This is a genomic window from Polaribacter sp. ALD11 (assembly GCF_002831685.1).
Classification (GTDB): domain Bacteria; phylum Bacteroidota; class Bacteroidia; order Flavobacteriales; family Flavobacteriaceae; genus Polaribacter.
This window is the reverse complement of the sequence record NZ_CP025119.1, coordinates 956951-1418323: the sequence shown is the minus strand read 5'-3', so window position 1 is coordinate 1418323 and position 461373 is coordinate 956951. Positions and strand designations below refer to the sequence as shown.

The window sequence follows — 461373 nt, the reverse complement described above, 5'->3', positions numbered from 1 at the left end:
ATTCCATCTTCCATGGTAATTGGGCCAAACTTGGCACCGTTTCTTGCATGTTGGTAATGTGGAATTAAACTCATGTTTTCCATTCCTCCAGCAACAACAATATCAGCATCACCTAAGGCAATAGTTTGGGCTGCTAACATAATAGACTTCATACCAGAAGCACATACTTTATTAACAGTTGTACAAGGTACTGTGTTAGGAATTCCTGCATAAATAGCAGCTTGTCTTGCAGGTGCTTGTCCTAAACCTGCAGAAACCACATTTCCCATATAAACTTCTTCCACCATTTCTGGTGCTAAATTAATTTTTTCTAAAGCTCCTTTTATTGCTACAGCACCTAGTTTTGTTGCGGGTATAGAAGATAAACTTCCCATAAAACTTCCGATTGGTGTTCTTGCAACAGATACAATTACGACTTCTTTCATATGATATTTTGAGATTATTTTAATGTAAGATTGTCCGCTAAATTAATCTTTTTTAATCAATTTTTATAGGTTTGTCTGGCTTGAATTTCTAACCTTAACTTTTTTGGAGTAAGTTTGTATTCACAAGAAAACATATATGAGCAACTTCGTAAATAAACTCTATCAAAACAACACCATCATCTATAAAGTGATTTTATTTTTAATCACAACGGTTGCTATTGTTTATTTGTTTCCTAAAGGAGGACAATTTAAGTATGATTTTAATAATGGGCAATTATGGAAATATGATAATTTGTATGCGCCTTTTGATTTTGCGGTCCAAAAATCGGAAGCTGAAATTAACCTAGAAAAAAAACAAATAGAAGTAAATACAAAACGTTATTTCACTTATGATAGTTCTGTTGTAAATGAAGTTAAAAATAGTTTTGAAATAAGAATTACTTCGGTACTATTAAGTGATTCATTAACGAGCAAACAAAAAAACTCTTTTAAGCAAATAGGATTGCTGATAATAGATAAGGTCTACAAAACAGGTTTTTTAGAAGTAATTAGTCAAGATAAAATTAGTAATAGAGACGAATTAGTTGCAATTCGAAAAGAAAATGCAGTAAAAGATGTTCCTTTTAAGATGCTACTTAATTCTAATGAAGTTTTAAAAATTATTACAGAAAATTTAGAAAATAATTTAAATAAGGATAGAAGAAGTCAGATTTTTAGTATCCTTTCTGAGGTTATTAAACCAAATATTACTTACGATGCCGATTTTACAGAGAGAGTAATTGATAATGAGACAAAAAATATTTCTTATACTAAAGGAAAGGTATCATCAGGAGAATTAATTATTCTAAAAGGTGATATTGTTGAGGGGAAAAAATTAGCAGTTTTAAGTTCTTTAAAAAGTGAATCTGAATCTAAAGTTTGGACAGAGTCTAATTACAATTGGATTATTTTAGGATACACCATTTTGGTTTCTCTTGCGTTACTAATGCTTTTATTGTTTTTGAAGAAATACAGGTTAGAAATCTATAACAACAATAACAAAGTAACGTTTATCTTTTTCAACGTTTTTGCGATGATTTTTATACAAACGTTGGTTATAAAATACAACTCAGATTATTTGTATGTAGTTCCTTTAAGTGTGCTTCCAATTGTCTTAAAGGCCTTCTTTGATGCACGTTTAGGTTTGTTTACACATGTTTTAACGGTATTGCTTTTAGGGTATATTGTGCCAGATAGTTTTGAGTTTATTTACCTCCATATTATTGCCGGCATGGTTACCATTTTAACGGTTTCAGAATTGTATAAAAGAGCTACTTTGTTTATTTCTGTAGCTCAAATTACAGGTATTTATATGCTTACCTATTTTGCTTTTTCAATTATTAAAGAAGGTAATGCCTCGCAAATAAATTTAGATTACTTTATCTTATTTGCAATGAATGGATTGCTATCTTTCTTATCGATAATATTAATTTATATGTATGAAAAAGTTTTTGGTTTGGTCTCTGATGTAACTTTGTTAGAGTTGTCAAATACAAATACAAAGCTTTTAAGAGAGTTAAATGAAAAGGCTCCAGGAACTTTTCAGCATTCGATGCAAGTTGCAAATTTAGCTGAAGCTGCGGCAAATGAAATAGGGGCAAACTCTATGTTGGTTAGAACAGGCGCTTTATATCATGATGTTGGTAAAATGGTAAACCCAATGTATTTTACAGAAAATCAAACTACGGGAGTAAACCCTCATCACGATTTATCACCAAGAGATAGCGCTAAAATAATAACAGATCATGTTATTAAAGGAGTAGAAATTGCAAAAAAATATAAGTTACCAGATAGAATTATCGATTTTATTAGAACCCATCATGGTACAAGTACGGTTTATTATTTTTTGATGAAGGAGAAAGAAATGAACCCTGATACCGATGTAGATATTAAGAAATTTCAATACCAAGGTCCAAATCCGTTTTCAAAAGAAACAGCGATTCTAATGATGTGTGATGCAGCAGAAGCAGCCTCAAAGAGCTTGAAGGTGCCTACTGCTCAATCAATCAGTGATTTAATTGATAGAATCATAGAAAAACAAATGTCAGACAATCAGTTTTTAAATTCAGACATTACTTTTAAAGAAATAGAAACTATAAAAAAAGTAATAAAGAAAAAATTGCTAAACATCTATCACTTAAGGGTTGAATACCCAGAGTAGAAAAAAAAGTAAAAAAAAGGCAAAAATATCTTGTTAAATTGTAAATCTAGTAGTACATTTGCACTCGCAATTTTAAACAACTGCGGTAAGTTCATTAACAGGAGAGATGGCAGAGTGGTAATGCAGCAGATTGCTAATCTGTAGCCGGGTAACTGGCTCCAGGGTTCGAGTCCCTGTCTCTCCGCAATTAAAAAGTTACACTCGGGGTGTAGCGTAGCCCGGTCATCGCGCCTCGTTTGGGACGAGGAGGTCGCAGGTTCGAATCCTGCCACCCCGACATAGTTGTACGTAGCAACTTTAAAACTACGGGCTCTTAGCTCAGCTGGATAGAGCACCTCCCTTCTAAGGAGGCGGTCGAAGGTTCGAATCCTTCAGGGCTCACTTAAAGTCTTCTTAACCATTTGGTTTTGAAGGCTTTTTTGTTTTTAGGGGGTCGAAATAGGGGGCTAATTTATTTAATAAAATAGAATAGTAACGTATTTTTTTAAGCTTGATAAAGATTTTTAGAAAGAGTTGCAGTTAATTCATGAAAAATACGTGTCAATGTTTATTGTTTTAAGTCATCATTAATTCCCATTAAAATACTTGAAACCAAAATATTAATTTCTTCTATAGATTTGTTCATAGTTTGAGCCAGTATAATCTCTGGGTTTTCTGCTTTATCTTTTTTTACACTGCTTTTTTTAAGAATATTTATAATCGTATTTTTTAGTTTTTCATTCTGATTTATAATTGGTTTCATTTTTCTGCCAATAATTCTTGCTGCAGTAATTTGTGTATCAAAATTATCATCAAATAAATCTAAATGATTACTATATGCTTCCTCTTCATACAAAGACCAAGCATGCTGTAATAAGAATGAAATATCTTCTAAATCTTTCATTCTTAACTCTGGTTTATCCTCCCATGAAATTAATTTTAAAATGATTAATCCTTCTACAGGTGATACTGGAAGTGTGTAGTTTTCTTCTTTGATGTTTACTGTTTCAATATGTTCTCCTACTTCTTTAAAACCTAATACGGACAACGATAATTCTCTTTCTGTAAAGTTAACGGTGTATTCTTGTTCTATTTTTCCGTAAGGCATCAAATCTAAAACAGTATTTGTTTCATCAAAAACTAATCTGTAAGCTTCTTTTGTAGTTCTAAAACCTCTAGCACATAAAGCTTCAAAAATTGAATTGTATATTTCAAAATCGGGAATCATAACTGCAAAATCAATATCAGCAGTACCTCTTGTGGGTTTTATACCTTGTTTATATAACTGAACATCTCTTGCATTAGCTCCAATTAAGTAATAAGTTATTCCATATTCAGCGAAAACAGTTTCTAAAATAGCATATACTTTTGCGTGATGCGCAAATGAATACTGTTTAAAGGTTTGGTTTGATGTATTCATTAAATAGTATTTGTGCTGTTTCTATATTTCTATTGTTATTACTATATATTAATTCTGCATATATAATTAAAGGATCTACTACATTTTGAATATTAACTCTTTCAATAGGTTTACTAACGATCCAAAAAGGTGCGTAAATGGTGATTTCGCCATTTATATCTGGCACTAGTTTTAATTGTGTTATTATTTCTTGTTTATTCTTATCAGTGAATAATGAAAACTGCTCTGGATTGAGATATTTTGTAATCAATGAAGCTGCAGGTTCACCTGACCAAAGAGCTTCGCTATTGTTCAATTGTGTTTCCCAATTGTTATGTTGTTTAGAAAAAGTAAACCTACCAATTTTATATGCTGGTAGTATTTTTTCGTTACATAACGTTATCCATTTTTCTAATAATTCATCTCTTCTTACTAATTGATATTTCTCCTCTTTATTCCATTTTACTACAAAACCTTCATCTAAAAGCGCTTTCATACATTTACTAACGCTACCTAATGATACTTTACTTATATGTGCTAAATAACGCTGTGTTTCATTAATTTGAGCAGGGTCTTTAAGCAATTGAAAGATAATTTGGGCAGAGGCTTGTGTTAGTATATTCGAATAATTACTAACAGCAGGTTTTGCATTGCCTTGCTCAATGAAAATTTTTAGATTTTTTAAATGAATAAAGGCATTTCCAAAACTATCTATATAATTTATGTTATTTTCTTTTAAGATGTTTTTTGCTTTTGGTGTAATATATTTTGAAGCAATAAGTAGTGGTGTTTTTTTATCTTTTTGATGAATAAAAGAGGTTACACTTTGTGGTCTTATCTCATTCTTTACTTCTATAAATACTTTTTCATTATTTATAGAATAAATAGGCTCTTCGTTTTTTGAGTCATTATTTTGATGTATAATTTCTATATCAAAATTTAAAGTATCAAAAAACTCTTGTATATGTATGAAATTAGTCATTTTTGTTCATTTTTACTTACCGTTCATGTTACATGAACATTCAAATGTACTAAACATTTATTGAAGTGTTATCAATTTATAGCTGTTTTGTTCAATTAATAACAATGTTCATGTTTCATGAACAAGGGTAATTTACTGTTTTATTAAAAATTATAGGGTGTAAAATTTTCATTCCTGGTAAATAATACTATTCTACTAACTCTTTAAAGTGTTCAAATATCATAACCATTGCTAGTGTATCTAACTCACAATATTTAAGTAGAGCTGTTGTCAATTCATCAATTTCTTCTTGCTCCATATCCGTATATTGCAATTTTCCATAGGCTGTAAGTGCTGCACCACCATTATCTATATCTTCAATTTCGGATAATGTATTTTCTAGTTGTTCTTCACTCCAGCCTTCAAATACAGAAGGCAACATTTTATAAGGGTTTTCTATTTTTCCCTCATCAGTTTTCAGCCAAATATGATCTTCAGAAAAATTTTGGCTTGTAACATTGATGTTTTTTATTGGTTGTGAATATTTTTCTTTTAATAAGTTACTGGAGCTTAACGAAGCTGGTAAAACAGCTTTTATAGAATTTGAACCCTTTGTTAACGGATTGTAATAGAAATTTTTTTGAACCACCCATAAATCCACCATATCGCGTTTCCCTTTCCATTTAGTGGTGCTATCATTTTTTGAGTGTGAAATATGTTGAATGAAATCTATTAATTCCTTCTTGTCTGGTTCAGAAGATGATAATAATTGAACATAAATTGCGTTTAATATGGTGTTTTCATGACTAGAATATTTAAAAATTGTTCCTTCATCATTTTCTAAAGCTTTCTTTAGAGAACGAATGAACTCAAAGTTTGGGAAAAAACCTGCTTTGTTGTTTATGTATTCATTGGCATGTTCTATATGTCCATTTTTATAATAAATATGATGAGAATATTGAAAAGCAACTTGCTCATAAGGTTTTAATCCTTTATTAAAGGGTAGCGCTACCGTACTAGTTTCAAAATCTATAAAATGTAAAGGAAAGTTCCAGTTATCGATCTCTTCCTTTAAACCTTCTTTGTCTACAAAATATGAATTATCATTATTTACCGCTTTTTCTATCTGTAGAATTTGTCGATTAGTTCTGCTTAATTTCCCTAATTCTTCCTTTAAATTAATATTTTCTTCAGTGAGCTGATCTTTAAATAAAACACCTTCATTAAATAGTTTTTTACCTTGTGTGAAGTAATAAATATCAAAAATATTTTCTTTATTAAAATCATTTTCTGTCCAAAGGTGCTGTTTCGTAAAACACTCTTTAAACCCAGATTTTAAACCAAGTAGTTCGTCATCATTTGTACAAGTAAATTCACAACTTTTACAAGAGTTAAAACTTGTTGGCCAGTTTGCATATTTATCTTTTAAATAGGCTTCTTTTAAATACTTTATTGATTCTTGAAAAGTCAAACTATCATGATACAAATATTTATTTGATTCAATATCCGCTATAATTTTGGTAACATTTTTTCTTCCTAAAACAGGACTTCCTGTTTCATCTAGTGTTTCTACTTTTTTTATTACACCTGTCCTGTTTTCTCCTTTATTACTGATTCTAAACAATTGATTCAATCCATCAATACTTGATTTTTTAGATTTATCTGCCATCATTAAGTAAGAATGAATGTTCCAAGCAGGGTAGGATAATTGAATAACATACTTTTGAAAAGCAATGTCAAACAAATAAGGTTTCCAACTAGAAACCATTCCACCTTTTTTACCTATAAATAGATTATCATCATCTGGTGTAAAGGATTTCGATTTTACTTCAATCAGCTCAATATTATTTCCTTTTTTCACTAAAACATCTACTCTTATAAATAAGCCATTAACAAGAAAAGCAGGTTCATATATTATTACGTTTTCTTGTTCTAATAATTTTTGTGTTTGTTCCCAAAGTAATTCATAATCTCCATCATTTCCTTCAATAAGAATCCCATTTGGATAATGCATTCTTGCTAATTCTTCTACCTGAAAACCACCCTGTGCTAATGCTTGTAAAAAAGGATCTTCTTGCTTTTTATTAGCATATTCTTTTTTACGAGTGTAGTAAAGTTTGTTTGGACATTCTAGTCCTAATTTAAATCGTGATTTGGTAAGAAGTCTCATAGCGGAGATTTTTGAGTTAATTATTTTAAAAGATGATTACTATTTTTTTGGAGTAGGTTGAATACTTGACCTTAAAATAGTTTCATCTTTAATCGTCATAAAAGGTTCATATAGTTTTTGATAGCCTCTACCTATAACGCCTTGAAATTGATATAATTTTGGATTGGAATTAGAATTTGTTCCTCCTTGTAGAATATGTTTTTCTGAAATACCAGGGTATAAATCGATATAAAAAATATTTTTAATACCTAATTGAAATGCTTTTTTAGAACAAAGCTCACAAGGTGATGCAGTTGTAAAAAGATTGCCTCTTTTTAATCCCTGTCCACCATTTTTAGCAATCTGAAGCATGGCATTCTCTTCTGCGTGCAGAGATCTAGTGTGAACTTGGTTGTCTACCCCTTCATATTTGTTATGAAATGTTTTAAAACAAAAAGAACATGGTCTACCTTCTAATTTTTCATCTATATTTTCAGAAGATGAACTATAGTCGAATTTTATTTTTTCATTAAAACTTTTTCCATCATCATATGTATGTTCTGTATCACCTAATTCGAATTGAGTAAAGCCTATCTTTTTATCATTTACTAAATCCCTTAAATCCCTATTTGCACATGGTGTTTGTCCTTCAGGTACGTCATTCCAGCCAATACCTTTTACGGAAAAACTAGCGTCTGTTACAACAGCACCAACTTGTCTTGAAATACAACCAGAATTTAACTTTGTAGTATGCGCTATTTGCATAATACGCTCAATATAAGTAGGTGTAATTAAACCAGGTTGTTGTATTAGTGCTATTAGTTTTAATATTTGTAATGATAGTGGCTGATAAATATAAAATTCGTTCGTTCTATCTATTTTTTTATTTTTCACCTTTTTTGAAGCTTGTGCAAATTTTTCTATTATAGAATCATTATCTAAAATTTTATCTAAATATGTATGATAATCTGCTTTTTGAACACAATTTTCAACATCAAACCCATCAAATACCCCTGCTTTGAACTCTTTTACTTTATACTCTAACTCGTCTAAATCTGATATTAGTTTTAGGTTTTCTTCTTTATCTGTTGTAAAAGTTTGATTATTGTATTTTTCTTTAATTCTTAATTGTCTTTCTTTTTGATTGCAATTTGAAGAAACCATATAAAAACCAGAATATTTTTCTTTAAAATACATTAACTCATAGGAGTTTTTTAATCTATCAATAATTACATGTGCTACTTTATCTTCTTTTTTTGATGCTTTCCTATGAATTTTGATTAGACGGTTAATGGCATCTGCAATTATATATATATGTTGTAAACCTATATCTTTAGTATTTTCTTTGATTATCTTTATATCTAATGAACCAAAACGTCTTAAACAATATGCTGATACATGCATTAGCTTATGTTTTAGAAACGGACTATAACTATCTAATTTGTCGTGAAAGCATTTTGCAAATTCTTGAAAGTTTTTATTAAAGAAGAAATCGTCGTTAGTTTCCTTTAAAAATTCTAATAAAGTGTCAGTGTTAAAAGAAATGTTTAATTCTGAAAGTGGATTTAATATAGCATCTTTAAATTCTGTTTTCAAGAAAATTGAACTACCCTTTGCAATACCTACTGTTCCACCAAATCGAGGGGTTTCAAAATCATTTTTATAATCTCCTAAACTACAAATCCAATTAGCTATATTTTCTGCAAATTTTTCAGTATCATCATCATAATTATGATGTAATATAAATAAGATTAAAACATTTCTATAATCTAAAACATCAAACCTTACCCAGTTACTATCATATTTAAAAAAATCATTAATCCTTCTAATCTTACTTGATTCACTAGCACTAACTCCTTTGTAAGTTTCTTGAAATTCAGAAAAAAAATCTTTTTGTTTTTTATCCAAATTTTCTTTACTTAATAAATCTGCGATTGCAGTTGCACCAGATTGCATTTTTCCTGTTAAACCTAACAGTATAAAGTTTTTACGTAATTTATAAAAATTGTTTAAACTCATATCTTTTTCTTTTTTTATTTAATTTTTACTCTTTCATAAACATCTCTGCCAAACTTTCTACTTGTATTAAAATGCGACCTGTTTTACCAATAATAGTTGGCGAATCATTTGGTAAATATATTTGTATGGTTTGTGGTTTGATCATTGTCATTCTATTATAACTAGAAATAAATTTTACTGTTTAGCATTGCTTTTACAAGTACTACCTTCCAATTATTAACACCATCTCTTTTTTCTACTGTAGAGTAGTGATTATTAATAAATTTTTCAAGCTTTGTATCATTGTTAAATGAATCTCTTCCATTAGAAATTAGTAAATCTAATTCCGAAATAACTTCATCAGAATCTTCTCTGAAACGTTGTAATAAATTCAACTTACCATAATGACTACCAATAACTTTAAAAAGGTTTGAATCTATTTTAGATACATTTTTTAATTCAAATGTAAATTCTGTCTTCGATATCACATTTACAAACAAATATTGCGAAAGAGGAATTATGTCTGAATAGAGATTTAAAAATAATAACTGCTTATCATCTTTCCAATTTTCTTTCTTTTTAGAGTTGCAAGTCGAACAACAAGGCACTAGATTAATTGGGTTAACCGAAAATTCAGGGAATTCATCCTTTGGGATATAATGATCTAAAGAAGCCACTTTCTCTATTGTGCAATTAGGACAAGTATTTATTCTTTGTTTTAATTCATTTGTTGTTAGCTCTATTTTGAGTTGTATAATAGACTTTCTTTGCGATGAATAAAGCTTTAAGAGATTTGCTTTATCCTCACCATCAAAACCATGCGCAGAAATAGTAAACAAATTATTCTTATTAAACTTATCTTTGTAATCTGCATATGCTTTAGTTATATCAGATTCGTTTTTTAATAAATTATCTTTATCCTCTCCTTTATTCAAACTATCATTAACTATATTTTTATGAAAAGTAAGAGCATTTTTTGAATAACACTTTATATTTTTCATGCTAATTTACTTTTAATATAAATTTTAGCATTTAGACTTAATGGTAATTTATCGTTTTCTATTTTTTCCAGTATAGTTTCGTAATCATAATACTTCTCAATCATTTTATCAAGTATAACTTTATACTGCTTATTGATCTCACTATTAGAAAAAACATCCTCGGTTAATACTGTTAGATTCTCTCCAAAACTTTCCACTCCGATTTTTCTTAATGAAGGCACGTTACTATCTTTCTCCATAACATAAACATTTTTTCCAAATATATTTTGAATTATTATTGGAGAATGTGTTGTTATTAAGCAATAAGAATCAAAGGATTCTACCAATTCATATATTGTACTAATTAGTTGTGAAATTGCGTTTGGATGCAAATGTGTTTCTGGTTCATCAAAAAGTATCAATGAGTCAAATCTAATGTTTGCTATTATTTTTGTCATTATCTCTAACATTATACTTTGCCCTGAACTTAATTTATCAATGACAGCGATAAATTTAGCTTCGTTTATCAAAAACTCATTTTCATCACCAACACCTCGTAAACTATTTGAAACAAACACATCATCTATAACATCTATATCTATAAAGTTTGACAAAATATTTTTCCATTTATATATTCTGTTATGGTACTTTATTTTGCTATAGGCTTCAAGGATTATTTGATTTTTCTCAATTTTGGAAGGAAATTTTTTATCATCATTTAATAAACCACAAAATACATAGTTGAAATCAACTTTATGCTTTGGCTTTTCAAAATTATCAAACACACTGTAAGAAACAGCAATTATTTTACTAAAAATTGGTTTATGAGGTTTAAATGAATTTTCTTTGGACTCTGATATATCAACTGGTAAATTTGTTATAAGTTGTGTTTTACCTGCTCCATTTTTACCTATAATAGCAAAAATTCTATCAGAAAACTCTAAAGAATCATTGAAACTTAAATTAATATCAACGGGAGTAGATGAATAGTTTGGTGTAAAATTATATATGAACTTGTATTTGTCCTCTAGGTTTATTCCTTCTAGAATTGGTTTAATGTTTCTGGAAAGTTGTTCTGCATAATCTCCTCTTGTTAAAGAATATTGATAAATAGTATTAGTACTAAATTTATCATTAATTTCAATAAAATATGCAGCATCCTTTAAGGCAAATAAAATACTAGATAATTTGTGTTTAAAAATTCTTTGAAGATTTTTATAATAATCTTCATCTTGACCAAGTGAACAGAATCCATTATTTAGTATATTAAATTGTTTATCAATTACTTCTAATGTGACATCACTTTTACCATCTGTTATTTTTAAATCTCCTATTTTTGTAATATCACGTATTCCGTTATGATAAAATAATCGAAATGTAGTCTCACTCCCATAATCATCCCAATTATTTGAACTTAAATTAAAATAAGGATATTCCACGTTTTCAGAGTTAAAACCATCAACAATAAAAGGTATAGAGTTTTCTAATATATCACTTTTATCATTTTCCTTTCTTTTTTTTAAGGTATAAATAGGTAAGTCTTCCTTATAGTCAGAAACAGCTAAATTGTATTTAATACTTGCTAATTCAACATTAACCAGAGTTACATAAAATTCTATATTTTGTAAATCTTTTCTAAAATCTGGATGAACTAATGTTTCTAAAAATTTAGTAAAAAATTCATCACTTTCTAATAAATTAAATCTATCTAAAAATGTATATTCATAAGACCAATCATCATTGTTAATTAGATGTTGAACAGCATCATCATAGCCATTAGACCATCTAGTATCATTTGGAGAAGGGAGTGCTTTTAAATCCCAAATGTTATTTAAAAATCTAACAATACCATCATACCCTTCATCCTCTACTGCGTTAAAAGCATTAGGATAATTATTTATTTTTCTAAAAAGTTTTGACTTTAACTCTTTTGTGTATTTCACCATTATTAATCCTAAATTTCAACTTTACTCTCACCCTCAAAAACCGCCCTCAAACAACTCTGCATTAACTGCACACTATGTTCTTGGCTTTGCTGTACTTCTTGCTCTAAACTATCACATAAACCCATTAAAGCATTTACTTTTATTATTTTTATTTCCAGTCTTTTAACATCACAATTAATCTTTTAATTAATTGAGTCCACACGTTTTTTCTAAATTCTTGTTCATTTACAATATCTACTTTGTTATTAATTGACTCTTCTACCAAAGCATCAACAATTGCTTCTGCTGATGTAGTATAAGGATCTACTTTATTTATATGATTTTCAATTGATAAATAAGCAACTCTACCTGAATTTCTAATTATTTTCCCATAAGACTCTCTGTACCTTCTATAACCGTAGGCTTCTTTATGATTGCCTTTACCACTTTGCAAATTCTCAAAGATTTCAATCTCTTTTAAACCAACTTTTTTGGGTACACCAGTAAATTCATTTACATTTTGTAAATAATTATCTATTTCTCTTTGTAAACTAATCCATTCTTTGTGGTCTGTGGCTTTAAAAGCAAGAGCATTTTTGTGTAAATTAATTAATTCTGTAAAATATTTTGTTGATTGTTCTTGCTTGGGAAGCATTTCTGTTAAAATCATTAATTCCCATTGATGAAATAGTAAAGAATAATCTACTCCTACATTACAAGATTTTAAAAAATTTGGATAAAAATGTTCTTCATAATTTTCTCCAAAACCACTAAAACTTTTTGAATTATAATGATTAAAAGTAAACAACAAGTTACCTAACCAATCTGGTAAACCTAAATTAGTAGGAAAGTCTTCATAATTCTCTAAAACACATTCAGAAGATGTAAATGTTTTTGATGTTTTAAATAATTCATGTGCTATCTCTTGCGCAGATTTAGGGTCTATTTTCTTCTTTAACCAATCTTGCGTTGCGAGTATATATTTTTCCTTTATTTCTTGACTATCATTAAATGACAATAACATATCTTATTTTTTATTTTTCAAAAACCTCCCGCAAACAACTCTGCATTAACTGCTCACTATGTTCTTGGCTTTGTAGCACTTCTTGCTCTAACTTATCACATAAACTCATTAATGAATTTACCATTTGAACGATGGCTTTTTGTTCTTCTAGTGGTGGAAGTGGTAGAATTGTGTTTTTAATTTTACCAACATTTAAATTAGGTTGTGCTCCTCCTTCTGCTAAAAGTCTAATTTCATCATATATTTTTCTAAAGAAGTATTTTATATATTCTTTAAAATCTTTTGAGTTTTTATAGAAAACCATTGCAGCAACAGCTTGATTAGTTGCTCCAGGAATAACTAATTCACTTATTTGCCCACGAGTTTTACCTTGACCATACATTGCAATTATTAATGTTCCTTCTGGGAAAACTTTACAATTTGTTTCTTTTAGAGCTTTTTCTGTAATTAGTTTTTCTGATTCTTTTGCAAACAAATCATTAGTGGCTGAACTTGTATACCAAGGAACTTCACCTCCATAGTAAGATGAATCGGAAGTTGCAGGTGTAGAACCTGTACCTACATTTACTAAATCTTGTAATCTACACCAAACCCAACCTTCAGGCAAAGCATAAGGAATTTCCTCTTTAGAAATTTTTGGTAAGACTTTTTCCTTTTTTATTTTTTTTTCTTTAATAAGTTGTGCTTTCTCTTTTTGGATACGTTTTAGTAAAATAGAAGCATCTTCTGTATCTGGATTATTTTCTCGCCAATCTGCTGTTAACTTTCCTTGTACAGCTAATTGTAAAACCGTTTCTCTTAACTTTTTAATATTAGAGGTTTCATTAAAGAAGCTTTTAAAATGGTCTTGTAGATAAACCCATTCTTGTTTTGCATTATCTGTAGTGAGCTGTTTTAAAGCAGAAGTTATAAAGTATTCTTTTAAACCAATTCGTTTAACTGTTAATTGCTCTAATTGTTCTACTTCTTTAAAAAGGGTTTCTACTACTTTTACAATTTCTTTTTGTTCTTCAAGTGGTGGGACAGAAACAGGAATTTGCAACCACTTGTTTTTATTAATCATTGGAGTTGCAGAACCTGTTGACCTTTCCCAAATTTCTTTTTGAAAATATGGTGATTGACAGATAATTTTAACATATTCGACAAGTGAATAAATAGGTGTTAAAATATTTATTTGTTGATTACAACTTACATCTATTCTATTTATATTGCATTTCCCCATACTACCTCCAATGCATACCATCATTAAGGAGTTAGAGTCAATTAATCTTCCTTTTTCCAAACCTACTTTTGACAATCCTTCTTTAGGATACAACATTGTACTATTAGAAATATCTGCTGGTCCTAAAAAGGGAATATATGTTCCATAATTTTCAGGATTTTTAGTTGGAGGTGTTGTTCCTGTTTGTGCAGAACCTAATGCTCCCAAATTATCCCATTTCCATTTAATTGGTACTTGAAAAGGAACTTCATCATCCATTTCAGGTAAAGGTTTTTCTTTTTTTAATATTTTATCCTTTACAAGTTGTTCTTTTTCTATTTGCGTTCGTTTCAATAATTCTATAGCAGTTAAAGCATCTGGGTTCTCTGTTCTCCAATTAGCTGTCAATTTCCCCTGTATTGCCAATTGTAAAATCAAACCTTTTAATTCTTGGGCATTTTTAGGTCTAACCGTAAGTTCTTTAAAATGTTTTAGTAACTGCATATTATTTTAAAGCTTCAGTTAATACATTTATAATTTCGTCTTGTATAGAAGAAATCTTCTTTTCGGTTATTCTATATTTTTCTAACAATATTTCTGGACTTGCTAAAGTATCTATCTCTTGGTGTGGGTTTTTAATATCTAAATTATATCCTCTTTTTTTAATTTCTTCAATAGAAACTTTCCAAGCTTGTGTGTTTTCTTCACGGTTGTTCCACCAAGATTTTTCAGTATCAAACTCTTTGATATGAATCGGCTTTCCTTTATTATAGCTTTTTACACCTTCAGGATAAGGGTGCTCATAATACCAAATTTCTTTAGTGGGTGTTCCTTTATCAAAAAATAATAAATTAGTTTTAATACTCGTGTATGGGTTAAAAACACCATTAGGTAAACGCACAATGGTATGCAAGTTACATTTGTCTAATAACTCTTCTTTTAGACGTGTTTTCATGCCTTCGCCAAACAAAGTTCCATCTGGTAAAACGATTGCACAACGTCCGTTATTTTTTAAAAGTTTTATGATTAAAGCTAAAAATAAATCGGCAGTTTCTTTGGTTCTAAACTTTTTTGGGAAGTTAGTTTCTGTCCCATCTTCTTCAACGCCACCAAAAGGAGGGTTAGAAAGTATAATATCTAATTTGTCTTTTGCTCCCCAATCTGCATAAGGTTTACTTAATAAATTGTCTCTACGAACTACAGGTAAATCAAAACCGTGTAACATTAGGTTTGTGGTACACAATAAATGAGGTAATGGTTTTTTCTCAATACCACGTATCGATTTTTGTAAGATGTCTCTGTCTTTTGGTGTTTTTACTTGATTACGAACGCCATCAATAGTACAAGTTAAAAATCCACCTGTTCCACATGCAGGATCTAAAACGCTTTCTCCTAATTGTGGGTTAATCATATCTACCATAAACTGCGTAACAGCTCTTGGTGTGTAATATTCACCAGAAGAACCTGCAGATTGCAGATCTTTTAGAATAGTTTCATACAAATCATTAAACACATGACGTTCTGAAGTGCTATTAAAATCTATTTCATTAATAACATTTATTACTTGACGAAAAAGCGTTCCGTTTTTCATGAAATTATAAGTATCATCAAATACAGAACGTATAATTTTTGCTTGTGGACTTATCGTAATATCTAAATCTTTTAGAGTAGGAAATAATTCGGTTTCAATAAACTCCATTAATTCATCACCAGTCTTTCCTTCATCATCTGCTGCCCAATTTTGCCATTTTAAATGTTCAGGAATAGGCGATTCGTAATTATCTATGGTAATTTCCCATTCTTCTTCTTTATCGGCAAATATTTTCATAAAAAGCATCCAGACCATTTGCGAAATACGCTGTGCATCTCCATCTACTCCTGTGTCTTTTCGCATAATATCTCTTATGCCTTTTATGTTGGTTGTTATGTTGCTCATTAAACTACTGTTTCAAATCTTTGGTTAATATACTGTGCTACTTCTGTAATGTCTATTTCTTGTGATGAATTTCCGCTACGCACATAAAATCGTTTGCTTTTTCCACCATTTTTATCTGTAATCTCTGTATATACAGGTCTTAATCCTTGCTTTATTTCTACAACACAAATTTCCGTTTCATTTACTTCAGGAAATGTTATTTCTATATTATTTGTAGCAAAATCAACTCCGTAATTTTGATTGATTAAATTTCTTAAATGTAACTCAAATTCATCTTTATTGGCGTCTTTTAAGGTTTTATAATCATTTTCTAAACCTATAATATCTTGTTCGTCTGTAACTCCCATAATTAGAGTACCTCCTTGACCATTAGAGAATGCAGCTAAAGTTTTTAAGATTACTTGCTCTAATTTTTTATTTACTTTATTTTCTCTCATGTCATAACGCATGGTTGTTTTAAATTCAACCTGCGAATTTTCACCAGACATTATCATTTCTACAATATCCATATCTAAAGATTCATAGTTTGTTTCTGTGATATTATTTAAGAAATAATTGAGTTCTTTTGCCAAAAGAATTCTTCTTTTTTCTAAAAAAAGTTCAAAATTCTCCATTTTCCACAACTCCTTATCTTGTGGAATGCATTGTTTTTCTAAAGCATCAGGAAAGTGTATTGAGGTATCTTCTAAATAACCTTCTGCTAAATGGTTGCTTTTTTTGCGATTACCAAGTTGTGTTAGAATTGCCCTGTTCGTTATTTCTTGTGCAAGACTATATTTTACTCTATTGTTTCTATTATAACCCTCAAGTTTTAATAAAGAATACGGAAAAATATGATCCCATTCGAGTTCGTATTTTTTACCCATATTTTTACGAATATTAATACCTGTTGTAAAGCAAATTGCTCCTTTGCTTTTGAAATAAAAATTCATTAGACCCCAAAGAGCATGACTAATTCCTATACCTACAAATTCATCTTTACTAATTTCTAAAGGACGTTCTGCAGCTATTATCGATAAAAGTTTATCAAAAGGATTTTCATCTTTAGCAACAATGCCAATATCTTTATCTAATTTCTGTTGTAACTGACTAACATAACGTTGACGAATTTGAGAATAATAAAACCATTTTATTACTTTCTTAATTTCTATTTGGGTAAGTTTTTTTGAACCTTTATTGTAAGCATAAACAATAATTGGTACAAAGGCATAAACAGAGTTAACTTCTTTAGTATGGTCTATATATGCTTGACTTTTTAATACGTTAAAAACATAATCTAACACGTCTTCATCTAATCTTTTCCATGCTTTTTTTATGTTTTCTTTATTATCTTGACTGTGTAGTTTGTCTAATTTAGAACCCATATTATGCAATATGCCTAACAGTACATAAACGATAAAATCGAGCTTAAAAACATAACCATCTTTCTCTAATTGAACGAGTTTAGTTTTAAATAAATCTCTAGCTTCTGGCCAATACCCAGAAATTTGCGCCAATGCTAATTCAGCATCTGTAAGATTTACTCCACTCGCATTTACAATATAAAAAATATCAATTGCTTCCTTTAAAGAGGCTTTTGGTGGTATAATTTGCTCTTGAAAATCTCTATCTTTTATTTTTTCAATAGCTCTAAAATTATCATCAATTAAATCTGATTTTTCTCTTTCTACTCGCTCTCCATCTAAATTAACTTCTAATTGATGTATTACATCTCTATATCTAATTTTTCCTTGAAAAATATCTGTAATGTTTACCCATAAAGGGTCATTTTGCATTATTGTTATTTTATAATATTCAAGAACTAAAGTTTGAACATTTACATATAGGTTTCTTATGTCAACTAAAATTTCATGTTTTTTATAATAAGGAGGTATGTTACCTGTCATTAACATATATAATGTAGTAATACGTTGTTGACCATCTAAAATTAATTTTACAGCACCTTGTCGTTCATCGTATTTGTGTTCTCCTTTTAATTCTGGCGGATAATTAGTCTCCCAAGTAAGCATTGTGCCAGTTGGGTAGTCTTGGATTAATGATGAAACTAAATCTTTAGCGTTTTTTCTTTTCCAAACATATTCTCTTTGGAAAGCAGGTATAAAAAGTTGTTTTTCATCAATCTTATCGATTATTTGAGATATTTTCATTTTTAAGCAATATTATATATTTCGTTTTCTAATTCTTTAACAGCTTTTTCAAAGTCTTTACGCTTTCCAAAGGCTCTCACTAACTCAACAGGTGATCCCATTTCATTTAAAGGCTTTACTTTAAGGATAGAGCCTTGTTCAATTGACACAATACCCTCTTGTTCGTATTTATCTAGTAAACTCTTTAATACTTTTTGAGCAGTATCAGAGTATTTACTAAAGTAGTTGCGCTTACGAACATTGTTTGCTCTTTCAGTTCTTGTTAAAGCAGGTTGGTCAAATGCGATATGGCAAATTAAATCGAAATCGTCTAAATCTAATCCAACATCTTCACGAAGCGCTTCTAACAAAACTCCGTGTTCTGCTAATTCCTTTATTAATTCTTCTTTCTTTTCAGATGCATTCCATTTTTGAAGGAAATCATCTAAAGAAGAAAACTCCTTGGTAATGTTTTTTCTTGAGTAATCTTTTAAAGACTCTGTAATTAGCTTACCATCCTTTCCATAATACTGAACTCGCTCATTTACTATAGAAACAGGAACTTGGTTCACATAATATTTTCTAACTTCTGTTTCTTCATTGTCGATATTTATATCTGGAGTTGTTGGTCTAAAATCATCAGGAATTAATGGTTCTTCACCATCACTTGGTAATGTAATGTCATCTTCTTCTGGAGGAACAACTGGTTGACCATCTGTTGGTTCATAAATTTGAACAGGATCTCCATCAAAATCGGGTCTTGCAAAAATATTAGTGGCTTTTCTAAAGTCCATAATAGTAAAAAAGACTTTACCTTCAGCTTCACGTATTCTTGTTCCTCTACCAATTATTTGTTTGAATTCTGTAACGGATTGTATATTGGATTCTAAAACAATAAATTTCACCATTTTAGTATCTATACCTGTAGTTAACATTTTAGAAGATGTTGCAATTACAGGAAAACGTTCTTCTACATCTGTAAAATTATCTAATTCTTGTTTTCCAACTTCATCATCACCAGTAATTTTTACACAATAGTTCCAGTTTTTAGCGACTAAATCTGCGTTTTCGTTTATCAATGCTTGTCGCATTCTATTAGCATGATCTATATCTACACAAAAAACAATTGTTTTTGCATATCGATCAGTTGCTTTTAAATATTCAGTAATTTTCTTTGCTACAATTTCGGTTCGTTCGTCAATAGCTAATTTTTTATCATAATCTTTTAAATTATAGATTCTATCCTCAATTTCATGTCCGTATTTATCGACTAAACCTGCTGTTGGTCTCCAACCCTCATCTACACTTGTAGTAATTCTTACAACTTTATAAGGTGCTAAAAAACCATCATCAATTCCCTGTTTTAAAGAATACGTATAAACAGGTTCGCCAAAGTACTCCATATTAGAAACATCTTTTGTTTCTTTTGGTGTTGCAGTTAAACCGATTTGAGTTGCAGAAGAGAAATAGTCTAAAACTTCTCTCCATGCAGAAGCTTCTGAAGCAGAACCTCTATGACATTCGTCAATTACTACTAAATCGAAGAAATCCTTACTAAATTCTTTGTAAGCATTTTTAGAATCGTCTGTACTTGTTAAACCTTGGTATAATGCAAAATAAATTTGATAAGATTTATCAATTTTTCTATTTTTAATGATATGCATAATATCATTCCCAAAAGGGGAGAAATCTCCATTTTTAGTTTGAGTTAGTAGTGCATTTCTATCTGCTAAAAATAGAATACGTTTTTTTATACCAGTTTTCCATAAACGCCAAATAATATTAAATGCGGTATAGGTTTTACCTGTACCTGTTGCCATTACTAATATAATTCTGTTTTGTTCTTTAGCAATTGCTTCTAAAGTTCTATTAACTGCATTTTGTTGATAATATCTGGGTGTCATTCCACTATCATCTGCATAATAATCTTTAGCAACAATTTCTTTTGCCTTGGGAGTTTCAATTTTATTATGGACTAAATATTTTTGCCATAACTCTTCTGGTGAAGGAAAACTGTCTAAAGTTAATTCCTGTTCTAAATTACCTTCTTTTCTTGTTTTGTCATGAAATACGAAAGAATCTCCGTTAGAAGTAAAAATAAAAGGGATTTGAAGTATCTCGGAATATTCCAATGCTTGTTGCATTCCGTGACCAACTGCTTTTTTATTGTCTTTGGCTTCGATAATGGCAATAGGGATATTAGATTTATAGTAAAGTATATAATCTGCTCTCTTACTTTTACCTCTGGTATATAATTTACCCTGCACAATAATTCTACCATCTGTAAAAGAAACTTCTTCTCTTACTTGGGTTCTCATGTTCCATCCAGCTTTTTCAATAGCAGGATTTATAAATTTAGTGCAGATGTCTCTTTCGGAAAGGTTCTTCTTATTCATAGCCTATAAAAATAAGAAAACGGATTGATATATAATTATGGATTTCCATAATTATATAAAACTATAATTATTTAAAAATATTTTTAGATTTTAAAATAAAGTAGATTGTGAAAAGTCTGCTTGATTGGTAGTAAAATCATATCGAAATTTACCTCTAATGAATTTAGTAATTTATCAAAATCAATTAAATCTTAAATCAAATTGAGTAATAAATTTTTAATCGATAGGAAAATTATTTTCTTCATATTCCTCAATTATATTGGATACAGAAACCAATTCTGCATCGACATTTTTACCCGAATCAAGCTTCTTAATTAAAAATTCTAATTGAATTTTTGCATTGATATAGTTCTCTTCTACTGTCATACGAATTTAAAATATTTTGATTGTAACGATTATGATTTGTTGTTAGCCTAAATTTATGAAATTTTAAAGATTTGGCATAATTTTTAAAAATACTATTTCAAATAAATTTTAATACTTAACTTTTTTGTTTCAAGTTTATTAATAAAAATATCAATGGATTTTTATTAATTATGAATAGTAAAACCCAACAATGGTTTAGGGATGGAGTTAGAGATTCTAAAGAAAGCGGTTTTATAGATTTTTACGTTTTAAAAAGAGTTTGATTTACTATTCAATCAGAGCTTCAAAATCAAACTTTTTTTAAAATGTGCCCTAGCGGCAGGCGTCACGTTTTAATTAGTTTTGAGTATTTTATTTAAAGTTATTATTTTTCCCCATGTTGTTTAAGAAGTCTGTGATTCCTTTTTGCAATGAAATAGGAGTATTGGAAATTCTTTTTTGAGTTGGCAGTTTGTCCATATTTTCTTTAGGGATTAATGTCAGATAAAGTTGGTCATTTGCTCGTTGCCATTGTCCAAAAACATATTCAACATCTGGTTCTATAACTATTTTTTGTTTAAATGTAACAAGTCCAGCAAATTTAGGGCTATCTGGGTGATTTTGAAATTCGTTAATAGTAAGCTTAAACTTTAACCCATTAGTTTCTGTATTTATAGTAACAGAGTTTTCTGGTTGATTTTCTTTGCTTTTTGAAATAATAATTTCGTCTTTACAGGCAACTAATTTTGCTACATATTCGTAATTTGTTATGTAATTATTCCAAGAATCTTTATGAAGTATTAACAGATTTTGATTCTCTATGTTGTATAAAGCCTTAATTAATTGCTTAAAATTTTCAGGACCAAGTTTACTTCCATAATAGTTTTTGAGATCATTAAAATTTATTTCTAAAGCATGTTTTAAAACAGCTTTATCAAAGTTTGATAAATTTTCCCAATTTTTATTTTCAATAGCATTATTCAATTTTTCATTTAACTCGTTCTTCTTTTTTTGATACACTAAATTGGCTTGAATTCTTTCTTCTTCCTTGCAATGATTACAAGTGAAACCATCAGTATATCTTCCTTTTTGTAAGTTTAAAACGTGTGCAAAGCTTGATTGACTTGTGGTCTTATGCTTTTCATAAGAAGTACAGTTTTTACAAAGTATGTGTAATGAAACTTCCACAAACTTCTTATTTAAATTATTTAATTCAGATTGACTAATATCAAATCTGTTTGTAATGAATGTTGGAGAGTTTAAAAATTTAGTGTCTTTAAGTTCCCAGTAAAGTTGAATAATTTTTTTGTTTTCTTCAGAACAGTTTTCTGAAATATTGAGTTGAATATTGGTGATTTTTTTGTGTTGATTATCCATGTTTTTTGTGAAAAAAAAGCGTGGAACTCAAACTTCGGAATCAGAGGTATCGCCAAGAAACCCATCCACCAAAAGAAAGAGCCCACGCAGAACGTGGGCGTCTTAACTTTGAAATAGGTGGATTAAAAAATTGGCGATTTTCTGATCCTAAATCAAAAGCTAAACGCTTTATATGTTATAATTTTTTTACATCTGTAAATCTTCTGCAAGATAAACAGAAATTCATAATATTAATTTGTTTTTAAATGGTTTTTTAATGCATTTATAATGATCGTTTTAATACTAGATTCATTATTAAGTGCTCTCATTTTTATTTTTTTTAGTAGTTCTTTTTCAATATAAAATGAAAATTGAACTTCTTCAGTTTCTTTTACTGTAACTGGAACAATCTTTTGAATTGTTTTCTTCTGATTATTCGATTTCGCTTTATTTATAAGCTCGTTAAAATTCTGTTTTTCCATAATTCTATATTTATAGTTTTATATAATTTTAGAGATGTATAATTATATCAATTTGGTTATTATTTCTTTTGTGAGATTATCTATTTGCTTTTGAGCATTCCTGTCTTTAGTAACTCCTTTTACTAAAACAGATCTAGTAAAGGCAACCAAATCACTAATGTGTGTATTGGCAATTTTCACATTGTATTCTTCTAATCCAATTAATATATCTAACGTTAAAGTAGTATTTGCTTTTATCATATTAAAAACGATTAGAGTTTCAGCTGTTTTGTTTTCTTGTTCAATTAGTTGTAAGGTGCTTTTTATGGCTAACAAATCTAAAATCCCTGCTTTGGTTGGTACTATAATTAAATCAGCTAATTCAACTAATTTTGGTAAATGGTTCGATAGGTAAGGAGGTGTGTCTATAAATATGAAATCATATTCTAAATTAGAGATACTTTTTATTTCTCCTTTAAAAGAGATAATATCAAAATCTGTAACTAGATCTTTTAATTGAGATAAACTTCCTTGTAAATCAAAATCTAAAACAGCAATTTTTGCATTGCTAGAAATATTTTGAGCAAGGTTAAATGTAAGAGTACTTTTACCAACTCCTCCCTTTTGATGTGTTACGAGTATAATTTTTGGCATGATGTTTTGTTTTTTCAATTGATTGTTCTTTAATTTCTATTTCTTTTAAAAGAGCTTCTTTCTCTTTAGGAGAACCATTTTTTAAAATATATTGATTGTTAAATCTCTCTCGTTCTCTTCGTTTATAATGGAAAAAATCATCAAAACTTTTTTCATTCATGTTAATCCATTTCATTCTGTCAAAACCAACATGATATGTGTTTCCACCAATTGTTCTAGTTGTAGAGCGTTCTTTGGTTATAGGTGTTAATTTTAGTCTTTGGGTTTTGTCTTTTCTACTGACAATGATGTGTACGTGCGAATTAATTCCTGGTTTAAAGTCACCTACTTTATAATCTCCGTTTATGACTTCTTTATCCGTTCCTTTAAATTTTCTGAAGTGCTCAATTTTTGCAAAATAAACCAAGTCTTTACCAGATTTAAGACCTTTGTTTTCTCGGTTAAAATTCTTTGCATAATTGGTCATAATTACTTTTGTGTATTCTTTAATTTTATCACAAAAATGAACGTAATCTTTATTATTTAGTTCCCAAATATTTTTCACTTCTTTTCTGTTAGAGACTATTTGTAACATATATTTTAGTTCTTGTGGACTAAAATTAATTGTTGGTGCGAAATATTTTGCATCTGTTTTACCCAATTTCTTAATGTTACTATCAATGTTGGAAATTACTTCATTGGTACTAATGTTATTTTTTGAATGTGAAAAAAAGAATTGTTTTCTACTTTCAATTTCTCTTTTTTTACTAATCGAGTTCGTCTTTTGTAAGAGTTTGTCTAAATCATTATTTTCTTTTTCTAGATACATTGCCAAGTCAATACAGCTAGAAGTATTTGTAGCACCTAATGTGCTGTGTGGTTTGCTAATTGGCATTATTTAAAAAGCGATTTAAGTGTTTCTTGAATTCCAGATTTATTTTTAGTATCTATTAATTCGGCTATTTCTATAAAAGCTTTTTGTTGTTGAATAAGTTTCTTTTCAAGTTTTTCTACCTCATTTATAATTTGGAACGTTCTGTTTTTATCGAAATCATTTATTTTTATTATAGCATCTTTTACCCATTTTGATAAGTTTGAAAATTGTTCTTTTTGTTCTTTAGAATTTTGATAAACTTCGTTTCTTAAAGGCTTTAAAATATCACGTTCTTGCACTTTTAAAAACGATACAATTCGCTTGTCTAAAACCTTTACCATTGCAGCAGGGTTTTCATTAATTGCTTCTACAGGATTAATTCCTGTTTTTTTAAAATAGAGAATCATAGATTCAATTAAATCACCATATTGCGACCCAAAAGTTTTAGAAATTTTAACCAACTCTTTGTGATGAAATTCTTTTATTAAGATGCTTTTTTTCTTCATATTTATATTTTTTGTTACTGATAATCAGTGTATTGATTGTTCGTTTATAATTCTATTATAAAATGTTATATTCTTATTTATTGATTTAATGTTTTTAAAATCAATGTTTTAAACCCCGTAGGGCAAGTTGAAAATAGGGGCACAGCGTAGCAAAGCCCCTGTTCAACTTGCTTAATTTCTTAACACATTGCTTTACGGTAACCAATCTGTACCTTTTTTACATTCGGCTAATTAAAAACTCGTTCAAATCATTATAATTTTTATAGTGAATTCTATTATCAACTACTCGGTTTTCAATATTTTTAATCAAAAAATCAGTTGCTATATTTCCCGCATCGTCATTATCAAAAAAGAGTTTTATTGAGTTGTAATTTGTAACTAACTCGATTGCTTTTTTAATCATAGAAGTAGAATTTAATACAATGAAATTCTCTTTAGGAATTTCATTTTTAAGAGTTAAGTAAGAAAGAAAATCAGACCAAGACTCAAACATTGAAACTACTTCAGAATTATTATTTATTGTTGTAATTTCCTTTTTGCCAAGACAGCCTTTAAAGTTTTTATTTCTAATTTCTAAACCTCCAGAATTGTTCATAAATCCAATTCCGTAGTTTTCGTTTTTATTATCAAATGAGTAATGAACTTGAAAACAAAATTGTTTTGCAAATTGTAAATTAATTTTTCTAGTGTTCAAGTAATTCAATAATTTTTGATTTGTTAATTCGGTTACTTTTTTAATCGAATATGTTGGTTTATTTTTAATATGTTTCGTTTGCTGGTGAAAAGGAAAAGAATCTTCAGATAAAATTTCTAAAGCTTTCTTTATAGAACAATTATTATATTTCATTATAAAATCTATGATAGTTCCTCCAATTCCTTCACCAAAATCATAAAAAATATTTTTTTTATTATCTACCTTAAAAGAAGGCGTTTTTTCATTCCTAAAAGGGGAGCAAAACCATGTTTCCTTTTGAGTGGTTTTCTTTGCTGAAAATCCTTGTTTTTTTAGGAAAGAAACAAGGTCTATTAATTTTGCTTTTTTACAATTCATTAGCTTGTGTATTGAGTAAATGAAAAACATCTAAAAGTTGATGATTTGATGACGAATCTCTTGTGTTCTTTTATTCATAAGGCTTAACACCGTCATCAAGATGTCATCAGATCATCAACTTTTTTCATTTTTTGTCATCAACTTTTTTCTTGATGACGTTTTGATGACGCTTTTGATGACGGCTTAATTCCTTACTATTACTGGGTTTAAAGTATATATTAGTTAGTCCGTCATCAAATCATCAAAGTTTTTGAGTAAAAAAACTTTTTTCACAGTAAAATACCTTCCTTTTGTGTCAATAAGTACCGTTTCTCCATCACTTAATATCAAGAATTTTTGATACTTAAAAGAGTTCTTTTTTTGAGTGATTTTCCAGTTTGTTTTTAGTAGGTTTCGAAGCTGTGTTAAATCGGTTTTTATTCTTGTTTTGTTTAAGGCATTTAAAAGATCCATAATTCCAAAATGAATTTCTTCTAAATCAAATTTTTCAATGATGCTAAATAGTAAATGAGCAATTTCCTTTTCAACTCTGTTTTTATTATTGTTGACTAATCTTTTTAGAGCAGGAGTGTAAATTTGTTGTGGCGTGAACCACATTCTAGTTTTTCTTTCACTAGCAAATTTTCTTTTTTGAATAAATTCTAAAAAAGCGGGAATTTCATTAATTAATTTTTCTAAAAACTGAACATCTTCAGTTTTTATTTTTGGAACTTTAATTACCCAAAATCGAATTTCATCAGAATCAATTTTAATAAATGAATCCTCTTTATTGCTACACATCACAAACTTTCCAAAAAAATCAACTTCAAAACGTTCTTTACCTTTTGCTTCAATTTTATTTTTATTGGAAGTAGATAAGTACTTAATTTTCTCTGTTATTTCTTCTTTTTGTAGAAATGCTTCATCCATTCCTAATAAAAGTTTATTACCCCAGTCTAAATTAAAGTTACTACTCAATGAATGGCTATCTAAATAAGTCATATTGTGCCCAAAAACTTCTTTTAAATATTTTAAAAAAGAACTTTTTCCTGTAGAGCGTTCTTTGCTTACCAAACACAATACTGGTAATGCTTGTGATGGTTTTTCATATAATAATTTGAAATAATCTAAACCAAGTTCTACTTGGTTGCCAAAAACATGTTTAAAGAACGTTAATGTATTTTCTACTTTACCTTTTTTTGGTAAATGTTTTAATGGAGAATAGGTGTTGTAGAACCCATGTATATCTTTTGAAAATTCAAAGTGATTTGGAAAACATATTTTACCAACATATTTTGGAATATCTGATAAAAACGGTTTTCCGTGATCTTGAATAATGGTGGTTACATCCCATTTTATTAAAGACTCATTAAATTGATTATTTATAGTTGGCACTTGAACAATTCGGTAGTAGGATGTCCCAATCCTTAAATATGATTTGTCTAACATATTTATTGAAATTATCCGTATATTTGTGCTATACGGTAGTTAATACTGTTTTGGAAAAAATATAAAAGCATAGAGTTCGTACCTCTATGCTTTTTTTATAGACGATTAAAATCTTTAGGATGATTTTTAGCGTAAGCTAATAATTCAGACTTTGAATAAAAGATGGTTCCTTCAATCTGATAAAAAGGAATCTTTTGTTTTTTCTTCCATTTTATTAAAGTTTGAACGCTTCTATTTAACATCTTTGCTGCTTGCTGTTGAGTAAGTCTATCTTCTTCTGGAATTTCTTTTTGAGGAATATATTTTGGTGAAGTTTTATTAAACTTCTGAAGTAGTTTTTCGAAAATTCTTTCTAGTTGATCTTCGGAGTATGCGTAAAGTGTATTACCGCTCATAGTTATAAAGTATTAAGGTTTATTATGGTTTTTTAAACACTTCAAAACTCAATAAAAATATAAAGCCGTTAACATATGCCAAACCATTTTGGCATATGTTAACGGCTTATAACCGTTGTTTAAAGAGGTTTTATTTGTTTTTTTCTTTAATATTTTGGATTTGTAACTCGACTCTTTTTCTTGTGTTAATATTTTTTATAATATAACTTCCTTTTCTAATAATTTTTCCTAAAGAATCAACCTCTAAATCTAAACTTAAATACTTAATCAATAATCTAGATAGTTTTGAACCTGCTCCTTTATGAATTATAATATCAGCTTTTCTGAATAGAATTATTACTGCAATTAAATTATCTTTTTCATCTGAATTAAGTCTGTGATCTTTTTTTTCATAATTACCTTCAAATAAAAAATTCATAAAGCTATTAATATTTAGATTCTCAAATAATTCTCCAGAAATTTGTTTTAAAATTAATTTTATTTGATTTTTTGTTAGAATATTTGGTTGTATTCTTTCATTTTTGAAAACTTCAATGTTTAGCTTGTTGATTTTATTTTCATTTTTAATAAGTGTAGTTTTTATTGGATTTAGTTCTTTGTGAAATTCTTCAAATTTAGATGTGATATTAAACTTTTTCTTAACTGAATCCAAATGTGCTTTACTAGAAACATAAGACTTATATTTACTTAGGTTGCGTTTTTTCCAGACACCAAACTCTATTAAGATTATTTCTAATATTAAATAACTACTTACGAAGTAGAAAGCACAGAAAATCCATCCTAGAGTATAGTTAAAATAATTTAAAAGAGGGTTTTGAAAGAATAATTGAAAGCCTACATAAAAGTAAGATATAAAACAAATAATAAGATTTATTTTGAATATTTTTTTGCTTTTATAAAATATGAGTTTTAAAGCTTCTAATCTGTTACTTAGACTTACGATTAATACTAAAGGATTCTCCATGTTTTTTTGTTTTAATGATTAAATTTTATTCCAATATTTAGTTATTTCATTTATTTTTAACTGATTAGGTATATGTGTGTAGGTTTCAAAAGTTTTATCATCAGTATTTCCTGTGGTTAGTTTAATAATCTCTAAATTAATTCCCAATGCAAGGCTATTTGATACAAAAGTTTTTTTGGCGGTGTGGCTGGTTATTAAATCACATTTTGGAATTTCTTCATCAATACGTTTACTACCAATAAATCGAGTAATGTTTACTTTTTGAGTAATATCAGCTTTTGCACATACAATTTTTAGATACTCATTATATTTTTGTGAGCTAATTTTTGGTAATGGCTCGTAGATTGTTTCTTTATATTTCGAGAGTATTTCTTTGGTGAACTTATTTAAAGGGGTAATATGGTCTATTGTTCTTGTTTTTTGGATATTAAATCTTATGTAGTCTTCATAAATATTAGAGCTTTTTAAATTCTTTAAGTCACTAAAACGAAGTCCACTAAAACTTGAAAAGCAGTATAAATCCCTAACTTTATCTAGTTTTGGGTTTTCAAATTTAAAATTGTATAATTTTTTTAATTCATCTATTGTTAAGTAAATTACTTCAATTCTATCTTTTGGAGCTTTAAATTTTTTGAAAGTTATGTTTTGATGATAATCTCTTTCAAAAGCCCAATTCATAAAAGCCTTAATACCAGTAACTAATTTTCCGAAGTAATTATTCAATGTATTTCTTTCTTCAAAACAATAGGTAGTTAGTTTTTCGTAAAATTCTAAATTTATAGAATCAAAGTGCATTTTATAGCCTGTAAACGCTTCAAAATCTTCAAAGAATTTCTTATTCGATTTATATCGTCTAATAGAACCAGGAACGACTCTGTTTTTAGATTTGTCTATATATTCTTGATAGGTTGTGAAAAAATCTTTTACTAAACTGTTTTTACCAAAATAATCATCATTTAATTTTTCAATAATATAGTCTCTGTCAGCAATAACATTATTAGCTCTAATGTATCTAAATATTGTATCAACTTTATCCTCGAATTCTTTTATTTTATTATTGAATTCATCATGAAAATTATATTTTTCATTTTTTAAATTAGCTTTAATTCTATTGTTTTTCCAATCTTTTTCGGAGGATTTAACACCTGTTAGTGTTTTTCTGACTCTTTGTCCATTAATAGAAATATCTGCCCTTATCGGACAAGAACCGTTTTTATTTATTTTATCTTTGCGCAACACAAACTTTAGTTCCATTTTTTTAAATTAAATTCAGTTATTATTTATTAAATAAAGAAGAATGACTCATAAACGTAGGTTATTCTACTTTATTAAATAGGGGACAAAAAAGGGGGCGAAAACTAAATTTTAAAAAGAAATGATTAATTAAAATTGATTATGCCAATCCTTATTACCAAAGATAAGCTGTTAAATTCAATTAAACAAGGTGATGGTTTTTTGTGAATCCTTCAGGGCTCACTTAAACCTTACTAGAAATAGTAAGGTTTTTTGTTGTTCTAAACTTTCTTCCCTCTTTGTTTTAGTTATTTTAAAGTCATTTCTTTTTAGATAAAAAGTGATGAAAGAAGACGAATAAATTAGGTGTATATTTTGTGAAAAATAATCTATCCAAAATGGGACTATTTCACTATTAAATTAAAATATGATTAATAAGTTAGCGTTCAGTAATTAACGAATTAGTTTCATTTTTTCATTTAATAATGCCATCAAATTCAATAAGAGTAAACATCTAAAAGTATATATTCGCGCTCAATTTTTTTTAAGCTACTAACTACGAATTCTAGAAAATACATGAGCAACATAAAAAACTGGTTAAATTATTATAAAAATAGTTTAACTGATAGTGAAAATTTAGCGGTAGACATTTCTAGAATCAAAAATTTATTTCATCAAAATTATTGCGATTTAAGCACGGCAACTATTAATCCGGAAAATGCTGCAGAAATGCTCGATTTCGAAGAGAAGAGAATTAATAGGCTTAAAGGAATCACAAAAAAAGAGAGTGCGAATTGGCATAAAGTATTTGACGCTGAAATTATTATTGCTCCTTTTCAACTAGACTTTCAATCGAATGACACTAATTTCAAGCAGAAAACAATTCATCCGTTTTGGATTACTGCCAGCATAAATCGTTTGGGCCAACTATCTGCTCCGAAAGAAATATTCCCATTAATAGTTCGTAATTATTTAGATCCAATTGCAGAGGTTGGAAACGATTTTATTTTTTCTTCAATAGAAACAATTGCAGCAGCAAGAGAGTTAGAAAAACCAGAAGTTGAAAATGAAGAAATAGAATGGGGAGCTTATTGGAATTATATTAATAAGGTTTTCTCAGAAATTACTTATGGTAATATAAATAGTTATAGAGCCGACGGATATACAACAAATCATAAAGCCACCTATTTTGCTAGAAGTTCTAAAATTTCAGCAGCAAAAAGTATTCTTTTTTTATATGAGAACTTAATAAATACAGCAGAAGAACTTCCGTTAATTTCAAAAATAATAAATCCAAATAACAGAGAACGAAGAGATCCAATTACCGATAAAGGCTTTTTAGATTTCAATCATTTGCATTTAGGTCAAATGTCTAATGAATTTCCGCTCTCTATAAGTCAAAGAAAAACCTTATTATCTTATTTTACTGCGGAAGAAAATGCCATTACAGCAGTAAACGGACCTCCAGGAACAGGAAAAACTACTTTATTACAAAGTTTGGTGGCTACAGAAGTGGTGAGAGCAGCTATTAAAGGTGAAGAAGCACCTGTTATTTTAGCGTGTTCAACAAATAACCAAGCAGTAACAAATATTATAGATAGTTTTATCAATTCTAAAAGTGATATGGAAAATCTAGCAGAACGCTGGATTCCTGGTTTTAATGGGTACGCAACTTATTTACCTTCAAACTCTAAAAGTGAAAAAAGCTTAAAAGACATAAATTATCTAAAAGGGAATATGTTTGGGAATGAAGGTACTTTATGCGATTTAGAAAATGAAGAGTATTTGCTAGATGCGAAGCATTTTTATTTCAGTAATTATTTTGATTATTTTGGTTTTAAAGCAGAATCATTAGAAGTTGCTTGTGAACACCTTCAAGAAGAAATTTCAATTTTAGAAGACAATTTAATAGAAGGAGTTCGCATCTCTCAAAACTATTTACTTTCTATTGAAAGAATTAACAACTTATTACTTGATAAGGAAAATCACATTAAAAAAAATGCAATTCAAATATTAAATTTGCAAGAATGGAGAACGATTATAACCAAGATAAAGTCGTATTCGAAGGAAGAGAAATTTATCAATGAAATAAAACGTTATTTTAAAGTTTCTTCGGAAGAAAACACCCCGAATTCAGAACATATTTTTATTGTTAATGACGAAGCACTTATAGATAACAAAACTGCGCTCGTTTTTATAAAAAAATGCATTGCAGACCTTAATTTGGCTTTATCTTCAAACTTAAAATTGAAGAATTGGAAACATCAAAATAATATTACAGGATATCCTTTTATTTCAGAAGAGCAAATGTGGGAGTTTGAATATGAAAAGATGGCATCTGATGATAAAACACATCGTTTTTTTTACGATGAAATAGATTTAAGCTTACGTCATAAAGCCTTTTTATTAGCAACTCATTATTGGGAAGCAAGATGGCTTTTAGAAACAGAAGATGTTTTAGAAAACGAAACAGAAAGAGGAACTGGTGAAAAAACGGTAATGGCAAAATGGAAACGAAGAGCGATGCTTACGCCTTGTTTTGTTGCAACTTTATACATGGCGCCTACTCATTTTTTATACAGCCAGTATCAAGGTGAAAATGAAGAAGGAAAGCCTGTTTTCGAATACCTTCCTTTGTTTAATTTTTTAGATTTATTGATTATTGATGAAGCTGGCCAAGTAACACCAGAAGTTAGTATTCCTATATTTTCATTAGCAAAAAAAGCAATTGTTGTAGGAGATTTAAAACAGATAGAACCTATTTGGTCTATTCCTCCAAAAATTGATTTTGGAAATTTAATTGATCAAAATATTATCAAAGATCAATCGCAAACTTCCTATTTAAATGAAATAGGCTTTTTAGCTTCTAGTGGAAGCATCATGAAAATGGCTCAAAACACCTGTGAATATCAAACACCATTAGTTACTAAAAAAGAAAATGGTTTGTTATTATTAGAGCATCGAAGGTGTAATGATGAAATTATTGGGTTTTGTAATGAATTGGCATACGATGGTATTTTAAAACCAATGAAAGGTAAAGCTCATAAAGATCAGATATTTGCTTCTATGATGGCTTACCATGTAGCGGGGGTTAGTGAACGTAAATTTAATAGTCGTCATAATATAAACGAAGTTAAAGCGATTATTTTATGGTTAAATAGACATAAAGAAGATATAAAAAGTGCTTACAATGTAGATGCTATTGAAGGTGTTTTAGGTATAATTACACCATTTGCTAGTCAGAAAGCAGAACTTTCCAAAGCTTTAATTCAATCTGGATTTAAAGTAAATGAAATAAAACTAGGAACGGTGCATGCGCTTCAAGGAGCTGAGCGTAATATCGTATTGTTTAGTTCTGTTTATAGCAATAAAGATGAAGGGGTATTGTTTTTTGATAGAGACAACAAGCCAAACATGTTAAATGTAGCTGTTTCAAGAGCAAGAGATAGTTTTATTTTATTTGGTGATACACGAATTTTTGATGAAACAAAAAAAACGCCTTCAGGAATTTTAAAAAAACATTTAAATATGTTTGAAATGCCTAGTTAAAGTAGTATTCAATTATTTAGGTTAGTTTGTATTATTCTTTATAATGTAGAAGATTTCTAACTATAACAAATGATTTAAAAGTAGGTGTTTTTTTAACTAAGAATAAAGAGCCCTGTTTTTTTTTATTACAATGATGTTACCATTTGATATTAGTATTTTAGCTTTGATTTATAATAAAATAGAAGTTCTAGCTTTTTTTTGAGAAATAAGCTTTTGCCTTAGAGTTTATTTTGTATTTTGGGATTCTTAAATCCCCCATTTCATTATGCTTTCGTACAAAAATAAAACGTTAGGTTCTTTTAAAGTAGGAGCTATTTTTGCAATAATTTTTAGTTTTTTATTCATCCTTTTATGGGGTGTTAGGTTCTTTCAGATAGATTTTCTTTTAATTTTTTTACCAGAAACAATTAGAGAAATGTTTGATAAGTCTCCTATGTGGGTCTTCTATGGTTATTTGTTAACTGCTTTAGCAAATTTTGTTGCAGCTATTTTACTTTTTAGAAGAAACATAGTTTCTGTAATTGTTTCTCAATACGCAGCAGCAGGAATGTTAATGGTAATTCTTTGTCATTTTTTTATCACAGATTATATAGGGCTTTACGAAGCTGTAGAAATGTTTGTTACGCTTATGTTTTACCTTCTATTGGCTTGGTTTTCTAAAAATTCAAGAAAAAACGGGTATTTATCAAAAATTTCTAAAGAAATAACTACCGTTTCTCTAAAGATACAAGAAGGGTGTAGTCATGAATGCGCTTATTGTTTAATTCCGCTACTAAAAGGTGCTTCTAGAAGTGATACTTTAGATAATATTTTATCAAATGCGAAAGATATGGCAGATGAAGGAATAAAAGATATTGTTTTAATTGGAGATAATATTGGGGATTTTGGTAAAGGAGAGAAAGGGAATTTAAATCACCCCCACAGCTTTCTTGATTTACTAAAAAAACTTGATAAAATTGGAGGAATTCATCGTTTTTCTTTTTTATCCGTCACCACCCCAATGTTTAGTGATGCAACATTAGAGTTTATAAAAGAATCGATAAGGTTTTCACCATATTTTAGCATAAAGATGGATAGCGGAAGCGATACGGTATTAAAAAATATGAATCGTCCTTTCCCTTTAAGTGCTTATAAGGATTTGTTTCTAAACATCAAAAAAATAATGCCTGATGCTTATATCGTTGTTGAAATTATTGTTGGTTTTCCAGGAGAAACTGACGAGCTGTTTAATGAGAGTGTTAATTTTTTATTAGAAGCAGATATTTCTTATATCGCTCCTACAATGTATTCCGATAAAAGAGGAACAAAAGCATTTGAAATAAAGGACGGTTCTGTTTCAAAAAATGTACGTAAAAAAAGAAAAAAAGTACTTGTAGAGCTCTCTAAGAAGAAACTTCAAGCTTTTTATGAAAACCAGTTAGGTGAAGAAAAAATGGTTTTATTTGAAAATAAAAGGAGAGGAGACTATATTTATGGGTATACAGATAATCGTGTAAAAGTTAAATGTGCTTGGAATCCAGAATTAGGGAACAGTCTTCATATGGTTAAACTAATAGGAGTTAATAGAAGTTTTATGTTGTTCGATTTTATGAAGGATGAAATTTCTGTAGAAGAAGGTAGTTATGTTAAAATTTAGACTTTCACAAACTTCATTTTTTATTCGAATAAAAAATGAAGTTTGTGAAAGGTGTTATTGTTAACAGGGTTACTGTAGAAGAAAAGAACTTCATTTCTGCATTATTTATTTTAATCAAAAAGATACCTTTAAAGAATGCTAATTATTGGAAGTGTACATAAAAAAAGAGCAACTACTATAGTTGCTCTTTTTTTATTTAATTTAAACACGCTATAAACTTACTGTGGGGAGTAGTTTCTTTTTAATACTTTAGATAATATTAGTAAATAAAGGGAGTGTCAACTACTGCAAATACACATACACATTAAATTATTTCATATTTAAAAAAGAGAAATTATATTTTAATCCAAAATTTATAAAAGGGTTACTTAGGTTACCTCCTTTAGCTTTAACATAACCAAAAGCACCTCTTAAACTTAAAGTGCTATTTAATTGATAATCAGTACCAATACTTGGCTTTATAATAAGGCCTTCACCTGTACTTATATTTCCTCCACCAGCGGCACCAGCCAAAAATTGTGTAAAAAAAGTAGTCTTTCCATTTAATAAATTATTCGTTTTTACACCGAAACCAACAAGGCCTTCTGCATAAGCGCCAGCATTACCAAAATTAGCAAAAGAGGTTTGACCTGCTAAAAATAAGTTCTTATTTAAGTCTAAATTAACTTGTAAAGATATTTGATGCATATCTTCTGTAGGGTTTGTCATTCTCTTAGCATTAAAATACCAATCTTGTTTTAAAACAACTTCAATACCTTTAAATTTACCTTTGTTAAAAGTCTTTTCATTAGAAAAAGAACCGTTTCTTTCTACATAATATTTTAACCCAACTCCGAATGTTGAAGTAGAAAAATAGCGACTAGGAGTTAATAAATAACCTTTATTTAAAGAGATATAAACATCACTAAATAATTGTTGTTCAATAGAAATGTCAGGATATAACATAAAACCTCCTTCAGAATCTACACCACCACCACCACCAGCACCAATACCAAATTTTGTTAAAATATTCGTCCTGTTTTTGTTGAAAGAGAAATTGTATCCAGCTCCTAAAAGAACATCCATATAGCCGGCCCTAATTCCGCTATAAGCACCATCAACTTTTAAAAATGCAAACCAATTTTTTGATAAATAATTTGAAAACTCAAAACCTGCAAGTCTTATTGTTTTTCCTTTCAAGACTTCTCCTGTAGTCGCATCAGCATCACTTTTTACTTTTAAATTATTAAGATGTAGCATAAATGATGTTTTCTTTGTTTTTTGATTCCATGAAGAAGTATTTAAAACTTCTGAAGAAAACGTACTTTCTGAGTTCTTATATATTGAATAATTAAAATCTATAGGAATCTCTAATGCTACATTTAATTGATTTCCTTTGATTAATCCATCATCAAAAAAGTTTACATAACTCCAACCCGTATTTAAAGAAAAATGTTCGAAACTATAACCCAAATTTACGTGGGGTAAAATAAATGCACCACCACCATCAGGAGCTCCTGCGCCTCCTCCGCCGCCAAAATGGAAACCAGTATCTATATATAATTTTTTGTTTAAATATTTTTTGAACCCTGCATTTATGCCTAAAGTAAAAAAACCACCTCTTTGCCCACTCGTAGAACCATAAATACCAATACCAGTATAGAAAGACTCATTTAAAAAAAGATTATAATGAATACCAGAAAAACCCATGTTCGATTCGTTCAAAATATTCGTTTCAGGCATTTCAATTGATAAAAAATCAATTTTAATAAACCCTTTTTGAGTTTTCATTTTTGGAATACTTTCAGTTTGTGCTACTGAAAAATGACTACATAGCATTACTAAAATTAAAAGAAGTGAGTTTTTCACAGGTTTATTTTTTTTAAGATTTTACAAATATAAATTATCTTTTTTCAATACTAATAATAACCGTTTTAGAAGTAGGCGTATTACTAATTTTAGCGACACTTTTAAGAGGAACTAGTACATTCGCTTCCGGAAAATAAGTAGCTGTACATTGTTTAGGAATATTATAACTCACTACTAAAAAACCTTTTGCAGTTCTTTTTTCACCATTAAAATGACTTGTTAAATCTACCAAATCTAATTGTTTCAAATTCTGTTCTTGCATATCTTCTTCGTTCATGAAAACAACTCTTCTTTCATTTAAAACACCTCTATATCTATCGTCTAAACCATAAATAGTAGTATTGTATTGGTCGTGAGTTCTAATTGTCATCATTATAAATTGATTCTTTTCTAAATCTAAATCAGACGGTTCATTTAACGTAAAATTTGCTTTCCCTGTTGCAGTAGGAGAGAAGTTGTTTTCTCTGGCATTATTGGGTAAGTAAAAGCCACCTTTTACACGAACACGATCATTATAATTTTCAAAACCAGGAATTGTAGCTTCAATTTTAGTTCGAATTAAATCGTAATTAGCCGTAAAGGCAGTCCAGTTTATTGTATCGTTTTTTAAAGTAGCATTTGCCAAACCAACAACAATTGCTGGTTCACTCAATAATTTTTCTGAATGAGGTTTTAAATGACCGTGAGATTGATGCACAACTCCCATAGAGTCTTCTACAGTAATAAATTGCGCTCCAGAAGATTGAATATCTTGTTCTGAACGACCTAAGCAAGGTAAAATCAAAGCCTTTTTACCTGTTATTAAATGACTTCTGTTTAATTTTGTAGAGATTTGAACTGTTAAATTACAGTTTTTTAATGCAGTTGCAGTAAACTCTGTATCTGGTGTTGCAGAAACAAAATTACCCCCCATTCCAATAAATACTTTTGCTTTCTTTTGGTGCATTGCTTCAATTGCGTCAACAACATCAAAACCATGTTTTCGTGGTGCTTTAAAGTTAAATTCTTTTTCTAGGTTATCTAAAAAAGAAATTGGTGGTTTTTCCCAGATTCCCATTGTTCTATCACCTTGAACATTAGAATGACCACGAACAGGACAAGTTCCTGCTCCTTCTTTTCCAATACTTCCTTTTAGTAGCAAAATGTTTACAATTTCACGAATATTATCTACTGCATTTTTATGTTGTGTTAAGCCCATTGCCCAACAAATAATTATTTTTTCATTATTGATGATGAGTTCTGTCGCTTTTTCTATTTCTTCAAGTTCTAAACCCGTTTGAGGAATTAATTCATCAATCGAATATGTATCTAAATCTTCTAATAAACCTTCTATTCCTGCTGTTTTTTCTTCTATAAATTGATGATTAAAAACAGATCCTGGTTTTTTAGTTTCTTGTTCTTTCATTAACTTTAGAATGATTTTTAACAAGGCTACATCTCCATTTATTTTTACTTGAAGAAATAAATCGGTTAAATCTTGTCCTTCTCCAAACCATTTTAACGGGTTTTGAGGATCTTTGTAATTGATTAAACCAACTTCTGGTAACGGATTTATAGTAATAATTTTTCCGCCACGTTTTTTTGTATCGCCTAAAGCAGTTAACATTCTTGGGTGATTTGTTCCGGGGTTTTGCCCCATTACAATAACCAAATCTGCATGATTAAAATCTTCTAAAGTAACAGATCCTTTACCGATACCTAATGTTTCAGACAGTGCACTTCCGCTAGATTCATGACACATATTTGAGCAATCTGGTAAATTATTCGTTCCAAATTGCCTTACAAAAAGTTGGTATAAAAATGCAGCTTCATTACTTGTTCTACCAGAAGTGTAAAAAATAGCTTCGTCTGGTGACTTGAGAGCATTTAATTCTTCGCCCACTATTTTAAAAGCTGCTTCCCAAGAAATTTCTTCGTAGTTGTCCTTTCCTTCTGGCAAATACATAGGTTGTGTAATTCGCCCGCTCTTACCAATTTCATAATCAGAAAGTTTAGATAATTCTTCTACAGAATGCGTTGCAAAAAACAGCGGAGAAACTTTATTCTTGGTCGTTTCTTCTGCAACAGCTTTTGCACCATTTTCGCAATATTCTGCTAAGAAAGCACGTTTTGCGTCAGGATCTGGCCACGCACAACCTGGGCAATCGAAACCATCTTTTTGGTTGATGTTTTTTAATAAAGTAATACCTTTTACAATACCAACTTCATCTTTTATATGTGTTAGGGCAGAGATAATTGCTTTAATTCCTACAGCAGATGTAGGGATTTTTTTTAACTGAATCCCTGTTAATTTTTCTGGTGGTTGTGCGTTTGTTTTTTTAGACATTTTCTAAATTTTTTATAAAATCAGGATTTGAATAAATCGTCATTTTTTCTTCTCTGGTAAAACCAATCAAGCAAATTCCGAATTCTTTTGCAAAATCTACAGCAAGAGAAGAGCAGGCAGAAACAGCAACAATAATAGGGATTTTTGCAATAAATGCCTTCGATACAATTTCGTAAGAAACGCGCCCGCTAACAAGTAAGTAATTTGCTTTTTTTAGTGATTTTTTCATCAATAAATCTCCAACCGTTTTATCAACAGCGTTGTGTCTACCAATATCTTCTTTTATGGTTAATAAAGTATGTTTTTTGTTAAAAATTGCGGCGGCATGACTTCCTCCAGAAGTTTTAAATGTTTCTTGAAAATCTTTCATTTCAGAGAACATTTTGTGCAGAATTTCTGAAGAAAAACTAGTGTTTTGAATCAGTTTTTCTCCTTCCACTTTTATATCTTTTAGTTCTTGTTTTCCACAAATTCCGCAAGAAGAAACAGATAATAATGTTCTTTTATTTAAATATCCTTTCCCTAAATTTTCTTTAGGAATGGTTACGTTTATAATTGAAGGAATTTCATTTTCTTCTTTAACTATTTCAAAATTAAAGTTCGTGGTACTTTTATAAATATCTTCTGCATAAAGCAAACCTCTTACAAGTTCAAAATCATTGTCTGGCGTTCTCATAACAACGGTGTAAGCTTGCTTATTAATGTTAATTTGCAATGGGGCTTCTACCACTAAAGCATCGTTTACAGAGGTTTGTAATCTACTCGTAATTTTAATTCCTTGGTAAGTTAACGTTTGCATACAGTAGAAGGTTGAGCTTTCTGTACAAATTTACTGAAAATAGTTACAGTTTTAAAGATCTGTTTACTTTTAACTTTTTAAAATCATATTTCAATTTTTGAACAAAAAAGACAAATCAACTTATTGTCTAGATCTGTAGAGAAAAATAAGAAAGTAGTACCGCCATCTTTTATTTTTGTTTCTTTTCTAATTAAAGCAACTGTTTTTGGGAAATTTCTAGTTGTAATATTCGCTTTTTTCTCTGTTAACAGTTTGCTTATTTTCTTTTTATCATAAGAAATTACCTTTTCTATTTTAAATGTTCTGCCTGGAAAATCTATTGCATTCTCTGAAGTATATAAATGAGAATGTTGGTGCAGTTTAAAAACATCTAATTGCTTCGATACTTGATGAAATCCGCCAGATTTTAGAACAGCAGCGTTCGGTTCGTACAAATAGGTGAGTGGTTTAGAATAGTTTGAATGCACACTTTCATTTAAATTAAAATTGAATTTCTGTGTACCGTTTTTTAGGGAGTTAATCGTTTTTATCTGAATCTCTTTTTCGTAGTTTTTTTCGAGTAAAAATAATACTTCTTTCACTTCATTCTGAATGGCAATAACATGAATTTCTTTTACAAAATTTAGTTCGTTAATTGCACTTGTAATATCTAGTATTGGCGAGTTTTTAAGTAAAATTTGATTGGTTTTACTAAATAGAAAATCAATGTTTTCTGGCACATTTGGCAAACAATCTTTTAGTAAAAAGACTTTTCCTTTAAGATCGTTTCTTCTTGATGGATCTATGTAAATACAGTCGAAATTATTTTCATTATTTTTTAAATATTGAAGTCCATCACCAGAAAAAGTTACAATATTTACTTTCTTTAATTGTTGATAATTGTGCTTTACAATAGCAGATAATTCTTTGTTAATTTCACAATGAACAACTTTTTTAAAGTGTTTACAAAAATAGAAACAATCGACTCCAAAACCTCCTGTAATATCAGTAATTGAAGCTCCTTCAATTATTTCTGATTTGTATTTTGCTGTTATTTCTGAAGATGTTTGCTCGATACTTACTTTCTCTGGATAGTAGATGTTTTTGGTAGTAAACCACGTAGATAATTTGGTAGCAGCTTTTTGTTTTGCAACAATTTGATTTGCCAATTCCTGAACAGAAATACCATTAAAAGGACTTCCTTTAAAAATCAGTTTTGTAATGTCTGATTTTAAATTATCTGAAATAAATTGCTGAACTTCTGGGCGTAAAATGTCTAAATTCAAAAGAAATTATAGGTCTTTAGTTAATGATTTTACAATTTTATTGTCAGATAAAAATTCTTTTAAAATAACTTTTAAAGCGGTATACAACGGTACAGCAGTAATCATACCAACAATGCCAAACAATAAACCACCAATAACTATAATTAAGAAAATTTCTAATGGATGAGATTTTGTGGTTTTTGAAAAAATAACTGGCTGACTCACAAAATTATCAATCAATTGAGCTATTAAATAGCCAAGCATCACATAAATAGTGGTTGGTAAAATTTCATCTTGAAAATCTAAACCAATATTACTTGTCATAGATAAAATAAACATAATTACAGCACCAATCATTGGGCCAACATAAGGTATTAAGTTTAACAGCGCGCATAAAAAAGCAATAACAACTGCATTATGAATACCAAAAATTAACAAAATAATAGTGTATAAGATAAATAGAATAGTAATTTGTGATATTAAACCAATAAAATATCTAGATAATAAATTATTAATAGTTTCTAATGATTTTGAAAATCTACTTTCTGTTTCATTGGGTATTATTGTCATTACACCATTTTTTAACAGTTGGTTGTCTTTCATAAAAAAGAAAGAGATAAACAATACAGAAAATAAACCAATACTTAAAGTACCAACTGTACCTAAAATAGCATTTAAAAAAGTAGGAACTTCTTTAAATTGGGAAGCTAAATCTAAGTTTTTTAACTCACCTAAAACATCTATTCCTTTAGAAGAGAAGTAGGTTGTTATTTGGTTAAAAATATGTTGTACATTTTCTTGTAATTTATCGACTTCTAATAACGATAAACTTTTTCCTTGTTCTGTAATTAAAGGAATAAACATTCCTATTAAACCTGCTAAAAGCGCTAGCATTAAAACCATTGTAAAAATGACAGCAACTGTATTTGGAAATTTTAATTTCTTTCTTAAAAGAAGAATTATAGGTCTTGCTATTAAAGATAAAATTCCTGCAATAATTATGTACACAATTACAGACTGAATTGCATATAGAAAATAGCCCAAAAGAAAAATGCCTAAAATTACAGCTAAAGCTCTTAATATTCCGTTTGCTATTATTTTTGAAGTCATTAATTGTATCCTTTTACTTCTCCCATGCTCAACCTACTTCCATTAGAAAATGTGTGGTTTGAAGGCAATAATGCTCCACTTTCTGTTAATATCCAATCATCCCAAGTTGCAGGAACTCCATCCATTTTTTTACTTGGTACGTACATTTTATAACTTTTAGGAATATAACTAGAGTCTAAAAGCCACAAATATGAATCTCCAGGAGTTGTTCCTCCTGTTGTATATTTCACTAAAAGAGCCTCTTTATTATCTATTTTACGAATACTTCTAATGGTTCCGTAATCAAATAATTTATGAGGAGCTATTAGCCAAAAAGAATCGTTATTAAAAATATCCCAAGCTTTTTTTACAAGTGTGGTATCTGTATTTTCTTGTTTTTTATTATTGAAGAAAACGGTGCTATTTTCTCTATTTTTAGGATGTAAATTCACACGAATTGTATCCCAAGAAACAGCTACAACATGTTTTTCTTTATCCCATTTAAAAGATCTTCTTCCTCCAAAACTCCACTCTAAAAAACGTGTTTTTTCTAAAGCCTCGTTATTTATGGCTTTTAGTATTTTATTCGCAAGTTCATCTGCTTTCGTGTTTTCTGTTTTTACGTCTCCCATATCTATTTCTAAACCAAATAACGAAAGTATATGTTTTGTAGGTAGTTGTATTCCTGTTTTGGTGGTTTTCCAATCAGACCACGTAGCAGAAACTCCGCCTAAAGGAATTATGCTTGTCCACATTTTGAAAGAAGTTGGGAAGTAGTTTTCGTCTAAAATCCAGAGATAAGAATCTCCGGGAGTTGAGCCACCAGAAGTGTATGTTATTAAAAGTGCATCTTTACCATTATAATTTACTATGCTTCTTTCGGTTCCAGTGTCAAAAATCTTATAAGGTGCAATTAACCAAAAAGAATCATTATTAAAGAAATCTGTTGCATTTTTTAGAATTCCTTTGTTTTCTACTTTTTTATCATCAACAAAAACGGTAGATTTTTCTGATTGGTTTGTGTGTAAAATTACTTTATTCTTATTCCAAGAAACAGTAACTATATTTTCTTGCTTGTTCCATTTGTAAAAATGTTCATTTCTAAAACTCCATTCTAAAATTTCTGTATTTTCAAAAGCTTCATGGTTTATTGCTTTAAACATTTTAGTAGCTAATGCATCTGCTTCTTTTCCTTGTTTACCTTCGGGAAGTTTTTCATTGTTTACAAAATAATAAACAGTGATTGCTGTAGCTAGTAATAAAATTATAATTATTAAAAATTTGAAAATTTTCTTCATTTTTAGGCTTTGGAATTGAGTCACAAATTTATTACTTTTTAACGGAACTTATTTGGAATGGTATTAATAATCTAAAAAGGCTAAATTATACTTGTTTTTTTAGATTTTGAAGGCAAATATTTGCTTTAATTTGATGCATTTTAAAGAAAGAAACCTTGAAATATTTTTGTAAATTTCTTAGGAAGTTCTTTCGTAAATATCACTTTTTTATTTGTAAACGGATGCATAAATTCTAAACTCGAAGCATGTAAATACAAGCCTTTTCCATTTAAAAGTAAACCTTCTTTAAAATATTCTTTATCTCCTAAAATAGGATTTCCAATGGTAGATAAATGCTTTCTTAATTGATGTTTTCTACCTGTTTTTGGTTGTAGCTTAACCAAGTTTAAAATTTTAAAACGTTCTGAAATAACTGTTTGTAAAACTTCAAACTCTGTAAATGACTTTTTTTCATCAATAGGAAAATCAATTTTTCCTTTTTCTTCCATTTTACCAATCGTAATTGCAAAATATGTTTTTTGAATTCCTTTATTTTTAAACAATTCACCTAATTTAGTAATTGAGGAGCTTGTCTTCCCTACTAATAAAAGGCCTCTTGTAGGATAGTCTAAACGGTGAATTGGTTGTGGTTTTACAGCATCAGATCGATTGCTTTTTTTAAGATTCTGAGACAGTCCGTTTGCAATAGTTACAAATTTGTTTCCGCTAACTAAAATTCCTGCAGGTTTGTAAATAATTGCTAAATAATCATCTTCAAACAACACTTCTAAATTGAGTTCTAATCTTTCAAAAGTTGATGAGTTCTCAGATTCAAATAGTTCAATTTTTTCACCACCAGAAATATATTTAGATGTTGTAGCTAAATTTCCGTTAATAAAAATAAGCTCTTTTTTGATGGCTTTTTTTACACCAGATTTTGTGGGAATCGTTTTAAAAATACCTACTGCATATTCTTGAAAACGAATAGAGTTTTCTAATTTTTCAGCAATATGAATTTCTGATAACTGCATTATTTTAGACGTAAGGTTGAGAGCTGTCGAAGCTTATTTATATTGTTATATGTACATGAACTTCTCGACTGCGCTCGAGGAGGCATTTGAGAATTTATTTTATTTAGCAAATAATTGACTCATATCTTTAAAAGCTTTAAACTCTAAAGCATTATTTTCTGGATCCTTAAAAAACATGGTTGCCTGTTCGCCAACTTTTCCTTTAAAACGAATACAAGGTGCTATTTCAAATTTTGTATTTGCAACTTTTAGGCGATTTGCTAAAGAGTTCCAATCTTCCCAAGTTAGAACAACTCCAAAATGTGGCACAGGAACCTCATGACCATCAACAGGATTTGTTACAGATGCTGTTGGTTTATAACCTTCTTTCTGATGGATAACTAATTGATGTCCGAAGAAATTAAAGTCTACCCATTGATCTGTACTTCTTCCTTCTTCGCAGTTTAAAATATCTCTGTAAAAAGTGCGACATTTTTCTAAATCTTGAACGGGAATTGCTAGGTGAAAAGGTTGTATCATTATTTAAGTTTCAAAAGTTTATACTTGAAGTTTGTCAGTTCAAGTGATTTTCGATTTTAGGAGAAAACTGTATTAAGAACGTTTATGGTTTAGTAAATTTTACTCCATATACAAATTCCATTTATTTATTTATTTATTTATTTCTGAAATGGACTAGAATTGATCGTATTCTAAAACCCTACTGCAGCATCATCACCTCGCTTATCTGCACCACCTTCTAATTTTCCGTTAGGTAAAACTAGAATTGCATCAACTCTACCAATAATTAAAGAATTTCTTTCTAAAATTTCATAACCTAAAGATTCCAATTTCGTTTTTGTTTCAGTAGTAAAACTATTCGGTTCCATTCTAACAACATCTGGCATCCATTGATGATGGAATCTTGGTTGATTTACAGATTCTTGCATTCCCATGTCATATTCAGCAACATTTAAAATATTTTGTAAAACAGATGTAATAATAGTAGAACCTCCAGGAGTTCCTAAAACCATCTTTAATTTTCCATTATGCTCAACAATAGTTGGTGTCATAGAGCTTAACATTCTTTTTTCTGGTGCAATTGCATTCGCTTCAGAACCTAATAAACCATACACATTTGGTACGCCAGGTTTTGCGCTAAAATCATCCATTTCATTGTTTAAGAAAAAACCAGCTCCTTTTACCAATACTTTAGAGCCATAACCTGTATTTAAAGTTGTTGTTACAGAAACGGCATTTCCAAATTGATCTACAATAGAGTAGTGGGTTGTTTGATCGCTTTCAGGACCCAATATGTCTCCATGAGAAACATCTGACGATTTTGTTGCTTTATCCCAAGAAAAAGAACTCATTCTTTCTTTTATGTAATTGTCTGCAATTAAACTGTCTGTAGGTACATTTACAAAGTCAATATCACCTAAAAAATGTGCTCTATCTGCATAAGACCTACGTTCTGCTTCTGTTAATAATTGTACGTATTCTGTAGAGTTGTGCGTAATTTTAGATAAATCATAAGGTTCAATAGATTTTAAAATCTGAGCTAAACAAATTCCGCCACTAGAAGGCAACGTCATTGTTGTAATTGTATAGTCTTTGTATTTAAAATTGATTGGTTTACGCCAAACAGCTTTGTATTTTGCTAAATCATCTAAAGAGATAATTCCGCCTAATTCAGTTACATAATCAACAAATAAATTTGCCGTTTTTCCTTTGTAGAATCCATCTTGACCATTATCTCTAATTCGCTCTAGAGTTTGTGCTAGTTCTTCTTGTTGTAGTAAATCTCCTTCTTTCCACTCTTTATCAAACAAAATTTTATAATTATTTGCTTTCTCGAAACGTTCACGTGTGTCATTTAAAGAGCTAGCTTGTTTTTTTGTAACGCTAAAACCATTTCTAGCCATATCTATTGAAGGCTGAATTAAATCCTTAAAAGGAAGGCTTCCTAGTTTGTTATAAACTTCAAAAATACCAGCAATTGTACCAGGAACACCAACAGAGTGAACTCCAAAACTACTTTTACCCGGAATTACATTTCCATCTTTATCTAGATACATGTCTCTAGTTGCGGTTAAGGGCGCTTTTTCTCTAAAATCTAAGGCGCCGGTTTTTCCATCTTTATCTCGGTAAACCATAAAACCACCACCGCCAATATTACCAGCAACTGGGTATACAACAGCTAGAGCAAGTTGTGTTGCTGCCATTGCATCATAAGCATTACCACCTTTTTCTAAAATATCTGAACCAATTTTAGAAGCTTCTTCTCTGGCAGAAACCACCATTGCCTTTTCAGTAATTAAACCTGTAGTTTTTTCTTTTTTTTCTGATGTTTTACAGTTTATGAACACCAAAGAAAGTGCAAGTAATAAGATTGTTTTTTTCATATTGTATTTTTAATTTCTTTTAATTTCTGATTTGTGTGTGCTATTAAGTCTTTAAAAAATAAGGTAAAATCTTCTTGAAGTTCGACTTTTAAATTCCGTAAATCTTCAATAGCTAAATTCATTTGAGACTTTCCTTTTGTTCTTTGATTCATTCCTATCAATACTTTTTCTATTCCATCTTCAAATTGATAATTGAAAAGAATGTTATATTCAATCATATATTTGATGAAGTTTTGAGATTTCACGGGTAATTCATTTGAAATTTCAGAAAACATTTTATTGATTGTATCTGTATAAATATTTAAAGGAATTTCCGAATAATCAGCCCAATTCTTTGCTAAAAAATAATCATAAAAAATATCGATAATTACGCCGTCATAATGCCTGTAACGTTTGTGCAAGCGTCTTTTACTTTTTCGAACAATTTCATGTGCGTCTGTAAAGGTATCAATTTCTCTGTGCAAGAAAATACCTTGCTGAATCTCTTTAGAAAAACCTTCGTAATTATTTCCTCTAATATGATCTGCAATAAAATTACCAATCATAATATTGGTGTTATTGTTTGATAAGTATAAATGTGCTAAGAAATTCATTTGTTAAATGTAAACAAAAAACCACAACTTGTAAGCTGTGGTTTTCTTAATATCTATGTATATGTTCTTTCCTTATAAGGAATTAAAAATTATTTTAATGAAGTATACACTGCGTTTGTTAATTATTCAACATTACAGGCATTACCAACATGGTAACTTGTTCGCCTTCATCTGTGCCATCTATAGGAGTTAAAATTCCTGCTCTGTTTGGTAAAGACATTTCTATTAAAACTTCGTTAGAACTTAAATTATTTAACATTTCGCTTAAAAAACGAGAGTTAAAACCTATTTGCATATCATCACCTTGGTAATCACAGCTCAAACGTTCATCAGCTTTATTGGCAAAATCTAAATCTTCCGCAGAAATATTTAATTCTGTACCCGCCATTTTTAAACGAATTTGGTGTGTAGTTTTACTAGAGAAGATAGAAACACGTCTAACAGAGTTTAAGAAAGAAGCTCTATCAACAGTTAATTTATTAGGATTCTCTTTTGGAATTACCGCTTCGTAATTCGGATATTTACCATCAATTAAACGACAAACTAAAACTACATTATCAAACGTAAATTTTGCATTTGCGTCATTATATTCAATAGTTACATCGCTGTCAGCACCACCTAAAATTCCCTTTAATAAATTTAAAGGTTTCTTTGGCATAATGAATTCTGCTGTTTGATCTGCGGTAACATCTGTTCTAGAGTATTTTACTAATTTATGAGCGTCAGTAGCAACAAAAGTTAAACTTTGTGAACTAAACTGAAAAAAAACACCACTCATTACCGGACGTAAATCGTCATTTCCGGCAGCAAATATTGTTTTAGAAATCGCAGTTCCTAGAATATTTGCAGGTATAATTGTTTTACTTGGTGATGGTAAAGAAACTGCTTTCGGGAACTCATCTCCACCAAAATAAGCCATGTCATATTTCCCTTGATCAGAACTAATTTCTATGGTATTGTCTCCTTCTGTTTTAAACGTTAAAGGTTGGTCTGGAAACGTTTTTAAAGTATCTAGCAATAAACGTGCAGAGACAGCAATAGAACCAGAACTATCACTTTCTACATCTATTACAGAACTCATAGTTGTTTCTAAATCCGATGCAGAAACTTTTAATTGATTTTCAGATAATTCAAACAAAAAGTTATCTAAAATTGGTAAGGTATTGTTGCTATTTATAACGCCGCCTAAAACTTGTAATTGTTTTAATAATTGCGAACTCGATACAATAAATTTCATTGATTTTTTATCTTAATTAGTATATACAAATATAATCTTATTAAGTGATTCTGAAAATTAATTTATTAACAGGTTATGAGTATTTTGTTAATGAATTTTGAAACGTTATAATTTTGTTAACAAAATTCATCTTCATTGATAAAAAACTACATTTGTTTTACTGACCAATTTTTATTTATGAAGAAATTTTCACTTTCTATAGTAGCGTTTTTACTGATTTCTATTTCAATATTCGCTCAAAAACCACAAAAATTAACTTCAAATCAGATTTATGAAAAAATTCAAAAACTGAATTTCTTAGGAACTGCTTTATACATTGCTGCGCATCCAGATGATGAAAATACACGCTTAATTGCCTATTTAGCAAATAACGTAAAAGCTAGAACAGGTTATTTATCTCTAACTCGTGGAGATGGAGGACAGAATTTAATTGGGTCAGAAATCAGAGAATTACTAGGCGTTATTAGAACACAAGAATTGTTAGCAGCAAGAAGAGTTGATGGTGGAGAACAGTTTTTTACAAGAGCGAATGATTTTGGATATTCTAAACACCCCGATGAAACTTTAGAAATTTGGAATAAAAAAGAAGTTTTAAGTGATGTTGTATGGGCAATTAGAACCTTTAAGCCAGATGTAATTATTAACAGATTTAACCATAGAACTCCAGGTACAACACACGGGCATCATACAGCTTCGGCAATGTTAAGTGTGGCTGCTTTTGATTTGGTTGGTGATAAAAAGAAATACCCAGAACAGTTAAAATACACAGAAACTTGGCAACCAAAACGGTTGTTTTTTAATACATCTTCTTGGTTTTATAATGATGAGGCTGATTTTGAGAAAGCTACAAAAGGAAAATTAACTTCTTTTGATGTTGGTGTTTATTACCCCTTAAAAGGTTTGTCTAACAATGAATTAGCGTCGATGGCAAGTAGTCAGCATTTGTGCCAAGGTTTTGGGCGAGTTACCACAAGAGGAGCACAAAATGAATATGTAGAGTTTTTAAAAGGAGACAAACCTAAAGATAAAAATGATATTTTCTCAGGAATAAATACCACCTGGAACCGTCTTGAAAGCGGTGGAGAAATAGGAGAGATTCTCTATGAAATTGAAGTTAATTTCGATTTTGTGAATCCGTCTAAATATTTGCCGAAATTAATGAAAGCCTATCAATTAGTACAGCAATTAGAAGATGCTCATTGGCGAGCAATTAAAGAAAAACAGCTAAAAGAAATTATTGAAGCATGTGCAGGTTTGTATTTAGAAGCTTTTGCAAATAGTTCTACTGGAACACCAAATTCTACAATAGAAGTAAATTTTGAAGTACTAAATAGAAGTAGTGTTGCTATGGAACTTGTTTCTATAACGTCTACAATAGATAATAAAAAGGTTACAAAAAACATCGATTTAGACTTTAACAACAAAATAATTTTTAAAGAAAGTATCAATTTAAAAACGAATACTTTTTCAGATCCTTATTGGTTGAAAAAAGAATCTTCTTTAGGAATGTATAAAGTTGATAATCAAAAATTAATTGGGAAACCAGAAACACCAAGACCAGCAACAATAGATTTTAATTTAACAATTAATAATGTTGCTATTACAATTACAAAAAATGTATTAAGAAAGTATGCGGAAAGAGATAAAGGAGAAATTTATGAACCTTTTGAAGTTTTACCAAAAATTACTACAAAACTAAAAGATAAAGTGCTTATTTTTTCTGATGATGTTGCTAAAAAAGTATTAGTAGAAGTTAGAGCAGGTACAAATAACATTACAGGAAATGTAAGTTTAAAAGCACCAGTAAGTTGGGTGGTTTCGCCAAAAGAAATTGCTTTTAATATCAACCAAAAGAATGACAAGCGAACGGTTACTTTTTTAGTAACTCCGCCTAAAAATCAATCTGAAGGAAATTTAGAAGTGATTGCAACTTCTAAAGGGAAAATGTACACAAAAGAGTTGATAGAAATTAATTACAATCACATTCCTAAACAATCTGTTTTGTCTGACTCTAAAGCAAAAATTGTTCGTTTAAACATTAAAAAAGCAGGAAGTTATATTGGTTATATTAAAGGAGCTGGAGATACTGTTCCAGAAAGTTTACGTCAGATTGGGTATACTGTAGAAAACATTAATCCGTTAGAAATTAACGAGAAGAATTTATTAAAGTACGATGCCATTGTTCTAGGAATTAGAGCATATAATGTTGTAAAAGAATTAAAATTTAAACAAAAATTCTTGCTAGAATATGTAGCAAAAGGAGGAAACATGATTGTGCAATACAATACCAATAGAGGTGTAGATGTTGCAGCACCTTTCTCCTTATCTCTTTCTACAGATAGAGTTACAGATGAATTTGCAGAGGTTAAAATTTTAGCAAAAGAGCATTCACTTTTAAATTTTCCTAACAAAATTACAAATGAAGATTTTAAGGGGTGGGTACAAGAGCGTGGTTTGTATTTTCCAGATTCTTGGAGTAAAGAATACACACCAATTTTATCGATGCACGACAAAGGTGAAACTGCAAAAAACGGAAGTTTACTAATAGCAAAATATGGTAAAGGAAATTATATTTATACTGGTTTAAGTTTCTTTAGAGAATTACCAGCAGGAGTTTCTGGTGCGTATAAATTGTTTGCGAACATGTTGTCTGTTGGTAAGGAAGTTTCAAAATAGTAAAAGATAAATGTTAGCAAATAAGTTTAGCCCTGATTGTAACGACATCCTTTTTTATTTTTCATAAAAAAGATATAGTGGAAAGCAGGAAATAGCTTCAAAAAAAAATAAAATAAGGATGAAAGAACAAAAATATAAATGGAAAAAAGAGTACTCATTGGTTTTAATAGCGAATGTAATTTATATTATCGCGTTTTATTTTATTACTAATTATTTTACAGTTTAATTGATGGAAATAGAAAGTAAATTACACGCTGTAGATTGGATTATTTTGTCTGTAACATTAATTTTTATTGTTGCTTATGGAACGTATGTTACTAGGAAAAGTGCGGATGTAACAGATTATATTAAAGGTGGAAATGATTCGAAATGGTGGACGATTGGTCTGTCTGTTATGGCTACGCAAGCGAGTGCAATAACGTTTTTATCTACACCAGGGCAAGCATTTCATAGCGGAATGGGATTTGTGCAATTTTACTTCGGATTGCCAATTGCCATGGTAATAATTTGTGTCGTTTTTATTCCTATTTATCACAAACTAAAAGTTTATACAGCGTACGAGTTTTTAGAAGGAAGATTCGATTTAAAGACAAGAAGTTTAGCCGCTATTTTATTTTTAATTCAGAGAGGTTTAGCAGCAGGAATTACCATTTTTGCACCTGCAATAATATTGTCTGCAGTTTTAGGATGGGATTTATTAACGCTGAATATTATTATAGGTTTTTTAGTAATTATTTACACAGTTTCTGGAGGAACAAAGGCGGTAAATGTTACGCAGAAGCAACAAATGATTATCATTTTTATTGGAATGTTAATTGCATTTTTTATGATTATGAGTCAGCTTCCTGAAAATATTACGTTTACAAAAGCGTTGGAAATTGCTGGTGCAAGTAATAAAATGGAAGTGCTAGATTTCTCTTTCGATTTAAGTAACAGATATACCGTTTGGACAGGGATTTTAGGTGGAACTTTTTTAATGCTTTCTTATTTCGGGACAGACCAAAGTCAGGTACAGCGTTATTTATCTGGAAAATCTGTAAGAGAAAGTCAGTTAGGTTTAATTTTTAACGGATTGTTAAAAGTACCAATGCAGTTTTTTATCTTGTTAATTGGAGTGATGGTTTTTGTATTTTATCAATTCAATCCTTCTCCATTAAATTTTAATCCCGGAGCAAATGAAGCTGTTTTAAACTCTAATTACTCGCAAGAATACAAACAGCTAGAAGCAGAACATATTGCTATTGAAAATACTAAAAAAGCAATTTTTGCTGATGGTTTTCAAGTTTCAGAAAAACAAGAAATTCAAGATTTAAATGAAAGAGATTTAGCGATTAAAGCAAAATCAAAAGTAATTATTGATAAAATTGATGAAGAAAATACGTTAGATAAAATTGAATCTAATGATAAAGATTACGTATTTATTCATTTTATTTTAAACAATTTACCGAGAGGCTTAATCGGACTTTTACTCGCCGTAATTTTATCTGCAGCAATGTCTTCTACAGCATCTGAATTAAACGCATTGGCAAGTACAACTGCTATCGATTTATATAAACGGAATGTTGGCGATGGGAAAACAGATGAGCATTATGTAAAAGCGTCTAAATGGTTTACGTTGGCTTGGGGAATTATAGCTATTTCCGTTGCTTGTGTTGCCAATTTATTCGATAATTTAATTCAGTTGGTAAATATTATTGGTTCTATTTTCTATGGAAATGTGTTGGGAATTTTCTTATTAGCTTTCTTTATTAAATTCGTAAAAGGAAATGCCGTTTTTATAGCTGCATTAATAACACAAGCTTTAATTATCTGGGTTTTTGTCTTAGATTGGTTGCCGTATTTATGGTTGAACTTATTAGGATGCGCTTTAGTAATGGCAATTGCAATTATATTGCAGACTTTTATTCCTTCAAAAGAAAATAGTAATGAAGCTCATGCAACAGTAGATCTTGAATAAATAATGTAGAAGAAGATACTTTCGATTTTAAGATTAAAACAAGTGAGCATACTTTCGAAACAGAAGACTTCAGTAGCTTTTTAATAAAAGAAACCGATGCTATAATATCGGTTTCTTTATAAAACTAAATTAATTCCATAGATTCAGTTAAAAAAAGATAAGATTAAAAGAATAATCTTAGTATTTAGAATATTTCAAAAACCTTATTTGCCAATAAAATATTTTGGCACAACAATTGATTTTTATAAGTAGAAAGTCAATTGATTTTAATTTTAAAGATTTGATTTTCAGTTATTTAATAAATATAACACAGGTGTTGAATCTTTCAATTTTAAAGTTCAATGTCAGTATGACAGATATATAGAAGATGAGTAAACCAAAAGTAATGAGATTAGACAACATGTCGCTTCACAGTATGTTAAACGAAGATTCTGAGTTAATCCCTTTGATGACACCGGAAGACGAAGAAATTATAAATAAAGAAAGTGTACCAGAAATATTACCAATTTTACCACTTAGAAATACCGTTTTATTTCCAGGAGTTGTAATTCCTATTACTGCTGGTAGAGATGCATCTATTCAGTTAATAAAAGATGCAAACAAAGGTGATAAAGTAATTGGTGTTGTTGCACAGAAAAATGAAGATGAAGAAGAGCCTGGTTTAAAAGATATTCATACAACAGGTGTTGTTGCACAAATTTTACGTGTTTTAAAAATGCCTGATGGAAATACAACCGTTATCATTCAGGGTAAAAAACGTTTTGAAATTGATGCAATTGTTCAAGATAAACCTTATTTAAAAGCAACTGTAAAAGAAGCTGTTGAAGATAGAGAAGTGGATGATGAAAAAGAGTTTGAAGCAATTATAGACTCTATTAAAGAGCAAGCTTTAGAAGTAATAAAGGAAAACCCAATGTTGCCTTCAGAAGCTTCTTTTGCAATTAAGAATATAAAATCAAATTCTTTTTTAGTGAATTTCATTTCATCAAATATGGATTTAACCGTTGCTCAAAAACAAGTGATTTTAGAGAAAGACAATCTAAAAGAACGTGCTTTATTAGCCTTGAAAAACCTAAACAAAGAGCTTCAGAAATTACAATTGCGTAATGATATTCAGTCTAAAACAAGAGAAGATTTAGACCAACAACAACGTGAATATTATTTACACCAACAGTTAAAAACCATTCAAGACGAATTGGGTGGAGTTTCTAATGACGAGGAGTTAGAGGAAATGCGTGCGCAAGCAAAAACTAAAAAATGGAGTAAAGAAGTTGGTAACACTTTTGAAAAAGAGCTGAACCGTTTAAAAAGAATGAATCCGCAAGCTGCAGAATATGGTGTTCAGAGAAGTTATTTAGAGTTGTTGTTAGAATTACCTTGGGGAATTTATTCTGAAGATAAATTCGATTTAAAACATGCAACAAAGGTTTTAGATAGAGATCATTTTGGTTTAGAGGAAGTGAAAGAAAGAATTATAGAACATTTAGCTGTTTTAAAGTTAAGAGGAGATATGAAATCGCCAATTATCTGTTTATACGGACCTCCAGGAGTTGGTAAAACTTCTTTAGGGAAATCTGTAGCAGAAGCTTTAGGGCGTAAATATGTTAGAATGTCTTTAGGTGGTTTGCGCGATGAAGCAGAAATTAGAGGACACAGAAAAACGTACATTGGTGCAATGCCAGGGCGTTTAATTCAGAATTTGAAAAAAGCAGGAACTTCAAATCCGGTTTTTGTTTTAGATGAAATAGATAAGTTAAGTAATAGTCATCAAGGAGATCCTTCTTCGGCAATGTTAGAGGTTTTAGATCCTGAACAAAATGAAGCTTTTTATGACAATTATTTAGAAGTTGGGTACGATTTATCTAAAGTACTTTTTATCGCAACAGCAAATAATTTAGGTGAAATTCCTTGGGCTTTGCGCGATAGAATGGAAATTATAAATGTAACTGGTTATACTATTGAAGAAAAAGTAGAAATTGCTAAGAGACACTTATTACCAAAACAATTAAAAGAACATGGTTTAACAACCAAAGATATAAAGTTAGGTAAAAAACAATTAGAGCAAATTGTAGAAGGTTATACACGTGAATCTGGAGTGCGTGGTTTGGAAAAGAAAATCGCAAAAGTGGTTCGATTTGCAGCAAAATCTATCGCTTTAGAAGAGGAATATGAGATTACTTTGTCATCAGAAAAAATTGAAGAAATTTTAGGAACACCAAGAAACAGAGGGAAGTTCGAAAATAATGATGTTGCTGGTGTGGTTACAGGTTTGGCTTGGACACAAGTGGGTGGAGATATCTTATTTATAGAATCTATTTTATCGAAAGGAAAAGGAACACTTTCTATTACCGGTAATTTAGGAACGGTAATGAAAGAGTCTGCAACAATTGCTTTGCAATACATAAAATCGAATGCTGAAGAATTTGGAATTAAACCAGAAATTTTAGAGAAATACAATGTACATATTCACGTACCAGAAGGAGCAACACCAAAAGATGGGCCAAGTGCCGGTATAACGATGTTAACCTCTTTGGTTTCTTCTTACACACAACGTAGAGTCAAAAATAAATTAGCCATGACTGGTGAAATTACTTTGCGTGGAAAAGTGTTGCCTGTTGGAGGAATTAAAGAAAAAATATTAGCTGCAAAAAGAGCAAATATTAAGGAAATAATTTTGTGTGAAGACAATAGAAAAGACATTTTAGAAATAAAAGAAAGCTACTTAAAAGGCATGACTTTTCATTATGTTACAGACATGAAACAAGTAATAGAATTGGCGCTCACAAAGCAAAAAGTTCAAAATGCTAAGAAATTAGTGTAATTTTAAAAAGCCTCCAATTTGGAGGCTTTTTTTATGGCTTTCTAAATCTACTCGAGCCTACAATGAAAAGATTATAAAAAACGGCAGAAGTTCGAGAAGTCTAAATTTATTAGACATAAAACAATTTGCATTCCTACTGTAATTCAGCAAGAGAACGAAGAAGAATCTTTTTTTTATGATGAAAACTACCGATTATCTATCATAAAAAATAATGATGCTAAGAAGTTTCCTGATCTTAAACTTCAGAAGGCGTTTTTATAAGAGTCTATATATTTCGTTTTTATTCGGTTAGTTGTTAGTAATCAGTGAGGTATAATCTAGAGTTTAATGAGAATTTATTCGACAGCAAAACCTAATTTTTGTTCTTTTTCTCTTATTTTTTAAGTACTAATTATTCTAAATAATAGTAGTTATTTCTATGTTATGATAGTAACTTTGCACACTTATTTATATCAATACATACACAAACTTCATCTTTAATAACTAACCCTTCAACAAATAAGCCAATACATTAAAAGCATTAAATTTAGGAAGCTTATTTTTCTTATAGCATTTTTATTTTTTTTTGATGGCAGCAAATCAATAATACATGAATATTAATACAGCAAATTATGATAGTGACAGTCGTATATCAACTGCATTATTACTGGCAGCAGGAACCGGTAGTCGTCTTTTTCCAATAACTAAAGATGCTCCTAAATGTTTAACGCTGGTAAGTGAAAAATCAATTTTAGAACGCCTTGTCGCTAATTTGAAAAAAGAAGGCTTTAAACGCCTTGTAATTGTAACAGGTTATAAAGAAGAATGTATTATAGAGTACCTTGGAAAACAAACAGAAGATTTAAGTATCGAATATATACATAACCCATTTTATAAAACCACCAATAATATCTATTCATTATGGATGGCTCGAAACATTATAAATGAGCCTTTTGTGCTTTTAGAAAGCGATTTGGTTTTAGAAAATTCTCTGCTAAATCAAATGATGTATCCAGATAGAATGGCAGTTGCGAAGATGCAGCCTTGGCTAAATGGAACCACAGTAGCAGTTAATAAAGATAATTTAGTGACTCAGTTTCAGCCAGGAACCACAGATATTTATACAGATATTCGCTTCAAAACTGTAAACATTTATAGTTTTTCACTTTCATCTTGGAGAAAAATTTGTAAAAAATTAAATCAATATATTTCAGAAGGTAGTGTAAATAGTTACTATGAAATTGTTTTTTCTAAACTGGTAGAAGAGAAAAGTTTATTCTTAACGGCTGTTTCTTTTGACGAGAAACCTTGGTATGAAATAGATACGATACACGATTTAGCCGAAGCAGAAAAATTGTTTCCTTTAGAATCTTCAAAAGAAGTTGCTTATGCAATTAATTTATAAAAGAGTTATAAGTAAATACAAAAAGCTATATCCTATTAAGAGTATCTCTTGAGCGAAGTCGAAAGTTGCTAGTTTGTAGCAAAAAAAGAGAAGAGCTTAACCAAGTACTAAAAATAAGATTAAACTTATTTTTAGTAAATTTATCTAATACAAAAAATAGATTCATATTTTATTGAATTTCGACAAAATATGACCCCATTTTTATTAATTTTTAAAATATAGATTCTCTTCCTTTGGAAATAATAAATAGAAAATTAAAAGAATAGATCAATCAATAAGTAAAAAACAGGATTCTTTCTTATTTGTTTTTAAGTGTTTTGTAGACTTCATCAAAAGCTTCGGGTCTATCTGCAAGCACTATTAAAGTATCCTGTGTTTCTATTTTTGTTAAACCGTTTGGTATTATATAAGTTTCATCTCTTTTAATCATGGCTATTATTGCATTTTTAGGAAAGCCTAATTCAACAATTTTTTTACCTACCGCATAGCAATCTAAGGTAATTAAGAGCTCTTTCATTTCTGCCTTCGGATTTTCTGCCATAAGCAAATCAGTTGGGGTTAACTCTTTTTGAGTTTCCGGTAACCCAACGTTTAACCATTTTGCAATAATAGAAAGCGTGGTTCCTTGAATTAATATGGATGTAACTGAAATGAAAAAGACAATATTAAAAATCATATTTGCTTTGTCTATTCCTGCTAAAAGAGGGTACGTAGCAAACACAATCGGAACCGCACCACGCAAACCAACCCAAGAAATATAAAACCTTCTTTTTAGCTTCATTTTAAAGAAAATAAGACTTATAAATACGCCTATAGGTCTTGCAATTAATATTAAGAAGATAGAAATAAGTAGCCCAATTCCCATATATGGAATAATTTGAGAAGGAAAAACAAGTAAACCTAGGGTAAGGAATAGTACAATTTGCATAAGCCACGCCAAACCATCAAACATTTTTAAAATGGTTTTTTTATGAATCAAATTTTGATTTCCTAAATAAACGGCACAAATGTAAATGGCTAGAAATCCATTACCCCCTACAAAGTTCGTTGCAGAAAATGTAATGAACATTAGTGCAATCACTAAAACAGGATACAACCCTTCAAAGTCAAGTTTTATTTTATTAATAATATATTTACTAGTGATTCCAAAAGCAATACCTGCAACACCTCCTAAAATCATTTGTTGTAGGAAAAAAGGAATGATAGATAAGAAGCTTTTGTCTTGATTTATTACGAGCGTTAAAAAAGCAATCGTTAATACATATGCCATCGGATCGTTACTTCCGCTTTCTAGTTCTAAAGTTGGTCTTAAATTAGTTTTTAGTGCAAGACTTTTAGCTCTCAGAATAGAAAATACAGCAGCTGCATCTGTTGAGGAAACTATAGAGCCTAAAAGCAAACTCTCGTAAATGGTAAAATCTGTAACAAACCACACAAAAGTACCAAGGGAAACAGCTGTAATTAAAACACCTAATGTAGATAATAGAATACCTTCTTTAATAATTGGTTTCACTGCTGTCCAGTTGGTATCAAGTCCGCCAGAAAATAAGATAAAATTTAAGGATACAATACCAATAAACTGAGCAAGTTTAGGATTATTAAAACGAATACCTCCAATTCCATCAGAGCCCGCCAGCATTCCAATACCCAAAAAGAGTAATAAAGTAGGAACACCGAATTTATAAGAAGTTTTACCAGCAAAAATACTTACAAGAAGTAATAAAGAGCCAATTAATAATATATTTTCAATAGTTAAATTCATTTGTTTTCTTTAAAATCGAAGCACACAAAGGTAGTACTACGCATTTTAAAAGTCGTTAATAAAGTACTATTGTTTCCATTTTAATAATGCCTATTTTTTGAATTTATGCTGTGTTTTATTAAATTTGTTTGATGTTTTAGCAAAAGAACTAATAAAAGAAGTTGTTTTATGTAAATAAGAAGTTGGTCAAATTCTCTTTTTTGATAAGAAATTTAAGAGAATCTACCTTTTAGTGATAAATTTTGTTTTGTTGCACTGTGTTTTACAATAAAGACAAAAGTTAATTGAGAATCGTCTTAAAGAAAAGTACCGTAAATTATAAAAAGAGGTTCCTAATTATTCTATAATTTCGTAGTCAATACTTAATTTTCGTAAAGTTCTTAAAGCAGAACCCGCGTTTTTATCTTCTACCTCGATGTCTACGGCATCACCCTCTAATAGTATTTCTGTAAGCTCATTGGACAAAGAATCATTTATGTGTAATGAAATTTCTGCAATAGACCTGGCAATTGCTCTTTTATCGGGTCTTTGAGTATCACAAGATAATAAGTTTAATTTCATATCGATATATAATTTATGAATGCAATATAGAAGACTTAAATTGAATAGACATGATTGTTGTTCGATTATTAATGAGGGTTTCTAATTAATCGACTATTTTAAAAGTGGAGTTATTTTTTAGAAGGAAGAAGTATCGTTTAAAATACAAATATAAAAAGGAGACAATGGTTCAGAATTATTTAAAGAACTCTTTCGATTTTTCCCAATAGACATCCATTTCAGTTAAAGACATTTCAGAAATATCTTTGCCTTCTTTTTTAGCTTCTTTTTCTAAATACTGAAAGCGATTGATGAATTTCTTATTTGTTTTTTCTAAAGCATTTTCAGGATTTACTCCAATAAAACGAGCATAGTTTATCATAGAAAATAAAACATCTCCAAATTCTTTTTCGGTATTTTCTATATGACCAGCTTTAATTTCTTCGTTTAGTTCTGTAAGTTCTTCTTGTACTTTTTCCCAAACTTGTTCGGGTTTTTCCCAATCGAAACCAACACCAGCAACTTTTTCTTGAATTCTACTCGCTTTTACAACTGCGGGTAAACTTTTAGGAACACCTTCTAAAACAGATTCTTTGCCTTCCTTTAGCTTTAATTGTTCCCAATTGCGTTTTACTTCTGCCTCATCTTTAACAACTACATCGCCATAGATATGAGGATGTCTGCTGATTAGTTTATCACAAATTGAATTTGCAACGTCACCAATATCAAACGCTTTTTTCTCGCTTCCAATTTTGGCATAAAAAACGATGTGCAAAAGCACATCGCCTAATTCTTTTTGTATTTCAGGTAAATCGTTGTCTAGAATAGCATCAGCAAGTTCGTACGTTTCTTCAATTGTTAAATGACGTAGACTTTCTAAGGTTTGTTTTTTATCCCAAGGGCATTTCTCACGAAGGTCATCCATAATGTCTAACAAACGGTTAAAAGCAGCTAATTGTTCTTTTCTAGAATTCATTTTTCTTCAAAATAGATTTACACAGCGTTTTAGTTTAAACGAGTTCATTTAAAACAGAGACTTTAAACTGAATACTAATTACTCTTTTTCTGTTTTTCCCTCAGTAGGAGTTTCAACTTTAGAAAAATCCATTCCAGCGTTTACTAATAAATTAAACCACTGAATTACTTTTTTAATATTAGAAGTATACACTCTTTCAGCATCATAATCTGGTAGAACTTCTGCAAAAAATGCTTCTAATTTCTTACCACTTTCTTTATGAGAAATCGCTTCTTTACCTTCTGTTTTTTCAAACATTGCTTTAAAAACTTGCAATAGAGGAATATCTTCTTCGTAGGTGTAAATAGCGATATTTTCTAATAAACTTACATTTTGAGTTGCGTTAATTGCTACTCTTTTATCATCTGCTAAAGAGGCAACTATTATTGCGTTTTTAGATTGAGAAACTACTTGGTATAAACCAGCTTTACCGGTAACTGCTATAATTTTATTAAATTCCATGTTATATGTTTTTTGTGTCTTTAAAAGACTATTTACCTTTTTTTTGATTTGGAAAACGCATTCTATAATCTGCGGTAATTTTTCCTTTAGAAATATTTTCTAATTTCTTTTTAATGATTCTTTTTTTTAGTGATGAAAGCTTGTCTGTAAACAAAATTCCTTCAATATGATCATACTCGTGCTGAAAAACTCTTGCAGCCAAACCATCTAAAGTTTCGGTGTGCTTTTTAAAGTCTTCATCTTGATATTCGATTGTTATTTTAGGTTGACGAACAACATCTTCTCTAACATCAGGAATACTTAAACACCCTTCGTTAAAAACCCATTCTTCACCTTCTTCTTCTAAAATTTTAGCGTTTATAAAAACTCTATTAAATGTTTTTAACACTTCTCTATCTTTTTCAGATAAATCTTCATCTTCTGCAAAAGGCGAAGCATCAATTGTAAATAAACGAATTGCTTTTCCAATTTGTGGAGCTGCCAAACCAACGCCAGAAGCATTGTACATGGTCTCTTTCATATTGGTAATCAATTTTTCTAAATCAGGATAATTTGCATCTATTTCTACAGCAACTTTTCTTAAAACAGGATCTCCGTATGCAACAATTGGTAAAATCATTTATTTTTATTTATTTAAAAACGAGTGCAAAAGTACAATTTAGAATTACGAATTACGAATTTTTGAATTACGAATTTTGCTGATAGTACGTTTTTTAGATTGTTTTTAACAGTTTAAGAGTATTGTAATTAGATATTTAAACAGCTTAATGCTGGTTATATAAGTAAGATTGTAAAATGATGGTAGCGCTAATTTCATCTACCATTGCCTTGTTTCTTCGTTGTTTTTTTTTCATTCCGCTATCAATCATTGTTTGAAAAGCCATTTTAGAGGTAAAACGTTCGTCAATTCTTTTCATAGGAATTTGAGGAAACAACTTTTCTATTTTTTTTAGAAAAGGTAAAATCAGTGCTTCACTTTCACTATCAGAATTATCCATTTGTTTAGGTTGCCCCATTAAAAAAAGTTCTACTTTTTCTTTGGATATATACTCTTTAAGGAAAGACAATAATTCTGTCGTATTTACAGTAGTTAAACCAGAAGCAATTATTTGCAACTCATCTGTAACTGCAATTCCTGTTCTTTTTTTTCCGAAATCTATTGCTAAAATTCTAGCCATTTACAATTGTTTTTGCAATAATACGTTTTTTAAACAAAGTAGAAATATCTGTTTAAAAAATGTATCTTCGCTTCCAGTTTTTACGGATAGATTTATATTTGCAAAAATTATACAATTAGAATGAAAGAAATTAGAGAAATTATAGAGTCCGCTTGGGAAAATCGTGACTTATTAAAAGAACAAAATACGGTTGATACGATTAGAAAAGTAGTCGATCTACTAGATAAAGGAGAACTAAGAGTTGCAGAACCAACAACAGGCGGTTGGCAAGTAAATGAATGGGTTAAGAAAGCAGTAGTTTTATATTTTCCGATTCAAAAAATGGAAACTTTAGAAGCCGGTATTTTCGAATACCACGATAAAATTCCATTAAAAAGAAATTTTGCAGAAAGAGGAATTAGAGTAGTGCCAAATGCAGTTGCAAGACACGGTGCTTATATTGCCCCTGGTACTATTTTAATGCCAAGTTATGTAAATATTGGTGCGTACGTAGATGAAGGAACGATGGTTGATACTTGGGCTACAGTAGGTTCTTGTGCACAAATAGGTAAAAACGTACACCTTTCTGGTGGTGTTGGTATTGGTGGTGTTTTAGAACCATTACAAGCAGCGCCTGTAATTATAGAAGATGGCGCATTTATAGGATCTAGGTGTATTGTTGTAGAAGGTGTAAGAGTAGAAAAAGAAGCTGTTTTAGGTGCAAATGTTGTTTTAACAATGAGTACTAAAATTATTGATGTAACTGGTGATGAACCATTGGAAATGAAAGGAATAGTTCCTGCCCGTTCTGTAGTTATTCCTGGAAGTTATACAAAGAAGTTTGCCGCTGGAGAGTTTAATGTACCTTGTGCATTAATTATTGGAAAAAGAAAAGAAAGTACCAACAAGAAAACATCTTTAAACGATGCTTTACGTGAATATGATGTAGCTGTTTAAAGGTTTAAAAATGCTATGACTAAAATATCGGCAATAATACCAACATTAAATGAAGAAATTCATATAAGAGAAGCGATCGAATCTGTGGGTTTTGCAGATGAAATTATTGTGATAGATTCTTTTAGTACAGACAAAACGTTGGAAATAGCAGAAAAAATGAATGTAAAAATCATCAAGCGTAAGTTTGATGATTTTTCTTCTCAGAAAAACTATGCTATAGCGCATGCAAAACATGATTGGATTTATATTTTAGATGCAGATGAAAGAGTTACATCAGAATTAGAAAAAGAAATTTTAGAAGCGGTTAAAAACCCGAAAGATTTTGTAGGTTTTTATCTTGGGAGAAACTTTTATTTTGCTGGTAAAAAAATTAAATATAGTGGTTGGCAAAGAGATAGAGTAATTCGTCTATTTCTAAAAGAATTTTGTGAATACAATGGCAACCCGGTTCATGAGACTATAAAGACACATGGTAGTTTAGGTTTTTTGAAAAATAAAATTAATCATTATTCTTATCGAAATTATGATCATTATATTTCTAAAATAAATCAATATGCTTGGTTACAAGCAGAAGATTTATACAAAAAAGGAAAAAAAGTAAACGGATACCATATTTTAATAAAACCACCAGTTCGTTTTTTTGTGCATTATATTGTTCGACTAGGGTTTTTAGACGGTTTTGAAGGTTTTATGATTGCTAAAACTCAGGCTTTTGCAGTTTTGTCTAGATATTTGAAACTTTGGTTACTTAAAAATAATTTGAAATGAAAATAGGCTTCGACGCAAAACGCATCTACCATAATACTTCTGGTTTAGGAAATTATGGGCGAGATTTAATTAGAATTCTATCAGAATTTCACTCAGAGAACACCTATGTTCTGTATAATCCGAAGGCTAAGAAAGTAAAAAGACTTATTTCTAAAGAGAACATTACAGAGGTTTTACCAGATACTAAATTTTGGAAAATATTTTCTTCAATTTGGAGGCAAGGTCCAATTATAAATCAAATCAAAAAAGATGAAATTGAGGTTTTTCACGGTTTAAGTGGTGAAATTCCAAACGGAATTCAAAATACGACTATAAAAACAGTAGTTACTATTCATGATTTAATTTTTGTTAGATTTCCTGAGTTATATTCTTTTTTCGATAGGAAAATACATCTTAAAAAAGTACGATTTTCAGTTGAAAATGCTGATAAAATTATAGCTATTAGCGAACAAACGAAAAGAGATATTGTTAAATATCTAAAAATAGATGAAACAAAAATAGACGTAATTTATCAAGGCTGTCATGCAACGTTTAAAGAAGTGAAATCTACAGAGTTTAAAGAAGAGGTTAAATTAAAATTTAATCTTCCAGAAAAATTTATTTTAAATGTAGGTGCTATTAATAAGCGTAAAAATATTTTATCACTTATAAAGTCTATAGAAAAAATAGATACTACTTTAATTGTAATTGGTGGAAAGTCGTCTTATTTTAAAGTTGTAAACTCTTATATTAAAGATAATAATTTAGAGAAAAAAGTACGATTTTTAGAAAATGTAACAATGCCAGAATTGTCTGCAATCTATCAAGTAGCTTCCGTTTTTGTGTATCCAAGTATTTTTGAAGGTTTTGGTATTCCTATTATTGAAGCTCTATACTCTAAAACACCCGTTATTACAAGTACAGGAAGTTGTTTCTCTGAAGCTGGTGGGCCAGATTCTTTTTATGTGAAGCCTGGAGATATTAAAGAATTAACAGATAGAATAAACTTGATTTTAGGAGATGAAAAACTCTCTAATGGAATGATTAAAAAAGGGTTTGAGTTTGTGCAGAAATTTAATGATGATGTAATTGCTGAAAACTTTATAAGTGTTTACAAAGATTTAATCTTATCAAAGAAATAATAATTTCATGAAGGCAGCTATTGTAGAACTTTCCAAATCGCATGAAGAATGTGTTTTTAGTCAAATTTCTTTCTTACAAGAAGATAATAATGATGATGTTTCTCTGTTTTTACATCCAGCTATAAAGAATCAAATTACTTATCTAAATTTAGCGAATAACGTTTCTATTATAAATTTTGATGAATTGAAAGGATTTAAATCACTTCAATATCAATTAAACGTAGTTAAAGAATTAAGTAAATTTGATAAAGTCATTTTTAATACAGCCTCTTCTTCAAAACAGGTACGAAATATTGTTTTCTTTCTACTATTCTATAAAGTAGAATGTATTGGAGTTCTTCACAATACAAAAAAACTTCAAAAAAGTTTTACTCAAAAAATTATCAGTCTCAAAATAAAAAAATATTTTGTTTTAAGTGATTACTTAAAAGATAAGGTACGAATTTCTAATTCTAAAATTAAATTAGAAAGTTTTTACCCTATTTTCTTTCCTAAATTTAAGAGCCAAAATATAGAAAAAAAACAAGGTGAAGTATGGTTTTGTATTCCTGGTAGAGTAGAGTTTAGTCGAAGAGATTATTTTTATTTAATTCATCAATTACAGAAAAATGAATTATCAGCTAAAATAAAATTTTTAATTTTAGGTAATATCAATACAAAAGACGGAATAGCATTTAAATCAGAATTGGAACGCTTGAATTTTGAGTCTTACTTTATCTTTTTTAACGAATTTATAACTAATGAATTGTATTATAGTTATATAGAGAAATCAGATTTTATTCTTCCTTTGCTGAAGAGAAAAGATTTTTCTTATTTGAACTTCAAAATTTCTGGAACTTTTAATTTGGCATTTGCTTTTAAAAAAATAATCATATGCGATGACTTTTACAAAAACATTACTGATTTAAATGAAAATGGAATTTTTTACTCTGAAGAGAGTTTCACTGAAATAATAAGTAACACGAATAATTTTGTGATTAAAAATACTTATTCGGATAAAAAATGGCATTACAATTTTCAATATAAAAAATACATCAACTTTATTAAAAGTTAACTAATATGAAAACAATTTGTTTTTTCAACTCTATAGAAACTTGGGGTGGCGGAGAAAAGTGGCATTTTGAAATGGCTTCTTATACGAGTTCTCAAAATTATAATATTTTGTTTTTTTTGAATATTAAAAGTGCTTTAAATGATAGGATTAAAAATGATAATTTAAAGAAGTATTTTATAGAAGTAGGTAATTTTTCTTATTTAAATTTTATTAAAGTCAACAAAGTAGCCAAGGTTCTTAGAGCTGCAGCTGTAGATGTTATTGTAATAAATTCATCTCAAGACATGAAATTTGCTGGTTTGGCAGCAAAAAAAGCAGGAGTTAAAAATATTATTTATAGAAGAGGAAGCGCAATTCCTATTAAGAATTCATTCATTAATAGATATTTTTTTTCTAATATTATTACAGATGTTTTGGCAAATTCTTTTGCAACAAAAGAAACTATTAATGCAAAGAATAAAAATATTTTTCCAAAGGATAAAATTATTGTTATTCCAAACGGAATTGAGACTCAAAAGTTTTTAGAAGATTTTGACACTATTAAAGTAGAAAATAATAAGGTCTTTACATTAGGGAACTTAGGACGGTTAGTAAAACAGAAAAATCAATTTTTCCTGTTAGAAGTTGCAAAAGTTTTAAAGAATGAAAATTTTCCATTTAAGTTAATCATTGGTGGAGAAGGGAAATTAAAAGAAGCACTTATAAATAAAACAAAAGAATTTAATTTAGAAAATGAAGTAAAACTCGTAGGCTTTGTAGATAATCCAAAGTTATTTATGTCTAAACTAGATGTGTTTTTATTATCTTCTTTATGGGAAGGTTTTGGTTATGTTATTGCAGAGGCAATGTTATGCGAAAAACCTGTTGTTGCCTTTAATATAAGTAGCAATCCAGAATTGATTGTTGAAAAAGAAAATGGCTTTTTAACAGAAGTAAATGACGTGAAGGCTTTTGTTGCCAAAATAAAAGAGTTAAATACTAAGAACTATTTAATTTCTGAGTTTGGAAAAAACGGAAGAAATAAAATTGTAACAGAGTTTGATGCTTTATTAGTTCGTGAAAAATTTAAAAATTATATAGAAAGTTTGTAATATCAGTTAGTAATTTATGTAGGAATATTCAAAGTAGTTTTATTTGAAAAGCTAAAGTTTCTTATTTTTTATATAATCATTGAAATTTAATCGAATATGTTAATCTACAAACTAATATTTTTTTTTGAAATCCTTTAGTAGTTAAAATTACATCAAAAAAAATAGAATTAACTTTCAAGGTCTGTTAATAGTAAAAACGAAATTTAATTTCAATTAAATCACTTGATTTCTAAAAAAGAATTTCACATCTTTTTTAAAATATTTAAATTTTTCTTTAAACGTCATTTTTGGTATTGGGTTTAGAATTGGTAAAATTTTATGTCCTTGTAAACGTATCCATGTTCTAGATACTTTTCTTGCTGCAGCATCTACAATAGACCCCAAATCAATTAATTTTACGTCACAATTCATGTCCCATAATCTTAAGGCAATTGCATTTGATGAACTTCCTGCAGAAGGAATTATTAAATCTACTTTGTCGATATTTCTCTCAATTTCTGGCCACCACTCTTCAATAGTTTCATATGCATTTTTAGCAGGAATTTTCACAAAATAGTCAATCTTCCCGTATAAACTTTCTGTAACTTTTTGATCAGTACTTCCCACAAACATTTTCCTTTTATTACGAACATGCTTATTTAAAAATAAATTTAGTTTTTTAGGATTAAAAACGGCCATACATTGGAAAATACAAGGGTTTTCGAAAATAAAATCAGTTTTAAAGTTTTTTTGTTCTATAACATCAATCATTTCTTGCTGCCAAGAAAATTGTTTGTAAATTCCTTTTGCATGATACTCATCATAAGGGTAGTTAATTGGGCAGGAAATTAGGTAATTACTATCTTTTATCGTGAAAGAATTTTGCACCTCTTTGTCTAAACCTTCATTATATATATAGTTTCTGTGATTCTTTTTCAGCATTGTAATAAATTCACCATCTCCAAATCTAACGAAAAATAATCGTTCTTTTTGTAGTAACCTTTTGTCTAGATAATTAAAGGAATCTTGAATGTTCTTTGTACTGATTATTGAACTATCAGGTTTTGTGTTAAGGAAAAAATTATGAAAATAATATTTTAAAGGTTTCATCAAATAGAATTTCTATCATTAAGAAAGTAAAGATAAATAAATTATCATTTTATAACTTCAAAAGAACATTTTATTACTAGTAAATCTTTCTATATTTTGTAATTTTGTTTTTTTTTATTTTACAATTATTTTGTAGACTTTCATTTAGAACATCTTAAAAGAAATTTGATTTCGAATATTTATGAATCATAAAGAAGCAATTTCATTAGAAATATTTAATATTATATCAAAAGCGTCCAGTCAACTACAAATAGATAGTTATGTAATTGGTGGTTTTGTTCGTGATTTTTTCTTAAAAAGAGGGAGCCCAAAAGATATAGATATAGTGGCAGTTGGTAGCGGCATTGAGTTAGCTCAAGCAGTTTCTAAATTATTGCCAAAGAAACCAAAAGTACAAGTTTTTAAAACGTACGGAACAGCAATGTTGCGTTACAAAGACATAGAAATTGAGTTTGTTGGTGCTAGAAAAGAATCGTATTCTGAAGAGAGCAGAAACCCAGAAGTCTCAAAAGGTAGTTTACAGGATGACCAAAACAGAAGAGATTTTACTATAAATGCATTGGCTTTAAGTTTAAATGAAGGAACTTTTGGTGAATTATTAGATCCGTTTAACGGAATGGAGGACTTAGAAAAAGGAATCATTAGAACTCCTTTGAATCCTGATATTACCTACTCTGATGATCCTTTAAGAATGATGAGAGCGATACGATTCGCCTCACAATTAAATTTTACTATTGAAGAAAATTCACTTTCTGCAATTACAAAAAATTCAGAAAGATTAAATATTATTACAAGAGAACGAATTGTTGATGAATTGAATAAAATAATGTCATCAGTAAAACCATCAATCGGATTTTTATTATTAGAAGAAACAAAGTTATTATCACAAATTCTACCTGAGTTAATCGATTTGAAAGGAGTAGAAGAGGTGGAAGGGCAGAAGCATAAAGATAACTTTTATCATACCTTAGAAGTAGTAGATAATATTTCTGAATATACCCAAGATGTTTGGTTGCGTTGGGCAGCTTTATTGCATGATATTGGTAAAGCACCTACCAAAAAATTCAGTAAAAAAGTAGGTTGGACGTTCCATTCTCATGAATTTGTGGGGTCTAAAATGGTAAATAAAATCTTTAAAAGATTAAAAATGCCATTGAACAATAAAATGAAGTTTGTCCAGAAAATGGTCATGTTAAGTTCTCGCCCTATTGTTTTAGCAAGTGACGTTACAGATGCTGCGGTTAGGCGTTTAGTTTTTGATGCGGGTGATGATATTAATTCTTTAATGACACTTTGTGAAGCAGATATTACTACAAAAAACCCGAAAAAATTTAAAAGATACCATGCTAATTTCGAGGTGGTTCGTTCTAAAATAAAAGAAGTAGAAGAAAGAGATCGCGTTCGTAACTTTCAACCACCAATTTCTGGTGAAGAAATAATTGCGGCATTTAACTTAGAACCATGTAGAGAAATCGGACAAATAAAAGAGGCTATAAAAGAAGCTATTTTAGATGGTAAAATACCTAATGAACACAAAGCTTGTCATAATTTTATGCTTAAATTAGGGCAGAAGCTAGGTTTAACGCTAGTTATATAGCTATTATTAGTTTAATATACTTTTCTTAGAAATATAAAAGAAACAAAAAGACCAATGTTATTTACGAAATAGCATTGGTCTTTTTAGGTGTTTTAATAATATTTTAGCTTAAAGATTGCATTGTTACCAACTTAAAGTACTCTCCTTTTTTAGCAAGTAATTCTTCGTGTTTTCCCTGTTCTACAATTTTCCCTTTTTTCATTACCACAATTTTATCCGCTTTTTGAATGGTAGAAAGTCTGTGTGCAATGACCAAAGAAGTTCTGTTTTGCATCATTTTTTCTAAGGCAATTTGTACCAACTGTTCAGATTCTGTGTCTAAAGCAGAGGTTGCTTCATCTAAAATCATAATTGGTGGATTCTTTAAAACAGCTCTCGCAATAGACAAACGTTGTTTTTGTCCGCCCGAAAGTGTGTTTCCACTATCACCAATATTGGTATGGTATTTTTCTGGTAAATTTTGAATAAATTCATCAGCATTTGCAATTTTTGCAGCTTCTAGAATAGCGGTATCTGTTGCATTTTGAATCCCTAATTTAATGTTGTTTGCTATTGTGTCATTAAATAAAATAGAATCTTGAGAAACAATTCCCATTAAATCTCTCAAAGATTTTTTTGTAACGTCTTTAATATTGTTGTCATCAATAAGAACTTCACCTTTATTAACATCATAAAAACGAGTAATAAGGTTTGCTAAGGTAGATTTTCCACTTCCAGATTGTCCAACCAAAGCAACTGTTTCTCCTTTGTTAATGGTTAATGAAAAGTCTTTTAAAACGTAATCGTTTTTATATTTAAACGATATATTTTTAAATTCAATTTTAGTAGTAAAATCTTCTTTTACAATTGCATTAGGTTTGTCTTTAATACTATTTTCAGTATTTAAGACCGTCATAATTCTTTCAGCAGAAGCCTCTCCTTTTTGGATGTTGTAAAATGTAGTGGTAATTAATTTTATGGGATTTAAAACAGTGTAGAATAGAACAATATACCCAAAAAACTCATCTGGCTGCAGCGCGCTTGTATTAGATAAAACTTCTGTTCCTCCATACCAAAGGATTGCAATGATGGTTGCAGAACCCAAAAACTCACTCATTGGTGAAGCTAAAGTTTGTCTATGAAAAACATTTGTCATTAACTGTTTAAAATTTAATGTAGAATTATTAAATTTTTTCTCAATTACACTTTCTGCATTAAAACCTTTTATAATTCTTAAACCTGTTAAGGTTTCTTCTATAAAAGACAGAAAGTTACCGATCTCTTTTTGCGCTTTAGCAGAATTTGCCTTTAATTTTTTACTAATTGATGAAATTATAAATCCAGAAACTGGCAGCAAAACAAATACAAAGAGCGTTAATTTTATACTCATAAAAAGCATAATACTTATAGAAATAATAACCGTTAAAGGTTCTCTAACAATTACTTCTATCGATTTTAAAATAGAACTTTCTACTTCTTGTACATCGGAAGTCATGCGAGCAATAATATCTCCTTTTCTTTTTTCTGAAAAATAAGAGATTGGCAATTCTACAATCTTATGGTATAATTTATCGCGTAAATCTTTCACGATACCTGTTCTTAAAAAAGTGATGACATAAGAGGCTAAATACCTAAATAAGTTTTTGAAAAAAAATAATGATAATGCCAATAAACATATAAAAAGAAGTGTATTTATTTCTCCATTATTTTCGATTTTTTGAGAGATAAAAAGATAAAAGCTATCTTTCAAATACTTTCCAATACTTAATAAACCATTATAAGCCGGTTCTTCTATAACCTTTTTATCTGTACTAAAGAGAATACCTAAAACAGGAATAAATGCTAAGACAGATAGCACATTAAAAATTGCGTAAAGTATGTTGAAAAGAATATTTAGAATTGTAAATTTTCGATACTTTTTCTCATATTTTAAAATATCTTTAAAATAACCCATTAATCTAGTTTCATTTCTTTAATAATTCGTTGGATTTTAGCATCCAACTTAGCTTCAATATTCGCTGCATTTTTAGCATCGTCTAACTTTGTGTTCACACTAAAATAAAATTTTATTTTAGGTTCTGTTCCGCTTGGTCTCGCTGCAATTCTTGTTCCGTTTGCCGTTTGATAAATTAAAACATTAGATTTTGGTAAATCGATGTTTGTTACTTCACCAGTAATTAAGTTTTTTCTTGTTGCTGCATCATAGTCAGAAAGAAATTCTACTTTTTCTCCGTCAATTTCTGTTAAAGGGTTGTTACGCATGTCGCTTAACATTTGCTCAATTTCTGCAGCACCGTCCATTCCTTTCTTAGTAATAGAAATTAAATGCTCCTTATAGAAGTTATTTCTAACATAAATACTTAACAATTCCTCATAAAAAGAACTTCCGTTTTGTTTCGCTAAAGCTGCAATTTCACAAGCTAAAAGTGTTGCGGTTACGGCATCTTTATCTCTAACAAAATCTCCAATCATATACCCAAAACTTTCTTCACCACCACCAATAAAATCCATAGATTCATGGTCTCTAATCATTTTAGCAATCCACTTAAAACCAGTTAAACCAACCTTGGTTTCTACACCATAACTTTCTGCAGCTTTGTTAACTAATTCTGTAGAAACAATTGTAGAACCCACAAACTGATTTCCATTAATTTCACCAGCTTCTTTCCATTTTTTCAGAAGAAATTCTGTCATAACAACCATTGTTTGGTTCCCATTCATTAATTTCATGTTGCCATCTGTATCTCTAACAGCAACACCTAGTCTATCGCAATCTGGGTCTGTACCAATTACAATATCTGCACCAATTTTGTTTGCCAAATCGGTTGCCATTTTTAAAGCTTCTGGTTCTTCTGGGTTTGGAGATTTTACGGTAGGAAAATCGCCGTCTGGAGCTCTTTGTTCTTCAACAATGTGTACGTCTGTATAACCTGCTTTTACCAACGCATCTGGTACAGAAACAATAGAAGTTCCATGTAAAGAAGTAAAAACAATTTTTAAATTTTTTCTATCTATTTTATCTGATAAAGAACCGTTTTTCACAGCCCCCTCAATAAAAGCGTCATCAACTTCTTTACCTATGGTTTCAATTAAGTTTTCATTAGCTTCGAATTTAATTTCAGAGAAATCTAAAGCATTTACGTTTCCAATAATTCCACCATCGTGCGGAGGTACAATTTGTCCGCCATCTGCCCAATATACTTTATAACCATTATATTCTGGCGGATTATGGGAAGCGGTTAAAACAATACCAGCATCACAACCTAAATGACGCACTGCAAAAGATAATTCTGGTGTTGCTCTTAAATCTTCAAACAAATACACTTTAATATTATTCGCAGAAAAAACATCGGAAACAATTTTAGCAAATTTCTTACTGTTATGTCTACAATCGTAAGCAATTACAACACTTAATTGTTCTTTTTTAACGTTTTCTATTAAATAATTAGACAAACCTTGGGTTGCTCTACCTAGCGTGTATTTATTAATTCTGTTCGTTCCTGCGCCCATAACTCCACGCATTCCACCAGTACCAAATTCCATGTTTTTGTAGAACCTGTCTGCTAAATCAGAAGAATTAGAAGCAATTAATTCTTGAATCTCTTGTTGAGTTTCTGCATCAAAAGTAGGTGTTAACCATTGTTTTGCTTTGTCTAATATTTCGCTCATTTTTAATTGAATAAGTTATGGTCATAAAATGCAAATATACATTTTAGAAATTGAGTTTTTCTTTAACAGAATAGTGTTTTTCGTTACTTTTGGTCTTAATTATTAATTCGCCAATAAAACCTGCTAAAAACAATAAAGTTCCTAAAATCATAGAGGTCAATGCAATAAAAAACCACGGATTGTCTGTAACTAGAATTGTTTTAATGCCATTGTAAAGTTTATAAATCTTTAGAAGGCCGATATAAAATGCAGATGTTGTTCCGAATAAAAACATAATTGTTCCCCAAAGACCAAAAAAATGCATGGGTCTTTTTCCAAATTTGGATAAGAAAGAGATGGTAATTAAATCTAAAAAACCATTTACAAAACGGTCCATACCAAATTTTGTGACTCCGTATTTTCTAGCTTGGTGCTGTACTACTTTTTCTCCAATTTTATTAAAACCTTCATTTTTAGCTAAAACAGGAATGTATCTATGCATTTCTCCGCTAACTTTTACGGTTTTAATAACAATGTTTTTGTAGGCTTTTAAACCACAGTTAAAATCGTGTAATTTTAATCCTGAAGTTTTTCTGGCAGCAGCATTAAATAATTTAGAAGGAATGTTTTTTGTTACAACATTGTCATATCGTTTCTTTTTCCAACCAGAAATAAGGTCGAAATCCTCTTTAATGATTAGGTCGTATAGTTCTGGTATTTCGTCTGGATTGTCTTGTAAGTCGGCATCCATGGTAATAACAACGTCGCCTTTTGCGAGTTCGAAACCAGCATCTAAAGCTTGCGATTTTCCAAAGTTTCTTTGAAAACGAATTCCTTTTACAGCGTTGTTTTCTGAGGATAATTTTTCGATAACATTCCAAGAAGTATCTGTACTTCCGTCATCAATAAAAATTATTTCATATAAATAACGATTGGATTGCATAACTTTTGCAATCCAATCGTGTAATTCTTGTAAAGATTCTTCTTCGTTAAGAAGTGGTATAACTACCGAAATATCCATAAGTTGATATTAAGTTTAATTTTTTAAGTTCATTTTTAGAACTTATAGAATCTAAAAGTATTGTATTAGTATGTTTCTTCTTCAGATTTTTTCATAATTGCAGCAGCAATCGCAGCAACTACAAAGCCTCCAATAGCATAACTAATAATGCCTAAAGCAGCTAGTAAAAATGGTCCTTGAAAAGCTTTACCCATTTGATTTGCAGCTTCAACCTGTTCTTCAGACATTCCTTGATCTAAAAAAGCCTGATTTTGAATGTCCATCATTTGTTGCATAAAGTCTGGTTCAATAAAATTTGTAAAAAGGTAATTGTAAATTACCAAAATTAAACCACCAACTATAGCGACTCCTACACCAACTTTAACACCTTGTCCCCAAGAAAGAAAACCATTGTTTGCTGCCTTATATTGTTTAATTCCGTATATAATTGTTCCAATAAAAATTATAGCATTAATAACAGAAGCAGACCAGTGAGGTTTTAAATGATTACCAGTTGCGTACAATACCAGCGCAAAAATCACACTTGCTACACCTAATATAACACCATTGTTTACGATAAAACCTTTACTATTTACTTGATTTTCCATTTTTTAAAATTTAGTTAGTTGTACAAATATATTCATTTCATTGAGATAGTCTTATTTTTTAATTTTTTTTTGATGAATGATCTCAACAATAGATTAGTATTCAGTAATTTAAAAATGTTACAAAAAAAACTGTAAATTTTTAATTGCCATAAGGAAAATCTGTTGTAAATTTGCCTCGGCAAGTCCTACACAACTAGCTCCCTTTGAATCCTCCAGGGCGGGAACGCAGCAAAGGTATTAGGTTGTAGCGGTGTGATGTAGGTAGCTTGCCATTTTTTATTTCTTCTATTTAATTCTAAATCTCTTCAGAATTTTTCTTTTTTATAATAGTTATTAACTTTCTCGTTTTTAGTTTCCTTCATTTACTTTTAAGATATTTGCACCAAATATTCAATTTGTAGAATGTTTTTTAATTTTCAATCATTTACTATTTTATGTCTAAAGTTGTGTTAATTACTGGAGCTTCCTCTGGAATAGGGAAATCTATTGCTACGTTTTTATCTGAAAAAGGATATAAAGTATATGGAACAAGTAGAAATCCTAAAAATCTTGAAACTTTTTCTTTTGAACTAATTGCTTTAGATGTTTTAAAAGTTGATACAATTGCTACTGCTGTAGATTTTATTGTTAAAAAAGAAGGAAGGTTAGATGTATTGGTAAACAATGCAGGAATGGGAATTACAGGGGCAATTGAAGATACGCCAACAGATGAAATGCGTGCTGTTTTTAATACCAATTTATTTGGTGCCATAGATGTAATGAAAGCTGTTTTGCCACAAATGCGTAAGCAAAAACATGGAATCATTATAAATGTAACTTCTATTGCTGGTTATATGGGCTTGCCTTTTAGAGGTTTGTATTCTGCCACAAAAGGAGCTTTAGAAACGGTTACAGAAGCAGCAAGTATGGAGGTAAAACCCTTCGGAATTAAGGTTATAAATGTTGCTCCTGGAGATTTTGCGACCAATATTGCAGCAGGAAGATATCACACACCTGTTTTTGAAAACTCTGCTTATAAAGAGAATTACCAAGCAAATTTAGATTTAATGGATGCGCATGTGAGTGGTGGAATGGATCCTATAGAGATGGCAAAAGCGGTTTATAAAGTTATAAATACGAAGAATCCTAAGATTCATTACAAAGTGGGTGGAACTTTAGATAAGTTTTCTGTTGTTTTAAAACGAATTTTGCCAGATACTTGGTTTGAAAAGATGTTAATGAATCATTATAAATTGTAAACAAGATTTTGTTTTAATGTTTATAAGTAGTCATAAAATACTTTTATTTCACTTCCTGAAATTATAAGCAAGTAACTATCTTTGCGTTAGGGATTGAAGCAGTTGTTTGAGCTCTTTTTTGTTTTTTTCTAACAAAAAAAGCGAGTGCGTAAAGCCCGCTCGAACGCCCAAATACTTCGACTCCGATTTAAATGACAATTATAATAACACAACTATATTAAAATAAACACAAATGAAATTTTTTATTGACACAGCAAATTTAGAGCAAATTAAAGAAGCGCAAGCTTTAGGTATTTTAGATGGTGTAACTACAAACCCGTCTTTAATGGCTAAAGAAGGAATTACTGGTGAAGTGAACATTATTAACCATTACAAAGAAATTTGTGAGTTGGTAGAAGGTGATGTTTCTGCAGAAGTAATTGCTACAGATTTTGACGGAATGGTAAAAGAAGGTGAAGCTTTGGCTGCTTTAAATCCGCAAATTGTGGTAAAATTACCAATGATAAAAGATGGTATAAAAGCGTGTAAATACTTTTCTTCTAAAGGAATTAAAACAAACGTAACGTTGGTGTTTTCTGCGGGTCAGGCTTTATTGGCAGCAAAAGCAGGTGCAACGTATGTTTCGCCGTTTATTGGTCGTTTAGATGATATTTCTACAGATGGTTTAAACTTAATTTCTGAGATTCGTTTAATTTATGATAATTACGGATTTGAAACGCAGATTTTAGCTGCTTCTGTGCGTCATACAATGCACATTATTGATTGTGCAAAATTAGGGTCTGATGTAATGACGGGGCCTTTAAGCGCAATCGAAGGTTTGTTAAGACACCCTTTAACAGATAGTGGTTTGGCTAAGTTTTTAGAAGATTACAAGAAAGGAAACTAGAAAATAGTTTTTAGTTGTTGGTTTTTAGTATGCACTTTTCACTTAAAATCAACAACTAAAATTTTAAATATAATTAGAAGCTATTTCCTGCTTTCGCTACTCGCTTTTTTTGCGAAAATGCAAAAAAGAGCTCAAACAAACCGCTCAATCAGGGCTAAGCTTGTTTAATAACTAATAGTTAAATAGAATGGTTTTTGCTTGTTTGTTTTTTGGTTAAGAGTGCTCACTAAAAACTAAAAACCAACAACTAAAAACTTTTAAATCTTAAAAGATTTAAAAATGTATCCAAAAAAAGAACTCGCACAAATTGTAATATCAGCCTGTTGTCAATTTAATATTGATACGGTTGTTATTTCTCCTGGTTCACGAAATGCTCCTTTAACAGTTGGTTTTTCGAACCACCCAGAGATTGAAACATTAAGCGTGGTAGATGAGCGTTGTGCTGCTTTTTTTGCATTAGGTATTGCGCAACAAACGCAAAAACCGGTTGCAATTGTGTGCACTTCTGGTTCTGCTTTGTTAAATTATTATCCTGCAATTGCAGAAGCTTTTTATAGTAACATTCCGTTAGTTGTAATTTCTGCAGACAGACCAAAACATTTAATTGATATTGGCGACGGACAAACGATTCGTCAAGAAAACGTGTTTGAAAATCATATTTTATTTTCTGCAAATTTGATTGAAAACGAGAAATACAAAACGCGAAACTCTCAATTAATAGGAGAAGCTTTGCAAATAGCAGTTTCACAAAAAGGACCTGTGCATATAAATGTTCCTTTTGATGAACCTTTGTATGAAACCGTTGAAGAATTAACTCCTTTTAATTTTCCGCATATTTCTTTAAGTTCTTTAGATAATTCTCATATAGATTATAATTATTTGTCTAAAATTTGGAATGCAGCCGAAAAGAAAATGATTCTTGTTGGTGTTAATTATCCTAATGAAGATTTACATCAATTAATGGATTTGTATGCGGATGATGAGTCTGTACTAATCTTAATAGAAACTACATCGAATTTACATCAACATAAAGCAATAGATTCTATAGATCAGTTAATTTTTTCTTTGGATGAGGATCAGTTTGAAGATTTAAAACCAGAAGTATTAATCACTTTTGGAGGCATGATTGTTTCTAAAAAAGTAAAACAATTTTTAAGAAAGTATCCACCAAAACACCATTGGAATATCGATGAAAAGAAAGCCGTAAATACGTTTTTTTGTTTGTCAGAATTTATTCAAATAAAACCGTTAGATTTCTTTTCGAAGTTTAATAGTACAATAATAAAAAGAGAAAGTAAGTATCAGCAAAAGTGGTTGCAGTTTCGTGATGAGAAACGAGTTAAACACGCTGCATATTTATCAACTACTAAACACTCAGACTTTAAAGTTTTTGAACAGATTATAGAAGGTGTTCCTAATCATAGTCAGTTACAAATTAGCAACAGTTCTATTATTAGATACGCGCAATTGTTTAGTATTCATAAAACAAATAATGTATTTTGTAATAGAGGTACAAGTGGAATTGATGGTAGTACAAGTACCGCTATTGGCGCAGCTCTTGCATCAGAAAAGCAGACTGTATTTATAACAGGAGATTTAAGTTTTTTCTACGACAGTAATGCGTTGTGGAACACCAATATTAAAAAGAATTTTAGAATTATAGTAATTAATAATTCTGGTGGTGGAATTTTTAAAATTATTCCAGGACCAGGAACTACAAATGCAGCTAAATATTTTGAGACTCCGCATAACTTAACAGCAGAACATTTATGTAAAATGTACGGCTTCGATTATTTAATAGCAAACACAACAGAAACAGTAACGGCACAGTTAAATGGTTTTTATGAAACATCAGAAAAACCAAAAATATTAGAAATCTTTACGCCAAGTGAAGAAAATGATTTAATTTTAAAGGAATATTTTAAATATATACAGTAATGGGTTTACAAGAGGATTTACGAGAAGGTGAAGATAATTTACAAGACGGAGAAGATAATTTGCAAGAAGGCGCAATGAACTTGAAAGAGGGAGAGAAAGTAAATTTAATAATTGAAACGGAAACAGGTTTAGGGTACACTGTTTTAATTAATGAAGAATTTGATGGTTTACTTTTTAGAAGTGAAGTTTTTCAGGAATTAGAAGAGAACATGGAGGTTGTTGGGTATGTTAAAAATATTCGTGAAGATGGGAAAATAGACGTTTCTTTAAGACCACAAGGTTTTAGAAATGTGATTGATTCTGATGTTGATAAAGTACTTGCTAGATTAAAAGATAGTAGAGAAGGTTTTATTTTAATTACTGATAAAAGCTCTCCAGATTCTATCCGTTTCCATATGAAAATGAGTAAGAAAGCATTTAAAAAAGCGGTTGGTAATTTGTACAAGCAAAAACTAATTGTAATTAAGGAAGATAGAATTGAGTTGGTAAAATAGTCTTCAGTAGGCATTATTTTAGTCAGTAACTTATGGAGATAATGCCTACTGAAATACTACCAATTAAATTAACGACCACCTAGTCTTAGTATATTTTCATAAAAGGCATCGGAATTTGGGTCTGCAGGATCCATTTTTCCGTATCCTATTTTATAGTAATACAGCGCTTTTTTAATGTTTTTACCTTCTTCATAATAGCGACCAATATAATAGTTACCTAAAGGAGAAGCGGGAAAAAGTTTTAAGATCATTTTACCAAAGTTTAATAATTGATCTCCGTTTTCTTTTTCAATAATTATCTTTTCGATTGCAAAAATATCTTGTTCTCTAATTCCTAAATTACTTCCGAATAAAAACTCGATATCTAAATATTTATTCTCTAAATAAGAAATAGCATCTAAAGGTGACAAGTCTTTTACCTTCTTATCAAACTCTTCTTTAGATATTGCCGAATAAATTTCAAAAACCTTTGTTAGCGCTCTAGGAATGGCTTCGCTAATTGCAGAAACGCTGCTTTTTGTCTGAATGGTGTCATTAATAACATTAAAGTTTTTAAGAGCCAAGTTAGAGAGTCCTTTTTGTAATTCACCAATTCTAGTTTGTTTTGCATCAGAAAGCATGGGTGAGTTATTTGTGTAAAAATAAAAAGTATTGTCTTCTTTCTCGAATCTTGGTAAATTATATGTTTGCATTTGTCCGCCTATAAAATCTGAAAAATTAGGATTTATACAGATGTAAGTGTTAATAAACGGAGTCTGCTCTCTTAGAAAATTTGTAATTAAGTTAGCTGAAGTTCCTTCACCAATAATAGAGATAAAGGGCGAAGTCTTATAATTACTTTCAATATCAAAAATGACTTCATTTTTTATAAACTGATAAAACTTCTCATTATCAGTTGTTAAATTTCCATTGTTTATATTGAAATAAGTATCTTTTTCTCTGGTTTTTGCCATTGTAACACCCACAATAATTTGTTTTGGCGCTTTATCTTTTGCGGCAAACAATACTGCATTTCCAACATATACATCAAACAAGTACTCCGCATCTAAAACAATTGCTAACGGGTAATTTCTCTTTTCCTTTTCATCATAACCTTCCGGAAGGTATATTTTTATTTCTCTTTTATCATCTACGTAATCAGATGATATTGTTTTATTTATAATTTTTTGTGAAAAACCACAAACTGAAAAAAATAAGAATAATAATGGAAGCGATTTTTGAATCATCATTTAGAATGTTTATTTTTGTAGATAAGAATATTTTGTTCTCTTTTATAACGTCTAAAATACAAAAATATGATACAACCCGAGTGGAAAACTGTTAAAGAATACGAAGATATTACCTATAAAAAATGTAATGGAGTTGCTAGAATAGCGTTTAACAGGCCTAATGTTAGAAATGCTTTTAGACCAAAAACAACTAAAGAATTATATGATGCTTTTTATGATGCTGGCGAAGATACATCGATAGGTGTTGTACTTCTTTCTGCAGAAGGACCAAGTACAAAAGATGGAGTGTATTCTTTCTGTTCTGGTGGAGACCAAAGAGCACGTGGTCATCAAGGGTATGTAGGTGAAGATGGGTATCACAGACTAAATATTTTAGAAGTGCAGCGATTAATTCGTTTTATGCCAAAAGCAGTAATTGCAGTTGTACCAGGTTGGGCAGTTGGTGGCGGACATAGTTTGCATGTTGTTTGCGATTTAACTTTGGCAAGTAAAGAGCACGCTATTTTTAAACAAACAGATGCAGATGTAACTTCTTTTGATGGTGGTTATGGCTCAGCATATTTGGCAAAAATGGTTGGACAAAAAAGAGCAAGAGAAATTTTCTTTTTAGGAAGAAATTATTCTGCACAAGAAGCGTATGATATGGGAATGGTAAATGCTGTTATTCCGCATGACGACCTAGAAAACACAGCTTACGAATGGGCACAAGAGATTTTAGAGAAATCGCCAACTTCTATAAAAATGCTAAAATTTGCCATGAATTTAACAGATGATGGTATGGTTGGTCAGCAGGTTTTTGCTGGGGAAGCAACGCGTTTGGCATATATGACAGACGAAGCAAAAGAAGGAAGAGATGCTTTTCTTGAAAAGAGAAAACCTAATTTCCCTAAAGTTTGGATACCATAATCAATTGATTAATTTTTAATTGTGAATTACGAATTGAAAGAAAATTAATTCGTAATTCTGAATTTATAATTCGTAATTATTTATGAAAATAATTTGTATTGGGCGCAATTACGCAAAACATATTGAAGAATTAGCAAACGAAAAACCAGAAAGTCCTGTTGTTTTTCTAAAGCCAGATTCAGCAATTCTACCAAGGAAAAATCCGTTCTTTATTCCTCCTTTTTCTAATGATGTTCATTATGAAGTAGAGGTTTTAATAAAAATTAATAAAGTAGGTAAACATATAGATGCAAAGTTTGCACATAAATATTATGATGAAATCGGACTAGGAATCGATTTTACAGCGAGAGATGTGCAAGCAAACTGCAAAGAAAAAGGCTTGCCCTGGGAAAAAGCCAAAGCATTTGATGGAAGTGCGGTTGTGGGTGAATTTTATCCGAAGGAAGACTTCGATTTAGAAAACTTACAATTTCAATTGTATAAGAATGATGAAATTGTTCAATATGGAAACACCAATGCAATGTTGTGGAAAACGGATGAATTGATCTCTTATGTTTCGCAATACTTCACCCTAAAAAAAGGAGATATTATTTTTACAGGAACACCAGCAGGAGTTGGTAAAGTTGTAGAAAATGATAACTTAAAAGGAGTTATCGCAGGTAAGGAAGCTTTTAATATTCGAGTGAAGTAAATTATTGAGACCTCACAGATTTTAAAAACTGTGAGAGCTGAAATTCTAAAAAAAACAATGAATGCAGAAATAATAACTATAGGAGATGAAATTCTTATCGGCCAAATTGTAGACACAAACTCACAGTGGATTGGCCAGCAATTAAATAAAATAGGAGTTTCAGTATATCAGATAACTTCTATTCAAGATGATAAGCAACATATTTTAAACGCACTAAAGGAAGCGCAAGAAAGAGTCGCTATTGTTATTATTACAGGAGGTTTAGGTCCCACAAAAGATGATATCACTAAGAAAACAATTTCAGAATTCTTTAATGATACCGAGCTTATAGAATATCCAGAAGTTGTAGCTCATATAAAAGGACTATTTCAAAAAATAAACCATCCGTTTAAAGAAATTCAACGTACGCAAGCACAATTGCCTTCAAAAGCGACCTTATTAATGAATAACTTAGGAACAGCACCAGGAATGTGGTTTTACGAAAACGAGACTGTCTTTGTGTCACTTCCAGGAGTTCCTTATGAAATGAAAGGTTTAATTACCAATGAAGTTTTACCAAGAATTCAAACACGATTTAAGTTGCCTTTCATTATTCATAAAACAATTATGACTTATGGGCAAGGAGAAAGTACCATTGCAGAAAGAATTGATGAGTTCGAAACTAATTTACCTACCTATATTAAATTGGCTTATTTGCCGTCTTTTGGTAAAGTTCGATTGCGTTTATCTGCCAAAGGAGAAAACAAAGAAGTGCTAGAAACAGCATTAAACGAAAAAATAACAGCAATTTATCAATTAATTCCAGAAATTATTACAGGTATAGATGACGATAGTTCTTTAGAAAAAAGGGTAGGAGAGTTACTAACCAAAAGGAACAAAACAATTGCTACAGCAGAAAGTTTAACTGGAGGCCAAATTGCAGCTAATCTGGTTTCGGTAGCAGGATCATCTGCATATTATAAAGGAAGTATAATTGCCTATTCAGCAGAAATGAAAAATAATTTGCTAGATGTTTCCTTAGAAACCATTAAAAAATATACCGTTGTAAGTAAAGAAGTAGCGTTGGAGATGGCAAGAGGAGTTAAACAGAAACTAGAAACAGATTATGCAATTGCAGTAACAGGAAATGCAGGCCCAACTACAGACAAAACGGACAAAAGTGTAGGTGTTGTTTACATTGCTTTTATTTCAGATGAAAAAGAAATTGTGCAAGAATTTAACTTTGGACAACCAAGAGAAAAGGTAATTAATAGAACGGTAAGTAAATCATTAGAAATTTTACAGAAAGAAATTCTTTAAAATATGTGCGAAATTGTTTTGTTCAGAATTAGATTTAGTTGTATATTTGCACCTCGTTTAGAGATAACACTATAAATACTGTCGAAAAGATGTCTAGAGTTTGTGAATTAACAGGTAAAAAAGCAATGGTTGGGAACAATGTTTCTCACGCTTTGAATAGAACAAAGAGAAAATTTGACGCTAATCTAATGACCAAGCGTTTTTTCATTCCAGAAGAAGATAAATGGATTACTTTAAAAGTATCTGCGTCTGCTTTAAAAAATATTAACAAGAAAGGAATTTCTGCAGTTATAAAAGAAGCGAGAGCTAACGGATTTTTAACTAAGTAAGTTCAAGCAGATTAAAATTATACAGAGATGGCAAAAAAAGGTAATAGAGTTCAAGTAATATTAGAATGTACAGAGCACAAAGCAACTGGTAAACCAGGTACTTCTAGATACATTACAACTAAGAACAAGAAGAATAGTCCTGATAGAATGGAGATTAAGAAATTTAACTCTATCTTAAACAAAATGACTGTTCACAAAGAAATTAAATAATTAATATATCTAGAACTCAGAACAGAGCACATAGATTAAAAACATTTAGACAATGGCAAAAAAAACAGTAGCATCGTTACAAACATCTTCAAAAAGGTTAAGTAAAGCTATCAAAATGGTAAAATCTCCAAAAACAGGAGCTTATACATTTGTAGAATCGATCATGCAACCAGAAAAAGTAAATGACTTTTTAGCTAAAAAGTAATATTTACTACATAAAATATTAAAAACTACTTTCTAATTTTAGAAAGTAGTTTTTTGTGTCTTATTATTACGTATTTTTGGGTGTTACCTTAAAAAGGTTACGCTTTCGGTAGTAGCTATAAAATTTTTTCTATAGCTAACACAAAAGAGATTTTTAAGTGACAATTTGACCAAACCCAACAAATGGCACGTTTTTTAACGTATCGTTTGTATCGTATAAAATATAAAAATGAGTTTTTTTAAAAAGATATTTTCAAAAGAAAAAAAAGAAACATTAGACAAAGGGTTAGAAAAAACCAAAACTAATTTTTTTGATAAACTTTCTAAAGCCGTTGCAGGGAAATCTAAAGTAGATGATGATGTTCTAGATAATTTAGAAGAGATTTTAGTAGCATCTGATGTTGGCGTAAAAACAACGTTAAAAATTATTACAAGGATAGAGGCAAGAGTTGCTAAAGACAAATATGTTGGTACAGACGAATTAAACAAAATTCTTAGAGAAGAAATAGCAAGTTTATTATCGGAAACGAATCTTGGTAATGAAACAGAATTTACAATACCAGAAAATAAAAAACCTTATGTTATAATGGTTGTTGGTGTTAATGGAGTTGGTAAAACAACTACAATAGGTAAATTAGCAAGTCAGTTTAAAAAACAAGGTTTAAAAGTAGTTTTAGGGGCTGCAGATACATTTAGAGCAGCAGCAATAGATCAATTACAAGTTTGGGCAGATAGAACAGATGTGCCAATTGTACGTCAAGAAATGGGGTCTGATCCTGCTTCTGTAGCATTTGATACCTTAACATCTGCAGTAAAACAAAATGCAGATGTTGTAATAATAGACACCGCTGGTAGATTACATAATAAAGTTAATTTAATGAATGAATTAACTAAAATTAAACGCGTAATGCAAAAGGTAGTTAAAGATGCACCACATGAAGTTTTATTGGTTTTAGATGGATCGACTGGGCAAAATGCATTTGAGCAAGCAAAACAGTTTACATTAGCAACAGAAGTTACTTCTTTGGCAGTTACTAAATTAGACGGTACTGCAAAAGGTGGTGTTGTAATTGGTATTTCAGATCAATTTAAAATACCTGTTAAATATATCGGAGTAGGAGAAGGAATTGACGATTTACAGGTTTTTAACAAACATGAATTTGTAGATTCTTTTTTTAATTAGAAAATAATTAAGCTATACAACATAAAAAAAACTCCTTAAAAGGAGTTTTTTTTATGTTCAAAAATCAGTATCACTGTATTGAAAGGTAGTTTTTTTTTTTTAAACATTTAAATACATAATATAAATTAGTGAAAAGATTGAAATGAAAATCTATAAACATAAAGCTATGAGTATTGGTTTTATTCCAGTTGATTTTAAATCTGTAATAGAAATTGTAGGCCTGCAAGAAACAATGTTCGTATTAATAACCTTTTAGAATAGACCACAATTTTATTTGTTATTAGAGTAGTAACTGCTTATAAATTTTGCTACTGTAAATAATGAAAATAAATAGGGATTTTTATTTTTTTACTTTTCGTTTTAAAAAGAAAAACTAAAAAAACTGATAAGGGAATTATCCATAGTGTTCTAGGTAGTTTTACAACTCTTAATGCTTCTTCCCGTGGTTTAAAGATGCATCAACAACAGAACTGATGTCTTGTATTGAGATGGCAGACTACAAACCAAACTGTTCTTGTGATAAGTGTAACAAATGCCCAATTGCTGGGAAAACAAACAATGCAATAGAATTTAATAAAAAGACAATTGCTAAAGCAGATTTTATAGATTTGTTATTAGCTTTTATTACAGGTGAAATTGCAGCAATGGCACTTCCTTCTCATATAGTTGTTTCAGAAGTAATTAAATAACCTTTTTTTTTGTCTAATTTAAATAACTTTAACTCGCAAATAGCAAACTTAATATCCTTAAAGAGTTTTATATCTAATTGATTAAGATGTTTATTTTTTCTACTTCTGCAAGTTCAATATTCAACAAGTGTTTTTAAAAAGGTTTAAAATACTATCTTTGAGGTTCTAATTTGTACTCATGAAAAAACTTTTATTTTTTACAGTTTACTTTTTTTTTGTTATTGGCTGTCAGCCCCAAAAAGAGAAATTACCTCTAGTTGTTTTTAAAAAATATGACGAAACTAGTGCTTTAGAAAAGCAACAGAATCATGAAAATAATAGAATGAAATTTAAATTATTTCAATCTAAATACTTAGACATGAATACAGTTTTCGAATCTTTTAATGAAGATTTAGCCTATTTTTCAGAGGAAAACTATACTGCATTAAAACCATTTATTTTAGAGCAAGATATTCCTACGCTTCAAAAAAATATAAAAGATGGAAAACTTTCTTACGAAAAACTAACCTTGTTTTATTTGTACCGAATTCGGAAATTTGAGAGCGATTCGACAAAATCGTTAAATAGTATTATCAGTTTAAATCCTGATGTTTTAAAAGAAGCAAGAGCAAGAGATCAGCACAAAAAAGAGAATAACGAGCACTCTATATACGGAATGCCTGTGTTATTAAAAGACAATATTAATACCAAAGACATGCCAACAACCGCAGGTGCAATTGCTTTGGCAGAAAATAAAAATACCAAAGATGCTTTTATTGTCGAAAAACTGCGTGAAAATGGCGCGTTAATTTTAGGAAAAGTAAATTTAAGTGAATGGGCTTATTTTTTCTGTTCTGGTTGTCCGTTGGGGTATTCTGCAATAGGCGGACAAACTATAAATCCGTATGGAAGAGGCCAATTTGAAACAGGAGGAAGCTCTGCCGGAAGTGGCGTTACAATTGCAGCGAATTTTGCTGTGGCAGCAGTAGGTACAGAAACTGCAGGTTCAATTACGTCACCATCTAGTTTGAATTCTGTAGTAGGTTTAAAGCCAACTATTGGAGTTTTAAGTAGAACAGGAATTGTACCAATTTCGTCAACATTAGACACTCCAGGGCCCATGACAAAAAATGTAATTGACAACGCAATTTTTATGAATGCAATGCGTGGTTATGATAGAAGAGATGTTGCCTCCAAAAAAATAGAGGAAGACTATTATCAAAACGGATTTAAACAAAAATTTGAAGGTAGAAAATTAGGTGTTTTAGTTTCGCTTTTATCAGACTCTATTTATACTTTAACTATTGATAAATTAAGAAAAGTAGGTGTAGAGATTGTCGAAATTACACCACCAGAAATTTATTTTGATGGCTTTACAACTTTGTTAAATATGGATATGAAATACGATTTACCTAAATATTTGTCAAAATATTCAGATAAAAAAATAGTAATAAAATCGGTAAAAGAAGTTATTTCATTCAATTTAAAAGATTCTGTTTTAAGAATGCCTTATGGACAGCAGTTATTTAATGGCATCGTAGAAGATAAAACTACATTAAAAGAATTAAAGGTTATTAAAAATAATTTAGAAAAAGAAGGTCGAAAATTTCTCCAAGCTTTAAAGGATGAAAATTTAGATGCCATTTTGTCTATCAATAATTATCATTCTGGTATTGCAGCAGTTGCAAAGTACCCAACACTTACGGTTCCAATGGGGTATAAAAAATCTGGAGAACCTATCAGTTTAACATTTATTGGAGTCCCTTTTTCCGAAAGAAAATTACTAGAAATTGGTTATGCTTTCGAACAATTAACAAAAGTGAGAAAAATGCCTAAAAACTATCAATAGAAAGAATACCAATCATTTAAAAAGCACTATTTTTGCACTCGTTTTAATTTTTGTGAAGATTGAAACAAAATTTTATAAAAATATACTACTAAAAGCTTAATGCTATTAGTAAAAAGCTACAAATATGCGTACAAAAACCATCAAAAAAAATAAGATTAACGTTGTTACTTTAGGTTGTTCTAAGAATATTTACGATTCTGAAGTATTAATGGGACAATTGAAAGCTAATGGAAAAGATGTTGTTCATGAAGATCCAGAAGATGATGGAAATATTGTTGTAATAAATACTTGTGGTTTTATTGGTAAGGCAAAAGAGGAGTCTATTGATACTATTTTACATTACGCCAAAAGAAAGGAAGCAGGAGAAATTGATAAAGTTTTTGTTTCTGGTTGTTTAAGTGAACGTTATAAACCAGATTTAGAAGCAGAAATTCCGAATGTAGATCAATATTTTGGTACGCACGATTTACCTAATTTATTAAAGGTTTTAGAAGCAGATTATAAGCACGAATTAATTGGTGAGCGTTTAACAACAACACCAAAACATTATGCATATTTAAAGATTGCAGAAGGTTGTGATAGACCATGTTCATTTTGTGCAATTCCTTTAATGAGAGGAAAACACGTTTCTACACCTATTGAAGATATTGTTACAGAAGCAACAAAATTAGCAGAAAAAGGAATTAAAGAAGTAATGTTAATTGCACAAGATTTAACATATTACGGTTTAGATATTTATAAAAAAAGGGCATTAGCCGATTTGTTAGAAGCGTTGGCTAAAGTAAACGGAATTGAATGGATTAGAATGCATTATGCTTTTCCTACAGGTTTTCCTATGGATGTTTTAGATGTAATGAAGAGAGAGCCTAAAGTGTGTAATTATTTAGATATCCCTTTACAGCACATTAATACAGAGTTGTTAAAGTCTATGAAACGTGGTACAACGCATGAAAAAACAACTGCATTAATTCATAAATTTAGAGAAACTGTGCCAAAAATGGCAATTAGAACTACATTAATTGTTGGGTATCCAGGAGAAACAGAAGAAATGTTTCAAGAATTAAAAGATTGGATAGAAGAAATGCGTTTTGAACGTATGGGAGCTTTTGAATATTCTCACGAAGAAAATACTGGTGCGTATGTTTTAGAAGATGATGTGCCTGCAGAAGTAAAGTTTCAAAGAGTAAATGAAATTATGGAAATTCAATCTCAAATTTCGTGGGAATTGAATCAAGAAAAAATAGGAAAAACATTTAGATGTTTGTTCGATAGAAAAGATGGAGAGTTTTTCTACGGAAGAACAGAATCTGATTCGCCAGATGTAGATAATGATGTAATTGTAGATGCTAAAGAACATTATATTAAAATTGGTGAGTTTATAGATATTAAAATTCATGAAGCTGGAGATTACGATTTATACGGAACCCCAGTAACCAAAGTTGAAAAGCCAGTTTCTTTACATCAAAAAAGAAAATAAATAAAAAAATCCTACTTTTTGTAGGATTTTTTTTATGTAAACGATTACTATGAAAAAAACATATTTTAACTGGAGTTCAGGGAAGGATTCTGCATTAGCTCTTTATAAAGTGCTACAAAAGTCAGATTATAATTTAGATTTATTAGTGACTACGGTAAATAAAGATTTTGATAGAGTTTCTATGCATGGTCTTAGAAATGAATTGTTAACCGAGCAAGCCAAATCGATAGGAATCAATTTAAAAACCATAGAATTTCCTGCAGATGTTACCATGGATTTGTATTCTGAAATTATGAAAGACGCTATGGATTCTTTAGTTGAAGAAAAATACACACATACTATTTTTGGTGATATTTTTCTAGAAGATTTAAGGAAATATAGAGATTCAAAATTAAATGAAGTTGGTATTACTGGAGTGTATCCGCTTTGGAAAAAAGACACCAAAGAAGTATTACAAGAATTTTTAGATTTAGGTTTTAAAGCAATTACTGTTTGTGTAAACGCGAAGTTGTTAGGAGAAGAATTTGTTGGTAGAATTATAAATGAACAATTTATAAAAGATTTGCCAGAAAATGTTGATGTTTGTGGAGAAAATGGCGAGTTTCATACATTTGTTTATGATGGACCTATTTTTAAAGAGCCTGTTCATTTCTCTATAGGTGAAAAAGTAATGCGATCCTATACATTGCATGACAATGAAGATGACAATTGTCATCAACCTAAAAAAGAAGAAACAAGCCACGATACTAGTTTTTGGTATTGCGATTTACTACCGAATTAATTTAGTAGAAAAGCCTTTTAGGAATAAGCTCTAAATTTATTTTAGAAGCAATAAATCCGCTCAATTGAGCGGATTTAAAATAGTATTCGATTCTTATTTTGTTTAAAACAAACCGTTTATTTGAGCATCTATTCGATCTATAATATATCCTAAATCTTCTTGGTTGTCTACAAAATCTAAATTATCAACATCAATTATTAATATTTTACCTTTTGTGTAAGTAGAAATAAAGGCTTCGTAACGTTCATTTAATCTGCTTAAATAATCTATAGAAATGGAATTTTCATATTCTCTACCACGTTTGTGAATTTGTCCTACTAAGGTAGAAATATCTGCACGTAGATAAATTAATAAATCTGGCGGTTTTACTAAATTTTCCATCAGTTCAAATAAAGAAGAATAATTGCTATAGTCTCTATTTGTCATTAAACCCATTGCATGTAAATTAGGTGCAAAAATATGTGCATCTTCATAAATGGTTCTATCTTGGATAATGTTTTTGCCCGTTTCTCTTAACTCTAAAATTTGTCTGAAGCGGCTATTTAAAAAATATACTTGTAAATTAAAAGACCAACGTTCCATTTCTGTGTAGAAATCATCTAAATACGGATTCTCATCTACAGATTCATAGTGAGGTTCCCATTTGTAATGTTTCGCTAAAAGTTTGGTTAGCGTGGTTTTACCAGCGCCAATGTTTCCTGCAATTGCAACGTGCATATTTATAAAGTATAAGGTTAAAAGGGTGCATAAAGGTACACAAAATTTATAATTTGAAAAGTAATTAACAAATCAATTTATAACCAAAACCTCGCACGTTTAAAATCTGAATATTTTCATCTTTGTTTAACTTCTTTCTTAGTTTAGATATAAAAACATCCATACTTCTTGCGTTAAAAAAATCATCACTTCCCCAAAGTTTATTTAAAATAAATGTTCTGTCTAAAACCTGATTCCTTTTTTTGTGAAGATAAAATAATAATTGTGCTTCTCTATGTGTAAGTCTTTGCTCTTGGGTAGAAAAAGTAAGTGTTTGTTTGGTTAGATTGAAAAAATATTCTCCTATTTTAATGTTTTGTGTATCTGTTTTTACTCCAACTCTATTTAATAAAGATTGTTATTCTAACAATTAACTCTTCCATAGAAAAAGGCTTTTTTAAATAATCGTTTCCACCATTTTTTAAAACCATCTAAAACATCATTCGTTTGAGATTTTGCTGTTAGAAAAATGATAGGAATTGCTTTGTTCTCTAACCTTATTTCTTTTGCTAATGTAAAACCATCTTTTATTGGCATCATTATATCTAAAACTAAAATATCTGGATGCTCATTTTTATAAATATCTAAAGCTTCTTCACCATTTTCTGCATGAAAAACGGTGAATCCTCTTGTTTCTAAACTTTCTTTTACAATCATTCCTAAACTTGCTTCATCTTCAGCTAAAAGCACTTTTATATTATTCATTAGGCAAGATTATTTTAAAAATAGTACTATTTTTTGTTGATGATAAAGTTAAAGTTCCATCGTGTTTTTCTATGATTTTTTTACTGTAATACAAACCAATTCCAAAGCCTTTTACGTTATGCGTATTTCCTTTAGGAACTCTATAAAACTTATCAAATATTTTTTCTTGCTGATTTTTATCAATTCCGAAACCATCATCTGCAACAGAGATTTGGGTGGTATTTAAAATTGAATTTATATTAATTTTTATGTTTTTTCCACCATATTTTACAGCATTGTCAATTAAATTAGAAATGGCATTTTCAAAATGAAAAAGATCTACCTGTAAGTAAATAGGTTGTAGGTTATAAGAAAACTTAATTTGTTTTTCTGAATGTAAAAACTGATGTTTAGCCACTAATTTTTTAATAGTTTCAATAATATTAATGGTTTCTTTTTTTAAGATTAATTGTTCACTATCTAAAGTGGCAGTTTCTAGTAATTTCTCTACCATTTGATGTAATTTCTTCAATTGAACCGAAGACATCGAAAGGTATTTCTTTGTTTTTCTTTATCGTCTAAAACATTAAAACTTTCAATAGCTTCAATTGCGGTAGAAATGGTTGCAATTGGAATTTTAAACTCGTGTGTTATGTTACTAATTAAATCGTTTTTTATAGTTGCTAATTCTTTTTGTTTATTGATAATTTTTAACAGATAAAACAAACTAGAAATTACCCCTAAAGACAATAATAACGACAAGAAAATTCCGAAAGAACTTCTCTTTAAAGCTTCGGTAATCGGATTGTTGTAAAGTAAGTCAAAAAAAGTTTGATGAAATTCAATCAGAAAAATCTAAAGAAATGATGGAACGGTTTAGTTCTAAAAGAGGAAGTAGTAATGGTAGCACGATCGAAATTAATATTGGGGGATAAAGGATTTTTTTTTAATTAGTAATTAAACTTTTTAGTTTTCTATAAGTCTAAGAAATAGTGCTTAACGTTATTCTTGAATAAAAATTAGATAAAAAAAACTTATGAAACCATTATTTACATTATTTCTAGCATTGATAACCGTATCAACTTTTGCTCAAAAAGACTTTCAAGGAAAGGCTACTTACATGTCTAAATCTACCATAGATCTAGATAATTTTTCTAGAAACGGACAAATGTCTGAGGCTAGAAAAAAACAAATTACAGAAAGAATGAAATCTATGTTAGAAAAAACATTTATTCTAACTTTCGATAAAACGTCTTCTATCTACAAAGAAGATGCAAAATTAGAAGCACCAGGTGCCGGTGGTGGTTTTAGATTTGGAGGTTTATCTGGTGGTGGAACTAAATATAAAAACACCAAAGATTTAATAGCTTTAGAATCTACAGAATTTTTTGGTAAAAATTTTTTAATTTCTGATGTAATGGAAAGACCAGAATGGGAGCTAGGAAGTGAGACAAAGAAAATTGGAGAATATGTTTGTTACAAAGCAACACTTACTAAAGATGTAAACCCTTTAGATTTATCAAACTTTAGAAGAGGAAAAGATGATGATAAGAAAAAGGATGAAAAAGTTGATGAAGCACCGAAACAAATTGTAATAACGGCGTGGTACACACCCCAAATACCTGTAAGTAATGGTCCTGGAGAATACTGGGGTTTGCCAGGTTTAATTTTAGAAATTAACGAAGGTAGAACTACTATTTTATGCACAGAAATTGTTTTAAATCCTGGTGAAAAAGAAGCAATTGAAATGCCAACAAAAGGAAAAGAAATAACAAGAGAAGAATATACTAAAACGATTACCCAAAAGATGAAGGAAATGAGAGAAAATTTTAGAGGAAGAGGTAGAAATGGTGGAGGAAGAGGTAGATCTTAATTGTACAAAAAAATGATTCAACAAAAAAAGATACGATGAAAAAAATATTACTATTAACCATTTTTATGGTTTCATTCATTTCTCATGCTCAAATTACACTTACAGGTGTTGTAAAAGATAGTATTGGCGAGCCTTTAGAAATGGCAAATGTTTTAGCTATAAATAAAATTACTAAGAAAATGTCTTCTTATGGTTTTACAGATGCAAAAGGGAAATACAAGCTAGATTTAGATAAAAATACTACGTTCGATATTAAGATAAGTTACATCGGCTTTAAGGCTGCAGATTTTGTGGTGGAAACAAAAACTGAAAACCTTTTTAAAGATGTTATTTTAAAAGTAGATAATTCTTTAGATGAAATAACCATAGTATCTAAAATGCCAGTAACTATAAAAGGAGATACAATTGTTTACAATGCAGATTCTTTTAAAAATGGTTCTGAAAGAAAATTAGAAGACGTTCTAAAAAAATTACCAGGAGTAGAAATAAATGATGCAGGAGAAATTGAAATTGAAGGAAAAAAAGTCGAGAAGTTAATGGTTGATGGAAAGGATTTTTTCGACGGAGACACCAAATTAGGCTTAAAAAATATTCCTTCGAATGCTGTGGATAAAATTGAGGTTTTAAGAAATTTTGGAGATGTGAGTCAGTTAAAAGGAGTGCAAGATAATCAAGATCGAGTTGCTATCAATATCAAATTAAAAGAAGGTAAAAAGAACTTTTGGTTTGGAGATGTAACTGCTGGTGCGGGGAATTCTACAGATGAAAATTTATACCTTTTTCAACCAAAATTATTTTATTACTCACCAAAATACACGTTAAATGTTATCGGAGATGTAAATAATATGGGAGAAGTTGTCTTAGATAGAGGAGACATTAGAGGCTTTAGTGGTGGTTTTAGAAGTCAAAGTCCTTCTAACGGAACAAATATTAGTTTGGCAAGTGCAGGTATTGGTTTTTTGTCTGCAAGTAGTAGAAATGCAAATAAAATTGAAACAAAACTAACTGCTTTAAACTTTAGTTACTCGCCAAATAAAAAATTAGATTTAAGCGGATTTCTTATTTTTTCTAGTAATAGTAACGGTCAGAAAAACAATAATAGTATAGATTACGTAGATCCTATAACTCCAGATGACTTTATACAGAGTTTAACAGATCAAACGAGTAATACAGGGTTGTTTAAGTTTAGTGCGAATTATAAAAAAGACATCAATAATCAATTAGATTATGATTTTATTGGTCGTTTTTCAAATGAATTTAGAACAGATGCTGTAAATTCTCAAGTTTTAAGTGATATTTCAGAAACTGAAAGAGCAACTCCTTACACTATTAATCAGAATTTAAGTTATTTCTATACAGCAAATGAGAATAATATTTTTGCTTTAGAAGTAAAACATCAGCTACAAGATGAAGATCCTTTTTATGTAGCGTCTTTAGAAAATAATCCTAATAATAATGACGATGCAAATAATGATGGATTTGATGATGCAGCAGAAAGTTTAGGTTTAGAAAGAAGTAATTTGTTTTATAATTTAGAACAAGATAGAAAAGTAAAATCGAATCAATTAGACGCAAAATTAGATTACTACAATGTTTTAAATTCGAAAAGTAATTTGAATTTAGTGATAGGAACCATCTTAAGTAAACAAAACTTCGATTCTAAGTTTTTTCAAATTTTAGACAATGGAACTAATTTTAATCCAAGTCCTACAATTCCAGGAAACACAAATCCAAGAACAACAAACGATACAGAATATAATTTTACAGATATTTATGCGGGTTTAAGATACCGTTTAAAAGCAGGTATTTTTACATTTACGCCTGGTTTTACAGTGCATTCGTATTCGGTAAAAAACACACAATATCAAACAGAATTATTAAAAGATACGTTTCAGAAATTTTTTCCAGAATTTAATATGATTGCTCAGTTTAAAAGAAGCGAAAGTTTGCGTTTTTCATATAAACAAGAGGTTAATTTTACAGATGTAAATCAATTAGCAAGAGGTATTGTAGCCAATAGTTATAATTCTTTTTTCTTTGGGAATGCGGAGTTGACAAATGCGAGTTTACACAATTTGAACTTAAATTATTCTAGTTTCAACTTGTTTAATTATACAAATGTTTTTGCAAGAATAAATTATAGAAAAACGATAGATCAAATAAACAGAAATACCATTTTTGAACCAGGTTCTGTAGTTTCTAGTAGTACTGCTATAAATTCGCCACTAGACAATGAAAGTTTTACAGCATTTGGTAGAGTAGGTAAAACTTTTAATAAAATTAAAACATCATTAGGGGCAAACTTTAATTATAGTAAAACGTATCAATTTGTAAATGAACAAGAAAATACGAATATTATTAATAGCCATTCTTACAATACAAGTGTTGGTACTAATTTTAGAAAGGCACCAAATGTAACTTTAAAGTATGCTGTAAGTTTTTCAGATCAAGACAACAGTGCAAGAGCAGCTATTGTAAAAGGAGTTACACATAAACCATCAATTAGTTTCGATGCTTATATTTGGAATGCTGTAACACTTCGTTCAGACTTTTCTTATAACGAAGTAAGACAAGACGGTAACAAGCAAAATGCATTTAAGATTTGGGATACAACAATTGCTTATAGAAAAGATAAAGATGCAAAATGGGAATACGAAATAGTAGGAAGTAATCTTTTAGGAACTGGTTCTACAACAAGTGTTAACAATGGTACTATTTCATACGCTATAAATGAAACTTTTATTTTACCAAGATTTGTAAGTCTTCGAGTAAGGTATCAATTATAATATAAATTGAATTTTTAAGTAAAAATGACTCAAGAAATTGAGTCATTTTTTGTTTACTTTATTTATTTTAGCCAAATGAGTTTACTAGCATCTAAATCTCCTTTTTACGCAACAGCCAAAAGTTTAGGAGTCCTTTTCTTATTTATTGGTTTTGGACTATTTTTAGATAGTTCTCACATGGTAGAAGTTACAGAAAATGCACAATTATATGCTAATATTAGTATGGCTATTGGTTTTATTATTGCTTTTTCACAAGTTAATAAGCGTGTAAGAGAACAAATGATTTATGCTGTTCTTATAGCAATTGTTGGCGAATATCTTTTTTCTATTGTGTTAGGAATGTACACGTATAGATTAGGGAATGTACCGCATTACGTACCTCCAGGTCATGCTTTAGTGTATGTTGGTGTTTTGTATTTCTCTAAAGCATCATCAATCATTAAACACAAAGTTAAATTAGAGCAAATTCTTACTATTTTTATACTTATCTATGCAACAGTTTTTTTAATTTTTAAGTTTGATGTTTTTGGTTTTGTAATGACAATTGCTACACTTTTAATATTGAGAAAAAAACCAAGAGAAAGATTGTTTTATCTAGCAATGTATGTTACTGTTGCCTATCTAGAAATTATTGGTACAAATTATTTATGTTGGGAGTGGCCAGCTACAGCTTGGGGAGTTTTTGATTTTTTACCAAGTCATAATCCACCAAGTGGTATTAGTCTGTTCTATTTCTTATTAGATTTAGGTACTTTATGGTTGTATAAAAAACGTCATAAAATTGCTTGGTTAAGAATGAAAACTATTAGAAAAATTCGATTGAATATTTCTAATTCAACAAACTAAAACGAACTTATTTACGTTATAAATAGTATTAAAACTACATTTGTTTATGTCTATAAAAGTAACATCCGTTTCTAAGGCTTATAACAGTCAGAAAGCATTACATCAGGTTTCTTTTTCTGCGGATAAAGGTCAAATTATTGGTTTTTTAGGTCCAAATGGTGCAGGAAAATCGACTATGATGAAAATTCTTACAGGTTTTATAAAACCAACTGATGGAGAAGTTCTTGTAGATGAGATAGATGTGTTACAAAACCCATTACAAGCACAAAAAGTAATTGGCTATTTGCCAGAACACAACCCTTTGTATGCAGATATGTATGTACGAGAATATTTGCAGTTTCATGCATCTATTTTTAAGGTTGATAAAAGCCAAATAGAAATTTGTATAGAAAAAGTAGGATTAACTTCTGAAGCACATAAGAAAATTAATCAGCTTTCTAAAGGATATCAACAAAGAGTTGGTTTGGCTGCAGCTATTTTACACAACCCAAAAGTATTAATCTTAGATGAGCCCACAACAGGTTTAGATCCTAATCAGTTGGTAGAGATTAGGGAATTAATAAAAGAATTAGGTAAAGACAAAACGGTGCTTTTTTCTACGCATATTATGCAAGAAGTAGAAGCCGTTTGCGATCGTGTGATCATCATTAAAAAAGGGGAGATTCTAATAGATAAAAAATTAGGAGAACTCAAAGAGAATAATCAACAAGTAATAGAAGTAACTTTCAACTATAAGATTGAAGAGCAATTTATAAATAAATTACCAAACGTAGTTTCTTATAAAAATAATAACGATACTACTTGGTATATCACTTTTAAAAGTGAAGAAGATATGCGATCAATAGTCTTTGATTTTGCTCAAGAAAATGGTCTAAAAATTTTGAGCTTAAATGCACAGAACAAAAATTTAGAAACGCTTTTTAGAGAGGTTACAATTTAGGCTGTATTCAGCACTTCTATATCGAATTTTATGAATCTTAATCGTTAAAAGTAGTGCGTTAAAGTTTCTTTTCTTCTAAAATGGTTTTACTATCAAACAGGCTATTTGGTACTCATTTTTATCTTATTTAAACTAAAATACAGCAGCTTATTAAGGAATTATGTTTTTTTTTTTTGAATTATCAATATTAGATAATAAATAAAGAAAAATATATTTCACTATTTTTTTTTCTCTTATAATTGGAATTTTTGTTAAAAAATCTTGTTTTATATATTTTTTTAGTTCATCCTTTTTAGGGTCTTTAAAGTTTTTACTGTCAGTAATATAGAGTACTTTAGAACTTTGTGGTGTTTGTTTTTTATTGATCCAATAATATTTATGAATGTCTTGTAATGAACCTATTGCATAGACTTTTTTGCCCATTGGTTTTGCTATATAATAATCTATATGTGCTGCAGGAAACCATTTATTAGATACAATTGGTATATCTTTTAATGACGGATTTTTTTCAAAAAAAGAAGCTACTTTTTTTCCTCCTTGTTTCCATCCATACATATCTAAGGTAAAATCGTTACTTCCTAATGCTTGTTTTTCGTTTGTGTCTTCAGGCAATAGCCATCCTTTATTTACAATTGTCTTAGCAAAAAACAGAAGTGCAAATATACCTAGACAGGTGTAAGATATTGTTTTGATGTATTTTTTTTGGTCAGCAACATACCAACCTAATAAAGGGAGTAATGTTATGTAAGAAATACCAGACCAATGAGGTAGTGTGTTTCTGAATAAAGATAAGTAAATAACTGTAAAAATTAAAGGAAATACAAAAACAGCAAACAATTGGAAAACTTTTTTTTCTATTTTCCATTTATTTCTATAATAAGCATGTAATACTGCAACTATTAAAAAAATAGTTAATGGGTTATTATATGTTATTTGTCCTAAAATTTCTCTTACAAAAGAAGTTTTATTAAAACTAAAACTTAATAATGAAACTCTATTATTATGAAAAGAAAAGCTAACAAATTCATTACTATAATTCCAATACAATATGAGTAAAATGGGAATTAGAGGCACTAGTAAAAAAAGGTATAAAAGCTTTTCTTTTAGCCAACTTCTGTTATAGAATAATACATACAAACCAACACCTAATATTATAAAAACCCCTTGGTATTTTGAGTATATCGCCAAACCAGCAAAAAGAAAGGCAATACCTAATTCACTTTTATTTGAGTCTTTAGGGTTTAATGGTAGCGTTTTTAAAAAATAAAAAAAACTCAATAGGTAAAAAGTTAATAATGGGCTATCTGGTAAAATAAATGTACCCGATATTACCAAACCATAAATACTAATATTGTACAATAAAATATTTATAAGCCCTGCTAATTCATCTTTTAATGAAACACCTATTTTATATAAAAGAAACATGTTAAAACTTGCTGGAATAATAGCAGCTAATCGAATCCATATTTCAGAATCGAAATATAAATTAAAAGTAAAAAACTGAATAAAAAAACCAACCATTGACGGATGATCAAAATGACTGAGGTCTGGGTGCAATGCATACAACCAATAATACACTTCATCATTTCCAAACTCTACACTTGCTGCTACAATTAATCTTAAAATTGTAGAGGTTATAATTATTAACAGAGCAATTGTAGAAACCTTTATTTTGTACTTATAAAAATAGATGTCCAATTATTTTTTATTAATTTTATTCATAATTAGATTTACTAACAAAGCTAAAACTACTCCTATGATTGATCCAGCAAAAATATCTATTAAAAAATGTTGAGATAAATATACTCTAGAATAACCAGCTAGTAAAGCACAAAAAACGATAAATATTTGTTGTTTTTTATTTTTAATAGAGGTAATTAATAGTGCACTTATAATAAAAACAGTTATAGCATGTCCAGAAGGAAATGAGTGCCAGTGTGCCATTTTAACTCCTTTTATTAAATGTAAATTTTCTTCACCAAAATATTCAACAGGTCTTGCAGATTTTATAAAAATTAATCGTTTTGTTATTGTAGTTATTATTAAAGTTAATACACCAGAAATAGCGTATTTTAAAGACTCTTTTTTGCTTATAAAGAAAAAATATATAATTAAAATAGCAAACATAATCCCATCACCTAAATAAGTAATATATTTAAAGGTGAAATCTAAGAAGGGAGTATGATATTTATTTAAAGATAAATGAATATCTTCTTTTTCAAATAAACTAACAGTTATTAATAGGGTTAGTATAAAAAGAGTATACATTATATAGACCCATTTACTCACATAACTCCTACTTTTTAAAACGATAATTTTTTTTATGAATTTTGAAATTTTTTCAGAAAAACTATTCTGTAATCTTATCTTTTTTATTAATTGATGCATTTTTGTTATTTTATTAAATTGGTGTTTTCTTCTCGCTATAAAAGCGAGAAGATTTCTTGCAATTGTATTTTTAGAAAAGTTGAGGTTTGTTTTGTAGGAATTTTATTTACATCAGAAATAAAATGTCGAACCCTTTTTGATGTTTGTTGTTTTTATGCAACTTTATAATTTATGACGCCTAGTAATAAGTTATTAATAGGTGTTGCTTTAAACATTTATTATATTCTATAAATGATGAAATAATATTGTTTAATAACAGTAAAAGGATAGTTTTTTTCATATATTTCTTAGTGATGAGTATTTAATTAATACAGCAAAACTAAGGAGGGGAGAAGGGGTGAAGGTTTCAAAACCTTAAAAATGGAGAAAATGGTACTTATTTTATATGAATTTTTCGATATTCATTTGGAGTCATACCCGTTGCCTTTTTAAAAGCATTATAAAATGTAGTTTTAGAAGTAAAACCAGATTCTAATCCTATGGTTAAAAGATTGTATTTTTCAAACTCAGAACTAAAAATCATTCCTTTTACAGCTTCTATACGGTAGTAATTAATGTAGTTAGAAAAATTTTGCCCCGTTATTGTATTGACTAATTGAGACACGTAGCCTGCGCTTATACCTAGCATTTCTGCAATTTTTTCTCTATTTATTGTGTTATCTCTATAAATATGTTGTTGCTGACAAAGGGATTCAAGTTTTTTAAAATAAGGGTTTTCTTCTGTCATAGACTCATTTTTGTCTAAAGACGTCTTTTTTTGAAGTTTAATATTTATATCATTATGATGAGGTTGCATTCGTTTACTTAACAATGCTCTAATATCTTCTTTGTCTTTTGCTAATTTATATTTAAAAACACCAAAATAACTTGTCCAGTGTATTATAAAAGTTGCAAATAAAGCTAGGAATTTCATGAAATATGAAATGTCGTATTGAAATATTAAGCCTGTAAAAATGGTTAAAATAAAAGAGAGTAAAAGAATAGAAATAGATGCCCACAAATATGTTATCCATTTTTTTTCTTGAGCATCATTAGAGAACTTAATAAAAGGGTATATATAACTTAAAATTCCAATTATAAATATCGGAAATATATAGTATTGTGAAAAAATTAGACCTTCTAATATTTTATTAATAGAATTTGGAAGTTTATAAATACCAAAAACTTTATCCAAATCGTTAAAAACATTTATGAATACAGAAAAAAGAAAAGGGAGAAATAGTAACCGAATCTTTTTTGACTGTCTTATAGGATGATGCACTTGATTGATAACAAATAAAAAAAAGTAAACAGGAAAAACAAAAGTCCATTCTATATTATCGATAACAATAAGAAAAGGAATTGTGTTATAAATGTTTGTTATCGCAAAAACAAAATTTAGCAAAAGAAGAGATAATGTAAATATTGCGTATGCTAAATATTTATTAGAAGTGCTCTTAAATAAAATTGATTTTAAAATAATAATACCTAAAACTATTCCTTGAAAAATGGCAATGTTTAGAAATGTTGTAAATATCAAGCAGTATAGTTTAAAGAAGTATTTTAAAAGAATAACTATGTTACAATTATTTTTGTAAAAATAAATAGAAATATAATTAATTGTGTGAATTTATTGCTAAATTTCGTTAGCAATTATAAAATATATCATTAAGTTTTGAAAGTTATTTAGTAGTTAAATATTGATAAGCTTCCAACAAAGTTGGGAAAACTAAAATACTTCCAGCTTCTTTTAGCTCTTCTTCAGAGTATTGTGTTGTAATTCCAATAGGAATCATTCCTGCAGATTTTGCTGCTTTTGTACCTGTTAAGCTATCTTCAAAAACCCAAATGTCTTTAAAATCATTTTCTTCAAAACCTAGTGTTTCTGCAAGTAATATATATGCTTCTGGTGCTGGTTTTGGTTTTAGGTAATCTTGCACTCCAAAAACGGTGGTAAAATCTAAATTTAAGTGATGAACACTATTTTTTAAAAACTGTTTAGTTGCATTACTTGCAATTCCGTACCGAATATTTTCTTTTGTTAAAAGCGTTGTAAATTCCCTAACTCCTGGTAATAATTTAGGAATTGTAAAGTATATATCTAAATGTTTATCCTTTAGAGAAAATAATTCTTCAGTTCGTTTTTCTTCACTAATAACACTACAAAAATATTCAGCAATAATCATAGGAGATTTTCCTGCATGAAATTTAGGAAATAGCGCAATGTCTTTATTAAATAATTCTTTAAAAGCAGAAGTCCAAGCCGAATAATGGCTTTCAAAACTATCTACAACAACGCCATCAAAATCAAATAAAAATCCTTTAGGTAATACCATTAGTTGTTTGTTTTTCGTTGAATAACTCTGTTAAATACGGGTTTAAAAATTTATTAGTTGGGTCTAATTCTTTTCTTAAAAGTTTAAAATCTTCCCATTTATCGTAGATTTTAGTAAGTTCAGCATCTTTGGCAGCAAAGCGTTTCCCCCAGTGAGGTTTTCCTCCGTATTTTAAGAAAATTTTCTCAATACTTTTAAAAGCTTCATAGGTGTCTGCTGTAGCAGCATTTCTAGAAACACATCCCATGGTAACGGTATCTTTACCATATGCATAACTTAACCAAGATTTGTCTTTGTATACAAAGCGAACATCCATAGGAATATGAATAAACGATTTATTACTCCATTTATTTATCTCAGTTTTTAGTTCTTCAAAAACTTTAGGAAATACATCTAAACCAATCGTCCATTCTGCTAATTCTAATGTAGATCCCCTAGATTTAGTAACTGTAGCTTGGTAAAGAGAGCCTTTGTGTTCTTTTGTAGAACTGAAAAAACCTCTATATAAAAGTTTATTCGCAATTGCTGTAATCCATGGAAAAATATGTGTGTATTTATATAAAATTTTAGAAGCTGTTCTTCTATGTCTTAAATACTTCGGCCCCAAATTTTCTGTAATTTCTGTTTTCGGATCAATTTTATCCCCAGTAATTACATACCCTTTATCGGTATGAGGAAGCCATAAGATTCTTAGAAAATCATGTTTTTTTAAACGTTCTTCAATTTTAGGCAACCAAACATCATCACTTTCAGGGCGTTCTTTTATGTGTAACGTGTAAATTGGTTCACATTTAAAAGTGATTTCAGAAAATACACCTAAAGCACCTAGAGAAACTCTCACAGCACTTATTAACTCGTCTTTATCGGTTATTACTTTTATAGAACCATCTGCAAGTACAATACTACATTTGGTCATGTATTCACAAAGAAGCTTACCACTTGTGCCATGCGTTCCTGTTGCTAGAGCACCACCAATAGTAATGGTGTTAATGTCTGGCAAACAAGGAATGCACCAACCTTTAGCTTCTACAGCTTCTAGTAAATCACCTAAGATTACACCAGATTGCACGGTTACTGTATGTTCAACGTTATTAAAAGATAAAATTTTATTATATGTAGTAATGTCAATTAGCGTGTCTACTCCAGATGCTATATCTGCAGAGGATTGCTTTGTTCCAAAAAAGCGAACCTTTTCTGAATTAGTTATAACTTCTTGTAATTCTTTTTCTGTAGTAATTTTGTAAAGTGATTTGTAATTATATGTAAGGTTTTCATTCCAACTTACCCAAACACCATTTTTATTTTGTTTCATGTATTTTTTAAAAGATTAAACAAAAGTAAGAAATATTTTCTTTTTTAAAGCTTAATTTTGTTTTATTCTACAATTAAGAATAAATTTTAAGTTTATGTTATAAAAAATAAGCCGTGACTTCCTGCAACTGCTCCTAAAATTGTAATTAAACTAATAATTAATAATATCCAATGAGCTTTGTGAAGAATGTTAAAGGTTTTCTCTGGATTTTCATTTGCATATTTTTTGAAAAGTTTGTGTAAAACGAAAGGCTCTAAAACATATAAAACTAACGTAAAAATAATCCAAACAATAGTCATTGCATGAATCCACCAGAAACGATAATCTAAATAACGTTCCCAGGCATTTAGTTCATACATCATGTAAAACCCAGAAATAGCAGTAATTAAAGTCGTAATTTTTGCTTGTACTGCAAATCTACCTTCAATGTTTTCAAAAGTAGTTAGTTTATCTTTCTTAGACTTCATCTTTTTTACAGCAGGAATAATTACAGTTGTAACCATAGCTACACCTCCAATCCATAAAACAACTGCGAGTACATGAATAACTCTTGCAAGGGTTATAGAGTTCATTTTAATTTAATTTATAAGCAATGTCTTGACTATCTAAAGTGGCCAATAACTCATTCGTAATATGAATTTTTGTATTTCTACTAGGCAAACTCACTTCTAATTTTTCTTGTTCATCCCAAACAGTAAAGTTTAAACCTTGCTTACCAGGAGTGTTTTTTAATATGGATTCTAAATTTAAAATAGTGTCTTCCTTAATTTGATTTAAAGGAAGTTGAATGGTCACTTTCTTACAGAGCTCATCCATAATATCGTGTAATAATTTCATTTCTGTAAACTTTAATCTTGGTTCACCAGCAACTCCTGTTTCTTTATTGGTCCAACCAGGTTGTACAGTAGAACGTATAAACAAAAACTGATTGGGGACCAAGAAATGTTGCATTCTTAGGTAATCTTCTCCAAAAATTCTAAATTCATTACTATCTCCATAATCTTCAACAGTAAACATTGCCCAACCTTTTCCTGCTTTAGAAACTCTGTGTTGCACGTCTGTAACAATACCCGCAAAAGCTAAATTCATATTTACAAATTTTGCTAAATCGGCTTTAAAATATTTTAAAGAAGCGTTACAAAATTTTATTTCATTCTTAAAATCATCTAAAGGATGTGCAGAAATATAAATTCCGATGACTTCCTTTTCTTGTTGTAACAACTCCATAGTTCCCCAAGTTTCACATTCTGGAATATCTGGTTCTGGAAACTGAACTGTAGAAGCTTCACCAAACATAGAAACTTGTGCAGAATTTTCGTTTTCTTGAAATTTACTTCCGAATTTCATTGCACGTTCTAAAAAAGTTAAACCTTTTTCATCTGTAGAAAAATATTGTGCCCTATGCGTATCTGCAAAAGAATCGAAAGCACCTGCTTTTATTAAACTATCAAAAGATTTTTTATTTGCAGATCTTAAATCTACACGTTTTGCTAAATCAAAAATAGAATTATAGTTTCCATTTTCTTCTCTTTCTTCAATGATTGCTCTAACTGCTCCAGCACCAACACCTTTTACGGCTGCCATTCCAAAACGAACTGCACCTTCTTTATTTACAGAAAATTTTAAAAAAGATTCATTTAAATCAGGACCAAAAACGGGTAACTCCATTCGTTTACACTCTTCCATAAAGAAGGAAACAGCTTTTATGTCTTTCATGTTGTTAGAAAGAACAGAAGCCATATACTCTGCAGGATAATGAGCTTTTAAATAAGCGGTTTGATATGCAATCCACGCATAACAAGTAGAGTGAGATTTGTTAAAGGCATAACTCGCAAAAGCCTCCCAATCCTTCCAAATTTTCTCTAATTTTTCTGGATCATGCCCTTTTGCAGCAGCTTGTTCTACAAATTTTGGTTTCATTTTATCTAATACCGCAATTTGTTTTTTACCCATTGCTTTACGTAAAACATCGGCTTCACCTTTGGTAAAATCTGCCAATTTTTGTGAGAGTAACATTACTTGCTCTTGGTAAACCGTAATTCCGTAGGTCTCTGCCAAATATTCTTCCATGGCAGGTAAATCATATTCAATATCTTCTGTGCCGTGTTTTCTATTAATAAAAGACGGAATGTATTCCATTGGTCCAGGTCTGTACAGGGCATTCATGGCAATTAAATCAGCAAAAACAGTAGGTTTTAAAGAGCGCATGTGTTTTTGCATTCCCGGAGATTCATATTGAAAAATACCTACAGTTTCTCCTTTCTGAAATAATTCATAGGTTTTTACATCATCTAAAGGAAAGGTTTCTGGGTCTAAAGTGATATCATGTCTTGCTTTTACAATTTTTATGGTGTCTTTAATTAGAGTTAGCGTTTTTAATCCCAAGAAATCCATCTTTAATAAACCTGCGTCTTCAACGACAGAGTTATCAAATTGGGTAACATACATGTCGGAATCTTTAGCTAAAGCAACAGGAACATAATTGGTAATATCTCCAGGTGTAATAATTACACCACAGGCATGAATACCCGTGTTTCTAACAGAGCCTTCTAAAATGGTAGCCTTGTTTATGGTTTCGGAAACCAAGTCATTTCCGAAAGACATATTTCTTAGTTCTTCTACTAATTGCTTTTCTTCAGCACGTAAACCATCAACTTTGCCTTTACTTTTTGCATCATTACCAAAAATATTTTTCAGTTTAATTCCTGGTATTAACTTAGCAATTCTATCTGCTTCAAAAAGCGGTAAATCTAAAACTCTGGCAGTATCTCTAATAGAAGATTTTGCGGCCATGGTACCGTAAGTAATAATTTGTGCAACTTGGTTTGCACCGTATTTATCAATTACATAATCCATAACTCTACCTCGACCCTCATCATCAAAATCGATATCGATATCGGGCATGGAAACACGTTCTGGATTTAGGAAACGCTCAAAAAGTAAATCGTATTTAATAGGATCTATATTGGTTATCCATAAACAAAATGCAACAACAGAACCTGCGGCAGAACCACGTCCAGGTCCAACAGCAACATCCATTCTTCTTGCTTCTCTAATAAAATCTTCTACAATTAAGAAATAACCAGGATATCCTGTTTTTTCAATAACAGACAATTCAAAATCTAAACGTTCTCTAATAGCATCTGTTATTTCTCCATATCGCTTTTCTGCACCAACATAAGTTAGGTGTCTTAGAAAGTTATTTTCACCACGTTTTCCTTTGTCAGCTTCATCAGCAATATCTTTAAATTTATCTGGAATATCGAAAGCAGGTAATAAAACATCTCTTGCAAGGGTGAATATCTCTACTTTATCTACAATTTCTTGTATGTTGCTAATTGCTTCTGGTAAATCTGCAAATAACTTTTTCATTTCGTCTGTAGACTTGAAATAATACTCGTCATTTGGCAAACCATATCTATAACCACGTCCTTTACCAATAGGAGTCGCTTGCTTTTCGCCGTCTTTTACACACAATAAAATATCATGTGCATTTGCATCTTTCTTCTCTAAGTAAAAAGTGTTATTGGTTGCAATAATTTTAACATCGTGTTTTTTAGAAAACTTCAGTAAAGTTTCATTCACAATGTTTTCATCTTGTTGATTGTGGCGCATCAACTCAATATATAAATCGTCTTTAAATTGTTCTTTCCACCAAAGTAAAGCGTCTTCTGCTTGTTTTTCTCCGAGGTTTAAAATTTTACTAGGAACTTCACCATACAAATTCCCCGTTAAAACAATAATATCTTCTTTGTATTTTTCTACGAGTGCTCTATCAATTCTTGGAACATAGTAAAAACCATCTACAAAAGCAGCAGAAGACATTTTTGCTAAATTGTGATATCCTTTTTTATTTTTCGCCAACAAAACAACCTGATATCCATTGTCTTTTTGCGATTTGTTTTTATGATCTTCACAAATATTAAACTCACAACCAATAATCGGTTTCATTGGGGTTGCTGCTGTTTTATTATGATTTAAAACAGCATTCACAAAGTGAAAAGAGCCCATCATATTTGCAGTATCCGTCATGGCAACCGCAGGCATATTGTCTTTAGCTGCTGCTGCTACAATAGTACCAAGTTGCATGGTAGATTGTAAAACAGAGTACTGGGTATGATTGTGTAAATGTGAAAATTGTACGTTTTCTAACTCTGCTAAACCATCTGAGGTAGATTTGGTCTCTGCAGTATCTTTTAATTTATCTAATCGTTGGCGAATTTGATCGCTTTCTTTTTTAAGGTTGATGTGTTTTAAACCAATTACTTGAATTGGCTTCGGATTTGCTTCCGAGAAATTCTTAAAATAATCATCAGCTACATCTAATTGTTCTTTGGTAAATTCTCTTAAACGAATTAACTCTAAAAAACAACGCGTGGTTGCCTCAACATCTGCAGTTGCATTGTGGGCATCGCCAAAACCAACACCAAATAAATGATTGTGTAATTCTGTTAAAGTTGGTAGTTTAAATTTTCCACCACGACCTCCAGGAATCTGGCACATGAATGCCGTTTTTTCTGTACATGTATCTAATATTGGAAGGGAAGTCATTTTATTTTCTACCCCTAATCTATGGAATTCACATCCCATAATATTAAGGTCGAAATTCAAATTCTGACCAACAATAAATTTCGTTTTACTTAATACTTCATTAAATAAAGTTAAACATTCGTCTAAAGAAATACCTTGTTCTTCTGCTAATTCAGTAGAAATACCGTGAATTCTTTCTGCATCGTAAGGAATATTATAACCTTCTGGTTTTATAAGAAAATCGTTATGTTCTAACACGTTTCCCATCTCATCATGCAGTTGCCACGCAATCTGAACACACCTTGGCCAATTGTCTGTATTAGTAATAGGAGCATTCCAGCTTTTAGGTAAACCAGTAGTTTCTGTATCAAAAATTAAGTACATAAAAGGGCTTTTTTTGGTGATGAATTTGGGATGTTAAAGGTAGTAAATCATCAAAAAAATATAGCTAATTTTTTCACGGACTTATCAACAAAAAAAAGCCAACCCAATTAAGGATTGACTTTCAAAAGTAACCAACCAATACTAAGTATTGTGCCTGTTAATTTGACACTATTATGACAATTCTTCTTCTACCATTAATGTATTAATAGCTGCTTGAATTTTTTGTTGCTGTTCTTCTAACATTTTTTGCGTTGAAGGTGCAAAAGCATCTTCTTTCAAAATTTCTTTATACTCTTCTAAGTTTGCTTTTTCTCCTCGCATTGCTTCTTCTAAAATTGCTTTCTCGTCGTTGGCACTAAATAAAGATTTTAACGACATCCAATTTCTGTGCATTACTCCTTTAATAGATCCATCATCTTCAGGAATTTGGCCATAAGACAAAATTTCTGTTCTTAATTCTTTTGCAAACAGACTTCGCTCAGAAGCTCTACTTTTAAAGAAAATTTTTAATTTGGTGCTATCTACATTTTCTGCAGCGTTTAAATACCCTTTTTCGGCATCATAATTTTTCTCTAATAATTCGTTTAACTTGTTCGAAATTTTTTCTGTGTACTTCATAATATCATTGTCATTTTAAATTCCAATATATTGTTTTAAGATGTGTATTGTTTCGCATCTGTTGTTTGTTGAAACAAAATTATTAAAGATTAGGCTTTATTATTAATTCATAAGGTTTAGATTTTGACTCATTTAATTTTAAGGTTGTTTTCATGATTTTTGATAAGAGAAGAGTGCGTGCGTTAAGAATTGAACGGTCTGTTTGAGCTCTTTTTGAAGTACGAAAAAAAGCGAGTAGTGAAAGCCTGTTAAAACGCCATAAAAAATATTGATATTTAGGGTTTTAGTTTGAAAAGGTTTTGTATTTTTGCGCCCACTTACTACGAGATAGTAAGGTTATTAATAATCTAGGTCGAGAACCTTAAAAAATTAACAAATTATGTCTGTAAAGATTAGATTACAAAGACACGGTAAAAAAGGGAAACCATTCTATTGGATCGTTGCCGCTGATGCTCGTGCAAAGAGAGATGGTAAATACTTAGAGAAAATAGGTACTTACAATCCTAACGTTAACCCTGCACTTATCGATTTAAACGTTGATAAAGCTGTACAATGGTTACAAAATGGTGCACAACCAACCGATACTGCAAAAAACATTTTATCTTACAAAGGTGCAATGTTAAAGAATCATTTAGTAGGTGGTGTTAGAAAAGGTGCTTTAACTCAAGAACAAGCAGATGCAAAGTTTGCAGCTTGGTTAGAAGAAAAAGCTACTAAAATTTCTGATAAAGAAGCTGGTTTGTCTAAAGCAGAATCTGAAGCAAAAGCGAAAGCATTAGCAGCAGAAAAAGCTGTAAACGAAGCAAGAATTGAAGCAGCTAAGCCAGTTGTTGAAGAGGTTGCTGAGGTTGAAGAAGCAGCGGAAGCAGCTCCTGAAACAATTGATGAAGCACAAGAAAAAGCAGCAGAATAAATTATAAATTTATACGAAGATGCGTAAAGAAGATTGTTTTTATTTAGGCAAAATCGTTACAAAATATAGTTTTAAGGGAGAAGTTGTTATCAAATTAGATACCGATGAACCTGAGTTGTACAAAGAAATGGAATCAGTTTATGTCGAATTCGGCACAAACCTGGTTCCATTTTTTATTGAAAAAAGTTCACTACACAAAGGAAATCAATTACGTGTTCAGTTTGAAGATATTTATTCTGACGAAGAAGCAGATTCGATTCTAAAATGTGGTATTTACTTGCCTTCAACTTTGTTACCAAAACTATCTGGAGATAAGTTTTATTTTCATGAAGTAATCGGTTTTACAGTTGTTGATGTAAATTTTGGAGAAGTTGGACAAATTGTTCATATAAACGACAAAGCTGCACAACCACTTTTTGAAATAGATAGAGAAGGAAAAGAAATTTTTATTCCTATGGTTGATGAATTTATTAAGAAAGTGGATAGAGAAAATAATACAATTGAAGTTGAAACTCCTGAGGGATTAATAGAGCTTTATTTGTAAAAAGAAAGGTGTCTGAGTGGTCGAAAGAGCTACCTTGGAAAGGTAGTGTACTGGTAACGGTACCGAGGGTTCGAATCCCTTCCTTTCTGCAATTTAGAATATAATTTCTATGGATTTTATTTCCCAAAAAAGCATCCAATTCTAACAGAATTGGATGCTTTTTTGGTATGTTTTATACTGATATAGGTTGACCTTTTTTTAGGTTAATTTATACCGTTCAAAAGATTTTTTATCCGTTTAAAAATCAAAAAAATAATTTAGACTAGTTTTGTTTTAAATTGTTAGTTCAGTCAAATTTACATTATTTCCTCTATATGATTTGTATTTGATGATTGGATTTAAATGTACTTCTGCAGGTTTCTTTAAGTCTAAGCTAAAATGGGTTATTAAATTGTTGTAAATATATATTGCTTGTTTTGTAACTTATTGAGCAGTGGCAGTGTTTTTAATACAATTTCTAAGTACGTATTCATATTTTAAAGTTCTATTAATTCGTTCTGCAATAGCATTTTCATATGGGGCATATTGTTCTGTCATGCTTATCATTATGCCATTTTATTCTGCAAAGGCTGTATATTTAGAGTTACAGTATTGAAAACGGCTGTCAGAATGATGTATAAGTCTTTTGTTAGGGTGTTTTCTGTTTTTAATAGCCATTTTCAGTGCTTCTACGCAAAGTGATGTCTTCATGTTATTATCTAGTTTATAGCCCATAATTTGTTTCGAATAGGCATCTGTAACGATTGCTAGATAATTGTGTCCATTGTCAGTTTTAATGCATGTTATATCACTTACCCAGAGTTGTTCTGTACGAGTAGGGATTTGGTCTTTAATTATATTTTTGTACTTTCTAAATTGATGGTTAGACTTTGTAGTTTGTTACGTAATTTTTAAGCTTAGGAACGAGCAGGTTATAAAGCCTTAAAAAGTCGTAAAATTTGTCTCTGCCTATTTTTATGTCCTGCTTTATAAAGTCTGGTTTGAGTTCAGTATAAAGCTTAATTCCGACAGTTCTCATGCTTACTTGTTTTCGGTAAGCTTGTACCATTACAATAAGTTTTCGGAATTTATTTGTTTGACTTCTTATGTTTTACATTTTTTGTAGAAGGCTTGTTTACTAATTCCAAAACACTGATAGAACCATTTTCTTTTAAACGGTTTTTCTTTTTTAGTTCTATCTCTTTCGCTAATGTTTTGGGTAAGGGCTTTTTTGATAAACCAACACCTGTAATGATTTCCATATCTGCAATGACATCTTACTGAGAGTCTTTTACAAACTCTAGTTCTTCAATACGTTCCTTTAGTTTTTTAATCTCGTTTAATTTACTCATGCCAGCGTTTTGTTGTACTAAAGTACTGTGTTTTTTGATCCAACACCCAATTGTAGTTCTAGGAACATCATATTTTTTGGAAGCAAAGTTTGTAGAGATTTGCCCATTCTGAATTTGGTCAACGATGAATAATTTGAGTTCTAAAGTTGCTTTTTCGTATGTTTTTTTTTCGCCAAGGTTGCTTTTTAGTTTTCATAAGTGGCTATAATTAAGTGTTTAATTTTTAGTCAACCTATTTCAGGAAAGTACATACTTGTAAAAGGAAACAATATTCCTGTTATGAAAGATAAACCAACTTCTGCAAGGGCAAGAATTAATATTATAATTAAACCAAATTTTTTCTTTGTTAGATTTTTTATGTTTGGTTATTTTTAAGTTTAAATTCAGGTTTTGAGATAGCAATTTCTCAACTTGTTAAATTCAACTCTCAGTTTAATTTGTGTTTTTAACTCATAATTTTATTCCGAAAACAAGTTTAAAAAAATGAGAAACTCATATTTTGAATTATTCTCAAAATTCAGAATTATTCTTATTTTATAGCATTCGATTTTTTATTGTAACGTTTTGCAATTAGAAAAGTTATAAATATAATAATTGCTATTCCTGATACTGCTCCAAGTATTAACATTGTTCTGTTTGATAATGTAATTTCTAAAAAGTTCATATTTTATTGTTTTTTATGTTTCTATTTTTCAAGCCTTATTTTTCTGGTTTAAAACTATGTTTTTTCGAGCATGTTTAGTTCTGAAATATGTTTACAAGTTAAAATTGATTTAAGCTGATAATTGATATACCATATTTGGTGTTTTATAATCTAAAGATAAGTGTAATTTTATTTGGTTGTATAAATTAATTGCACTTTTTGTGGCTCTCTTAACGTGAGCCACGTTATCAAAGGTTTGGTCGAGATAAAATTCATCTTTTAAAATACCATTTACACGTTCAGCCATGGCGTTTTCGGAACAATGATTTTCTTCAGTCATACTGATATCTATTTTCTTTCTTTTTAATATTTGAGTGTATACATTACTGCAATATTGTATTCCTCTGTCTGAATGATGAATAAGTCCATTAATGTTTTTAGCTTTATAAATCGCCTTATTTAGCGCTCTCACACATCCTTTTAATTCCAAGCTATTACTAAGGTCTTAACCAACAATTCTTCGAGAGTACATCTGTTATTAAAGCCAAGTAACAAAATCCTTTTACGGTTCTGATGTAAGTTATATTACTTACCCAAACCTGATTAGGTTTTGTAATTTCTAAGTCTTTTTATAATATTATTATACTTATAAAATCGATGATATGAGTTTGTTGTTCTGGCACTAGTTTTCCTTCTAAGTGTTAGCATTTAGTGTTTTCTAAGGACATTAAATAAAGTATCTCTACCAACTTTAATATTTACTTTATTAAAATCTATATCTAAAGATTTAGTAAGCTTACGCACCCCTTCTCTAGGAAGAGATTTGCATCTTTTTCTAACAATATTTATAATCTGTTGTTCTAGTATTAAACGTTTATCAGCTCTAGATTTGTATTTATAATAGGCATCACGTTTAAGTCCAAAACAATGGGTTATAGTCGTTAAAGACGCAAATCTCTTAGATTTCTCTTTAGCTTTTATTAAGGCTTTATACTTAACTTTTTTTTTAGTTCAGCAATAGATTTATAGCCGAGGTCTTCTGCAGCTACTTCTAAATAGGATTCTTCTACCATAGCATCGAGATCCTTTTTAAGTAGTAGTTTTTTAAGCTGTTCAATCTCTTTTTGAAGCGCTTTAATTCTAGATATTTCGTCTTTTGTTTCCACTTTTACTCTGGTGTTCATTAAGTCTTTACGATTGTACTTTTTAATCCACACATTTACTGTTGTAGGTGCAATTGAGTAGAGTTTACAAAGTTCGCTCTTTGTGTGTTTTCCGATTGTAAGTTCGGCTAAAATTTTTAATTTAAAAGGTTCTGAATACCGTCTAATTACTTTGTCATTTCTATACATAATGTTTAAAATTATGTAGCCTTATTTCAGGACGGGTCATTATTACACATAACGTTGTTGTGTATGATTAGTTGCGTGATTAAGCACGGAATTTAGCAAATAAAAATTGAATTATAAGTTTGCGAAAACTTTCGTAAGTAATTATAAGTCAAGCAATTAATTATACACGGTGTTGTAAGTAGTGCTTTTTTTATTCAGCTTGGTTTTCCGATGTTTGTTATTTAGTTCAAATGTGAGCGTTGGCAAGACATACTCTTTTGCAATTTTTGGCGTAGCGTTGGCTGTAGCGAATTGCGAATGTGTATGGCTTTGAGCGTTGGCTTTTCATTCAATTAATATTCTTTATAGTCCTTTTGTTTTCAGTCAGTCTATTTTCAAAAGGTTAGTATTCTAAAATATATCTTCTTCCTTTTCTCGTTTTGTCAATGTTTGAGTTTTAGTTTCATCTTTCTTTAAATCTTCTTTATCTGTATCAGAACTTGCTGGTCTAGCTCTTGTTGATGCCCAATCTCTTAATCCGTCAATTTTATTCTTCATTGTAATAGCAAGAGGAACAATTGCTTTTGCAGATTCAATAAGGTGTGATAATTTTATTGCAGGTTCTTCATTGTTTTCAATATATGCTTTAAACATTGCTTCTTTAACAGTTTCTTCAATTTCCGCACCATTGAAATATTTAGATTCATCAATTATTGGATTGAAGTCAGTTATATTTAATTGATTATTTTTCTTAAGATGAATTTCGAATATGTTTTTCCTTTCTTTTTTGGTTGGTAAGTCTATAAAAAATATTTCATCAAAACGACCTTTCCTTAAAAGTTCAGGTGGAAGATTGCTAATGTTGTTGGCAGTTGCAACTACAAAAACTGGTTTAGTTTTTTCTTGCATCCAAGTTAAAATGGTTGAAAATACTCTTGAATTTGTGCCTCCATCTTTTTCGCCACCACCAGTACTTAATCCTTTTTCAATTTCATCTATCCACAAAACACAAGGTGCGATTGCTTCTGCTGTCATTATTGCATTTCTTATATTGTTTTCACTACTACCAACCTCTGATTGAAATACTTTACCTATGTCTAATTTTAATAATGGTTGATTCCATTCTGTAGCAATTGCCTTTGCTGTTAAACTTTTACCATTTCCAGGAACACCTAAAAGCAACATTCCTTTTGGTTCTTTTAAACCAAAGGCTTTTGCCTTTCTTTCAAATGCTTTACTTCTTTGCTTCAACCATAATTTTAAACTATCTAAACCACCAACGCTTGAATCTAAATCCTCTGAAGTGTGATAATAATCTAAAATTCCACTTTTTTTTATAATTTGTTCTTTTTCACTTGCTATGATACTTATGGCTTCTTTTTTGTTTAGTCCAACTTTTTCTTTTGCCAATCGAAATGCCAAATCTGCTTCAACATCGGTTAATCCAGCAGCAGCATCTAAAATTAGATTTTTTAAATCATCATTTATAACTTCATTCTTTGTTACTACTTTCAACCTTTTTTCTAAATCGTTTTTATCTGGTAAAGGCATATTTAGAACTGTAACATACTTTTCTAACTCAACAGGCAATTTAAAAAATGGCGATAATAACAATAAGTGTTTATTTAATACTTTAAAATATTGTGTAAGTTTTCTTAATTGAACCACAAATTTTTCATCTCGAAACTGTTTATGTGCATCTTCAATAATGAAAATCTCTTTTGATTCTTGATTCTCATTATTACCTTTTAATAAAAATTCAAGAAATGAATCAGGATTTTTAGTTTCGCCATTATTAGGATGTTTCTCAACTTTATCTAATTTATTTGAGTTTTCATCTTTATTATGAATTTGTAAACCATCAACAATATCCCAAGTGCTAAATGCATATCCTTTTCTAAATGCTGTGCTTCTAACTTTTTGAATTATGCGACCATATTCTGGTGATGCAAGATAAATTAGAGGATAATTTGCATCAAGCATATATTTTAAATCTTCAAATGATTTTTCCATTGTTTTAATTTTTTGCTATGATTTTATTTGAAGCACTACAGTAAGACTTGTTTTTATATCTTACAGGTATTTCTTTTCTTTTTATTTCTATTCCTTCTCTTCTAGTATTTCCGAATGACTTATCTATTCCTTCCATTGCTTTATCTGCTAATTCGTGAACATCATATGGAATGTAGTTTGAATCAGAAATTATAGTACCATCTTTTAGAATTGAAAATTCTATTTCAGTTCGTTTTTCATCTTCATTTTCTAGTTTAGAATAACCAACCATAAAAAACTTCTGTTTCACTTCTTCATTTTGTTCAAAGTCATAGTCTTTTTTTAGAGAGAACCCAACACTTTCAAATTCTGTAAGAATCGTCTTTTTTGCGTATTCTACATTCAAAGTAAAAAACTCACTCTGTAATTCTTTAACTAATTCTTTCCCGTTTTTCAGGTAATAACTGTTATAAGTTACTGTTCCGTTTTTAATTTTTATTGCATATTCTCCGTGAAGCTTTGTATTTGGTATTTTAGTAACAACAACTTCATTATCACTTTTAATTTCATATTCCCAGTTAAATTTCTTAACTGCTTCAATAAAAACCTCTGTTTTAAATACTTGAGGATTTTTCAGGAAAGTGGATGTTTCAAAACAAGACATATTATCGTTTTTTTCTATTGTTGGTTCTATTTCTTTTGCTAAGAGAAAGTAAAGAGGTTAATTCAGTAATTGTTTTAGCCGGAATCTCTAACATTTCAGCTTTAATTTGCAAACCTTTATCATTAGTTAAAAGAATAGGGTTTCTTTTTTGGTATTGCAATGCGACAGATAAAATCATATTATCAGGTGATTTTTTATTTAAATCATCAGGTAAGTTATCAACTTTACTTGTATTGAAGCTTATATTTCTATTTTTTTGATGTTTGCGGATTTCTCTAATTGCTTCTTGTGCCTTTTCTTTAGTTTCACTTCTATTTTTTAAACCATCTAGTTCATCAATGACTTTAGCAGAAAAAATAATATTTTGAAGCGAACCAATTATATCAATTATTTTTGGTTCTTCTATTAGAATATTTGTGTCAATAATTATTGATTTCCTCTTTTTTATTAATTCAAACTCTTTCTCTTTAAGTAAAAACTTCTTTTCCAATTCTAAAAATAAACCAGATTCTATCTCTTTAAATTTTTCTTTTTCTTTATTTATTTTTGATTGTAAAGTTTTAAATTTTCTTTCTTCAGATAACTCTAAACTTTTCAGCTCTTCTAACATTGACGCAATGAAGGATTCTATTTTCCCGTTTTTTGCATTTTTTACAGCATTTAGTAATGCTATCTTATTTTCTTTAATTTCACTTAAAATTAAATCGTATTCAGTTACGTTATTAAAAGGGGTTATTTTAAAATCAATATCCTTAATTTCTTCTATGCTATAATTAGATAAATCGTCACTATTTATTTTTTTAGCAATTAGAGAGTCTATTTCATTACTAATATTTTCTACATACTCATCTGCAAAATCTCGTCTAAAAGTGTCAATATGTTCTTTAATATCTACATTTGAATACTTTTTAACGAATTGATATTTGATTGATTTTTTATTTATTTCTAAAGGAAAAATTTCTTTTTTATATATAGATGTTTTGTTTGAGTTTTCAGTTATTACGTTAAATTCATCTATGTTGCCAATTATTAAATATGAATTTAAAGTTTCTGAAACTTTACTTTTAAACTCTTCTAATTCAGTTTCTAAATCAACACTAACAGGAAGATAAATGAAAAGATATTTATCTTTTATGTCGATAATAATTTTAGATAATGTTTCAATTAGTAAACCTGAAACCTTATTAAACATTAACCAAACTTCATTTTCTGAATTTTTGATAATTGTATCTAATTTATCAATAAACATAAATGGTTCAATAAATTTTAGTTGATTGATGTTTTTTGCGATTTTTTCAGAAATATTTTTATCCTCAGCTATTATCCTTTCAATTTCTTTTTGAGATTTAATTAATACTTCTCGATATGAAAAATCATTAGAATTTGGATTTTGATAAATACCATATTTTTGTAAAATTTGAAAAAACAAATTGTCTGCGTTTACTTTGTTTTCGTGTAAAAATGAAGAAAAGTAATCTTTAGTTGTTTTTGAATATTCTTCATAAACAAGAGTTCTATATTTTCCAGAAATTGCATCAACCAAAAAGACTGCATATAAAGTAGCAGATTTATGTTCTTTTTCGATTAGAACAGAATCCTTAAAAGAATTCATTTTTTGAACATTATAAATTTCAGGGATTTGATTTTCTGAAAATGATTTTAATAGTTGTTCATCTTCATAATTAATCCTAGAATTAATTGAATTTTCTTCAGCATTAACACTTTTCAAAAACTCAAAATTATCTTTTGCTATTGAATGGTCATTATTTGTGTTGTCAAAATATAACTCAAACTGCTTATTTGTATGGACTTTAAATTTTTTGCCTTTTTGAAAGTATTCCTTTCCTATATCTGTCAATTGACAATAAGAATAAGAATTATCTCCAGTAGTTATCATTTCAAACTCTTCTAAACTTTGTAAAGCATCTTTCAAGATTTCATATTCTGCAAAATCTTTATATTTTTTTTGAGATGGATTATCTGTTACGTTAAATCCTAAAATCTCGCCAATTTCTTCAAAGCTTAATGCGTTTTCAATATTTAGTAAACCACAAATAGTCTTGTCAAACAATGTAAATTCAACTGCTTCTGTACAAGTTGCAGAATACTTTGCTTTTGTAAAAAACCAGTCAAAAGGTTTATAACCAAGATATATTTCTGTTAGTTTTTTATCTTGTTCTATTGCTTTAAATATGTTGTAGTCTAGGTCATTAGTCATCTCCAAATTCTTTTTTTAAGTCGCTAAAATCAACAACAATCCCTTCGTTTTTAATTGTGTCAATTACATTTTTGTAAATTTGAATTCCAGTATTATCTTTAAAGTTATAGAACATATTTTTATTACCTACTACAATTAATAATCGTTTTGCTCTTGATAAAGCAACATTTAATCGTTTTGGTGATTTTGCAAAGCCAATATCTTTATTCGTTTTTGTTACTCCGTTTTCAATCTTTTTATCACTTCTTACTGTAGAAACAATAATGATATTTCTTTCCATTCCTTGAAATTTATCTACAGTATTTAATCGAACTGGAATATCATATTTGTTTCTTGCTTTTAAGGCAACTTCTTTCAGTTTTGATACTTGATGTCCGTAAAAACTAATTAAACCAATTTCTTGTTCTTCTTGAACTTTATTTTTGTCGTTACTGTTTTGCCAATGTTTCATATACTCTTCAAATCCATTTGATTTTTTAAGTAGTTTTATGACTAGCTCAACAGCTTCAATTTCATAATTATTTATTCTTGATGTTCCGCTTAATTCTTCTGGTTCATCCACATTAACCCAAATAGTATGAATATCTGGATTTATAAATTTATTAAGTAAAAATCCGTGATGTCTAGAAAACGGATTGTTTAGATTGGTGTCATTTGCATTTTCCTTTATAGGCTTTCCAGGTTCTAAACCACCTTCATCTAAGTAGAATTGTTTAATTACATTGTTGATTTTTGGATGCATTCTATATTGTTCATTAAATGTAGATTTAATGGTTGGTGAAACTTTAGGATGCATTATTAATCTTTCAAATTGAGAAGTTTCTACAAAGTCCTTATTAATTTCAGATGCTAATTCTTTTGCTTCTGTTGTTTCAAGTGATTCTAATGTTTCTTTGAAAGTCTTATCGTGAAGCATTGGTGGTAATTGTCTATGGTCGCCAATTATAATATTTTTGCGACCAAAACACATTGGTAGTAATAATTCTGGTGGTGTCGCTTTACTTGCTTCATCTGTTATTACTGTATCAAATTCAATTGGCTTGATTATATCGTAAAGATTCATTCCTTGATATCTACCATTAAAATCATTATATTTTTTACTTAGATTTTTTGTCTTTTTATATAATTGTCCAATGTCTAATTCGCCTTCATAATCGTTGAAAATTCGTTGATAATCTGCTCCGAAATTTGGACTTCCTGCTGAACTACTTGTGCTACCAACAACATTTGCATATTTAAAGTATTTATCTTTAAATAAGGTTTTCATTTCTTTATCAGGTTGAGCCATTTCAAAAGCCCAATCTTTCATAATGTCACTATATTTTGGATTAGATTGTTGAGAATTGTTAGCAATTCTTCGCATCCATAATTGTACAGAATTATTGTAAAAATCTTCTTCAACTATTTCAACATCATCTTCTTCTAAAACTTCATTTTCGTAATTATCATCCGTTTCAAATTTTTCATCAACCCATTTCATTATACGCTCAAATGCATACTTTTTTCCTTCTTCTTCAAATTTACTAGCTCTTCCAAAACGTATTGGTTTTACTAGTGTATGATTCTTGTTTAGTAATTTTTCTAATGCGTTATCTACAGCAAGGTTTGTTTCAGAGGTTAAAAGAATTTTTTGTTCTTGTTTTACTCTTACCATTTGCCAAATCATTTCTGCAATTACTGTTGTTTTTCCAGTTCCTGGTGGACCTTGAAGCAATGCTAAATCTGTACAATTTAAAGCAGATAAAACAGCTTTTCTTTGAGAATCGTTTAAGATTAGTAATTCGTGTCTTTTTAATTCATTCCATTCCTCCTCATCTTTTGAGAGGTTTTTATAAATCTCTTCAGCTTTTGAACTATCAAAAATAAAATCTTTGATTTTTTCGTTTACAGGTTTTAAGTCTAATCCTTCTTTTGGATTAGTAATTTTATTCATTGCTTCATTTAACCAAGATATTTTTGCTTGGTCGCCTCTTAAATTTGGTGTAACAAGTTTTATTTTAGGTTCTTCCTCAATAAATTTGAAAAACTTATCTGTTTGACGTTTATCATCTGACCATTTATATGGTAAATTGAAAACATAATAATTGAAGTCTGAATTTCGTCCATTCAAATTTCCTATTACTACTTGTCTTTTATTGTATTCAAAATTATCTCCTTTATCTATATAAAACTCAGAACCTGCAAGATGTTTAGTTTTATCTAAGAACTCTTCCTTTTTAGATTTTTTAGCTATAATGTCAATTTTTACTTTGAATTTAAAATCGTCATTTAATGGCGAAAGCATAATATTAAATCTATTTAAAGATTTTATTTTCTCGTATTTTAATTTTAAATCTGAATAATCTATAAATTCAAAAGCAACAGTTTGTTGTGATTCACTAACATTTGTATCAAAATCGAATGAATAAAATTCTCGTTTTATTTCAGTCCAAAAAGTGTTTTTAAATGTTGAGTTTTCAAACCTTACTTGTTCGTTGACTCTTGATTGGTCGAATTGTATATATACTTTTGACTTAACTTTTTCTTTCCCGAAAATTGTGACTAATTCTTGGTACATTTTTTTTAGACTATCAATTTCATTATGCTTTCGTGAAAAAACATTATGTCTTAATCGTCTCAATAAATGGTCGTCTATATTTAAGTTTTTGTCTAATTTTATATTGCAATGCCAGTCAATTTCAAACTCTGCTCCATAACTTTTAAAGTAAAATTGCTCTAAAAACATTTTATCTACAACCTCTCTTTTTTGAGAGAAATTATTTATGTAAACACTTATTGTATCGCTATTATTTGAAACAATAAAACGGTTGTTAAACGCTTTACTTATTTTATTTGATATTGAAAAAGGTGTAATTTTAAGTACACAAGCAATTTGATTATTCCTTTCGAGTATGTTTGTAAAGTCTTTTTGGATAACTCTGTCTAATACATCACTAATATCTTTAAATCTCAAAAATAGGCTTCCATCAGGATTTATTCTTTCGTTTAGATTGAATGGTTCTTCTGCAATAGTCTTTTCAATATTTTTAAACTCTGGATTTTCTTCTTGTTTTAATTTAACTCGAAATTGATAGAGTGATTCGCTAATATTAATCGGTTGGTCGTATCTGACTATTTCTAATGGTTGAGAATTTTTATTAAGAATGAGTTGTTGTGCTTCAATCCATTTATCCCAAATTTCTTGTTGATTTTCAATTTCTGATTTTGGCGAAACTTCAAGATTACATATTTTGCTATATAAATCTTCTAATTCTCTTTGCGAGCGATAAGGTTTTTTGAAGTCAATTAATTTTACTGTACAATTTTCAGCAACAGTATATTCATCTGAATTGAGTTGTTGAATTTCAGATATTACATTTTTTGATTTTTGATTTATTATTGTTTTATAGTCGAAAGTTTGCTCTTGCCATTTTAAAACAATTTCAATTTGCTTATTTTCAATGTGAAAAATTACTTTATGTTCGTCCTCATTTTTCTTTTGAAAGAAGCATTTTGTTGATTTGTTTTCAATCCATCTTTTTAATTCTTCAAAGCTTCCTTTATTTTGTTTATTAAGAGTACTTACTGCTTTATTTTCGAATCTTATTATTAATTCTATAGGTTCGTCATCAAAAATATCTTCATTATTATGGTATGCCATTCATTCTCTTTTTGTCAGTTCTTTTTCGCGTTTGCTAAAAATAGCTTTTTTGCTTTTTAGCTTTAGCTTATGTGTTCAGAATAATTCAATTTGGCTAATGTATTTCTTTTTTTGTTTATTGCTTTACGGATTTCCTCAATCCTATCTGAGCGTTGGCAAAAAACAGCTCTTTTATTTTTTCAGATTTGGCATTTAGCGTTGGCAAAAAAATAAATGTGCTGTTTGCGCGTTGGCTTTTTTAGTTCAAATGTTCAATTTTAGTAGGATTTCTGCATTACTTACAACGTTGTTGTGTTATGGAAAGTTGCGATTTTTATGAACGGCTATTTTCCGCAGGAAAATTGAAGTGAGTAAAAATGCAACTGCCTTCGGTTAAGCTAAAAATAAGCAATTTTTTATACACGGTGTTACCAAAAGTAGTTTTTTTATTTTCCAATTTTTCTTATTATTTTCTAAATTCAGCGTTCGAGTGAAAATTCCGCCAATATTTTAATTCCACATCTTGCTCAATTCCGCAATTTTGGTTTTTCAGCGTTTGAGTGTTTTCTTACATGCTTAATTCCGCCAATAATTTTTACTTTTTTTTTTGATTTTAAAGAAATTCTCAGCCTTTCTGAGTTTTCGTTTTAAAGATAATTTTACACAGATTTTACTCCGCATTTTGCTCAATTCCACACTGCTCAGTTTTTACTTTTTATTTTTCTAAATTCTCAAAAATGTAAACAAAATTCTTTCAGAATTTTCCAATCTTCAGAGAGTGTTCCGCAATTTTAAATTCTTTTTTTTAGCTTTTAAATGCTATTTTAAATTCAGGATTTGAGTGATTGAGCTATTTTTGGTAACGTGTTTGTATATGGTTTGTTGCGTATTTAAAGCAACTAATTTAGTAAATAATTACCGACCAAGAAAGTCCGCGAGGACTTTCGTAAGTAAGCGAGAAGCTAGCAATAAATTATATACGGTGTTGGCAAATCGTTTTTTTATTCAATAACAAATTTGAATTTTATAACGTTTCATTTTGTTTTAATCTATTTTTCGAATATTGAATTTTTTAATACATTTTTTACAGTGTGTCCAATGAGGGTTTCCTACAATACTTATTTTAAATTCAGTTTCAGTATATAATTCAATCTCTTCTTTTTTCTCTTCCCATTCTTCATATTCATTACATAAAGAGAAAATTTTTTGTTCAGGTTTATTTGTATATTCAAAGAGATGTAAAAAATTAGCTCTTCCAGACATATCAGGTATAAAATAATATTTTTTTATTTCTTCTCTAATTTTTTCGTTTAGTGCAGCAAAGTGTATTAAATCAGTTATATGTTCATATTTTTTAAGAGATTTCATTTTTTATAATGTGTGTTTTTTATATTTGTTAACTTTTTTTTCTTCTTCATTCCAGAGGTTTTCACGCCATTCCTCTACAATTTTAATTAAATCATTAAAATTCCATTTCTCAGATAAAAGACTGAACCCATTAAAAACAGGAGAACTAGCTCCCATTTTATGAAAAAATTTATTATTTTCAATATCGTAAATTTCTTTATATTCTATATTTAAATCTTCAAGTGGTTTTATTGTATATTTATGTAATTCACTTGGTAAATCTCTATGTTTATAATAGTTTGCTATCGTTATAATTAACTCTATTCTTGTTGTTTTCGAATTTTCTAAAACTTTTTGATCTAATGAATACTTTAAATGAAGTTTTGTTAAGTCAGGATATAAATCCGAAATACTACTATTTATATAGTTTTGTAAAATAATAAAAACCGTTCCTGTCAAATGTTCCGTGTCGTCAGCATAGAAATTATCCCACCAGTCAAAACTATCATCTTTACATAATTCTGCAACATTATTCAGTTGTTTTTGAAAAGGGTTTATAATGTTTTTTATATTTTCAATTCGAGTGTCTTTTCTGAAAAAGTGTTCCATAAATTTACTGTGAAATATTGATTTTAACTTATTCAGTTTTTAATGTTTGCCAACGTGTTTGTTTATGGAAAGTTGCGGTTTTGTGTGCGAGGATTTTCCAACGGAAAATCAGAAGTACATAAAAACGCAACGAACTTTTAGTTAAGCACTAATTTAGCAATTTTTTATAAACGGTGTTGGCAAATGCGTGTTTTAATTTCCGCTTAATTTTTTCTATAATTTTCTATTTCTTCTTAAATTATTTTCCTTTTTTATAAGATACAGTTTTAAACTTTTCTTTTAAAAGTGTTTAATTTTTTACTTTGGGATTTTACTCCAATTTTTCACAAGAGTAAAAACTCCACAATTTGTTCAATTCCGCAAACTTGCTAAATTCAGGTTTTGAGTAAGAATTCCAGTATTTTACTAAATTCCGAAATTTTGTTTTTTCAGCGCTTGAGTAAATTCTTGTTATTAAAATTCTAATACTTTCCCCTTTTTACAAATTTAACGAGCGAGAGAGTTTTCAACATTCTAAATTTTTGTTTTTTCGCCGTCATAAGATTAAAGGATTTTGAATCAGAAATTTTAAGCAAAACTTTTATTTAAATAACTAATGTTTTTTTGGCGACTTTCAACCAGTTTTTGCCAACGTTGTTGTATAAGAAAAGTTGCGGTTTTGTCAGCGAGGAATTTCCGAAGGAAATTCAGAAGTTGGCAAAAATGCAACTGCCTTTGTTTGAGCACTAATTTAGCGATTTTTTTTATACGGTGTTGGGTGTAGTTTTTTTTAATACATTTCTTGTTTATTCTCTATTTTAAATAATTCCAAATTCATTTTTTGTTCAATTTCAGATTCCAAATCTTTTTTGCAACCTAATAGAATTGGTACATCTTCAGCCGTTACTAAACACCAGTTTAAATTTTCCTCGAAAAGACAAGTGTCTAATTGAAAACCATATAATTCCTGTATTTCAAAATATTTTTCCAAACCGATATTTTCATATTCTCTTTGTACTTCTTCAATTCGATAATTATATTCTTCGTTTTCATAAATTAACAAATTCAGTTTTGACTTTTCTTTCAGCCTCTCAAGAGATTCTTTAAGTTTATTTATGCTTAAGTTTTCTAAATAATGAACTCCAGGGTTTTCAGGAATTAATTCAACAGTTTTCTGTGAGTATTCTACATTGAATTTTTCTGATAAAAATTTAATTGAAACAGGTTTATACAGTTCCTCTTTTTTAAGTAAAACATTAAATTCTTTTTCAATTTTCACTCGTTTGTTTTGGTCTTCAAATGTTTCGTTTTTTAAAGGATATTTCTCGAATGGAAAATTTTCAATTATTCCATAAATCCAATGAACAATAAATTTTGATTCAAAAATTTCTGGAACATAATTTTCCGCAAAATTCCATTTTTCTGAATTTTGATTATTATAAAAATTTATAAAGTCGTTAAATATTTTCATTTTTTAATTACACCCAACGAGTTTGTTTATGGAAAGTTGCGGTTTTGTGTGCGAGGATTTTCCAACGGAAAATCAGAAGTACATAAAAACGGAACGAACTTTTAGTTAAGCACTAATTTAGCAATTTTTTATAAACGGTGTTGGCAAATGCGTATTTTAATTTCCGCTTAATTTTTCTATAATTTTCTACTTCTTCTTAAATTATTTTCCTTTTTTTTATAAGATACAGTTCTAAATTTTTCTTTTAAAAGTGTTTAATTTTTTACTTTGGGATTTTGCTCCAATTTTTCACAAGAGTAAAAATTCCACAATTTGTTCAATTCCGCAAACTTGCTAAATTCAGAACTTGAGTAAGAATTCCAGTATTTTATTAAATTCCGCAATTTTGGTTTTTCAGCGTTTGAGTAAATTCTTGTTATTAAAATTCTAATACTTTCCCATTTTTACAAATTTTAACGAGCGAGAGAGTTTTCAATATTCTAAATTTTTGTTTTTTCGACGTAATAAGATTAAAGAATTTTGAATCACAAATTTTAAGCAAAACCTTTATTTAAATAACTTATGTTTTTTTGGCGACTTTCAACCAGTTTTTGCCAACGTGTTTGTATATGGTTTGTTGCGTGGTTAAGCACGTAATTTAGCAAATAAAAACCGAATAGAAAATCCGCGAGGATTTTCGTAAGTAGGCTAGAACTAAGCAATAAATTATATACGATGTTGGCAATAGTTATTTCTTAACAATACTTTCAATTACTGTGTTAATTTCACTTTTTTCAGTGCTTCCTTCTTTATTTTTTTCATAACCAGTTTGTTGATGGGAATAAATAGCTTGGGTTGCTTGTACTAATAATTTATCATTACCATCTTCAGTTTTAGCTGTGTCTAAAAGACTTAAAGTGCTTTTTAATGCATTGGATTTATGACTGTTTATAATGTAATTATGCATTAGTGAGCTATAATTTGAAAAGCATTTTTTAACTGCAAATATTAAAAGTGATAAATAGAATATTTTTAGAGTTATTGCTTTAAAAATAATTATGTAATAAAAATTAATTGTTTCAGATTTCAGATTTTCATTAAAAGGTTTTACTTGGGTTAAATCCTCTGATTTAAATACACTTGAAACTAAACTAAAATCTTTAGAATAGGAATGAACTGAAATAATAATAAATATCAATAAAGCAATTCCAATAACAAGCCAAATTATAGCAGAGTTACGATTCTTTTTAGCGACTAATTGAAAATCAATATTTTTATCAGCTAATTCAAGCTTTGATTTAAATACATTGAATTTTTTTTCCTCTTCTGAAATTCTTGCTTGTTCAGAATTTAATTTTTCTCTTAAGGATTTAATTTCATTTGCCTCTTTTTGAATATTATCTCTTTCTTTTTCAATTTCTTTAAGAGTTTCTTTGTATTCAGATTGAAAATTTGAGCCCTCAATACTTTCTAGTTCAATGTACTCAAGAATAGTAGAAAGAGCGTTGTTTAATTCTCTAATTGCAAGATAATAATCACTTTCGTTATCAAAACTTAAAGATATACTGTCAATGGTTTTTAAAAAACTAGGTCTGTTTTCTGGGAAATACTTTTCAATGTATAAAAGTAATTTAGAATAGACTTCGCTTACTATTTCAGGTTTCCACTCATTATTTATAAACTGAAGTTTCTCTTGAAGTTCAAAAATTTTATCTTTTAGATGATTCATATTTTAATTATTGCCAACGGATTTGTATATGATTTGTTGCGTTATTTTGGACTAAATTTAGTAAAAAAAATCGGAATAGAAAATCCCCCAAGGGATTTTCGTATGTAGGCGAGAACCAGCAATTAATTATATACGTTGTTAGTTTTTCGTTGCGAAACATTTTTATAAGCACGTTTTTTTGCGTTTCTAAGTTTTTCAAGAATTTAAAATTCAAGATTTGTTTATGTTTGATTTTTTCTTTAAAATTCTAAACATTCTTTTTTAGATTCACGTAAAACAGTTTTTTTTCACGAGTTTAAAATTCAAAATTTGTTATATTTCATTAAACTTTTTCTTTAAAATTCTAAATATTCTTTTTTGGATTTAGTCAAACCAGCAATTTTTCACGAGTTTAAAGATTTTCAATTTGTTAGTTTTTTTCTAAACTTTTTCTTTAAAACTCTAAATATTCTTTTTTTAGATTTATGCAAAACAGCGTTTTTTATGAGTTTAAAAATTTACGATTTATTGATTTTTAATTATTCAAAAACATTCTCAATAATTCTCTTTTTTCTTTAATATTCTCATTTTTTCTGAGCAATGAAAACTAACGGTTTTGTGTATGGTTAGTTGCGTGGTTAAGCAACTAATTTAGCAAACTTTCACGAACCCGTGAATATTCCGCAGGAATATTCGCAAGTAGGCTAAAACCAAGCAATTAATTATACACGGTGTTAGCACACGTTTTTATTTTTATTCCATCTTTTTATATTCATAATGTTTGTCAAAAAGTCCTCCTTCATTTTTATAAATCAGTTTCTTTTTGTCAACTTCAATCAGAATATAATTCCGATTTCCAATAGTCAGAATTGAGTCAGTCAATTTATAAGTCGCATCATATTCATTTCCCATTTGGTTAATAAATATTGTTTTGTCCTTATTAAAAGTCAGAGTGGTTTCCAATTCGGTTTTTGAGTCAGATTCCGATTTAGAATCATTTTCCGTAAGTGGCTCAATATCGTCAGGAAAAGAGTCCGTTTCCGCAACCAAAATCCATTTTCCGATTAGTTGTTTTTCCAATTCAGATTGCGCTGTGCAAGAATTAATTCCGAAAATCAAAGTTAAGATTATTAATATTCTCATAGTTTTTCTCAAATGTGTGCTAACGAGTTTGTTTATGGAAAGTTGCGGTTTTGTGTGCGAGGATTTTCCAACGGAAAATCAGAAGTACATAAAAACGGAACGAACTTTTAGTTAAGCACTAATTTAGCATTTTTTTATAAACGGTGTTGGCAAATGCGTATTTTAATTTCCGCTTAATTTTTTCTATAATTTTCTACTTCTTCTTAAATTATTTTCCTTTTTTTATAAGATACAGTTCTAAATTTTTCTTTTAAAAGTGTTTAATTTTTTACTTTGGGATTTTGCTCCAATTTTTCACAAGAGTAAAAATTCCACAATTTGTTCAATTCCGCAAACTTGCTAAATTCAGAACTTGAGTAAGAATTCCAGTATTTTACTAAATTCCGCAATTTTGGTTTTTCAGCGTTTGAGTAAATTCTTGTTATTAAAATTCTAATACTTTCCCATTTTTACAAATTTTAACGAGCGAGAGAGTTTTCAATATTCTAAATTTTTGTTTTTTCGACGTAATAAGATTAAAGAATTTTGAATCACAAATTTTAAGCAAAACCTTTATTTAAATAACTTATGTTTTTTTGGCGACTTTCAACTAGTTTTTGCCAACGAGTTTGTTTATGGAAAGTTGCGGTTTTGTGTGCGAGGATTTTCCAACGGAAAATCAGAAGTACATAAAAACGCAACGAACTTTTAGTTAAGCACTAATTTAGCATTTTTTTATAAACGGTGTTGGCAAATGCGTATTTTAATTTCCGCTTAATTTTTTCTATAATTTTCTACTTCTTCTTAAAATATTTTCCTTTTTTTATAAGATACAGTTCTAAATTTTTCTTTTAAAAGTGTTTAATTTTTTACTTTGGGATTTTGCTCCAATTTTTCACAAGAGTAAAAATTCCACAATTTGTTCAATTCCGCAAACTTGCTAAATTCAGAACTTGAGTAAGAATTCCAGTATTTTATTAAATTCCGCAATTTTGGTTTTTCAGCGTTTGAGTAAATTCTTGTTATTAAAATTCTAATACTTTCCCATTTTTACAAATTTTAACGAGCGAGAGAGTTTTCAATATTCTAAATTTTTGTTTTTTCGACGTAATAAGATTAAAGAATTTTGAATCACAAATTTTAAGCAAAACCTTTATTTAAATAACTTATGTTTTTTTGGCGACTTTCAACCAGTTTTTGCCAACGTGTTTGTATAAGATTAGTTGCGTTGTTTAAGCACTAAAGTTAGCAAATAAATCACAGATAGAAAGTCCTCGTGGACTTTCGTAAATAGGCTAGAACTAGCAATTAATTTTATACGGTGTTGGGCAATGTTAACTTTTAAATTTAGTTAAATATTCTTGCATAGATTTACAAGGTAATTTACTCCCTTTCTTAAGTACTTTTGAAATAAAATCATCACATTCTACAGTGTTCATTTTTCCATTTAAAAAGGCAATATAAATAAAATCCATTGTTGTTAAATACTGTATTTTATGTTCTGTACAATAAGCTTTAATATCTTTTAAATTACTGCTCGCAAGTACATCATTATTAAATCGACAATACGCCATGCAAGCACTTTCTCCTGGTCCATAAGTTTTTTTTAGTCTAGCAAATTCTCTAAATACATTCATATCTGCTTTAATGGATAATTCTTCAAGTTGTTTGAATGTAATCATATTTTCAATTTGTGTTCGAGTACGACCTTTGAAGACTTCGTCAAATACTTCTTTAAAGATGTATAATTTATTCTCTAAAACACTGCATAAAAGACCTAATTGATCTCCTTTGATAAAGTGAATTATAATATCAGCATCAATGATTATTTTCTTTTTTTTATCAATAGTCATAAGTTAATCATTAAATAAATCTATACCAATAGAATTTAAGAGGGTTAAGTAATGACTTTCTGATATTTTTTCATTTTCAAAAAGATATCTGCTTTTTGAACCAAAATCTCCAATTACTAGGTTTTCATTTCCTTGTTCATAAAGTTTAGTAGAGTACCCGTTTTGTTTTGCTTTTAATTTAATATCCTGTCTATATTCCTCAAATTTAGAATCTGTAATAACATTTAATTCTTTTAAGCGAAATAATAAAGCAGTTCTTGAACATTTGAAATAATGTTCTGTCTTTAGGATAGTTTTTAAGTTTATCTTATTTTTTTTTAATTCTTCATCAGGAATGAAATTTAAAATAGCATCATCTGGCATTAATAAGTAAGAAGCGAAAATATCAGCTAAATATTCATTCGTTCTTTTGTCGAATTTTCCTGAAATTGAATTATGTGGGGTGAAATTTGGATCGAAGTATAAATGATATAATTCATGACAAATAGAGAAATTTTGTCTCCCTATTGAATGATTAGAATTTATAAGCATAAAGTTTTTGTCTTTAGATTTAATAGCCATTCCGGAAAAATCTTGAGACAAAGGTTTAAATATAGTAATTACATTTAGTTTAATGAGAAAGCTTTCTAAATCAATAGGTTCTAAATTACTATACCCATTTTGATTTCTAAACTCCGTAGCTTTTTTTCGTGTTTTATAAATCATTAATTAATGTATCGATTTTGATGTAATTTAAAACTATTTTTTTAAAATCGGCAATTGCTTTTATGTCAGAATCTGTGCCATTACTTCTGAAAGCAAATGAAAGATTAGCTTTCTTAATATCTATATTTTCTTCTAAAAGCTCTTCTAGTTCTATACCGAAAAGACTACATAGTTTTTCCATGTTTTCATATGGGACATCTCTTTTTCCAAGTTCATAATTAGAAATTTGTTCTCTAGAGATTGATAGGTAATTCGCTAAATGGTCTTGGTTATATCCTAAAGCTTTTCTATACTCTTTGATATTAGTCCCGATTATTTCAGTAGTGTCCATTTTAATATTAGTTTTATGTTACAAAATAACGATAAATTTAATTACTGACAAAATATGTAACAATAATTTAACTCTTGAAAACGGAATTTAGTAGTTTCCTATAATATTGCCCAACGGTTTTGTGTATGATTAGTGGCGTGTTCAAGCACCTAATTTAGCAAATAAAAACCGAATAGAAAATCCGCGAGGATTTTCGTAAGTAGGCGAGAACTAGACATTAATTATACATGTTGTTGTAAAATGTTTTTATTCATTCGGTTGCTCAGTCAGAGTATTGAATTCAAACACTTTATTTTCAATATTTTCAGTCGTGAATTTTTTAAAGTCATTAACAAATAGTGTAATATCTTGATTTTTATCACTTAATATTTCTAAATTATACTTTTCGTTTATTGTTAAATTCAAAGGAAGTTTTTTCTTGTTTATTGTGAACGATGTATAATCTTCAAACATTGTATTTATATTTATAAAATCGTCCTTTGATTTTATTGTAGTTCCAATTCCGATTCCGTCATTATTTTTTGAATTCACGTAAGATTTGAATGTGATTTTAACTTTTATAGAATCAGTAATATTCTTTGTTTCATTAATTGAAATACTATCAATTGAATGTTTAGGTTTAATAAAATCCAATTGTATTTTATTTGCAACTATTGAGTATTTTCCTGAACCAAATTCATTGATTATAAATGAAGGTCCACAAAAAACTCTTTTCCATTTCTTTTTATTCCAGTAAATTAAAGTTGAATCTCCTTTGTATGAAGTATAGCCAAAATTCTGATTAGGTAATAAATGAATAAATGATAAATTGTCAGATGTAAAATAGATTTTTTCTCTATTATTCTCTTGAGAGTATAAATTGTTAAATATTAATAGAATTCCAAATAATAAAAAAGTATTCAATTTCATATATAATGTTTATTCAAATATATCTTTCATAATTATTAAAATAAAGTTCTATTTAGTGAACGATACTTTTGGTTGAGGGAAAAGACCTTTCAGTTTAGACAAATGTTTTACAACGGTTTTGTGTATGGAAAGCTGCATTTTTGTTACGTCTGATTTTCCGAAGGAAAATCAGACGTAACAAAAATGCAACGACCTTTGATTAAGCGCTAAACTACGCAATTTTTTATACACATTGTTGTGTGTAGTTTTTTATAATTCTATTGATGGTTCTGATTGTCCAATAATATTTCTACCAAAAGTTATTAATTCAAATAGTCTTAATACTGATATTTTTAGTTCATCTTGATTAGAATAATATCCGTTTATTTTTCCATATTCAATATAGTCTGAAATATTAAATCTCCAATATCATTGTGCTATATTATTTTTCGACCAAAAATTGCAACAACTCAAAAATCCAAGACTTTCATTTCCGAAATACGGTTCATTCCATTTTTATGGACTAATGCTAATTAGATTCCAAAAATTCAGATATTCTCCTTTTAATTTAGATTCAGTTTTCCAAATATCTGAATAAAGTTCTTTTTTAGTTATTGATTCCCACTTATCCATTATAGTTTTCTATTTAATTGGCATTGTAATTTTTCCAGGAATTTCAATAAGAATACTATCTAAAGCAAATAAAGCTTGAATTTGAAATGAATTATCTTTTTTGTTTTCAGGAATGAAATCATACTCAAACTCTGACTCAGTATAATTTTCATAAATCAAAGTACTTGATTTTTTGCCTCCTTTTTTTGTTACAGCATAAATATTGTATTTTGGTAATTTTTGAATAGAAGAAAAAACAAATTTAAACTTATTAGGCTTATTTATTATTAAATCATTCTTTTCAGATATTCCCCATAAGTTTGAATTAATAAGTCTGTTATAAGTCTTATTACTCAAAGAGTCCAATAATATCTTATTCAATTTTTCTAATTCAGATATTTTATTGTTTAATTTCTCAATCTTTTTGTTTCCGCAAGAAGTAATTAAAACTAACATAAATAAAAGAGTAATAATATTTTTCATTTTTCGGATTTTTTTGGAAATTACACACAACGGATTTGTATATGATTTGTTGCGTGATTCGGGACTAAATTTAGTAAAAAAAAAGCGGAATAGAAAATCCCCCAAGGGATTTTCGTATGTAGGCGAGAACCAGCAATTAATTATATACGTTGTTGCTATTTGTTGTTTTTAATTATTCAATTTTTTCTCTAAAATTCCTTTTTCGATTTTCTAGAATCAGCTTTTTAAAAATCTTTGTTGATTTTTGGTGCTTTTTCTTTTTTGTTTTAATTTTTCTTGATTTAAAATTTATTTACAAAGTTTTAGGAATCAGTTTTTAAAATCTTTGTTGATGTTTGGTGCTTTTTCTTTTTTGTTTTAATTTTTCTTAATTTAAAATTTATTTACAAAGTTTCGTAATCAGCTTTTTTAAAATCTTTGTTGATGTTTCGTACTTTTTCTTTTAATTTTTCTTGATTTAAAATTTATTCACAAAGTTTTAGGAGTCAGTTTTTTAAAATCTTTGTTGATTTTTTGTGCTTTTCTTTTTTCTTTTAATTTTTCTTGATTTAAAATTTATTCACAAAGTTTTAGGAATCAGTATTTTTAAAAATATTTATTGATATTTTGATACTTTTTTTTTGATTTTTTTCTTGAAATAATTGACAAAATTGATTGTTCAAAACTTTGTTTTTTACTGAAATTTCACAATAAATTGCAACGTTTTTGTATATTATTTGTTGCGTATTTCGAGCAACTAATTTAGTAAATAATTACCGACCAATAAAGTTCGCGAGGACTTTCTTAAGTAGGCGAGAAGCTAGCAATAAATTATATACGGTGTTGTGCGTAGTTTTTTTGATTAAAATATCGTTTTTATTATCTTTTCTACTCCAAATATTAAATCATTTACATCATCTTTGGTAGGTTCTTTTTCTTTGTTGTGATCACAGAGGTTTCTCAAATCTCCTAAAAATTGAATTTTTCTCCAAACTGTTGTTTCAATAATATCTCCACTTTTTAATTTATCATTAAATTCAGATATAGTTGGGTTCTTTTTTGTGATTTTTATTTTATGGTTTAGACAAACTTGTGCTAAATGTTTTTCTAATATTACTCCACAAATAGCTCCAGCTCCTCTCACGAAACCTTTTTTATTTAATTCTTTTGCTGAATCCAATTCGGAATCAAAAATGTCTGCCTGTGTTAATTGTTTAATATCAAACAATGTGCTTTCAAATCTTTTTTCTACTGATTTCAATATAAATAACTGTTGTTCAAATTGTGGAATTGCAGAACTTGGAGAAGCTTTTTTGTCTCCATAAGAAGTTGTAACAGTTAAATTTTGAAGAAAGTCTTCTATTACATAATTACCATATTCAATTTTTTTTCTTGTTTTTGGTTTTTCATATAACTTAATAAAATCATTCACTCTATCAGCTAAAAGTTGTCTTATTAGGACTAGAGATTCCGAATACCAACTTTGATAATTATTTTTAAAAGAAATAATATTAGTAATATATTCTTCTCCTTTTTCCTTGCCAAATTTTTCTATAACTTGTTCCTCAACCTTTTCTTTATAAACTTGATGTTTCATTGAAATATTAAGTTTTTCTCCAGTTGTGATTAATTCAACTAAATCTTTTTTGTATTTATCTAAATTTCTCATTTTTATTTTTCATTTAGGGAATTACGCACAACGGATTTGTATATGATTTGTTGCGTGATTCGGGACTAAATTTAGTAAAAAAAATCGGAATAGAAAATCCCCCAAGGGATTTTCGTATGTAGGCGAAAACCAGCAATTAATTATATACGTTGTTAGTTTTTCGTTATGAAACATTCAAATAAGCACGTTTTTTTGCGTTTCTAAATTTTTTCTTTAAAATTCTAAACATTCTTTTTTAGATTCACGTAAAACAGCAATTTTTTTACGAGTTTAAAATTCAGAGTTTTTTTATTAAACTTTTCTTTAAAATTCTAAACATTCTTTTTTGGATTTACGCAAAACAGCAATTTTTTTACGAGTTTAAAATTCAGAGTTTTTTATTAAACTTTTTCTTTAAAAATCTAAACTTTCTTTTTTAGATTTACGTAAAACAGCGATTTTTCACGAGTTTAAAGATTTTCAATTTGTTTATTTTTTTCTGAACTTTATTTTTTAGATTCAAGCAAAACAACATTTTTTCACGAGTTTATAAATTCATAATTTATTCATTTTAATTATTTAAATATTCTCGATAATTCTATTTATTCTTGAAATTTCCATTTTTTCTGAATAATGAAAACTAACGGTTTGTATATGGTTTGTTGCGTTTTTAAAGCACTAAATTTAGTAAATAAAAACGGAATAGAAAATCCCCTAAGGATTTTCGTAAGTAGGCGAGTACTAGCAATGAATTATATACGTTGTTAGCAACTGGGTTATTTTTTCTCAATTTCAAAATCAATTAATTTTGACTTTAAGAGTTTCTCAAAAATCTTTAGTATTAGTTTATAAATATTACTAATTTCTATAACTCCAAATACAGCTGTTCTTTCAGTTAATCCTTTTTCAATTAAATCATCTATTCCGCTATTGTATTTATATTTTATTTCAAAAGCTCTTATTTCGATACACAATAAACTAACTTCTGATATTATAGTCTCATCAATATCTAATGAATGAAAACTGATTATTGTTTCTAACTTTGTCTTAAATTCATTCAGTCTATTTTTCTCTTTTGTAATTAAATCAAATCCTAAGTTAGGTGTCAAATTATTAAATGTATTTAAAATCTCTTGTTTCATTTTTAAATGAGTTATTTCATCCAAGAGGTTTAAATTAATTATTCCAATAAATCTATGATTTTTAATGTCTTTTTTAGCTGTGTAAATTGATAAATTATAAGAAGTTAGTTCTTGATTTTTAAAAGGTATTTTTTCTGTAAAATCACAAAACTCTTGAATTAAATATGAAATCTTAGTTATTATAAATTTTTTCCTTTTCTTTTTTAAAAGCCTTAATGTAAAGTAAGGTATAACAAGAATAGATAATAGAATATTTAGAATTAAGAATATAGTACTAACAAAGAATTTCATCTCAAAAGATTCCCAGTTAAAATTAGTAAAAAAGTCTATCATTATTTTCATTTTTCCTTGTTGCTAACGGATTTGTATATGGTTTGTTGCGTGATTCGGGACTAAATTTAGTAAAAAAAATCGGAATAGAAAATCCCCCAAGGGATTTTCGTAAGTAGGCGAGTACCAGCAATTAATTATATACGTTGTTGCTATTTGTTGTTTTTAATTGTTCAATTTTTTCTCTAAAATTCCTTTTTCGATTTTCTAGAATCAGCTTTTTAAAAATCTTTGTTTATTTTTCGTGCTTTTTCTTTTTTGTTTTAATTTTTCTTGATTTAAAATTTATTTATACAAAGTTTTAGGAATCAGTTTTTAAAATCTTTGTTGATTTTTCGTGCTTTTTCTTTTTTGTTTTAATTTTTCTTGATTTAAAATTTATTTACAAAGTTTTAGTAATCAGTTTTTAAAATCTTTGTTGATGTTTCGTACTTTTTCTTTTTTGTTTTAATTTAAAATCTATTCACAAAGTTTTAGTAATCAGTTTTTTAAAATCTTTGTTTATTTTTTGTGCTTTTTCTTTTTTGTTTTAATTTTTCTTGATTTAAAATTTATTCACAAAGTTTTAGGAATCAGTATTTTTAAAAATATTTATTGATATTTGATACTTTTTCTTTTGATTTTTTTCTTGAAATAATTGACAAAATTGATTGTTCAAAACTTTGTTTTTTACTGAAATTTCACAATAAATTGCAACGTTGTTGTATATGGTTTGTTGCGTATTTCAAGCAACTAATTTAGTAAATAATTACCGACCAAGAAAGTCCGCAAGGACTTTCGCAAGTAGGCTAGAACTAGCAATAAATTATATACGGTGTTAGCATACGTTATTTTACTAATTTCATTTCTTTGCAATTATGATTTATCTTTTCTAAAGCAATTATAAATTCAGAAGTATCTAAAAAATAACTTGGATAAGCTTTTTTTAATGATTTTAATGAAATTGACGAAACTAAAACTACAGCATTTTCGGTGTCTTTAATATTCTTTTCTAATTCAAGATATTGATTTGAAGCCGATTCAAATTCACTTTTCTTAAATGTCATAATATTAACTACTTTTTCTTTGATGTTAATATTGATTATATAATATTCCCCAACATATTTGTCAGTTTCTATTTGTCTCGCCGATATTCTTAAACCTTTCAGTATTGTAATTATATTCAGTCTTTGAGTATATTCAAAACATTCAACCATTAGGCTTTCCATTGTTCTTTCAGAATGTTCTTTTAGTAAAGGTAATTGTTCTTTTATTGCAAATAATGAACTTACAATTTTAAAAAAATCAAGCCATTCATCGGGACCTTGACTTGATTTCAAAGATGTTTTAGTCAAGATTCCGGCTGTTTCGACTGCTGTAGCCCAGTTATGTTGAAGTTTTGTTCGAATCTGTAACTCTAATAATAAACCATTATATTTTTCAATCTTCGAGTTATAAATGTAAATTAAATGAATACTTCTGTATCCAGATTCTTTAGGTCTTTCAACATAATCAACAACTCTTTTTAGCTTATGATTTAATTTATTTTTATCCAAGACATTTTTGAGTTTGTATAAATCTTTAGTGTCCTTTAGAACTGATCTAAATCCTCCAATATCTTGCATTCCTCCTAATCCCATATTCTCATTTAAATCTAATTTGTATTCAATAGAAGTTAAACGTTTTAATCTTTGAGATGTTAAAATAGGTTCAATTTTGTTCTTTTCAGTAACTCGAAGTAAAGCATTTTTCATAACATTCAAAGGATGAAGGTGATTAGTTCTCCATCTGTTAATTTTTTCAAGTGCAAGATTTCTATCTTCTTCTGTTTTTGAAGAAAGTATTTTTTGTCCTGCTTTCGATATTTCTTTTTTACTGAATGTCATTTTTAATGTCTAGTCCTGAAATATGGCTACAGGTTAAAATTGAATTTAGGCTGATAATTGATATACCATATTAGGTGTTTTATAGTCTAAAGATAAGTGTAATCTTATTTCGTTGTATAAATTAATTGCATTTTTTGCAGCTCTCTTTGCGTGACTCACGTTATCAAAGGTTTGGTCGAGATAAAATTCATCTTTTAAAATTCCATTTACTCTTTCTGCCATTGCGTTTTCGTAACAATGATTTTCTTCGGTCATACTAATCTCTATCTTTTTTCTTTTGAGTATTTGTGTGTATAGATTACTACAATACTGTATTCCTCTGTCTGAATGATGAATAAGTTGTTTAATGTTTTTAGCTTGATAAATAGCCTTATTAAGAGCTCTTAGACATCCTTTTAACTCCAAACTATCACTTAGGTCGTAACCTACTATTTTTCTAGAATGCATATCAGTTATTAAAGCCAAATAGCAAAACCCTTTTACGGTTCTAATGTATGTGATGTCAGATACCCAAACTTGGTTATTTCTAGTAACTTCCAGGTCTTTTATGATGTTGTTATATTTATAAAAACGATGATAAGAGTTCGTAGTTCTAGCACTTGTTTTTCTTCTAAGTGTTAACATTTTATGCTTTCTAAGCACATAAAATAAAGTATCTCTACCAACTTTAATATTAGCTTTATTAAAATCTACATTTAAGGATTTCACGAGTTTTCTTACACCTTCTCTAGGAAGGGATTTGCGTCTTTTTTTAACGATGTTAATAATCTGTTGTTCTAGTTTTAAACGTTTATCAGCTCTAGATTTGTATTTATAATACGCGTCACGCTTATGTCCAAAACAATGGGTTATAGTTTTTAAAGAAGCAAATCCCTTAGATTTCTCTTTAGCTTTAATTAAGGCTTTATACTTAACTTTTTTTTTAGTTCAGCGATAGATTTATATCCTAAATCTTCAGCAGCTACTTCAAGATAGGATTCTTCTACCATAGCATCGAGATCTTTTTTTAGGAGTAGTTTTTTAAGCTGTTCAACCTCTTTTTGAAGTGCTTTAATTCTAGATATTTCGTCTTTAGTTTCCACTTTTACTCTGGTATTCATTAAGTCTTTACGATTGTACTTTTTAATCCACACATTTACTGTTGTAGGAGCAATAGAGTAGAGTTTACAAAGTTCGCTCTTTGTGTGTTTTCCGATGGCAAGTTCGGCTAATATTTTTAATTTAAAAGGTTCACTGTAACGTCTAATTACTTTGTCATTTCTGTACATAATGTTTAATATTATGTAGCCTTATTTCAGGACGGGTCATAATGTATGCTAACGTTGTTGTGTATGGTTAGTTGCGTGTTTCAGCAACTAATTTAGTAAACAAAAACGAATGCGAGAAAATTCCGAAGGAATTTTCCAAATAAGCACTTGCCAAAGAAATTAATTATACACGGTGTTATGTGCAGTATTTATTTTTCAGCTAGCTTGTTTTTTATTATTTCTTCGAACTCATTTATTGATGAGGAAACTAATAAAATTTTTCCTTTATCATCAATCGCAATGTAGCTCGGTAATGATTTGATTTCAAAACTCTTTGCAAAATGACTATCAAATGCCTCAGTACCAGCATACAGTTTTAAGCCATTTAAATTTAGTTTATCCAAAGCGTTATCCCATTTGCTTCTATCACTATCTAAAGATACCGTTAAGAATGCAAGTTTATCCTCATTTGAGTTACCCTCAATTAACTTATTCCACTTAGGAAATGATGATATACAAGGTCCACACCAACTTGCCCAAACATCAATAAATATTATTTTGTTTGCAAAGTCAGAAGATTTATGTTTTTCTCCATCAACATTTTCCAACTCAAAATCTGGTGCTATTTTTCCAATCGCAAACTTTGACATTGAATTTTCTACTTGTTTTAATTGATTCTCGACAATTTCCAAATTATTTTGAGTTTCTTGGTTCTTTAAGCTGTTTATTACTTTTTGGAACTTATTTATGTTTATACTGGCTTTAAAAATCTTAGCAGACGATATAAGGTGATTTACAAAAACAATCTTTTGTAATTGGTTTGTTTCGCTATTTTTATATAATTTATCAATTGCCTCAAAACCCTTATTTAGATAAAGTTCGTAGGATGATAAATCACTATACGGATTTTCGTATCTAACAATGCTCATTATTGCATCGTTTATGAAGTTAACATACTCTCTATTTGCAAATAAATTTTTATCCAAAAGATTTACTTTATCCGAGTAAGTCAAAATCTCATCCGATTTACCATAGAATTTTAATTTTTTAACAATATCAGGTTTCTTACCACTCATACGATAATATAAGTTTGAATAGATTAAAGAACTTTTCTGTGATGTTATAAATTTTTCTTGGCTCTGTATATTCGAGTTGGCAAAATATTTTTCTAAATAACTTATTCTCAAATCCGTTATGCTGTCTTGAATTAAATAATAATCTATGTCAGCCGTGTTTCTTGTCGCAAGCACAGAGTGTTTGTCTGACATATTTTTTTCTGTTTTTATCCAATATTTTTGTTGGTCAATATAATACTTGGTAAAATCAGCTTGTTTCCCGATAATCTTTATTGAATCGGGTTCTAACAAGTTTAAATCAATTTTGATTGAAGTTGTTAATTCTTTAGGTATTAAGAGTCTTAAAGGCTTTTGTCCGTTGAATAAAAATAAGCCATCAGATTTTAGAATATTACTTTCAAAACTAAAATCACCATTTCCATCGATTTTAATTGTGTCTATAACAGTTGATAGTCCAATTCCAGTTGAATCTTTTGCAAATAGAGCATAATCATTTGTATTATTTGAAACTGTTCCAGAAATCTGAATTTTTTCTGGTTTTTCTTGACAAGCAGATAGCAAACAAGCACAAATAAAAAAAATAATAAAGTTTTTCACAGGTAGGTTTTTATTGCACATAACGTGTTTGTGTATGATTTGTGGCGTGTTTAAGCACCTAATTTAATAAATAAAAACCGAATAGAAAATCCGCGAGGATTTTCGTAAGTAGGCGAGAACTAGCCATTAATTATACACGGTGTTGCCCACAGTTATTTTATTCCGATTTTATTAATTCCGTTAATTTTTTTTCAATTTCGTAACCTTTAATTCCTAACAAATTTTCAAAATATTCTTTTATCTCGATTTCGTTTAAATTATAGGTTTCTTTTAGTCCGTTTATAATCGTTAATAAATATTGCTCACTCGGTGGATTTATCTCTTCTGTCAGGTCTTTTTCATTCGTAAATGTGAAAATTGGATTCCCATTTTGCTCGCCCAAATAAAGTAAATTCCCATACCAAGATTTTTCTTCAATAATAAGAGAACCTTTTTCTTTTGCTTTCTTAAAATCAATGAGTAATTCTCCTTTATGATTAGTTTCTTGTTTTACAATTTCAACGTACTGTTCAGTTGTGATTAAGTACATTCTTCCGAAAGTCTGAATCTTATCGTTGAATTCGGTATTTATAAATCCGACACCACAAGAATCCCAACTTTTAGATTTTTTCGCAAAATAAAGTTCGCTATTTATGTAAACTTCCTCTTTTTCCTGTGGTAAAGTTTTATCTGAACAACCTTTATAAGTTTTCTTTGAGCCTTTTGGTTGTCCACCAAGAATGTAACAATGGAATCGACTTTCCAAAATGTTTGAACCATAACTGGCATACCAAACTTGTTTTATTTCCTCTGACATTCGGTTTCGTTTAATTGTGGGCAACGTTGTTGTATATGGTTTGTTGCGTGTTTCAAGCAACTAATTTAGTAAATAATTACCGACCAAGAAAGTCCGCGAGGACTTTCGCAAGTAAGCAAAAAGCCAGCAATAAATTATATACGGTGTTGGCATTTCGTTATTTTTATTCGTTTATTAATTTCTCTTCTTTCATTAATTCTATTGCTCTTTCAGTTTCTTTTTCTCCGTTTGACATTGAACCTGGAAGCATTATCAGTCTTTTCTTAATTTTTCCGTTTTCTTCTTCAAAGAGAATCTCAAATCGAGAGCGAGTTATTCCGAAAGTAGCTTTCTTAAATTTCACACTTTTAATTTTAGTTCTTTCAATTATTGGTGTTGCTGAATTCTTCAGACTTGTAAATATTCCATAAATTAGAAATAAGCTAACTATTAAATAAATTACTGATATAGGAACTTGTCCTTTTTGAAAACTATTAAAAGCCGAATAAAGCAGGAATGTAGAAAGTCCGCTATAAATTATCAAAATTCGAGTTATGTTTTTTCCAACAGTAACTTTTGCAACATTTCCAATTATTCCGTCTCTTGTTAGAATAATTTTATTAGGTAAAATATGGCAAAATCCTGTTTTAGTTTTAAATGTTTTTTCGTTCTCCATTATTCATTTATATAAACCCAAAATTTTTCCATTTCATTATTTTCGTATGCTAATATAAGTTTCATTAAATCATCTGATAATTCTTGATTAAGAATTTCAATTCCTAAATCTGGTCTAAAAGTCCAAATCCAAGAAATAATTTCTTCAATAAGTGGTGGTTCGTTATCTGGACAAAATTCAATTGAGTTCTCATTAACGCCAATTGTGTTCGCAAATAAAACTCCAACTGCTGAAATTCGTTCATCCAATTTGTCAAATTCAATGATTTCAGAGAATAGAACTTCCTTTGGTACTAATTTCAATATGTTATCTAATTCAATTTTCATTTTTCTGTCTAATGAATGCCAACGTGTTTTTGTATGGAAATTTGCGTTTTATATGAACGGCATTTTTCCGCAGGAAAAATAGAGTTTATAAAAAAGAACAAACTTGTGATTAAGCCAAATTAAGCAATTTTTTATACAAGGTGTTGCAAAATGCGGGTTTAATTTTCAATTTTATGTTTTCAATTTTCACCTTTCTTTTTTTTGAGTTTAAGAGTAAATTCCGCCAAGATTTTAATTTCTCAATTTATTCAGTTTCTCTATTTTAGTTTTTTCGTGCTTTCAGCCGCATTTAATTCCGAAAGCGAGTAAACCTTTTTGTTTGTTCTCTAAATCTCTCAGCCTTTCTGAAATTGTGTTTGAGAGTTAATTCCAACAACATTTATTCAACACTTTGCTTAATTCCTTAATTCTCTTTTCAAACAGTAAATAAGTTTCAAGTTTTCACTAATTTTCAAACTAGTTAAATTTGACCAATTTTTTCAACGTTCTGAAACACTAATTATTAATACAATTCTTTCAGAATTTTCCAATCTCGAGAGAGTGTTCCGCAGCATTTTTTTCAAACTTTTTTCCGCCTTTTGAGTTTTCTAACTTGTAAAATAAAATATATTTTAAAATAACTTTTGTTCTTAAATTATACTTTCAGCCAGTTTTTTGCAACGTTGTTGTATAAGCTTTGTTGTGTGTTTTAAGCAGTGAATTTAGTAAATAAAACACAAACCAAGAAAAACCGCGAGGTTTTTCGCAAGTAGGCAAAAAGCCAGCAATAAAGTTTATACGGTGTTATATGCAGTTTTTTTTAGTCATTTTGTTTTTCCTAATATTTCTTGGTCATAATCATATTTCAGTTCATCTGGAAAATTTCCATTTTCAACTTTGATGAAATAGACATAAAACCTTTCAAATAAATCTTCAATTTTTTTATTCAGAGGTACGGTTCCGTATTTATTTTTTTCCGCATATTCTTCTATTAATTTAGAAGTTATACCATTTGGAAGACCAGAAATAAACAATTCAGATATATTTAAGTTTTCATAAAATTTTTTAAAAATTATGTTGAAAGACTATATTTACTGAATACGTATTAACTAAAGAATTCAAATTCAAATTTGGATTTATTCCAATTCCGAAATTCTCTTTTGTATAAAAAATTAGTTTTACTCTTAATGGAAAACCAATAGTTGATTCTTTATTTGTTTTGAAGTCAGTTGAATAATTTTTGACACTATAATTAAAATATCCTAATCCTAAATGTCCTTCTAATTTTAACCAATCATTCAATTCAAATTCTCTTCCATAAGTTGCATTTAATTGATTATAATGCTCTCTACCATCATACAAGTTGAATTTAAAGTCCTTATTCAGATATAAAGAAAAAATGTGTTTATTTAGATTAACTGATAAATCTAAATTTACAGTAAATCCAGCAGTAGAAGTGTCAGAAATGTCAGTATTATCAGATGATAAACCAGATAAACCAATACCTAAACTCGTAGATTTCAATTGCAATTTATTTTCCTGTGCAAGAGTGGAATTATAATAAAATAAAGTAATTATTATAATACTCAAAGTCATTTTTTTCATAGAACCTCATTTTTTTTAAATGTCTTGTCCTGAAATATGGCTACAGGTTAAAATTGAATTAAGCTGATAATTTATATACCATATTTGGTGTTTTATAATCTAAAGATAAGTGTAATCTTATTTCGTTGTATAAATTAATTGCATTTTTTGCGGCTCTCTTAGCGTGAGCCACGTTATCAAAGGTTTGGTCGAGATAAAATTCATCTTTTAAAATACCATTTACACGTTCAGCCATGGCGTTTTCGTAACAATGATTTTCTTCAGTCATACTGATATCTATTTTCTTTCTTTTTAATATTTGAGTGTATAGATTACTGCAATATTGTATTCCTCTGTCTGAATGATGAATAAGCCCATTAATACTTCGACTAGGCTCAGTACAAGTTTTTTTAGCTTTATAAATCGCCTTATTTAATGCTCTCACACATCCTTTTAATTCCAGGCTATCACTAAGGTCGTAACCAACAATTTTTCTAGAATACATATCAGTTATTAAAGCTAAGTAACAAAAGCCTTTAATTGTTCTGATGTAAGTTATATCACTTACCCAAACTTGATTAGGTTTTGTAATTTCTAAGTCTTTTATAATATTATTATATTTATAAAATCGATGATATGAGTTTGTTGTTCTGGCACTAGTTTTCCTTCTAAGTGTTAGCATTTGGTGTTTTCTAAGGACATTAAATAAAGTATCTCTACCAACTTTAATATTTACTTTATTAAAATCTATATCTAAAGATTTAGTAAGCTTACGCACCCCTTCTCTAGGAAGAGATTTGCGTCTTTTTCTAACAATATTTATAATCTGTTGTTCTAGTATTAAACGTTTATCAGCTCTAGATTTGTATTTATAATACGCATCACGTTTAAGTCCAAAACAATGGGTTATAGTCGTTAAAGACGCAAATCTCTTAGATTTCTCTTTAGCTTTTATTAAGGCTTTATACTTAACTTTTTTTTTAGTTCAGCAATAGATTTATAGCCGAGGTCTTCTGCAGCTACTTCTAAATAGGATTCTTCTACCATAGCATCGAGATCCTTTTTAAGTAGTAGTTTTTTAAGCTGTTCAATCTCTTTTTGAAGCGCTTTAATTCTAGATATTTCGTCTTTTGTTTCCACTTTTACTCTGGTGTTCATTAAGTCTTTACGATTGTACTTTTTAATCCACACATTTACTGTTGTAGGTGCAATTGAGTAGAGTTTACAAAGTTCGCTCTTTGTGTGTTTTCCGATTGTAAGTTCGGCTAAAATTTTTAATTTAAAAGGTTCTGAATACCGTCTAATTACTTTGTCATTTCTATACATAATGTTTAAAATTATGTAGCCTTATTTCAGGACGGGTCAAAATTGCATATAACGTTTTTATATATGGTTTGTTGCGTATTTGGAGCAACTAATTTAGTAAATAAAAACGGAATAGAAAATCCCCTAAGGATTTTCGTAAGTAGATAAGTACTAGCAATAAATTATATATGTTGTTGTAGCCAGTTTTTATATTCTCATTAATATATCAATTGCTTTTTGTCTTATATTTCTGTATAAAGAATTAAAATTGTCAGGAAATGTATAAATATATAAATCATGTTTTTTTTTCATTCCAAGTAGCAGTTTTGTATCAGATTTTATTGTCGCATATGAATTTGGGCTTTCAATAAGTCTTTCTAATGAACTTTCAATTTCAATAATTGGATAATGCATTAGAATTTTACTTTCAAAAAAATCTTTATTATTTTCCATTTCTTTAACAACTAAATTGACAGTTGATTTAACAAAAGAATATGGATTAATATCAATTTTATTATAAGAAATAAATACTTTTTGGTTACGATATTCAGAGTCTTGATTACGTAATGAATCTATTCCTTGAATTTCGGCTAAACAAAAACTTTTAAGTTTGTCAAGCTTATATCTTTTAGATAAAGAAAATAAGTCTGATATTATTACAGAAAGTTTTTGTTCACATTTTGTAAGTTCTCTTATGTAGTTTGATATTTCGTCATTTAAAGAGTTTAATTCTTCTTTTTTAGGCAATGATTTAAGCCAGTCATTAATTCTTATTGAATCATAAGTGTTCGCCTCTGTATTAGATGTACCATTTCGGTAGTATGCTTTCCCTGATTCCAAACCTTTAAGGTCTTTTACTATTGGAACAATTGGTGTTTCATATTTTTCAATTGGAAATTCAAGAATACCAAACTGTTTTTTGTCATACTTTATCGTGTAAAATGAAAATATTGGTCTAGGAAAGACTTTGTCTTTTATTTTATCTTGAAGAATAGCGTCATCTATTTTATCTATTATTCCTATAACTTCTATTTCTCCATCATTTAATTCCTGAATTCCAAAAATTATAAATGATGTTTCCGTTCTAATAGTATTTGAAAATGAAATTACGTCTTTGACAAATTTTGATGTTGCAGATTTGTCTTTGTCCTTTTTGAAGTTATAAAATTCTCTTTTGAAGTCCAAAACTGAACTTTCATTTTTACTAATTAGGTTTTCAAATTGGTTTTTCGTAATCATTTTTTAAATTGGCTACAACGTTGTTGTATATGGTTTGTTGCGTGTTTTAAGCAACTAATTTAGTAAATAATTACTGACAAAGAAAGTCCGCGAGGACTTTCGTAAGTAAGCAAGAAGCCAGCAATAAATTATATACGGTGTTGTACATAGTACTTTATTCCGATTTTTTTATTATACATTCCAATTTGTTTTTACAATTAGTCCAAATTTCATCTTCCCAATTTTTTTCAATTAGTTCCTTTTTATATTCTATTAAAAATTCTTTCAAATTAATTAAAAAAAGTGTTGCATTTATTTTCCTCTCCTCTTTTTCATAAAGTTTACCTTCTCTTGTTATTTTAAAATTGGAGTAAGTTTCCCCTTGATGTAGCAAGGCATTTCTGATATTGGTGTAAAATTTATCTTGTTGAAATATTTTTAAATCATTGTTGTAAGAAAAACATTTTTTAAAAAAAACATCAAAACTCTGTATTCCACTTATGTTCTCGGTTTTATCAATACCTTGAATGAATGAAGATATAGTTTCAATCATCACACAAGAGCTTACTAAAATTAAAAACCCACTTTTAAATTCTGTTTCAAAAACCTTTTTTATTACTTTTTTTTTGTCTTTTTGATAAATTTTTTTTTTGTTATCTGAGTATTCAAAAACTTTAATAAATCTATAATAGAAACGTTTATAGATTAATTCAGCTATTTCTTTCTTTTTTTTCTCTTTAATTAATTCTTCAAGTTCTGTCATAGAATAATTAATAAGAATTCCTTTTTTTGTATAAAATCTTAAAAATGAAGTGTTATTTTTCATTAAATAGAGAGAATTGATATGTTAAATGTTTTCCTTCTTGATCGTAATCTTCTACAGGATTATAAGAATAGATAGCTAAATAATTATGAATTCGATATACATTCATTGATTCGTTCAAGTTAATCTTTCTCTTATAAGAATACTTCCAGCTATTAAAATCAATTATTTTTTTTATTTTTTCTAATATTTTTCTATTACCTGTTGAAAAGTTTATAAGTTCAATATTTTCATAAACATTAAATTGAATTAAAATAGAAACTTCTTCTTTGAAAAATAAAGAATAAAAGGTTTCATTATTAGCTTCTTTTATGAAGTTAAAGCCATTGTCTTTCATTATCTTTAATAATTTCACTTTTCCTTTTACTAAATCATTACCTAGTGGTAATTGAGCATAAGTGTTTTGACTTAAAATTATAGAAAGTATAATAAAAAAATGTTTCATAAGGTTATTTTTTTTGGTATTATGTACAACGTTGTTGTGTTATGGAAAGTTGCGATTTTTATGAACGGCTATTTTCCGCAGGAAAATTGAAGTGAGTAAAAATGCAACTGCCTTCGGTTAAGCTAAAAATAAGCAATTTTTTATACACGGTGTTACCAAAAGTAGTTTTTTTATTTTCCAATTTTTCTTATTATTTTCTAAATTCAGCGTTCGAGTGAAAATTCCGCCAATATTTTAATTCCACATCTTGCTCAATTCCGCAATTTTGGTTTTTCAGCGTTTGAGTGTTTTCTTACATGCTTAATTCCGCCAATAATTTTTACTTTTTTTTTTGATTTTAAAGAAATTCTCAGCCTTTCTGAGTTTTCGTTTTAAAGATAATTTTACACAGATTTTACTCCGCATTTTGCTCAATTCCACACTGCTCAGTTTTTACTTTTTATTTTTCTAAATTCTCAAAAATGTAAACAAAATTCTTTCAGAATTTTCCAATCTTCAGAGAGTGTTCCGCAATTTTAAATTCTTTTTTTTAGCTTTTAAATGCTATTTTAAATTCAGGATTTGAGTGATTGAGCTATTTTTGGTAACGTTGTTGTATATGGTTTGTTGCGTGTTTCAAGCAACTAATTTAGTAAATAATTACCGACCAAGAAAGTCCGCGAGGACTTTCGCAAGTAGGCAAGAAGCCAGCAATAAATTATATACGGTGTTGTGTGTAGTTATTTTAATCGTTCAACATTGGTTAAATATTTTTTACAAAGTCTTTTTTCTCTTGTATCGAAAAGAGCTTTTTTTATTGCATATGTTCCTCCAAGTCCAAGACCAACTGCTCCTAATGTTTCTTTTGCGTATTCTGCTGATAATGCTTGTGGATTATTAATTAACATATAAGTCGCTAATGATATTGAAGCAAGTCCAGTTCCCATAAGAACTATTTCTCTTGTTAGTTCAGAGTAAATATCATTAAAACTATTTATAAATTGTCTTTCTGAAACTCCGTTTCCAATTGACTCTTCCAAAAGATTAATTTGATTGTTAAATGCAGTAATTCTATCTCTATTTTGATTTCTAAATTCAATTAACCTGTCAAATCCAATTTCTGAAATATTTGCAGGTACAAGTAAATTTATTATTCCTTTCATAAACTTATTTCTGTTTCTTATTCCAGGATTATAAACTTTTGAGAAATTAGAATAATTATCAAATTCAACATTGTCAGTTATTATTGAGCCATTTCTTTCATATGAAATTTCTTGGGCTAAATGAGTCATAAACAAAAAAGCCAATTCTTTAGGCAAAATTAAACCTTCTCCATTTCTTCTCCCAATTCTTTCTCTTTCACAAAACTCTCCAAATTGATAAGAGAATTTCTCTGAAAAAATTTGATATGTCCAATTTCTTTCATTTCTCCAACTTCTCTCAATATTAATTCGATTCATTAATGGACCTCTTCCGTACGGATTTTGTAAGAATTTTTGAGCTTCCTCAATTGATTTAATTGAAGCTCTTTCTCCTTGTTGAAATTCAGGTGAATACATTTCGACCAAATCAGTTTCATTTAATAATCTTCTGTATTCGTCCGAAATCAAATTTTGTCTGCCATATGGCACAATACTCTCAAATTTTTCCAAATAAAGAATTGAAAACTTTAGCCATTCAGTATTTGGCGGTTCTAAATTCGGATAGTATATAAATTTCTTCATATGGTTTCTCTAATTACACACAACGGTTTTGTGTTATGGAAAGTTGCGATTTTTATGCACGGCTATTTTCCGTAGGAAAATTGAAGTGCATAAAAATGGAACTAACTTTTTACAAGCTAAAAATAAGCAATTTTTTATACACGTTGTTGCCTAAAGTTGTTTTTTTATTTTTCCGAATTTGCTTATTATTTTCGAGATTTAGCGTTCGAGTGAAAATTCCGCCACTATTTTTAATTCTACAATTGTTAAATTCCGCTATTTTGGTTTTTCAGCGTTTGAGTGTTTTCTCACGTGTTTAATTCCGCAAACAATTTTAAATATTGTTTGATTCTCAGAAAATTCTCAGTCTTTCAAAATTTTACACTTGTGAGATAATTCCGCAAAGTTTTTATTCCGCATTTTGCTCAATTCCGTAATGCTTTTTTCATTTTTCTCCAACTTTCTCAACTTTCCAACATTGAGAGAGTCTCTAACATTTAAAATTCAAGAGTTTTATTCGCTAATTTTTTCAGGAATTTGAGTGATCTGGACAATTTTTGGCAACGTTTGGTATATGATTTGTTGCGTATTTCGAGCAACTAATTTAGTAAATAAAAACGGAATAGAAAATCCGCCAAGGATTTTCGTAAGTTTGTAAATCACCAGCAATAATTTATATACGGTGTTGTATTTAGCGGTTTTGAGTTCTAAATAATCTTTCTACTTGAAATTTTATTCCGCTCTTTTTTCCCGCTTCAAAGCTCAATATTTTTTCCACTTTCAATACTCAAATTCCCTATTTCCTTTTCTGCTTTAAATTCCGCTGTTGTGCTAAAATCTTTTCTCTCCACAGTTTTTTTCCGGCTCAAATTTTACTTTTAAATGATTCTTTAATTTTCCTGTTTTATTCAATTTTCAGATTTCCGCCGTTGTGTTAAAATCTTTTCTTTCCACAGATTTTTTTCCCGCTTTAAATGAATCTTTAATTTTTCATTCTATTTCTAAACTAGTCTTAAATGATTTTTAACGGTACAATTTTCTCTTAAAATGGAGGAGAAGATATTTTCATTTTTAGTTTTTGAGTATTTCTTTTCGGCGTGTAATTATGTCAATTTACTTTTTAGAACTCCAAAATACAAATTAGGAATTTCTGGCTGAAATTCCGCCGTTAAATACAACGTTGTTGTGTTATGGAAAGTTGCGATTTTTATGAACGGCTATTTTCCGCAGGAAAATTGAAGTGAGTAAAAATGCAACTGCCTTCGGTTAAGCTAAAAATAAGCAATTTTTTATACACGGTGTTACCAAAAGTAGTTTTTTTATTTTCCAATTTTTCTTATTATTTTCTAAATTCAGCGTTAGAGTGAAAATTCCGCCAATATTTTAATTCCACATCTTGCTCAATTCCGCAATTTTGGTTTTTCAGCGTTTGAGTGTTTTCTTACATGCTTAATTCCGCCAATAATTTTTACTTTTTTTTTTGATTTTAAAGAAATTCTCAGCCTTTCTGAGTTTTCGTTTTAAAGATAATTTTACACAGATTTTACTCCGCATTTTGCTCAATTCCACACTGCTCAGTTTTTACTTTTTATTTTTCTAAATTCTCAAAAATGTAAACAAAATTCTTTCAGAATTTTCCAATCTTCAGAGAGTGTTCCGCAATTTTAAATGCTATTTTAAATTCAGGATTTGAATGATTGAGCTATTTTTGGTAACGTTGTTGTGTATGATTAGTTGCATGTTTTAAGCACTAAAGTTAGCAAATAAAACACAGATAGAAAGTCTGGCAGGACTTTCGTAAATTGGCTAAAACCAAGCAATTAATTATACACGGTGTTGGCAATAGTTATTTTATATTTCCAATTATCTTATCAAAAAATAAATTTGATGAATTGTCTAAAAGCACGAAACTTGTTTTCTTTTTAGTATTTCTAATAAAATAAGTATTCGCTGCTAACCAGGCTCCATTGTGCATAACTACATCTTCATTTATAATTACCCAACCAAACCCATAATTTGATTTTTCTCCATTATTTAGTATTGGTCTTTTAAAAGCTTCTTTTAGATTTTCACTATTAATGAGTTTATTTTCGTACCAAAACTTATCCCATATCACAAAATCATTTAAACTACTAAAAACGCCACCATCGCCTGCGACTCCATCTATAAATGTAGGTTTAATTTCTCGAATTTCTCCAGCTAAATTTTCAAAACCATCAGTTTTTCCTTTGAACGTTTTATCTTCTGAAATTAGATTCCAAACTCTGGTGTCATTCATTCCTAGCGGAATGAAAATATTATTCGTCATAAAGTTCTCAAAAGATTGATTTGAAACTAATTCAATTATCCTTGCTAAAGCTATGTAGTTTGTATTTGAATACTCGTATTTGTCGTTTGGCTCAAAATTAGCTTTGGGTTTATTCTCAATTATAAGGTTAATTGCTTTTTCATTTGTTAAAATTCCAATTTTACCTTTAGCTTTTTCTGCTAAATCTAAATATGAATCAGATATTCCCGAAGTTTGATTTAATAAGTTTCTAATTGTAACATTATGATACGGGAAATTTGAAATATATTTTGAAACTAAATCGTCGTAATTAATCTGTTCTTTTTCTTTTAAGAGCATTATTCCAATTGCAGTAAACTGTTTTGATATTGAAGCAAGTCGAAATGACGAATTAATATTTAGTTTTTCAGTTTTTTTGGAATTAGTGAAGCCATATGTTTTTGCCAATGTTGGCTTTCCATTTTTCGCTATTAGAATTCCGCCATTAAATTTTCTTTCAGAATTTAGTTTTTCTAACCAATTATCAATCAAAACAATTTTTTCTTTTTCGCTTGAATTTTTAGGGATATTTAATTCAGGGACTTGAAGAAAAAAAACAAAAAACCAGACAAAAAATCCGATAACTATTATTCCAATTCCGAGTATAATATAAAGTACTACTTTCATATTTTATTTTCCATTTTTCTTGTATTCCGCAATTTTCATCTTAATTATTGCCAACGTTATTGTATATGGTTTGTTGCGTTTTTGAAGCACTAAATTTAGTAAATAAAAACGGAATAGAAAATCCCTAAGGATTTTCGTAAGTAGGCGAGTACTAGCAATAAATTATATACGGTGTTACCCTTTGTTATTTTTCAGTTCGTAAAAGGTTATAATTATTTACTAATACAGAAGCAGATATGTTTAAAAGACGTTCTAATTCTCGTATCATTTCTACTGTTAGTTTTTTCTTTTTATTTAATATTTCAGATACTCTACTTTTTCCACCAATTACTCCAATTAAATCTTTTTGCTTAAGATTCATTTCTTCCATTCTAATTTTGATAGCTTCAATTGGGTCGGGAGCTTCAATAGCGTAGTGTTTATTTTCATAATTTTCAATTAATAAAGATAATATTTCAGCTTCATCTCCTTTTTTTGAATTAGCATCTGCATCAAATATTAACTCAAGTCTTTCAATAGCTTTGTCGTAATCTTGTTCTGTTTTGATAGGTTTAATGTTCATAATTCGATGTTTTTATTAAATAGTGTCAGCGTTAATTTTGTCATATTCAGCATGAGTTCCAATAAACCTAATAAAAGCCCATTGTCTAACATAGTTGAATTTTACAATAAGTCGATATGAGTTTCCTTTAATATTAAAAACAACTCTACTATCTTTCAAAATACTTGCATTAATATAAGTTTCCTTAACTTCATTTGGAGAGTTCCAATTAGAATTTTTAGCAGTTTCGTACCAAGTTTTTAAATATTGTTCAGATTCTGCATGTTTTTCCCAAAATTCACGTAAAGTTTTTTTTGCTATTATTCGCTTCATATTTTATTATCTGTTGCAAATATAAATAAAATGTTCTCATTATACGAACTTTTCGTCTTTTTTTAATAAAGGGTAACGGATTTGTATATGATTTGTTGCGTGATTCTGGACTAAATTTAGTAAAAAAAATCGGAATAGAAAATCCCCCAAGGGATTTTCGTATGTAGGCGAAAACCAGCAATTAATTATATACGTTGTTAGTTTTTCGTTGCGAAACATTTTTATAAGCACGTTTTTTTTGCGTTTCTAAGTTTTTCAAGAATTTAAAATTCAAGATTTGTTTATGTTTTATTTTTTCTTTAAAATTCTAAACATTCTTTTTTAGATTCACGTAAAACAGGTTTTTTTACGAGTTTAAAATTCAAAATTTGTTATATTTCATTAAACTTTTTCTTTAAAATTCTAAACATTCTTTTTTGGATTTACGTAAAACAGCGATTTTTCACGAGTTTAAAGATTTTCAATTTGTTTATTTTTTTCTGAACTTTTTCTTTAAAATTCTAAAGTTTATTTTTTAGATTCAAGCAAAACAACATTTTTTCACGAGTTTATAAATTCATGATTTATTCATTTTAATTATTTAAATATTCTCGATAATTCTCTTTTTTCTTTAATATTCTCATTTTTTCTGAGCAATGAAAACTAACAGAACTTTTATGAAAGTTGCGGTTTTGTAATTGCGAGGATTTTCCAACGGAAAATCAGTTTATTTATAAAACGCAACGAACTTTTAGTTAAGCACTAATTTGAAAATCAATTTTTATAAACGGTGTTGGCAAATGCGTATTTTAATTTCAACTTAATTTTTCTATAATTTTCTACTTCTTCTTAAATTATTTTCCTTTTTATAAGATACAGTTCTAAATTTTTCTTTAAAAGTGTTTAATTTTTACTTTGGGATTTTGCTCCAATTTTTCACAAGAGTTAAAATCCCACAATTTTTCAATTCCGCAAACAACTAAATTCAGAACTTGAGTAAGAATTCCAGTATTTTACTAAATTCCGCAATTTTGGTTTTTAGCGTTTGAGTAAATTCTTGTTATTAAAATTCTAATACTTTCCATTTTTACAAATTTTAACGAGCGACTACTTTTTTCAATATTCTAAAATTTTGTTTTTCGACGTAATAAGATTAAATAATTTTCAATTTCAAATTTTAAGTAAAAACCTTCTTTAAATAACTTCAGGTTTGGCGACTTTAACCATTTTGCCAACGTGTTTGAATTTTGTTCTGAATTTAAGCAAAAGGAAAATAATCCATAAAATTCCGAAAAATAAATAAAACAAGCAACTATTCAGACTTTAAAATTCTGTTCTAAGAAATAATGTTTAATCAATAAATTTTGATTCTTATAGTTTTACAGCTTTCTTTTTAAATTCGCTAGATAAGTTTTATAAGTTTGGTTTTAATGCACTACAACGTTGTTGTGTAAGATTAGTTGCGTGTTTCAAGCAACTAATTTACTAGATTAAACACGAACGGCGAAATTCCGAAGGAATTTCCCAAGTGAGCTAAAACTAGCAATTAATTTTACACGGTGTTGTACACTGTAATTTTATTTTATAGAATCTTTCACATATATTATTTTTTCAAAATACGTTTTTGACGTCAAACTATCTATTCCATTTTCAAAATTCCCATTTGCATATTCAAGCATATAACCTCTTATTGTTTTTTCTCCTGAACTTTCAAAATAGTAACCAAATGTTGTAAAATATTTTTGTTCAACATCTTTAAACCATTTTTGATTTACTTTATCTATTGTTAAATTATAAAAAGTATCTAATTTAACTTCAGTTTCATTTGAAAAGTCAGCATTGAAATTATTTTTTGACTGTCCAATTATAACCATTAATTGCGAATTCTTTTCACTTATCATAGGTGAACCTAAATAAGCAATAGCTTTCATTGATTCATTAAATTCAACAGTGTCTTTTCTAAAATGAATAACATTATAATTTGTAGAACGAATTCCCAAAGTATCATTGATAAATTCCTTCTGTTTGAAAATTGAATCTTGATTTCTCCAACTTATGGTATCTCCTTTTTTATTCAGAAACCAAACTCTATTAATTCTTGAATGTTTGTTAATCACAAACCATTCTCTAATTTCTCGTAATTCTCCGCTTTTTGAGTATAAATTCCAAATTCCAAATGGTTTTCCGTTTTTTCTACTTTTCCCTTTTTTGAAAACATTTCCATTTTTATAGTAATAAAATACACTGTCAAATTCAGGTTTCTTAACTAACTTCCTATAAACTTGATTTGGTTCTGATTTATAAAACTCGAGAGTTTCATTAGTCAATTTTTCAGTCTTTTTATTTGTACAAGATGAAATTGTAAAAGTTGAAAATAATATTAGAAGTAGGTTTTTCATTTATAGTGTACAACGTTGTTGTATATGGTTTGTTGCGTGTTTCAAGCAACTAATTTAGTAAATAATTACGGACAAAGAAAGTCCGCGAGGACTTTCGTAAGTAGGCGAGAAGCCAGCAATAAATTATATACGGTGTTGCCAGTAGTTTTTATCTTTTATTTGATGATAATTGAATTATTAAATCTTTCAATTTGTTGAAGTCTTCTGATTTTATACTTGAATCTTTTTTCAGGACTTCATTAATTTCATTTATGTTATCTTCAAAAAACGTTTTCTTTTTATTTTCAAAAACATCTTTTAAGTCATTAATTTTTTTCTTCCTTCCTTCATATTCTATAGGATATTGTTTTTTATCAACGTTTTCAATTTCTTTTTCTTGTAATTTAATTTCAGAACTTTCTTTTTCATATTGTTTAAATTCGGATGCAAGTTCTACTTCCTTAAACCTTATCCAGTCACTTATTAGAAAACCCATATATTTTTTTTGAAGAATTTCTCTAATTTTATTATCTGAAAGGTCTTTTAGATAAATTTCGTATTCTACATTTTCTAAATCTTTTGAAAAAATATCTTCCTTATAGCTTTCAGTGATTTTTTCTGAAATAGCAATAATTGAAAATATTAATAAACATAAAAGTACCAAATTAGTTTTGTCAGAAATGTCTAAGTTAGATAATAGATATATTGAAATTACTACTACTAAAAGCGAAATTAAAAAAATAACTTTTGACATTATATCATTATCATCGGTCTTATTTATAGCTTTATATAAATCCGTTTTTTTTGAAAATAGAACTATAAATAAGAAGAATAAATTAAAACCAGTTAAAGTAAATAAAATATATTCAAGTGTATTATATACAAAACTATTTGACTCGTAGTCTTTCCAAAGAACTATAATTGCTGGAATTATTGTTGAAAGAAAAATTCCAGATATGATAATGCTTAAGAAATAAGTTTCTTTGTTTTTCGAAACTTTTAGAATTCTAACAGAAGAAGTGTTTTTAAATGAAGTTATAAAACTAAAATAGATAAAGTATAATGCCAACGAAATACAAAATGAATACCAGCAAAGTTTAGTTAAGTTATATGTCTCTATGTTTTTGAAATTTATTATTCCAATTAAATCAATAATTTTGAATATTATTATTATAATTAAAGAATATAAAACATAATTTGTTATTCCTGTTGCTTTTTTTCTTTGTAGGTTTCTATCATTTAATTTTGTAATGTATTCTCTCATTTTTGTCGATTCTTCAAATTACTGGCAACGAGTTTGTTTATGGAAAGTTGCGGTTTTGTGTGCGAGGATTTTCCAACGGAAAATCAGAAGTACATAAAAACGCAACGAACTTTTAGTTAAGCACTAATTTAGCAATTTTTTATAAACGGTGTTGGCAAATGCGTATTTTAATTTCCGCTTAATTTTTTCTATAATTTTCTACTTCTTCTTAAAATATTTTCCTTTTTTTATAAGATACAGTTCTAAATTTTTCTTTTAAAAGTGTTTAATTTTTTACTTTGGGATTTTGCTCCAATTTTTCACAAGAGTAAAAATTCCACAATTTGTTCAATTCCGCAAACTTGCTAAATTCAGAACTTGAGTAAGAATTCCAGTATTTTACTAAATTCCGCAATTTTGTTTTTTCAGCGTTTGAGTAAATTCTTGTTATTAAAATTCTAATACTTTCCCCTTTTTACAAATTTTAACGAGCGAGAGAGTTTTCAATATTCTAAATTTTTATTTTTTCGACGTAATAATATTAAAGAATTTTGAATCAGAAATTTTAAGCAAAACCTTTATTTAAATAACTTATGTTTTTCTGGCGACTTTCAACCAGTTTTTGCCAACGTGTTTGTGTAAGCTTTGTTGCGTTGGTTTAGCAGTAAAGTCACTAAATAATTACTGACCAAGAAAGTCCGCGAGGACTTTCCCAAGTAAGCAATAAGTAAGCAATAAAGTTTATACGGTGTTGGCAATAGTTATTTGATTCTAAATTTTAATTGAATTTTCATTAATAAAATCAGCTATTACTTCTGAAATTTGATCAAGTAATTCTTTTGAAGCTCCATTTGTCAATTGTCTTGTATGAATTACTAATTTTGGATTTTTACTTTTAGAATAATGAATCCACATTTTATCTGATTTTGCACAATCTATTTTTTTGTCATATTCAACATTAAATAATTCGCAGACTTCTCCTTCGTAGGTTTCAATATAGTTATTATCAGTTGCAGTTATTAAAACTATTGGAAATTTTTGAATAAATTCACTTTTCCAAAAATGTTCTTTCCTTTTTTTTAATTCAAATTTAAAACCATCAAGCTGTTTAGCTTCATTTGTAGTTGGTGCAACTAAATTACTTAATTCAGTTGTAAATACATTTTCTACAAATGTTATTTCGTAATCTTCTTTTTTGGGTTTTGTTTTTTCTAATTTGGCAATTATTTGATTATATACTTTTTCATACTTTTGCCAAGTATGATTGTGGTTTCTTACGTTTTTCTCTACTGGAACAAAGCGCTTTGAGTAATCATTTGTTTTTTCTTTCCAAGAGTTTGCGCTACCGTGAGTAATTGTTGTTCCAATTGGAACGCCAGCTTCTTTTCCTATAAACAATATTTTAGCATTTGGATTTCCTAATCCAACATATTGATTTTTTTTAATACTGTTTTCAATTAATTCTTCAAATTCTTTTGAGTAATTCATTTATAATTTTTTAATTCGTTATTTTTTAATATTAATAAATTGTTTATTATTTTTCCTTGACTGTCAAATATAGATTTAGTGCAATGTTTGCATTTGTTAGGTTTTGGTTCAGAATTATGAAGAATAATTAAATTAAACTCATTGCATTTTGGGCAACTAAACTGATAATAAACAACTTCTTTTGTTTTTATATATCCTCTCAAATCAAATTTTAAGTCATTTAAGTCGTCATTTTCTAAATCTTCAAATTTTTTAGAATTTACAATAATTTTTGTTTTTTCTAAATTTATATAACTTGAATATTTGTTGCTTTTCCATTTTTCTTGTTCTTGAATTTTCACTTTAAACAAATGTTCTATTTCTCTATGTTTAATGTTTTCGCCATAATTAAATATGATAATATTAAATTCTTTAATTAATTCAGAAATCTCACTTTTTTTCTTATTAAATTCTGTTTCTTTTATTATTGAAAAATTTTCTGTAAATTTTATTTTTCTTGAAATTAAGTAGTATATTTTATCGTGAAATATTTGATATTTTTCATTTCTTAAATTTTCGTTTTCAGAATTTTCTACAATTAAAATTTTATTATTTAAATTTTCTCCTTTTTTAGTTAAGTTCATTTTCTACATTTTCAAACAAATCTAAAATTTAAAGAATTAAGGCCAAAGCTGAAAGAAGACTTTTTAAATTCAGCCGTATTTTCGTTTTTAATGTCTAGTCCTGAAATATGGCTACAGGTTAAAATTGAATTTAGGCTGATAATTGATATACCATATTAGGTGTTTTATAGTCTAAAGATAAGTGTAATCTTATTTCGTTGTATAAATTAATTGCATTTTTTGCAGCTCTCTTTGCGTGACTCACGTTATCAAAGGTTTGGTCGAGATAAAATTCATCTTTTAAAATTCCATTTACTCTTTCTGCCATTGCGTTTTCGTAACAATGATTTTCTTCGGTCATACTAATCTCTATCTTTTTTCTTTTGAGTATTTGTGTGTATAGATTACTACAATACTGTATTCCTCTGTCTGAATGATGAATAAGTTGTTTAATGTTTTTAGCTTGATAAATAGCCTTATTAAGAGCTCTTAGACATCCTTTTAACTCCAAACTATCACTTAGGTCGTAACCTACTATTTTTCTAGAATGCATATCAGTTATTAAAGCCAAATAGCAAAACCCTTTTACGGTTCTAATGTATGTGATGTCAGATACCCAAACTTGGTTATTTCTAGTAACTTCCAGGTCTTTTATGATGTTGTTATATTTATAAAAACGATGATAAGAGTTCGTAGTTCTAGCACTTGTTTTTCTTCTAAGTGTTAACATTTTATGCTTTCTAAGCACATAAAATAAAGTATCTCTACCAACTTTAATATTAGCTTTATTAAAATCTACATTTAAGGATTTCACGAGTTTTCTTACACCTTCTCTAGGAAGGGATTTGCGTCTTTTTTTAACGATGTTAATAATCTGTTGTTCTAGTTTTAAACGTTTATCAGCTCTAGATTTGTATTTATAATACGCGTCACGCTTATGTCCAAAACAATGGGTTATAGTTTTTAAAGAAGCAAATCCCTTAGATTTCTCTTTAGCTTTAATTAAGGCTTTATACTTAACTTTTTTTTTAGTTCAGCGATAGATTTATATCCTAAATCTTCAGCAGCTACTTCAAGATAGGATTCTTCTACCATAGCATCGAGATCTTTTTTTAGGAGTAGTTTTTTAAGCTGTTCAACCTCTTTTTGAAGTGCTTTAATTCTAGATATTTCGTCTTTAGTTTCCACTTTTACTCTGGTATTCATTAAGTCTTTACGATTGTACTTTTTAATCCACACATTTACTGTTGTAGGAGCAATAGAGTAGAGTTTACAAAGTTCGCTCTTTGTGTGTTTTCCGATGGCAAGTTCGGCTAATATTTTTAATTTAAAAGGTTCACTGTAACGTCTAATTACTTTGTCATTTCTGTACATAATGTTTAATATTATGTAGCCTTATTTCAGGACGGGTCATAATTATTGCCAACGTTTTTGTATATGGTTTGTTGCGTGTTTCAAGCAACTAATTTAGTAAATAAAAACGGAATAGAAAATCCCTAAGGATTTTCGTAAGTAGGCTAGAACTAGCAATAAATTATATACGGTGTTGTGTTTTCGTACTTTTTATTCAGCTGTTAATTTAATTGATAATCCTAAAGCATTGGCAAGAAGTGCAAAGTTAGATAATCGAATATCTTCTCCATTTTCAATTCGAGAGATATATGGTCTTTTTTTCCCCACTTTTTCAGCCAAATTATCTTGAGTCATATGCAATTCTTTTCTTCTATTTTTTATTATTTCACCAAAATAATAAGAAAAAGCATTTTCTCTAAATTCTTCACGTTCTTTAGAGCCTTCTTTTCCGTATCGTTTAGCTATTAATTCTTTTGCGTTTATTGATTTTCCCATAATTACTTTTCTTTTAGATAATTTTCTAATATTTTTTCTGCTTGTTTGATAGCTTTTTTATAATCTTTAGTTCCTTTTTTCTGAAAACCACATAAGCAGACAGCTTTTGTTGATTCATTAAAATTTAGATGGTCGATAGCAAAGATTACAACTCGATATTCATTTCCTGCTTTTATACGTAATTCATAAAATTTTGTTGATTGTAATTTTTTTAGAAAATTAGAATTAACAATTTTATTTCTCCAATAACTTCAATTAGCTGGAAGAATTTTAGTTCAACCTTTTTATTTTGGTTGTCGATAAAGTCCAAACATTCTTCTGTAATATCGATTTCTCTCATATCACAAATGTAACGAATTAGTTACATATTTTATTTAAATTTCTAAATTATTTTTTCAAACTCGTAATTTTTGTATGAAACACAACGTTGTTGTGTTATGGAAAGTTGCGATTTTTATGAACGGCTATTTTCCGCAGGAAAATTGAAGTGAGTAAAAATGCAACTGCCTTCGGTTAAGCTAAAAATAAGCAATTTTTTATACACGGTGTTACCAAAAGTAGTTTTTTTATTTTCCAATTTTTCTTATTATTTTCTAAATTCAGCGTTCGAGTGAAAATTCCGCCAATATTTTAATTCCACATCTTGCTCAATTCCGCAATTTTGGTTTTTCAGCGTTTGAGTGTTTTCTTACATGCTTAATTCCGCCAATAATTTTTACTTTTTTTTTTGATTTTAAAGAAATTCTCAGCCTTTCTGAGTTTTCGTTTTAAAGATAATTTTACACAGATTTTACTCCGCATTTTGCTCAATTCCACACTGCTCAGTTTTTACTTTTTATTTTTCTAAATTCTCAAAAATGTAAACAAAATTCTTTCAGAATTTTCCAATCTTCAGAGAGTGTTCCGCAATTTTAAATTCTTTTTTTTAGCTTTTAAATGCTATTTTAAATTCAGGATTTGAGTGATTGAGCTATTTTTGGTAAAGTTGTTGTGTTATGGAAAGTTGCGATTTTTATGAACGGCTATTTTCCGCAGGAAAATTGAAGTGAGTAAAAATGCAACTGCCTTCGGTTAAGCTAAAAATAAGCAATTTTTTATACACGGTGTTACCAAAAGTAGTTTTTTTATTTTCCAATTTTTCTTATTATTTTCTAAATTCAGCGTTCGAGTGAAAATTCCGCCAATATTTTAATTCCCATTTTGCTCAATTCTGCAATTTTGGTTTTTCAGCGTTTGAGTGTTTTCTTACGTGCTTAATTCCGCCAACAATTTTTACTTTTTTTTTATTTTAAAGAAATTCTCAGCCTTTCTGAATTTTCGTTTTAAAGATAATTTTACTCCGCATTTTGCTCAATTCCACACTGCTCAGTTTTTACTTTTTATTTTTCTAAATTCTCAAAAATGTAAACAAAATTCTTTCAGAATTCTCCAATCTTCAGAGAGTGTTCCGCAATTTTAAATTCTTTTTTTTTAGCTTTTAAATGCTATTTTAAATTCAGGATTTGAGTGATTGAGCTATTTTTGGTAACGTTTAGTATATGAAAAGTAGGGCAGTTGATAAGCACTTACTTTCGGTTTTGCACTTAGCCATATTTTTCATTTTATTTTTATCTTTTCGTTTTTTAAAATACAAATTAAAAATATGGCGGACTTTATAAATAAGCACAAGCTTTTGTTTAAGCACTAATCACCCTATTTTTTATATACATTGTTACCTGCTGGCTTTTTTTCCACAAACTTGCTAGCGTTGGCGGTTTAAGCTCTTTTATTTTTTTGTTCGTTGGTTTTCTTTTAGCGTTGGCAAAAAATAAATGTGCTTGAACCTTGCGTTGGAATTACAATGAAGATGAATAAGGCAATGATTTTATATAGTCTTCCATATATTTCCAATTTGGTTTTCCTTTTTTGTCAATGGGTAAAGATATTTTTTCCTTGTTCAATCTATAATCACTAATTTCTCTGGCAAAGTTATATTTAGGTTTAATAGATTCAATAACTGGTTTTAGGAAAATAGCTATGTATTCATTTAATTCAATTTTTTTATCAAGAATTGAAAGAACTGTACAATGGTCAGAAGCTACAAAATCATAGTTGTGATAAAACACATATCCAACGCTTCCGCTATTGTTAATTGTCATAGCATTATTGTAGATTTTCATATAATCTGGTGGCGAAATATAATTATCAATACCATTATTTTCTTTTGTAGAAGAAATGTACGCTATATCTCCATCATTTTGGTCTAGTTTGGTTAACCTTTTACCTCTTTGAAATTTTAAAACATCATAGAAATTAAATTCTTTCCAAGTTTCAAATTCAAATTTTAATGACGATTTCAGAATTTCAGGTTCTCGTTTAATACTATCATCTAAAAGTTCAAGTAAAGTGATTTCATCAATATCTTTGGTTAGCAGATTTAGCTTGAATTTTAAAGAAAATATTAAATACTGCTTGATACTTTTTATAAATGATTTTTCACTCAAATGGTGATAATCTGTTTTCGAATGAGCTTGAATAATCCATTCATCATTTGAAGAAATTTTAGTTTGAACTAATGTTAAGTTATCTTCAAGAGATTTAGCATTATCAATTTTATTGAGTACTTCCTTTTTTATAGGGGTCCATTTATTAAGTACATCTGTTCTTCCTCTATTTTTAGAAAGTATAAAACCATCATCTTCTAAATTATAGAATACAACTTCCTTGTTATTGTGAGGGAAATTAGTTTCAAAAACTGCAACAGCTGTATGTGTTGAAGCATTTGGTTGAAATAATTCTCCAGGCATATTAATGACATATTTTAAAGTATGTTTCGATAATATTCTATTACGAATAACATCATCTTTAAAATATGTTGAAAGAGGTGCTATGATTACTCCAAATCGACTTACGTTGTCTAATAATGATTCAAGAAATTGAATTTCTTTTTTAGTTGGATTTGTATTATTATCTTTTCCCCCATATGGTGGGTTTATAAAACCAATTGTTGGTATAATCCCTTCTTTCTTTAAGTTTTTAAGAATATCAGTTGCCTTTTCTGAAAAGGCGTCAACGTGATATATTCTTGACTTTCCATCACCTCTAAATAGCATATTGGAAATAGCAAGAGAATACATTGTACTACTATTTTCAAAGCCAACTAATTGATTTTGTTTTAAGCTTTCAATCCTTGCTGTCTTATTGGTAAGGTTAGAGTTCTCAATTTCTTTAACCAATTTATTCATTCCAGATATAAGAAATGCACCTGTTCCACAGCATGTATCAAATATTACATCATTCGTTCGAAAATCTACGAGGTCTGTAAATAGTTTTGTAATATGATTTGGTGTTAAAACAATTCCTTTTTTAACATTGGCTACTCCTGCATATCTCAAAAACTCCTCATAAAATTTTCCGATTATATCATAGTTTGTTTTTTTGTTGAATAAAGGAATTACATTGTTTTCTAGTTCTTTTAGAATATCTTTTAATATATCAGAAGAGTTTAAATCATTATCTGTTGTAATAAATGCAAGTTCATTTATAAGGATATTTATCTTATCAGCATCTATACTTTCATTAGTAAGAATGTCAAGTATAGTAGTCGGAATATTTCGAATGATATTTGCAGTTGACCAATTACTATAACTTCTTTTAAAATCATTCGAAACATTATCTTTATCATAAAGACAAATCATTAACGCACTTAAAAGAATAGGTCTTTTTTGGGAGTCTAATGTTCTAAGAATTCTATTGATTTCACTTGAGGATTTCGAGATGTTTTTTGAAATACTTTCAATGTCAATATTCTCAAAAAAAGCTAAATAATCTTCTTCGTCAAGAATTTCTTTGGTGTCAATATCCTTTAACTCATTCTCAGAAATTATGAAAGTTGTAATTAAATGATTGTACTCATCATTTATATCACCAGAAAATGCAATTCCAATTATAGACCAATCTTTAAAATGTTTCTCTAATGTAGTGTCAATTTTAATAAGGTTTTCTTTAAGGAAAAATGAAGTGTAATGAAGCGCACCATCAACAGCAAAATCTTTGGGCTTATTTCTTTTTTTAGATTCGTGGTCTCCAATAGAATCTTTATTTTCAATTAGAATTAATATTTTTTTATTCTCATTTACATAAATTAAGTCTGGTTCACCACGAAAACCTGTTCCTGCTTTACTGGCTTTATCTAAAACAGTCTGAATGTATGAATTAGACGTTTTTTTTGTCTCCCAAGAATTATAATAGTTCTTGGTATTTGACAAATAGTTGAATAGGTCAATATCAACTTTGGATTCGTTTTTTCTTTTTTTTGCCATTTTACAATTCTAATTCACCTTGTTTTACATTCTTGTTTCTTAAATACTTTGATTGGGATTCAGCAACTGAAAAAACAGAATCTGAACAATTGTATTTATGTGCTTCTTCAACTAAAATATCTGCTACGTATAAATTTTTTAATTTTTCAATGTCTTTATTTAAAAAAACAGCAAGTTTTTGGAAATTAGAATAAGGGAATTTTTTCCGTCCGTTTTCTATTTTACTTAGATCAGTCATTATAACACCGACTTCTTGTCCAAAATCACTTTGATTTAAACCTTTTTTATCTCTTTCAGACCTTAAAAACTCACCAAATGTTGCCATTATTCTAACTTGCTATTTTTAAACTTGCTAATATTTAGCAAATATATAAAAATATTTTAATTTCAAGTGTTTTATAGGGGATCAAAACATAAATGAGTGAGTGGTGGGAAAAGGCAAGCTCTTTTTGTTTTTTGAGGCACGAAAAAAATAAAATGTGCTTGACTGCGCGTTGGCTTTTCAGCTTGCAGGTAACGTTGTTGTATAAGAAAAGTTGCGGTTTTGTCAGCGAGGAATTTCCGAAGGAAATTCAGAAGTTGGCAAAAATGCAACTACCTTTAGTTAAGCACTAATTTAGCAATTTTTTTTATACGGTGTTACCCAAAGTTTTTATTTCGATTTCTGTTTTTCAAATTCAATTAACAATACTTTTTTGAAATTTTTAAGCTCTTTCTTTTTAATTTTTCTTTCATAATCACCAATGTTTGTGAGAACTTTTATAATCAATCCAGATGTTTTTTTGTCAAAATCTTTCCACTTCGTTGTAATTTTATTCGAATGATAAAAGTACCAATGAAGAATTTTAAAAAATTCTCCAGGAGTTTGAATTGTTCTCAAATGTTGTTTAGTTATTCCTGAATTGTCCTTAATTAGGTTTCGCATTTGACATTCGTGCCAAAAAGAACTTATTTCATATTGTTTGATATTAGAAGAACCACTTTTATTAATTAATTCCGCTGGAAAAATGTCTAGCTGTTTTTTATTTTGAAGTATTATTCCTTTGATTATTATGTCAGTTTGAGATAGGTTTTCCAATTTAGCACTAATTGTTGGAGGTAGGTAACCAAGAGGGTTCATTGTTTTCACACAAGCTCTTGAAATACTTAAATCAACAAGTAGGATTTTTAAGAGTTTAGATTTTTTTCTGTCAATAAGATATTTAATGTAAAAACCTATTGCACCAGATATTATTGTCAATAGAAAAATAAATAAAGGAGACTGTATTATTGGTGTGTGTAATGTGATCATAAATTTTCACTTCATCAATTTTGGGTAACGAGTTTGTTTATGGAAAGTTGCGGTTTTGTGTGCGAGGATTTTCCAACGGAAAATCAGAAGTACATAAAACCGCAACGAACTTTTAGTTAAGCACTAATTTAGCAATTTTTTATAAACGGTGTTGGCAAATGCGTGTTTTAATTTCCGCTTAATTTTTCTATAATTTTCTACTTCTTCTTAATTTTTTTTCCTTTTTTTATAAGATACAGTTCTAAATTTTTCTTTATAAAAGTGCTTAAGTTTTTTACTTTGGAATTTTGCTCCAATTTTTCACAAGAGTAAAAATTCCACAATTTGTTCAATTCCGAAAACTTGCTAAATTCAGAACTTGAGTAAGAATTCCAGTATTTTATTAAATTCCGCAATTTTGGTTTTTCAGCGTTTGAGTAAATTCTTGTTATTAAAATTCTAATACTTTCCCCTTTTTACAAATTTTCACGAGCGAGAGAGTTTTCAATATTCTAAATTTTTGTTTTTTCGACGTAATAAGATTAAAGAATTTTGAATCAGAAATTTTAAGAAAAACCTTTATTTAAATAACTTATGTTTTTCTGGCGACTTTCAACCAGTTTTTGCCAACGTTGTTGTGTTATGGAAAGTTGCGATTTTTATGAACGGCTATTTTCCGCAGGAAAATTGAAGTGAGTAAAAATGCAACTGCCTTCGGTTAAGCTAAAAATAAGCAATTTTTTATACACGGTGTTACCAAAAGTAGTTTTTTTATTTTCCAATTTTTCTTATTATTTTCTAAATTCAGCGTTCGAGTGAAAATTCCGCCAATATTTTAATTCCACATCTTGCTCAATTCCGCAATTTTGGTTTTTCAGCGTTTGAGTGTTTTCTTACATGCTTAATTCCGCCAATAATTTTTACTTTTTTTTTTGATTTTAAAGAAATTCTCAGCCTTTCTGAGTTTTCGTTTTAAAGATAATTTTACACAGATTTTACTCCGCATTTTGCTCAATTCCACACTGCTCAGTTTTTACTTTTTATTTTTCTAAATTCTCAAAAATGTAAACAAAATTCTTTCAGAATTTTCCAATCTTCAGAGAGTGTTCCGCAATTTTAAATTCAGGATTTGAGTGATTGAGCTATTTTTGGTAACGAGTTTGTTTATGGAAAGTTGCGGTTTTGTGTGCGAGGATTTTCCAACGGAAAATCAGAAGTACATAAAAACGCAACGAACTTTTAGTTAAGCACTAATTTAGCAATTTTTTATAAACGGTGTTGGCAAATGCGTATTTTAATTTCCGCTTAATTTTTTCTATAATTTTCTACTTCTTCTTAAATTATTTTCCTTTTTTTATAAGATACAGTTCTAAATTTTTCTTTTAAAAGTGTTTAATTTTTTACTTTGGGATTTTGCTCCAATTTTTCACAAGAGTAAAAATCCCACAATTTGTTCAATTCCGCAAACTTGCTAAATTCAGAACTTGAGTAAGAATTCCAGTATTTTACTAAATTCCGCAATTTTGTTTTTTCAGCGTTTGAGTAAATTCTTGTTATTAAAATTCTAATACTTTCCCCTTTTTACAAATTTTAACGAGCGAGAGAGTTTTCAATATTCTAAATTTTTATTTTTTCGACGTAATAATATTAAAGAATTTTGAATCAGAAATTTTAAGCAAAACCTTTATTTAAATAACTTATGTTTTTCTGGCGACTTTCAACCAGTTTTTGCCAACGTTGTTGTATATGGTTTGTTGCGTTTTTGAAGCACTAAATTTAGTAAAAAAAATCGGAATAGAAAATCCCTAAGGATTTTCGTAAGTAAGCTAGCACTAGCAATAAATTATATACGGTGTTGGCAACAGTAATTTTTTATTTTCATAATTTCTTTAATAATTCATTTATTAAAACAGCTGTTGGTCTTTTTTCTTTTTTTGTGTATTGACTTATATGTTCTGTAAATAAAATTAAAGAACCTTTTAAATTTGTTTCTGTAATTTCAGATGAAATCCTTTCGTTAGATTCTAAAAATCCTGAAATTTTGTATAAATCTCCACACATATAACTTTGCACAAAATTAAGTTGGTAACCCATCCAAATAATTCCTTTTTCTGATAATTTTCCCCAATATGCAGCAGACTCTTTGTTTTTTACTATTATTAATTTTGGTTTAATATCATTTTCAATAGTTTGTTGAGTGATTTTCAATTGTTCTACTAAAAAACGAATTCCATTATTGTTTTTTAAAATCTCTTTTTTTAATTTATTTTGTTCTTTTTCTCTGAAATAAAATATATCTAAATAAGCAGATTTCTCTCTTAAATCTATTGAGTTTTCTGGGTCAAAAACTATTTTTTTTAAAGGATTCCAATAATTATCATATTTTTCTTCTTTTAAAGTCAATTGAAAGTCAAAACCAAAATTCCCTAATTCTGCATCTTTCCTAAATGAAGGATTAATTCCTGTTATAAGAATGTCTTTTTGAGAATTATTTTCTGAAAATACAAAACCACGTTCTTTTATGAAATTAGGTAGTTGGTTTATAAAATCTTTAGACCATAAGTTATTAAGTTTTTCCTTAGTATTCATTTAATCTTTTGTTTAGAATTAAAATGTAAAATTTGACTTTTAATTACCAAATTTCAAAGAGGACTTTTTTAGTTTAGGTAGATTTTTGCTCTTATTGTTGCCAACGTGTTTGTATATGGTTTGTTGCGTGATTTAAGCACCTAATTTAGTAAATAATTACGGACAAAGAAAGTCCGCGAGGACTTTCGTAAGTAGGCAATAAGCCAGCAATAAATTATATACGGTGTTGTGCAACGTTATTTATTTATGAATTCACGTTTAAACTCAATTCTAGAATTTTCAGCCAGTTCTATGTACATTGCTTTCGCATTCAATATATTTGGTTCAACAAATCTATTAAATAGGTAAGTTTCTATTTCATTTTCGTCTTGTTCAAAGTGTAAACAATCCGTAATATTTTCTCCTTGTTCTCTATGTGCTTGAATCGTTTTTGCTGATAATTTTTCTATTTTAATTATCTTAACAGTTGTAGTTATTTTTTTCTTTTCTTTTAAATCCTTTTTTAATTTTGAAATTTGCAAAATCCAATTTGCTACTAAAATTGTTATAATTATTAAAACTAATGAAAAAACTATTGCAGGAATAAAGCCAAGAGATTCCATCATATTTCCAGAAACTCCAGAGCGTCTCGCTTTTCTCCCAAATAATTTTGCGGGAATGAATAAAAAACCACTCCAAAAAATTATACCTCCAATTGAAGTCATATAAAATTTCGGAAGGTTTTCCTCATATATACGTTTAATAGTTTTTAGATTTATTTCATTAAATTTTTCCATATTATTTAAATTAACGGTTCATATTTTTTATGTTGCACAACGAGTTTGTTTATGGAAAGTTGCGATTTTGTGTGCGAGGATTTTCCAACGGAAAATCAGAAGTACATAAAAACGCAACGAACTTTTAGTTAAGCACTAATTTAGCATTTTTTTATAAACGGTGTTGGCAAATGCGTATTTTAATTTCCGCTTAATTTTTTCTATAATTTTCTACTTCTTCTTAAATTATTTTCCTTTTTTTATAAGATACAGTTCTAAATTTTTCTTTTAAAAGTGTTTAATTTTTTACTTTGGGATTTTGCTCCAATTTTTCACAAGAGTAAAAATTCCACAATTTGTTCAATTCCGCAAACTTGCTAAATTCAGAACTTGAGTAAGAATTCCAGTATTTTACTAAATTCCGCAATTTTGGTTTTTCAGCGTTTGAGTAAATTCTTGTTATTAAAATTCTAATACTTTCCCATTTTTACAAATTTTAACGAGCGAGAGAGTTTTCAATATTCTAAATTTTTGTTTTTTCGACGTAATAAGATTAAAGAATTTTGAATCAGAAATTTTAGGCAAAACCTTTATTTAAATAACTTATGTTTTTTTGGCGACTTTCAACTAGTTTTTGCCAACGTGTTTATATATGGTTTGTTGCGTGATTTAGTACCTAATTTAGTAAATAAAAACTGAATAGAAAATCCGCGAGGATTTTCGTAAGTAAGCAAAAAGCCAGCAATAAATTATATATGGTGTTGGGCGTAGGCTTTTTTGTTCAACTTTTTTTCAAATTCTATTTTGTTGTTCTAAATCTTTCAATTCTTTCCTGTTTTAAAGTACAATTCTGTTTTTTTCTAAAAATGATTTTTTTTCGTAATTATTTATCATTTCATTCATTTTTTCTTTTGGATATTTCCAATTCAACATTTTGTTCGGTGAACTATTTAGTCTGCCATTCAAATCTCTAAAGTTCATATTTTCATAATCTCCAAATTCATATTTCCAATCCTCAAGAAAAAGCAAACAGTTATTTAAAGAACCATTAGTACTTCTGTCATTATTTGTTTCCTGCAATTTAATTTCTCCGATTATTTTCTCCACCAATTCATATCTTGTTTCAATTCCGTCAAAAGTTAGTTGAGCAAATAAATTCTCTTTAAAAATAGAAGATATATTTTTTAAGTCAGTTTTCTTTATATTCGGTAAGATTAAAAGGTATTTTGTCATTTTATTGATTAATAACCAACATTTTTTATGACTTACATAAAATAGAGTAGAAGTCCAATCTCCTAAATATTCATTATTAAATTCCTCATTTTCAGATATAAATTCTTTCGTTATTTTTTCTAACTTTCGAGTTGTAAATATTCTTGTTTTACTCATTTGTCAAGTTTTAACGTTCTGATTTTTAGCTTACGCCCAACGTTGTTGTGTTATGGAAAGTTGCGATTTTTATGAACGGCTATTTTCCGCAGGAAAATTGAAGTGAGTAAAAATGCAACTGCCTTCGGTTAAGCTAAAAATAAGCAATTTTTTATACACGGTGTTACCAAAAGTAGTTTTTTTATTTTCCAATTTTTCTTATTATTTTCTAAATTCAGCGTTCGAGTGAAAATTCCGCCAATATTTTAATTCCACATCTTGCTCAATTCCGCAATTTTGGTTTTTCAGCGTTTGAGTGTTTTCTTACATGCTTAATTCCGCCAATAATTTTTACTTTTTTTTTTGATTTTAAAGAAATTCTCAGCCTTTCTGAGTTTTCGTTTTAAAGATAATTTTACACAGATTTTACTCCGCATTTTGCTCAATTCCACACTGCTCAGTTTTTACTTTTTATTTTTCTAAATTCTCAAAAATGTAAACAAAATTCTTTCAGAATTTTCCAATCTTCAGAGAGTGTTCCGCAATTTTAAATTCTTTTTTTTAGCTTTTAAATGCTATTTTAAATTCAGGATTTGAGTGATTGAGCTATTTTTGGTAAAGTTGTTGTGTTATGGAAAGTTGCGATTTTTATGAACGGCTATTTTCCGCAGGAAAATTGAAGTGAGTAAAAATGCAACTGCCTTCGGTTAAGCTAAAAATAAGCAATTTTTTATACACGGTGTTACCAAAAGTAGTTTTTTTATTTTCCAATTTTTCTTATTATTTTCTAAATTCAGCGTTCGAGTGAAAATTCCGCCAATATTTTAATTCCCATTTTGCTCAATTCTGCAATTTTGGTTTTTCAGCGTTTGAGTGTTTTCTTACGTGCTTAATTCCGCCAACAATTTTTACTTTTTTTTTATTTTAAAGAAATTCTCAGCCTTTCTGAATTTTCGTTTTAAAGATAATTTTACTCCGCATTTTGCTCAATTCCACACTGCTCAGTTTTTACTTTTTATTTTTCTAAATTCTCAAAAATGTAAACAAAATTCTTTCAGAATTCTCCAATCTTCAGAGAGTGTTCCGCAATTTTAAATTCTTTTTTTTTAGCTTTTAAATGCTATTTTAAATTCAGGATTTGAGTGATTGAGCTATTTTTGGTAACGTATTTGTTTATGGAAAGTTGCGGTTTTGTGTGCGAGGATTTTCCAACGGAAAATCAGAAGTACATAAAAACGCAACGAACTTTTAGTTAAGCACTAATTTAGCATTTTTTTATAAACGGTGTTGGCAAATGCGTATTTTAATTTCCGCTTAATTTTTTCTATAATTTTCTACTTCTTCTTAAAATATTTTCCTTTTTTTATAAGATACAGTTCTAAATTTTTCTTTTAAAAGTGTTTAATTTTTTACTTTGGGATTTTGCTCCAATTTTTCACAAGAGTAAAAATTCCACAATTTGTTCAATTCCGCAAACTTGCTAAATTCAGGTTTTGAGTAAGAATTCCAGTATTTTATTAAATTCCGCAATTTTGGTTTTTCAGCGTTTGAGTAAATTCTTGTTATTCTAATACTTTCCCCTTTTTACAAATTTTCACGAGCGAGAGAGTTTTCAATATTCTAAATTTTTGTTTTTTCGACGTAATAAGATTAAAGAATTTTGAATCAGAAATTTTAAGCAAAACCTTTATTTAAATAACTTATGTTTTTCTGGCGACTTTCAACCAGTTTTTGCCAACGAGTTTGTTTATGGAAAGTTGCGGTTTTGTGTGCGAGGATTTTCCAACGGAAAATCAGAAGTACATAAAAACGCAACGAACTTTTAGTTAAGCACTAATTTAGCAATTTTTTATAAACGGTGTTGGCAAATGCGTATTTTAATTTCCGCTTAATTTTTTCTATAATTTTCTACTTCTTCTTAAAATATTTTCCTTTTTTTATAAGATACAGTTCTAAATTTTTCTTTTAAAAGTATTTAATTTTTTACTTTCGAATTTTGCTTCAATTTTTCACAAGAGTAAAAATTCCACAATTTGTTCAATTCCGCAAACTTGCTAAATTCAGAACATGAGTAAGAATTCCAGTATTTTACTAAATTCCGCAATTTTTTTCAACGCTTGAGTAAATTCTTGTTATTAAAACTCTAATACTTTCCCTTTTTTACAAATTTTCACGAGCGAGAGAGTTTTCAATATTTTAAATTTTTGTTTTTTTGCCGTCATAAGATTAAAGAATTTTGAATCAGAAATTTTAAGCAAAATCTTTATTTAAGTAACTTATGTTTTTCTGGCGACTTTCAACCAGTTTTTGCCAACGTTGTTGTGTTATGGAAAGTTGCGATTTTTATGAACGGCTATTTTCCGCAGGAAAATTGAAGTGAGTAAAAATGCAACTGCCTTCGGTTAAGCTAAAAATAAGCAATTTTTTATACACGGTGTTACCAAAAGTAGTTTTTTTATTTTCCAATTTTTCTTATTATTTTCTAAATTCAGCGTTCGAGTGAAAATTCCGCCAATATTTTAATTCCACATCTTGCTCAATTCCGCAATTTTGGTTTTTCAGCGTTTGAGTGTTTTCTTACATGCTTAATTCCGCCAATAATTTTTACTTTTTTTTTTGATTTTAAAGAAATTCTCAGCCTTTCTGAGTTTTCGTTTTAAAGATAATTTTACACAGATTTTACTCCGCATTTTGCTCAATTCCACACTGCTCAGTTTTTACTTTTTATTTTTCTAAATTCTCAAAAATGTAAACAAAATTCTTTCAGAATTTTCCAATCTTCAGAGAGTGTTCCGCAATTTTAAATTCTTTTTTTTAGCTTTTAAATGCTATTTTAAATTCAGGATTTGAGTGATTGAGCTATTTTTGGTAACGTGTTTGTATATGGTTTGTTGCGTGGTTTAGCACGTAATTTAGCAAATAAAAACCGAATAGAAAATCCGCGAGGATTTTCGTAAGTAGGCTAGAACTAGCAATAAATTATATACGGTGTTGCCACCAGTTTTTAATTCCACATTTTCTCAAATAACTTCGGGCAAATCGCTTTCATAGTTTCAGGTTCTTCCTCTTTCCAAGTAAACTCAAAATTCGGATAATTCCCTTCGTTAGTTTTGAAATCATCAGATATGTAATCGTATAGTTCTTTCCCTGTTTTATTTTCAAACGCAGTTAATGCAACATACCAAAAACTTTCAAAATCATAATATTCTTCGCCTTCTACAAATTCCGAAATTAAACTGTCTGGATTTTCCTTTGCTTTATAATATGTGTCTTTTCCTCGTGATATAATCCAATTTCTAAAATATTCAAATCCATCGTCCGAACAACCACCATTCATTATATATCCAGCACACCACATTTCAGAGTTATAAGTATCGTAAAGAAGTTTGTCAGTTCTTAATCGGAAACCAATCATTTGTTTTGGTGTCAATTTTTCAATTTCTTTGACTAAAAACCTTTCTTGAGCATCTTGATTTTTAGTATTCTTTACTGAAGAGTCGACTATATTCCAAAATATTGTTTCGTCCAACATTTCACTCGTTTTCTCAATTTCTTGATTATAATTTTTTGGTGTTTCTTTTTCGGTTGATTCTTTCTTTCCAAAAAGTTTGTCAAATATTCCCATTTGGTTATTATTTTTCGTGTTTTGATTACAACTTAATATTAAAAATGATGTAAATATTATTGTCGTGAGTTTCATTTTTCAAATTGGTGGCAACGAGTTTGTTTATGGAAAGTTGCGGTTTTGTGTGCGAGGATTTTCCAACGGAAAATCAGAAGTACATAAAAACGGAACGAACTTTTAGTTAAGCACTAATTTAGCAATTTTTTATAAACGGTGTTGGCAAATGCGTATTTTAATTTCCGCTTAATTTTTCTATAATTTTCTACTTCTTCTTAAATTATTTTCCTTTTTTTTATAAGATACAGTTCTAAATTTTTCTTTTAAAAGTGTTTAATTTTTTACTTTGGGATTTTGCTCCAATTTTTCACAAGAGTAAAAATTCCACAATTTGTTCAATTCCGCAAACTTGCTAAATTCAGAACTTGAGTAAGAATTCCAGTATTTTATTAAATTCCGCAATTTTGGTTTTTCAGCGTTTGAGTAAATTCTTGTTATTAAAATTCTAATACTTTCCCATTTTTACAAATTTTCACGAGCGAGAGAGTTTTCAATATTCTAAATTTTTGTTTTTTCGACATAATAAGATCAAATAATTTTGAATCAGAAATTTTAAGCAAAACCTTTATTTAAGTAACCTATGTTTTTCTGGCGACTTTCAACCAGTTTTTGCCAACGTGTTTGTGTAAAATTAGTTGCGTGTTTTAAGCACTAAAGTTAGTAAATAAATCACAGATAGAAAGCCCGCGAGGACTTTCGTAAATTGGCTAAAACCAGCAATTAATTTTACACGGTGTTGTAGTGCGTTTTTATTTTTTCAATTAGATTGTCGGTTAATATAATCAGCTCAATTTTTTCAGGTTTCCAACTGTCCTCAATAAATTTTCCAACATTTGATGAGAAAATATCCCAATTCAAATTCAGAATTTTTCCAAAGTCAATAATTAATTCTCTCAAATTGTGTTCATTTTTATTTAATTCAGTCATTATCCAATCTCCAATTCCGTAAGCAGATTTTAGGTCTTCAGAAAAACTTAAATAATATTTCGGAATATCATTTTCATAAATAACATTTTCGTTAAATTCCAATTCCAAAAAAGGGAAATATCGTTCATTATTTTTTCCGTCTATTAAATATGATTCCGTTTCAAGAGTTATTTTTTCAATTCGGTTTTTTAGAAATTCAGATGTTTTTCCATTCCAACCACATTTTGAACAGTTTCCGTTTTTAAATTCGTGTTTACAATTCGGATAATCATATAATTTGTGAGCGCAATCTGGACATAAATCTGTCATTTCCGAACTATTTCTAAAATATTCGGATTCACATTCTGTACAATTATTTTTCTCTCTGTTCATCGGTTCCTCAAATGCACTACAACGAGTTTGTTTATGGAAAGTTGCGGTTTTGTGTGCGAGGATTTTCCAACGGAAAATCAGAAGTACATAAAAACGGAACGAACTTTTAGTTAAGCACTAATTTAGCAATTTTTTATAAACGGTGTTGGCAAATGCGTATTTTAATTTCCGCTTAATTTTTCTATAATTTTCTACTTCTTCTTAAAATATTTTCCTTTTTTTATAAGATACAGTTCTAAATTTTTCTTTTAAAAGTGTTTAATTTTTTACTTTGGGATTTTGCTCTAATTTTTCACAAGAGTAAAAATTCCACAATTTGTTCAATTCCGCAAACTTGCTAAATTCAGAACTTGAGTAAGAATTCCAGTATTTTACTAAATTCCGCAATTTTGGTTTTTCATCGTTTGAGTAAATTCTTGTTATTAAAATTCTAATACTTTCCCCTTTTTACAAATTTTAACGAGCGAGAGAGTTTTCAATATTCTAAATTTTTATTTTTTCGATGTAATAAGATTAAAGAATTTTGAATCACAAATTTTAAGCAAAACCTTTATTTAAGTAACTTATGTTTTTCTGGCGACTTTCAACCAGTTTTTGCCAACGTTGTTGTATAAGCTTTGTTGCGTTGTTTAAGCAAGTAATTTAGTAAATAAAACACGAACGGCGAAATTCCGGAGGAATTTCCCAAGTGAGCTAAAACCAGCAATAAAGTTTATACGGTGTTGTAGCAAGTTTTTTACCATTTCAAATTTTCAAAATCAATATTATTCTCATTGACGGTTAGTTCGTGTACTTCACAATTATGTCTTTTCGCTTCTTTTTTTAAGAATTCTTCATATTCTCGATATTCAGATGTAAATGGAATTCCTCTTCTTAATAATTCAGGTAATTTCCTAAAAGCTTTTTTCCCTCCATTTAGTATTAAAAAATCTGCATTTATTCCGTTTAGAAGTTGGTACACTTTTTCGTTTTCTCCAAAATCTCCTGAACTAAAAAAATGTTTTAATTCTAAACCACCTTTTTCGTCATATTCAATTGCTGATTTTTCTAACCAAAATTCAAATTGCATAAATATTGATATTTCCAATTTATTAGTTTCCAAATAACGCATATTAAACCTCAAAGCTGAAAGAGCAAAAATTATATGAACCCAAGTAAGTTTACATCCTAAATGTTCTATTTCCTCAAAGGAAAAATGACTTGTTTTTCTTTTTAGCCTACTTCCTTCGTGAGTTTTTCTTAATTCGTATGAAAAACCACTTATTGCATCGTCTCTTTCTTCAGAATTTCTTACTTTATCTGACTTTTCATTTCCCCAAAAATTTTGAACAATTGAGTGAACTGTTCTTATGTCGTCATAAGTTCCCCATATTTCAATTCCAATTCCGTTTTTTGTTGGTTTTAAGTAAAACATTTTCTTTCAATTTCAAATTTCATAAGTTGGGTTTTTAATTTGCTACAACGTTTGGTGTAAGAATAGTTGCGTGGGTTAAACACCTAAAATAATAAAAATTGACCGAGCCTGTGGAAATTCCGCAGGAATTTCCAAGTAGGCGAGAAATAGCAATTATTTTTACACAGTGTTGTACGCTGGCTTTTTATTCCTTACTACTTTTTATCAAATCGTTCTGCAAAAATTCAAATTTCGATTTTTTCCAAAAAGACAAATTAAATAATCCTGTAGTACTGTCCTCTTTCCAAATCCCATTTTCAATCGATTCTACAGTCCATTTTATAGGTTTATTACCTTTTTTGGTCAGTTTTAATCTACAATCTTTAGAAAGTCCGAACGCAAAGCAATTCAGAGCATCATTTTCATTATAAAATTCCTCGTGCCAAAAGTCAAACGCAACAGTGAAATTTTCATTGCCGTTATCAGTCAGAGTTACTGGAAATCCGTTTTCATTATTTGGATTCACAGTTATTGATTCCGCATTTAATTCATATTCCGCTTCTGGATATTTCTTTAATCGGCTTACTATTTTGTTTATTGTTTTGGTCATTTTTTTTAGCTGGCGTACAACGAGTTTGTTTATGGAAAGTTGCGGTTTTGTGTGCGAGGATTTTCCAACGGAAAATCAGAAGTACATAAAAACGCAACGAACTTTTAGTTAAGCACTAATTTAGCAATTTTTTATAAACGGTGTTGGCAAATGCGTGTTTTAATTTCCGCTTAATTTTTTCTATAATTTTCTATTTCTTCTTAAATTATTTTCCTTTTTTATAAGATACAGTTTTAAACTTTTCTTTTAAAAGTGTTTAATTTTTTACTTTGGGATTTTACTCCAATTTTTCACAAGAGTAAAAACTCCACAATTTGTTCAATTCCGCAAACTTGCTAAATTCAGGTTTTGAGTAAGAATTCCAGTATTTTACTAAATTCCGAAATTTTGTTTTTTCAGCGCTTGAGTAAATTCTTGTTATTAAAATTCTAATACTTTCCCCTTTTTACAAATTTAACGAGCGAGAGAGTTTTCAACATTCTAAATTTTTGTTTTTTCGCCGTCATAAGATTAAAGGATTTTGAATCAGAAATTTTAAGCAAAACTTTTATTTAAATAACTAATGTTTTTTTGGCGACTTTCAACCAGTTTTTGCCAACGTTTTGTATATGGTTTGTTGCGTTTTTGAAGCACTAAATTTAGTAAATAAAAACGGAATAGAAAATCCCTAAGGATTTTCGTAAGTAGGCTAGAACTAGCAATAAATTATATACGGTGTTGTGGTGCGTTTTTTATATTTTCACAATTAAATATATCTGTAATCTCTAATCTATTGAAAAAATTAAAATCTTTCATAAATATCTTGCTTTTTAGTAGTTTTCTACTTTGATATTCGCCAATAGATTCGCTGTTTTTTAAATCGTTCATATCTGATTCATCAATTTTCTGACTTATTTTGGTCATTCGTAATATTTGAGTTTCAAATGGCTGAATTTTTTCATAGAAGGATTGGTCATTATTTTTGGCATTTTTTAAAATCTCACTTACTTCATCGCTTCTGCCTTGAGATGCACAACCTAAAACCCAATAGAATTCTAAAATATAATCTCTATTTTCACTTTCTCCATATTTTTTAAAATTGTCGTGCAATTCCATAAAATACAAACCAATATCTGTGATTTTTGAATAGTCTAATTTTTTCTCCTGCGAATTGTATGTTTGTTTTACTTTACTGGGCTTTGAAACCTTTATTTTTGATTCTCTTTCAGCTTGTATTTGGTCTTGACGTTCTATTTGTTTTTCAAGGTAGCTTTTAATTCTATTATCTATTTTGTTCCAAAATCCCATATGTTTTCTGTGAGTTTTTTAAATTCCTAGCATCGGTTTTACCATTTCATAAATTGGTGAAGAAAGTAAACTTGTAAAAGTTCCAATTCCAATATCTTTAATTAATTCTCCAATTATTAAAAGTCGGGTTTTAATATCTTTTCCATTATTTAATTTACTTTCTGTTTTTTCTATTTCTGCCGATAATTCTTGACTTTCAGAATTATTAATTCCTTTCAAATCTTTACGAATTAGCTCAAATATTTTAGATATATCTTCGTTTGAGTATTCAATTTTTTGGGTTTGTACGGAATTGTCAGAATTAATCTGAAATTGAGTTGGTGAATTTATGTCTCCAAAATCCATTCTTAATTTTCCGTTATTTTTTTTCTTGTCTGTCATATTTTTATCTAACCAATCAGTAATTAATTCTTGTTGAGTTTCTGAATTTCTCTTTTTTACTATTAGTGGATATACAACATATTTGATGTGTTTTTCAAATTCGTCTTTTTTTCCATTTTGTTTTTTTATGTAAAAATCTTTATGAAAATTCAAAATTTTTTCCAAATCATAAACTGGTTGAAAATTCATTAATTTGTAAGCAAATTGCTCATCATAATCTTTCGTAGTTGTTTCTCGGTAAAATGTTTGACTTGAATAAGTTCTTTCTCCCCAGCCACCTCTACTTGGTTTACCTATTGTTGCAGAAACCATTTGCTTTCCTAAATTCCGCAATTCAAATTCGGTTTCAGGTAGGTTTTCGTTAGTACTAATTGAATAAAATTCGTTCATTTTCTTGTTTAGACAACTGTTCGTTTAAATGCACCACAACGAGTTTGTTTATGGAAAGTTGCGATTTTGTGTGCGAGGATTTTCCAACGGAAAATCAGAAGTACATAAAAACGCAACGAACTTTTAGTTAAGCACTAATTTAGCATTTTTTTATAAACGGTGTTGGCAAATGCGTATTTTAATTTCCGCTTAATTTTTTCTATAATTTTCTACTTCTTCTTAAATTATTTTCCTTTTTTTATAAGATACAGTTCTAAATTTTTCTTTTAAAAGTGTTTAATTTTTTACTTTGGGATTTTGCTCCAATTTTTCACAAGAGTAAAAATTCCACAATTTGTTCAATTCCGCAAACTTGCTAAATTCAGAACTTGAGTAAGAATTCCAGTATTTTACTAAATTCCGCAATTTTGGTTTTTCAGCGTTTGAGTAAATTCTTGTTATTAAAATTCTAATACTTTCCCATTTTTACAAATTTTAACGAGCGAGAGAGTTTTCAATATTCTAAATTTTTGTTTTTTCGACGTAATAAGATTAAAGAATTTTGAATCAGAAATTTTAGGCAAAACCTTTATTTAAATAACTTATGTTTTTTTGGCGACTTTCAACCAGTTTTTGCCAACGTTGTTGTATATGGTTTGTTGCGTGTTTCAAGCAACTAATTTAGTAAATAATTATTGACCGAGAAAGTCCTCGAGGACTTTCGCAAGTAGGCAAAAAGCCAGCAATAAATTATATACGGTGTTGCCACCAGTTTTTTATTCATATTGAACTTTCACTCCTTTTTGTTCAAATTTTTCAATTGTTCCTTTTATTTCCAATTCGTTAAAATCATTTTCTCTTATTAGTAAATAATTCAGTTTCGGCAAAGTCAATAATGTATCAGGAATTGAAGTCAAATCATTTCCATTTACTGCAAGACTTTCTAAATTTTTAATTCCGCCAATCCATTCAGGAATTGCTTTAATTTCATTATATCCAATTGTCAGTCTTTTAAGTTTCGGAAACTCTAAAATACTTTTAGGAAATACTTTCAGTTTATTAGAATGCACATTTAAATACTCAAGATTTCTCAACTCTAAAAGTCCGTTTGGAAGTTTAGTCAGATTCTGATAATTTATTAAAACCTCTTTTTGGTCAAGATAATTTCCGTTTTCATAACCTGCTTTTAGATTGTTTTTAAAATTTTCATTTTTGAGTTTTTCACAAATTAAATCTCCAATTGAATCTCTGTAACTATAGTCAACTTCTCCCAAATCGCTTATTGTTCCAACAACGTAATTAAATTTGTAATTTTTTTCTCCGTAACAATTATATTGCTCAAAGTAAGTTGCTGAAAACTTTTCTCCACTACCAACTACAGGAAATCTATATCTATGCTTAAATGTTTCCTTTTTTGAAGAAGTAAGTAAAATTCCATTTTCGGGAATTAATATTTTATTATTTGTAAAATAATTACTTTCGAGTTTTGGTTGGTTCTCTATTCCGAAAACTATTATAAAACTCTGATTTTTTCCAACAAAAGGTTCATTTTCATTTGTGAAATAAATTTCACTTCCAACGTCCCAATTTAAATGGTACAAAGTGTGGGACAGAACATAGACAAATATTAAAGTCCATTCAATAATTTGTCGGTATTTGACTTTAAATTTTTTAAGTAGAAAACTTGTTAATACTAAAATTGAATAAATTCCAAACAACCAAAGTATAGCTCCAATTCCCCAAAATCCCATAATTAAGAATATGAAAATTCCGAAAAGGAAGACTATTATACTAAATGAATATATTGGATTTCTGATTTTCATTCAAATTGGTGGCAACGTTGTTGTGTTATGGAAAGTTGCGATTTTTATGAACGGCTATTTTCCGCAGGAAAATTGAAGTGAGTAAAAATGCAACTGCCTTCGATTAAGCTAAAAATAAGCAATTTTTTATACACGGTGTTACCAAAAGTAGTTTTTTTATTTTCCAATTTTTCTTATTATTTTCTAAATTCAGCGTTCGAGTGAAAATTCCGCCAATATTTTAATTCCACATCTTGCTCAATTCCGCAATTTTGGTTTTTCAGCGTTTGAGTGTTTTCTTACATGCTTAATTCCGCCAATAATTTTTACTTTTTTTTTTGATTTTAAAGAAATTCTCAGCCTTTCTGAGTTTTCGTTTTAAAGATAATTTTACACAGATTTTACTCCGCATTTTGCTCAATTCCACACTGCTCAGTTTTTACTTTTTATTTTTCTAAATTCTCAAAAATGTAAACAAAATTCTTTCAGAATTTTCCAATCTTCAGAGAGTGTTCCGCAATTTTAAATTCAGGATTTGAGTGATTGAGCTATTTTTGGTAACGTTTTTGTATATGGTTTGTTGCGTGTTTTAAGCAACTAATTTAGTAAATAATTACCAACCAAGAAAGTCCGCGAGGACTTTCGCAAGTAGGCAAGAAGCCAGCAATAAATTATATACGGTGTTGTAGGCAGTTTTTTATCCGATTGCTGTTATTGAATTCGCTACTCTTTTTTCATTCCCAATTGGTGTAGTGTAATATCTTTGTTCGATTCCAAACATTAATAATTTTAGACTCTGTTCATTTCCAATATCAAAGCATTTATCTTCTTCTGAAAACTCTAAATCTTCGCAATACACTTTTATATAATCATAAATTGATGTTTTTTGTGCGTTACTAAAATTATTAAAAGTATCCATTGCCATAGCGATACGTTTACGATTTGCTTTTTGCACTCTTTCAGCACTATAATCGTCTGTTAAATTAATAAAATCATTTTCTAAAAAGGTAGCAGTATCTTCTTCTGTTGCTTCACGATATAAAGTCCCTATTCCACTAAAAATAGTTGTAATTGAAGTTAATTTTTTAAAATATAATATGTCGTTAATTTTATCATAAATAGCATCTGCTAAATCTTTTATAATTATTATAGGATTGTCAGTTTGTAATTCAGGTTCGTTTGATATGTGAAACCATTTTCGATTTACTGTTTGACTCTTTGATAATTTTTGAAAATAATAATAGCGATTGCTTTGATATGAACATAAGTAACTTAATCGAGAATAGTCAGCGTTTGTAATTTGGTTAAATTCGGCTGAATTAAAATCGTTAGTAATCAAATCTATTGAGTATTCGGTTTCTGAAAAATTGGTGATTGCAAACCATTCATCATCCTCCAATTTGTAGTTAGTGTCATAAGCGTGTGGATTGTCTAAATCGTTTGGTAAATCAAAGATATTTTCGCCAGACATTAGTTTTACAATTTGTCCGTTTCTTATTGATTTTTTGGCGAGTAAGTGGTTCATATTTTTTTAAGTTAAGTCAATAAAAGTAAAGTCATTAATTCTTTTTAATTTCTCAAATTCTGTGTTTTTAGGGTCTTTTAGTATTTTACGAGTTATAACGAAAATTTTTATTTCGTTAGTCGTTGTTAAATAATAAAAATGATATTTAAAAATTAGGAATAATGGATTAAAATATAATGTTTGTGATAAGAAAGTAAAAACAAATAAAATTGCAAAAACAAAAATTAAAGTATCGACATAGGGAATACTTAGAGCAACGAAAAAATAGCCTAAGTAACTTGGCAAGAATGCATTATTAGCCTGTTCAATACTTTTTATTGTTCCTTTTGATATGTTGTCTTCTCCTAAATATTTAGCTATTAATAAACTCACAAATGTCAAAATAATAGGAATTAAAAAGTATAGAGCATAGGAAATGTAATTCGGTAAACAATATAGTTTACAATGAAAATCGTTTATTAATACTTGTTCTTTTACTAGATAAATTACAATTATTAAAGATGTAGCATTGAATGTCAGTAAAAGTCTATAAATAAAATTCATTCTATTTTAGTTAATGGTTTTGTCAAATTGCCTACAACGTTGTTGTGTAAGATTAGTTGCGTGTTTTAAACACTAAAGTTAGTAAATAAATCACAGATAGAAAGTCCGCGAGGACTTTCGTAAATTGGCTAAAACCAGCAATTAATTTTACACGGTGTTGGTGCCAGTATTTTTTTCGGAATATTAAATATTCGTATCTGCTTTATCTTTGATTTTGTTTTTCATAATATTTATAGTTTCAAAATGAACTTCTTCAATAAATTTCATTAATTGTTCATTTGAAATATTTTCACCGTGAATTTTTTTGGCTTTTTTTATAATTTCATTTATATGTAATTTGTTTTCATCTAATGAAATTATGTCAGAATAATTTTTAGTTAATTCTTCTACTTTTGTTAATTCAAGTTTTCGGCCTTGAATTTCACCAAGTAACATATAAACATTATTAATAAATATCTTTCTTGGTTTAATTTTTCTATCTCCAGAGTAAATTGATGTTTTGAGAGAATATATTCGTTGTTTTATGACTTTCTCTTCTAAAGAAATACTCTCATAATTATGACCACATTCATTTCTGATTTTCCTTATAATATTCAAATCATCCATTGTTCTTTTTGAAATTAAACCCAATGAAAATGCTAATCTTATTCTTGAAGAGAATGTTGCTAAACTTCCTTGACCACTTAACATTTCATCTAATGTTTTTTTACTTCCAATTAAATAATCTTTGAACATTTCCTCAAGTTCATAATCTAAAAAAGAAGTTGCCATTAGAACACAACCTCTGTCAGATTCTTTCATAAGTTCAAATCTTAATTTGATTGATTTTTCAAGCGATTTTAAGGAGTCAATATTTACCTGTTTTTTCATTTTTCCTAAATTTTCATAGAATTACTTGGATTCAGTTTTATATTGGCACCAACGAGTTTGTTTATGGAAAGTTGCGGTTTTGTGTGCGAGGATTTTCCAACGGAAAATCAGAAGTACATAAAAACGCAACGAACTTTTAGTTAAGCACTAATTTAGCAATTTTTTATAAACGGTGTTGGCAAATGCGTATTTTAATTTCTGCTTAATTTTTTCTATAATTTTCTACTTCTTCTTAAAATATTTTCCTTTTTTTATAAGATACAGTTCTAAATTTTTCTTTTAAAAGTGTTTAATTTTTTACTTTGGGATTTTGCTCTAATTTTTCACAAGAGTAAAAATTCCACAATTTGTTCAATTCCGCAAACTTGCTAAATTCAGAACTTGAGTAAGAATTCCAGTATTTTACTAAATTCCGCAATTTTGGTTTTTCAGCGTTTGAGTAAATTCTTGTTATTAAAATTCTAATACTTTCCCATTTTTACAAATTTTAACGAGCGAGAGAGTTTTCAATATTCTAAATTTTTGTTTTTTCGACGTAATAAGATTAAAGAATTTTGAATCACAAATTTTAAGCAAAACCTTTATTTAAATAACTTATGTTTTTTTGGCGACTTTCAACCAGTTTTTGCCAACGTTGATGTATAAGCTTTGTTGCGTGGTTAAGTAGTGGATTTACTAAATAAAATACGAACGGCGAAATTCCGAAGGAATTTCCCAAGTGAGCCAAAACCCGCAATAAAGTTTATACGGTGTTGGCAATAGTAATTTCTCCGCATTTCTAATTTCATGTTTTATTTTCTAAATTTCTCCTACCTTAATTTTTTCATTATTTTAGATTACACAACTTGCTCAATTCCTATTTTGTGATAATTTCGTAATAATTTAGATCTTTAAATTTATTTCCATGAAAATTACTCAATTCCGTATTATTGGAAATTATAAAAGACTTTTTCAGGGTTCAGTTCGATTTTTTATAATTGATATAATCAATTTATAACAATATATAATTCCGAGTAAAAACGTAACCCCGCTAATCCAATATTCAGCTTTTGAGTAATAACTAATTCCAGTAATTATTCCAAATACGGTCCATAATAGGTTCGTAAGTGTTTCATTTTTATTCAATTCTTTCAATTCTTTCAATTTTTTCAATTCTTTCAGTTTTTTATTATTGCCAACGTTGTTGTATAAGATTAGTTGCGTGGTTTAAGCACCAAAGTTAGCAAATAAAACACAGATAGAAAGTCCGAGAGGACTTTCGTAAATTGGCTAAAACCAGCAATTAATTTTATACGGTGTTGGCATTTCGTTGTTTTTATTCAGACTTCTAATTTTATTCAGTTTTTTATTCAACTTTTTCAAAATTACCTTTGCCATCATTAAACCCATCTTTAAAAGATTTTTTAGTTCCTTCCCAATCCATAACTGATTCAATTATAAATATTGTAAAGATTCCTAAAAGGAAAAAAGCGACATCTCTTTTTGTGATTTTCATATTTTATGTTTATAATTTTATTTGGCTAAATTCCGTTTTCTGCTTTTTCAGCATTTGAGTGAATTCAGACAGCGTTTTATTTCGTAATATTTTTCAATTTCGATTGAGTGAACAATTCCGCAACTTGCTAAATTCTGCATTCGATTCAGGTTTTGTTTTTCAGTTTAGTTTGAGATTTGACGATTTAAGTAAAATTCAAATTTAGTAAAGATTATATTCAGAATTTTTCTTTTCTTTTTTTAAATGTTCTGTTAAGCGTTTTTGCTCAACAATTTTTTCTTTTTCCGTCAAAAGCTTATTTCCTTTAATTTTCTCTTTTAAAGAATTGTAATTTTTCTTTAGAGATTCAATATGGTCATTTTGTCCAAAAGAATGTAATTTTAATTCTTCCATAATTTTCGTTTTTTTGAGTTCGCTTGTCAATGAATGCCAACGTTGTTGTATATGATTTGTTGCGTGTTTCAAGCAACTAATTTAGTAAATAATTACCGACCAAGAAAGTCCGCGAGGACTTTCGTAAGTAGGCAAGAAGCCAGCAATAAATTATATACGGTGTTACCCAACGTTTTTTATTTTCAGATTAAATTAATTCCTGCTTTTGCAAAAATATCTTGCAATTCCTTTTCAATCGGAAATGTTTTAAAGGTGGGACATTCGCTCCTCCAGGATTTCCAACTGGAATTTTTCCAACAAACGATTTTACACCTCCAAAATTAGACGTGGAATTTGTCCGATTATTTCTTTTCCGCTTTTGATTTTAATTCCGAATTGTAACATTTTCCAATGTGCAAAAGTATGAGCGTAAGGATATTTTTGTCCGATTATGTGCGCTCTTTCCAAATGATTCCACGCACTTTTTAAATTTCCGTTTGAGTATTCAGTTCCGTATTTGTCTAATTCCGCTTTGTAATACGGTTTCAGACTTTTAGGCATTAAAGCATAGAATTTCATATCGTTTATTTAGATTTTAAACTTAACCATATTTTTCTATAATTCAAGAAGTGAATAATGCAAGTTTCACGTAACTCAAAAAATTGTTGACCTGACCTTTCAGACACATACCATTCAAAAAAGCCATCATCAAAAACATCTGGCATTATTTGATAATAAGGCGATTTGCTTTCTAATTTTACTTTATCGGATTTTCCCCATTTTCTGTGAGCTCCTTGAGCAAAAACATAATCAATTCCAGTATATAATTTTAAAAATTTTCTGGCTTCTTTTCATTAAGATATTCATTTTCTAAATCCATTATTTCTTATGTTTTTTGGTTGAGTTCGGTTTTTTTTCAAATGTTGGGTAACGTTGTTGTGTTATGGAAAGTTGCGTTTAAAGTGAACGGCTATTTTCCGCAGGAAAATAGGAGTTTACAAAAATGCAACTAACTTTGGTTAAGCTAAAAATAAGCAATTTTTTATACACGGTGTTGTCTAGTTATTATATTCATTTTCTTTATATTTCTATTAAATCCTTATAAATAAAGGGTTTTGTTGTTTTTCATAATGCAAAGTAATGTAATTAAATACAATAAAACGCATTGTTTGTTGTACCTAATGTTGTACCTTGGTGTAGGTTTGCAGCCTATTGCACTATCTATAAATCAATATGTTATGTCTTCAATAAAATTAATTCTTAAAAAAAACAAGATAGATAAATCAGGTGAAGCACCTTTATATATTAGATTAATAAAAGACCGTAAAACAAAATTTATTTCTTTGAGTTTAAAATTAAACCCAAATGAATGGGATGAAGATAAACAAAAAGTTAAAAAGAATCACAGTAATTCTTCAAGATTAAATGCTTTTATATCTCAAAAAGTAGCGGATGCAAAAGGAGATGTTGCAGACTTAGAAAGAAAAAATAAATCTGCATCAGCACGAAAATTAAAAGAAGCAATAAAAGGGAAGCCATTAACTAATTTCTTTGAGTATTCATATAACCGTTGTGAAAAACAAAAAGACACACTTGCGTTATCAACTTATAATAACTACAAAAACTATCTTAAAAAGTTTGAAAAATATATAGGTCATAAAGATTTAATGTTTGAAGATATTACGGTAACTGCTTTAAAAGATTATGCAGGTTACTGTAGCACTACTTTAGGTAATAATAACACGACTATAAATTTTTCTTTAAAGATTCTTAACTTAATGTTTAAAGAGGCGCAGAGAGAGGACTTAGTGCCTTTAAGTCATTTTCCTTTCAGTAAGTTTAAAGTAAAAAAAGCAAAGAGTACAAAACGTTATTTAACAGCAGAACAATTAGATGCTTTTATTAAATTAGAGGTTTCTGGTAAAGCAAGAGCACAAGTTATAAAAGATATGTTTATCTTTTCAGTCTTTGCAGGTGGTTTAAGGTTTGGTGATGTAATCGAGTTAAAATGGAATAATTACAATTCTAAAGAGCAAAAAATAACAAAAAATATTCGTAAAACGAATAGGCAGCATAGTATAAAGATAGGTCAAAAGGCTATTGATATTTTAGAGAAATATAAAACATCAGATACTAAACAGGATGATATAATATTTCCTTTCGCAAATATTGATAAAGATTATTTTATAGATAGAGAGCGAAGAGCAAAAGTTGTAGGGCAAGCAATTGCATTAAGCAGTATGTATTTAACAAGAATGGGTAAAAGTTTAGAATTACCTTTCTCCTTAACATTTCATATTAGTAGACATACATTTGCTACCAGAGCGTTAAACAATGGTATGAGAATAGAATACGTATCTAAACTTATGGACCATTCAGATATTGGAATAACACAAGTATATGCAAAAATTATAAGTAGTGAATTAGATAAAGCAGTAGATAAATACATCAATTAAGTTATGAGAGAGTTTTCTAAAGAAGAATTATTGATACTTGAAAAAAGTGTTAAACAAATTGAAAATCAAATTTCATCTGGAATTTATGAAAAAACGGATAAGGATAGAATGTTATTCGCATCTTGTCTTAATGATGAAGAGAAAGAAAAATTAACAAAAAAGATGATTAAGAAGCAGCAGAAGAAATTAGCAAATTGTCCTGCTGATATTTCTGTATATATAACAGCTTACATTAATCCAAGTGAATTTGATATTGGTAATGGTGATTATCATCAGTATAGAGAACTAATAATTAAAAACTATGTATCTTCTACACTCATTGAAGTTTGCGAAAACCTATTAGAAAATAAATTTTCTAATATAGAATCAATAGAAAATGAGAGTGAGTATTTTTGGGAGGTTTTAATAGAGTCTAATGTGTATGGAATTGATAACATACAGATAAGTGATTTTATTAAATATATGATTGTTGGAGATAAATTAATAAGCTATAAGTCTATTTTAAAAGCAGTAGAATCAGAAAAATTGCAAAAGGAATATGAGAAAACTGAACAGGATGATGATAATGATATTTATAAATTACTTGATGATGTAAGGTCAAAAGACTTGACACGTTTACAATTATTCAACATTGTTAAAGAGCAAACAAATTTAGATGCTACATCTTTAAAGTATTTCCATCACGATATAGAAGTTTATGTTTTTGCAGAAAAAGATGAATATGAAAGTAATTATTCTTTTGAACAAGTAGAAGAAGAGTTGGAGAGGGTAAGAAAAAGAGGAAACTCAGAAGAAGATTTGATGCGTTTAGGCTATATCCGTAAGCATTTAAGTTTAGGTATATTAGGTAGAAAAGAAGGTGAAGTTGTTACTTACATAGATAAAGAAAGATTACTCTTTCCTTTTGAATTTTATTCAATTTATGAAATGCAGGGAATAATAAAATCAGAATTAGCAAAACAGGATAAAGTAAAAGTAGGAGAAGATAATATTTCTAATAAAATAGATAAACTTAAAACAGACCTTTCTGTTCCTCAATTATCATTAATATTTAAAATGATAAATGATTTAAAACCTAAAATATTTAATACAAAATCTGATGCTGAATTATTTCGTTTTATATCAGCTAATTTTCAAACTAAAAAATCTTCTGAAAAAGGAATTAGTACTCAGAAATTAAGAAACGAATTTAATACACCTGAATTAAAATCTATTGAATTTTGGGAGAAACACTTGCATACAATGTTATCAAATATTAGAAAATTAAAATAAATTAATTCAAGGTAAACTCAATGTTTATAGGGAGTTCGGTTGGGGTTATATAACCTTATGTAACTGTTTTAGCTTCCTTTGTTGACTCATATTTGCTTCATATTTAAATCATTAACATTTAAAACAGAAGTAAATGGAAGCAGTAATTTTAACATCAGAACAGTACAACAACTTAGTAAATCGTTTAGATAACTTAAACGGTAAATTAGAAGAAAATTCAAAAAAACCTCAAAACGTTTTTCTTGACAATCAAGAGTTTATTCAGCTAATGCATATTAGTAAAAGAACAGCTCAAACTTGGAGAGATGAAGGTAAAGTATCATTTTCTCAAATAGGTAGTAAGATTTACTACAAAATGAAAGATGTAGAAGTCTTACTAGATAAGAACTACAACAAAGCCTTTAAAAATAAAAGGTAATCGTTTTGTATGACACAATAAAAATTAAGTATCGTGTAACTAATTTACCAATAGAAGTTTTAGAACAAAAAGAGAAACCATTTATCTGGAAAGGGTTAAAGTGGTGTCCTACTTATAATGATAAAACTAAAAAAGTAAACGGTTATAAAACAAGTGTAAGCAATTTAGATTTACGTTTAAAAGGTAATACAATATTTTGTAATAACTCGCTACAAAAATGGTATATGGGTAATAATTATGAACCATTTATTTATTCACAAGTAGTTGATGCTTTACTAAAATTAGATAGCATATTGCCTTTTAATATTTATGAAGCTAATATTCATTATGTAGCAGTAGGTGTCGTTATTGAAGAGGAAGCAAAACCAATTCTAGATACTTGGTTGAGCTTAAACGGTAAACCACCAATACCAATGTTAGGTGCTAATAAGCAATACGGTAAAAAGTTCTACCTCTCTGATTATAACGTAAAGGGTTATGATAAAACCTTTGAAGTAAAAACACACAACCGTATTAAGTTAAGTAAGCCACTATTTAGGTTTGAATTGGAAATATATACACGCAATCTAAACAAGCGTAAAAATTCCATTGGAATTTACACGGTTAAAGATTTAATTGATAAGGAAAAATATAAAATGTTAGCAGATGAGTTATTGAATAAGTACGAAAAGATAGAAAAGAAACAGAGCATTCCGTTATCTAAACTCAATAATAAAGAAAAAGAAACTTTAGCATTATTTCAAAATCAAGAAATATTAAAACAGTATAAAATAGACCATTTTGAGACGTTTGGTAATAGAAGAACTGTTTATAATAGAATTAAGAAACTATCAAATAACAAACATCTAAATTACATAAATGAGCAATTAAAAAAGAATCTTAAATACACGCTATTTTAATACTTGTAATATAACATAAAACAGGGGTAAAAACTAAATACGGTAAACCTCATTATTTAACCAAATTATATTTATATTTTTATAGTTATTATTATGAAAAAGAAAAAGATTAATGAACGCATCCCAAATAGAAAAAAACGTAACAGCATTAGTTGAAAACTTCAACCAAAAAGAATTTATATTCGACTTACTGAAAGCGTACGGTATTTCTAAAACATCAATTACACGTTTAAAGAAAGGAGATTTTAATTTATCTAAAATTGAAGGTGAAGTACTATATAAAAGTAAAATGCTTTTTAAAGAAGTAATATCAGGTTCACTTTTAAATACTATTGATGAATTAACAAAAGATATAGCTTCTTTAAAACACAATCCAAGATTTGTAATTGTAACCGATTATAAAACAGTATTAGCAAAAGATATAAGAACAGGCTTAGCGTTAGATACACCTATTCTTGAAATTCATAAACACTTTGGTTTCTTTTTACCTTGGGCAGGTCAAGAAAAATATGCGCAAACCAATGAGAATTTTGCAGATAGAAAAGCGTCCTACCAAATGGCGAAGCTCTATGATATTTTAGTTACAGAAAACCCAAATATCTATGATGATGGTGGTCATAACTTAAATATTTTTCTATCACGTTTATTATTTTGCTTTTTCGCAGAAGACACAGATATATTTTCGATTGAAGGAGTGTTTACAGATACCTTAGAGCAACATACTCAAAAAGATGGTAGCGATACACATACATTTTTAGATAGGCTTTTTAAAGTTCTTAATACAAAAGACAACAGCACAGAAGCATCACCTTTTAAAGAGTTTCCGTATGTAAATGGTGGTTTATTTAGAGATACAATAGTATCACCAAAATTCACAAAAGAAGCACGTAAAATAATTATTGAATGTGGTGATTTAGATTGGAGCGAAATCAATCCAGATATTTTTGGTTCAATGATACAAGCAGTGGTAAACCCTGCTTACAGAAGTGGTTTAGGTATGCATTATACCTCTGTTCCAAATATTATGAAAGTGATTGAGCCTTTGTTTCTAAATGAATTATATGAAGAGTTTGAAAAGCAAAAAGGCAATGCTAAAAAATTACGCCAGCTAATTTACAGGCTATCTAAACTTAAAATATTTGACCCAGCTTGTGGTAGTGGTAATTTTTTAATTATTGCTTATAAAGAATTAAGAAAACTAGAAATACAAATTTTACAAGAAATACACGATTTAGAATCTCAACAATCTATTGTGTTTACGGAAGTGAAGCTTTCTCAATTTTATGGTATTGAGTTAGATGATTTTGCTCACGAAATGGCTATACTTTCTTTATGGTTGGCTGAACACCAAATGAATAAAGAGTTTGTAGATGAGTTACATGACTTTGGTAGAGCAAAACCTATCTTACCTTTAAAAGAAGCAGGTAATATTACACAAGGGAATGCCACACGTTTAAACTGGGAGGATACCTGTCCTAAAAATGAAAATGATGAAATTTATATTTTAGGGAATCCGCCTTATTTGGGTACACGTAATCAAGATAAGGTTCAAAAACAAGAAATGAAAAGTGTTTTTCATTTAATAAAGAAAAGTGGGAAGCTTGATTATATTTCTTGTTGGTTTTTATTAGCCTCTAATTATATCACAAATACTAAAAATAAATATGTTTTTGTTTCTACAAATTCTATATGTCAAGGTGAACAAGTCCCTATTTTATGGCCATTAGTATTAGGGGATAATTTGGAAATTCAATTTGCTTATCCTTCATTTAATTGGAGTAATAATGCAAAAGGAGGTGCAGGTGTAACAGTCGTTATTATTGGTGTTGGGGTTAAAAATAATTCACCAAAAAACTTGTATTTAGAGAATAATTTAAAAAATTCTGTAAACCATATAAATTCTTATTTGGCAGGAGCGCCAACTATTTATGTAAATAGTAAAACTAAACCAATAAACGGTTTGCCTGCGATGGTAAGAGGTAATTATACGGGGTGTTGCAATGCTTTAATATTGACTTTTGAAGAAAAAGAGAAATTGATAAAAGATGTGCCTACTTCTGCTAAATTTATAAGACCATTTGTAGGTTCTTCTGAATTTATTAAAAATGATTTTAGATATTGTTTATGGATTTCGGATAATTCATTAAACGAAGCGGAACAAATACCTGAAATCTCAAGAAGAATTAATCAAGTGAGAGAAGAGAGATTAAAAAGTACTGATAAAGGTCAAAATAATATAGCGAATAGTTCTCACCAATTTAGAGAGTTTAAAGAAACAACTACACAATCAGTTATAGTTCCCGTTGTTTCTTCACAAAGGAGAAGGTATATCCCAACTGGCTTTGTAAGCTCTGAAACAATAGTTCCTAATTCTGCACAGATTGTTTATGATTGTGAAACTTGGGTTTTTGGTGTAGTTAGTTCGAAAATTCATATGTGTTGGGTTAGTACTGTCGCTGGTAGATTACGTGGTGACTATAGATATTCTTCCTCAATTTGCTACAACGTATTTCCTTTTCCAGAAATAAGCCAAAAACAAAAAGAGCAAATTAATCTACACGTTTTTGAAGTATTAGAAGAACGTGAAAAACATTCAGGCAAAACATTAGCGCAATTATACGACCCAGATAAAATGCCTAAAGGGTTAAAAGAAGCGCATCATCAATTAGATTTAGCGATAGAGCGTTGCTATCGTTTAAAACCATTTGAGAGTGATACAGAACGTTTAGAATATCTTTTTAAAGAATATGAAAAGATGATAAATAAAAATACATTGTTAGCAAAACCAAAAAGAACACGTAAAAAGAAAGCCTAATTTATGCCAGATATAGTACACATAAAATACCAACAAACAGGAAAAAGTAAAAGTACCAATGAATATGGTATGAGAGAAATGCAACAAAAAGCATTCGAGGCTCGTACTGCTCAATATTTATTAATTAAAGCACCGCCAGCTTCTGGTAAATCTCGTGCATTAATGTTTATTGGTTTAGATAAATTAATAAATCAAGATATTAAAAAGGTAATTGTAGCAGTTCCCGAAAGGTCTATTGGTAGTTCGTTTGCTAAAACAGAATTAAAGAAGTTTGGTTTTTTTGCAGATTGGCAACCTAATCCAAGATATAATTTATGTACGCCTGGTGTAGAAAAAAGCAAAGTAACTGCATTTCTAAACTTTTTAGAAAGTGATGAAAAAATACTAATATGTACACACGCTACTTTACGTTTTGCTTTTGATGCAATAGACGAAAAACAACTAAATGATTGTTTATTGGCAATAGATGAATTTCATCACGTATCTGTAGATGGCGATAACAAATTGGGTATTGTACTAAGTAGTATAATGGATAAATCTACTGCGCACGTAGTAGCAATGACAGGTTCTTTCTTTAGAGGAGATTCTGTACCTATTTTATTACCAGAAGATGAAGCAAAGTTTACTAAAGTTAAATATGATTATTACCAACAATTAAATGGCTATAATTATTTAAAATCATTAGGTATTGGGTATCACTTTTATCAAGGGAAATATACTTCTGCTATTCACGAGATATTAGATGAAAATAAGAAAACAATAGTTCACATACCAAGTGTTAATTCAGGTGAATCTGAAAAAGATAAAGAACAAGAAGTTGGTAGAATTATTGAAACAATTGGTGACATTGATTATCAAGACCCTAAAACAGGAGTGTTGTATGTCAAAAGTAAAAAGTCAGGTAAAATTATAAAAATAGCAGACCTTGTTAATGATATTCAAAAAGAAAGAGATAAAATACAAGAGTATTTGCGTAATGTAAAAAGTGTAGATGATATAGATATTATCATAGCATTAGGTATGGCAAAAGAAGGGTTTGATTGGCCATATTGTGAACACGCATTAACGGTTGGTTATAGAGGTTCATTAACAGAAATTATTCAAATTATAGGTAGGGCAACAAGAGATAGTGCAAATAAATCACATTCACAGTTTACTAATTTAATTGCGCAACCTGATGCAGAAGATGATTTAGTAAAACTATCCGTAAATAATATGCTAAAAGCTATTACAGCATCATTATTAATGGAACAGGTATTAGCACCTAACTTTAAATTTAAACCAAAATTTCCAGACGAAGATGATGATGATTCAGAAGATGACGATGATACTATAAAAATAAATGGCTTTAAGTTACCAAGTTCACAAAGAGCAAAAGATATTATTGAAAGTGATATTAATGACTTGAAAGCAAAAATAATGCAAGATGATACAATGCTAAAGGCAATGCCTGGTAATGTAGACCCAGAAGTTATTAATAAAGTATTGATACCTAAAATTATTAAAGAAACCTATCCAGACTTATCAGATGAAGAAGTAGAAGCTGTACGTCAACATATAGTTGTAGATTCTGTAATTAAAAATGGTACTATTGAAGAAGTAGGTGATAAACGCTTTATTCGTATGGCAGATAGTTTTGTTAATATTGATGATATTAATATTGATTTGATAGATACAATCAATCCATTTCAAAAAGCATTTGAGATATTATCTAAATCTGTAACAGCATCAGTATTTAAAGCAATTCAAGAAACTATTGAGGCGACAAGAATAACAATGACAGATGAAGAAGCAATTATATTGTGGCCTAAAATAAAGAACTGGATAGCAAAAACAGGAGAACAACCAAGCATTCAATCTTTCGACCCACAAGAAAGACGTTTAGCAGAGGCAATCATATTTTTAAGAGAGCAAAAGCGTAAAGCCCAAGCAAATGAGTAAAAAGAAAATATTAGCAGATATATTTAATGATGATGAGTTTGGAATTTTAGATTCTAAAGCCAAAAACTCTAATGTAAAAACTGAAGATGAACGCTTAATTGAATCGTTCCAAGATATTAATGTCTTTTTTGAAAAAAATAATCGTGAACCAGAAGCAACTAATGTAACTGAGTTTAAACTACTATCAAGATTAAAAGCATTAAGAAAAGATGCTAAAAAAGTAGAGGTTTTAAAACCTTATGATTCACATAATCTTTTAAATACCAAAGAAGAAATAAAATCAGTAGAAGATATATTAAATGATGATGATTTAGGTATATTAGATACAGATGAAACCTTGTCTATATTTAAGTTGAAGAATGTAAAGAGCGCATCAGAAAGAGCAGAAACAGATTTTACAGCAAGAAGAAAAGCAATGAGTAATAAGGATTTTGCACCTTATGAAACACAATTTAAAAAAGTACATAAAGAATTAAGAGAAGGTAAACGTAAATTAAAAGAATTTAAAGACGTAGAAAAAAACCTTGAAGAAGGTAAATATTATGTTTTAGATGGTGTATTGTTATTTTTAGAAAAAGATGGTTCAGAAGATAGGCAAATAGGTGATAGAACAAGAAAAGATGGTAGGACTATAACTATTTTTGAAAATGGTACAGTTAGTAATATGTTTTATCGCTCATTGGCAAAAGCATTATATAATAACGGAAGTATTGTTTCAGATACAGATAAAGATGCAGAAGAAGAACTTTTTAAAAATGCAAATATTGTAAATGAAGAAGATGTTCAAACAGGTTGGGTATATGTATTAAGGTCAAAATCTACCAATCCAGATATAGCAGCAATTAATGATTTGTATAAAATTGGCTTTTCATCTGTTGATGTAAATGAGCGTATTAAAAATGCTTCTAAAGAATCTACTTATTTGTATGCAGATGTTCATTTATTGGATAAGTACGCTTGCTACAATATAGAGGCGCAAAAGTTTGAGCATCTAATACATCGTTTCTTTGCAGATGTTTGTTTAAATGTAGATGTCTTTGATGATGAAGGAAAAAGGATAACACCAAGAGAATGGTTTGTTGCACCAAGACCAATTATTGATAAAGTAGTTACATTAATTTTATCAGGTGATATTGTGAAATTTAAATTTGATAGTGTTAATATGGTATTAATAGAAAAATAAAAAATGCACTTATATAACTTAAAATCAAAAGAATATACTAGTATTTTAAAAGAGAAACCATTTAAATTAGAAAGAGAAATACAATCGCTTTTTGAGAATAATTTAAATGAGTTAATGGATTTACAATTAGTAAAATCAGAATTCTCTATTAAAAATAAACGTATAGATACTTTAGCATACGATAAACAGTCAAATGCATTTATAATAATTGAATATAAAAGAAGTAAAAATATAAGTGTAGTAGACCAAGGATTTACATATTTAAGTTTAATGCTAGAAAATAAGGCTGATTTTATTGTAGAATATAACGAGACTTTAAAACAAAACTTAAAACGTACAGATGTAGATTGGAGTCAAACAAGAGTAGTATTTGTATCTACAAGTTTTACAGAAAATCAAAGAGCAGCAACAAATTTTAAAGATATAGCGATTGAGTTGTGGGAAGTGAAACGTTATGAAAACAATTTGATTAGTGTAGATCAAATAAAGAAAAGTAAATCGGCAGAAAGCATCAAGCCAATTACATCAAGCAATACACAATTAGAAGCAGTTACAAAAGAGATAAAAGTATATACAGAAGAATTTCATTTAGATAGTTATCCAGATAAAGTAAAAGAGTTGTACGAAACCTATAAAGACGCTATTTTAGCCTTAGCAGATGATATTGAATTAGAGCCTAAAAAACTATACATAGCTTTTAAAAAGGATAAAAATATAGCTGATATTGTTACACTTAAAAAGGGTATTAAACTATTTATCAATCTACAAAAAGGTAAATTAGAAGACCCTAAAAACCTAATGCGTGATGTATCAAATACAGGTCATTGGGGAAATGGAGATTATGAATTAGTAATAAAAAATAATGATAATTTAGAGTATATTCTATACTTAATTAAACAAGCTATATAAATTTATGTTTAAATTAAAAAAAATAGTTGACTTTGCAATTTGGTATTTTGTTTATTTAATTTCAAAATCAATTTTTAGATACAGTTTTAATAATAATTTGTTTTCACAAAAAACTTTATTAATACTTCTTTTATTTCCTTCTGTATTATTTTCTCAAACCCCTTCTTATTATTCAGGTATTGATTTTTCACAATCAGGTGAAGATATTAAAACACAACTAACCACATTAGTTACAAATACACATACTATTTTAGTGCGTTACACATCAAGTTCATTAGATACTTGGGATGTTTTAAAACAATCAGATTTAGAGAATCCATCAAGTTCTGATATTTTATTAATGTATGGTTATAATAATACTGATGCACTAACGAATAACGATTATTCTCGTAGTAAAGATTTATCGTGTCATTCGTCATCTTGTATTGGTTTGTGGAATCGTGAACACGTATTTTCAAAGTCTTTGGCTACACCTAATTTAGATAATTCTTACCCAAGTTCAGGTACAGATGTTCATAATTTAAGAGCTTGTGATAGTCAAATGAATAGTTCACGTAACAATCGTCTTTTTCAAGATGATGTCGGTAATGCACATATAACAACAATTGGTAATTTTTATCCAGGTGATGAATGGAAAGGTGATGTAGCTCGTATTATAATGTATATGTATACACGTTATCCAGACCAATGTAAAGCAATAAATATAGGGTATGGTAATTTGAATAGTACATCAACAATGCCGAATGTCTTTTTGGAATGGAATGCGCAAGACCCTGTTTCTCAGTTTGAAAGAGGTAGAAATGAAATAATTTATTCAGCACAAGGTAATCGTAATCCATATATCGATAATCCATATTTATCAACATTAATATGGGGTGGTAGTATTGTAGAAGACACTTGGGGTACTTTAAGTTTAAATAATGTAGTTGCTCAGTCTTTAAATATATATCCTACGTTTACAAAAGATTTTATTTACATTAAAGATGAGGTTAATTTTGGTATTTATAATTGTAATATTTACAATACTTTAGGTCAGTTAGTTTTAAAATCAAAATCAGTAAATAGGATTGATATTTCTTCTTTTTCAAAAGGTTTATATATTTTGAAAGTAGAAGTTAATAATACAATTGTTAATAAAAAGATAATTAAGTTATAGATTTTTTATTCCCCACAAAACAAAATCCAGTTTTTTCATAACTTCAAAAGTCTCTGTTTTTTGTTTTGTTCCGCACACCTCCGCAAGTTTAGCGTTTTAGTATTCTAAAGGTACTTGCATTTTACAGCTTGTATTTTCGCAAACTCAAATACAACTATAAAAAGCAATCTTTAATATTGTTTTCATAAAACCCAAAACTCCCCAAAGCTAAGTTACATAATAGAAGTTATAATACTCTTTCGTAAACTCCAGGTAGTTATAACTGCTATTATGTAAAATAGCCGCTCATCCAGCGCTCATGTAGGATATTTATAATAATATTTAGATATTTTAATAACAATTCGGCTGTGTTGCATTGTTTTTATAAGTGCTTTTGGCAACTTTAAAATCAACCTAAGAACTCAATAATTAAAAGCAGAAAATTAAATACAATTTATAAAGCACCTATAAAATCAAAAAAAGCCAATAAGAGTAAAACTTTTTATTTGTGAAGAAAATTAGTAGCAACCGTTTTCACTAAAAGTAAATGCAAGTATAAAAATAGAAGAAGTAATTTAATAAGAAAATCAATTCATTAAAATTACAAATAGGAGGCATTCACTTTTAATAAAACCTCAATAAAATTAGAAAGCACAAATAAAAAGTCTTTACCCTTATCCTCGCTTCTGCCAGCGCACTAGGTACTTTAATTATTTTAAATGAAATTATTTAAAAGAAAAACCCACATCGTAGAGAGGTGGGTAAATTGCTATGTAAAAGTCTATGAAAAGACTTCTATGAAAAAGAAACTTAAATATATGAAAAAAAATGATGATTAATTGATTTTAGACAAAATATTATGTCATTCAATCGCCATTGGGCTCACATTTTTAAAAATTGACAAACCCCACGCTCAAATCCAGCCTCTGTTTATCAATATTTAAAAACGAGGAAAGCATTTTTTTCCTTATCTCATTCAGCTGCAAAAAAAAAACGGCTAAATTTATTTAGTTTCTTCGCAAAAAAAATATTTACTTGTCTCATTTCTTTAAAAAAAAAACTGGAAAAAATGATGAAATCACTTTTTTAATGTCGTTTTCTTAAATAATTATATTAACACTAAGCAATCGAATGAAGCTTAGCGCATAAGTATCTTAAAGCCTTTAAAACAGCTAATAAGTCATATTTTTATCATATATTAAGATAGTAAGTAAGGTTTAAAAGCAATATCAAGTCCGTACCAAATCCGAACGAGTATTAATTTTAAATTTAAATAGTAATGGGTAAAATTGCACAGGGTATTTTAGGAGGGTTATCAGGAAAAGTAGGTAACGTAATTGGAGGTAGTTGGAAAGGTATTGACTACATCAGAATTAAGCCATCAAGCGTGGCGAATCCTCGAACAGAGGGACAGGTAAATCAGCGTAATAAATTTACTATTACATTGGAGTATCTGCAAGCGACTAAAGGTTTTATTAAAATCGGTTATAAGTCATTTGCGACCAAGAAAACAGAATTTAATGCAGCAATGTCTTATGTGTTAAATAATGCGGTAGGAGGAATTGCACCTAACTTCACGATTGATTATTCTTTAGCTTTATTGAGTAGGGGTTCTTTATCTAGTGTATTGAATGGTATAACCGATTTAACAACAGCAGGACAAGTAAGTTTTGATTGGGATGATAACTCAGCAGAAGGCAATGCAAATACGACTGACAAAGCAATGGTATTGGTTTATAATCCGAGCAAAAAAGAATCAATTTCTATTTTGGATGGTGCTGATAGAACTGTAGGTTCGCAAGTGGTTACAATACCAAATACCTATGCAGGAGATACAGTAGAGCTATTTATGGCGTTTGTTTCTGCCGATGGTACACAAGTATCAAACAGTTTGTATTTAGGCTCTGGTACGGCAGCTTAATAACTTTAAGCGTAAATACAAGCAAAGAGAAACCGTTACAATATATTTGTAACGGTTTTTTTGTGACTATAGATCACTATATTTTCTTCACAATTCTATAATTTTAAAAGTTGTACCTATGTTGTACCTTTTTTTAATTATTGTTATTTAATCTAATAAAATCAATACATACAGGGTGTTGCTTACACAACACGGTGTTACCAAAAGTAGTTTTTTTATTTTCCAATTTTTCTTATTATTTTCTAAATTCAGCGTTAGAGTGAAAATTCCGCCAATATTTTAATTCCACATCTTGCTCAATTCCGCAATTTTGGTTTTTCAGCGTTTGAGTGTTTTCTTACATGCTTAATTCCGCCAATAATTTTTACTTTTTTTTTTGATTTTAAAGAAATTCTCAGCCTTTCTGAGTTTTCGTTTTAAAGATAATTTTACACAGATTTTACTCCGCATTTTGCTCAATTCCACACTGCTCAGTTTTTACTTTTTATTTTTCTAAATTCTCAAAAATGTAAACAAAATTCTTTCAGAATTTTCCAATCTTCAGAGAGTGTTCCGCAATTTTAAATGCTATTTTAAATTCAGGATTTGAATGATTGAGCTATTTTTGGTAACGTTTTTGTATATGGTTTGTTGCGTTTTTGAAGCACTAAATTTAGTAAATAAAACGGAATAGAAAATCCCTAAGGATTTTCGTAAGTAGGCGAGTACTAGCAATAAATTATATACGGTGTTAGCAATTGTATTTTAATTCTTTTCCTAATAGTTTATTAAAAAAATCTTCTGTTACTTTTAATAAATCGTCAATCAGTAATCTGTTCTTAATTATCAATTTTGGCTCTTCTACTAATTCTCCTTTTGGACTGAAGTCAAAATATTTTAATTTATTATTAAAATCATTAAATACTTTCCAATCCTTTTCTGTTTTCTTTACAAATCCTTGAGAATGGATTAATTTATTCCTAATTCGTTTTATTTTCAAAATAAATTGCCACTCTTTGTCCAAATTTCGGAAATTTACGTTGCAAGATTTCTCTAGAAACTGTTTTGCTTTCTCAATATCATTAGTTCCTTTCAAGTCGTTAATAGAATATTTCGTTTGTTTTTCAAATTCGTAATGTTCACAAATTAATTTCAATTCGTGTTCAATAAAAGTTATTATTTGTACTAAAAACGATGCTCTAAAATTATGAGGAAATAAGGTTGCAATATCTCCACTTCTATAATAATAGTCTTTTGCTATTTGATTATATTTTTTATAGTCATCTTGGTCTAATTCTGCCAGACTTTTATTATACGATTCGTCCAATGACTTTTTCTCTTTGTCTAAAAAATTCTCAATTGTAGTTTGATATTTTTTAAAATCAACCAAAGAAAATTCAATTCCGAATAATAGAAATTCTGCATAATCAATAATCGGTATTTCTGTTGGTTTGGTCATATAATTGCTAACGTTGTTGTATATGGTTTGTTGCGTGTTTTAAGTAACTAATTTAGTAAATAATTACCGACCAAGAAAGTTCGCGAGGACTTTCGTAAGTAGTCGAAAAGCCAGCAATAAATTATATACGGTGTTGGCATTAGTTTTTTATTCCGCTAAATATTTGTCAAATGTTTCTTCAAAATTCAGCTTGATATTTTGGGCCTCCGAAACTGAAAGTCCGCAACCACCTTCAAAGATTGTCAAAAACGATTTTTCATAATAAAATCGGATAAATGTAAAGACTTCCTTTTGTCCTTTTATTTTATTCTCATTTATAGTAAACTCATCCTTTTCAATTCCGTATTCACATTTTAAGATTGGTTTATTAATTAATTCTCCGAGATTTTCATTTTCTTTAACTTCATAAACTTGCCATAAATCAGATTCGTTTCGTAATTCATTCTTTTCCAGTCTTTGTTTAAGTTCCGAAAGTTGGTTCAGATTTATTTTTATATGGTCTCCATCGAAATCTCCTTCAATTTCCATAAACATATCAAATTCGGAAAACGTTATGAAAAAAGTCCAAGGAAGGTAATCGTCATTATCTTTATTTTCATTGAAATCCACTTGATAAATTTTATCAACTGTTTTTCCTACGATTTGATTAATAAAGTTGTTAGATTTCAATTTGGTGTTCGTTTTTTTAATTAATGCCAACGTTTTTTGTATAAGATTTGTTGCGAAAATCATTACTGATTTAGGTTAAAAAAAAGTGGCAAAAAATCAGTAATAATTTTCGTAAATAGTTGATAATTAGCAATAAATTTTATACGGTGTTGTGCCACGTTTTATTCAGTAAATGGTTTTTCATTCTGCCAATATTAAAATGAATGAGTTTTTTAAAATGTGTTGTTATGATGATTTATTTCAAAATTCCATACATAGCTAGTAAAACAATTGACAATGAAGAAAAAATATAAAACAAATATTCAAAAATTAAAAACATTTTTTTCGGAGGAAAATCTTTTTCGAATTTTTCGTGTAGATTCCCGTTCAATCTACGTGATAAATTTTCCCGTTGGAACATTAAAATCCGATGTGATTCTTCAACTTGACGAAATAAAGAAACGATACCCGAAAGGATTGCGAGAGATATACTTATCAGGGTTGCCGAAAACAATAAGTGAACGTGAGTGTAAGGACTATTTACTCCTTTAAAAGCTACTAATACAGAAATTAAACCAACTAATATTGTGATAATATTCCTTGTTATATTATTTTTTTCAGTATCATTATATTTTTCAAGGTCTTCTATTTTTTTTATGAGATTGTTTAGGTATAATGTGTCTTCTTTACTGAATTTGATGTTTTCTTTCATGTATTTTTCAGATTTTCGAGTGCGTAATGTGGCACAACGAGTTTGTTTATGGAAAGTTGCGGTTTTGTGTGCGAGGATTTTCCAACGGAAAATCAGAAGTACATAAAAACGCAACGAACTTTTAGTTAAGCACTAATTTAGCAATTTTTTATAAACGGTGTTGGCAAATGCGTGTTTTAATTTCCGCTTAATTTTTTCTATAATTTTCTACTTCTTCTTAAATTATTTTCCTTTTTTTATAAGACACAGTTCTAAATTTTTCTTTTAAAAGTGCTTGAGTTTTTTACTTTGGGATTTTGCTCCAATTTTTCACAAGAGTAAAAAATCCACAATTTGTTCAATTCCGCAAACTTGCTAAATTCAGAACTTTAGTAAGAATTCCAGTATTTTATTAAATTCCGCAATTTTGGTTTTTCAGCGTTTGAGTTAACTCTTGCTATTAAAATTCTAATAATTTCCCCTTTTTACAAATTTTAACGAGCGAGAGAGTTTTCAATATTCTGAATTTTTATTTTTTCGCCGTAATAAGATTAAAGAATTTTGAATCAGAAATTTTAAGCAAAACCTTTATTTAAATGACTTATGTTTTTGTGGTGACTTTCAACCAGTTTTTGCCAACGGATTTGTGTTATGGAAAGTTGCGATTTTTATGCACGGCTATTTTCCGTAGGAAAATTGAAGTGCATAAAAATGGAACTAACTTTTTACAAGCTAAAAATAAGCAATTTTTTATACACGTTGTTGCCTAAAGTTGTTTTTTTATTTTTCCGAATTTGCTTATTATTTTCGAGATTTAGCGTTCGAGTGAAAATTCCGCCACTATTTTTAATTCTACAATTGTTAAATTCCGCTATTTTTGTTTTTCAGAGTTTGAGTGTTTTCTCACGTGTTTAATTCCGCAAACAATTTTAAATATTGTTTGATTCTCAGAAAACTCTCAGTCTTTCAAAATTTTACACTTTTGAGATAATTCCGCAAAGTTTTTATTCCGCATTTTGCTCAATTCCGTAATGCTTTTTTCATTTTTCTCAACTTTCCAACATTGAGAGAGTCTCTAACATTTAAAATTCAAGAGTTTTATTCGCTAATTTTTTCAGGAATTTGAGTGATCTGGACAATTTTTGGCAACGAGTTTGTTTATGGAAAGTTGCGGTTTTGTGTGCGAGGATTTTCCAACGGAAAATCAGAAGTACATAAAAACGCAACGAACTTTTAGTTAAGCACTAATTTAGCAATTTTTTATAAACGGTGTTGGCAAATGCGTATTTTAATTTCCGCTTAATTTTTTCTATAATTTTCTACTTCTTCTTAAAATATTTTCCTTTTTTTAGAAGGTACAGTTCTAAATTTTTCTTTTAAAAGTGTTTAATTTTTTACTTTGGGATTTTGCTCTAATTTTTCACAAGAGTAAAAACTCCACAATTTGTTCAATTCCGCAAACTTGCTAAATTCAGAACTTGAGTAAGAAATCCAGTATTTTATTAAATTCCGCAATTTTGGTTTTTCAGCGTTTGAGTAAATTCTTGTTATTAAAATTCTAATACTTTCCCTTTTTTACAAATTTTCACGAGCGAGAGAGTTTTCAATATTCTAAATTTTTGTTTTTTCGACGTAATAAGATTAAAGAATTTTGAATCAGAATTTTGAATCAGAAATTTTAGGCAAAACCTTTATTTAAATAACTTATGTTTTTTTTGCGACTTTCAACCAGTTTTTGCCAACGTTGTTGTATAAGCTTTGTTGCGTTGTTTAGGCAATGAATTTACTAAATAAAACACGAACGGCGAAATTCCGAAGGAATTTCCCAAGTGAGCTAAAACCAGCAATAAAGTTTATACGGTGTTGGCAACTGTTTTTTTATTCAATAATTTCAATTTTCTGTTTAGATATATTATAATAATTCGATTTACTTCTTATGTGATTATTATGTTTGTTAAAATCCCATTTCAGACTATCTGGTATTTTCTTAATTAATTTGTTTCCATCTATAATATTTATTCCGTAATTATTTTTGTCAAAAACTACTATTAACTTTTCTCTAAATACAAAATAACCATCAGGGTTTTCCTCCGTAATAATTTCTTCACCTTCATTGTCAATTTTAGAATTTAGTGGATTAAAACCAACTAAAAAAGGAAGAAGTTTAATTTGAATAATCGAGTCAGATTCTTTTTTTCCAAAATAAAGATGGTAAGATGGAATTGCAAATTTTCCTTCCTCATTTGATTCCAAATATTTTGGTATAGGATTATTTTCGATATAATTTTCTAATAATTTTTCAAAGTCAGCGTTAATTATAGTCTTATTGTTCAAAGAGCAAGATATTGCCAATAGAAGCAAAATTACTTTCCTAATATTATTCCAACCTTTCATTTGTTGATGTAAAAATTTTCTTTGTGAGTTTTTCAAATTTCAAGTTCAATTTTCAGACTTTGAGTGAGTAATAGTTGCCAACGTGTTTGTATAAGATTAGTGGCGTGTTTAAGCACCTAATTTAGCAAATAAACACGAGATAGAAAATCCGCAAGGATTTTCGTAAGTAGGCTAGGACTAGCCATTAATTTTATACGGTGTTGGCAATAGTTATTTTGTTATTTTCAGTTCTTTTTCAAGTATTTCAAATAATCCATAATAAGAATTTTTCTTTTTAAATTCATTTTGTATAATTCTATTTATTGAAGCCGAATTTAAATAATATATCATTCCGTTTTTCCAAGATTCCCAAACTTTTATTGGGATTCTTCCCTTTGTGTACCAAAGGTATTCTTCAGCACAAAAATTTAAATAGTCAATTATCAGTTCTTCTTGTTCAGTAGATATTTCAGTATTTACAATTTTTTGAAGTTCTTTATTGAATTTTGATTGATATTTTGAATTAAATTCTTGAAATAATTCTTTGAAAATTCGGTCATTTTCAGCTTGTGAATTCCTTAAGCCAATTGAAAGAGAAATTCCAGTTGCAATAATTGCCCCTAATATTTCTATATTTTTAGTAAAATAGTATAAAGTTAAACCAATTGCTAAAAAAAAGATATTCGTCAATATTAATCTGTATGAATTTCTCATTATTTAAAAGTTTAAGTAGATTAGACTTATAAGACAAAAATAAATTCCGTGATTTTGGTCCTTAATTAATTTTGAGATAATGTAGCTTATGATTAAATTAAACAAAATAAAAGGAATTGAGTATGCTATTGAATTCATTACTGCTAAATCACCTCTTCCGTTTATGTTAAAATATACTGTATAAATAAGTCCAAGTATATATCCTATTTTGTTTTTATTAATTTCAGAATATTTAAAAATCATAAATTATAATAAAAAAACAATTGTTAATAAACTTATTGTAGAAATTAATATCATTAATAATTTGTTGTTGCTTTTTCTTTTAAATAAATAATATATTCCATAAATAGGTAGTGAAAAAATAATACTTGAGAATTGAACTCCAATAATCCAGAATATTAATCCATATTCTTCGTAACCTGGCATTTCTCCAATTCCTCCAGGTTTAAGTCCAAAAATAATGATTTTTAATCCTATAACTAAAGAATTAACAAACCACCACATTAAATATTTCTTTCTAAAAATTTCGTTCATTTTTCAATTTTTTTTAATTATTGCCAACGAGTTTGTTTATGGAAAGTTGCGGTTTTGTGTGCGAGGATTTTCCAACGGAAAATCAGAAGTACATAAAATGCAACGAACTTTTAGTTAAGCACTAATTTAGCAATTTTTTATAAACGGTGTTGGCAAATGCGTGTTTTAATTTCCGCTTAATTTTTTCTAAAATTTTCTACTTCTTCTTAAATTATTTTCCTTTTTTTTATAATATACAGTTCTAAATTTTTCTTTTAAAAGTGTTTAATTTTTTACTTTGGGATTTTGCTCCAATTTTTCAGAACAGTAAAAATTCCACAATTTGTTCAATTCCGCAAACTTGCTAAATTCAGAACTTGAGTAAGAATTCCAGTATTTTATTAAATTCCGCAATTTTGGTTTTTCAGCGTTTGAGTAAATTTTTATTATAAAAATTCTAATACTTTCCCATTTTTACAAATTTCAACGAGCGAGAGAGTTTTCAATATTCTAAATTTTTGTTTTTTCGACGTAATAAGATTAAAGAATTTTGAATCAGAAATTTTAAGCAAAACCTTTATTTAAATGACTGATGTTATTCTGGCGACTTTCAACCAGTTTTTGCCAACGTGTTTTTGTATGGAAATTTGCGTTTTAAATGAACGGCATTTTTCCGCAGGAAAAATAGAGTTTATAAAAACGCAATAACCTTTGATTAAGCCAAATATAGCAATTTTTTATACAAGGTGTTGGGCAACGTTTTTTTTATTCAGATTATGGTTTTTCATTCCGCCAATTTTAAAGAGAATGAGTTAAAATTAAAATATTATGATTATTTTTTCAAAGGTTTTCTGGTTGAAAGTAATTCGTTTTGTTTCTCCAAAATTCGCACTTGATTCTGAAGGTCAAGTAAATCGTTTGACAATTCAGATATTGTTCTTTCTTGTATTAATTTCTCTTTTTCTAATTTTAATGTTTGTTCGTAGAGAACTTTATATTCAATATTACTTTGGTCAGAAAATACTGGTTTTAGAGCAAATATTCCAATTATGAGAGTTGCAATAGCTAAAAATAAATTAGCATAAAACTGTTTTTTAGATGTTCTTTCTTGTGTTTCGGCAGTTTTAGATTGTTTAATAGTAACAGCTTTTAAAAATTTAAGAATTTCATTTTGTTTTTCAATTTGTTCTTTAGCTAAATTTTCAGGGGAAAGTATTTTATCTGTTAAATTCGAAAAGTCATTATTAGGTACTTTTATTTTTGGCACATCAAATTGTTGTAGATCTTTAATATCTAATTTGTCTTTTCCAAAAAATGCTGAATTATCTCCTTTTACTGCCATATTTCATTTTTCAGAGTGTGATTGGTAATGTTGCCCAACGAGTTTGTTTATGGAAAGTTGCGATTTTGTGTGCGAGGATTTTCCAACGGAAAATCAGAAGTACATAAAAACGCAACGAACTTTTAGTTAAGCACTAATTTAGCAATTTTTTATAAACGGTGTTGGCAAATGCGTATTTTAATTTCCGCTTAATTTTTTCTATAATTTTCTACTTCTTCTTAAAATATTTTCCTTTTTTTATAAGATACAGTTCTAAATTTTTCTTTTAAAAGTATTTAATTTTTTACTTTCGAATTTTGCTTCAATTTTTCACAAGAGTAAAAATTCCACAATTTGTTCAATTCCGCAAACTTGCTAAATTCAGAACATGAGTAAGAATTCCAGTATTTTACTAAATTCCGCAATTTTTTTTCAGCGCTTGAGTTAATTCTTGTTATTAAAATTCTAATACTTTCCTTTTTTTACAAATTTTCACGAGCGAGAGAGTTTTCAATATTTTAAATTTTTGTTTTTTCGCCGTCATAAGATTAAAGAATTTTAAATCAGAAATTTTAAGCAAAACCTTTATTTAAGTAACTTATGTTTTTCTGGCGACATTCAACCAGTTTTTGCCAACGTTGTTGTGTATGATTAGTTGCGTGTTTTAAGCACTAAAGTTAGTAAATAAAACACAGATAGAATGTCCGCGAGGACTTTCGTAAATTAGCTGAAACCAAGCAATTAATTATACACGGTGTTAGCAGCTTTACTTATTCATTCTTATAAAATGTTTCATAAATGAAGACGTTATTTCAAGTATGAATTCAATTTCTTCTTCAATAACTTTGTTGTCATGTTTTACATATGAATTCTGATATTTTGTAAAATATTCGACAAGCTTTTGAAACATATTACCTAATTCTTTAGAACCATTATTATCTTTTATAAATGTTCCAAGTGCTCCTAATTGATTTTCTAATGACTTATCATTCCCTAATATTTGTTTTACTAATAATTCAAGAGATAAGCGTAAATCATCTAATAGATTTCTTTCAAATATTGAATTTTTAAATTTTTCAAGTGCAGAATTATATTCTTTTAATGAATCGTCAAAACCATGTAACCAATGTCGGGTTTCATCGATTAACATTTCATTCACTTTGTCTGATTCTGTATTTAAATGACCAAATCTTGTTATGAGTTTCATCTTTAAATCTTTAACGGTTGAGTTTCCGTTAAACTTCTCAAGTTCACATAATTCCTTTATTATTTTAAATTGTTGCTCTGCATTAAAAGCTTCGAGATTTCTTTTTAAGGCAAATCTTTTATTAGGTACACTTCCATCTGCAGGAAATGGTGATTTTGGGAAAGGAACATCTACATTAAAGTCAAAGCCATAACTGGCTAATAAGTTAGCTATTTGTGAACCTGAAAGTCCTCCAGCTGTTTTTCCTAAAATTTCTCCAGTATTTTCTATAAATGTATTTGGTATCATTGTTATGTTCGTGTTTTTTTGAGCGTCTTGTGTATTGCTGCTAACGTTGTTGTATATGGTTTGTTGCGTGTTTCAAGCAACTAATTTAGTAAATAATTACCGACCAAGAAAGTCCGCGAGGACTTTCGTAAGTAGGCGAGAAGCCAGCAATAAATTATATACGGTGTTGGTGGTAGTAATTTTAGAATAAATTATCTATGTTATTATTCCATCCTTGAATGTGAATAATTCTTTGTTGATGTAGATTTTGATTCAAAATTTGTTCTTTTGTTAAATGTGATAATTGTTGCCAATTTTGTCCAAAAACATAAGTAGCATTTCCTTGATGAATACTTTCTAAAATGAAAAAGTTTTTATTTGGAAACCCAAATACAATATAACCACTAAATCCAGCACTACCTACAGCAACGAAATTCGGATTATGGTTTGAAATAGTTTCAAGTCTTCTTTCAATTATTCGCCTTCTATTTACTCCAACATTTCCTATTACTCTTTGAACGTTATTTCGTAAGATGTTCCAAGGATAATTTCCTTGAGGTAGCATATTCCAATTAAGTCGAGTAACTGGTACATTGAAAACAGGAACTAAATTTGCTTGAAAAGTATCACATTCTCCAAAAAGTTCTAAAAATAAATTTATGATGTGAATTATTTCATTATCTGCTGAAACTCCTTTTGTCAATAAAGGTGACCTAATTATTTTTAAATTATTTGCTCCATTAACTACAGTTAGTTCAATACTTGGTGCAGGAATTGGTGTTCTTGGGTATCTTTTGTAAGGAATGTCAACAGTATGATAATTCCCTCTCCAATCTTTTATTTCTGCTTGACGATAGACAGTCTGTTTTGGTTGATTACGATGAATGATAAACCCACCATTTGCATTAAATCTACTTTTTGTTCCTACAATTGTTGGTAAGATTTGTTCTCCTAAATTTATATTATTTGTAAATCCAATCTGTTGAATTCTATTCGTATTATTTAAATTCGTCAGTGTAATATAAAAGTCATCATTATTATTTAATCCAACTAGGTAATTCCCTAGAGTTCTAATTCGTTTTTTTGTTATTTTCATAGTTTTCTTTTTTTTTATTACCACCAACGTTGTTGTATATGGTTTGTTGCGTGTTTCAAGCAACTAATTTAGTAAATAATTACCAACCAAGAAAGTCCGCGAGGACTTTCGCAAGTAGGCAAGAAGCCAGCAATAAATTATATACGGTGTTGTGTACAGTTATATTTCGACTTGTTCCAATTTAAATTTCTCACTTATTTTTAAATCTAAATCAACAATTATATTTGTCATTCCGCCATTAATATTGGATAAATTTTCATAACTAAAATTAAGAATATTTCCTGGTTTATATGTTATGTGTTCATTGCTAAATTCCGTTGAAAACTCTTTTGAAATAATTCCTCTATTATGAACGATTAAATTCCTTTGTTTAATAAATTGTTCAAAATTTTTCTCAAGAATTGGGCTTTCAAACAATTGAATCCCTAATTTATCGGAAAAGAATTTTTTAATATCAGTTATACTACCATAAAATAATTTTTCAATATTTTTTTCTGTAATGTCCTCAATTAAATCTTCCATATTATTAAATGAGAATATATAGTCTAAAGACTCCTTTTCCTTTGATTTCAATATTTGTGGTTTTGCTTTTATTACTTCCACGAGTATATCTTTAAAATAGCTTAAAACATTATCTGTAATTCTTGTGTAGGCCATTTGTCCAAAATATTTTTCATAAGACTTTGCTGAAAAAATCATATCACTTCTTTCAGATTCAAGAAATTCTGTAAGACTATTTTCTCCGTTTTTTTCGTAAAGAACTTTTAAAAATTTTTTCTTTTCGTTTAGGTCTTCTTTACTTGTTTCTGCGAACAAAATATAGATTAATAAAAACTCCAAATTAATACCTTCAGCCGAAAATATTTTGAAAGATTGAGTTCCTTCACTTAATACCTTTACTCCAAATTTATTTGTAGAATATTTTTCTGACATTTTGTTTTTTTACGGATTTTATTTTTAATTGTACACAACGTGTTTGTATATGGTTTGTTGCGTGTTTCTAGCACCTAATTTAGTAAATAATTACCGACTAAGAAAGTCCGCGAGGACTTTCGTAAGTAGGCTAGAATTAGCAATAAATTATATACGGTGTTAGGCACAGTTTTTTATTTTCAGTCATTTTTTTTCAATTCCAAACTAATTTTATTTTCTGCTAAATAGAGTTCAAACTTTTTCAAGTCACTGAATTCAATTCGGTTTTTTAGTATAGTTTCAGAATTAGGCAAACTTTCATAATCGTTTTTAATTACCCAATATTTAAAATCCGTTTTCTCCCTTTTGTTTCCAGATTTAGCAATAATCCATTCAGAGTTATAAGACATTTTCAAAACTGTCATAGGAACTATTTCAGTTCCTGTTGTTGCACAACTATATTCTTGATATAATATTCGTTTATCGTAATTATCATATGAAGACAAATAAATGTTATTTCCTAAATATTCCTCATCTGCGCCAAGGCAACAAGAATTCAGAACGAAGAATACGCTTAAAAGTAAAAAGTTTAATTTTGTTTTCATTTTTAGGTCTATTGTGCCTAACGAGTTTGTTTATGGAAAGTTGCGGTTTTGTGTGCGAGGATTTTCCAACGGAAAATCAGAAGTACACAAAAACGCAACGAACTTTTAGTTAAGCACTAATTTAGCAATTTTTTATAAACGGTGTTGGCAAATGCGTGTTTTAATTTCCGCTTAATTTTTTCTATAATTTTCTATTTCTTCTTAAATTATTTTCCTTTTTTATAAGATACAGTTCTAAACTTTTCTTTTAAAAGTGTTTAATTTTTTACTTTGGGATTTTACTCCAATTTTTCACAAGAGTAAAAATTCCACAATTTGTTCAATTCCGCAAACTTGCTAAATTCAGAACTTGAGTAAGAATTCCAGTATTTTACTAAATTCCGCAATTTTGGTTTTTCAGCGTTTGAGTAAATTCTTGTTATTAAAATTCTAATACTTTCCCCTTTTACAAATTTTAACGAGCGAGAGAGTTTTCAATATTCTAAGTTTTTATTTTTTCGACGTAATAAGATTAAAGAATTTTGAATCACAAATTTTAAGCAAAACCTTTATTTAAATAACTTATGTTTTTCTGGCGACTTTCAACCAGTTTTTGCCAACGTGTTTGTTTATGGAAAGTTGCGGTTTTGTGTGCGAGGATTTTCCAACGGAAAATCAGAAGTACACAAAAACGCAACGAACTTTTAGTTAAGCACTAATTTAGCAATTTTTTATAAACGGTGTTGGCAAATGCGTGTTTTAATTTCCGCTTAATTTTTTCTATAATTTTCTATTTCTTCTTAAATTATTTTCCTTTTTTATAAGATACAGTTCTAAACTTTTCTTTTAAAAGTGTTTAATTTTTTACTTTGGGATTTTACTCCAATTTTTCACAAGAGTAAAAATTCCACAATTTGTTCAATTCCGCAAACTTGCTAAATTCAGAACTTGAGTAAGAATTCCAGTATTTTACTAAATTCCGCAATTTTGGTTTTTCAGCGTTTGAGTAAATTCTTGTTATTCTAATACTTTCCCCTTTTTACAAATTTTACGAGCGAGAGAGTTTTCAATATTCTAAATTTTTATTTTTTCGACGTAATAAGATTAAAGAATTTTGAATCAGAAATTTTAAGCAAAAGCTATGTTTAAATAACTTATGTTTTTTTGGCGACTTTCAACCAGTTTTTGCCAACGTATTTGTATATGGTTTGTTGCGTGTTTCAAGCAACTAATTTAGTAAATACTAACCGACCAAGAAAGTCCGCGAGGACTTTCGTAAGTAGGCTAGAAGCCAGCAATAAATTATATACGGTGTTACCCAACGTTTTTATTCCTTTGTTTTGTATTTATCATAATCAGGATCTTCGAAAACCTTTCCGTGATATTTCTGTACTAATTCGTTTATATCCTCTAAACTTTTTTCGTTATCAAAAAAGAACTTTTTATTTTCTTCCAGATTTAGAAAATCCATAGTTTCGATTGCTATAAAAGCGCAATAAATAAAACTATCGCTTAACAATCTTAAATAGTGTCCATTCGTTGCTATTTCATAGTCTGCTTGTGAACGACTTTCTCTTTCATTGATAATAGAAATTCCAGTTTCGTCTCCGTGCATAACGTGACTACTCATTCTATAACTATGAGTTAGAGCAACAATCATTTCAAATGGTTTTCCTCTATAGTTTTTCGAAATTGAAAGGATCATTTCAGTAAATGACCATTTTTGCTCAACTTTTCGTCTTTCGGCTTTTGTCCATTTTTTACGTAATTCAGCTTCTTCTTCTTCAGGCAAAACCATAGGTAAATAGGCAAGTCTATGAATTTCGCTATCTCCAAAATGTTCTAAATTCCTTTTTGCTTGTGAAGATTGTTTTATAGAACTTATTTCAGCTAAAGAATTCCAATATTCATTTATCCGAACATTTTGTTCTTCTTTATCAGCAGTCGTTATAAATAAAAATTTCGTAAAAGTTTCAAGTGCTGATCTTAAAATAATTTCAGCATCCCAAATCCGATTATCTAAGACTAAAGTAGTTACAGTTTCTAATCGAGAAAGGACAAATTCAATTAGAGGCAAAATCGGTTTCATTTCCGATAAATTCTCTTTAATTATTCCAAAAAGCTGAAGGTTATTTTCGTTTATTGCTTGAAAATATCTTTGAGTAATTTCGTCTTTATCTTTTTCCCAACTCATAAGTTGTTTAGTTTTTAGTGTGGCTCTCAAATGTTGGGTAACGTTTTTTTGTATGGTTTGTTGCGGTTTTAAGCAATAAAGTTAGTAAATAAAACACAAACCAAGAAAATCCGCGAGGATTTTCGTAAGTAGGCTTTTTGCAAGCAATAAATTATACAAGGTGTTGGCAATAGTATTTTTTATTCAGTTAGATTTTCCGTTATAGATTTCAGAGTTTCAATTTTCGGAATTTCTATAATTTCAGATTCACCATATATTGAGTAAAATTCCAATTCAGTCGGCATTTGGTCATTTCCGAATACAGATATTCCAATTAATTCTCCGTTTTTACCTTTTCCAGTATAGTCAATTTGTAAATTTTTGTTTTCTTGAACTTTAGATTCAAAATTTTCTCCAAACATTATGGTCGGACAATTTCCGCAACCACATCTTGCAATTACTTTCATATTTTTGATTAATTCAGTCCATTCCGTTTTTTATTTTTCAAATAGGTAAGTCAAAAATTTAATTTCAGTATGATTTAATTCTCTTTTATCTTGAATACTATACTCCATTATCAAACTATTTTTTCGATTGATTTTATGTCAACTTTCAGTGCTTTGAGAATTGTTTTTGCTAAATCTTTATCATTTTTTTTTGCTTGGTCAAAAATGTCCATTAATCCCGAAACATAAAGTCTTTCGTTGACAGTCATTCCATTAATTCCGATTATTCCACTTGCTTTTTCGTATATAGTTTCGAGCGTCATTTTTATATTATTGCCAACGTTTTGTATATGGTTTGTTGCGTGTTTCAAGCAACTAATTTAGTAAATAAAAACTGAATAGAAAATCCGCGAGGATTTTCGTAAGTAAGCAAAAAGCCAGCAATAAATTATATATGGTGTTGGGCGTAGGCTTTTTTGTTCAACTTTTTTTCAAATTCTATTTTGTTGTTCTAAATCTTTCAATTCTTTCCTGTTTTAAAGTACAATTCTGTTTTTTTCTAAAAATGATTTTTTTTCGTAATTATTTATCATTTCATTCATTTTTTCTTTTGGATATTTCCAATTCAACATTTTGTTCGGTGAACTATTTAGTCTGCCATTCAAATCTCTAAAGTTCATATTTTCATAATCTCCAAATTCATATTTCCAATCCTCAAGAAAAAGCAAACAGTTATTTAAAGAACCATTAGTACTTCTGTCATTATTTGTTTCCTGCAATTTAATTTCTCCGATTATTTTCTCCACCAATTCATATCTTGTTTCAATTCCGTCAAAAGTTAGTTGAGCAAATAAATTCTCTTTAAAAATAGAAGATATATTTTTTAAGTCAGTTTTCTTTATATTCGGTAAGATTAAAAGGTATTTTGTCATTTTATTGATTAATAACCAACATTTTTTATGACTTACATAAAATAGAGTAGAAGTCCAATCTCCTAAATATTCATTATTAAATTCCTCATTTTCAGATATAAATTCTTTCGTTATTTTTTCTAACTTTCGAGTTGTAAATATTCTTGTTTTACTCATTTGTCAAGTTTTAACGTTCTGATTTTTAGCTTACGCCCAACGATTTTGTATATGATTTGTTGCGTATTTCGAGCACCTAATTTAGTAAATAAAAACGGAATAGGAAATCCGCCAAGGATTTTCGTAAGTTTGTAATCACCAGCAATAAATTATATACGGTGTTGCAAGTAGTGATTTTCTAACTATATTTTCCATTTCTTAACTTTCTATTTCATTTCTCTCTCTTTTCATATTTCAGCTTAAAATTCCGCACTAATTTATTCATGATTCATTTTTAGAGTTCAATTTTATTTTTCATTCTTTTTCGTGTTTGAGCTTAAATTTCCGCCTTAATTAATTTCCGTCTATTTATTCACGATTCATTTTCAGCGTTCAATTCTGTCTTTTTTCCCGTTTGAGCTTAAAATTCCGCCTTAATTAATTTCCGCTTATTTATTCACGCTTCATTTTTCAGCGTTCAACTCTGCTTTTCTCTTTTTTTGGATTCATTTTCTAAAAATAGAGTATCAGTCATTTTTAATTTTTCCAGCGCAATATTATTCAATATTAATTTCTAGAAAAGATAAATCACTAATTAGGAATTTCTGGCTGAAATTCCGCCATTACTTGCAACGTTGTTGTATAAGATTAGTTGCGTGTTTTAAGCACTAAAGTTAGCAAATAAATCACAGATAGAAAGTCCGAGAGGACTTTCGTAAATTGGCTAAAACTAGCAATTAATTTTATACGGTGTTACAAAACGTTTTATTCCTTAATCACAAGGTTTTTCAAAGCAGTTATTAAATCCGTCTGGGCAAACAGTTTCAGTACAACCTTCATCTTCTTCAGTGCAGGAAGTAAATGCAAATGTTGTCAGTAATATTATACAGGTAATTATCTTTTTTAAATTCATAATTTAATATTTTGGGCTTTCTTTTTTCATTGTTAAAATTGCATACTTTGCTGTATTTGGATTGTCAAGAAAAATATTCATTCCGTTACTAACACTTGAGATAGTATTCCAAGGCTCAAAACTTGCTCCAAATGAACCTCTTATGAAGTAGGTCTCCCCATCTTTAGCATCAATTTCTAAAATATCCTTTTTGCTGTTTTTCCAATTATACTTATGAACTTCTCCTGCTTTAACCTTATGTAAGTAATAACTATAGGTTTTAATATTAATGAATTTTTCTCCATTATATTCAACTTTACAGGCTAATGCTGATCCAGTATATACATATGGTCTATAAAGGTAAATATGTGCGAATCCTTTTTCAGGTTTTTCAACTTTCAAATTCAATGGATTTTTAACAACTGATAAGTCAGAAATATTAACATTAGAGAATTTGAAAATATTTTTCTTTTTACTTTTGTTTTCACCACTTTCAATAAACTTAACTTTTTTTCCTTTTAACTCAATTATTTTACAAAAAACAGTATCATTTCCTTTCTTAATTAAAAAATCGGATTGATTATTTTGCGCATAAGTCAAAATTGATGTAAAAGTTAAAAATAGAATAATTAAGTTTTTCTTCATAGTATTGGTTTTCATAATATTGGTTTTTAATGTTTTGTAACGTTGTTGTATATGGTTTGTTGCATGTTTCAAGCAACTAATTTAGTAAATAATTACCAACCAAGAAAGTCCGCGAGGACTTTCGTAAGTAGGCAATAAGCCAGCAATAAATTATATACGGTGTTAGCAGTTGTTTTTTTTCGTATTATATATTTCAAATGTTTCCTCAAAATTTAATTTCACATTTTTGTCGGTAGAAACTCCAAGTCCAGTTGATGAGCCTTCGAAAATTGTTAAATTCAGTTTTTCACAATTAAAGCGAATAAAATTAAAATATTCTTTTTCTCCTTTGCTTTTAATTCCGTTAATTTCATATTCATCCTTATCAACTCCGAATTCAATAAAATCAATTCTTTGTCCTAAAATGCTCCCAAGTTTCTCTTCTTTTTTAGTTGTGTAAACTTGCCACAAATCGGGTTCATTAGGTAAATTGTGTTCTTTCAGTTTATTTTCAAGTAATGAAGTTTCTCGTAAGTTTATTTTTAAATGACTTCCATCAAAGTTGCCTTCAATTTCCAGATATAGGTCAAATTCACAGAAAGTTATTAAAAATATCCAAGGTAAATATTCGTCATTATGTCTATCGTTGTTAAAATCTACTTGATATATTTTTTCAACAGTTTTTTCGTTAAGTTTATTTAACCAAATTCCTGTTTTTCCATTTAGTTGAAAGTTCATTTCGTGTTCGGTTTTTAAATAACTGCTAACGTGTTTGTACAAGATTTTTTGCGGCGGTTAAGCAGTTAATTTACTAAATAATAACAGACAAAGAAAGTACGTGAGTACTTTCGTAAGTGAGCCAGAAATAAAGCAATTAATTTTGTACGGTGTTGGCATTAGTATTTTTTTTCAATTTCAATAATTTTCTCAATGTTTTTAATCGATGATTTTTTATTAAATATGAATTGTTCATATATAGAAACTAAAATAACAGGAACTTCAATATTTCGTGTGTCAATTAGATTGCAATTTTTCGGGATAATTAATTCCTTTAAATCGTCTATTTCAGGAGTTAGTTTGTTTATTTCTAAAAATTCTTTTTTCTGTAATTCAGATTTTATAGGTGAAGATAAATATTCAAAACCTTCCATTTCTCCAGCATATTTTACAATTTTTCTTTCTACATCTAATTGTATTAAATGTATTCCACCATAATCGTGAGAATTTCCTAAAACAAAAGCTCCGTTTTCACCATTAAAAACAATTTTTAAATCATCAAGTTTATGAACTTCTTCAAACGACAAAATAAATTCTCTTTTAAGGAAATTAAATTCCCATTTTCCAATTTCAAGTTTTTCGCAAAGCTTGTGAAACTTTTCCCCAATTATCATAAATCATTTATTAAAGGTGGTGTAACTCGAGGTCGTCGCTTATATTAATGCCAACGTTTTTGTATATTATTTGTTGCGTATTTCGAGCAACTAATTTAGTAAATAAAAACCGAATAGAAAATCCCCTAAGGATTTTCGTAAATAGGCTAGCACTAGCAATAAATTATATACGGTGTTACCCACAGTTTTTATTTTCCTTTTTCATCACTTATTATAATTATCTTTTGTCCCATATTTGGCTCGACAAAAAGTCCCATTTTCTCAATTCGATTTATAGTCGAATTTTTTAATTCTGAACACTCAACATACATATAATAGTCATATCCGAAAATTATTTTAAATTCAGATTCGAGTAAGTTCATCCAAATAGTTTCTCTTAAAACCAAACGAGTCATTTTTTGAACCTGTGTTAAATTCAGAATATTTCCGTTTTCCAAAGTGGAAATTTCAGTATTAAAATCAACATCAATATTCTTTAGACGACTTTCTTTTTTATATTCTTCAAAATCAGCTAATGTATCGTGTAATTCTAATGAGTCAATTTGTATACTTTTTATTTTTTTTTCGTCAAGAATAAGTATAATAGATTCGACATATGCCGTTTCTATTTTATCATATTCTTCATAACTCACATTTCTATATTCAGGTTTTCCTATATCGCTAATCGATGTCCATTCGGAATTATCTAGAAAATGACCTTCTTCATTTCTTTTTTTAGGGTCAAATTTTGTTATTCTGTACGTCATTTTTCAAATTGTGGGTAACGTATTTGTGCATGGTTTGATGCGAAAATTAAGAAAAAAATGGATAGAAAAAAAAACAAAAGTAGAAGTAAACGAGACTTTTCCAAAGTGGAAAAAAGTAAGCATTAAATTATGCACGGTGTTGGCACAAGTAATTTCATTCGTGTTTAATAATTTGTTCTATATTTTAATACTTTACTTGATTATGTGTATCTGTATTATTTCATTTATGACTTTTTTCTTTCCCAATTTATTTTTCCAAACTTACCAATAAAAAGTAGTAAGGATATTGATACAAAATAAGTAATAATAAAAGAGTAAAATTCAAACTTTAATTTACAAATTAAGTTAAATACGTAGCCTAAAAAAATCAAAGCTGATAAAAACATTGTTTGAAAAAATATAGAAAATATTATTAATTCCTTTTTTTTAACTTCAGGATTAAAATTCCATAGACTAATTAAAAAACTTGAAACAATATAAGAACAGAGTGTTAAACAAAAACATAAGCAACTAATAATTAAAAAATCATTCGCTATGTATAATTCATTCCCAAATAAATATATAGAAATAATCCAAAAAGGGATTAATACTAAATTTATTAAATGGTATTTTAATTTTTTAGGTATTTTCTCAAAGTCAATCATATTTTCATTTTCAGAGTGATTGGTTTATTTGTGCCAACGTTTATGTATAAGAATAGTTGCGGTTTTGTGTGCGAGGATTTTCCGCAGGAAAATCAGACGTAACAAAAGTGCAACTACCTTTGTTTAAGCCTAAAATAGCAATTATTTTTATACTGTGTTGGCAGTAGTTTTTATTCATATTTGCTTTTCAATTCCGTATCGTCATTCAGATAAGAAATCAAAATATTTGTCAATTCCTCAATAGTTTTCGGTTCATTTTTCATCACTAACATTTTTCCATTTTCGTCCCAAGTCGAAGTCAATCCAGCAGGTGTTATTCCGTCATCTTCTGTCAAGCCTAATACACCAATCATTTCTCCAATGTTTTTTTCGATGTAAACCATATGGTAATTTTTCCAGTCAATTTTATTCATAGCAGTTTTAATCTGATGTTCATTAACATTCTCAATTATTGTATCGGTTTTACTTCCATAATCAGAGAATACAACTAAATTTTTTTGTCCGTTTTGAAAGTTCTTCGTTGTAGTTATTTCTCCGCAAGATTGAAGTCCGATTAATATTAAAATAGATTGAAAAAATCTCGAAATTTGTTTTATCATAGTTTATGTTCTTTAATTACTGCCAACGAGTTTGTTTATGGAAAGTTGCGGTTTTGTGTGCGAGGATTTTCCAACGGAAAATCAGAAGTACACAAAAACGCAACGAACTTTTAGTTAAGCACTAATTTAGCAATTTTTTATAAACGGTGTTGGCAAATGCGTGTTTTAATTTCCGCTTAATTTTTTCTATAATTTTCTATTTCTTCTTAAATTATTTTCCTTTTTTATAAGATACAGTTCTAAACTTTTCTTTTAAAAGTGTTTAATTTTTTACTTTGGGATTTTACTCCAATTTTTCACAAGAGTAAAAATTCCACAATTTGTTCAATTCCGCAAACTTGCTAAATTCAGAACTTGAGTAAGAATTCCAGTATTTTACTAAATTCCGCAATTTTGGTTTTTCAGCGTTTGAGTAAATTCTTGTTATTAAAATTCTAATACTTTCCCCTTTTACAAATTTTAACGAGCGAGAGAGTTTTCAATATTCTAAGTTTTTATTTTTTCGACGTAATAAGATTAAAGAATTTTGAATCACAAATTTTAAGCAAAACCTTTATTTAAATAACTTATGTTTTTCTGGCGACTTTCAACCAGTTTTTGCCAACGTGTTTGTATATGGTTTGTTGCGTGTTTCTAGCACCTAATTTAGTAAATAATTACCGACTAAGAAAGTCCGCGAGGACTTTCGTAAGTAGGCTAGAATTAGCAATAAATTATATACGGTGTTAGGCACAGTTTTTTATTTTCAGTCATTTTTTTTCAATTCCAAACTAATTTTATTTTCTGCTAAATAGAGTTCAAACTTTTTCAAGTCACTGAATTCAATTCGGTTTTTTAGTATAGTTTCAGAATTAGGCAAACTTTCATAATCGTTTTTAATTACCCAATATTTAAAATCCGTTTTCTCCCTTTTGTTTCCAGATTTAGCAATAATCCATTCAGAGTTATAAGACATTTTCAAAACTGTCATAGGAACTATTTCAGTTCCTGTTGTTGCACAACTATATTCTTGATATAATATTCGTTTATCGTAATTATCATATGAAGACAAATAAATGTTATTTCCTAAATATTCCTCATCTGCGCCAAGGCAACAAGAATTCAGAACGAAGAATACGCTTAAAAGTAAAAAGTTTAATTTTGTTTTCATTTTTAGGTCTATTGTGCCTAACGTATTTGTGTATGGAAATTTACGAATAAATAAGCGTATAATTTCCGATTAATTAATAAAAAAAACAGAAAAAAATGGAACAAGGAGTGAGGCAAAAAGCAGTAATTTTTTATACACGGTGTTGGGCAACGTTTAAATCCACCATAAATATATTTAAAATTATTCCTTTTTGGTTTCTAATGTATCTAATAATGACTTACTTGTATTTTGATTTTTATTATATGGCTTTTCAGACAAAGAGTCGTTTAAAATCCCGTGTTTATTATTTGGAAGCTGAACTTTCTGACTGTCCTCACACCTCCAAACAATTCTTAAAATAATTCCAATGATAGCTATTAATATTGCTAATTTTTTAAAATCGGCAGACCTTATTTTCTCCTTAAAACAAAATGATTTATATGATGAGTTTGACTCTTTAAGTTTCCTCCCTCTATCTGTTAATTTAAAAAAATCCCCATCTCCGTCCTTTTTTATCAAATCTTTGTTTTTTGCAAATAATTCAACACTCTCTACGACTAAGAAGAATTTATCTCGCTCTTCTTCTGTTTCGTGTTTCAGAACCTTCATAATAGGGTTATTTACAGAAACCGATTCAAAATTAGTAATGTCTTTAAAAACTATATCAAGGTATTTAATTATTTCATTTTCTTTCATTCCTTTTTTTGAGTGTGATTGGTAATGTTGCCCAACGGGTTATATAAAATCAAATATATTGATTTTTGGTTAAATATTTCGGGATAATAAAACATTTTCATTGTCTTTATCTATTTTATTTAGCTTCTGTAGCGCAACGTCCAAGGGGTTTTGAATTTGCATTAAATCTTTACGCTTTACATGTGTATAAATCATTGTAGTTTCTGGCTTTGCATGTCCTAAAAGTGATTGTATATATCTTATATCTACTCCGTTTTCTAATAAATGAGTAGCGTAGCTATGTCTTAACGTGTGTGGTGTAACTGTTTTTTTTATTTGAGCATTGGCACAACTTTTTCTTAAAAATTGTCTTACACTTTCTGTACTATATTTTCCGCCATTTCTACCTTCAACAAAGTATTTTTTTGGTTTGTAAGAATGGTAATAGTTTGATAATAAAGGTAAAAAACTATCTGCTAAACTCACGTACCTGTCTTTTCTTCCCTTTCCGTTTTTTACAATTAACTGTTTTCTTTCAATATGAAAATCTATCAACTCTAAATTTATTAACTCACTTATTCTTAATCCACAAGAATAAATTAACGCTAAAATAGCTCTGTGTTTTAAGTTTTGTGTACATCTAATGATTTCTAACACCTCTTCTTGAGATAAAACATTAGGAAGTTTTCTAGATTTTTTTGGTCTTTCTAATACCAAGTCATTAATTTTTGTGTGAGGATAAAAAATTATAAATATCTTTAAAGCACTTATAAATTGTCTTTGAGAACTAATAGAATAATCTCGTTCTATAAAGACTCTTTCAATAAAAAGTTCAACATCTCTGTTTTTTAACTCTTCTAAAGAAGTTTTTGTATGAAAATTAACGAAATCTGCAACAAAGAAAGTGTAAGTCTGTATGGTGCTCTGACTATATCTTTTCCCTTTTAAGTACAAGTAGAAATTATTCAAAAGTTTTTTTTGACTCTCAGTTAAATTTCGTTTGAATGGCTCTTTTTTAGGCAACTTACTCGAATCAATAATTGTGATGCTTTTAAAAGTATTTAAAACTAAATCTAAATTTTCTTTAGAGTTAGCTATGTACCAGGATTTTAAAGAGCTACTCCAATTAGTCCCAGGGATTTTTCTCAACAAATTTATCAAAGAATTATTATAATTAAACTTGACAAGAAGTTGAGGAGCCTTTTTGTGATTTTTTTGTTCTAAAAATATAGTTGGTAATTTTTTCATTCTTTCTAAATAGCATTTAAATTTAGTTAAAATAAAATTAGTAATTGATAATTTTGTAGATTTTATATAATATTAAGTGAAAGATTATTTTCTAATGCATTAGAATATAGGGGGCAGCAACACTTATTCGCCATAAACGTAGTAACTCTGTAAGATGAAATCAAAATGAGTTCTAATTATATGGTATCAAGTTTACTAGGAGTGCACGTAGATGATATCCGTAAGTATTAAGTAAAAGAAGAAATAATTGTATATGTAATTAAAGAGAGGCAATCATAAACCTTAATAGCATCATCTCATCGTAAACTTTTTATAATTTTTTAAAGTTTGTTGTTTAAAAACATTTGAAAACTGAATCTATATCAGTCAATATTATTTTAAAATAGGGATTTTTTTTGATCAAAAAAAATATTCTCTCCTAGGAGCTTAAATATTTTAGTCATTTTTTTATGTTTTACAGAAAGTGTGTTTGCTTTTTTTCTGTTAAAAAAAAACATTTTTAGTCTCGATACCGCTAGTATAGTATCTTATTGACGATTTTTTATTTATTAAAAGATACTTAAAAAAGTACGATTTTTAAAGTGTTTATACTTTTTTTGCATAAAAAAACGGTTTAGAAGTAATTCTAAACCGTTGATTTGTAAAATGTTAATTTGTAGCGAGAACGGGATTTGAACCCGTGACCTCAGGGTTATGAATCCTGCGCTCTAACCAACTGAGCTACCTCGCCATCTGTTAGCGGCTGCAAATATAATCACTTTTTATAGATTAGCAACAAGTGTTTTAAATTTTTTTTAAATAGAATTAATACCTATATTGTTCCCTTAACAAAAGAATCAATGGAAAAAGTAAAATTCGAACTAGAAATATCTATTCACGCATCTCCAAACATGCTGTATCAGTATATATCTTCACCATCAAACTTGCAAGAATGGTTTGCAGACAAAGTAAATTCTAGAGGTAAAATATTTAGTTTTGTTTGGGAAGATACAGAAGAATTGGCTGAATTAATTACTAAAAAGGCCGGTGAAAGAATGCGTTGGAAGTGGTTAGAGAGCGAAGATGATGAGAGTTATTTCGAAATTAAGATTCAAGTAGATGCATTAACCAAAGATGTTTCTTTAATTGTTACCGATTTTGCAGATGATGAAGATGAAGTAGAAGAGTCTAAACAACTTTGGGAGAATCAAATAGTAGAACTAAAACATACAATTGGTGCTTAATACCAATTTATTAAAAATATTTAAAACCAGCAGAATTGCTGGTTTTTTTATGTTTAAAATCTATTGAATTATATTATTTTTACAATTCTTAAAAATAAAGCAATGATTAATTTTAACGGTGAATTATTATTTAAAGAAAACGTACAATTAACTACAGATAATAGAGGGTTTAAATACGGTGACGGAATCTTCGAAACGATTAAAGTAGTAAATAAAAAAGTAATTTTTTGGGAAGATCATTATTTTAGATTAATGGCTTCTATGAGAATGTTACGTATGAAAATTCCTATGGAGTTTACATTAGAATTTTTAGAAAAGGAAGTTTTAAAAACTGTTGCTGTTTTAGAGGATGTTTCTACTTTTAGAGTTCGTTTAAATGTTTTTAGAAAAGATGGAGGTTTATACACACCAAAAACAAATGAAATTGATTATTTTATTGAAGCTACAGCATTAAACTATCAAACGAAAACAACCTATGAGATAGATGTTTTTAAAGATTTTTATAATTATTCTGGCTTGTTATCAACTATAAAAACAAACAATAGAATGATTAATACATTGGCAAGTATTTATGCGAATGAGAATGACTTAAATAATTGTGTTTTAGTAAATGAGCGTAAAGGTGTGGTAGAGGTTACCAATGGAAATATATTTATTGTTAAAGATAATGTAGTTAAAACACCAGCCTTAACAGAAGGCTGTATTAAAGGAATTGTTAGAAGTAAGGTGATCGAAATTCTAACTAAAAATAAAGACTTTACAATTGAGGAAACAACTATTTCTCCTTTTGAAATACAGAAAGCAGATGAAGTTTTTATTACAAATGCAATTGTTGGTATTCAGGCAGTTACTAAATATAAAAAGAAGTCTTTTACCACAGAACTAGCAAATAAGTTACACGCTAACTTAAAAGTTTTACAGATAGCAGGTATTTAATTTAGATTAAAATCATTTGGTGCATTTGACCAAATTTTATAATTTCCTCCTTTTTGAAGTAATTTGTTTTTCCATAAGCTTTCTTCATCATTAGAAAAAATATTATCAAAATCATTTTCTGCAACAAACCAGGAGTTCTCTTTTAGTTCTTGTGTGAGTTGATTTTTGTCCCAGCCAGAATATCCTAAGAAAAATCGAATATCAGAGGCTGCTAAGAGTCCTTCATTTAATAGGTTTTTAAGTTGTTTAAAGTTTCCTCCCCAAAAAACGCCATTTGCAACTTCCACACTGTCGTCTAAGAGTTGGGGTATTCTATGAACAAAGTATAAATTATCTTGTTCTACTGGACCACCTTGATAAATATTAAAAGAACAATCTATATCTGGCAATAGGTCGTTAATACTATATTCTAAAGGTTTATTTAAAATAAAGCCTACCGAATTATTATCTGTGTGTTCTGTTAACAAAACGATTGCTCTATTAAATGAGTTATCATTTAAAATAGACGGTTCTGCAACTAATAATCTACCTTTCTTAGGGGGGAGTTTAAACATTCATTTTTTGAATTAAATATAAGAAAATTTTCAAATAAAAAAAAAACTCCCTAAAAAGAGAGTTTTTATTTTATTTGAAACTGTAATTTTTAGTTTACAGCATCGCTTAATCCAGCTCCAGCTTTAAATTTAGCTACATTTTTAGCAGCAATTTCAATAGCTTTTCCTGTTTGAGGATTTCTACCAGTTCTTGCAGCTCTGTTAGATACAGAGAAAGTTCCGAAACCAACTAATGCAACCTTATCACCTTTTTTTAAAGAAGAAGTTACGTTATCTGTAAAAGACTCTAAAGCCGCTTTAGCCGCTACTTTAGAAATTCCTGCGTCAGCAGCCATTGCATCGATTAAATCTGATTTGTTCATAATAAATTGATTTTAAAAATTATTTAATAATTGTACTTTTTGCTTAATAGCTTAACAAATATAGACGGATTGTGGGTTTACGCAAATTTGAGAAGCAAAAAAGCACCTTTTTGTTAATAAAAGTGTGCTAATTGTTAATAAACCAAGCATTGAAAATCAAAAAACCCTACAAACCGCATTAATAAAGGGTTTAGATCATTTTTGCATCTGACGAAAAAGAATAGCCATTTAGCAAACTTTTTGCATCCATTTTCTTCTTACCAGAAAGTTTAATTTCGTCTATTATAATGTATCCTTTAGAGACAGCGACTTTCAACTCTTTTTTGGTCGCAATTATTTTTCCAAAAGAAAAATTATGGTCTTCTCTTTCTTTTTTAATGGCATATATCTTAGCAGAAACTTCTTCGTCATTATTATTAATCATTGTCCAAGCTGCAGGAAAAGGATTTAATCCACGAATCTTATTATAGATGTTTTCTAAAGAATCAGCCCAATCAATTCTCGTATTTTCAGAATTCAGTTTGGGCGCAGATTTTTCTTCTAAATCTGGCTGTTTTGTAGTTTTAATTTCACCTTCACTTATATAGTCTATCGTTTTAGAAACCAATTCAGCACCTAAGTGCATTAATTTGTCATGTAAAGTACCTACGGTTTCGTCAGAAAGAACAGCAATTTCTTCTTGTAGAATAATTTCACCAGTATCAATTTTATCATCAATAAAGAAACTAGTAACACCTGTTTTTGTTTCTCCATTAATTATAGCCCAATGTATGGGGGCGGCTCCTCTGTATTCGGGTAATAAAGATGCGTGTAAGTTAAACGTACCAAATTGGGGCATTTGCCAAACTACTTTTGGCAACATTCTAAAGGCGACTACAATTTGTAAATTGGCATTTAATGCTTTTAATTCTTGTAAAAAACCGTCATTCTTTAAATTGGTTGGTTGAAGAACGGTAAGGTCTTGAGATTTTGCATATTTTTTTACTGCAGACTCGTTTAGTTTTCTTCCTCTTCCTGCAGGTTTGTCTGGTGCAGTAATTACACCAGCAATTGTATAGTTATTTTCTACTAAACGTTTTAAAATGGCTACTGCAAAATCTGGAGTTCCCATAAAAACGATGCGCAAATCTCTCATAATTATATTTTTAGTTGAAATTTATTCTGATTATTAATTGTTACTTTATCTTCCGACAACAAAGCCTGCAAATGTATTAAAATGTCTTTTTCAAACGTATTTAAAAGACGGCTAATTTCTTTAGAAGATAGTTGTTCTTTTTCTCTTAAAAGTACAACTATTTCTAAAGAAAGGTTTTTAGTATTCCTTTTTTTGTTACCAATACAAACATCGCAAATACCACAGGTTGTTTTTGCTTTTTCATCAAAATAAGCAAGTAACTGTGCACTTCTACAAACTTTATTATTAGTTATAAAGTTTATAAAATTAGCGGCTTTCTCTTTCTTTAAAAATAAGAATTGTTTTATTTCTTTAGAAAATCGGTTAATTGTTTTATCGTCTTCTCTAGGCAATAAGAAGTTTAGTGAGATATTGCTGTTAGATTGGTTGTATTCCACTAAATTTTGAGCTTCTAATATTTCTAAATTTTTAATAACTTGTGTGGAAGTGATACTTGCTTTTTTAGCTAGAAAAAATTCATTTATTTTTATTTCATCTTCAAAAAGACCACCGTATGTTCTTAAAAGTACATTTATAAAATTCTTGAAATAAGCGTCATTTCTAGAGAAATTTAAAATAGAATAATGCGTTCCTATTATTTTTAAAGTCGATTTTTTGTTGAAGCTATTATTTAATTCTATAATACCGTAATTAACTAATAATTTAAGAATTACGTCCGTTTTTAAAACTTGAAAACTATATTTTTTACAAAATTCAAAGAAATTAAAAGAGAAGGTTTCTTCAAGAAGTTCTCCGTTTGCAATTCTAAAATGTTGGTATAGTTTTTTATGAACTTCTTTAACCTCTAAAATTGATGGTATCGAATTCTCTGTTTGTTGTTTGTGTAAATAAATATCGTGCTCATTGTAAAGTAAAACTCCGAACGATTTTTTTTCATTTCTGCCGGCTCTTCCAGTTTCTTGCACATAATTTTCGATGCTTGTTGGTAAGTTATAATGAATTACCAAACCAACGTTGGGTTTGTCAATTCCCATACCAAAGGCATTGGTAGCAACAATAATTGGGGTCTTTTCAGTCATCCAATCGTTAAAAGCAGTTTGTTTTTCTATGATTGTTAAACCCGCATGATAAAAAGTGCTTTTAAACTGATTCGCTTTTAAAAAGTTGGCAATTTCTTCTGTTTTCTTTCTTGAATTTACATAAATAATTGCTGGTACTTTGGTTTTTGTGAAAATTTGAAGCAATCGATCTAACTTGTCTTCAATTTTAAAAACTTGGTATGCTAAGTTTTCTCTGTAAAAAGACTTTTTAAATGTTTTATGATTGGTAAGCTGTAAGTTGTTAGAAATATCTGCCAGCACTTTTTTGTTTGCTGTAGCCGTTAAAGCTATAAAATTTACTTGGGGTAAGATTTCTTTTAAAACGTTAATATTTCTGTAGGAAGGTCTAAAATCATGTCCCCATTCAGAGATACAATGGGCTTCATCAATTGCAACTAAATTTACATTTAATTCCTTTAGTTTTTGTTGAATTAAAGTAGATTGTAACCTTTCTGGAGAGAGATATAAGAACTTAACGCGTCCGAATTTAATTTTATCAAAAAGGGTTACAATTTCATCTTGACTGCTGCCAGACGGAATTGTAACTGCCTTAATATCTCTTTTTTTAAGGTTTTCTACTTGATCTTGCATCAAAGCAATTAATGGCGAAATTACAATGCAAACACCTTCTTTTACTAATGCAGGAACTTGAAAACAAATAGATTTTCCACCTCCAGTTGGCAATAAAGCAATTGTATCTCTATTTTCTAAAACGCAAGTAATAATTTCCTTTTGAGGCGCTCTAAAAGAAGTAAAGCCCCAATATTGTTCTATTATTTTTTCTGGCGAACTAATCATTCGCTAGAAAGCGAATTAAGAATAAAATTAGTGCGTTCTTCAATAGAACCAAAAGGAACCGAAATTAATTTATAACCTAACTCGGAATATGCTTCAATAAGAAAAGCATCAATTTTTATAGACTCTTCAAAAGATTCATAACGTTCATTGTCTGTAGTATGAATTTCTTCCCAAGGAGAGAAATGAAAAATTTTGGTGTATTTGTAAGCATTACTTTTTTCTACAAAATAAGTCGGGTATTCTGTTTTAAAATAATTCATGTAGGCATGCACATCTGGTATTCCCCTATCAAAAAAAACAATTTTTTCTTTTAAGCTTAAGGCGTTGTTGTACTGTTCTTCTCTACCTTCTAAAAGCATTTTGCTGAATAATAAAGGTTCAGTTAAGAAAAGTTGCTCAATTCCTTGTTTTTTCGCTTTTAAAATAACCTCTCTAGAAACTTCTGGCATACAATAAAAGTTTCTTTTTACAAGTTCGTTTATGATTGTTGTTTTCCCAGTTCCGGGTCCTCCAATAAGAACAATTTTTTGCTGCATTTTACAAAAATAAATCATTCCCTTTATAAAACTAATTTTTAATGTAGTTTTGTGTCTTACTATTTGCAAATAGTTTAGAAAAATTTTAACAATTGTTATGAGTAATAAAGACGATTTTTACGGCAAATTAAAAGTTCAGTTAGATGCTACCACAGAGTTTCCTGCAGAATACTTGTATAAATTTATTGTACCAACTACAGAAAACCAAGTTACAGAGGTAGAAAATATTTTTGATAACACAGGTGCAGTCATTAATACAAAGAAATCTAAAACAGGTAAATTTGTAAGTGTTTCAATAATTTTGAAACTAAAAACTTCAGATGAAGTAATAGCATATTATAAAAAAGCAGAAAAAATAAAAGGAATCATCTCATTATAGTTTAGTTTATGAAAAAAAGAGTTTTATTCATTTGTACTTTATTCTTTAGTTTAAATGGTTTTTCTCAAGAAGGAAAAACTTTAGTTACAATAAATAAAGAAAAAACAACAGTAGCAGATTTTAAGCGTGTTTACGAAAAAAATTTAGACGTAATAGATAGTGAAGAAGCAAAAGACGTTGCCAAGAATCTAGAGCTTTATATCAACTATAAATTAAAAGTTAAAGAAGCTTATCAATTAAAACTAGATACACTGCCATCTTATATAAGAGAAATAGCATCTTATAAAAATCAACTTTCTGCACCTTACTTGCAAGACACTACTTTTATAACAGCATTAGTAAAAGATGTTTATTTTAGAACAAAAAATGAAGTTAAAGCAAAACATATTTTAATTAGAACAACTAAAGATGCCACGCCAAAAGATACTTTAGCTTCTTTTAATAAAATTTTAGAGATTAGAAATAGAATTATAAAAGGAGAAGATTTTGAAAAGGTAGCAGCAGAAACGTCAGAAGATAAATCTGCACAAGATGATTCTAAAACGGGGAGAAAAGGAAACAATGGTAATCTAGGGTATTTTAATGCTTTTAAAATGGTTCCTTCTTTTGAAGATGCAGCATATACAACCAAAGTAGGTGCAGTTTCTATGCCATTTAGAAGTCAGTTTGGGTATCATATTCTTAAAGTTGATGATTTTAGAGTCTCTAAAGGAGAGTTAGAGACGGCGCATATATTAATTACAGATACCACTAAAGTTGGTAAGACTAGAATTGATGAAGTATATGCAAAGCTTCAGCAAAAAGAAGCTTTTGAAAAATTAGCAAATGAATATTCAGATGATAAAGGTTCTAAAGCTAACGGAGGAAAATTAAATAAGTTTGGCACAGGAAGAATGGTAAAACCATTTGAAGATGCTGCTTTTTCTTTGAAAAATGAAGGGGATTTTTCTAAACCATTTAGAACACGTTTTGGTTGGCATATTGTAAAACTTTTAAAAACACATGCTATAAAGCCTTTTGCAGAAATGAAAAAAGAGCTTACTGCTAAAATTAAAAGTAGTTCTAGAATGCAAATGTCTGAAACTGCGGTTGTAAATAAATTAACAGCTAAATATTCAATTGTAGAAAATGAAGAAGCTAAAGAGATTTTAAATAGAAAAAATATTAGAGCAATAGCTAAAGATTCTCTTCAAAATATAATTATAAGTATTAATAACAAGAATATAACGCAAGAAACGTTTGTTAAATATATAAGAAATAGAAGACATATACCTGTTTACGTTTTGTTTGATATGTTTAAAAGCCAAGAAATTCTAAGTTATTATAAAGAAAACTTAATATACACAGAGCCAGAATATGCTTATACTTTAAATGAATATGAAGATGGTTTACTGTTGTTTGAATTGATGCAACAAAAAATATGGAATAAATCTTCTAAAGACACCTTGGGGTTGAAAACATATTTTTTAAATAACAAAGGAGCATATAATTCTAATGAATTGAAAAATATAAAAGGTAAGGTGATAAATGATTATCAAAATTTTTTAGAAAAAAATTGGATTGCAGATTTAAGAAATAAAAATAAAATTAAAGTAAACAAAAGACAATTAAAGAATTTAATTAAATTTTACGATAAAAAATAATGAGGTTTATAACTGTCTTTTTTTGTGTTTTTCTCTTTACTTCTTGCGACTATCTTTTGGTACAAGAGAAAGAAGAACATACATCAGAAATTGTAGCAATTGTTAATACAGATAAACTATTTAAAAAAGATTTAAAAGATATTCTGCCTAGAAATATAGCTAAAGAAGATAGTTTAATTTTAGTAAAAAGTTTTATACAAGATTGGGCAGTGAAAAAATTATTATTGAAAGCTGCAGCAAATAATAATACAGCAGAATCTTTAGAAAATATTAATAAGCTTGTACAAGATTATAGAGAAAGCCTTCTTATAAATAATTACAAAGAAGAATTGATAAAGCAGCAATTAGATACTTTAATTTCAGATGATGAAATTGAACAATATTATGTAGCAAATAATGAAAACTTTAAATTGAATGAAGTTTTAGTAAAATCTAAATATCTATACTTTAATCATACTATAAACGATGAAAAAGAAATTATAAAGCTGTTTAAATCTGATGCAATTGGTGATGCCGAAGAATTGGAAAGGCAGCAGTTGAGTTTCAAAATATATCAGTTAAATGACTCTGTTTGGATAGAATTAGACAAGATTTTGTTAAAACTGCCTTTTTCTAAAGAAAATCTGTTAAAAAAATCAAAATTCATTCAAAAACAAGATTCATTAGGTTTATATTTGGTGGCTATAAAAGACGTTTTGAATAGAAACGAAATAGCACCGTTAAGCTACATTAAACCAACCATAAAAGAAATGATTTTGCACAAGCGTAAAATCGAATTAATAAGAGAGATTGAAAAAATAATAGTAAAAGATGCCACAAAAAACAATAATTTCAAAATATACTAAATTCCTTTTAATTGCTGTAATTTTCTCAGCAACAACATTACAACTAAATGCTCAGAAAGTTAAAATTGATGGAGTAGCAGTAGTCATAGGGAAAAATATCGTTTTAGATTCTGATATTGCTAAGTTTAAGCAAGAAGTAGAGCAAAGAAGTGAGGGGAAAATTACCATTTCAGATTGTGAAATGTTAGAAGAATTAATGAAGCAAAAATTACTTTCTCATCATGCAGTTATTGATAGTGTAACCGTTACAGATAAAGAGGTTAATAGTAGAGTTGATAAAAGTATTCAATTTTTCACACAAGAATATGGTTCTATAGAAAAAGTAATTGCTGCTTATGGCTTTAATGACTTAGACGATTTAAAAGGCGAATTATATAACGTACAAAAAGAAAATATCTTAGTAGAAAAAGAACAGTTAAAAATAACTGAAAAGGTAGATGTTACACCAGAAGAGGTTCGTTTGTATTTTAACGGCTTAAAAGATAAAGGTGAATTACCAGAATTTACTGCAGAAATAGAGTTGGCTCAAATTGTTATGAATGCAGAACCAACGTTAGAAGAAAATAATAAGGTTATTGCAGAATTAACTGAAATTAGAAAAGAAATTATAGATGGCGCAAGTTTTAGAATGAAAGCCATTATAAATTCTAAAGATCCGGGTGTTACTCAAAACGGAGGGAAAATGGAAGTAACTAAAGAATCTGGTCTTATTAAGGAGTTTAAAGAAGTTTCTTTTTCTTTAGAGAAAAATGAAATATCTAAACCTTTTAAAACTCTTTTTGGGTATCATATTATTCAATTACATGAAATTAAAGGAAATACTAGAACCGTTTCTCATATTTTATTGCAACCAGAAATTCCTGAAGCTAGATTAAAAGAGACACAATTAAAAGTAGAAGAAATTAAAAGAGATATAGAAGAAGGAAAACTTACTTTTGAAGAAGCTGTAAAAAAATATTCTGCAGATAAAGGTTCTAAAAATAACGGCGGAGTTATTATTAACCCATATTCTGGAGAAACTAAATTCGATTTAACAAGAATGGACCCTGCAATGTATGCCAGAGTTAATGATTTAAAACAAGGTACTTATACAGATGTTTTTTATGATGAAGCTAGAGGTGGAGAGAAAATGTATAAATTCATTTTAATGAAGGAAAGAACAGATACGCATACTGCAGACTTAGTAGAAGATTATGTAAAAGTTCAAGCACTTGCTTTAAACAAGAAAAAAGAAGAAATTATAGAAAAGTGGTCTAACGATAAAATTAAAGATACCTATATTAAATTAGGAGAAGATTATAAAAAGTGTTCTTTTGATAAAAACTGGAAAAAAGCAACAAGTAAATAATGTCAGACGTTAAAGCGGTAAATAATTTAGTAAGCAAATTTGAAATTCTAAAATCTGAAATAGGGAAAGTAATTATTGGCCAAAAAGAGGCGGTAAACTTTACATTACTTTCTGTTTTTTGTGGAGGACATTCATTACTAATAGGAGTTCCTGGTTTAGCAAAAACACTATTAGTAAACACAGTTTCTGATGCTTTAGGATTGAATTTTAAAAGAATTCAGTTTACACCAGACTTAATGCCATCAGATATTTTAGGAAGCGAGATTTTAGACGAAAATAGACAGTTTAAGTTTATAAAAGGGCCTATTTTTTCTAATATTATCTTAGCAGATGAAATAAATAGAACACCTCCAAAAACGCAAGCTGCTTTATTAGAGGCAATGCAAGAGCGTTCTGTTACTGTTTCTGGAAACCATTATAAGCTAGCTTTACCTTTTTTCGTATTAGCAACCCAAAACCCAATTGAGCAAGAAGGAACCTATCCTTTGCCAGAAGCTCAATTAGATAGGTTTATGTTTTCTATTAATTTAGAGTACCCAACTTTTGAAGAAGAAGTTCAAGTTGTAAAAAGTACAACTTCTATTATAAATCAAAACGTGAATGCTGTTTTTTCTGGTCAAGAAATTGTTGAAATTCAACAATTAATTAGAAAAATACCGGTTGCAGATAATGTTATTGAATATGCTGTAGGTTTGGTTGGCAAAACAAGACCAAAATCTGAACAAGCAACAGAAATGGTGAAAAGTTATTTAGATTGGGGAGCAGGACCAAGAGCTTCACAAAATTTAATTTTAGGAGCAAAAGCACATGCAGCTGTAAATGGTAAATATTCGCCAGATATAGAAGATGTAAAAGCAATAGCAATTCCTATTTTATCTCATAGAATTGTAAAAAACTACAAAGCAGAGGCAGAAGGTATTTCTGTTGCAGATATTATTAATTCGCTGTTATAGGTAGTACTCTTTTCAACAATCAATTATAGCGTAAAATCTTATTTAAAATTATAATTAATTCTCGATACAGTATGCTTTTTTTACATGCTATATCGAGAATTAATGTTTTTTGCAATAATTAATTTTCTTCTTCAGTCTCTTCAGAAGCGTTTTCGAAGAAACTAAAAACATTGCCACCATAACGTTTGTCATACGTATGTTTTGCGTGCTTCGTTAAATCGGTGTGTTTAGAATGTTCTACAATTAAAACACCATCTTCATTTAATATTTCTCTATCAAAAACTAAATCTACTATTTTTAAAAATTGTTCTTCTTCAAAATCATAAGGAGGATCTGCAAAAATAATATCCGTTTTTAAGGGTGTTTTTTCTAGAAACTTGTAGACGTCACTTTTAAATGTATTAATGTCTAGGTCTAATTCTTTTGCAGTGCTATTTATGTATTTAATACAACCAACATGGGCATCAACAGCGTGAATTGTTTTTGTTCCTCTAGAGGCAAATTCATAGCTAATGTTTCCTGTACCAGAAAATAAATCTATTACAGAGATTGTATCAAAAAAATAAGTGTTGTTTAAGATGTTAAACAAAGATTCTTTTGCCATGTCTGTTGTTGGTCTAACAGGTAGGTTTTTAGGCGCTGATAAACGTCTTGATTTTAATTTTCCAGAAATAATTCTCATGAGCCTAATAGTATGAAGTTAGAATGTGAAGGAATGCTTAATTCACTAAAAATGGAATTTGAACTTTCAAAAAAATAAACATTTTTAATGTATTTATATGTTGTCTTATAAATGGCAGAATTTAAAGTGATTTCTCCCATAAAATATAAAGGAAACTCTTTGGTATCGATATTTAATTGTTCCGCTACAAATAGAATATAATAGATAAAATCTTCTTTAGAATTGTAGGAGAACGTATTTGAAAGCACAAGTTTGTCATTTTCTAGCACTACAATATCTAATGTGGCTTTAGAAACATTTACAAACATTGTTTTTTCTTTAATTCTGTTCAGTTTTAACAGTTTTTCAATTAAAACAGTACTGTGATGTTTGTATTCAAATTCGCCAAAATTCTGAAATAAGTAGTTGTTTATGTTTACATAAGGAACGTAAATATTTTTAGAATCTAAAGTTTCTAAATTATCAAAAGTGATAAAATCTGTTGCTAATGTTTTGATGTTAAAGTTTAGATAAGATGCTAATTTTCTTTCATCAAAAAAGGAATTTGGTACTAACGTAGCCAGATTGTTTTGATGAATAACTGTAACAGAGTTAAAATCGCTTTGTAAATGTGTGTCTGTTTTAAAAATGGCCTCAATTTTTAATAACAGATTTTCTGGTGTTGTCTGTGAACTCTCAAAATTGTATTCACGGAAATACACCTCTTTTTTAGAAGCAGTGTTGTAAATAGAAAAAGAAAATCCATCCAAATTAAATTGAATGGATAATCTATTATCTTTTATAGTTTTCAAAGAAATACTATTCTTTTTTATCACCTTTCTTGTCATAAGAAGGTGGCCAGTTTCCTGCTGTTGTAACTTCATCCAAAGAACCTACAGAGATGTATTCTCCTTTAATTTGATCTGAAGCCATTACCTCTAGCTCTAGTTTTACTAAAGATTCGTTCATTCCCTTTAAAAGAGGTTTTTTAGAAGTTTTAGCCATAAAAGTCGGTACAACTAAACCTATTATTTTTTCTACAGTACCAATTTCAAGCTCATATTCTTTACCTACTAAACCAGGTACTTTAAACATGTTTTTGTAATCTCTACCCTTAAAATACTTTAATACAGATTCATAACCAATAGTGTCTGTTACTCTTCTTTCCACTTCATCTGTAATACCACCACCTTTATTAACTGTTTCTACAATCGTTTTGGTTACTGTTAATGCTAACTGAGCAGAGTCTACAAATTTAATTAGTAAATTTTTATCTTTTGTATAATTACCGGTTGCTTCATAATACTTTACTTCAGCATCTCTAATCATTTTAAGATTATCTACAACTTTAGAATATCTTTTAACTTTGTTTTTGTTAAAGTTAATAGGCTCCATAATACCATTATAAATCTTAAAGCCTAAAAAGACTGCTAAGAATAATAACAAAATAGATGCGATCCATCTTAACTTTAAAGGTAAATATTTAACTATAACAATAGCTATAAGCACTGCAACTAAAACTGCAGCTAAAATCATTCCTAATAATCCCATTTTTAATGTTTTTTTTTAATAGTCCTATCGCAAATCTACAATTTTTTTTTAATGATAAAAACTTTTATTTACAAATCGACGTATCTTTGGTGCTTTAATTAATATATGATAGAAAAACCCGCGGATTTTAATAAAGAATTGTTAAATAAATTCCCTCATCAACCTACTATAAAACAACGCAAGTTATTAGATTTACTAAGTCATTTTATTTTTAATGAAGACAAAGATGCCTTGTTTCTTCTAAAAGGATATGCAGGAACGGGAAAAACAACTACTATTGGTACATTTGTTAATTCTTTATGGACTGCTGGTAGAAAAGCGGTCTTATTGGCACCTACAGGTAGAGCTGCAAAAGTAATTGCATTGTACTCTAAAAAACCTGCATTTACCATTCATAAAAAAATATATTTCCCTAAAAAGCAGTCTAATGGTTCTGTAGCTTTTGTTTTACAACCTAATAAACATACAAATACTATTTTTATAGTTGATGAAGCTTCTATGATACCTGATGGAAAACAGAATCAGCAATTGTTTGATGCTAGTTCTCTATTAGATGATTTAATTTCTTATGTCTATTCTGGTGTGAATTGTAAATTGATTTTTATTGGTGATACAGCGCAGCTTCCGCCAGTAAAGCTAGATGTTTCACCTGCTTTAGAACAAGACACTTTAACGTATGATTATCATAAACAAGTAACAGAGATAGAATTAGATGAGGTAATGCGACAACATGAAGATTCTGGTATTTTAGCCAATGCAACTGCTTTAAGATTGTTATTAAGAAATGAAGGCGATAAGTTTCAGTTTGATGTTGATTTTGCAGATATTAAAAGATTAGAAGATGGTTATGATATTGAGGATGCTATTGTAACAGCGTATGAAAGTGACGGTGTAGAGGATACTGCATTTATTGTACGTTCTAACAAACGTGCGAACCAATACAATCAACAAATAAGATATAATATAAGAGGACAAGAAAATGAAATTTCTGCAGGAGATTATATAATGATTGTTAAAAATAATTATTTCTGGTTACCAGAATCTTCTACCGCTGGTTTTATTGCAAACGGAGATATTTGTGAAGTTTTAAAAATATTTTCTATCAAAGAATTGTATGGTTTTAAATTTGCTGAAGTAGAAATTAGAATGATAGATTATCCTCAAATGCATCCTTTTGAAACCGTTTTGCTATTAGATACATTAACTAGTGAGAGCCCATCTTTAACTTACGAAGAATCTAATAAACTATACCAGGCAGTTAAGGAAGATTATGTCCACGAAAAATCGAAATACAAGCAATTTATGGCGATTAAAAAAAATAAATATTTCAATTCGTTACAAGTGAAGTTTTCTTATGCTATGACGTGTCATAAATCTCAAGGAGGACAATGGAAAACCGTTTTTATAGAACAACCTTATTTGCCAGATGGTGTTTCTAAAGAATATTTTAGATGGTTGTATACTGCAATTACAAGAGCACAGGAAAAGCTGTATTTAATTGGCTTTAAAGACGATTTTTTTATGGAGTAAGTTTTTAAAAACTAATGATTTAATATTAAAAAAGTGATGTTTTCTATGTATTTAAGAAGCAGTCTTAATTATTGATGTTTTTCTTCATTTATAACGAAAATGATATTTTTTTTAATTTTGAAGTATTAATCTCTATTTTAATAAATAATTAAAATTAATTGATCCATATTTATGGCCATTATCAAACCTTAAATCTTTAGATTTATTTGAGTTATAGTTAAAAGTGTACCCAAAATTAAATCTATTTACCGTAAACTTTAAACCAATTGCTAGATTAAAAACTAACGGAACTAATTCACTAGTTACTTCACTGCCTGTATTTAAAAAACTTCCTTGTAGTGTCGCATCATACAACACATATCTTAAAGTTGGTTCTATGAAAATAAAAGATTCTACTTCTCTGTAATAAGAGGTGTTTTTATTATTGATGTTTGTGTTATACGCAATAGAATTCGCTAAAGATTGTAGTGGTTTAAAACCAATTCTAGCTAAAAAACCAGAAGAAATATTGGTGTAAACTGTTCCTAGTTTTCCAAAATTTATCCAAGAAAGATCAAAATGATTCATTTTATCTTTTCCTAAGAACTTATGATACTCTGCATTAATATTTAAAGCAAGCGCATTTTTAACTTGATATTTCCAACCAACAGCATCTTCAAAACCATATAAATTATGAATAAAACCCTGCAATTCTTTAGAAAAGGAATGCGAACCAATAACCCCTAACTGTAAGGTTGTCTTAAAAGATTGGTTGCTTTTATATATCTTATTAATACTAAAACTACCATATAAATAACCAGCAAATGGTCTGTCATGGTCCTCAATGTCAAGATTAACAGCTCTATTAGGTGTGTACATTTCATGATTAATACCCCATTCAAAAATCTTCTTTTCTAAGTTCTTATTTTTTTCTTCAGATAGATATTTAAAAGAAAAAAACATTCCGTTTGTATAGTACCTATCATCATAAGTAGAAGTGTATAAATCATTTTCAGTAATAAAACTTATTTCCTTAGAGAATTTTTTTTGCGAAAAAACACCAAATGTGAAGCCTAAAAATAGAATTATAGTAATTTTTTTCATAGAAAAACAAATATAAAATAAGTTACTTAAATTGATGATTTTTTAACTTTATTTAGAAAAAAAAGTAATATTTTTAATTTTCGAAAAAAGATACATGAGTACAAGCAAAAAATTTACTATAGAAGATTTTGAAAACTTAGAAAATAATAAGGATTTACTTGAGTTAATTAAAGATAAAAGCGATTTATATAAAAAAGTTCAGAAAACACTTTTGTATACAGAAGAGTTGCGATTATTACAGATAGAATTGGTAAAATTACAACGTTGGATCTCTAAAGAGAACAAGCGTGTTGCTATTATTTTTGAAGGTAGAGATGCAGCAGGAAAAGGAGGGAATATTCGAAGGTTTATGGAACATTTAAATCCTCGTTCTAGTAGATTGGTTGCTTTAAATAAACCAACCGAAGTAGAAAAAGGGCAATGGTACTTTCAACGTTATATAAAAGAATTACCCAATCCTGGGGAAATCGTTTTTTTTGATAGAAGTTGGTATAATAGAGCTGTTGTAGAGCCTGTAATGGATTTCTGTACACAAAAACAATACAAAGAATTTTTAGTTCAGGTGCCAGAATTTGAACATATGATGTATGAAGATGGCGTAATTATTATTAAATTTTGGCTATCAATTTCAAAAGAAGAACAATTAAAAAGGTTTGAAGAGCGTAAAGAAAACCCTTTAAAACGCTGGAAATTTAGTCCTGTAGATAAAAAAGGACAAACACTTTGGGACAAGTACACCCATTATAAAGCAGAAATGTTTTCTAAAACACATACTTCTTACAGCCCTTGGATGATGATAAAAACCAATGACAAACAAGTAGCAAGACTAGAGGCAATAAAGCATGTGATTTCTCAATTTGATTATGATGGCAAAGAGGAAGCAAAAACAACATTAACACCAGACCCAAACGTTGTAATGCGTTACTATAGGTCTAATAGGAATATAGATTAATTTTATGGAAACAAAATTAACAACAAAAGAATTAAATAAGTTAACTACAAAAAAAGGGCTTTTAGCACTTTTATCTAAAAGCCCTTTAAGTATTGAAAGGAGCTTAAGATATGTAGATTATCAAAAAAAATTAAAAAAATTACAAGTAGAACTTATTCGTTTACAAACTTGGGCAATTAATAATAATGAACGTATAATTATTGTTTTTCAAGGAAGAGATGCTGCTGGAAAAGGTGGTGCTATTAGAAGATTAACAGAACGTATTAATCCTCGTCACATGAGAATTGTTGCTTTACCAAAACCAAGTGAAGATGAGCAGACGCAATGGTACTTTCAAAGATATGTAGAGCAATTTCCAAAAGCAGGCGAAATTGTTTTCTTTGATAGAAGTTGGTATAATAGAGCAGTTGTAGAGCCTGTAAACGGTTTTTGTACGCCAGAAGAATATGATATTTTTATGAATCAAGTTAACGGATTTGAAAAAATGATTTTAGAATCTGGAATTCATTTGGTTAAGATTTATATGTCTATTTCTAAGAAAGAACAAGCCAAACGCTTTGCAGACATAAAGAGCAATCCATTAAAACAATGGAAAATGACCAAGTTAGATGAAAAAGCGCAAGTTTTGTGGGATCAATACACAGAGTATAAAAATGCGATGTTTAAAAAAACAAATACAAAAATATCTCCTTGGAAAGTAATTAGAGCGAATAGAAAAACGGAAGCCAGAGTAAACGTAATTAATCACGTTTTAAATAGCATTCCTTATGATAAAGATTTAGAAATTTAATTGATTAGATTTCTAATTTCAGCAAAAATATAATACACTTCAGCCGCAATTTGTTCATTGGTTTTTAGATAAGCTGCTGTTTGTTCTGGGGTGCCATCAGAATCTTTAGGATCTGTAAAAGGTAAATGAAACCTTTCTATAGCTGTTGGTATAAAAGGGCAGTTTTTATCAGCATTATTACACGTTGTAATAGCTATATAAGGTTCTACATTAATTTCATTATCAAACCTTTTAGAAAAGCCCAAAATTGTTTTTTTACTACCAATAAAGGAAATTAAATACTTAGGATTTTGATGAGAAAAATCTTCAACTTTAAAATCGAAACCAACAGATTGTAATGTTTTAACGGTATTTCTATAAAAAGCAGTTACTTCTGTTCCGCCAGAAAAAGCATGTATATTTAAGTCGAAATAATTTGCAGCGTAAAATGCCCAGACTTGTCCTAGTTGACTTCTTCTCGAATTATGCGTGCAAATAAAGTTTAAGTTTACAAGGTTACTTTTTGCATATTCATTCGCTACCGTTTCAGAAATTTTAAAAAGTATTCTTTTTCTATCTTCATTTAATTTTATTTTTTTTGAAGCTAGTTTAAAGAAGTTTTCTGTAGAAATGGTAGAAGTTTTAGGCATATGCTTATTTTTGTAGTAAAGTTAAGAGCTTATATTTAAAATTGAATTAAAATAATGTTAAGAAAGGGTTTTGAAATTGGTAATAAGGTAGCTGTTTTAGATGATGTTTTAAAAGGAGAAGTTACAGCGATTGTAAAAGATTTAATTTCGATTAAAACTACAGACGGAATGATTTTTAACTTTAACGAAAAAGAATTGGTTAAAATTGAAACAGAACAACACGAGTTAACGAAGTTTTCTGATATTAACAATAGTTTCTTAAAAGATAAAATTGGACAGTCTAAAGCTAAAAAGAACCTTTTTAAGAAGCAAAATAAAGAAGTGATAATGGAGGTAGATTTGCATATTAGTAAACTTACAAAATCTGTAAAAGGTTTAGATAATTATGATATGTTAAACCTTCAATTAGACACAGCAAAAAGAAAAGTTGAATTTGCTATTCAGAAAAGAATTTCTAAAATTGTCTTTATTCATGGAGTAGGAGAAGGGGTTTTAAAATCTGAACTGCAATCTCTTTTAAATAAATACCCTGTAAAGCATTATGACGCTTCTTATAAACAATATGGCTTAGGAGCCACAGAGGTATATGTTTTTCAAAATATAGTCTCGTAAAATAAACTTATTTTCACCTTATGAATGCCATTTATTTAGACAACGCAGCCACTACAAATATTTACAAAGAAGTTATAGAGGTAATGCAAATTTCTATGACAGAGAATTTAGGAAACCCTTCTTCGATACATCAATTTGGTCGAAAAGCAAAGTCTTCTGTAGAAACTGCACGAAAAAATATTGCAAAGCATTTTAATGTTTCTGCAGCAGAAATTATTTTTACTTCTAGCGGAACAGAAGCAGACAATTTAATTTTGCACAATGCTGTTTTAAATTTAGGGGTAACTAAAATTATTACTTCAAAAATTGAACATCATGCTGTTTTACACACTTGTGAGTTCTTACAGAAAAGTAGAAGTATTACAGTAGAATATGTAAAGGTAGATGCATTTGGTACTATCGATATTCTCCACTTAGAATCTTTGTTAAAAGCATCTGAAGAAAAAACATTGGTAAGTTTAATGATGCTTAATAATGAAATAGGGAATATGCTTCCTATGAATGATATAGCTAATTTATGTAAGCGAAATGATGCTTTGTTTCATTCAGATACTGTGCAAGCAATAGGTCATTACACTATCGATTTACAAAAAACAATGCTAGATTTTATGGTTGCGAGTGCACATAAATTCCATGGGCCAAAAGGAGTTGGTTTTGCTTTCTTTAGAAAAGGATTTGGTATTTTACCAATGCTTCATGGTGGCGATCAGGAAAAAGGAGCAAGGTCTAGTACAGAAAATGTACATGCTATTTTAGGAATGGATAAAGCTTTAAGTATCGCGTATGATGTACTTCAAAAAGATAAAGATTATATAGAAAGTTTAAAGGTTTATTTTATTTCTGAATTGAAAAAAATATCAGAAGACATTCAATTTAATGGTCTTTCAGAAGATTTAGAGAGAAGTGGTTACACTATTTTAAGTGTTCGTTTTCCTGTAAAAAATGAAATGCTATTGTTTAGTCTAGATTTGGCAGGAATTGCTGTTTCTGGTGGAAGTGCATGCCAAAGTGGAAGTAACAAAGGTTCTCATGTATTATCTGAGCTATTATTTAATGGAGAAGAAGATAAGACTTCTATTCGTTTTTCTTTCTCTAAATTCACTAAAAAGGAAGATTTAGATTTTACTGTTTTAAAATTAAAAGAGCTGTTGTAAAAAAATAAACCTTCAACTTATGATAAGCCGTGTATTTCAAAACAAAAAAACCGAAACTTTTAAGTTTCGGTTTTTTTTTAATTATTAAAGAAAATTACTTCTTTTTTTGTTGAGCTTGTTGCTCTTGTGCTTGCTTCATCGCAGAATCAATTTTTTCTCTAAACTTGCTCTTTTTCTTTTCAGGACGTTTTTTGTTTTCTTCTATTTTTGCATGAATCTTATCTTCATCAATTACATAGTTTTTAATTACCAACATAATTACAATAGTTAACAAGTTAGAAATAAAGTAATACAAACTTAAACTACTTGCATAATTGTTAAAGAAAAACAACATCATAATAGGAGAGAAGTAAATCATATACTTCATCATTTTACTCATATCTGGCATGCCTTCTTGCGTTGGCGCTTGCATATTTGCTTGCTGACTTTGATTCATTTTCATATAAAAGAAAATAGCTACAGATGCTAAAATTGGAAATAAACTTACGTGGTTACCATAAAAAGGAATCGTGAAAGGCAATGTAAAGATAGTATCATAAGAAGATAAATCTGGCGCCCATAAAAAGCTTTCTTGTCTTAAAGCTAAGTTTGTAGGAAAAAACTTAAACAAAGCAAAGAATACTGGCATTTGTAATAAGGCTGGTATACAACCAGACATCATGCTAACTCCTGCTTTTCGCTGAATTGCCATGGTTTCTTGCTGACGTTTCATTGCATTTTCTTTACCAGGATATTTCTCATTCAAGGCAGTTAATTCAGGTCTAATTACCTTCATTTTTGCACTCGATAAATAAGATTTATATACCAAAGGAGACATAATTAATCTTACAACAATTGTCATTAATATAATTATTAATCCGTAGTTTGATAAAAATCCTTCTAAGAAATTAAATACTGGGTAAAAAACGGTTCTATTTAAGAAACCAAAAATACCCCAACCTAAATCTGCCGTTTGATCTAAATCTGTTCCTGCAAATTGTTCGCTACTTAATAAATTATAATCACTTGGTCCGTAAAACCATTTCATGTTATAATTTAATTCTCCATTAGATAATTCTAAAGGTGTTTTTAATTCGAATTTTTTTGTATAAACAGTATCTATCTCTTCATTTAAAACTAAATCTGTAGAGGTAATAGTAGCATTATTAAAAGGAGTATCAGATAATAAGTTACTTGTAAAAAAATGTTGTTTGTAAGCAACCCAGTCTACGTCATTTAAAACCTCTGAACTACCACCATTAATATAGTCTACGTCCTCTTCTGCTTTGTAGTAGAAGTGCGTATACATTGTATTTTCTGTCTTTAAACTCTTTTCATGTCTATATCCATTTAAAGACCAGTTTAAGTTAATAGGGTTAGAAGAGTTTAATACGTTACTAAGACCTTGAGAACGGATAGAGAAATTTACCATATATTCTTTAGGTTTCATTTCATATCTGTATTCTAAATACTGATTTTCAGAAACTTTCAACTTCATAGAAACAACTTGATTATCTCCGTTTTTAGTAATAGTTGGTTGAAAGAAAAGGTTTTTAGTATTTAAAATTCGATTATCTGTTGTACCAAAATTAATGTTAAAAGATGCATTATTATCTTTTATCATATAAAGAGGAAGAGAGTCGTAGGTTTTAAAATTTTTTATTAAAGCTTCCTTAATTTGTCCACCTTTATTATCAATTGTTAGTTTTACAACCTCATTTTCTAAAATTGAAACCCCTTCAGAAGCACTAATTGCACTTTGAGCAAAAGCGCCTAATTCATTTTTAAGGGCAATTTGTTTTATAGAATCGTTTTCAAAAGTAGTTTCATTAACAAAAGAAGCATCTGTATTGTTACTTGTTTTTGTAGAATCTACTATTTCTGTTTTAGAAGTAGCATTAGTTTTATCTATTTCTGGTTCTTGTGTGCTCATCCACCAGAAAATAATACCTCCTAATAAGATCAATCCAATAAAAGAATTTAAGTCGAATTTTTTTTGTTCCATTGTATTTTTTTAAAATGTCAATTTGTCATTTTTATACTTACTGTTAAAAGTAAAAAGCGACAAATGTAGCAAAACTGTATGTATTTTAGTTGATTTTGCTACTGTTATTCTTACTGTCTTTACTAGTTCAAATAGTGTTCCTAATTTAAAATTGCCAACTTGATAGCAGTTGACAATTTTTATTGATAGGTGTAATCGTTTTCGATTGCACTCGAACAAACATTATTATACCTTATTTTTTAGATTGTTTTAAAGCAGCTTTAATAAAATCTACAAATAAAGGATGCGGTTTTAACACCGTACTTTTATATTCTGGATGGTATTGTACACCAACAAACCAAGGATGAGAAGAAATTTCTACCACTTCTACCAAGCCAGTCTTTGGGTTTATTCCTGTAGCTTTCATTCCTGCAGCTTCAATTTGTTCTAAATAGTCGTTGTTAAACTCATATCTATGTCTGTGACGCTCGCTAATTAACTCAGATTTATAAGCATCAAATATTTTCGAACCTTTTTTCAATTCACAATCCCAAGCACCTAAACGCATGGTTCCACCTTTTTCTGTAACATCTTTTTGGCTTTCCATTAAGTTAATAACAGGGTATTTTGTGCTTTTATTCATTTCTGTAGAACTCGCATTTTCTAAATCCAATACGTTTCTAGCAAATTCAATAACTGCCATTTGCATTCCCAAACAAATTCCGAAGAAAGGAATATTATTTTCTCTTGCATATCTAACAGCTCTAATTTTTCCTTCAATACCTCTATCTCCAAAACCAGGAGCAACTAAAATACCATTAACGCCCTCTAATTTTTTTGCAGCATTTTTAGGTGTTAAACTTTCTGAATGTACCCAACGCACTTTTACTTTGGTTTCATTAGAAGAACCCGCGTGAATAAATGCTTCGGTAATCGATTTGTAAGAATCGTGTAACTCTACATATTTACCAATTAAGGCAATTTCTACTACGTGTTTTGGGTTTTTATGTTTCTGCAAGAATTGATTCCAAACTTTTAATTCTGGTTCCCCTTTAGAAGAAAGTTTCAATTTATTTAAAACAACGGTGTCTAAACCTTGTGCTAACATTAAATTTGGTACATCATAAATGGTTTCTGCATCTATAGATTGTATTACGTCTTCTTGTTTTACATTACAGAATAAGGCTAGCTTACGCTTAATATCGTCAGAAATTTCATGTTCTGTTCTACATACTAAAATATCTGGACTTACACCACTTTGCATCAACATTTTTACTGAATGTTGTGTTGGCTTTGTCTTTAATTCACCAGCAGCTGCTAAATAAGGCACTAAAGTTAAATGAATAACAATTGCATTTTCAGAACCTTTTTCCCATAATAATTGTCTAACAGACTCTACATAAGGTAAAGATTCGATATCACCAACAGTTCCACCTATTTCTGTAATTACAATGTCATAATCGCCAGTTTCACCTAAAAGCTGAATTCTACGTTTTATTTCGTCTGTAATATGAGGTATTACTTGCACCGTTTTTCCTAAAAATTCTCCTTTACGCTCTTTGTTTATTACAGATTGATAAATTCTACCTGTAGTAACATTATTTGCTTGAGAAGTTGGGATATTTAAATAACGTTCGTAATGCCCTAAATCTAAATCGGTTTCTGCACCATCATCTGTAACATAACATTCGCCATGTTCATAAGGGTTTAGAGTTCCTGGATCTATATTAATGTACGGGTCTAATTTTTGTATGGTTACAGAAAAGCCTCTTTCTTGCAATAGCTTTGCAAGAGATGCAGCTATTATTCCTTTTCCAAGGGATGAAGTTACGCCTCCTGTGACAAAAACGTATTTAGTATTACTCATGGTGTTCTTAGGTTTGCGCAAAAGTACTAACTCTAAAATTTACTTCAAATAAAAAAGGTGAAAAGATTTATAAAATTTGTAAATTTGTCCAAGCAAAAAATATTTTTGTTTTTTTTTCAAATTGTGTTTGTCTAAAATAAAAACAGTTGTATATTTGCCCACGCTTAAAAAGAAGTAAAACTCTAGAAGCAATCACAAAGTAATCAAGAAGATATTTAAAAATACATATAATGCCGAAAAGAACTTACCAGCCATCGAAAAGAAAGAGAAGAAACAAACACGGTTTCAGAGAAAGAATGGCTTCACCTAATGGAAGAAAAGTTTTAGCTAGAAGAAGAGCTAAAGGAAGAAAGAAAGTTTCTGTATCTTCAGAATTTAGACCAAAAAAATAAATGATTAACAATTGTTAATATATAGGGTGTTACTTTTTTAAGTAACACCTTTTTTTATACCCAAGCACCAACTATTTTTGTAAAACTAAACAACACAACAACTTACAATGCCAAAAAGAAAAGACCTCAATTCTGTTTTAATTATCGGATCTGGACCAATTGTTATTGGGCAGGCATGTGAATTCGATTATTCTGGTTCACAATCTTTAAGATCTTTAAGAGAAGATGGTATAGAAACAATTCTAATCAACTCTAATCCTGCAACAATTATGACAGACCCTTCAATGGCAGATCATATTTATTTGTTGCCTTTGACGACTAAATCTATTATTCAAATTTTAAAAGAACATCCGCAAATTGATGCTGTTTTACCAACAATGGGTGGGCAAACTGCATTAAATCTTTGTATTGAAGCGGATACTAAAGGAATTTGGAAAGATTTTGATGTAAAATTAATTGGTGTAGATATAGATGCTATTAATGTTACAGAAGATAGAGAGCAGTTTAGAGAATTAATGATTAAGATTGGTGTGCCGATGGCACCTCAAGCAACAGCAACTTCATTTTTAAAAGGAAAAGAAATTGCACAAGAATTTGGCTTTCCTTTAGTAATTAGATCTTCTTATACTTTGGGTGGGGCAGGAGCTTCTATTGTGTACAAAGCAGAAGATTTTGATAATTTATTAAGCTACGGTTTAGAAGCATCTCCAATTCATGAGGTGATGATTGACAAAGCGATGATGGGTTGGAAAGAGTATGAGTTAGAATTATTGCGAGATAAAAACGATAATGTTGTTATTATCTGTTCTATAGAGAATATGGATCCTATGGGAATCCATACAGGAGATTCTATTACAGTTGCGCCTGCAATGACACTTTCTGACAGAACATATCAGAAAATGCGAGACATGGCAATTCATATGATGCGCTCTATTGGAGATTTTGAAGGAGGATGTAACGTACAGTTTGCAGTTTCACCAGACGAAAAAGAAGATATTATTGCGATTGAAATTAATCCGCGTGTTTCTCGTTCATCCGCTTTAGCGTCTAAAGCAACTGGGTATCCTATTGCAAAAGTTGCTACAAAATTAGCAATTGGGTATACATTAGATGAATTAGAAAACGGAATTACAAAATCTACATCTGCTTTATTTGAGCCAACCTTAGATTATGTAATTGTAAAAATACCGCGTTGGAATTTCGATAAATTCGAAGGTTCAGATAGAACTTTAGGGTTACAAATGAAATCTGTTGGTGAAGTAATGGGAATTGGACGTTCGTTTCAAGAAGCATTACACAAAGCAACACAATCTTTAGAGATTAAAAGAAATGGTTTAGGTGCAGACGGAAAAGGCTACACAGATTACAACCAAATTATAGAGAAATTAACCAATGCAAGTTGGGATCGTGTTTTTGCTATTTATGATGCAATTGCAATTGGAATTCCGTTATCTCAAATTCATGATATCACAAAAATAGACATGTGGTACTTGAAGCAATATGAAGAGTTGTTTCAAATTGAGAAAGAAATTTCTAAGTATAAAATTGATACAATTCAGAGAGACTTATTGCTTGAAGCAAAGCAAAAAGGATACGGAGACAGACAAATAGCACACATGCTAGATTGTTTAGAAAGTGAAGTGTATACAAAAAGAGAAGAGTTAAAAGTGCAACGTGTTTTTAAGTTAGTAGATACTTGTGCTGCAGAATTTAAAGCGAAAACGCCTTATTATTATTCAACTTTTGAAAACGAGATTGAAACTGCAGATGGCGAAATTATCATTGCAAACGAAAGTATTGTAACCGATAAAAAGAAAATTATAGTTTTAGGCTCTGGACCAAATAGAATCGGACAAGGAATTGAGTTTGATTACTGTTGTGTGCATGGTGTTTTAGCAGCTGCAGAGTGTGGTTATGAAACGATTATGATTAACTGTAACCCAGAAACGGTTTCTACAGATTTTGATACGGCAGATAAATTATACTTCGAGCCTGTTTTTTGGGAACATATTTATGACATTATTCGTCATGAAAAACCGGAAGGTGTTATTGTACAATTAGGTGGACAAACAGCTTTAAAGTTAGCAGAAAAGTTAACAAAATACGGAATTAAAATTATTGGAACTTCTTTTGAAGCGTTAGATTTAGCAGAAGATAGAGGGAGTTTTTCTACCTTGTTAAAGAACAACAACATTCCATATCCAGAATTCGGAATTGCAGAAACTGCAGATGAAGCATTGGCTTTAGCAGACGAATTAGATTTCCCTATTTTGGTAAGACCTTCTTATGTTTTAGGAGGACAAGGAATGAAAATTGTAATCAACAAAGAAGAATTGGTAAAGCATGTTGTAGACTTATTAGGAAGAATGCCTGGTAATAAACTATTGCTAGATCATTATTTAGATGGAGCAATTGAAGCAGAAGCTGATGCAATTTGTGATGCAGATGGAAATGTGTATATCATTGGAATTATGGAACACATAGAACCTTGTGGAATTCATTCTGGAGATTCTAATGCGATGTTACCCGTATTTAATTTAGGCGATTTAGTAATGCAACAAATTAAAGATCATACGCATACAATTGCAAGAGAATTAAAAACGATCGGATTAATAAACGTTCAGTTTGCTGTAAAAGATGATGTAGTTTATATTATTGAAGCAAACCCAAGAGCCTCTAGAACCGTTCCTTTTATAGCAAAAGCTTACAAAGAACCGTATGTTAATTATGCAACAAAGGTAATGTTAGGTCATAATAAAGTTACAGATTTTAATTTCAATCCGCAGTTAGAAGGGTATGCAATTAAACAACCTGTTTTCTCTTTTAATAAGTTTCCTAATGTAGATAAGAAACTAGGACCTGAAATGAAATCTACTGGAGAAAGTATTTTGTTTATTGACAGCTTAAAAGATGATCAATTCTATGATTTATACGCTAGACGTAAAATGTATTTAAGTAAATAGAAAAGATTATACAGAGATATAAAAGCATCCAATTCTTAATTAAGAATTGGATGCTTTTTTTTTGTACTAACGGATGTTGTGTGGTAAATTATAGTCTCTAAAAATAAGTGTTTTAAAGGGGTAAAAGAGATTATTGAGACAATAATAAGGTTACTTATGTACTTTATTTAGCACATTTCACCTTTGTTAATGGCATAGTAGAAGTATATTTAATAGCATCTCTATCTATGAAACTTGTTCCATTTTCATTTAATTCACCATAACCTTCAATAAGTTGATTGTTCTTAACCCAAAAAGCTAATTCCCTTGAACTTTCTGTTCCTTCGGAATTAAATATATAAACTCCAATAAGTTTGTCTCCATATAATTTACCTTCAAAGGTTCCTTGACTGGCATCTTTTTCAGAATAATGAATATTCAAATTAGCTGAAACATTTTCAGTGATTTTGGTGATTTTCATATGTATGATATTACCATTGTTACTAAATTCAAAGCAACCCGTTTCCAAAATTACTTTTTCAGATTCTTGTTTTACTTTAGTTTCTATTTTTTTGTTGTTCTTACAGGCTATTGTGGTAATTAATACGAGTACTAAAAAAAAAACTTTTTTCATAATAATGGTTTATTTTTGATTTTGTGTTTTCCTACAAAGGATAAAATGACTAGTATTACAATAGTAATAGTGAAAATAATAACAACGTTTACTGTTACTTTTTCGTATCCAACTTCTTCAATATTTAAAAAAGGATATGGATAATACCCAGAAATATTACCTCTGACTATTATAAAACAGATGTATATTAAGGGATATATTAACCAGTTAAAGACAGGTTTTAATTGTAAATTTTCTTTTTCAACATTAAAAAACCAATATACAAGCATAAATAAAGGGATAATTGTATGCAATAATTCATCAACAATGTATTGAAGTCCTGTTGGTTCCCATATTCTTCTTAATACTATTTGATACACAAGACCTACAATAAAGATGAAAGTTGTAACAGCGGTTATCGCTCCTTTTGTCAAAAATAAATTGAAAGGGAATTTTTTAAGTTTGAATGCAGATGATGTTAAAAGTAAAGCTACTAGAATGTTTGTTAGAATGGTAAAAAAACTAAAAAAGCGTGTAATAGTTTCTATAATACCTGCTTGTCTGTTTTGAATCATTAAGAAAAACTGTGCTATAACAGCAAACCAGGTAATGGCAAGTCCAAATATTTCAATTTTTCTCTTCATTGTTTAGTGTTGTTTATTAGCAGCATACTGATATAACGTCTGAGGAAAAATTATTTCTTCATTTCAATCTTAGAATTACTATCTTCTAAAAGGTGCATGTAATCTTCTACTTTAAATACTTTGCTACTAAATCTTGAGGTTCTGTGTCTACCTTCATTCTGTCTCGTAATAGACCTTGCATATCGTCTTATTTCATCTTTAGAAGTTAAAATAATTCCAGGAATAGGCGTGCTTTTTCCGTTATCATCTTTAGACACCATTGTAAAATAAGAAGAATTACAATGTTTTGTTTCTCCTGTTCTAATGTTTTCAGAATCTACACGTAAACCAACAACCATAGAGGTTCTACCGGTGTAATTTATCGAAGCTTTTAAGGTTAAGAGTTCGCCAACCTCAATCGGATTCAAAAAATCTACTTTGTTTACAGAAGCGGTAACACAATAGTTGCTAGAATGCTTAGAAGCGCAAGCAAATGCTATTTGATCCATCAGGTTTAAAATATGTCCACCATGAATTTTTCCACTAAAATTAGAATGTGAAGGCAGCATTAACTCTGTAATTGTTAATTGAGACTCTTTAATACTTTTAAATTTTTTAATCATTTGTAAGGTTTTTACTTCTAAAATGTGGCGAATCTTCTTGTGCTACTTCAGTAATAAAATATTTGGTATCTCCTAACCAAAAGAAAGTTGCATACCGTTCTTTGTAAGAGAGTTTTACATAGCTGCCTTGGTACTTTTGTAAGTTTTCAATTACTTTTTTATTTTTTTCTTCGACTGAGAATGTGAAAATTTGTGCCCCGGAAATTCCTTGACTAATTTCTCCTTCCCAAGTTTTAACAAGAACACCTTTTCTACTAATTTTTATCAACTCGCCAGATCTAACACCTGTACTATAGGTTACAAAGTAAATAAAAAGATAATACAAAACGGTTAGTATAATTGTTGTGCCAATTAAAACTCCTATAATTTTTTTCATTTTTCAAAAATACAAATCTAATTTCAAGTAAATGTGGAATTATTTAGCATTTTTATATTTTCAATTATTTTAATAAAGCTATTTATACTTTAAAAAAGGATACTTTAAAACGATATTTGAAGTCAGTATTTTATAAATAATTAAAGGAAATAATTTTTTTACGAGCATTTTAAAGTAAATTTGTGCACTTTTAAAAAAGCACACAATGAATTATATTTTATTTGATAGTGATGTTAGACAGTCATTATTACCATTTACTTATACAAGACCGGTTGCAGATATTCGAATAGGAATTTTAACCATTAGAGAGAAATGGGAAAAATATTTGGGTTTAACTACAACAACGGTTACCGAGGAATATTTAGAGGAGAAATACCCGATGGTAGAAATGGAAGAAAATATTTTAATAAATGCTTCTTTTTGTCCTACAGAATCTTTGGTTGAAAAAGTAAAAAATATTTCTAAAAATGAAGCTATTTTTAAAGGCGAAGATGTAATTGCATTTTACACAACCGATAGCCAAGAAGAAGTGAATTTTGATGATTATTCTCAAATTGAATTTGAAGAAGAACTGATTCAACTAAAAAATACTTGGGATATTTTTACGCACAACGGAAAAGCAATTCAACAAGATTTTGATTTGATTACGGAAGGAAGAACTTCTGAACCAATACCAGAAGGAGTTAGGGTTTTAAATAAAGAAAATATTTTTATTGAAGAAGGCGCAGAAATTGTATTTGCTACTTTAAATGCTTCTAATGGACCAATTTATATTGGCAAAGATGCTTTAATTATGGAAAATTCTTCAATTAGAGGTCCATTTTCTATGGGAGATCATGCTGTTGTAAAAATGGGTACTAAAATTTATGGAGACACCACTTTAGGACCTTATTGTAAAGTTGGAGGTGAAATTAATAATTCGGTTTTATTTGGAAACACAAGTAAAGGGCATGATGGGTATTTAGGGAATTCTGTTTTAGGTGAATGGTGTAATTTAGGAGCTGATACAAATAATTCGAACTTAAAAAATAATTATGCAGAAGTGAAGTTGTGGGATTATGAAACAGGGCGTTTTGCAAAAACCGGATTACAATTCTGTGGTTTGATGATGGGAGATCATTCTAAATGCGGAATAAACACCATGTTTAATACAGGAACTGTAATTGGTGTAAGTACAAATGTTTTTGGAACAGGTTTTCCAAGAAATTTTATTCCTTCTTTTAGTTGGGGTGGAGCATCTGGTTTTACAACCTTTCAAATGAAAAAAGTATCTGAAGTTGCCACTGCAGTTATGAAACGCAAAAGTTTACCTTTTGACGAAATAGATCAAAGAATTCTAGATCATGTCTTTGAAGAAACGAAACAGTATCGTAATTATTAAATTTCTTTAATTTTAGACTGTTCGGTTTTTAGACTAGAGGGCAGAAGATAGAAAACCGTAAAATGAAGTTCATTTTACGGTTTTTAGTTTAATAGACTCTGAGTTTATTAACCCTGTTTTTTAGGGAATAAAATTCTCTAATTTCTTTCAACGACATTTCCAGAGCCCAGAGATTTACTGTCTACATGTTTCGGATTTCCTTTGTAGTAAATGCTTCCAGAACCTACTAATTTTGCTTTAATTTTATTTTTAACAGTCGTTTTTATACTTCCAGAGCCAGCAATGTTTGCATTTATTTCATCTGTGGTTAAATTATAAGCTTCAATACTTCCAGAACCAGCTATAGAGCATTTTAATTCATTTGTGTTTCCTTTTAATTCAATAGTACCAGAACCCCCAATGTTTGTGCTAACAGTATCTGAATCTATTTTTAAATCAATATTTCCAGATCCACCTAGACTTATATTTAGATCTGCTGCTTTTATAATTTCTTTACTAGAAATATTTCCTGAACCAGCTAAAGCAACACTTTCAATAGTTTCAAAAGTCACGGTAACCGTTAATTTTTTAGTAGTTCTAATGTTTGTGTTTTTTTTGTATTTTATCTTTAAGATTCTATCGCTAATTTCTGTTTCAATAAAAGGAATAATATTTTCTTCTCCTTCAATAGTAATTTTTCCTTCCGTTCCTTTTACAAGAATTAGATCAAAAGAACCACCAACAGCAATACCACGATAATCATCAGTTGTTCTATTTACAGTAATTACATTTCCGTTTCCCTTAATTTTTTTAGTGCTTCCGAACCAATCTTGTGCATTAACAGAGAAAGGAAGTGTACATAATAAAGTAGCTAAAAGTATTTTTTTGGTCATTATTTTTTAGTTTTTGGTTGATTTTTTTTAATTTTATTCAATTCTAACACTTCCGTATTGAGAATTTATGTTCAGTATTGAATTTGTTTTTCCTTGTCCGTAGATTCCTTTATAATATTTTTTTGTAGATTTTGTAATACTTTTAAAAAGTTCAACTTTATCATCATCTCTTTTAAAACTACTGTATTGTAAGTCGATTTCAAAATTGAAGGAAATTTCGTTTTCCACACCAATTTTTATTCCAGTATATTGCCCCGTAATATCAACCTTCTCAAAACCATTCATTAATTTTTTTATAGTAATAGAACCATATTCTGAGTCTATAATTAATTTTTTTCTAACAGTTCCAAAACGCAATGTTACATAATCTGAGTTTCCATGAATGCTTTCAGCATCGTTTATAGTAATAGCGCCATAATCTAAATTATAATCTAAATTACCAGCTTTGTCAAACTTCACGGTTGAATAATCTGCGTTTAATTTTATGTTTTCAGAGTTATCAATTGTCAATTTTGAATAATCAACATTTATACTCCCACTTTTCATTGAAACGATAGAAGAAGAAGAGCAATAATCTAAATTTATTTCATTATTAATTGCAGACAATTCACCAATAGAAATCTTACCATAATCACAATTAATGGCTGCTTTTCCAGACAGATTGCCCAGATAAATACTACCATAATCATTATTTAAATTGACAGCATTTGTCTTTGGCATTTTAACAATGTAATTTATCTTGTAATTGGTGTTTTTACTTTTTCCCCACCAAGACCAATTACTTTTCTTTTCGCCAATAACAGTTTCTGCTGCTACCAAAGAGTTATTTGCGTTAAATTCAATTCTAATAGCATTTAATTTGGCTTCAACATCATCTAAATCGTCTCCTTTTACAGTAATTATTACTTCAATTTCTACACGATTCTTGTTCCAAGTTGTAATGTTTAAATCACCGTATTTATTATTTAATGCAACAGTGGCATCAGAATTTACGGAATATTCTTTTTTTATAGTTTTTGTTTTCTCATGGTTTTTATCACCAGTATTTGCCTTTGTAATTAAAGGAGTTAAGAGTAATAAAAATGTAATTTTATATATAAGTCTCATTTTGTATTGTATTAGGGTTCTTAATTTTGTCTATCTGTTTTAAAGTGTTTTCTAAAATTTCTAAACGTCTTTGATAATTTTTAATCATGGCACTAATTATTCTTCTGTGTTTACCATTTTTAGTAAGCTCTTTTACAAAAACTTTGTAATTATCTTCTAATTCTTCTAGCTCTTCTAAAGCATCCTCTATAATAGATTCTGTTTCTAAACTTCTGTTTTTCTCTAAAGTTTTAATTTCTTGATGAATGGTAGAAATAAAATAGTTCTGAACTTCTTCCATTTTAGGAGAAATATCAGCTAAATCTACTTGTCTTTCCTGATGATTACTACCCAGCCAGAAGCCAAAAATTAAAACGACAGAGGCAGCAACACTTAACCATTTCCAAGATGTTTTCTTTTGTTGTTTTGGTGTGTTTAATTTGCGTTCGAAACGCTCTAAATGTCCTATGTGAGGTTCTTTAAAATCGAATTCATTTTCAGAAAAAAACTGTTGTAATTTATCTTCCATAAATTTGCGTTTGTATATTATCTGCAAGTAAAACTTGCTTTAATTTCTTTTTTGCTCTAGAAACGGTTGTTCTTACATTTTCATTTGTATAGTCTAAAATTTGAGAAATTTCTTCATAATCATACCCTTCAATTAAGTGTAAGTTTAAAACAATTCTATAATTTTCTTTTAAACCTTGTAAACACTTTAAAACAGCGCTCCCTTTTAAACCTCTATAATCAATCGCTTCATCTTCAACTTCATCATACGGAACTACTTCCATTTTAACATCTAGATATCTATTATTTTTCTTTAATTGCGTTAAACTTTTATTAATAACTATTCTTTTTAACCACGCACCAAAAGTAACTTCACCTTTATACATTTGCATTTTTGTAAAAACCGTTAAAAAGGCTTCTTGCATTAGGTCTTCAGCTTCAAATTCATCTTTTAAAATACGATATGCCACATTGTACATTGCTTTATAGTAGCATTTGTACAATTCTAGCTGCGCATTTTTATCTTGTTTTTTGCAGCGTTCTAAAAGGTTGGTTATATGTGGTTGGTTGGTTTCCAATAAAACGTTTCTATTCTAGAGACAAATTTGTTTTTAATTTGTGACAGTTTTAAAGAAATAAAAGTAAACTTTTTAAATAGAATTTTTTATTGAATTAATTCTTAAGTTATAATGAAGTTCTATGTCATTTAGAAAAATATTTTGTATGAATGGGTCTTGGTTTATTTATTACAATCTAGCTGTCCTTAATAGCTTTTTCTGTAGCTTCTTTCATCCCGAATTTAACAAGTATTTTAGCGAGATGTTTTTTTGTTTTAAATTTTCTAGTAAAAGTATTATTTGTTGGATAGGTTCTGTTTTTAGTCATATTGTTAAAAATAAGTGCGATAACAAGTAAGATTAAAACACCTGTTAAAACAGGAGAAAAAACATAATAATAACCTAAAGAAGTAATTTTTTCTGATCCAATAATGGGGATTAAAGCAGTAGCTCCTCCTGGTGGATGAAGTGTTTTTGTGTATTGCATTACAATAATAGAGATAGAAACTGCTAGAGGTGCAGATAGCCAAATAATATCCGGACAAAGCTTTAAAACAGTAACACCTACGAAAGCAGACAAAACGTGGCCACCAATAAAATTTCTTGGTTGTGCTAATGGGCTCTGTATTGCGCCATATATTAAAACACTAGAGGCGCCAAATGAACCTATTAAGAAAATGTTTTCTATTTTGGGTAAAGATAAAGATTGAATAAAAGCAATAATTCCTATACCAATAAAAGCACCAAGAAAAGACCAAAATTTTTCTTTAAAATCAACTAAAGTTTCTTTGTAAATTACATATTTAGTAATTCGGTAGCTTCTTTTTAGATTCTTTTTTACCATTTATTTTTTCTTTACAGTTAACAAATAGCAGGCAAAGTTAGCTTAAAATGTATGTAAAATAAAGGTTTCAATATTATTTGTGAATAACAAAAAAGGATGATGATATTACGTAACTTAATTATCAATTTTAATAAAATAGGGTTGTTTCTTTTTTAAATTAGGAGTATTTAATTTTGTTTCTTCTATCGAGATTCTGTTTTGTCCATTTGAGAGCCAATAAAAGGCATTTTTGGAGCTAGAAAATAACCTGTTAAACTTGCAAATAAAATGGGTATAAAATATGAAAAACCGGTTAATGTTGCTAACAAAATAGTTGTGCTCATTGGTGTTCTTGTTACGCAAGCATTTATACCTGCCATACAGCTAATTATTGCTAAAGATAGATTTATTGAAGGGAAGAAATGATGAATAATTAAGCCAAGTGTTGTGCCAATAAAAAATAAAGGAATTATAAAACCACCTCGCCAACCTGAAGTTACTGTCACTGAAATTGCTAAAATTTTAAAAACTAATATTAAAACTAATCCCTTTATAGAGATATCAATATTTAATAAAGAGTTAATTTCTTCGTGACCAAAATACCTTGTTAAAGGAAAGTAATAAGAGATTACACCAAGAACAATTCCGCCAATTAAGGTCTTAATATAAATGGCTGTTTTAATTTTCGCGAAAATAGATTTTAAGAATTTTGTACAATAAATAAATATCCAACCAACAATGGTGGCAACTATTGCTAATAAAACGGCCAAACCAAAATCAAAAGTTCCAGAATATTGATAGGTTGGTAGCTCCCAAACGGCTCCTAATCCTAAATGCATTATTAAAGCAAAAACAATATAACTAAAACAACTAGCCACTAATGCAGGAATTATAGCTTTGTAATATTCTACTGCGTGTTTATGATGCAGTATTTCTAATGAAAACAAACTACCACCTAATGGAGCGCCAAACAGCGCTGTAAAACCAGAAGCCATACCAGCAATACTTAAAGAGCGCAACTCTTCTCCTTTTAATCTAAATATTTTTCCTAACCAAGTACCTGTAGAACCTGTTACTTGAACTAATGGCGCTTCAGGACCAAGACTTCCTCCAGATGCAACACATAGTAAAGAAGAAAGTATCATAGAAGGATTGTTCTTTGGATCTAATTTTCCTTTATTAAAACGAATATTATCAACAATTAAATGAATCTCTCCTGGATCTCCAATAAAATGAATTATTAACCCTGCTAGTAAACCGCATATAGACATTACAGGAATTACCAACCAGCCATCAAAAAATGCAATTTTATGAATTAAAAACTCTAAGACAATCCAATAAATACCTGCAATTACTCCACCTACTAAACCAACGATGACCCAAAGTAAAAAAGTACGATTAAAAACAAACGGATTAAAATTTATTGGTTGATCTAAGATATTAGAATATGAGACTAGTTTTCTTCTCCTTTTAAGTTTCACTTCTTATGCGGTTTTTAGTATAAAGTAAAAGGCAAAATTAGATGAAAATAGTATAGAAACAAAAAAATCTCAAGCTTTCACTAGAGATTTTTAATATTTTAAATAAAATGAAGATTACATTGCTCCCCATTCTTTTAAAGAAGCTTTATTCATTTTTATATAACCATCATTCTTTGCAATTTCAGCATATTTTAAAGAAGCTTTTGCAGCAGCAATTGCACTTCTTGTTTTTCCTGCTTTTGCATGAATTAAAGATTGCTGTCTTAAAAACCAAAATTTAGGAGCATCAGCAGTCATTGCTACTGCTTTATCAATCCAAGTTTGTGCTTTATTAATATCTTTATTTGCTTGTAAATAATAAACAGCTGCACCGTACATATCATTTGCAGTTGGTCCATTCATTATTTTTTCGATATTACTAGAAACCATTTCTTCCGTTGGTGTTTCAAACTTTAAACCAACATACGTGTTTTCCCACATGATTCCTAAAACAGCAGAATTGTTCGTTAGATCGTCAAAAGTAATTGTAAAAGTTTCAATACTCATAGGCATATCTTGTGCTTCCACATTTACTTTAGCAGCAACTTTAGATTCGTCCCACTTCGCTGGATTTCCCCAATTTGTAGCATCTGAGTATAAAATGATATCCCATGTTTTTTCACCAGGAATTGTATACAAAGCATAAGATCCTTTTTTTAATTTACTTCCGTTAACCATAAAGTCGGTAGAGAAAGTTAATTTAGTGTTTTCGTTTGCTCCAGTTCTCCAAACTTTTCCAAAATCTTCTAAACCACCAAATATTTTTCGCCCTTTTAGACTTGGTCTAGAATATTCTAAAGTTACGTCTGTTAAACCAACTTTTTGTGTTGTTTTTTGAGACGGACTTGGTGCTGGTGTTTCAATTTGTGCGCTTGTTGCAAGCGTCGTAGCAAGTACAAATAAACTTAATATTATTTTTTTCATGGTAAATTGATTTAGTTTTAATTATTCAAAATTACAATTTCATAAAACGGTAAATGTTAACAATATCTTAAAATAAAGAGATGTATCTTTGTGTATTACTTCATAAAATAATTCAGAATTTATAGAAAGCTTTTCTTTAATTTTCTGTGAACCGGTAACAATAACAAGCATTAATAGTACGGATAGCAAAGTTGTTTTTTAATTGTTCCAATAATTATTTATGTTTTAGTGAAACTTAATAAAAGAAAAAGATGCTTGAGTAAGGCAAATTGTTAATTTTTAAATATTTTAAATTGAAAAATGTTAGTGTTTTAGGTTGTGGTTGGTTAGGGAAACCATTAGCAACATCATTGTTAGAAGATGGTTTTTGGGTAAAAGGATCTACAACTTCGGAAGAAAAAGTAAATATTTTACAAGCTTTGGGTATTGAAACGCATTTGGTAGATATTTCTGAATTTGAAGAGTTTGATGTTTTTTTAGATACAGATATTTTAATAATTGCTATTACTTCTAAAGATGTAGATGGTTTTGAAAGTCTAATTGCTCAGATTCAAGAATCTTCTGTGCAAAAAGTAATTTTTATTAGTTCTACTTCTGTATACCCTAGAATTAATAAAGTAATGACGGAAGAAGATGCCGTTTTAAAAAATCCACTTACAGAAATTGAAAATTTATTTAGAGAAAACACTTTTTTCGAAACGACTATTATTCGTTTTTCTGGTTTGTTTGGTGGCGATAGACATCCTGCGAATTGGTTTCAAAACGGACGAAAAATACCACAACCAAACGGTTTTGTAAATATGATTCACCGAGAAGATTGTATCGAAATTATACATGAAGTAATTGCTCAGAATTGTTGGAATACAACTTTTAATGCTTGTTCTAATCATCACCCAACTAGAAGAGAATTTTATACACTTGCAAAATTAAGTAGCGATTTTAAGGCGCCAGAGTTTGAGGAAGATGAGGTTTATGAATGGAAAATAATTTCTTCGGATAAACTTCAGAATGTTTTAGACTATACTTTTATTTATGATAATTTGCTAGAGTTTTAGAGTTACAGATATTTTTATAACCCCACAAATATTTGTGTTATAGCCTGCTATACTTTCGTTTTCTTAAATAATTAAAAATAAAGCCAAAGACAAATAATAAAATAAGCGGTAAAATTACATTTAAAAACTGCCAAAAGGTACGCTCTTTAAACGCTTTTTGTTTGTCTAATGTTTTTATTTGTAAAGACTTGTTTCTTAGGTTAATTAAGCCAGAATCGTCTAATAAATAATCTACAGCATTTAGTAAAAAGTCCTTATTTCCAAACTGCTGATTCGTCCATTTATCCTTCGCCAAATCGTAGGGCTGTTCTTTTAATAGTTGATTTTTTCCAACATCACCATCAGCAATAATAATCATTTTATTTTTTGTTGAATGTTCTCTAAAAAGTGGTGTTTCAAAGGGGCGTACACGGTTTTTATATGCTGAATTAAATTCGCCTTCTAGCAAAACAGCAAATAACTGATGTCCGTTATTATAATCTTTTTCAACAACTTCTTCTGCAATAGATTGTAGTGCTATAATTTTAGGCGTTCCAACTTTTTGCGTTAATAAAGAACTGACTAATAAAGGTGTTTTTTTGATGTTATTTTTTAAAGTATCAATCTGATTCGCAAATTGTAATCTTACAGGAGAAACGTTTTTTGTAATTGCATGATTCGGATTTCCGTTCACTAAAGGATGGTAAAACCAATCTAAATTTTTAAATTGAGGTTGGTTTGCTATTTGCCCAGTTGCAACAGGTATTTGAGCTGCATATAAATCTTTAATTAAGCTGGTATTTATACGAACGCCGTATGTAAATAATAGGTCGGTAAGATTTAAATCTCTAGGATATGCCAACATTTTACCAGTATTTCCTAAACTATCTTGGTCTGCTTGTACATTGTCTAGCATCCATAAAGTTTTACCACCATTTGCTATAAACTGATCTAAAACAAACTTCTCTTTCTCTGTAAATTTTTCTGTAGGTTTTGTAATAATTGCCAAATCTAAATGAGACAAATCATCTAAGGTTTGCGCAGCGTCTATAGTAACAGAATCTAACGTAAATTTTGCTAATCTATATTTTTTAGCAACTTCACTTAAAAAACTATATTGATAAATGTCTTCTAATTCTCCGTTTCCAGTAAGTATTGCTATTTTTTTACGTCGTTTTTGGTAGACGGAATGTATTGCATTCGAAAAGCTATATTCTAAGTTTTCAATCGCTTTTTGTAATTGTTCTTCTTGAGATGCAACAATAGAAGTTGGCAACAAAGAAATAACGGCTGTTTTTTTACCGTAATTTATTTCTGCCCATGGAAAAATAATTGCTTCAGACAATTTACCGTCTTCTTCAACAGTTAATTGACTAGGCATCATTCCTTTTTTAATCAGTACTTCTCGTTGATTGTCTGGGTTTTTGAAATTGATTTTTATCTTCGGATTTTCTGCTGCTAATTCTTCTAAATATTGACGTGTTTCTATTTGTAATCTTTTAAATTCTGAAGGAAAATCGCCTTCTAAATAAACAGTTACAAATAAATTTTCATCAATCTTAGAAATAATATTTTTTGTGGTTTCAGAAAGTGTGTAACGTTTGTCTTCGGTTAAATCGAAACGTTTGTAAAAAGATTGATTCGCTATGTTTAAGGCAATCAGAATAATAACTAAAATGGTAGTGTTTTTTATTTTTTTATTCATTTTCTAAACGTGTTTTAGTGATGAATAAAAAGAAAAAAGTAACGCTTATAAAGTAAATAAGATCTCTTGTATCTATAACTCCGCGAGAAATACTTTTAAAGTGTTCGTTTATTCCTAGTTTTTGAATTGTTAAATTATTATCTATTGAATTTGCAATAGCATCAAAACCAAAGAATAATATAAAGGTGATAAAAATGCTTAAAATAAAAGCAACAATCTGGTTTTTAGACAATGTTGAAGTAAATAAACCAATAGCAGTATAAGTTGCTGCTAAAAATAATAAACCAATGTAAGAACCAATTGTAGTACCAAAATCTATATTACCAATCGGGTTACCTAATTGATAAACGGTATAAACATACGTTAAAGTGGGTATTAAAGCAACAACAACTAATAGGAGGGAAGCCGAGAATTTTCCTAAAACTATTTGCCAATTAGAAATTGGTTTTGTCATTAGAAGTTCGATAGTTCCGTTGTTAAACTCATCAGCAAAACTTTTCATGGTAATGGCCGGAATCAAAAATAAAAACAGCCAAGGCGCTAAAAAGAAAAACGGATTCAAATCTGCGAAACCAGCATTTAAAATATTGAAATCATCTTTAAAGAACCATAAAAACAAACCGTTAATCAGTAAGAAAACACCAATTACTAGATATGCAATCGGGCTTGCAAAAAACGAGTTGAATTCTTTTTTTAATATTGCTATCAATATGTATTGTTTATGCCTTTATTTTTATTGAGAATTATTTGTAAATTAAAATGCTCTTTCAAAGATTTCTCAATCATCTAAGAAAAAAATCGTTCTCTAAATAGATAAAGAATTTGTTTAGGTAAGAGTAGTCGATAACTAAAATTTTAATTTCCGACTACTTTTAAGTAGTTCTTTAATTATTACCTGTAAGTTTATAAATTACATTATTTACAAAACCTTCATCTGTTCTTTCTGGTTGAAAAACAAAACTATGTTTCTCTAATAACGCTTTAGAAGCATTATTATTCTTGTGTGTAAAAGCTTCAAAGGTTTTTAAGTTCATTTCTTTAAAACCGAACTTTAAAATTTCTTTAAAAGCTTCACTCATATAACCTCTATCTTGGTAATCTGGGTGTATTTCATACCCAATTTCTGCATAATCTTCTTCATCTTCAAAATTACGCAAACCAATAGTTCCAAGTAATTGATGATTATTTTTTGCTTCGATTACCCAAAAAACACCTTTATTGTTTGCGGCTTGATTAGAAATAAGATCAATAAAAGCTCTTGCCTCAGAAAGATTTTTTGGTGTTTTTCTATCAATAAATTCATTAACTTCTTTGTTTGTTCTTAAGCCAAAAATTGCTTTTGTGTCCTCTAAGTTTAACGCTCTTAAGGTTAATCTTTCTGTTTCTAAAACAGGAAAAGTAGTAAAATCGAAATCCATCTTTATATATTATTTTGCTATATTTTTATTGTAAACTCACTTTTTTATCAACGCTCCAAGCTTCTGGCTTATCATTAAATAAAGCTTTTGTTTTTGCCCAAACAGTTGTAAAAAGCTCAGAGTTTCTATAATTTTCTAAATCTTGCGGTGTTTCCCAGTATGAATAAGTGAAAAATATTTCAGGATTATTTTTGTCTTGATACAGTTCTAATAAATTACAACCTTTAGAGGCTCTAATAAATTGTTTTTTTTCTTCAAAAATCGATTCAAAAGTTGCGATGTGTTCTAGATGAAAACTCATCTTTACAATTCTTACAAACATGCTTTCATTTAAAGGTTAAGTTTTTATTCAGGTTCGTTAATAAAATCAACAGTAACGGTGTCTCTATATGCTAAACCAAGCAAAGAAGAAGCACCACCAACGGTGTCTAAATTACTTCTATAAATGGCTATTTCTAAAAATTCTGCAGAATTAAATAAAGCTAATTTATGGCCTTCATATTGTTGATGACTGTATGCACTATTGCTAGCAACTTCATTATATTTTGTAAATATTTTAGAGAAAGAATGCTTTCTTGCGTTTATTTTAAAGTTTCTTCCTTTACCAACTTCATGAAACATTTTTTTACTAATGTTGGTAATTACGTTGCCATAATTATCAATATAAACAATGCCACCCGCTATTTGATTTTGTTCGTGATCTACCTTTGGTTGAATTTCAACATTTGTTTTAAATTCTTCAATTTCTTTTCCAATAACAGTTAAATTTCCACCTCTCGCAATAAAACAAGCTACTTGCACAAAAACATCTAACACAGGAAAACTACTTTCTACTCTGTCATGAATGTTAATTTCTACAATTTTAGTGGGTTTAATTTCTAAAGCAATCATAGAGATGATGCCGTTATCTGGACATACAAAAAAGTGACCATCTAACTCTAAAGCAATGTGTTTATTGTCTTCACTTAATTCTGAATCTACACCAACAATATGTATAGTTCCTTCAGGAAAACTTTTATAAGAGTTCTTTAAAATATAGGCAGTTTCCGTAATATTAAACGGAGAGATTTCATGTGTAATATCTACAATTCTTGCATCTGAAAGCTCAGAGTAAATAGCTCCTTTTACAGCACCTACAAAGTGATCTTTCGTTCCGAAATCTGTGGTTAAAGTAATTAAAGACATTAATTTTATAGCTATTAATTAAATGTGGAAAAATTGTTGATTATTTTACGCAAATCTAATCAATTTTGAAATTTAATTCGCTATTTTTAATTGAAATAAAATAGATAAGAACCTATAAAAAATAAACACTTGAACGAACGCATTATAGCCTTAGAAGAAATTAACCCAAGCGACTTTTTTGGAGCACATAATAGCACCATAGAGCAGATAAAAAAATATTTTCCTAAAATTAAAATTGTTGCTCGCGGCTCTAAATTAAAAATTTACGGAGAACCTGATCTTTTAGATGAGTTCGAAATTCGTTTAGAGCGTTTGATAAAATATTACAATCGTTATAATAAGTTAGACGATAATAGTATTGAACGCATTTTAACTTCAAACGGTAACGAAGAAAAAGCAAGTGCTTCTAAAAAAATTAAAGACATTTTAGTGCATGGAGTTGGTGGGAAGTTGATAAAACCACAAACAGAAAACCAGCGTAAGATGGTTACTTTAATGGGGAAAAACGATATGTTGTTTGCTGTTGGACCAGCAGGAACGGGTAAAACATATACTGCGGTTGCTTTGGCTGTAAAAGCTTTGAAAGAAAAAGAAGTTCGGAAAATTATTTTAACAAGACCCGCGGTAGAATCTGGAGAAAACTTAGGATTTCTTCCTGGAGATTTAAAGGAAAAACTAGACCCTTATATGCAACCATTATATGATGCATTAAGAGATATGATTCCGCATGAAAGATTAGAATCTCATATAGAAAAAGGCGTTATTCAAATTGCACCTTTGGCATTTATGCGTGGTAGAACTTTAGACAACGCATTTGTTATTTTAGATGAAGCACAAAATACAACGCACAATCAAATGAAGATGTTTTTAACCAGAATGGGTAAAAGTGCAAAATTTATTATTACTGGAGATCCTGGACAGATAGATTTACCAAGAAAACAAGTTTCTGGTTTAAAAGAATCTTTATTGGCTTTAAAAGATATTGATGGAATTGCACAAGTATATTTAGATGATAAAGATGTGGTAAGACATAAATTAGTGAGAAAAATTATTGGTGCATATAAGCGTATAGAAACGGAATAAGTTTTTAGTTGTTAATAACTAGTCTTTAGTTTATTTTTGCGCTCACAACAACACAACAAATAATGAATACAATTAACGAAACTAACTTTCAATTTCCTAACCAGAAGTCTGTTTATAAAGGTAAAGTAAGAGAAGTTTATAATATTAATGACGAACTTTTAGTAATGGTTGCAACAGATAGATTGTCTGCTTTCGACGTTATTTTACCACGCCAAATTCCGTTTAAAGGTCAGATTTTGAATCAGATTGCAACAAAAATGATGAATGAAACAGCAGATGTTGTTCCTAATTGGTTACTTGCAAATCCAGATGAGAATGTAGCTGTAGGTCATTTATGCGAACCCTTTAAAGTAGAAATGGTTATTAGAGGTTACATGTCTGGTCATGCTGCAAGAGAGTACAAACTTGGTAAAAGAGTTTTATGTGGTGTAGCAATGGCAGAAGGTTTAAAGGAAAATGATAAATTTCCGGAAGCTTTAATAACGCCATCTACAAAAGCAGATAATGGCGATCATGATGAAGATATAACGCGTGAAGATATTTTGTCTAAAGGAGTTGTTTCTGAAGAAGATTATATTGTTTTAGAAGAGTATACTCGAAAATTATTTCAAAGAGGAACAGAGATTGCAGCTTCTCGTGGATTAATTTTAGTGGATACGAAGTATGAATTCGGAAAAACGAAAGAAGGGAAAATTGTGTTGATTGATGAAATTCACACGCCAGATTCTTCTCGTTACTTTTATGCGGAAGGATATCAAGAAAGACAAGACAAAGGAGAATCTCAAAAACAATTGTCTAAAGAATTTGTAAGACAATGGTTGATAGAAAATGGATTTCAAGGACAAGACAACCAACAGATACCCGAAATGTCAGATGAGAAAGTCATCGAAATTTCTAATAGATATATAGAATTATACGAGCAAATTACTGGCGAAGCTTTTGTAAAAGCAGCTACACAAAATGTAATGAATAGAATTGAAAAGAATGTAAATTCTTTTTTAGCTTCTAAATAATAAAGCTCTCGATTGCGCTCGAAAAGACATAGATAATGTCTGTTCGAGCGCAATCGAGAATTAATAATAATTACCTCGAAATGATTTTTTAATTAAAAAGGAAAATTGTATCGAGAACAAAACCAACAACCATGATTATAGAACCAAGAACAAGAGGATTTATTTGTTTAACATCGCATCCAACAGGTTGTGAGCAAAACGTAATAAATCAAATAGACTATATAAAATCGAAAGGAAAAATAGAAGGCGCTAAAAGAGTGTTAGTTTTAGGCTCTTCTACAGGTTTCGGATTGGCATCGAGAATTACAAGTGCATTTGGTTCAGATGCAGCAACAATTGGTGTGTTTTTTGACAAACCGGCAACAGAAGGAAGACCTGGTTCTCCAGGTTATTACAACACAGCAGCTTTTGAAAAACATGCGCACAAAGAAGGTTTGTATGCAAAAAGTATTAATGGAGATGCATTTTCAAATGAAATAAAAGAACAAGTTGTAGACTTAATTAAAGAAGATTTAGGTCAGATTGATTTGGTAATTTACAGTTTAGCATCGCCAGTAAGAACACACCCAAACACAGGAAAAAGATTCAAATCGGTTTTAAAACCAATTGGAGAAGTTTTTACCAATAAAACAGTAGATTTTCATACAGGAAAAGTATCAGAAATATCTATAAACCCTGCTGAAGGAGAAGATGTAGAAAATACAATTACAGTAATGGGAGGTGAAGATTGGAAAATGTGGATGGATGCTTTAAAAGCTGAAAATTTACTTTCTGAAGGCGCTACAACAGTTGCATATTCTTACATTGGCCCAGAGGTAACAAGACCAGTTTACAGAAACGGAACAATTGGTGCAGCAAAAGACCATTTAGAAGCAACCGCTTTTACAATTACAGATGATTTAAAATCGATCGGTGGAAAAGCTTTTGTTTCTGTAAATAAAGCATTGGTAACACAAGCAAGTTCTGCAATTCCTGTAATTCCTTTATACATTTCTTTGTTGTATAAAATAATGAAAGCAAAAGGAATTCATGAAGGGTGTATCGAACAAATTCAGCGTTTGTATAGCGAACGCTTATTTGGTGGTGATTTAGCACTAGACGAAAAAGGAAGAATTAGAATAGACGACTGGGAAATGCGTGAAGATGTACAAGCAGAAATTGCTGAACTTTGGAAAAAAGCAACTTCAGAAAATTTACCAGAAATAGGAGATTTACAAGGATATAGCGATGAGTTTTTTAGCTTATTTGGTTTTAAAGTACCTGGTGTAGATTATGATAAAGATGTAAATGAAATAGTTGAAATTCCTAGTGAAAAGTAATTTTTAAGATAATAGAGACCTCACATGTTTTTTAAAACCTGTGAGGTCTTTTAGCAATTATAAGAAAGATTGAAAGCAGTAACCATAAAACAACTTAAAGATGAGTTATCTCATAAATCTGCTGCAGATTTAAAAGAGTTGTGTTTGCATTTGGCTCGGTTTAAAAAAGAAAATAAAGAGTTGCTTACCTATTTATTGTTTGAATCTCATGATGAAGATTCTTACATTCAAACTATAAAAGAAGAAGTAGACATTCAGTTTGATGAGATTAATACAAAGAGTTTTTTTTACATTAGAAAGAGTATTCGAAAAATATTAACTTCTATAAAAAAGCACATTCGTTATTCTAAAAAGAAAGAAACTGAAGCAGAATTATTATTGTACTTCTGTAAGAAGCTGAAAGAATTTAGACCATCAATAAAAAATAGCACACAATTGCAAAATGTATTTGATTCTCAAGTGAGAATGATTAAAAAAGCAATTGAAAAATTACACGAAGATTTACAATACGATTTGCAATTAGAGTTAGATGAATTGTTAGATAGATAAGGCTTCATTTATAAAGCTTTAAAAGTATAAAAGAGTTTGTTTTTCCTTCTTCACGTTAATTACACTTTAAAATAAACTTTAGAAAGATGAATAAAAAAGAACGACCAGTTTTATCAGATTTAGTAAATGATGGAACTTCAGATGTAGAAAAGTTTCAAAATGAAGTAATACGTCCTGTTATAAAAATGCAACATCATTTATTAATAACGTCCTTTAAAAATTATCTTCAGAAGAGAAAAATTGATTTATCTGTTTTAGTAGATAAGAAAAAAAGAAATAGAGTTTCTTCTGTTTTTAAAACAGATAATAATTACAAAAACATGACTTTAGGTTTTATTATAGGTCATTTTTCTGAAGATGAATTTGCCTTTTATTCAGAGAAATCATCTGAAGTTAATAGAAGAGTTTTACAGATTGTTTCTCAAAGAATAAAAGACAGTATTTCTGAAGTGGAGTAAAAAAGTCGTTGTAATTAAATACAACGACTTTTTTTAATAATTAAATTAGCTTTATTTACTTTCCTGCCAACAACTTCTTTTGGTATTTTCCTTGCACTACATCTACAATTATTAAAATTGCCAACACAAAATAGAAGGTTGTTTTACTCATTGGTACAATTTCTTCTCCAAAAATTTTGATGTGTGCCAAATGACCACCTTCTGTAACTAACATTATTCCTACAATAAAAAGGATAAACAGTCCTAAAACTTCATACATCCTATTTTTTGATAAAAATACAGAGATTTTATCAGCCATAATTAGCATTAATAACCCGCTAATTACAATGGCAATTGCCATGACAATAAATGCAGTTGTAGTATTTTCTATTTCACTTGTAAGGCCAATTGCTGCTAAAATAGAGTCGAAAGAAAAAACTAAATTCATTAGAACAATACTAAAAATAACTGCCTTAGAAGACTTTGTACTTCTGTCTGTTGCCATTTCAGAAACTTCCATTCCTTTTGTAGAAATCATGTGCCAAATTTCTTTGATGGCTGTGTAGATAATAAAACCGCCACCTAATAATACAATAATACTATGACCGTTAAAAGCAAACTTTACAATATCTGTTATTCCTCCTGATAAAAAAGAAAAAGGTTCTTGAAAAAAATCGATAATAGAAACAAGTACAAACAATAATACGATTCTTAATATAATTGCTATTAAAATTCCTTTTTTTCTCACACTTTTTTGATCTGCTTCTGGTGCTTTTTTAGATTCTAGTGAAATATAAAGTAAGTTGTCGAAACCAAGAACAGCTTGCAATAAAACCAACATTACTAATGTGAAAATAACTTCTAACATATTTTTTTTATTTAGGTAATTGAATTGTTCAAATATATTTAAAAACTTAAAAATAGCTATCTTTAAATAATAGAAGTTTTATAAAACTTTGAGAATTAGTGTAACTTTAATTTTTTTATATCGTCATATTTAAAATTAATCAATACAAAAACCAATCAATGAACACAAAGACTTTTTTTAAATCGATAGTTCTAAGTCTCTTTTGCATCTTCTTTTTTACTACCAGTAAAGCGCAAAGTCTAGAATCTAAAATTGATGCTATATTAAGTAATCAATTTAAAGCGAATGAAGCAGGAGCTTCTGTCTTGGTAGCTAAAGACGGACAAGTTATTTACCGTAAAGCATTCGGAAAAGCAAATTTAGAGCTAGATGTAGATATGACTCCCGATAATGTTTTTCAAATTGGGTCAATCACAAAACAATTTACTGCCGTTTCAATTTTAATGTTGTTAGAAGAGGGAAAGCTAAGTTTAGAGGATGATATTACTAAATTTATTCCTGAGTACCCAACAAATGGAAAGAAAATAACAGTGCATCATTTATTAACCCATACATCAGGAATTAAGAGTTATACTTCTATGCAGGGTTTTGGAAAAGTAATGACAGTTGATGAATCACCTTTAGAATTTATAGATTTCTTTAAAGATGAACCAATGGATTTTGAACCTGGTGAAGAGTATAAGTATAATAATTCTGCTTATTTTATTTTAGGATATATTATTGAAAAAGTAAGCGAAACCTCTTATTCTAAGTTTATTAAAGAGCGAATTTTTGATAAAGTAAACATGAGTGCTTCCTATTACGGAAGTCATAAAAAAATAATTAAAAATAGAGCCTCTGGCTATCAAAAAGGAGCAGATTTTTCTAATGCACAATATATTAGTTTAACATTACCGTTTGCTGCTGGTTCTATAATGTCTAATGTAGACGATATGTTAAAATGGCAAACAGCTATTACAAATAATGTGTTTGTAAAAGAGACAACAATACGTAAAGCATTTACAAACTACACATTAAATAATGGAGATAAAATAAATTATGGTTATGGTTGGACTTTTAACGAGATAAATGAAATACCAACAATAGAACATGGAGGGTCTATTCCTGGATATAAATCTATAGGTATTTTTGTACCTAGTAAAGATGTGTATGTAATTGTATTTTCTAATTGTAGCTGCAATTCGCCTACTAATACTGCTGTTAAAATAGCTGCTTTAGCAATTGATAAGCCTATTTTCGAGAAGAGTAAAACAGTTGAATTATCTCTAGAACAATTAAAAAAATGGGTTGGAACCTATCAATTTAACACAGGTGATTTTCGATATATAACTTTAAAAGACAATCAACTATATAGTAAAAGAGAAGGAAGTTCACAAGCGTTTCAAATTTTCCCAACATCGCCAAATAGTTTTTCTTTTGAAGATGGATTAATTTCTTATGATTTTTTTATAAAAGATGGAAAAAAAGCGACTATTTTTAAAAATAGAATATATAAAGAAGAAGGAGTTTTAAGTGAAAAAGTATTGAAAGTACAAAATGTAAAAACTGTTTCTGCAGATGTTTTAAAAAGATATGAAGGGGCATACGAGTTAAAACCAAACTTTATAATCACTATAACTTCAAAAGGAAGTCAACTATTTCTTCAAGCAACAGGGCAGCCAGAGTTTGAGTTATTTTCAGAATCTAACACTAAATTCTTTTTAAAAGTAGTAGCTGCTACTATCGAGTTTCATGAAAATGATATAGGAGTAATAGGTGCTTTAACTTTAAATCAAGGAGGAAGAGCTATGAAAGCTAAAAAGAAATAATTAGAATAAATATTTTATTAAAATTCGAATACTTACAAAGGCAATCAATATAGCGGTTGCCTTTTTTAGTTGAATAGGAGTTAGGTAAGTATTACTAATTCTACTACCTATTTGACCTCCTATAAGAACTGTAATTAACAAGATTGAAGTTAAGTTCCAATCGATTATAAAAGAAGGATTTGAATATTGACCAACTAAGCCAGCAATAGAGTTTACTAAAATAAAAACACTTGCCGTTGCTGCTATTTTTTTAGGAGTATCCCAATTTGTAAGATGTAATAAAGGAGCTAAAAAAATGCCACCACCGATACCAACCATTCCAGAAATAAAGCCAATAACTCCACCAAAAACACCGTTTTTTAAAGGTTTTGAATTGGCGTTTATTTCATTTGATGCTATAATTCTTCTAGACAGCCACATAGTAATTGCAGCAAATAGTAAGGTGAAACCTAATAAAATAAAAAAAAATTGCTGACTTATTTTTATTTTTCCACCTAAAAAAGCCAAAGGAATGCTTAATAAAACAAGAGGAGTTATTTTTTTCCAATTAACTTTTTGTTGTCGATGAAACAAAAACACGTTTCCAGAAACTACCACAATATTACACAACAAAGCAGTTGCTCTAATTTGTGTAAAAACGATTCCTGTTAAAGCTAAAATTGCCAGATAGCTTGATCCTCCTCCAAAACCAACAGAAGAGTACAAAACAGCGACTGTAAAAAAGAGCAAAATAACATGCCAATTATTTAAAATTGATTCAAAAATGATTTGAATATCCATAAAGCAAATATAATTTTCTATTTTTAGAAATTCTTATAAATATAGTAACTATTATAAGTGAATTTAAATATGGAAAATCAAATAACTTTAGAAGATAAATTAAATGAACGCATAAAAGAATTAACTTGTTTATATAAAGTTAGTTCTCTTGTACGAAACAATAATTTTAAAAATATAAAGTCTTTATTAAAAGAAATATCAGCTAGTGTAAAAGAGGCCATTAGATTCCCAGAAGAAGCATTTGTAGAAATTAAATTAGATGATTTTTCTGTTATAGATGGAGAAAAAATAGAAGATGCTATTTTTATTATTTCTGCAATAAAAACTTTTAAAAATATTAAAGGAGCAATTACTGTTGGTTATGCTAAACAAAAATTTTCTGAAAATGCCTTTCTAAATGAAGAGAAGTTATTGTTAAAGAAAGTCGCTTCAGAAATAGGAGATTTCTTAGAACGAAATGAAATAAATGAAAAAGAAGAAATAGCTAAAAGACAAATAGAAAGAGCGGGAAGACTTACTATTTTAGGAGAAATTACTGCGGGTATTGCGCACGAACTAAACACACCTTTGGCTAATATTTTAGGGTTTACAGAATTATTAAAAGAACGTTATAAAGAGGATAAAATAGGAAGTGAAGATTTAGAAAAAGTAATAAATAGTGCTATTTATTCTAGAGAAGTTGTAAAAAAATTAATGTTTTTTTCTTGTGAAATGCCACAACAAATGACTTCAATTAACATTAACGCTACTATTGATGAATCTATAAGTTTACTAAAACCTAATTTTAAGAAAAAAAATATAGATTTTAAAATAGCTTACTCAAGTAACGAAATTAATTTAAAAGTAGATGGAATTCAGTTAACACAAGTGATTTTTAACTTAGTTATAAATGCCATTTATTTCTCTCCAGAAAATGGAAAAATAGACATTACTGTTGAGGAGAAAATAAAAACGGTGGAAATTGAAATTTCTGATGAAGGCAAAGGAATAGAAACAATTAATTCAGAGAATATCTTTAATCCGTTTTTTACATCTAAACCCGTTGGAGAAGGTTCTGGTTTAGGATTAAGTGTTGTTCACGGAATTATAAAAAGTCACAAAGGAACGATAATACACAAACCAAATATCCCAAAAGGAACTATTTTTATTGTCAGTTTTCCTAAAAATTAAATGATGTTAAATAAAGAAAATATATTAATAGTAGATGATGATGTTCATATTTTAGAATTAATTCAAAGGCATTTACAATCGCTAAATTACCACACATACAAAGCGATTTCTGTAAAGGAAGCATTAGAAATTTTAAAAGATACTTCGATAGATTTATTAATTACAGACTTACAAATGCCTGGTGTAGATGGTTTAGAGTTAATAAAATATGCGTCAGAGCATTATTCTAAAATTCCAAAATTAGTGATAACTGGTTTTCCTTCAATAGAAGGAGCTTTAGATGTTATGAAGTCTGGTGGCGCAGATTATATTACAAAGCCTTTTACAAAAGAAGAGCTAAAAATGGCTGTTATAAAATCTTTAGAATCAAAACCTAAAGTTGTTAAAGTTACTAAAAAAGAAGAAGAAACTTCAATAAAACCTTATGGAGAATTAATTGGGACATCTCCAGCTATGAAAAAAGTAACAGAAGTTATAGAGCGTTTAAAAAACAACAAAGCAACTGTTTTTATTCATGGAGAAAGTGGTACAGGAAAAGAGCTGGTAGCGCGTTCTATACATTATATGGGTAAATTTTCCTCAGCACCTTTTATCGTTGTAAATTGTGGCGCAATACCAGAAAATTTATTAGAATCTGAGTTATTTGGTTATCTAAAAGGAGCCTTTACAGGAGCAGAAAAAGATAGAAAAGGTTTTTTTCAGGCAGCAAATAATGGTACCATTTTTTTAGATGAAATAGGTAACGCATCCTTGTCAACTCAATTAAGATTATTACGTGTTTTACAAGAGAAAGAAATAGTTCGAGTTGGTTCTCAAAAACCAGAAAAAATAGATGTTAGAGTAATAGCAGCAACAAATGTAAATTTAAAAGATCTTATTAAAAAAGAACGTTTTAGAGAAGATTTGTATTACAGATTAACAGTGGTGCAAATAGAGGTTCCCTCATTATTAGAAAGACTCTCAGACATTCCTTTATTGGTAGATAAATTTTTATTCAAATACGGAATAGAATATAAGGACCGTTTTTTAAAAATTACACCAGAAGCTTTAGCTATTCTTAAAAGTTATCATTGGCCCGGGAATATTAGAGAATTAGAAAATGTAATTCAAAGAGCTATTATCATGTGTGACAGCCTTGTAGATGTAGAACATTTACCAGAGCATATAAAATATCAGATTGATTTTTCTAAAACTCAAAAATTATTGTCATTAAAGGAATTTGAAAAATCGTATATTTTAAAAGTACTTCTAGCCACAAACAATAATAAAACAAAAGCAGCAGAGATTCTTCAAATAGATCGAAAAACACTTCGAGAAAAATTAAAATAAGGATAATTTAAAAGCGAGTAAAAATGTAGCAGTTGAGGAAATATTCCTCAACTGTTTTTTTTGTTATAAAACCTTTATTTATTCTAATGTATTGTAAATTAGCTTTTTAGGTTGTTTTTTTGCTTTGCTGTTAAAAAGATGGCACATCCATTGCCAATGTACAGTTGTAATTAAAAATATAATTATGACAATTAATTGTAATAGCTTATGTAATTCTTGTCTTTATGCAAGTTCATGTAGTTTAACATCAAATAAAAATTTTATTTGGTCTTGTAGTGAATATGCAATAGAGATATTAAAAACCACGAATTCAACATCTATTTTAACACCAAGTTTTAATTTTACCGAAGGTGAAAAAGAAATTGAAATTATTTAATTATGACGACTTTAACAAAAGAAATAAAGCAAAAGAAACAGCCCAAACAAGGGATGTTAGAAAACGTAATGGAGCAGTTTGAAAATGCTGCCGAATTAGTAAATTTAAACCCTAATATTAAAAAGATATTAAGTGTAACAAATAATGAATTAATTATTCATTTTCCTGTAAGAATGGACAGTGGTAATGTAGAAATATTTAAAGGATACAGAGTGCAACATAATAATGCATTAGGCCCTTATAAAGGAGGTTTAAGATATCATCCAACAATAGATATTGATGCCGTAAAAGCATTGGCAATGTGGATGACTTGGAAAACAGCTTTAGCAGGTTTGCCTTATGGTGGTGCAAAAGGAGGTATTCAAATGGATCCTAAAAAATATTCTTTAGGTGAATTAGAGCGTATTACAAGAAGGTTTACATATGCTTTAGGAGATAATATTGGGCCAGAACACGATATTCCTGCACCAGATGTAAACACAAATGCTCAAACTATGGCTTGGATAGCAGATACTTATATGTCTACTAAAAAGCCGTCAGAAAGATCAAAAAACCAACATGTTGTTACTGGGAAACCAATAGGTTCTGGTGGTTTAGAAGGTAGAGATAGAGCTACAGGTTATGGCGTTTTTCTTACTATAAAATTTTGGGCAGAACAAAAAAGTGTAAAGTTAAAAGGCAAAACTTTTATTGTTCAAGGCTTTGGAAATGTAGGGTATTGGGCAGCTCACTTTTTAGAAAAAGAAGGTGCTAAATTGGTTGGTGTACAAGATGCATTTGGTACAATTGTAAACAAAGAAGGTTTAGGTGTTGAAAGTTTATTAGAGTACACAAAAGAGAATAAAGGGAGTGTTGTTGGTTTTCCAAATTCAGAAAATAGAGACAAAGAAGATTTTTTTGGTTTAGATTGTGATATCTGTATTCCTGCAGCTTTGGGGAATCAAATAACTGAAGAAAAAGCACATCAAATTAAAGCATTCTTAATAGCTGAAGGTGCAAATGGACCAACAACAGTAGAAGCAGAAAAATTATTGTTAGAAAGAGGTGTAGCAATTATTCCTGATATTTTATGTAATTCTGGTGGTGTTATTGGTAGTTATTTTGAATGGCTACAAAATAGAAACGGAGAATTATGGGAGTTGAATGAAATTATGGAAAGACTTCAGAAAAAAATGAGAGAAGTTTTTATTAAGGTTTTAAATGTTACCGAAATTAAAAAAATAGATATGAGGTCTGCTGCTTATGTTTTAGCAATAGAAAGGTTAGAAAGAACATATACTCAAAGAGGTGTTTTTCCATAGATTTAAAACGATAGATAATGAAGTATGATCAATTAATTATTGAGGAAAAAGAATTCTTGATAATAGAAAAGCTCTTAAATTTAAATAAAATAGCAGAATCAAAAACTGTTAAAAGCCATATTTTAAAGCTGCAAGATGAGTTAAGAAATGCAACCAAAGTAGTCTCTGAAGAAGAAGTTCCTAAAGATGTAGTAAGGCTAAATTCTATTGTAACAGTGAGTTCTCAAGACAGTGCTTGGGAAAAAACTTTTAAGTTAGTTGTGCCTTCAGATAGTAACATTGCAGAGAGTAAGATTTCTTTATTGATGCCAATGGGAACCGCTGTTTTAGGTTATGCCAAAGGAGATGCCATTTTATGGGATTTTCCAGGAGGTTTAAAAGAGTTGAAAGTGGTAAATGTGATGCAAACAGAGAAGGTAACTAAATAAATAATTATGATGCAATCTGGTAATATATCTAATAACGAATCTGAAAGTCAGGTTCTTCAAAAAAGAAGTTTAGAGGAAATTAATCTGTGTATAGAGCATTTAAATTTTATTACAGAAGAATGTGATTATTTAGTTAGAATTTCATCGAATAATTTAAATGATATCGATTTAAAAGATCGGGTGTTATTATTTACTGATGAAAACACAAATATGTACACCACCTTTTTAAAGTATAGAAATACTGTAGGTGATTTTTTAGAGTGTATCGATTTAGATTGTGATTTGTTTTATCATAATGAACACAAAAAAAATAGGGATTTATACCAAAATCATCTAGAAAATTATAGAGAAATCAAGCGGAAGATCTTTAGAGAACTTCTTGTTTAGAATTAGTTTTTAGAACTCCAAAAAATTTATTTTGGAGTTTTTTTTTGCAATATTTTAGCTTAGTCAATACTATAGCTTTTAAACTGACAAGTGTTTTGCTTATTGTTACTTTTGTTAATGTGTCACACTTCTTTTGTATGGCATATAAATTGACAAAGAGAATGTATCTATATTCTTAAAATACATTATGCAACACTTTAAAGATTCTAAACAAGATAAAAAAAAACCTAAGGTTTCAATTCTAAAAGCATTTAAAACTATTATTTGGCCAAAACGAAAGTTGGTTTTTATAGGGCTGGTATTAATTGTTTTAAGCAGGTTGTCTAGTTTGGTATTGCCATGGAAAAGTAAGGCATTGTTAGATGAGGTAATTCCGAATAAAGATTACGATCAATTATATTCGTTGCTATTAATTGTAGGAATTGCAATTTTAGTACAATCAATTACATCTTTTTTATTGACACGAATTTTAAGTGTGCAAGCACAGTTTTTAATATCAGAACTAAGAGCACAAGTCCAAAAGAAAGTATTGTCTTTACCTATTAGTTTTTTCGATAATACAAAATCTGGCGCATTAGTGTCTAGAATTATGAGTGATGTTGAAGGTGTTAGAAACTTAATAGGAACAGGTTTGGTTCAATTAGTTGGTGGAACAATTACAGCGGTAATTTCAATGATTTTACTAATTCAGATTAGTCCTTCTATGACATTTTTTGTACTAGTTCCTGTCGCTATTTTTGGCGTTGTAGCTTTAAAAGCATTCAAATACATTCGACCTATTTTTAGAAATAGAGGTGTTATTAATGCTGATGTAAAAGGAAGATTAACAGAAACGTTGTCTGGTGTTCGAGTTATAAAAGCATTTAATGCAGAGGCACAAGAAAATGAAGTTTTTGAAAAAGGTGTAGATAAATTATTTCAAAATGTAAAAAAGAGTTTAACAGCAACTGCTATAATGACGAGTTCTTCTACTTTTTTATTAGGAATCGCTTCCACAGGAATTATGGGAATTGGTGGTTATAAAATTATGACAGGCGAATTAACCGTTGGAGATTTTCTGTCCTTCACTTTATTACTTGGTTTTATGATTGCACCAATTGTTCAAATGAGTAATATTGGTAGTCAGTTAACAGAAGCCTTGGCAGGTTTAGATAGAACAGAAGAACTAATGAATATGTCTGCAGAAGAAGATAACGAAGAAAGAACAGTTGTTTTAGAAAATGTAAAAGGTGAAATTATTTTTGATGAGGTGTCTTTTTCTTACGAAGAAGGAAAAGAAGTCTTGAATAATATCAACTTTAAAGTTCCTTCGGGTTCTGTAACAGCTTTGGTTGGTAGTTCTGGTTCAGGAAAATCGACTATTGCGGGTTTGTCTGCTACATTTTTGAATCCGAAATCGGGTACAATTACTATTGACAATCAAGACATGTCTAAAGTTAAATTGTCTAGCTACCGTAAACATTTAGGGGTTGTTTTACAAGATGAGTTTTTGTTTGAAGGAACCATTAAAGAAAATATTTTGTTCCCGAGACCAAATGCAACGGAAGAAGAACTGCAAAATGCAGTAAAAGCTGCGTATGTAAATGAATTTACAGATCGTTTTGATGATGGTTTAGATACTTTAATAGGAGAAAGAGGAGTGAAGCTTTCTGGGGGGCAGCGTCAGCGTTTGGCAATTGCAAGAGCTATTTTAGCAGACCCAAAAATTATAATTTTAGATGAAGCAACGTCTAGTTTAGATACCGAAAGTGAGTCTTTAATTCAGCAAAGTTTATCAGAACTGGTAAAAGACAGAACTACCATTGTTATTGCGCATAGGTTAAGTACTATTAAGCAAGCAGATCAAATTTTAGTAATCGAATCTGGCAGTATTGCAGAAAGAGGAACGCATGATGAGCTGATTAATGCAGAAGGAAGGTATTTTGATTTATTTACATATCAATCAAAAATCTAAAGAAAATCAATTTTAAAAGTTGCATAGCAACGTATTAAAAATGTTACTTGAATAAATCTCGCCTTTTAGCGAGATTTATTTATTTATTAAAGAATGTATTTTTTTTGTAATCATTTTTTTTAAATAACGACTTCAATAATCACTATAATTAAGACAAACTAATTTATGAAAAAAGTACTTTTATTACTAATGATTGTAATTGCCGTTTCTTGTAAAAATGAAACCAAAAAAGAGGTGAAAAAAGAAAATATTATTGAAGTTGATAAAAATTATTTTCCAACAGAATTAGGAAAGGTTTTTGAAAAACATGGAGGAATTAATACTTGGAGAAAGGTACAAATTTTATCTTTTAATAAAGGTGAAGAAGTGCATACTGTAGATTTACAATCTAGAAGAACAGTAATTAACACACCAAAATATTCATTAGGTTTTAACGGAAAGGAAGTTTGGTTAGATGAAGAGGTAGCAGGAACTTATAAAGGGAACTCAGCATTTTATTATAACCTATACTTTTACTTTTATGCAATGCCTTTTGTTTTAGCAGATAACGGAATTATCTATGAAAAAATAGATGCTTTAGTTTTTGAAGGGGTAAAGTATCCTGGTTATAAAATTTCTTATAAAGCAAATGTTGGTAATTCTTCTGATGACAATTATATGATATATTACAATTCAGAAACCTATCAAATGGAATGGTTAAAATATACGGTTACATTTAACTCAAAAGAAACGAGTAATAAATTTAATATTATTAGATATAATAAATGGAAAAATGTAAATGGATTGATTTTACCTTCTGAAATTACTTGGTATAAAAAAGATGAAAATGGCCTGCCAACAGCACCGGAAGAATCAGCGACTAAATTCACATTGCCTTTAATTAGTCAGGTAAAGTTAGCCGATTCATTTTTTGAAAAACCTAAAAACTAATATTTAGGTTAGTAAATCTCTAAATTTTAAATCTCCTTTTTTATTTAAACGAGAAAGTGTTTTTAAGAAAGCAATGGCAGTTATATAAGCATCTCCACTAGCTGTATGACGATCGCTTTTAGAAATATTCAATTCATCACACAAGTTGTCTAATGAATACTGTTTTTCTTCGTTTTGATAAATTGTGTGTTTAGATTTTTTATAAAGAAGCGCTGTATCTATCGTTTTATTTAAAAGTTTAGGTAGTTTATTTCTCTTTAAAATTTCGTTTATCATTTGTACATCAAAATTTACATGATGCCCTACCAAAACGGCATTACCGATATATTTTATAAAAAGCTTTAAAGCTGTAGCTTCAGTAGTTTTTTCAATTTCACCTTCTTTTAAAATTCCGTGAATGGGTACTGTTTCAGCTTTAAAGACCTTTTGTTTAATATAAACTTCAAAGGAATCATTAACATTAAGAATATTGTCTTTTAGAGAGACTGCTCCTATAGAAAGCACTCTATCTTTTTTTATTAAAAAACCAGTTGTCTCTGTGTCAAAAACAACAAACCTCGTTTCTTTTATTGAAAGTTTTTTTGTGTTATTAATGCTTTCTTGATACGCTAAAAAATAATTAGGTAGCAGCAGTTTTTCTTTTTTACGAAACCAATTAAATATCATAGTTCTCTTATATTGTTAAACTATATCTTATAGAAAGTACCTCTTGAATTTCTCGAATAGGTTTAAAACATCTTTTTAGTTTTAATTTTTCTTCTTTAGTTAAAGACTCTAACTGTATAAATTTACCAGAATCATTGTGTAGTATTCCTTGTTTTGTTTTAAATTTTAATAATGCTTTAAAAGCATAGGAACAAGATTCATATAATTCTTTGTTTTGAGGCTCTATTTCTGCTAACCTTTCAAAACGTTGTGCAGTATTATTAATTTCTGAAATATTATTTGACAAGATTAAAAGTCTAGCGGCATTAATTAACGGAATTAAGGCTCTTGTTTTTATATTAAAAGAATCTTTATGATCTCCATTGTTTTCAACTAAAAACTGTTTAAAAAAACCTAATGGAGAAGGGCTTGCAATGGCTTCTTTTCCTAAAAAAGTAAATAAACGACTGCTTTTATTCAATGTTTTAAAAATACTTTTTGTTAGTTCTTTAGGCAACGTAATGTCACCATAAACATGATTAAAATCAAAGAAAATTGAAGATAGTAAAATGGCTTTTTCATCGATATTAACAATCCAATCGGTAAACTGGTTTTTCCATTTAGATAAAGACATACACCATTCTGGGTTGCTCGCCATCATTTCTGCAGGACAATATTCGTAACCAATTTTATGAAGCGACTTTGTAACATGGCCTGCTAATTTTAAAAAATACTTTTTGGTTTCTAAATACTGTTCAGGGGCAGTATCTTCAAAAATTAAAGCATTGTCTTGGTCTGTATATAAGAGTTGTTCTTTTCTGCCTTGGCTACCTAGTGCCAACCAGGAAAATTTTACTGGCGGAGGTGTATCCATCTTTTTTAAAGAAAGTTCAATGACTCTTATCGTTACACTGTCATTTATTTCTGAAATAATTTTAGAAATATGCGATAATGGAATGTTTTGTTCTAAATATAGCTTTAAAAGCAGGTTTGCCTTATTTCTAATTTTACGAATCTCTTTCGTTTTTTTAGCTCGTTTAATTTCTTTTAAAATAACGGTTGGGTTGTTTCCTAGTGAAGCTAATACATCATGGTTTGTTAGAATTCCTATTAATGTAGAATTACTAGTACCATCGGCAGTAATACATAAATGACCAACTTTGTGTTTTATCATTTGTAATTGAGCGTCTAAAACTGTTAGATTTTTTGATTGCGTTATAACAGGGGAAGACATAATTTCTTTAACAGAGGTATCTATAGAAAAAAGACCTGTTGCTATTTTATTTTTAATATCACTATTTGTAATAATTCCTTTAGGAAGTCCCTCTTCATCAACAACTACAATACAACCAATTTTTTGAGCACTCATTTTTATAGCAGCCTCTTTAATTGTAGATTTTATAGTACATTTTAAAGGTTTTTTTGTGTAATTAACAGCATGTAAATTAGAATACTCTAAATTATCTTTTGTTATATAATCTGTAAATATGTTGTTGTTTTGTTCATTTGTATAAGGGTCAAAAGAGGTAGAAGCAAAAGAAGTTAATAAGTATTTATTAATTTTAGAGTTTTTATCTGAAACTGCTTCAAAAATGGTAATAGGAATTCCGTAAACAATAGATTCTTCATTAGCAATCGCATCTAAAGAGTAATTCTCATTACTGATTAAAGGTCTTAGACCAAAAATATCTCCACCGTCGCAAATATCTATAAGGGTTTTTTCGTTTTGTAAATTTTTATGTAAACTAATACCTCCATTTCTAACAATGTAAAAATGTTTGTGATTGGTGTCATTTTGATTAAAAAGAACTTTTCCTTTTTCTAAGTATATAATTTTTACTTCGGAAGAAATTTCTAGTATTTTACTAGCAGTTAGTAAATTGAAGGGAGGATAGTTTTTTAAGAAATCGTAAACGCGTTCTGAAATTGTGTTTTTCATCTTTGTTTTATTTGCTGCTGAATTTGATTGTAAACTGAGCAATAATACTCATGAAATCTCGATAATAAAACGTTTTCGAAATTTTCTGTATTTTGAAGAATGTCTAAGTCGAATAATTTAATTGCCGCAACTTCTTCCGTTTGAATATTTAATTCTGAAATTGGGACTTTTAATTCAGCTACAAAAACATGATGATGCTCGTTGTCTTGAATTCCGTTTGCATGTGAAATTTGATGAATTCTTGTACCAATTTTAATAAGATCTTTATCTTCTAGTTTTAACCCAATTTCCTCAAAAACTTCTCTTTTTGCAGAAGCTAAAATTTCTTCACCAGCAGCAACATGTCCTGCAACCGAAATGTCCCACAAACCAGGAAATACTTTCTTGGTCAATACTCTTTTTTGAAGCAATATTTTTTTAGCTGAAGTAAACAACCAAATATGAACCGTGGCGTGAAACCAACCATGTTTATGCGCTTCCGATTTTAAAGCGGTTTTTCCTGTTGGTTTTCCTTCCGGTGTTAAAATATCTATAAATTCGTTCATATAAAAAATTATCATTACGAGGAAGTATAATGAAGCAATCTCTTTAGGAATTAAATAAGATTGCTTCGTTCCTCGTAATGACGCTTTATTTTTTATTCAAAATAAGAAAAAGTTTCTCCGTCTTTGATGTTTAATAATGTTTCATAAATCATTTTAATTACATTTTCTACATCATCTCTATGCACCATTTCTACAGTTGTGTGCATGTATCTTAATGGTAAAGAGATTAATGCAGAAGCAACACCACCATTGCTATACGCAAAAGCATCTGTATCTGTACCGGTTGCTCTAGAAAGTGCAGAACGTTGAAAAGGAATCTTATTCGCTTCGGCGGTTTCTGTAATTAAATCTCGTAATTTTTGTTGAACCGCTGGAGCATAAGCAATAACCGGACCTTTACCTAGTTCTAAAAGGCCTGCTTTTTTAACCTCAATCATTGGCGTTGTTGTGTCGTGCGTTACATCTGTAACAATAGCAACATTTGGCTTTATGGTTTGTGTAATCATTTCTGCACCACGCAAACCAATTTCTTCTTGTACAGAGTTTGTAATGTACAAGCCAAAAGGCAATTCTTTTTTGTTTTCTTTTAATAAACGGGCAACTTCGGCAATCATAAAACCGCCCATTCTGTTGTCTAAAGCTCTACAAACAAATTTGTCTCCGTTTAAAATATGAAACTCATCTGGGTACGTAATTACACAACCAACATGCACACCTAATGCTTCAACTTCTTTTTTTGTAGCACAACCGGTGTCTATAAAAATATTGTCTGGTTTTGGCGCTTCTTCATTAGATTTATCTCTGGTGTGAATTGCTGGCCATCCAAAAACACCTTTTACAATTCCGTTTTTAGTATGAATGTTTACAATTTTACTTGGTGCAATTTGATGATCTGAACCACCATTTCTAATCACGTAAATTAATCCGTTATCTGAAATATAATTTACATACCAAGAAATTTCATCTGCATGCCCTTCAATTACAACTTTGTATTTTGCATCTGGGTTTATAACTCCTACAGCAGAACCATATGTATCTGTGATAAAGGTGTCTACGTAAGGTTTTAGGTAATCCATCCAAATTTTCTGACCTTCCCATTCGTAACCAGTTGGTGCAGCATTATTTAAGTATTTTTCTAAAAATGTAAGCGATTCTTTATTTAATATTGATTTTTTTGTCATGCTATATATGTCTAAATGTTCGTTATTCTTTTAATGTATGTAAAAATAATGCGATTATTTAGGTTTTCCATTAAAAAAATCACAAAAAAATGTAACAAAACTCCTTACTTTTACACTAATCACTGATTCTCGTTTTTACGGGAATTATTCCCGAAGTTTCGGGTCAAAGTTAATCTCTAACAAAAGCTTAGAAGAATAATTTTGAATAAAAATCACTAAAACCAAGAACATGAAGTTAGTAATTGAAAATTTAACAAAGACTTATAAAAACGGCGTAAAAGCAATCGATAATTTAAGTATAGAAATTAGCACAGGAATGTTTGGTTTATTAGGGCCTAATGGCGCTGGAAAATCATCATTAATGAGAACAATTGCGACGTTACAAAGTCCAGATTCGGGTTCAATTACTTTCGATGGTATTAATGTTTTAGAAGACAATCTTTCTTTAAGAAAAGTTTTAGGGTATTTGCCTCAATCTTTTGGTGTATACCCTAAAATGTCTGCAGAAGAATTACTAGATTATTTTGCGGTTTTAAAAGGAATTTCAAATAAAATAGAAAGAAAAGCCATTGTAAAAGAGGTCTTAGAAATTACGAATTTATATGAAGTAAGACGCAAACATGTTGCTGGTTACTCTGGCGGAATGAAACAACGTTTTGGTATTGCACAACTACTTTTAAATAACCCAAAATTAATTATTGTAGATGAGCCAACTGCTGGTTTAGATCCTGCAGAAAGACATAAGTTTTTAAATGTTTTACGTGAAGTTGGTTCTAACTGTATCATTATTTTTTCTACACATATTGTAGAAGATATTAAGGAACTTTGTAATGAAATGGCGATTTTAAATGGAGGGAAAATTTTAAAACATACAACGCCACAAAAAGCAACAGAAGAGTTAGAAAATACAATTTGGACAAAAATTATAGAGAAAGATAATTTAGAAGAAAACATGAAGCTTTATAATGTGTTGTCTAGAAATTTTAACCCAGACAATACGCTAAATATTAGAGTACACGCAACAGTAAAACCTTCGGAAGATTTTGTGGCAGTAAAACCGCAATTAGACGACGTGTATTTTATTGCTTTAAAACAAGATGAACCAGAGTTGGTATAACAGTTAGTAAGAAGATACCTAACCGTCTAAAAATCTAACTTTTTAATCATCTAACAATCAAAAAAAATGTTTTCAACAATATTCAAACAAGAATTAAAGTATTGGTTTAATAGACCTTTATTTTATATATACGCATCAATATTTTTACTCTTAGCCTTCTTTTTATCCGCAACATCTGCTGGTATTTGGGACGGTATTACAGGAACTACAGGTTCTTCTAGAATTGTAAATTCGCCAATTAATGTAAATGGTTTATTTAACGGTTTTACAGTTTTAATTTTCTTTTTATTTCCATCAATTATTGGCGTTTCTATTTATAGAGATTTTAAAAGTGAAATGCACACTATCTTATATTCGTACCCTTTTACAAAAGCAGATTATTTATTCGCAAAGTTTTTTAGCGGTATTGTGGTGGTGTCTGCAATTGTTTTAGGAATTGCTATTGGAATGATTATTGGTTTTCGCTTTCCGGGAACCAATTCCGAAATTGTGGGCGATTTTAATATTATGACTTATTTGCAGACGTATTTGGTTTATATTTTACCAAATGTGTTGTTTTTTGGTGCTGTAGTTTTTGCGGTAGTCACTTTTTCTAGAAATATTGCAGCAGGTTTTATAACCGTAATCATTTTAATGTTTGCGCAAGGAGCAATAGCAAGTATTTTTTCTGAACCAGAACAAGCTAGTTTATTAGCAATTTTAGATCCTTTCGGATCTTCGGCTTCAGATTATTATACTAAATATTGGACTGTTTCTGAACAAAACGAATTACAAACACCAATAAAAGAATTAATTATATACAACAGATTGTTATGGTTGGTTATTTCTTCTTTAATCTTCGGATTGGTTTTTAAGTACTTTAAATTCAGTCAGAATGCCATTTCTATTTCTTTTAGAAAGTCGAAAGGAGAAAGAGTTACAAAGACAAATTTTAGTGGTATTACAACAATTACATTACCAAAAGTAACAAAAGATTTTTCTTTTATTCAGAATTTAAAAACGATGTGGAAATTGTCTAACATCGATTTTAGATATATTTATAAGAGTTTACCTTTTATTTGTATTTTAATAGTGGGTATTTTAATGTTGTTAGGAACGTTGTTTAGTTCTAGCGAAATTTTTGGTACAGACACACTTCCTGTTACGTGGCAAATGTTGGGTGGAGGTAACATTTTTAGTTTACTTGTAATAAATGTATGTACTTTTTTATATGCAGGTATGTTGGTGCAAAGAGCAAGAACTGCTAAAATAAGTCATTTAGTAGATAGCACACCAATACCAAACTGGACGTTGTTATTCTCTAAGTTAATTGCATTGTTAAAAATGCAATTAGTTTTATTAGCAGTAATTATGGTTTCTGGTATGCTTTTTCAAGTTTATAAAGGTTATTATGATTTCGAAATAGGTCATTATATAAAAGAATTATTTGGGTTAAAATTCTTAAACTATTTAGTTTGGGCATTGTTATCAATCTTTATTCAAACATTGGTTAAAAACCAATATTTAGGATTTTTTATTTTATTGATAATTGCCATCGGTACGCCCTTTTTATCTTTAATAGGAATAGAATTATCAATCTTTAAATACAATGAAGGTCCAGGTTATAGTTATTCAGACATGAATGGATATGGTTCTGCTTTATCAAGATATTTATGGTATAAGTTGTATTGGATTTTAGGAGGAACCTTATTACTAATTCTAAGTATTTTAATGTGGGTAAGAGGTTTACCAAGTTCTTTTGTAGAGAGATTAAATATTGCGACAAAACGATTTAAAACGCCGTATAAAGTTAGTTTTATTGTGGTTTTGGTTGCTTTTTTAACTTTAGGAGTTACTATTTATTTAGAAACAAAGGCAGACACTAAAAACTCAGCTTCTAAACAAGCGGAACTAAATGCCGTTAAATGGGAAAAAACATATAAAAAGTACGCAGATTATAAACAACCTAGGGTAGTTGCCGTAAATGCTGATGTGCATATTTTTCCGAAGAAAAAAACGTACAAAGCAAGTGCCATTTATACGCTGGTAAATAAAACGAATAAAGCAATAGATAGTATTTTCTTGAATCATAATTCGTTGGAAAATACCTTTGAATTTAACAAACCAAATAATCTCGTTTTAGAAGACACAGTTTTTAATTTTGATATTTATAAGTTTAATAAAAAAATACAGCCAGGAGATACTTTGCAACTTACAATCAATGTAAAAAGTGAAGAAAACACCATGTTTCAAAAGAAATCTCCTATCAGAGAAAACGGAACATTTATTAATAATTCTTCAATGTTTCCTACTTTAGGATATTCATCTGGAGGAGAATTGACAGATAATAAGACACGTGAAAAGTACGATTTATCGGTTAATAATTTACGTCCGCATCCATCAGACTCTACAGCTTTAGGGAATACGTATATCTCTAAAGACTCAGATTGGATCGATTTTGAAGCAACAGTTTCTACTTCCGAAGACCAAATTGCTATTGCACCAGGATATTTGCAAAAAGAATGGACAGAAGGAAATCGTAAATATTTCCATTATAAAATGGATAGTAAAATATTGAATTTTTATGCATTTAATTCTGCGAGATATGAAGTAAAGAAAGAAATATGGAACGGAATTAGTTTAGAAATTTACTATCACAAACCGCATGATTATAACCTAGATAGAATGATGAAAGGAATGAAAGCTTCGGTTGCTTATAATGCGAAGAATTTTAGCCCATATCAACACAAACAGTTAAGAATTATAGAGTTTCCAAGAACTGCAGGTACTTTTGCACAAGCTTTTGCGAATACAATTCCATTTTCAGAAGGTTTTGGTTTTATTGCAGACGTAGATGAAGAAAATGAAGACGGTGTAGATTATCCTTTTGCTGTTACAGTTCATGAAGTTGCACATCAATGGTGGGCGCATCAAGTAATTGGAGCAGATGTTTTAGGAGCAACAATGCTATCTGAAAGCATGTCTGAATATGTTTCTTTAAAGGTTTTAGAGCATCAACATGGCAAACCGAAGATGCGTAAATTCTTAAAAGATGCTTTAGATGGTTATTTAATGCAACGAACTTTTGAAACTAAGAGAGAAAAACCGTTAATGTATAATGACGGGCAAGGGTATATTCGTTATCAAAAAGGTTCTTTGGTTTTATATGCTTTAAGTGATTATATCGGTGAAGAAAAATTAAACGGAGCGTTAAAAAAATATGTAGAAAAGGTACAGTTTCAAGAGCCACCTTACACAACTTCTATCGAGATGGTTAACTATATTAGAGAAGTAACGCCAGATTCTTTACAATATGTAATAAAAGATATGTTTGAGACGATTACGCTGTATAAAAATAGAATTGTAGCTGTAGAGTCTACCGAATTAGAAAATGGTACCTACCAAGTAGATATTGAGTTTGAAGTTTCTAAATATAGAAATGATGAAAAAGGAAAGAAATTTTATGGAGAAAAAGTAGGTGATACTTTAAGTTATAAAACAGAGAAAATGAGTTCTCCTATTTTATCGCTTCCTTTGGCAGATTATATAGATATTGGTATCTTTTCTAGCGATGAAATAGAAGGGGAAAAGAAGGAAAAACAACTGTATTTTCAAAAACATAAAATAACTCAGATTCATAATAAGATTACAATAATTGTAGCTGAAAAGCCTATTGAAGTAGGGATAGATCCTTACAATAAATTAATAGATACAAAGTCTGACGATAACAGGAGGAAATTATAAAAATATGAAAAGAAAAACCAAAGTAATATCAGCATCAGTATTATTTCTTGTTATTGTTGTATTGCATATTTTAGGACTTTTGTTTTATGATAAATTAGCTTTTTTAACAAAACCATTTATAACAATATCTTTAGCTGTTATTTATTTGCTATCGGTTAATAAAGTGAGCTTTTGGTATGTCTCAGCATTATTTTTCTCTTTTTGGGGAGATACTTTTTTGCTTTTTAAAGAAGCCTTTTTCTTATTCGGACTTGTTTCTTTTTTAATAGCCCATATTTTATACATAAAAATATCTTCGAACTATTTAAAGAAAATAAGCTATAATAAGATTCTTACATATTCAATTCCGTTTGTAATTGCTTTTGGAAGTATCGTTTATTTAATACGAGATAATTTGGGCGAAATGTTAGTTCCTGTAATAATTTATGGACTTATAATCTCTGCTTTTGGTACACTTACTTTGTTAAATTATGTGCAACAAAAAAACACTGAAAACTTATGGTTATTTTTAGGTGCTTTAATTTTTATAATATCAGATAGTCTATTAGCTGTTAATAAGTTTTATGAAGCTAGAGAGGTGTATGGTTTAAGTATAATGATTACTTATATTGTTGCTCAATATCTAATTTGTAAAGCAATGGTGGTAAAAGATTCTTAGAAGAATAGCTCCTACCTAATTAAAAAAATGTTAAATTATAATGTAAATGAAAGTAAATCTTATTTTTTTATTACTGATAGTTAATTTATATTCTTGTAGTACTGGTAAAAAAAATAATTTACAGTTTGTTAGCGAGTTTGTTCTTAAAGATTCAGTATCACTTAAAGGTACAATAATTGGCGGTTTATCTGGTGTAGATTATAGTAATGGGTTTTATTATTTTGTTATAGATGACGCAAACAATCCTAGGTTTGTAAAGGCTATAATTAATATTGATAAAAGAAAAATAACAAGTATTAATTTTAAAGATGTTATTTTTTTAAATGATTCAATCACTAATTTCTATAAAGAAAATAGCTTAGATTTAGAATCTATTTTTGTAGACGAAGAAAAAAAGCAAATTAATTTTTCTACGGAAGGTTCTATTAGAAGAGGAAGCAAGCCAAGTATTTTTACGACAGATTTTAGTGGGAATTTTATTACAGAATATGAATTACCAGAAAGTCTTCAAAATTTAAAAAACATAAAACACAATGGTGTATTAGAAGGCTCTTCTAAAAGTATTGATAAAAAAGGTTTCTGGTCTATAATGGAAGCTCCTTTAAAAAATGATGGAGTAGAACCAACTTTTACTAAAACACAATCTCCTGTTAGAATTACGTATTATAACACTGAAACAAAGAGGGCTACGAAGCAATTTGCATATCAATTAGAGCAAATTACAAAACCTTCGAAAGGGACTGTAAATTTAAACGGAGTAACAGCTATACTCGAATATGATAAAAATAAGTTCTTTATCATCGAAAGAACCTACCAAAGCGGTTATGGAGCTTATGGCAATATTGTCCGAGTTTTTGATGCAGAAGTTACACAAGAAACCTCCAATATTTTAAATGTAAAGTCATTAAAAGAAACAAGCTATTTGCCACTAAAGAAACGTTTGCTTATTAATTTTGAAGATTTAAAAGATAAGTTAACAGAAGGAATTATAGACAATATAGAAGGTGTTACTTTTGGTCCCGTTTTAGAGAATGGCAATCAATCTTTGTTATTAGTTTCAGATGATAATTTTCAGGTGTATGGCAAACAACTAAATCAGTTTATTTTATTAGAAATAGTAAGAGAATAATTGCTATTTTTATCACTTTCAATTCAACTATAAATGATTTTTCAAGGATTTAAAGAGACTATTTTAAAGAAGAAGTTAGATAAGTTATTGTCTAATAGTGAGTTTGGTGGTGCTTCAGCCTTAAAAAAAATACAGACTGTTGGTATTATTACTTCCGAAGAAATTACATCAAAAATAGATTTAAAAGTGGCGGTAGAAGCTGCTTTAGGAATAAAAAATGCTAAAATTTACAGTTTACGTGCGTTTAGTAAAACAGATGAAATTTCTTACAAACACTTTACAGAAAAAGATATCAATTGGAGAGGTCAGTTTACACAAACCAATTTTAAAAGTTTTTTAGAACAACCTTTAGATTTGTTAATTGGGTATTTTAATACCAATAATATTTTTTTAGAAAGTGCTGTTTTACAGTCGAAAGCACAGTTTAAAGTTGGTTTTGCTGCAACAAACTCTAAGCTATATCAAATAGAAATTTCAGAAGAAATAGAGCATGTAGGCGAATTTACTTCAGAATTAAAAAAGTATCTTCAAATTATTAAAAAATTATAAAATTAAACTTACCGTTTAAAGTTGTGTATTCTTCCTATTCTTCAATTTATCCCTAAAAAAATCAATCTTAATAGTGTAATTTTGTCATTCTAAAATATGTATAGAATGCAAAAGTTTATAGGAACAGGAGTTGCTTTAGTTACCCCTTTTAAAGAAGATTTAAGTGTAGATTTTAATGCACTTGTAAAGTTGGTGAATTTCAATATAGAAAACGGTACAAACTATTTAGTAATAAATGGTACAACTGCAGAAAGCGCAACAATTAGTAAAGAAGAAAAACTTCAGATTATAGACCTTATTGTAGCAACAAATGCAGGTAGAGTTCCTTTAGTTTTGGGGATTGGAGGAAACAATACTTTAGAAGTTGTAAAAGATATAAAAACTACAGATTTAAGTAATATTGATGGTATTTTGTCTGTTGTACCTTATTATAGTAAACCAACACAAGAAGGTTTTTATCAGCATTTTAAAACATTGGCAGCGGCAACAGAAAAGCCAATTATATTATACAACGTTCCTGGTAGAACAGCAAAAAATATGGACGCTAGAACAACTATTCGTTTGGCAAATGATTTTACCAATATAGTAGGAGTGAAGGAAGCAGGGAATAATATGCAGCAATATTTAGAGTTGTTGAAAAACAAACCAGCAGATTTTTTAGTTATTTCTGGTGATGATGATTTGGCCTTGGGAATAACACTAGCAGGTGGTGCAGGAGTTATTTCTGTGATTGGACAAGCATATCCAAAAGAATTTTCTACTTTAATTAATTGTGGTTTAAATGGCGAAAATAAAGAAGGTTATGCAATTCATTTTAAGATGATGGAGATAATAGACTTAATTTTTGAAGAAAATAATCCGGCAGGAATAAAAACAGTTTTGCAAGAATTAGGAATTTGTAGAAACGAAGTTCGTTTACCTTTAGTGAAGGCTTCTGAAGAATTACATGGCAAAATTGCCAATTATGTAAAAACCTTTTCGTTTTAGATTAATTATAAATAGGTAGAAATCTAATTTTATATTAAAATTAATACATTTTAATGCCTAAATTTGATTTACAAAATTAAAACAAAGAATATGTTATCACCAATTATAGAAGAAGCACTTAATAACCAAATTACAGTAGAAGCACAGTCATCTCAAGTTTATTTATCGATGGCTTCTTGGGCTGAGGTTCTAGGCTTTGAAGGTGTTGCTCAATTTATGTATGCACATTCAGACGAAGAAAGAATGCACATGTTAAAGTTGGTGAAGTTTGTAAATGAACGCGGCGGACATGCAAAAATATCTCAATTAGAAGCACCACCTGTTCAATTTGGTTCTTTTAAAGAAATGTTTCAAGAATTATTTAACCATGAAGTAAAGGTTTCTGAGTGCATAAACGATTTGATTGATATCTGTTTACAAGAAAAGGACCATGCAACACATAATTTTTTACAATGGTATGTTTCAGAACAAATTGAAGAAGAGGCACTTGCGAGAAATATTCTAGATAAAATAAACTTAATAGGAGATGATAAAGGTGGTTTCTATCTTTTCGATAACGATATAAAATCGTTGGTAGCAGCACCTACAACTCAGCTTTAAGATTAACAAACTTTTAGTATCTAAAGTCTCTTTTTATTAGTTTTTTTATAGATTATTGTGGTACACAATTAACTGTGTTAAAAAACGTTTTATTAATCCATAATTAATCACTAATTTTGCCCGATGCAAAAAATTAAAAATTTAGCGTATTTATTGGTCTTTAGTTTACTACTATCTTCTTGTGGTGAATACCAAAAAATATTAAATAAAGGTACCTCTGAAGAGCAGTATAAGATGGCTGTTAAAATGTACGAAAGTCAGAAATACAGTAAAGCTTTGCGTTTATTCGAAAAAGTTACGCCATCTTACAGAGGGAAACCTCAAATGGAACGTATTTCATTTATGATTGCGCAGTCTAATTTTAACGAAAAGAATTACAGTATTGCAGGTTATTATTTTGATCGTTTCACAAATAATTACCCAAAAAGTTCTAAAAGAGAAGAAGCTGCATTTTTATCTGCTTACAGTTATAAGTTAGCGTCTCCTCGTTTTAGTATCGATCCAACAGATACAAATAAAGCTTTAGAATCTTTCCAAAGTTTTATAAATACGTATCCTGCTTCAGATAAAATTGATGAAGCGAATAAATACTATTCAGAATTAAGAGCGAAGTTAGAAAAGAAATACTTTGAAATAGCAAAGACCTATTATAGAACAGCAGGATACGATTTAAGAAATTACAAAGCGGCAATACAAGCGTTTGATAATTTGTTAGAAGATTTTCTAGGTACAAAATATAAAGAAGAAGCTTTATATTTTAGATTTAAGGCAGCACATGATTTTGTTTTAAAAAGTTACGATAGAAGAAAGGAAGAAAGAATAGCTGATGCAATTGATGCTTATGAGAAGTTAAAGAAAAGTTTTCCAGAGTCTCAATATATGGAAGATTCTAATTTAATGTTAGCAACGTTACAAACTGAAAAAACAAGAATTGATGCTTTAGTTGCAAAGCAAAAAGAGTTCGAAAATTTACAAAAGAAATAATTATTAGAGATGGATTATAAAGATACAAAAGCACCGTTAAGTACTATTACTTACGACAAAAATGAGATTGAAGCGCCAACAGAAAATATTTATAAGGCAATTTCTATCATTGCAAAAAGAGCTAATCAAATTAATTCTGATTTAAAAAGAGAATTGGTAGATAAGTTAGATGAATTTGCAACGTATAATGATTCTTTAGAAGAAGTATTTGAAAATAAAGAGCAAATAGAAGTTTCTAAATTTTACGAAAGATTACCTAAACCAACGGCAATGGCTGTTGAAGAGTGGTTAAATGGTAAAGTGTATTTCAGAACTCCAGAAACAGAGTAATGTCTGTCTTAAAAGAAAAGAAGATTCTTTTAGGAATAACTGCTGGTATTGCAGCATATAAAACGGCTAGTTTAGTTCGTTTATTTATAAAATTAGGCGCAGAAGTCAAAGTTATTATGACTCCTGCGTCTAAAGATTTTATAACACCTCTTACACTTTCTACACTTTCTAAAAACCCAGTTCTATCTACTTTTTATTCTAAAGAAGATGAAAATGAATTGTGGAATAATCACGTAGATTTAGGTCTTTGGGCAGATTATATGGTAATTGCGCCAGCTACCGCAAATACCTTGTCTAAAATGACAAATGGAACTTGCGATAATTTGTTGTTAGCAACTTACTTATCTGCAAAATGTCCTGTTTATTTTGCACCTGCAATGGATTTGGATATGTATATCCATCCATCAACCAAAGAAAGTTTAGAAAAATTACAAGATTTTGGCAACATTCTAATTCCTGCAACGTCAGGCGAACTAGCAAGTGGTTTAGTTGGCGAAGGTAGAATGGCAGAAACCGAAGACATTGTGTCATTTATAGAAAATGATATACTCTCTAATTTGCCTTTAAAAGGAAAAAAAGTATTAATAACTGCAGGCCCAACGTATGAAGCGATAGATCCTGTACGTTTTATAGGAAATCATTCTTCAGGAAAAATGGGATTTGCAATTGCAAATGCTGCTGCTAATTTAGGCGCAGAAGTCTACTTAATTTCTGGTCCAAGCAATCAACAAATAAAACATTCTTTCGTTCACAGAATAGATGTAGTCTCTGCGGAAGAAATGTACAATGCAGCTCATACATATTTTAAAGATGTAGATATTGCCATACTTTCTGCTGCTGTAGCAGATTATAAACCAAAAAACATTGCTTCTCAGAAAATAAAAAAGACAGCTGCTACGTTAGAGATTTTGTTAACACCAACAAAAGATATTTTAGCTTCTTTGGGTAAAATTAAGAAGCATCAATTTTTGGTGGGTTTTGCTTTAGAAACCAATAACGAATTAGAAAATGCAAAAGGCAAGCTAAAAAGAAAGAATTTAGATGCAATTGTTTTAAATTCGTTACAAGATAAAGGTGCTGGTTTTGCAACAGACACAAATAAAATTACTATTATTGATAAAGATTTTAATGAGCAACCATTTGAATTAAAGTCTAAAGTTGAAGTAGCTAAAGATATTATAAACGAAATTGTAAAAAGAATATCTTAATAATCTTGTTCCCCTCGAGCGCAGTCGAGAGGTTTAAAGTAAGGTTTCGACTGCGCTCGACCAGACAATAAAAACAAAAGAAGTGCAAAAAATCTTAATTATTTTCTTATTATTTTCAGTCTCTGTGTTAAAATCACAAGAATTAAACTGTTTGGTAACTGTGAATTCAGACCAAGTTGCAGGTTCTAACAAACAAGTATTTACAACCTTACAAAGGTCTTTGAATGAATACATCAATCAAACAAAATGGACAGATAGAGTTGTAAAACCAGAAGAACGTGTAGATTGTGCAATGACAATTATTATTACTTCTAGAAACAATAACAATTTTACGGCAACACTTCAAGTGCAATCTACAAGACCTGTTTACGGTTCTAGTTATGCATCGCCAATATTAAATATAAAGGACAATGAATTCAGTTTTAAATACAATGAATTTGATCCTTTAATTTATAATAAGAATTCTTTTGATAGCAATTTAGTTTCTACGATTGTCTTTTATGCAAATGTAATTTTAGGAGTAGATGCAGATACTTTTGCTAAATTTGGTGGTGAAGCAGAATTAAAAGAAGCACAAAATGTAATGTTACAAGCACAACAAAGCGGACTTTCTTCTTGGCAAAATGTGGTGGGTAAACAAAACAGGTATTTATTGATAGATAATTTAATGTCTCCAAAACTGAAAGCGTATAGAAATTTACTTTATAACTATCATAGAAATGGTTTTGATAATTTAGTAGGTGCTAAGGCTTCTGCACAACAGAGTATTGAGGATAGTGTAATTTCTTTAGAGAGTATTTATAACAAAACAGTAGGTAATTATTTAATTAGACTGTTTTTTGATGCAAAAGCAGATGAGATTGTAAGTATGTATTCTGAAAGTACACAAACAAGAAATAAAAAACGTTTGATACAAACTGTCAGAAAAATTTCTCCGAATAATAATTCTAAGTGGAGAAAGTTAGATTAAAATCAACAAATTTTCATTAATTTTATCTTCTAAAAATTAGTCAATTTGCTTACACAATTATCCATAAATAATTACGCTTTAATCGATCATTTAAGTATCGATTTCTCCTCTGGTTTATCAATAATTACTGGTGAAACTGGTGCAGGAAAATCTATTTTATTAGGTGCTTTAGGGCTGGTTTTAGGAAACCGTGCAGATTTATCTTCATTAAAAGATACGTCTACAAAATGCGTTGTAGAAGCAAAAGTTGCCATTTCTAATTACAATTTACAAGATTTTTTTAATTCTGTAGATTTAGATTATGAAGCAGAAACTATTATTAGAAGAGAAATTCTTCCTTCAGGTAAATCGAGAGCTTTTGTAAATGACACGCCAGTTAATTTATCGGTTTTAAACGAATTAAGAGCAAAGTTGATTGATGTACACTCACAACATCAAACGATGCAATTGTCTGATAATAATTTTCAGTTTGCTATTTTAGATGCTTTGGCAAAAAATACACCAAGAATCGATTCTTACAAAAGAGGTTTTTTACAATTAAATAAATTAAGAAAAGAGCTATCAAAATTAGAAGTTCAACAAAAAGAATCAAATCAACAATACGAATATAATTTACACCTTTTTAAGGAATTAGAAGAAGCTAAAATTATAGCTGACGAGCAAGAAGTTTTAGAAGAAAAACTAGAGAAGCTTAACAATATAGAAGCTATTAAAGATAATTTGTCTGAAGCGTTAGAGCTTACGGTTAATGAAGAAATAGGAATTCAGAATTTACTAAATACCTTAGAAAATAGATTGACAAAAATTTCTTCCTTTTCTAAAGAGTATCAAGAAATTTCAGAAAGAGTTACTTCTGTAAAAATAGAAATAGATGATATTGTTGCAGAATTAGAAAATGCGAACGAAAGCGTAGATTTTAATCCGAATGAAGCCGAAGAAATTAATGATAGATTGCAGTTGTTGTATAATTTACAAAAAAAACACGCTGTAAATTCAAACAAAGAATTGATAGTTGTTTTCGAAGAAATTTCAGATAAAGTGGTTGCAGTAGAATCTGCCGATGAATTTATCAATAAAAAACAACAAGAAATAGATTCAGTTTCAGAAAAGTTAGACTCAGTTGCAGAAAAAATAACAAAAGCAAGAACTACAGCAATACCTAAATTAACAAAAGAGTTGCAAGTTTTGCTAACTGATTTAGGAATGGAAAATGCCCGTTTTTCAATTAAAATTAAATCTACTAAAACTTATTTTTCAAACGGAAAAGATGAATTAGAATTTTTGTTTTCAGCAAATAAAGGTGGCAATTTTGGCGAGCTTAAAAAAGTAGCTTCTGGTGGAGAATTGTCTAGAATTATGCTGTCTGTAAAGAAAGTATTGTCTGAAAACACCCAATTACCAACCATCATTTTCGATGAAATAGATACTGGTGTTTCTGGTGAGGTTTCAAATAAAATAGCAGCCATTATGCAACAAATGAGCAATAATATGCAAGTAATTGCAATTACTCATTTACCTCAAATTGCAGCTAAAGGAAGCAATCATTACAAAGTATATAAAGAAGAAATTAAAGGAGTTACCACTACAAATTTAAAGGAATTATCTACAGAAGAACGTATTATAGAAATTGCAGAAATGCTAAGTGGTAAAGATATTTCCGATTCTGCACTTACACACGCTAAAGAGTTGTTAAATTAGAAAAGAACACCATAAAAAAAGATGTATTTGAAGCTATTTCCTGCTTTTCACTATATCTTTTTTATGAAAAATAAAAAAGGATGCCGTTTCAATCAGGGCTAAGCAAGTTTATCTGCTTTTAGAAAACTTTAAAAAGTATGGCAAGTATTAAAACATTGAAACTAAACTTCTCTATAATAATACCAGTTTACAACCGTCCACAAGAAATAGACGAGCTGTTAGAAAGTCTAACAAAACAAGATTTCTCTGATGATTTTGAAGTCTTGATTGTAGAAGATGGTTCTAGCCAAAAAAGCGAAGTGATTGTCGGAAAATATAAAAATCAGCTTCATTTAAAATATTTTTTTAAAGAAAACAGTGGAGCAGGAGCAAGTCGAAATTACGGGATGCAAAAAGCTTCAGGAAATTATTTTATCATTTTAGATTCAGATGTAATTGTTCCGAAACAATATTTGTTTGAAGTAAAAAAAGTTTTAGAAAATAATTTTACAGACGCCTTTGGTGGCCCAGATGCTGCACATGAAAGTTTTACTTCTTTACAGAAAGCAATAAATTATGCCATGACTGCCGTTTTAACAACTGGCGGAATTCGTGGAAAAAAACAAGCCGTTGGCAAATTTCAACCAAGAAGCTTTAATCTCGGATTGTCGAAAATAGCATTTGAAAAAACACAAGGTTTCTCTAAAATGAAAAACGGAGAAGATATCGATCTAACATTTAGATTGTGGGTTAATGGCTTCGAAACACAGCTTATAGAAAAAGCATTTGTCTATCATAAACGCAGGAGTTCTTTAAAACAGTTTTTTAAACAAACTTTTGGTTTTGGTACAGCAAGACCAATTTTGAATACAAAATACCCAGAAACGACAAAACTTACCTATTGGTTTCCAAGTTTGTTTATTATTGGGTTCGCTGCAAGTATTTTCTTTTTGCTCTTCGGGTACTCACAATTACTTTATTTTTTTGGATTTTATTTTTTACTAATTTTTATAGATTCTCTAATTCAAAATAAGGACTTAAAAGTTGCTTTTTTAAGTATAATTACTACTCTAACTCAATTTTTAGGTTATGGTTTCGGTTTTTTGAAATCACAATTGTTTCCTAGCAAATAATTTAGGCAATAGACACCTGTAATATAAAGTTGCAATTAATATTTTGAAATATTATAGTAGAAAAATAAGATTATATTTATTTAATCACTTTTAAAATTTCCTTAATTGTTTCAGAATCTGATACTGTTTGCGAGTTATTTCCAAAGTAAATATTCTTTTCATCACTACTAATTTTTGATGCAGAGGTGTGAATTTCTCGAAAACCAGCAGCTCTAAAAAGATGCACATTTTTTATGCTAATTCCACTTCCTGGAAGAATAATTAATTGATTTCCTGCAATGCTTTGTAATTCTTTTAGTAAATCAATTCCATCTGCTGCTTTTACTTGCAAGCCAGAAGTAAGAATTCTATCTACTTTTAAATTTATTAATATTTCCAAAGCTTTTTTAGGATTTGGAACACAATCAAAAGCTCTATGAAACGTAAAATATAGTGGTTTTGCAAGTGCTATTAATTCACTAGTTCTTTCAATATCAATAGAATTATCAGTATTTAAAACGCCAGAAACAATACCGTTAAAGCCTAATTCTTTACAGAGCTTAATATTGTTTTTTATAATTTGAAATTCATCATCGGAATAACAAAAATCACCACTTCTTGGTCTCATTAAAACATGAACGGGAATCGAGATTTCTTCAGAAACTTTTTTTAAGAGTCCGTAAGAAGGGGTAATACCCCCAACAGAAAGCTCAGAACAGAGTTCAATTCTATCAGCTCCTGATTTTTCGGCATTTATTGCAGATCGATAAGAGTTTGCGCAGATTTCTAATTTCATTTATGCTAAATTTATTTCAGTACCTTTCTAGTAAACCTCACAGGTTTTTAAAAGTTGTAAGGTTTCTATAGGTGCTTACTCAACTATAATCTCGTCAATAAAAGTCCAAGCTTTATTTACCGTACCTTGTTTTCCTTTTGGTATAATTCCGTAATTAGGAATTGTAATTTTTAAAGATGTTGATTTGGTTTTTTTATCTTTCGGATAAAATTTAGACACATTTATATCAAAATTAACGAATAAAGAATCTCTGTTTTTAATTTTACTTTTTGATGAAATAGTTTTTCCATCTTCTAATTTCAATTGTAAATTAAATTCTTTAGGCGCATAAATCCATTGTCCGTTTGCATTGTAAAAACGTGTAGCAATTGAGTTGATTTCAGTTGGTTTATCAAATTGAATAGTTATTTCAACATCATCACCATTAAAACCCAACCATTCTTTATCACCATAACGGTCATTACTTCCAGAAACTCCGTTAATTAAAGCTTTAATACCACCTAAATTATATGCTTTATTAGGTTTTACATTTAAAGAAATCTTCTGTCCAATTGCCTTATGCTTCTTAATTTTTTCTGTAAATATGTAACTTATCATTGTAATTTTATTAAAGCTAGCTGCTTTAATAATGGTGTTTTTCTCAATTAAGATAGGCTTTTTATAAACCGCAGAATTCAAAGTAGGATCCGTTCCGTCTGTCGTAAATCTAATGTTTTGATCGTTAGAAGAAGCTTCTAAAACATAGAATAATTTATTATCTATAAAATTAACATTACCGCTAATTTCATATAAATGATTGGCATAATTTACATCTAGCTTGTCTAATTTCTTTTGAAAATAAATTAAACGTTTTTTAAAATCTTCATAGTTTTTGTTTTCAGCAGAACTCCAAACAACCTCACTTAAAGCCACCATTCTAGGGAAAGCCATATATTCAACTTTGTTAGAAGTTTGCATATATTCTGTCCAAATATTTCCTTGAGCTCCCAAAACGTATGCACTTTCTTCTTTTGTTAATTCTTCAGGAATCGGATTGAAGCTATATACTTTTTCTAATGGAAGAAAGCCCCCAATTGCAAGAGGTTCATTCTTATTAGTCGCTTGATAATGATCGAAGTAACAATGAGTATTAGGCGTTAAAATTACATTGTGCTTTTGTTTTGCAGCTTCTACAGCACCACTAATTCCTCGCCAAGACATCACGGTTGCATTTGGTGCCAAACCCCCTTCTAAAATTTCATCCCAACCAATAATTTGTTTTCCTTTAGAGTTGATGTATTTTTCCATTCTAGTGATAAAATAACTTTGCAACTCATGTTCATCTTTTAAACCTTCTTTTTTAATTAATTTCTGACAATGGTTACATTCTTTCCATCTTGTTTTCGGAGCTTCATCTCCACCAATATGAATGTATTTACCCGGAAATAAAGTTATTACTTCATCAATTACGTCTTCTAAAAATTTAAAAGTTGTTTCTTTCGGACAGTAAATGTCATCAAAAACACCCCATTTTGTGGCTACTTCAATTTGTTCTCCAGTACAACTTAATTCAGGATAAGCACTAATTGCAGCTTGTGCGTGACCAGGCATTTCAATTTCTGGAATTATAGTTATTTGTCTTTCCGAAGCATACTTTACCACCTCTTTTATTTGTTCTTGTGTGTAAAAACCTCCGTATTTTTTACCATCAAATTTATGAGGTTGATCAGAATAACTTCCAATTAATGTTTCATCTCTATAGGCAGCAATTTCTTGAAGTTTCGGATATTTCTTAATCTCGATGCGCCAACCTTGATCTTCAGTAAGATGCCAGTGAAATGTATTCAACTTTAACATCGACATAATATTGATGAATTTTTTGATAAAATCTACAGAGAAAAAATGACGGCCAACATCTAAATGCATTCCGCGATATTTAAATTGAGGTGCATCTTTAATTTCTAAACACTGAATTGCAATTTCCTTTCTATTGGAGTTTTCAAAATCAATAGGCAAGAGTTGGGTTAATGTCTGGAAAGCATAGAAAGCACCTTTTTGAGATTTTGCAGAAATTAAAATTTCTTCTGGTGTTATTTTTAAATGATATCCTTCAATATTAGTTATTAAAGGATCAATTTTAAAATGAATACTATTTTTAGAAGTGTTGTTTAGTTTTATTTTATTGCCACCTTCAATATAACTTTTAAAAAGATTTGAAACTTCTTTTAATTCTTCATCGAAGGTTAGTTTTGTATCACTATTTAGTAAAAAAACTCCTTTTGTTATAATTTGTTCTGATGGAATTGGAATAATTGAAGGAGTAATTGCTACTTCACTTTTATTAAAACATGCTGTTAGCAGTAAAACTAAAGTTATGTACATTATAGTTTCTGTTATTCGTCTAAAAACACCCATTTTCTTGTTGATTGATTATCGTTCTCTTGCTAAGCTATATAAATTTTTGTAATTATACAACTAGAAAAAAGTATCTACTAGTTTTAATTTTTCAGTCTTTTATATTTCATAGAATGAAAAGAGAATAGCTTTATAACTATATAAATGAAAGAGTCTTTTAAGGTTAAAAAATGAAGGTAATGATAAGTGATAGTATAGGAAGCTACTTTTTTAAAACTTAGAATTGTTGTTTAAAATTATAAATAATCTGAACAGGAAATAAATTTCATAAAAACCTGTTAGTTAAAAAATAGTCAATCAATTGTAAATTAATTGGTAGATATTATATCTTGCAAGAAAAATAGATAAAACAAGGATGATTTATTTTTACAGTACCAAATCATCCAGAAAAATAAATAAATGGAACGTAGAAAATTTTTAAAGAAAGCATCGGTATCAGGTTTAGCTTTAGCTATTGTACCAGCAATTGCATCTTGTGTAACGGAAGGTGAAAAAGAAAATAAAGTAACAGCAACAAGTAAAACGATTGTTCCTGTAGTAGTAGCAACTTGGCGTTTTCATAATGCTACAAAGGCTGCTTGGGAAGTGTTAGAAAAAGGAGGCGAATCTATTGACGCTATTGTAGCGGGTTGCAGAACCGAAGAGGCAGATTTAAAAAATACAACTGTTGGAAATGGAGGAGCCCCAGATAGAGATGGCAATGTAACACTAGATGCTTGTATTATGAATAAAAATGGAGGTTATGGTGCTGTCGTTTGCATGGAAAACATTGCGCACCCTATTTCTGTAGCTCGTAAGGTAATGGAAGAAACTCCACATGTAATGTTAGCAGGAAAAGGTGCGGAACAATTTGCTGTTGAGCAAGGGTTTAAAAGAGAGAATTTATTGACGGAAGCTTCTAAAAAAGCTTGGGAAAAATGGAAAGTAAAATCGGAATATAAACCGATTATTAATATTGAAAATCACGATACTATTGGAATGTTAGCTATCGATAAACATGGAGATATTTCTGGCGGATGTACTACAAGCGGTATGGCTTATAAAATGGCTGGTAGAGTAGGAGATTCTGCAATTATAGGTTCAGGTTTATTTATAGATAATAAAATAGGAGGTGCTACTGCAACCGGAATGGGAGAAGAAGTGTTAAAAACTGTTGGAAGTTATTTAATTGTAGAATTAATGCGACAAGGAAGAACACCGCAAGAAGCTTGTGAAGAAGGTGTAAAAAGAATAGTAACATCTAACCCCAATTACAATAATTTTCAAGTGGGTTATGTTGCCATTAATAAAAAAGGAGAATATGGCTGTTACTGTATTCATGATGGTTTTGGAATTAGCAAATATCAAGAAGGAAAACAGACCTATATAGAATCTGGATCTTATATTAAAAAAGCATAAAATAAAATGAAGGCTACAACTGATAAATCATACAAAAGTGCTTTTATATTTTTAACAACATTGTTTTTCCTTTGGGGATTTATTACTGTCTTAGTCGATAGTTTAGTGCCAAGATTAAAAGATGTTTTCGAAATGTCTTATGCAAAAACAGTTTTAGTACAGTTTGCATTTTTTGTAGCTTTCTTTGTGTTTTCGCTTCCAGCCGGATTTATCTTATCGAAAATTGGTTATAAAAAAGGAATTATTCTAGGTTTATTAACGATGGCATTAGGTTGTTTACTCTTTTACCCTGCTGCATCCTATCGTGCCTTTCCGGTGTTTTTAATAGGTTATTTTACATTAGCCGGTGGAATTACTATTTTACAAGTAGCAGCAAACCCTTATGTTGCTTTGTTAGGAAGTGAAGATGGGGCAAGTAGTCGTCTAAATTTATCGCAAGCATTTAACTCTTTAGGAACCACTATTGCACCAGTTGTTGGCGCATTATTCTTATTAAGTGACTCTGTAAAAACATCAACAGAAATAGCCATATTATCAAAGGTAGAAAAAAAAGAGTATTACATTTCAGAAGCAGCTACTGTACAAACTCCATTTATTTTAATAGCTTTTTCAATTGCAATTCTAGCGTTGATTTTTGCTTTTATAAAATTGCCAAAAGTGATGGAAGAAAGCCCTAAAGGAGGATATGTAACACTACTTAAAAACAAGTTAATGTTAATGGGAGCTTTAGGAATTTTTGTATATGTTGGTGCAGAAGTATCTATTGGTAGTTTCTTAGTAAACTATTTTTCTGAGATGAATTTATCTGTAATTGTTGCAGAAAATGAAACCATGATGGATATTGCAAATACCATCGCGAGTCTTTTTAATAAAACTTTTACAGATTCTGACCCAAAATCTTTATTAGGAATCTTTGTGATATTTTATTGGGGAGGAGCAATGATAGGACGTTTTGTAGGTGCTTATTTAACTAAAATTATGACACCAGGAAAAGTATTAACCATTTTTGCTTCTTTAGCAATTACCATGATTCTAATTTCTATAAACACTACAGGGTTAATTTCTATGTGGTCTATTTTAGCAGTTGGTTTGTTTAATTCAATTATGTTTCCAACAATATTTACCTTGAGTTTAGAGGGGTTAGGAGATTTAAAAGCACAAGCTTCTGGTTTACTTTGTATGGCAATTGTTGGTGGTGCAATTATCCCTTTTATTTTCGGGAGTTTAATTGACAGTTTTGGTTTTAAAACGGCTTTTGTTTTAACAATTCTATGTTATGGCTATATTTTATTTTATGGAAGAATTAAAGCAAAAAAGAATTAGAGTATTTATCTACTTTTAGATTGTTATTTTTTAGGGCGTTTTAACGGGCTTTTTACTATATCTTTTTGTGAAAAACAAAAAGGATGCCGTTTCAATCCCTAACGCAAACAATTTTGTTAGCAAAACATCAAAAGCAAACAGTATTTAAAAGGGAAGTAAAAGAAAGATCTTATATTTAATAGTGTATCTAATCTCTTTAGTGTCTATCTTATTATAACAAGAAAAATCAAGTAAAAAACAAGTAAAAAACAATACAAATATCCGCATAAAAAGGACAAGAAGGGCGTACTTTTGTAGTTGCTAAAAAAGTATAGATATTTCTCAAAGAATTGAGTTGCAATAAGATTGATTGTACAATCCTCCACAAAGAAAACGGAATACAAAATGGCACAGTACAATCTGTAAACATTCAACTAAAAGGCAACGACCTTGTCGGTTTTTTAAATCTTGGTTAGAAACAATTCAAAGAATTGATACCTCTACTTTTAGAAAACAGAACAAACGTAAAAACTGATTTATTAGCTGTTTTGAAGTAGAAAGTTCAGAATTCATAGAAATGAATGAAAATGAAATCAAATTTCAAGCAATAGGAAGTCCTGTTGCAAGAGAGCAGCATGTAAACAAAGTAAGTTCTGCAATAAGAGCAAAACATATAAAAATAGGTGTACATGTTTTGGTTGCGGATAGCAGTTCTCAGCATCAAAATAAAAGAACAGCAATTATAAGGTTACAAGAAAAAGTTGTAAATTATACTATTGAACAAGCTAAAGAGCATTTAAAAAGTCAATAGAAAAACCATGAAGAACTTCAAAGAGGAAATCCCATTCGAGTTTTTATAGAAACAGGTTTTAAACAAGTTAAAAAAAATCATTTAAGAATAACAGAAATTAACTTAACGATTTTAAAAAATAGAATAAATGTGCCATTACGAATAATAATGAAGTCCTCTTTTGAAGAAATTGAGTTTACTTCGCTACTCTTGCAATGGTAAACAAAGAAAATAATATGGGAACATTAACAAATAACTATGTTTTTAAAGCATTAGAGAATTATCCTTATGATTTAGAGGAAGTTATGGAAGCATTAAGTTATGCATTGTCTGCAGATGATAAAAACACCATGGCTTTAACTTTAATGGGTAGAGTATATGCAGAAAAATTGTATAAATATGAAGAAGCTATTGTCTATTTTAAACAAGCGTTAGCAGAAAACATTCATGCTTTTGAGGTGTATGCACCTTATATTAATACGCTTTTTTGGAACGAAGATTATAAGGAGGCCGAAGAGTTTATAGATTTTGTATTGACAGTAAAAGGATCAGATAAAGCTGTCTTATATCTTAAGAAAGCTATTTTATACGAGCAATTAAAAGAATATAAAAAAGCCTTAACTTTTATAAAATTGGCAAAAGAATATGCATTTAATTCAGAGTATATAGCAGATATTAATGTTGAAAAAGATAGAATTAAAGGTAAAATGCCAAAAAAGAAGAAGAAGAAACCTTCTGTAAAAGAGAGTAAAAGTAAAAAGTAATTTAGTTAGATGAAAAAACACTAAACGCTAGCTAAATTAACATTGCAATTATAAAATAGACCTTTTATGGTAATAAAAAAAGATATTCTTTTCCTCTATCTAAATAGAAATAAATAGAGAAGAAGAATATTTTTCTTTCCATCTAATTACTTTTTATAACCTTTTTAGATAAAAGAACGCCATCATTTTCAACAATAGCATTGCCTACTAAGATGCTTGTTTCAGTTTGTACTTCAATGTTATAAAAGTTTAATGCACTTGTAATAGTAGTTAAATTGTCTTCAATAATTTTTTTAGCATTTATTGCACTTGTGTATGGATCTCCTATTAACTTGCAGCGATCTTACTAATGATATATTATTATTATTATTATTATTATTATTGGTGAAATAAGACAACTTTACTATAGGTTTATCTAGAAAGTTTTAAGTTAAAATATAATTATTCAAAAAAATATAAATTCAATTTTACAAAGTCAAATTTGGCATAGAAAGGAGAGAAAAAGACTATATTTAAAGTCTCTCCTAAATATAATTTTACTATTTTTAAAAAAAAAATGTTAGATTTTAAAATATGATTTATTCTCAAGAAGAACTCATAGAAAAAGCAGTTCTCTATTTTAAAAGAGGCGATTTCTCTTTAGGTTATAGAACTCTTTTAGATGCTGCTTTAAATACAGATTCTGAAGAAATTTACATAAAGGTTTTAAATTTTGTAACACACTATGAAAAAGAAAGTAGCGAAGACAAGTCTCCGTTGCTTTATTTGTTTGAAAATTGTGTTTCAGAAATAAAAAAGATCCATATAGAGAGTGGAGGTTTACTTGGCAAAACAATTTTAAAAGCAGAGAACATTACCAAAAATTATAACAATAATAGATTCGTTTTAGGACCTGTAAATGTTGAATTAAAGAGAGGGGACATCTTTGGTTTGGTGGGTGAAAATGGGAATGGAAAAACAACTTTATTAACTATTTTAGCTTCTTTAGTAGAAGAGTCTTCAGGAAGTTTATCGTATTCCTTTTTAATTGAAAATAAAGACAAATACGACCTATTGTCTAAGTTAGTTTACATTCCGCAAAGAACACCTGTTTGGTACGGAAAGGTTTTAGATAACTTAAAATTTACTTTGGTACACCATGGTGTAAAAGGCAAAAAAAATAATTTATTAGTTTTAATGATGGTTGCCAGATTCGGACTTTGGAAATACAAAGATTTAAAATGGAGTGAACTTTCATCTGGTTATAAAATGCGTTTTGAATTGGCAAGAACAATGTTGCGCAGACCAGAAATTATTTTATTAGATGAACCCTTAGCTAACTTAGATATTTTAGCACAACAGGTTATTTTAGAAGATTTAAGAATGATTTCTAAATCGCCCGTAAACCCTATTGCAATGGTGTTTTCTTCGCAGCAATTGTATGAAGTAGAAAAGATTTCTGATGAAGTTATTTATTTGAGAAACGGTAAACCTTCTGCAGATTTAAACTTAGAAGCAGAAGAGAAAAATAAGTTAATTGTAGAAATTGATACAAAAAACTCTAGAGATGAAATAGTAATGGTTTTTAACAATAATCAATTAGAAAAATTAGAATTTAACGGTGGTGTCTATATCCTATATTTTAAAGAAGGTTTTTCTTTTAATGATTGTTTAGCTGCTATTTCTAAAAATAATTTTTCGCTACAATATATTAGAGATATTTCTAAATCTACAAGACGTTTCTTCGTTTATTAATTCTTAAAAATATTCAAATGAATTTTATCAATAAAATTAATAAACATCTTTTAGAAAATTATCCTTTAATTTGGAACACACGTCTGGTTTGGATGCTTGCAGTAAATATTTTGGTTCATTTATTGTTTTTTATGATAGGGTATGCTTCTGCAAATTCGATAGAAGATTTAAAAGCACACTACAACTTAAGTAATTTCTTTTTTGAAACCTCTACAGTATATTATAATTTTTTAATATCGATATTTATCTTATTAGTTTGGGTTATTTATTACTTAAGAAATAATGCTTTTAAGAGTGTATACTCTTTAAAAAAAGGCATGCTATTTAAGCAGTTTTGTGTTATTTTACTTATATTTTTTATCAGTACAACTCAATATTTTTCATTTAAAAAAGGATTGGTAACAAAAATAAAATCACTTTACAGTTGGGCTGAAGTAAGTGAAGATATTAAAACATTTAATAATATTGGTTTGTTTTTTGTGCACAAACAATCAGATTTTGAAATCAATAAAAAGAAGTATCCAAAACCATTTCCTTTAAAAGTAGCAATTAATACTAAAAATAGTACAGATAATGTAGATTTTGAAAAACCTTATTTAGAATATGAAGGCACTCAATTTCAGTTTTACAGCATTAATGAGAAATTTTGGCAAGAAGATTTAAAGGAGCATGCATTTTTAAATGATTACGAAAAAAATAGTTTTAAATACAGGAACATAGAAGATATAAGTGCCTTTAAAGAACTTTTACATCCTTCATTGTACAATTATTCTGAAACTAAATTTACAATTGGTCAAGATTCTACAGATTTAAAGAATCAATTAAAATACTTTCAAAATATATTAGATACCGGTGACGAATCTAAAATTAAAGAAGATTTAAAGAAAGGACTTTTTCTAGCTAAAAAATATGAATTAAGTACTAATTTGAATATTGAAACTTGGTTTAACTTGGTAAATAATAAGCCTAATTACTTATTAAAAGAATTACTGAACACCTCTAATCCTTTAAACAAAGGTTTAATTGCACATCATAGCAATGTAAACGAAAATATTAGCAACACTAACATTCCGTATTCAAAAACACTTTATTTTAGTTTTAATAATTTAGATCATTTTTTTGGTAATGTGTATTTTTCATACTACCCAACCTTTAATGATGTTATCTTTTATTTTTTAATAGTTACCTCTTTCTTTTTAAGTGTATTACTGTTCGTTTTTAAAACAACAAATATAAAATCGCTATTACTAAGTTTTGTCGCTAGTTTGGTTGTCTTAGTAATTATTATTTGGTTGCTGTCTAGCAAAGGTTTTATTCTTTCAGGAGCGTCAATTAGAGATTATAGAGAGTTCTTAATAATGATGGTAATTTCTCTCATCATTATTCTTTTATCGGTTGTATTTTATTTAAAAAAGATGAAGAAATTACTGGTTTCAATTACTTGTACTTTAAGTGTTTTTGCACTACCAGTTTTGTTTGTTTTTTCTAGTTTAGCTTATAGTAAATACCTAGATAAAAGTCATAAATATCTTTACCCTAAAGCGTATGATTATATCAGTAATTTTGAGAAATGGTTTAATACTTACGGAGTTTTGGCTACAATTTTAATTTGGCTTTTAGCAGTATTTATATATGCTACTTTTATAAGGAAGCTAAATGCTAGAGCAGCATAGTTGTTATTTAAACAAGGCATCTAAAGTTAAAACATCTAAATAGCCATCAGCAAATAACTTATTCTTTCTTTCAAAGTTTTTAAGTGCTGTCATGGTTTCTTTTTTAAATATTCCGTCATTTTTTAGGTTGTAACCTTGTGCTATTAATCTCTTTTGGACTTCAAAAATTAATGGACTTTTTTCACCATTTCTCATATTTTTAGAAGCATTAAATAAACCTTTAATCTTATTTATTGCTAAAGATTCTTGATGGCTTTTTAAATTTGTACCAGTTTCCTCTAGAAATTTAATTTCTTCGTTCGAAAGCCCTTTTTCTTTTAGAATAGCAGATTTCTCTAATTTAGCTTCAAAATACTTTACCACTGCTAATTTCTCAGCATATTTTGCCACAGCAAATTTAGTTTTAGTATCATCATCTTCTGGTGTTCTAACATCAATATTGTTTGTTGTCCATTGAAGCATCACAAAACTATTTAACTCTTCAATAACTTTGTTGTAATTAATAACCAATTCTTGATTGTGATATTCTAGATCTATTTTCTTATCAATAGTATAATTAACTTCAGGAGAATTATACCTTTTGTATTGATTGTATTTTCCGTAACCAATAAAGAATGCAATAATTAATAATAAAATAATTATAATCTGTTTCATAAGAATATATTTTAAAGAGGAATTAGTTTTTTAACAAAAATAGATTAAAACATCTAAAAAGTTAGGTTTTTAAAAATTAGAATTGTTTGCTACCAAAATGAATAGGGTATCGTTTTTCTATTTTGTTATTATAGACACCGTGAGTTTTTAATGAAAATACTATTTAGCATTTAAATAAACCCAATAATTATTTTCTTTACAAAATAGTGAGTGCTCTTCTATAACCTCTAAGTTTCCATTTTCTATAAAATAGGCTTTAAAATAAACCGTATTCTCTGTCGAATTTAGTATTTCTAGTTTGGTCCATTTCACAGATTTTGCCCATTGTTCTAATTCCTTATATTCTTTATTAGAAAGTCTTGTAGCACTATGATGGCTTTTGTGTAAATACACAATATCAGCTAAAACAAAAGCACTATATCTAGAACGCATTAATGCTTCTACAGAAACAACTGTTTCAATGTTTATATGTGCTTTTTGACAACAGTTTTTGTATAAAACTTTTGGGTTACAAGGACAAATCATGTTTAATTTATAAGTTCATTTTCTTTAATTCTAAAACAACGCTCTTCTCCTAAAAATAAAGGATTTCCATATTTTTCAGACCAAAAACCGTCTAAAATATCTTTAGAAATACATCTGTATATTACAACACCTTTATAAATAGTGTTTTCATCTCCTTGATAGTTAAAATTAATCACCAAAATATTATCTTTGAAAAAACCTGTTCCAAATTGTTGCTGACTTTTATTAATGAGCCATCTTGCAACAATTCTATTGTTTTCGTCTAAAGATAGTTCTAAAACTCCTTTATAAGAACTTTCAGTTTCATCTTGGTTGCTGCCAAGTATTTGAAACTTGCCCACTAAATCTTCAATATTTATTTTGTGTACCAATATGGGTATTTAAAATTGTTATTATTTTAGAAAATATAGAAACAGAAAGTTCTTGTTAAGTAAAGAAAATTATTCAGTATCTTTTTCTATAATTATGGTTCTTGTAGGGTAAGCTAAATCAATACCATTAGTATCAAAACGAGCTTTTATGGTTTCGTTTACATCGCACTGTAATTCAAAAGAATCTACAAAACTTTTAGACCAAGCCCAAGCACGAATAGTCATTGTAGAGTCGTTTATTATTGTTAGCGCAGTTTTTACAATAGGCTTTCCGTCTTTTTTATCGAGCTCAGAACGATTGTCTAGTATTAATGGATGCTTCTCACATTCTTCTTGCATTATTTTTTTTGCAAGCGCTACATCACTATCATAAGAAATGCCCATTTCTACAAACTTACAATTCTTTAATTCGCCTAAATTATAATTAATTAGGCGCTCTTTGTTTATTACAGAATTGGGAATAACAATCATTTTGTTCTCAAAACTTCTAATAATTGTATGTCTTAACGTAATATCTGTAACAGTACCTACTAAAGTATCTGTAATTTGAATTATGTCATTGATTTTAAATGGTTTAAAAGAGATAATAAAAATTCCGCCTATCAAATTAGAAAGTGCTTCTTGAGAGGCAACACCCGCAATAATTGCAATTACACCTGCACCTCCTAAAGCCGTTTGTGCAACGCCTTTTAATGATGGAAATGCTAACAAACCAAAAAGTATTCCTATAAAACATATTGAAAAAACGGCAACATATCTTAAAAACTTTAAACTCGTTGGATCTTGATTTTGCTTAATTTTTTCTCGAATACTTCTTTTAAACCAAAGATTGGTTGTGGCTGCAGTAACTATTGTAATTACTGCTAAAAAACCAAGATAAAGCGCTAGTTTAAAATCAGCTTTTAATTCACCATAGCTTTCTTCTTCAACAAAAATAAAGCTCAAAGCAATAATTCCTAGAACTAACCAAAGTGTATTTAATACTGTTTTTAATAATTTTAAAGAAGTAGATTTCTCTCCAGGGAATTTGGCTTCTTCTTTTTTTAATAACCATTGATATATAAAACGGGTAATAAAATATAAAACAACAACTGTTGCAATTACAATTGCTACATAAATAAGAAGTGGCTTATATATTTCTAAAAAATCTGTCATTTATGTGCTCATTAAATTAATTTTTCACCAATAACGCCAACTAGAAATCCAAAAGTGGCGCCTAATGAGGTTAAGTAATTATTCTTTAACTTACTTTCTGGAATAATATCATTTATTAATAAATATAGAATTCCTCCACTTGCAAATGTCATTAAATGTGCAGTTAAAATAGGCGAATCTGTTAAAAAATAATGGCCAATTAATGCACCTCCAATTCCGAAGAAACTTAAAATGAAAAAGATAATTAATGTTTTTTGTGCAGTAAAGCCGCTTGCTACTAAATCTCTATAGGAATTAAAAGCTTCAGGTAAGTTTTGAAGTCCAATAAAAATAGCTAGTAAAAGAGCCATCTTTGGTTCAATTGCAAAAGTAGCACCTAAAGCAATAGATTCTGGAATAAAATCCATTAACATTGCCAGTAACGTTGCATTCTTTCCTCCTTTTTTAGCCAAATATCGATCAATAAAAAGAAAGATTAAAACACCAACAGTAAATGAGATTGTCATTGGTAAAACATCTAAATCTTCTAATCCTTTAGGTATTAAAACCAAAGCAACAGCAGACAAGATTATTCCTGCGCCAAAAGACATCATGGTATGTGTAATCTCATATTTTATAGGATTTTCTTTAATATGATGATTAAAAAAATTTGCCAAAAGACCACCAATAAAAACGGTAATACCTGCAAACCCAGAAAATAATAGTAAGTTCTGCAACATCATTTAATGGTTTAAAACTACTTTTTCTTTCGTACTTGCTCTTAAAATAAAGTAGCCAATAATTGCAGAAATAAGTGAGCCTAAAAGGATTCCTATTTTAGCTGAAGTGATGTATTCTGGTGTTGATGCAAATGCCAAACTAGCAATAAAAATAGCCATTGTAAAACCAATACCTGCTATAAATGAAACACCAATAATTTGTTTAAAATTAACGTCTGACGGTATTTGAACCAAATTTAACTTTTTAGCCAAGAAAATTACAGAAGGAATTCCTAAACCTTTACCTAAAACTAAACAAATTATTATATTTATAACCAGTGGAACTTCTATGTCTACAGAGCTATCGATTAAAATACCTGCGTTTGCCAATGCAAATAAGGGAATGATAAAATAGGCCACCCAACCATGTAGGTTGTGCTCTAAATGTTGTAAAGGAGATTGAAATTTATTAGACCAACCTTCTAAATCATTCATTTGTTCTATTTGTTGTTTCGACAAAATAGGTTTTTTTAAAACATTTGCGTTTTTAATACCTTTAAAAATACCTTCTAATCGATTTATAAATGTTGAGGTTTCTATATTCTGACTAATAGGAACAGAAAGGGCTAATAAAATTCCTGCAACCGTTGGGTGTACTCCAGATTTTAAGAAAAGTAACCAAACAATAATTCCTGTAAAAAATAGAATATATTTTGAGTAATACCCTTTATAAGATAAGAAATATAGAATACCCAATAAACCTAAACCAATAAATAAAAGTGTCATTTTAATAGTACCACTATAGAAAATAGCAATAACCAAAACAGCTTCAATATCATCTACAATTGCAAAAGCAATTAAAAATATTTTAAGACTTAAAGGCACTCGTTTTCCCAACGCGTTTAAAACGGCTAAAGAAAAAGCAATATCCGTTGCCATAGGAATTCCCCAACCTTTAAAAGTATCTGGATTTTGATTTAAAAGCATATATAAAGCTACAGGAACTATTACGCCACCAACTGCACCAAATAAAGGGAATGCTAATTTTTTCATGGTGTTTAACTCGCCAATTAAAACTTCTCTTTTTATTTCTAAACCAATTAAAAAGAAGAAAATAGCCATTAAACCATCATTAATCCAAAGTATTAATGGTTTTTTAAGTTCGAAAGTTTCACTTGTAATTCCAATTTCATAATCCCATAGATAAGTATAGCTGTCTCCAAAACTAGAATTTGCCCAAATTAATGCAATTATTGTACTTAATAATAATAGAATTCCGCTGAATCCTTCAATTTTTACAAATCTTTGAAGTGGGGTAAGAAATATTTTTTTTATCATATTTTTTTAACGTAAACATTGAATTTCAAAGATAAGAATTAGAGAAGTAAAAACTTAAAACAATACGCTATTTTAACTTTTATTTTAGTGATTGTTCCGTTTCTATTATATAATTAAAAAAGGGAAGAGGGAAATTTATTTAAACTTAATTTAAAAATAGAAAAAAAATAGCGTAATTAAGATAAAAATGCTGTTTTCGAAATGGTATCTGTTACTTTTTAAGTAGCAGTTATGGTGATTGATGGTAGTGTGAATTTATAAAAAAGGAGATAACAAGCGTACTATTTTCTCCCATAAATGGACACGTTTTGGTCTGTTTAGCCAAGTTTTTGCATCAATTTGTTCAGACACTTTTAAATCGTTATTGAAAACATCTTTTAATTGTTTTGCAATTTTTTCACTATACAATAAAGCATTCACTTCAAAATTTAAATCAAAACTTCTATAATCCATATTTGCAGAACCAATTATAGCTAAATCATGGTCTACAATCATTGTTTTTGCATGGACAAACCCTTTATTATACTTGTAAATTTTTGCACCATATTCTAGTAATTCTGTGTAATAAGAATTTGCAGCTGCGTTTACCATTTTAGAATCTGAAACTCCAGGAATAATTAGTTTTACATCCAAGCCGCTTTGAATGGCAATAATTAATGCATCCATTAAACTTTCTCCGGGAATAAAATACGGACTTGTAATATAAATGCTCTTTTTGGCTGAATTAATAGCTTTTAATAATGAATAAAAAATAACAGGTTGAAAACTGTCTGGGCCAGAAGCAGCAATTTGTACTATTTCATTCTGTATCGTTTCCTGTTTTGAATTATCTGGAAAATATATTTCGGAATATTCTAAAGGTGAATTGCTGCAAAAATTCCAATCACATAGAAACAAGTATTGTAAGTAGGATGCTGCTTGCCCTTTGATTATTAAATGTGTATCTCTCCAATATAAATGTTCTTTTTCATTTGTATCATTTCTATATTTATCACTCATATTAATACCACCAACAAAGCCAATTTCGCCATCGATAATTACAATTTTTCTATGATTTCTATAGTTGATTCTGTTGGCTAAAGCATACCATTTTATTTTATAAAAAGGTGCTGTTAAAACACCTGCATCATTTAGAGAATTAATAAATTGTTCTCCTAGACTATGACTACCAAAATCATCATACATAAAGCGAACTTGAATACCTTGTTCTGCTTTTCTTTTTAAAATTTCTGCAACTTGATTTCCGGTTATATCGTTTTCATAAATATAATACTCTATATGTATATGTGAGGTTGCACTTTCTAAAGCTTTTAATAATGCTGGAAACTTTTCTTCACCATTTATTAATAATTCTACTTTATTATTAGCCGTTAGTGGGCTGTTTCCCGAACGATGAATAAATTCAATTAAATTGTGATATTTATCTGCTACCAATACTGATTTCAGAATGGAATTGGAATAGCTGTTTATTTTGTTTTTTAGACGTTTGCGAAGTGGTTCGTCTTGCACAATTTTTTTTGTGTAGAGTTTTCGTTTGCGATAATTAATTCCGAAGGAAAAATAAAATAACATACCAAAAATAGGTATAAACACAATAAATAGAATATATGCCAATGCTTTTGTTCCGCTTCTTGTATCATACAAAACCCTTAAAATAACTAAAATTACGATGAGTGCGTAGATGATTTGTAATGCTATAATCCAATTCATAGTATTATTGTATATGGTTTCCAAATTAAGGTTTTTTTTTGGTTGCATATTGGCTAGAAAGAAAAAAACCTCACAGATTTAAAAACCTATGAGGTCTTAAATTCTATCCATAGAATAAAATTTAAGCAAGCTCTTCTTCTTTATCTTCTAAAGCTTCTTCACTTTCATCTTTAAATAAATAACGTTCTTTACTATCATCTAATTCATCCATCCATTCTGTGTGGTGGGTTTCTGCCATGGTTCCTGTAACCACACTTTGAAACGTTTTGTCGCGATATGTTAAAATATTATCATCTTTATCTTTTAGCCATTCTTTAAACATTTCGGCAACCTTTTCTACATTAAAATCTGGGTAATCAGATAAAGCCAGTAAGTCTTTAATATAGGCCGTTTGAAAGTCTACATGATCATGGCTAGATTTTAATATTTCATTATCAATCAACCATTTATTAATGTCTAAACGTCTTTCTGCTTTTGCTGGTATCTTGTAACGATCCATCATAAAATCTCTCGCAACCCAAGCTTGAGCGTCAAACATATTAAAGGTGTAATATTGATCTTGCATTCCTAAATACATTAAATTCGGAATGTCATTAAAGAAAACACCTTTGTATAAATGATCTGGATATAAGTTGTTTTTTGTTTTTAAACGTAATTCGTCTGGTAAAAAAGGAAATTTGTGTTGATAGCCTGTACACATGATAACGGCATCAAATTTTTGAGAAGTACCGTCTTTAAAAAAAGCAGTATCTCCTTTAAAATACTTTAATAAAGGTACTTCTGTAATTCCTTCTGGCCAATTTACACCAATAGGATTGCTTCTGTAACTTAATGTTACCGATTTTGCGCCATGTTTATGACATTGAACACCAATGTCTTCTGCAGAATAACTGCTACCTATAATTAATAAATCTTGATCTTTGTAAGGATCTGCTCCTCTAAAATCATGTGCATGCATTACTTGACCAGTAAATTCTTCTATCCCTTCGAAATAAGGCATGTTTGGAGTAGAGAAATGACCAGAAGCTACGACTAAATAATCAAATTCTTCTGAATATGTTTTATCTATTTTTAAATTGTCTAAAACAATTTTAAATTTTTTAGTGTCTTCATTGTAATTTATCCAGCGTACAGTTGTGTTAAAACGAATGTAGTCTCTAACGTTGTTTTTTTTGATGCGACCTTGAATGTAATCGAATAAAACAGGTCTTGGTGGGTAAGAAGAAATTGGCTTCTTAAAATGCTCATCAAAAGAATAATCAGAAAATTCTAAACATTCTTTAGGGCCGTTAGACCATAAATATTTATACATACTTCCATGTGCGGGTTCACCATATTTTCCAACACCTGTTCTCCAAGAAAAATTCCACATGCCGCCCCAATTGCTTTGTTTTTCAAAACAAACCACTTCTGGTACTTCTAAGCCTTGTTTTTTAGCAGCTTCAAAAGCTCTTAATTGTGCCAATCCACTTGGTCCTGCACCAATAATTGCAACGCGTTTTTTACTTATATCCATAATATGTATGCATTTTTTTAGCTTGCGCAAGTTTCATAGGAAATAGCACAAACAATTATTTATTTATAATTTTAGTAATAGCTACGTTTTTGTAGCATAGGAAATAACACAAAACCCATTTAGATTGAATTTAAGCAGTATTAAAAGTGCTTTTTCTATGGAATGAAGGTTGTTTTTCCAGAAGTAACAAAGGTACTGTTTTTATAGCAATTTTCTTAATAATAACATCGAATAACGCAATAAATACAGCTGTTTTTATTGATTGTAAAACAGCTATATTATAACTTACCCACGAGGAACTAATTTCGGATTTTTCTTTTTTTCACGGATTAAATAAATTCCTATTAAAATTAATGTTCCTCCAAAAATATACCAAAATGAAAATTTTTCACCATCTAAAACACCCCAAATAACAGCAACAATTGGTAATAAGTAACTTGCTGTGCTTGCAAAAACGGCAGAGGTATCTTGTATTAATTTAAAATATAATAACATAGCAATTGCAGTACCAAAAAAAGTTAAAAAAGCTAAATAACTTATAGGTTCTGTATATGCTGGTTCCATCTCAAAATTTTGAACAAGTCCTGTGAAATATAAAATAACCAAAGCAGGAACAGCCCAAATAGAATATACTGCAGCCGTTAATTTTATGGCATTTAAATTCGGAATTCGTTCTTTTATAACCACAGCATTTACGCCGTAAGAAGCGCCGGCTAAAACGACTAGCATTGTATACCAAAATTTAGAATCTTCCGTATTTCCTTCAGAAAAATAAATTAAACTTGCAGCTCCTAAAAAACCAATAATTGCACCGATTACTTGTGATTTCTTACTTTTAATTCCGAAGAGTAGAAAACCAAAGACCATTACAAAAACAGGTACTAAAGAATCTAAAATACCAGCCAAAGAACTGCTTACTTGTGTTTGTGCTATTGGAAATAAAAACATGGGTAAAAAATTACCAAAAAAACCAGCAATTGTAACCCAAATAATTGTTTTTCTAGACATTTTAAATAATGCAGGAACACCAATAAAAGCGAATAAAAGCCCTGATCCTACAACGCGTATTGCACCGATTTCATAGGGCGTAAATGCTACTAAAGATTTTTTTATCAACATAAATGAACTTCCCCAAGTTAACGCAATTACAAATAATAAAAACCATTTGTTATTTAAAAATTTCATCATAATTTAAAAGTAGTAAAGCAGCTATAAAAAAATAGCTGCTTTTGGTAAAATGTTGTTGTGTTTCTCGCTTTAAAACTAAAGATTTTTCAGCTTTAGAGTGAGTATCTAATTATTCCAAATCTAAGAAAAATTAAATTCATAAACTCGGTTTTTCTACATATCTAAAGTTTACTCGCCACCTCTATTAATAAAGATAACTTGCCCACTAGTCCAATTAGAAATTGGTGCTGCAAAATACAGTACTGCACCAGCAATATCTTCTGGTTTACCTAATCTATTAATTGGTGTGTGTTTTGACTTTTCTTTTTCTAACTCTGGTGTTAAAACGGTATTTAAAGCATCTGTTCGTGTTGCTACGGGTCTTATTGCATTTATTCTAATATTATCTGGTCCATAATCAAAAGCTAAATTACGTGTCATGTGGCTTATTGCAGCTTTTGAAGACGCATACTCACTAATTGGCACAATCTCCACATACTAAACACATTAATTTCAAAAACTTTTTTAAACTGCTCTAAAGAAATATTATAAGGGCTTTCCTTTCCTGTATCACCGCCACTAAAATTGTTATCAAAACTTCAATACTTCCAAGTTTTTTAATAGCTTTATCAACTAAACTTACTGAAGCTTCATTTTTTGTAACATCACAGTCTATGGCAATAGCTGTACCATCGTTATTATTTACTTCATCTGCTGTTTTTTTTTACAGCTTCTAAATTGTAATCAAAAACAACTACTTTAGCTGCCGTAAGCAGCTAATATTTAGCAACTTTCTTTTTCTATTCCGTTTGCGCCAACAGTTACAATAGCTATTTTTCCTTTTAAGTTGAAAAAATTTGATGTATCCATATTGTTTTGGTTTTATTCTTAATTTATCTAAATTAAATACTTTTAAACTTTCTTAGTTTGTTACTTGTTGTAATTCCGTAAAGAAGCTTAATACTTTTGGTTGATCTCTAAAAAGACTGATTGTTTTGTCTTTATTGCTAGATAAAGCAGTGTAGCATTTAACAGGTTTTTTATCTTTCTTATTTTAATTTGTTTTCAAAGTCATTATAATCCGTTTTTCATAATCTAAAAAATAGTTATCTAAAACTTGATTGCCAGTAAAACCTAACTTTTTGTAAATTTTTATAGCCACATGATTTTCTGGATATACTGTTAAACAAATTTCTTCAGTTTCTTTTTCTTTTAAAATAGCTATTAATTCGTGGGTTAATTTTTCACCTAGCCCTTTTCCTCTTGCATCTTTGTGTACTCCTAAAGATAAAACCCAACCTTGTTTTTTATCTAAGTTTAAGCCGCCAATAACGTAGCCTAAAATTTTATTATCTTCTTTGGCAACTAAGAAGTATTCATCAGAAATATCAAATAATTGACGAATTACAAAAGGAGGGTAACTGTCTGTATTAAATACGTTTTGTTCTATAGACAAAATATCATTTAAATCTTGTAAATAAGCTTTTTTAATAAGTAACATAATTATTTTTTAGTAAAATTTTAATTTGCCTTAACTAACATCATAAAGAATAATATTAGTAGAGGTTATTTTTATAAGTCTATTTTTAATCATTCCATTCATTACGAATTTCCTCTATTATATCATCATATTTTTCTTTTAGTTCTGCAGAAATAGTTTTAGAAGATTTGTGTAACTTTCTTAATTGAAAGGCTAAAAATATACTAAATAAACCTGCAAATAGAAAGCTAATAGCAATAAGAACAACAACACTCATACCTGTAAAAATAGGATTTGAAATTAATATAAATGAGAAGATTGCTCCTAAAACACCAAATGCTAATAAAGTACCATAATTTTTATTACCATAACTTTTAATATCTAAAGCAAAACTAATAGCTGCAATAGAACGAAAGAGTACTGTAAAACCGATGTAAAAAGCTAATACATTAATTGATAAATTTGGGTGAATTAGCAATGAGAAACCTGCAAGAAAAGTAATGATTCCGAAAGCTAAAGACCAACCCCAATTTTCTAATTGATGTTTGTTTACTATTGAAAAAATAATTTCTGAAACGCCTCCAAATAAAAAAGACAGCGCAAATAAAATTGATAATGTAAGTAAAGAGCTTATTGGCGATGCAAAAGAAATAATACTAACAATTATAAAGAAAATTCCTACCAATAAAGGAATATACCAATGTTTAATAGTGTTTTTGATTGTTTTTAAAAATACTGAATTCATAATTACTGGATTTTAAGTTGATGTTAGTTTGGTAATTTTATATCTAAAATTATATTATTTTCAAGTAAAAATTTGCAGTCTTTATATTTTGGTGCTGATAATTTTGGTTTGAAGTTCTTTGAAAATCCATAACCTTCTTTTGGAATACCAAAAAAATTACGATTGCATACATTATCAGAGTTTGCATCATGATATAATGAAATAGCATAATCACCTTTTGATAGATCTTTAATTACAAATGATACTGAATTATCATTAACGTCTATTATATATTCTTTAAATGATTTTCCTTCTTTTAAAAAGCTTTTTTTTGTACTAAAAACACCAATTACAATCTTGCCTGCTACCTTTTCAATATTGGATATATTAATGGTTAATTGCGGGTGATTGGTTGAGAATATTGTTGTTAAAAATGTGATATATAAAAAAATATTGTTCATTAACTTATTGTGTTAATTAAAGTAATGCTTCATTTGTTTCATGTTTTTATTCTTGTAAGCTTCATACGGTTCAGATTTCTTTAGTAAAAACCATTTAATAGGTGCTTTAAAAACGGATGCTGCTAATTTTTTGATGAATGATACTTTTTTTGCTTCCATTTTAAAATAATCTTCTAAACTATCTTGTCTAAAATGAACAATGTTTTCTAAATCATCGCCATCAGTATAATAACCACAATGAAAATTTTTATCTGCAAAAGCATGTTTAGGAAAATTTAATTTTCCCAGTCCAAAAATTGCAAAAGAGCGCTCTAAAAAATGTTGGTAGCTAATTCTACAAGATTCACCGCCACCCAAATTAAAAATCTGTTTAGAAAGTTGCTTTCGCTTTTCAATTCCGTTTACAAATGCTCTTGCAGTGTCTTTTGGGGTTGCAATTTCTAAGGCAGTATTTAAAGGTTGATGAAACATTAATTTAGACATTTTATGGTTGCCCATAATAGCAGCAAGTCTAAAGATAGCCCAATCTAAATTACTTTTTGAAACACTTTTTTCTGCCGTTATTTTGGTTTCTCCATACGTATCACCTTTACTTGGTTTTAGAGTATCTTCTACTTGTATATAAGGGTTTTTAATACGATCTCCGTAAACAGAAATACTAGAGCTATACATTAAAAAAGCATTTGGAGAATGCAGTTCTAATTGTTTAATTAAATTTTGAGTACCTAGCACATTTACATTGTAAGCTAATTCTTGTAATTCGTCTGCCAAGGGAGGGATAATTGCAGCTAAATGAATAACTACATCTATATCTCTTATTTTTTCTAAGTCTTTACTATTTGAAATATCTCCAAAAATTAAATTGATGTTAGGTTCAAAAGGTTTTAACTTTTCAAGAGAATTTTTTGTTTTTTTATCAAATATAGTAAGATCGTAAGATGCATTTTTAGATAATTGTTTCAAGACTTCAAAACCAACAGTTCCGGAAGCGCCAGTAAGTAAAACTTTAGTTTTTAACATGAAATAATTTTTTATAGATGGTTTCTAATCTTTTATTTATAGGAATAGTTTAGATTTTAAAAAGAACGACTAAACAGAAATCATCAAAAAGGTGTCAATCAACCACAATTAACCAAATTTATGATTCCTTAATAATTGTTTAGTAGTTCTTTATCTTATTTATTGCACATAAACCGCTTCAAAAACTGCTAAAGGAGCTCTTCTACCAACATTTAGAGATAAAACATCATCTTTAATTGTGTAATTATCTGCCAATTCAAAAACTTTTAAGAATTCACTTTCATGTACATCTACATCTGGACACGCCATTAAAGTTGTTGCTATGTTTTTAAAACGAATTCTGTTGCCCTCTTCTAAAGTATATTCGCCGGAAATTGAATTACAACCTGCAAAACCAGTTATTCTATTTTTAGCTGCTTTTAAGGTGAAGAAAATTTCGCGCTCTTGAGTATCTGCCATTTTAATCTCTTTTCCTTCTAATGTTTTCAATTTCCAGTATTTCTCTACAATTTGGTTGTTAGAAACGTCCCCTTTTTTAAATGTTGCTAAGGGTGTCATTTTTGCTTTGTTAAGTATTAATTTTCCATTTTTTATGGTGAAATTATCAACTAGTTCAAAAATATTTATAATTTGAGATTCGTTTATCTTTACATCCGGACACATCATTCTAGTTAAAGCTAATTTGCTGAAAGAAATTTGATTATTGTCTTCTAATTGATAAGTTCCCATAAAGGTATTACAACCAGCGTGTCCACTAATACGGTTTGTTTTTGAATCTAAAGTAAAATAAATAGCTTGTCCGTTTTGCCCCGATACATTAGTACTTTTACCTTCTAATGAATTCATCGTCCACTTTATATTTTCGATAGACATTTTTTCTGATGAAATTTTGTTATTTGTTTCTGTAGCCGATTTCTTTCCTGAGTTACAACTTATAGCTGCAATTGCTATTAAGACTAATAAGATTATTTTAGTTTTCATAAATAGTTTTTACGTTATTAGTAATACAAATTTAGTTTTAGTTCGTAACAAAGCGAACTAGTTGGGTTTAAATAAATGTTAAAACTTTAAAATGGTACTAAATTAGGAGCTTTTATTTTTCAAACTTTCGGAAGTCAGTCATTTTACGAATAGTTTCTTCTACCAATTTTATTTTTCGACCAAGTAATCTTGATATATAACACCTATATATTGTTCATTCGAAAATTTTTCTGAATAGTACTTTTGATTGAAATGGTTAATTCGATTTACAATCTTCATTTCATCATCTATGCTTTGTAGGTAGATTTCTAAAGAGAGTAAGGATGCGTATTTAGCAATTTTAAAATACCTTTTTCTATCTCCCGATTTTGTTATGAAAGTAATGTAACCAAGTTTCGTAAGTACATTTACTGATATAGAACTTTTTCTAGCTTTAATAATTTCTCTTATCCCTTCAAAAGGCTACTCCATTATAAGAAGATTAAATTAACAACGCATAAATTATCGATGATAAAGGAGATAAACGAATGCGTTCTTCTATATCAAAGCTTGACTCTTCTATAAGTTGTAAATGCTCCTTATTTTTTAATAGTATGAGCTTAATTTCAGAATGAAAAAATACGTTTAGTTCGTAATTTGGCGAACTAAAGTTTATTAAATTCTTATAAACTCTTTTTATATAAAGAAAAGTAATTTATTTGCGTTTTGATAGCTAAATATTAAATTCCATTCCTTCTTTTGCGAGTTGAGAATTCTTAAAACGACTTTTACATTCTTTTTCTATGGCTGACAAAAAATCATCGTTGTGTGAAGGATCGTGATGTGTAAGTACTACATTTTTAACGTTTGCTAATTCTGCAGTTTCTATGGCTTGGTTAAAACTACTATGTCCCCAACCACGATGCAATGCTAATTCTTCATCGGTGTATTGTGCATCATGAATTAACAAGTCTGCATTTTTAGAAAAAGCAACTACATTTTTATCAATCTCTTTGCCGTGTTCTAAATCTGTAGAAATAACAATTGACTTGCCACCGGCTTCTAGTTTGTAGCTAAAAGCACCTCCAGGGTGGTTGTGTTCTCTGTAGCTAAATTTCACCAAACCATCTTCACCTAATAAAACTTCTGCATCTTTATAATCTATAAAATGTAAATCTGAGCCCATATTTTCTAATTGAATGGGAAAAAACTCCTTTTGCATTTGCAAGGCAAAAAGATCTTTAACGTCTTTTATATGAAGTTTTTTCTTTGGGTAAACAACACCAATTTTCTGATTTGGATTATACAAAGGCGAAAAAAAAGGAAAACCTTGAATATGATCCCAGTGGAGGTGTGTAAAAACTAATAAAATGAAATCTGTTTTCGGTATGCGACCTGTTTCAATATCATTTGCAAGCTGTCTAATTCCTGTGCCTGCATCAAAAATAACCATCAACTTACTGCGGTCATTAATTAACAAATCAACATAAATGCAGGTTGTATTTCCACCATATTTTTGAAAATCTAATTCACAAACAGGGGTAGAACCTCTTCCTCCATATAGTTTTACATTCCAAACTGCTTTTTCCATTTTCTCAAGATTTAGATAGCTGTACTAATTTATAACTTTTTAGAGAATTGATGAACCATAAAAATCAATACCGATAAAGCTATTCCTAGAGCAGAAACGCCAGTCCATTTAAAATGTTGCCACATTATAGCACCTAAAGTTGTACCAAGTGCTCCGCCGATAAAAAAACCAACCATATAAATGGTGTTTACTCTATTTCTTGCTTCTTCATTTCTAGAGAAAATAATATTTTGATTGGTTACATGTAGGGCTTGCAGACCTAAATCTACTAAAACAACCCCAATTGCGATACCTATTAATGAGTTTTCAGAAATTAGGAATATAACCCAAGAGAATACTAATAAAATGGCAGAAAAGGCAATGATTTTATTTTTACTGACTTTGTTATTTAATTTTCCAACAATTGTTGCGCCTAAAGCACCAACAATACCAAATAACCCAAAAGCTCCGGTAACACTACTTCCGTAGTTAAAATTTTCTTCCATTAAAAAAACAAGGGTTGTCCAAAAAGCACTTAAACCAGCAAAAGCCAAAGCACCTCTTAACGTAGCCAACCTTAAGGAAGGTTCTTTTTTGAAATAATACCACAGAGATTGCATTAAGCTGGCGTAACTTCCTTTATAATTAGGAGATAGTTTAGGTAATTTTAGCATTAGAATCAAAAATAAAAATAGCATAATTGCAGATGCAGCAAAATACATAACACGCCAACCATAAATTTCACCAACAAAACCACTAATAATTCTACTACCTAAGATACCAATTAATAGACCACTCATTACTACCCCAATTGCACGACCTCTATTTTTAGTGTCGCTTAATTGTGCAGCCATTGGTACAAACAATTGCGGAATTGCAGAAGTAAAACCAACAAAGAAACTACTTAGAATAAGTAGAAATAAAGAGCTAGAAAATGCTGTGGCAATTAAGGCTGCAATCATTAGAAAAAAATCATACTGTAAAATTTTATGATTTGATACCTTATCTCCCAAAGGAATAATAAATAATAAACCTAGGGCGTACCCTAATTGTGTAAATAGTGCAACATTACTAACTGCAGATTCAGAAACGTTAAATTCAACAGAAATAAGATGTAAAAGTGGTTGACTGTAATATAAGTTAGCCACAACTAAACCAGCAGTAATACTCATTAAATACAATACTGAATTAGATAATGTTTGTTTCATTTTTAACTTTATTTATAAGTTGAATTGCCAAAAGTAGATAATGTGTTAGGAAGATAAAAATAATTTAACCTTCTACTTTAAAAACTAATTTTACAAGAAGTGAAAATAGTTTTTTAGGAGATTTAATATTTATCAGTTTATTTTTTACAAATTAAAGGCTGCGTATTAACCAAAAAAATAGGTAACATTTTTCTGCTACCTATTGTTTTAATGTTGATAATAACAGTTTTTTTACATTTTTATGACTCTAAGAGAGTTGTTTTGTCCCTCTATTTTTATAAAATAAATCCCTTTGTCTAAATCTTTTATAGAGAAAATTGCTGATTTCTTGAAACTACCTTTAAATTCTTTTACCTTTTTACCAGTAACATCAAAAATTGTTAAATGATTTGTTTCTGTGTTTATTTTAAAAGAGTTTTCTGTTGGGTTTGGGTAGATACCTGTTTTCTTATCATTCATAAAAACAGCCTCATTAGAAAGTGTTGCGGGTTTGTTTCCATACACTTTAAACTCTCCTGGAGCTAAAGAAATTGAAGCAGTTGTACTTGTAATATTTATTGTAGCGTTGTTATCTAACAAATTATACCAAGTTCCTGTCTTTTGAAAAGATGGAGATATACTTTGTGTTGTTACACTAAAGTTTCCGACAATAGTTACGTATTGTATTTCTGAAGAAGAGGTATCTGTTAAATGGATTTTATTCAATCCGTTAGAATTACCAACGTCTAAAGTAAAATCTGATGTTTCAAAAATATCATATTGTAGTTTTAGTTTAATTAATTGAGACCACGTTTCTTTTAAACGTCTTCTATTCTCATCTGCTAAATAATTCCATAAAATAGGTTTATTACCTGTTCTACCATTTTGGTTAATAGAAATATCATAGCCTAATTCGCCAAATTGCCAAATCATTTTTGGACCAGGAACCGTAAAATAAAAAGCGCCTGCTAATTCTTCTCTAGCCAAAGCAGTATTAATATTTTTAATTTGATAAGAATTATTAGAATTACCAAATTGTAGGTTCTTATACATTAATCGCTCTTCGTCATGACTTTCCATATAACTTACATTTGCTGGCACAGACCAACCTCTGTTTTTGTAAGAAACCCAAGAAAAATCTGCATCGCTACCAAAACCCATTGTTGCTTGGTTATATTGATGATTGTGATTTCCCCAGACCATAATTCCTTTTCCTTCATTTAATCTATAATTTACCCACTGAGTTTCTTCATTATTAGTTCCTAAATGTTCGAAAATAATATAAAAATTAGGGTCTATTTCCCATTGATTATCTGCGTATTCTTTTAAAATATCAACTCTGTCTTGTTGGTAGTTATTTGTACAATTTTGGTTAGAGTCTGAACAATTTTGTGTGAATCCTTTTGTCAAATCCCATCTAAATCCGTCAATTTTATATTCTTCAATCCAATATTGAGAAACCCTTTTTACATAGTCTTTTACCGCTTGTTTAGAGTGATTGTAATCATTAAAAACACCGTAAGAGTGTGTTGCTGTTTGATTAAAGAAAGGACTGTCTGCACTTGCTTGACCACCGTAACCACCGTTATCGGTATTCCACATTCTATAATAAGGATTTTGCCCAGAAGCGTGATTAAATGCAACGTCTAAAATAACAGCAATTTCTCTTCTATGGCATTCATCAATAAACTGTTTAAAAGAAGTTGTATTGCCATAATACTTATCTAATGCCATGTGAAATGAAGGGTTGTATCCCCAAGATTCATTGCCATCAAACTCCATTACCGGCATCAATTCTATAGCGTTTATACCTAATTCTTCTAAATAATCTAATCTTGCTTTTACGGCATTAAAACTATGTAACTCATCAAAATCTCTAATTAAAATTTCATAAATAACTAAATCTGTTTTTTTAGGTTTAGTATAAGAAGTTGCTTTCCAAAGGTAAGCAGCATCACCAGTTCTTAATAAAGTTACAGCATGATTTGTTTTTCCTGCAGGATAACTTGGTAAGTTAGGATATGTAGTTGCGTTAATATATTGATCGTTTGATTCTGTTAAAACCACTGTAGAATACGGATCTGCAACTCTTAAATCGGCTTCAATTATATATTGATACGTATAGTCTTTTTGTGGAGTTAAGCTGTTAAGTTCTATCCAAAAACGATCTTTTGTACTGTCTTTTTTTAGTAAGTAGATATCGTTTACTTGCCAATTATTAAAATTACCAATTAGATGAATAAATTCTTTACCTGGAGCATAAAATACTAAAGTTGCTTTTGTATTATCTGATGGGTTTAAGTTAATTCCATCTTTCATTCCTGAAGGAACAGCAGCTTCAGTAACTGTAGGTCTTACAATTGCATTAAATGTTGTGCTTTTAATTTCTCCATTATTTGTAGCTTCTAAAGTATAATTTGTATTTTCTGTAACAGTAGGAGAGAAGCTATATGTTGTAATATTTGTTTTTTGGTCAATAGAAATTCCGTTTGCTTTTAAATTGAAATTAGCAGACAATGAGGTAGTTGCGTTAATCGGTAATGTTTCACCTGAATTTAAAATTGTTGAAGAAATTGAAGGTGTGTTTAAAGTTAATTGATACGCACCAACTTCAAAATATTGGTCTTGAGATTTCTTATTACCTGAACCGTCTTTTGCTTTTACTAACATTCCTATACTACCAATATTAGTCCTATTATAAAGAGAAGTAGGTGTAAAGGTAATTGAGTATGAACCAGTACCGTTGTTTGTTAATTTTTGAGCTTCATTAGAGCTTGTCCAACTTCCATTTGTTGGAGAATCCTTAGAGTTGCTGTCATCAATGTCATAAGACCAAGACCATAAATAGATATCTGAAACTCCCCAAGAAGCGGTTGTTATATTAGAAACAGTTATAGTAATGGCATCTGTTTCTTCAAATGTTGATGGAGAAACACTAAAAGCAACATTTTGTACTTGACTAAATCCGAAAGAAGTTATAAATAAAAAAAGTAGCGTAATTTTTTTCATAAAAGGTATTTTTAAAATACAAAGGCCACCTAAGAAAGGTAGCCTTTATATAATCTTAACAAGATTACTGAATAGTTATAGTTCCTTTATTATAATCTACTGTAATTTTATAAGTACCATCTCCAGGAGATTTTACATTGTTTTCATCATCTCTTACAAGCATACCAGGGTAGCTTTTACTTTCTCCCCAGTCATTATCCCATGAACCCTGTACAGGTAAAAACTTAAATTCATCTGTAGCTGTTAATGCTAGTGTTAGTTCAAACAAGCCTTTAGAGACTTTTGTAAAGGCAGGGGCTGTTGCATTGTTCCAGTCATTAGGTGAACCAACTAAATGTAAAACTGTTGGAGATTCTATAAGGTTAAAAGATAATGTGTTAAAGTCTAAAGTAACCATAAAAGTGCCTGTAGTAGCTATTTTTATGTTTTGCTCTTCATCTTGCTCTAATCTATTAGGAGTCGTTTTATTTTCTCCCCAATCATTGTCCCAAGAACCAGAATTTGGTAATATTTTAAATTCTTCTCCAGCGGTAAAAGCTTGCATTTTTGTAAATACTCCGTTTCCTGATGTGTAAAATTGTTGAGTTGCATCAGCATTATTCCAACCATTATGAGCACCCACCATAAACATGGTGTCTATATTCTCTAGCTTGTAACTTAATGTATTAAAATCTACAATTACAACATAGTTTCCTGTAGTAGCAATTTTGATGTTTTGTTCATCTTCTTGTACTATCTTACCAGGATTGTTTTTGTCCTCACCATAATCGCCATCATAAGTACCAGAAGTAGGAATCATTTTAAATTCTTCTCCGGCAGTAAAAGCTTGTACTTTTGTAAACACTCCATTTCCGTCATTGTAGAATTGTTGCGTTGCATCAGCATTGTTCCATCCATTATGAGCACCTACCATAAATAAATTGTCTGGTATTGCAGCTTTAAATGCGGTTAATGAAATTGTAATAGGATCTGATGTTCTTGTTAGGTCACCAGAAGCAGATTTTGTTATTGCTTTAATTCTAAAATCTAAGTTTGAAGCAATAGTTGCTTTTGCTCCACTAGCAATTACCAGATCATTTAAATTATCATGAGAAACTTCAAATGTAGTAGTGTTAGATGTTCCTATATTTGTTGGAGAAGCAAAATCTGTTCCTTCAACAGCCATCTCTATTTCGTAAATTATGCTTACGTTACTTGTCGCTCCAATTTCAGGATCATTCCAGGTGATTGTTAGTGCTGTCTCATTAGGATTAACATCTGATAATATTTGTGAGAAAGAACTGTCAGGACTTCTTATTACAGGAGGTTTTACAGCAAATTTAGATACTTGAAATAAAACAACATTAGAAATTGAGCTACCTGTACTTAATCTTACGAAAATAGCTGTAGCTGAATAAGATTTTACAGAAGCATTGTCTAATTTCTGGTTCAACTCTCCAACTGTCATTGTAAAGTTCTTTTTATCTGTATTCCCTAATTGAATAGGAGCAGCAAAAGTATCCTCTACAGACATTTCTACGGCGTAGTTTGCAGCTACGTTAATCTCATCGACCCAAGTAATTGTAAATGCAGGATTATCTGGTAGGGCAAAGTTTAAAAACACATTACTAATTCCCGGTGCAATTAATTTAAATTCAGGATCTGGACTAGTTATTGTTAAGCTTTCTTCGGTATCACAAGCACCAAATAATAGTATTAGTGATAAGAATAAGAAGCTTACTCTTTTTAAATAAATTTTCATATTTTATCTATTATAAGTTAAACTGATATTATAAATTTAAAGGGATTAAGATATAACGACCTGTTAAGTCATTAAACCAAACATCATAATCATCTTCTACAATTACTGGAATTGCACCACCACCATTGGTAGCTACACCAGAAAAAGAAGTTGAACTTCCCCACTTAGCACTTGCACCTGTTACAAACTCGACATTACCTGGTGTTAAATGGATTGCAGTAGCAAACCAAATATGACCATCAAAAGCTAAAGGAGTCATTGCCACATTTGCAGTACTAGATCCTTGCATCTCTAATGATGTTGGACTTGTAATACCAGCGGTATCAAAATCTTCAATAGAAAACTTTTTAGAAGCAAAGTTTATTTTGAAGGTATAAAAACCGGCAGCATTTACACCAAATCTTCCTGGGTCTGTTTCTTGTGTTCCTGGGTTTCCAGCAACATCACCTTCCGTTTCTATTGGGTCTTCGTTGTCTGGGTATGTTGTTCCCCATTGGTCCGACCAAGATCCTTTATTTTCAATTACTTTAAAACGACCTTCACCATCATCTGCACTAGTTTTTTCAAAATAACCTGTATAGTAAAAAGTACTACTATCTGTTTCATCTCTAAATAAAGCTGGGTTATTTCCTGTTTCAAAATTATCCCAACCAGGTGCTGTTGCATTCCCAATTATATAATAATCTTTAAAAGTGTAATTAAAGTAAGGATACACACTAAATTGAATTGTATTTGATACAGCGGTCTCATTAGTTTGTGTTCCTAAAGAAGCAACAATTCGGATATAAATGTCTGACCAATTAAAAGGGTTTACTCCTGCATTACCAGCAGCTGAATTTACTTCACTAATAGATAAGGTAACCGAAGTTTGACCCGTAATTGTTGAAGCGGTTTTTGGTTCTGTAAAAGCATCATCTTTAGAAAATTGAATGGCATAATTAACAGCAGCTTGAATACCGTAATTAGCTTCATCCCAATTTAATGTTAAAGCTGGGTTTGATGTATTGACAGCGTCTAGTTCTAATTTCGTGAAATTTAATTCAGCTAAAACAGGAGCTGTTGGTTGTGATATCGTAAATGTTTCAGAAGTGTCACCGCAAGATTGGAGGAATAAAAATACCAAACCAATGATACTAACTGCTGAAAATCTTTTTATATTTTTCATCATTTGTAATTTGTTTTTTAAATTAATACCCAACATTTTGAGTTAAATTAGGGTTAGAAGCTAAACTTGCAGAAGGTATTGGATATAACTTCATGTGAGCAGGCAAAGAAATACCATTACTACCATTTCCTTTCCAAGCCCAATTATAATTACCTCCTGTAAATAGGCCATAACGAATTAAATCTTGTCTTCTATGTGCTTCCCAATGTAACTCTCTTGCTCTTTCATCAATAATAAAATCTAAAGTGATATCTGCAGCAGTTAAGTTGTCTTGAGGATTATTAGCCCTAGTTCTTAAGCCATTAATATAAGTTACCATGTCTGCATTAGAACCACTAGAACCACCTCTTAGATGTGCTTCAGCATACATTAAGTATACATCTCCCAATCGAAATAAAGGAAAGTCTGTATCTACAAAAGTTTGATCAGCGCCAAATGTACCCGTTGAGGTAGCATTCGAATATTTCTCGATAACATACCCTTGGTCTTTGTCAGAGATATCTGTAATGTTAATATCTCTAGTTCCAGAAATGATTGTATTTCTCGAGTCTCCAGAATAGATACCACCATCAAATAATTGAGCAAATTGTTTTCTTACTCTTAATGCACCTCCCCAGCCAGCAGCACCAACTCCCAAAGCTTCACCATTTGCTTCTAAACTTCCTATTTGACCATTAATTATAACAGTTGTTGGGCCGTAACTTTGTGTGATTAGACCATCTGAAATTATAGGGAAAATGATTTCATTATTTGCAGAGTTTGTATTGTTGTCTGCCATAAATAGATGTGCATAATCGGTTGCTAATGAGTAGCCGCCTCCAATAATTTTTTTACAGTTATCAATAGCTTCGGTGTATTTAGCTTCACCAATATAAACCTCTGCATTTAAATACATTTTCGCTAAAATCATCCAAGAAACAGCTTTGTCTGCTCTACCGTGTTGATTGGTTTTAGGAGCCATTAAGTCTGCTTCAATTGCTAATAATTCGCTTTCTATGAATGTAAATAATTCAGCTCTTCCAACTTGTGGAGGATTGAAACCAGCAGTTGGGTCTGTTTCTAAAACCATAGGTGCTTTTCCATATAGATCCATAATATGGTAGTATGATAAAGCTCTTAATAACCTTGCTTCGGCTCTGAATGTTACAATTTCTGCTCTTGTTGCAGTCGTTACATTTCTTGCTTCTAATTTTTCTGTAGTTGTTTCGCGTAAAAAATTATTTGCAAATGCTACAGAAACCATCGCTCTACTAAACATTCCTAATATAACTGGGTTTTGAGCGGTCCAGATATTACGTTGTATTTCTCTTGTACCCGGATCATTTTCATAAGACCATATCATTTGATCTGCAGAAAGTGTTTGCAGGTATAGTAATGTTCTACCGTATTGACTTGTACCTGCGTCTAGACCTTGAATATTTGAGCTTTCTGGTCCATCAACTCCTGTTAAAGATAAGTTTGCGTAAGCACCTGCTAAAACTTCTAAATAAGCACTTTCATTTTCAAACAGCGCATCACTTAAAACAGTTTGGTCATCTTCGGGTACAATGTTTAAATCTTTTGTACAAGAAGTAACTATTGATGTTAACAAAATAACAACGAATAGATTTTTTATTGTTTTTATATATTTCTTCATCTTGTTTTATATTAGAATTTAATATTAGCTCCAACTAAGAAGTTTCTAGATCTTGGATAAATTAAATTATCAATTCCGTTAAATACTTCTGGGTCTAAACCAGAATAATTCGTCCATGTAAATACATTTTGAACACCTGCCCATATTCTTATGTTACTATAAGAAAACTTTTTAATAGGATTGTTAAATGTGTATCCTAAAGTAACATTGTCCATTCTTAAATAAGAAGCATTTTCTATATAAATATCAGAATTAATAACATCTGAAGTTCTTTGAAAACCTGTATTTAAAACAGATGTTGGTATGTTTCCTAAAACTGCATTGTCTTTTAATAAATCATATTGTGCTCTTGCAGAGTTTACGTTATTGTAATTAAAGTTACCAATACTGGCTCTTAGGTTAAAAGCCAAATCAAAATCTTTATAATTAAAGCTAGATTGAAAACCTAAAGTAACATCTGCATTCGGGTTTTCTTTTAAGTAACGATCATCGTCATTAATTATATTATCTCCATTTAAATCGGCATACGCTCCTTCAATTGGTTCGCCTGCTAAGTTGTATAATTGCTTGTATACATGAAAAGAATTAGGTGCAAAACCCTCTCTTAATAATTGAATTGTATTTCCTGTTCCACCGGCAATACCACCAGTTCTTACATCTTGATTGTTTGCAAGTTCTGTTATTTCTCTATCTAAATAAGTAGCGTTAAAGGTAAAGTTCCAATTATAATCTTCACTTTTAAGAATATCTCCATTTAAGGTAAACTCTAAACCGTTAATTTGTAATTGTCCAATATTCTGAATTGCGCTATTTCCAAAATTTGTTCCATCAGCTAAAGCAGCATTAAATAACAAGTCATCAGATATTTTTCTAAAGGCACTTACAGACCCACTAAATCTATTGTCAAATAAACCATAATCTACACCAAACTCAATCGTTGTTGTTTGTTCCCATTTTAAATCTGGGTTTACTACAGAAGGAATTGTTGATTGTACAACGTTATTACCAAATAAATATCTTGAGTTCTCGTTACCAAAACGATATCTATCTAAATACAAGTCATTTACTCCTGGTAAATTTTGTTGACCAGTTAAACCGTAACTAGCTCTTAATTTTAAGTTAGAAACTACTTTAGAATCTTTTAAGAAATCTTCATCACTAATATTCCAAGCAATTGCTGCACCACCAAAGTTACCCCATCTATTGTTTTCACTAAAACGAGAAGTACCATCTCTTCTAAAGTTAAGCGTTAATAAATACTTTTTAAGGTATGAGAACTTTGCTCTACCAAAGAAACCAATGTTTACAACATCAGGGTCTGCAAAAGTTGTAGCAAAAGAATCTGAGTCTCTTGTATTTCCTGTATCTGATCCAAAATTTTCAAAGCGTTGGTAAGAATATCCCGCAGTTAAGTCTAGTTTTAGATCTTCTAATACTTTTACATAATTGAAGTAACTATCAAATAATTCATTAGATCTTTCTTGAGTTCCGTTAGATTTTGAACCAGCAAATTGCTTTATTAAATCTGCGTTACCTATTTGAAATCTATTTAGATTATTGGTCGAACCTTTTGTTTTATCGAACCCAACATTTACAACACCTCTTAATTCTGGTAAAAAGTGAAACTTATAATCGAAGTTTAAGTTTCCGTATTGTCTAAAGTTAAAACCAGTATTATTTGCTAATAATAAAGAAGCTACTGGGTTTTGTGTTCCATTAGAAACTACATTACCGTTTCTATGCTGAAAATATCCAGCAAAAGGAGAACTAGCATCATATATAGATTGTGTAGGGTCATAACGTAAGGCTGCACCAATTTGGCCAGAATCTCCAAAACGACTGTCTTCAAAAGCTCTGTTGTAGTTTAGGTTGATTTTTAAATGATCTTGAAGTAAAGAAGGATTCATAGAAAGTGAAATTGTTTTTCTATCAAACTGAGAGGTTAAAACAGCTCCTTCTTGATTAGCAAAGCCTAAAGATAATCTTGTTGGTATTGCACCAAATATTTGACCTTTTGCGGTTAAGTTATATAACGAAGATACTGTAGAACGTAAAATTTGATCTTGCCAGTTTGTATTCGTGTTTCCTAGTAAACCAGCGTCACCAGGTCTTTTTTGAGTAACTAGATTTCTATATTCATCAGCAGAAAAAACATTTACTCTGTCTAATACTTCTCCAAAAGTATATTGCATGTCTAAATCTAACGTATACTCTTTTCTACCTTTTTTAGTAGTTATAATAATTACACCGTTAGAAGCTCTAGAACCATAAATAGCGGTTGCAGAAGCATCTTTTAAAACAGAAAAAGATTCGATATCACCTGGGTTAATACTAGCCAATACACCTCTAGACCCTGTAACACCTTCTTCTTGAATAGGCAAACCATCAATAATTATTAATGGGCTATTAGAAGCTCCAATAGAAGAACCCCCACGAATAGTAATTTGCGAGCCAGAACCTGGCGCACCACTTGTGGTTACATTTACACCAGAAACTCTACCACTTAATAAGTTTTCTGGTGTTACGATGTTTCCTTTTGTAAAATCTTTAGCCGTAATAGATTCAACAGAACCTGTAGCGTCTTTTACAGTAGTGGTACCGTAACCTACAATTACTATTTCATTTAGTTGTTCTGCAGATTCATCTAATTGAACGGTTAGGTTATAATTCGATTTAATTATTACTTCTTTATCTGCATACCCTAGATATCTAAAGACAAGAACATCTGCTGTTTTTACTTTATTTATAGAGAAGTTACCATTAAAGTCGGTTTGAACTCCTCTTTTTGTGCCTTTAACTACTACACTAACACCAGGTAAAGGTTGGCCTGTTGTTTTTTCTTTTACAACTCCTTTTACTGTTTGTTGTGCAAACATTGTAAAGGATGAAGTTAAAAGAATTCCTATTAAGAATAATTTAAATTTTTTCATGTATAATTTGTTAAATAATAACTGTAAATTTGGTTCTCGACTTAACAATAAATTTACATTCCACTCTGTAAATATAGATATAAGGCATAGGTTTTCAATATGATAAAAACTACGAAATCGGTTTCGTGTTGACAACTTTTTTATATAAATACTATCATATTAATAAAAATTAACTTTAATATTTGTCTTTTAATAAAATATGAAGCAAAAAATTACTATTAAAACAATCGCTAAAGAATTAGGTGTTTCTACTTCAACAGTTTCAAAGGCTTTAAAAGATAGCCATGAAATTAGTGTTGAAACTAAAAAGAAGATTCAAGCCTATGCAAACCTATACAATTACAAACCGAACTATTTAGCGCTTCAGTTACGTAATCAAAGAACAAAAGTAATCGGTGTTATTCTACCTAAAATAGTGCATCATTTTTTCTCAACAGTAATTATGGGAATAGAAGAAGGTGCCAATAAAAAAGGATACAATATAATGGTTTGTTTCTCAAATGAATCCTATAAAAAAGAAGTAGAAACGTTAAAGGTTTTATCTAATGGTAGTGTAGACGGAATCATTATGTCTGTAGCTAGTGAAACGCTTAAGAATAAAGACTTTAATCATATAAAAGAATTGGTTTCAGAAGAAATTCCTTTTGTTTTGTTTGATAGAGTTGTAGATGAAATTATGTGCGACAAAGTAGTTGTAGACGATGTTGGTGCTGGTTATAAAGCTACAAAGCATTTGCTAGAAAATGGTAGGAAAAGAATTGCTTTAATTACAACTCCAAATCATGTAAACGTAGGTGCTTTAAGAAGGCAAGGGTATGAAAAAGCGTTAATTGAAGAATACATTAAAACAGACAAAAGCTTAATTATAGAGATTGATGAAAAAAAAGACATTAAAAAACAAATAGAAAAAGTCTTTGAGCAAGACATTGATGCTGTTTTTGCAGTGAATGAAATTTATGCAGCAAACTCAATGAGGATAGCAAAAGAGAAAGGTTTTAAAATACCTGAAGAGATCTCAATAATCGGTTTTACAGACGGGTTAATCTCAGAATATTCGTCACCATCAATTACTACAATTGCGCAACATGGCTTTACAATGGGAAAACAAGCTGTTGAGGTTTTAATTGAGAGAATAGAAAATGAATCTGAAGTTTACAAACCCAAAAAGATTGTGATTTCTAGCGACTTAAAGTTGCGAGAATCTACGAAACCGTCGTCGTAGATTTTAGGGTGTTTTTTTATCAACTTTGTAAAAAAAACATATATTTGTTACCATATTAAGATTTATCAATAAATTACATTCCACAAAATTTATTAATTGATAAGTCTAAGCACTTATCGTAATATTCATTTATAATATTCGATAATGGAAAAGCGTAAGTTAAGCTTCTGGCAAATTTGGAACATGAGTTTCGGATTTCTAGGTATACAATTTGGATTCGCCTTACAAGGTGGATTTATGTCAAGAATTTTTCAAGATCTTGGAGCAGGGAAAGACGAAATTCCGATGCTTTGGATAGCAGCACCCTTAACAGGTTTACTTGTACAACCAATTATTGGTTATATGAGCGATAGAACATGGAGTGTAAAATGGGGTAGAAGAAGACCTTATTTTTTAGTCGGTGCAATTTTAAGCTCTTTAGCATTATTTTTTGTTCCGCATTCTCCTGCTTTATGGGTTGCTGCTGGGTTTTTATGGATATTAGATGCTTCTATAAATGTATCTATGGAGCCATTTAGAGCTTTAGTTGCAGACAAATTACCAGAATCTCAAAGATCTTATGGTTTTGTTGTTCAAACACTTATTATAGGTATAGGAACTTGGATTGCAAGTAATTTACCTTGGATGGTTTCTCAGTTAGGTATAAGCAATACCGGAGAAGCAGGTGTTGTTTCAATGTCTGTAAAGGTTGCATTTGCAATTGGAGCCTTCGTTTTTTTTGCAAGTATTCTGTATACTGTTTTTACTACGGAAGAATATCCGCCAGAGGACATGGAAGTCTTTAAGCGCGAGAAAGCAGAAAAAAATAGCTTTGTAAAAGATATTTTAGAAAACATTGGTAGCATGCCAACTACAATGAAGAAATTGGGCGTAATTCAATTTTTCTCTTGGTTTGCATTTTTTACTATGTGGTCTTTGGCAAATCCTGCTTTAACAGAACATGTTTTTCATACGCCGGCACCTATAGAAGCTGCTTTTAATATGGCAGATACCGTACAGGCAGAAACTTTTAAAGTTGCCAATACTAAATTTCAAGAATCTTCTAATTCAGTTGGTTCTGCCATGGGAATCTATGGTTTATCTTCAATGGTATTTGCTTTACTATTAACCTTGTATACTTCAAAAAGAAAGATCAACAGAAAATACGTGCACATGTTTTCTTTAATTGTTGGTGGTATCGGTTTTTTATTGATGAGTTATGCTTCGCCAGAAAACTTAAAATACTGTTTTGTATTAATAGGTTTTGCTTGGGGTAGTATTTTATCTATGCCTTATGCGATGTTATCGAGTTCTGTAGACCCAAAGAAAATGGGAGTAATTATGGGGATTTTTAACATGTTTATCGTAATTCCACAAATTATTGCTGCACTAGGAGGAATCAATTATGTATCGAGTTTATTAGGTGAAGAAGCTATTCATGCCATGACAGTTGCAGGAATTAGTTTGGTAATTGCAGGCTTCTGTAATTTACTTATTACCAATAAAAATGCAATTAGTTACCAAGAATAAAATTAAAATTTAGAATGACAAAAGGATTTATATTCGATTTGGATGGTGTCATCGTTGATACTGCCAAATATCATTATTTAGCATGGAAAAAACTCGCAAACCAATTAGGTTTCGAATTTACCAAAGAACAGAATGAATTATTTAAAGGCGTTAGTAGAAAACGTTGTTTAGAAATTTTGTTAGAAATAGGAAATAGAGAAGCAACACAAGAAGAGTTTGATACTTGGATGGTCGAAAAAAATGTAGACTATTTAGCGTACATAGAAAATATGGATGCATCAGAAATTCTGCCAGATGTTCCTAGAATATTACAGTTTTTGAAAGAAAAAAACATTCCAATTGCTTTAGGATCTGCAAGTAAAAATGCACGACCAATTTTAGAAAAAGTGAATTTAATACATTATTTCGGTGCTATTGTAGACGGAAATAATGTAACAAAAGCAAAACCAGATCCAGAAGTTTTTCTACTTGCAGCAAAACAATTAGGTGTTAATGCAGAAGACTGTGTTGTTTTTGAAGATGCAGTTGCAGGTGTAGAAGCCGCAAATGCAGCAAACATGATTAGTATAGGTATTGGAGATAAAAATGTGCTTTCTGAAGGGCAATTTAATTTTACAGATTTCACCGAAATCAGTAACAATTTTATACAAAAGTTAATAGAAGGATAATAAGAAATGAGAAGATAGAAACAAGACAAGAGACAGTTTAAAAACTTCAATATTCTTTTCTCTCTATTCTTTTCTCTCAAAAAAGAAAAAAATGAATCAAGATTATATACAACCCAATGAATGGTCTATCCTAGAAGAAGGGTTTGATGCTCAAAGGGTAAAATCTTCAGAAAGTTTGTTTAGTATTGGTAATGGTGCCATGGGACAACGTGCTAATTTTGAAGAACAATATACAGGGAAAACTTTTCAAGGAAATTATATTGCAGGTGTTTATTACCCTGATAAGACACGTGTTGGATGGTGGAAAAACGGGTATCCAGAATATTTTGCAAAAGTTTTAAATGCACCTAATTGGATAGGAATTAACGTTTTAATAAATGAAGAAAAACTAGATTTACATACCTGTAAAGAAGTCTCTAAGTTTAAAAGAGAACTCAACATGAAAGAAGGTTGGTTATCTCGAAGTTTTGAAGCTGTTTTACAAAACGGAATCGAAATTAAAGTGGATACCAAGCGCTTTTTAAGTTTAGAGTTAGATGAGGTTGGTGCGATTAGTTATAGTGTAACGCCTTTAAATTCAGATGCAAAAATCACCTATATTCCTTATATAGATGCAGGAATTACGAATGAAGATACCAATTGGGATGACCAATTTTGGGATGTTTTAGAAGTTTCTCAAAATAATAAGCAATCTTATATTGAAGCAAGAACTATGAAAACACACTTTTATACGTGTACTTTTATGGAATCTCGTTTGTTTATAAACGATGAAGCGGTTATTACAGACTGCAATAATGAGCAAACCTCGAATTATACATCTTGCAGCTATCCACAAGAAATTAAACATAATCAAACCTACACAATTCATAAATTTGGTGGTTATGTAGTAGATAGAAATCATGATAAGAACGAATTAGTAGCTGCTGCAAAAGATGCTTTAGATAAAGCTGTTGGTTTTGGTTTTGATGCTTTATTAGCAATGCAAAAGCAATCTTGGGCACAAATCTGGAGCATGTCAGACATTACCATAGAAGGTGATGTAAAAGCACAACAAGGAATTCGTTTTAATATTTTTCAATTAAATCAAACCTATTTAGGTACAGATGCTTCTTTAAATATTGGGCCTAAAGGTTTTACGGGAGAGAAATATGGAGGAAGTACGTATTGGGACACAGAAGCCTATTGCATTCCTTTTTATATGGCAACCAAAGATCAATCTGTTGCAAGAACTTTGTTAGAATACAGATACAATCATTTAGAGAAAGCGATTGAAAATGCGGAAAAACTCGGTTTTAAAAACGGAGCAGCATTATACCCAATGGTGACTATGAATGGGGAAGAATGCCATAATGAATGGGAAATTACATTTGAAGAAATTCATAGAAACGGTGCCATCGCTTTTGCTATTTTTAACTATTACCGTTTTACAGATGATTATTCTTACATTCCAGAAAAAGGATTGGAAGTTTTAATTGCGATTGCACGTTTTTGGCATCAAAGAGCAACTTTTTCAACCAATAAAAATAAATTCATGATTTTGGGGGTAACTGGTCCTAATGAATATGAAAACAACATCAACAATAATTTTTATACAAATTATATTGCAAAATGGTGTATAAATTATGCGTTAGAAAATATTGAAATTGTAAAAAAAGAGCATGCTTCAGATTATAACAGAATTAAAGGAAAAGTAAATTTCTCTGATGAAGAATTAATGGGTTGGAAGAAAGTTGCAGACAATATGTATTTTCCATATTCAGAAAAGCACAATGTTTTCTTACAGCAAGATGGTTTCTTAGACAAAGAATTAATTACCGTTGCAGATTTAGAGTTGAGTCAAAGACCTATCAATCAAAAATGGAGTTGGGATAGAATCTTGCGTTCACCCTATATAAAACAAGCTGATACTTTGCAAGGTTTCTATATGTTCGAAAGTGATTTCTCTACGGAAGAATTAGAACGTCATTTCGATTTTTATGAACCATTTACAGTGCACGAAAGTTCACTTTCTCCTTGTGTACACAGTATTCAAGCAGCAAAGTTGGGTAGAATGGACCAAGCGTATGAATTCTATTTAAGAACTTCTCGTTTAGATTTAGACGATTACAATCACGAAGTAGAAGAAGGTTTACACACCACTTCTATGGCAGGAACTTGGATGAGTATTGTAGAAGGTTTTGGAGGAATGAGAGTGCAGAATAACACCCTTTCTTTTTCGCCAAAAATACCTAAAGGATGGAAATCGTATTCATTTAAAGTAAACTTTAGACATCAGGTTATTACTGTAAATGTTACTCAAAATGGTGCTCATTTTGAGTTAGAAGGAAAACAAGAAATCAATATTTTAGTAAATGGAGAAGCTATAACGGTCTCTCCTAATAATTTATTAATTGTTTAAAGCAGGATTTATGAAACATATCAGAAACATTTTTTATTCATTCTCTATTTTCATTTTTATTTCTTGTAGCAATACAGAGAACCAAAAAAATGTTTCTGAGGTTTCAATTTCAAAGACTTCTTTAGAAAGAGTAGAGCCGCCAAATTGGTGGATTGGTTTTAAAGATACTTCGCTACAATTGTTGGTAAAGGAAGACAATATAGGAAACTCAGAACCTTCTATTTCTTATGCCGGAGTTTCTATAAAAAAAGTAAACAAAGCAAACAGTAAAAACTATTTGTTTTTAGATTTAAAGATAGATAAATCTACAAAAGCAGGAAAGTTTGATATTGTTTTTACATTTAAAGAGGGCACAAAAAAAACACACACATACGAATTAAAATCAAGAGAAAAATCTGCGGATGATTACATTGGTTTTGATAGTTCTGATGCTATTTATTTAATTACGCCAGATCGTTTTGCAAATGCAGATACTTCAAATGATATTGGAGCTAGAATTACAAAAAAGAATGAAACAGAAGCATCTGTTCACTTTTTAAAAGAAAACACCATTAATAGAGCAGATGATTATGCCAGACACGGTGGCGATATTAAAGGAATTACCAATCATTTAGCATATATAGATAAAATGGGTTTTACGGCAATTTGGTCTAGCCCTTTATTAACAAACGACATGCCAAAACAATCCTATCATGGGTATGCAATTACAGATTTGTATGAAATAGATCCTCGTTTTGGAACCTTAGCCGATTATAGAGAATTGGCGGATGTATCAAGAGAAAAAGGATTGAAGTTAATTATGGATCAGGTAGCGAATCATTGTGGTAGCGAACATTGGTGGATGAAAGATTTGCCTTTTAAAGATTGGGTAAATCATCAAGATAATTTCGAGAATAAAGGCGATTTAATCACTTCAAATCATAGAAGAACTTCAAATCAAGATATCTATGCTTCTAAAGCAGATAAAAAAGGAATGTCGGATGGTTGGTTTGTGTCTACAATGCCAGACTTAAATCAGAAAAACCCTTTTATGGCAAAATACATCATTCAGAATAGTATTTGGTGGATTGAAACCATTGGTTTAAGCGGAATTCGACAAGATACGTATCCGTATCCTGACAAACAATTTATGAGTAATTGGGCAGGTTCAATTATGAATGAATATCCTAATTTTTCTATTGTTGGTGAAGAATGGAGTTACAATCCGTTATTAATTGGTTACTGGCAAAAAGGCGCAAATAATAAAGACGGTTACGAATCTAATTTAAAATCTACCATGGATTTTGCCATGCAACAAAACGTTGTAGACGCTTTAAATGAAGAAGAAACTTGGGATACAGGTTTGGTGAAAATGTATGAAGGTTTGGCAAATGATTTTCATTATGCAACTCCAAAAGATATTATGATTTTTCCGGATAATCATGACATGAGTCGGATTTTTACGCAATTAAAAGGAGATATAGAAAACACCAAAATGGCGTTATCTCTATACTTAACATTGCCTAGAATTCCGCAAATTTATTACGGAACAGAGATTTTGATGGAAGATTTTAAGAACCCTGGAGATCATGGTTTAATTCGTACAGATTTTCCTGGAGGTTTTAAAAATGATAAAACGAATGCTTTTACAGGTGAAGGTTTAAAGCCTAACCAGAAAAATATGCAATCTTTCTTAAAAAAATTACTCAACTTTAGAAAAGATTCAAAAGCAGTTCACGAAGGAAAAACCGTTCATTTTGCACCATTTAAGGGAACGTATTTCTTGTTTAGAATTTTAAATGATGAAGTTGTTGTGAATATCATCAACAAAAATGAAAAACCAATTAGTATTGATTTAAAACGATATTCAGAAATTGGTTTAGAAGGAAAAACGTTGAAAAATATAATTACTGGAGAAGATTTTATTTGGAAAAATTCTATAGAATTATCCGAAAAAGGAAGTATTCTTTTAACTACAAAATATTAATGAATGTCTCCTCGAGCGCAGTCGAGAGGTCTTAAAATTATAATATGAAAAATCTAATCATCCTCTTTTTAATTCTGTTAACATTTTCTTGTAAAACACAAAAACAAGAAGTAAAACCAAAAGAGAAGAACTATGCTAACATAACAGCAACCGTCTTAGAAAAAGCAGTTTTAGCAAGCGGAAAATTAATAAGGGTAGCTTCTTTTCCTTCTAAAAATATTGTGCCAAGACCAGTAGATGTGTGGTTGCCAGAAAATTATTCGTCAGAAAAAAAATATGCAGTTTTATACATGCATGATGGTCAGAATTTATTTGATGCAACTACAACGTGGAATAAACAAGAATGGATGATTGACGAAGTGGCTTCAAAATTAATGAAAGAAGGCATTGCAAGAGACTTTATTGTAGTTGGAATTCATAATATCCCCAAAATTCGTTGGCAAGATTTATATCCAGAAAAAGCAATGAATTTTCTATCAAAAGATGATAAAGATGCAATTTATTCAGAAGCAAAAAAGAACAACTTTAATATTGATTTAAAAGGAGATGAGTATTTGAAATTTATGGTTGAAGAGTTAAAACCATACATAGATAATACCTATTCTGTACATTCAAATAAAGAAAATACTTTTGTTGCAGGTTCCTCAATGGGCGGTTTAATGTCTATGTATGCAGTAGCAGAATATCCAACAACTTTTGCAGGAGCAGCTTGCTTTTCTACACACTGGGTTGGCGGAACACCAAAAGAAAACAATTCTTTACCAGCAGCAATTTTTAGTTATTTAGAAAATAATTTACCAGCTGCGGAATCACACAAGATGTATTTCGATTATGGGAATAAAACCTTGGATGCTTTTTATCCAAAATATGCGCCAAAAGTAGATTCAATCTTTAAAAAAGGAGGATATGATGCTTTAAATTTTCAAAATTTATTTTTTGAAGGAACAGATCATTCAGAATTGTCTTGGCAAAAAAGATTAGATTTTCCATTAACTTTTTTATTGAAAAAATAAGTTGAAACCGAATCCTTTTTATAACCGTCTGTCAGTTCGAGTGACACCGTTTTTTTATCAGAACTGTATCGAGAACACTTTAATACTTAATATGAAGAACATCAAAATATTATTTTTATTCCTTTTCATCTCAACGTTATCCTTTGCACAAAATTCAAATAGAATTTTTAAAAATGCTTCTTTACAAAAGGAGAGGGTTTTAAATATTGAAGTAAATGATGGGATGTATCAAATTCAATTCTACAATTCAAAAATTATAGAAACGTTTTTTATTCCGAAAGGAGAGAAGTTTAACGTAAATTCTCACGCGGTAGTTTTAGAACCAAATGCAATAGAAATTAAATTTAATGAAACATTAAGTTCTGTGGAGTATACCTCAAAAGGAATATCAGTAAAAATTCAAAAAAAACCTTTTCAAATTTCTTACTTCTATAAAGGAGCAGAAATTACTTCAGAAAAACAAGGGTATTTTAAGTCTAAACATATTCCTTTAGAACTAGTTAAAGGAAATATTGTAGCTGAAGAAACAGAGAAAATAGAGTTTAATTTAACCTCAAAAGAGGTTTTGTATGGAGCAGGCGCAAGGGCTTTAGGCATGAATAGAAGAGGAAATCGTTTAGCGCTGTATAATAGAGCGAAATATGGTTATGAAGCGCATGCAGAATTGATGAACTTTACTTTACCAATTGTAATTTCTTCAAAAAAATACATGCTTCATTTTGACAATGCACCAATTGGGTATTTAGATTTAGATAGTAAAAAGGACAATTCTTTAACCTACGAAACTATTTCTGGCCGTAAAACGTACCAAGTTATTGTTGGTGATTCTTGGTTAGATTTGGTAAATAATTATACAGACTTAACGGGGAAACAACCTTTGCCACCCAGATGGACTCTAGGTAATTTTTCCAGCAGATTTGGGTATCATTCTCAGAAAGAAACGGAAGCTACAATTGCAAAGTTTCAGGAGGAAGAAATTCCTGTAGATGCTATTATTTTAGATTTGTATTGGTTTGGTAAAACGGTACAAGGAACGATGGGGAATTTAGAAGTTGACAAAGATTCTTTTCCTGATATGAAAGGAATGATTGGGCGTTTAAAAGACAAAGGAGTTAAAACAGTTTTAATTACTGAGCCTTTTATAGTATCGAATTCTAAAAAATGGAAAGAAGCAGTAGAGAAAGAAGTTTTAGCAACAGATACTATTGGAAACCCTGCAAAATATGATTTCTATTTTGGAAATACAGGTATTGTGGATATTTACAAAACAGCAGGAAAAGAGTGGTTTTGGAATATTTATAAAGAACTAATTAATCTTGGGGCAAAAGGACTTTGGGGAGATTTAGGAGAGCCAGAAGTATTGCCTTCTTGGGTAAGTTTTAAGAATAAAAAAGCGGATGAAATCCATAATATTTATGGGCATGATTGGGCGCACTTAATTTTTGAAGGATATAAAAAAGAATTTCCTAATGAAAGGCCTTTTATTTTAATGCGTGCTGGTGCAGCGGGTTCGCAAAGATTCGGGATGATACCTTGGTCTGGAGATGTTAATAGAACTTGGGGCGGATTGCAATCGCAACCAGAAATTGCCTTACAAATGGGCATGCAAGGTTTGGGGTATATGCACTCAGATTTAGGCGGATTTGCAGGCGCTAATTTAGATGATAATTTATACATACGTTGGTTGCAGTATGGTGTTTTTCAGCCAATATTTAGACCGCATGCACAAGAAGATGTACCAAGTGAGCCTGTTTATAGAAGTGATAAAGCAAAAAAACAAGCAAAAAAATCGATAGAATTACGCTATAAATTATTGCCTTACAATTACAATTTGGCATTCGAAAATAATCAAAGAGGAACCCCATTAATGCGTCCTATTTTCTTTGAAGAGGACGATGATAAATTAATGAATAACTCAACGACTTATTTATGGGGAAAAGATTTTCTGATTACACCGATTTTGAAAGATTCAGTAAAAACGAAAACAATTTATTTTCCAAAAACGGGGAATTGGTACAATTTTTATACTGATGAAAAAGTAGAAGGAGGACAGACGAAAACAATACAAGTTGAAGAAAACTCAATACCTACTTATGTAAGAGGCGGTTCTTTTATTCCGATGACAAAATTGGTGCAAACAACAGATAATTACGATGGTAATAATTTAGAAATTCATTATTATTTTGATGCTTCTGCAAAGAAAAGTAGGCAAAAAATGTATAATGATAACGGGTTACTTTCGCAAGCTTTCGAAAAAGGGAAGTCAGAAATACTAGCATTTGAAGCTGAAATTACAAAACGTTTCTTAAATATTGATTTTGAAGCTGAATCTGGAAGGTATTGGAATTCAGCGGGTAAAGAAATTACTTTGGTAATACATAACGTAAACTGGACTCCTAAAAAGATAAAAGTAGATGGAGAAAGAAAAATAATTTTGGTAGAAAAAAAGATGCTTAGAATTCCTTTTAAATGGAACCCTAAAGAGAATATAGCCGTGAAAGTATCATTAAAATAAAGACCTATTATGAGAAAAGTATGCCGCATTTTACCTGTTTTAATTTTATCAATATTAATTGGTTGTTCAGCAGAAAAAGCATCAAAAAATAAAATGGAGATTTCAACTTCAAAGAAAAAAATAGTTGTTTATCAGGTTTTTACGCGTTTGTTTGGGAACACAAATACAACCAATAAACCTTGGGGAACTATTGAAGAAAATGGTGTTGGTAAGTTCAACGATTTTACGGACAAAGCCTTAGCTGAAATTAAAGATTTAGGTGTTACTCATATTTGGTACACAGGTGTTCCGCATCATGATGTAATTCGTGATTATACCGAATTTGGTATTTCAAATGATGATCCTGATGTTGTAAAGGGGAGAGCAGGATCGCCGTATGCGGTTAAAGATTATTACAATGTGAATCCGGATTTGGCAGTAAATGTTGAAAATAGATTAGAAGAGTTTGAAGCTTTAATAGAACGTTCTCATAAAAACCATTTGAAAGTACTTATTGATATTGTGCCAAATCACGTTGCAAGAAATTACCAAAGTTTAACAAACCCTGAAGGAACAAAAGATTTTGGTTCAGATGATGATACTTCTGTTGTGTATGCTGTAAATAATAATTTTTATTACACCCCTAATGAAGCATTTCAAGTTCCAGATTTTTTAAATGATTATTTGCCTTTAGGAGGAGAAAAGAATCCTTTATCTGATGGTAAATTTAATGAGAATCCGTCTAAATGGACAGGAAATGGTTCACGTTCTCCAAAGCCAGGTTTTTATGATTGGTATGAAACTGTAAAAGTGAATTATGGAGTTTCTCCTGAAGGAAAAAAAGATTTTGATGATTTGCCTGTAGGTTTTGAAAATGAAGGTTATAAAAAACATTTTGCTTTTTGGCAAGATAAAACAGTGCCAAATTCTTGGGTTAAATTTAGAGATATTGCGTTGTATTGGATAGAGAAAGGAGTGGATGGTTTTAGATATGACATGGCAGAAATGGTGCCTGTGGAGTTTTGGAGTTTTATGAATTCATCCATAAAAATGAAGAATCCGAATGCTTTTTTATTGGCTGAGGTGTACAATCCTAAGATGTATAGAGCGTATATCAAAAAAGGAAAAATGGATTATTTGTATGACAAAGTCCAGTTATACGATACGATTAAAAATGTAATGCAAGGAAAGGGTTTGACAGATAATATTCCGCCAATTCAAGAAGATTTAAAAGATATTGAGCACCATATGTTGCACTTTTTAGAGAATCATGATGAGCAAAGAATTGCGAGCCCAGAATTTGCAGGAAATGCTTTAAAAGGAAAACCTGCAATGGTTGTTTCTACCACAATTTCTACAGCGCCAACGATGGTTTATTTTGGGCAAGAACTTGGTGAAGATGGTTCTGAAAACGCAGGTTTTGGAGCGCCATCTAGAACTTCAATTTTTGATTATGTGGCAGTTCCTGCTTTGCAACGTTGGGTAAATAATAAACATTTTGATGGCGGAAAATCGACCAAAGAGGAATTAGAATTAAGAGGTTTTTATAAACGCTTATTAAATTTTACGATTAAAAGTGATGCTTTAATGGGAGAATATGAAGATATTCATCAATATAATAGAAAAAATACAGAGCATTATAATGCTAAAGTTTTATCTTTTGTTCGCTATTCAGAAAATGAAAAATTAATAATTATATCTAATTTTGATGATAAAGAAATATATAATTTTCAATTAAAAATTCCTTCAGAAATTATAAAAAAATGGAATTTAAAAGATGGAATTTATACTGTAAAAGATAAATTATATAATTCAAAATCGTTCAACTTAGACGTTAAAAATTCAATAGGAACTATAGATGTTAAAATAAATTCTTTAGAATCACTAATTCTTCAACTTCAATAAAACCAATTATGAAAAATATACTTTTCTTATTTTTGATAGCAACTATTTTTAGCTGTAAAGAAAAACCATCAGTGATAAAACCTAAAAAACAACTCACCAAAAAAGAATTCGTTTGGGAAGGAGCAAATATCTATTTCTTGTTAACAGATCGTTTTAATAATGGAGATACTTCAAATGATATCAATTTTGAGAGAACTAAAGAAACGGGGAAATTACGTGGTTTTGAAGGAGGAGATATCAAAGGGATTACTCAAAAAATTAAAGAAGGATATTTTACAAAATTGGGAATTAATGCTATTTGGATGACGCCTGTTGTTGAACAAATTCATGGAGAAACAGATGAAGGAACAGGTGTTTCTTACGGATATCATGGCTATTGGACAAAAGATTGGACTAGTATTGATCCTAACTTTGGAACAAAAGAAGAATTGAAAGAATTGGTTACAATCGCTCATAAAAACGGAATTCGTGTTTTATTAGATGCAGTCATCAATCATACAGGTCCAGTAACAGATAAAGACCCTGTTTGGCCAAGTGATTGGGTAAGAACTGGTCCGGAATGTTCTCATGATAATTATGAAAACACGATTACGTGTACGTTGGTGAGAAATTTACCAGATATTAAAACGGAAAGTAACGAAACAGTTGCATTACCACCTCAATTGGTTGCAAAATGGAAGGATGAAGGACGTTATGAGCAAGAATTACAAGAATTAGATGCTTTTTTTGAACGAACAGGACACCCTAGAGCGCCCCGTTTTTATATTATGAAATGGCTTACAGATTATATTACAGAATTCGGAATTGATGGTTACAGAGTTGATACGGTAAAGCATACAGAAGAATTTGTGTGGCAAGAATTTAAAGCTGAATGTGATGTTGCTTTTACTGAATACAAGAATCAAAATCCAGAAAAAGTGCTAGATGATAACAACTTTTATCTAGTTGGTGAAGTTTATAATTATGCAATTTCTCATGGAAAAGCATATAGTTTTGGTGATAAAAAGGTCAATTATTTTGATCAAGCATTCAATAGTTTGGTCAATTTTGAGCTAAAATGGAATGTGAAGCAAATGGAAGAAAAAGCTGTTTTTCACAAATATGATTCAATTTTAAATACTGAATTAAAAAATTACGGAATTTTAAATTACATGACGTCTCATGATGATGGGCAACCTTTTGACAAAGAAAGACAAATGTCTTACAAAACAGCGACCATGTTGTTTTTAACACCCGGAACTGCTCAGGTTTATTATGGAGACGAATCTGCAAGAAATTTAACAATCGAAGGAACTGTTGGTGATGCAACGTTGCGTTCTTTTATGAATTGGAATGAAATTCAGACCATAGAAGAAACTCAAAAGATCTTAACTCATTGGCAAAAATTAGGTCAGTTTAGAGCAAATCATATGGCAGTAGGCGCAGGAAGACATGCCTTGATTTCAGAAGAAAACGGATTGGTTTTTTCAAGAGTTAGAAATGAAGATAAAGTAGTTATTGGTATAAATTTAGCGGAAGGTAATAAAGTGATTACTGTTTCTTCAGTATTTAAAGATGGAGATATAGTAAATGACTTTTATTCAAATCAATCGATAAAGGTTAAAGGTGGACAAGTAGCTGTAAACTCCGATTTTGATATTGTATTGTTAGAAAAAATATAGGTTATGAAAATTGAGGTTTTACTGACTGTTATTTGTATGAGTTTGTCTTTTTTATTTATTAGAACGAGAAACAGTTCTTTGTTTCTTATTATGAACATATTTTTTTCAATTTCTTTGGATGAGAAATAAGATCCATTACATCTTCTAAAGATTTATAAAATTAGATCTAAAAGCAAAAGAACCCTTGCTAACCTCTTTTTTATCAGAAGAATTGCAGGTTAATTATAAAAAACTCTTGAAAGAAATTGGAGTACCAACATTTTAATTGTCCTTTTTTATACAAGCATCTTTATTAACTAAAACAGTACAAAGTAAAACTAAATTAAAAGAAATAAATTTCCAATACAATATGTATTACCTTCTTATTTTAAAGGGTTTGTAGAAGAAAATGTATACGATTTTGTTTTTTTTTTTTGTTCCTTTTCAAAGGGAGATTTAGGTAAAGTCTCAAAAAGATATTTCGAGTTGAAAAAATAACTTCAAAGATTTAAATGACCTAAGTCATTTTATAATCAAAATTACTTAACTATATTTATTTTTTAGAATTCAACTCACTCCTAAATAGTTTAGAAATGAATTTTTGACAATATTCGTTATGAAACATTTACACAACATACTAATAGAAATAACACAGCTTACCACAAGTATTGCAACCAATTACCCATAACTTTATCGTGATTTAGATGAAAATCCAATAACATTAACAGAAAGCAATCATCCATATATTAATAAACAGGCTTTACAAGATTATTTAGACAGTTTAATACAATTACTAAAGCATCATAATTAGAAGTATAAATTAAAATATGCACAAAAAAAATATGGGAGAAATAGCTACTTCAAATAGACAGATTACTTTGTTTTACAGTTCTAAATCTGTAAGAGCAAAACAAACATTGGCCTATGTCAAAGCAGAAGGGTTACCTATTCTAGAAATAGATATCTTAAGGGCAAAACTTACAGGAACTCAAATTGTAGAACTTGCAGATAGATTACATCTAAAAGTTGCTGATCTTATAAACCAAGAACACCCTGAATACAAATCACATTTTGAGCATCATAATTTCTCAACCAACGATTGGGTAAAAATGATTCAAAAAAATCCAGAAATTATGAAACAACCCATTGCTTTGCGAGGTGATAGAACTATTTTAGTTGAAACCCCTACAGATATTATTAAAATTTAGGAATAATTTAAAACGATAAAAATGAACTACAAGAACATAACTATAGCCGGAAGCGGTGTTTTAGGATATCAGATTGCGTTTCAAACTGCATTTCATGGATTTAACGTAACCGTTTATGATATTAATGATACCGTTTTGGAAAAAGCAAAATCAAAATTTAAAAGTATGTGCGAAGCATTTAAAAAGGATTTAAATGCAACAGAGCAAGAATTAGATAAAACATTTGAAAACTTAAGGTATACTTCAGATTTAGCGGACGCTGTTAAAGATGCCGATTTGCTAATTGAAGCCGTACCAGAAAACCCAAAAATAAAAATAGATTTTTACAATAAGCTGGCAAAAGTAGCTTCTGAAAAAACTGTTTTTGTAACCAATTCTTCAACACTTTTACCAAGTCAGTTTGCAGACGCAACAGGTAGACCTTCAAAATTTTTAGCATTGCATTTTGCAAATACGATATGGATTCACAATACTGCAGAAATAATGGGACATGCCACAACTGACCCCAAAGTTTTTAAAGATGTAGTTGCGTTTGCCAAAGCCATTGGTATGTTGGCTTTACCATTAAATAAAGAACAACCAGGTTACATTCTAAACTCTTTATTGGTGCCTTTATTAAGTGCGGCAACGAACTTATTGATAAGTGAAGTTGCAACCCCAGAAATTATAGATAAAACATGGATGAAAGCAACCGGAGCACCTTTAGGTCCTTTTGCGATACTAGATGTTGTAGGTATTACAACCGTCTATAATATTAATAAAACAGCAGCAGAGAATACCAAAGATGAATTAAAAATAAAAACAGTAAAGTACTTAAAAGAAAATTTTATAGATAAAAATAAATTAGGAGTTTCTACTGGAGAAGGGTTTTATAAATATCCAAACCCTACTTATAAAAATTCAGATTTTTTAAAGTAGAGTTTAAATCGTTTTCACAGGACCCCATAGCTTAGCTCTTATTGAGCTAAAATTGAGCTGAAACTATGTGCTTTTATGTACCCATTTAATAAGCAGATTTTAGTTTGAGAACTATACCATAATGAACTAGAAGTTCATTATGGTATAGTTTCAATGTGTTTTAATTTCTTAAATAGAATAACTTCTTGTCTTAAGAAATTCACCTAAAATATTTACTTGAAAATTACCTACAGTGGATACATTCGGGTTTGCATTCATTAATACCAATCCATATCCTAATTGAGAAAGTTTACAATCTCTAATAATTTCTTGGTTTATAGCACTATAAACAGGCCTAAAATGCATTTTCGTATCGATATCTGAAGAACTTGCTATTTTTACAGCTGTTGCTACGGCATCTGATATTTGTTTGGGTGATAATCCTTTTTTCAAAAGATCACTTGCCAAATACTTCATTTGTAGACTGTAATAAAAGTCCATAAAGTTTTGGATAGTATCAGACGTATTATAATTTCTAGTATATAGGGTTAGTTCCATAAGATGTGTTTTTTAAAGTGATTTTATTACAACCCTTTTGCATACTCAAAAACAATTCCTTTGAAGGTTTTAAAGTCATTTGTAAAAGTGTCTATACGTAAAAAAATATGACGGTGTTTTTCACGATAATCATTATCAGAGATTCCTTTTTCTCCTTTTTGAATTTTAGATAATAATTTTTCATGTTCAATAATACTATCTTCTAAGTCTTCAAATAAGTCGGCGTGAATTTTGTCTAAGTTTCTCAACATCTTCTCATATTCTGGTTTCTTTTTTTCTAAAGCTTCTTTTTTCTTTAATAGATTATCAAAGAATTTCACTTCGTCTTTCAAAATGAAGCACGTTTAGTCCTGCAACTAATAATAATTCTGTTTTGGATTTGATGTTTTAATTTTCATGATATGAGTTTTTTTTGTTTTCACTTTAGTGTAATTATTTTTTACAAGCTTTTCATAATTTAGAGTTCAAAAGCATTTTTCTGTATCGCATGGAAACCTGTAGCTAGTACTTTTTCTTCTATTTCGTTTATGGTAATTAACTTAGAAGTATGAATGGTAAATTCTCGAGGAAACACTTCAAGATCGAGTAACACATTTTTAACACCTTTTAACTCTAGTATTTTAGCCCTAATTTTCTCTAAATCATGAATACTCTTTGCATTGGTGCTAAATACTTTTCCATGGTTTCCTGGTATTACATTTTCATTTATTAAGCTCATAAATAGTCTGTTTTAATTTGGATTAACGGTTTGTGTTTCTCTTAAGTTTTGTGATTTTTTAAAGATTTCTTCTTCTTTTGTAAGTTGTTTTGGCAATTCTACATTCAGTTTTACCAATAAATCTCCAAATTGTAACGGTTTGCTATATATTGGCATTCCTTTCCCTTTTAACCTAAGTGTTTTTCCTGTTTCACTTTCTTTAGGTACCGTAACTTTTACCGTTCCTGTAAGCGTTGGTACTTCTATTTTACCACCAAGAATAGCGGTGTATAAATCTACAGTTGCTACATACCTTAGATGATCTCCATTTCGTTGGAATCTAGAATCTTGTTGTACTTTTAAAATAATAAATAAATTACCTCTATTGCCGCCTTTTACACTAGGTTGTCCTTTGCCTTTTATTTTTAATTGTTGTCCATAAAAAGCTGAAGGATTGCCTTGAGAAGGACGTTCGTTTTGTTTACTTCGATTAGCGTAATCAGGCCAATCATCACCAGTATGTTGGTATGCTTCCCAATTGGTGCCTAAAGCATCATACTTTTGCACGTTGTTCTTTATTACTTAAAACACCATTTGCCTCATTAATTTCTTTGAATTTTCTTCGGCATCTTTGTTGTCGGGGTTTTTATCAGGATGGTGTTTGGCTGCTAATTTTCTGTATGCTTTTTTGATGTTTTTTACAGTGGCATTTTTGCTAACTTCTAATATTTTATAATAGCCCTTATAATCCATTTATAATGAACGTTTATTAATTGACAGAATATCTGTTGAAAAAACTGACTTGCAGCGCTTTTTTTGCATCTTTTAAAAGCTGCTCAACTTCTTTAAGCGAAGTGTTTCTTATGTGTGCAATTTCTTTGAGATCTAAATGTTGATTGGTGTGTAGTTCAAAAACAGTACGCATTGCCAGTGGTAAATTGTGCAACACCATTGCGATGTGATTTTGAATTTCTTTGGTATTTAAATCTTTGTCTATTTTCTCAATTAAGGCTTTCTCCTTATTTTCTACAAATACGTGGTTTAAGGTATAATCATTATGGTAGTAAGAAATATCATCCAGTTCATCAATCATCAGTATATCTCCACCACCATCTGTACTATAATTTTCCTGCATTGCATCCCATTCAGGTTTGGAATAATCATCAATATTCTTGAAAAAAAGTTCGTCAAATTCTTCTTCGATAATTACATCCTCTAATAGTTCGTTGGCCTTTTTGTAGAGCCACATATAAAATTCGTCTGCATTAGAAAAGTTTTCAATATGATCATAGGTTTCAATAAACAACTCATCAATAAAATCATTAGGATCATATTTGTTTCTTGGAAAATGACCTTTCTGTATCGCCGCCAAAACTCTTTTATTTACGTATTGTCTTAAATCTGGCAAAATCTCTAAGAGCAAATCATAGAAGGCGGCTTCATTATCTTCTTGCTTATACTTAATAAGGTTTGGTAATTTTTGCTTTATAGAGACGCGAAGTTCTTTTCGAATTTTATAATGAATAGTTTGGGTTTCCATAGATTTCACCTTTTTAGTTGATTAAATAACAAAGTTGCAAATAGTAAAGTCTTAATAAAATGACCAGCGTCAGTAAATAGTACTTAGTTTAAGGAAATCTTAGCTGTTTTTAATTAATAGAATTAGAAGTTCCGCCTTATTTTATGTTTTTTTTTGAACGACCAAAACGGCTATTTATTAAATGATGAGTCGAACACCACCCAAAATTAACAGGCGTTTAGTATTGGTTTTACAGCATCTAATAAATTGCTTTCTCCTCGAATGATTAAACAATAATTGTTGTTTTTTAACGCAGTTAAATAATTATCGATGTTTTCTATATTAGTTCCCAATCCTCTAAAGATACCAGAAAGACCTGCTGGTAATGCAGCGAGTTCTCTTTTATCAACTTTATTAAGAAATGTAGGAGTTAAATGACCTGCAATAAATAAAGAACCAACTTCTGGGTTATGGAAATAACCAAATTGAAACTCCTTGCCTAATGCAGTACTTAATTGCTTCTTTATATAGGTAATGGTCTTTTTAAGTTCTTTTTTAGGAATTGTTTTATTGGCCGTAAGGGGGCCTAGAATCGATACCTGAAGAGGTATGTTGTTTTTTTGAGTAATATTATTTAAGACTATCTCTATTTGTAATAAATTTTGATAGGTTTTTATAACAAATAGTTTCTGTGGTATTTTACGTTCTTTAGAAAGCATGTTAAAAATGTTAATTTAGTTTCTACGGATTGCTAAATTAATGGTAACATTTCTTTTCTTCAATGACGAAGGTCAACTATTCTAATTTATCCAAACAGCGCAATATCTTCTAAGTTACTTATATCTTCTATCATAATTTCTCTTTGAGAACCTATGGTTATTAATTTTTCCTCTTTAAAATCTGTTAGCATTCTAATAGCAGTTTCAGTAGCTGTACCAATTAGACTTGCTAAATCTTCTCTAGATATATTAATTCCTTTATTTTTAGAATTATTTAGTATTTCATTTTTAGATAAATTCAACAGTACTTTTGCTAACCGTTGTTTAACTGTCGAAAAAGCCATATTTACTAGTTGTTCTTGAAGCTCAATTAAGTCGTTAGAAATCATGGTGATAAATTTATTTGAAATTAGCTTGTCACCAAATAACAACGTTGTAAAATCGGCTTTGGGTATTTCAAAAACTTCTGCTTGTTCTATTACTGTTGCAGTATCTCTATAAATACCTTTATTTGTTAGTAAAGAAAGTTGACCTACAAATTGTCCTGGTCCAAACAGGCCTGTTACCAAAGATTTACCAGACTCAGTAGTTTTAGATGTTTTTATAGCTCCTTTTTGTATAAAGTAAAGCGTGTTAGCAGCATTCCCCTCCATAAAGATGACGGCTTTTTTATTAAAGCTAACAGTGCTACGATTCTGAGAAAGACTTTCCATACCTTCATGTGCAGCGACTTCATCAAAAAACTGATTGATACCTTCAATATTTCTAGAGAACTCTTTTTTAAGAAAGTTATGTTTTTTAAGTCTGGATGCAACTGCTTCTAACAAATCTCTTTCTTCAAAAGGTTTTGTTAGATAATCATCGGCTCCTAGGTTCATTCCTTTTCTAACGTCTATTCTTTCTGTTTTTGCTGTTAAGAAAATAAAAGGAGTACTGGCAGTGGTTTTATCTTTATTTAGATGCAGTAATACATCATATCCATTAAGTTCAGGCATCATAATATCACAGATAATAATATCGGGTTTGGTAAGTTTCGCCATGGAAACACCTTTCTTTCCGTTTTCTGCTGTGCAAACCTCATAGTTTGCTAACTCTAAGATTTCTGCCGTATTTTCTCGAACATCTTGATTGTCTTCGATTAGAAGTATTTTTGTCATGATTTCACTATTTAATAGTTTTGGGCAACTTCAATAAGAAAGTAGTACCTGTATTTATTTTACTCTTAAAATCGATGGTACCATTCATAAGTTCTACATATTGTTTTACAATATTTAGCCCTAAACCTGTTCCTTCAATATTATACGCATTTTTTGCTCTAAAGAATCGGTCGAATAATTTGTCTTGTTCTTCTGCCGGAATTCCAATACCTTCATCTTTAACTTCAAGAAAAACAGAGTGGTTATTTTCTTCAATTTTAATAATAATATATGTGTTTTTTGGAGAATATTTAATGGCATTGGAGACCAAATTCATTAAGATATGGCGAACTAATTTTGGGTCAAGATTAAGAAAAACAGGGTGGTCGGGTGATGAAAAAATAAGGTTCTTTCCTATCTTTTTTGTCATAGATACTTCTTCAATAAATGTTTTAGAAAGGGCAACAAAATCAAACAATTCCTTATTAACTATAACTTTTCCTTCTTCTAACTTACTTAGAGACAAGAAATCGTTTAAAATAACAACCAAGTGTTTTACATTGTTCTTTATCTGAGTTACATATTTCTCGCGTTTTTGTTCCTTACCAGCTTCATTTTGTTTACCAATAAGAATTGCAGAAGTCTGTATAGCACTCAAAGGAGTTCTAAATTCGTGAGATGCCATAGAAACAAAACGAGATTTTAATTCGTTCAATTCCTGTTCTTTTTTTAATGCATTCTTAGCATCTCTTTCGATTTTTTTTTGTTCAGTAATATTACTATATACAAATAAGGCGCTAGAAATAATAGTATCATCATCGAGTAAGGGAATGGTGTTTACAGAGAAATATTTATTTTTATATACTATTTCGAAACGAAGGTGCTCTCCGGCAATCGTTTTTAAGATATCCTTTTTTAGTTTGTTTTTTTGTTTTTCGGAAAAGATGGAAATGTCATTAACATTGGCATTTTCAAAATACATTTTATTTAACCCTAATTGTATAATAGCTTCTCCTTCTATAAGTAGCATTTCTAAACTAGCGTTAAAAACAATAATAAAACCATTAGGAAAGCTCTTAGCAATTGCAGAGGATAAGGATTTGCTAGCAGCAGCATTTTTCTCTGCTTCCTTGGTTTCTTGCATCTGATCTTCGAGATTTAAATTAGATGCCACCAATTTTTGAACCGTAGTGGTCAGTTCATTTGTTCTGCTGGTAACTTTTTCCTCTAACTCTTCAGAATAAGATTTTAGTTGAGCTTGGCTAATTGTTAGGTTTTTTTCTGTTTTTTTAAGTTCTGTAACATCAATTATAAAGGCTATTACAACATGTTCCTCCTTTACTGTAGCAGGGCTTAAACTTATTTCTAATTGAAATTGAGAGCCATCTTTTTTTAATCCCCACAGCTCTAAATCTTGTCCCATACGTCTTGCCTTTGGCTTTATTATATAACCTTCTCTATGGCTTTTATGGTTTTTTTTGAATTTTTCAGGAATAAGACTTTCTACTTTTTTTTCTATTAGTTCTCCAATCTTATAGCCAAAGAGTTGTTCGCTAGCTGGATTGGCTTTAATAATGACACCTTCTGCATCTACTACTAAAATACCTTCCACAGATGAATGAAATATACTTTGAAATAGGTCTGTATCTTGTAATTGGTTACTCACTTTTATTGGTATTTAGTTCTACAATCTACGCCATTTAAAATGACATAAGGCATCTTTTACTAATTTGATTTTCAAATATTTAATAAAGCTGATATATGTCATTTCAATTCATAGTTTGTGTCTGTAACTTTGGTTTTTATCAATATGAATTAATACAATAGAAATGGAAGCAACACAAGAAACAGAACAGATTACTTCACTGCCTAGAATAGGAGACGCAGCACCTCAATTTAAAGCCGTTACAACACAAGGAGCAATTAATTTTCCAGAAGATTATATCGGAAAATGGGTAATCTTGTTTAGTCACCCAGCAGATTTTACACCTGTTTGTACTTCAGAATTTATAACGTTTGCACATTTAGAAAGTAAATTTAATAAAGCGAATTGTCAATTAGTTGGTTTGTCTATTGATGGTTTATACAGTCATATTGCTTGGTTACGAACTATTAAAGATAAAATTGAATTTAATGGAATGAAGAATGTAGAAGTCAAGTTTCCTTTAATTGAAGATATTACGATGGAAGTGGCTAAAAAGTATGGAATGATTCAACCTGGTGAAAGTAAAACGCAAGCGGTAAGAGCAGTGTTTTTTATTGATCCAAATAGTATTGTTAGAGCCCTTATTTATTATCCGCTAAGCTTAGGAAGAAATTTTGATGAGATTTATAGAGCATTGATTGCAATGCAAACAGCTGATGCTTTTAATGTAGCAACTCCAGCAGATTGGAATCCTGGCGATGATGTAATTGTTTCGCCTGCGGGAACCTGTGGTGTTGCCGAAGAAAGAATGACTTCTAAGGATGAGTTGGAATGTAAGGACTGGTTTTTCTGTACTAAAAAATTAGGAAAAGAAGAAGTGTTAAAAGCTATTTTGAAGAAATAAAAAACCCTTCAAAAAAAATACAATAAAAATAATTTTATATGAACCTTTTAAATAAATGAAATTATGATGAATTATGACAATTACCAATTTGTAGGAATGCATTTTTTCTGGTGGATTATGTGGATAATCGTTCTATTTTGGATTTTCGCTACACCCTACAAAATCCCAGGAGAAAGAGCAAAAAAAGACACACCACTCGATATCTTAAAGAAGCGTTTTGCTTCAGGAGAAATAAATAAGGAAGAGTTTCAAGAGAAGAAAAAAATTATTGAGAACTAAATATTGTTAATCGCTGAATTCAAATAAAAGTAAAATTAATATTTGTTTGACTTATTAATAATCTTTTAAATGGACTAATGTGTTGCTTTATAATTAAAATTCAACTCAAGATAGTTTGCGAGTCTTGTTTTACAAAGAGTTGGGAAAACGAGGTGATTATTTTTATAAACATTAAACAGAGTTTATTTGGAGACGTTTTCTCAAACCCAATGGTAAAAGGTATAGATCAAAATGCCAATATACTTACAGTAGTATTAAACTATTTAAGAAACTAGAATGCTAAAATCATATATATGAAAAAAGAGGAATTTACAATACTTAAAGCATCTGGCGAGCGCGCAAAATTTTCAGTTCCTAAATTAAAGAACTCGTTACGACATAGTGGAGCCGATGAGAAGAGTATCTCACAAATTATAAATGTAGTGAGAGATGAATTGTATCAAGATATTTCTACAAAAGAAATTTATAATAGAGCATTTGCATTATTAAAAAAGAAGAAATCTATCTATGCATCTAAATATAAATTAAAAAAAGCCATTTACGAATTAGGACCAACTGGTTTTCCTTTTGAAAGGTTTGTTGCTGCAATTTTACAATATTCTGGCTATGAAGTTGAAGTTGGTAAAATACTACAAGGTAAATGTGTTACGCATGAAGTGGATGTAATTGCAAAAAGAAAAGAAGAATATATTATTGTAGAATGTAAATTTCATAGTGATAGAAGTATTAAATGTAACGTAAAAATTCCGTTATATATTCATTCTAGATATAATGACGTGGTTGCCAACTATGTTAAAGATAGCAATTGCCCAACGGAAGGTTGGGTGGTTACAAATACTCAGTTTACAAAAGATGCAATAACCTACGGAAAATGTTGTGGCCTTCATTTGCTAAGTTGGGATTTTCCAGAAAATAACGGACTTAAAGATAGAATTGACCGCTTAGGTTTATATCCCATTACAGTTTCTTCATTAATGACTATGAGAGAAAAACAATTTTTATTAAGTAGAGATGTTGTATTGTGTAGACAACTTTTAAATGATACTTTTTATTTAGATCATTTAGGAGTTTCAGAAAAAAGAAAGCAAAATATTCTCAAAGAGATAAATCTTCTTTGTGGTAAATCATAAAAATATGAAAACTGTTAAAATTCATTTCTTTGGAGCAGCAGGAACGGTTACTGGTTCTAAATTTATTATTGAAACCTCAGAAGGCAACTTTATGATAGATTGTGGAATGTTTCAAGGCTTAAAGGAACTCCGAGAACAAAACTGGAATCCTATTCCTTTTGATGTTAAGACCATTGGAACAATATTGTTAACTCACGGTCATCTAGATCACACAGGATACCTACCTCGTTTGCTAAAGCAAGGTTTTAGAGGAACCGTTATTGGTACAGCACCTACTTTAGCAATTACCGAGATTATTCTTAAAGACAGTGGTAAAATCCACGAAGAAGAAGCTAAAAAAGCCAATAAAGAAGGCTATTCTAAACATGCTCCTGCCAAACCATTTTATACTGTTAAAGAAGCAGAGAGTACAATTGGTCTATTTAAATCTGCGGAACTAGATACTTGGTATGCTATCTCTAAAAATGTGAAGTATCGGTTTAAATACAATGGTCACATATTAGGTGCTACATTTATCGAGTTAGATATCTTTGGAAAAATAATGGTTTTTTCTGGTGATATAGGAAGAAGTAATGATGTACTCTTAGCTCCACCTCAAAAACCAACACGAGCAGATTATCTGTTTATAGAAAGTACGTACGGGAATAAATTACATCCTACAGAGAGTGTTACAGAAAAATTGGTAACACTTATCAATCACACCATCGATACTCAGGGGAGTTTAATCATTCCTTCCTTTGCTGTAGAACGGTTACAATTATTAATGTACCTCCTTTATAAATTACACAAAGAGAACAGAATACCTAACATTCCAATATTTATAGACAGTCCTATGGGGAATAATGTACTTGCTGTTTTTGAGCGATTTTCAAAATGGCATAAGATTCCACCTAAAGAGTTTCTAGAGATGCAAAAACGAATGAATATTATTACATCGTATCGTGAAACTTGGGAAACAATAGATGCTCCACGCCCAAAAATTGTGATTGCTGGAAGTGGTATGGTAACAGGCGGACGTGTATTAACGTATTTAAAACAACTTATAGACGAGCCAACAACAACCGTACTGCTGGTAGGCTATCAAGCTGAAGGCACAAGAGGTAGACAATTGTTAGACGGTGCACACGAACTTAAATTCTTCGGAAAATGGATTCCAGTAAAAGCAACAGTTCATCAAATTGAAAGTTTATCTGCGCACGCAGACCAGACAGAGCTTTTAGATTGGTTAACAGACATTAAGAATGTTCCTGAAGAAGTTTTTCTAATACACGGCGAACCGTCGTCCTTAGATGCTTTTCGAGTAAAACTTAAAGACACTTTCAATTGGAACGTGACGATACCTAAACTTTATGAAAGTAAGGAATTCCATTTTTAAGATGAGGTCTTATCTGACAAGTAATTTTATCAAATCAATAAATTATCATAAAAACACACATTCAAGGAACTTCAACTTAATAAAAAATAAATGAAAACGAAGATAGAACTGGAACAGAATATAATAAGCATCACAGCTAAAATTCACAACGAATTTCCTGAGTTGTCTAAATACATTATTGAAATACCAATGAACGATTCTAAAGAAGATGAGGTAGATATTAAAAACCTAGAAGATTACTATAATTCTTTAAAAGAGATTGTAAGTAATTATGCCAACACACATAATAAATAAAAAGAATAATTAAACCAATAAAAACACAACAATGAAAATTCAATTTAATACCGATAAAACAATTCCTGGAGATGAAAAAGATCAGCATTATTTTACTTCTTTGATAGCAGAAGGGGTAAAAATTTTCGAATCCCATATTACAAGAATAGAAGTACATCTATCAGATGAAAATGGAAAAAAGGAAGGACATAATGTTATGAGATGCTTGTTGGAAACTAGAATTGAAGGCAGACAACCGTTAGCCGTTTCATGTCAGGCCAATACTGTTGAACTTGCTGTATCAGGTGCTGTCGATAAACTTACAGCTTCTTTAGAAACAATTCTTGGGCGGATACAAAATAATGAAAAACCACTTAATTAAAATACAAATGAAAACACAAAAAAACGTAGGTATCTGGATGGATCATTCAATCGCAAAATTGATTGATTTAACTTCCAAAAAGCACAGTAATTCGATAACATCGAAATTTACTTTTGATACAAAAGAAGAAGCATTGAGTAGAAGTGAAAAATTAATGCATAATAAAAGGCAACAAATGAATGAAGCTTTTTATAAAGAAATTGCAAATGCCATTTTAAAATATGATAGGGTACTTTTATTTGGGCCAACAAATGCAAAAACAGAACTGCACAATTACTTGAAGACCGATTTACATTTTAAGGATATAAAAATCGGAATTGAAATAGCAGATAAGATGACAGATAATCAACAAGAGGCTTTTGTTAAAAATTATTTTGAAGGGCAATAAGCCAGATTACCTTAAGTCGTTCAAATATTTCATTTGATTGATTAGAATAGTTAAAACCTATGAAATGTCTTTTTCTCTTTGCATTAATTATATGCAGTGCTTGTCAAACGAAACAGGACACGATAAGCCCTGTAAAACAATCTATCACGGAATCTGTGTATGCTTCAGGGCTTATTGTAAGTGAAAATCAATACCAGGTTTTTGCAACAGTAAGTGGCATTGTTGATGAGGTATTTGCAGACGAAGGAGTAACCGTAGAGATTGGTTCTCCCATTATATCTATTATTAATGATGCACAACGTTTGATATCGGACAACGCTAAATTATCAGCTAATTTTAATGCCTATAATGTGAATCGTGGGAAATTAGAAGAAGCGAAGTCGTTTGTCGATTTGGCAAAAAGTCAAATGGAAAATGATGCAATTATGCTAGAAAGACAAGAAAGGCTATGGGCGCAAAATATTGGATCTAAAGTTGTCTTAGAGCAGAAAGAACTTACTGTTAAAAAGTCTAAAAACACTTATGAGTCTGCAAAAGAAAAGTTGGAAGAGGTCGAAAGGCAACTGGAGTATCTCTCTAGGCAAGCCAAAAACAATCTACTAATCAGTAATAAAAACACAAGTGATTATCTTGTGAGAAGTAAAGTAAAAGGTAAGGTGTATCAAATAAATATCTCTAAGGGCGAAATTGTAACACCTCAAATATCAATTGCTATAATTGGAGATGATAAAAAATATCTCCTTGAAATGCAAATAGATGAATATGATATTGTAGACATTCAAGTAGGCATGCCGGTATTGGTTGTATTGAATAGCTATCGCGATTCTGTGTTTAATGCTGTGGTGTCAAAAATAAATCCAATGATGAATTTGAAAAGTAAAACTTTTACCATTGAAGCGGAATTTGCAAGTCCACCAACTACACTATACCCAAATATTTCCTTTGAAGCCAATGTGGTCATTAAAACAAAAAAAGAGGCATTACTTATACCAAGAAATTACCTGCTGAATGACTCTATAGTTGTAAATAAATTTGGGAAGAGGTTTATTGTAAAAACGGGTTTGAAAGATTACCAAATGGTAGAGATTATTTCAGGTATAGATGAAAATGAAGAGCTTATTCTTCCAGAGTAATGAAAATTAAGCTCATTACTCGAATTTCAATGGCTTTGCTCACCGCTAGGCTAAAGCAAACTGCGGTTGCTGCCTTTGGGGTTACCTTCAGTATTATGATGTTTATCGCTTTGCTGAGTTTTATGACAGGATTAAACGATTTGCTCGATAATTTGATATTAAACCGTACGCCGCATGTAAGACTTTATAATGAAATATTACCATCGAAGGTGCAACCCATTGCCAGATCAACAGCATACCCCAAGGCTTATCATTTTGTAAGACATATTAAACCTAAAATTGAGCTACCAGAAATACGGAATAGTGAAGCCATCATCAAAGCCCTAAAAAAGGATTCGAATGTTCGTGGTGTTGCACCAAAAACCACAGTGCCCATTTTTTATAATGTAGGCACAATTAATTTAACGGGTGTCATAAACGGTATTGATGTAGATGCAGAAAATAAGCTTTTTACGTTTCAGGATTACGTAGTGAAAGGTAAAACTATTAATTTAAAAAACACACCTAATAGTATCATTTTAGGCATTGGTGCTGCTAAGAAAATGCTCGTTCAGATTGGTGACAACATTCAAATAACGACAAGCGATGGAATTCGATTTCCTTTGAAAGTAGTTGGTTTTTTTCAATCAGGAGTAGATGAGGTAGACAAAGTTCAAAGCTATGCAACACTCGCTACTACTCAAAAAATACTAGGTAAGCCTAAAAGTTATGTTACCGATATTCAGATTAAATTATTTGATATGACTCTGGCACCAGCCCTTGCAAAAAGGTACAACACATTGTTTGAAGTAGAGGCGATTGATATTCAAACAGCCAATGCGCAATTTGAAACTGGTAGTTCTGTACGGACACTAATTTCTTATGCAGTGGGCATAACATTACTTATTGTTGCTGGATTTGGGATTTACAATATTCTTAATATGATGATTTATGAAAAAATGGACTCTATTGCCATTCTTAAAGCTACTGGCTTTTCAGGTAAAGATGTTAACTCTATATTCATCACCATTGCCTTAACTATTGGTATTGTTGGTGGAGCGTTGGGATTGCTATTTGGATTAGGACTATCTGCATTGATTGGTGAAATTCCATTCAATACCGCTTCCTTGCCAGCCGTAAAAACATACCCCATAAATTACAACCCAAAATTCTATTTGATTGGGGCTGTATTTTCTATCATCACTACTTATTTCGCAGGGTATTTCCCTTCTAAAAAAGCAAGTAAAATAGATCCTGTAGATATAATAAGAGGAAAATAAATATGAAAAAAAAAGTTATAGAAGCCATTGGTATTAATAAATCTTTTTATAACCCTATTACCGTAAAGGTGTTAACAGATGTTAGTTTTTCTATCAATGCAGGTGAGTTTGTTTCTGTTATGGGAAGGTCTGGTTGCGGTAAATCTACTTTACTCTATATTTTATCCACGATGGATACCAGCTATGAAGGAGAACTATTTCTAGATGGCATTAACATGACAAATAAAAAAGACGTGGAACTCGCCAAAGTGCGAAATGAAAAAATAGGATTCGTATTTCAGTTTCACTATTTGCTCAGTGAATTTAACAACTTGCAAAATGTAATGTTGCCAGCACTTAAGTATGGAAAGCTGTCGGAGAAAGAAATAGAACATAATGCTTATCAGAAATTAAAAATACTAGGTATAGAATCTGAAGCATTAAAGTATCCCAACCAGTTGAGTGGTGGTCAAAAACAACGAGTAGCTATTGCCAGGGCATTGATTAATGATCCCATAATTATCATGGGAGATGAACCTACAGGGAATCTGGACAAAAAGAGCGGAGATGTTGTATTTAATATTTTTAAGGAGCTAGCGGAAGTATACAACCAGTCTTTGTTGATTGTTACACACGACCTTGACTTTGCAGACAACACGCATAGAACGATCACTATGGAAGATGGTAAAATAATTAGCACTGGTTTATGATAAAATGAAGTAAATCAATGAAACATATAAAACTTATGTTACATATTTTTACGTCTATTGCTATTAGGATTTTAAATATTAGCAAGGTTTACTATTAAAAAAAACATACATTAAAGTCATCAATTTTAAATAAATTTTAGGATGGAGCAGTATAATTACGAGAAAATTTCTAGTGATAGAATTTTTAGAATTCTAGAAAAAAGAAACCCATTTTCAAACAAAGGAGATTTTGGAAATGCAATTCTATTTGTTGGAAGTTATGGTAAAATGGGAGCAGCAACTTTAACATCCACAGCCTGCTTACGTACAGGTGTCGGTTTGCTTACCGTTTATATTCCCAAATGTGGATATACAATTTTACAAACTTCGATACCTGAAGCAATGGTTGTTTGCGATAAAGAGGAAACAATGATTACTGCTGCTATTCCGCTTCATCATTTCAATGTTGTAGGCATTGGTTGCGGCATCGGTACCTGTAGAGAAACTGCAAAAGCTTTAAAAAAAATTATCCGTAGTTTTGATAAACCGATGGTTATAGATGCTGATGCGATTAATATTATTTCAGAAAATAAAGAGTGGTTAAAATGGATTCCTGAAGAAAGTATTTTTACACCACATGCCAAAGAATTTGAACGCTTGGTTGGAAAATCATCCAATGAAATTGAAAGAAAAAAAATGCAAATTGAGTTTTCACAAAAGCACCATGTGTATGTAATTTTAAAAGGACATGAAACCATTATTTCTTGTCCGAATGGAAATATTTACCTCAACACTACCGGAAATGCAGGTATGGCAAAAGGAGGTAGTGGAGATGCACTTACGGGAATGCTAACAGCTTTTTTAGGGCAAGGTTATACGCCTGAAAACACATGTATTGCAGGAGTTTATTTACACGGCTTAGCTGGAGATATTGCGGTAAAAGAAACTGGAGAATTTTCTTTACTTGCCTCCGATTTAATTAAAGCTATTGGTAAAGCATTTCTAGCAATAACACAACGTAAATAAAAATATAGACGATGTTCAATAACTTTGGTATAAATGGTTTAACGGATGAACAGGTACTTCTTGCAAGGAAAAAATTTGGAAAGAATAAATTAAATTATAAACAAGAAAATACGGTTTTAGATGCCATAAAAAATTTGGTAAAAGAGCCGATGATTATTTTATTATTGGTTGCGGCTCTAATTTACTTTATAAGCGGAGAAATAGGCGATGGTATTTTTCTTTTGTCTGCTATTCTTATCGTTTCGACTCTTTCTTTATTTCAAGATTCTAGAAGCCGTAATGCTTTGCAAAAACTAAAAAACCTAACACAACCCAACTGCAAAGTAATTAGGAACGGTAAAACGATAGCAATAAAAAGTGAAGACTTAGTAGTTGGCGATAGTTTAATTGTAGAAGAAGGCACTTCTATTACAGCTGATGGAATTATTATTCACTCCAACGACTTCTCTGTAAATGAATCTATACTTACTGGCGAATCGTTCTCTGTTTTTAAAGACCAATCGATGGAAGATAATCTTATCTTTAAAGGTACTACCGTTGCTAGCGGTTTAGCCATTGCAACCATTACAAATATCGGTAACGAAACCAAGTTAGGGGAAATTGGCAATAGCCTTGAAAGCATTAAGGAAGAGAAAACACCATTAGAGTTACAAATAAACAATTTTGTAAAAAAGATGGTGATTGCTGGTGCCATAGTATTCATAGTGGTTTGGGCTATCAATTATTTTCATTCATACAATTTTTTAGATAGTTTGCTAAAGGCGCTTACGTTGGCAATGAGTATTTTACCAGAAGAAATTCCGATGGCATTTACTACATTTATGGCGATTGGTGCTTGGCGTTTAATGAAAATGGGAATTGTAGTTAAACAAATGAAAACAGTAGAAACACTGGGTTCTGCCACAGTTATTTGCATTGATAAAACAGGAACAATTACCGAAAACCAAATGAGTTTGGCTAAAGTATTTTCGTTGAAAACGCAAAAAATTGTTAATCTAGATGAAGCGAATGACGATGAAAAAAACTTAATAAAAACAGCTATGTGGGCAAGCGAGCCTATTCCATTCGACCCAATGGAGGTAGCTTTGCATAAGGCTTATGGTGATTTATATACAGAAGATGAACGACCAAGTTTTAAATTAATTCACGAATATCCGTTGGGAGGAAAGCCGCCCATGATGACACATATTTTTGAAAATAATTCAGGCATAAGAATTATAGCAGCCAAAGGTGCACCCGAAGCATTAATGGCTATTTCTAATGTATCAAAAGAAGAAATACAGCAAATTGAAAAAGCCATACAAACTATAACTAGTGAAGGATACAGAGTCTTAGGTGTTGCCGAAAGTGAACTTACAGGTAGTAGTTTCCCTAAAACACAACAAGAATTTATCTTTAAGTTTAAAGGAATTGTCGCTTTTTATGACCCTCCAAAAAAGAATATAGAAACCGTTTTAAATCATTTTTATCAAGCAGGAATTAGAGTAAAAATAATAACGGGAGACAATGCAGAAACAACCACAGCCATTGCCAAACAAATTGCATTTAAAGGATTTGAGTATAATATGAGTGGAGATAAACTGATGCAATTGTCAGATTTTGAATTGCAGGAAAAAGTGATGAATACGAACGTTTTTACGAGGATGTTTCCTGAAGCTAAATTAAGAATCATAAATACCTTAAAGTCTCAAAATCAGATTGTAGCAATGATAGGAGATGGCGTAAATGACGGGCCTGCTTTAAAAGCAGCACACATTGGTATTGCCATGGGAAAGAAAGGAACAGAAATAGCCAAACAAGCAGCTTCACTAATTTTATTAGAAGATGATTTATCAAAAATGGTGGACGCTGTTGCTATGGGTAGAAGAATCTATACCAATCTAAAAAAAGCAATTCAATACATTATATCCATTCATATACCTATTATTCTTACCGTTTTTATACCATTGGCATTAGGTTGGGTTTATCCAAATATATTTTCCCCAATACACATCATTTTTTTAGAATTGATAATGGGACCTACCTGTTCTATCATTTTTGAAAATGAACCCATGGAGAAGAATACGATGTCTCAAAAGCCACGACCATTTACAACTACTTTTTTCAATAGGAAAGAGTTAACAACAAGTATAATTCAAGGAGTAGCCATAACTGTAGGAACTTTGTTTGCCTACCAATATTCGGTTTACCAATCTTTTGATGAAACGCTTACTAGAACAATCGTGTTTACTGTTTTAATAACAGCTAATATATTTTTAACGCTTGTGAATCGTTCTTTTTACTATTCAATTTTTACTACTTTAAGATACAAAAACAAGTTGGTTTTTCTCATTATTGCCATCACCATCATTATTTCGGGATTATTGATATTTGTACCACCATTAACAAACTTCTTTGAGTTTGAGAAACTTACCTTTTTACAGTTATTTACGAGTATTGGAATCGGTTTTATTTCTGTAATTTGGTACGAATTAGTAAAAATAAAAATAAGGTTGAAAAATAAAGTCAACACCACAATCTAATTCCTTTTGATAATCGTTTAGCATTGCCAGTCTTTAAGAATGGTACTATAAATTATATAGCCAATAGGGTTAATAGTCTAAATTGATTTGAGTAATTTCACAAAAATATTTAGAATAATTTACAACAACTCACGCTCATGGAAAATCAGAATTCAAATTTAAATTCACAAATTAATAAAGAACTTGTAAATAGTATCGTACATGGTTTTGGAATTATTTTTGGTATTGTTTCTATTCCTATTCTAATAGCATTTGCTATTAAAAGTGATAATACTTCTGGTATTATTGGTGCGGCTATATATGGGTTTTGCTTTTTACAGCTTTTTACTTTTTCTACACTTTACCACGGAATTCAGCATATTCAGGCAAAACGCACACTAGAAATCCTAGACCATATTAGTATTTATTTCTTAATAGCGGGAACCTATACGCCGTTTTTATTGATGTATATGGATAATTCTTTTGGTATTACACTGCTATCGGTTTTGTGGGGTCTTACGGCATTGGGAATTATTTATAATATTTTTTTTACAGGAAAATGGAAGGTTATTTCAACATTAATTTACATAGCAATGGGATGTATTATGGTTGTTGGCGGACGTACTTTTTTTGAAAGTATTCCTATTAATATCCTCACGATGCTTCTAATTGGATGCGGACTTTATCTTGTAGGTGTTGTTTTTTACTTATGGGATAAATATCCTTACAACCATGCGGTATGGCATTTTTTTGTACTCGCAGCCGCTGTTTGCCATTACGTAGCTATTTTATTGGCAGTCGCATCTAATTGATCCTAAAATGAATTCGATTTGTTTTAGAAGATGAAGTTCAAATTCAATAATAACTTAAAACTTTTATTTTTTTTTGAACTAGAAACTACACTTTTATAAAGGTGTTTTAATTCTCTTTAATCAGCATGTTAATTTAAACGACTGTTTACAAATAAGGAAAGATTAGAAAAATTATATGAGTATAATTCTGTAAGCAATATTAAGTAAAAATAACCCTGTAAAAAACAGTAAGGCATATATAACTTGTACCAACTTGATATTTATAATTTGTAGCGCAGCAACTGTATTTTTTGGAATTATAAACAAAGACAGACCTATAAATAGAGATGTCCACCCAATGAGTGTAATAAGAAGTTTATAATTAGATTCCCAAATATTATGAAATAAAATATTCAGCAATCCCATAATAATAGAAATAAAAGAAGCCATTATTAGAAATTTTTCATCGCGCAAATCTTTTATAATTTGCTTACTTCGTCTAGGATTAAAGGTTAATATAAAAAAGAAAATAAGAAGATACCATCCCCAAAACTTTGCTAAAAAAAATTGAATTGTCCATGATTTATGATGTTTTACGTTTATTGCTTAAAAAAGGTATGATTATTATACTTGTATAAATAATTCTTAATTTAATAGATACTAGTAGTTTAACTCTTGTTAATAATTGCGTTAGTATTTAATTTGGTTCCATAAAATTTATCAAATATGATACAGGCTGTTAAATCTCCAGTCACATTAACAGCCGTTCTAAACATTCCTAAAATACGATCTATTCCAATTATAATAATTAAACCATCTATAGGAATGCCAGCACTCTGTAATACCGATGCAAGAATAATAACGCCGCCTCCAGGAATTGCTGGTGTTCCTATAGAGGCAGCCACAACGGTAAAAGTAATTAGAAGCAAACTCATTATAGACAATTCCACACCATAAGCTTGTGCCATAAATATGGTTGTAATACATTGAAATAGTGCGGTTCCATCCATATTTATTGTAGCACCAACAGGAATAACGAAATCACTAATATTAGAAGAAACCCCTAATTTCTCATCAGCTGTTTTCATAGAAAGTGGCATTACAGCTGCAGAACTAGCAGTAGAAAATGCCAATAGTTGAGGTTCTCTTATCGCTTTTAAGAATTTAAAAGGATTTTTATTGGTGATTATTAAAATGAGTATTAAATAGAATGCTAATAAAATAATTAGGCCTAGCATAACAACAAACATATAATACCCCAAACCAAGAAATATCTCTATACTTGTTCTAGACAGTAAAGCTGCCATCAAACCAAAAACGGCATAAGGTACCAGCATCATTGCCCACGATACTACAATCATGCATATTTTCTGAATCGCCTCAGAGAAACGAATAATAGGCTTCGCTGTTTCAGAACGAAGTTGGGTAATTGCGACACCAATAATAATGGTAAAAATTACTACACCTAACATTTCTCCTGTTAAAATAGATTCCATTGGGTTATTTGGAATAAGGTTTGAGATTGCATTTGGAATGTTCCCAATAAGATCCGTTTGTTCATCAGGTATTATTTGACTTTTACCACTATTTGGAAATCCGCCTAAATCAAAAATATATTGACCAGGCTTTAAAATAAGTGTTACTACCAAACCAATTGTAATGGCAATGGTAGTTGTGAAAATAAAATAGAGTAGTAGTCGAAGTCCGAAGGTTTTCAGGTTTTCAGACGTGTTCCCTACAATTCCTGTAATAATAGATGTAAATATCAACGGAATCATAATCATTTGAACGAGCCTCATAAAAACTTTTCCTGGCAAGTCAAGCCAATCAGCAATTCGCAAACTAGAAGTTTCAGAAAGAAATCCTGCAGACGGATTCAGTATTATTCCTATTGCTGCCCCTAAAAGGAGACCGATAATTACTTTAAGCCATAAGCGCCCTTTGATAAGGCGATCTAAATGAAACGATAATTTATTAAGAGATCTAAATTCTATCATAGTTTAATTCCTTATTCAACATTCACATTAAACAGGTACCCAACCAAAGCCGTTAATCCCATTGCAACCGTTCCCCAAAAAGTAATTCTCAAAACGGCTTTTATAATACTCGAACCGCCCGTTTTAGCTGATAAAGCACCCAAAATAATAAGGAATATAATTGCAAAACCATACAAATAATATTCCATATTTATAAAAGGTAAAAATATAACCACCAAAAAAGGAAGCAATCCACCTACTGTAAATGAAGCCCCTGAAGCTAAAGCTGCTTGAATAGGCTTTGCTTGACTAATTTCATTTATACCTAACTCATCTCTTATGTGGGCAGCTAAAACGTCGTGTTCTGTCAACTCTTTGGCAACTATTAAAGAAGTTTCTTTTTTAAGACCTCTCTTTTCGTAAATCTCTGCCAATCGTTGTAATTCAATTTCTGGCGTTTCTTCTAATTCAATTCGTTCTCTTTCAATATCTGCATTTTCAACATCCGTTTGAGAACTTACTGAAACGTATTCTCCAGCCGCCATTGATAAAGCACCAGCTACTAATCCTGCTAAAGTTGCTAAAATAACGGGATCTCTTACGTCACTTGCAGCTGCCACACCAATTGCAATACTTGCAGTTGATAAAATGCCATCATTAGCTCCAAGTACCGCTGCTCTTAACCAATTACTTCGATGTATGTAGTGGTTGTCTAAATAATCGTCTAATTTATCTGAGTTCTTGTTCATCCTGTTATTTATTATTTTTTTTTAAGAAAGAACATGAATGAAATTGAATTTGAATTTTTTTTTGCATCCTATATAATTTGAGTATAAAAATACCATTCAACTATAATTAATACAATGATAAATATCAGTTTGTATAACTGACCAAGGTCATGTATTGTTAAGACAAGTTGCTTTATTTTTAACTCCAAATAATGTATACAGATTGAGTCAAACAAATTCTATAACAGCAAGGGCTAAACTTTTTTTTGATGAGGTGGGAGATATGACTTATTTCGCTATTCGTTTTTTTAGAGAAGTATTTACATCTCCCTTTGAATGGAAAGAATTTTTAAGGCAGTGTTACCAGATGGGGAATCGCTCTTTTATATTGGTTGGTGTTACTGGTTTTATCTTAGGATTGGTTTTTACACTACAATCAAGACCTACGCTTTTAGAATTCGGAGCCACTTCTTGGATGCCAGCAATGGTAAGTTTATCTATCATAAGAGAGATAGGTCCAGTAATTTTTGCATTAATATGTGCAGGAAGAATTGGCTCTGGAATTGGTGCCGAATTGGGCTCAATGAAAGTGACAGAGCAAATAGATGCTATGGAAGTTTCAGGAACCAACCCTTTTAAATACTTAGTAGTTACACGTATTTTGGCTACCACATTAATGCTGCCGTTGCTTATTCTTATGGGAGATGCTATTGCCTTGTTTGGGTCTGCTATAGTTGAGAATTTGAAAGGAGAAGTTTCATATCTACTATATTTTAATAAGGTGTTTGATGCCTTACGGTTTAGTGATGTGCTGCCGGCTACTGCAAAGTCCTTTTTCTTTGGTTTTTCCATTGGTTTGGTAGGTTGTTATAAAGGATATAATTGCTCTAAAGGTACGGTAGGAGTTGGTGAAGCTTCTAATGCTGCGGTAGTTTACACCTCGATGTTGCTCTTTATTATCGATTTTATAGCCGTATTTATTACTGATATTTTTTTTGAAATATGATAGAAACAAACGAGAATTTACAACCTGTTTTAGAAATTAAAGACCTTCATAAAAGCTTTGGAGATAATCACGTACTTAATGGTTTTAATTTAAAACTATATGAAGGTGAAAACCTCGTGATAATGGGCAAATCGGGATCTGGTAAATCGGTGATGATAAAATGCTTAGTTGGCTTATTAGAAGCAGATAGTGGAAGTATTACTATTAAGGACCTTGATATTTTAGAATTAGGAAGAAAAGAGCTAGATGTATTGAGAACAGAAATCGGATTTTTATTTCAAGGAAGTGCATTATATGATTCTATGACAGTACGAGAAAATTTAGAGTTTCCTTTGCGTAGAAATCGAGATAGAGTAGACCCTTCCCAAACCACAGAAGCATTAGTTGTAGAAGCATTAGAAAATGTAGGGTTGGCACACACCATAGATTTAATGCCATCAGAACTTTCTGGAGGAATGCAACGACGCGTAGCCTTGGCAAGAGCTTTAATTTTAAAACCAAAAATTATTTTATATGACGAACCCACCACAGGTCTTGACCCAATTACTGCAAAAGAAATTATTCAGTTAATGCGAACTATTCAAAAAACATATAAAACATCATCGCTAATTATTACGCATGATGTGGATTGTGCTCGCGTAATTAGTAACCGAATGATTTTACTGTTAGATGGAATTAATTATGCAGAAGGAACTTTTGAAGAACTATCAACATCCGAAGACATAAAAGTTAAAGCCTTTTTTAAAAATTAAATACTATGCAAAAATCAAACCTCCATAAAACCCGCGTTGGCCTATTTGTAGTCCTTGGAACTGGTATTTTACTAGCCGCACTTTATTTTATTGGTAGCAAGCAGCATCTTTTTAGTAAAAACATGCAATTGTACGCTGTATTTCAAAATGTGAATGGTCTTCAATTGGGTAATAATGTACGCTATTCTGGTATAAATGTAGGTACTGTTAGCGGTATTAAAATGATAAATAATACCGAGATTGTTGTAGAAATGATGATCGAAGATAAAACAGGAGCTTTCATAAAAAAAGATGCAATTGCAAGTATAGGATCAGACGGATTGGTAGGAAGTATGGTTATCAATATTATTCCAGGGAAAGAAAATTTACAAACAGTTATTTCTACAGACACCATTGCCTCTCATAGAAATATAGGCACAGAAGATCTGTTATCTACACTTAGCATTACCAATAAAAATGCAGCATTGTTAACGGCAGATTTATTGAAAATTACCAATAAAATATTGAAGGGAGAAGGTGCATTAGGAGCATTAATTACAGATTCTTTATTGACAAAAGACATTCGAGCTACGTTAGTGAATCTAAAGCAAACTACAAATGGAGCTAATCGGCTTATAGGTTCTTTGAACTATAAGTTCTCGAAAATTGATGTGGAAGATAGTGCTGTAGGCGTTTTATTGACAGACACTGTAGCAGGAAATCAAGCTAAGAATGTTTTTTTACAGTTAGAGACTTCAAGTATTAAAATTTCAGAAGCAACAAAAATGCTAAGTGATATGATTGTGGAAATAAGCACCGCTGAAAGCACTTTCAATTACCTTACAAAAGATAAAAGTTTGCCAAAAACGATAGATTCTACCATGGTGCAAATTAAGGAAGCTTCCCAAAAGTTAAATGAAAATATGGAAGCACTTCAACATAACTTCTTTTTTAGAGGTTATTTTAGAAAACAAGAACGTAAGGCTAAGAGGAAAGCAAAATCAAAAAAAGAATAGAACTAATGAATATAAAAAAATTAGAAGTGGTTTTGTTCATTCTAGCAAATTAATCTAAAAAGGTGTTGTAGAAAAAGTTGATGCCTTTTAAAAGAAGTACAAGGCATTATTTCATAAACTGAGTAGCTTGGGTATTTATTTTAATAAGCTATTTTTGTTATTTTCTAATACTTTTATAGCAGACTCATAACCAATTTTAAAAATTGCATCTATATTTTTTAGATTAAACATTCCGAATTTTTCAAGTTCTTTTGGAGCTATTAAAAGATCTACCTCTTTAAACTTATTCTCACACTGACTCACAAAACTAATGTTATAAGCTCTATTTGCTACTTGATAGGAATGCTTTAACTCATTTAGAGAAACGTTTTCTAGAGAGTTTACATAAACACCTATTATAGTATCGCATTTATTTTTAATATACTCTATAGGGAAGTTGTTTAAAATACCACCATCTGCATAAGGAATTCCGTTAATAATAACGGGTGTAAATAACCCAGGAAATGCGGCAGATGCCAGTATTGGTTTTAGAAGTTCGCCACTATTAAATACCATTTCTTTTCCTTCAATAAGATTGGTCGTCGGCACATAAAACTGTTTTTTTAAGCTATTGAAATCATCTGTTACAAAGAAAGGAAGTAGGTCTTTATAAAACATATTGGTATCTATAAAGCCAGGTTTATTGTATGCATAACGCTTGTATTCAAAGATGGGTACCTTCTTAAAGAACTCTAAGATGGTACCCCAAGAATTACCTGCAGCAAATAAAGCTCCTACGATAGCACCAGCGCTGGTACCTGCAATGTGAGTTATGTTTATATTGTATTCCTCTAGAGCTTTTAGTACACCTATATGTGCAAAACCACGTGCGCCTCCACCAGATAAAACTAGTCCCGTATTCATTTGTGTAAGTATTATTTATTTAAGTTATAAATGCTGAACGTATTGTTATCTTCTTTAATGCTAATAAGGTCATCGTTAATAAATTTAGAACGTATAGTTGGTATGTCTTTTTGTAATTTTAGCTTATGTAACAATAAGTTATGTGAACCAGAAAAATTCAATACCGATTTGTTTTCAGTATCAATAATCAATTCATTATAAGTATAATATACAACACTTTGACCAAAAGCATTAGTGCCTGTATCTGTTTTATAATAATTGATAACTCTAGAGAAACCATTTTTAAACGGGGTTGCTACAATATACTCTGCCGGAATAATTGTTTCACCCTTGGTATTTATAAAGCCATAATAGATAATATCTTCTCGTATTTCTTTGATAAGGCACAATCCGTTACTAAATACTGGAAACTCACCAGATGAAGTCGCTATATCTTTTCTAAAATTGATAACAAGAACTCCTTTTATATCTATAAACCCCCAAGAATCATCATTCTTTATAGCGATAAGACCTTCGCTAAGATTTCCAATTTTAGCTATATTTTTAAGTTGTTGCGCGCTTGTAACATATATAATGCTCAAAAAGAATACTATTGTTAATTTAAAATTTTTCATAGTTTTAATTTTACTGTTAATATTTTAGCAAATTTATGGTTCTATTTCATCTTTTGAAATGATGAATGTCAGTTAAATTCATATTTATAATGTTGAATGTTCTTAATACCTTGTCTTCATACTATGGGGTTTGTTTTGTAAAGACCAATAGATTCCTCTTATATCAGATGCCTAATTATCAGATGTAAAAATTAACGTAATTTCTTCAATGGTTTTAATAAACCAATAATAATCATACAATAGAATAGTCTGATTAGGTGCAAAAAATAATGTAACAATAATAAAAAATGCGTTTAGCTAAATAACCATCAACTGCATCGATACAAAAGCTAAATAAGAGAAGTGAAGTAAAAAGTAATTGTAGATTTTAAAATAATAAGGCAACAAGAAATGAAGCAGCTGCTATTTGGTAAAATGAGAACCAGTCTGCAATATTAAAATTTACTATAATAATTGCGTAAGAACAACTTCGATTGATAATTAAAATTAGCGGTGATTTCCATTGATAAAATGATATTAATTATTGACTAAAGTTTAACTCTCTACGATTAGAATTACCTTCCTTTACCTGTAATATCTACTATTTCGATGGTAAATATTATAGGGATGTCATCTTTATTAATTCTGTTAGAAAACTGATTGATAAAATCTAAGTTTTTTTGTTCCGAATTTGTGATATTTTTTTTTACACCCAACGAAAATTGATGGAGTATGTATTTAGCACCACTGCCTGAATGCTCTTTGTATGTTCCTCGTACTAGAACCGATTTCCAGTTACTAACAGAATTTATGTCAGACACACACACAAGGATACTGCGTTTTTTTTTCGTAAAGCATTTATTTTGTGTCCATTACTTGAGTAACAGATAATATTATTTTGTTCTTCATTATAGAAGTATGTAATGGGTACAACAAATGGTTCGTTATTATGTATATAACCTAAATTACCTATGTAATTTGTATTAAGTATGATGTTTTTTTCGTTAGTATTTAAGGTCTTAATCATCGTTTTTAGAGTCTTATTTTAAATAGTATTTTTTACAGCAGAAATATTTTTACGATTCTTTTAGAATAGATATAGTATTTCGTTTTATAACAAATTTAGGAGGCTATTTTAGTATGTGAAATGATGAATGTCAGTTGAATTAAATCTTTTATTAAAAAGTTTTACTAATTCATATTTAAAAGTAAGGCTACTGACCTATGTCATTTCAGGAGTGCAATTTGAAGTGTAGTTTTGAAGTGTAATTTTGTAATATTATTAAAGATATGCAGGCATGAAAAGATTATATCAAAACCTGCGTTGCTAATTATAAAAAAACTCATACTCATATGAAATGTATATTATTACCCACAGATTTTTCAGAAAATGCAGACAATGCTCTATCTTATGCTGTACAATTATATAAAGATGTTGAGTGCAATTTTTATATTCTTCATACGTATACTCTTATAAATATTAGTGCAAATAATATGATGGATAGTCCTTCTGTACTGGCATTACAAGGTGTTGAAAAAGAAATAGCAGAGCGAAAACTTAAGGAGACAGAAAATAGATTAAATACTGAATTTAAGAATACAAAGCACAAGTTTATTACTATTGCTTCATTAAACTTCTTAAAATCTGAGATGGCAGAAGCTATTAAAGACTATGATATTGATCTAGTAGTTATGGGGACTAAAGGGGCTACTGGTGCTAAAGAAATATTTATTGGTACCAATACAATGGATGTTATTAAAAAAATAAACTGCGCAGTAATTGCTGTTCCCTCTAAATTTAAATATAAGAAACCAAGAGAGATTTTGTTTCCTACAGATTACAAGGTCAGTAAATCTAACAAATATCTGTCATTAATAAGAGAACTCTGTGAGGAGCATCAGTCCAGGTTACATATATTAAATGTGTATCAGAATATTTCATTGAAAGAAACACAGCAACAGACGGAAGCTTTTTTAGAAGCTTTCTTTGTAGATAATGTGCATATATTTCATGATGGAGAAGGGTTGGAGCTTATTGAAGTTATCGAATCGTTTGAAAAAAAGTATAAAGTTAACTTTTTGGTAATGGTTTATAACAATCATAATTTCTTTGAGAATTTACTTTTTAAACCCGTAGTTAATCAAATGGTATATCATACGGATATTCCGTTCTTGGTTATACCTTCCGAAGAACTAATAAATAAATAATATCCTTAAATTTTCATTATAAAAACAATTCTTATACCAACAGATTTTTCAAATAATGCTTATTGTGCTTTATTTTATGCCGCTAAATTATTTAAAGATGAACCGTCTCGATTTATTATTTTAAATTCTGTTGAACACAAAGTTTCTCGGACTACAAGTGTTATGGACAGAAATAAATCGGAAAAAGAAATTGTTAAGTTTTGCAGTGCTTCAAAAGCAAAATGTTTAGCACTGCAGCATAAACTTGTAAGTGATATAGAAACAACAAAACATACCTTTAAAATAATTGCCACCTCACTTCTGTTAACACGAGCTATTAATGAACTTATTACAAAAGAAAATGTAGATTTTGTAGTTATGGGAAGTAAAGGAAAAACTGCTACAGAAAAAATATTTATTGGAAGCAATAGTTTTAAAGCAATTAAAACTATTAAAAAAGTACCTCTTTTAATAATACCCAACCAATTAAGTTACAAAGAGCCTAAAAAAATAGGGTTTGCTTCAGGCTTTAAAAGGAAGTATTCCAATAAACAGTTAGCTCCATTAAAAGACCTTAGCAGATTATTTAGTGCAAAAACTACGATAATTCATGTTCATGAGGAAAAAAAACTAGAAGATGAGCAACTAGCGAACCTTCATCATTTATTATAAATTTCTAAAAAAGAAGATTTTGAACTTAATTGGCTTTTTGAAGCACAAAGTAAAGTTGAAACTATTATGGAATATGTCTATAAAAAAAAAATAGACATATTGGCTATTTGTTATTATAAACATAGTTTTATTAATAATTTATTTAATAGGAATATGGTTAAAGAAATAGCATATAACATTAGAACGCCATTGTTAGTTTTACCAAATATAGATTAATGATTTTTGATAGAGAGTTTAGTTGTTTTTATAAAAACAATATATAAATGTAGATGATGAAAAAAAAGATATTATTACCAACAGACTTTTCAAAAAATGCACGCAACGCAATAAATTATGCAATTAAACTATATAAAGAGGAATCTTGCGAATTTTTTATATTACATACCTATTACCCTGGATACGCCAAGAATAACTTGTTTAATCCTCCCACGGATAAAAAAATAAATGAAGTAAAAGAGCGGACTGAAATAAACATGGAAAAGTTAAAAACTAAAATTATTTCTAATAATGAGAAAAGTCATCATACATTCCATTTTTTGAATGAATTTGGATCTTTTAATGATGTTCTCAAAAAAAATGTTACAAACGAAAACATTCAGTTAATAATTATGGGAACTCGAGGAAAAACAGATGATAAAAACATGATTTTGGGGAGTAATGCTGTAAATACAATGGAAAAAGTTAGAAACTGTCCAGTACTTACGATTCCTGGAGATGTTATTTTTAATACCCCAAAAGAGATTGTATTTCCTACCAGTTTTAAAACTCATTACAAAGAAAATGAATTGGCAACTTTAATAGAAATTTCACGATTAACCAATGCTCCAATCCGAGTTTTACATGTTCAAAAAAGCAAAATATTAAGCGAAGAGCAATTGATTAAAAAAGCGTTACTCAATCAAATTTTAGAAACCACTAATTTTACACATCATGAGTTGTTTAGCTTAAATTTACAAGAAAGTGTCCGTTGTTTTGCGCAAAGTAGAGAGAGTGGAATGATAGCTTTTATTAATAAAAAGCATGTTTTTTTTGGAAGTATTTTCTCTAGTCCAATGGTGAAATATTTAGGTCAGAATGCGAATGTCCCGATACTGACATTGCATGATTTAAGGAGCTAAGACTTTAAAACGTCTTAATTAGAAATAAGGAGTTTACTTATGAGGGATTTATAGCTCGGGTTTTACAATATTTATGACTATGAATTTGAGGTAGTTCAGACATCGTTAAAGATGAGCCTACTTCCCAATACAGTATGTAATGTTTCCTTTGTTTATATAGATATAGGTGGATTATAGAGTTTAGTTTTATTTTTATTTCCCAAAGTTATGTTGTATAAAGGTTTGGTATATATGTGTTTAATCCAAAAATAGGGTTTGCTAAATATTGAGTTTTATGACACGATTAAAAATGTAATGCAAGGAAAGGGTTTGACAGATAATATTCCGCCAATTCAAGAAGACTTATAAGATATTGAGCACCATATGTTGCACTTTTTAGAGAATCATGATGAGCAAAGAATTGCGAGCCCAGAATTTGCAGGAAATGCTTTAAAAGGAAAATCTGCAATGGTTGTTTCTACCACAATTTCTACAGCGCCAACGATGGTTTATTTCGGACAAGAACTTGGTGAAGATGGTTCTGAAAGCGCAGGTTTTGGAGCGCCATATAGAACTTCAATTTTCGATGAAAATGTGAAACGTTTTATCGATTTTTCAGCAAAAAAATAATATTGGAGGCGTTTTAGTTGAAGGCTGGAATACAGGTTGGGAACGTTGGATTGGTTTTGAAGATAGAGAAGGTGTTTTTGATTTTGTAACACCGTATCCGGATTACAATTTTGATGAAATTTCCAAATATGCAAAAGAAAAAGGAGTTCAGATTATTATGCATTATGAAACTTCTGCGGCAATATAAGCGTATGAAAAACAACAAGATACTGCGTATGCTTTAATGCAGAAATACGGAATGCACGTTGTTAAGTCTGGTTATGTGGGCAATATTTTACCGAAAGGTGAATATCATCATGGGCAATATATGGTGAATCAATACAACAATGCGGCAATAAAAGCAGCAAAATATGAAGTTGCAGTAAATGCACACGAACCTATAAAGGCAATAGGTTTAAGAAGAACGTATCCTAACATTATTTCTAGAGAAGGCCTGCGCGGTCAAGAATTTAATGCATGGTCTGGAGATGGAGGAAATCCGCCAGAACATTTATCAATTGTAGCTTTTACAAGAATGTTAGCTGGCCCAATAGACTTTACTCCAGGAATTTTTAATATAAAATTTGACGAATATAAGAAGGACAATCAAGTAGATACAACACTTGCCCATCAATTAGCTTTGTACGTTGTAATTTATAGTCCTGTGCAAATGGCAGCAGATTTGGTAGAACATTATGAAGCAAACCCTAAACCACTTCAATTTATAAAAGATGTAGGTGTTGATTGGTCTGAATCTAAAGTTCTGACAGGAGAAGTTGGCGATTTTGTTACCATTGCAAGAAAAGAGCATAAAAAAGGAGATTGGTTTTTAGGAAGTATTACTGATGAAAACTCGAGAGAAATAGAGGTTGATTTTAGTTTTTTAGATGAAAATACAGTTTATGAGGCTAAAGTTTATAAAGACGGAAAAAATGCACATTGGAATGAAAATCCTTTAGATATTGAGTTTGAAACTATAGATGTTAAGGACAACACCAAGTTAAATTTTAAATTAGCTAACGGTGGTGAATTGGCTATAAGTATTAAGAAAAAGGAGTAGTTACTTCATTAATAAAACATATAAAATCCGTTTTCAATAGAAATCTAAATAACATTAAGATAAGCATCATTTAAAATTACAGCAGGTATATAGCTGGCATTTTTACTATTGTACTTGTTTTCTAAATATACCGATATTGTAGATTCAAACAAAGAATCCTTCTTAACATATCCTTTACTTTTTGGTAATCTAGTTTCTTTGAAATTTGATTTGCTTTGTTACATGCAACGACAACCCAATAATATTAATTTCTATAAAGAATTAATGACTAAAATCAAACTTTCCGATGAGTCTGCTTTCGCCGTTCTTTATGATAAGTTATGGGAACGTATGTATGCACTTGCATTTTCTTTATTAAAAAATAAAGATCTTTCTAAAGATCTTGTTCAGGAAGTTTTTATTGATTTTTGGGTTAGAAGGTTAAATATAGAGAATAATAATATTGAAGCATATCTTATTAAAGCAACGCGTTTTCGAGTTTATAAAGAACTTAGAGATACAAAATTCCATAAGACGAATATAGATCAAATAGACGTTTTGAAAACCCCTCACGCAAGTGGAATTTTAGATAGTTTTCAATTGAAAGAAACTGAAGATCGTATTAATAAAGCGATTAACAAATTACCCAAAAAGCGGTATCAAATTTTTACTTTAAGTAGATTTAAAGAACTTAATAACTTTGAGATCTCTCAAAAATTAGGTATATCGAAACGAACTGTCGAAACCCAGATTTCTTTAGCTATTAGAAGTATTAAGAGCGAAGTAAACTTATAATAAGCTTATTTAATATCCTTTTATTCCACTCAAAATAACATTAAAATTTAAATTTTCATAAAAAAAATATTTTTTTTACGTGTGTTACGTCTATTTCGGTATTTACTTATAGATACTTTATTTATGACTGAAAAAGAATTTAAAAACCTTTTGAATAAATTTTTAAAAGGAAAGGCAACTAAAGAAGAGAAAGAGCTATTAATAGCGTTTGAAGAACGAGCTATTAAGGAAACTAAGCATGCTCTTTTTTTTAGTGATTTAGAAAAGAGTGAAATAAAAAGTGAGATCTATTCTGTTATTAAGAAAAAAACAAAATCTAATTATATTTTTAAACTAAGTGTTGCTGCTTCTATAATTTTACTTATTGGTTTAAGTAGCATGTGGTTTTTAAAACAAAATAATAATTCAAAAATTCTAATAGTATCCAATACCTCCGATCAAATAAAAAAAGTGCTATTAACAGATGGAAGTGTGGTTATTCTAAATAAAAAAAGTGCTATAAAATATATTGATAATTTTAACGGAACGAGACATTTAGATTTAGAAGGAGAAGCCTTTTTTAACGTAAAAAGGAATGAAAAAAAACCATTTATAGTTAAAACAAGAGGTATAAATACAAAGGTGTTAGGTACAAGTTTTAATATAGCAGATAACGATTCTATAATTAGTGTTACAGTTGCAACGGGTTTAGTAAAGGTCTATGATGCTAATAATTCTGTGCTTTTGAAACCAAATGAACAAACTAGATATAAAATCACTTCAAAATCCTTTAGAAATAGAAATATAGCACATGAACTTACTGCTTTATGGTTTAAAGAAACGACTTCACTTAAAAAAGTAAGTATGGAGGAATTAGCAGGTTTTATAAAGTCTAATTATAACATAGAAGTGAAATTTTTAAACAATGACTTTAAAAGAGTTCAAATGTCAATCACCATAAAAAGAAATGAAAATATAGAAAGTATAATAGATCAAATAAATTATATAAGTGAACTAAAATTAACTCTAAATAAAAACAACATGATAGAAGTCAAATAATAAAATATAAAAAGAAGAGTCTGCTGTAACAGACTCCTCCTGTAAAAAGCATCGAATATATATAACAAAAACAACACTTAAAAATGAAATTTAAAAATTACTTATCTAGATTATTTCTACTTCTAATTATGTCAATCTTAGTTCCGACAAAAAGTTTTGGAAAGAATCTCGATATGATATCGGAGTTAAAAATAAGCATAAAATTAGAAAATGCTAAGCTAATAACTATTTTTTCAAAATTAAATAAAGATTACGGTATTAATTTTTCTTATGGGCAAAAAATCATCAAAGATTCTGCTACGTATTCCGTTAATTATAAAGAGATACTGTTATCAAATTTATTAAATGATTTAGGTACAAAAGGTCATTTTAAATATCAAATTAACGAAAAACATATTTTAATTAAAAAAGTAAAACAAAAAAAGCAGCAACTAAGCATTAAAGGAATTGTTTCAGATATAAATGGAGTTACGCTTCCTGGTGCTTCAATCCTGGAAAAAGGAACAAAAAATGGAGTAACATCAAACTTTGATGGTCAATTTTCTATATCTGTTTCAAATTCTAGCGCTATTTTACTTATCTCTTTTATGGGGTATGCAAGTCAAGAGATACTTGTTAATAATAAAAGCGATTTGAATATTGTTTTAAAAGAAAATTCGGCGGGTTTAGATGAAATAGTTGTTACAGCCTTGGGAATGAAAAGAGAAAAGAAAGCACTGGGTTATTCTGTAGGCGAAGTAAAATCTGAAAAAATAAACCTTGTTCCTCAAGAAAATGTTTTAGGAGGTTTGTCTGGTAAAATATCTGGTTTAGATATTCGTCGTGGAGGAAACGATTTAAACAATGAAACTTACGTATATATTAGAGGGAAAACTTCTTTGACAGGAAATGATCAGCCACTTGTTGTTATTGATGGTTCGCCTGTGGGGAACCCTAATGTAATGGGAGATATTAGTGCTATGGATATTGAAAATGTGTCTATTTTAAAAGGAGCAAGTGCTGCTGCTCTTTATGGCTCTAGAGCTGGTAACGGAGTTATTTTAATAACTACAAAATCAGGAAAAAACATTAAAAAAGGAATTGGTGTTACCTTTAATACGACTACTACTTTTAACGTTCCCTATAAATATATAGACTTACAAAATAGGTTTACCAATGGACAAAAAGGTTTATTTGATGAAGCTACTTGGCAACATTGGTACGGAGGCGAAGAAGGAACATCTGCTGTACAGTGGAATAGCAATGGAGAAGAAAAACCATTACAATTTTACAATAATAGCTTAGAAGATTACTTTAAAACAGGAGCTACTACTATTAATGATATAAGTGTTTCAGGAGCATATGATAAGGGAAACTTTCGTTTATCTATATCTCATCTAAAAGGAAAAGGTTTTTCTCCTGGTACTGAGTTACAAAAAATAGGTGTTAATTTAACTACTAGTTTTAAAATAACAGACAAAGTAACAATATCTACAAATATTAACCTTTCTAATCCTAACTCAAATAATTATCCTATTAAATCTTTAGGACGTAATGACCAATACTTTGATGTGTATAATATTGCCCCTCACATCAACATTAATGATTTAAAGGGTGACTATTGGGAGGTGAAAAATGCACAACAACGTAAGGTTACAGAGGGCTATAATAACCCTTGGTTTTCAGCCAATGAAAGAAGAAACAAGTTTGATAAAATTAGAGGTTTTGGAAACATTAAATTAGATTGGGAAATAAATTCTAATTTTAATGCAATGGCTAGGGTATCTAATAGCAGCAGTAGCAATAGAACAGAAATTATTAGACCTTGGTCTTATGATGGGTTCGGAAGTAGTAAACCTTTTGGATCATATGATATTAGTGAAAGCAATTCTAGAGAAACCAATGTTGATGTGCTTTTTTCTTTCAAAAAAAAGACAGGAAATTTCCGTATAGAACCGTCTATCGGAGGGAACATAATGAATAGTCGAAACACGTCAATTAGTTCTGGTGGAGACAATTTGGTCTTACCTGGCCTTTACACTTTATCTAATGTAGCTAGAGGAGGTTTATCATACACTAGTGCTAGTTATAAAAAAGCAGTTTATAGTGCTTACGGAATGCTTTCTATTGGATATAAAGATTATGCATTTGTAGATATAACTGCACGTAACGATTGGTCTAGTACATTACCTAAAAAAAATAGATCTTATTTTTACCCTTCAGTTTCAACAAGTGTATTAATCTCTCAGTTTGTAAATATGCCTCAATGGGTATCCTTTTTAAAAGTAAGGTCTAGTTGGGCTCAAGTAGGTAAAGATACCTCACCATACTTAATTAACCCAACTTTGTCTCAAGGTTACTGGGGAGATAATTTTACATATTCTCTACCAAGCAGTATGCCAAATACCAATTTAAAGCCAGAAATAGCTACCTCTTACGAAGTTGGTACTGATATTAAATTATTTAATGGTCGTTTAGGGTTTGATGCGACTTATTATAAAACCCAAAATAAGAATCAAATTTTAAATGTTGCTGTGTCTCCTTTAACAGGTTATACAAGTACTACTATTAATGCAGGTAATGTAGAAAATTATGGTATAGAGCTAGGTTTAAATATTGTTCCTATTAAAACAGAAGATTTAAAATGGAACATGGATTTTAATTTCACCAAACAACAAAGTAAATTGGTAGCATTGGTGGACGGGATTGATAGAGTTTCTTTTGGAGGAGGTAGAGATATGGGAGCTTTCACAAAAGTGGGAGGTATTATTGGAGATTTATATGCACCCTATGTTAAAAAGGTAGAAGAAGGCGAATACAAAGGATGGAACTTATTAGACTCAAATGGTAGGTGGGAAGTAGATAGAGCTCAAGAAAATCAACCAAAAGTAGGGAACTTTAATAATGATTTTACTGTTGGAATAAATAATTCTATTACGTATAAAAACTTTACTATATCTGCTAGTTTAGATTGGAGACAAGGTGGAAATTTTTTCTCAGAATCTATGAAAAGAATGGCACGCTCTGGTAAAATAGAAAGTTGGAAAAACGGAATTAGTACAAGTACATTTTCGGGGGTATTAAATGCTAATTCTTTCGGAGGAGACAGAGTTGCACTTGCTAATGAAATAAAATCAAACCCTGCCTATAGAGATAATAATGTATGGGTTGGTGGTAGAAATAAAGATTTAGGTGGTTTTGAACATAACGGAAACAACAATGGTGCTTTCTTCCCTGGGGTAATAGATAATGGTGATGGCACTTATACAGAAAATTTTGGAGGCCCAAATACTAAATTATTTGATGCATACAGAGTTGTTGAGTCTAGTGGTAGTTTTTGGAGAACTGGAGATACTTTTATGTACGATGCTTCTTTTATAAAATTAAGGGACATTACTCTTGCTTATAAATTTTCAGACAACGTCGCTCAAAGTATTTCCGCACAGAGTATTTCTCTATCTGTATACGCAAAGAACATTATGTTATGGACAAAAGCCAATATTGGCATAGATCCAGAAACAGCTTATAACGACGGTAATCAAGGTTTTGAAAAATGGAGTCTTACCCCATGGACAGTACCAATGGGATTCAAATTAAACGTTAGTTTTTAATTCATAAACACAAAACAAAATGAAAAATAATATAATCAATATAATACTATTAATGTTATTGCTTATAGCAACATCATGTAGTGAATCTTTAGACGATATTAATATTAGTCCAAATACACTTCCAGATACTGAAGTAGATATTAAATTTGTATTGACAGGAGTTATTTCTGAAGCAGCAAAAATAACAACAAGGTTGGCTTATGATTCTGGTGAATTATCTGCTGCAAATCAATACCTACAAAGAGATTTTACAAGTTATGAAGAAAATAATTATCAATGGGGAGCAAATGATTTTTCTAACTATTACCAACCTCTAAAAGACAGTGATTACATTTATAAAAGAGCAGAAACTGAAAAAACTGATGAGGTAAAAAATTATTATCAAGCTGTAGCGTTAATTATAAAATCGTATCAATTTGGTTTTCTTACCTCTGCTTTTGGAGATATTCCATACAGTAAAGCTCTACAAGCAGAAAAAGGAGGAAATGAGTTTTTTAAACCTGCTTATGATACTCAAAAAGAAGTCTTTGTTGGTATTCTTAAAGATTTAAAAGATGCTAATACACTTTTAAAAAATACCAGAGTTTGTAAAGAAGCTATTAATAGTGATATCTTATATAGCGGAGATGGACAAAAATGGAGGAAATTAGCGAATTCTTTACGTCTTAGGTTTTATATGCGTTTGTCTGAAAAAAATGACTCAGATATTGATGTGTCATCTGAAATATCAGCAATTGTAAACAATAAAAGTGAGTTTCCAATCTTAGAAGATAATAATGATAATGCCGTTATTTCTTACTTAGGTACAGATAAAAGTAATAGTTGGTCTGGTGGCGCCTTAAATTGGAGTAATAGGTCTGAGTTTTATCGTAGAAAACCATCAGCAACTATTGTAAATAATTTAATAGGTTTAAAGGATCCACGTTTAACGAAGTGGATAAAACCTGTAGATGTTCAGCTTATACAAGGAGAAACAAACCAGGTAGTTATAGAAAACAACAGAGTTAAACGATATGTGAGTATAGATATCAATGCCATTAATACAGATAGTAATTTAGAGAATGATATTAATACCAATTTATTTGTTGGTTTGCCTATTGCATTAAGCGCTCCAAACGATTTTAATTTAGGAGGAACAATTAGTGACATCAAAAATGACATTACAAATTTAGATGGAAATGTTTATTTAAATGCAGCTGCAAACCCACACACGTCATATTTAACAGATATGTATTCAGAAAATAATAATGAACTAGTAAAGTCTATTTTAATGACTGCTACAGAAGTAAAATTTTTATTAGCTGAAGCAAGTATTCGAGGTTATATTAGTGGTGATGCTTTTCAATATTACACTGCAGGAATAGAATTGTCGTTTAAACAATATCAGATTTCTGACGGAGATAATAATGCTGTTTATGATAAAGCTAGTAACGCTTTAATTTCTTTTAGGCAAACTGAATATCTAGCCAATACTAAACTAATTTATGACAATGCTTCAGATAAATTAGAACCAATTATGCATCAAAAATGGATTGCTCTATGGTTAACAACAGAGTCTTGGTTTGATTTTAGAAGAACAGGATTCCCTGATCTTAATAGTAATATTATATCTGGTACTAAAGGAAAACAAACTCCCATTAGGTTTATTTATACAGATTCTTATAATGAAGAAAATATGTTAAATGCTATTAATAAGTTAGAACCAGCTGTAAACAATCAATGGTCTCAAATGTGGCTTTTACAATAATTACGTCTATAAAACAGGAGTAATTATACTCCTGTTTTTCTTTTAAACTGAAAGTAAATTATGAAAAAAATAGTATCTGTTATTTTATTAGGTTTAAGCTTAACGGCATGTAAATCAGTAGAAAAAAAAGTAGTACATGATGAAGAAAATCATTCGCATTATTCAGAAATGTCTAATGTAGATGCACATAAATTAATTTTTCCATCTAAAGCACCAGATAGAATTATAGTAAATCTTACAGAAGACCCAAATCATAGTTTTGCTGTTAACTGGAGAACAAATCAACAAATAGATACTGCATATGTAGAAGTAGCTAAAGAAACTCATGGCCCAGATTTTTTACTAGAGCATAATATTAAACGTGTTATCGCAAAAACAGCATTATTAGAAATAGAAAATACAAGAGATAATGAGCCTTTAGTAAAAGCTTCTTATCATTCTGTAATTGTAAAAAATTTAGAGCCTGGAACCACTTATGTCTATCGTGTAGGAGATGGTGGCAAAAATAAGGATACTTGGAGTGAGTGGTTTCAAATTAAAACACCGCCTATTAATCAAGATATTCCTTTTAGTTTTATCTATTTTGGAGATGCACAAAATGAAGTGAAATCTATGTGGTCTAGAGTTATTCGTAGATCATACAAAATGATGCCAGAGGTAGATTTTATGTTACATGCTGGAGATTTAATTAATCATAGTGAGTCTGATAGAGAATGGGGAGAATGGTTTTATGCAGGTAGTTTTATACATGCAACAGTACCAAGTATTATGACTCCAGGAAACCATGAATATGATAAAAGTGTAGATCGAAAAAAATTATCCGCTTTATGGAGACCACAATTTACTTTACCAGAAAATGCACCATTAGAAGAACTTAAAGAAACTTGTTACAGTTTAGATTATCAAAATATGAAATTGATTTCTATTGATGCACAAAGTTTTATTAATAGTGAAGAGTCTAGAAAAATACAAACTAAATGGTTGGACTCTATTTTATCTAACAACAAAAAAAAATGGATAACCATTACTATGCATTACCCTGTTTATTCTACTAAGAAAGGGCGTGATAACAAAGAACTACGAGATAACTTAAAACCTTTAATAGATAAATACAATGTTGATTTAGTTTTACAAGGTCACGATCATACCTACGCTAGAGGTTATGCTTCTAACGAAGGTTTGGGTAAAACAATTGTTGAAGATGCTGGAACTGTTTATGCAGTATCGGTTAGTGGACCTAAAATGTACGAATCTCAGAATCAGGACTGGATGGTAAAGAGAGGAGAGTTTACTCAACTTTTTCAAATAATAACAATAGAAAATAATACATTAAAGTATAATTCTTATACAGCATTAGGAACTCTATTTGATAGCTTTCATATAATTAAGACAAAGAATGGTGAAAAAAAGATAGTCAACAACCCCGAAAGTCAAAAATTTATGAGGTTTAAAAAAGATTTTATAAAGCAATAGCCACTATCTATGGTCTTAAATTTTAAATATAAAAATGATTAAAAACACTAAAAACATAGCAGAGCATAAATTCGTTGTATTATTTCTGCTTTTTTCAACCTTAGTATTTCAAGCACAAACAACAAAGGTAGAACGTATTCTTGAAGATTTTTATGGTAATAAAAATGTGTTAGTTGCTTCACATAGAGCTGCTCATAAAAAATATCCAGAAAACTCAATTAAAGCGATAAACGAATGTATTCGTCTTGGAATTGATATTGTAGAATTGGATGTGAGACAAACTAAAGACGGTGAGTTAATAATTATGCATGATAATACTGTTGATAGAACAACAAACGGAACAGGAGAAGTACATAATTTAAATTTTGAAAGTTTAGAAAAGCTATACCTTATATTTGATGGAGAAGTAACAAGCGAAAAAATTCCAACTTTTGAAGATGTATTAAAGATAACTAAAGGAAACATTATTATTGATGTTGATTTTAAAGAAGATAGTGTCGATGCCGTAAATAAAACTTATGCTTTAATAAAAGAATATGGTATGGAAAATCAAATTATCTTCTTTCTGTCTAATTATAAGCAAGTACCCTCTATTACGTAAAATAAATTCAAAAATTAACATTATGCCAAGGGCTTACAGCAAAACAGATGTAAAAGAAATACTTGGCTATTCAAATATATCTGTAGTACATATAGATGAAAGTTTCTATGAGCCAAATTTTATGAAAGGAGTTATAGAACAGGGCTCTAGAGTATGGATAAATGCACTTGGAAAATATGATAGAATGGAGTTAGAAGAAAGAAATTCAGGCTTTAATGAACTTTTGAAAAAAAAGTATGTAAATATTATACAAACAGATTTACCAGAAGAACTATTAAAGTATTTAAAAAATAAAAAACTGCACAGATAGTATTTTTTTTAGGCGTAATAGTAACATTATTACGCCTTTATTTTTTAAAAAAAAATCTTAATTTATATTACTATTTGTGTTTTTTTTTTGATTTATTAAAATGAAGAACATAAGTGTTTCTGTTTACAGATAACTTGATTTTGTAATTTTAAGGTTATAATGTGTAATTTTTAATTAGCTCTATATATTCGGTTTTTATGTTTATTTTTTTAGAGCTTTTAAGACAATTAAAACTTTTAAAAATAACATTCTTTTTTATCGTAACTGTAAAATTTATTTTTTGTTACAAGGAAGTTCTATTTTATAGGTCATAACATAATATTCTATCAAATAAAAACCACGACTACTGTTTAAAACGGATATGATACATTTAATAGGGGAGTAGCTTTTAAAAATAAACCTTGAAAGTTTTTGTTACGTTAGCTATTGCACACTTATTATTAAAAATAAATAAGAACTCTATTAATAGATAAGTAAAATATTTATGAATTAAACTTCATAAATTTACTAGGAGTTACCCCATATTTCTTTTTAAATGCAGTTGAAAAATGTTGAGGATTTTTGTAACCAACCAATTCTGAGACCTCACCAACAGGTAACTTCTTATCAAAAAGTAATTCCTTTGCCTTATCCATTTTTAAGTCTATAATATACCCGAAAACGGTTATACCGAATTGCGTTTTAAACCCTTTTTTTAAAGCACATTCATTCGTCCCAAATTTTTTAGACAGAAAATTTAATGTCATCGATTTAGTGCAGTTTTTAGTTATATAATCTTTCACTCTAATTATTTTTTCTTCCTCGCTAGTTCTTGTTTGATTACTACTATTAAATTGATCTAATTGCAATAATAAAAGTTCTAAAATTAAAGAATTCATGTGAATCTTACGATAAAAACCTTTCCATTTTGAATTTCTTATTTCATCTATTATTAAAAATATTTTTGATGTGATAGCTCCATTCTTATTTTTAAGTTTACCTGTTTTATTGTAACATATTTGTTTTCTAAAGTCTTTAAATTTATTTTCATCAGGTAAAAATTGATTAAAGAAACTTAACGAAAAATTGATTCTAAATATTGAAACAATATCATCTGTCATTTCAATTTCTCCAGATATACTTGTATAATAAAATAGGTTATGCTCATTTGACTCTAAATAATTTGTGTGAGATAATTTTGGAATGTTTATACTAAGACTTCCTTTTTGTATAAAAACCATCCCTATAGTTTCTCCCTTAAAATCAAATTTTATTTTATTATTTTTAACGTCAATTAAAGTACCGTAACCAATCTTAAAACTATCAAAAACTTGTTCTTTATACCAAGATTTATCATTAATTAAGGTAACAACCTCATGAGTTCCACATTCATCAATTTTAATAATTTCTGAGGTTTTATCAAAAACAATCTCTCTATTATTTTCTATTAAAATACTACTTATCATTATTTCTTTTTTGCCCCTGATTTCAATTTATAAAATAAATATTTTTGCCAAAAATACATTATATTTATTGAATCTAAATAAGTATAGCGGTGTTTTGTTTTTATGAAATAAAATTATTGAAGAATCTGAGATATATTAAAAAGTATTTAAAGTATTTAAATTCAGGTATTTATTGAATAAGTTTTTTAGTGTAAATTTAATTTTTTTTAAATGTATTATAGTAGTTAAAGTTTTAATATTCCGCTTTACGTAGATTATATTCCGCTTAGCGTAACTTTTAAATACGTGTTGTTAATATTTTTGCGTTAAATTATTTAGAATAAATCTAAATTAAAATCGAATAACTATTAAAAATGACAGCTGTAAAACAATTATTAGTATACCTATTCATCTTTGCAAATACAGCCAATATATTTGCACATGCTTTATTTATTAAAACTAATGGAGAAGGGAAAAAAGGAGAAGCACAAGATGTTTTTGTTTTTTATGCCGAACCTCATGATGGCAAAAGAGAATTAATTAAAGATTGGTGGTCTAATACAAAAGACTTTACCCTTTGGTTAACGCATCCGAACGGAATTAAAGAAAAAATAATAACGCAACAACGTAATAATCACTTTTCAGCTTCATTTACACCTAAAACAGATGGTAGATATTATTTTTCAATACACCATAATGTAGCTAGTTTATATGGTAAAACGCAATATCAATTTAATACATCTACAAGTGTAGAGGTAGGCAAACCTTATGTTAGATCTAAACTTATTAAAACTAAAGAAGAGAATCTTTTATTAATGTACAAAAGCTTTAAAAATGATAATATAATTTCAATTTATGTTGAAAATAGGGGAGTACCGTTAGCAGATATATCTATAAAAGTTTTTGCACCTAATGGTTGGCAGAAAGATATTAAAACAAATACAGAAGGTATTGCCAGTTTTAAAGTAGAATTGCAGGTGCCATATTTGCTTGAAGCTAGTAAAAAGGAAGACGTAGAAAATGAAGAATATATAAATAGAATGCGCATCGTTACAACTTTTGTAACGCATTAAACTTAATTATTTAAGATACGCTTTTATAATTCTACTTAAATTTTATAATTCACATACAAATGCTTACACTAACTTGTTGTATTGCTTTTTTAGGGTTTTACCTACTATACAGTACTAGTAAACGTGCCGAATTAACACTACAATATAAGCTTCAACGAAAGAGTGCTGCTAACAAAAAAACAGCATCTTATTTTGGTATTGGTTTATTATTAATAAGTCTGATACCTTGTTTGTTTTATTATGGTATTGGTGCAGGTATTTTTTCTTATTTGGTAATTGTAATGACAGTTGGTTGTTGCATTGTTTTAATAGCTCCTCTTCGATTTTTTAATCTAACCAAGCTTATAATTATCACTGTAATTGCTTTTGTAATTGAAATATTCTTGAAATAAATAGTATGCCAGCAAATAAAAAACACTTATCCACACCATTACAGAGATTTGCTAAAATAACCGCAGGTTTTATTGGAGGCTATATTCTTACACAACTCTTTCATATGGTTTTAGTTGTTTGGTGGAACCCACAAAATAGTATCTATACCATACGTTATGCTGGTTTCATCCTTTGGGTAACCTTACTAATTGTTGCTTTTTTAGCTAAAAATGGATGGAAAATATGGGGAGTATATATTTTAATCGCCATAATTTTCATTGCATTTATTTATACTAAACAGTCATTAACTATCTAATTTACAAAACACATGTCTAAAAGAGTCTATAATATTATGTTACATACGCATACTATTAGTGGTATTATTATTAGTGCTGCATTGTACGTTATTTTCTTTACGGGGTCTATTTCTTTTTTAAGAGATGAAATTATAGCATGGGAACGTAATGAACCTGTTAAAGACAGTGCTTTTAGCGAAACTAATTTCGATAAGCTGTTAATTAATATTGAAAAAGAATACAAATTAAACGGACAAAATATTACTTTCTTCCAACGTATAGAGGGGCAAATGGCTACTACGGTTATTTCGCCATCAGAAAAAGAAAAGTTAAAAATTGAAGGAAATAAAACAGTAAAAGAAACTAAAAAAGAAGTAGAAAAAAGACCCAAACGAACATTTTTTAATACGAACTTGAAAACGTATAAATCTGAAAGATATGATAAAGCTTATACATTAGGAGAGTTTTTTTATAGGCTTCATTTTTTTGCACAACTAAATCTATACGGTCGTTCTGGTTATATGTTGGCTGGTTTTGTTGCATTTTTCTTTTTATTTGCAATTATTACGGGTGTTATTGTTCATTGGAAAAAAATTGCATCAAGTTTTTATCTTTTTCGATCAAAATCTAAATGGAAAACAATTTGGACAGATGCACATGTTTCTCTAGGGCTTATTGGTTTGCCTTTTCAATTTATGTTTGCCGTTACAGGAGTATACCTAATAATTGGATACAGTATTATGGTACCACCAATTAAGTCGTTTATATTTAATGACGATACTAAAGTATTTAATGAAGCATTAAATACAGAGAAAGTTATAAATTATAAGCTAAAAGGGGAAGTTATAAATAAAACGATATCCATTAATGATTTTATATTAGAAACTAAAAATAAGTGGCCAGATTTAAAAATAAATAGCTTGCAAATTTTTAATTATGGAGATGCCAATATGCATGTTAAGGTAGAAGGACATCCGCAATTTAAAGACAATCTTTTGGGTGATGGTTCTTTAACCTTTAAAGCAGAAAATGGTGAGATTGTCGATGAAAACAGCCCTCTAAAAGAAACAACTTATGTTAAAGGAACTACTAACTTATTAAAACGATTACATTTTGGCGATTATGGTGGTTACGGTATGAAACTTATCAATTTTGTACTCGGTTTAATAACTTGTTTTGTAATTATTTCTGGTGTGCTTATTTGGCTAGTAGCAAGAGATAACAAAGTAGTACCCAATTATAAAAGAAAATTTAACAGTTGGTTAGTAAATATTTACATGGCTATTTGCCTTAGTATTTATCCTATTACGGCATTAATTTTTATTGTAGTAAAATGCTTTTCAAGTGATTATGACGGTGGAAAAAAAGCTTTAATTTATAATGTTTTCTTTTGGGGATGGTTAGCTTTAAGCACATTATTTATAATTAAACGAGACATTTATTTTACAAATAAGACATCCTTAATACTTGGTAGTATTTTTGGTTTTTTAGTGCCAATTTCTAATGGTGTTATTTCTGGGAACTGGTTATGGATTACTTGGCAAAAAGGATACTCTCAAATTTTTGTAATAGACGTCTTTTGGATTTTATTATCCTTAACCGCTATTGCAGTTGTTTTTAAATTAAAACTACAAAAAACAAAAGGATAACTATTATTGCTAATTATTTTAACCTAATAATACATTAATTCATCAACCAATTAATGTTTAAGTTCATTTATTTACAACCAATTTTAGTATTCATCTAACCTTGTTTTATGGCACCTCTTTTTGTTTGTTTTTAGAGGTGTTTTTTATAACAAAAAGCTATTTTATTTTATTCCGTTTTGCGTAGTTTATTATCCGCATTGCGTACAATTCTAAGAAGGAATTCAATTTATATTTGCACATTATTTATATTAAGTCTAAATAATAATAAATTCATAGAATTCACATTCAATATGTCAAAAAACAATTTATACCTTGCATTTGCTTGTTGTTTATTTTCAATTATAGGGTTTTCCCAATCAAAGAAAAGCAACATAATTGGTCATGTACTAGATCAAAATCAGGTTCCTTTATACGGAGCAACCGTAATTATTAAAGAGACTAATAATGGCGTTATTACAGACAATAATGGTTTGTTTAAGTTTATAGGAAACTACGATGGTTTATATACTATAGAGGTGTCTTTCTTAGGTTATAAAACCCTACATAAAACAATTACTATTAATAGAGGTAATACAAAAACAGTTTCTTTTATTTTAGAAGAGTCTAATACACAGTTAAGTGAAATTATTATAACTGGTAAAAGCAAGTTGCAAAAGGTAAAAGAAAAAGCTTTTAACGTAACGGTAGTAGATGCTAAAAAACTACACAATACCACTTTAGATATTGGCCATGCTTTAGGAAAAGTATCTGGAGTAAGAATTCGTGAAAGTGGTGGAGTTGGCTCTAAAATGAATTTTTCTTTAAATGGTTTTAGAGGAAATCAAGTACGTTTTTTTATTGATGGAATTCCTATGGACAATATGGGGTCATCATTTCAATTAAATAATATTCCTATTAATTTAGCAGAAAGAATTGAAGTGTACAAAGGTGTTGTTCCGGTAGGTTTAGGTTCTGATGCTTTGGGAGGTGCTGTAAATATTATTACCAACACGTATAAAAAAAGCCATTTAGACGCTTCTTATTCTTACGGCTCTTTTAATACACATCGTAGTTATGTAAATGCAATTTACGTTTCTAATAAAGGGTTTATTGCTCAAATGAATGCTTTTCAAAATTATTCAGATAATAATTATGAAATTAAAGTAGATGTAGCAGATATCAATACAGGTAAATATTACCCAAACAAAACCGTAAAACGTTTTCATGATACCTATCATAACGAATCCGTAATTTTTAATTTAGGATTTGTAAATAAAAGTTTTGCAGATCAATTATTATTTGGAATTACTTTAGGAAAAAATTATAAAGAAATTCAAACAGGTGCGAGACAAGCTAGTGTTTTTGGGGCATGGAACAGAAGAGGTAATATTATTATGCCTAGTATAAAGTATAAAAAAGATGATTTTATACTTAAAAATTTAGATGTAAAGTTCAATGCTAGTTATAATTTAGGGGCAGAAAAAAACATAGACACTATTAATAGAAGGTATAATTGGTTTGGAAATTATAAAGAATATAATACACCAGGAGGCGAACGTTCTTATTCATTATATAAATATAAAAACAACAACGGTTTGGCTACTGCAAATGCCAATTATAAAATAAATAAACACCATAACTTAGCTTTAAGTAGCACTTTAAATACTTTTAATAGAAAAGGAGTTAACGAATTAAATCCAGATAGTGATATTTATCAACAACCTAAAAAAACATTAAAAAATATTACTGGTTTAGGTCATGATTTTAAAAGTTCTAATTGGAACACTTCTTTATTTATTAAGCAATATTTTCAAAAAAACACCTATGCTCATGCCTATAATCCTACGGGAGGCTATGGTGATGTAGCTTATATCAATAAAACAAATACGTTTAATTTTTTAGGTTATGGTTTTGCAGTTACTTATTTCTTACATGACAATTTACAGTTAAAAGGATCTTACGAAAAAACATATCGATTACCAGAATCAAATGAATTATTTGGTGACATAATCAATTTAGAAGGAAATATCAACTTAAAACCAGAAAGTAGTAACAATTACAATTTAGGTTTAAGTTATTGGGGGAATTTTAATAAAATCCATCAGTTTAGCTTTAGCTCAAATCTGTTTTATAGAGATGCCAAAGATTTTATTAGACCTAGATTAAACAAAAACCAAGTTATGCAAGTAATGGACAATTTAGGAAGTGTTACCAACTTAGGAATTGAATCTGAAATAAGATATACATATAATCAAAATTTATCATTGGGCTTGAATGCAACTTACCAAGACTTAAGAAACAATACTAAATATGATGAAGGACAAACCACAGTAAGCGTTGTCTATAAAGATAGAATTCCGAACATGCCCTATTTATATGGGAATGGAGACATAAACTATGCATTTTTGAACTTAGGGAATAGAAAACAAGAATTAAGTATTGGTTATAACCTACTATATGTACATGCATTTTACTTGTATTGGCCAAGTTTAGGTAGTGATAAATTAGATATTTCAGAACAAATTTCACACGATTTAAATTTCACATATAAATTTAATAAAAAAGTACAATTTACACTAGAATGTAGAAATATTACCAATAGCATGTTGTACGATAACTTTAGTTTACAAAAACCAGGAAGAAGTTTTTCTGGGAAAATTAGATACGTATTCTTTTAATAATTAATAAACATTTAAATATAAAACAATGAAAAAAGTAAGTTTTAAAATAGGAGCATGGGCCTTAGCAATTGCTAGTTTAGCAGCATGTAGTGAAAAGGAAGTTACAGATCCTGTAGGTTCTAGTTCTGAATCTAAGTATATTATTACAGCAACCCCAACAGCATCTGAAGGTGTTGCAGATTATATTTTAACAACAGATTATTTAAGTCAAGGAAAAATATCTACCATAGGAAATGGAATAGAACAAGACGGAACTTATAGATATTACGTAACGAATAACAATAAATTTTTTAGTTTGTTATACGGACAAGGAAATCCGGGAGCTGTAACTACTTATCAATTAAATGGAGAAAGTGCTTTACAGAAGTTATCTGATTTTCAGTCAGAAACAGTGCAAGCTTTTGAGTCTATTGATAAGGATATTTTATTAATGAAAACAGCTAGAAGTATAGACAATCCTATTGCATATTGGTATCGTTTCGATACAGATTTGTTAGAATTTGTAGCAGAAGGAGAAATTAATGTTCAAGAATTAGCGAATAAAAAAAATGGTGAAATAGCTTTTCCTACATGGATTACTCAAGTAGGAAACAAAGTGTTTTTACCTTATATGACTATAAAAGGAGCCTCTGATAATAGGTATGGAACAAATTATCCAGACGAAGCTAATATTGCTGTTTTTTCATATCCAGAAATGAAATATGAAAAAACAATTACAGATAACCGCATAAGTTTTATTGGGCGTTATTTTACAAATGGTCTTTCTGTAGATGAAAAAGGAGATGCCTATGCATTTTCATCTTCAATAGCAAAAACTCAAAATAGCTCAGGATCTTATGACTTTTCTTCAACGAAGCCATCTGCAATTACTCGAATTAAAAGTGGTACATCAGAATTTGATTCATTTTATTTTGATATAGAAGCAGCTTCTGGAGGTAAATACGTTACTTCTCAAATGTATTTAGGTAATGGTAAATTTTTAGCAATTCTTTTAAATGTATCTGAGAGAGGTTCTTATGGTAATGGTAAAGAATTAGCTATTATTGATGTACACACAAAATCTTATATTGCTGTAACAGGGTTACCATCAAATGAAAACATTTCTAGTATTGCGGGTAGAAACAATTATGTCTCTAAAAATGGTACAACAGCTTATGTTGGAGTAAATACTACTGAGGGAAGTTTTGTTTATAATATTGACGTTGCGTCAGCTACAGCTACACAAGGATTAGAGGTAGAAGGAGGGGAAATCACAGCTATTAGTAAACTTGAGACTGCAAATTAATTATCAGTTTTCATAATCAATAAATGCGATAAAATCTCAGGTTAAAATTTAACCTGAGATTTTTATTAACTTCTATTTTAACATAAAAAAACTTCGTCAGGAATAAGGTTAGAATTTAAAATAAGTTTAAGAATTAATAGTTGTTATAATTTGTCGCCGTTTTGCTCTAAACTACAATTATGGTACAATATTTATAAAAAAACAGAACGTAGTTTGTGAATACATATCAAGTAAATCCACTATTTTATAGGGTTTTTAAGCGATTGGAAGTGTTTTGTTATTTGGTTGTTTTGTGTAATTACTTCCCAATACAAAAATTACTAAAAATATGCCCAAGTATATCCTTATCAACATCATATTCTCCAGTAATATTACCTAAGTGACGCAAACATTCACGAATATCAATAGAAAATAAATCTGTAGAAATTTCTAAGTCAATTCCTTGCTGAACAGAAGTAATTGCCATTAAAGCATTATTTAAAGCTTCAAAATGACGCGAATTGGTCACAATCGTTTCATTGTTACTCAAAGCACCAATATTAACAAGAGAAGTTAATTCTTTTTTTAAAGTATCTACTCCAGCTTTACTTTTTGCTGATAATAATATTAAATCATCAATTTCAGATTCTAGGATAGAAGTATCGTGACAAGATAAGGTATCAACTTTATTAGCAACCACTAATAAACGTTTCGTAGGAAAACGGGTTTTAATTATTTCAATTTCTTGCAGAAATTCTTCACTAGAATAAGAAAATTTATTAGAATCAATTAAGAAAATAATTAACTGCGCATTATCCGCCTTTTCGTATGCCTTTTTAATACCAATGCTTTCTATAACATCTTCAGTTTCTCTAATTCCTGCAGTATCTATAAATCGAAAAGCAACACCATCAATAATTATTTCATCCTCAATAGCATCTCTAGTAGTACCAGCAATGTCAGAAACAATTGCTTTCTCTTCGTTTAAAAGGGTATTTAATAAAGTAGATTTACCAACATTTGGTTCACCTATAATTGCAACAGGAATTCCGTTTTTCATGGCATTTCCAAAAGAAAAAGAGTCTATTAAACGTTTTAAAACAAAAGTGATTTTTGCTACCAGCTCTTTAAATTTTGTTCTGTCGGCAAATTCTACATCTTCACCAGAAAAGTCTAACTCTAATTCAATTAGAGCAGCAAAATCTAATAATTGCGCACGTAATTCCTTCAATTCATTTGCAATTCCTCCACGCATTTGTTGAATTGCCATTTGATGACTCGCAGCAGAGTTAGAAGCAATTACATCAGCTACAGCTTCCGCCTGACTCAGATCCATCTTTCCGTTTAAGAAAGCGCGCATGGTAAATTCACCATTATCTGCCATTCTACAACCTTTTTGTAGAAATAACTGAATAATCTCTTGCTGAATAAAGCTAGAACCATGACAAGAAATCTCAACGACATTTTCACCAGTATAAGAATTCGGATTCTTAAAAACAGATACTAAAACTTCATCTAAAAGAATCTCGTTCTCTATAATATGACCTAAATGGATGGTATGTGTTTTCTGATTTTTTAAAGTTTTATTTTTTTTGATAGATTTAAAATTGGCATCCACTAAAGAGATAGCATTTTCACCAGAAAGTCTAATTACAGAAATTGCACTAACACCAGAAGGGGTTGCTAAAGCAATAATAGTATCGTTTTGAATCATGTTGCAAAAATACATAAGATTTTTAGAGAAAAATAGAAAGCCCAACACTAAATGTGTTGAGCTTTCCAAACAATAGTCGGGGGAATTATAAATTATTAATTTACAGAACCCTTACTATTGGTAATTTCATTTATATTCAATCTATGGTTCTCTGTGAATTCTAATGTTCTCATAGGGAAAGGAATATTAATGTTTTCTTTATCAAATGCTTTCTTAATCTCAATAATAGCTTTACTCTTTGCTTTCAATTTTTCTAAGGCATTTTCTGAATCCACCCAAAATCTACATAAAAAATTAATAGAACTATCGCCAAATTCTGTATAGTAGAACTCTACTTCTTTACCAATTTTATCTTGGTTAAAGTTGTGTTTAATTGTTTCTATAGTTAATTTTTCAACCATTTCTAAATCTGCGCCGTATTCAACACCACATTCTATAGCAATTCTCATTTTTGTGGTTAAAGAATAATTTTTAAACGGACTTTCTAAAATAGTTTTATTAGGAATAATAACCATATTATTATCAAATTCTTTAATAACAAAGTAATTTAAATTAATATCAATTACTTCACCAGAAAACCCATTTGTTTCTACCCAATTACCAATGTTTAAGTTCTTTCTAAACGATAAAACAACACCAGAAATCGTGTTCGATAAAGTTCCTTGTAAAGCTAAACCAATAACAATACCAGAAACCCCAGCTGCAGATACAATTGCTTTTAGTGTATCATCGAATTTTAAGACAGTCATCGCTAAATATAAACCCACTAAAATAGTAACTGCAGATGCAACTCTAGAGACTAAATCTCTAACAGATTTCTGTCTTATTTTTTTACCGATAGTTTTATTAACTATAGAATTCATTGCTCTAGAAGCAAAATATGCAATAACTAATACTATTAATGCAATTGCAATATTGGGTATATTCTTAATGAAAATATCTTTCCAATCCTCTAGTTTATCAACTACTTTATTCATTTTTTTTGTTTTAATTTATTACTTTTAATAACCAAAAATAAAAGCAATAAATTATTTAACAAAGCTCGTATCTAATTCATCTTTAGAGTTTTTAGACCAAGCACTCAACATCCAAGTAGATTTTTCTAGCTCTCTAATATAGGCGCCAATTAAATCAATAGTACCTTCATCTTTTGCTTTGTCTGCTCTATCAATTACCTTACTTAATTGCTCAATTAAGGTTTTATGGTCTTCTATAATTGTATTTACCATTTCTACATCTGTTAGTAGCGGGCTCGATTCCTTTATTTTAGAAACTTCGATATAATCAGATAATTTACTAATTGGGTGATATTTTAATGTAATAATTCTCTCAGCAATTTCATCAACCTTTATTTTTGTGTCATTATACATTTCTTCAAACCTATTGTGTAAATCAAAGAAATTCTTTCCTAAAACATTCCAATGAAAATTTCTTAATTTTTGATAATACACATGATAGTCTGCTAATAAAACATTTAATTCTGTTACAACTGGTAGTATTTTGTCTTTGTCTATATTTAAGTAACTCATTATCTTATACGTTTTTAAGTTCACTACAAAATTACAATCAAAGCTAAATTTGTCTTAGCTCAAACAGTTTTCATCTTAACTCAAACACTTATTTAGCAAAACATTAAAAAGTAAAATCATGTAACATAACAAGCAAAACAGCGTCTAATAAGTACATAATAAAAACCTTATATATAAAAATGAAAGCAGACAAACAGTTATTGGTACTTACACATTTAAGTCAGTTATTAGATTTTGTAACCGGAATTGGCGGCTTTATCGTTCCGTTAATTTTATGGCTAACAAAAAAAGATGAGATTTACGGAATGGATGCTCAAGGAAAAGCAATTTTAAATTTCAGAATCTCTATGTTCATATACCTTTTGCTTTGTATTCCTTTAATTTTTTTATTCGGATTGGGTATTTTAGGGCTTATTGTAATCGGAATTTTCTATTTAATTTTTCCAATAATAAATGCAATAAAAGTGAGCAATAACGAAGCACCAAGTTATCCTTTCAGTATTCAATTTTTAAAATAAGAAGAAGAAGTGTAAATTAAAAAATCGCCCTTTTAAAGGACGATTTTTTTTATTTGTGCGTTCCCTTTCAGGTCAGGCTTTCCGCACTCGCTTTTGGCTCATACTTCGCAAAAGAGCTCAAACAATTGCTTCAATCCTTAACGCGAGCTTGTTCATGTATTTTTCGGAGTTCTAAAAGCAGTTCGTTTTTTCAATCTAGCGATTATGAATTGTAATTTTTAAGATGGTAGTGGCTTATTTAAGAAATAGATTACTTCGTCATTCTTTCTCGTAATGACATTAAAGGTGAAATTATATATTCTTAATTACGTCTTCATATTCGTAATAAAATTCTTCAAACTTGGGCATTGTTTCCATAAAAAACTCGAAACAATCGCGCCAAGTATCTTTATTATGAACGCTAAATTTACCTTCAAAAGGAACATAAATTCTATGAATTTTTTTTCCGCTTTCTAATTCGTATTCGTTATTAAAAATAATTTCAGGAATTTCAGACTCTAACAAAACCTTTAAAGACAACATTTGGTCGTAGTAGAGTAGGTTTACCAACTCATCCGGATTCTCGATATCCAAGCAAACTGCTGCATTTTTTCTATCGGCAACAAACTTAAAAGAAAACCCTTTAATTTTGGTGTTGTACAACAACCATTTCCTCGGAAAAGACTTTCCAAAGCTTGTCCAAAATTCTTTACGCATTAAAGCTGCTTCGTCTTTACTAAACATCTAGTTCAATTATTATTTATCAGTTACCTTTTGTTAATTATCGGTTGTTATTTGTTTTGTAACAATTAACTACTATTTTACCCGTGTATTTTAGCAACGTTTCCACGTTCACGCATTATTTCAGCCTCAAAAGCTAACAATGCATTCCATTTTTCATCAACAATGGCTCTGTCTTGGTATTCTCTAGCAAATCGTAAGAATGTAGTGTAGTGGTTTGCTTCAGAAACCATTAAATTCTGATAGAATTTAGACAATTCTTCATCTTCCATATTTTCAGAAAATACTTTAAAACGCTCGCAACTTCTAGCTTCAATTAAAGCAGCAATTAATAAACGTTGCACCAATGCATTCGTTCTGTCTTTTGTTTTATTAAAAAACTTCTGAAGTCTAATGGCGTAATCGTTTTTTTGTTCGCGTCCTAAAACCATTCCTCGTTTTACCATTAATAAGTGCACCATTTTAAAATGTTGCATTTCTTCAATAGCAATATTGCTCATTTCTTTTACAAGTTCTGTTTCTTCAGAATAATTAATAATAATAGAAACAGCATTAGAAGCTGCTTTTTGCTCTAAAAAGGCATGATCTGTTAATATCTGTTCTAAATTTACTTTGGCTATATCTGCCCAAGATGTTTCTGTTTCAAATTGTAATCCTAACATTTTTCTATAATTTTTTGCAAACTGGCGCCAAAATAGGCGAGTGCTTTAATTTCTTTTACACTTGCTAATCTTTCATTACTAAGAACTAAAAGACCAGTATTTGTAGCTTCTATGTGATATTGTTTGTTGCTTTCAAAAAACAAAATTAGTTCATCTGTAAAAAAGGCTCTAATTTTTTCTTCACTTTTTCCAGATAAATAAAAACGTTTGCTAAAATCTGGGTGTTCAGAAATATCAATATCTTTATAACCAGCAAAATGTAAAATGTATTCAAAAACACCTTCTTTATCTAAGGTAAACTTCGGAATTTTCTTTGTGGTGTGAATATAAAACATGGTCGCTTTTATAACCTGTTTAGCAATCATTTCTCCTTCAGAAAACTGAATATCGAAAATGGTACAATTGTTCTTTGTTAAAACATTAGAAACTTTATCGATGTTTCGCGTTTTAAAATATCCGAAACATGCTAACTCTTCAATTTCTAAATCAGAAAATGCGTCATAAGAGTATCGCATTTCTTCACTAATTTTCTGAATAGATTTTTGTCTTTTTGTTAAAACACCTTCTTTTGGTATTCTTTGTTTTGGTAAAATTTTACGAAGTGCAAAAGGATGTTCACTTCCCGATTTAGAATCATCTAAACCAATCACTTCAAAATGACCTCCTTTTCTTTCGAAAGTTTCAGAATAATTATTCATGTTTTCCATTACAGAATGATCTACAAAATCGCACAGAGAAAAATCGACAATAGCTTCTTCAGTTTCTGGAATTTGATCTAACTTCGATTTTAGTTTTGTGTAGTTTAAAAAGCTAGAGAAGTTCTTTACACTTACATAATATGTACCATCTTCGGTAAACATTAAAACATTTGGTTTTAAAATATTTTTAATAAATAAAAAAATGTTTTTATTGATGATTACGTGAATTGCGAATGTGATAATGATACCAGATAAAATTCCAGTAATCAGACTTGTATATATTGTTACCAAAAGTGTTACTGTAAATATTATTAGCTGCTCAAAACCAATACTAAAGACCTTCTTTATGTTCTCTGGAGAAGCTAATTTGTAGCCAGTATAAACTAAAATAGCAGCCAAAGCAGCAAGCGGAATCTTACGCAATTCAGTTGCGAAAAGTAAAATAAAAGCAACTAAAAAGAGTGCGTGAAAAAAATTAGCAGACCTGTTACTACCCTTATTATTTACATTTACAGAGCTTCTCGCGATTACAGTAACTACATTTAAGCCACCTAAAAAACCACTAATTACAGTTGCTAAACCTAAGGCTCTAATGTCTTTATTTACGTTAGATCTTCTTTTAAGAGGGTCTAATTTATCTACAGCTTTTATGCTTAATAAGCTCTCGATACTAGCAATTAATGTAATTGAAATTACAGCACTTATAAACTCAGACTCGTAGACTTTACCAAAATCAGGAAACGCAAAATTGGCTAAAATATCATTGGGTAAATTAATTAATAAACTTTTGTCAATTGGATATGCTGTCGCAGAAAACAAATCAAAATAATAGTACAAACTAACACTTAAAACCACAATCCACATAGGTGCAGGAATCAATTGAAAGTATCTGTTTCTTATTTTGCTGTAAAAAATCATAATGAATAAGCTAATAATACCTATTACACCTGCATAAAATGAGCCTGTACCTGCAGAATTAACAAAATTTAGAATTCCTTCAGGTAGCTGAATAAGTAGGTCTATAATGCTTCCTTTTGCGTTAGAATCTCCAAACATTACGTGAACCTGTTTTGCGAAAATTCCAATTCCGATGGCAGCTAGCATTCCTTGTATTGCCGAAGAAGGAAAGAAATCTCCCAAAGCTCCCATTCTTAAAAAGCCAAGAATTACTAGTAGTACACCAGAAATAACAATAGCTGCAAGTGTAAATAAATATCCTTGGTATACATCTCCGTTTCCTAAAATAGTGATGGCAGAAAGAATTACAACCACCAAACCATTTCCAGGGCCCGTAATTGTTACGTTGGAACCACCAATTAAAGAAACTACAATACCACCAACAATTGCAGCAATAATACCAGAAATAGGTGGTGCACCAGAAGCTAAAGCCAATCCTAAGCCTAAAGGAAGTGCAATTAATGAAACGACAAAACCAGAAAACAGGTTCTGCGGAATTTCGTTTAAAAATATTTTAAAAGTATTTTTCTTGTTCATTTATTTTACAATTAAAACGTCTGTTGGTAATTCAGATAAAATGTATTCAATATCATGAGGAAAAATTCGATATAAAATTCCCGCTTTGGTTGGTGCATTCATTACTAATAAATCTGCTCTTTTTACTTTTGCATAATGTCCAATGGAATATCCTCTAGTACCAAAAATACTTTGTGTTTTTATAGAAATATCAGAACAACTAATGTCTTTCAAAATATTTTTCACCCGCTGATCTTCTCTGTTTTTTAATCGCTCTTTTGCAATTGTGGCCTTTCTTAAACTCTTATCATCGTTTACCTTTACATGTAATTCACTCTGACTAATTTCTTCTACAATTGTCATTTTTTTACATAACAAATGTTTAGCAAATAGCACAGAAGTTTTAATAGTTTCTTCTGTTTTTTCATCTTTTAACCCATTAACAACAATGTGTTTACATGGGTTTCTTTCAACTGATGGTTTGATTAGTAGTAGAATAGAACAGGAAGCTTTTCTGGTTATCTTTCTAGCAATAGACCCTACATAGTATTTTAGTAAATTCTCTTTTTGTAAGGCTCCTAGAATTAGTAAATCTACGTTTTGAAGCGCAGCAGTTTTAAGAATTACGTCAACAGGTTCTCCTCGTTGCCAAATTGTTTTTAGTGGTTTATTTAAGTTGTCTGCTTCAGAAATAATCTTGTTTAAATCAGTTTCTTTTTTTGTGTTTTTTTCACCAACATGAACTCCTATTAATTCTGCATTAAATAAGTTAGCGATTCTAAAGGCTTCAAATAAATTAGGTTTTAAGTTAGGGGAAAATGCAATACCAATTAATATTCTATGAATTTTTTGCAAGAAGTTGGTTTAACGTTTGAATTATCCGCACAATATAATGAAACGATACAACAAATTTTATACTATTGAAAAAAACTATAAAATATATTTTCAAGTTCATGAAACATTCTTAGATTTACTTTTTTTAACTTAAAGAGGTATAATGGTAGAATTAGCAGGAATTATCATTTTAGGAATATTGGCACAATGGGTTGCTTGGAAATTTAAAATTCCGGCAATTTTACCTTTAATTTTAATAGGTTTATTGGTAGGCCCAATAGCAGCGGCCTATTTAAGTGAAGATGGTTCTAAATGGATAGAACCAATTTGGAATGGTACAAAGGGCTTGTTTCCTGGAGAAAGTTTGTATTATTTTGTGTCTTTAGCAATTAGTATTATTCTTTTCGAAGGAGGTTTAACGCTTAAAAGAAGTGAAATTAAAAACGTAGGTCCTGTAATTACAAAGTTGATTACTTTAGGTTCTGCAATTACTTTTTTTGGATCAGGAATTCTAGCACATTATATATTTGATTTAGGTTGGGACCTTTCGTTTCTTTTTGCAGGATTAATTATTGTAACAGGTCCAACTGTAATCACACCAATTTTAAGAAACATTCCGCTTAAAAAAGACATTTCTACCGTTTTAAAGTGGGAAGGAATTTTAATAGATCCAATAGGGGCTTTAGTTGCTGTATTGGTTTTTGAGTTTATTAGTGTTGGTGGTGGAAGTGGTTTTACTAAGACGGCTTTAATGGAGTTTGGAAAAATTCTTTTATTCGGAACTAGTTTTGGATTCACATTTGCACATGCTTTGGCGTATGCTGTTAACAAGAAATTGATTCCACATTATTTATTAAACGTAGCTTCTTTGTCTTTTGTATTATTGGTGTTTGTGTTGTCGGAAATGTTTGCACATGAATCTGGTCTTTTAGCTGTAGTGGTAATGGGAATGGTTCTAGGAAACGGAAAGTTAAAAAACCTAAAAGAATTACTATATTTTAAAGAATCTCTAAGTGTATTATTAATCTCTATTCTATTTATTTTATTAGCAGCAAACATCAATATTGAAGATTTAATGCTGTTGTATACCTGGAAAACAGCCGTTTTATTTGCAATTGTAGTTTTTGTAATTAGACCTTTGGCGGTATTTGCAAGTACGTACAATTCTAAATTAAAATTAAACGAAAAACTATTTATAAGTTGGGTTGGTCCAAGAGGAATTGTAGCTGCTGGTATTGCTTCTTTATTTGGTAGCAAGTTGTTAAAACAAGGCGTAGAAGGTGCAGAGTACATTACGCCATTGGTTTTTATGATTGTTTTAGGAACCGTTTTGTTAAATGCAACAACAGCAAGAATGTTTGCTAAAATGGTTGGTGTTTTCTTAAAAACATCAAATTCAATTTTAATTGTTGGCGCATCAAGTCCTGCTAGGTTAATTGCGCACTATTTAAAGGAAAATAATAAAAGAGTAGTTTTAATCGACTCGAATAAAAACTTTATTTTAGAAGCCAATAACATGGATCTAGAAGCGTATACAATTAATATTTACGATGAGGATTTAACAGATAATATAGAATTGAATGATGTTGGATATCTTTTAGCGATGACAGGAAGTGAGGCTGTAAATCAATACGCAATTACTAATTTTACTGATACTTTTGGCGAGCATGGTGCTTATAGGTTGGCAACTTCTAAAGAGATAAAGAACAAGTCAGACGATAATAAAAAAAAGTATTTGACACCAAAAGATGACTATATTAATTTAAGTGAAGCTTTTAGAGACAACCCTAAAATTTACGAGGTAGAAATTGAAACAAGTGATGCGTATAATACCTTAATTTCTAAACTTTATAAAGAATCAAGATCTGTTCCATTATTTGTTAAAAAAGATGAAAATATTTATCTCATACCAGAGTTTGAAAAGTTAGATGAACCGCAAGAAGATTGTACGTTGGTTTATTTAGGAAAACCTTTAGAAGAGAATAAAAAAAGTAATAAAACCATAGAAGAATAAGGTACTTGTTTTTTTAATGAGGATCTTATATATTCAAGTGAAACGCATAGGTTATTTCATCAATTACAGTGGTTGAAACTGATACAGAAACAGCATACAGTGTCGCTTTAGAGGTGTTAATCAAGAAATAAAAATCAATTTCTTTGTTTATTAAAAAAGGTGACGGAGTTTATTTGATACCAGAATTCGATAAAATGAACGAAGCTAAAGAGGGTTTAACATTATGTTATCTAGGTAAGAAGTTCGTAGTTCAAGAAAAGTAAGATTTTTCTATTTCTTTTGCTTCTTTAATAATTTCTGAAGGATACTTATATAAATTTAGAATTTTAATGGCGTTTCTTGTCTGTAGCTTTCCTTCTTTAATTTTATGATCAAAAAAGAGGTTGTTATTTTTTATATCTTCGCTAAAATGATACAATTTATAAGCGTCTTTTTCTAATAATTCTGTCAGCTCTATATCATGTGTAGAGACTAAAACAGTATTATTCTTCTTATTTAAATAGGATAAAATAGCTTTTCCACCAGAAATTCTCTCTATTGTATTTGTTCCCTTAAAAATTTCATCTAAGACAAATAAACAAGGGCTTTTATCTGTTGAAACATCTATTAGTTCTTTAATCGTGAGTACTTCTTGTAGGTAATAACTAACGTTATCTAATAAATCGTCTGTAATTCTAATTGATGAGTACAGTTTGTAAAAAGGCGCAGAATATGCATCTGCAAAGCAAAGGTGTAATGTTTGTGCTAAAATACTATTAATAGCAACCGTTCTTATAAAAGTACTTTTACCAGACATGTTAGAACCTGTTAATAGCATGCTTTTATCTGATAAATTTACATCATTTGCAATACATTTCTCGATTAAGGGATGATAGATTTTACGAACATTTAACTTATTATTCTCATTAAATGTTGGTGTGCAGGTTTCTAGGTGTCCAGATTTTAATGAAGCAGTAGAAATTGCAGCATCAACTTCACCTATAAAAAGAAACAGGCTTTCAATACTTTTTTTCTCCTTTGTAATAGCGTCTAAAAAACTATAAAATACTATGTACTCTACATTAAATAGAATTTTATTAAGTTCTATAAAAAGCCAAATAGGAAAGAGCCATTCATTATTAATGTTTTTTTCGAAACCAATAAATTCTGACTTTAACATGATTGAATTGATGCTCTTTATAAATAAAAAATCATTAAAATGTTCTTTTATAGAAGGGTGTTTAGATAGTTTCTTAGCTGTTTTAAGGCTTTTAGATAATTGACGAATACCTTGTAAATAATAATTCACATTTCCTTTATTTTTATAGTGAAAAACAGAATTCACAGCAAAAAGGGGTACTATAAAAAGAATGAAAATCGGAGAAAAGAAGGATAAAGCTATAGATAAAATGGAACAAATAGATAATAATTTTACAACCCATAAGTTTTTTGGTTTGCTAATTTGCTTACCATTGATAAGCTCTTCTAGATAATAGGAGCTAGGAGTGTTTAGTTTCGATAATTCAAACTGACAAGAAATACTTAATTTTTTGTTTTTTTGAAACAACGTAGTTAGTTCATCAAACCTTAGTAAATCATTAATAGAACCGATCGTTCTTAATTTAAAATATAAATATTGCTGACCTATTTTTGAGGAAGTCCTATCTACAAATTTAAAAATCTCGTCTATATCAAGGTCAATTTTACTTTTTTCGGATAAAATATGATATGCCTTTTCTTTGTGTCTATTGTTTTCAAAATACTTGCCAATAACAAAGAAATTATAATATTCGTTCTTTTTTTGCTTTCCCCAATTATTATAAAGCTTCGCTTTTATTTTTTTTAACTTTCTCTTTTTTAGAAAATTACCAATTAAAAACCATAAAACAAAAATAAATGAGATTCCTAAAAAGTAATTCATAATTTATAATCAGAAAATTGTTAATGTAATGATTAGTAGAAAAAGTATGTAAAATGTTACATATCTAACTCAAAAGTCTGACGCAATTTTTCTAAAAGTGGGTTTTTCTCTTTCAGTTTATTGTATTTTTCTTGTGGTGTATATGCAAATTTCTTTTCTATAGCTTCATTCAAATTTACAGCAATGGCAATTCCGTAATTATTTAATTTCTCTCTTAGAAAATTCAATAATTTAGGACGTCCTTTTCTAAACTGGTCTTCCATTAATTTATTAGGAACGGTAAAAGATATTTTGAAGTTCTCGTTTAAAGTAGGGATATCTGTACCAACAATAGAAGCCATACTTCTTTCGCCTTTTGTAAGTAGAATACTTACATATTCTTTCCAGAGCTCTTGTAATCGCTGTTCTGTAAAAACGTCTTTTGCATGATTGTCGAAATTCTCTTCAACAACCTTCTTTTTTACGTCCTTTTGCTGATTAAAACCTTTTAAAGAATACTTACTAGGTTGTTTGTTTAAACGCCCCATATTTTTTAAAAGAGGTGTTTTCGTTTCAGGTTTTGGAGCAACAGCAACAGGTGTTTTTAAAGTTTCTGTTTTAGTAGCTGTAACTTCTGGCGTTTTTACTTCTGGTGCTTTCTTTTTTGCTGGCGAAAGTGCTTGAAAAAAAGTTGCAGGAATTATGTAGTTAGCTGGTTTTTTTTTTTCTCCATCAAAAGTGATAGAGGCAATCTGCATTAAACTTAATTCCACCAGCAATCGCTGATTTTTAGAAGCTCTATAATTCAAATCGCAGTCATTTGCTTTTTGTATCGATTGCATTAAAAAAGGAATACTTGCTTTGGTCGCTTGTGCTAAATACTTCTTTTTAGCATTGTCGCCAACTTCTAACAAAGTGATCGTTGCTTTGTCTTTGGCAACTAATAAGTCTCTAAAGTGACTTGCCAAACCATTAATAAAATGATGCCCTTCAAAACCTTTAGATAAAACAACATTAAAAGCATTTAAAACGTCTGGTATTTTATTGTCTAACAACAAATCTGTCATTCCGAAATACGTGTCGTAATCTAACACGTTTAAATTTTCTGTAACAGCTTCTCTGGTTAAGTTTTTACCTGAAAAACTAACAACTCTATCAAAAATAGACAAAGCATCTCGCATTGCGCCATCTGCCTTTTGAGCAATAATGTGCAAAGCATCATCATCTGCTGTAATTCCTTCTTTCTCGCTAATTACTTTTAGATAGTTTTTTGCATCTAAAACACCAATTCTCTTAAAATCGAAAATCTGACAACGAGATAAAATAGTAGGAATAATCTTATGTTTCTCTGTAGTTGCTAAAATAAAAATAGCATGTGCAGGTGGTTCTTCTAATGTCTTTAAAAAGGCATTAAATGCTGCTTGAGACAACATGTGCACCTCATCTATAATATATACTTTGTATTTACCAGTTTGTGGCGGAATGCGAACTTGGTCTGTTAAACTTCTAATATCATCTACAGAATTGTTAGAAGCAGCATCTAATTCAAAAATATTGAAAGCAAAATCTTCTTCTTCGGCATTTTCTGCGTCTTGCTGATTGATTTTCTTAGCCAAAATTCTAGCACAAGAAGTTTTACCAACTCCACGAGGTCCTGTAAATAATAAAGCTTGCGCTAAATGATTGTTTTTTATAGCATTTTCTAACGTATTTGTTATGGCTTGTTGCCCAACAACATCCTCAAAGTTTTTTGGACGGTATTTACGTGCTGATACTATAAAATGCTCCATTTATAATAGATTAAATAATATTATATGTCTGTTTAAGCGCAGTCGAAAACTAAAAAGAACCCTTTTGTTAATTTATTTTCTGTACTTTCAATCAAAAATATATTTTGATTTTGCTAATACTTAAAGAGACAAAGTTTATGTTATAAATTATTTAACAAAAATAACTATCTACTGCCTTTTATACAAACAGGTTTCTTAACAAAATGCTAAAGTTGTAAACAACTGTAAAAAGAGCTATAATTTTACGACTGATTAAATAGTTCAGAACTTTATCAATTTTGAATTAAAAATTCGGAAAATTGTACTAAAAGTTATAAATTTATTTTTGGTACAATTTTTATTATATAATATTAAAAACAGCAGTATGAAAATTATAAAATCTCTTTTAGTAGTTAGTTTTTCAATCTTATTGGTTTCTTGTTTTGGTTTTTCAAACAAGGAAGAAAACAAAGAAAATATGGCAAAAGTAATGTTTACGCCTACTAGAGACACCGAAGTTGCGTATTTCGCAAGTGGATGTTTCTGGTGTGTAGAAGCTATTTTCGAAAGTGTAACAGGAGTAGAGGAAGCTGTTTCTGGTTATGCCGGCGGAAAAACATTAAACCCTACTTATGAAAAAATAGGAACAGGAAAAACAGGACATGCGGAAGCAGTTGCTGTGTATTACAATCCTAAAAAAATAAGTTTCGAAACCTTAGTTACGGTGTTTTTTGGTTCTCATAACCCAACAACAAAAAATGGGCAACACCCAGATTACGGGTCACAATATAGGTCTATTGCTTTTTACAAAACAGCAAATGAAAAAAAGATTATAGAAAATGCAATTAAGAAATTAAGTGCAGAAGAGTATAAACGTAAAATTGTAACAGAAGTTACCGAGTTTACGAAGTTTTACAAAGCAGAAGAGCATCATCAAGATTTTGAAAGAAGAAATCCAAACCAAAGTTATGTAAAAGCGGTTTCTGTACCAAGATTGAATAAATTTAAGAAGAAGTTTCCTGAGTTATTGAAAAAAGGAAATCATTAAAAAGTATAATTTTAGTTATTAAAAAAGCAACTTTTAGGAGTTGCTTTTTTTTTATCTTAAAGTTTTTTTCTATGAGTAACTATCACGGATTTTTGTTTTATAATTTAAAGCTACTTTATTTCTATTATTCTTTCTTCGATTTTTGTTATTCCTTTTGCTTTTACCTTCTTTGTTTCGATACTATAAATAATCCAACCAGTTTCTCCATGAATCCTAGACGCTGTCCAAGTTTCATTAGTTAATAAAGGAAAATCTTTTTGTTTAGGAATATTTGATCCAAAAATCCCTGTTTTTTTCAAGTAATTATAAGTTTCATAGGTCAATTGTTCAGAGTTTACATTTTGTTTCATTCTAATTACCGAATTTCCATCTTCTAAATTTATTTCGTCTAGACTAAAACTTACATCAGTTTCAAATGGTTTTCCTCCGAAATTATTAGCTACTTTAAATTTCCCTTCTAATTCTTCTCCAAGCTTATATTTTACACCATGAAAAGAGTAGAGCTGAATAGCGTCTTTAATTGCATTTGATTCTACAGATTCTTTAGAGGAATAAATATCCATAATATCTTCAATTATTTTTTTGGAATTAGGAATGTCTTTAAATTCTGTACTAAGTTTTTTAGCGACCCTCTTAATATAGTCTCTAACTTCTTCTCAATTTACAATTTCAATAAAAGCGCCAAGGTCATCTTTTTTAATCGTTACGGAAATGTCATTAGAAATTGCCGTTAGTTTTTTTACTAATTCGTTATCTGTGTCAATTGTAAAGTTCTTATAAAGCCATTCACTTGTGTAGCTGTTTTTAGTAGAATCAATAACTTTTATATCTACTTCATATTTCATTATTTCTCTAGAAATTGTATCGTTATTTTTAATTTTATCATAAGAGATATTATAAGATTGCTTTTCTAATTTTGACCAATATGCAACTACTTGAACGGTTGAGTCTTTTGGGTTTATTTGTGAAGAAATATTTGTTGAATAGAAGAGGATTCCATTAAATAATAATTTCTTCATAAAGAAATTAGTTATACTATTTTTATTTTAAAAGAGAATGGATGAGGCTAATCTACCTTTTTTCAATAACATAATCAAAAAGTAGCACCACCTATTTTAAACAAAAAAAACCAAGCTTTCGCTCGGTTTTTATATAGTTTATAAAAGAAAAAAATTATTTAGTTTCCTTTTTAACTTCAGCCTTATCAGCAACAATTCTTTTGTCCATGTTTGCAACTTCCCAAGCAGTATGAAAAACCAAACGAGTTCTGTTCTCTAACAACTCATAGTTAATTTTGTCTGGAGTATCTGAAGGTCTGTGGTAATCTGCATGCGTACCATTAAAGTAAAAAATAATTGGCACATTGTTTTTTGCAAAGTTATAATGGTCAGATCTGTAATAGAATCTATTAGGATCATTCTCATCATTATATTTATAATCTAAATTAATGTTTGTATATTTTTTATTAACAGCCTCAGATACATTATGTAATTCTGTACTTAATTTGTCTGAACCAATTAAATAAACATAATTAGGGTCTGCTTTATGTCTGTCATCAACTCTACCAACCATATCGATATTTAAATCACAAACGGTATTTGCTAAAGGGAATATAGGATCTACATCTGTGTAGTATTTAGAACCTAATAAACCTTTTTCTTCACCAGTTACGTGTAAAAATAAAATAGAACGTTTTGGCCCTTTTCCTGCTTTCGCTGCCATTTGAAAAGCTTGTGCAATTTCTAAAATTGCAACTGTACCAGAACCATCATCATCTGCACCGTTATAAATTTCACCATCTTTAATACCTTCATGATCTAAATGTGCAGAAATTACTACAATTTCATCTGGTTTCTCGCTTCCTTTAATAAAAGCAACTACATTTTCAGAATCTTTAAATTTTCCGCTACGCACATTTTTATTGATCCATTCTGCAGGAACTTCCTGAAAATAATCATCGCCACCTAAAGGAGAATCAATTCCTTCGGTAACATAAAAGTTTTTTAAATATTCAACCGCTTTTTTCTGTCCTGGTTCACCAGTATTTCTACCTTCAAACTCATCTGAAGCATAAATAAATAAGTGTTTCCCTAAATCTTTAGCAGTAATTGATGCTGCATATTTAGCAGCCTGATCTACGTTTGCATCTTCATTAGACGCCGTTTTACTAGAACCACAGGCCATAAAAGCGACTGCACTAGCAACATAAAGAATTTTTTTCATCGATGTAAAAAGTGTTTTGTTTGTTGTAATTAGTATTCAAAAGTAACGAAAGTTACCATATCATCAAATTTAAGCCTTGTTAATTACAAACTGTTGTAAGGTTTTGTTAAAATTTAACAAGTTGTTGGGAAATAGGTTTTCAAATGCGTCTTTTGATATTAATTCTGCTGTTGTACCAAACTGAATGTTGTTTTCTGTGAGTAGAATAATTTCATCGGAAAGCTGCAACGCCAAATTTATTTCATGAGAAGAAATAATAATTGTTTTTTTTGTTTGTTGTACTAATTTCTGAAGCAAAGAAAAAATATTAATGGTTTGGTGCATGTCTAAATGTGCCGTTGGTTCATCTAAAATAATAACCGTAGTATCTTGTGCTAAAGCTCTAGCAATTAAAACGCGTTGTAGTTGGCCGTCGCTTAGTTCATAAAATCGATTGTCTTTTAAATGTGTAATTTCTGTTTGTGCAATTGCCCAATTTACTTTTTCTAAATCGGTATCAGAAAGTTTATCAATCCAATTTGTGTAGGGTTGTCTTCCTAATGCAATCAATTCGAAAACTGTTAGCTGACTTTCTGGCAAGCGTTCTGTTAAAACTAAACTTAATTTTTTAGAAAGCTCACTTTCAGAATACAAATTCAATTCTTTCTCTTCAAAATAAATAGTACCAGAAATTGGTTTTTGCACTTTAGAAAGTGTTCTTAAAAGTGTCGATTTCCCGATACCATTTTTACCTAAAACACTAATTAGTTTTCCTTTTTCTATGGATAAATTAATGTCAGATAAAACAATTTTGTCTTGCTTTTTCTGTTGATAACCAATCGTTAGGTGTTCGGTTTTTAGGACGATATGTTTTTTTGTCTGTTCGATTTTATTTTCTTTCAATGCTTTGTTTTCTAAGTGCTTATGTAGTCTGTTTTTTAAATTTTTTATTCATATAACAAATGTTATACTAAGTTTGTTGATGTCTTTGTGAACTATTTTATGATTTAATATATGTCTCAGCTACATCAAAATAATATTTTACACGAATCACTAATTTACACAAACAACTTCTTCTTTCGAATTAATAACCAAATAACAATTGGCGCACCAAATAAAGAGGTAATTGCGTTTATTGGCAACGTAAACTCGCTTGTTGGTAATTGTGCAATAGCGTCACAAATTAACATGATAATTGCACCTAAAACAATAACTGCCGGAATTAATGTTTTATGATTTGAAGTAGAAAAAAGCATTCTAGCAATATGAGGAACTGCCAACCCAACAAAAGCAATAGGACCAGCAAAAGCAGTAATAACTCCCGTTAAAATACTAGTAATTAATAAAATGATGTTTCTACTTTTCTTCACATTTATTCCTAAACTTTTGGCATAATTTTCACCTAAAAGAAAACTGTTTAACGGTTTTATAATAGATAAGGTTGCCAACATTCCAACACTGTAAATTATAATGAATACTATAAGTTCATTCCAAGAAAGGTTTCCTAAGCTACCGAAGCTCCAAAACAGAAATTGCTGAATTTGTTCTGCTTCACTAAAATATGCTAGAACGCTAATAATAGCAGATGTTAAACTACCAAACATTAGCCCAATAATTAAAATAGACATGGTATTTCGTACCCTATTTGCTGCAATAATTACGGCAGACAATACTAAGAAAGCACCCAAACTAGAAGCAATAGGCATAGACCAGTTAGAGATTGAATTTGCTAGGAAAAGGCCACCAAAAAGGGCAGTGCCTAAAATTAATAAAGCAACACCCAAACTTGCACCAGAAGAAATACCCAACACAAAAGGACCCGCTAACGGATTTCTAAATAAAGTTTGCATTAATAAACCAGCAACAGATAAACCAGAACCCACTAAAATTGCTGTGATAGCTTTTGGCAATCTAAAATTTAAAATAATGGTTTGCCAACTTTCTTTGGCTGCAGAATTACCTATTAAAGTATTAAAAATGTCTTTAAATGGAATAGAAACAGAGCCTAAGCTAATGTTTAACACAAACAATACAACCAGTAAAACTGATAAAAGGATAAAGTGTTTTTTATATGATTTTTGTTCCATTTTGTAAAAGAGCTTACAGTTTTTTTAACTTTTAAAATCTAAAGTTTTAGGAGTAATTTTCTTTTAAAAATGTAACTAATTTCAGCATTGCAATTCCTCTATGAGAAATTTTATTTTTTTCTTCAGATTTCATTTCAGCAAAAGATTCAGAGAATCCTGTTGGTTTAAATATAGGATCATATCCAAAACCTTTTTCGCCTTGTTTTTCTTTTAAGATTTCACCTTTGCAAACTCCTTCAAAGATATATTGTTTGTTGTCTAAGTTTAAACAAATAGCTGTTCTAAATTGTGCTTTTCTATTTTTTTTGTTTTCTAAATCCGTTAATAATTTTTGCATATTATTTTCAGAATTTGCAGGTTCACCAGCAAAACGAGCAGAATACACTCCTGGTTTGCCATCTAAACTTTCTACCTCTAAACCAGTATCGTCGGCAAAACAATTGTACCCAAAATTTTGGGTAATATAATCTGCTTTTAATTTTGCGTTTCCTTCTAAAGTAGGTTCTGTTTCATCAACTTCATCAAAACAATTAATGTCTTTCAAACTTATTATTTCTATGGTGTTAGAAAGCATTTCTTGTACTTCTTTTAATTTGTTAAGGTTGTTGGTTGCGAAGACTAGTTTCATTAAAAACGAATTGATTTTCAACAAATGTAATCATTTTAAAGATGTTTTTTTAAGATTTAAACATCAAAAAAGCTAAAAAAAGAATGTAAATTGCAAAAACTATAAATTGCCAGAAGTATTGTTACCATTGCTTTGTCGTGGAAATGTCGGGTTGAAAATGACTCAAAAAAATTGTAAATTTAATTTACTGCACTAACATTGTATGGAATTTAAAAATATACTTGTAATGAAACAACCAGAATTAGGAAAGAAGATTTTAGAACTTCGTAAACAAAAAGGATTTACACAAGAAGAATTGGTAGATCGATGTAATATAAATGTGCGTACAATTCAGCGAATAGAAGCGGGCGATGTTTCTCCAAGAAGTTATACCATAAAGGCAATTTTAGAGGTTTTAGGTTTTGATTATGAAGAAGTATTAGAAAAAAAATATACTCCAGGAAAATTCGATTCTATTTTAGGAATTAATAAAGACAATATTTATAGGCAACTAAATATTGCTATGATTTTTGGAATTGTTTATTTTATAGTTGGCTTTTTTGAAGTTGGTGCAGATTTATTAAGTTTTGAGAAAGAAAGTAATGCCTTTAAAAGTATTTATATTGTAATTAAACTGTTAGCAGTTATTTCTTATTTTTTGTTTTTTAGAGGATTTGTAATTATTGGTGGTATGTTTCAAAATTATTTATTACAAATTAGCGCTTTTTTAATTATTATTTTTACGTTGTTTTTTTCTGTTTTAGATATAACTTCATTATATATTTGGGAAGATTTTTTAAGCATTTTCGGTCTTTCAAAACTAATTGCGTACGGAGTTTTAAGTGTAATCGTAGGAATCGCAATTATGAGGTTAACCGATTTTGGAGACTTAGCAAAATGGACTGGAGTTCTTGAGATTATAACTGGAATTTGTCTTTTGCTTGTGCTATTGTCTCCAATTGCAATTGTTACTCAATTTATTGTTGAAATTTTTGAGATTATTTTAATTTACAGAATTGCTTCAAAAATTAAAAAGACAGTTTAAAAAAAGATAGTTGTGGTTACTCATGATGATAAGGCTCATTCTTAAGAATTGTAAAACCTCTGTAGATTTGTTCTACAACAAACAAACGAATCATTTGGTGAGAAAATGTCATTTTAGACAATGATATTTTTCCACTAGATTTTGTGTAAACAGCATCAGAAAAACCATAAGGGCCACCAATAACTAAAACCAATTGCTTAATACCAGAATTCATTTTTTTCTGAAGATATTGTGAAAACTCAATAGAAGTAAAGTGTTTTCCTTTATCGTCTAGCAACACTAATTGATCTGTGTTTTGCAATTTCGATAATATCAATTCTCCTTCTTTTTCTTTCTGCTGAACTTCACTTAAATTCTTTACATTTTTAATATCCAGAATCACTTCCAACTCAAACTTAACGTAGTGTTTTAGTCGGTTTTGATATTCTTCAACCAACTGAATTAAGTGTTTATTATCTGTTTTACCAATGGCAAGCAATTTAATTTTCATAGTTTTTGTTTGGTCGAGCGCAGTCGAAACCTTATAAAACCTCTCGACTGCACTCGAGGAGACAATTATTGTCGGTACAAATTTATTAGTTTTAAAACATAAATTCAACAGAAGTTACTAAAAGTTGAAAATCATTGTTATTTTTACATCAGAATTCAGAAATTATGATATCAAAAGAACAATTTGAAAAAGAATTAGAACTTATAATAAGCAATGCAATTCGCGAAGATGTTGGCGATGGAGATCATACCTCTCTTTCTTGTATTCCTTCGGATGCACAAGGAAAAGCGAAATTATTAGTAAAAGATGATGGAATTATTGCTGGTGTAGAATTTGCTAAACAAGTTTTTTCATACGTAGATAAAGATTTACAAGTAGAAACGTTTATAAATGATGGCGAAAAAGTAAAGTACGGTGACATTGTTTTTCATGTTTCAGGAAAATCGCAATCGATATTAATGGCAGAACGTTTGGTGTTAAATGCGATGCAAAGAATGTCTGCAATTGCAACAAAAACAGCTTTTTTTGCTGATTTATTAAAAGGAACAAAAACAAAAGTTTTAGATACTAGAAAAACAACCCCAGGAATTAGGGCGTTAGAAAAATGGGCTGTAAAAATTGGAGGTGGAGAAAATCATCGTTTTGCATTGTATGACATGGTGATGATTAAGGATAATCACATCGATTTTGCTGGCGGAATTACGGCTGCAATCACCAAAACAAAGAAATACTTAGCAGAGAAAAAACTAGATATTAAGATTATTGTAGAAGCAAGAAGTCTAGAAGAAATTAAAGAAATTTTGTCAAATGAAGGTGTGTATAGAATTTTAATAGACAACTTTAATTATGAAAATACTCGAAAAGCAGTCGCTTTAATTGGTGATACCTGTTTAACAGAATCTTCTGGCGGAATTAACGAAGACACCATTAGAAAATATGCAGAATGTGGCGTAGATTTTATTTCATCTGGCGCATTAACGCACTCGGTTTATAATTTAGATTTAAGTTTAAAAGCAATTGATTAATTTAATTAAGTACACAATGAAAAAATATATAACAATAGCAGCTTCCATATTATTGGTGATTTCTTGTAATACGAAAGAAGCAAAAAAAGAACATACGATGGATCTCTCGAAAAATCCTTTATTAATTAAAAGTACCTTAGAATATGGTACGCCAGATTTCTCTAAAATAAAAACGGCTCATTTTTTACCTGCAATTTTAGAAGGTATGAAATTGCAAAATGAAGCAATTGCTAAAATTACAGAGAATACAGAAACGCCAACTTTTGAAAATACCATTTTAGCTTTAGAAGAAAGTAGTAAGAAGTTAGATGATGTGAATTCGGTTTTTTCTGGACTTGCAGGTGCGCATACAAATGATACGATAAAAGCCAATCAGAAAGAATTAGCTCCAAAATTTTCTAAACATTCAGATGATATTTTATTAAATACCAAACTGTTTGAGAAAATTAAAACAGTGTATAACAATGTATCGGACGCTAATTTAGATGCAGAATCGAAGCATTTGGTAAAAGAATATTTTAAGAATTTTTCTAAAGCTGGTGCAAATTTATCCGAAGAAAAAAAGGACAAATTAAAAGAGATAAATTCTGAAATAGCAAGTTTATCAAATGATTTTGGAAAGAAATTATTAGATGCGAGTAAAAAAGGCGGACTTGTAATTACTGACAAAGCACAGTTAAAAGGTTTTTCTGATGAAAAAATAAGTTCTTTAGAAAAAGAGGGGAAATATGAAATTCAGTTAGTAAATACAACACAACAACCAGCTTTACAAACATTAGAAAACAGAGCAACTAGAAAAGAGTTATTCGAAAAATCGATACATAGATCTGATGCAGGAGAGTATGATACTAGCGATTTAGTTTTAAAAATGACTTTGTTAAGAGCGGAAAAAGCACAGATTTTAGGTTTTAACAATTATGCAAGTTGGAGTTTACAGGGAACCATGGCGGGAACACCAGATAAAGTTTTTGACATGTTTAAAAACTTAATTCCGGGTTCTTTAGAGAAAGCAGGTTCTGAGATAAAAGAAATTCAGAAAGAAATTAATAAAGAAGGAGAAGACTTTAAGTTAGCAGGGTATGATTGGAATCATTATGCAGAAAAGGTACGTAAATCGAAATACAACTTAAACGAAGACGAAGTAAAACCTTATTTTGAAATGACAAACGTTTTAGAAAAAGGTGTTTTCTATGCAGCTACAAAATTATATGGAATTACCTTCAAAAAACGTACAGACATACCAACTTATCACCCAGATGTTGTGGTTTATGAGTTGTTTGAAGAAGACGGAAGTAAATTAGGCTTATTTTTTGGAGATTATTATGCAAGAGATAGCAAACGTGGAGGCGCGTGGATGAGTAGTTTTGTAAAACAATCTAAGTTACGCAACCAAAAACCAGTAATTTATAATGTGTGTAATTCGCCAAAACCAGCAGAAGGAGAACCTGCACTAATCAGTTTTGACGAAGTAGAAACCATGTTTCATGAATTTGGACATGCATTGCACGGTTTTTTCGGAAATCAGAAATATGCTTCAATTTCAGGAACAAGTACCGCAAGAGATTTTGTGGAATTCCCTTCTCAGTTTAATGAGAACTGGTCTACGCACCCAGAAATATTAAATAATTACGCAATTCATTACAAAACAGGAGAAGTGATTCCTGCAGCCTTATTGAAGAAAATTAAAGACGCAGGTACTTTTAACCAAGGGTATTCTATGATAGAAAACTTATGTTCTTCTAGTTTAGATATGAAATGGCACACAATTTCTGCAAATGATAAAATTGAAGACGTAGCTAAGTTTGAAACAGAAGCTTTAAAAAGCATGAAGTTAAATGTGTCTGAGATTCCACCAAGATACCGTTCAACGTATTTTGCACATATTTTTAGCGGTGGTTACGCTGCGGGTTACTATTCGTATTTATGGACAGAAATGCTGAGTCATGATGCGTATGGTTGGTTTGAAGAAAATGGATTGTTAACGCGTGAAAACGGACAAAAATTTCGTGAACAAGTTTTGTCTAAAGGAAACACAATGGAGTATGCAGAAATGTATAAAGCCTTTGCAGGAAGAGATCCTGAAGCAACACCAATGTTAAAAGCAAGAGGATTAAAATAGCAACGTAAATGAATCAATTTTTTAAAATTTTAGTAATTGTTTGTATTCTTTTTTCAGCTTGTAAAAGCAATGAAGTAAAAGATGTTACAGGTGTTTATAAAGGAGAATTTCCTTGTGGAGATTGTAGTGGAATAGATAATAAAATGACACTAAATACAGATGGAACTTTTCTATTAGAAACTGTTTACAATGGAAAAGGGGAGGATCGTGTTTTTAAGGAAACAGGAAAATACATAGTAGAAGAAGGAAAACTAATTTTAGAATTAGAGAAATCGCCTTTTAAATATAAAATTGGAGATGATTTTATAGAGTTGTTAGATATTGATGGAAACAAAATTGAAAGTGAATTAAATTATAAATTGACGAAGCAAAAAGTAAATTTATAAATGACAGATACTTATTTCGATAGCGAAGAATACTCAAAAATAGATTTCACAAAAACGAACATTCAAAAAGGTGAATATGAGAATTGTATTTTTTTAAATTGCAATTTCGAGAGCATTCATGCTTCGAATATTCAATTTGTAGAATGTGAATTTATAGACTGTAATTTTAGCAATACAATTGTAACTGGTACTTCCTTTAAAGATGTAAATTTCAGCAATTGTAAAATGATAGGAGTGAAGTTTAATGAGGTGAATCCGTTTTTATTGCAGATCTCGTTTAAAGAATGTCAGTTAAATTTTAGTTCATTCTATCAATTAAAAATGGCGAAAACAAATTTTACAAGCTGCAATTTAGAAGAAGTAGATTTTACGGAAACGATAATAAACGATAGTTTTTTTGGAGATTCCGATTTAAAAGGAGCAATTTTCGAAGGAAGTAATTTAGAGAAATCAGATTTTAGAACCGCTTTTAATTTTAATATCAATCCAGAAAACAATCGTTTAAAAGGAACAAGGTTTAGTAAAGATAATCTTGCAGGCTTACTCTTAGATTATAAAATTGTAATTGAGTAATAAATACTTAAAAGAGCAAATTAGAAACTACGTTTAACTTTGCATCTCGTATAATGACAAAAGAAATAGAAGACAAACTAGAAAAAATACCAATTGTAAATATTTTGGTAAAAGTTGGAAAGAAAATTAAAATTCCCGGTTTAGAAGGCATGTCTTTATATGACGTTTTAGAAATGTACTTTATTGGTATTATAGAAGGTGCTTTAACCACAAGAGCAGGCGGAATTGCGTACAGTTTCTTCATGGCAATTTTTCCTTTTTTATTATTTGTACTAACCTTAATTCCTTTTTTACCAATAGAAGGCGCGCAAGAAGGTTTATTGTCTATAATTTCGGATGTTCTACCGCCAAAAACCTACGAAGCGGTAGATTCTGTTTTGGTAGATATTATTAAAAATCAGTATGGTGGTTTGCTCTCTTTTGGTTTTATAGGTTCTATTTTTTTAATGACAAACGGTGTAAATGCTATTTTTGGTGGTTTCGAATATTCATATCATGTAAAGGAAGTTCGAAATGTGTTTAGAGCTTACTTTATAGCCATGTTGGTTTCTATCGTAATTGTCGCTTTTTTACTAGTTACGGTAACGTTAATTATTTTTTTCGAGTTGATTTTAAAAGACATGGTTTCTTTAGGTTGGTTAGAAGAAAATTTAATTTGGATTCAGTTAGTGCGTGGTTTTATCTTTTTATTGATGATTTTTATTACTGTCTCTATGTTGTATCATTATGGTGTTAAAGAAGGAAAACATTCTAGGTTCTTTTCTCCAGGAGCTGTTTTTACTACAATCTTATCAATCTTAACGTTCTATTTATTTGGCTATTATGTAAATGAATTCGCAAAATATAACGAGTTGTATGGTTCTATTGGTACACTTTTAATATTGATGTTGTTTATATGGTTAAATGCAATTATTCTTTTACTAGGCTTTGAATTAAACGCCTCTATTTACTCTTTAAGAAGGCTAAATAAAAGTTTTAGAACTCCTAAAAAATTATAACTTTTTCACGATATTTGTCGCTTCAATTGTCAATAACTAATGATCATTTATCAATGAAAATAAGTTATGAGTAGTTAAAATGATAATTGATAAAAAGAACACTGATAACTAATTTATATGAAACCAAGCATACCAAAAGGAACAAGAGATTTTTCGCCAACAGAAGTTGCAAATCGTACATACATTATAAACACGATTAAAACTGCTTTTGAAACGTTCGGCTTTCAACCCATAGAAACGCCAAGTTTCGAAAATTCATCAACCTTAATGGGTAAATATGGTGAAGAAGGAGATCGATTAATTTTTAAGATTTTGAATTCTGGTGATTTTCTTAAAAAAGCAGATGAGAAATTATTAACTGAAAAAGACAGTTTAAAAGTTACTTCTCAAATATCTGAAAAAGCACTCCGTTATGACTTAACAGTTCCTTTTGCACGTTATGTAGTGCAACATCAAAACGAAATTACATTCCCTTTTAAAAGATATCAAGTACAACCTGTTTGGAGAGCAGACAGACCACAAAAAGGACGTTTTAGAGAGTTTTTTCAGTGTGATGCAGATGTTGTTGGAAGTAAATCTTTATGGCAAGAAGTAGAATTTGTACAGTTGTATGACGCTGTTTTTACGAAACTTGGTTTAGCGGGAACAAATATCAAAATAAATAATAGAAAAATACTTTCTGGTATTGCAGAAGTTATTGGTGCACAAGATAAGTTAATCGATTTTACGGTTGCTTTAGATAAGTTAGACAAAATAGGTAAAGAAGGTGTTGTAAAAGAAATGTTGTCTAAAGGAATTACGGAAGAAGCGATCGAAAAAATACAGCCTTTGTTTGATTTTACAGGTTCTAATACAGAGAAATTATTTTCCTTAGAAAGTATGTTGCAAACTTCCGAAGAAGGAAAAAGTGGCGTAGAGGAGTTGCGTTTTGTAATAAATGCTATTGAAGAATTAGGTTTAGAAACGGCAACTTTAGAAGTAGATGTAACTTTAGCAAGAGGTTTAAACTACTACACAGGTGCTATTTTTGAAGTAGCTGCACCAGAAGGTGTAAAAATGGGTTCTATTGGAGGTGGTGGAAGATACGATGATTTAACAGGTATCTTTGGTTTAAAAGATGTTTCTGGAGTTGGAGTTTCTTTCGGATTGGATAGAATTTATTTAGTACTAGAAGAATTAAGTTTGTTTAAAGCGGTTGATTTGCCTAAACCGAAAGTTATTTTCTTGAATTTTGATGTAGCTACAGATGTTGCAAAAATGAAAGCGGTTAAAGTTTTAAGAGAAAATAATATTAAATCAGAATTTTATCCTGATTTAGGTGAAAGTAATAAGGCGCAAAAGCGACAATGGAAATATGTTTCTACAAGAGAAATAGAATTTGTAGTTTCTGAAGTAGAAAACAATGTTTTTTTATTGAAAAATATGACTTCTGGTGAACAAAATAATTATTCTTTATCCGAATTAGTAGAAAATTTAAAATAGTTGTTTTTACAAGCTTTGTCTTACAGACGTTAAATGAATTGATATAAAAAAAGTAACAGAGAGCTTGTCGAGATTTAAATAACATATACCGAAGTCTTGAAGGAGGCTTGTAGAAGTTTATAGAAGCATAACTATAATTTATAAAAAAACGAATATAATACGTTGCAAACACGTAAATTTGCACTTTAACATAGAATGAAATGTTTGAATTAGACAGCAAAATGAATGACGATAGAATTGAAGAAATAGGAGAGAACCATGTGGCAACTTCTGCGGAAAACCCGATAAGACCAGATGCTTTTGATATTTCTGACCAAGAAAAAATAGCAAAAATCCAAGAAAGTGTAAAAGATATTTTAACTACTTTAGGAATGGATTTAACAGATGACAGTTTACAAGGAACTCCGAAAAGAGTAGCAAAAGCTTTTGTAAACGAACTGTTTATGGGGTTGAATCCTAAAAACATGCCAAAAGCATCTACGTTTGACAATAGTTACAAGTATGGTGAAATGTTGGTAGAAAAAAACATTGTGGTGTATTCTACTTGCGAACATCATTTATTACCAATTATTGGGAGAGCACATGTTGCTTATATTTCTGATGGTAAAGTAATCGGGCTTTCTAAAATGAATAGAATTGTTGAGTACTTTTCTAAAAGACCACAAGTACAAGAACGTTTAACAATGCAAATTGTGCAATCTATGCAAGAGGCTCTTGGTACAGAAGATGTTGCTTGTGTTATAGATGCGAAACATTTATGTGTAAATTCTCGCGGAATTAAAGATATAGAAAGTTCTACGGTAACTTCAGAATTTGGTGGAAAATTTAAAAATAAAGAAACAAAAAGAGAGTTTTTAGAATATCTAAAAATGGACACGAAATTCTAATAATTTAGAATTTTAAAATATTAAAAAACCGTTTAGAATATATTTCTAAACGGTTTTTTTTTCTTTATTAAGATGCTTAAAAAAAAATCCAGAAGATTCTAATGTAGAAAATTCTGGATTGATTTTATTATAAATTTCTGCTTAGACAGAAATAATATGTATGTTAGTTATTCACGATAACCCATTCTCCTTTTTCAAGTAAAGGAATAGCTTGTTTAAACTTTACTTCTTTTTCTTCGCCACTCATTACATTTTTAATAGTAACACGCTCGTTTCTGCCAACTTTAGGCTGGTCTCTTACAATTGTCTCAACTGGTTCAGCTTGTTGTGGTTTAGAATTAGATATGGCTTGCTCACTTGAGTTTTGAACATCTGCTTTACTTGTACTTAAACGTTCTTTTCTTTGATCTCTAGCTTCAGAAATTTGATTTGCATCTTTTGTAGGCAATTCTCCTTTAAATAAGAAAGATAATACTTCTTTATTAATTTCATCTACAGTTTTCTTAAACAATTCAAAAGCTTCAAACTTATAAATTAATAAAGGATCTTTTTGTTCATATGAAGCATTTTGTACAGAATGTTTCAATTCATCCATTTTACGTAAATGCTCTTTCCAGTTTTCATCTATAATTGCTAGCGTAATGTTTTTTTCAAAATCTCTAACTAAGCTTTTCCCTTCGGTTTCATAAGCCTCTTTTAAGTTTGTAACCACTTGTAAAGATTTACTTCCGTCTGTAAAAGGAACTACAATTCTCTCATATCTATCGCCTTCATTTTCGAAAACATCTTTAATTACTGGAAACGCTAAAACAGCATTTCTTTCAATTTTATTTTTGTAATGTTCAGAAACAATATCAAATAATTTATCTGCAATTTCTTTTTCATTTAACTTATTAAATTCTTCTTCAGAAATAGGAGAAGTCATTGAAGAAAACTTGATCAATTCGAATTCAAAATTCTGAAAATCTTTTGCAGCTTTATTGCTATTAATAATCGATTCACAGGTTTCATAAATCATATTTGCAATATCTACTTGCAAACGTTTACCATCTAAAGCATTACGTCTTCTTTTATAAACAAACTCACGCTGAGCGTTCATAATATCATCATATTCTAATAGACGTTTACGAATACCAAAGTTATTTTCTTCAACTTTCTTTTGTGCTCTTTCAATAGATTTAGAAATCATAGAATGCTGAATTACTTCACCTTCTTTTAATCCCATTCTATCCATCATTTTTGCAATTCTATCCGAACCAAAAAGACGCATTAAATTGTCGTCTAAAGCAACATAAAATTGTGTTGACCCAACATCACCTTGTCTTCCTGCACGACCTCTTAATTGTCTATCTACACGTCTAGAATCATGTCTTTCTGTACCAATAATAGCCAAACCACCAACTTCTTTTACTTTGTCGGTTAATTTAATATCGGTACCACGACCCGCCATATTTGTTGCAATGGTAACCACACCAGGTTTTCCTGCTTCTGCAACAACATCTGCTTCACGTTTGTGTAGTTTTGCATTCAAAATATTATGAGGAATCTTACGCATCTGTAACATTCTACCTAATAATTCTGATATTTCTACAGAAGTTGTACCTACTAAAACCGGGCGATTTTGCTCAACTAATTTTACAATATCTTCTATAACTGCATTGTATTTTTCACGCGCAGTTTTATATACTAAATCTTCTTTGTCATCTCTTTGAATTGGTTTGTTTGTAGGAATCTCTACAACATCTAATTTATAGATTTCCCATAATTCACCAGCTTCTGTAATCGCAGTTCCTGTCATACCAGAAAGTTTGCGGTACATTCTAAAGTAATTTTGAAGGGTAACTGTTGCAAAAGTTTGCGTAGCATCTTCAATTTTACAATTTTCTTTTGCTTCAATTGCTTGGTGTAATCCGTCTGAATAACGACGCCCGTCCATAATACGACCTGTTTGTTCATCAACAATCATCACCTTATTTTCCATCACTACATATTCTACATCTTTTTCAAAAACAGTGTATGCTTTTAAAAGTTGATTCATGGTATGAATACGTTCACTTTTAATGCTAAAATCTTTATATAATTCGTCTTTTAAAACTGCTTTATCTTCAGCAGAAGTTTTAGAACTATCAATTTCTCCAACTTTTACACCAATATCTGGTAAAATAAAGAAATTATCATTGTCCGTTTTTTCTGATAAATGCGCAATCCCTTTATCTGTTAAATCAATTTGATTATTTTTCTCTTCAATTACAAACCACAATGCTTCATCTACTTCTGGCATTAATTTGTTATTGTCTGCCATGTAGTAGTTTTCTGTCTTCTGAAGAATTTGCTTATTTCCTTCTTGAGATAAAAACTTAATTAAAGCTTTATTTTTTGGTAAACCTCTATAAACTCTTAACAATTGAAAACCACCTTCTTTGGTATCTCCAGCTGCAATTAACTTTTTAGCTTCCGCTAAAACACCAATTAGATATTTACTTTGAATACCAACAATATCACTTACCAAAGGTTTTAGTTCATTAAACTCGTGTCTGTCTCCTTGAGGAACAGGACCAGAGATAATTAACGGTGTTCTTGCATCGTCAATTAAAACAGAATCGACTTCATCAATAATTGCATAATTTGGTGTTCTTTGTACTAAATCGTCTTTAGAGCTTGCCATATTATCACGTAAATAATCGAAACCGAATTCGTTATTTGTTCCGTAAGTAATATCTGCATTATATGCTTTTCTACGAGCGTCTGAATTTGGTTGGTGATAATCTATACAATCTGTAGAGAAACCGTGAAACTCAAAAATTGGTCCCATCCACGCTTTATCACGTTTTGCTAAATAATCATTAACTGTTACCAAATGCACTCCATTTCCTGTTAATGCATTTAAATACACAGGTAAAGTAGAAACTAAGGTTTTTCCTTCCCCTGTCATCATTTCGGCAACTTTACCTTGGTGCAAAACAGAACCACCAATTAATTGAACATCGTAATGCACCATGTCCCAAGTAACAGGTTTCCCTGCAGCATCCCAAGAATTTGCCCAAAAAGCTTTGTCTCCTTCTAAAGCAATATGTTCTCTTTCTCCAGACAATTCTCTATCAAAGGCAGTTGCAGTTACTTCAATTTCTTTATTTTCTACAAAACGCTTTGCAGTTTCTTTTACAACAGCAAAAGCCTCTGGCATAATTTGTAATAAAGTGTCTTCAGAAACTTTGTAAGCTTCATCCTTTAAAGTATCTATTTCTGCATAAATATCTTCTTGTCTATCTATATTTGCTTTAACAGCTTCTTCTTCTAGTGCGATAATTTTATCATCAAACTCTTTTGTAGCTGTCTTTATCCTTTCTTTAAACTCAATCGTTTTTGCCCTCAATTCGTCATGAGAAAGTTTAGAAAACGCTGCTTCAAATTTTCTTACATCTTCTACAACTGGTTGTAAAAATTTTAAATCTTTCTGTTGTTTATCACCTACAAAAAGTTTTATTACTGAATTTAAAATACTCATTATTTATATGATTTTGTCAGCTAAAAAAGTTAGCTATATTATTTGGTTGTATATCAGGTTTTTATAAACCATTAAAAAGTGTTTTCATTCTTTTAAAATAAAAACAAAAAAAAAGCCTCTTTAGAGACTTTTATATTTAATTGTTATGTTTAGTATTCATCCTCATTCCAAAGATAATCATCTTCAGTTGGATAATCTGGCCAAATCTCTACAATTGAGTCATACGCATCACCTTCATCTTCTATATCTTGTAGGTTTTCTACTACTTCTAAAGGAGATCCGGTTCTAATAGCGTAATCTATTAATTCGTCTTTGGTTGCTGGCCAAGGTGCATCTGCTAAATAAGATGCTAATTCTAATGTCCAATACATTTCTTATTGTTTAATTTTGTGCAAAAATAATTTTTTTGCTGAATTATGCAAGTCTTTTTTAAGAAATTTATTGTGAAGTAATTATTATTTTTCATTAAACCCTTAAAATCAGGTGTTTAAATAAAATTTAATTTCTTCAACTCGATAAAAAAAGAACTTATTAATTTTTCTCCGGAATCCATTTAAACTCGGCTATTTGTAAGTCTTTAGACAATTTTCGTGCCAACACAAAAAGATAGTCAGAAAGGCGGTTTAAGTATTTTAGGATGTCATTATTTATGGCTTCTTGGTCATTTAACTCTACAGATAAGCGTTCTGCGCGTCTGCAAACACATCTTGCAATGTGACAGAATGACACTGCTTGGTGGCCTCCTGGAAGAATGAAGTGAGTCATTTGAGGAAGTTCTGCATCCATTTTATCGATTTCATTTTCTAAGAAAAGAATAGAATTTTCATCAATTTTTGGAATATTTAAACGTTCTTTTCCAGATTTTAAAGTTTCTTTTTCTGGCGGAGTTGCTAACATAGCGCCTAAAGTAAACAATTCATTCTGAATTTTTAAGAGCGATTCTTTTACTTCTATTGATATTTCCTGGTCTTTTATTAAACCGACGTATGAATTCAATTCATCAACAGTACCATAACTTTCTATCCGTAAATTGTATTTTTTTACTCTTGTACCGCCAAATAGGGCAGTAGTGCCTTTGTCACCAGTTTTTGTATATATTTTCATTTAAAATGAGATCTAAAGTTTATAAGATATCAAAGTTACAAAGTTTAAAGGTTGTAACGCTTTGCATTTTTATAATTTAACAGTAAAAAAAATATACTTTCTATACTCTAATCTTAAAATGTTCTTTTGCTTGTTCTTTTCTAAAGAAAACGATTCCGAAGTAAAACAGATCTACCGTTACTGTAACTTTTGAGTGATTTTTTATAATTGACCAAGCTTCTTGCATTTCTGAAGCCCAATAAATATCGTCAAAAATAAAAAACGAATCATTATCAATTGTTTTTAAACATTCTTCAAAATAACTTAAAGTTGCTTTTTTTGTGTGATTTCCATCGAAGTAAATACAATCGAATTGTTGTTTTTGGGTAACTTCTGAAAGTGTTTTAGAAAAATCTCCAGTTATAATTTCAATCGTATTAAAATTTATTTTATCAAATAATTCTTGTGCAACTTTACTTGTTTCTGGGCAACCTTCTAAGGTTATTATAGATGCTTTAGTGTTTCCTATTTTTAGCGCAGAAGTACCTAAACCTAATGAAGTACCGATTTCTAGAATATTTTTTGGGTTAAAATAATTTACAATTTTAATTAATAATTTTGCTTTTTTATTCGATATTCCTGCAACTTTAACTATTTTAGAGACTTGGCGGTAATTCTCTTTAAAAACTTTAGATCCAGCTCCAAAATCTGTAACTTTAATCTTTTTTTTATTATCTAGTAAGAGTTGTTTTGCGTTTAGGAAATTTTCCCATAAACTTTTATTTGTTTTTTTATAAAAACATTTTGTAATAAGTTGGTAAACAAAAGGCGAGTGAACACCATGTTGATTGCTAGCTTTTGATAAAAATTGAAGGTATTTTCTTTGTTGATATAACATCTTATAGAAATGAAAAACGAAAATAAAATAAAATTATAGCTTTACACTTATAAAAAGTATATTTGTTGTTATTGTTCTTAAAATTCAAAATGAAAAAATACCTAGTTTTAATCCTATTAATTACTTCTTTTAGTTCTTGTGTTTCTAATAAAGAATTAACATACCTTCAGGGAAAACCAATTTCAAGTTCAGAAATAAAAAGAATTAACAAGACTCCTTACAAATTGCAAATAGATGATATTTTAAATATTACAATATCTTCTAAAAACCTTGATATTGTAGCTGTTTTTCAGAAAGGAGTTTTAAATGATAATGTAAGTAATGTTGGTAACTTAGGTAATAATCAAGGTTATTTTTCTGATTATAGTGTTGATAATTATGGTAATATTAGAGTGCCAACTTTAGGTGAAATTAATGTTTTAGGATACACAGAAATTGAAGTTAGAAAAAAAATAGAAAATAAACTTAGAGACGAATACATTAAAAATGACGAGAGCCTATTTGTTTCTGTGAAATTATCAGGAATTAGATATACTATTATAGGAGAAATTAATCAACCTGGAACTAATATTATTTATCAAAATAGAGTTTCTATAATAGATGCTGTTGCTAATTCTGGAGACATTACTGATGTTGGAAATAGACAATCGGTAGAAATTGTTAGACGTTCAATAAATGGGACAGAAAAATTTATAGTTGATTTAACAGATGTTAATGTTTTAAACTCAGACGTTTTCTACATAAAACCTAACGATATTATAAATATAAAACCTTTACAAGAAAAATCTTGGGGAACTGGTAAAACAGGATTGCAAAGCTTGTCTACCATTGTTTCTGTTTTTACATTAATTACATCTACTATAATTTTAGCTAGAAATTTATAAAAAATATGAGTAATCAATCAAAAGGCATTCATACTTCTACTGCAGGTAACATAGATGTAAAAGACTACGTTTATAAAGTTCTTGCATATTGGAAGTTATTCTTAGTTACTATAGTTATCGGACTCATTGTTGCTAAGTTTATGAATGGCTATATGAAAGAAATTTACACCTTAGATACTGTTATTTCTGTAAAAGAAGAAAATAATCCACTTTTTTCTACAGGAACTAATATTGCTTTTAATTGGGGTGGTTCTAGCGATGAATTGGAAACGGTAAAAGTAATTTTGAAATCTAGGTCTCATAATGAAATTGTTGTAAAGAGATTAAATTTTTATATTAATTACCTTCAAGAAGGTAGGTTTAGAATTGAAGATAAGTATGGTTACACACCTTTTATTGTAAATTTAAATACAAGTAAACCACAATTATACAATAAATTGATTGCGATTGAATTTACTGGAGATGAAACTTTTAAAATCTCTTTCGATTTTAATGAATCTGGTAGCAATTCATTAATAAATTATGATACCAATAGTATTGTTAATTTGCCTTCGAAAGAATTGAGTTTTTCTAAAGAATACCATATAAGAGACACAATAAATACACCTTTCCTTCATTTTTCAATAAAACAAGTAAGTCCGTTTAAAATAGGTGAAAAGTACTTTCTACAATTTACTAGTTTCGATGGAACTGTTGGTGCTAATAGAAACATAAATGTGAGTAGCATTACTAACGCTGCTTCTATGTTAAGGTTAAGCCAACAAGGAGGTAATAAAAAAAGAATAGAAGATTACTTAAATGCTACAGTAAAAGTTTTAGATTCAGTAAAACAAATTCAAAAAATAGAGTATGCTGTAAAAACCCAAGCATATATAGATACGTTATTTATAGCTGAGGAAAAAAAATTAAGAAAATTAGAAAAAGACCTTGGAAATTATAGAGAAACAAATAATATTTTTGATTTATCAACACAAGGAACAGAGATATTTGGGGAAACATTTACTTTAGAAAAAGAAAAACAACAAATAGTAAGTTATAATGATTATTTAAAAAATTTAAGAGGTTATTTAAAATCAAATTATAAATACAATAGAGATAACCTTGTACCGGCTTCCCTTGCTCTAGAGGATCCTAAGATATCAGAATTAATCAATAATTTGGTAACAAAATCTAGCTTTAGAGAAAGCTTAAGGAATATGGTTAAAGATAATCATCCAGATGTTATTCAGATATCAAGGGAAATTCAAATTATTAAAAATAACTTATTAGAAAATATTTCTTCACTTGAAAGAGTCAATAGCAATAGATTAAGAAAACTAAACTCTAACTTAAGTATCTATAAATCTAAAAAGAAAAAATTACCAAAGAAGGAACAAGGTTTAATTTCTTTTCAAAGAGATTATGAGATTTCTGAAACCAATTACAGTTATTTAAAGCAAAAAAGATATGAAGCGGGTACAGCAATTGCCGCTAATGTTTCTGATGTGAAAATTATTGATACAGCTAAAGATTTAGGACAAGGGCCAAATTACCCTTTACCTAGTTTTAATTACTTAATTGCAATAATGCTAGGTACAATATTACCGTTGTTTTATATTATAATTAGAGAGTTGTTAGATAATAAAATTCATACTGCAGAAGAAATTCAAAATAATTATGCGATACCCGTTTTAGGTGTTGTTGGAAAAAATACAGGAAAGAATAATTTAGCTGTTTTTGAAAGACCAAAATCTTCTGTTTCAGAATCATTTAGAGCCTTACGATCTAATATTCAATTCTTGTTTAAAAACACAAATGAAGATGAGTCAAAAACGTTGATTTTAACATCATCTGTTAGTGGAGAAGGTAAAACGATGGTTTCTATAAATATGGCAACTGTTTTTGCATTGAGTGGTAAGAAAACTGTCTTATTAGGCTTAGATTTAAGAAAACCTAAGATCTATGATGATTTTGATTTACCAAATGATGTTGGAATTGTGAATTATCTAATTAAACAGAAAACATTAAAAGAAGTAATTACACCAACAAAAATTCCGAATTTAGATTTAATTTTATCAGGACCAATACCTCCTAATCCGTCCGAGTTATTATTAAATAATGCTGCAGATGAAATGATTAGGCAGTTAAAAAAAGAATACGATTACATTATTATAGATACGCCTCCAGTTGGTTTAGTTTCTGATGCTTTAGAGTTGTTCAAATATTCTGATGCTGTTATTTATGTTGTTCGTCAGAACTACACAGAAAGAGGAATGATGAAAATGATTGATGATAAATATAGAAATAAAGAAGTAACAAACATAAGTTACGTATTAAATGATTTCTCTATAAAAAGCAAGTACGGTTACGGTTATGGCTACGGATATGGTTACGGTTATGGTTACGGAAAATATAGCTATGGTTATCATGAAAATGAAGATAAAAAAGGTTTTTTCTCTAAATTATTTGGTTTCTTAAAACCGAAAAAATAACTTCTCTCATGATATCAAAAAAAGAATACGCTCCTTATTTTAAACAATATATGCAATTGGTTGATATCGAGAATGTAACTATACTCGAAAACTTAGAAAGCTCTCAAAAAGAATTTGAAAGCTTATTAAGAAACATTGCTAAAGAGAAACATATTTTTTCTTATGCAGAAGGAAAATGGACGTTAAAAGAATTGATACAACATATTATAGATACAGAAAGAGTTTTTTGTTACAGAGCCTTGTCTTTTGCAAGAAATGATAAAACGTCATTACCGGGTCTTGATCAAGATATTTTTGTTGAGAATGATAATGCAAATGATAGAGATTATTATGATTTATTAGATGAAATGGAAGTTTTAAGAAAATCTAGCATTCAGTTATACAAAAGTTTTTCTGATGAAGCCTTGTTAAGAATTGGAGTTGCATCTAATAATAAAATGTCTGTTAGGGCTTTAGGGTATTTGTTTTCTGGCCATCAAATACATCATTTAAATATCGTAAAAGAGCGTTACTTATAGGCATAATCACTCTTTTAGAAGTGTCTTAAAGTTTATAGAATAAAAAAATCCGAAGTTTTAACTCCGGATTTTTTATAATTTAGTATTCAGTTTTATCTTCTTTTTCCGACCATTTATCAAACGGTTCTAATGCAATTTTTCTTCCAACTTGTTCAAAAGGAATACTTCTTTTTTCATATGGAAGCGGAATTTCCTTGTAAATAAATTCATCATCAAAACCAATATTTGCAGCATCTTGCTGGTTACAGCCATAATACACTTTGTCTGGTCTAGCCCAATAAATTGCGCCTAAACACATAGGACAAGGCTCGCAAGAAGTATAAATAATACAACCATCTAATTGAAAAGAACCAATGTTTTTACAAGCATCTCTAATAGCGGTTACTTCTGCATGTGCAGTTGGGTCGTTTGTAGAAGTAACTTTATTATTTCCACGCCCCACAATCTCTCCATCTTTTACAACAATACAGCCAAACGGTCCGCCTTCGTTGTTATTCATTCCTTTTAAAGCAGCTTTTACTGCTTCACTCATAAATTCTTCGTGATTTGTCATGTTCATTTTCTATTTTTATGATTATTTTTTTCGCTAAAAAAAAGCTGTAAAATAAATTACAGCTTTTTAAAAATTGTAATTGTAATTTTTATTTTAAAGCACCAGTCATTTCTTCTGGTTTTACCCATTCATCATATTGTTCTGGAGTAACATAACCCAATCGAACCGCTTCTACTTTTAAAGTAGTTCCGTTTTCGTGAGCTGTGTTTGCAATTTCTGCGGCTTTATAATACCCTATTTTAGTATTTAAAGCAGTTACTAGCATTAAAGAGTTATTTAATAATTCTGTAATTCTAGCATGATTTGGTTCAATACCTGCAACACAATTTTCATCAAAAGAAACACAAGCATCTCCAATTAATTGTGCAGATTGTAAAACGTTTGCAGCCATCATTGGTTTAAAAACGTTTAATTCATAATGACCTTGAGTTCCACCAACAGTTACAGCAACATCATTACCCATAACTTGCGCACAAACCATTGTAATTGCTTCTGCTTGTGTTGGGTTTACTTTACCTGGCATAATAGAACTTCCTGGTTCATTTGCAGGAATCATAATTTCTCCTATTCCAGATCTTGGTCCAGAAGCCATCATTCTAATATCGTTTGCAATTTTATTTAACGAAACGGCTACTTGCTTTAAAGCGCCATGAGTTTCTACCAAAGCATCGTGTGCTGCTAAAGCTTCAAACTTATTTTCTGCTGTTATAAAAGGTAAATCTGTAAACTCTGCAATATACTTTGCAACTAAAACATCATAACCAGCTGGCGTATTTAATCCTGTTCCTACGGCAGTTCCTCCTAAAGCTAACTGACTTAGATGTGCTAATGTATTTTCTAAAGCTTTTAAACCAAAGTCTAATTGTGCTACATAACCAGAAAATTCTTGACCTAAAGTTAACGGAGTTGCATCCATTAAATGTGTTCTACCAATTTTTACGACATCTTTAAAAGCAATTGCTTTGTCGTGTAAAGTATTTCTTAATTGTATAATTCCAGGAATTGTATTTTCTTTTATCTTCTTATAAATAGCAATATGCATTCCTGTTGGAAATGTATCATTTGATGATTGCGATTTGTTCACATCATCATTTGGTTGAATGGTTTTTTCACCTTCACCAATTACTTTTCCTGCAATTTCATGCGCTCTGTTGGCAACTACTTCGTTCACATTCATGTTAGATTGTGTTCCAGAACCTGTTTGCCAAATTACTAACGGAAATTGGTCATCTAATTTTCCTGCTAAAATTTCATCACAAACTTGTGCAATTAAATCTCGTTTTTCTTCTGCTAAAACACCTAATTCTGCATTTGTATAGGCAGCAGCTTTTTTTAGATATGCAAAACCATAGACAATTTCTAGAGGCATAGAAGCGGCAGCACCAATTTTAAAGTTGTTACGAGAACGTTCTGTTTGCGCTCCCCAATATTTGTCTGCAGGAACTTCTACGTTTCCCATTGTATCTTTTTCTATTCTGTATTTTGACATTTTTATTGAATTTAGATACCACAAATTTACAAAAAGTAAGCCAAAATATTATGAACAATTGGTGAATAGTATTGAAAAAAGATGGATTTTGGTAGTGATTTTTAAAAATAAGTATTATTTTTGCTCTAATAATTTTTCAAAAGATATAAATGTTAGATTTTTCAGAATTTTCAGGATTGGTTTTATTCATGTTTATTTTTACAGCTGGTTTCTGGTTGTTAATATTCTTATTAACATTTGTGGTTCCTTATTGGATAGGTGGAACTATTTGGGAGAATATGAAATTAAAGAAAGAAGCAAAGAAAGCTGCGGAAGGAAAGTAGTTCTCTAAAAAACATATTTTATAAAAAAAAACTCGTTCAAGAAATTGAACGAGTTTTTTTGTGTGGTATAGTACCGGTTAGGGATTACTTACATTATACTGTTTTATTGATGTTTTGAACGCGCCGCTTTTAAAATATTTTCTGAATCGCTCTTTTAGGAAAAATAGCGATTCAGAAAATGCTGTTCAATACTCTTAATAATTATGCTCTTTTAAAATTCGCCACCACCATTATCTTCTCTACTATTAGGTGTTTTACTTTTCTTATTCTGGTTGAATCTATACGTAAAGTTCAGTGAAACTTGGCGAACGCGCCATTGAAAAGATTGATCGGTAATGTTTGTAGGGTTTTCTCTACTTGGTGCAAAAGCGTTAGTTTTATATTTTCTAGAGTTAAATACATCACTTACATTTAAAACTAAGGTTCCTTTGTCTTTTAAAATGTCTTTACTAAAAGCTAAATTGGCAGAAAAAATACCTTCTGTATCGCTTTGAGCATCACTTCTTGGGCCTCTGTAAAACAATCTTGTTTGCCATTCGATATCTAAAGGAAGGCTTACTCTTGCATCGAAACGTGTAAACCAAGAGGTGTTTTTTGTGTCAAAAATTTGAGTAACATTGGTTATTGTATTTGTGGTAGGGTTTGTTAATTCATATGAATATTCTCCATCTGTTTCAAACTGAAAGAAGTTAAAACTACCAGAAAAACGTAGTTTTCTAGACGGATTATAGTTTGCGTTCAACTCAAACCCTATTCTGTCTTCTGAAGCCAAATTTATAGGTTGTCTTACCAAAATATTAGTTTCTTGTCCGTTTATTATTCTAACTTCTTGTCTATTCACTCGAACAATGTTGTTTGTAGAATGTTGGTAATAAACAGATGAGTTTAAGGTTAATTTACCCCATCTATTTAAATAACCTAAATCGAAAGAGTCTGTATAGGTTGGGTCTAAATCTACATTTCCTTTAGAGATAACCGTTTCACTTGCTCTGTTTTCAAACGGATTTAGATACCAAGAATTAGGTCTTCTTAATCTTCTACTATATCCTAAGGTAAAACTTTGGTCTTCTGTAAGCTCGTATCCTAAATTTAAAGTTGGAAATAAATCAGTTAAATTTTTAGTAAAACGTTCATTTGTAGTTAAAAGATTTACATTAAGCTCTGTCATTTCTGCACGTAAACCTAATAGATAAGAAAACTTGTTTATTTTACTACCAAATTGCGTGTAGAATGCATTTACATTTTGAATAAACTCTAAGTTATTAGATGGGTTAAATCTTGTATCTAAATTTGGTGCTATTACTAAATAATCTGATTTTAAATCTTGAAAATTACCTCGGTAACCTGCCTCAAATTGAGAATTTTCGCCTATTGGTAGTACATAATCTGCTTGAAAAAGATTGTCTACAGAAACTTCATAGGTAGCGTTAAATTCAGAATTTATATCTTTAATAGTTGCAGCTTCATTTTCATTACTAGCATTGTATTGGTAGTCTAACGTTAATTTGTGCCCCTTGTCATTAAAATTATTCGTATAATTTAAGGAGAATTGTAAAGATTCATCTTTTTCATCTTCATCTTGTATTCTTGTAGAATTGTACAAATTGTTTCCAGAAGGATCAAAAGAACTAATCTTATTTGTAGATAGATTCTTGTTATCTGAGTCTCTTACAAAGATAGTACCTGTAAGAGAGCTTTTATCATCTAAAAAATATTCTAACCCTATATTTGCATTGTACCCTTTTCTAGACCTGTCGAAATTTCTATTTTCTGTTCTTAAACTATCAATACTGCCGCTAGAAAGGTAGGTAATGTCTGAAACGTAATTTCCAGGACTACGACTATCATTATAACCAATATTAGAAAAGAGGTTAATTTTTTCTGAACGCATATTTAAGTTAACAGCACCTTGGTAATTTCTAGGATCTGCAACGGTTACGTTTACAGAACCATTAAAGCCCGTAGCTTTTCCTTTTCTAAGAATAATATTTAAGATTCCTGCGGTTCCTTCTGCGTCATATCTTGCAGACGGAGAAGTAATTACTTCTACACGCTCTATTGCATCTGAAGGTAATTGTTTTAATGCATCTGCACCATTTAAACCAACCAAAGCAGATGGTTTTCCGTTAATTAAAATTCGTACATTTTCACTTCCTCTTAAACTAACGATTCCTTGTGGATCAACATCTACAGAAGGTACATTATCTAAAACATCTGATGCGGTACCACCTTTTACCGTCATGTCTTTACCAACATTGTAGATTTTTTTATCTAAACGAATGTCTACTGTAGATTTTTCTGCAACAATTACAATTTCATTCAAACTATTAGTGTCTTCGGCCAATTTTAAAGTCCCTAGATTCTTGTTTGAAGTGATTTTTTCTGAAGGATATTTTATAGATTTAAAAGAAATAAATTCTATGCTTATTTCATAAGTTGCCGCTGGTGCATCAATTGAAAACAGACCATTTAAGTCTGTAATACCACCAGAAATTTTCTGATTTTCAGTATTTTTTATAATTATGGTAGCGTATTCTAAAGGCTGATTGCTGTTTGCATCGATAACTTTACCATAGATTTTAATAGTATTGGTACCTTTTGAATTTTGAGAAAACAATGTTGTTATTGTAAATAAGCAACAAATAAAGAGAGTAATTTTTTGAGTCAAGACCTTGTTTTTTAGTTTTAGACTGCAAAGTTGCCTCTTAGTTTAATTACATTCAGTTAAAGAAAAGTTAAAGAAAATATTAAAAAGTTAAAGCTATATAATCGACAAAATAGCTTCTGGAGGTCTACCTATAACTGCTTTGTTATTATTGATAACAATTGGGCGTTCTATTAACTTCGGATGGTTTAGCATCGCTTTTATTATTTCAGTATCAGACAATTCTTTTCCTTTAAATTCTTCTTTCCAAACCTTTTCTGTTTTACGAACTAATTGAATAGGAGTGATACCTAGTAATTTGATAATTTCTTTTAATGCTTCTTCTGATGGAATTTCTTCTAAATATTTTACGATTTCAAATTCTTTTTTTGAATTTTCTAAAATCTCTAAACCTTGTCTCGATTTAGAACAACGCGGATTGTGGTATATTTTAATCATGTTTTATGTTTTTAGTGTTGTTATATGTTAGCAAAAAATTTTAGCCCTGATTGGAATGACATCCTTTTTGTTTTTCACAAAAAGATATAATGGAAAGCAGGAAATAGCTTCTAATTATTATTCTATTGGATATTCTTAGATATGTTAAAATTTAATCACTTTTTTGTCCATTTAACATTAAATAAGATTTTAAAAACGGATCTATATCTCCGTTCATTACGTTGTCTACATTTCCTGTTTCATGCGCAGTTCTTACGTCTTTTACTAATTTATAAGGATGCATAACGTAATTTCTTATCTGGCTTCCCCATTCTGTTTTTAACTTTCCAGATTCAATTTCATCTCTTGTTGCTTGTTGTTTTTGCAACTCAATTTCATATAATTGCGACTTTAGCATTTTCATTGCAGTTGCCCTATTATCGTGCTGAGAACGCGAATTAGAACAAGAAATTTGAATTCCGGTTGGTTTATGCGTTAGTTGGACTTTCGTTTCCACTTTATTCACATTTTGTCCACCAGCACCACTAGAACGCGCGGTTACAATTTCTATATCTGCAGGATTAATTTCTATTTCTATAGAATCATCTACCACAGGAAAAACATATACAGAACCAAAGGTTGTGTGACGTTTTCCGTTAGAATCGAAAGGTGAAATTCGTACCAAACGATGCACACCATTTTCTCCTTTTAACCATCCAAAAGCATAATCGCCTTCAATTTCTATGGTAATCGTTTTAATTCCAACAACATCACCAGCTTGGTAATTAAGCGTTTTTAACTTAAAACCATGCTTTTCTGCCCACATTGTGTACATTCTAGACAACATTTCTACCCAATCGCAACTTTCTGTTCCACCAGCGCCAGCATTAATCTGTACAGTTGCAGACAAAGCATCTCCTTCTTCAGAAAGCATATTTCTAAATTCTAAATCTTCTAAAAAAGTAACTGTTTTTTCAAACTGTTCGGTAACTTCAGTTTCTTCAACTTCACCTTCTTTGTAAAAATCATACAAAATAGTAACATCTTCATTTAAAGTGATGGTTTTGTTATAATCTTCTACCCATTTTTTCTTGAAACGTAATTCTTTCATGAAGATTTCTGCAGCTTTTGGGTCGTTCCAAAAATCTGGATCTACCGTTTTCTCTTCCTCATTGGCAATTTCAATAAGTTTCTTATCAATCTCTAAATAAGATTTTAACTTTTCAATTCTTTCGGCAATATCTTTAAGTTGGTCTTGTGTAATCATAAGTTGAACAAAAATAAATGAAATTTTAAGATTTCTTGTTTTAAAAGCTGATTGTTATTGTATAGATTTATAGAAAATTTACCAAACATGAAAAAATTACTACTTATTCTATTTTTTATTACCGTTTCTGTGGATGGATTTTCACAGTTTTTTATAGAGAAAACTGGAAACAAATTACAAAAAGGAATTACTAAATATGAAGGGTATTTTACCTTTTATTATGATGATACTTCTGATAAATTATTTCTTCAAGTTGATGATTTAACTTCAGAATTTCTTTATGCACGTTCACTTTCTGAAGGTGTTGGCTCTAATGATTTAGGTTTAGATAGAGGTCAATTAGGTGGCGGAGTAGTCGTTCATTTTAAAAAAGCAGGTAATAAGTTAATGTTGATGCAACCCAACTTAGATTACAGAGCAATTACAGATAACGAGGAAGAAAAACAATCTGTAAAAGAAGCGTTTGCAAAATCGGTTTTACATGGTTTTGTAATTAAAGAAGAAAAAAATGGCAGCTTTTTAGTAGATGCAACCGATTTTTTTATGAGAGATGCACATGGCGTTGCAAGTACTTTAGCTAGAAATAATCAAGGAAATTATAGTTTAGACAAAAGTAAATCGGCTTTTAATTTAGAAAGAACAAAAGCATTTCCTAAAAATGTAGAATTCGATGTAATGCTAACTTTTAAAGGTTCACCGAAAGGATATAATATAAGAAGTGTAACGCCAGATGCAAGTTTGGTTACTGTACATCAGCATCATTCTTTTGTAAAATTACCAGATAATAACTACAAACCTAGAAAATTTGATACCCGTTCTGGAGGTTATGCAATGTCTTATTTAGATTATGCAACACCCGTAAATGAATCAATTACAAAACGTTTTATTTTTAGACATCGTTTAGAAAAGAAAAATCCGAATGCTGTAATTTCTGAAGCTAAGAAACCAATTATTTATTATTTAGACAGAGGAACGCCAGAACCAGTTCGTTCTGCGTTATTAGAAGGCGGACGTTGGTGGAATCAGGCTTTTGAAGCGATTGGTTACAAAGATGCTTTTCAGATGAAAATGCTGCCAGAAGGCGCAGATCCTTTAGACATTCGTTACAATATGGTGCAATGGGTGCATCGATCTACGCGTGGTTGGAGTTATGGTGGCAGTATTTCTGACCCAAGAACTGGCGAAATTTTAAAAGGGCATGTAAGTTTAGGAAGTTTACGTATTCGTCAAGATTTTTTAATAGCACAAGCTTTGCAAGCGCCCTATAAAAATAACTCTGTAGATGATGATTTTGCTTTGCAAATGGCAATTGCAAGAATTAGACAATTGTCTGCACATGAAATAGGCCATACGTTAGGTTTTGCACATAATTTTGCAGCAAGTACAAACGGAAGGTCTTCTGTGATGGATTATCCGCATCCGAAATTTACTTTAAAAGACGGTAAAATTGATTTTTCTGATGCGTATGATACCAAAATAGGACCTTGGGATAAAGTAACGGTTGCTTATTTTTATCAGGATTTTAAGGATGAAGAAGAAAATGAATTGAATAAAATTTTAGAAGATGCCGCTGCCAACGGATTAAAATACTTGTCCGATTCAGATGCAAGGTCTCAAGGAAGTGCAAGTGCTTCTGCACATTTATGGGACAATGGCGGCAATATTTATGATGAATTATACAACCTTTTAAAGATTAGAAAAAAAGCGATTGCTAATTTCTCTTCGGACAATATAAAAACGAATCAACCGTATTCTGTATTAGAAGATGTTTTTGTGCCGTTGTATTTTTTCCATAGATTTCAAACAGAAGCAACTGTAAAACTCATTGGAGGATTAGAGTATTCGTATGCTGTAAAAGGTGATAACCAAACCATTGTAAAACGTGTTTCTGGTGCAACAGAAAGAATTGCTTTGCAAGCCGTTTTGCAAACCATAAATGTTGATGAAATAGCAATTCCGAAAGAAAAATTAGCCTTATTTCCCCCAAGAGCAATGGGCTACGGAAGAAGTAGAGAATCTTTTAAAAGTGATTTAGGTGTAGAATTTGATGCTTTTGGGGCAGTAGAAACTGCTAGTGAAATGACGTTGAATTTATTATTGAATCCGCAAAGAGCATCCAGGTTAATTGCGCATAAAAGTTTGAATAAAAATCAATTAGGTTTGGTTGAATTATTGGATGAATTAATTGCGAAAACCATCAACAAAACACATAAAGATACCTATTATCAAGAATTACAAAACGTAATAAATACAGCTGTTTTAGAGCAATTATTTTATTTGGCTGCATATAAGAATCAGTACAAACAAGTAAATGCAATTGTCTTGTTTCAGTTGGATGAAATCAAATCAACCTTAAAAAATAAAAATTCAAAAGGAATCCAGAAAATATATGACAATGCAATGGTAAAAATGATTGATGATTTTATTAAAAATCCGATTTCATTTAAGAAATCAAAAGCACCACAAATTCCTGATGGTTCGCCAATTGGAAGTGATGATTAGACATAAATTAAACGAATTTCACTACTTTTATTTGTTACATTTTTTGATGTAATAAGTAAAATTAGTTTCAACAAAATATAAAATGATAATAGACCTAATTTCAGATACAGTAACCAAACCAACAGCAGAAATGTTGGAAGCAATGATGAACGCCAAAGTTGGTGATGATGTTTTTAAAATGGACCCGACTGTAAATAAATTACAAGAAAAAGCGGCAAAATTATTCGGAATGGAAGATGCGTTGTTTTTTCCATCAGGAACCATGGCGAATCAAACTGCCATAAAATTACACACGCAACCAGGAGACAAATTAATTTGCGATAAATATGCGCACGTGTATAATTACGAAGGCGGAGGAGCCGCATTTAATTCTGGTGTAACCTGTAAATTAATAGACGGAGATAGGGGAATGTTTACAGCAGCACAGTTGCAAGAAGCAGTTGCAGGACGATCAGATATTCATGTTCCGTTTTCAAGACTGGTTTGTATCGAAAATACCACGAACAAAGGAGGAGGCGCTTGTTGGGACTTTTCTGAATTAGAGAAACTTCAAAAAATATCAAAAGAGAATAACTTAGCTTTTCATCTAGATGGCGCACGTTTATTTAATGCTTTGGTTGCTAAAAAAGAAACTCCGAAACAATATGGAAAATTATTTGATACCATTTCAATTTGTCTTTCTAAAGGTTTAGGAGCGCCAATTGGCTCTATTTTATTGGGTTCTAAAGAAGATATTGCAAAAGCATTGCGTATTCGTAAATTATTAGGTGGTGCCATGAGACAAGTTGGGTTTTTAGCAGCAGCAGGAATTTATGCATTAGACAATCATATAGAAAGATTGGACGAAGATCATCAAAAAGCAAAAATTATAGGGGATGTTTTAAATTCTTGTAGCTATGTTACAAAAGTAGCACCAATAGAAACAAATATTGTTATTTTTTATGTGGATGAAAAAGTAGGTGCCGGTAATTTTATTGAGAAAATGAGGGTGAAAAATATTCTACTAACTTCTATGGGAGAAGGTAGAATTAGAATTGTTACGCACTTAGATTTTACGAATAAAATGTTAGAAAAATTACTAATGGAACTAAAAAACTTTTAGAAATAAAAACGGACAATTGGTGAAATAGGTGAAGCGAAAATACTTTTATTCTTGTCATACAAAACGTCATAACGAACACCAACTGCAAACCTACCTTGGTTATATGCAATACCAAAATGTAGTGCAGGGAAGTTGGTGTTTATTGACCCAAATTGATCTTTTTGTTTTGCGAAGTTGTAATCGAAATCTCCAGAAAACTGAATTCCGAAATTGGTTTGGTATAAGGAGATTAAACTAGCGCCATAAACGCTGGTAGAAAAATCGTTAATTTCTGAATATAAATAGTTTAAGCCGGTTCCTAAAGAAAAACCATTGTTAAAATTATAGATAGCACTTGGTGAGATACCAATAGTAGTTTGGTTCCCAAAACCTACAGTAAAACCACCTCCGAATTGCACGTTATTCCAAAAGTCTGATTTTTGAGAAAATGAAACCAATGTAAAACTTAGAAAAATAAAGAATAGTACCTTTTTCATAAAATAGTCTATTTAGTTTACGCTATCTAATTTAGCCAATTCTTTGTAATTTCTATTCAATTTTTTCAATAAAAAACCATAAAGTAGTTGGTAAAAAAGCCATAGAACTACTAATATAACAGTGATAAGTAAAAATGTTATTAAACAAAATAATAAAATTTGTTTTGTACTTAAATCTTCAAAATTTATATTTATTTCAGCAACCATTACAATTATTGTGAATAATGCAATATATACCAAGTTGAATAACACATAGTTTCTTACTGTTCTTCTAGTTCTAATAATTTTTTTCATTAAAACTCTTGTCGAATCTGAAGAAGAAATTTTCTTATAATTTAAGTAAAATTTTATTAAAAAAAAGAAAATAATAATATAAAATATAGTTTGTGAAACGTATATAAAATTTTCCAATCCTATTTTTTTATACTCTTCATAAGCTTCATCTGCATCAATAATAAAGTATAGAGAATTTAAAGCTACAAATTCTAAAATACCAATAATAAAGATCCACTTTACAATAGATGACGACCTTGATTGTGCGAGTTTGTAAATTTCTATTGCAGAAAATCTACTTGCTTCTTCTGGCTGATTTTTCCAGGCTTTTTTATAATTATCTAATAAATCCATAGTTTATGGGTTTAGAATGTTTTTTAACTTTTCTTTTGCTCTGTTCATTTTCACTCTTGCATTTACACTAGTTATTCCCAATGTTTCCGATATTTCTTTATAAGGCTTGTCCTCTAAGTATAAAAAAATTAACGCTTTGTCTATGTCGTTCAACCTATGAATTGCTTTGTAAAGTGCTTTTAATTGCACTTCTTCAGTATCATCATAATCTGTAGCTTTAATTTTAAATGCAACCTCACTAAAATCTTGCGTCTTTACTTTTCTAGTCGATTTTCTATATAATGAAATTGCCGTGTTTAAAGCTACTCTATACATCCATGTACTAAATTTAGAATCTCCCCTAAATTTTGGGTAGTTTTTCCAAACTTGTATGGTTATTTCTTGAAACAAATCATTATGAGCATCTCTATTTGTAGTATAAATTCTACAAATTTTATGTGCTATGTTTTGATTTGTTTCAAAATCTGATAAAAATTTAGTTTCTAAATCTTTCTGCAATTTGTAAATAGGTTAGTTACTTATAAGTAGTACAAATGTATAAAATGTTACAATTTTTATAAAAAATATTTTTTTGAGTTAAAAATATTTACATTTGTTGAATAATAAATTAGAAACATTGAACAATATAAAGCAAGATTTCACTATCAAAGACCTTGAAAACATATCAGGGATCAAAGCTCATACCATACGTATATGGGAAAAAAGGTATAATTTATTAGAGCCACAAAGAACAGATACCAATATTAGATATTATTCTCATCAAAATTTACAAAAATTACTAAACGTAGTTTTATTAAGTAAAAATAATTACAAGATCTCTAAAATTGCAAAAATGTCTGATGAAGAAATTTTACAGCATTCTAGAGAAGTTGCTTTTACGATGGCTATAAATGATGAAGCAATTAATGCTTTTAAATTGTCTATGTTACAGTTTGATAAAGTGTTATTTAATACTACTTATAACAAGTTATTGCATAAAAAAAGTTTTAGAGAAATTTTTAAAGATGTATTCATTCCGTTTTTAAATCATATTGGTTTGTTGTGGCAAACGGATACTTTACTGCCCGCTCATGAGCATTTTATTTCCAATTTAATTGCACAGAAAATTCATTTGAGCACAGAAAGTTTACAATACGGAATAGAATCAACCGAAAAAACTTATGTATTATTTTTACCAGAAAATGAAATTCATGAATTAGGCCTCTTATACCTAAATTATGAACTAGTTCTAAGAGGAAAGCATACTATTTATTTAGGGCAGAGTTTGCCATTAGACAATTTAAATTACTTTTTTAAAAATGATAGAGAATTGTGTTTTATTACTTCGCTAACAATTATGCCTTTTGATGATAAAATTGATGACTATTTTAGTGAAATAAATAGTATTTTAGAAGGCACAAAACATCAATTGATAGCTGTAGGAAGAAAAACAGATCTACTAAGAGCAGCTAATTTTTCATCTCAAATAACTTTTCATTCTTCAGTTTCAGATTTGTTAAAAGTTTTGTAAATTGTATTTAGCATATTTAAGAATGTTTAATATTATTGTATATTTGTTAAACAAAATAATAAATGAATAAAGAAATATATATTATAGGTTCTGGTTTTTCAGCTTTATCAGCTTCTTGTTATTTAGCTAAGGAAGGTTATAAAGTTACTGTTTTAGAGAAAAACGACACATTAGGCGGAAGAGCAAGGCAATATAAAAAAGACGGATTTACGTTTGATTTAGGTCCTTCTTGGTATTGGATGCCAGATGTTTTCGAACGTTTTTTTGCAGATTTTGGTAAGAAACCTTCAGATTATTACATTTTAGATAAATTAAGTCCTGGTTATGAAGTCTATTTCGGTGAAAATTCTTCCTTAAAAATTTCTGAAAACTTAGAAGACATTTATAAAATGTTCGAAGCAGAAGAAAAGGGAAGTGCGAAACACTTAAAAACTTTTTTAGATTCTGCAAAGTCAAATTACGAAACGGCTATTTTAGATTTAGTTTACAGGCCAGGTGTTTCTCCGTTAGAATTAGTTACAACAACAACAGTAGCAAGAGTTACTCAGTTTTTTTCTACGATAAGAAAGCAAGTTAGAAAGAATATAAAAAGCGATAAATTAATTAAAATTTTAGAATTCCCAGTTTTGTTTTTAGGGGCAAAACCTAGCAATACTCCTGCATTTTATAATTTTATGAATTATGCAGATTTTGGTTTAGGAACTTGGCACCCAAGAGGAGGAATGTATAAAGTAATTGAAGGCATGGTTTCTTTGGCAACTTCTTTAGGTGTTCATTTTGAGGTAAACGCAAACGTAGAAAAAATTAATACAGACTCAGATAAAAATGTAACAGGATTAGTTGTTAATGGAAAAGAAATTAAAACGAGTTTGGTTTTAAGTGGCGCAGATTATCATCATACAGAAACATTATTAGA

The 461373-nt window shown here is 29.6% G+C and carries 401 protein-coding genes, 5 tRNA genes, 1 other RNA gene and 3 pseudogenes (2 of these 410 only partly in view); 160 read left to right on the top strand and 250 right to left on the bottom strand.

Annotation, left to right across the window (positions count from 1 at the left end; translation table 11 throughout):
- Nucleotides 1-425, bottom strand: the 5' end (the start) of a protein-coding gene (locus CW731_RS06335; RefSeq protein WP_100945926.1) for an acetyl-CoA C-acyltransferase. The gene continues 751 nt to the left of window position 1, outside the view; only the first 425 of its 1176 coding nucleotides appear in the window; the start codon lies at nt 423-425; its stop codon lies beyond the left edge, outside the window.
- Nucleotides 426-561: 136 nt separating this feature from the next.
- On the opposite strand from CW731_RS06335, the gene CW731_RS06330 reads away from it, so the two are divergent.
- From CW731_RS06330 to CW731_RS06315, 4 genes are all read left to right on the top strand, one after another.
- Nucleotides 562-2625: an HD family phosphohydrolase gene (locus CW731_RS06330; protein WP_100945925.1), complete on the top strand. Its 2064-nt coding sequence runs from the start codon at nt 562-564 to the stop codon at nt 2623-2625.
- A gap of 100 nt (nt 2626-2725) precedes the next feature.
- Nucleotides 2726-2809, top strand: a tRNA-Ser gene (locus tag CW731_RS06325).
- Nucleotides 2810-2827: 18 nt separating this feature from the next.
- Nucleotides 2828-2902 (top strand) — tRNA-Pro (locus CW731_RS06320).
- 30 nt (nt 2903-2932) lie between these two features.
- Nucleotides 2933-3006, top strand: a tRNA-Arg gene (locus tag CW731_RS06315).
- A 166-nt stretch (nt 3007-3172) separates the two neighbouring features.
- Here the strand turns inward: CW731_RS06315 and CW731_RS06310 are convergent.
- The 22 genes from CW731_RS06310 to CW731_RS06205 form a co-directional block, all read right to left on the bottom strand.
- On the bottom strand, nt 3173-4024 hold the full coding sequence (locus CW731_RS06310) for a nucleotidyl transferase AbiEii/AbiGii toxin family protein (protein WP_100945924.1): 852 nt from the start codon (nt 4022-4024) through the stop codon (nt 3173-3175).
- Nucleotides 3999-4985: a type IV toxin-antitoxin system AbiEi family antitoxin gene (locus CW731_RS06305; RefSeq protein WP_100945923.1), complete on the bottom strand. Its 987-nt coding sequence runs from the start codon at nt 4983-4985 to the stop codon at nt 3999-4001. Before CW731_RS06305 ends, CW731_RS06310 begins: the two co-directional genes overlap by 26 nt.
- A 187-nt stretch (nt 4986-5172) precedes the next feature.
- On the bottom strand, nt 5173-7134 hold the full coding sequence (locus tag CW731_RS06300) for a DUF2779 domain-containing protein (protein WP_100945922.1): 1962 nt from the start codon (nt 7132-7134) through the stop codon (nt 5173-5175).
- A 39-nt stretch (nt 7135-7173) separates the two neighbouring features.
- Nucleotides 7174-9132, bottom strand: coding sequence for a hypothetical protein (locus tag CW731_RS15790; RefSeq protein WP_100945921.1), 1959 nt, complete (start codon nt 9130-9132; stop codon nt 7174-7176).
- Nucleotides 9133-9293: 161 nt separating this feature from the next.
- On the bottom strand, nt 9294-10112 hold the full coding sequence (locus CW731_RS06290; protein ID WP_100945920.1) for an HNH endonuclease: 819 nt from the start codon (nt 10110-10112) through the stop codon (nt 9294-9296).
- Nucleotides 10109-12037 (bottom strand): AAA family ATPase, encoded by a 1929-nt coding sequence (locus CW731_RS06285; RefSeq protein ID WP_100945919.1) that lies wholly within the window; start codon nt 12035-12037, stop codon nt 10109-10111. Before CW731_RS06285 ends, CW731_RS06290 begins: the two co-directional genes overlap by 4 nt.
- Before the next feature lie 148 nt (nt 12038-12185).
- Nucleotides 12186-13040: a hypothetical protein gene (locus CW731_RS06280; protein WP_100945918.1), complete on the bottom strand. Its 855-nt coding sequence runs from the start codon at nt 13038-13040 to the stop codon at nt 12186-12188.
- A 10-nt stretch (nt 13041-13050) separates the two neighbouring features.
- On the bottom strand, nt 13051-14745 hold the full coding sequence (locus CW731_RS06275; RefSeq protein WP_100945917.1) for a restriction endonuclease subunit S: 1695 nt from the start codon (nt 14743-14745) through the stop codon (nt 13051-13053).
- Between the two features lies 1 nt (nt 14746).
- Nucleotides 14747-16177 carry a class I SAM-dependent DNA methyltransferase gene (locus tag CW731_RS06270; RefSeq protein WP_100945916.1) on the bottom strand — a complete coding sequence of 477 codons (1431 nt, stop codon included), beginning with the start codon at nt 16175-16177 and terminating at the stop codon, nt 14747-14749.
- Complete coding sequence (locus tag CW731_RS06265) at nt 16177-18324, bottom strand: DUF262 domain-containing protein (protein WP_100945915.1); 2148 nt, start codon at nt 18322-18324, stop codon at nt 16177-16179. Before CW731_RS06265 ends, CW731_RS06270 begins: the two co-directional genes overlap by 1 nt.
- 2 nt (nt 18325-18326) lie before the next feature.
- A complete protein-coding gene (hsdR, locus tag CW731_RS06260; protein WP_100945914.1) occupies nt 18327-20699 on the bottom strand; it encodes an EcoAI/FtnUII family type I restriction enzme subunit R in 2373 nt (790 codons plus the stop codon).
- A 216-nt stretch (nt 20700-20915) separates the two neighbouring features.
- On the bottom strand, nt 20916-21065 hold the full coding sequence (locus CW731_RS15560) for a hypothetical protein (protein ID WP_157812199.1): 150 nt from the start codon (nt 21063-21065) through the stop codon (nt 20916-20918).
- A gap of 351 nt (nt 21066-21416) precedes the next feature.
- On the bottom strand, nt 21417-22421 hold the full coding sequence (locus tag CW731_RS06255) for a hypothetical protein (protein WP_100945913.1): 1005 nt from the start codon (nt 22419-22421) through the stop codon (nt 21417-21419).
- Nucleotides 22422-22651: 230 nt separating this feature from the next.
- A complete protein-coding gene (locus CW731_RS06245) occupies nt 22652-22882 on the bottom strand; it encodes a hypothetical protein (RefSeq protein ID WP_100945911.1) in 231 nt (76 codons plus the stop codon).
- A 42-nt stretch (nt 22883-22924) separates the two neighbouring features.
- Nucleotides 22925-23515, bottom strand: coding sequence for a ParA family protein (locus tag CW731_RS06240; protein ID WP_100945910.1), 591 nt, complete (start codon nt 23513-23515; stop codon nt 22925-22927).
- Nucleotides 23469-24389, bottom strand: coding sequence for a DUF5712 family protein (locus tag CW731_RS06235; RefSeq protein ID WP_100945909.1), 921 nt, complete (start codon nt 24387-24389; stop codon nt 23469-23471). Before CW731_RS06235 ends, CW731_RS06240 begins: the two co-directional genes overlap by 47 nt.
- Entirely contained in the window at nt 24389-24874 is a 486-nt protein-coding gene (locus CW731_RS06230) for a BfmA/BtgA family mobilization protein (RefSeq protein ID WP_100945908.1), read from the bottom strand. The genes CW731_RS06235 and CW731_RS06230 overlap by 1 nt, the downstream gene beginning before the upstream one ends.
- 217 nt (nt 24875-25091) lie before the next feature.
- Nucleotides 25092-25925 carry a toprim domain-containing protein gene (locus CW731_RS06225; protein WP_198519858.1) on the bottom strand — a complete coding sequence of 278 codons (834 nt, stop codon included), beginning with the start codon at nt 25923-25925 and terminating at the stop codon, nt 25092-25094.
- Between the two features lie 222 nt (nt 25926-26147).
- Nucleotides 26148-27353 carry a primase-helicase family protein gene (locus CW731_RS06220; protein WP_100945906.1) on the bottom strand — a complete coding sequence of 402 codons (1206 nt, stop codon included), beginning with the start codon at nt 27351-27353 and terminating at the stop codon, nt 26148-26150.
- Between the two features lie 95 nt (nt 27354-27448).
- Nucleotides 27449-27748, bottom strand: coding sequence for a helix-turn-helix domain-containing protein (locus CW731_RS06215; protein WP_100945905.1), 300 nt, complete (start codon nt 27746-27748; stop codon nt 27449-27451).
- 130 nt (nt 27749-27878) lie between these two features.
- Nucleotides 27879-28712: a hypothetical protein gene (locus tag CW731_RS06210; RefSeq protein WP_100945904.1), complete on the bottom strand. Its 834-nt coding sequence runs from the start codon at nt 28710-28712 to the stop codon at nt 27879-27881.
- A gap of 18 nt (nt 28713-28730) precedes the next feature.
- Nucleotides 28731-29966 carry a site-specific integrase gene (locus CW731_RS06205; RefSeq protein WP_100945903.1) on the bottom strand — a complete coding sequence of 412 codons (1236 nt, stop codon included), beginning with the start codon at nt 29964-29966 and terminating at the stop codon, nt 28731-28733.
- Between the two features lie 555 nt (nt 29967-30521).
- Here CW731_RS06205 and CW731_RS06200 point away from each other — a divergent pair.
- Nucleotides 30522-33494: an ATP-binding protein gene (locus CW731_RS06200; protein WP_100945902.1), complete on the top strand. Its 2973-nt coding sequence runs from the start codon at nt 30522-30524 to the stop codon at nt 33492-33494.
- Between the two features lie 265 nt (nt 33495-33759).
- A complete protein-coding gene (locus tag CW731_RS06195; protein WP_100945901.1) occupies nt 33760-35130 on the top strand; it encodes a radical SAM protein in 1371 nt (456 codons plus the stop codon).
- A 309-nt stretch (nt 35131-35439) separates the two neighbouring features.
- On the opposite strand, the gene CW731_RS06190 is transcribed toward CW731_RS06195, so the two are convergent.
- The 11 genes from CW731_RS06190 to dnaN form a co-directional block, all read right to left on the bottom strand.
- On the bottom strand, nt 35440-36900 hold the full coding sequence (locus CW731_RS06190) for a hypothetical protein (protein WP_232734737.1): 1461 nt from the start codon (nt 36898-36900) through the stop codon (nt 35440-35442).
- Between the two features lie 112 nt (nt 36901-37012).
- Nucleotides 37013-39304: an FdhF/YdeP family oxidoreductase gene (locus CW731_RS06185; protein ID WP_100945900.1), complete on the bottom strand. Its 2292-nt coding sequence runs from the start codon at nt 39302-39304 to the stop codon at nt 37013-37015.
- Nucleotides 39297-40103: a formate dehydrogenase accessory sulfurtransferase FdhD gene (gene fdhD, locus CW731_RS06180; protein ID WP_100945899.1), complete on the bottom strand. Its 807-nt coding sequence runs from the start codon at nt 40101-40103 to the stop codon at nt 39297-39299. The genes CW731_RS06185 and fdhD overlap by 8 nt, the downstream gene beginning before the upstream one ends.
- Nucleotides 40104-40186: 83 nt before the next feature.
- Complete coding sequence (locus tag CW731_RS06175) at nt 40187-41368, bottom strand: class I SAM-dependent methyltransferase (RefSeq protein ID WP_100945898.1); 1182 nt, start codon at nt 41366-41368, stop codon at nt 40187-40189.
- Nucleotides 41369-41374: 6 nt separating this feature from the next.
- Entirely contained in the window at nt 41375-42457 is a 1083-nt protein-coding gene (locus tag CW731_RS06170; RefSeq protein WP_100945897.1) for an AI-2E family transporter, read from the bottom strand.
- Nucleotides 42457-43734 (bottom strand): hypothetical protein, encoded by a 1278-nt coding sequence (locus CW731_RS06165; protein ID WP_100945896.1) that lies wholly within the window; start codon nt 43732-43734, stop codon nt 42457-42459. Before CW731_RS06165 ends, CW731_RS06170 begins: the two co-directional genes overlap by 1 nt.
- A 140-nt stretch (nt 43735-43874) precedes the next feature.
- Nucleotides 43875-44744 (bottom strand): RluA family pseudouridine synthase, encoded by an 870-nt coding sequence (locus CW731_RS06160; RefSeq protein WP_100945895.1) that lies wholly within the window; start codon nt 44742-44744, stop codon nt 43875-43877.
- A gap of 99 nt (nt 44745-44843) precedes the next feature.
- Complete coding sequence (locus CW731_RS06155) at nt 44844-45263, bottom strand: VOC family protein (RefSeq protein ID WP_100945894.1); 420 nt, start codon at nt 45261-45263, stop codon at nt 44844-44846.
- A gap of 170 nt (nt 45264-45433) precedes the next feature.
- Nucleotides 45434-47125, bottom strand: a complete 1692-nt coding sequence (gene ggt, locus CW731_RS06150; RefSeq protein WP_100945893.1) for a gamma-glutamyltransferase — start codon at nt 47123-47125, stop codon at nt 45434-45436.
- On the bottom strand, nt 47122-47670 hold the full coding sequence (locus tag CW731_RS06145) for an ACP phosphodiesterase (protein WP_100947642.1): 549 nt from the start codon (nt 47668-47670) through the stop codon (nt 47122-47124). Before CW731_RS06145 ends, ggt begins: the two co-directional genes overlap by 4 nt.
- Nucleotides 47671-47836: 166 nt before the next feature.
- A complete protein-coding gene (gene dnaN / locus CW731_RS06140; RefSeq protein ID WP_100945892.1) occupies nt 47837-48955 on the bottom strand; it encodes a DNA polymerase III subunit beta in 1119 nt (372 codons plus the stop codon).
- A 177-nt stretch (nt 48956-49132) separates the two neighbouring features.
- Between dnaN and CW731_RS06135 the strand changes: the two genes are divergently transcribed.
- The 4 genes from CW731_RS06135 (at nt 49133) to CW731_RS06120 (ending at nt 57793) form a co-directional block, all read left to right on the top strand.
- Nucleotides 49133-51631, top strand: coding sequence for a PIG-L family deacetylase (locus tag CW731_RS06135; protein ID WP_100945891.1), 2499 nt, complete (start codon nt 49133-49135; stop codon nt 51629-51631).
- A 229-nt stretch (nt 51632-51860) separates the two neighbouring features.
- Nucleotides 51861-53588, top strand: a complete 1728-nt coding sequence (locus tag CW731_RS06130) for a sodium:solute symporter (protein WP_100945890.1) — start codon at nt 51861-51863, stop codon at nt 53586-53588.
- A gap of 367 nt (nt 53589-53955) precedes the next feature.
- Nucleotides 53956-56409 carry an endopeptidase La gene (lon, locus tag CW731_RS06125; RefSeq protein ID WP_100945889.1) on the top strand — a complete coding sequence of 818 codons (2454 nt, stop codon included), beginning with the start codon at nt 53956-53958 and terminating at the stop codon, nt 56407-56409.
- A 589-nt stretch (nt 56410-56998) separates the two neighbouring features.
- Nucleotides 56999-57793, top strand: a complete 795-nt coding sequence (locus tag CW731_RS06120; protein WP_100945888.1) for a phosphocholine cytidylyltransferase family protein — start codon at nt 56999-57001, stop codon at nt 57791-57793.
- Between the two features lie 298 nt (nt 57794-58091).
- Here CW731_RS06120 and CW731_RS06115 read toward each other — a convergent pair whose 3' ends face one another.
- The 6 genes from CW731_RS06115 to ruvX form a co-directional block, all read right to left on the bottom strand.
- Nucleotides 58092-59555, bottom strand: coding sequence for a potassium/proton antiporter (locus tag CW731_RS06115; RefSeq protein ID WP_100945887.1), 1464 nt, complete (start codon nt 59553-59555; stop codon nt 58092-58094).
- A 336-nt stretch (nt 59556-59891) separates the two neighbouring features.
- Nucleotides 59892-60116 (bottom strand): hypothetical protein, encoded by a 225-nt coding sequence (locus tag CW731_RS06110; RefSeq protein WP_100945886.1) that lies wholly within the window; start codon nt 60114-60116, stop codon nt 59892-59894.
- A 175-nt stretch (nt 60117-60291) separates the two neighbouring features.
- Entirely contained in the window at nt 60292-61071 is a 780-nt protein-coding gene (mazG, locus tag CW731_RS06105; protein ID WP_100945885.1) for a nucleoside triphosphate pyrophosphohydrolase, read from the bottom strand.
- Nucleotides 61072-61149: 78 nt separating this feature from the next.
- Nucleotides 61150-61572 carry a DUF5606 domain-containing protein gene (locus tag CW731_RS06100; RefSeq protein WP_100945884.1) on the bottom strand — a complete coding sequence of 141 codons (423 nt, stop codon included), beginning with the start codon at nt 61570-61572 and terminating at the stop codon, nt 61150-61152.
- Nucleotides 61573-61600: 28 nt separating this feature from the next.
- Nucleotides 61601-62191 (bottom strand): peptide deformylase, encoded by a 591-nt coding sequence (gene def / locus CW731_RS06095; protein ID WP_100945883.1) that lies wholly within the window; start codon nt 62189-62191, stop codon nt 61601-61603.
- Nucleotides 62192-62336: 145 nt separating this feature from the next.
- On the bottom strand, nt 62337-62750 hold the full coding sequence (ruvX, locus tag CW731_RS06090; protein WP_100945882.1) for a Holliday junction resolvase RuvX: 414 nt from the start codon (nt 62748-62750) through the stop codon (nt 62337-62339).
- Between the two features lie 120 nt (nt 62751-62870).
- On the opposite strand from ruvX, the gene CW731_RS06085 reads away from it, so the two are divergent.
- From CW731_RS06085 to CW731_RS06065, 5 genes are read left to right on the top strand one after another with little or no spacing between them, the layout of a single operon-like run.
- Nucleotides 62871-63686, top strand: coding sequence for a 2,3,4,5-tetrahydropyridine-2,6-dicarboxylate N-succinyltransferase (locus CW731_RS06085; RefSeq protein WP_100945881.1), 816 nt, complete (start codon nt 62871-62873; stop codon nt 63684-63686).
- Nucleotides 63687-63701: 15 nt separating this feature from the next.
- Complete coding sequence (locus CW731_RS06080) at nt 63702-64454, top strand: glycosyltransferase family 2 protein (RefSeq protein WP_100945880.1); 753 nt, start codon at nt 63702-63704, stop codon at nt 64452-64454.
- Nucleotides 64451-65575: a glycosyltransferase family 1 protein gene (locus tag CW731_RS06075; RefSeq protein ID WP_100945879.1), complete on the top strand. Its 1125-nt coding sequence runs from the start codon at nt 64451-64453 to the stop codon at nt 65573-65575. The genes CW731_RS06080 and CW731_RS06075 overlap by 4 nt, the downstream gene beginning before the upstream one ends.
- Nucleotides 65576-65582: 7 nt before the next feature.
- On the top strand, nt 65583-66629 hold the full coding sequence (locus CW731_RS06070; RefSeq protein ID WP_100945878.1) for a hypothetical protein: 1047 nt from the start codon (nt 65583-65585) through the stop codon (nt 66627-66629).
- Between the two features lie 5 nt (nt 66630-66634).
- Nucleotides 66635-67720 (top strand): glycosyltransferase, encoded by a 1086-nt coding sequence (locus tag CW731_RS06065; protein ID WP_100945877.1) that lies wholly within the window; start codon nt 66635-66637, stop codon nt 67718-67720.
- Nucleotides 67721-67933: 213 nt separating this feature from the next.
- Here the strand turns inward: CW731_RS06065 and CW731_RS06060 are convergent, their stop codons facing one another.
- On the bottom strand, nt 67934-68809 hold the full coding sequence (locus tag CW731_RS06060; RefSeq protein WP_100945876.1) for a GT-D fold domain-containing glycosyltransferase: 876 nt from the start codon (nt 68807-68809) through the stop codon (nt 67934-67936).
- A 181-nt stretch (nt 68810-68990) separates the two neighbouring features.
- Here CW731_RS06060 and CW731_RS06055 point away from each other — a divergent pair, with 181 nt between their 5' ends.
- On the top strand, nt 68991-70406 hold the full coding sequence (locus CW731_RS06055) for a CCA tRNA nucleotidyltransferase (protein ID WP_100945875.1): 1416 nt from the start codon (nt 68991-68993) through the stop codon (nt 70404-70406).
- Between the two features lie 103 nt (nt 70407-70509).
- On the opposite strand, the gene CW731_RS06050 is transcribed toward CW731_RS06055, so the two are convergent.
- The 4 genes from CW731_RS06050 to CW731_RS06035 form a co-directional block, all read right to left on the bottom strand.
- On the bottom strand, nt 70510-72339 hold the full coding sequence (locus CW731_RS06050; protein WP_100945874.1) for an ABC transporter ATP-binding protein: 1830 nt from the start codon (nt 72337-72339) through the stop codon (nt 70510-70512).
- Entirely contained in the window at nt 72339-74054 is a 1716-nt protein-coding gene (locus CW731_RS06045) for a phospho-sugar mutase (protein WP_100945873.1), read from the bottom strand. The genes CW731_RS06050 and CW731_RS06045 overlap by 1 nt, the downstream gene beginning before the upstream one ends.
- A gap of 43 nt (nt 74055-74097) precedes the next feature.
- On the bottom strand, nt 74098-75054 hold the full coding sequence (locus tag CW731_RS06040) for a glycosyltransferase family 2 protein (RefSeq protein ID WP_100945872.1): 957 nt from the start codon (nt 75052-75054) through the stop codon (nt 74098-74100).
- 65 nt (nt 75055-75119) lie between these two features.
- A complete protein-coding gene (locus CW731_RS06035; RefSeq protein WP_100945871.1) occupies nt 75120-75641 on the bottom strand; it encodes a DUF4199 domain-containing protein in 522 nt (173 codons plus the stop codon).
- Nucleotides 75642-75817: 176 nt separating this feature from the next.
- Between CW731_RS06035 and ffs the strand changes: the two genes are divergently transcribed.
- The 5 genes from ffs to CW731_RS06010 all read left to right on the top strand — a co-directional run bounded on the left by ffs (nt 75818) and on the right by CW731_RS06010 (nt 80197).
- An RNA gene (gene ffs / locus CW731_RS06030) (signal recognition particle sRNA small type) lies at nt 75818-75916 on the top strand.
- Between the two features lie 159 nt (nt 75917-76075).
- The gene (locus CW731_RS06025) at nt 76076-76879 is read left to right on the top strand and encodes an SDR family oxidoreductase (protein WP_100945870.1); all 804 of its coding nucleotides are present in this window, start codon (nt 76076-76078) and stop codon (nt 76877-76879) included.
- Nucleotides 76880-77111: 232 nt separating this feature from the next.
- Nucleotides 77112-77765, top strand: a complete 654-nt coding sequence (gene fsa / locus CW731_RS06020) for a fructose-6-phosphate aldolase (protein WP_100945869.1) — start codon at nt 77112-77114, stop codon at nt 77763-77765.
- A 279-nt stretch (nt 77766-78044) separates the two neighbouring features.
- Nucleotides 78045-79703 (top strand): 2-succinyl-5-enolpyruvyl-6-hydroxy-3-cyclohexene-1-carboxylic-acid synthase, encoded by a 1659-nt coding sequence (gene menD, locus CW731_RS06015; RefSeq protein ID WP_100945868.1) that lies wholly within the window; start codon nt 78045-78047, stop codon nt 79701-79703.
- Entirely contained in the window at nt 79703-80197 is a 495-nt protein-coding gene (locus tag CW731_RS06010) for a DNA-binding protein (RefSeq protein ID WP_100945867.1), read from the top strand. Before menD ends, CW731_RS06010 begins: the two co-directional genes overlap by 1 nt.
- Before the next feature lie 68 nt (nt 80198-80265).
- Here the strand turns inward: CW731_RS06010 and CW731_RS06005 are convergent, their stop codons facing one another.
- Nucleotides 80266-81426 (bottom strand): alpha/beta hydrolase-fold protein, encoded by a 1161-nt coding sequence (locus tag CW731_RS06005; protein ID WP_232734736.1) that lies wholly within the window; start codon nt 81424-81426, stop codon nt 80266-80268.
- Between the two features lie 66 nt (nt 81427-81492).
- Between CW731_RS06005 and CW731_RS06000 the strand changes: the two genes are divergently transcribed.
- The 7 genes from CW731_RS06000 (at nt 81493) to ftsY (ending at nt 86248) form a co-directional block, all read left to right on the top strand.
- Nucleotides 81493-82332: a 1,4-dihydroxy-2-naphthoyl-CoA synthase gene (locus CW731_RS06000; RefSeq protein ID WP_100945865.1), complete on the top strand. Its 840-nt coding sequence runs from the start codon at nt 81493-81495 to the stop codon at nt 82330-82332.
- Nucleotides 82333-82414: 82 nt separating this feature from the next.
- The gene (locus tag CW731_RS05995) at nt 82415-83023 is read left to right on the top strand and encodes a fumarylacetoacetate hydrolase family protein (protein WP_100945864.1); all 609 of its coding nucleotides are present in this window, start codon (nt 82415-82417) and stop codon (nt 83021-83023) included.
- Between the two features lie 57 nt (nt 83024-83080).
- Nucleotides 83081-84322 carry a competence/damage-inducible protein A gene (locus tag CW731_RS05990; protein ID WP_100945863.1) on the top strand — a complete coding sequence of 414 codons (1242 nt, stop codon included), beginning with the start codon at nt 83081-83083 and terminating at the stop codon, nt 84320-84322.
- An 89-nt stretch (nt 84323-84411) separates the two neighbouring features.
- Complete coding sequence (rpmB, locus tag CW731_RS05985; protein WP_100945862.1) at nt 84412-84651, top strand: 50S ribosomal protein L28; 240 nt, start codon at nt 84412-84414, stop codon at nt 84649-84651.
- 27 nt (nt 84652-84678) lie between these two features.
- Nucleotides 84679-84861 (top strand): 50S ribosomal protein L33, encoded by a 183-nt coding sequence (gene rpmG / locus CW731_RS05980; protein WP_077809620.1) that lies wholly within the window; start codon nt 84679-84681, stop codon nt 84859-84861.
- 52 nt (nt 84862-84913) lie between these two features.
- A complete protein-coding gene (locus CW731_RS05975) occupies nt 84914-85066 on the top strand; it encodes a DUF4295 domain-containing protein (RefSeq protein WP_100945861.1) in 153 nt (50 codons plus the stop codon).
- 228 nt (nt 85067-85294) lie between these two features.
- Entirely contained in the window at nt 85295-86248 is a 954-nt protein-coding gene (gene ftsY, locus CW731_RS05970) for a signal recognition particle-docking protein FtsY (RefSeq protein WP_100945860.1), read from the top strand.
- Between the two features lie 496 nt (nt 86249-86744).
- On the opposite strand, the gene CW731_RS15785 is transcribed toward ftsY, so the two are convergent.
- The gene (locus CW731_RS15785; RefSeq protein ID WP_232734751.1) at nt 86745-86852 is read right to left on the bottom strand and encodes a putative sulfate exporter family transporter; all 108 of its coding nucleotides are present in this window, start codon (nt 86850-86852) and stop codon (nt 86745-86747) included.
- Nucleotides 86853-87115: 263 nt separating this feature from the next.
- On the opposite strand from CW731_RS15785, the gene CW731_RS05960 reads away from it, so the two are divergent.
- From CW731_RS05960 to CW731_RS05950, 3 genes are all read left to right on the top strand, one after another.
- Entirely contained in the window at nt 87116-88765 is a 1650-nt protein-coding gene (locus tag CW731_RS05960) for an amidase family protein (RefSeq protein ID WP_100945859.1), read from the top strand.
- Nucleotides 88766-88889: 124 nt separating this feature from the next.
- On the top strand, nt 88890-90242 hold the full coding sequence (gene rimO, locus CW731_RS05955) for a 30S ribosomal protein S12 methylthiotransferase RimO (protein WP_100945858.1): 1353 nt from the start codon (nt 88890-88892) through the stop codon (nt 90240-90242).
- A 49-nt stretch (nt 90243-90291) separates the two neighbouring features.
- The gene (locus CW731_RS05950; protein WP_100945857.1) at nt 90292-91023 is read left to right on the top strand and encodes a diphthine--ammonia ligase; all 732 of its coding nucleotides are present in this window, start codon (nt 90292-90294) and stop codon (nt 91021-91023) included.
- A gap of 102 nt (nt 91024-91125) precedes the next feature.
- Here the strand turns inward: CW731_RS05950 and CW731_RS05945 are convergent, their stop codons facing one another.
- The 3 genes and pseudogenes from CW731_RS05945 to CW731_RS15780 all read right to left on the bottom strand — a co-directional run bounded on the left by CW731_RS05945 (nt 91126) and on the right by CW731_RS15780 (nt 93010).
- Nucleotides 91126-91740, bottom strand: a complete 615-nt coding sequence (locus tag CW731_RS05945) for a deoxynucleoside kinase (RefSeq protein ID WP_100945856.1) — start codon at nt 91738-91740, stop codon at nt 91126-91128.
- Nucleotides 91741-91804: 64 nt separating this feature from the next.
- Nucleotides 91805-92484, bottom strand: a pseudogene (locus CW731_RS05940) (response regulator transcription factor).
- On the bottom strand, nt 92477-93010 hold the full coding sequence (locus CW731_RS15780; RefSeq protein WP_232734735.1) for a sensor histidine kinase KdpD: 534 nt from the start codon (nt 93008-93010) through the stop codon (nt 92477-92479). Before CW731_RS15780 ends, CW731_RS05940 begins: the two are co-directional and overlap by 8 nt.
- Nucleotides 93011-93499: 489 nt before the next feature.
- Here CW731_RS15780 and CW731_RS05930 point away from each other — a divergent pair, with 489 nt between their 5' ends.
- The 4 genes from CW731_RS05930 to gldA all read left to right on the top strand — a co-directional run bounded on the left by CW731_RS05930 (nt 93500) and on the right by gldA (nt 98908).
- Entirely contained in the window at nt 93500-94336 is an 837-nt protein-coding gene (locus tag CW731_RS05930) for a GLPGLI family protein (RefSeq protein WP_100945855.1), read from the top strand.
- 35 nt (nt 94337-94371) lie between these two features.
- A complete protein-coding gene (locus tag CW731_RS05925; RefSeq protein ID WP_100945854.1) occupies nt 94372-97122 on the top strand; it encodes a carboxypeptidase-like regulatory domain-containing protein in 2751 nt (916 codons plus the stop codon).
- Nucleotides 97123-97197: 75 nt separating this feature from the next.
- Nucleotides 97198-97968, top strand: a complete 771-nt coding sequence (locus CW731_RS05920; protein ID WP_100945853.1) for a hypothetical protein — start codon at nt 97198-97200, stop codon at nt 97966-97968.
- A gap of 46 nt (nt 97969-98014) precedes the next feature.
- The gene (gldA, locus tag CW731_RS05915; RefSeq protein WP_100945852.1) at nt 98015-98908 is read left to right on the top strand and encodes a gliding motility-associated ABC transporter ATP-binding subunit GldA; all 894 of its coding nucleotides are present in this window, start codon (nt 98015-98017) and stop codon (nt 98906-98908) included.
- Between the two features lie 150 nt (nt 98909-99058).
- On the opposite strand, the gene CW731_RS05910 is transcribed toward gldA, so the two are convergent.
- From CW731_RS05910 to CW731_RS05875, 8 genes are all read right to left on the bottom strand, one after another.
- Nucleotides 99059-100606, bottom strand: a complete 1548-nt coding sequence (locus CW731_RS05910; RefSeq protein ID WP_100945851.1) for a glycosyltransferase family 39 protein — start codon at nt 100604-100606, stop codon at nt 99059-99061.
- Nucleotides 100607-101296, bottom strand: coding sequence for a phosphatase PAP2 family protein (locus CW731_RS05905; RefSeq protein WP_100945850.1), 690 nt, complete (start codon nt 101294-101296; stop codon nt 100607-100609).
- A gap of 376 nt (nt 101297-101672) precedes the next feature.
- Nucleotides 101673-102815, bottom strand: a complete 1143-nt coding sequence (locus CW731_RS05900; RefSeq protein ID WP_100945849.1) for a helix-turn-helix domain-containing protein — start codon at nt 102813-102815, stop codon at nt 101673-101675.
- A 142-nt stretch (nt 102816-102957) separates the two neighbouring features.
- Nucleotides 102958-103611 carry an HAD family phosphatase gene (locus CW731_RS05895; protein ID WP_100945848.1) on the bottom strand — a complete coding sequence of 218 codons (654 nt, stop codon included), beginning with the start codon at nt 103609-103611 and terminating at the stop codon, nt 102958-102960.
- Nucleotides 103598-104923 carry a D-arabinono-1,4-lactone oxidase gene (locus CW731_RS05890; protein WP_100945847.1) on the bottom strand — a complete coding sequence of 442 codons (1326 nt, stop codon included), beginning with the start codon at nt 104921-104923 and terminating at the stop codon, nt 103598-103600. The genes CW731_RS05895 and CW731_RS05890 overlap by 14 nt, the downstream gene beginning before the upstream one ends.
- Before the next feature lie 92 nt (nt 104924-105015).
- On the bottom strand, nt 105016-105495 hold the full coding sequence (locus CW731_RS05885) for a hypothetical protein (RefSeq protein ID WP_100945846.1): 480 nt from the start codon (nt 105493-105495) through the stop codon (nt 105016-105018).
- A 1-nt stretch (nt 105496) separates the two neighbouring features.
- Nucleotides 105497-109837: a DNA polymerase III subunit alpha gene (gene dnaE / locus CW731_RS05880; RefSeq protein ID WP_100945845.1), complete on the bottom strand. Its 4341-nt coding sequence runs from the start codon at nt 109835-109837 to the stop codon at nt 105497-105499.
- 171 nt (nt 109838-110008) lie between these two features.
- Nucleotides 110009-110455 carry a PA2169 family four-helix-bundle protein gene (locus tag CW731_RS05875; RefSeq protein ID WP_100945844.1) on the bottom strand — a complete coding sequence of 149 codons (447 nt, stop codon included), beginning with the start codon at nt 110453-110455 and terminating at the stop codon, nt 110009-110011.
- Nucleotides 110456-110834: 379 nt separating this feature from the next.
- Between CW731_RS05875 and CW731_RS05870 the strand changes: the two genes are divergently transcribed.
- The 3 genes from CW731_RS05870 (at nt 110835) to CW731_RS05860 (ending at nt 112001) form a co-directional block, all read left to right on the top strand.
- On the top strand, nt 110835-111368 hold the full coding sequence (locus CW731_RS05870) for a 30S ribosomal protein S16 (RefSeq protein ID WP_100945843.1): 534 nt from the start codon (nt 110835-110837) through the stop codon (nt 111366-111368).
- A 19-nt stretch (nt 111369-111387) separates the two neighbouring features.
- Nucleotides 111388-111912 carry a ribosome maturation factor RimM gene (gene rimM, locus CW731_RS05865; protein ID WP_100945842.1) on the top strand — a complete coding sequence of 175 codons (525 nt, stop codon included), beginning with the start codon at nt 111388-111390 and terminating at the stop codon, nt 111910-111912.
- 2 nt (nt 111913-111914) lie between these two features.
- Nucleotides 111915-112001 (top strand) — tRNA-Ser (locus CW731_RS05860).
- A 334-nt stretch (nt 112002-112335) separates the two neighbouring features.
- Here CW731_RS05860 and CW731_RS05855 read toward each other — a convergent pair.
- The 67 genes and pseudogenes from CW731_RS05855 to CW731_RS05525 all read right to left on the bottom strand — a co-directional run bounded on the left by CW731_RS05855 (nt 112336) and on the right by CW731_RS05525 (nt 189349).
- Entirely contained in the window at nt 112336-112458 is a 123-nt protein-coding gene (locus CW731_RS05855) for an integrase core domain-containing protein (RefSeq protein ID WP_100945841.1), read from the bottom strand.
- A 9-nt stretch (nt 112459-112467) separates the two neighbouring features.
- Complete coding sequence (locus tag CW731_RS15945; protein WP_368356662.1) at nt 112468-112734, bottom strand: DDE-type integrase/transposase/recombinase; 267 nt, start codon at nt 112732-112734, stop codon at nt 112468-112470.
- A gap of 245 nt (nt 112735-112979) precedes the next feature.
- The gene (locus CW731_RS15775) at nt 112980-113153 is read right to left on the bottom strand and encodes a hypothetical protein (protein ID WP_232734734.1); all 174 of its coding nucleotides are present in this window, start codon (nt 113151-113153) and stop codon (nt 112980-112982) included.
- Between the two features lie 619 nt (nt 113154-113772).
- The gene (locus CW731_RS15875; RefSeq protein WP_302849641.1) at nt 113773-113907 is read right to left on the bottom strand and encodes a hypothetical protein; all 135 of its coding nucleotides are present in this window, start codon (nt 113905-113907) and stop codon (nt 113773-113775) included.
- A 109-nt stretch (nt 113908-114016) separates the two neighbouring features.
- A complete protein-coding gene (locus CW731_RS05840) occupies nt 114017-114376 on the bottom strand; it encodes an integrase core domain-containing protein (RefSeq protein WP_100945839.1) in 360 nt (119 codons plus the stop codon).
- Nucleotides 114377-114866: 490 nt separating this feature from the next.
- Entirely contained in the window at nt 114867-115238 is a 372-nt protein-coding gene (locus CW731_RS05835; protein WP_100945294.1) for a transposase, read from the bottom strand.
- A 390-nt stretch (nt 115239-115628) separates the two neighbouring features.
- On the bottom strand, nt 115629-117230 hold the full coding sequence (locus CW731_RS05830) for an AAA family ATPase (protein ID WP_198519856.1): 1602 nt from the start codon (nt 117228-117230) through the stop codon (nt 115629-115631).
- A gap of 4 nt (nt 117231-117234) precedes the next feature.
- Entirely contained in the window at nt 117235-117873 is a 639-nt protein-coding gene (locus CW731_RS05825) for a hypothetical protein (protein ID WP_100945838.1), read from the bottom strand.
- Nucleotide 117874: 1 nt separating this feature from the next.
- On the bottom strand, nt 117875-120091 hold the full coding sequence (locus CW731_RS05820; protein WP_100945837.1) for a PIN domain-containing protein: 2217 nt from the start codon (nt 120089-120091) through the stop codon (nt 117875-117877).
- Entirely contained in the window at nt 120084-123731 is a 3648-nt protein-coding gene (locus tag CW731_RS05815; protein ID WP_100945836.1) for an AAA domain-containing protein, read from the bottom strand. The genes CW731_RS05820 and CW731_RS05815 overlap by 8 nt, the downstream gene beginning before the upstream one ends.
- Nucleotides 123732-124754: 1023 nt before the next feature.
- Nucleotides 124755-125078 (bottom strand): hypothetical protein, encoded by a 324-nt coding sequence (locus CW731_RS05810; protein WP_100945835.1) that lies wholly within the window; start codon nt 125076-125078, stop codon nt 124755-124757.
- 3 nt (nt 125079-125081) lie between these two features.
- Nucleotides 125082-125666: a hypothetical protein gene (locus CW731_RS05805; RefSeq protein ID WP_100945834.1), complete on the bottom strand. Its 585-nt coding sequence runs from the start codon at nt 125664-125666 to the stop codon at nt 125082-125084.
- A gap of 769 nt (nt 125667-126435) precedes the next feature.
- Entirely contained in the window at nt 126436-127116 is a 681-nt protein-coding gene (locus tag CW731_RS05800; RefSeq protein ID WP_100945833.1) for a hypothetical protein, read from the bottom strand.
- 727 nt (nt 127117-127843) lie between these two features.
- Nucleotides 127844-128824: a hypothetical protein gene (locus CW731_RS05795; RefSeq protein WP_100945832.1), complete on the bottom strand. Its 981-nt coding sequence runs from the start codon at nt 128822-128824 to the stop codon at nt 127844-127846.
- A gap of 732 nt (nt 128825-129556) precedes the next feature.
- On the bottom strand, nt 129557-129946 hold the full coding sequence (locus tag CW731_RS05790; RefSeq protein ID WP_100945831.1) for a hypothetical protein: 390 nt from the start codon (nt 129944-129946) through the stop codon (nt 129557-129559).
- Between the two features lie 1313 nt (nt 129947-131259).
- A complete protein-coding gene (locus CW731_RS05785) occupies nt 131260-131778 on the bottom strand; it encodes a hypothetical protein (protein WP_100945830.1) in 519 nt (172 codons plus the stop codon).
- 3 nt (nt 131779-131781) lie between these two features.
- A complete protein-coding gene (locus CW731_RS05780; RefSeq protein ID WP_100945829.1) occupies nt 131782-132483 on the bottom strand; it encodes an ImmA/IrrE family metallo-endopeptidase in 702 nt (233 codons plus the stop codon).
- Entirely contained in the window at nt 132473-132814 is a 342-nt protein-coding gene (locus tag CW731_RS05775; protein ID WP_100945828.1) for a helix-turn-helix domain-containing protein, read from the bottom strand. Before CW731_RS05775 ends, CW731_RS05780 begins: the two co-directional genes overlap by 11 nt.
- 246 nt (nt 132815-133060) lie before the next feature.
- Nucleotides 133061-133723, bottom strand: a complete 663-nt coding sequence (locus CW731_RS05770; protein WP_100945827.1) for a hypothetical protein — start codon at nt 133721-133723, stop codon at nt 133061-133063.
- A gap of 621 nt (nt 133724-134344) precedes the next feature.
- Entirely contained in the window at nt 134345-134797 is a 453-nt protein-coding gene (locus CW731_RS05765; RefSeq protein ID WP_100945826.1) for a hypothetical protein, read from the bottom strand.
- A gap of 841 nt (nt 134798-135638) precedes the next feature.
- Nucleotides 135639-136445 carry a hypothetical protein gene (locus tag CW731_RS05760; RefSeq protein ID WP_100945825.1) on the bottom strand — a complete coding sequence of 269 codons (807 nt, stop codon included), beginning with the start codon at nt 136443-136445 and terminating at the stop codon, nt 135639-135641.
- 755 nt (nt 136446-137200) lie between these two features.
- Nucleotides 137201-137908, bottom strand: a complete 708-nt coding sequence (locus tag CW731_RS05755) for a hypothetical protein (protein WP_100945824.1) — start codon at nt 137906-137908, stop codon at nt 137201-137203.
- 815 nt (nt 137909-138723) lie between these two features.
- Entirely contained in the window at nt 138724-139761 is a 1038-nt protein-coding gene (locus CW731_RS05750) for a RelA/SpoT domain-containing protein (protein ID WP_100945823.1), read from the bottom strand.
- A gap of 45 nt (nt 139762-139806) precedes the next feature.
- Nucleotides 139807-140658 carry an IS3 family transposase gene (locus tag CW731_RS05745; RefSeq protein ID WP_157812245.1) on the bottom strand — a complete coding sequence of 284 codons (852 nt, stop codon included), beginning with the start codon at nt 140656-140658 and terminating at the stop codon, nt 139807-139809.
- Entirely contained in the window at nt 140658-141029 is a 372-nt protein-coding gene (locus CW731_RS05740) for a transposase (protein WP_100945806.1), read from the bottom strand. The genes CW731_RS05745 and CW731_RS05740 overlap by 1 nt, the downstream gene beginning before the upstream one ends.
- 188 nt (nt 141030-141217) lie before the next feature.
- Entirely contained in the window at nt 141218-142681 is a 1464-nt protein-coding gene (locus CW731_RS05735) for a TlpA disulfide reductase family protein (protein ID WP_198519854.1), read from the bottom strand.
- 157 nt (nt 142682-142838) lie between these two features.
- On the bottom strand, nt 142839-143477 hold the full coding sequence (locus CW731_RS05730; RefSeq protein WP_198519853.1) for a hypothetical protein: 639 nt from the start codon (nt 143475-143477) through the stop codon (nt 142839-142841).
- A 163-nt stretch (nt 143478-143640) separates the two neighbouring features.
- Nucleotides 143641-144132, bottom strand: a complete 492-nt coding sequence (locus tag CW731_RS05725; RefSeq protein WP_100945821.1) for a phosphoribosylaminoimidazolesuccinocarboxamide synthase — start codon at nt 144130-144132, stop codon at nt 143641-143643.
- Nucleotides 144132-144434 carry a hypothetical protein gene (locus CW731_RS05720; protein ID WP_157812197.1) on the bottom strand — a complete coding sequence of 101 codons (303 nt, stop codon included), beginning with the start codon at nt 144432-144434 and terminating at the stop codon, nt 144132-144134. Before CW731_RS05720 ends, CW731_RS05725 begins: the two co-directional genes overlap by 1 nt.
- A gap of 827 nt (nt 144435-145261) precedes the next feature.
- Nucleotides 145262-145471 (bottom strand): hypothetical protein, encoded by a 210-nt coding sequence (locus CW731_RS05715; protein WP_100945819.1) that lies wholly within the window; start codon nt 145469-145471, stop codon nt 145262-145264.
- A 31-nt stretch (nt 145472-145502) separates the two neighbouring features.
- A complete protein-coding gene (locus CW731_RS05710; protein WP_100945818.1) occupies nt 145503-146042 on the bottom strand; it encodes a hypothetical protein in 540 nt (179 codons plus the stop codon).
- 58 nt (nt 146043-146100) lie between these two features.
- Nucleotides 146101-146976 carry an IS3 family transposase gene (locus CW731_RS05705; RefSeq protein WP_157812244.1) on the bottom strand — a complete coding sequence of 292 codons (876 nt, stop codon included), beginning with the start codon at nt 146974-146976 and terminating at the stop codon, nt 146101-146103.
- Nucleotides 146976-147347: a transposase gene (locus CW731_RS05700; RefSeq protein WP_100945294.1), complete on the bottom strand. Its 372-nt coding sequence runs from the start codon at nt 147345-147347 to the stop codon at nt 146976-146978. The genes CW731_RS05705 and CW731_RS05700 overlap by 1 nt, the downstream gene beginning before the upstream one ends.
- Before the next feature lie 186 nt (nt 147348-147533).
- Complete coding sequence (locus CW731_RS05695; RefSeq protein ID WP_100945817.1) at nt 147534-148565, bottom strand: helix-turn-helix domain-containing protein; 1032 nt, start codon at nt 148563-148565, stop codon at nt 147534-147536.
- Between the two features lie 154 nt (nt 148566-148719).
- Nucleotides 148720-149370, bottom strand: coding sequence for a hypothetical protein (locus tag CW731_RS05690; RefSeq protein ID WP_100945816.1), 651 nt, complete (start codon nt 149368-149370; stop codon nt 148720-148722).
- On the bottom strand, nt 149360-149812 hold the full coding sequence (locus CW731_RS05685) for a hypothetical protein (RefSeq protein WP_100945815.1): 453 nt from the start codon (nt 149810-149812) through the stop codon (nt 149360-149362). Before CW731_RS05685 ends, CW731_RS05690 begins: the two co-directional genes overlap by 11 nt.
- Before the next feature lie 719 nt (nt 149813-150531).
- The gene (locus CW731_RS05680) at nt 150532-151515 is read right to left on the bottom strand and encodes a hypothetical protein (protein ID WP_100945814.1); all 984 of its coding nucleotides are present in this window, start codon (nt 151513-151515) and stop codon (nt 150532-150534) included.
- A 1825-nt stretch (nt 151516-153340) separates the two neighbouring features.
- Nucleotides 153341-154447 (bottom strand): serine hydrolase, encoded by a 1107-nt coding sequence (locus CW731_RS05675; protein WP_100945813.1) that lies wholly within the window; start codon nt 154445-154447, stop codon nt 153341-153343.
- A gap of 184 nt (nt 154448-154631) precedes the next feature.
- Nucleotides 154632-155009, bottom strand: a complete 378-nt coding sequence (locus CW731_RS05670) for a type II toxin-antitoxin system HigA family antitoxin (protein ID WP_100945812.1) — start codon at nt 155007-155009, stop codon at nt 154632-154634.
- 15 nt (nt 155010-155024) lie between these two features.
- Nucleotides 155025-155321, bottom strand: coding sequence for a type II toxin-antitoxin system HigB family toxin (locus CW731_RS05665; protein ID WP_058885311.1), 297 nt, complete (start codon nt 155319-155321; stop codon nt 155025-155027).
- Nucleotides 155322-156877: 1556 nt separating this feature from the next.
- Nucleotides 156878-157699 (bottom strand): hypothetical protein, encoded by an 822-nt coding sequence (locus CW731_RS05660; protein ID WP_100945811.1) that lies wholly within the window; start codon nt 157697-157699, stop codon nt 156878-156880.
- Nucleotides 157700-157847: 148 nt separating this feature from the next.
- Complete coding sequence (locus tag CW731_RS05655; RefSeq protein ID WP_100945810.1) at nt 157848-158942, bottom strand: hypothetical protein; 1095 nt, start codon at nt 158940-158942, stop codon at nt 157848-157850.
- Nucleotides 158943-159692: 750 nt separating this feature from the next.
- Nucleotides 159693-160409: a hypothetical protein gene (locus tag CW731_RS05650; protein WP_100945809.1), complete on the bottom strand. Its 717-nt coding sequence runs from the start codon at nt 160407-160409 to the stop codon at nt 159693-159695.
- Nucleotides 160406-161032, bottom strand: coding sequence for a hypothetical protein (locus CW731_RS05645; protein WP_100945808.1), 627 nt, complete (start codon nt 161030-161032; stop codon nt 160406-160408). The genes CW731_RS05650 and CW731_RS05645 overlap by 4 nt, the downstream gene beginning before the upstream one ends.
- Nucleotides 161033-161162: 130 nt before the next feature.
- Nucleotides 161163-162014: an IS3 family transposase gene (locus CW731_RS05640; protein WP_157812245.1), complete on the bottom strand. Its 852-nt coding sequence runs from the start codon at nt 162012-162014 to the stop codon at nt 161163-161165.
- On the bottom strand, nt 162014-162385 hold the full coding sequence (locus tag CW731_RS05635; RefSeq protein WP_100945806.1) for a transposase: 372 nt from the start codon (nt 162383-162385) through the stop codon (nt 162014-162016). The genes CW731_RS05640 and CW731_RS05635 overlap by 1 nt, the downstream gene beginning before the upstream one ends.
- 189 nt (nt 162386-162574) lie before the next feature.
- Nucleotides 162575-162859 carry a helix-turn-helix domain-containing protein gene (locus CW731_RS05630; protein WP_100945805.1) on the bottom strand — a complete coding sequence of 95 codons (285 nt, stop codon included), beginning with the start codon at nt 162857-162859 and terminating at the stop codon, nt 162575-162577.
- Between the two features lie 2 nt (nt 162860-162861).
- The gene (locus tag CW731_RS15765) at nt 162862-163035 is read right to left on the bottom strand and encodes a type II toxin-antitoxin system RelE/ParE family toxin (protein WP_232734749.1); all 174 of its coding nucleotides are present in this window, start codon (nt 163033-163035) and stop codon (nt 162862-162864) included.
- A gap of 1659 nt (nt 163036-164694) precedes the next feature.
- Nucleotides 164695-167160 carry an N-6 DNA methylase gene (locus CW731_RS05620; RefSeq protein WP_157812196.1) on the bottom strand — a complete coding sequence of 822 codons (2466 nt, stop codon included), beginning with the start codon at nt 167158-167160 and terminating at the stop codon, nt 164695-164697.
- 1 nt (nt 167161) lies between these two features.
- The gene (locus CW731_RS05615) at nt 167162-167485 is read right to left on the bottom strand and encodes a helix-turn-helix domain-containing protein (protein WP_100945804.1); all 324 of its coding nucleotides are present in this window, start codon (nt 167483-167485) and stop codon (nt 167162-167164) included.
- A 327-nt stretch (nt 167486-167812) separates the two neighbouring features.
- Nucleotides 167813-168451, bottom strand: a complete 639-nt coding sequence (locus tag CW731_RS05605) for a hypothetical protein (protein WP_100945802.1) — start codon at nt 168449-168451, stop codon at nt 167813-167815.
- Nucleotides 168452-170308: 1857 nt separating this feature from the next.
- Nucleotides 170309-171019 carry a hypothetical protein gene (locus CW731_RS05600; protein WP_100945801.1) on the bottom strand — a complete coding sequence of 237 codons (711 nt, stop codon included), beginning with the start codon at nt 171017-171019 and terminating at the stop codon, nt 170309-170311.
- A gap of 236 nt (nt 171020-171255) precedes the next feature.
- Entirely contained in the window at nt 171256-171795 is a 540-nt protein-coding gene (locus CW731_RS05595; protein ID WP_100945800.1) for a hypothetical protein, read from the bottom strand.
- An 816-nt stretch (nt 171796-172611) separates the two neighbouring features.
- On the bottom strand, nt 172612-173163 hold the full coding sequence (locus tag CW731_RS05590) for a hypothetical protein (protein ID WP_068452251.1): 552 nt from the start codon (nt 173161-173163) through the stop codon (nt 172612-172614).
- Between the two features lie 2983 nt (nt 173164-176146).
- Nucleotides 176147-176842 (bottom strand): DUF4240 domain-containing protein, encoded by a 696-nt coding sequence (locus tag CW731_RS05585; RefSeq protein ID WP_232734733.1) that lies wholly within the window; start codon nt 176840-176842, stop codon nt 176147-176149.
- A 708-nt stretch (nt 176843-177550) separates the two neighbouring features.
- Complete coding sequence (locus tag CW731_RS05580; protein WP_198519852.1) at nt 177551-178060, bottom strand: hypothetical protein; 510 nt, start codon at nt 178058-178060, stop codon at nt 177551-177553.
- Between the two features lie 799 nt (nt 178061-178859).
- Nucleotides 178860-179537 (bottom strand): hypothetical protein, encoded by a 678-nt coding sequence (locus CW731_RS05575; protein ID WP_100945798.1) that lies wholly within the window; start codon nt 179535-179537, stop codon nt 178860-178862.
- A 184-nt stretch (nt 179538-179721) separates the two neighbouring features.
- Nucleotides 179722-180126, bottom strand: coding sequence for a hypothetical protein (locus CW731_RS05570; protein WP_026450520.1), 405 nt, complete (start codon nt 180124-180126; stop codon nt 179722-179724).
- Between the two features lie 705 nt (nt 180127-180831).
- Complete coding sequence (locus tag CW731_RS05565; RefSeq protein WP_100945797.1) at nt 180832-181413, bottom strand: hypothetical protein; 582 nt, start codon at nt 181411-181413, stop codon at nt 180832-180834.
- 18 nt (nt 181414-181431) lie between these two features.
- A complete protein-coding gene (locus CW731_RS05560) occupies nt 181432-182184 on the bottom strand; it encodes a hypothetical protein (protein WP_100945796.1) in 753 nt (250 codons plus the stop codon).
- Nucleotides 182185-182939: 755 nt separating this feature from the next.
- Nucleotides 182940-183986, bottom strand: coding sequence for a leucine-rich repeat domain-containing protein (locus CW731_RS05555; protein WP_157812195.1), 1047 nt, complete (start codon nt 183984-183986; stop codon nt 182940-182942).
- Between the two features lie 676 nt (nt 183987-184662).
- Nucleotides 184663-185490: a hypothetical protein gene (locus tag CW731_RS05550; protein WP_100945794.1), complete on the bottom strand. Its 828-nt coding sequence runs from the start codon at nt 185488-185490 to the stop codon at nt 184663-184665.
- Nucleotides 185491-185496: 6 nt separating this feature from the next.
- The gene (locus tag CW731_RS05545) at nt 185497-185862 is read right to left on the bottom strand and encodes a hypothetical protein (protein WP_232734732.1); all 366 of its coding nucleotides are present in this window, start codon (nt 185860-185862) and stop codon (nt 185497-185499) included.
- A gap of 354 nt (nt 185863-186216) precedes the next feature.
- Complete coding sequence (locus tag CW731_RS05540; protein WP_100945792.1) at nt 186217-186903, bottom strand: MltR family transcriptional regulator; 687 nt, start codon at nt 186901-186903, stop codon at nt 186217-186219.
- A 1345-nt stretch (nt 186904-188248) separates the two neighbouring features.
- Entirely contained in the window at nt 188249-188398 is a 150-nt protein-coding gene (locus tag CW731_RS15555) for a hypothetical protein (protein ID WP_157812194.1), read from the bottom strand.
- 201 nt (nt 188399-188599) lie between these two features.
- Nucleotides 188600-188791: a hypothetical protein gene (locus CW731_RS05530; protein WP_100945790.1), complete on the bottom strand. Its 192-nt coding sequence runs from the start codon at nt 188789-188791 to the stop codon at nt 188600-188602.
- 182 nt (nt 188792-188973) lie between these two features.
- A pseudogene (locus tag CW731_RS05525) lies at nt 188974-189349 on the bottom strand (DUF3703 domain-containing protein).
- A gap of 659 nt (nt 189350-190008) precedes the next feature.
- Here CW731_RS05525 and CW731_RS05520 point away from each other — a divergent pair.
- The 10 genes from CW731_RS05520 (at nt 190009) to CW731_RS05475 (ending at nt 203719) form a co-directional block, all read left to right on the top strand.
- The gene (locus tag CW731_RS05520; RefSeq protein WP_100947638.1) at nt 190009-191226 is read left to right on the top strand and encodes a site-specific integrase; all 1218 of its coding nucleotides are present in this window, start codon (nt 190009-190011) and stop codon (nt 191224-191226) included.
- 3 nt (nt 191227-191229) lie between these two features.
- A complete protein-coding gene (locus tag CW731_RS05515) occupies nt 191230-192498 on the top strand; it encodes a hypothetical protein (protein WP_100945789.1) in 1269 nt (422 codons plus the stop codon).
- A gap of 133 nt (nt 192499-192631) precedes the next feature.
- Nucleotides 192632-192916 (top strand): helix-turn-helix domain-containing protein, encoded by a 285-nt coding sequence (locus CW731_RS05510; protein WP_100945788.1) that lies wholly within the window; start codon nt 192632-192634, stop codon nt 192914-192916.
- A gap of 5 nt (nt 192917-192921) precedes the next feature.
- Nucleotides 192922-193815, top strand: a complete 894-nt coding sequence (locus tag CW731_RS05505) for a hypothetical protein (protein ID WP_100945787.1) — start codon at nt 192922-192924, stop codon at nt 193813-193815.
- Nucleotides 193816-193927: 112 nt separating this feature from the next.
- Entirely contained in the window at nt 193928-196630 is a 2703-nt protein-coding gene (locus CW731_RS05500; RefSeq protein ID WP_100945786.1) for a DNA methyltransferase, read from the top strand.
- Nucleotides 196631-196633: 3 nt separating this feature from the next.
- Nucleotides 196634-198571 (top strand): DEAD/DEAH box helicase, encoded by a 1938-nt coding sequence (locus CW731_RS05495; RefSeq protein WP_100945785.1) that lies wholly within the window; start codon nt 196634-196636, stop codon nt 198569-198571.
- Nucleotides 198564-199754: a GIY-YIG nuclease family protein gene (locus CW731_RS05490; RefSeq protein ID WP_100945784.1), complete on the top strand. Its 1191-nt coding sequence runs from the start codon at nt 198564-198566 to the stop codon at nt 199752-199754. The genes CW731_RS05495 and CW731_RS05490 overlap by 8 nt, the downstream gene beginning before the upstream one ends.
- A gap of 3 nt (nt 199755-199757) precedes the next feature.
- Nucleotides 199758-200663, top strand: coding sequence for a DUF5655 domain-containing protein (locus CW731_RS05485; protein WP_100945783.1), 906 nt, complete (start codon nt 199758-199760; stop codon nt 200661-200663).
- Nucleotides 200664-200667: 4 nt separating this feature from the next.
- On the top strand, nt 200668-201819 hold the full coding sequence (locus CW731_RS05480) for an endonuclease (RefSeq protein WP_100945782.1): 1152 nt from the start codon (nt 200668-200670) through the stop codon (nt 201817-201819).
- Nucleotides 201820-203077: 1258 nt separating this feature from the next.
- Nucleotides 203078-203719: a DUF6266 family protein gene (locus tag CW731_RS05475; protein WP_100945781.1), complete on the top strand. Its 642-nt coding sequence runs from the start codon at nt 203078-203080 to the stop codon at nt 203717-203719.
- Nucleotides 203720-204449: 730 nt separating this feature from the next.
- Here the strand turns inward: CW731_RS05475 and CW731_RS05470 are convergent.
- The 24 genes from CW731_RS05470 to CW731_RS05340 all read right to left on the bottom strand — a co-directional run bounded on the left by CW731_RS05470 (nt 204450) and on the right by CW731_RS05340 (nt 227847).
- Nucleotides 204450-205157 carry a hypothetical protein gene (locus CW731_RS05470; protein ID WP_100945780.1) on the bottom strand — a complete coding sequence of 236 codons (708 nt, stop codon included), beginning with the start codon at nt 205155-205157 and terminating at the stop codon, nt 204450-204452.
- Nucleotides 205158-205304: 147 nt separating this feature from the next.
- Complete coding sequence (locus CW731_RS05465) at nt 205305-205889, bottom strand: hypothetical protein (protein ID WP_100945779.1); 585 nt, start codon at nt 205887-205889, stop codon at nt 205305-205307.
- A 172-nt stretch (nt 205890-206061) separates the two neighbouring features.
- A complete protein-coding gene (locus CW731_RS05460) occupies nt 206062-206517 on the bottom strand; it encodes a hypothetical protein (protein ID WP_100945778.1) in 456 nt (151 codons plus the stop codon).
- 1857 nt (nt 206518-208374) lie between these two features.
- Nucleotides 208375-208926, bottom strand: a complete 552-nt coding sequence (locus CW731_RS05455) for a hypothetical protein (RefSeq protein ID WP_157812192.1) — start codon at nt 208924-208926, stop codon at nt 208375-208377.
- A 174-nt stretch (nt 208927-209100) separates the two neighbouring features.
- Nucleotides 209101-209583, bottom strand: coding sequence for a hypothetical protein (locus CW731_RS05450; protein ID WP_100945776.1), 483 nt, complete (start codon nt 209581-209583; stop codon nt 209101-209103).
- A gap of 246 nt (nt 209584-209829) precedes the next feature.
- Nucleotides 209830-210117 carry a hypothetical protein gene (locus CW731_RS05445; RefSeq protein ID WP_157812191.1) on the bottom strand — a complete coding sequence of 96 codons (288 nt, stop codon included), beginning with the start codon at nt 210115-210117 and terminating at the stop codon, nt 209830-209832.
- 811 nt (nt 210118-210928) lie between these two features.
- On the bottom strand, nt 210929-211438 hold the full coding sequence (locus CW731_RS05435) for a hypothetical protein (protein ID WP_100945773.1): 510 nt from the start codon (nt 211436-211438) through the stop codon (nt 210929-210931).
- A gap of 745 nt (nt 211439-212183) precedes the next feature.
- Nucleotides 212184-212912 carry a hypothetical protein gene (locus CW731_RS05430; RefSeq protein ID WP_100945772.1) on the bottom strand — a complete coding sequence of 243 codons (729 nt, stop codon included), beginning with the start codon at nt 212910-212912 and terminating at the stop codon, nt 212184-212186.
- Between the two features lie 181 nt (nt 212913-213093).
- Nucleotides 213094-213987, bottom strand: coding sequence for a hypothetical protein (locus CW731_RS05425; protein ID WP_157812190.1), 894 nt, complete (start codon nt 213985-213987; stop codon nt 213094-213096).
- 159 nt (nt 213988-214146) lie between these two features.
- Nucleotides 214147-214920 (bottom strand): hypothetical protein, encoded by a 774-nt coding sequence (locus CW731_RS05420; protein ID WP_100945770.1) that lies wholly within the window; start codon nt 214918-214920, stop codon nt 214147-214149.
- Nucleotides 214921-215099: 179 nt separating this feature from the next.
- Nucleotides 215100-215504 carry a hypothetical protein gene (locus CW731_RS15550; protein WP_100945760.1) on the bottom strand — a complete coding sequence of 135 codons (405 nt, stop codon included), beginning with the start codon at nt 215502-215504 and terminating at the stop codon, nt 215100-215102.
- Nucleotides 215505-216810: 1306 nt separating this feature from the next.
- Nucleotides 216811-217677: a hypothetical protein gene (locus CW731_RS05405; RefSeq protein ID WP_100945767.1), complete on the bottom strand. Its 867-nt coding sequence runs from the start codon at nt 217675-217677 to the stop codon at nt 216811-216813.
- A 179-nt stretch (nt 217678-217856) separates the two neighbouring features.
- Nucleotides 217857-218123, bottom strand: coding sequence for a hypothetical protein (locus CW731_RS05400; protein WP_232734731.1), 267 nt, complete (start codon nt 218121-218123; stop codon nt 217857-217859).
- A gap of 110 nt (nt 218124-218233) precedes the next feature.
- Nucleotides 218234-218473: a hypothetical protein gene (locus CW731_RS05395; protein WP_232734730.1), complete on the bottom strand. Its 240-nt coding sequence runs from the start codon at nt 218471-218473 to the stop codon at nt 218234-218236.
- A gap of 165 nt (nt 218474-218638) precedes the next feature.
- The gene (locus tag CW731_RS05390; RefSeq protein WP_068452251.1) at nt 218639-219190 is read right to left on the bottom strand and encodes a hypothetical protein; all 552 of its coding nucleotides are present in this window, start codon (nt 219188-219190) and stop codon (nt 218639-218641) included.
- Between the two features lie 895 nt (nt 219191-220085).
- Nucleotides 220086-220706 (bottom strand): DUF2846 domain-containing protein, encoded by a 621-nt coding sequence (locus tag CW731_RS05385; RefSeq protein WP_157812189.1) that lies wholly within the window; start codon nt 220704-220706, stop codon nt 220086-220088.
- A gap of 162 nt (nt 220707-220868) precedes the next feature.
- Nucleotides 220869-221423 (bottom strand): hypothetical protein, encoded by a 555-nt coding sequence (locus CW731_RS05380; RefSeq protein WP_100945765.1) that lies wholly within the window; start codon nt 221421-221423, stop codon nt 220869-220871.
- A 158-nt stretch (nt 221424-221581) separates the two neighbouring features.
- Nucleotides 221582-222076, bottom strand: coding sequence for a hypothetical protein (locus CW731_RS05375; protein ID WP_100945764.1), 495 nt, complete (start codon nt 222074-222076; stop codon nt 221582-221584).
- Between the two features lie 188 nt (nt 222077-222264).
- A complete protein-coding gene (locus CW731_RS05370) occupies nt 222265-222822 on the bottom strand; it encodes a hypothetical protein (protein WP_100945763.1) in 558 nt (185 codons plus the stop codon).
- 814 nt (nt 222823-223636) lie between these two features.
- Nucleotides 223637-224065 carry a hypothetical protein gene (locus CW731_RS05360; protein ID WP_100945761.1) on the bottom strand — a complete coding sequence of 143 codons (429 nt, stop codon included), beginning with the start codon at nt 224063-224065 and terminating at the stop codon, nt 223637-223639.
- 745 nt (nt 224066-224810) lie between these two features.
- A complete protein-coding gene (locus CW731_RS05355) occupies nt 224811-225215 on the bottom strand; it encodes a hypothetical protein (protein ID WP_100945760.1) in 405 nt (134 codons plus the stop codon).
- A gap of 180 nt (nt 225216-225395) precedes the next feature.
- Nucleotides 225396-225890: a hypothetical protein gene (locus CW731_RS05350; RefSeq protein ID WP_100945759.1), complete on the bottom strand. Its 495-nt coding sequence runs from the start codon at nt 225888-225890 to the stop codon at nt 225396-225398.
- Nucleotides 225891-225959: 69 nt separating this feature from the next.
- Complete coding sequence (locus tag CW731_RS05345) at nt 225960-226838, bottom strand: site-specific integrase (RefSeq protein ID WP_232734729.1); 879 nt, start codon at nt 226836-226838, stop codon at nt 225960-225962.
- 935 nt (nt 226839-227773) lie between these two features.
- Nucleotides 227774-227847 (bottom strand) — tRNA-Met (locus CW731_RS05340).
- 109 nt (nt 227848-227956) lie between these two features.
- Between CW731_RS05340 and CW731_RS05335 the strand changes: the two genes are divergently transcribed.
- Both CW731_RS05335 and CW731_RS05330 read left to right on the top strand, forming a co-directional pair.
- Nucleotides 227957-228340, top strand: a complete 384-nt coding sequence (locus tag CW731_RS05335) for an START-like domain-containing protein (protein WP_100945757.1) — start codon at nt 227957-227959, stop codon at nt 228338-228340.
- Between the two features lie 102 nt (nt 228341-228442).
- On the top strand, nt 228443-229276 hold the full coding sequence (locus CW731_RS05330; RefSeq protein ID WP_100945756.1) for an aminotransferase class IV: 834 nt from the start codon (nt 228443-228445) through the stop codon (nt 229274-229276).
- On the opposite strand, the gene CW731_RS05325 is transcribed toward CW731_RS05330, so the two are convergent.
- From CW731_RS05325 to CW731_RS05305, 5 genes are all read right to left on the bottom strand, one after another.
- Nucleotides 229273-229830, bottom strand: coding sequence for a YqgE/AlgH family protein (locus CW731_RS05325; protein ID WP_100945755.1), 558 nt, complete (start codon nt 229828-229830; stop codon nt 229273-229275). The two genes, CW731_RS05330 and CW731_RS05325, sit on opposite strands and share 4 nt — an antisense overlap.
- 89 nt (nt 229831-229919) lie before the next feature.
- A complete protein-coding gene (locus tag CW731_RS05320; protein WP_100945754.1) occupies nt 229920-230192 on the bottom strand; it encodes an HU family DNA-binding protein in 273 nt (90 codons plus the stop codon).
- A 190-nt stretch (nt 230193-230382) separates the two neighbouring features.
- Entirely contained in the window at nt 230383-231327 is a 945-nt protein-coding gene (fmt, locus tag CW731_RS05315; RefSeq protein WP_198519851.1) for a methionyl-tRNA formyltransferase, read from the bottom strand.
- Nucleotides 231328-231329: 2 nt separating this feature from the next.
- Nucleotides 231330-233225, bottom strand: a complete 1896-nt coding sequence (locus tag CW731_RS05310; protein ID WP_100945752.1) for an ATP-dependent DNA helicase RecQ — start codon at nt 233223-233225, stop codon at nt 231330-231332.
- Nucleotides 233222-233761 (bottom strand): AAA family ATPase, encoded by a 540-nt coding sequence (locus tag CW731_RS05305; RefSeq protein ID WP_100945751.1) that lies wholly within the window; start codon nt 233759-233761, stop codon nt 233222-233224. Before CW731_RS05305 ends, CW731_RS05310 begins: the two co-directional genes overlap by 4 nt.
- Nucleotides 233762-233858: 97 nt before the next feature.
- Between CW731_RS05305 and CW731_RS05300 the strand changes: the two genes are divergently transcribed.
- From CW731_RS05300 to CW731_RS05280, 5 genes are read left to right on the top strand one after another with little or no spacing between them, the layout of a single operon-like run.
- Nucleotides 233859-234140 (top strand): DUF493 family protein, encoded by a 282-nt coding sequence (locus CW731_RS05300; RefSeq protein ID WP_100945750.1) that lies wholly within the window; start codon nt 233859-233861, stop codon nt 234138-234140.
- Between the two features lie 8 nt (nt 234141-234148).
- Entirely contained in the window at nt 234149-235783 is a 1635-nt protein-coding gene (locus CW731_RS05295) for a peptidylprolyl isomerase (RefSeq protein WP_100945749.1), read from the top strand.
- Complete coding sequence (locus tag CW731_RS05290) at nt 235783-236628, top strand: hypothetical protein (RefSeq protein WP_100945748.1); 846 nt, start codon at nt 235783-235785, stop codon at nt 236626-236628. Before CW731_RS05295 ends, CW731_RS05290 begins: the two co-directional genes overlap by 1 nt.
- Complete coding sequence (locus CW731_RS05285) at nt 236594-237976, top strand: peptidylprolyl isomerase (protein ID WP_100945747.1); 1383 nt, start codon at nt 236594-236596, stop codon at nt 237974-237976. Before CW731_RS05290 ends, CW731_RS05285 begins: the two co-directional genes overlap by 35 nt.
- A complete protein-coding gene (locus CW731_RS05280) occupies nt 237976-238929 on the top strand; it encodes a MoxR family ATPase (protein WP_100945746.1) in 954 nt (317 codons plus the stop codon). The genes CW731_RS05285 and CW731_RS05280 overlap by 1 nt, the downstream gene beginning before the upstream one ends.
- A gap of 118 nt (nt 238930-239047) precedes the next feature.
- Here CW731_RS05280 and CW731_RS05275 read toward each other — a convergent pair whose 3' ends face one another.
- Genes CW731_RS05275 through CW731_RS05265 form a run of 3 tightly spaced genes read right to left on the bottom strand, consistent with a single transcriptional unit; the run spans nt 239048 to nt 241141 of the window.
- Complete coding sequence (locus CW731_RS05275; protein ID WP_100945745.1) at nt 239048-239611, bottom strand: RsmD family RNA methyltransferase; 564 nt, start codon at nt 239609-239611, stop codon at nt 239048-239050.
- Nucleotides 239608-240402 (bottom strand): DUF3822 family protein, encoded by a 795-nt coding sequence (locus tag CW731_RS05270; protein ID WP_232734728.1) that lies wholly within the window; start codon nt 240400-240402, stop codon nt 239608-239610. The genes CW731_RS05275 and CW731_RS05270 overlap by 4 nt, the downstream gene beginning before the upstream one ends.
- Before the next feature lie 7 nt (nt 240403-240409).
- On the bottom strand, nt 240410-241141 hold the full coding sequence (locus CW731_RS05265) for a hypothetical protein (RefSeq protein WP_100945744.1): 732 nt from the start codon (nt 241139-241141) through the stop codon (nt 240410-240412).
- 105 nt (nt 241142-241246) lie between these two features.
- Between CW731_RS05265 and CW731_RS05260 the strand changes: the two genes are divergently transcribed.
- A complete protein-coding gene (locus CW731_RS05260; protein WP_100945743.1) occupies nt 241247-242671 on the top strand; it encodes an ATP-dependent RecD-like DNA helicase in 1425 nt (474 codons plus the stop codon).
- A 132-nt stretch (nt 242672-242803) separates the two neighbouring features.
- On the opposite strand, the gene CW731_RS05255 is transcribed toward CW731_RS05260, so the two are convergent.
- Nucleotides 242804-243754: a lipid A deacylase LpxR family protein gene (locus CW731_RS05255; RefSeq protein ID WP_100945742.1), complete on the bottom strand. Its 951-nt coding sequence runs from the start codon at nt 243752-243754 to the stop codon at nt 242804-242806.
- Between the two features lie 94 nt (nt 243755-243848).
- On the opposite strand from CW731_RS05255, the gene ppk2 (CW731_RS05250) reads away from it, so the two are divergent.
- On the top strand, nt 243849-244706 hold the full coding sequence (ppk2, locus tag CW731_RS05250; protein WP_100945741.1) for a polyphosphate kinase 2: 858 nt from the start codon (nt 243849-243851) through the stop codon (nt 244704-244706).
- A 4-nt stretch (nt 244707-244710) separates the two neighbouring features.
- Nucleotides 244711-245496: a polyphosphate kinase 2 gene (gene ppk2, locus CW731_RS05245; RefSeq protein WP_100945740.1), complete on the top strand. Its 786-nt coding sequence runs from the start codon at nt 244711-244713 to the stop codon at nt 245494-245496.
- On the opposite strand, the gene CW731_RS05240 is transcribed toward ppk2 (CW731_RS05245), so the two are convergent.
- Entirely contained in the window at nt 245493-246125 is a 633-nt protein-coding gene (locus CW731_RS05240) for a hypothetical protein (RefSeq protein WP_100945739.1), read from the bottom strand. The two genes, ppk2 (CW731_RS05245) and CW731_RS05240, sit on opposite strands and share 4 nt — an antisense overlap.
- 54 nt (nt 246126-246179) lie before the next feature.
- Between CW731_RS05240 and CW731_RS05235 the strand changes: the two genes are divergently transcribed.
- A complete protein-coding gene (locus tag CW731_RS05235; RefSeq protein WP_100945738.1) occupies nt 246180-246737 on the top strand; it encodes a Smr/MutS family protein in 558 nt (185 codons plus the stop codon).
- Between the two features lie 20 nt (nt 246738-246757).
- Nucleotides 246758-247891 (top strand): cysteine desulfurase family protein, encoded by a 1134-nt coding sequence (locus tag CW731_RS05230; protein ID WP_100945737.1) that lies wholly within the window; start codon nt 246758-246760, stop codon nt 247889-247891.
- A 94-nt stretch (nt 247892-247985) separates the two neighbouring features.
- On the opposite strand, the gene yidC is transcribed toward CW731_RS05230, so the two are convergent.
- Both yidC and CW731_RS05220 read right to left on the bottom strand, forming a co-directional pair.
- Nucleotides 247986-249875 carry a membrane protein insertase YidC gene (gene yidC, locus CW731_RS05225; RefSeq protein ID WP_100945736.1) on the bottom strand — a complete coding sequence of 630 codons (1890 nt, stop codon included), beginning with the start codon at nt 249873-249875 and terminating at the stop codon, nt 247986-247988.
- A 232-nt stretch (nt 249876-250107) separates the two neighbouring features.
- On the bottom strand, nt 250108-251721 hold the full coding sequence (locus CW731_RS05220) for a CTP synthase (RefSeq protein WP_100945735.1): 1614 nt from the start codon (nt 251719-251721) through the stop codon (nt 250108-250110).
- A gap of 230 nt (nt 251722-251951) precedes the next feature.
- On the opposite strand from CW731_RS05220, the gene rpmH reads away from it, so the two are divergent.
- Nucleotides 251952-252113, top strand: a complete 162-nt coding sequence (gene rpmH, locus CW731_RS05215; RefSeq protein WP_100945734.1) for a 50S ribosomal protein L34 — start codon at nt 251952-251954, stop codon at nt 252111-252113.
- Nucleotides 252114-252220: 107 nt separating this feature from the next.
- On the top strand, nt 252221-255076 hold the full coding sequence (gene carB / locus CW731_RS05210; protein ID WP_100945733.1) for a carbamoyl-phosphate synthase large subunit: 2856 nt from the start codon (nt 252221-252223) through the stop codon (nt 255074-255076).
- Nucleotides 255077-255239: 163 nt separating this feature from the next.
- On the opposite strand, the gene CW731_RS05205 is transcribed toward carB, so the two are convergent.
- From CW731_RS05205 to CW731_RS05190, 4 genes are read right to left on the bottom strand one after another with little or no spacing between them, the layout of a single operon-like run.
- Entirely contained in the window at nt 255240-255689 is a 450-nt protein-coding gene (locus tag CW731_RS05205) for a hypothetical protein (RefSeq protein WP_100945732.1), read from the bottom strand.
- Nucleotides 255686-256312: a Pr6Pr family membrane protein gene (locus tag CW731_RS05200; protein ID WP_100945731.1), complete on the bottom strand. Its 627-nt coding sequence runs from the start codon at nt 256310-256312 to the stop codon at nt 255686-255688. The genes CW731_RS05205 and CW731_RS05200 overlap by 4 nt, the downstream gene beginning before the upstream one ends.
- Before the next feature lie 50 nt (nt 256313-256362).
- Nucleotides 256363-256914: an acyl-CoA thioesterase gene (locus tag CW731_RS05195; protein ID WP_100945730.1), complete on the bottom strand. Its 552-nt coding sequence runs from the start codon at nt 256912-256914 to the stop codon at nt 256363-256365.
- Nucleotides 256907-257290 carry a 6-phosphogluconate dehydrogenase gene (locus tag CW731_RS05190; protein ID WP_100945729.1) on the bottom strand — a complete coding sequence of 128 codons (384 nt, stop codon included), beginning with the start codon at nt 257288-257290 and terminating at the stop codon, nt 256907-256909. The genes CW731_RS05195 and CW731_RS05190 overlap by 8 nt, the downstream gene beginning before the upstream one ends.
- 205 nt (nt 257291-257495) lie before the next feature.
- On the opposite strand from CW731_RS05190, the gene CW731_RS05185 reads away from it, so the two are divergent.
- Nucleotides 257496-258671 carry a GlmU family protein gene (locus tag CW731_RS05185; protein ID WP_100945728.1) on the top strand — a complete coding sequence of 392 codons (1176 nt, stop codon included), beginning with the start codon at nt 257496-257498 and terminating at the stop codon, nt 258669-258671.
- 137 nt (nt 258672-258808) lie between these two features.
- Here the strand turns inward: CW731_RS05185 and CW731_RS05180 are convergent, their stop codons facing one another.
- The 7 genes from CW731_RS05180 to CW731_RS05150 all read right to left on the bottom strand — a co-directional run bounded on the left by CW731_RS05180 (nt 258809) and on the right by CW731_RS05150 (nt 264960).
- Nucleotides 258809-259543, bottom strand: a complete 735-nt coding sequence (locus CW731_RS05180; protein ID WP_100945727.1) for a head GIN domain-containing protein — start codon at nt 259541-259543, stop codon at nt 258809-258811.
- Nucleotides 259544-259576: 33 nt separating this feature from the next.
- Entirely contained in the window at nt 259577-260650 is a 1074-nt protein-coding gene (locus CW731_RS05175) for a hypothetical protein (RefSeq protein ID WP_100945726.1), read from the bottom strand.
- The gene (locus CW731_RS05170; protein ID WP_100945725.1) at nt 260634-261158 is read right to left on the bottom strand and encodes a hypothetical protein; all 525 of its coding nucleotides are present in this window, start codon (nt 261156-261158) and stop codon (nt 260634-260636) included. Before CW731_RS05170 ends, CW731_RS05175 begins: the two co-directional genes overlap by 17 nt.
- Complete coding sequence (locus tag CW731_RS05165; protein ID WP_100945724.1) at nt 261148-261714, bottom strand: RNA polymerase sigma factor; 567 nt, start codon at nt 261712-261714, stop codon at nt 261148-261150. Before CW731_RS05165 ends, CW731_RS05170 begins: the two co-directional genes overlap by 11 nt.
- A 175-nt stretch (nt 261715-261889) precedes the next feature.
- Nucleotides 261890-262537: an HPP family protein gene (locus CW731_RS05160; protein ID WP_100945723.1), complete on the bottom strand. Its 648-nt coding sequence runs from the start codon at nt 262535-262537 to the stop codon at nt 261890-261892.
- Nucleotides 262538-262719: 182 nt separating this feature from the next.
- Nucleotides 262720-263997, bottom strand: coding sequence for a chloride channel protein (locus CW731_RS05155; protein WP_100945722.1), 1278 nt, complete (start codon nt 263995-263997; stop codon nt 262720-262722).
- Nucleotides 263998-264111: 114 nt separating this feature from the next.
- Entirely contained in the window at nt 264112-264960 is an 849-nt protein-coding gene (locus CW731_RS05150; RefSeq protein ID WP_100945721.1) for a DUF2911 domain-containing protein, read from the bottom strand.
- A 293-nt stretch (nt 264961-265253) separates the two neighbouring features.
- Here CW731_RS05150 and CW731_RS05145 point away from each other — a divergent pair, with 293 nt between their 5' ends.
- Nucleotides 265254-266015: an NAD(P)H-binding protein gene (locus tag CW731_RS05145; protein WP_100945720.1), complete on the top strand. Its 762-nt coding sequence runs from the start codon at nt 265254-265256 to the stop codon at nt 266013-266015.
- Nucleotides 266016-266052: 37 nt separating this feature from the next.
- Here the strand turns inward: CW731_RS05145 and gldG are convergent, their stop codons facing one another.
- From gldG to CW731_RS05120, 5 genes are all read right to left on the bottom strand, one after another.
- Nucleotides 266053-267699: a gliding motility-associated ABC transporter substrate-binding protein GldG gene (gldG, locus tag CW731_RS05140; RefSeq protein ID WP_100945719.1), complete on the bottom strand. Its 1647-nt coding sequence runs from the start codon at nt 267697-267699 to the stop codon at nt 266053-266055.
- Nucleotides 267692-268408 (bottom strand): gliding motility-associated ABC transporter permease subunit GldF, encoded by a 717-nt coding sequence (gldF, locus tag CW731_RS05135; RefSeq protein WP_100945718.1) that lies wholly within the window; start codon nt 268406-268408, stop codon nt 267692-267694. Before gldF ends, gldG begins: the two co-directional genes overlap by 8 nt.
- 175 nt (nt 268409-268583) lie before the next feature.
- Nucleotides 268584-269117 (bottom strand): GNAT family N-acetyltransferase, encoded by a 534-nt coding sequence (locus CW731_RS05130; protein WP_100945717.1) that lies wholly within the window; start codon nt 269115-269117, stop codon nt 268584-268586.
- 25 nt (nt 269118-269142) lie between these two features.
- Nucleotides 269143-269439, bottom strand: coding sequence for a putative quinol monooxygenase (locus tag CW731_RS05125; protein WP_100945716.1), 297 nt, complete (start codon nt 269437-269439; stop codon nt 269143-269145).
- 23 nt (nt 269440-269462) lie between these two features.
- Nucleotides 269463-270302 carry an S-adenosyl-l-methionine hydroxide adenosyltransferase family protein gene (locus CW731_RS05120; RefSeq protein WP_100945715.1) on the bottom strand — a complete coding sequence of 280 codons (840 nt, stop codon included), beginning with the start codon at nt 270300-270302 and terminating at the stop codon, nt 269463-269465.
- A gap of 129 nt (nt 270303-270431) precedes the next feature.
- Here CW731_RS05120 and CW731_RS05115 point away from each other — a divergent pair, with 129 nt between their 5' ends.
- The 5 genes from CW731_RS05115 (at nt 270432) to CW731_RS05095 (ending at nt 274724) form a co-directional block, all read left to right on the top strand.
- Nucleotides 270432-271385, top strand: coding sequence for a PhoH family protein (locus CW731_RS05115; RefSeq protein ID WP_100945714.1), 954 nt, complete (start codon nt 270432-270434; stop codon nt 271383-271385).
- A 62-nt stretch (nt 271386-271447) separates the two neighbouring features.
- Nucleotides 271448-272398, top strand: coding sequence for a phosphoribosylaminoimidazolesuccinocarboxamide synthase (locus CW731_RS05110; protein ID WP_100945713.1), 951 nt, complete (start codon nt 271448-271450; stop codon nt 272396-272398).
- 131 nt (nt 272399-272529) lie between these two features.
- Nucleotides 272530-273717, top strand: a complete 1188-nt coding sequence (gene fabV / locus CW731_RS05105; RefSeq protein ID WP_100945712.1) for an enoyl-ACP reductase FabV — start codon at nt 272530-272532, stop codon at nt 273715-273717.
- Nucleotides 273718-273786: 69 nt separating this feature from the next.
- Nucleotides 273787-274266 carry a hypothetical protein gene (locus CW731_RS05100; protein ID WP_100945711.1) on the top strand — a complete coding sequence of 160 codons (480 nt, stop codon included), beginning with the start codon at nt 273787-273789 and terminating at the stop codon, nt 274264-274266.
- Between the two features lie 86 nt (nt 274267-274352).
- On the top strand, nt 274353-274724 hold the full coding sequence (locus tag CW731_RS05095) for a glyoxalase (RefSeq protein WP_100945710.1): 372 nt from the start codon (nt 274353-274355) through the stop codon (nt 274722-274724).
- Between the two features lie 55 nt (nt 274725-274779).
- Here the strand turns inward: CW731_RS05095 and CW731_RS05090 are convergent, their stop codons facing one another.
- The gene (locus CW731_RS05090; protein WP_100945709.1) at nt 274780-275571 is read right to left on the bottom strand and encodes a TerC family protein; all 792 of its coding nucleotides are present in this window, start codon (nt 275569-275571) and stop codon (nt 274780-274782) included.
- A 158-nt stretch (nt 275572-275729) separates the two neighbouring features.
- Here CW731_RS05090 and CW731_RS05085 point away from each other — a divergent pair, with 158 nt between their 5' ends.
- On the top strand, nt 275730-277379 hold the full coding sequence (locus CW731_RS05085; RefSeq protein ID WP_100945708.1) for a serine hydrolase: 1650 nt from the start codon (nt 275730-275732) through the stop codon (nt 277377-277379).
- Here the strand turns inward: CW731_RS05085 and CW731_RS05080 are convergent, their stop codons facing one another.
- The gene (locus tag CW731_RS05080) at nt 277380-278159 is read right to left on the bottom strand and encodes a sulfite exporter TauE/SafE family protein (RefSeq protein ID WP_100945707.1); all 780 of its coding nucleotides are present in this window, start codon (nt 278157-278159) and stop codon (nt 277380-277382) included.
- 69 nt (nt 278160-278228) lie between these two features.
- Here CW731_RS05080 and CW731_RS05075 point away from each other — a divergent pair, with 69 nt between their 5' ends.
- From CW731_RS05075 to CW731_RS05040, 8 genes are all read left to right on the top strand, one after another.
- Nucleotides 278229-279329 carry a sensor histidine kinase gene (locus CW731_RS05075; RefSeq protein ID WP_100945706.1) on the top strand — a complete coding sequence of 367 codons (1101 nt, stop codon included), beginning with the start codon at nt 278229-278231 and terminating at the stop codon, nt 279327-279329.
- A complete protein-coding gene (locus tag CW731_RS05070) occupies nt 279330-280658 on the top strand; it encodes a sigma-54 dependent transcriptional regulator (RefSeq protein WP_100945705.1) in 1329 nt (442 codons plus the stop codon). It begins immediately after the preceding gene.
- Nucleotides 280659-280842: 184 nt separating this feature from the next.
- A complete protein-coding gene (locus CW731_RS05065; RefSeq protein WP_100945704.1) occupies nt 280843-281034 on the top strand; it encodes a hypothetical protein in 192 nt (63 codons plus the stop codon).
- A gap of 2 nt (nt 281035-281036) precedes the next feature.
- Complete coding sequence (locus CW731_RS05060) at nt 281037-282335, top strand: Glu/Leu/Phe/Val dehydrogenase (RefSeq protein ID WP_100945703.1); 1299 nt, start codon at nt 281037-281039, stop codon at nt 282333-282335.
- A gap of 17 nt (nt 282336-282352) precedes the next feature.
- Nucleotides 282353-282763, top strand: coding sequence for a GreA/GreB family elongation factor (locus CW731_RS05055; protein WP_100945702.1), 411 nt, complete (start codon nt 282353-282355; stop codon nt 282761-282763).
- A 6-nt stretch (nt 282764-282769) separates the two neighbouring features.
- Nucleotides 282770-283150 carry a hypothetical protein gene (locus CW731_RS05050; RefSeq protein ID WP_100945701.1) on the top strand — a complete coding sequence of 127 codons (381 nt, stop codon included), beginning with the start codon at nt 282770-282772 and terminating at the stop codon, nt 283148-283150.
- A 187-nt stretch (nt 283151-283337) separates the two neighbouring features.
- A complete protein-coding gene (locus CW731_RS05045; RefSeq protein ID WP_100945700.1) occupies nt 283338-285104 on the top strand; it encodes an ABC transporter ATP-binding protein in 1767 nt (588 codons plus the stop codon).
- Between the two features lie 165 nt (nt 285105-285269).
- Entirely contained in the window at nt 285270-286034 is a 765-nt protein-coding gene (locus tag CW731_RS05040) for a DUF6503 family protein (protein WP_100945699.1), read from the top strand.
- Between the two features lie 3 nt (nt 286035-286037).
- Here the strand turns inward: CW731_RS05040 and CW731_RS05035 are convergent, their stop codons facing one another.
- The 4 genes from CW731_RS05035 to CW731_RS05020 all read right to left on the bottom strand — a co-directional run bounded on the left by CW731_RS05035 (nt 286038) and on the right by CW731_RS05020 (nt 290344).
- Entirely contained in the window at nt 286038-286700 is a 663-nt protein-coding gene (locus CW731_RS05035; protein ID WP_232734727.1) for a PolC-type DNA polymerase III, read from the bottom strand.
- A gap of 7 nt (nt 286701-286707) precedes the next feature.
- Nucleotides 286708-288618, bottom strand: a complete 1911-nt coding sequence (locus tag CW731_RS05030; protein WP_100945698.1) for a DUF294 nucleotidyltransferase-like domain-containing protein — start codon at nt 288616-288618, stop codon at nt 286708-286710.
- Nucleotides 288615-289178: an NUDIX domain-containing protein gene (locus CW731_RS05025; protein ID WP_232734726.1), complete on the bottom strand. Its 564-nt coding sequence runs from the start codon at nt 289176-289178 to the stop codon at nt 288615-288617. Before CW731_RS05025 ends, CW731_RS05030 begins: the two co-directional genes overlap by 4 nt.
- 77 nt (nt 289179-289255) lie before the next feature.
- Nucleotides 289256-290344 (bottom strand): M42 family metallopeptidase, encoded by a 1089-nt coding sequence (locus tag CW731_RS05020; protein ID WP_100945696.1) that lies wholly within the window; start codon nt 290342-290344, stop codon nt 289256-289258.
- Between the two features lie 229 nt (nt 290345-290573).
- On the opposite strand from CW731_RS05020, the gene CW731_RS05015 reads away from it, so the two are divergent.
- From CW731_RS05015 to CW731_RS04955, 13 genes are all read left to right on the top strand, one after another.
- Complete coding sequence (locus tag CW731_RS05015) at nt 290574-291461, top strand: ABC transporter ATP-binding protein (protein WP_100945695.1); 888 nt, start codon at nt 290574-290576, stop codon at nt 291459-291461.
- 66 nt (nt 291462-291527) lie between these two features.
- Nucleotides 291528-295184, top strand: coding sequence for a M1 family aminopeptidase (locus CW731_RS05010; RefSeq protein WP_100945694.1), 3657 nt, complete (start codon nt 291528-291530; stop codon nt 295182-295184).
- A 4-nt stretch (nt 295185-295188) separates the two neighbouring features.
- Nucleotides 295189-295842, top strand: a complete 654-nt coding sequence (locus CW731_RS05005; RefSeq protein WP_100945693.1) for a lysoplasmalogenase — start codon at nt 295189-295191, stop codon at nt 295840-295842.
- Between the two features lie 46 nt (nt 295843-295888).
- On the top strand, nt 295889-296971 hold the full coding sequence (locus CW731_RS05000; protein ID WP_100945692.1) for an esterase-like activity of phytase family protein: 1083 nt from the start codon (nt 295889-295891) through the stop codon (nt 296969-296971).
- A 33-nt stretch (nt 296972-297004) separates the two neighbouring features.
- Nucleotides 297005-297520 carry a hypothetical protein gene (locus CW731_RS04995; protein ID WP_100945691.1) on the top strand — a complete coding sequence of 172 codons (516 nt, stop codon included), beginning with the start codon at nt 297005-297007 and terminating at the stop codon, nt 297518-297520.
- A gap of 105 nt (nt 297521-297625) precedes the next feature.
- Nucleotides 297626-298507: a 4-hydroxy-tetrahydrodipicolinate synthase gene (gene dapA, locus CW731_RS04990; RefSeq protein WP_100945690.1), complete on the top strand. Its 882-nt coding sequence runs from the start codon at nt 297626-297628 to the stop codon at nt 298505-298507.
- 90 nt (nt 298508-298597) lie between these two features.
- Complete coding sequence (locus CW731_RS04985; protein ID WP_100945689.1) at nt 298598-299107, top strand: ferritin; 510 nt, start codon at nt 298598-298600, stop codon at nt 299105-299107.
- A 123-nt stretch (nt 299108-299230) separates the two neighbouring features.
- Nucleotides 299231-300091 carry an outer membrane protein assembly factor BamD gene (locus CW731_RS04980; RefSeq protein ID WP_100945688.1) on the top strand — a complete coding sequence of 287 codons (861 nt, stop codon included), beginning with the start codon at nt 299231-299233 and terminating at the stop codon, nt 300089-300091.
- Between the two features lie 9 nt (nt 300092-300100).
- Complete coding sequence (locus CW731_RS04975) at nt 300101-300421, top strand: DNA-directed RNA polymerase subunit omega (protein WP_100945687.1); 321 nt, start codon at nt 300101-300103, stop codon at nt 300419-300421.
- On the top strand, nt 300421-301629 hold the full coding sequence (gene coaBC / locus CW731_RS04970) for a bifunctional phosphopantothenoylcysteine decarboxylase/phosphopantothenate--cysteine ligase CoaBC (RefSeq protein WP_100945686.1): 1209 nt from the start codon (nt 300421-300423) through the stop codon (nt 301627-301629). Before CW731_RS04975 ends, coaBC begins: the two co-directional genes overlap by 1 nt.
- Before the next feature lie 82 nt (nt 301630-301711).
- The gene (locus CW731_RS04965) at nt 301712-302599 is read left to right on the top strand and encodes a DUF4835 family protein (RefSeq protein WP_100945685.1); all 888 of its coding nucleotides are present in this window, start codon (nt 301712-301714) and stop codon (nt 302597-302599) included.
- Between the two features lie 45 nt (nt 302600-302644).
- A complete protein-coding gene (recN, locus tag CW731_RS04960) occupies nt 302645-304297 on the top strand; it encodes a DNA repair protein RecN (RefSeq protein WP_100945684.1) in 1653 nt (550 codons plus the stop codon).
- Nucleotides 304298-304434: 137 nt separating this feature from the next.
- Complete coding sequence (locus CW731_RS04955) at nt 304435-305409, top strand: glycosyltransferase family 2 protein (RefSeq protein ID WP_100945683.1); 975 nt, start codon at nt 304435-304437, stop codon at nt 305407-305409.
- 76 nt (nt 305410-305485) lie between these two features.
- Here CW731_RS04955 and CW731_RS04950 read toward each other — a convergent pair whose 3' ends face one another.
- Together CW731_RS04950 and CW731_RS04945 are read right to left on the bottom strand one after the other, a co-directional pair.
- Complete coding sequence (locus CW731_RS04950) at nt 305486-306184, bottom strand: copper homeostasis protein CutC (protein WP_100945682.1); 699 nt, start codon at nt 306182-306184, stop codon at nt 305486-305488.
- 75 nt (nt 306185-306259) lie between these two features.
- The gene (locus tag CW731_RS04945) at nt 306260-308545 is read right to left on the bottom strand and encodes a beta-N-acetylhexosaminidase (protein WP_232734725.1); all 2286 of its coding nucleotides are present in this window, start codon (nt 308543-308545) and stop codon (nt 306260-306262) included.
- Between the two features lie 432 nt (nt 308546-308977).
- Between CW731_RS04945 and CW731_RS04940 the strand changes: the two genes are divergently transcribed.
- From CW731_RS04940 to CW731_RS04915, 6 genes are all read left to right on the top strand, one after another.
- Nucleotides 308978-309976, top strand: coding sequence for a N(4)-(beta-N-acetylglucosaminyl)-L-asparaginase (locus CW731_RS04940; RefSeq protein WP_100945680.1), 999 nt, complete (start codon nt 308978-308980; stop codon nt 309974-309976).
- 6 nt (nt 309977-309982) lie between these two features.
- A complete protein-coding gene (locus tag CW731_RS04935; protein WP_100945679.1) occupies nt 309983-311299 on the top strand; it encodes a sugar MFS transporter in 1317 nt (438 codons plus the stop codon).
- A 556-nt stretch (nt 311300-311855) separates the two neighbouring features.
- Nucleotides 311856-312089 carry a peptide chain release factor-like protein gene (locus tag CW731_RS04930; RefSeq protein WP_100945678.1) on the top strand — a complete coding sequence of 78 codons (234 nt, stop codon included), beginning with the start codon at nt 311856-311858 and terminating at the stop codon, nt 312087-312089.
- Between the two features lie 215 nt (nt 312090-312304).
- Nucleotides 312305-312832 (top strand): tetratricopeptide repeat protein, encoded by a 528-nt coding sequence (locus tag CW731_RS04925; RefSeq protein ID WP_100947634.1) that lies wholly within the window; start codon nt 312305-312307, stop codon nt 312830-312832.
- Nucleotides 312833-313405: 573 nt separating this feature from the next.
- Nucleotides 313406-314566, top strand: coding sequence for an ATP-binding cassette domain-containing protein (locus CW731_RS04920; RefSeq protein ID WP_100945677.1), 1161 nt, complete (start codon nt 313406-313408; stop codon nt 314564-314566).
- 17 nt (nt 314567-314583) lie between these two features.
- On the top strand, nt 314584-316239 hold the full coding sequence (locus CW731_RS04915) for a hypothetical protein (RefSeq protein WP_100945676.1): 1656 nt from the start codon (nt 314584-314586) through the stop codon (nt 316237-316239).
- Between the two features lie 3 nt (nt 316240-316242).
- Here CW731_RS04915 and CW731_RS04910 read toward each other — a convergent pair whose 3' ends face one another.
- From CW731_RS04910 to CW731_RS04800, 22 genes are all read right to left on the bottom strand, one after another.
- Entirely contained in the window at nt 316243-316893 is a 651-nt protein-coding gene (locus tag CW731_RS04910) for a peptidoglycan-binding protein (RefSeq protein ID WP_100945675.1), read from the bottom strand.
- Between the two features lie 159 nt (nt 316894-317052).
- Complete coding sequence (locus CW731_RS04905; RefSeq protein ID WP_100945674.1) at nt 317053-317418, bottom strand: YchJ family protein; 366 nt, start codon at nt 317416-317418, stop codon at nt 317053-317055.
- A 2-nt stretch (nt 317419-317420) separates the two neighbouring features.
- Nucleotides 317421-317777 (bottom strand): hypothetical protein, encoded by a 357-nt coding sequence (locus CW731_RS04900; protein ID WP_100947633.1) that lies wholly within the window; start codon nt 317775-317777, stop codon nt 317421-317423.
- Nucleotides 317778-317858: 81 nt separating this feature from the next.
- Nucleotides 317859-318944, bottom strand: a complete 1086-nt coding sequence (locus tag CW731_RS04895) for a mechanosensitive ion channel family protein (protein ID WP_100945673.1) — start codon at nt 318942-318944, stop codon at nt 317859-317861.
- Between the two features lie 11 nt (nt 318945-318955).
- Nucleotides 318956-319666 (bottom strand): ZIP family metal transporter, encoded by a 711-nt coding sequence (locus CW731_RS04890; protein WP_232734724.1) that lies wholly within the window; start codon nt 319664-319666, stop codon nt 318956-318958.
- Entirely contained in the window at nt 319667-320980 is a 1314-nt protein-coding gene (gene nhaA / locus CW731_RS04885; protein ID WP_100945672.1) for a Na+/H+ antiporter NhaA, read from the bottom strand.
- A 255-nt stretch (nt 320981-321235) separates the two neighbouring features.
- Nucleotides 321236-322690 carry a cardiolipin synthase gene (gene cls, locus CW731_RS04880; protein WP_100947631.1) on the bottom strand — a complete coding sequence of 485 codons (1455 nt, stop codon included), beginning with the start codon at nt 322688-322690 and terminating at the stop codon, nt 321236-321238.
- Between the two features lie 121 nt (nt 322691-322811).
- Nucleotides 322812-324200 carry an NAD(P)/FAD-dependent oxidoreductase gene (locus CW731_RS04875; protein ID WP_100947630.1) on the bottom strand — a complete coding sequence of 463 codons (1389 nt, stop codon included), beginning with the start codon at nt 324198-324200 and terminating at the stop codon, nt 322812-322814.
- Nucleotides 324201-324491: 291 nt separating this feature from the next.
- Nucleotides 324492-325394, bottom strand: coding sequence for a DMT family transporter (locus CW731_RS04870; protein ID WP_100945671.1), 903 nt, complete (start codon nt 325392-325394; stop codon nt 324492-324494).
- Between the two features lie 168 nt (nt 325395-325562).
- On the bottom strand, nt 325563-325859 hold the full coding sequence (locus CW731_RS15760) for an SDR family oxidoreductase (protein WP_302849640.1): 297 nt from the start codon (nt 325857-325859) through the stop codon (nt 325563-325565).
- A gap of 568 nt (nt 325860-326427) precedes the next feature.
- Nucleotides 326428-326874 carry a GNAT family N-acetyltransferase gene (locus CW731_RS04860; RefSeq protein WP_100945670.1) on the bottom strand — a complete coding sequence of 149 codons (447 nt, stop codon included), beginning with the start codon at nt 326872-326874 and terminating at the stop codon, nt 326428-326430.
- 85 nt (nt 326875-326959) lie between these two features.
- A complete protein-coding gene (locus tag CW731_RS04855) occupies nt 326960-327598 on the bottom strand; it encodes an HdeD family acid-resistance protein (protein WP_100945669.1) in 639 nt (212 codons plus the stop codon).
- A gap of 23 nt (nt 327599-327621) precedes the next feature.
- Complete coding sequence (locus CW731_RS04850) at nt 327622-328038, bottom strand: DUF2141 domain-containing protein (RefSeq protein ID WP_100945668.1); 417 nt, start codon at nt 328036-328038, stop codon at nt 327622-327624.
- Nucleotides 328039-328050: 12 nt separating this feature from the next.
- Nucleotides 328051-329058 (bottom strand): NAD(P)-dependent oxidoreductase, encoded by a 1008-nt coding sequence (locus CW731_RS04845; protein WP_100945667.1) that lies wholly within the window; start codon nt 329056-329058, stop codon nt 328051-328053.
- A gap of 159 nt (nt 329059-329217) precedes the next feature.
- Nucleotides 329218-330039, bottom strand: a complete 822-nt coding sequence (locus CW731_RS04840) for an META domain-containing protein (protein WP_100945666.1) — start codon at nt 330037-330039, stop codon at nt 329218-329220.
- Nucleotides 330040-330751: 712 nt separating this feature from the next.
- Nucleotides 330752-331609 (bottom strand): MBL fold metallo-hydrolase, encoded by an 858-nt coding sequence (locus tag CW731_RS04830; RefSeq protein ID WP_100945665.1) that lies wholly within the window; start codon nt 331607-331609, stop codon nt 330752-330754.
- A 29-nt stretch (nt 331610-331638) separates the two neighbouring features.
- Nucleotides 331639-332796 (bottom strand): MFS transporter, encoded by a 1158-nt coding sequence (locus CW731_RS04825; protein WP_100945664.1) that lies wholly within the window; start codon nt 332794-332796, stop codon nt 331639-331641.
- A gap of 231 nt (nt 332797-333027) precedes the next feature.
- A complete protein-coding gene (locus tag CW731_RS04820; RefSeq protein ID WP_100945663.1) occupies nt 333028-335784 on the bottom strand; it encodes an alpha-amylase family glycosyl hydrolase in 2757 nt (918 codons plus the stop codon).
- 64 nt (nt 335785-335848) lie between these two features.
- Nucleotides 335849-337525, bottom strand: coding sequence for a SusE domain-containing protein (locus tag CW731_RS04815; protein ID WP_100945662.1), 1677 nt, complete (start codon nt 337523-337525; stop codon nt 335849-335851).
- A 28-nt stretch (nt 337526-337553) separates the two neighbouring features.
- On the bottom strand, nt 337554-338693 hold the full coding sequence (locus tag CW731_RS04810; protein ID WP_100947629.1) for a SusE domain-containing protein: 1140 nt from the start codon (nt 338691-338693) through the stop codon (nt 337554-337556).
- Between the two features lie 19 nt (nt 338694-338712).
- A complete protein-coding gene (locus CW731_RS04805; RefSeq protein WP_100945661.1) occupies nt 338713-340326 on the bottom strand; it encodes a RagB/SusD family nutrient uptake outer membrane protein in 1614 nt (537 codons plus the stop codon).
- Nucleotides 340327-340337: 11 nt separating this feature from the next.
- Nucleotides 340338-343256 carry a SusC/RagA family TonB-linked outer membrane protein gene (locus tag CW731_RS04800; RefSeq protein WP_100945660.1) on the bottom strand — a complete coding sequence of 973 codons (2919 nt, stop codon included), beginning with the start codon at nt 343254-343256 and terminating at the stop codon, nt 340338-340340.
- A gap of 199 nt (nt 343257-343455) precedes the next feature.
- On the opposite strand from CW731_RS04800, the gene CW731_RS04795 reads away from it, so the two are divergent.
- The 11 genes from CW731_RS04795 (at nt 343456) to CW731_RS04740 (ending at nt 360197) form a co-directional block, all read left to right on the top strand.
- A complete protein-coding gene (locus CW731_RS04795; protein ID WP_100945659.1) occupies nt 343456-344478 on the top strand; it encodes a LacI family DNA-binding transcriptional regulator in 1023 nt (340 codons plus the stop codon).
- 144 nt (nt 344479-344622) lie between these two features.
- The gene (locus CW731_RS04790; protein ID WP_100945658.1) at nt 344623-345987 is read left to right on the top strand and encodes an MFS transporter; all 1365 of its coding nucleotides are present in this window, start codon (nt 344623-344625) and stop codon (nt 345985-345987) included.
- 14 nt (nt 345988-346001) lie between these two features.
- Nucleotides 346002-346655, top strand: a complete 654-nt coding sequence (gene pgmB / locus CW731_RS04785; RefSeq protein WP_100945657.1) for a beta-phosphoglucomutase — start codon at nt 346002-346004, stop codon at nt 346653-346655.
- A gap of 91 nt (nt 346656-346746) precedes the next feature.
- A complete protein-coding gene (locus CW731_RS04780; protein WP_100945656.1) occupies nt 346747-349053 on the top strand; it encodes a glycoside hydrolase family 65 protein in 2307 nt (768 codons plus the stop codon).
- Between the two features lie 10 nt (nt 349054-349063).
- Nucleotides 349064-351019, top strand: a complete 1956-nt coding sequence (locus CW731_RS04775) for a glycoside hydrolase family 13 protein (protein WP_100947628.1) — start codon at nt 349064-349066, stop codon at nt 351017-351019.
- A gap of 44 nt (nt 351020-351063) precedes the next feature.
- On the top strand, nt 351064-352032 hold the full coding sequence (locus CW731_RS04770; RefSeq protein WP_100945655.1) for an alpha/beta hydrolase: 969 nt from the start codon (nt 351064-351066) through the stop codon (nt 352030-352032).
- Nucleotides 352033-352123: 91 nt separating this feature from the next.
- Nucleotides 352124-354547, top strand: coding sequence for a TIM-barrel domain-containing protein (locus CW731_RS04765; protein WP_100945654.1), 2424 nt, complete (start codon nt 352124-352126; stop codon nt 354545-354547).
- A 9-nt stretch (nt 354548-354556) separates the two neighbouring features.
- Nucleotides 354557-356431, top strand: a complete 1875-nt coding sequence (locus CW731_RS04760; protein WP_100945653.1) for an alpha-amylase family glycosyl hydrolase — start codon at nt 354557-354559, stop codon at nt 356429-356431.
- A gap of 8 nt (nt 356432-356439) precedes the next feature.
- The gene (locus tag CW731_RS04755; RefSeq protein ID WP_100945652.1) at nt 356440-358092 is read left to right on the top strand and encodes an alpha-amylase family glycosyl hydrolase; all 1653 of its coding nucleotides are present in this window, start codon (nt 356440-356442) and stop codon (nt 358090-358092) included.
- Between the two features lie 806 nt (nt 358093-358898).
- On the top strand, nt 358899-359279 hold the full coding sequence (locus tag CW731_RS04745) for an arsenate reductase family protein (protein WP_232734721.1): 381 nt from the start codon (nt 358899-358901) through the stop codon (nt 359277-359279).
- 21 nt (nt 359280-359300) lie between these two features.
- A complete protein-coding gene (locus CW731_RS04740; RefSeq protein WP_100945651.1) occupies nt 359301-360197 on the top strand; it encodes a 3-hydroxyacyl-CoA dehydrogenase in 897 nt (298 codons plus the stop codon).
- 168 nt (nt 360198-360365) lie between these two features.
- On the opposite strand, the gene CW731_RS04735 is transcribed toward CW731_RS04740, so the two are convergent.
- The 9 genes from CW731_RS04735 to CW731_RS04695 form a co-directional block, all read right to left on the bottom strand.
- The gene (locus tag CW731_RS04735; RefSeq protein WP_157812188.1) at nt 360366-360734 is read right to left on the bottom strand and encodes a hypothetical protein; all 369 of its coding nucleotides are present in this window, start codon (nt 360732-360734) and stop codon (nt 360366-360368) included.
- Between the two features lie 26 nt (nt 360735-360760).
- Nucleotides 360761-361066, bottom strand: coding sequence for a hypothetical protein (locus tag CW731_RS04730; RefSeq protein WP_100945649.1), 306 nt, complete (start codon nt 361064-361066; stop codon nt 360761-360763).
- Nucleotides 361067-361191: 125 nt separating this feature from the next.
- Entirely contained in the window at nt 361192-361452 is a 261-nt protein-coding gene (locus CW731_RS04725) for a heavy metal-associated domain-containing protein (protein ID WP_100945648.1), read from the bottom strand.
- Between the two features lie 12 nt (nt 361453-361464).
- Nucleotides 361465-361998: a DnaJ C-terminal domain-containing protein gene (locus tag CW731_RS04720; protein WP_302849639.1), complete on the bottom strand. Its 534-nt coding sequence runs from the start codon at nt 361996-361998 to the stop codon at nt 361465-361467.
- A 15-nt stretch (nt 361999-362013) separates the two neighbouring features.
- The gene (locus CW731_RS15870) at nt 362014-362184 is read right to left on the bottom strand and encodes a DnaJ domain-containing protein (protein ID WP_302849638.1); all 171 of its coding nucleotides are present in this window, start codon (nt 362182-362184) and stop codon (nt 362014-362016) included.
- 16 nt (nt 362185-362200) lie between these two features.
- Nucleotides 362201-362971, bottom strand: a complete 771-nt coding sequence (locus CW731_RS04710) for an RNA polymerase sigma factor (protein ID WP_100945646.1) — start codon at nt 362969-362971, stop codon at nt 362201-362203.
- Nucleotides 362972-363177: 206 nt separating this feature from the next.
- Nucleotides 363178-363669: a hypothetical protein gene (locus CW731_RS04705; RefSeq protein WP_100945645.1), complete on the bottom strand. Its 492-nt coding sequence runs from the start codon at nt 363667-363669 to the stop codon at nt 363178-363180.
- A gap of 86 nt (nt 363670-363755) precedes the next feature.
- Complete coding sequence (locus tag CW731_RS04700; protein WP_100945644.1) at nt 363756-364826, bottom strand: response regulator; 1071 nt, start codon at nt 364824-364826, stop codon at nt 363756-363758.
- Between the two features lie 7 nt (nt 364827-364833).
- Entirely contained in the window at nt 364834-366471 is a 1638-nt protein-coding gene (locus CW731_RS04695; protein ID WP_100945643.1) for a PAS domain-containing sensor histidine kinase, read from the bottom strand.
- Between the two features lie 163 nt (nt 366472-366634).
- On the opposite strand from CW731_RS04695, the gene CW731_RS04690 reads away from it, so the two are divergent.
- The 13 genes from CW731_RS04690 to CW731_RS04630 all read left to right on the top strand — a co-directional run bounded on the left by CW731_RS04690 (nt 366635) and on the right by CW731_RS04630 (nt 378580).
- Entirely contained in the window at nt 366635-367354 is a 720-nt protein-coding gene (locus CW731_RS04690) for a peroxiredoxin (protein ID WP_100945642.1), read from the top strand.
- Nucleotides 367355-367417: 63 nt separating this feature from the next.
- Nucleotides 367418-367633, top strand: a complete 216-nt coding sequence (locus CW731_RS04685; RefSeq protein WP_368356659.1) for an SHOCT domain-containing protein — start codon at nt 367418-367420, stop codon at nt 367631-367633.
- 293 nt (nt 367634-367926) lie between these two features.
- Nucleotides 367927-368763 (top strand): restriction endonuclease, encoded by an 837-nt coding sequence (locus CW731_RS04680; RefSeq protein WP_100945641.1) that lies wholly within the window; start codon nt 367927-367929, stop codon nt 368761-368763.
- A 4-nt stretch (nt 368764-368767) separates the two neighbouring features.
- The gene (locus CW731_RS04675) at nt 368768-370138 is read left to right on the top strand and encodes an MBL fold metallo-hydrolase RNA specificity domain-containing protein (protein WP_100945640.1); all 1371 of its coding nucleotides are present in this window, start codon (nt 368768-368770) and stop codon (nt 370136-370138) included.
- Nucleotides 370139-370228: 90 nt separating this feature from the next.
- Complete coding sequence (locus tag CW731_RS04670; protein ID WP_100945639.1) at nt 370229-370432, top strand: hypothetical protein; 204 nt, start codon at nt 370229-370231, stop codon at nt 370430-370432.
- A 31-nt stretch (nt 370433-370463) separates the two neighbouring features.
- Nucleotides 370464-370793: a hypothetical protein gene (locus CW731_RS04665; RefSeq protein WP_100945638.1), complete on the top strand. Its 330-nt coding sequence runs from the start codon at nt 370464-370466 to the stop codon at nt 370791-370793.
- A gap of 7 nt (nt 370794-370800) precedes the next feature.
- A complete protein-coding gene (locus tag CW731_RS04660) occupies nt 370801-371181 on the top strand; it encodes a hypothetical protein (protein ID WP_100947625.1) in 381 nt (126 codons plus the stop codon).
- A 59-nt stretch (nt 371182-371240) separates the two neighbouring features.
- Entirely contained in the window at nt 371241-372314 is a 1074-nt protein-coding gene (locus CW731_RS04655) for an efflux RND transporter periplasmic adaptor subunit (RefSeq protein ID WP_100945637.1), read from the top strand.
- On the top strand, nt 372314-373573 hold the full coding sequence (locus CW731_RS04650; protein ID WP_100945636.1) for an ABC transporter permease: 1260 nt from the start codon (nt 372314-372316) through the stop codon (nt 373571-373573). Before CW731_RS04655 ends, CW731_RS04650 begins: the two co-directional genes overlap by 1 nt.
- A 2-nt stretch (nt 373574-373575) precedes the next feature.
- On the top strand, nt 373576-374262 hold the full coding sequence (locus CW731_RS04645) for an ABC transporter ATP-binding protein (RefSeq protein WP_100945635.1): 687 nt from the start codon (nt 373576-373578) through the stop codon (nt 374260-374262).
- Between the two features lie 141 nt (nt 374263-374403).
- Nucleotides 374404-375267: an NAD(P)H-hydrate dehydratase gene (locus tag CW731_RS04640; protein ID WP_100945634.1), complete on the top strand. Its 864-nt coding sequence runs from the start codon at nt 374404-374406 to the stop codon at nt 375265-375267.
- Nucleotides 375268-375278: 11 nt separating this feature from the next.
- Nucleotides 375279-377789 carry a cation-translocating P-type ATPase gene (locus CW731_RS04635; RefSeq protein ID WP_100945633.1) on the top strand — a complete coding sequence of 837 codons (2511 nt, stop codon included), beginning with the start codon at nt 375279-375281 and terminating at the stop codon, nt 377787-377789.
- 137 nt (nt 377790-377926) lie between these two features.
- Nucleotides 377927-378580: a hemolysin III family protein gene (locus tag CW731_RS04630; RefSeq protein WP_100945632.1), complete on the top strand. Its 654-nt coding sequence runs from the start codon at nt 377927-377929 to the stop codon at nt 378578-378580.
- Between the two features lie 647 nt (nt 378581-379227).
- On the opposite strand, the gene CW731_RS04620 is transcribed toward CW731_RS04630, so the two are convergent.
- Both CW731_RS04620 and CW731_RS04615 read right to left on the bottom strand, forming a co-directional pair.
- Complete coding sequence (locus CW731_RS04620; protein ID WP_100945630.1) at nt 379228-380556, bottom strand: dicarboxylate/amino acid:cation symporter; 1329 nt, start codon at nt 380554-380556, stop codon at nt 379228-379230.
- Nucleotides 380557-380567: 11 nt separating this feature from the next.
- Nucleotides 380568-381284: a VIT family protein gene (locus CW731_RS04615; RefSeq protein WP_100945629.1), complete on the bottom strand. Its 717-nt coding sequence runs from the start codon at nt 381282-381284 to the stop codon at nt 380568-380570.
- A gap of 262 nt (nt 381285-381546) precedes the next feature.
- Here CW731_RS04615 and CW731_RS04610 point away from each other — a divergent pair, with 262 nt between their 5' ends.
- Genes CW731_RS04610 through CW731_RS04600 form a run of 3 tightly spaced genes read left to right on the top strand, consistent with a single transcriptional unit; the run spans nt 381547 to nt 384016 of the window.
- Nucleotides 381547-382269, top strand: coding sequence for an ABC transporter permease (locus CW731_RS04610; protein ID WP_100947624.1), 723 nt, complete (start codon nt 381547-381549; stop codon nt 382267-382269).
- Complete coding sequence (locus CW731_RS04605) at nt 382266-383021, top strand: ABC transporter ATP-binding protein (RefSeq protein WP_100945628.1); 756 nt, start codon at nt 382266-382268, stop codon at nt 383019-383021. Before CW731_RS04610 ends, CW731_RS04605 begins: the two co-directional genes overlap by 4 nt.
- Before the next feature lie 5 nt (nt 383022-383026).
- Complete coding sequence (locus CW731_RS04600; RefSeq protein WP_100945627.1) at nt 383027-384016, top strand: MlaD family protein; 990 nt, start codon at nt 383027-383029, stop codon at nt 384014-384016.
- A 135-nt stretch (nt 384017-384151) separates the two neighbouring features.
- Here CW731_RS04600 and CW731_RS04595 read toward each other — a convergent pair whose 3' ends face one another.
- The 3 genes from CW731_RS04595 to CW731_RS15755 all read right to left on the bottom strand — a co-directional run bounded on the left by CW731_RS04595 (nt 384152) and on the right by CW731_RS15755 (nt 386333).
- Nucleotides 384152-384919 carry a patatin-like phospholipase family protein gene (locus CW731_RS04595; protein WP_100945626.1) on the bottom strand — a complete coding sequence of 256 codons (768 nt, stop codon included), beginning with the start codon at nt 384917-384919 and terminating at the stop codon, nt 384152-384154.
- An 11-nt stretch (nt 384920-384930) separates the two neighbouring features.
- Nucleotides 384931-385500: a WG repeat-containing protein gene (locus CW731_RS04590; RefSeq protein WP_157812187.1), complete on the bottom strand. Its 570-nt coding sequence runs from the start codon at nt 385498-385500 to the stop codon at nt 384931-384933.
- Between the two features lie 587 nt (nt 385501-386087).
- A complete protein-coding gene (locus tag CW731_RS15755; protein WP_232734720.1) occupies nt 386088-386333 on the bottom strand; it encodes a hypothetical protein in 246 nt (81 codons plus the stop codon).
- Nucleotides 386334-386865: 532 nt separating this feature from the next.
- Between CW731_RS15755 and CW731_RS04580 the strand changes: the two genes are divergently transcribed.
- The 11 genes and pseudogenes from CW731_RS04580 (at nt 386866) to CW731_RS04525 (ending at nt 400670) form a co-directional block, all read left to right on the top strand.
- A complete protein-coding gene (locus CW731_RS04580; protein WP_100945624.1) occupies nt 386866-387720 on the top strand; it encodes a universal stress protein in 855 nt (284 codons plus the stop codon).
- A 9-nt stretch (nt 387721-387729) separates the two neighbouring features.
- Nucleotides 387730-388371, top strand: coding sequence for a universal stress protein (locus CW731_RS04575; protein ID WP_100945623.1), 642 nt, complete (start codon nt 387730-387732; stop codon nt 388369-388371).
- 272 nt (nt 388372-388643) lie between these two features.
- Nucleotides 388644-389489: a universal stress protein gene (locus CW731_RS04570; protein ID WP_100947623.1), complete on the top strand. Its 846-nt coding sequence runs from the start codon at nt 388644-388646 to the stop codon at nt 389487-389489.
- A gap of 264 nt (nt 389490-389753) precedes the next feature.
- A pseudogene (locus tag CW731_RS15750) lies at nt 389754-391134 on the top strand (alpha-amylase family glycosyl hydrolase); the annotation flags it as partial.
- A gap of 267 nt (nt 391135-391401) precedes the next feature.
- Nucleotides 391402-391911 (top strand): RNA polymerase sigma factor, encoded by a 510-nt coding sequence (locus tag CW731_RS04555; protein ID WP_157812186.1) that lies wholly within the window; start codon nt 391402-391404, stop codon nt 391909-391911.
- Nucleotides 391912-392034: 123 nt separating this feature from the next.
- Nucleotides 392035-392949, top strand: coding sequence for a FecR family protein (locus CW731_RS04550; RefSeq protein WP_100945621.1), 915 nt, complete (start codon nt 392035-392037; stop codon nt 392947-392949).
- A gap of 173 nt (nt 392950-393122) precedes the next feature.
- The gene (locus CW731_RS04545) at nt 393123-396539 is read left to right on the top strand and encodes a SusC/RagA family TonB-linked outer membrane protein (RefSeq protein ID WP_157812185.1); all 3417 of its coding nucleotides are present in this window, start codon (nt 393123-393125) and stop codon (nt 396537-396539) included.
- Nucleotides 396540-396558: 19 nt separating this feature from the next.
- Nucleotides 396559-398286, top strand: a complete 1728-nt coding sequence (locus tag CW731_RS04540) for a SusD/RagB family nutrient-binding outer membrane lipoprotein (protein WP_100945619.1) — start codon at nt 396559-396561, stop codon at nt 398284-398286.
- A 60-nt stretch (nt 398287-398346) separates the two neighbouring features.
- Nucleotides 398347-399759 carry a metallophosphoesterase family protein gene (locus CW731_RS04535; protein ID WP_100945618.1) on the top strand — a complete coding sequence of 471 codons (1413 nt, stop codon included), beginning with the start codon at nt 398347-398349 and terminating at the stop codon, nt 399757-399759.
- Between the two features lie 34 nt (nt 399760-399793).
- Nucleotides 399794-400360 carry a glycerophosphodiester phosphodiesterase family protein gene (locus CW731_RS04530; RefSeq protein WP_100945617.1) on the top strand — a complete coding sequence of 189 codons (567 nt, stop codon included), beginning with the start codon at nt 399794-399796 and terminating at the stop codon, nt 400358-400360.
- Nucleotides 400361-400382: 22 nt separating this feature from the next.
- Nucleotides 400383-400670, top strand: coding sequence for a hypothetical protein (locus CW731_RS04525; RefSeq protein WP_100945616.1), 288 nt, complete (start codon nt 400383-400385; stop codon nt 400668-400670).
- Between the two features lie 482 nt (nt 400671-401152).
- Here CW731_RS04525 and CW731_RS04520 read toward each other — a convergent pair whose 3' ends face one another.
- Nucleotides 401153-402115, bottom strand: coding sequence for an AraC family transcriptional regulator (locus CW731_RS04520; RefSeq protein ID WP_100945615.1), 963 nt, complete (start codon nt 402113-402115; stop codon nt 401153-401155).
- A 353-nt stretch (nt 402116-402468) separates the two neighbouring features.
- On the opposite strand from CW731_RS04520, the gene CW731_RS04515 reads away from it, so the two are divergent.
- The 6 genes from CW731_RS04515 (at nt 402469) to CW731_RS04490 (ending at nt 409429) form a co-directional block, all read left to right on the top strand.
- Nucleotides 402469-403167 (top strand): hypothetical protein, encoded by a 699-nt coding sequence (locus tag CW731_RS04515; RefSeq protein WP_100945614.1) that lies wholly within the window; start codon nt 402469-402471, stop codon nt 403165-403167.
- Nucleotides 403168-403226: 59 nt separating this feature from the next.
- On the top strand, nt 403227-403559 hold the full coding sequence (locus tag CW731_RS04510) for a hypothetical protein (RefSeq protein WP_100945613.1): 333 nt from the start codon (nt 403227-403229) through the stop codon (nt 403557-403559).
- Nucleotides 403560-403564: 5 nt separating this feature from the next.
- Nucleotides 403565-403855 (top strand): hypothetical protein, encoded by a 291-nt coding sequence (locus tag CW731_RS04505; protein ID WP_100945612.1) that lies wholly within the window; start codon nt 403565-403567, stop codon nt 403853-403855.
- Between the two features lie 12 nt (nt 403856-403867).
- The gene (locus CW731_RS04500) at nt 403868-405484 is read left to right on the top strand and encodes a PepSY domain-containing protein (protein ID WP_100945611.1); all 1617 of its coding nucleotides are present in this window, start codon (nt 403868-403870) and stop codon (nt 405482-405484) included.
- Between the two features lie 290 nt (nt 405485-405774).
- Nucleotides 405775-408141 carry a TonB-dependent receptor gene (locus CW731_RS04495; protein ID WP_100945610.1) on the top strand — a complete coding sequence of 789 codons (2367 nt, stop codon included), beginning with the start codon at nt 405775-405777 and terminating at the stop codon, nt 408139-408141.
- A gap of 28 nt (nt 408142-408169) precedes the next feature.
- The gene (locus tag CW731_RS04490) at nt 408170-409429 is read left to right on the top strand and encodes a DUF4374 domain-containing protein (protein WP_100945609.1); all 1260 of its coding nucleotides are present in this window, start codon (nt 408170-408172) and stop codon (nt 409427-409429) included.
- Between the two features lie 298 nt (nt 409430-409727).
- Here CW731_RS04490 and mnmE read toward each other — a convergent pair whose 3' ends face one another.
- The 3 genes from mnmE to CW731_RS04475 all read right to left on the bottom strand — a co-directional run bounded on the left by mnmE (nt 409728) and on the right by CW731_RS04475 (nt 412651).
- Nucleotides 409728-411122, bottom strand: coding sequence for a tRNA uridine-5-carboxymethylaminomethyl(34) synthesis GTPase MnmE (mnmE, locus tag CW731_RS04485; RefSeq protein ID WP_100945608.1), 1395 nt, complete (start codon nt 411120-411122; stop codon nt 409728-409730).
- A 95-nt stretch (nt 411123-411217) separates the two neighbouring features.
- Entirely contained in the window at nt 411218-412099 is an 882-nt protein-coding gene (locus CW731_RS04480; protein WP_100945607.1) for a mechanosensitive ion channel family protein, read from the bottom strand.
- A 51-nt stretch (nt 412100-412150) separates the two neighbouring features.
- Nucleotides 412151-412651, bottom strand: a complete 501-nt coding sequence (locus CW731_RS04475; RefSeq protein WP_100945606.1) for a Dps family protein — start codon at nt 412649-412651, stop codon at nt 412151-412153.
- 179 nt (nt 412652-412830) lie between these two features.
- Between CW731_RS04475 and CW731_RS04470 the strand changes: the two genes are divergently transcribed.
- Nucleotides 412831-413169: a DUF4870 domain-containing protein gene (locus CW731_RS04470; protein ID WP_100945605.1), complete on the top strand. Its 339-nt coding sequence runs from the start codon at nt 412831-412833 to the stop codon at nt 413167-413169.
- 291 nt (nt 413170-413460) lie between these two features.
- Here CW731_RS04470 and CW731_RS04465 read toward each other — a convergent pair whose 3' ends face one another.
- From CW731_RS04465 to CW731_RS04450, 4 genes are all read right to left on the bottom strand, one after another.
- Nucleotides 413461-413892 carry a DUF4268 domain-containing protein gene (locus tag CW731_RS04465; protein WP_100945604.1) on the bottom strand — a complete coding sequence of 144 codons (432 nt, stop codon included), beginning with the start codon at nt 413890-413892 and terminating at the stop codon, nt 413461-413463.
- 77 nt (nt 413893-413969) lie between these two features.
- A complete protein-coding gene (locus tag CW731_RS04460) occupies nt 413970-414551 on the bottom strand; it encodes a tRNA-(ms[2]io[6]A)-hydroxylase (protein ID WP_100945603.1) in 582 nt (193 codons plus the stop codon).
- The gene (locus tag CW731_RS04455; RefSeq protein ID WP_100945602.1) at nt 414545-416743 is read right to left on the bottom strand and encodes a SulP family inorganic anion transporter; all 2199 of its coding nucleotides are present in this window, start codon (nt 416741-416743) and stop codon (nt 414545-414547) included. The genes CW731_RS04460 and CW731_RS04455 overlap by 7 nt, the downstream gene beginning before the upstream one ends.
- Nucleotides 416744-417577, bottom strand: coding sequence for a universal stress protein (locus CW731_RS04450; protein WP_100945601.1), 834 nt, complete (start codon nt 417575-417577; stop codon nt 416744-416746).
- A 142-nt stretch (nt 417578-417719) separates the two neighbouring features.
- On the opposite strand from CW731_RS04450, the gene CW731_RS04445 reads away from it, so the two are divergent.
- The gene (locus CW731_RS04445) at nt 417720-419570 is read left to right on the top strand and encodes a sodium:proton antiporter (RefSeq protein WP_100945600.1); all 1851 of its coding nucleotides are present in this window, start codon (nt 417720-417722) and stop codon (nt 419568-419570) included.
- A 250-nt stretch (nt 419571-419820) separates the two neighbouring features.
- Here CW731_RS04445 and CW731_RS04440 read toward each other — a convergent pair whose 3' ends face one another.
- Nucleotides 419821-421470 carry a DNA mismatch repair protein MutS gene (locus CW731_RS04440; protein WP_100945599.1) on the bottom strand — a complete coding sequence of 550 codons (1650 nt, stop codon included), beginning with the start codon at nt 421468-421470 and terminating at the stop codon, nt 419821-419823.
- 56 nt (nt 421471-421526) lie between these two features.
- Nucleotides 421527-423239 (bottom strand): DNA polymerase III subunit gamma/tau, encoded by a 1713-nt coding sequence (gene dnaX / locus CW731_RS04435; protein WP_100945598.1) that lies wholly within the window; start codon nt 423237-423239, stop codon nt 421527-421529.
- 364 nt (nt 423240-423603) lie between these two features.
- Between dnaX and msrA the strand changes: the two genes are divergently transcribed.
- Nucleotides 423604-424266, top strand: a complete 663-nt coding sequence (msrA, locus tag CW731_RS04430; RefSeq protein WP_100945597.1) for a peptide-methionine (S)-S-oxide reductase MsrA — start codon at nt 423604-423606, stop codon at nt 424264-424266.
- Nucleotides 424267-424376: 110 nt separating this feature from the next.
- Here msrA and CW731_RS15745 read toward each other — a convergent pair whose 3' ends face one another.
- The 6 genes from CW731_RS15745 to CW731_RS04405 all read right to left on the bottom strand — a co-directional run bounded on the left by CW731_RS15745 (nt 424377) and on the right by CW731_RS04405 (nt 429183).
- Nucleotides 424377-424829, bottom strand: a complete 453-nt coding sequence (locus tag CW731_RS15745) for a hypothetical protein (protein ID WP_232734719.1) — start codon at nt 424827-424829, stop codon at nt 424377-424379.
- A gap of 93 nt (nt 424830-424922) precedes the next feature.
- A complete protein-coding gene (locus tag CW731_RS15740; protein ID WP_232734718.1) occupies nt 424923-425285 on the bottom strand; it encodes a hypothetical protein in 363 nt (120 codons plus the stop codon).
- Nucleotides 425286-425439: 154 nt separating this feature from the next.
- Nucleotides 425440-426489 (bottom strand): M28 family metallopeptidase, encoded by a 1050-nt coding sequence (locus CW731_RS04420; RefSeq protein ID WP_100945596.1) that lies wholly within the window; start codon nt 426487-426489, stop codon nt 425440-425442.
- Nucleotides 426490-426558: 69 nt separating this feature from the next.
- A complete protein-coding gene (locus tag CW731_RS04415) occupies nt 426559-427356 on the bottom strand; it encodes an ABC transporter ATP-binding protein (RefSeq protein ID WP_100947622.1) in 798 nt (265 codons plus the stop codon).
- A gap of 170 nt (nt 427357-427526) precedes the next feature.
- Complete coding sequence (locus tag CW731_RS04410) at nt 427527-428555, bottom strand: iron ABC transporter permease (RefSeq protein WP_100945595.1); 1029 nt, start codon at nt 428553-428555, stop codon at nt 427527-427529.
- A gap of 46 nt (nt 428556-428601) precedes the next feature.
- Entirely contained in the window at nt 428602-429183 is a 582-nt protein-coding gene (locus tag CW731_RS04405; protein WP_100945594.1) for a non-canonical purine NTP diphosphatase, read from the bottom strand.
- Nucleotides 429184-429409: 226 nt separating this feature from the next.
- On the opposite strand from CW731_RS04405, the gene CW731_RS15640 reads away from it, so the two are divergent.
- Nucleotides 429410-430207 carry a helix-turn-helix transcriptional regulator gene (locus CW731_RS15640; RefSeq protein WP_198519849.1) on the top strand — a complete coding sequence of 266 codons (798 nt, stop codon included), beginning with the start codon at nt 429410-429412 and terminating at the stop codon, nt 430205-430207.
- 16 nt (nt 430208-430223) lie between these two features.
- On the opposite strand, the gene rlmH is transcribed toward CW731_RS15640, so the two are convergent.
- A complete protein-coding gene (gene rlmH / locus CW731_RS04395; protein ID WP_100945593.1) occupies nt 430224-430697 on the bottom strand; it encodes a 23S rRNA (pseudouridine(1915)-N(3))-methyltransferase RlmH in 474 nt (157 codons plus the stop codon).
- A 164-nt stretch (nt 430698-430861) separates the two neighbouring features.
- Between rlmH and nadC the strand changes: the two genes are divergently transcribed.
- From nadC to folE, 7 genes are all read left to right on the top strand, one after another.
- A complete protein-coding gene (gene nadC, locus CW731_RS04390; RefSeq protein ID WP_100945592.1) occupies nt 430862-431722 on the top strand; it encodes a carboxylating nicotinate-nucleotide diphosphorylase in 861 nt (286 codons plus the stop codon).
- A gap of 16 nt (nt 431723-431738) precedes the next feature.
- Nucleotides 431739-433841 (top strand): M3 family metallopeptidase, encoded by a 2103-nt coding sequence (locus CW731_RS04385; protein WP_100947621.1) that lies wholly within the window; start codon nt 431739-431741, stop codon nt 433839-433841.
- 8 nt (nt 433842-433849) lie between these two features.
- Complete coding sequence (locus tag CW731_RS04380; RefSeq protein WP_100945591.1) at nt 433850-434227, top strand: copper resistance protein NlpE; 378 nt, start codon at nt 433850-433852, stop codon at nt 434225-434227.
- A complete protein-coding gene (locus CW731_RS04375; RefSeq protein WP_100945590.1) occupies nt 434228-434800 on the top strand; it encodes a pentapeptide repeat-containing protein in 573 nt (190 codons plus the stop codon).
- A 53-nt stretch (nt 434801-434853) separates the two neighbouring features.
- Entirely contained in the window at nt 434854-435798 is a 945-nt protein-coding gene (locus tag CW731_RS04370; RefSeq protein WP_100945589.1) for a YihY/virulence factor BrkB family protein, read from the top strand.
- Between the two features lie 117 nt (nt 435799-435915).
- A complete protein-coding gene (gene hisS, locus CW731_RS04365; protein WP_100945588.1) occupies nt 435916-437280 on the top strand; it encodes a histidine--tRNA ligase in 1365 nt (454 codons plus the stop codon).
- A 200-nt stretch (nt 437281-437480) separates the two neighbouring features.
- The gene (gene folE / locus CW731_RS04360; RefSeq protein ID WP_100945587.1) at nt 437481-438167 is read left to right on the top strand and encodes a GTP cyclohydrolase I FolE; all 687 of its coding nucleotides are present in this window, start codon (nt 437481-437483) and stop codon (nt 438165-438167) included.
- A 163-nt stretch (nt 438168-438330) separates the two neighbouring features.
- On the opposite strand, the gene secA is transcribed toward folE, so the two are convergent.
- The 4 genes from secA to CW731_RS04340 all read right to left on the bottom strand — a co-directional run bounded on the left by secA (nt 438331) and on the right by CW731_RS04340 (nt 443653).
- The gene (gene secA, locus CW731_RS04355) at nt 438331-441672 is read right to left on the bottom strand and encodes a preprotein translocase subunit SecA (RefSeq protein WP_100945586.1); all 3342 of its coding nucleotides are present in this window, start codon (nt 441670-441672) and stop codon (nt 438331-438333) included.
- Nucleotides 441673-441821: 149 nt separating this feature from the next.
- The gene (locus CW731_RS04350) at nt 441822-442043 is read right to left on the bottom strand and encodes a DUF2795 domain-containing protein (protein WP_065318236.1); all 222 of its coding nucleotides are present in this window, start codon (nt 442041-442043) and stop codon (nt 441822-441824) included.
- A 160-nt stretch (nt 442044-442203) separates the two neighbouring features.
- Entirely contained in the window at nt 442204-442776 is a 573-nt protein-coding gene (locus tag CW731_RS04345; RefSeq protein ID WP_100945585.1) for a cob(I)yrinic acid a,c-diamide adenosyltransferase, read from the bottom strand.
- 100 nt (nt 442777-442876) lie between these two features.
- Nucleotides 442877-443653, bottom strand: coding sequence for an O-methyltransferase (locus CW731_RS04340; protein WP_100945584.1), 777 nt, complete (start codon nt 443651-443653; stop codon nt 442877-442879).
- Between the two features lie 89 nt (nt 443654-443742).
- On the opposite strand from CW731_RS04340, the gene CW731_RS04335 reads away from it, so the two are divergent.
- From CW731_RS04335 to CW731_RS04325, 3 genes are read left to right on the top strand one after another with little or no spacing between them, the layout of a single operon-like run.
- Nucleotides 443743-444537, top strand: coding sequence for a polysaccharide biosynthesis/export family protein (locus CW731_RS04335; RefSeq protein WP_100945583.1), 795 nt, complete (start codon nt 443743-443745; stop codon nt 444535-444537).
- Between the two features lie 5 nt (nt 444538-444542).
- On the top strand, nt 444543-447008 hold the full coding sequence (locus CW731_RS04330) for an exopolysaccharide transport family protein (RefSeq protein ID WP_100945582.1): 2466 nt from the start codon (nt 444543-444545) through the stop codon (nt 447006-447008).
- Nucleotides 447009-447016: 8 nt separating this feature from the next.
- Nucleotides 447017-447526: a DinB family protein gene (locus tag CW731_RS04325; protein WP_100945581.1), complete on the top strand. Its 510-nt coding sequence runs from the start codon at nt 447017-447019 to the stop codon at nt 447524-447526.
- Nucleotides 447527-447605: 79 nt separating this feature from the next.
- Here the strand turns inward: CW731_RS04325 and CW731_RS04320 are convergent, their stop codons facing one another.
- Together CW731_RS04320 and fumC are read right to left on the bottom strand one after the other, a co-directional pair.
- On the bottom strand, nt 447606-448079 hold the full coding sequence (locus CW731_RS04320) for a nucleoside deaminase (RefSeq protein ID WP_100945580.1): 474 nt from the start codon (nt 448077-448079) through the stop codon (nt 447606-447608).
- Nucleotides 448080-448167: 88 nt separating this feature from the next.
- A complete protein-coding gene (gene fumC / locus CW731_RS04315) occupies nt 448168-449568 on the bottom strand; it encodes a class II fumarate hydratase (RefSeq protein ID WP_100945579.1) in 1401 nt (466 codons plus the stop codon).
- Nucleotides 449569-449717: 149 nt separating this feature from the next.
- Here fumC and CW731_RS15635 point away from each other — a divergent pair, with 149 nt between their 5' ends.
- The gene (locus tag CW731_RS15635) at nt 449718-449891 is read left to right on the top strand and encodes a hypothetical protein (protein WP_165733463.1); all 174 of its coding nucleotides are present in this window, start codon (nt 449718-449720) and stop codon (nt 449889-449891) included.
- Nucleotides 449892-450102: 211 nt separating this feature from the next.
- Here the strand turns inward: CW731_RS15635 and CW731_RS04310 are convergent, their stop codons facing one another.
- From CW731_RS04310 to prfB, 3 genes are all read right to left on the bottom strand, one after another.
- Entirely contained in the window at nt 450103-452508 is a 2406-nt protein-coding gene (locus CW731_RS04310; RefSeq protein ID WP_232734717.1) for a TonB-dependent receptor, read from the bottom strand.
- A 144-nt stretch (nt 452509-452652) separates the two neighbouring features.
- Nucleotides 452653-452994 carry an arsenate reductase (glutaredoxin) gene (arsC, locus tag CW731_RS04305; RefSeq protein WP_100945577.1) on the bottom strand — a complete coding sequence of 114 codons (342 nt, stop codon included), beginning with the start codon at nt 452992-452994 and terminating at the stop codon, nt 452653-452655.
- 151 nt (nt 452995-453145) lie between these two features.
- The gene (gene prfB / locus CW731_RS04300) at nt 453146-454240 is read right to left on the bottom strand and encodes a peptide chain release factor 2 (protein WP_100945576.1); all 1095 of its coding nucleotides are present in this window, start codon (nt 454238-454240) and stop codon (nt 453146-453148) included.
- A gap of 87 nt (nt 454241-454327) precedes the next feature.
- Between prfB and CW731_RS04295 the strand changes: the two genes are divergently transcribed.
- Nucleotides 454328-456742, top strand: a complete 2415-nt coding sequence (locus CW731_RS04295; RefSeq protein WP_100945575.1) for a zinc-dependent metalloprotease — start codon at nt 454328-454330, stop codon at nt 456740-456742.
- Between the two features lie 82 nt (nt 456743-456824).
- The gene (locus CW731_RS04290; protein ID WP_100945574.1) at nt 456825-457844 is read left to right on the top strand and encodes a low specificity L-threonine aldolase; all 1020 of its coding nucleotides are present in this window, start codon (nt 456825-456827) and stop codon (nt 457842-457844) included.
- Here the strand turns inward: CW731_RS04290 and CW731_RS04285 are convergent.
- The 3 genes from CW731_RS04285 to CW731_RS04275 are packed head-to-tail and all read right to left on the bottom strand — an operon-like array spanning nt 457841 to nt 459445.
- A complete protein-coding gene (locus CW731_RS04285; RefSeq protein WP_100945573.1) occupies nt 457841-458320 on the bottom strand; it encodes a hypothetical protein in 480 nt (159 codons plus the stop codon). The two genes, CW731_RS04290 and CW731_RS04285, sit on opposite strands and share 4 nt — an antisense overlap.
- 12 nt (nt 458321-458332) lie before the next feature.
- On the bottom strand, nt 458333-458947 hold the full coding sequence (locus tag CW731_RS04280; protein WP_100945572.1) for a hypothetical protein: 615 nt from the start codon (nt 458945-458947) through the stop codon (nt 458333-458335).
- A 3-nt stretch (nt 458948-458950) separates the two neighbouring features.
- Nucleotides 458951-459445: an RNA polymerase sigma factor gene (locus tag CW731_RS04275; protein ID WP_100945571.1), complete on the bottom strand. Its 495-nt coding sequence runs from the start codon at nt 459443-459445 to the stop codon at nt 458951-458953.
- A 118-nt stretch (nt 459446-459563) separates the two neighbouring features.
- Here CW731_RS04275 and CW731_RS04270 point away from each other — a divergent pair, with 118 nt between their 5' ends.
- Together CW731_RS04270 and CW731_RS04265 are read left to right on the top strand one after the other, a co-directional pair.
- On the top strand, nt 459564-460457 hold the full coding sequence (locus CW731_RS04270) for a MerR family transcriptional regulator (RefSeq protein WP_198519848.1): 894 nt from the start codon (nt 459564-459566) through the stop codon (nt 460455-460457).
- A gap of 62 nt (nt 460458-460519) precedes the next feature.
- Nucleotides 460520-461373, top strand: partial view of an NAD(P)/FAD-dependent oxidoreductase gene (locus tag CW731_RS04265; RefSeq protein ID WP_100945569.1) — the 5' portion only. Its footprint extends 610 nt past the window's final position; 854 of the gene's 1464 nt are visible here — the first part of the coding sequence; the start codon lies at nt 460520-460522; the stop codon falls past the right edge of the window.

Coding starts and splice junctions, on each gene's coding strand:
- CW731_RS06330 (WP_100945925.1), top strand. CDS start 562: ATGAGCAACTTCGTAAATAAACTCTATCAAAACAACACCATCATCTAT.
- CW731_RS06310 (WP_100945924.1), bottom strand. CDS start 4,024: ATGAATACATCAAACCAAACCTTTAAACAGTATTCATTTGCGCATCAC.
- CW731_RS06305 (WP_100945923.1), bottom strand. CDS start 4,985: ATGACTAATTTCATACATATACAAGAGTTTTTTGATACTTTAAATTTT.
- CW731_RS06300 (WP_100945922.1), bottom strand. CDS start 7,134: ATGAGACTTCTTACCAAATCACGATTTAAATTAGGACTAGAATGTCCA.
- CW731_RS15790 (WP_100945921.1), bottom strand. CDS start 9,132: ATGAGTTTAAACAATTTTTATAAATTACGTAAAAACTTTATACTGTTA.
- CW731_RS06290 (WP_100945920.1), bottom strand. CDS start 10,112: ATGAAAAATATAAAGTGTTATTCAAAAAATGCTCTTACTTTTCATAAA.
- CW731_RS06285 (WP_100945919.1), bottom strand. CDS start 12,037: ATGGTGAAATACACAAAAGAGTTAAAGTCAAAACTTTTTAGAAAAATA.
- CW731_RS06280 (WP_100945918.1), bottom strand. CDS start 13,040: ATGTTATTGTCATTTAATGATAGTCAAGAAATAAAGGAAAAATATATA.
- CW731_RS06275 (WP_100945917.1), bottom strand. CDS start 14,745: ATGCAGTTACTAAAACATTTTAAAGAACTTACGGTTAGACCTAAAAAT.
- CW731_RS06270 (WP_100945916.1), bottom strand. CDS start 16,177: ATGAGCAACATAACAACCAACATAAAAGGCATAAGAGATATTATGCGA.
- CW731_RS06265 (WP_100945915.1), bottom strand. CDS start 18,324: ATGAAAATATCTCAAATAATCGATAAGATTGATGAAAAACAACTTTTT.
- hsdR (WP_100945914.1), bottom strand. CDS start 20,699: ATGAATAAGAAGAACCTTTCCGAAAGAGACATCTGCACTAAATTTATA.
- CW731_RS15560 (WP_157812199.1), bottom strand. CDS start 21,065: ATGACAGTAGAAGAGAACTATATCAATGCAAAAATTCAATTAGAATTT.
- CW731_RS06255 (WP_100945913.1), bottom strand. CDS start 22,421: ATGGATAATCAACACAAAAAAATCACCAATATTCAACTCAATATTTCA.
- CW731_RS06245 (WP_100945911.1), bottom strand. CDS start 22,882: ATGGAAAAACAGAATTTTAACGAGCTTATAAATAAAGCGAAATCGAAT.
- CW731_RS06240 (WP_100945910.1), bottom strand. CDS start 23,515: ATGCCAAAAATTATACTCGTAACACATCAAAAGGGAGGAGTTGGTAAA.
- CW731_RS06235 (WP_100945909.1), bottom strand. CDS start 24,389: ATGCCAATTAGCAAACCACACAGCACATTAGGTGCTACAAATACTTCT.
- CW731_RS06230 (WP_100945908.1), bottom strand. CDS start 24,874: ATGAAGAAAAAAAGCATCTTAATAAAAGAATTTCATCACAAAGAGTTG.
- CW731_RS06225 (WP_198519858.1), bottom strand. CDS start 25,925: ATGAATTGTAAAAAAGCAAAATTAATAGACCTTGTTTCTTTCCTAAAA.
- CW731_RS06220 (WP_100945906.1), bottom strand. CDS start 27,353: ATGTTAGACAAATCATATTTAAGGATTGGGACATCCTACTACCGAATT.
- CW731_RS06215 (WP_100945905.1), bottom strand. CDS start 27,748: ATGAGCGGTAATACACTTTACGCATACTCCGAAGATCAACTAGAAAGA.
- CW731_RS06210 (WP_100945904.1), bottom strand. CDS start 28,712: ATGGAGAATCCTTTAGTATTAATCGTAAGTCTAAGTAACAGATTAGAA.
- CW731_RS06205 (WP_100945903.1), bottom strand. CDS start 29,966: ATGGAACTAAAGTTTGTGTTGCGCAAAGATAAAATAAATAAAAACGGT.
- CW731_RS06200 (WP_100945902.1), top strand. CDS start 30,522: ATGAGCAACATAAAAAACTGGTTAAATTATTATAAAAATAGTTTAACT.
- CW731_RS06195 (WP_100945901.1), top strand. CDS start 33,760: ATGCTTTCGTACAAAAATAAAACGTTAGGTTCTTTTAAAGTAGGAGCT.
- CW731_RS06190 (WP_232734737.1), bottom strand. CDS start 36,900: ATGAAAACTCAAAAAGGGTTTATTAAAATTGATTTTTTATCAATTGAA.
- CW731_RS06185 (WP_100945900.1), bottom strand. CDS start 39,304: ATGTCTAAAAAAACAAACGCACAACCACCAGAAAAATTAACAGGGATT.
- fdhD (WP_100945899.1), bottom strand. CDS start 40,103: ATGCAAACGTTAACTTACCAAGGAATTAAAATTACGAGTAGATTACAA.
- CW731_RS06170 (WP_100945897.1), bottom strand. CDS start 42,457: ATGACTTCAAAAATAATAGCAAACGGAATATTAAGAGCTTTAGCTGTA.
- CW731_RS06165 (WP_100945896.1), bottom strand. CDS start 43,734: ATGAAGAAAATTTTCAAATTTTTAATAATTATAATTTTATTACTAGCT.
- CW731_RS06160 (WP_100945895.1), bottom strand. CDS start 44,744: ATGCAGTTATCAGAAATTCATATTGCTGAAAAATTAGAAAACTCTATT.
- CW731_RS06155 (WP_100945894.1), bottom strand. CDS start 45,263: ATGATACAACCTTTTCACCTAGCAATTCCCGTTCAAGATTTAGAAAAA.
- ggt (WP_100945893.1), bottom strand. CDS start 47,125: ATGAAAAAAACAATCTTATTACTTGCACTTTCTTTGGTGTTCATAAAC.
- CW731_RS06145 (WP_100947642.1), bottom strand. CDS start 47,670: ATGATTGGTAATTTTATTGCAGATCATATTAGAGGAAATAATTACGAA.
- dnaN (WP_100945892.1), bottom strand. CDS start 48,955: ATGAAATTTATTGTATCGAGTTCGCAATTATTAAAACAATTACAAGTT.
- CW731_RS06135 (WP_100945891.1), top strand. CDS start 49,133: ATGAAGAAATTTTCACTTTCTATAGTAGCGTTTTTACTGATTTCTATT.
- CW731_RS06130 (WP_100945890.1), top strand. CDS start 51,861: ATGGAAATAGAAAGTAAATTACACGCTGTAGATTGGATTATTTTGTCT.
- lon (WP_100945889.1), top strand. CDS start 53,956: ATGAGTAAACCAAAAGTAATGAGATTAGACAACATGTCGCTTCACAGT.
- CW731_RS06120 (WP_100945888.1), top strand. CDS start 56,999: ATGAATATTAATACAGCAAATTATGATAGTGACAGTCGTATATCAACT.
- CW731_RS06115 (WP_100945887.1), bottom strand. CDS start 59,555: ATGAATTTAACTATTGAAAATATATTATTAATTGGCTCTTTATTACTT.
- CW731_RS06110 (WP_100945886.1), bottom strand. CDS start 60,116: ATGAAATTAAACTTATTATCTTGTGATACTCAAAGACCCGATAAAAGA.
- mazG (WP_100945885.1), bottom strand. CDS start 61,071: ATGAATTCTAGAAAAGAACAATTAGCTGCTTTTAACCGTTTGTTAGAC.
- CW731_RS06100 (WP_100945884.1), bottom strand. CDS start 61,572: ATGGAATTTAATAAAATTATAGCAGTTACCGGTAAAGCTGGTTTATAC.
- def (WP_100945883.1), bottom strand. CDS start 62,191: ATGATTTTACCAATTGTTGCATACGGAGATCCTGTTTTAAGAAAAGTT.
- ruvX (WP_100945882.1), bottom strand. CDS start 62,750: ATGGCTAGAATTTTAGCAATAGATTTCGGAAAAAAAAGAACAGGAATT.
- CW731_RS06085 (WP_100945881.1), top strand. CDS start 62,871: ATGAAAGAAATTAGAGAAATTATAGAGTCCGCTTGGGAAAATCGTGAC.
- CW731_RS06080 (WP_100945880.1), top strand. CDS start 63,702: ATGACTAAAATATCGGCAATAATACCAACATTAAATGAAGAAATTCAT.
- CW731_RS06075 (WP_100945879.1), top strand. CDS start 64,451: ATGAAAATAGGCTTCGACGCAAAACGCATCTACCATAATACTTCTGGT.
- CW731_RS06070 (WP_100945878.1), top strand. CDS start 65,583: ATGAAGGCAGCTATTGTAGAACTTTCCAAATCGCATGAAGAATGTGTT.
- CW731_RS06065 (WP_100945877.1), top strand. CDS start 66,635: ATGAAAACAATTTGTTTTTTCAACTCTATAGAAACTTGGGGTGGCGGA.
- CW731_RS06060 (WP_100945876.1), bottom strand. CDS start 68,809: ATGAAACCTTTAAAATATTATTTTCATAATTTTTTCCTTAACACAAAA.
- CW731_RS06055 (WP_100945875.1), top strand. CDS start 68,991: ATGAATCATAAAGAAGCAATTTCATTAGAAATATTTAATATTATATCA.
- CW731_RS06050 (WP_100945874.1), bottom strand. CDS start 72,339: ATGGGTTATTTTAAAGATATTTTAAAATATGAGAAAAAGTATCGAAAA.
- CW731_RS06045 (WP_100945873.1), bottom strand. CDS start 74,054: ATGAGCGAAATATTAGACAAAGCAAAACAATGGTTAACACCTACTTTT.
- CW731_RS06040 (WP_100945872.1), bottom strand. CDS start 75,054: ATGGATATTTCGGTAGTTATACCACTTCTTAACGAAGAAGAATCTTTA.
- CW731_RS06035 (WP_100945871.1), bottom strand. CDS start 75,641: ATGGAAAATCAAGTAAATAGTAAAGGTTTTATCGTAAACAATGGTGTT.
- CW731_RS06025 (WP_100945870.1), top strand. CDS start 76,076: ATGTCTAAAGTTGTGTTAATTACTGGAGCTTCCTCTGGAATAGGGAAA.
- fsa (WP_100945869.1), top strand. CDS start 77,112: ATGAAATTTTTTATTGACACAGCAAATTTAGAGCAAATTAAAGAAGCG.
- menD (WP_100945868.1), top strand. CDS start 78,045: ATGTATCCAAAAAAAGAACTCGCACAAATTGTAATATCAGCCTGTTGT.
- CW731_RS06010 (WP_100945867.1), top strand. CDS start 79,703: ATGGGTTTACAAGAGGATTTACGAGAAGGTGAAGATAATTTACAAGAC.
- CW731_RS06005 (WP_232734736.1), bottom strand. CDS start 81,426: ATGATGATTCAAAAATCGCTTCCATTATTATTCTTATTTTTTTCAGTT.
- CW731_RS06000 (WP_100945865.1), top strand. CDS start 81,493: ATGATACAACCCGAGTGGAAAACTGTTAAAGAATACGAAGATATTACC.
- CW731_RS05995 (WP_100945864.1), top strand. CDS start 82,415: ATGAAAATAATTTGTATTGGGCGCAATTACGCAAAACATATTGAAGAA.
- CW731_RS05990 (WP_100945863.1), top strand. CDS start 83,081: ATGAATGCAGAAATAATAACTATAGGAGATGAAATTCTTATCGGCCAA.
- rpmB (WP_100945862.1), top strand. CDS start 84,412: ATGTCTAGAGTTTGTGAATTAACAGGTAAAAAAGCAATGGTTGGGAAC.
- rpmG (WP_077809620.1), top strand. CDS start 84,679: ATGGCAAAAAAAGGTAATAGAGTTCAAGTAATATTAGAATGTACAGAG.
- CW731_RS05975 (WP_100945861.1), top strand. CDS start 84,914: ATGGCAAAAAAAACAGTAGCATCGTTACAAACATCTTCAAAAAGGTTA.
- ftsY (WP_100945860.1), top strand. CDS start 85,295: ATGAGTTTTTTTAAAAAGATATTTTCAAAAGAAAAAAAAGAAACATTA.
- CW731_RS05960 (WP_100945859.1), top strand. CDS start 87,116: ATGAAAAAACTTTTATTTTTTACAGTTTACTTTTTTTTTGTTATTGGC.
- rimO (WP_100945858.1), top strand. CDS start 88,890: ATGCGTACAAAAACCATCAAAAAAAATAAGATTAACGTTGTTACTTTA.
- CW731_RS05950 (WP_100945857.1), top strand. CDS start 90,292: ATGAAAAAAACATATTTTAACTGGAGTTCAGGGAAGGATTCTGCATTA.
- CW731_RS05945 (WP_100945856.1), bottom strand. CDS start 91,740: ATGCACGTTGCAATTGCAGGAAACATTGGCGCTGGTAAAACCACGCTA.
- CW731_RS15780 (WP_232734735.1), bottom strand. CDS start 93,010: ATGTCTTCGGTTCAATTGAAGAAATTACATCAAATGGTAGAGAAATTA.
- CW731_RS05930 (WP_100945855.1), top strand. CDS start 93,500: ATGAAACCATTATTTACATTATTTCTAGCATTGATAACCGTATCAACT.
- CW731_RS05925 (WP_100945854.1), top strand. CDS start 94,372: ATGAAAAAAATATTACTATTAACCATTTTTATGGTTTCATTCATTTCT.
- CW731_RS05920 (WP_100945853.1), top strand. CDS start 97,198: ATGAGTTTACTAGCATCTAAATCTCCTTTTTACGCAACAGCCAAAAGT.
- gldA (WP_100945852.1), top strand. CDS start 98,015: ATGTCTATAAAAGTAACATCCGTTTCTAAGGCTTATAACAGTCAGAAA.
- CW731_RS05905 (WP_100945850.1), bottom strand. CDS start 101,296: ATGCATCAATTAATAAAAAAGATAAGATTACAGAATAGTTTTTCTGAA.
- CW731_RS05895 (WP_100945848.1), bottom strand. CDS start 103,611: ATGGTATTACCTAAAGGATTTTTATTTGATTTTGATGGCGTTGTTGTA.
- CW731_RS05890 (WP_100945847.1), bottom strand. CDS start 104,923: ATGAAACAAAATAAAAATGGTGTTTGGGTAAGTTGGAATGAAAACCTT.
- CW731_RS05885 (WP_100945846.1), bottom strand. CDS start 105,495: ATGAACTCTATAACCCTTGCAAGAGTTATTCATGTACTCGCAGTTGTT.
- dnaE (WP_100945845.1), bottom strand. CDS start 109,837: ATGTACTTAATTTTTGATACAGAAACTACTGGTTTACCTAAAAGCTGG.
- CW731_RS05875 (WP_100945844.1), bottom strand. CDS start 110,455: ATGAAGTACACAGAAAAAATTTCGAACAAGTTAAACGAATTATTAGAG.
- CW731_RS05870 (WP_100945843.1), top strand. CDS start 110,835: ATGTCTGTAAAGATTAGATTACAAAGACACGGTAAAAAAGGGAAACCA.
- rimM (WP_100945842.1), top strand. CDS start 111,388: ATGCGTAAAGAAGATTGTTTTTATTTAGGCAAAATCGTTACAAAATAT.
- CW731_RS05855 (WP_100945841.1), bottom strand. CDS start 112,458: ATGATAAGCATGACAGAACAATATGCCCCATATGAAAATGCTATTGCA.
- CW731_RS15775 (WP_232734734.1), bottom strand. CDS start 113,153: ATGGAAATCATTACAGGTGTTGGTTTATCAAAAAAGCCCTTACCCAAA.
- CW731_RS15875 (WP_302849641.1), bottom strand. CDS start 113,907: ATGAACTTTTTAGAAATTACATTATCAAACAGAACAATGTTAATACTT.
- CW731_RS05835 (WP_100945294.1), bottom strand. CDS start 115,238: ATGTATAGAAATGACAAAGTAATTAGACGGTATTCAGAACCTTTTAAA.
- CW731_RS05830 (WP_198519856.1), bottom strand. CDS start 117,230: ATGGAAAAATCATTTGAAGATTTAAAATATATGCTTGATGCAAATTAT.
- CW731_RS05825 (WP_100945838.1), bottom strand. CDS start 117,873: ATGTCTTGTTTTGAAACATCCACTTTCCTGAAAAATCCTCAAGTATTT.
- CW731_RS05820 (WP_100945837.1), bottom strand. CDS start 120,091: ATGACTAATGACCTAGACTACAACATATTTAAAGCAATAGAACAAGAT.
- CW731_RS05815 (WP_100945836.1), bottom strand. CDS start 123,731: ATGGCATACCATAATAATGAAGATATTTTTGATGACGAACCTATAGAA.
- CW731_RS05810 (WP_100945835.1), bottom strand. CDS start 125,078: ATGAAATCTCTTAAAAAATATGAACATATAACTGATTTAATACACTTT.
- CW731_RS05805 (WP_100945834.1), bottom strand. CDS start 125,666: ATGGAACACTTTTTCAGAAAAGACACTCGAATTGAAAATATAAAAAAC.
- CW731_RS05800 (WP_100945833.1), bottom strand. CDS start 127,116: ATGAAAATATTTAACGACTTTATAAATTTTTATAATAATCAAAATTCA.
- CW731_RS05795 (WP_100945832.1), bottom strand. CDS start 128,824: ATGAATCATCTAAAAGATAAAATTTTTGAACTTCAAGAGAAACTTCAG.
- CW731_RS05790 (WP_100945831.1), bottom strand. CDS start 129,946: ATGAGAATATTAATAATCTTAACTTTGATTTTCGGAATTAATTCTTGC.
- CW731_RS05785 (WP_100945830.1), bottom strand. CDS start 131,778: ATGACTATTGATAAAAAAAAGAAAATAATCATTGATGCTGATATTATA.
- CW731_RS05780 (WP_100945829.1), bottom strand. CDS start 132,483: ATGATTTATAAAACACGAAAAAAAGCTACGGAGTTTAGAAATCAAAAT.
- CW731_RS05775 (WP_100945828.1), bottom strand. CDS start 132,814: ATGGACACTACTGAAATAATCGGGACTAATATCAAAGAGTATAGAAAA.
- CW731_RS05770 (WP_100945827.1), bottom strand. CDS start 133,723: ATGAAATTGAATACTTTTTTATTATTTGGAATTCTATTAATATTTAAC.
- CW731_RS05765 (WP_100945826.1), bottom strand. CDS start 134,797: ATGAAAAATATTATTACTCTTTTATTTATGTTAGTTTTAATTACTTCT.
- CW731_RS05760 (WP_100945825.1), bottom strand. CDS start 136,445: ATGAGAAATTTAGATAAATACAAAAAAGATTTAGTTGAATTAATCACA.
- CW731_RS05755 (WP_100945824.1), bottom strand. CDS start 137,908: ATGAAAATAATGATAGACTTTTTTACTAATTTTAACTGGGAATCTTTT.
- CW731_RS05750 (WP_100945823.1), bottom strand. CDS start 139,761: ATGACATTCAGTAAAAAAGAAATATCGAAAGCAGGACAAAAAATACTT.
- CW731_RS05740 (WP_100945806.1), bottom strand. CDS start 141,029: ATGTACAGAAATGACAAAGTAATTAGACGTTACAGTGAACCTTTTAAA.
- CW731_RS05730 (WP_198519853.1), bottom strand. CDS start 143,477: ATGTCAGAGGAAATAAAACAAGTTTGGTATGCCAGTTATGGTTCAAAC.
- CW731_RS05725 (WP_100945821.1), bottom strand. CDS start 144,132: ATGGAGAACGAAAAAACATTTAAAACTAAAACAGGATTTTGCCATATT.
- CW731_RS05710 (WP_100945818.1), bottom strand. CDS start 146,042: ATGAAAAAAATGACTTTGAGTATTATAATAATTACTTTATTTTATTAT.
- CW731_RS05700 (WP_100945294.1), bottom strand. CDS start 147,347: ATGTATAGAAATGACAAAGTAATTAGACGGTATTCAGAACCTTTTAAA.
- CW731_RS05695 (WP_100945817.1), bottom strand. CDS start 148,565: ATGATTACGAAAAACCAATTTGAAAACCTAATTAGTAAAAATGAAAGT.
- CW731_RS05690 (WP_100945816.1), bottom strand. CDS start 149,370: ATGAAAAATAACACTTCATTTTTAAGATTTTATACAAAAAAAGGAATT.
- CW731_RS05685 (WP_100945815.1), bottom strand. CDS start 149,812: ATGAAACATTTTTTTATTATACTTTCTATAATTTTAAGTCAAAACACT.
- CW731_RS05680 (WP_100945814.1), bottom strand. CDS start 151,515: ATGAAGAAATTTATATACTATCCGAATTTAGAACCGCCAAATACTGAA.
- CW731_RS05675 (WP_100945813.1), bottom strand. CDS start 154,447: ATGAAAGTAGTACTTTATATTATACTCGGAATTGGAATAATAGTTATC.
- CW731_RS05670 (WP_100945812.1), bottom strand. CDS start 155,009: ATGAACATTAAACCTATCAAAACAGAACAAGATTACGACAAAGCTATT.
- CW731_RS05665 (WP_058885311.1), bottom strand. CDS start 155,321: ATGAAGCGAATAATAGCAAAAAAAACTTTACGTGAATTTTGGGAAAAA.
- CW731_RS05660 (WP_100945811.1), bottom strand. CDS start 157,699: ATGAAAAACCTACTTCTAATATTATTTTCAACTTTTACAATTTCATCT.
- CW731_RS05655 (WP_100945810.1), bottom strand. CDS start 158,942: ATGAGAGAATACATTACAAAATTAAATGATAGAAACCTACAAAGAAAA.
- CW731_RS05650 (WP_100945809.1), bottom strand. CDS start 160,409: ATGAATTACTCAAAAGAATTTGAAGAATTAATTGAAAACAGTATTAAA.
- CW731_RS05645 (WP_100945808.1), bottom strand. CDS start 161,032: ATGAACTTAACTAAAAAAGGAGAAAATTTAAATAATAAAATTTTAATT.
- CW731_RS05635 (WP_100945806.1), bottom strand. CDS start 162,385: ATGTACAGAAATGACAAAGTAATTAGACGTTACAGTGAACCTTTTAAA.
- CW731_RS05630 (WP_100945805.1), bottom strand. CDS start 162,859: ATGGGAAAATCAATAAACGCAAAAGAATTAATAGCTAAACGATACGGA.
- CW731_RS05620 (WP_157812196.1), bottom strand. CDS start 167,160: ATGGCAAAAAAAAGAAAAAACGAATCCAAAGTTGATATTGACCTATTC.
- CW731_RS05615 (WP_100945804.1), bottom strand. CDS start 167,485: ATGGCAACATTTGGTGAGTTTTTAAGGTCTGAAAGAGATAAAAAAGGT.
- CW731_RS05605 (WP_100945802.1), bottom strand. CDS start 168,451: ATGATCACATTACACACACCAATAATACAGTCTCCTTTATTTATTTTT.
- CW731_RS05600 (WP_100945801.1), bottom strand. CDS start 171,019: ATGAATACTAAGGAAAAACTTAATAACTTATGGTCTAAAGATTTTATA.
- CW731_RS05595 (WP_100945800.1), bottom strand. CDS start 171,795: ATGGAAAAATTTAATGAAATAAATCTAAAAACTATTAAACGTATATAT.
- CW731_RS05590 (WP_068452251.1), bottom strand. CDS start 173,163: ATGAGTAAAACAAGAATATTTACAACTCGAAAGTTAGAAAAAATAACG.
- CW731_RS05585 (WP_232734733.1), bottom strand. CDS start 176,842: ATGAAACTCACGACAATAATATTTACATCATTTTTAATATTAAGTTGT.
- CW731_RS05580 (WP_198519852.1), bottom strand. CDS start 178,060: ATGACAGATTTATGTCCAGATTGCGCTCACAAATTATATGATTATCCG.
- CW731_RS05575 (WP_100945798.1), bottom strand. CDS start 179,537: ATGTTTTACTTAAAACCAACAAAAAACGGAATTGGAATTGAAATATGG.
- CW731_RS05570 (WP_026450520.1), bottom strand. CDS start 180,126: ATGACCAAAACAATAAACAAAATAGTAAGCCGATTAAAGAAATATCCA.
- CW731_RS05565 (WP_100945797.1), bottom strand. CDS start 181,413: ATGGGATTTTGGAACAAAATAGATAATAGAATTAAAAGCTACCTTGAA.
- CW731_RS05560 (WP_100945796.1), bottom strand. CDS start 182,184: ATGAACGAATTTTATTCAATTAGTACTAACGAAAACCTACCTGAAACC.
- CW731_RS05555 (WP_157812195.1), bottom strand. CDS start 183,986: ATGAAAATCAGAAATCCAATATATTCATTTAGTATAATAGTCTTCCTT.
- CW731_RS05550 (WP_100945794.1), bottom strand. CDS start 185,490: ATGAACCACTTACTCGCCAAAAAATCAATAAGAAACGGACAAATTGTA.
- CW731_RS05540 (WP_100945792.1), bottom strand. CDS start 186,903: ATGAAAAAACAGGTAAATATTGACTCCTTAAAATCGCTTGAAAAATCA.
- CW731_RS15555 (WP_157812194.1), bottom strand. CDS start 188,398: ATGAAAATCACAAAAAGAGATGTCGCTTTTTTCCTTTTAGGAATCTTT.
- CW731_RS05530 (WP_100945790.1), bottom strand. CDS start 188,791: ATGGAAGAATTAAAATTACATTCTTTTGGACAAAATGACCATATTGAA.
- CW731_RS05520 (WP_100947638.1), top strand. CDS start 190,009: ATGTCTTCAATAAAATTAATTCTTAAAAAAAACAAGATAGATAAATCA.
- CW731_RS05515 (WP_100945789.1), top strand. CDS start 191,230: ATGAGAGAGTTTTCTAAAGAAGAATTATTGATACTTGAAAAAAGTGTT.
- CW731_RS05510 (WP_100945788.1), top strand. CDS start 192,632: ATGGAAGCAGTAATTTTAACATCAGAACAGTACAACAACTTAGTAAAT.
- CW731_RS05500 (WP_100945786.1), top strand. CDS start 193,928: ATGAACGCATCCCAAATAGAAAAAAACGTAACAGCATTAGTTGAAAAC.
- CW731_RS05495 (WP_100945785.1), top strand. CDS start 196,634: ATGCCAGATATAGTACACATAAAATACCAACAAACAGGAAAAAGTAAA.
- CW731_RS05490 (WP_100945784.1), top strand. CDS start 198,564: ATGAGTAAAAAGAAAATATTAGCAGATATATTTAATGATGATGAGTTT.
- CW731_RS05485 (WP_100945783.1), top strand. CDS start 199,758: ATGCACTTATATAACTTAAAATCAAAAGAATATACTAGTATTTTAAAA.
- CW731_RS05480 (WP_100945782.1), top strand. CDS start 200,668: ATGTTTAAATTAAAAAAAATAGTTGACTTTGCAATTTGGTATTTTGTT.
- CW731_RS05475 (WP_100945781.1), top strand. CDS start 203,078: ATGGGTAAAATTGCACAGGGTATTTTAGGAGGGTTATCAGGAAAAGTA.
- CW731_RS05470 (WP_100945780.1), bottom strand. CDS start 205,157: ATGACCAAACCAACAGAAATACCGATTATTGATTATGCAGAATTTCTA.
- CW731_RS05465 (WP_100945779.1), bottom strand. CDS start 205,889: ATGATTTTCGCAACAAATCTTATACAAAAAACGTTGGCATTAATTAAA.
- CW731_RS05460 (WP_100945778.1), bottom strand. CDS start 206,517: ATGAAAGAAAACATCAAATTCAGTAAAGAAGACACATTATACCTAAAC.
- CW731_RS05450 (WP_100945776.1), bottom strand. CDS start 209,583: ATGAGAAATTCATACAGATTAATATTGACGAATATCTTTTTTTTAGCA.
- CW731_RS05445 (WP_157812191.1), bottom strand. CDS start 210,117: ATGAACGAAATTTTTAGAAAGAAATATTTAATGTGGTGGTTTGTTAAT.
- CW731_RS05435 (WP_100945773.1), bottom strand. CDS start 211,438: ATGGCAGTAAAAGGAGATAATTCAGCATTTTTTGGAAAAGACAAATTA.
- CW731_RS05430 (WP_100945772.1), bottom strand. CDS start 212,912: ATGATACCAAATACATTTATAGAAAATACTGGAGAAATTTTAGGAAAA.
- CW731_RS05425 (WP_157812190.1), bottom strand. CDS start 213,987: ATGAAAATAACAAAAAAACGAATTAGAACTCTAGGGAATTACCTAGTT.
- CW731_RS05420 (WP_100945770.1), bottom strand. CDS start 214,920: ATGTCAGAAAAATATTCTACAAATAAATTTGGAGTAAAGGTATTAAGT.
- CW731_RS15550 (WP_100945760.1), bottom strand. CDS start 215,504: ATGAAAACAAAATTAAACTTTTTACTTTTAAGCGTATTCTTCGTTCTG.
- CW731_RS05405 (WP_100945767.1), bottom strand. CDS start 217,677: ATGAGTTGGGAAAAAGATAAAGACGAAATTACTCAAAGATATTTTCAA.
- CW731_RS05400 (WP_232734731.1), bottom strand. CDS start 218,123: ATGAAAGTAATTGCAAGATGTGGTTGCGGAAATTGTCCGACCATAATG.
- CW731_RS05390 (WP_068452251.1), bottom strand. CDS start 219,190: ATGAGTAAAACAAGAATATTTACAACTCGAAAGTTAGAAAAAATAACG.
- CW731_RS05385 (WP_157812189.1), bottom strand. CDS start 220,706: ATGAAGAAAAACTTAATTATTCTATTTTTAACTTTTACATCAATTTTG.
- CW731_RS05380 (WP_100945765.1), bottom strand. CDS start 221,423: ATGAACTTTCAACTAAATGGAAAAACAGGAATTTGGTTAAATAAACTT.
- CW731_RS05375 (WP_100945764.1), bottom strand. CDS start 222,076: ATGATAATTGGGGAAAAGTTTCACAAGCTTTGCGAAAAACTTGAAATT.
- CW731_RS05370 (WP_100945763.1), bottom strand. CDS start 222,822: ATGACGTACAGAATAACAAAATTTGACCCTAAAAAAAGAAATGAAGAA.
- CW731_RS05360 (WP_100945761.1), bottom strand. CDS start 224,065: ATGATAAAACAAATTTCGAGATTTTTTCAATCTATTTTAATATTAATC.
- CW731_RS05355 (WP_100945760.1), bottom strand. CDS start 225,215: ATGAAAACAAAATTAAACTTTTTACTTTTAAGCGTATTCTTCGTTCTG.
- CW731_RS05350 (WP_100945759.1), bottom strand. CDS start 225,890: ATGAAAGAAAATGAAATAATTAAATACCTTGATATAGTTTTTAAAGAC.
- CW731_RS05335 (WP_100945757.1), top strand. CDS start 227,957: ATGGAAAAAGTAAAATTCGAACTAGAAATATCTATTCACGCATCTCCA.
- CW731_RS05330 (WP_100945756.1), top strand. CDS start 228,443: ATGATTAATTTTAACGGTGAATTATTATTTAAAGAAAACGTACAATTA.
- CW731_RS05325 (WP_100945755.1), bottom strand. CDS start 229,830: ATGTTTAAACTCCCCCCTAAGAAAGGTAGATTATTAGTTGCAGAACCG.
- CW731_RS05320 (WP_100945754.1), bottom strand. CDS start 230,192: ATGAACAAATCAGATTTAATCGATGCAATGGCTGCTGACGCAGGAATT.
- fmt (WP_198519851.1), bottom strand. CDS start 231,327: ATGAGAGATTTGCGCATCGTTTTTATGGGAACTCCAGATTTTGCAGTA.
- CW731_RS05310 (WP_100945752.1), bottom strand. CDS start 233,225: ATGATTAGTTCGCCAGAAAAAATAATAGAACAATATTGGGGCTTTACT.
- CW731_RS05305 (WP_100945751.1), bottom strand. CDS start 233,761: ATGCAGCAAAAAATTGTTCTTATTGGAGGACCCGGAACTGGGAAAACA.
- CW731_RS05300 (WP_100945750.1), top strand. CDS start 233,859: ATGAGTAATAAAGACGATTTTTACGGCAAATTAAAAGTTCAGTTAGAT.
- CW731_RS05295 (WP_100945749.1), top strand. CDS start 234,149: ATGAAAAAAAGAGTTTTATTCATTTGTACTTTATTCTTTAGTTTAAAT.
- CW731_RS05290 (WP_100945748.1), top strand. CDS start 235,783: ATGAGGTTTATAACTGTCTTTTTTTGTGTTTTTCTCTTTACTTCTTGC.
- CW731_RS05285 (WP_100945747.1), top strand. CDS start 236,594: ATGCCACAAAAAACAATAATTTCAAAATATACTAAATTCCTTTTAATT.
- CW731_RS05280 (WP_100945746.1), top strand. CDS start 237,976: ATGTCAGACGTTAAAGCGGTAAATAATTTAGTAAGCAAATTTGAAATT.
- CW731_RS05275 (WP_100945745.1), bottom strand. CDS start 239,611: ATGAGAATTATTTCTGGAAAATTAAAATCAAGACGTTTATCAGCGCCT.
- CW731_RS05265 (WP_100945744.1), bottom strand. CDS start 241,141: ATGGGATTATTAGGAATGATTTTAGCTGCAGTTTTAGTTGCAGTGCTT.
- CW731_RS05260 (WP_100945743.1), top strand. CDS start 241,247: ATGATAGAAAAACCCGCGGATTTTAATAAAGAATTGTTAAATAAATTC.
- CW731_RS05255 (WP_100945742.1), bottom strand. CDS start 243,754: ATGAAAAAAATTACTATAATTCTATTTTTAGGCTTCACATTTGGTGTT.
- ppk2 (WP_100945741.1), top strand. CDS start 243,849: ATGAGTACAAGCAAAAAATTTACTATAGAAGATTTTGAAAACTTAGAA.
- ppk2 (WP_100945740.1), top strand. CDS start 244,711: ATGGAAACAAAATTAACAACAAAAGAATTAAATAAGTTAACTACAAAA.
- CW731_RS05240 (WP_100945739.1), bottom strand. CDS start 246,125: ATGCCTAAAACTTCTACCATTTCTACAGAAAACTTCTTTAAACTAGCT.
- CW731_RS05235 (WP_100945738.1), top strand. CDS start 246,180: ATGTTAAGAAAGGGTTTTGAAATTGGTAATAAGGTAGCTGTTTTAGAT.
- CW731_RS05230 (WP_100945737.1), top strand. CDS start 246,758: ATGAATGCCATTTATTTAGACAACGCAGCCACTACAAATATTTACAAA.
- yidC (WP_100945736.1), bottom strand. CDS start 249,875: ATGGAACAAAAAAAATTCGACTTAAATTCTTTTATTGGATTGATCTTA.
- CW731_RS05220 (WP_100945735.1), bottom strand. CDS start 251,721: ATGAGTAATACTAAATACGTTTTTGTCACAGGAGGCGTAACTTCATCC.
- rpmH (WP_100945734.1), top strand. CDS start 251,952: ATGCCGAAAAGAACTTACCAGCCATCGAAAAGAAAGAGAAGAAACAAA.
- carB (WP_100945733.1), top strand. CDS start 252,221: ATGCCAAAAAGAAAAGACCTCAATTCTGTTTTAATTATCGGATCTGGA.
- CW731_RS05205 (WP_100945732.1), bottom strand. CDS start 255,689: ATGAAAAAAGTTTTTTTTTTAGTACTCGTATTAATTACCACAATAGCC.
- CW731_RS05200 (WP_100945731.1), bottom strand. CDS start 256,312: ATGAAGAGAAAAATTGAAATATTTGGACTTGCCATTACCTGGTTTGCT.
- CW731_RS05195 (WP_100945730.1), bottom strand. CDS start 256,914: ATGATTAAAAAATTTAAAAGTATTAAAGAGTCTCAATTAACAATTACA.
- CW731_RS05190 (WP_100945729.1), bottom strand. CDS start 257,290: ATGAAAAAAATTATAGGAGTTTTAATTGGCACAACAATTATACTAACC.
- CW731_RS05185 (WP_100945728.1), top strand. CDS start 257,496: ATGAATTATATTTTATTTGATAGTGATGTTAGACAGTCATTATTACCA.
- CW731_RS05180 (WP_100945727.1), bottom strand. CDS start 259,543: ATGACCAAAAAAATACTTTTAGCTACTTTATTATGTACACTTCCTTTC.
- CW731_RS05175 (WP_100945726.1), bottom strand. CDS start 260,650: ATGAGACTTATATATAAAATTACATTTTTATTACTCTTAACTCCTTTA.
- CW731_RS05170 (WP_100945725.1), bottom strand. CDS start 261,158: ATGGAAGATAAATTACAACAGTTTTTTTCTGAAAATGAATTCGATTTT.
- CW731_RS05160 (WP_100945723.1), bottom strand. CDS start 262,537: ATGGTAAAAAAGAATCTAAAAAGAAGCTACCGAATTACTAAATATGTA.
- CW731_RS05150 (WP_100945721.1), bottom strand. CDS start 264,960: ATGAAAAAAATAATATTAAGTTTATTTGTACTTGCTACGACGCTTGCA.
- gldG (WP_100945719.1), bottom strand. CDS start 267,699: ATGAATAAAAAAATAAAAAACACTACCATTTTAGTTATTATTCTGATT.
- CW731_RS05130 (WP_100945717.1), bottom strand. CDS start 269,117: ATGGATTTCGATTTTACTACTTTTCCTGTTTTAGAAACAGAAAGATTA.
- CW731_RS05125 (WP_100945716.1), bottom strand. CDS start 269,439: ATGTTTGTAAGAATTGTAAAGATGAGTTTTCATCTAGAACACATCGCA.
- CW731_RS05120 (WP_100945715.1), bottom strand. CDS start 270,302: ATGTCTTTAATTACTTTAACCACAGATTTCGGAACGAAAGATCACTTT.
- CW731_RS05110 (WP_100945713.1), top strand. CDS start 271,448: ATGAATACAATTAACGAAACTAACTTTCAATTTCCTAACCAGAAGTCT.
- fabV (WP_100945712.1), top strand. CDS start 272,530: ATGATTATAGAACCAAGAACAAGAGGATTTATTTGTTTAACATCGCAT.
- CW731_RS05095 (WP_100945710.1), top strand. CDS start 274,353: ATGAATAAAAAAGAACGACCAGTTTTATCAGATTTAGTAAATGATGGA.
- CW731_RS05090 (WP_100945709.1), bottom strand. CDS start 275,571: ATGTTAGAAGTTATTTTCACATTAGTAATGTTGGTTTTATTGCAAGCT.
- CW731_RS05085 (WP_100945708.1), top strand. CDS start 275,730: ATGAACACAAAGACTTTTTTTAAATCGATAGTTCTAAGTCTCTTTTGC.
- CW731_RS05080 (WP_100945707.1), bottom strand. CDS start 278,159: ATGGATATTCAAATCATTTTTGAATCAATTTTAAATAATTGGCATGTT.
- CW731_RS05075 (WP_100945706.1), top strand. CDS start 278,229: ATGGAAAATCAAATAACTTTAGAAGATAAATTAAATGAACGCATAAAA.
- CW731_RS05070 (WP_100945705.1), top strand. CDS start 279,330: ATGATGTTAAATAAAGAAAATATATTAATAGTAGATGATGATGTTCAT.
- CW731_RS05065 (WP_100945704.1), top strand. CDS start 280,843: ATGACAATTAATTGTAATAGCTTATGTAATTCTTGTCTTTATGCAAGT.
- CW731_RS05060 (WP_100945703.1), top strand. CDS start 281,037: ATGACGACTTTAACAAAAGAAATAAAGCAAAAGAAACAGCCCAAACAA.
- CW731_RS05055 (WP_100945702.1), top strand. CDS start 282,353: ATGAAGTATGATCAATTAATTATTGAGGAAAAAGAATTCTTGATAATA.
- CW731_RS05050 (WP_100945701.1), top strand. CDS start 282,770: ATGATGCAATCTGGTAATATATCTAATAACGAATCTGAAAGTCAGGTT.
- CW731_RS05045 (WP_100945700.1), top strand. CDS start 283,338: ATGCAACACTTTAAAGATTCTAAACAAGATAAAAAAAAACCTAAGGTT.
- CW731_RS05040 (WP_100945699.1), top strand. CDS start 285,270: ATGAAAAAAGTACTTTTATTACTAATGATTGTAATTGCCGTTTCTTGT.
- CW731_RS05035 (WP_232734727.1), bottom strand. CDS start 286,700: ATGATATTTAATTGGTTTCGTAAAAAAGAAAAACTGCTGCTACCTAAT.
- CW731_RS05030 (WP_100945698.1), bottom strand. CDS start 288,618: ATGAAAAACACAATTTCAGAACGCGTTTACGATTTCTTAAAAAACTAT.
- CW731_RS05025 (WP_232734726.1), bottom strand. CDS start 289,178: ATGATAATTTTTTATATGAACGAATTTATAGATATTTTAACACCGGAA.
- CW731_RS05020 (WP_100945696.1), bottom strand. CDS start 290,344: ATGACAAAAAAATCAATATTAAATAAAGAATCGCTTACATTTTTAGAA.
- CW731_RS05015 (WP_100945695.1), top strand. CDS start 290,574: ATGAAGTTAGTAATTGAAAATTTAACAAAGACTTATAAAAACGGCGTA.
- CW731_RS05010 (WP_100945694.1), top strand. CDS start 291,528: ATGTTTTCAACAATATTCAAACAAGAATTAAAGTATTGGTTTAATAGA.
- CW731_RS05005 (WP_100945693.1), top strand. CDS start 295,189: ATGAAAAGAAAAACCAAAGTAATATCAGCATCAGTATTATTTCTTGTT.
- CW731_RS05000 (WP_100945692.1), top strand. CDS start 295,889: ATGAAAGTAAATCTTATTTTTTTATTACTGATAGTTAATTTATATTCT.
- CW731_RS04995 (WP_100945691.1), top strand. CDS start 297,005: ATGATTTTTCAAGGATTTAAAGAGACTATTTTAAAGAAGAAGTTAGAT.
- dapA (WP_100945690.1), top strand. CDS start 297,626: ATGCAAAAGTTTATAGGAACAGGAGTTGCTTTAGTTACCCCTTTTAAA.
- CW731_RS04985 (WP_100945689.1), top strand. CDS start 298,598: ATGTTATCACCAATTATAGAAGAAGCACTTAATAACCAAATTACAGTA.
- CW731_RS04980 (WP_100945688.1), top strand. CDS start 299,231: ATGCAAAAAATTAAAAATTTAGCGTATTTATTGGTCTTTAGTTTACTA.
- CW731_RS04975 (WP_100945687.1), top strand. CDS start 300,101: ATGGATTATAAAGATACAAAAGCACCGTTAAGTACTATTACTTACGAC.
- coaBC (WP_100945686.1), top strand. CDS start 300,421: ATGTCTGTCTTAAAAGAAAAGAAGATTCTTTTAGGAATAACTGCTGGT.
- CW731_RS04955 (WP_100945683.1), top strand. CDS start 304,435: ATGGCAAGTATTAAAACATTGAAACTAAACTTCTCTATAATAATACCA.
- CW731_RS04950 (WP_100945682.1), bottom strand. CDS start 306,184: ATGAAATTAGAAATCTGCGCAAACTCTTATCGATCTGCAATAAATGCC.
- CW731_RS04945 (WP_232734725.1), bottom strand. CDS start 308,545: ATGTACATAACTTTAGTTTTACTGCTAACAGCATGTTTTAATAAAAGT.
- CW731_RS04940 (WP_100945680.1), top strand. CDS start 308,978: ATGGAACGTAGAAAATTTTTAAAGAAAGCATCGGTATCAGGTTTAGCT.
- CW731_RS04935 (WP_100945679.1), top strand. CDS start 309,983: ATGAAGGCTACAACTGATAAATCATACAAAAGTGCTTTTATATTTTTA.
- CW731_RS04930 (WP_100945678.1), top strand. CDS start 311,856: ATGAATGAAAATGAAATCAAATTTCAAGCAATAGGAAGTCCTGTTGCA.
- CW731_RS04925 (WP_100947634.1), top strand. CDS start 312,305: ATGGGAACATTAACAAATAACTATGTTTTTAAAGCATTAGAGAATTAT.
- CW731_RS04920 (WP_100945677.1), top strand. CDS start 313,406: ATGATTTATTCTCAAGAAGAACTCATAGAAAAAGCAGTTCTCTATTTT.
- CW731_RS04915 (WP_100945676.1), top strand. CDS start 314,584: ATGAATTTTATCAATAAAATTAATAAACATCTTTTAGAAAATTATCCT.
- CW731_RS04910 (WP_100945675.1), bottom strand. CDS start 316,893: ATGAAACAGATTATAATTATTTTATTATTAATTATTGCATTCTTTATT.
- CW731_RS04905 (WP_100945674.1), bottom strand. CDS start 317,418: ATGATTTGTCCTTGTAACCCAAAAGTTTTATACAAAAACTGTTGTCAA.
- CW731_RS04895 (WP_100945673.1), bottom strand. CDS start 318,944: ATGACAGATTTTTTAGAAATATATAAGCCACTTCTTATTTATGTAGCA.
- CW731_RS04890 (WP_232734724.1), bottom strand. CDS start 319,666: ATGATGTTGCAGAACTTACTATTATTTTCTGGGTTTGCAGGTATTACC.
- nhaA (WP_100945672.1), bottom strand. CDS start 320,980: ATGATAAAAAAAATATTTCTTACCCCACTTCAAAGATTTGTAAAAATT.
- cls (WP_100947631.1), bottom strand. CDS start 322,690: ATGAATTGGATTATAGCATTACAAATCATCTACGCACTCATCGTAATT.
- CW731_RS04870 (WP_100945671.1), bottom strand. CDS start 325,394: ATGATGAAATTTTTAAATAACAAATGGTTTTTATTATTTGTAATTGCG.
- CW731_RS04860 (WP_100945670.1), bottom strand. CDS start 326,874: ATGTTACTTATTAAAAAAGCTTATTTACAAGATTTAAATGATATTTTG.
- CW731_RS04855 (WP_100945669.1), bottom strand. CDS start 327,598: ATGAATTCAGTATTTTTAAAAACAATCAAAAACACTATTAAACATTGG.
- CW731_RS04850 (WP_100945668.1), bottom strand. CDS start 328,038: ATGAACAATATTTTTTTATATATCACATTTTTAACAACAATATTCTCA.
- CW731_RS04845 (WP_100945667.1), bottom strand. CDS start 329,058: ATGTTAAAAACTAAAGTTTTACTTACTGGCGCTTCCGGAACTGTTGGT.
- CW731_RS04840 (WP_100945666.1), bottom strand. CDS start 330,039: ATGAAAACTAAAATAATCTTATTAGTCTTAATAGCAATTGCAGCTATA.
- CW731_RS04830 (WP_100945665.1), bottom strand. CDS start 331,609: ATGGAAAAAGCAGTTTGGAATGTAAAACTATATGGAGGAAGAGGTTCT.
- CW731_RS04825 (WP_100945664.1), bottom strand. CDS start 332,796: ATGAAACAAACATTATCTAATTCAGTATTGTATTTAATGAGTATTACT.
- CW731_RS04820 (WP_100945663.1), bottom strand. CDS start 335,784: ATGAAAAAAATTACGCTACTTTTTTTATTTATAACTTCTTTCGGATTT.
- CW731_RS04815 (WP_100945662.1), bottom strand. CDS start 337,525: ATGAAAATTTATTTAAAAAGAGTAAGCTTCTTATTCTTATCACTAATA.
- CW731_RS04810 (WP_100947629.1), bottom strand. CDS start 338,693: ATGATGAAAAATATAAAAAGATTTTCAGCAGTTAGTATCATTGGTTTG.
- CW731_RS04805 (WP_100945661.1), bottom strand. CDS start 340,326: ATGAAGAAATATATAAAAACAATAAAAAATCTATTCGTTGTTATTTTG.
- CW731_RS04800 (WP_100945660.1), bottom strand. CDS start 343,256: ATGAAAAAATTTAAATTATTCTTAATAGGAATTCTTTTAACTTCATCC.
- CW731_RS04795 (WP_100945659.1), top strand. CDS start 343,456: ATGAAGCAAAAAATTACTATTAAAACAATCGCTAAAGAATTAGGTGTT.
- CW731_RS04790 (WP_100945658.1), top strand. CDS start 344,623: ATGGAAAAGCGTAAGTTAAGCTTCTGGCAAATTTGGAACATGAGTTTC.
- pgmB (WP_100945657.1), top strand. CDS start 346,002: ATGACAAAAGGATTTATATTCGATTTGGATGGTGTCATCGTTGATACT.
- CW731_RS04780 (WP_100945656.1), top strand. CDS start 346,747: ATGAATCAAGATTATATACAACCCAATGAATGGTCTATCCTAGAAGAA.
- CW731_RS04775 (WP_100947628.1), top strand. CDS start 349,064: ATGAAACATATCAGAAACATTTTTTATTCATTCTCTATTTTCATTTTT.
- CW731_RS04770 (WP_100945655.1), top strand. CDS start 351,064: ATGAAAAATCTAATCATCCTCTTTTTAATTCTGTTAACATTTTCTTGT.
- CW731_RS04765 (WP_100945654.1), top strand. CDS start 352,124: ATGAAGAACATCAAAATATTATTTTTATTCCTTTTCATCTCAACGTTA.
- CW731_RS04760 (WP_100945653.1), top strand. CDS start 354,557: ATGAGAAAAGTATGCCGCATTTTACCTGTTTTAATTTTATCAATATTA.
- CW731_RS04755 (WP_100945652.1), top strand. CDS start 356,440: ATGAAAAATATACTTTTCTTATTTTTGATAGCAACTATTTTTAGCTGT.
- CW731_RS04745 (WP_232734721.1), top strand. CDS start 358,899: ATGCACAAAAAAAATATGGGAGAAATAGCTACTTCAAATAGACAGATT.
- CW731_RS04740 (WP_100945651.1), top strand. CDS start 359,301: ATGAACTACAAGAACATAACTATAGCCGGAAGCGGTGTTTTAGGATAT.
- CW731_RS04735 (WP_157812188.1), bottom strand. CDS start 360,734: ATGGAACTAACCCTATATACTAGAAATTATAATACGTCTGATACTATC.
- CW731_RS04725 (WP_100945648.1), bottom strand. CDS start 361,452: ATGAGCTTAATAAATGAAAATGTAATACCAGGAAACCATGGAAAAGTA.
- CW731_RS15870 (WP_302849638.1), bottom strand. CDS start 362,184: ATGGATTATAAGGGCTATTATAAAATATTAGAAGTTAGCAAAAATGCC.
- CW731_RS04710 (WP_100945646.1), bottom strand. CDS start 362,971: ATGGAAACCCAAACTATTCATTATAAAATTCGAAAAGAACTTCGCGTC.
- CW731_RS04705 (WP_100945645.1), bottom strand. CDS start 363,669: ATGCTTTCTAAAGAACGTAAAATACCACAGAAACTATTTGTTATAAAA.
- CW731_RS04700 (WP_100945644.1), bottom strand. CDS start 364,826: ATGACAAAAATACTTCTAATCGAAGACAATCAAGATGTTCGAGAAAAT.
- CW731_RS04690 (WP_100945642.1), top strand. CDS start 366,635: ATGGAAGCAACACAAGAAACAGAACAGATTACTTCACTGCCTAGAATA.
- CW731_RS04685 (WP_368356659.1), top strand. CDS start 367,418: ATGATGAATTATGACAATTACCAATTTGTAGGAATGCATTTTTTCTGG.
- CW731_RS04680 (WP_100945641.1), top strand. CDS start 367,927: ATGAAAAAAGAGGAATTTACAATACTTAAAGCATCTGGCGAGCGCGCA.
- CW731_RS04675 (WP_100945640.1), top strand. CDS start 368,768: ATGAAAACTGTTAAAATTCATTTCTTTGGAGCAGCAGGAACGGTTACT.
- CW731_RS04670 (WP_100945639.1), top strand. CDS start 370,229: ATGAAAACGAAGATAGAACTGGAACAGAATATAATAAGCATCACAGCT.
- CW731_RS04665 (WP_100945638.1), top strand. CDS start 370,464: ATGAAAATTCAATTTAATACCGATAAAACAATTCCTGGAGATGAAAAA.
- CW731_RS04660 (WP_100947625.1), top strand. CDS start 370,801: ATGAAAACACAAAAAAACGTAGGTATCTGGATGGATCATTCAATCGCA.
- CW731_RS04655 (WP_100945637.1), top strand. CDS start 371,241: ATGAAATGTCTTTTTCTCTTTGCATTAATTATATGCAGTGCTTGTCAA.
- CW731_RS04650 (WP_100945636.1), top strand. CDS start 372,314: ATGAAAATTAAGCTCATTACTCGAATTTCAATGGCTTTGCTCACCGCT.
- CW731_RS04645 (WP_100945635.1), top strand. CDS start 373,576: ATGAAAAAAAAAGTTATAGAAGCCATTGGTATTAATAAATCTTTTTAT.
- CW731_RS04640 (WP_100945634.1), top strand. CDS start 374,404: ATGGAGCAGTATAATTACGAGAAAATTTCTAGTGATAGAATTTTTAGA.
- CW731_RS04635 (WP_100945633.1), top strand. CDS start 375,279: ATGTTCAATAACTTTGGTATAAATGGTTTAACGGATGAACAGGTACTT.
- CW731_RS04630 (WP_100945632.1), top strand. CDS start 377,927: ATGGAAAATCAGAATTCAAATTTAAATTCACAAATTAATAAAGAACTT.
- CW731_RS04620 (WP_100945630.1), bottom strand. CDS start 380,556: ATGATAGAATTTAGATCTCTTAATAAATTATCGTTTCATTTAGATCGC.
- CW731_RS04615 (WP_100945629.1), bottom strand. CDS start 381,284: ATGAACAAGAACTCAGATAAATTAGACGATTATTTAGACAACCACTAC.
- CW731_RS04610 (WP_100947624.1), top strand. CDS start 381,547: ATGACTTATTTCGCTATTCGTTTTTTTAGAGAAGTATTTACATCTCCC.
- CW731_RS04605 (WP_100945628.1), top strand. CDS start 382,266: ATGATAGAAACAAACGAGAATTTACAACCTGTTTTAGAAATTAAAGAC.
- CW731_RS04600 (WP_100945627.1), top strand. CDS start 383,027: ATGCAAAAATCAAACCTCCATAAAACCCGCGTTGGCCTATTTGTAGTC.
- CW731_RS04595 (WP_100945626.1), bottom strand. CDS start 384,919: ATGAATACGGGACTAGTTTTATCTGGTGGAGGCGCACGTGGTTTTGCA.
- CW731_RS04580 (WP_100945624.1), top strand. CDS start 386,866: ATGAAATGTATATTATTACCCACAGATTTTTCAGAAAATGCAGACAAT.
- CW731_RS04570 (WP_100947623.1), top strand. CDS start 388,644: ATGAAAAAAAAGATATTATTACCAACAGACTTTTCAAAAAATGCACGC.
- CW731_RS04555 (WP_157812186.1), top strand. CDS start 391,402: ATGACTAAAATCAAACTTTCCGATGAGTCTGCTTTCGCCGTTCTTTAT.
- CW731_RS04550 (WP_100945621.1), top strand. CDS start 392,035: ATGACTGAAAAAGAATTTAAAAACCTTTTGAATAAATTTTTAAAAGGA.
- CW731_RS04545 (WP_157812185.1), top strand. CDS start 393,123: ATGATATCGGAGTTAAAAATAAGCATAAAATTAGAAAATGCTAAGCTA.
- CW731_RS04540 (WP_100945619.1), top strand. CDS start 396,559: ATGAAAAATAATATAATCAATATAATACTATTAATGTTATTGCTTATA.
- CW731_RS04535 (WP_100945618.1), top strand. CDS start 398,347: ATGAAAAAAATAGTATCTGTTATTTTATTAGGTTTAAGCTTAACGGCA.
- CW731_RS04530 (WP_100945617.1), top strand. CDS start 399,794: ATGATTAAAAACACTAAAAACATAGCAGAGCATAAATTCGTTGTATTA.
- CW731_RS04525 (WP_100945616.1), top strand. CDS start 400,383: ATGCCAAGGGCTTACAGCAAAACAGATGTAAAAGAAATACTTGGCTAT.
- CW731_RS04520 (WP_100945615.1), bottom strand. CDS start 402,115: ATGATAAGTAGTATTTTAATAGAAAATAATAGAGAGATTGTTTTTGAT.
- CW731_RS04515 (WP_100945614.1), top strand. CDS start 402,469: ATGACAGCTGTAAAACAATTATTAGTATACCTATTCATCTTTGCAAAT.
- CW731_RS04510 (WP_100945613.1), top strand. CDS start 403,227: ATGCTTACACTAACTTGTTGTATTGCTTTTTTAGGGTTTTACCTACTA.
- CW731_RS04505 (WP_100945612.1), top strand. CDS start 403,565: ATGCCAGCAAATAAAAAACACTTATCCACACCATTACAGAGATTTGCT.
- CW731_RS04500 (WP_100945611.1), top strand. CDS start 403,868: ATGTCTAAAAGAGTCTATAATATTATGTTACATACGCATACTATTAGT.
- CW731_RS04495 (WP_100945610.1), top strand. CDS start 405,775: ATGTCAAAAAACAATTTATACCTTGCATTTGCTTGTTGTTTATTTTCA.
- CW731_RS04490 (WP_100945609.1), top strand. CDS start 408,170: ATGAAAAAAGTAAGTTTTAAAATAGGAGCATGGGCCTTAGCAATTGCT.
- mnmE (WP_100945608.1), bottom strand. CDS start 411,122: ATGATTCAAAACGATACTATTATTGCTTTAGCAACCCCTTCTGGTGTT.
- CW731_RS04480 (WP_100945607.1), bottom strand. CDS start 412,099: ATGAATAAAGTAGTTGATAAACTAGAGGATTGGAAAGATATTTTCATT.
- CW731_RS04475 (WP_100945606.1), bottom strand. CDS start 412,651: ATGAGTTACTTAAATATAGACAAAGACAAAATACTACCAGTTGTAACA.
- CW731_RS04470 (WP_100945605.1), top strand. CDS start 412,831: ATGAAAGCAGACAAACAGTTATTGGTACTTACACATTTAAGTCAGTTA.
- CW731_RS04465 (WP_100945604.1), bottom strand. CDS start 413,892: ATGTTTAGTAAAGACGAAGCAGCTTTAATGCGTAAAGAATTTTGGACA.
- CW731_RS04460 (WP_100945603.1), bottom strand. CDS start 414,551: ATGTTAGGATTACAATTTGAAACAGAAACATCTTGGGCAGATATAGCC.
- CW731_RS04455 (WP_100945602.1), bottom strand. CDS start 416,743: ATGAACAAGAAAAATACTTTTAAAATATTTTTAAACGAAATTCCGCAG.
- CW731_RS04445 (WP_100945600.1), top strand. CDS start 417,720: ATGGTAGAATTAGCAGGAATTATCATTTTAGGAATATTGGCACAATGG.
- CW731_RS04440 (WP_100945599.1), bottom strand. CDS start 421,470: ATGAATTACTTTTTAGGAATCTCATTTATTTTTGTTTTATGGTTTTTA.
- dnaX (WP_100945598.1), bottom strand. CDS start 423,239: ATGGAGCATTTTATAGTATCAGCACGTAAATACCGTCCAAAAAACTTT.
- msrA (WP_100945597.1), top strand. CDS start 423,604: ATGAAAATTATAAAATCTCTTTTAGTAGTTAGTTTTTCAATCTTATTG.
- CW731_RS15745 (WP_232734719.1), bottom strand. CDS start 424,829: ATGGATATTTATTCCTCTAAAGAATCTGTAGAATCAAATGCAATTAAA.
- CW731_RS15740 (WP_232734718.1), bottom strand. CDS start 425,285: ATGAAGAAATTATTATTTAATGGAATCCTCTTCTATTCAACAAATATT.
- CW731_RS04420 (WP_100945596.1), bottom strand. CDS start 426,489: ATGAAAAAAATTCTTTATGTTGCTAGTGCAGTCGCTTTTATGGCCTGT.
- CW731_RS04410 (WP_100945595.1), bottom strand. CDS start 428,555: ATGGAACAAAAATCATATAAAAAACACTTTATCCTTTTATCAGTTTTA.
- CW731_RS04405 (WP_100945594.1), bottom strand. CDS start 429,183: ATGAAACTAGTCTTCGCAACCAACAACCTTAACAAATTAAAAGAAGTA.
- CW731_RS15640 (WP_198519849.1), top strand. CDS start 429,410: ATGAAACAACCAGAATTAGGAAAGAAGATTTTAGAACTTCGTAAACAA.
- rlmH (WP_100945593.1), bottom strand. CDS start 430,697: ATGAAAATTAAATTGCTTGCCATTGGTAAAACAGATAATAAACACTTA.
- nadC (WP_100945592.1), top strand. CDS start 430,862: ATGATATCAAAAGAACAATTTGAAAAAGAATTAGAACTTATAATAAGC.
- CW731_RS04385 (WP_100947621.1), top strand. CDS start 431,739: ATGAAAAAATATATAACAATAGCAGCTTCCATATTATTGGTGATTTCT.
- CW731_RS04380 (WP_100945591.1), top strand. CDS start 433,850: ATGAATCAATTTTTTAAAATTTTAGTAATTGTTTGTATTCTTTTTTCA.
- CW731_RS04375 (WP_100945590.1), top strand. CDS start 434,228: ATGACAGATACTTATTTCGATAGCGAAGAATACTCAAAAATAGATTTC.
- CW731_RS04370 (WP_100945589.1), top strand. CDS start 434,854: ATGACAAAAGAAATAGAAGACAAACTAGAAAAAATACCAATTGTAAAT.
- hisS (WP_100945588.1), top strand. CDS start 435,916: ATGAAACCAAGCATACCAAAAGGAACAAGAGATTTTTCGCCAACAGAA.
- folE (WP_100945587.1), top strand. CDS start 437,481: ATGTTTGAATTAGACAGCAAAATGAATGACGATAGAATTGAAGAAATA.
- secA (WP_100945586.1), bottom strand. CDS start 441,672: ATGAGTATTTTAAATTCAGTAATAAAACTTTTTGTAGGTGATAAACAA.
- CW731_RS04350 (WP_065318236.1), bottom strand. CDS start 442,043: ATGTATTGGACATTAGAATTAGCATCTTATTTAGCAGATGCACCTTGG.
- CW731_RS04345 (WP_100945585.1), bottom strand. CDS start 442,776: ATGAAAATATATACAAAAACTGGTGACAAAGGCACTACTGCCCTATTT.
- CW731_RS04340 (WP_100945584.1), bottom strand. CDS start 443,653: ATGTTATATCAACAAAGAAAATACCTTCAATTTTTATCAAAAGCTAGC.
- CW731_RS04335 (WP_100945583.1), top strand. CDS start 443,743: ATGAAAAAATACCTAGTTTTAATCCTATTAATTACTTCTTTTAGTTCT.
- CW731_RS04330 (WP_100945582.1), top strand. CDS start 444,543: ATGAGTAATCAATCAAAAGGCATTCATACTTCTACTGCAGGTAACATA.
- CW731_RS04325 (WP_100945581.1), top strand. CDS start 447,017: ATGATATCAAAAAAAGAATACGCTCCTTATTTTAAACAATATATGCAA.
- CW731_RS04320 (WP_100945580.1), bottom strand. CDS start 448,079: ATGACAAATCACGAAGAATTTATGAGTGAAGCAGTAAAAGCTGCTTTA.
- fumC (WP_100945579.1), bottom strand. CDS start 449,568: ATGTCAAAATACAGAATAGAAAAAGATACAATGGGAAACGTAGAAGTT.
- CW731_RS15635 (WP_165733463.1), top strand. CDS start 449,718: ATGTTAGATTTTTCAGAATTTTCAGGATTGGTTTTATTCATGTTTATT.
- arsC (WP_100945577.1), bottom strand. CDS start 452,994: ATGATTAAAATATACCACAATCCGCGTTGTTCTAAATCGAGACAAGGT.
- prfB (WP_100945576.1), bottom strand. CDS start 454,240: ATGATTACACAAGACCAACTTAAAGATATTGCCGAAAGAATTGAAAAG.
- CW731_RS04295 (WP_100945575.1), top strand. CDS start 454,328: ATGAAAAAATTACTACTTATTCTATTTTTTATTACCGTTTCTGTGGAT.
- CW731_RS04290 (WP_100945574.1), top strand. CDS start 456,825: ATGATAATAGACCTAATTTCAGATACAGTAACCAAACCAACAGCAGAA.
- CW731_RS04285 (WP_100945573.1), bottom strand. CDS start 458,320: ATGAAAAAGGTACTATTCTTTATTTTTCTAAGTTTTACATTGGTTTCA.
- CW731_RS04280 (WP_100945572.1), bottom strand. CDS start 458,947: ATGGATTTATTAGATAATTATAAAAAAGCCTGGAAAAATCAGCCAGAA.